The following is a 461,373-nucleotide window of genomic DNA, read 5'->3' as shown; positions in this document are numbered from 1 at the left end:
TTTTAACGCTAAAATCAAGGCCTTCAGAGCCGCTGCAAGAGGCGTAAGAGATATTAACTTTCCCCTATTCAGACTCGTTAACATTTATGTCTGATCCCACAATTTTCAACCCGATCCATAATTAAGAAACGGAATAATGCCACCTTCAATAATATCACCGTTGTCGCGTACGGCCGTTGATCTACAGAACATTGCGCTTTCACTACTTCGCAATCTAAGCTCGCGTCTTTCGTGGCTTCCGGACTTGTAGGATAGCTTGATACTATTTGCCCCAAAATGTGCCAGGCCTTTCTTTGACGAAAAAGAAACTATGCTTACCTGTTTGCTCATTGAAAAAAAGACTATATGCCATTGTTGAAAAATTTAGTTGTTTGGTTAATTAAATTATACCTTATACCTTTACCCTATGGAAAAAAATAAGCCCGTTTTTCATCAGAACAGGAAGATCGCACACTTACTGGCGCATCATATCAACAATACCGGGAAGTATATGAACCGGGTTTTGCAGCAAAAGCTCCTGAATGCGGGCCATCGGCTAACATCAGAGCAATGGGTCGTTCTGGTCTGCTTATTTGACCGGGACGGGCAAACCCCTACCGAAATATGTGAAGCCACCCTTAAAGATAAGCCCGGAATAACGAGAATATTGAAGAATATGGAGCGGAACAAACTGGTTATTAATGTGGATAACCCTGAAGACCGAAGAAGCAAAAGAGTGTTTCTCACCAAGAGCGTAAAAAAAATTGAAAAGCAATTATTGGATATTGCCGCCGAAACGGAAAGGCAATGTTGCAATGGCATTTCAGAAGGCGAACTTGAGCAATGCAGGATGGTTCTGAATAAAATCATGAACAATCCTGAATAAACTTTTGAATAAGTAGTTGTTGTGTTAACTATATATTTATAAACAAATAAAATGAAGAAAAATGAAAATAACAATAATCGGAGCAGGAAATATTGGTTCTACACTGGCCCGGAACTGGGCAAAAGCAGGTCATCAGATATTTTTAGGAGTAAGAAAAGTAGACGGTTTCAAAGAGAAAGAGCTGCTATCAGAAGGAAATATTTCGATTGATACAATACCTGGAGCAATTGCAAAAGGATCCGTTATCGTATTGTCCGTACCGCCTGATGCTGTGCCATCTTTGGTGAAACATTTAGAAGGAGCAAAAGATAAAATCATTATTGATCCCACGAATGCCTTTCGTGCCAAACCGGAAGGTTTTGAAAACGCATTTGATGCTTTGCGCAGTCTTACCAGGTGCAAGCATATTGTAAAAGCCTTTAACAACACAGGTTTTGAAAATATAGCAAATCCTGCCGGACTGGACACCTTTGTTTCCGGCGACAGCGAAAAAGCAAAAAAAGTGGTCAAGCAACTGGCAAAGGATTTGGGCTTTGCCAATTGCTACGATTTTGGCGGAAATGACAAAGCTGCGCTACAGGAACAGCTTGGAATGTGCTGGATAAACCTCGCCCTGGTCCAGGGAATGGGCAGGGATATAGCCATTAATGTAATAAAGAGACAACCTTTATAAAATTTGAAAGATATGAGCAAAATATTGCTTGCAGGAGCTACGGGATATTTGGGAGGGTTCATTCTCAAAGAACTGTTGCGTAAAGGCTTTGAAACAAAAGCCCTTGTCAGGAATGAAAAGAAGCTGCCGGAAGGATGCCTTGCACATCCGAAGCTGGAGCTTATAAAAGCAGAAATAACTAACCGGGATGCTTTAAAAGATTGTTGTCGGGATATAGACGTCGTGATATCAACGGTGGGAATTACCCGGCAAAAGGACGGGCTGACGTATATGGACGTTGACTATCAGGCAAACCTTAATTTGCTGGAAGAAGCAAAACGGAACGGAGTGGAAAAATTTATTTACATATCCGTGTTGAATGGGGAAAAATTAACCCATCTTAAAATCTGCGAAGCAAAAGAAAAATTTGTATGGGCTTTAAAGAATTCGGGGCTGGATTATTGCATCATTCGCCCCACCGGTTATTTCTCAGATATGGGTGAATTTTTTGAAATGGCCAAAAAGGGAAGAATATATCTGTTTGGAAACGGCGAGCATAGAATGAACCCTATCCACGGCGCCGACCTTGCTGCAGTTTGTGTAAATGCCGTAGTATCGGGCGAGAAAGAAATTCTGGCCGGGGGACCGGAAATATTGTCGCACAACCAGATGGCAGAAACTGCTTTTTCTATTGCCGTTAAAAAACCAAAGATCACGCATATTCCGAATTGGCTTACAAAATCCCTTTTATTTTTAATCAGAACATGCACAGGCAGCAAAACCTACGGTCCGATCGAATTTTTTATAACCGTCTTATCACGGGATATGATTGCCCCCGAATATGGAAACCACACGCTGAAGGAATATTTTAAAGAAATAAAATTACACAACCAATTTAAAAGCTAAATCTTCATACGAGATTATCAGGTGGGCGCTGCCTGGCTTTTGAAAACGGGCTGTAGGCCGGCAGTATTGGTACGGCTACTGAGGGTTTTTAAAAAGCTGCTTGACTTGCTATAATTTGGAATGCACCCCATCAGGCTCTATTTCAGAGAAGTGAGATGAATTCACTTAGCCTTCTGTTTCTTTGGGCCTCTTTTGCTTTATGCATGCTTCTAAGAAACTGTTTAAAAATAATATTTGGTCCCCCTTATAAGCGCCATCCGGCGCGTCGTTGTCGTTAAAGCCGCGCTTTAGCACGGCCTTAACGAAGCCGTAATTTCATAAGTGCCATCGGCACGGATCATTATGCCCCGGGCCCATGGCTCTCTGTTGCTCTTTTGGACGTATAAACGGGTTGAAACCCGTTCTTGCCGGATCTTCCGGGGCCATGCCTCTTTTGCCAAAATGATCGTTGAACCCCGCTTTTTATAGATGACGGCTATAGCGAAGCCCCAAGTAGAGACGATAAAAAGCTGGTACCTTTTAATGGTTATACGAATTCTCCAGGATCGTTTCTAAACAGTTTCTAAGAGCAGCTCTGGTTTCCTCTATTTTCTTCCTTCTTTGCAATAACTGAATCCCTGAATTTAGGTTCCGGTATATGCCTTGTCTACTTTATCAAGATAACGCTGCAAAGCAGTGTTGGCAGTATCCAGTCGGAGGCAACAGTACTGAGTCTCATTTGTGGTAAATCTTTTACCTCCCCCTTTGCATTCAATCACTCCCAAAGCAACCGAACACTTCTATGACCGTTGATAAAATCCCCCCGGACGATCGCTGTTTTCTTGTACTTTGAGACAAGTGCGTATTTCTTCAGATATCCCTCTTAATTCGATCCTATAAATGTAATAGACAGCCGTCAATATAATTTTGTACATTTAGCGCATATCAGGAACTATCAGACACAAATCCTATATGCAGCTAAGAAGATCTTAAAAGAATGACCCTGACACTTATTTTAATCCCTATCATTAGTTTCATTGCTTCCCTTGTACGGTCAACATTAGGTTTTGGTGAATCGCTTGTAGCGGTTCCCCTCTTTCTTCTTTTTCTGCCCGGAGAGATTGCAGTGCCTTTATCGGTCATGTTATCGATCATCATTGCACTTGTAGTAGTGATCCAGGACCATAACAAAATTCATTTCAATAGTGCCAAATGGCTCATCCTTTATGCAATTCCGGGAATACCGGTTGGCATCGTGGTCCTTATTTACGGAAGTGAGGTATTGATCAAGGCAGGTCTGGGGCTGCTTATTATACTTTACGCCCTCTATTCCCTTTTCGGCAACAACAATAAAACACTAAAAGAAGACAACAAAGTCTGGCTTTTTATTTGCGGGCTTTTATCCGGTATATTAGGAGGCGCCTATGGATTGAACGGCCCGCCGTTGGTCGTTTATGGGAACCTGAGGCAATGGAGCGCAAAACATTTCAGGGCCACATTGCAGGCATACTTTCTGCCGGTAAGCCTTTTAAGCGTGATCGGCTATGCTGCCAAAGGCCTTATCACTGCCCAGGTTGGCTCCTATTTTATAATCTCGTTGATCACCACCATCCCGGCGATATTCCTGGGACGTTATTTAAACCACCGGTTAAAGGACGGCTTGTTCTTTAGCTATGTTTACTGGGGGCTTGTTGGTATAGGAATGATCCTGATCATGAGTACACTTACGTAATTCATGAAAAACAGATCATTTTTGCATCGGGCCCGGATCAACTATTCGTTTCCCGGCTTATGGCCGATAACAGAAAACTTTTAACCGGTTTTTTCCCTTTTTTTACCTGTGTACCGATTAAGAAAAAAGTCTCGTTTGCGCAAACCTTTCTATCCGCTCCGGGCGGGACCTGAACCCCGGCTAAAAATCATAACTTATAACAATATGTGTCGAAAAAGTGTCAGGATGCGGTGACGGCTTCCTTTGATGGAGGTACCCGGCCCTTACTGTTTTTAAATGCACCAGGCAGCCGGTATATGATTCAGGTTTATGCGGACGTAGAAAAAGCGGATCCACAATAAAGTCGATCCGCTCCGGCTTTCCAATGGCTTCTCTATAAAAACGACAGGTTTATAACCGGAGTTTGATTCCCCCGTTCACCACAAAGCCGTCCAATGGCGCATAAATATCCCGGAATACCGGGTTATCGATCGCTCCGGTATAGATACTGCCAAACCGGGTCTGACGGGTATCCGTAAAGTTTTCGAAGTTCACAAACAGCGAAAACGTTTCCCAAAGCTTCTCTGCCATAAAACCGGTGATCCAATAAGGCTTTCCGCTGGTAGCGTCGCTCAATTGCTGCTTGCTGTAATAGTACGCTTCCAGGCCCAATTTCCATTTATCCTCCACTTCATACATCAGCACATTATTCAGCCGGTGCCGGGCTGTTAAAGGAAGCCATTCCTTTGCCCCGGAAAAATGTGTATTGGCATCGGTGTACGTATAGCCCACAAACAATTTAAAATCACCGTAGGTAAATCTTAAATTGGTTTCCATCCCCTTCGTATCCAGGTAACCGGATGAATTTTTAAGCGCTATAGTCCCATCGCCTTCGGTTATCAGTACCAACGGGCGGCGCAGCTTTGTATAAAAGAACAGGTGGTTCAGGCTTACCCCCACCGCTCCAATGGAAGTGCGGTAGTTGATGTCCCAGTTGCCGCCAACGGACCGTTCATTTCCGGCATTGCGGACATCTACCGGCAGCAGGTCCCGGAATTGCATCCGTTCTGCCTCTTCCGTAAAAATGGTCGGCGTTTTATACCCATAACCACCTCCGATTCGCGTGGTAAGTGCAGGCGCAATCTTAAACATAGCAGACAGGCGGGGCAGCAGCTCAAACCCGTAGCTGGTTATATAATCACCGCGCACACCGGTTTCCAGCACCAACAGGTCCGAGACCGTCCAGGCATTTTGCGCAAACACCCCGTAAGTTATGTAAGCATAGTTCCTCAAGGGAAAATCGGTCTGCTTGCGCTCTTTCAGATCTTCCGTCAAAACATTCGCTCCAATTACCCAGTCAGCCTTTTCTCCTGACCGGTTCCAGGTCAGTTCAGAAAAGGAGGATTGCTGCAGACCATCAAACTGGTAATCAGGGATAGCGATCAGCCGGTCGAAGCGGCTATAACTGTTCTTTAACTGTAGGGTTGAATTTTCAGAAAGTTTATGAGCAATGTCCAGCTGGGTAGTGATCCGGTCAGTGTTGTTCTTTTCAAAAAACCCGGGGGCTCCATTTTTGATATAGTCCATACTTCCCCCGGTGCGGTCTTCTGTAATATAGGTAACTCCAAAATTAGCGGTCGTTCTTTTTCCATACAGGAATAAACGCGGGTTGATGGTATAACGCTCAAATTTGGGAATAGCGGATAGCCCAATGTCGGCCGGATCATACGCCTTATTACTATTCCGGGAAGCAAATACAGTTATACCTGCTTTTCCATAACGCTGGCTGTAAAAACCACTTAGGTCAAGCCCACCGGCAGTAGTCCCGTTCGCCAGGAAATTCAACTCCCGATGCTCCCCCGGAGTTTTGGAGATCAGGTTCACCAGTCCGGCTATAGCCCCTCCGCCATAAAGCGTAGATGCAGATCCTTTGATCACTTCTACCTGCTTCAGATCCAGGGGAGCGATCTGCAACAAGGAAAGACCGCCTGAAAACCCGGAATACAGCGGATAACCATCCCTCAGCATTTGAGTATAACGGCCGTCCAGCCCCTGTATTCTTATACCGGAATTAAACGACGTGGCCGAGGTTTGCTGGGTCTGGATACCCGTGCTTTCATTCAGCATCATCCGTATATCGCCCGGTTTCATATTGCTCTTTTCTTCCAGCTCTTCGCCGGATATCACTTCTGTGCGGGTGGGTGTATTGGCAATGGTGCGACTGATACGGGTGCTGGTTACCACCACCTCTTCCTCGTCTTCATGCCCCTCCTCATCATGTTCCAGCAGTACTTCATTCCCGGCGGCATCTGCTTGTGGAAGTGTGATAGTGATTTTCTCATCTTTAAAACCTACAAAGCTTACGATAACAACATAGCTGCCATCAGGAAGATTTTCAATAGTCACCCGTCCGGAGCTATCCGCTATTGCTGATTTCCTGGGTATTTCAATGACAACGGTTGCACCCGGCAGCGGGCTTTTATCTTCTTTATTTTTAACGGATAGTGTCAAGTTATTTTGAGCATACGATACATAAGCACATAGCATTACTATGCTCAGAAATAATAATTTCTTCATTTTATTATAGTAAAATAAAAATTAGTAAATAGGATTACAGTTATTAAAAAAAAACTGCTTACACCCTGGGAGGCTGGAAAAGACGGGCGTGATAGTCTGACCGGATTCTGATATAAAAATCAGGATAGGCCTGCACGATATGCGCCGCCGGCAGAGCCAAAGCGGTATTTGCCGGGCTGATCACACAACCGTGATATACCGAACAAATTGAAAAAGGCGAACAATTGCTGCAATCATTGTGCTTTGCCGGGCGAGAAGATTGCTCCGTTGCGTGCACATCCTCACATCCATCCAGGACGGAGCAAGGCAGCATACTGCTGAACAATACAAAAAGGATCAATATATAACCGAAGCACTTTTTCAAGATCCGCAAATTTAATGCAATGGCGGCTTCAAAGCAGAAGAATTTGCTTCCGGCTCCGGAAATTCCCGCATTGGCCCGGAATATCGTTTATACGAATCGAATATCTCAGGATCAGGCCCCACTACGCGTGGATCCTGTGTTTTGGTTAATTCCTGCATCAGCGCTCTTTTTAACCGGCCTTGTATAGCTGTATAAGTTCTTTTACCATATAGGTTTTTTAAACAATCAGGATCTGAAGCAATATGATAAAGTTCAAACTCCGGCCTTTTGGCTATCGCCCATTCAAAAAACGGACGAATATCTTTGTTATTCATGTGCTCTACGGTAAATGACTTTGTAGGCGAGTTATCTATATCTGTAAAGGCCCATTCAGAATGATAAATACCTTTGTTGTCGATACCATATTTGGGCAACAATCTGTCTTTATGAACCGGATCCACGCGTTGCGGATCACCGGCCGGCCATCGCCCGGGCTTCATATTCCAAACGAGCAGAAATTCTTTGTTCCGTATAACTCTCTGAGGATATCCCCAATTAAGATAACGGGATGCTGAATGTCTTTCGCGACCCGAATAAACATACCTTCTCATTGTGTCCACAATTCCCTGTTTCCGTTCTTTAAGAATATTTAAAATACTTTTCCCGGTCATCGGTCTCATTCCTTTCGAAGAGGTAGCCGTTAATTCGAGAATCGTCGGAGCAATATCAACAAAGCTTACAGGATCATCAACAACCCTTCCCCCAGGGAACATTTTTGGAAACCAGACCGCAAAAGGGATATGAATACCATATTCATACCCGTTTGCTTTAGCTCTTGGAAATGCCATCCCGTTGTCGGATGTTACCATCACAATCGTATTTTCAAGCTCACCTTTTTCCCGGAGGTATTCCAGCATCTGTTGCAGATGAAAATCAAACCATTCAATTTCCAGGGCATAATCAAGTAAATCACCTCTGACAATTCCATTATCCGGCAAAAATGCAGGTACTTTAACATCTTTCAGCCGCTTTCCATTCCGGCGCCATGAATCTTTTTCAAATCCCCGATGCGGCTCTAAAGCTCCATACCAAAAAAAGAAAGGTTGGCCGTCCTTCTTCTTTTTCAGAAAATCCTTAAAATTCTCAAAATAGTTAATATTACTGATCCCTTTAGCAGGACGTATATCTGAAACATCACCTGCTTTATACTTTATAGTATTGAAAGATCTTCCGGCCGCGTTTTGTGTCCTCCACATTGAATCTTTTTTATTCCTGGCATACTGGAACGGGTCAACGCCTTTACCGGTGTAGCCCGTATAATATCCGCTTTTATCCAACAGATCAACAAACGGTACGTACGCTTTCATCCAACTTGATGCATGCTGTCCGGACTGTTCATTCTGCCAGGGATAACGGCCAGTGACAATTGACCCGCGGGAAGGGGCACATCCCGGCGATGCTGCAATACAATTTGCAAAAAAAATGCCTTCCTTGGCAATTTGATCAAACGCCGGCGTTTTTATAAACCCACAACCGGCAAAACTGGTGCTATAATAACTTTGATCATCGCTGATTGCGAACAGTATATTAGGTCTTTTTTTCTGCAGCGGCTTCATATCATTGGCAGCCGATAGTTTAATAGCGAACCAAAAAGGCAATGACAATACTATTAATCTTTTCATATTTGACATTTAGAACAACCATAAAATTATACAATACTTTCAGGCAAGACCTTTTAAATTCTGCTTTTTTTCAACTTATCCGGGCATTTCAAACCGATCTGATTTCTCGGATAATTGCTTTTCTGCCGGTATCATACAGAGACAAAAGAAATGAAAATCCAGGACACTCTTTGTTCATTCTCTTGTCGAATCATTTCAATAGTATACGCCCGGATTGAACAATGATTGTAAGGAATGCCCATTTCTCCGGGAAAATTTTATAACAAGCGGAGCGCTTACACATAAATAACGCCGTCAGGCAATTCGGGACGGGTCTGTAAAAATGCCCCAGGCAAATGAGTAAAACACCCTCATGTTGTCACGATTGCACCTTATATACCTACCGTATCCGCTTTAATTTTGGAATCAAATAACAAACAAAATGAGAAAGATCAGAATTTTCGAACATATCTCGCTGGACGGCGTGATTGAACATGATGGGAACTATACCTATGGTGCATGGACGACACCTTATCGAAGCCCGGCCGGGGCGGCTATGCTCTTTGAGGCATACGGGTCCAACTTCGACCTGCTGCTTGCCCGCCACACCTACGACATATTCAGCGCTTTTTGGCCGACTGCCGGAGATTTCCCAATGGCAAATGCAATAAACGCAGCAACGAAATATATTGTAACCCACAGGCCGGACAGCCTGGAATGGGGTCCGGTAAAGCATCTGAGCGGGGAGGTTGTAAAAGCAATTCGCGATCTCGGGTCAACGGACGGCTCCGACCTGATCGTTGTAGGCAGTTCGACGCTGACCTCCGTTCTGCTTGACCAGGGACTGGCCGACGAGGTTGTGCTCATCACTTACCCGGTCCTGCTTGGCCGTGGTAAACGTTTATTTTCCGACAGTATTGACGCCAGGGAGCTTGCTTTTGTCGATTCGAAGACAACGCCTACGGGTTTGCTCATCAACACGTATAAGCATCTTGGTTCACTCAAAAAATGATCTTTCTCTCAACCGGTACAGGCAATACCTGTACCGGTTGGGAAAATGCTTTAAAAAGGGACCGCCTCTTCAGCTTTCTTATATGTCTGCCCGCTCCGGCTGCGCCGGCCAATATTAAAACAACAAGGCTTCGTTCAATAAAAATTATACCTTATACCATCGGCCAATCGGTCCGGTATTCCTGCTCACCAACGATCCGCAGGGCCAGGCGGAGTTTATACCCGATATCAGACAGGATGCTTTTACGCCGGAGATCAATGTCGTCGGTTTACGCCGGGCAAAGGATAACAAAAAGCTGGAAAAATTCATCGGGCACCCATACAGCGCAAGTTTGACCGGTTGTTCTTTCTCATCAATGGCCGGATGACGTCGATCGAAGGCAAGATCTGGAAGAGTAATATTACCATGGCATCCGGGAGCACAAACGACTGGTCGCTCCCCTACTTTGAAAAGAGCTATGAGGAGGCCATCAAAGCTGTTGGAGGTGTAAAGATTTTTGATGGTAAAATTTCGCAGGAAGAATATGACCGTTACCATAACGAAGCAACCTGCCTGGGTGAAGAAGGCTCCATCGGTTACACCGGGCAAAATATAAAAGTTTATGTGATCCACCGGGCAGATGGTGCCGACATATACATTCAGCTGGCCGGGTATAGTGCCGGCGGCTATGTCAATATTCTGCAGAAAGAACCGTTTAAGCAGACCATTACGCTGCTTCAATCAGACCAGATCGAAAAAGAACTGGCCGAAAAAGGAAAAGCGATCCTCTATATCAATTTTGATGTAGATAAAGCAACGTTGAAACCGGATGGAAAAGACGCTGTAAAGGAGATCACAAAAGCGCTGAACCATGATCAGACGTTAAAGCTGAGCATTGAAAGACATACAGATAATACCGGTAGCCCCGTCCACAATAAGGAACTTTCAGAAGGCCGGGCCAATACGGTAAAGGCCGAATTAACCGCTTCCGGCATCGATGCTTCCCGGTTAAAAGCGGTTGGCTATGGTGCAGAAAAACCTTTGGTTGAAAATAATTCGGAAGAGCACAAAGCAAAGAACCGGCGCGTCGGCCTGGTGAAAACCGCTTCGTAACGGGCACCACAGCAGGTACCAATCCGCCCCCCGGGATCACGCACGCCCTGCTGCGTGCGCGCCTGCCGGTTGTGTCAAAAGCAAAGCGATATGCTTACCTTGCAGCCAAAACAGCAAGCTGCAGCGCAAGATCATTCATATCGACATGGACGCCTTTTATGCTTCGGTGGAGCAGCGTGACTTTCCGGAATACCGCGACAAGCCGGTTGTGGTTGGAGGACCGCCGGAAGGGCGCGGCGGTGTGGTGGCCACTGCAAGCTACGAGGCCCGGGAATACGGCATCCGGTCGGCCATGTCTTCTAAGACCGCCCAACGGCTTTGCCCGCATGCCCTTTTTGTTTTTCCCCGGTTTGATGTGTACCGGTCCGTGTCCCGGCAGATACACGATATCTTTCATCGCTATACGGACAGCATAGAACCTTTATCGCTGGACGAAGCCTATCTGGATGTAACGGCAGACAAGCGGGGCATCGGCTATGCCCTGGAAATTGCAAAAGAGATCAGGCTGGCGATAAAAGAAGAGCTGGCACTGACCGCATCGGCAGGTGTATCTGTGAACAAATTTGTAGCCAAGATCGCTTCCGGCATGCAGAAACCGGATGGTCTTACATTTATCGGCCCTTCCAAAATAGAAGCTTTTATGGAACAGCTGCCGGTTGAAAAGTTTCATGGAGTGGGCAAGGTCACTGCCGGCAAGATGAAGAACATGGGACTTCATTCGGGCGCCGATCTGAAAAAACTTTCAGAAGCTGCACTTGTCCAACATTTCGGAAAACCAGGAAAATTCTATTACCAGATCGTACGCGGGATCGATGAACGACCGGTAGAATCCGACAGGGAAACAAAATCCGTTAGTGTGGAAGATACCTACCAGGAAGACCTGACCACAAAGGAAGCCATGCTCGGGGAGCTGGAATTGCTGACGGAAAAGCTGGCAGAACGCCTCTCCGGCTATGGCTTAAAGGGGCGGACCGTAACGGTCAAATTTAAATTTCATGATTTCATCATCAGCACCCGCAGTCACTCGCTGGTAACCTCCTTTAACGATCACAGCCGTTTGTATGACACGGTACGGATCATTATGGACAAGACCGATCTTACCGGCAAAAAAGTACGCCTGTTAGGTGTTGGACTATCTAATTTTGATTCGTCCGGCGGGCAGTCGGGTCCTCAGCAGGGCGGCAACCAGCTACGGCTTTTTTGATCGCAGCATTCCCTTCCCGTGACGTCGTCTCCCGAAGAGGACATCCGGGCTCCTCTTTCCTGGTCCCTTACAGGAGAATCTTATGGTACAAAACCCGAACCTTTTTATGATAGGTTTGCAAAAATTGGCAATGATAACAAAAGACAACTGGATACTATTATGAAATTTTAGCGATTACCTGGTCTCTGCGGCTGAATAATGTGCCGCTTACTTCAATTGCCGCTATGCCTAAATCTCCCATCCAGTCATGTAGCAAATCATTCACCTGGCTTCTGAGTTTTGGTTGATCTGACCGATGCACGGATATCAAATCCGGTTCCTCAATAGGAACAAACACAAGAAGGTCGATTCCTGCAATGATCGTTTGAGCTGTGTCAAATAATGATTCAATATTCTTGCCTGGATCAATAACATGCAGATAGGCCAATATATCAATGACACATCTGTCAAATATCACCTTGCTTTCACTTTTGGAAACCAGTTTGACCGAATAATTAAACTGTTCAAGAAAATCCTCTGCCGTAGGGATTTCTGAAAATTCATATCCCGATTCTTCTAATTGATAATACGGCTCCATTTCGAGTGCATATCCGGAAAGGTTCTCCAGAAGTTCTTCTGCCAATGTCGTTTTACCAACCTTATGGGCACCAACTATCGCTATTCTCATATTTCGATTCGATTTGCGGATATGGCAAAAATAAAAAAAGGCCTGCCCTGAAAAGAGCTGGCCGTTGCTAACCTATGAAAAACACCAGGTGCAAGTTACATAAATTAAATTAAAAAGAAAAAGATTAATTTTATCCGGTGCATAATATTTTTATTTCTGAGGTAGCGCATGAGGACACATGCCACCGCCGGCCGGCCCGGTTTATGTCCTCACGGATCAGAAAAATGTTATCTCCCCGGCTTATCCGGTTTATAAACCCCGGTAACCTACCCGTTTATATTCTTTTTTTCCTCATGACCACCGGCTCCTCCTGCAGAAAGGTGATCCACCCCCGGTTTGAGGCAGACCCTTCGCCACCAGCCGTCATCGAAGCAACGCTTTCGGACCGGAAAGACTCCGCCGCCGTTCTCATTTCCGGAACACTGGCCATTTACGCCCCCAATGTGTATGCAGGAAAAGACGGCGCTGCGGTTTCGATCACCCCCGAGGGCAGCCTTCCTGTATTGCTCAATGGCTTTAAGAACGGAAGGTATGGCGGGCATATCACTACCCGCACCGGGCAATATTATACCTTAACCGTGCAAATGGATGGCGCAACCTACACAGCCACTTCCCCAATGCCCGCAAAAGTCATATTCGATTCCCTGTTCATTACACGCCGGACCGTTTTGGGAAGGGAACTCCGTATACCTACCGTCACTTTTTCAGATCCGCGCGGGACAGAAAACTATTACCGGTTTATTCTATCGGTAGATGGGTTTGAAAGCACCAATATTTTTATTGAAACCGACCGGCTGTTTAATGGAAATAAAATGACGCTGGAGCTCCTGGACCTGTTTACCGACAGCAGCTCCCCCACTTTTGTCGATCAGTACGACCAGGTCATTGTTGAAATGCAATGCATTAACAAGCAGACCTATGACTATTTATACCAGCTGAAAGAAAGCGCGCTGGGACAGGGAAACACCGTAAATCCCGGTAATCCCCAGTCCAACCTGACCGGGGGCGCACTGGGGTATTTCAGCGTACACACCTCAGAGACCAAAAAAACATTCGCGGAATAGCCCGCTCCCTCGTGCAGCCGGTAATTCATTACATTTGGATCCTGTTACAGAAAATCAATTACAGTCTAAAACAGCATTTATGGAGATCCGGCAGATACAGCCCGGCGAAGCTTTCCTCGTCATCCACCTCTTTGACCAGTACCGCGTATTTTACAGGCAGGCCTCAGACATTTCGCGGGCCCGCCAGTTCATAGAGGCCCGTCTCCATAACAATGAGTCGGTCATTTTTGTGGCATTTGCAGACATTACAGGCAAAAAACAACCGGTAGGCTTTACCCAGCTCTACCCCACTTATTCTTCCGTAAGAACCACAAAGAACTGGATATTGAACGACCTGTTCGTTCAGGAAGCCTTTCGTAAAAACGGCGTCGGGGAAGCGCTGATCCGTAAAGCAATGCAGTTTGCCACGGCAGCCGGTGCCCGGTTCCTTCAATTGGAGACCGCCACAGACAACTTTACCGCCCAAAAACTGTATGAGCGCATCGGGTTTCGGCAACAGCCGCCGGATATGGACTTCCTCGTGTACCGCTGTCCGCTCATTTCATAAAGGCAAAACACGCCGCGCCCTGTTGGTCATTTGCCGGATTGCGGTTACCTTTACGAAAACGATCATCTCATGTCACTACTCAATCAGAAGAGTCAAAAAGATAAAAAAAATAAAGACAAAAAAGGCGGTGCTGCAGCGGCCACCAATTCTAAATTCATCCAGAAGCCCAAAAGCGCCGGTTTCGTAAGCAAACAGCAGAATACCGGCTCACAACGGGGGAGCTGATCAGCTGATCGTTAATCAAATTGTTCCAGTATCCTGAAATGCTTACGGGAAGCACGGAGGAACGCCTTCCCTTTCCGGAACGACCAGTAAGGAATACCCTGCCGGTAGTTATACCGGCTGATGAGGAACAGGGTCTTCCAGTGGTGCAGGATCACTTTATAAGCCGCGCCCAGCCGCATATTGCAGTCATAAATATGATTGGGTTCTGCTCCTGCGCCATTAAATTCCAGTACCATAAAGTTTTTTCCTGCCTTGAGGTCTTCGACCGAGGCCGCTTTTATATCATAGCGCCCGTAAAAAAAACTTTCATTATAATGGCTGAGCCGGTCAAATACGCCCAATAGCTGGTCGTCGATCTCGGCATGCAGGTTGGTAAACCGGGCTCCGCGGTTATGATTGCCGGCATAGGACAGATAAAACACTTCCTGATCCGGCAACACACGGTCGTAACGGTGCTGGTGCCGGTGTTCCATCTCCTCAAGCCGGTACCGGGCCCGGGGATGTTGCCCGATCAGTTCTTTCAATGTACTTTTGCCATCGCCCTTCACCTGCAGTAACTCCTTGTGAATAAAGCCGGAAACGACCCCCTTCTCCTGCCAGGGATAACGGTAATAAAATACGCTCACTTCGACCGGGTAGTCGATCTTGGCCTGTGCAATATACTCTACCGGCATCCGGTCGTGGTACTTTTTCAGCTGCTGCTCATTCTCAATGACCCGGAACAGGATTCCCTTCATCCCCACATCCGGTTTCACCACAAAGGGGTATTGCAGACCGGACAACCGTATCTTGGTCAGCACCCTTTCAAACGGGATCCCGTTGCGGATATAAATGGTCAGGGGGATCACCTCAGAAGGAAGCTGATCATACATTTCCTTTTTGCCCTCCCCCTCAAAGCCGCCAAAAGCGATGGTAGGATTGCTGGGTGTAAAGAACCAAAAGGACCGGCTGCGCAAACAGTACCAAAGCCAAACGGGGCTGATCGGAGCATACAGCACATTAAAGTTCCACAACTCCCAGGTAGCGATCCTCTTAAAAAAATTCCTTACACTCATTATAAAATATCGGCAAATATAAGGGTATCTCATCCCCGGTAGGGAATTCTGAATATACAATCTGAAACAGCGGCTGCTCCAGGTTGCCGGTTTCAGGTTTAAAGTTCCAGGGGCCGGTCCCGTTTGACAGCCGGTGTCAGTTACTATTTATGCATTTTCAAATCTCAAATAACATCTACGGTCTGATATCTAACATTCCCTCCGTACCTTCGTGCTCAATTGAACTGATAGAAGAATGAGTATTGTTACTGTAGCAGAGCTGTTTGCACGGGGAGAAACTCCTGAAGTACTATTCTGGGTGGGTTGTGCCGGAAGTTTTGATCAGCGGGCCCAGCGCATTACGCGGGCTTTTGCAACCATGCTCGACAAAACGGGCATTAAATACGCCATCCTGGGCAAAGAAGAAATGTGCACTGGCGACCCGGTGCGGCGCGCCGGAAACGAATTCATGTTCCAGATGATGGCCTACCAGAATATTCAGATATTGAATGGCTACGAGATAAAAAAGATCGTTACCGCCTGCCCGCATTGCTTCAACACCCTTAAAAATGAGTACCCTGCGCTGGGAGGAAACTATGAGGTTATCCATCATACCACTTTTTTGCAGCAGCTGATCGAAGAAGGAAGGATCAAACTGAAAGAAGGAGGGTCCTTTAAAGGCAAAAAGATTACCTATCACGACAGCTGTTACCTGGGCCGGGCCAATGATATCTATGAAGCACCGCGAAAAGTGCTGGAAATGCTGGACGCCGAGCTGGTAGAGATGAAACGCTGCCGCAGCAAGGGTCTGTGCTGCGGGGCCGGAGGTGCGCAGATGTTCAAGGAAGAAGAAAAAGGCTCTACCCGTGTAAACCTGGACCGGAGCAGGGAAGCGATCGAGACCGGCGCGTCAGTGATCGCCGCGGCCTGTCCGTTCTGCAATACAATGATGACCGATGGCGTTAAGAATGCTGAAAAAGAAGACACCGTGCAGGTGCTGGACATTGCCGAGATCATTGCCCGTGAAATGGAATAGGCCGTTACCGGAAATCGATACTATGATTACAAATATTTCAAAAATCACTATCTGCGCCACACCACAATGGATCTGGAAGGCCCTTAGGTTGCCGGGGTTGGTAAAAAAGCAATACGGAAACGGGCCGGTAACCGAATGGAAGCCCGGCAGCCCCATCCGTTTTGCCGCAAAATGGCTGAAACAGGTTTTTGGACAAAGGGGCACCCGGTCTTTGCCCCCGGGCCATGCAGGAACCGCTCCCAAAGCAGAGCGTCCGTTTTACTGGCCCTTAAAAAAATAGCAGCACTGAACTAAACGGGCCCTTTCCCCGTTATACCCGGAAACAGACAAAACAATGAATTTAGCATACACACATCTTTTAGATCCCGGCTTTTCCCCCTACTCCAGGGTCTGGGTGTACCAATCCAGCCGGTTATTGACCCTTTCCGAAGCCCTGGAAGCAGAAGAACTGATCGGGGAGTTCACCCGCTCCTGGATGAGCCACAGCGATGATGTAAAAGCGGAGGGCCACCTGTTCTTCGGACAATTCGTTGTGCTGATCGCTGATGAAACACAGATAAAAGTAAGCGGCTGCAGCACAGATAGTTCCGTACGCTTTATCAAAAAGCTGGGTGAAACCTTCCAGGTAGACTTTTTCAACCGTCAGAACCTGGCTTTTGTAAAAGAAAACAAAATTGAGGTGGTACCGCTGGCACAGGTGCCCTACGCGCTGCAACACGGGATACTCACACCGGATACCCCTTATTTTAACAACCTGGTATTGAACAAATCGGAGCTGGAAAACGACTGGATCATCCCGGTCAAAAACAGCTGGCTGGCAAAAAAAGCGGGGCTTACCACCTGAGCCGCAACCACGCCCCCGGCGGCCCGAATTGGTAAAAAATGAACAATGCTTATATTTGTTCCTCAAAACATTAAATAAGGAAACTGAATATGTCCAAAGAGATTGAAGATTTTGATGCCGACCTGAGCGGGGCTGGTCAGGATAAAGATAAAGCGGGCTGGTTCAAAAGAATCAAAAAAGGTATTCTTACTAAAACATCCGAAAAGCGGGAAACGCAGGAGGGACTTTGGACAAAGTGCCCTGAATGTAACTATATTTCCACGCAGACCGAGCTGAAGGAACAGCAGTATGTGTGTCCGAAATGCGGATACCACCATCGGATCAGCAGTCTCCAGTATTACGATATCCTGTTCGACAACCAGGAATACACAGAGCTGTTTACCAATATCCGCGGCCGGGATTTTCTGGGCTTTACCGACCTGAAGCCCTATAAGAAACGGCTGGAAGATTTCTGGAGCAATACCAATATGGACGATTCCATGCGGGTGGCCGTGGGTAAGGCGGAAGGCGAAGGACTGGTGGTGGCCGCTATGGATTTTGCATTCATCGGCGGCTCTCTGGGCAGTGTGGCGGGTGAAAAATTTGCACGTGCCGTGGATCACTGCATTCAGCACCGGCTTCCTTTTATGTGTATTTGCAAAAGCGGAGGCGCCCGCATGATGGAAAGCGCTTTTTCCCTGATGCAGCTGGCCAAGACCAGCGGTAAGCTTTCGCAGCTTACGGACGCGCAGCTTCCTTATATCTCCTTTTTGACCGATCCTTCGTTCGGAGGCATCACCGCATCTTTCGGAATGCTGGGCGACCTGAACATCGCCGAGCCCGGCGCACTGATCGGCTTTGCCGGGCCGCGTGTCATCAAGGAAACGATCAAAAAAGACCTCCCGGAAGGATTCCAGCGCAGTGAATTTCTATTGGAGCATGGGTTCCTCGATTTTATTGTAAACCGGAAAGACCTGAAGCATAAACTGGCCGTTGTGCTCCGGCATTTCCGGAATTAATTTGTATGGTCCCCACTTTCCTGCAAATGGCAGCGCACTTTTGTGCACCAGTGCATAGCGGCCTGGATCGGCGGTCCCATATATTTCAACCTTTCAACCCTTAATCCATTCAACTTTTAAACTTTAAAACTTCAACATCTTTTGTCCAACCAGGTATCCATAAAAAACCGTTCGGCATACTACGAATATTTCATCGATGCCACCTACCTGGCCGGCATGGCTCTTTTGGGCACAGAAGTAAAATCGCTGCGTGAAGGCAAGGCCAGTTTTAACGACAGTTACTGCATCGTGCACCAGGGCGAAATATGGCTCAAAAGCCTCCACATCTCCCCCTACTCGCATGGCACGGTAAACAATCACAACCCGGACCGCGACCGCAAGCTCCTGTTACAAAAACGGGAGATAAAAAAAATCCAGGCCAAATTAAAAGAGAAAGGCTATACCCTCATTCCCCTGCGCATTTACCGGAACGAGAACCAGCTTTTTAAGATCGAGATCGGGCTTGCCAAAGGCAAAAAATTATACGACAAACGGGAAAGCATCAAAAAGCGGGATGTAGAAAGAGATCTGAAAAAATACCTGTAGCGACCTGTTCGGTTTTTAAAACCGAACAGGTCGCTATCCTTCCGGAGAACCTTCTTCCGCTCCCGGTATTACCGCGATCCGGCTCATGGTATGCAAGCCATCATCAATAAGATGCGCAAGACCGGGCCGGGGGCCTTTTAACCGCTGTAAATGATCCTCAATTTGTTTTTGTTCATCCCTGCAGATGTTGCGGTCTTTTAGCAGCTCTAAGATCTCCAACGCACAGAGCCAGTCATCCACAGGCATCCTGCGGAGCTTGTTCCAGACCTCCGGCAGCCGCTCCGGCCCAGCTTTGCCTTCGCGCACGTCCCGTACCTGCTGGTACAACCGGTGCAGGGCCAGCGTTCCGGTACTGTATTTTGAACGTGGCATTTCTTTGGGTACAACGGTTACCTGTTCATAAGCGTCCTTATCTGCAGCGCCGGAAAAAACCGAAACGATTGCCGCACCTACCCCCATATCATAAATGCCCCATTCGGGCTGGAACAGCTGCCGGGCCGTAATCCGGTCGATCACCGTGCAGGACGAAAACCGGATCAGGATGATCTTGCCGTCCCGCAGAACGACCGCCTCTACCTTTCCATGCACTTCAATTCCATTACGAAACAGCAGGCTTGCATTTTTGCCGGTTTCAATACCCGCGTTCTTCAGATCATCGAGGGTAAAATCTTCCAGCGGCAGGTCATGATCCCGCAGTTTCCCCACCGGCGACCCAAACCCACGGGCGTGATCTTTTTTACCATGTCCCTCCAGCTGCCGGCCGTTAAACGCCAGTGCAGTGGGGCCGCCGGTGGCCATATAAGCACCGTCACCAATACCGGTTTCAACAAAAACACCCGATACCTGCAATCCCGAACGATATACGGCCGTACATAACAGCCCGCTGTCGATCGCCTTTTGCAGCCCATACATCCCTCCTCTCCTCCAGGCAAGCGTATCTGCAAATTCGTCCAGCACCTGCACCAGGTTCTGAAAATCGGGGGTCACAAACAATTGCGGCTGAGGCTTTGTAATATCGTAGGGATAGTGTACCGCATCAATGGTATAGTTCAATTTTTTTACGGAGGGGCTCATACAGGTAACGCTTTCCCCGATGGAAGACAATAAACCGGCACCATAGATCTTATAGTGCTCCAGGCTGCCGATCAGGCCATATTCCACCGTCCACCAGTGCAGGCGGGCCAGCAGGGCCATTTCAGAAGGAACACCCATATCGCCCTGGATGAAGGAAAGCGCCTCCTCTGCCCGCCGGATCTCTTTTGCAGAAGTTCCTGCCAGTTCCTTTAAAACAGCCAGTTTTCGGATGGCGGCAAATAATTCATGATCCCGTTTGGAGCTCATCGCTTTTGTTCCTACCTCCCCTGTAAACTGCAGGTAAGCGGCATACTCCGGCTCTCCGATAATAGGAGCATGCCCCGCCGACTCGTGAATGATATCCGGTGCGGGTGTGTATTCGATATGTTCGATCTGACGGATATCCGCCGCAATGATCAGCACACGGTAGGCCTGAAACTCCATAAAAGCCTGGGAAGGAATAAAGCCGTTCACTGTAACCGCGCCCCAGCCGATCTGTTTCAGATGATCGTTCATCGTTTGCAGATCCGGTATGTATTCAATACTAAGCCCGGCCCTTTTTAAACCCGGTATATACGGATAATAGGCCACATCCCTGAGGTAGCTGTAATGCTGCCGCATCACATACCGCCATACCGCATGGTCCACGGGGGTATAATGCCCGTAATGCTGGGCTACGATGTATTGTTTTAAATGATGGGGCAGGGTATCAATGATCGGGTTGTTATAATTCTCCATCCCGCAAAAATACAAATTTAAACAAACGATCGTAAGTTTATTACTATAACAGGAATCGAATTTTGAAATGTGCGTATTGAGATGGACATTCTTACTCGAAGGTATACAGCTTTCAGCGATCAGCCATTAGCATTCAGCATTGATTCCGGAACTGCGAAATGCCCATCGAGCAGCAAACAGGAACCCAAACGTCAAACTTCAAACCTAAACCGTTCCTTCTCCTGCCATCTTCAGGATCAGCTCCCACTCCTCCGGTTTCACGGTCTGTACCGACAGGCGTCCCAGGCGCACCAGGTCCATATCCTTCAACCGGGGCAGCTCCTTTAACGCAGCAAGCGGTACGGTTTTCTTAAATTTTTTATACGGGGCCACTTCCACTGCTACCCAACGCTCATCCGTGGTGGTCGGGTCCTGAAAGGCTTCTTTCACAATTTTCGCGATGCCTACGATCTCTACTCCCTCGTTACTGTGATAAAAAAAAGCAAGATCCCCTTTTTTCATAGCGCGCAGGTTCAGGCGCGCAGCGTAGTTGCGTACGCCGTCCCACACCGTTTTTTTGTCTTTTACCAACTGATCGTAACTGTATTTAAAGGGTTCTGATTTTATAAGCCAATAAGCCATAGAAATGTAGAATTTAAAATATAGAATGTAGAATGTACTGCTTAAATGTAAAATATAAAAATGAGGATGCTGCCAATTGCGGTTTGAAGTTGTATTTTTATGATTTATAAAAATAACGAACAATCAGGAATCCGCAACATCAAATAAGCATCTGGGAGCAGGAAGCTTTTTATGCACCGCAGGACATCATCATCATCGGCGGGGGCTTTACCGGTTTGTGGACGGCCATCTACCTGCGGCAGAAATTTCCTTCAAAAAAGATCCTCGTAGCCGAACGGGGCATTACCCCCGCCGGTGCATCAACACGCAATGCCGGGTTTGCCTGTTTCGGGAGCCCCACAGAGATCCTATCGGATATCGAAACGATGGGAAAGGAAAAAGCATTGCAGCTCTTAACGATGCGTTTTGAAGGCCTGCGCACCATCCAGAAGGTCTTTGCCAACGGTGCGGTCGATTTTACCGTTTGCAAAGGCTATGAACTGCTGGATGATATACAGGTGCTGGAGCGCCTTCCGTTGCTGAATGAGTGGCTGTACGATCTTACGGGAACCCCGGCCACCTTTTGCCAGCAGGATGAACAACTCCCCGATTTTGGTTTTGCCAACATCACCCACCTGGTGGAAAACCGGTTTGAAGGCAGCCTGCACCCGGGCAAGCTCGTAAACGCGCTGCACCAGCTTGCCGTAAAAATGGGGGTCCGCTTTCTTTGGTCTACGGAGATACGCGCGGTTGAAGAAGGAAACAATGGTGTAAAACTGACTACAGTTCACGGTCCCAACCTGATAGCAGAACGCCTGGTCTATTGCACCAACGCCTTCAGCCACCGCTTGTTGCCAAAAGTGGATCTGGTACCCGCAAGAGGCCAGGTGTTGCTTACCGAGCCGGTACCAGGATTAAAATTCACCGGCACGTTCCATTACCAGGAGGGCTATTATTATTTCCGCAACCTGAACGACCGTATTTTGCTGGGTGGTGCACGCAATACCTCCTTCCAGACAGAATATACGTTGGAGCAATTCACTACCCTGCCCATACAGCAGGCGCTGGAAGCATTTTTATACACGATGATCATCCCCGGGCAGCGACCGGCCATTACCCATCGCTGGGCAGGCATCATGGCCATGGGAAAGGAAAAAATGCCGGTGGTGGAGCAGCTTTCAGACCGTTCATTCTGTGCCCTGCGCATGAGCGGTATGGGGGTAGCCCTCGCACCTTCCGTTGGAAGAAAAATTGCCGGCATGATGGAATAGCATTTATTGTTGTTTCAGGTTTGAAGTTCAAAGTTTCATGTTAGATCCGTGTTTATACTTAATGAACTTTCTTTGGATTTGAAGTTTACGGTAAAAAGCCGGATCCCCTATTCCCACATTTTCATATTTTCACATTTTCAAATTCTCAAATTTCCACATTCTTTACCACATGAAATTCGGACAAGTAAGCAATCCCGGCTCCATCGACTTTACACTTCCTGCAGACCATCCGGATACGGCAAGGATACTGCTGGCAGCAAAGAAGCAGCCCGACTTTGAAGTTTATGTGGGCTGTGCTAAATGGAACCGCACCGACCTTAAAGGGTTTTATCCCCGCGGCACAAAAGACGAACTAAAATATTATGCCACTCAGTTCAATGCCATCGAGCTGAACGCCACATTTTATAAAATGCCCGACTGGAAACAGGTGGAGACCTGGAAAGATAAAACTCCGGAAGGGTTCCGGTTCTTTCCAAAGCTGACCAATACCATCAGCCATTATAAACGTTTGATCGACGTGCAAAAAGAAGTAACACTGTTCTGCGATGCCATCAGCAATTTTGAAGACCGGCTGGGAATGGCCTTTCTGCAGCTGCATGATAATTTTAAACCGGAACATTTTAATCGCCTCGCAACCATGCTGCAGCAATTTCCCCCGGGGATCCCACTGGGAGTGGAAGTACGGAATGAAGCATGGTTTGCCAACCAACATATCAATGATCCATACTGCACATTGCTGGAAAAACGAGGCATGGCCAATATTATTGTAGACACTGCCGGCCGGCGGGACATGCTCCACATGCGGCTTACCGCCCCGGTCGCCTTTGTGCGGTATGTAGGCGCCAACCATCCTACCGACGTGGAGCGGCTGAACGGCTGGGTCAAAAGGATCAAAAAATGGCGGAGTGAAGGATTGCAGAAACTGTATTTTTTTGTACACCAGAATGTGGAACTGGAGTCGCCGCTGCTGGCAGCGCATTTCACCCGCGCGATGAACAAAACATTTGGGCTCTCTTTAAAAATACCGGATAAGGCAGGCGAACAGGGCGCGTTGTTTTAAAGAAATAACAATAAACCGCAAGGGTTAGCGCAGGGATCGCAAGGTTATTTAATACGATAGTGAAATTTATTATAGATCAAAACAATGCGTTGCGTCTTTGCGAGAAACTTTTTGAGCTCATTAAAATATCACTTTCGTATAACAGCCCCTCATAGCGTTGCGGTTAAAACCAAACCTGCACCATCCGGAAACCACCGCAACAAAGACAGGCTGTATCGGAACGGCGCGCACGCATGCTCCTGACACAGCCTTCCCAAATGGTTTAATAATCCTATTGCGGTTGCAGCGCTTCAATATCCTTGATGGCCGCGGTCAGCTCTTCATCCGTAAACGAATGATTCACCAGTTTGCCGTCAAAGTAATCCTGGTAAGCCGACATATCTACAAATCCATGTCCGCATAAATTGAACAGGATGGTCTTTTTAACACCTTCTTCTTTAGCTTTATTCACTTCCCGGATCACCTGTGCAATGCCATGATTGGCTTCCGGCGCCGGAACAATGCCCTCGGCCTTCGCAAACAATACACCTGCTTCAAAACACTCCAGCTGCTGGATGGCGCTGGCTTCGATCAACCCGTCTTTTAACAGCTGGCTGCAAAGCACGCTGGCCCCGTGGTAGCGCAGCCCCCCGGCATGTATGGCGGCAGGCGTAAATGTATGGCCCAGCGTGTACATGGGCAATAACGGGGTGTATCCCTGCGTATCGCCAAAATCGTACATGAATTTTCCTTTGGTAAGCTTGGGACAGGAGGCCGGCTCCACGGCTATACAACGCAATTCCCTGCCTGCAATTTTATCCTTTATAAAAGGGAAGGAAAGTCCTGCAAAGTTAGAGCCGCCGCCCAGCGGGGCAATGATCACATCCGGGTAATCGCCGGTATATTCCAGCTGTTTTTTGGCTTCCTGGCCAATGATGGTCTGGTGCAGCAGCACGTGGTTCAGCACGGAGCCCAGCGAGTACTTGGTATCCTCATCGCCGGCGGCAATTTCGATGGCCTCGGATATGGCCAGGCCCAGGCTGCCCGGCGTATCCGGGTTGGCCTCCAGCGCATTTCTTCCCGCCTGTGTGTTGGTGCTGGGAGATGCATATACCTTGGCGCCAAACGTGTTCATCAATATCTTCCGGTACGGCTTCTGGTTAAAGCTGATCCGCACCATGTACACTTCGCAATCGATACCAAAGTGCGCGCAGGCAAAGCTTAAAGCCGTGCCCCACTGCCCCGCGCCGGTTTCGGTAATGATCCGTTTCACCCCCGCCTTTTTATTGTAATACGCCTGTGGAATGGCCGTATTGGGCTTGTGTGAACCGCTGGGGCTGGTGCCCTCGTATTTATAATAGATCTTACAATCCGTACCCAATGCTTTTTCCAGGCCCGTTGCGCGGATCAATGGTGTGGGGCGCCACATGCGGTACGCATCCCGCACTTCTTCGGGGATATCAATATAGCGCTCGGCCGAAACTTCCTGCTGGATCAGCTCCATCGGAAACAGCGGTGCAAGGTCTTCCCCATTGATGGGTTGCCGCGTGCCGGGATGGAGCGGCGGCAGCGGTTTGTTGGGCATATCTGCTACTATATTATACCATTGGGTAGGTATGTCCTTTTCATTCAAAAGAATTTTCTTTTCCATTGATCATATTGTTTTTTGGTTAAATTAAGAAATACTAATATAAGTTAGTTCCGGAATATAAACAATAGGATCAGGAGCGTCATGCTGCAGCGTCATTAGCCGCCCTGCACGAAAATATCATTTCCGCAATCGATTTGTATTCCTTCACAGAAGCCTGGAAGTGACAGATTCCGTATCTGTGTCAAAAACCAAAATACCTAACAGGTCTGATCTGTGCAACCGCAATTTTCATTACAGTAGTATTTTTAATCGAAAATCTCCTATACGCACAGTTCCATGTCAGCTACCTACCACCCGCTGGCCAGCACATCTGCCAGGTGCATGGTTTTAATAGGGTATTTTTTATGGTCGATATATCCCTGCAGATGCATGAGGCAGGAGAGATCGGTGCTGATCAGGTAGTCGGCCCCGGTTGCGATCGCATTTTCTACTTTCTGCTCACCCATGTTAATGGAGATGGAGGGGAATTTTACAGCAAAAGTGCCGCCAAAACCGCAGCAGGTTTCCACATCTTTCAGTTCGTTCAGCACCAGACCGCGCACATTGGAGAGCAGGGTCCGGGGACCGGCTTTGATCTTGCATTCCCTCAGCCCTGCGCAGCTGTCGTGGTACGTAGCATTTCCTTTCAGCACGGCTCCGGTGTCAGCCACGTTCAGCACATCGATCAAAAACTCGGAAAACTCAAAGATCCTTGCCCCCAATGCTTTCACCTCGTTGTGCACAGACGAATTGTCAAACAATTTAGGATAATAATTGCGCACAAATCCCACACAGCTGGCGCTGGGAGCTATAATATAATCCCGGCCTTTAAAATCCTCCAGGAATTTGGAACAAACAGCTTTCGATTCATCCTGGAAGCCAGCATTAAAAGCCGGCTGGCCGCAACAGGTCTGCCGGGCATTATAGCTAACGGTGCATCCAAACTTTTCCAGCACTTTTACCATGTTAAAACCAGTCTCTGGGTAAAGCTGGTCTACAAAACAGGGTATAAAAATCTGTACGTTCATTTTATTTTTGCGGTACTTGCTGATATTCGGCAATGGTCATTGCATCGCCGCTTACAGGCTCTACTATTTTAATATCAAATGTTTGCGGATCTACTACAAATATATAATAGGTTTCAAAACGCTCAACGCCATTATAACCTACCCTAAAATTAACTTCTTTCCCGGAAACGGTATCCAATAAAAATGCCAGACCCTGCTGATGGTTGCTGAAGGAATCAATGAAATGCGCGCGTTCCGCTACAAAGGGGATCCTGCGCAGGCTATCCATGATCTGGTCTGCGGTTATACCGGTGGCAGGCAGGCTCCGGTCCGTTGTATCCGCATGGACACGGGTCAGCACAGCAGCGGTATCAGCCTCCGTTTTCCGGCCTTCTGCCGCGTTATTACAGGCGGTCAGCGCCGCCAGCAGCACCCCCGCTATAAATGCCATATACCGCAGCATCAGGAATGGATCATTTTGAGAGCGGTAATGGCGGCCTCCTCTCCTTTGTGACCGTGTGCGCCGCCGATGCGCTCCAGCGCCTGTGCTTCATTATTTACCGTTAGCACCCCAAAGATGGTGGGCACCGGCAACATCAGGTTCAATTGCAATACGCCCTCGGTCACTGCATGACACACGTAGTCAAAATGCGGTGTATCGCCTTTGATCACACAGCCCAGCGCAATAAAAGCATCCGGGGCCTGGTTTTCCTTATGCCGCTCCCAGTAGCGCTTTATGGCAAAAGGCAGCTCTATGGCACCCGGTACCAGCAGGGTCTTATACTGCACCCTGTACTGTTCGAATATTGTTTTACAGCCAGCCTCAAGGGCATCAACGATCGCTGCGTTCCACTCTGTTTTTACTAAAACAACACAGGCATTCTCTTTCAGAATGCCCGCGTCAATATGATATAAAGAACTGTTTCCTTGTGTAGCCATTTTAATTTACATTATAAACACCTAACTGAGCCAGGTACTTATCCGCATCAAATCCCTGTTGTGTGCGCGGATATTTTTCTTTAAGCTCCTTATACAGACCGACGGCCTCTTCTTTTTTGTTCAGCACATGCTGTGCCAGGTAAGCCGCGCTAAACAGGGCCTCTGCACAGGCTGTTTGATCAGCCTCAAACTCCTTCGCCGCTTTTTTATAGCTTTCCAGCGCTTCGGCGCCTTTTCCCATATCTCCATAGGCATCGCCCAATAATTTATAGGCGCGCTGCTGGATCTGTTTGGAGCCGGTCTTAAAATCTTTCAGGTAAGCGACTGCTTTATCATTCTGATTCAGCTTCACATAGCAAACGCCGGCATAAAAATTTGCCAGGTTGCCGGTAGGCGTGCTGCTGTATTTTTTTGCAAGAGCAATAAAACCTGGGTTTACCCCGTCCCCGTTCAGCGCCAGGTTAAAGGAATCTTTTTTAAAGTATTCTTCTGCTTTAAAGCTTTTGTCCAGCGCTTCTTCGATCTTCGGTTTCTGTACAAAAGATTTATAAAGCATATAACCCCCTCCCAAAACCACGATCAATCCCAGGGCAATAGTTATTTTTTTCCCGTGCTTCAGCCAGAGCACCCTTAAGGTATCAACAGCGTTTGAATCCGCAACATGCTCGTTTACAGCTTCTGTATTTCGCTTATCTGTCATTTTACTATGTATTATTTAAGGCGTTAGTTTTAATCTACAATGAACGGATAATCCTGATCCACATACACATCTTTCAACACTTCGTCATCCGACGGGAACGGGCTTTCTTCTGCAAATTTTACAGATGCCGCCACCACTTCATCGCAACGGGTATCAATTTCTTTTACCTGTGCTTCTGTTGCCAGCTGACCATCCAGCATACTTTTCCGCAGCAGGTTAATGGGGTCTTTTGATTTGTACTCATCCACCTCGTCTTTGGTCCGGTACTTCTGCGGATCGCTGATGGAATGACCTTTGTAGCGATAGGTTTTGATTTCCAGCAAGGTAGGGCCGTTTTTCTCCCGGGCCCGCTTTACTGCTTTTGCCACCGCATCATGCACGGTCTCCGGGTTCATTCCGTCTACCACTTCCGACGGCATTTCGTAAGCCGCGCCCAGTTTATAAATGTCGTGAATATTAGAGGTACGCTCTACAGAAGTACCCATTGCATAATTGTTGTTCTCGCAAATGTAGATCACCGGCAGCTTCCACAACATGGCCAGGTTGAACGATTCGTGGAGGATGCCCTGACGTGCGGCACCGTCGCCAAAAAAGCAAAGCACCACGTTATCGGTTCCTTTATAATTTTCTGCAAATGCCAGGCCGGTACCGGTGCCGATCTGCGCCCCTACAATTCCGTGTCCGCCAAAAAAATGCTGCTCCTTTCCAAAGAAGTGCATGCTCCCGCCTTTACCCTTGGCGCATCCTGTTGCTTTGCCATACAGCTCGGCCATACAGCTGTCTACAGAAACACCCTTGGCAACGGCCAGACCATGATCGCGGTAGGCGGTGATAAAAATATCTTCCGGTTTGGTAGCGGTCATACATCCCGCAGCAATCGCCTCCTGCCCCACATAGGCATGAAAAAAACCACGGATCTTCCCTTCCATTTTATACTTCTCCTCAGCTGTAAGCTCAAATGTGCGGATCAGCTGCATCAATTCATACCAGTACAGGTAGGTTTCTTTTGAAAATTTTGTTGCCACGGCTAAAAATTTGAGTAGCAAAAGTAAGGGAATTTTTCTGATTTCTACCTTCTTACGAAGGAGGCTGCCCCCCTTTTTTGCTTTTTTTTACGCGGGGAGCAATTGTTCCTGTTTCCCCGGCTGTAGTACAGGTGGCATCCTCCTTGCGTCGCACTCTTGTGCTGCAGTGCACCGGGCTGCATGCTCCGATTGCTGCCCTTCAGATCAGTACCGGTCAACCGGCCGGCTTTGCCGGGCTTACCGGGGCAGTTCGGGCCGCCGCATACGGTACGGCACACCGGTAAGGGTATTTAGGAAGGCTACCAGCTGCGCCTTTTCCTCAGCACTCAGGTTCAACGGTTTCATCAGATGGTCTGTCCTGGGAAACAGCGGGTCTGCTTTCTGTTCAGTGGTCTTCGGCAGCTGGGGCATGCCGCTATTATATATATTCACGACGCCCTCCAGGCTGTGAAACAACCCGTTGTGCATCCAGGGGCGGGTATTGTTCAACTCTCTTAAAGAGGGCGTCCGGAATTTTCCAACATCTGCCCGGTCTTTGGTGATATTATAACGCCCCAGGTCCTCGTATTTCCGTTTGTAGTAGGTAAGACCGATATTATGAAAACTGAAATCTGTGAGATAGGTCCCATTGTGACAATTCATACAACGGGCCTTGGTTCGGAAGAGGTGCAGACCGGCGATTTCCTGATCGTTTAATTTCTTATAATTTCCCCGCATAAACTCATCAAAAGGAGTTGAACGGCTTTTAATGGTCCGCTGAAAAGCGGCCAGCGCTTCCGAGATCTTTTTAAAGCTGACAGCTCCTTTTCCAAATGCTTTTTCAAACAATGGCAGGTAGCCCGGGATCTTTTGCAGCTTATCGGGCAGGGCGGGCACATCCATGTTCATTTCATGATGCGCACTCAGCGGTTCTACCATCTGCGTTTCAAAATCATTGGCGCGCCCGTCCCAGAACAGTTTGGGCCAGATGGCCACATTCAGCAGGCTCTGTGTATTGCGGCTGCCCTGCAGATGGTCGTTACCCAGTGCCACTACCCTGCCGTCCTGCCAGGAAAGATCCGGGTCATGACAACTGCTGCAGGATATCTGGCTGGAACCGGACAATCGCGGATCAAAGAATAAGAACATACCCAGCCTTGTTTTGGGATCCGTTTCCACCAGCCGCCAGGTGGTATCTTTGGGTATGGGCGCCAGCTCCTTCCACACTACACCGGAATCGATAAGAGGACGGGGCCATTGCGAAACAGGCCTGCGGTACAGTTGCGCAATCGTATCCTCATAAACAGCGCCGGCTTCTGTGCTCCTGCCCGTTCCCAGCCAGGAAGAAAATACAAACCACAAGGCCCCTCCGGTAAAAATCAAAAGAATACGCATGCTGATAATAAAAGGCAAAGATTATAAAAAGATTTGAATCGAAGCCATCCTCCGCCATGCTTTCCGTTCTGCAGCCCAGATTTTCCGCATTTCGAAAGCGGAACCGTATATACCATGGTATGTTTGTATCCAAAACTTATCTTCTAATTTCTTAACCGGCGTTTGGAAAATTGACGTACTGCCTAAAAATTTGTTTCGGTTTGATGCTGATATGCCTTCAAAAGGTATCTGCCGCGCAGTATGATGGCAACGGCCGGGTATGGACGCTTACGGGCATCGTCGTTGATATGAACAACAAACCGCTTCCCTCGGCTACAATTACCATCAGTGAATTAGAAACAAGCACTTCTTCAGATAAAAACGGCCGGTTCAACATCGCGATCCCTGAAGGGATCGACAGTATCCGGATCTCCGTTTCCTATGCGGGGAAAAAAAATACGGAAAGGATCCTGAGAAAAAAGGAGTACTCTGTTTACCAGGAATTCCTCTTACTGGACCTGAACCTGAAACTGCCGGAGGTAGAGATAAGCAGTTATCGCAAAAAAACCAAGATCTCCAATTCATCAATCGTTTTTGACCGCGAGGCCATCGAACAATCCCAATCATTAAGCCTTGCCAATGTGCTTCACTATTTACCTGGAAAAACAATTTTAAAACCGAATGTATCGCTCCAGGGGCCACAGGTATTGACCATGCGTAATGCGCTGCCCCTTAACGGCATCGAAGCCACGAACAATGCATTTGGTATTTCGGTGGTAATGGACGACGCCGTGAGGAGCAATGATGCGAACATGCAAACGATGGGGCTCACCACAAGAGGGAGCGCTTACCAGATCAACCCACCGGAGACAAGGCAGGCACGCCGGAATGGTACGCTGTATGACTCCTATAATAAGGTATCCCGGGCAGACAACGGAATTGACCTGCGTGAGATCCCCGTTGAAAATATTGAGCGCATTGAAGTGGTGTCCGGTGTGGCTTCAGCAAGATATGGCGATTATACAACAGGTATGGTGATCATAGACCGGCAGGCAGGCATCACACCCTGGAGTCTTAATTTACGCAATAATGAGGGCACCCAGAACGTGGCGCTTACGAAGGGATTTAAACTCACGCCGGATTGGGGGGTCTTCAATTTCAATTTAAATTACCTGAACAGCAATGATGATCCCCGGAATAAAATAAAATCTTTTAACAGAGTTGCCAGTGGATTCATATGGACCTATCAGGGACCAAAAGCCAACAGGTTCCGCAATAACCTGAGCTTTGATTTCAATACCACCCTGGACGCCACCAAAGAAGACCCCGACGCTTCCGACGACCGTTCCGCACGGTATAAGAACACACATTTCAGCGTCAGCAACCGGAGCGAATTTAAGCTCCATAAACCATGGATCAAAAGACTCTCCCTTCAGGGAAGTTTTTCCTGGGGAAAACAAGATGCTTACGATCAATACTATCTGAACTCTTCAACCGTGGAGGCCATAACAGATGCTGTTGAGAGCGGTGTTCATGAAGGATATTATATCCCCGGCTATTATCTTGCCGTACGGCAGATCATTGGCAAGCCGGTGAATGCATCCGCAAGGATCGAAGCCGGTAATCTATTTACCAAAGGGAAAACCGTATCAAATCTAACAATTGGCGCCAACTATAGCTATAGTGCCAACAAAGGCCCGGGCATCGTTATCGATCCCCGAAGACCCCGTTTTGCGGACCAAACCCGGCCACGCCCCTATTATCAGACCCCTGCGAACAGCAATATAGGAGCCTATATACAAAATGATCTAAGAACAACCTTTTTAGGAAAACCCATCAGTTTAAATACCGGCATAAGGAGTGATTTTCAAAACGCCTATTTTACCCTGTCGCCCCGGTTGAGCATGAACTACAAACTCAGCAAGTCTGTTAGCTGGAACACCGCCTATGGGATATCCACAAAAGCACCTTCTATATCCCAGATAAACCCGGGCGACAGCTACCTCGATATTCCGCTGCTGAACGTTTACAACGGATCCGTAAATGAAAGTATTTATCTGGCCTATACAGAAGTGGTAAAGGGCCGGAATCTCAGGATCAAACCTTATAAGAACACGACCCTCGAAACAGGGTTTTCGTTCGCAAAGAAAGCGGTACAATGGTCTTTTTCCGTTTTTAAAACCATTAGCAAGGACGGGTTCACTACCCAGTCTGCACCTCTTTTCTTATCGCTGCCGGCGTACCGTGCGATCACCAGCCCCGGCACAAAACCTTCTTACGAACTGATCCCCGACTCTGCCAATCAATACCTGAGAACGGTGAGTAAACTCGTAAACGGTGCCTATTCCAGGAACAGTGGCGTCGAGATCATGCTGAACACGCAAAAAATAAGAGCCTTGCAAACATCGTTCAGTTTGAATACGGCGCTTTATTACAGCTATTACAGGAGCGACAGCCCTTCTGTTTACATTCCGGAGCCTCCCCGGCTGGATCTTGAAGCCGTATATGGCGTATTTCAAAACAGCGAGAGCAAAGGGACTTCCATCAAATCGACGCTGATATCCAGTACACATATTCCCAAATTACGGATGGCCATCATTCTGACCGGGGAAATTTTCTGGGTGAGCAAACAGCAGCTGCTGCCCACCTTCATTTATCCGGTGGGATATTACGACAGGAATTTAAGCTACCATCCCCTCTCCGCTGAAGAAGCCCGGCAGCCCGCGTATGCGCACCTGCTGAAAACAGCTCCTCTTTTTAGAACAACCTACAACCCTTCCTTTGTGTATCCGAATATCCATGCAAGACTCAGCAAAGAGATCGGGCCTTTTTTGAGATTTTCTTTCAATGCCTATAATATTTTTAACCTGCGCCCGAGGGAAAAGACTGCAACCGGGTACTCTTATTACAACGGACAACCTTCTTATGGAGCAGAACTAAAATTCACAATAAAATAAAAACATGAAACAAACCGCCATCGCATTCTTTTTAATATGCATCATCGCCTCCTGTAAAAGGGATATATCCGAGCCATCCCTGCAGCCCATTAACATCATTGTTAAAGCCGGATACGAGAAAAGCAATACCGGTTACGGATTCCCGTTAGCGGGCATTTCAATAGCATTAAAGAACATCTCCACCGGTAAAACCATCAATCAAAAATCTGACGATACGGGATTGGGAATATTCAATGGAATGATGCCTGGCCTGTATGAGATACAGGGAACATTTAAAATGAGCAAAGAGGACTATGAGAACAGAACCGGCGATGTGACCACACAGGACAGCGTTTCTTTTAATGGTATTCTCAATGGAATAACCCTGAACGCCGCCACCAATAATACCCTGAATTTAACCATATCACCGGGCAAAATCGGAGACTGGGTAATCAAACAGGTGTATTATGAAGGAAGCGGGCCAAATGCCGCCTTATTCAGGGACCAATTCATCGAGATCTACAATAATTCCAATGACACATTGTATGCCGACAGCCTGTACTTCGGAGTCGCGGCCGGTGCCGGAACGTATAACCGGAACATCGATCTTTCCAGCGGTAACTACATTACAAACGAAAGTGATATTCTTTATAAACAATTCGACTGGAGCAAGTCCGTGGGAATGCCTGCCGGAATAAAATCCGAAGCAACGGGCAAGTATATTTATATCGATGCCCTCTACAGGATACCGGGCAGCGGTATCGATCATCCCGTTGCCCCCGGAAAAAGTATTGTAATTGCCGCCACTGCGCAAAACCACAAGGCCGGATATGTAGACCGGGACAACCATCCAATACCCGTAAAAGACCCCTCCAAGACCATCGATCTGAGTAATGCCGATTTTGAAGTGTACCTGGCCAATATCATCTCGAATCCTTTCACCTCGGATGTAGACAATACCAATATTCCGAATGTTATTGTAAATGTGAACAATGCCCGGGATCTGATCCTGGATCTTACGGGAAGAGAGGCTTATTTTATCTTTAAGTCCGACAAACCCTTCCCTGCATTTGGCGAGCCTGCCAGTCCTCAAAGTTACCCCAGGTATCCCGACCCGACCGTGACCGCTGATCAGATATCGGGCGCCACACCCACTTATTACCAGGTACCAAATGATCTGCTTATTGATGCCGTGCAGGTTCAGAATACAATTATCAACAACCGGCATCCCCGGAGACTTGTGGCCGCCTTGGACGGAGGTGTTACGTTCGCTCCCGGAGGGCTGTATAGCTCACAATCCATTGTTCGCAAGATCCTGAAAACAGTAGACGGAAGAAAGATCTACACAGACACCAATAATTCCACCAACGATTTTGAGTACAGGGTCGTTACACAACCAGATACGTTTGACAATTAGTAAAAGAGATGTCTGAAAATGGCCGTTCAAAAAAAAACAATATTTGCTGTACTGGTACTGTTTTTAACGAACGTATCAGCAGCGCAGGATTCTGTAGAACACAATTCACAAACGGAGCACTTCGCTGCCGGATACACTTTTTTTTCAGCGGTACCGGTCTTACAGCCCTTTCTCCATACAAGCTCGTATGGAAAGGTTGAAGGCTATTACAATGCTGAAAATGGTAATTATATCCAGGCGCAGGACGCCCCCCGGAAAAGCATTTATGGTTTTTATTCAGAGGGTACTTCGAAAATAAAAAAGTACCTGGTGAACGGCAGCTTCAGCTATGCAAAATTAAAGCTGGACAGTGTGGGTTATACCTTAAAGTACGATCCAAACGATCCCTCCCCCTATTACCTGTATGCCGGAAAAAAAGGGAACTGGGATATCATAAAGTACAACCTGAAAGGGAACCTGTCCCGGTCTTTTTCGGGCGATAAACTCTTTACAGGGCTGGGAATCGATTACTACACGCATGATGGATGGCGCATAAATGATCCGCGACCCGAGCATTTCAAGTACCGTATGCTTTTAAATGGTGCGGTCAACTACCGCTTCCTTCCGGATCATTACATCGGCATACAGGGAGGCTTTACCAGGGGATTTTCCGAGACCCAGGTCAACTACCAGAACGAAAACTACAGGAATAACATACAAGCGGTTGACTTTGTTACACACCTGGAGGAAGCGTACGGCCAGCAAAGCGTACGTGATTTCATTCCCGCACTGACCACCAGGACCGATGGCAGCCAGTGGGCAGGATCGTATAATAGTCATACCCGCTGGGGGAACATTAGCCTGCTGATCGCTTATCAGAAGAAAACATCCCTATTCTCAGAACAGGCAAGTGCGGCGCAAACAGGGGTACAGGACTATACCTACGGTACTTTTTTTGAGGACAACTGGAGTGGAACGCTGTTTTGGGAATATCAAAATCCCCGGTCAGCATGGCATGCGAAATTCGATTATTTCAATAATTATGGTTATGATTTCAACGAGACATACGCCGGAAATAATTATGTGTATTTTCGGGAATCGGCACATATTATTGCCGGTTACGGACATATAAAAGACGGCGCTGTCAAATATGAGCTAGATGCGAGGGGTGCCGTTTCTTATTTATTCAGAGCAACGGGGTCAACAGGATTACGAACGGCCTGCCAATTCTCAACCATTGGTTTATCGGGGGCCTATTACAGCAAGATACAAAAAGCCGGTCTGCTAAAAACAAAGCTGCTTGTAAATGGCTATATCCCCTTCTCCGGCGAAATGAAACAGCCGGCGTCACAATCAACGATCCTCAGTAACGTCGTTTACCGGGATTACTATTTTTTTACTTCACCATCATACCTGGGCAGCTTTTATGTCACCTACAGCCGGAAATACAGGAAGCTGACCCCGTTCATCGAGCTCCTGGGCTCCTATCAATTTGCAAACATAAAAGGAGGTGAAATACCGGCGATGGAGCTACCTGGAAATAACAGGAGCAGGATCCAATTGAGTTTAGGTTGCATCCTGTAAAACGATCAAAAAAAGGGGCAACGGATCCTTTCAAAAAATGTAACGGTCATGCCAGCCCGGTACAGGATCTTTTTGTTCCCTTATCCGTTAAAACGGCAAATTGAACGGTGGCCGGAGCAATTGCAGGCAAACCTATCTTATTTATAAGCAACACGGCCGCAGCGGGCATTTATAAAAACAGGCTTGAATCCATTTAAAAGTTTGCTATCCTGCGAAGAACGCGCCTGATAAGCCATGCCAAAGGTGCCTCATCATCCCCGGACCTTCGAAAGCCATTGCCCCGGGAGCGACTGTCCTACCGGAAAAATAAAGAAATATCTTTCTATCTTTACCTCATATGTTCCGGCTCAACTCCATATCGCTCCTGCAGTTTAAAAACTATACCAACCGGAGCTTCCAGTTCTCCAAAAAGGTAGTGGCCATCTGTGGAAAGAACGGAGTCGGGAAAACCAATATCCTGGATGCGATCCACTATCTCTGCTTTACCAAAAGCTATTTCAGCAGCACGGATGCCGTAAATGTACAGCAGGGAGCCAAAGGGTTCCGTATCGATGGGGCGTTTGAGCAGAACAGTGAAATAGAGAACGCCGCCTGCATCCTGCGGGAGACCGGCAAAAAGGAATTTTCTGTAAACGGAGCGCTCTACGATAAATTTTCAAAACATATTGGACGGTACCCCTGTGTGATCATTGCGCCGGATGATGCGGTGCTGATCACGGGCGGCAGTGAAGAACGGCGGGGCTTTATCGACGCGCTGATCTCCCAGCTCGATCCCGAATACCTGAAACAGCTGATCCTTTATAATAAATTACTGCAGCAGCGGAACAGTTTCCTGAAAGCTGCAGCCGAACAGGGCACCCTCGATGAATCATTGCTCAGCGTTCTGGATGAGCAACTGATCCCTGCAGGGAACTTTATCTTCAATAAACGGCGCGATACGCTGGTTGCTTTTCTGCCCCGGGTAAAGCGCATGTACACGGGAATTGCCCAACAGGAAGAGCCCCTTTCCCTCTTTTACGAAAGCCGCCTGCTGGAAGCTACTTTTGAAGAGCTGCTTAAGGCCGCCCGGCAGAAAGACCTCGCCCTGCAGCGCACGACCCTGGGCATTCACCGGGACGACATCACGCTCCAGCTCGGCAACCAGCCTTTTAAAAACATCGCCTCCCAGGGTCAACGGAAAAGCCTGCTCTTTGCCCTGAAGCTTACAGAGCTGGAAGTACTGGCAGCCAAAAAAAAGTTCACGCCCCTCCTGTTGCTGGATGACGTTTTTGAAAAGCTGGATGAAGACCGGATCAGCAGCCTGCTGCGTCAGGTATGCCACGAAAAGGATGGACAGGTTTTTATTACCGACACCAATAAAGAACGGATCATGCAGCATATGGAGGCCATCGGCGCAGAGCTGCACCTGGTGGAACTTTAGTTGGCAGCAACGGCATTTCATATTAACTTAGAGCAATGATCTGTTTTCCATTAACCCCATTCATATGAACCAGACTGCGCCGGTGCGTTTTCTTGCCCTCGACATTTTTCGCGGACTGACCATCTGCTTTATGATCATCGTTAATACAGGCGGACCGGATCCCTTTCCGGAACTGCGCCATGCCCAATGGAACGGCTTTACCTTAACCGATCTTGTTTTTCCCTCCTTTTTGTTTGCGGTGGGCAATGCCATCAGCTTCTCAAAATCAAAATGGGAGCAGCAACCGGCACGGCAGGTGATCATGAAGATCCTGAAGCGCACCCTGCTGCTTTTTTTGATCGGCTACCTGATGTACTGGCTGCCGTTTGTAAAAGTAGATCCGCAAAATCACATACTGCCCTTCCCTATCGGCGAAACGCGGATCTTGGGTGTTTTGCAGCGCATTGCCCTCTGTTACGGGATCGGAGCCCTCATCATCCATTTTTCGTCGCGGAGAACAGTGCTGATCACCGCGGCCGGTCTGTTGCTGGGATACTGGCTGTTGTCTGCCGTATTCGGAGATTATACGCAAAACGGAGCGGCCGCTACCCGCCTGGATATCCTGACATTGACGCGGCCGCATCTTTACAAAAAGGGGCTGGAAAATGCCTTTGACCCCGAAGGCCTCCTGAGCACCCTCCCCGCCATTGTAAATGTCCTCGTTGGCTATCTGGCAGGGCTTCATATAAAAAAGAACCCCAAAAGCTACGAGATGCTGGCATTACTAGCCATTGCCGGGTTTTTGTTATTGGCTGCAGGTTACCTGTGGAATCTTGTTTTCCCGGTTAATAAAAAGCTCTGGACCAGCAGTTTCGTATGCCTGACCACGGGCCTCGACTGTCTGATCATTGCCACAATCCTCTATAGTATAGATTTTAAAGGCAGACGGACCGGTGTGGTCTTTTTTGAGGTATTCGGCAAAAATGCCCTGTTCATTTATCTGCTCAGCGAAGTGCTGCCCATACTGCTTTCCAGCTTTTATACAGCCGACCGGCAATCCTTCTTTAAGCACCTCTACACCATTACCTACGGGCAATGGGGAACGGGACATTTCCCCTCCCTGCTCTGGTCGGTAAGTTTTATGCTGCTTTGCTGGCTTGCGGGCTATTTTCTTTATAAAAGAAAAATATTCATCCGGCTGTAAATCCATGCGGGCTTTGACCGCTCCGGCGCCCCTTGGGGTCCTGGTATGTATCACCATAACAATTAAACCGCAATGAGTACAAGGGTTCCGTAAAGCATTTTAAGCAATCATCTGCCGGTTTTCTTCACCGTTGGAGGTAATGCCTGAACTGCATTGTATCCTTCCATTAATAAGCTACCTTTGCAGAAACAGGTGAACCGTGGCACAATATTCTTTAGGCGAAGCATTGAACGAATTTTTAAATAAAAGCCGGATCAAAGGCGACATACAGGCGCTGCGTATCGACGATGTATGGGAAGAGATCATGGGCAAGACGGTGGCAAGGTACACAGATAAGCTGCAGATCATTGGCGACCGGCTGATCATTGCTACCACGGTGGCGCCGCTGAAAAATGAGCTGATCTACCAGCGTGAAAAGATCATTCAGCGGGTGAACGAGGCCCTGGGGCAAAAAGTGATCCGGGAAGTGATTGTTAAGTAAATTTTCGAAATATTAAAAAAGGATTTTATTTTTAAGTGCTGTTTAATCCATTTAAAGAACCGTTCAATTTCCCATCTGTGTTTATACAGTTGTGCGATTTCAGTTGCTTTAAGATGAAAGTTGTTCGTGAGAAAAATTAAGGTCTTACCACTTTCAGCATTATTGAATTTTATCCTTTCTGATTTTTTGGGGATAAGCTTTTGCAGCATGTATTGGTCAGGGCGCTTATCGCAAAAGCGTATTGCATCGCTGGCGGTTTGCCTGTGCCGTTACCGGCTATACAAAACACGAGATATTAATTGCTTCCCATATTGTACCCTGGCGCCATGCCAACAATATAGAGCGACTGGATGTGCACAACGGCATTTTGTTATCCCCGGTGTATGATGCCTTGTTTGACCAACACCTGATTAGTTTTGAAAACAATGGGAAAATCATCCTCCCCCGCGCTGCGCGCCAGCGCCTATGATAAAATTGGCGTTACCGGCCGGGAAAGCATTAAAAACCTGTCGGTAGAAAATCATGCGTATTTGGAGCGGCATAGAAATGAGATAAAATAGTAGCAACGCGCAACCGAAACATCCCTGTAATGCAGGACAGTCGGGCAATTGGGAGATCCTTCGGCTCCACTGCGTTGCGCTCAGGATGACGTACGACAATAACAACATTGGACCTGCATGCATGCTATCCATTAACTATTTTAAGAATGAACCGAAGTTGAACTTGTAGCATCCTCAATATATCCTTTCTCTTTATATTCTTTAATCATCTCCTGCCTCATTGCTTCAGCTTGCTCTGCCGTATCAAAAATGTTCACTTGAGCCAAACCAGGCGTTCCCATTTTGCCAAATTTTGTGGTTATAGTATTGCCTTGTATTGTCAGCTGCCAAAATTTGTCTTGTTCCGGAGCCAAAAGAAAAATACTATTTTCATCAATAGGAGCGGTTTTTTCTAAATGTGAAGGTTTAACACCCGGCTTTTCAGGTGTGTTCAACTCTTCCCCATTCAACAACTTCAGCACTCTTTGCATTACGAGCTCTTGATCTTCAAGCCAATCCTTAGCATAAATATTTAGTACATGCCATCCAAAGGCTCTTAAAATAGCCGGTTTCTGATAATATTGTTCTACAACATTGTCATTGTTGTAATGATTTTCATCATCAATTAGAATCCCTAGTGTGTAATTTCCATCAGTTTTATTCTTTTTTATTGCAAGAGAGCATTTGAAGGTGCTTTGGCCCACGTTTTCATCTACATAAAAGCCCTTTTTCTCCAAAAGCCTTTTTACCTGACTCGCCACCAAAAAATAGTTGCTTCTTCCTTCACTTGTTCTGGTTTCATTTGTAACAAGTGTATCTAATATCATTTGTGCAGCGTTTAGATCTCCCGTGCTTACCAGCTCTGCATAATGCAAAAAGCGTTTAAAGTAATTCGCACCGGGATTATAATCATTAGTAATATTATGATATCGAATACTACTTACCACAGCCATGTGCTTTTTTGCTCTGCTAAAAATTACATTTAATCTTTTTTCGCCACCTTTTTTATTGATAGGCCCAAAATTCATAAGCATTTTTTTATTAGGGTCGAAACCATAACAAACACTCATAATAATGATATCGCGTTCGTCACCTTGCACATTCTCTAAATTTTTAATAAAAACCCCAATAAATTGCCCCTCTTCATTACGATTGAAAGCTTTATCCAATACCGACTCAAAATTCCTATCAGATATTGCCAGTTCTTCTATAGCCGTTTCTATAATACTTTGTTGCTCCTGGCTAAAAGCAACGATACCAATCGATTCTTTTACATCATCCAATAATAGTTTACGCAACATTTCTGCGATGTATTTTGCTTCACTAAGATTACCTCTATTTTCATATACCGCGCCAGGAATATAGTGATAACTAATACCCCCCTTCAATAATAGATCTGCATTCATTTTTCCATCATCGGCGCCTTTAACCTCTAACAAAGGCTGTACCTGATAATGTGTTTTTTTGTCAGGAATAGTCAATAACCCGCCCTCATAAAAGGCGTGGTTTGAGTAACTGATTAATTCCTCATGGCGGCTCCGATAGTGCCAGCTAAGCATGGTGTTATTCAATTTTCGTGCGCCCTGAACAAGCAAGCTATCTGCATCTGCACTTATGATTTCATCTTCCTTTTCCCCTTCAAACGTATCCAAATCATTTGGGTCCTCTGCTTTTGCATTAAAGAAATTACTGGGCGGCATTTGTTTGTCATCACCCACAATAATCGTTTGAGGCGCCCTAAACAATGCCGGAATACCTTGTTCCAATGTAATCTGGCTGGCTTCATCAAAAATAACCACGTCAAAGAAACTTGCATCCAACGGTAAACTATCACTTACGCTAAGCGGACTCATTAACCATACAGGCTTTACGTCTTTTAACACCTGCCCGCTTTCATTAGATGCAATTTCACGAATAGTGCGGTACCGCATGGTTTTATTCATTTCATGCTCCAATATCTTTCTTCCTTCAGCATAAGACTTTTTAAAGCGCTTTTCATCCGGACTTAATTGAGCCGCAGCCGAATTACTTAATTCATAATGTCTCAAAAACTTTGCTCTTCTTTTTGCCCGTATATAATCTCCATTAACTATTAGTAATTCCTTGTATGCGGTTTCAATTTCGCTAACTGTACGCTGTAGTAGTGCGTGATTTATTGTTGCAAAAGTTTGGTTATTTTTATAGAGGGCATCCAATGTACATGAAGCCATTATAGCTTCTGCCTGAGATGGACTAACAGGAATCTTCCTAATAAAATTCTGAACCTCAACAGGCAATTCTGAAAATTCTCGAAGATAGGGCAACAGCTGTCGTAAAACAGGAGCATTGCTTTTGATTGTGGCTAACTCATTCCTCAACTCAGCTACAGATTTGTTTTGCACACTATAAAGACATTGCTTTAAATGCAACTCCAGTTGTTGCAATTCATTATTTAGTTCGCTTAGTTTTAGCACCAATTCATCCGGCATTTCGTGTGCTAATAAATAATCAACTTCGCGATCACCTTTTTTATTTTTTAAGGCATCTATATTTTTTTTCATCTGCGTTATATCTTCAACACGGTAACGCTGCTCCACTTCTTCCTTATTGTTGGCAAACGCTTCTTTGGCGCTGTATTCATCCTGCAATTGTTTAAGAATATCTGTATACGAAGGTTTTACAGCATGTGATGAAAAATCATACGATTGATTTAACCGTTTCTTTAAACGACGCCAGCTGCCATTTAGAAAACCCAAAAATGCCTTTTCATATCTTTCAGAAATAGGAATTGCCTGTAGTATGTCTTGTCTTGAAAATCTATTGAGCCAATTGGAATTATTTTTGATAGCATCCTCTTTCTTGCGATACAGCTGATTGTAAAGCTGCCATGCCTCCTCAAAGCGGGCGGCGGCCTCACCAGATGATTCTGTTAGATTTAAATTACCGCTTTTCGCAATTGGCTCTAATAAAACAGCGTCTTCTATCAGGTTTTTAATATGCTCCAAACTGTCAGTATAGCTTGCTGAAATATTATACTGGCTAATCAACGCTTTTACTATTTCCAAAGATTCATAGGCATGTGCTACGATACTATCAAAAAGCGCAAATGGATTCTCTGCACGAAGGATATAGTTATTTAGATTTGCAAATGGATGATGGGCCAGTACTTCATCAGCACCAGATGAACCCAGTGCTTTACTTAATTCTAAAATTACCTTACCGTATTCTTTCCATTTGCCATATCCGGGTACTATGGATTTATCTGCCACCTCAGGTAATAACACCTGGCGTAAAGCTAATAACCGTTCAATTAAATATCGAATACTAACACCTCCTTCTATATCAGATTTAAGCTGATAATGAAATTCATTTAAAAGAGCTGTATGATTTTCTATCTTTAACAAAACTTCAGCTCGATACGCTTCTATTTTAGAAAGACTCAGTTTATTATTTACAAAATCGTCATATACCAATTTCAGGTTTTTATAAAACTCCTTTTTATCTCCCTGGCTGTCATGTATATAACAACAAAGTTCCCCAAGCTTATTTTGATTTAGGCGGTGATATACCACATCTAAAGCCGCTCTTTTCTCACATATGAAAAGTATATTTTTATCATTTATTAGTAAGTCAGCAATTAAATTTGTAATCGTTTGGCTTTTACCTGTACCTGGAGGTCCTTGTATAACATAGCTTTCTCCACTCCTGCTTTGCGCTACAGCTCTGTTTTGCGTAGGATCTGCAGCTATTACATGATGCCATTCTTTGATATTGTTTGATATTGTTGGCGATGCGGGATTGCGGGGTTTATTGCTAAAAATATCTTCGAAAACATTGTGATCAATATTATCGTGCAAAATGGTATTGTAATCTCCAACCAAGCTCATTTTTTTATAGTTGAAATTACCTAATACAATATTGCAAATATCAAAGTCTCAACTATATGGGTTATTCTCTCCATCCGTAATTTCAAATGTACTCTTAGCCACCGCCAGATTGGAAAAATGTTGCGTATTGTCACTATCACTTTCCAGCAAAAATTCCAGATTGCTCAATACAGGCTGTATTTTGTGTTTGAAGAGTTCCAAACCTAATGGTTTAAAATTATCCTCACTATAGCTATACTCAATATGATTAAATGCAGCTTTATTCCTTGATCTGAGCTTTTTTTGATAGTTATTAATTGTTTGCTTTGCAATACTATGAATGATTTTTATCCTGGGTTTATCAATATAATTCAATTTTACTCCCTGCCTGGCTTCATTAATTTTTGATTGTAATACATTGTAAAATTCCTCCATGCTAATATCATCAAAATCTATACTTTCTGGCAGTTCTATTCCATAAAGATCTTTTAGGTAATTACTCAATACCGGATTTATTACTGCCGCATTATCCAGAATTTTTAGAACAAACCGTTCTTCTTTTAAAGATTTTTTACGTTCCAACGCCACCGGAAGCAGCAACAATGGGCTTTGAATACGCTCACTTGTACTTTCCTTAAGATTATGCCAGTGCAAATAGGCTACCACTAATTTCAACTGACTAAAGCCAAATTCTTTTTTATCGCTTTCGCTCTGTTGCCGAATACTATTTAATTGACTATTTAGATATGGATGATCTTCAAAGCGCAAATATCTGTTTAAATCCAGGTCCTGTGTGGCAATAATTCTTTTAGAAATTTCGCCAGTCCAGGTAAAAAGTAGCTGTGGATTAATACTCTGATAATGTAATACCATTGGAACACTGCTGATAGTAAGGTTTGCAAACCGACTATTCGGTTTGTAATAGAGCATTCGATTACGCCTACTGCTATCAAAAAGCCGGTTCCTTAGTTTCGATAATATAAAACTTTTACGATCGGTAGGACTTTGAACTTGTAACTCCGCCATCTGAGAAAGATCTATTTGCAACTGCGGGTCATAATCTCTGTAAAACCTTAGTCTCTGTATGGCCTCCGCTAGATCCCTTAGCCGTTTACTTCTATCCAACTCTGTCATTTCTGTAACCAAAGAACACAGCGTTGGATGCATCCGAGGATTAAGACCGGCAGGTTGCTGACGGTATGATGCAAATTTATTTAAGTCATCAACGTCATATAAATCCAGCCCCATAACAACGCTGCCCAGTATTAGGCCTAAGCAGAAAATATCAGTTTGGGCGTCATGATGCTTCAATCGCATCTCATAACACTGGTACCCTGGAAAGTAAACAGGTCTTTTAAGTTCCGAAAGGTTATCAGTCTGAACCTGCATATTCTTAATAGTAACCGTATTTTGGGAAACATCCTGATCCACCAGTATCTGACCTGTAATTTCATACCCCTTTATTACCTCCTTTGCCAATAAAGCATTGATCTCATTTAAATTATTACTCGGCTCGTGTGTATAATTTTCGTCAATATCAAGCCTTCCTTCTGTCAAAAAAACAGTATCAGGCTTTTCAAATGCCCCCACCTGTCCATTTTCATGAAAACTATTTACTTCCTCAAAAAGAGCCAATACAAATTCAACGGTTTCGTCGGTACTCATTGGGCCCGACAAAAAAGCTGATTGCAAATATTGTTGAAAAGTTGTATTTGTCATGTCTATTGCTATGTATTATATAAGTTATAACTCTTCCAGAACAGATAATGCCTGCTTCTTTAAAGCGAGTACCTTTTTTTGTGTAAGTTTCTTCTCTCGTTTAACTGTATTTAAAAATTGCTCATCCAAAGACAGTTCCTCAGCAAGAGAAAAGCAAAGGCCCAGGGGCGCATCCTCTAATTCTTTATCAGCCATCGAAAAGTCATAGAGTACATAGGAAAAATAATCTTTTAAACTTGGATGGAGAGGAGTTATTGCTAGTTTTAGTTGTTCCTTGCTGAGTTGTTCGTTTATTTCAGTCCTGTTAAAATACTGCTGATTTAGGGCCAAAATATGTGGCGTTCGCATCCAATTCGGTTTTAATAGCAACTGCGCCAGCTCCTTTGTGATCAAACTCATTTGATTTTGTTGAAATAAATCTAACTCATCAATAGACGTGTATCCTTGAATCATTTGCTTTATTTCCGGTTCAGCTTCAGCACCTTTACTATGCCAGAGCCAAATAGCTCTTGCCCGTATAAAATTTTCAGGGTGCGATACTCCGTTGGCTTTCGTTTGTGTATCGGCTAAAAAAATTTCCTCTGCTTGTTTGATGTAGCTGTCCGCATTAACAGACGTAAGGCCGGTTACAACTTTTACTAGTGATATTATAACAGCTGAATAATTACCTGTTACTAAATATGCACCTCTATCACAAAAAATTTCTGTGTACAATTTAAACAATCTAGCCGATTCAAAGTGAGCAGGAGAGCTCCCAGCATTATTAGCCAGCGCATATATAATCCTGTCTGCCACCTCAATTTTACCATTAAGTTGTGTATAAAGTAAAACATGGCTTAACTCATGACCAATAACTGCAAGCAACTCATCATCGCTCAAAAGTTGCAACAATCTACCACTAAAAATAATATAGACCTCTTTATTTAAATACAAGACACTTGCATTAACTTCTTCAGCATGCTGAGCTTGATAAAGGTATACGGGAACCGTCAATCCAAGCTTTTCTTTTGCAATAGCAACTTTATTAAATAACTCGGGTTCTCCCTCTTTGGTAAATTGGTATGTATTTTTTAGGAGATTTACTTTAAATTCTTTAAGCTGTGCCTCTTTATTAATGGTATTTGAAAAAAAATCCCAAATTTGTTGATTATTTTCAAAGTAATTAGCGGTAAGTTCATGATATGGGAAATATTTTATCATAACACTGTTGTCAGAAATTTATAGGTGAGTAACTCTAAAATGTATTAAGCAGAATCCTAACTCTTATTTTAATTATTAAACCTCCCATGCAGGTATACTGGCTGTAGTTTATGCATCTGCTAAGCATTGCATCTTTTATAAAAGCGCGTTCCCAATACATCATTAGGGAATACGGAGATAATAAAAACTAGACACAGGGTGGGCTGTGTACAGCAATTGGATGTTTCATTAAATAGTCAATTTATTTGTTTGGTCCTTTAAATATAGGAAAAATCTGGAATTAAGCTTTAACAACCTGCATCGTATATACATTGTTTTTTATATAAAACTATACGCTTGTAATTAATGTTCTTTACGGATTTCCGTAAAAAACCAAATATTCGTTGGTCAACGGTTCGTCAGGCTCACCGTGACAAAATGGTTCACTCTCCTTCACTTACTAACCGGGTTTATGGCACGGATGCCCGCGTGAGGGATAGAAAGGGCGGCCGCCAACAGCGGCCGGTGCGCAGCACGGAACCCCTGCATAGCCCGACCCCGGCCCTGTGTGGGCCCTGATGCGTGGGCGGGTTGGGGGCACGCCCAAAAAAAGAGCCCGCTGCTGTGATGCCGATAGCGCTACTCCCGGCTCTGTACCACCTTCATGAACTGCGCCAGGGTGGCGGTAAAGGGAACCGCGGAGGCCCTGCCGGATGCATAGTTGGGCAGGTTCTTGAAGTGCCATTGCAGGTGGTGCAACTCCGGCTCCGGCACGGGCGCCAGGCGAATGACCAGGTAATGCGATTGCGTGGGGGAAGGATAGTTTTTGTCCAGCAGCTCCTGCCGGGAACAGACCTGCGGACCCTTGCTAATGATTTTCCACAGCTCGTCGGACTGCTGCTGCCCGGCGGTATGCAACAGCAAATACCGGGCGCATCCAGCACCAGGCCCCCTGCCCCGCTGCCGGTCCTGAAATTGTACAGGTGGTGCTGCCGGATCCAGGCCAGTTGCTCGGCGAATTTATAATAGCCGATGAGCACAAAACTATCGTCCGGCAACAGATCCCGGTTGGCCCCATAAGGCTCCGGTAAGGGCTCGTTGAGTATATTATCTTCCCCCGGCTTTTGCTTGAAGACGTCAAAGGTATAGTAGGCCCATTTTTCCCGCTGGGAACTGCGGTTGATAAAATGATCGATAATGGCAAGGATAAAGGCTTTTAAAGCGCCGGTGCCATCCTCCGTTTTGGAAGGCCGCACCGGGAAGGCGCCCAGTCCGGGCAGTATTTCATGAAAACCTTTGCGGGTAAGGTCCTTATGCCCCGGGTACAGCACATAGGCCCCACCCGTGCGCCGGATGGCATCCTTATACGCATGCATTTTAAGCAGGTCCGCATTTTTATAAATGCCCTTGCTGTTGTCCCTTTTTTCCTGCGCCAGCGCGGCGTTGGAGGAAGGCTCCAAAAATTTATTGAGGTGATCAATTTTATACTTGGCATCAAAATGTATGTGCACGATGAGCTCCTGCAGCTCGGCCTCCGCCTCGGTAATGCCCGCCGGCCAAAAGGAAAGCGTATAATCCAGCCGCATGTGCATGGTCCAGCTGCCGGCATCCGGGTAGGGTTGGCTACCGCTAAAGGAACGGTTATAGCTAAAGCGGATGGACAGATTCCTTATACAGCTTGCTTTGCGGGGCGGCGGCATTGTGCTGTTTTAAAAGGCTAAATTTATGGTTTCCCTGCGAGCGGTAAAAGATTGCGGGTGCAATTGGGGGTGTTTTCATTTTTGGGGGTGTTGGGGCGCAGTCGCGCTTACTGTAAATATACTAAATACTTTTAATTTAACAAGAGTTGTTCAGGGGACGGGGAGACAAATGCGACGCAGAGATAAGCCTCAATGTCTCCCTGTCTCCCTGTCCCCTAATATTATGGTATAGGGCGGCTATTCTTTTTTCCTGTTTTGCAACCGGGCGCGGGTCATGCGCTCACGGAGGCCGCCTTCATTGAGAAAGGCCTTTTCCAGGGCGATTACCTGCTGGCCCAGCAGGTAGACCGTTACTTTTACCAGGCAACGGAGCACATTGGCGCTGATCTCAGGATCTTCATGTTCGATGGCTTTTTTAAAGGTATCGTAGCTGGCGTTGGGTGTCTGGTTGAGCGTATCAAAGCGCTGGGAAAGACGGTGGCTGCGGGGCCATTGGAGCAGTTTACGGGTACGCAGAAAATCTTCATAATCCAGCAACAACTCTTCTAAGCTGGCGCGGGCTACATTGGTCAGCTTTATTTCCATTTCTTTTGAGGTGCCGGATGCCATACTGGCTTCTGCAATGTTTTGCTTACCCGACCGGGCTGCCTGCACCATCTGATCAACAGTGCGGTCGTATTTATTGAAATACTTTCCGGTAAAAAATACGGTGCCGTCGTAAATGATCCCGGCTTTTTGAAAAGTGATCAGGTGGCGGTAGCCGCCATGCAGGGGTATAAAGTCATGAAGGTGCTTTTGGTGTGTCATAGGTTGTGTTTGGTTTAAAGTTACGAAGATATTTGGGGAAAGCACTTTTTGAGATGGCTTTTAGTATTGAAACAACATTTTTTGAGGGAGCATGCTGTGCCTTGGGCGACGGGGAGACTGGTGGGACGGAGCTGCTAATATGCTATACTTATCGTCGCAAAAGGTTCATCTTTCACATTAGTGGTCGTTTTATTTATGCACATTACTGCCCCGCCTCGTAGATCAGCTGTACCACGCCGGAGCGGAAGGTATTGGTTGTAACCAGGCGCAGGGCCAGCCGTTGTTTCAGGTCTTCAAACAGGGGTTTGCCACTGCCCAATGCGATGGGATGCACGGATATGCGGTAAGTGTCAATTAGTCGTTCCCGGATAAAGGTTTTTATAAGGCCGGCGCCACCATACAGCCAGATATCGCCCCCATCCTGGTTTTTTATTTCAGCAACCCGGTTCACGATGTCATCACTAATAAATGTGGCACGATCATCCTGCCGGGGTTGGGTGGAGAACACCACTTTCTTTTTTGAATGCACCGCCTTCCACAATGCCTGCTCTGCTGCAGAGGCACCGGCTTGGGGCTGATAGTTGCCCCATTGGTCATAGCTGACGCGGCCGTAAAAAATAGTGTCAATCCCGGAGAGGAACCCTTCAAAATCCATATCATCATCCATAATGCACCAGTCAATTTCCCCGTTGGGACCTTCTATAAATCCGTCAAGGGTAGTGGCCAGGTCCAGGATCAGTTTTTTCATGTTGCGCTGTTTCGGATAAAAATACGCAATAGTTGGTTACCGCTCTATACCCCACTGCTTATTAGGCTGACTGCCCATCTCCAGCTCCAGCGTGCCGCCTTTCAGCAGTTCGCTTGCGGGGAAACGGAAGCTGTTCAATACCCGCCCATTCAGCCGGGCGCGCTGTATGTATTTATTTTCATGCGAGGCAGCGGGTGCACTGATCACAAATTGCTTGCCCCGCCCGTAACGTCCACCCAGGTCAATGACCACTTTTTTATACAGCGGGCTGGCAATTTCATATTGCGGTACCACGCTGCAACCCCCATCTGTCTGGAACAGGCCCAGCGCGGCCATCACAAACCAGCTGCTCATTTGCCCCTGGTCCTCATCGCCCAGGTAGGCATCTGCCACGCCATAACCATAATACCGGTCCAGGATGGAGCGGCTCCACCGCTGTGTTTGCCAGGGCTGGCCCGCCCAGTTGAACAGGAAGGCAAAATGCATGGATTGCTGGTTGCCCTGCACCACCGGAAAATCCCAGTACTGGTCGCCGGGGGCATTGTAGCGCCAGGGCTCGCTGGCTTCAAAACCCTTGGTAAGGCGGCCGGTGAAACGTTCTTTGCCGATGGCATGTATAAGCGCCGGCACATCCTGCGGTACAAAATAGGTCAGCTGCCAGGCATTGCCCTCTACATAATGATGGTTGGCGCCTGTTTTATACGGATCAAAATTTTGTTCCCATGCACCGCTGCTGTACCGCAGGCGGGCATAACCCGTGGCCGTATCAATAGCATGCTGCCACCAGTTGCCGCGATCTTTAAAAAGAGCAGCTTCCGGCTTTTGCAGGGCTGTGGCCAGTTGCCCCACCGTCCAGTTATCATAGGCATACTCCAGCGTGTTGGAAAACCGGCCCTTGTCTGCCGGTACGTACTTGTATTTCAAAAAAGCCTCTATATCCCGGTTACCGGCCAGGCCATTGCCTACGCGCTCCGGCTTTGAAGTAGCCGTTTTTACTACGGCCTTAAACAATTTTTCCGTATCATAGTCGCGAATGCCCATCTGGTAGGCGCTCACCAACAATGGTATTTCATGTTCGCCTACCATTACGGGTATATACTCCATCCCCGCCGGGCCCTTAGCCAGCCAGCCGTTGGCATCGTACATGGCCAGCTGCGAGCGTACCCACCTGGCAGACCATTCCGGCGCCGTCAGGTTCCAGAGCTGGTTCAGGTTCCAGAAGGTGTTCCAGAACGCATCACAACCCAGCGCTACATCGCCCGGCTTTTTTAATTGCTGGATCTTTTCGGTAGCATCTACCCAGCGGCCATCCACATCACTAAAAGTGTTCCGGCAAAAACTGCGGTAGAGGTTGGTATAAAAACGCATCTTCTCCCGGCTGTCGTCGCTGGTAATGGTAATGCGCCCCAGCAGCGCATTCCAGGTTTGGATATTGTGCTTCCGCACGGCGTCAAAACTCCATCCAAAGGGGGTGCTGATCTCCTGCTGCAGGTTTTTTCGGGCACCAGCCGCATCCACATAAGAGATACCTGTCCGCACCTGTACTACCGGGTTCCGGCGGGTATCAAACTCCGCATAGCAACCCATCCGGTCCGGGCGCTCCGCCTCCAGGTGATTTTGACCGCTTACAGCATCATTGATCCAGCCACCCATTTTTTTAATGGGCTGGTCAAACTCGATCCGGAAATACAGGGTATAATCCTGGTCCGCATCGGTAGACCATACCCGCTTCGATTGCTGTACACTATAGCCCTCAATGGTATGGTCATCCACCTGCGTAAGCGAGGCCTTCAGGATCTTATAATCATACTCGGCCGGTACCTTCAGGTCGATCATTACCCTTCCATCCTGTTGCTGCGGATAAGTATACCGCTGAAAACTGCAACGGGTGGTGGACGTCAGTTCCGCTTTGATGTTATAGCTGGTAAGGTCGGCTTTATAATAACCCAGCGGCGCTTCCTCCGTGGCTTTATTGATCAGCGACCGGTACCCCGTGCTATCATTTTTCAACGCCGGCGCGTCTCCCATTTTTATCTTCAACGGGCCGTTCACCGGCAGCATGCCCAGCCCCGCCATGGTCCATTCATGCACATGGCTAAACGTACCAATGCTTTCAAATATGGGATCGTACCCCGCCTGCCAGCCGGCGTCCTGGTTATCCGGGCTCAGCTTTACCATGCTAAAAGGTATCCAGGGCCCCGGGGCGATCATCCACCGGGAGTGCGCCGTACCCAGGAAGGTATTTACATAATCCGATGGCTGCACCAGCGGCTGCGGTCCACGCATAACGGAACCGGAAGCAACGGGTTTGCCATCTGCAAAAACCGTATAGACACTGTTAACCGTTTTTGTTACAGCCGGCATCGGGGCTTCGATGATCGCAGGCCCCTGTGCTGCTTTTTTATTAAGGATCGTTTTACCATCCAGCTTTACAACCAGCGCCGGCCGGTCATCCGTATGGGCCACATCAACCAGCAACGGTTGCACAGCAGCATTCAATTGCCAGGGGGCAGCTTTTACATCACGGATCAGCGCAGCCGCATGCACGGGGTTCAGTTGCGTAGTGCCTCCACCCTCCATACGCAGGTCATCAAATACCAGCCAGGAGCCTTCCAGGCTGGTTAGCCGCAGTTCATTTACGCCCGCTTTCAGATCGGCTGCGGTCAGCGGAATGCTGATGACATGATTCAGCGCATCCCGGTTATCGCCGCTCAGTGCCGCTTCATTGCTTCCCTTTGGCAGGCGGAAGGTGAAGGAGCGCTGGTTCACGGTTACTTTAAAATAGGGCGGCAGTTTAAAATGGGTATGCAATACATCCACAATGAGCGTGCTGCCATGTGTTGCATCTACCGTTTTCAGATCAAACAATACATTCAGCACCTGTGTGCGGATGCCGGCCGTTGGGCTGGTGCCGCCCCAGGCATCGGCCGGACCAGGCAATACATAGGGCCAGTCTTTACGTGGATCGGAGCGGCCAACGATGTACTGCCGGTTCTCCCATCCAAAATCTTCTTTTAAAAAATCCTGGTAGCGGCCGGGTGCCAGTGCAAACTCCGCAGCGCTGTTGTCTTTTTTACCAATGCTCCAGATCACCCGGTCCTGGGCGCTGCAAAAGAGCGTCGTTGCTGCAAAGCAAACGGCCGGTAACGTTTTCAGAAAAATATTTTTATTCATAAGATCATTTATATTCAAACGCTTCAACAAATACGACCAGGTGGTTCGTGCGGACACTATGGCTGTCAACTAATGGTCCGTACCGATGACTCTCTCCTCCGTGTCATCCTCCTGTACTGCGAACTGAAGTTCGCGATTGATGGTTTGTCGGGGCGATGCCTCCTGCCCTCAAACAGAATACAGAAGGCCACGGATTCAGGTGTCGGGCTTCATTAAATACGTTTATTGGGTTACCATCTTTTGCACTGCTATCCGCTTTGCTTGCGTCGCACACTTCAACTGCAGTACCCCCATCAGCAATTGAAACACCGATCTTTCCCCGGGATCATGGATGCGGTCAATATATACTGCCCATTCCCTATTCCCTATTCACTATTCACCATTCCCCATTCCCCATTCACTTCCTCCCCGCCCAGCTCCTCAACACCTCAATGGCATCATACAACACCCCCGCCTCACCCCTGAAATCGCCGGAACCGGATGCTTTTCCGTTGCGCACATTGTACCATTCATAAAAACCCTTGTTCTGCAATACCCGGTCGATCATCGGGCTCATCTCCGCATAGGCCTCCAATACCATACCATTTGCCGCCAGTGCCTGGATCATCCTTCCGCCAAACCAGGTCCAGTCGCCCGCATTCTGGTAGTTATAGGCCGCCATATTGGGAAATTCTTCCACCGGGTACGGCGGGTACACCGTCATGCCGATGGTAGCAAATTTTTCTTTTTCCGCCGCCCGTAAAAACTGGTCGTTGATCTTCCGGAGCTCTGCTTTGCTGTGCAATCCGGCAAGAACAGCGCAGGCCGTACCGCCGGTATAAAGAATGCTGCGTTCATCAAAGTCTTTCGAAAACGGGCTGCCGTTCAGATACAGATGCGGAAGGTACTTCGCCTTTCCGGCATCCCACAGGTGTTTGCGGATATTCTTCCGGATGGTGCGGGCGGTGGCCGCCCATTTTTTATGCAGGGCACCCGATGCCGGTGTCATGGCGATAAGATCATTGATGGCTATCACAAACATGGCATTATCATAAATATCGATGGCCCATTTTGTTTTATCATTCAGTGCCACGCCCCAGCCCTTCTCCGGCTGCACATCGCCCCAGTCGATGGTGGTGGCCCCTTTTACCAGGCCATATTCTTTTGACCAGCGATCCGTCATTACATAGTTCAGCGCTGCCTCCAGCCGCTGCAATACCGTTTGTCCGCCTATTTTTTCCTGCAAAATGCTTTTATCGCCGGTGGCATCGATGTATTTTTTTACGGCCTGCACCAGGGAGGATTCCTGGTCCGTTTCTACCGTGTTCTTATGGGCGGCCCAGTCCGGCGCCAGGTTGGAATAACGGTATTGATACCCGATATTGGCCTGCTTTTTATGAATGGCGCCATCGGGTATATTGCCATCTGTACCTTGTATCTTAAAGAACAGGAGCAACGCGTCCTTTACATCTTTTTGTTCCCGCACTTTTAATGACCCCTTTATAAAAGTATTGAAATCGCGGATCCAGATCTCCCCATAGCCGGTGCCGGCATTAAAGCCGGTCAATATCCTTAAAGCACGGGCCTGTACGGTATCCAAACGCCCGTCCGCCCGTATCTGTGCTGCCAGCTCTTTTTTGCTGATACCGGTTCCTGCTACCCTGCCGGCGTAGGATGCAAGATTCAGTTTTCCCGTCTGCGCCTGTGCGGCGGCTACTAAAAATACAATGTTCAATAAAAATAGTCGCTTCATAAATTTTATTTAGACTCCTGGTTTTAATCATTCCAAAGATCAGGGCTGCGGGTCGGGTGTTGCCGTCATGTGCAACTCCAGCAGTCCCCCGTTTACAATATCGTTAAAACGGATGTAATTCCCTTTAAGTGTTTTGCCATTCAATGCTGCCGACCGGATATAAATATGCTCCGGCGAATAGTTGTGCACCCGGATCACAAATTCCTTTCCTTTGTAGTACGCATTGTTCAGGCGGATGCGTGCCTCGCGGAACAGGGGGCTGGTAAGATCTACCCGCTGGTCCGCAGCAGTACCACCGTTCATTTCAAACAATCCCAGCGCACTGATCACAAACCAGGCGCCCATCTGCCCTTCATCCTCATCCCCGTTCCAGCCCACATAAGGCGAGGCATCGTAGAAGGTATCCAGTATTTTGCGGGTATAGTACTGCGTAAGCTGCGGCCGGCCGGCATAGTTAAAAAGATAGGCGGCCTGCATGTTTACCTCGTTGCCGTGGTTGATATAATATTCGGCGGACTGGCCCTGGGTGCGGTCCAGGGCATGCGCTGCAAAACGGTGAAATTCTGATTTTTTAAACCCTTCCTGCAACCGGTTTAAGAACCGCTCCCGCCCCATGAGGCGGATGAGGCCGGGTACATCATGCGGCACATAAAAAGAATATTGCCAGGAGTTGCCCTCAATAAAATGATTGACGGAAAAACGGTCAAAGCCGGTAATAAAGCTCCCATCTGCCTTCCGGGGCACCACATAGCCGAGCGTTGTATCAAAGGCATGCTTCCAGCTGGCGGACCGGTTCAGGAAGAACTGATAATCTTTTTCTTTGTGCAGCAGCTGCGCCATCTGCGCCACACACCAGTCGTCATACGCGTAGTCCAGCGTTTTGGAGGCCACCCCTTTTTCAACCGGCATATACCCTTTTGCCGCATATACGGATATCTGCGGATTGCCGGGGCTGCCGCCGCAAAGCGGCTGTGGCTCTACCGTTACATGCTTCTTCATGGCCGCATAAGCCGTTTTCGCATTTTTGGTTACGATCCCCTTCCGGTAAGCGCTGGTCATCAGCGCCATCTGGTGCGAGCCTTCCATAATACCGGAGTATTCAATGCCCGCCGGTCCTTTGGACAGCCAGCCCGTCTTTTCAAACAGCTCCAACTGCGTATCTACCAATTGTTCCACCAGATCCGGCGTACTCAGGCTCCACAGCAGGTTCAGGTTCCAGAAACTGTTCCAGTACGCATCGCCGCCGATCATCACCTTGCGCCCCCTCGGCAGCTGCTGCACCTGCTCGCAGGCATCCCGGTATTTGCCATTGACATCGCTCATGATCATCTTGGCAGTAAAGCAACGGTAAAAGTTGGTGTAGAACTTCGTTTTGTTTTCCTCTGATCCTCCCGCCACAATAATGGTGCTCAGCAAACGGCTCCATACACTGCGGCTATGCGCGGCAATGGCATCAAAATCCCATCCAAAATCCTTCAATTCCTCCTGCAGGTTCAGCCTGGCCTGCGCTGCCGACACAAAGGAGATGCCGGTACGAAGGAGCACCTGCCCCGGCCGGGCCATGGGAAAGCTTACATAAGCCCCAATGCCATCCTGCGCTGTTACGGTATCACCGGTTTGCACGCCCCGGCCGGTAAACCCGTTAAAAGACCGGAACGGCTTGCTGAACTGCATAACAAAATACAGGCAATAATCATTAAAGCCCGCGGCAACCGTACGGGCATAACCCGCTACTTCGCTGTCGCTCACTTTTACGATCTGCGCGTCTTTGAGTTCGATCCCGTATTCCGATGGCAGGTTCAGCTGGATCATGACCCGGTTAGAGCTGTCTGCCGGAAAAGAATACCGCTGTACACCGGTACGCTCGGTTGCGGTAAGCTCCGCCTTTACCTGCGGGTCAAGCAGGAATACGGAATAATAGCCCGGCGAGGCTTTTTCATCCTCATGCCTGAACCGGGAGTGGTAGCCGGCGCCGGCGCCTTTAAACGGATCGTCGGGCAGGCCGGGCGTCAGGGCCAGGTCACCGTTGGCCGGCATGGTCAGCAGCCCGGCCATGGTCCATCCATGCACATGGCTGAACCCATGGATGCTGCCGATGGAATACTCATACCCACCCTGCCACACACTGCGCTGGTTATCCGGGCTCAGCTTTACCATCCCGTTGGGCATCGTTGCCCCCGGAAACAGCATCCACCGCGAGTTGGAGGTCCCGATGAAGGGATCTACATAGTCAATGGGCTGCTTTTGCTGCGCACCGGCATGCATGCATAAAGCAGCAAGCCAACATACCATACCTGTTCTCAAAAAATCAATCATCCTTATTCGTCCAATTTATTTGAAGCCGGGTACTTCTTCCGCACCGGCAGGTTCCTGTTATCAAAACTACCTCTTTATCAAAGCTCCGGCTGCAGCATATAATCAGCCCACAGGCTGTCGATATCCTTATGCGTTTCTTTTATCCAGAACCGGTCCGTATATCTTCCGGAGCGCATGGCGGCATTCAGCTTTTTAACGATCCCCTTCTTTACCCGCAGTTCCAGCCATACAAAAAAGCGCGCGGCATCACCATACCCGTTTGTATAGGATGTCTCCGGCCGGGGACTGCGCAGTGCCCAGCCTGCCGCTGCATTGTTCACGCCGTATACATGCCGTACATAATCGGCGATCCCCTCGGTGATCCATCCGGGACCGGAAGGATAGTTTTGTATGATGTGCATGATCTCATGGGTGACCACATCCACATCCTGCGGATGCTTGCGCAGATAACCGGCGCTGTAGCACACGGATCCTTTCCCTGCATCGGCATACGCCACACCGGTGTAGCCGGAGTCTATTTTAAAATGCACGGTCCGGGCGGCCTTTGGGTTAAAGGTCTTTATAAACAAGGGATAGTTCCTGAAAAAAGTACGGATCAGCTCCTGTTTTTGACGGACATCCATACCGGCCGACCCGTCTGCAAAGACCAGGGTGATCCCGTCTTTCCGGATGGTGTCCGGAAGGCCCGCAGCTGAAAGCGCCGGTGCTTTCCCTGTGGCGGTACGGGGGTCCCCGCAGGCGTTCCTGGTGAATCCCATACAAATGAATGCCGGCAGCAAAATAAGCGGCACCGTACGATAATATTGTAAACGAAAACGCATCCTGTTTTTTTTATATGCAGCAATAAAAGAAGGGGCATCGCCGGTTTCTACGGTCGCTTCCCTACAGCCGGTCATGTGTATAAAAAGTTACTTCTTCCAGGGTCATAAAATGGCCCCCGCCCCAGTTGGACAATAATTTAAACCGGTAGTACCGGAACTTTTCCGTTCCTTCCGGTACAGCAAATTCCTCCCCGGCTTTTGCATAGGCAACATCCTCCGGGGTATTTTGACCAACCGGAAGCCCGGAGGGCTTTATGGATTCGTAAGCACCGATCCGGGTCCAGCTGTCCCAGCTGCCATCCGCCGCCGGCGCATTGCTACCATACAGCTCAAATGTTTTTACGCTCTCCAGGTCATACAGCCGGTCGTTGGCCTGCCATACCTTAAAGCGGCTAAGCGCTGCCGCTGCACTGCAGTCGATGGTGAACCAGCAGGGGATCACGGATTGGGTTGCAAAACCGGGCGGGTCGTATTTTTCATCCCACAGGTAGGGCAGCAGCCAGCCATAGCCTCCATCCAGTATATCCGTTGGCAGTTCCAGTACCTTAAATCCTGATTTGGGCAGCCGGCGTTCAAATACGGGCAGCGTTATGGTGGAAGCCGGCGGGTAGAAAAACTCAAAGGCGGTCGTATCCGGCTTGTATTTTGAGCGGTAGGTAAGCGCCGTCTGTCCCTCGTAATCCGGAAGCACCGTGCGGGTGTCTGTTGGCGGCACAACAATTTTCTGAAGGCTCCCGCCGGCTCCCGTGTACTCCACATCAATGCCCAATTCCCCGCCTGCGGGTTCCCCCCAGTTCAGTATGATACCGTTCCCCTCCGATTGCTCCACCGATCTGAGCGTACGGTTTACCAGCGAGCTGCTATAGCTTTGCCCGTAAGCCACACCAAAAGCATTGACCACCACCGATTGATGGTCCGTTGCATCATAGGTGTACAATGCAAAATTGTAGTTGCCTTCATCCAACCCGGGCACCAGCACCTGAACAGTATCGGTTCCGGCTGTGTGCTGCACGGGAACCGACAGCGAGTCCTGGAAATTATTCCAGTACACATGCAGCCGCATTACCAGCGGGTCATTACCCAGCACTACAGAAAGCTGTATCCGGTTATTCCCGGGCCGCACAATAACGGTATCCACACGCCCCGGGTAGGTGATCTCCCCCTTCTCCAGGTACCTGCGGTAGGCATCGCCGCTGGTTTTGGTGCAGGAAGTCATGGCCACCGCCAATACCAGTATCCCAAAAACTGCCAGATGATTTATCGGTTTCATGTATCGTTTTTTCTTTTTAACAATGGATCATTTCTTGGTATCGCCCCACATCATGATCTGGTAAAAATTCACATAGGTGCCGTTGGACCAGTTCTTTAATGTTTTAAACCGGATATAGCGGACCTTGGGTGTATTGAGCGGGAACTCCACCGTATGCCCCGCCAGTGCAGCATCGATATCTGCCTGTGAAAGCTGCCCTTCCGGAAGACCGGAGGGCTTTGTTTGCACGGAGGTGGTCAGCAATGTCCAGCTATCGTCAAAACTCCCGTCGGGGTTGGGATCATTGGACCCCCATATCTCCACCTCCCTCGGGTTGTGCAGGGTGTAATAAAAGCCGGGACGCATAAACCATACCAGCCGGCTCAGCTTGGCCGTTACACCCATATCATACGTAAACCACTGGGGCATCCTGGCTGCATCCCCGGAATGATAGAAGCCGCCCCCGGTGGGGTTTCCGTCAAAAAGCCCGGCAATACTGCCGCTGTAACCCAGGGGGGCATCGGTTGGCAGGGTGAGCCCTTTCATTTTGGTGCGGTCCAGCAGCTCCTCAAACAGCGGGGTAAGCTGGGTAGTAAGCGTATCCGAAAGGTTGCCCCACCGGTCGCGGATGTACACGCCAAAGCGGGTGGGCACATCCGGCATGTTCCGGGTAGAGAAGTCGCCGGCCTTAAGATTGGTATAATTGGTGGTAACGGGTGAAAATTGTCCCAGCGAATCATTGGCCAGTACTACGATGGCCAGGTCATTTTCACCGGGATTGGTATATTTTACGTTAATGCCTCCAAAATCGGGCGTCAATGCCAACTGCCTGCGCACGATCCAGATGGGCGGTTCCAGCGGGTGCACCGTTACATCGAGCACCGGGGAGCTGTTCTCACTTTTATCCACCGCGTACAGGGAAACCTGGTAGGCGCTGGTATCGCCAAACCCCTCCACCAGCACGCTGCGGCTGTAACGACTTACTTTTGTTTCCCGCACCACTCCCTGCCGCGTGGCATACCGGGCTCTTATATACAACAGGTCCGCATCGCCGGGTAAGGTATAACGGATCCGCGCTGCACCGTTCAGGTTTTCGACCGCCACATCGCTTACAGGGCCGGGGGCAACGCCGTCTTTCAATGCCGGGCCCGCCACATCTTTTTTGCAGGCGCCGGCTAACAGCAGGATCAGGAAAAGGCTACTATGGTAAATACATTTTTTCATTTCAATACTTTTTATACAGGCATCATTTCTATTGGCCGCTACCATCCCGGGTTTTGTACCAGGTTCGGATTGATCTGGAGGTTATATTCCCGGATGGGCCAGAAATAATCACGGGGCGCTATGAACCGCGGATTGTAAAGCAGCACCCTCCGGTTATAATCGTCCGTATTTTCCTGCAGGATGTCCCAGCCATAAACAGCCGTACTCAACACCTGTGGCGCTGTCTTCCAGCGGCGCAGGTCCCAGAACCGGCTGCCTTCAAATGCCATCTCAATAGCGCGCTCCTGCCGGATGATCTCCCGCAGCCCCTCTACCGACTGGTATTTCGAAGGCCGGGTTGAATAGGCCGGCCAGGATTCTTCAACTGCCGGCAGCCCTGCCCTTGCACGGATCTGGTTCAGGTAGGGCAGTGCGGCAGCGGAGCTCCCCGACTCATTCAGCGCTTCTGCATACAGCAGGTAAAGATCGCTGAGGCGCATTACCGGCCAGGGATAGGATTCCACCTGTAAAGAGGTATTGCTGTACACGAGGTTCCAGTTCACGATCTTCTTTGTATAGTACCCGGTAACGGAATACAGCCGGCTTTGCTTCTTGCCGGAATACTCCCCCAGCTTACTTTGAATGTTGTAGTTCCCGTTCCGCATGAACCACCGCGATCCGTCAAACGCCATATCGGCATAGAACCGCGGCTCCCGCTCAAAATGCAGCCCTACGGTCCGGTAGCCTTCCTGGATACCCGTATCCATAGCCGTTGCGGTGCGCAAATGAAAACGGTTGGTATAATCCCAGGTCTTATCCTCTTCTATAGGTACGCCGTTCTTTGTATAAAACAACTCGGCCATCTTCATGGGCGGTGCCAGCTTGCCTTTCAGGTTAATGTTAAACTGGTTGGGATCCAGCTGCGGGCAGGCATAGGTCTGCAGCCAGAAGGTAGGATCGCCACCCGTGGTCAGCCCCCAGATCAGCTCGCTGTTCCACTTCTCACAAACGGCATTGCGGATATTCATTTCGATCCGGGTGGCATGATCCACATCAATGATCGACGGGTTAAAATAATACAGCCTCAGACCGGCAGCTGCTGCCGCGTCGATCGCCGCCTTACAGGCATCCCGGGCCCTTGTCCACTTGCCGGCGTCATATTGCGGATTGAACAACACCTCGCCATTATTGTTCTTCAGGCCGGAAAAATCATTGTTCCCGTTGAACAGGGGACTGGCCGCCGTTACCAGCAACCGCGCTTTTATGGCCAGCGCCGCTACTTTGGTAATGCGCCCCAGTTCGGTAGCCGCGCTGGTGATCTTCAATGGCAAACCGGTATTGGCATCGCCGGCGGCCGCTTCATCAATCAGCCCGGCGATATAGTTCACTACAGAATCCACCGGCTGCCGGTACACTTTCACCGCTGCCGGGGGAGCGTCAATGGGCAGGTTCGTATCCATTACCGGGATGGGGCCGTACATCCGGAACAGGTACCAGTGAAAATAAGCTTTCAGGAATTTGACCTCGGCCACCCACCGTACTTTTTCGTAGGGCTGAAGATCGGCCACCTTATCAATACTTTCCAGGAATATATTGCAGGCCCGGATGCCCTGCCAGAGCGGCTTTCCATCATACCCGTCCCAATAGTTCATATACGGGTTGGCACGGTTCTGCTCGCCTCTTGCAATATGGTACGGATCGCGGTAAAAAAAATCTTCGATCATGGGCCAGTAGGTCCAGGCCTCGTCGCCACCGCTAAAGGCAGGGTTTTTATCCGGGTGCCCTTCCTGTGGTAAATAAGCATAGCAGGTAAACAAATACTTTTCGGCCTCCATACGGTTGGAGAACGCGTGATCCAGCGTTGCCACATTATCCGGCACAATATCCAGGTAACCCTTCCGGCAGGATGCCGCCATTGCCATAAGCAAGCAAAGGAGCAACACGGACCGCTGATACGCTGAAATCTTTAATAAAGGCAAACAACGATATAACGAATGCATATTGGTAGATTTTGGAGTATTATAACTGAACATTGATCCCTAAATTGAATACGCGCTGCACCGGGTAGCCCAGTCCGTTGCCACCCTGCTCGGGGTCCCAAAGCTTAAAGGCACTGATGAGGAACAGGTTGCTGCCGTTTGCATAGATGCGCAGCCCGGAGATCCGGTATCTTTTCAATCCTTTGTCGGCGATATTGTAGCCGATCTCGGCGCTCTTCATCCGCAGGAAAGCCCCGTTGCGCATCCACCAGTTAGAGGGCTGGTTGTTGTTCTCGTTCTGTGTAAGCCCCAGCCGCGGCCAGAAGGCATACAGGTTCCGGTCATCCTCCGACCAGTGATCATCGGCGATCACTTTCAGCAGGCCGTGCTGGTTGGGGCCGTCGGCCACAAACGGCGATATCGCCGCGGGATCTATAAACAACGAGGATCTTGCCGAGCCCTGGAAAAAAGTACTGATGTCGAAATTCTTAAACCCGAAAGAAAAGCCAAAGCCGTAAATGATCTCCGGCGTAACCGGATAGCCCAGCCCGTTGATCATGTCCAGGTTGGTGATCTGACCATCGCCGTTCAGATCGCGGTACTTGATATCACCGCCCCTTACTTCCCCAAAATTCTGCCGGGGCGCATTCTTTACATCCTCGTCGTCTACAAACAGGCGCTCTGCCACCAGCCCGTACACCTGCCCCAGCGATTGGCCTACCCGCGACAGGTACATCATGTTGGCGGGATACTCCGGTTCCTCATTTACCAGCAGCTCGCTGGCGGCATAGGTAAACGTGCCCCTTGCCTGCAGCCACGACCGTCCAAAGGTTCTATTGTAATCCATGGCCACATCAATGCCCAGGCCCTCCGCCACGCCTACATTGGCGCTTACGTTGGAGGTAAGGCCCATCGTAGTGGGAATATAGGCCCGCTGCATCAGGATATTGCTGCGCCGCTCCTTATACGCATCCACCGTTATATTGAGCGCATTCCACAACCCCAGGTCCAGGCCGATATTTACTTTTTTTGATTTTTCCCAGGTGATCTCGTCATTCGGATAGCGGGAAATGGAAATGCCCGGGCGGGAATAAGCATAGTTCTCTCCAAAGTAATATTTATAATTGTCATCAGCCAGGCTTACGTTCGACAGGTAAAAGAACCGGTCATTGGCATTCCCGATCTGGTCATTGCCCACCAGTCCGTAAGTAGCCCGCAGCTTCAGCCTGGAGACCACCGGTACCAGGTCTTCAAAGAATTTTTCATTGGCCAGGTTCCAGGCCACTCCCACCGAAGGGAAGAACCCATAGCGGTTATTTTTGGCAAAACGTTCGGAACCATTATAGCCAAAGTTCCCTTCAAACAAATAGCGGTTATCATACCCATAGGTAAATCTTCCGGACAATCCCTGGTTCCGGAACGGGAGCGATGATTGCAGATCGCCCGCATTCCCGTTTAAATAATTCCGACGAATGCCGATGAGCAAGCCACCGATATTGTGCACACTATTAAATGTGCGGTTATAATTCACCGCTGCCTCTGCATAGGTAGTGGTGTTCACGATCTTTGGTCCCGCATTGTAATTCAGGTATTCGGTGGCCGTTTTCTCATTCAGCAGGCTGAGCGTATATGCGCCGGGATCGGTAACAGAAGCATTGGCTGCATAGAAGAACGGGTTGTATTGCCGGTTCAGGCTGAAATAAGAATAGCGTTTGGTATAGACCATCAGCCTTGCAGAAAGGCCCGGGGTTACAAATTTCAGGTCCTGCTTTACCTCCAATTGTACGTTTAAGGTAGAGGTATTGTACTGTTGAAAACCGGATACCATCGCCGCATACGGGTTGCCATATACATCGCCGTTAGAGCCCCGCGCCGCATTCCCGAACAACGGATGTTTGGCGGTTGGCAGATCCGAGGCGGGAAAAATAGCGGGAAACAAAACCGGGTTGGCATTTAATGCGCTGCTGAAGATGGCGCCGCCACCGCCGATCGGCCCGTTGTAATCATCAAAATTGCCCGTGGTCCGGATAATGGCTTCCGTGGTGGGCGTCAGCTTCAGGTTTACATTGGAGCGTACCTCATAGCTCCTTAACCGGATGTTATTGTTCACATTGCTGCCCTGCTGTGTCTTCAATACGCCATTGTCCTGGTTCATGGTGGCGCCCACATAGTACTGCGCCTTCTGGCTGCCGCCGGTGAGGTTGATGTTCAGCCGCTGGTTGTTCGTATATTTTTTGATCAGCGCATCGATCCAGTTGTTGCTGGGGTACAGGTAGGGGTTATCGCCCGCAAGGGTATGATCGATCTTATTCTGACTGTAAGGCAGCCGCTCCAGGGGGTTGCGGGTAAGCGCCGCTTCGTTGGACAGCCGCATATAGGTGATGTTGTCTGCCAGCTTAAAATTCTGGGTATTGGATGAGGTCGAATTCTCGAAGCGGATATTCATTTTGGTGGCGCCGGTCTTCCCCGTTTTGGTGGTCACCAGGATCACGCCGTTGGCACCCCGTGCTCCATACAGGGAGGCCGCTGCCGCATCTTTTAAAACCGAGAACCCGGCGATATCATCCGGCTGCAGGCGGGCCAGCTCGGTGGTGCTGGACTCCATCCCGTCGATCAGGATCAGCGGGTCCAGCTTTCCCGAGCCAAAGGAGGTGATCCCCCGGATAAAGAAGGATGCATTATCAGCGCCCGGCTCTCCGCTGCGCTGGTAGGAGATCAGCCCGGAAATACGCCCGGCCAGCATGGTGGTGAGGTTGCTGGTAGGCCCTTTTATTTCCTTTGGATTGATGGCGGTTATGGAGCTGACCATACTTTCTTTTTTTTGCTGGCCATAGGCCACTACCACCACATCATCCAGGTCGTTTTTTTCTTCCGGCAGTATCATATCCAGTGTATTCCTTCCGTTTACCGCAAGCTCCCGGGTCTCGTACCCCACATAGGAGAACACCAGGGTGTCGGCTTTTCCCGGGACCTCGATCGTGTAGATGCCTTCCGCATTGGACACGGTTCCCGTTTGCGTATGCTTGATCATTATGTTGACACCCGCGAGGGCCTGGCCTTTTGTATCCGACACCTTACCGCTGACCCGGAAAACAGCCTGGCCGGCAGCTATATTTCCCAGTAACAAAAGAAAACAGCAATAGCTGCATCTTATCTTCAGCAAGCTCAGTAAGTTTTTGTTCATAATGACCGGCAAAGGTTAAATAAAAAATCAATTGTACATACATAGATACATATTATTTTTTTCGGAACAAAATTTTTTTTATAAAAAAATAAATTAAACTGTTTATCAATCATTTACAGAACTAAAAATGTTCCGACAAGCAATGCCCCGGTTTAACATATGTCGATGCTTCCTGCTTTGATGTGGCCGAAAACGGCATCAGTTGTTGTAGAACAAAGCAGTGCCGGATGCTTCGGAAGATCATAAACGATTAACAAGTAAATAATTACAAAACAGATGCGGACCGGCAGTCCATCCCATACCGGTTAAACCCGGCCCCGATCATATGTTCCTACATATTGGGGCGTACAGAGGCCATTGAACCGCCTGTGGATACCCGCTTTACAGTAACAGCGTTAAAGCCGCCGTTTTTGAATAACAGCACGGGGCGGCATCAAAAGGCTTTATGGTGATGCGCTCCGGATTCCGGGAACGGTCACGCGCGGCCGGTGGCACCATCGGCATAGCTACGCTTCTCATCATTTCATTCTTTAAACCGGATCCATATTCCCCGCTTCTATATTGCAGCTATAAAGTTGGCAGTTTTATGCGCCGGTTTATTTTTTTGATCCCTCCTGATCCCTCCTGACCCCTACTGATCCCTCCTGATCACTCCTGACCTCTTTGTATATCCTTTCTGTATCGTTTCTGTATCCTTTCTATATCCTAGCTGTATCCTGGCTGTATCGCTCGTATATCCTTTCTGTATCGGTTAGGGTATGCTGCCGGACCGGGATCAGGAGGAAGGCATATGATGTCATTGCCGCATTGACCAGGTTTCCTTATCAAATACTGCCAATGATAGATCACGTCAGGTATAGAAGAACAATCACACTACCGTCCTGCTGAGCGGAGCATAGCGCAGCCGAAGCATCCCTGAAATACCGGACTGTCCGAAGATCGGGAGACCCTTCGGCTCCACTTTGTTTCGCTCAGGGTGACGAAAGGATATGATGTCATTGCCACATTGATTAGGTTTCACTATCAAATACTCAACTTGACAAAAGGATTATACAAGCGTCGTGCTGAGCGGAGCATAGCGCAGCCGAAGCATCCCTGTGATACCGGACGCCCGAAAACCGGGAGACCCTTCGGCTTCACTTTGTTGCGCTCGAGGTGACGAAAGAATAATCTTTCATTACCCTGCTGATGACCCATTATGCCAGGTATAGAAGATCAATCTTACTGCCATCGTGTTGAGCGCAGCCGAAGCACCNCTGTGATACCGGACGCCCGAAAACCNGGAGACCCTNCGGCTTCACTTTGTTGCGCTCAGGGTGACGAAAGCAGTGCATGCCATTGGCCTGTCAATGACGATGATGTTAGTATAGAAGTACAATCCTGCTGTTGCCGTGCTGATTTTTTGATAGAGGAACCTAATCAATGCGGCGATGCCACTCGTTCCTGAAAAGCCGGAATATTTCAAGGTCGTATATCTTTTATTTCCACTTTTCCAGCGATGAAAAGTGGAGCAAAAATCTCGTCCGCCAGGAGGTGAATCCCGCCTGTTTGTTCTTCGCCGGGAGGTGGGACCAGGGAAACCGGCGCTACAGGCTTTGGCGACGGGCCATACACTTGCCTGCGCCATCCGCCGCCGCCATTCCGCTTGTTTTCCCTTTTCACTGCCCGGCGGACTACCTTCTAAGCAAGCGTACGTTCCGCTTTTTGTTTTACTTTCATCGGGTGGGCTTTTTCTATAATTACCTTGAAATAGAAACTACAACAATCAATAAGTGACGCAGCGCCTCTTTTTTACGTGGCGGATGTACGTTCAAAAGAAAAGCCTTACCGTAAAAAAGCAGCGCAGTAATGCTGTACAACAAGCAGGCAGCAGGTTCTTCAACCAAACCTCTTCAGAAAAAGTAGTAACGTTACTTTTCGATCCGGATGTGCAGTGCGTGGCCGGTTAAACGGCGGAGCATTCGTTTAACCTTGGCTTTTACTCCACTTTTTGCCAAGAAAAAGTGGAAAAAGAAACGTAATGGATTGATCAACCTCTCATATCCGCTGTAAATTAGATATCAATTATACTACCGTCCTGCTGAGCGCAGCCGAAGCACCCCTGTGATACCGGACGCCCGAAAACCGGGAGCCCCTTCGGCTTCACTTTGTTGCGCTCAGGGTGACGAAAGTATGATGTCATCACCCTGCTAATTTTGCTATGCAAATGCCCCGGCAGGACAAAGCAGGCCTTTGGTCAGCCCGCCGAGGCTTCCATCCCCTCCTCCCCATCCGCATCCCGCGTAATCACCAGCTTACCGGCTTCTACGGAAACCCGTATTGCATCGCCCGACATAAAGCCGCCATCCGCCAGCCATTTGCCCATCAACCGTATTTCCGGGATACGGGATACGGTGCTGCGCAGATACCCGGCATTGTAGATCATGATCTTTTCATACACTTTTAAGCGGCGCTGTTTTGGAAGGACCGCACTGTTTTTCATGGTTGCAATAATGGCCATAATGGTTGTTTTATGAGGGTTAAGAAGTGGGTGCCGGTTTCGTTTGCCCTTCGGGTTGCCGGGTGGCATGCTGTTTTGCAAACCCGCCACCGCCATCCCGCGTCCATGCTACATGTGCGGCTTCCAGCAGTTTTAATAAGCCGGTGCTGGTGCGCAGTACCAACCGTTCTCCGTCCAGGTTGCAGGGACTCAGTGCGGCGGCTGCCAGTTGCTCCCAATCGCTGATCCAATGGCTGAGCGGGCGCTTCCGGAACCGTTTTTTAAATACTCGGTAGGGATGGGCATACTCTTTAAACGACAGGTTGCGCGGAAATTCGTCCCAGTACCGGCGTTGGTCTTTGCCCGCGCCATACGGCCCCGGATAGCACAGATCCTGCCGGATAACGGCCCTATCCTTACCGGTGGCGCCTTGCAGCGCCTGTGCCGCCATCAGTGCAGACCGTACTACTTTCATATCCACCAATACATCGCCGGGCGCGCGCCGGCGGTATATGTTGCCGGACAATGCATGTGCTGCCATTTTTGTTATGAGCCTTCGCCAGCCGCCCATATCCATATAAGAAAAAATTTCAGCAAATACTTCGATGGGGTCTGTAATGCCTTCCCTGCCCCAGCCCCGCATGCAAAAGGGATCCTTGTTTTTCATTGCGTTGGTTTTAGTGTTTTTGAGTCATAAGAACAGCACAAAGTACCTCCACCACCCAGGGATATGCAAGTTATCTACCGGATATTTTATACCGCTTGCGGGATATTTTAGCTATCTTTATACCAGTGGCTGACTGCTTATAAAGCCCTAAATTTGAACCATTGATAAATACAGCAATTATGGAGAAAAAGATACACGAAGGCCGGAATGTAAAGCGCTTTCGCGAAATGCTGGGCATTAAACAGGAAACCCTGGCTTATGAACTGGGCGATGACTGGAACCAAAAGAAAATATCCCTGCTGGAAGCCAAAGAAACGATTGATACGCCCCTGCTGCAACAAATTTCCGCTGTGTTGAAAATACCGGTTGAGGCATTTCAGAATTTTGACGAGGAACAGGCGATCACTGTCATTTCAAGTACCTTTCATGATGGAGCTGCTGTTGTTCAACACAACCCCGTTTTTAACCCTGTTGACGCCGTATTAAAACTTCATGAGGAAAAGATGGCATTATATGAAAGGATGCTGAAGGAGAAGGATGAGATGATGGTCGAGTTAAAGAAATTAATAGAAAAAAAATAAATTATTTATCAATTATCTTTATCACAAATCAAGCCACTGCCTGAGTGGCTTTTTTTAATCAATAATTTCAAGTATGACCTTAACTAATATTACTGAGGTAAAAACTGCCTACAAGAAGTTGAAATCCTATGTGTATCATGAAAATTTTTCTTTGCCATTGCGTATTTCGCTTGCTGAATATGAAGGGCCAAACATCGCTAAAAAGTTGGAAAAGTTGGTAGATGAAATCAACGCCTATGCACAAAATCCCCAAACGGGAATATTTAGGCATTATAAATCAATAAGAGCATCTTTGATGCCCAAAAACTTTGAAGACAATAAAGGGCTATTAGCAGATGAAGCATTTTACTTCTCTAATGCCAATAAGCTTCGGGAATATGTAATAGAAAAAGAAACACCATTCATTTTGTGTCCCATTGAAATCCATATTGTCTCGATTTTATGGATTATGAAAATCGGACACAAACTCGACGAAAAACTAAGTTTCCCTTGTTATGGCAACAGATTGCTGAGGAATTATGATAATCAATTCGAAGAAAATTCAATCAAACTTTTTAGAAAATACTTTATTAGCTATAATAACTGGCGCGATGATGCTATAAAAAAAGCAAAGGGGCTACATCAACTCAATCTTGATGTAGCTATTTTAAGCTTAGACTTAAAAAGCTACTACAACTCTATTGACCTTGATTTTGCCAGCATAAGAGATATTGATCCCGAATTTAATTGGCTCAATAATTTTCTTCAGGGAGTTCATATAGCATTTTCAAAATTACTAGAAGATGAAAACTTAATAGAACAGAAAGGTAAACGAATAATACCGATTGGCCTAATATCTTCTAACATACTCGCTAATTATTATTTGAAGGACTTTGATGATGCTATAACTCAAAAAGTAAAACCCGAATTTTATGGACGATATGTTGATGACATTATGTTTGTCGTATCAAATCCAAAAATATTTCCGGAGTCTCCGTCACCTGTCAACTCATTTATTGACCAATTCCTGGTTGATAATGGGATCTGGGGAAGAGATCCTGGTGTCGCTGTAGAGAAAAATGGAGCTAATGCAGAATACCATATTAAAATAGGAAAAAATGCCTTACCCTTTCAGATAAAAAAGGTAAAGTTATACCACTTATTAGCAAGCGAAAGCGCCAATTTACTAGACGAGTTTGAAAAGGAGATTAAAAAGAACAGCAGCGAGTTTAAATTCCAACCTGAATCGAAGAATATTTTCGAAAGTTTTGAGAATGCTTCTTACAAAATCTCCTATTCCGACACTGTTAATAAACTTAGATCAATAGATGGGTTTAATGCTGATAAATTAGGAGCATCTAAGCATCTTGCAAAACTTATTTCAACAACAGTAGCCGCCGAAAAACTATCCAAAGAACGATTTGAAGAAATTAACGATAAGATTGTTACTTTTTTTTCAGGAAAACGAAGTTTAGAATTAAATGCACTTTGGGAAAAAGTATTTACATTCTATGTGGTTAACGCAGCGAAAGACGAGTTAATAAAATTTGCAAAAGATCAGATAGAAAACATTTTTAGAATCAAAATCAGAGAACGCAAAATTACTGCACCAGAATACATGGATATTCAAGCAAGCCTGCTAACCCATTTAACCAATTGCTTCTCTATGGCAGCATCGCTAAATATCGCATTCTTTAATGATGCAATAATAGACAGTTTACGAGACAGCCGCTATAGTAATGTAACCACGTTTTTCTTTGAGTTCATTACTATAGAGCTGGTTCTAAAGCAAGCTAAGGCTTTAATTGGTTCGAACCTTTTCAGACACAACTATCTCTACTATCCATTACTGAATTATTGCGTGCAAGAGGAGGGGTTCAACTACCTAAACAAGCAACTTAAACCAGATAAAACAAAATTTGCTTTTTCAAAAAGAAAAATCGAGTACTCCCCGCGTTTCATTCACTATCATGAAGTATGCTTATTTTATGGAATGAAAAGTTGGTTTAAACCAAGCGAACTAAATAAGAAATATTTTAGTAGCCAGTATAACTATTTATTCGGAAAATATATCGACATGAATAAGTTATCACAAAATGCGGAAAATGCATATCGAAAATTTTACCCAAAAGAAGAACCTTTTGCAAAAGTCAATGATAGAAAATATGAAGGGAAAAAGATAGAAATTAAAGCAGGCAAAGTCAAGGACAAATTAAAGATCGGGTTGGTTAATGCAGTTATTGATTTTGAAAATTCCAAATCTTCTTTACTGGGCAAACCCAACCTTTCCTTTAGACGATTAGATGAAATCAATCAATTACTTAATGAATCATTGCATACTCAAAAGTGTGATATTATTATTTTCCCAGAGATTTCTATTCCGTTTCAATGGCTTCCTATGTTAGCGTCTTTTTCCAAACGAAACAATATAGCGATTTGCTGTGGAGTAGAGCATATAGTAAATAATGAAGGATTTGCGCTAAACTATGTCGCCACAATACTACCATTTACTTACAACAGATATCAGAATGCGTTAATTGATTTTAGACTAAAAAAGGACTACTCTCCTGAAGAAATTGAAGAAATACAGGGCCGAAAAATAAAGATACCTTTCAAAGAAATGGAAAATGAACAATTAAGATTATATGTATGGAATGACATACACTTTAGCATATTTAATTGCTTTGAACTGGCCGACATCCGCAAAAGGGCAATATTTCGAGGTCACGTTGACTTTATTGCTACAGTAGAACACAATCCTGATGTAAACTACTTTTCCAATATTATTGAATCAGTTGCCCGAGATATACATAGTTATGTTGTTCAAGTCAACTCCTCACATTATGGAGACAGCAGGATTACGCAGCCGGCGGAAACGTATAGAAAGGATATTTTAAAAATAAAGGGCGGAAACAATGTTTCATTGATTACGGGGACAATAGATATAGCAGCTCTGAGAGAGTTTCAAAAATTAGAATATCAGTTACAGAAAAGGAACAAAATATTTAAGCCTACACCCCCTAATTTCAAAATACTTAATTCAAGGAGAAAATAAGTCAAAGGCCTTAAACGCCGAACAGTATGAACTTTCTAAAAGAAAAAAACATTAAGCCAATGCTTAGAAAAAGTCATACCGACACAAGGATTCAAGAAAAAACGGCTCTCATGCTACTCTCAAAGTATTGAGTTGCTTCATTATTAGTATCAAAAGAAAAACCAATCGCTAATGAATGATATTTATCACTACCCACCTGACTTATTTGACTTAGTTGTTCAAACTATTCCATTGCTTAATAGATCAAAAAAATCCGTTTTAACATTCTTCAATGGGGCTGGTGTAGAGGAAGCTCTTTATAGTGATATAACAGCTAAAGTTTTATCAAACCCTGAAGCAATATCAAAGTATGAAATTTGCCGAGTCATCCTTGAAAGAATTAACCAAAACAGTGATAAATACTTACGTCAACGAAGAGAAATACTCAAACGAATAACAGAATTTGAGGCTTTTTCCACTTGTTGGGAAAGCGATCAATTGAAGGCTAAAGGACTTGTTTCTGAAATCCAAAAAGTGATTAATGTAAAAGATTCTTTTACAAGAATGAAACAAGAAAGAGAAAATGAACAAAATCTCAGGAGAAAAGAGCATCATAAGAAAATAGAAGAAATTCAAAAAAAAACAGAACAATTAAGCAAAATAAAAAATGAATTATTCTCTCTCTTTAACGAAAACAATGCTCAAAAACGGGGAAAAAAATTAGAATTCGTGTTAAATGGATATTTCAAAGTATTTGAGATTTTAATAAAGGATGATTTCAAACGATTGGGAGAGCCTGGAGACGGAATAATTGAACAACTAGACGGAGTAATTGAAATTGACAATCAGATTTTTTTGGTGGAAATGAAATGGAAGAAGGATTCCATAGGAAGCGATGATATTTTTTCACATTTAGGAAGAATTTATCACAGAACCAACGCTCATGGTATTTTTATTTCGGCCTCGGGATATTCGGCTTCTGGAATAACTGCTGCCAAAGAGGCATTGGTAAAGAGCGCACTAATGGTCATGTTTGATCTTGAAGAGTTTGTCAAAGTAATAGAGGGAGAGATTGACTTTAGAAATTATTTAAGAGAAAAAATCAAAGCCGCAATAATTGAGAAAGAACCGTACAAAAAACCGATATAATCCGGGCTTTAATGCACAAATAATGGGTTGAGTGCCAGCAAGGTACATTTCCTGCACCGCAATCAGTACCTGTATATGCTGCACTCAGTCGTGCTTTTCGCGGGCGCTCATGGCCTGCATGAATTTCCATACCCCGAGCCGGATATCAAAACAACCTGAGGCTAAGCAACACTCCTGTACAGACCTGGAGGTCTGCGCAAGATTATGAGAACGTTTACAAAAAGGCCATTGCCATCCATGTATGGGCCGAACTTATAGCGCTGTATCAAAAGTCCATCAATTATTACAAACCCCGCACACAGCCACAAGGGTGACATTGGCGCTACGGCATTATTGGGGAGGAACTCCGGCAATTGCCCGCATGGAACGGACTATTGCTGCGGTATCCGGACCACGGTCAGCGAATAGGGTGCCAGGGTCAGGGCTTCCACTTCCCTGAGCGGGATGGTGGTAGTTACAGGAAGCACTTCTTTACTGGCAGGGTTACCCTGCATTACTGTTTTCGTTGCCATTGGCGCCAGCCGGAAGGCCTGCAGATCAGCCGCTACATTAACGCTTGCCGGCAACAGGTTCACCAGTTTTAAGACCAGGTCGCGACTCGCGGAGTCCCGTACCAGCGACCAGGCAATGCGGTTTTGTACCTTTTTGTTGTTATCGGAATAATGCACGGTAGCGGGAATGTATACATCCCCCGCATTTCTTCCGAACAGCTGCTGCACATAATAGCCGGTGGTAGGTTTTACCATGCTGTTATTAAAATAAATGAGATCCGGGTTCCATTGGGTATGCCCTTCTTTTGCGAGCAGCGGGGCATACGACGACATGCGGACCACATCGCCGTTGCGCTCCAGTCCCGTAAGATGTATGGCTTCTGCCAGCGCCGTTTCGAGGTTATTGGGCCTGCCGGGCAAATGGGCTGCGTATTCGCCAACATATACCCCGGGACCGTTGCGATCATACCGGTCATAAAAATCCTGGTTATAAATAAACCAGCCCGGCGGCACATAGTAATGCTCGTCCACCATGGGCACCTGCAGCCGGGACGCCAGCTTCCAGCCTGCCTCATAATCCGACCCCTCAAAGAAAGGTCCCACGGTACCGATCACGGTAATATCCGGATATTTCTTCTTCACTGCATTATAGATCATGGTGAACCGCTCTGTAAATACATCCGATATCAGGTCTTCATTACCGATCCCGATATACTTTAAATGAAAGGGCTCCGGATGACCGGCGGCAGCACGCTGCCTCCCCCATTGGGTATGCACATCGCCGTTGGCCCATTCCACCAGGTCCAGCACATCCTGTATGTAACGGTCCATGTCTTTTAGCGGGATGCCGCATTGCTGTCCACCCAACGGATGCCCGTGCTGCGCCGAATTCTGGCAGGGCACACCGGCCGCCACTACGGGAACCGGTTCGGCGCCGATGTCTTCACAAAACCGGAAGTATTCAAAATAACCAAGCCCCATGCTTTGATGATAGCCCCATAAATTGCGTTGTGGTTTCCGGGCCTCCAGGGGACCGATCGTATTTTTCCAGTTATAGATATTTTCGATGCCATCACCATGCGCCACACAACCGCCCGGGAACCGGATAAACCGGGGATGCAGGTCTGCAATATGCTGCGCCAGGTCTGCACGCAGCCCGTTCTTACGGCCTTTAAACGTGTTACGCGGAAACAATGAGATCATATCCAGCGCAAGGGCACCTTCCGCCTGCGGAATGAGTTCCAGTCTGGCATCGGTTACGGTTTTCGTTGCCACCAGCGCCAGGCTTTGCTTTTTCCAAACCGGTGTTAACCCGTTGATCACGGAAGCTGCGATCACCGTACCATCTTTTGTTTTCAACCGCACGGCGAGCTTACTGTTTTTTCCGGAAAGCGACCGGGCGAACAGGGAAAGATCATACCGCTCGCCCGCTTTTACAGCCATGCCATCAAAGCCTTCATTCATCAGCGTGCCGCCGGAGCCATCCGTACGCAGTACTGCATAATGCTTATTGTTGGAATGGATCGGGTCAACTGAAGCAATGGTAAATTCCAGCCCCTTCCCGGAAACGCTCCAGGCTTTTTTAGCATTCCATTCCGGATCGCGGTTTTCTTTATCAGCGGGATCATATTCAAATCCCCGGTTCTGCACCAGCTCGGCATAGAGACCGCCATCTGCCGCATAGTTGATGTCTTCAAAGAATACGCCCATCAGCAGGTTGCTGATCTTCTTTGAACGGGCCATTTCCGGATGGATAGATACCGTTACCGGTTTCAGCGCCGCAAACCGCATGCTGTCTTCGCGGGTAGTTTCGCCCCAGAGCTGGTTCCGGTACCCTGTAAGCTGTTCTTTTTTCAGCAAGCCATCCACCAGGGTCCAGGACACTTTAAGCCGGCTTCCCTTTTGTGGCACACCCAGTATCAGCGCCGCTGCCTGCTGCTGCCTTGCTGCCGTCACCTGCTGTACAGATACAGACGGTACCGCTTTCAGATCCGGATAATAAGATTGAGGCATCCAACGCACCAGGTCCTGCGAAGCCGTACAGGCAACCGGTCCGGCATCGCCCGTAAGGTTCCATACACAATGCCAGGTTCCTCCTGTACCGGGAAACAGCACCGGTTGAAACATGCGCTTTTCGCTGCCCCAGCGCCCATAGTCCGACTTTAAAAAACCGAACTCCGGGCCAATGGCATGCCAGCTTTGCCCGTCGTTGCTCCAGGCAAAATGCAGCCCGTCCCTTCCTTCCTGTTGCAGTTTTGCGTAGGCAAAAAGCCAGACCGAATCGGGAGCATTTGCCAAAGCGCGGCTGCATACAGCAACGATTACCAGTAAGAATACAATCCGTTTTATCATGATTTAAGAACCGGTTTAGAGGTTAAGCAGTCCTATTTTAAATGCACCGGGCCAACGCCCCGATGCGAAGGCGTTACTTTCCGGATGTTTCCATCGGCATCAAATTCCAGCGTATCGATGCATACTTCCCGGTGATAACCGGCCGCTTCTCCCATAGCAATACCGCTGGGATAGGTGAACCGGTGATACACGATGTACCAGCGATCAGTGCCCGGCAGCTGCAGTATCGAATGATGCCCGGTGCCATAAATACCCGCGGCTGCGCTCTTTTCCAGTACCACATTATTTTCCGGCACGTGGATGGGGCCGAGCGGCGTTGGTGCCGTACCATAACGCACCCTGTAGTTCGGACTGCGGGTATCATTCTCGCTCCACATGAAATAATAGGTCCCTTTCCGGTAAAATACATAGGTCCCTTCCCGGAAGGTTTTACCGGGCGTGATCACTCTTACCGTTCCGGGCCTGATGGAGATCATGTCTTCACCAAGCTCGGCCACAGCCATATAGCCATTTCCCCAATACAGGTAACTTTTCCCCGTTTGCGGGTCGGTGAACACATCCGGGTCAATTTCCTGTCCTCTTTTGACACCTTCCGGCTTTTGTGCGATCAACGGTTTGCCGGAATCCACAAACGGACCCGCAGGATCCCCCGCCACGGCCACACCTATTTTCTGTGCTGCGGTATAATAATAAAAGTAGCGATACTGCCCGTTGATCTTCCTTTCGATGATGCAGGGCGCCCATGCGTTGCGATTGGCCCAGCTTACCTGCGTTGGAAGATCGAGGATCACCCCTTCATCGGTCCAGTTGACGAGGTCGGGAGATGAAAATGTTTTAAAATAATTGCCCGCCCATCCGGTAAAACCGTCGCTGGTGGGATAGATATAGAATTTCTTTGTTTTTTGGGCATACAGGATCTCCGGGTCGGCGTAATACCCGTTCAATACGGGATTGTGATGCTGCAGCAGGCCCACCGTAAATGTTTCCGTCTGTCGCCCATTTATTAAAACCCGGTAGCGCACCGGTCCTTTTGAAAAATCGACCGGTCCGGATGGTATGGTGGTTACGCCCGGTAGTTTTATAAACTCCGGATCGAACCGCTTCAGCGCCGTACCGGGTAGCACGGGCAGGTATAATTTTTTCCCTGCCGTATCAAAAACAATATTGTTCCTCCTGATCTCTTTTGCCTGTACGGATGTAATGATCGCCTGCGGCTGTAACCATTTGCCCGTTAACCGGGCCTCTTCTTCTTTTGTAATGGGCAGCACCGTTCCATGCCGGGGATGAAAGTTCATCGACACTTCTTCATCCACCACTTTAAAATGCTCAAAATCGCTTGTCTTTGTAAACTGGTAGCGTCCTTTCGTATATACATCATACATTAAAATATACCCGCTGCCATCATTCAGTTTAAAAACCCCGGCGCCTTCCACGGGGTCTTTGGTCTGCTGCACATACCGGTCGCGCAATGTATACCCGCCGGTGAGCCGGTCCGAAACCGCAATTTTAATTCCGTTACCATTGCCTTCCGTTTTAAAAAAGAGGTAGTATTTTCCGTCTTTAAAAACAATATCGCCATCGATGCAGGCCGTGCCGTGCGGGTTATGGAATAATGGTACGGGCTCCGTTTCCAGCGCCGTAAAATCTTTATTGGCATAAGCATAATAGATCACATCCGGTTCATCTCCGGCGCGCATGGACCAATAGATCATGTATTTTTTCTTTTCCTGATCGTAGATGGTTTGCGGCGCCCACACCCGGTTTACCTTTTCAAAAGTCTTAAAGGTCTCCGGGATGTTGACCACCGAAGAAGACCAGTGGACCAGGTCTTTTGATCTCAACAATACCATTGCCCGGTTGGAGTTCCAGCCGTTGGCCGATACCATATCGGTGGCGACCATATAAAATGTTTGGCCGCCGGCGCCCCGCAGGATATGCGGATCCCGCACACCACCGGTCGTACTGATCTTTTCTGAAGCAACGATGGGCTGGTTGCCATTCAGTGCCCTGAAATGATATCCATCCGCGCTGACCGCAAACCGGATCGCTTCTCCGGCCTTGCTGTTGCCGGTGAAGTAGGCAAAAAGGTAGGCGCTGTACCGGGGCGCAGCATCCTTACGGGACTGGGCAAAAAGAGTGCTGCCCGCTGCGATGAGCGCAAGCAATATCAAAGACCGCAGCCGGTTCTTCCGGCGGATGGGCATGGGTACACGGTTCATTTTATACGGATCACGTTAAAGGAATAAGGCATCAGGGTTATGGAGGGTTGTTTGCCGGACCAGGGGATCGCGATTTCTTCCGGGTAAATGGCCCGGGGATGCTCCGCCGAATTCATCGCGTAAAGATCGCTGCTTTGGAGCCGGCTTAACCGGGCAATGGTTGCCGGTTTTTTTAATCCTGTTAGCGACAGGCTTACGGATTGTGCCCGCGGAAGCGCATTGACCACTTTCAGGATCACCTCACCGGTGTGTTCATCTAAAGCAGCAGATGCATATAAACTATCCTGCCCTGCCACCACTTCGTCGTTCATGGTAAGTGGCAGCACTTTTGAGCCCTTGTTCAATGAATAAAGTTTTTGTACATAATAGTCTGGTGTGCCCCATACGTTCAGATTATTCACCCAGATCAGGTCCGGCGACCACTGCCAACCTTCGGTATGCGCAAACAGGGGTGCGTAGGATGCCATTTCTACCACTGCAGCATTCCGCTCCACACCGGTCAGAAAGGCGGCTACCGATAATGCCGCCAGCCAGTTGTTCTTTTTTTCCGGCGCCACACCGGCCGGATGGGCTGCATACTCCCCGGCAAATACTTTCGTAGCGGTACGGGGATAAGAGTCATACCGTTTTGCATTGCCGAAGAACCATTGCGGAGGCTGATAATAATGCTCATCCACAAAATCGATATTCATCGCCCGCAATCCACGGTTCAGCAGGTCAAACCGCTCCCCTTCCGGACCCGTGCCCGAGCTGGCAACGATTTTAAAATCCGGGTACCGGGCACTGATCGCTTTTTGAAACAGCTGCAGCCGCTCCAGGTATTGCGGGCCCCAGTTCTCGTTGCCCACGCCCATCATCTTTAAATGAAACGGTTCCGGGTGGCCCATATCTGACCGTATCTTCCCCCATGTTGAGGTAACGGCTCCGTTTGCAAATTCGATCAGGTCCAGGGCATCCTGTATGTACGGATCCAGCTGATCGAGCGGAACCAGCTCGGCCGAATTGAACTGGCAGGCCATACCACAGTTGAGTATGGGCAGGGGTTCTGCACCAATGTCCTCGGCCAGCTGGAAGTATTCAAAAAAGCCCAGGCCAAATGTCTGGAAATAATCCGGAGCCGGGCGATGGGCAAACTCAAAATTCCAGCGGTTGATCAGCAGCTGCCGTTCTTCTATGGGCCCGATCGTTTTTTTCCATTGATAGCGCTGCGAAAGATCGAAACCTTCCACGATACAGCCACCGGGAAAGCGAATAAAGCCGGGCTTCATGTCGGCCAGCATTTGCACCATGTCTGCCCGCATGCCGCCTTTCCTTCCCTTCCAGGTATCGCCGGGAAACAGAGAGATCATGTCCAGGTCGATGACGCCGCTGCCTTCAATGCTGATCTTCAGCCGGGCTTTTTCTTCCGTATCGGTTGCCGCGAACCGGATCTCCTGCTTTTTCCAGGCGCCCCCGGTGGCGGGTGGGACCAGTGCTGCTTCCCCGATCGCCTGCCCCTTTGCATTGCGCAATGATACCCTGATCTTTATATCCGATTCCATGCTTGCATACATAAAAGAGAAATCGTAATACAATCCTTTTTTGATCCCCATACCCCGGAACCCTTCATTGGTGAGCGAAAGGGCCTGCCGTTGCCCCGGTTGAAGCGTTACCCGCAAAAAACGCGGGTTGTTCGTGTTTTGCCCTTTCCGGTTCAATACCAGCACCGCACCTTCCCGGTGCGGCTCCTGCTCCACCTTCCAGCCCATCAATGGCCTGAAGAATTCAAAGGACCGGTTCTTTACCAGTTCTGCATAAATGCCGCCGTCTGCCCCCATATTGATGTCTTCAAAAAAAACACCGTACATCGTGGGCGCAATGGCTGCCACGGGCTTATCCACTGCTATTTTGAACAGTTTGTCCTGCGCCGGTACCCGGAGCGCTAAAAACAAAAAAATGAGGATCTGTAGTTTTTGTTTCATATGCAGAAAATTACAAGCAATGCATCCTTCTTCTGGCTACACCTGTTTCAACCCGATTGTTAAAGTGCATTTTACAATTGTTAAAGTTACAATTAATAATCGGGTTTACCGCATCTTTTACCGGTCGTCACGTGATATTCATACAGGCTGGCCTATGAGATGACCGCCGCGCTGCAGCCGGGGGCCGGGGCGCGCTCCTGGTTACAAAGATCTGCGGCGCGTTGCGCCTTTTACTCATTTGGTCCTTATTTAACGTTCCGGTTGGTGCGTGCTCCCAAAACTGCCCGGCTAAGTCACTTAAACGGGGATGAGCGCTGCTGGGATCGCAGAAAGGTAAACGTTGCCCGGATCTGCGGGCGGTGTTTCCCGCGGATCTTCGCAGATCTTTTTCGTTCTACCTGCAGGTGGAGTGCTCAGCATTTCATCTGTGTAAATCAGCGGGCGGTGTTTCCCGCGGATCTCCGCCGATTTTTTTCGTTCTACCTGCGGGTGGAGTGCTCAGCATTTCATCTGCGTAAATCAGCGGGCAGTATTTCCCGCGGATCTCCGCTGATCTTTTTCGTTCTACTTGTTGGTGGAGTGCTCAGCATTTCATCTGCGTAAATCAGCGGGCAGTGTTTCCCGCGGATCTCCGCTGATCTTTTTCGTTCTACCTGCGGGTGGAGTGCTCAGCATTTCATCTGCGTAAATCAGCGGGCAGTATCTCCCGCGGATCTCCGCTGATCTTTTTCGTTCTACCTGCGGGTGGAGCGCTTCGCATTTCATCTGCGCAAATCAGCGGGCAGTATCTCCCGCAGATCTTCGCTGATCTTTCCGTTGTATTTGCCGATAGAGTGCTCAGCATTTTATCTGCGAAGATCAGCGGGCGGTATCTCCCGCGGATCTCCGCTGATCTTTCTGTTGTATTTGCCGATGGAGCTCCCTGCATTTCATCTGCACAAATCAGCGGGCAGTATTTCCCGCGGATCTTCGCTGATCTTTCCGTTGTATTTTACCGATAGATCGCTCTGCATTTCATCTGCGTAAATCAGCGGGCGGTGTTTCCCGCGGATCTTCGCAGATCTTTCTGTTATATTTTGCCGATAGATCGCTCTGCATTTCATCAGCGCAGATCAGCGGGCAGTATCTCCCGCGGATCTCCGCTGATCTTTTCCATTGTATTTGCCGATAGAGCTCTCTGCATTTTATCTGCGCGAAATGAAGCGCCTAAACTGAAGCACTGGCATGTTTTATCCCAACATACTATTTCTTATCCTGACGCAGATCCGAAACTCCGGGGGAGATTTGAGGATCGGGAGGGCTACTTTAGGTCTACGGCATGATCCCCGTGAAAGTCGGCTCCGTTCCAGATGGCTTTGGACGACCAGGCGCGGGGGGCATCCTTCCAGAAAGGCGCATCCGGCGCCAGACCCAGCGGCAGAAAGACCTCCGTGCACAGGTACAGACTTCCCTGGTTATTGTACACATCGGCAAGTCCGGGTTGCTTCCCATTGAGCCCGATCACCATCCAGCCGTTCTTATCATAGGTAGCCGGCGGGGCAAGTGTTTTTTGCATTACGGCATACAGGGCTTCGCGCACCTGCGCTGGTGCCAGGGATGCCGGCAACTGCTCTTTGTAAGCCATATTGGCGAGGTGATGAAAGGCGCCCGACCGGTACACGATCGACCGGCCATAGGCGGGGAAACTGCCGTCCGCGTTAATGGTACGTTCCTGTATTTCCGCATACCGCTCGTTGATCTTCAAAAGTTTTTCGCGTTCCTGTTTATACCGGCCGCCTTTCTGATAAGCGATCCCGATGATCTCCTGCAAATAAGGCTGGATCACATAGCTGTTGTAATAATCATTGTGAAAATGCTCCCCGTCGCTGAACAGGCCGTCGCCCGTGTACCAGTGGTACATAAATGTACGCACACCGTACTCAATGGTCAGCGGGTTGTATGCATATCCATATTTGAGGAAAAATGCTTCGATCATGCCGGAGAACAGGATCCAGTTATTATATCCCGGTATGGTGGCACGTGTCTGGTTCAGGCACCGGACCACATTCTGCTGCGTCCGGCTGCCGAGGTGCTCCCAGATCCAGGGCGCCCGCACCAGGCCCAGCGCAAAAAAGGACGCATCAACCAGTGGCTGCGCACCTTTCCATAATACATAATCTGCCCGGGTGCTGTCCGTAGCATTGCTGATGGAAGCGATCACCAGAGCGCGGTACTGGTCCCGCAGCTTTACTTCTGCCGCCGGGCCGCCCTCCGCGTTCAGCCAGGGAGCTATGCCACTGAATGCCCGCCCCAGCGCTTCCAGGTACTGGGCTTTGATCCGGGCGTCCGGATTGTCGCTCACCGGGGAGATCTCCTTTGGCATATTCTTCCGCAACTGGTCTGCCGCCATGTTCATAAAAACAGGGCGTACCACTTTATCCAGCATCTGCACCCATTGCATCCGCCTGCCGTTTGCATCTTTTGCTTCCTGACCATAACTACTGCCTGCTATGAGGCAAAACATAACCAGTCCAATAAGTTTTTTCATCAAATTCAACTTTTTTATACCAGGTTCTGAGTCAGCAAATGTAGTTTCTTTTCCGGATTACAGGGATGCAGCTGTGGAAGAGGTGCTGTACATTTTGATATTGCTGTTTTTCCTCACTGAATACACAAACAGGCACGCTCCTTAACACCTTTTTGCATTCAAAGATATCTGTGCACGCTGGCAGGTGTTCCTCTTATTTTTTCTGGTACACCCGTACATAGTCGACCAGGTACCGGCTGGGAAATGCGGTCAGCGAGGGATCGCCGCCATTATCGCCACCGATGGCCAGATTGAGCAGGATATAATGCGGCTGCTTAAAGGGATGGAATCCATCCGGGTTTACCAGCTGATCCAGCGGCACCTGGTTCATGAGCTGATCATCTACATACAGCTTTATTTCTTTCTCATCCCAGTCCATCCGCCAGATGTGAAATTTTTCGCTCCAGTTCTTATCTCCGAAGGAAGCAACCGGTTTTTTCACTGTAAACCATTTTGCCTTATAGCGTTCGGTTGTTCCGCAGGCGATATTGGCCAGCAGGTCGCCGCGGTAATATTCCATGATATCAATTTCCCCGTTGGACGGCCATTCCCTGCGGGTACCGAGGGTCCAAAAGGCCGGCCAGAGCCCTTTTCCCGTCCGGATCTTTGCCCGCATCACAAAACGGCCATATTGCCAGCTCTTTGTGCCCCTTGTATTAATGCTGGAGGAAGTGTATTCTATCTGTGGCCGCTGATCACGCCATTCACGGCTCCCCTCCCGATACCGGGGGTTGGGTCTTGTTTCCTTCTGTGCTTCGATCACCAGCAGGCCGTTCTCGCACCAGGCATTTTCCCGCTGGTACCACTGCAGCTCATGGTTGCGTTCAAATCCTTTCTCAAAACGCCAGACCGCCGTATCCACGGCTCCCTGTTTGTTGAACTCATCGGACCAAACCAGCCGGTACCCGTCCTTTGCCAGACGTGGCCCGGTATTGCAGGCTCCCAGTAAAAGAAAACTGCAGATCCATGCTGCCGGCCGGTAATTGTTAAGTTGTTTCATGATGATGTTGTGGATGAGGAGTTAAATGTGAGATGTTTGGGATGAAGAGTTGGGGTTTATAAGACGACCGTTACCGGGACCAGCCTGTATTTATTTTTGTTGTCTTCCCAAAGCCCGGTTGTGCATGGCACGGATTATTTACGATTCCCCCGATCAGCAAACAAGCGAAAAACAAACCTGCTAATTTCACCTTATTATCATTTATGCGAACAGTCTCCGGCACCCCGCAATGCAGAGGGTCATTATCTGTGGCTCCTACTTTTTTAAATTTCCCGATAAAACTTTTCATTGCTTTCATCACCCACCGGCAACGGGAGCAACCGTTAATTGTTGAAGATACAATTATATTGTCATTATAGGGCAGCGATGCCTGTAAGCGTCCACCCGGCACCCTGTTTTGTGCTGTTCTCCGGTTACGGTCCCGCTACCCGAATGCCGCATCCCGATCCGGATCAAATGATCTGGAAACGGTTCTGGGGCTGGCTAAAGCACTCGAACTTGCAGACCTTTTTATCTTTGATGGAGACTTTCACCTCTACATAAAAGTCAAAAAGCTGATAAAGGGAGTACGTAAATTCGGTATCTGTTTTCTCCGAAATTAAGATTGTCCGCCATATGGCTTTCATCTGCTCAGCTCTGTCAGCTGCCAGAAATTGGTTCAATGTCATAAGTCTGTTTTTTATGGTTATCACATTAAAGGCCAAAAGACGAGGAATACAATGCAGACCTTTGATGCAATGATGGTTTAACTAAAAGGGCTTCAACAGCAAAGATACGGTTTTCCGTAAAAATGCGCAGGTGTGGCAGTTTTATGGAGGTGCATTCCAAATTGTTGCACTTCCATAAATGCAATGTCTCCCTGAACTTGTTTCAGGGCCCATTAAACCACAATATGCATAGATGCATGATTTAGGCAGATCCTGAAACAAGAATAGATCCCGGAACACCCGTCCGACCGGTCATCCGGGCGGGAGTCCGGGATGACATCTTCAGGATGACCCAAAGCAGATTTGTCATGGCTCCATTGAGTTTCCTATGCAAATGGAAAACGCAGCATGACAGCGACAATTGGGAATGCTCCCGTTCCTGGGAATATATTTTGATCCGCAGACGGATACGTGCACCCGGCCTAAATGCCTGCCCCATTGATATAATACCTGCCGGTCATGAACCGGGAAGACATATACGCATTGTCCACAGCTTCTACTTTAAGGATCCGGTTGCCCGACAGCCGGGGAAGGGTTACACCGGTATCGTCGGGATCGTTATACACTCCCGTTAACTTACCGCCATTTGTATAAACAGAAACTTTCAGATCGATATTTTCGCTGGCTACCGTCAGGACCGTGGGCTTTTTAAAATGCATCCGGATAAAATCAATATCGCCCTCAACCCCCAGCACACCGGTAACAGAAGGGCTGGTGAGCGCCGCATGCTTTTCTATAAAATCAGGATAATCATCCTCCACCAGACGGACCTGTTTGTGGATCAATTCAAAATCATTCAGAGCCACCCCCCAGAAACTATTGATACAGGTTTGCGCATACCAGTTGGAGACGCGTTTGTCCGCGCTTCCCATAATCGGGCAAAAAGAAAGCGGTCCCTCCCCTATACCGGGGTGATACTCTCCAATCTGCGTGCACTGATCGTCAAAATAATTCTGATGCGCCAACCCCAGGCAATGCCCCGTCTCATGAGAAATAATCGAAGCGATCTCTTCCAGGTTATCTCCTATGGGAACCGTAAATACGAATGCCGGATCACCAGGCTTCCGTACTCCGGGCGCCGAAAACGGAGCAACACCGTTAACTCCGCTCGAAAATCCGACAACATTCGGAAGTGTAGTAAGGATTGTTATCTGTTTGTTTTCCACCGGATACGCCAAAAATGCATTATAGTCGGTAGTAACCCTGATATTGAATGGTGAAAAATCATCCGCCACTCTTTCTACTATCTGATCCAGTTGCTGCCTGCTCAGATCCGGAGCGGGGCAATTCCCGTTCCGGAGTATAATTGACGATTTGTACCCCGTTGCATCCGGCTGGCCGGGAGATACCGCTGCCCCGTCAAAATCCAGGTACACCAATAGTTCATCAGCAGGAACGGAGGCCATCGGGGCCGTCTGTATTGCGGCCATTTTTGTATGTGCACCGGCATTGGCTGCAACGAATTTTACGCCGCATCGAAGGGGAGCCTTTGCTATTTGCTGTTTGTGCGAAGCCATCGAAGGATCATCTGGAAAGAAACGGGCTTCCTGTTTCTGACAGGAGACTGCAAACAATAGCAGCCATCCAAGAGAAATAAAAATTTTCATTGTTAGTTTTTGATTTAAGCAGCCGTTAAAAAATGTTGGGAAGCATAAATATATCATATATCACACATATATCCACACTTTTTTTATAAACGGTCAGCATATGGCGCTCTGCGGGCAACAGGACCGTACGGACAATTTTTAGTACATTTAATCATGTACCGGAAAGATTATCTTTTAAGGCCGCTAAATGACTTGTTCAGGGCATTGGCCGGCAAAGTGCTTGGACTTATCGAAGCAGATAAAACAGCGGATGCACTGACTGTTATTCATGAGCGCTATTCCGGGGCAATCATAGACGGTGTTTTGAACAACGATCATGCCATAACGGAAAAAACAAATTATGATGAACTTTTAATTCAGGCTTCGCTTCTTTTCCTGAAGCTAAAAGCGTTAAAACGCGCGGGCGATCAATCGCACAAGCTGCTGAAAGACCAGTACATCGATTATGCCCGCAAGGTCATAAGCCTGAAGCCGGGCATTTTCGATCTTTCTCTTCAGTCAGACCTGAACCAGGCACTAAACGATCGCTATTAAAAACGGGACTGTTGCCGGCCTATGGAGACTGATCCAACCGATTCATGGTAAACTGAAGGTCGTATATCGTTCCCTGATAGGGCTGCAGACGTCCTTCCATCTTCAATCCCTGTAACATGCCACAGGTCACATACCCACCTTTTATCTGCGTAAGGCCCTGCTGCAATTTCGCAGTGAGCACCTGCCGGTTGTTAAACAACGCCACCAGGTCTCCATCCTTAGACAACCGGAAGACCAGCTGTCCCTCTTTATCCATAAGTAAAGCGCTCTGCAGGATCTTATCCCCTTCCAGGCCGACACCTATTTTTCCATGATGCGCGAATAATTTAAAATTATCAAAGTAATCACAAACAATGCCCCCCTTATCGATCTGTGTCAGATATGCGGTAATGTAGAGTGTATCCGGATCCCAACGCTTCCTGTTGAACGACAGATCGGAGGCGCTTTTATTTTGCGCGATCATATAACTATGATCAAAAAACCGGGGCAACGAGCCAAGCCGGATCATTTCATCTGTTTCTCCCTGTCGCGACAATTCTTTCTTTAGCAGGCCCCGGAGCTCCGCTAATTTATTTTTATGGCCGGCTTCCTGCGCCCGGTTCTGAAACTCCTCCGGGTCGGCTTTTGTCTGGTACATTTCTTCCGGAGCACGATAACTATACCGGTTCAGCAAAAACCGGGCGTGCGGATCCCGTGCTGCCGCGTTGACCCAGGAATCGAAATAAAACTCATTCCGTTCTACTTTATCAATGTGGGTAATAAAGCGTTTACCCGGATGATAGTTTTTTATATAATGCCATCCATCCGCCGTAATAATGCTCCGTGCCGGTGTGTAATTGTACCAGAAATGGGGCTCCACCGAAGTTTCTGCAAAAACAAACTGATGGTGCTGCTGTTTTACATCATCCAGCACCGGCTTAAATGATCGTCCATCCAGCCCCGGCACCGCCGCACCACCACCTGCATCCACCAGGGTTGGCGTAATGTCTACCAAAGAAACCAATGCATCGGAGACCTTTCCTTTGGATACATGGCCCGGCCAGCGTACGATCAGGGGCACCCGCAATCCCTTGTCATAAACCGTCCACTTGGCGGAAGGGAACTGTGCTCCCTGATCGGCAGTGAACATGAACAGCGTACGCTGCGTTTGTCCCGCACGGTCAATGGCCTGCATCACCTCTCCCAGCATATCGTCTGCCGCGCTGATGCTTTGGTAATAAGAGGCCAGTGCGCCACGGGTTTCCTTTGTATCAGCGAGGTAAGGCGGAACTTTTATTTTTGCAGGGTCAAAGTCCTTGTGCGGGAACCAGGGCACGTGGGGCAACCAGGGTGCCACGATCAAACAAACAGGCTGGTCGGGCTTTTCGCTGAAATGCTTTTCGATCATGTGCACCGTTTCCTTTTTCCGGTCTACCCGGTTCCCGGTAGGGGCGTATTTACCAAACTCCTTTCCAATGACCTCAAAGGGAAAATTTGCCAGGGGAAATACATCGATCTTGCCGGAGATGACTACGCGGTATCCCAGCTTCTGCAGGAACTGAGGAAGCCCTCCAATACCCGGGCGTACCGTAAAATGGTTCATCTGCGATCCGTTCCGGTGCGGATACAACCCGGTAAAGATCGCACTGCGCGAGGGCGTGCACATCGATGAAGCCGCGTAGGCCCGGGTAAAGCGCATGCCCTCTTTTGCCAACAGGTCCATATTGGGAGTGTGCACATCCGCGTTGCCGTAGCATCCGACATCCTGCTGATTCAGATCATCCGAAATAAAAACAACAATATTGGGCGCTTTTTGAGCATGTGCAACAGAGCCTGTCAGGCTGTATAAGAACAGCAGACCTGTGGTGCAGGCAATACGTATGATTCGACGCAGCATCATATGGGGCTTTTTGTAATCGTTTCAACAACTTAAGTAACAAAAATAACACTATTGAACATTTACCGCTTTAAAAAATGTGCCGGTCATGGTCATTATTGTCCGCAACAACACCTCCGCCATTGCGGGCCTTCTTTCCAATAAGGGTGCTTTCCAAATTGTTGCATTTCAAATAAATGTAAGGTCACCCTGAAGATGTCACCCCGGACTTGTTCCGGGATCCATTCCTGTTTCAGGGTCTGTTAAATGGCGGCATGCATAGATGCTGAAATAAATTCAGAACAACAATCAAGGATAAACAGGCTTTGGGGCCCGCCTCGTTCCTCGGTCAGCTCTTCAAAGCGTTGCGGTTGCCCGGCAACAGTGAAACATCCGCAAGGGCGAACCCGGTCTTTCCGGAAACACAGGCGGACCGCTGCCCCCGGAATCAATATACGGAAGGCCAGTCCCGGTAGGGTTCCAGGTCTGCCTTTTTAACCCGGTACAGGCGTAACCGCTGCTCATTGTGGCCCTGCTTCCCTTCTTTCTCAGACCGGCCAATGGTAATGAATAAATAGTCTTTGGTGGCGGTAAGACTGGGATCCAGGATCTGTACAATGGCCCGGCGCCCGGCTTTTACATTGGGGCTCACCCACCGTTCCACATCCATCAGGTACTCCCAGGTCTTACCATCATAACTCCTGGCCAGCGCCAGCCGGTCGCGCGGCAGGTAATTGATCAGCGATGCGTAAAGATCATCGTACACCCAAACCATATAGAATGTAGGTTTGGGAGCATAAGGGTCTTCAATGAGCGCGAAAGAAGACCTCGAATTCTTCAGGGAATCACTCGGATGATCGCCTTTCCAGGAAACCCCATTATCACTGGATTCCGCATAATGGATACCGGGCGCCTCCGACCAGGGCGTATAGAGCCGTAATTTACCATCCGTTGTATAAATGACCTTGCTTTCACAGTAATGATCCAGCTTGGTGATGGATTTTGTATCGTTGGCCGATTCCTTCCAGGTCTTCCCTTCATCATCGCTGTAATAAATTACGGACTTATGTCCCCGTGCCGGCTGATCTACATGCGTGCGCCGTGTAATTACAAAAAAGATCCGGCCATCCGGCATCTGCGTGATCTTATCGTTCATGGTAAGGGCATCCGGCACAAAGTCGTTCCAGGTAACACCGGCATCCGACCAGGTTTTCCCATCATCTTCCGATATTTTGGCCCGGTACCGCAGTGGCGCATCAAATGCATGTTTACCGGTGGTATTGTATTCGGCCACCATTTTAATGATCCGGCCCGATCTCAGCCGCAGCATACTGTGGTGCGCATCATTATTGTACGGCCAGGTAATGGGAAAAGGACCTTTGAAAGTAGCGCCACTGTCGGTTGAATGATATTCTTCGGAACGGTGCAATAACACCAGCTCACCGTTCTTTTTTTCAATGACTGACGCTCCTTCCCTGAACTTCCCGTCTTCCGGATTCAGGTTGTATTCCAGCACACCCTTGTTTACCCGGCCCTGCCGGCTGAGGAGCTTCAATACCAGATCATCAAAATACACCTGCGCCTGCCGGGCACAGAATGCCACCCTTCCGGGCGAATCATGCGTAAGCGCATCTGTAACCATCAGCGGCTTTTTCATATCGTTGCAATAGAATTCCAACCGGTTCCCGCGGGCAATGATCCGCACCTTCTGCCAGGCACCCGGCTTCAGGGCCACGACCGGGCTCGTGACCAACACCCTTTCTGTAAAATCCAGGCCACGCCGCTCGCTGATATACCAATGCTTTTCAGACAGGTCGTACCAAATGCCGGTCAATGCTTCTTTTGAATTGAACCGCACCGAAAAACCCAGCAAGGCCTCCTCCGGTTCTGCTTCTTTTATGTAAAAACGGGCGGTCAGATCCACATCCCGCTCAAATACATGCAGCCAGGAATAGGACCGCTCTGCCGTAGCCCGCACGCCGTACACATGGTTTTTGGCCAGGGCTACAATATTCCAGTCGTCTCCCGTATGATCCTCAATCCAAAATTGCGAACGGCCTCCCCTGGTAGTTTTTTCAAAATCATCCGTAAAATAAAACCGACCGGCAGCTTTTATGGACTGCCCGGTTACCGGAACATACAGCAGCACCATTAGCAAAGCCGCGATCGCCGCTTTTTGTACCGTTCCTATCCGGAATACATTGAACCCGTTTTGCACATATTCCCGGAAACAGGCAGATCCTTTGCTTATAAAAAGATGAAGAAAGATCCCGCCGGTTTTAATCGCAGCCATTTTTGTTTGCATAACATTGAGGACTTTTAATTTTCGTCACAGGGGAATGCTCACTTTGCGTATGGACGCCGAATGATGCTTTAACACGCCGTTTATAAAGATGGAAAAACCGCGTCCCTTTTTATATTTTGAGCCATCCTTATCCCAGAGTATGGAGATCGCTTTATTATGATAACGGACCCGGTCGAGGCAAAACCAATTCCAATAACCGGCAGGTATCAGGGGATCGATCACCAGTTCATTCTTCATAGAAGGCCGGATCCCCATTAAATCACTGATGATGATATCACAGAACTCCGAATGATTATAATCCTTACCATAATGGATGCCCCTCTTTGCGGTACTGATCTGCCTCGACAACCATTCTCCGGTAAAAGGATTGAGATTTTCATCGATCCAGAAAACCTTTTTGCCCTTCTCATTAATGAGCCGGTGACTCTTTGAATAGGTTTCCAGGATCCGGATAAAATCATTCCGGGAAACATAGAACTGGCGATAATTATGCAGCAGGTTGCCCATCGCTTTCAGCGTTATCGAAGTTGCATACGGCCAGCCGGGTCCGTTCCACTGGCAAATATAGGGCTCGCTCATATAGGAGATCCGGAAGCCCGGATGCCTGCGCTCGGCCGTTGTTGGTCCAAATGGCGCGCGAAAGCCATCGGTGTCCATCAGAAATTTCCAGGCAACGGACTGTTGTGCTCCAGGAATATTAAAATACCAGGGGGTGTAGCCATGCAGCTCCCGCACATCTGCCAGCTGACCGGCATCCCCGGTAAATAAAGAAAAGGATCTCCGGTATCGTTCCGGAACCGATATTCCGGCAAACTCTTCTTTACTTAAGGGAAGGGTTTTAAAGAACCCGGCTTTGGCATCCCAGAGTTTTGTGAGCAACAACTGTTTCAGGTGTGCCGCCTTTTTTGAAAATACCGCAGCAAGATCCTGATCTCCGGCAATTTTTGCAATTGCTGCAATGGCCATCGCCTCTCCGGTCATATAGGAATTGATCGTTGCCCGTTTCCCGGAGCCGCCGATCGACGCCTCCATTCCATCCTTTAAATCGGCCTGCCAGAACAACCCATCTGCGCATAAATTGCTTTTTTCCCATGCCTGGTAATTTTCAACCAGATAGGGCAGCAATGCTGTAACCAGGGTACTGTCCTGGTACACGCTGGCAAACGCCAGTATCGAATTTGCCGGCCAAAAGCTGTAGGAACGCGGGCTTCCTCCGCCCTTAAACCAAAAATTAGCGTAGTCGCTTAAATATTCCGGATCCCGCAGCCAGCGCCCTTCATAAAAATGATGCGCCGCCGGGCAGCTGATCGTATTGTATTTCCCCGCCTGCGGAACCTTCGGAAGAAATTCAGTAATCACAAACCCTCCGGGTGTTTTTTGTATATGTTTCCGGTAAACCCACCACCGGAAGTAATAAGTCTGCTCAAACCCTTTATCCGGACAATTAAAATAGGGTATATTGTCTTTCAGAAATGCATCTGCCCCGCTATTCGGTATGAACTGGATCACCGATTCATCATCGTCTGCATTAAACTGCCGGATGTATCCCCTGAAATCATTCCATTTCAGGATACTTTCCACGGAATGAGGAATACCAGCTTCCCTGCTCTGTCCGGATACACTGCAGGCCGCGGCGCCCAGCAGCACTAAAATGCACATTGCATATTTTACCCCTGAATTCATCTTTATCATGATTGGCGTATTACGTATTCATTCAAGAAGATCTGTCTAAGAATCATTCCGGCAGCACTTTTTTTCCTTTTTCTTTGCAGATCCGGCTTATGAGCCAACCGGCCACGATGGTCGTTATTCCGCCGAACGCACTGTACCACATATAGGCCACGCGGGTAAAACAGGCGACATACACCACGGTGAGAAACCCGATAATGAAGCCGCCTAACGCCCCCTTAGGCCCTGCCCGCTTGCTGAGCATACCCAGCAGGAATACGCCCACCAGGGCGCCCCCAAAAAAATTGTTGATCGTTGTTGCGGCCTCCAGCAGATTGCCCAGCACACCACCCAGGCAAGCGAGCAAGGTTGAAAACAATCCAAACGCCAGCGTGACGATCCGGGCCTGCCGGACAGAGGCTTCTTTTTCACGAAAGCGATTATAAAAGTCGGAAAGTGTTACCGTGGTCAGTGAGTTCAGCACCCCGCTGATCGTTGACATGGCGGCTGCAAAAAGTGCCGCTATCAGAAACCCGCGAAACCCAACCGGCAGCTCTTCTACAACAAACCGGATGAACACCTGGTTGGTGGGGATATTCGTTATGCCCTTACTTTGAAAAAAAGCAAACAGGACAGCTCCTTCAAAAAAGATCAAAAACCCGATCAATGTGGCCACCAGCAGGGACGCAATAAATGCGATGTTTGCTTTGCGGAGCGCGTCAACGGTCAGGAAGCGCTGCATTTCGGCCTGGTCCGTTCCAAATTGCGCCACCATTAAAAAGGTTCCGCCGATGATCCCGCTCCATACGGTGTAGGGTGTTGAAAGGTCCGTTGAAAAATTAAAGAATTCAAATTTCCCGTGTTCATACGCCAGGTCCCATGCGGTGTGCACGCCGCCGTCAATCTTCATTACCGCAATAGCGATGATCACAAAGATGCTCCCAAATTTAATAATCAGCTGGGGAATATCGGTCCAGATAACCGCCTTCATACCACCTGCCATGGTATATAAAGTTGTTACGACGCCCGTGATCAGCACTACCCACATCATATTGATACCCGTTAGTGCACTGAGGATAATCGCCGGTGCATAGATCCCGATGGCTAAAAAACAGCTTTTAAACAGGATGAATAACCCGCTGCCCAGCAGTCGTACCGTAAGATTGAATCGCTTTTCCAGGTATTCATAAATGGAATAAAGCCTGAGCTTAAAAAAGAACGGAAGGATCACAACGCAAATGATCAGGACGGCAATGGGTATCGCAAGACGATATTGCAAAAATGAAAAATTGGTACTGTACCCCAACCCTACGGCACCGATATAGGAAATGGCACTGGTTATTGTTGCGATGCCGGCCAGCGCGGCCGCCCACCAGGGGATCTTTCCGCCCCCCATGAGGTAATCTTTAAGGGAACGCTGCGACCGGCTGAAAAAACCCGCTAAAACCACAATGCCGACAAAGTAAACGATCAGGATAATATAATCGATCCGGTGCATGTCTTAACCCTTAAGATGAAGATGAACTGAAAGTACGAACGACGGGCCGGCCCCTGTTATCTTACCACGGACCCGCAGCCAGTTACCAAACTGCGCTACTTTTACGCCGTAATGCCCCGGTGCCTGAATGCGGGAAAATACCGTTCCCTCCGGGATCCAGTTGATCCCGTCAGCCGATATTTCAACTGCCGCTTCCAAAGCAGCGGACCCTCCGGATACTTCTTCCACGATCAAAAAGAAAAGGGCTTCCGAAGCCCAACCCGCTTCCATCGGGTGGGAGGCAAAGTCCTGCGTCACTGTAATACGGCGTTCTACCGCCGAAGCCTGAAAGTTCATCATTGTTTATCCCCTCCTGAAATAACGATTGAATCAATATAAAGAAATACGCGTCTGTCTGTATCATTCTCCACCCACACACCGGGATTAAAGAGCCCTTTTATCCGCGCATACGGAGGGGTAAGCGTAGGTTTCATACCCCGGAGATCAAAGACCGTGCTGCCCGATTGCAACTCTACGTATTCCCGTTTCTCTGTATCTATGAGCAAGCGAAAATAACTCCAGTTGATCTTGTCATCGCTTTCATTGTAGCAGAGATCCTGATATCCGTCCGGCACCCATTCAAACCCATCCGTGGATCCATCCTGCCGGCGCTCTCCATACCACATCGCATCAATTCCCCGTTTGCACCAATCGTTCTCAACACCGTATGCCCAGGCCAGGTCGGTTACGTCTTTTGACTGGAAGACCTGCCATTTCCGGACCATCACTCCATCCACTGCATTTAAATACCGGGCCCCGATAAAATAGCGGTGGTCATCATCCTGGATATCGAAAAACACCCCAAATGCCCGCATGGCCTGTTCACTCAATCCCTGCCGGTCCTGTTCAGGTGTATAGGCATACCACATTTCGAACTGCCGGAGGCCTTTCGGCAGATGTGTGGTAAGCCGTTTGATGCCATGCGATAAACTTCCGGGTGCCGGAGCTGCGGTATATTTATCCGCAACCGGCCGCGTTGACAGCTTCATCGAATAGGTTCCATCCATAGAACCATGGGTGCCTGCAAAACGAAAACTTGCCGAGCTGAGCATGATAGGCCCCCACTGCGTTTTATCAACGTGACTGTAACGCAGCGTATTAAAATTTTCCCCAACATAGTTCGGGTGAAGATCGATCCAGCCGCAAAGTCCCCTGTCAAAATCATCAAAACTAATAATCTTCCGAAGCGGGCTGAATTTGCTTAAACCGCCATCCAGGGCAAGTACATGTTCCATAAATTATTTATTTAAAATCATTATCATTTTTCCAGTCAGTCGTCTATAATAAAATGGCGTATGATCCTGCATCAGAATCCTTCATTCTGAACGGCAAGCTTGTTATACATCATCTCTCTCAGGGGAATCGGAAGGTAGACATCTTTAGCCGATACATTACTTCCCGGCAATATAAAATGTGCTTTGGCGGGAATACCGCTGCCCGATGCATATGGGTTGATCCGCAGCTCCGCATTCCCCTTCTCGGCATCTTCGGCAAGCTGTTTTACGGTTGATACCAGTATTCCCCAACGCTTCAGATCCTGTCTTCTCAGGAACTCACCATGCAATTCCCGGAGCCGCTCGTCCTGGATAATTTTCCGGAATGCCTGCTGGCTCTCATAGTCCTCCGGCTGCAGATGATAATCTGTCAATGCTACCGCTTCGGCAGTAGCACCGGACCCACCGCCACCGGAAATGGTGATCACCGGCAGCGAGGTATAGCCCACACCCGTGCCGGTAAGGTAAACACCGGTCAGCGTGCTGCCCGACCGTACTGCCCGGGCGGTAGCAGCTACGGAAGCGCCCCCTCCGGAAATGGTCACTGCCGGCACAGCACTGTAGCCCGAACCGGCATTGGTCATCCGGATCTCCCGCAACATTTTGCCATTTATATCTTCTGCATAGGCCCTTTTGCGGATATCGTTTACATAGTTCACGATCTCGGCATTGGGGCCGTTCAATTCATTTTCGGCTTCGGCCAGCATCAGCAATACATCTGCATACCTGATCACCGGGATATTCGCCGGGCTCCTGGTAGGGTCATGCGGGGGGATTTCTTCCTCCCGCCTCCATTTTCCGGGAAACCGGCCCCAATAATTCCCCGCGGAGAGCATCGTTTTTGTTGGGGGCTTGGTTGTAGAGCCTCCGGAATATTTGAAGCGCGCAATGTTCCAGTCCCTCCTGGAATCAGGCGTGGTATCCGTGGTAACCGTTGACGTGGTGCCCGTTCCGGCAACCAGGTCAATGCCCTCGTATGCCCTGAACGACCGGGGGTGCACTGCCACCCATCCGTCGCTCCGCCCCACCAGGTCGTTGGAAGACTTGATGCCTACACGTACAAATTTACCGGCGTTCGTTTCGGGCGCTGCCGTATTTACATAGAACCCAACCTCCCAGATGCTTTCCCGGGAAACATTATCGTACTGGTCTTTCAGCTGCAGCCGGAAAATTTCCCTGTAGTCCGGATTCAGCCGGTGCAATCCTGAATTCATTACTTTCCTGCACCATTTGATCACGTCTTCATACTTTGACCGGTCGTTAATCGGTTCCCCGGCCGCATACAGGCAAACCCGGGCCAGGACCGCCTCCACTGCCGTCTGCGTCACCCGCTCTGTATTGGCAGTTTTATCAGCCGTTTGCCCCTCCAGGAGTACCTCAGCCGCTTCCATTTCAGCAATTACAAAGTCATAGACCTCTTTTGCCGGTGTAAAGGCCTGATCGCCCTGATCCGGTGTATCAGACGGCACAAGTCGCAGTGGCACATTCCCGAACCATTGCGTCAGCAAAAAGTAATAATAGGCTCTTAAGAACCGCGCCTCACCTTCCACTATTTTCTTTTCAGAAGCCGAGATATCCTTTGGTCCATCTATATTTTCCAGGAGCTCATTGGCCCGGTTAATTCCCGTATAGAGATTGGCCCACATGCGTGTAGATTCATTATACGAAGGCGTTTCATTATAATAGCCGATCTTGGGGTTACCGATCGAACCCTGAAAAACCAATGCATCTTCGGTACCGGTCGTAATGTAACACTGGTAGGTCTCCCCATATAACGAGCTGCTACCCAAAGCTGAATAAACACCGGCCAGTGCGGCATCCAGATTGGCTTTTTTCTGATAGAAGGTATGCGCATCCAAGAAATCAGTGGGAACAGGATTCAGGATCTTTTTACATGAACCCAGGATGAGCACCACCGTCAGGATCGTCAGTATGAAAATGGCAAATCGTCTCATTTTAATCGCTTTTATTATTTTAAAAATTCAGGTTCAATCCCAATACGTAGGTCCTGGAAACCGGGTAGGCAGAAAAATCAAACCCGGAGGTAAGACCGAATCCTTTTGTCGACACTTCAGGATCGGGCCCGGAATAGCCGGTCCAGGTAAGCAGATTTTGCGCCCGTGCAAACACCTGTGCTGATCTAACAGGCTTCAGCCGTTTGGCAGGAATCGTATACGCAAGGGAGACCGTCTTTAACCGCAGGAACGATGCGTCTTCAATATAACGGCCCGACCAGATACCGCTGATCCCTTTTGCATTTGGTTTCGGAATGTCCGTTTGCGTATTTTCCGGTGTCCAGTGATCTGCGTAACCGGCCAGGAGATTCCTGCCAGGGGCGATGGCATTCAGCCCTTCCAGGAAGACCCGGTTGGCGTTCAGCAATTCATTCCCGTATGACCACTGCAGGAATACATCCAGCTGAAATCCTTTGTAGGTGAAACTGTTGTTCATCCCGCCTATGTGTTTTGGATAGGGGGTTCCCAGCACCATCAGGTCTTTATCATCCACGACCCCATCTCCCGTAACGTCTTTATATTTCGCATCCCCCGGAGCCCAGGCGGGTGTTGCCAGTGTGCCACCGGTTGTTGGCGTGTTCGCACCCGGCTCAAAATCACTTTCCTGATACACCCCGTCATAGATAAACCCGTAAAACTGTGTGATCGGTGCGCCAACCTGGCTGATCCATGCCGGATTTCCAAAGCCGGTACTAAAGCCCGATACCGTCGTATAGCGGATGTCCTCTCCCCCAACCAGCCCCAGTAATTTGTTACGGTTGAAGGCAATATTAAAATCCGTAGCCCAGCTAAAATCTTTCGAACGGATATTGGTTGTATTCAATGTGAACTCCCAACCGGTATTTTGCGTGCGGCCGATGTTTACCAGAGCGCTGGGATACCCCGTACTGGTAGCGATGGTGGCATTGAGCAACAGGTCATAAGTCTGCTTCCGGTAATAATCCACCTCCAGGTTCAACCGGTTCTTAAAGAACCCCAGCTCCAGGCCGGCATCCAGCTGCCGGGTCGTTTCCCATTTCAGCGCGGTATTTGCCAGGTTATTGGAGTAATAAGCGCCGGCCGGGCTGTTGCCAAACGAATAATACGTACCCAATACATATTGCTGCTGGTATCCGAAATCTGGAACGCGGTTATTACCGGTTAATCCGTAGCTGGCCCTTAGCTTGGCATCACTGATGACCTTCATATTCTTCATAAACGGCTCATCCCCCAGCCTCCAGGCAAAGGCTCCCGAGGGGAAGTAGCCCCATTTGCTGTTGGGAGGAAATTTGGAGGATCCGTCTGCCCGCATGGTAGCCGTAAACAAATACTTACCAAACCAATTATAATTCACTCTTCCGGTAAAGGATACCAGTCCCCAGCGGGTAGACGACGAAGATTTATCATATACGATCCCGTCATCCAGGCCACTTACACCCAGTTCCTCGTTGGGCACCTTATTGGCCTTGTATCCAAAAGCCGCCGCCTTCCGGGTTTGAACGGACACCACACCGGTGGCCGTCAGGCGGTTGTTCCTGTTGAACTGTTTATCATAAGTAAGACTGTTCTCATTGGTAAGGTTCACTACCTGGTTCTGAAAGATCGCCCCGTTGGGACCATTGGAACGCCCGATGGCGGTATAGGGACTTCCGCCGCGTGTACGCGAATTATTAAAGATCTCGTTTTTATCATTAAACAGGTTTACGCCTCCTGTTATCCGCAGCTTTAATGATTTCAGGATGTCGTACTCAAGATATCCGTTTAAGGTAAGGGTGTTCCTTTTATTAATATCGCTTTGGTTCCGGGCCGACAAAACGGGGTTAAACAAATAATCGCCTATTTCCGGGTCAATGTCTTCATCGGAAAGATCAATGCTGTCCAGACCGGTTATGGGACGATAGGTCCAGGCCTGATATAAAAGATTGAGTATTTGTGAAACGCCGGAACCCTGTGCCTTGCCTTCCTGCTCCCTGGGCCGGATCCCCCTCCGGTTCTCATCGGCATAGTTGAAGTTCATTCCGAAGCGCATCCGTTTGCTGATATTCTGATCAAGTTTCAACCTTGCCTGGTAGCGCGCGTAATCACTGTTTACCACAAGGCCATCCTGGCCTGCATACGAGCCTGAAGCCAGATACCTCGTGTCCGCATTCCCCCCGGTCACATTAATGGTATGCGATTGAAAAACCGCCGGTCTTACAATGTTGTCATACCAGTCGAACCCTTTTACATTCCGGTAATCGTCCAGGTTTTGCCGGTCGCCCCGGAAATACAGAGGAGCCGATTTAGCGGAATCTATTTCCAGTTGCAGTTTTATAAATTCGTAGGGAGAAAGCAGCTCATATTTGTGCCCGCCATCAACGGATCTTCCCAGTGATCCCTGGTAACTGATCCGGGCATTTCCTGCTTTCCCTCTTTTTGTAGTAATGATCACCACCCCATTTGCGCCCCTGGCTCCATAGATCGCGGTGGCGGAAGCATCTTTAAGGATGTCTATGGATTCAATATCATTCATGTTCAGGGAAGAGGTGTTGAAATCCTCCATAGGAAACCCATCTATAACATACAACGGAGCGTTGCTATAGGTTAAAGAGTTATTGCCCCGGATCACTATATTCAGCGCATCTCCCGGCTGCCCGTCCGTAGCGGCAACCGTTACGCCGGCAACTCTCCCGGCCAATGCCTGATCGATCGATGCAACAGGGGCTTTGGCCATCTGGCTGACGTCCACTCTGCCCACAGAACCCGTCAGGTCCTTTTTATTCACCGTTCCGTAACCGATAACGACCACTTCATTCAGCTCTCGGGAGTCGCCTGTAAGGAAAACGTCCAATACTGCACGGCCCTTCAGCGTAACATTTTGTGCCTGGTACGAAGTGTGGGTGAAACGGAGCGTGCCGTTCAGGTCCGGTACGCTGATCAGGAATTGTCCTTCTTCATTCGTCTTTATAGCGGTATTGGTACCAGCAACCGTTACGGTAACATCAGATAGTCTTTTTCCTGAAGAGGCATCGGTAATAGTGCCTCTTACGGTTTGCCGCTGGGCATGGAGCAACAGGATGTTGCAGACTGCCAGCAGAAATGTCAGGAGCATTTTTTTTTGCTGCATGGAAAACATTGTTATGGTTAAGAATCGTTGTTATAAAGCAGGACGCATGATAACCGCCCCGGGAGTTGATCACATTCATAGCATTGGACGCTTCGTAACAAAGGACTTTTTGACGCGTATAAAAAGAGCGCCCCGCCGTTCTGTTCATTCCGGCAGCATCCCGTTTTTCAGCCGCTTCGCCTGCTCTTCAATATCATGGAGCCTGAACCGCACGCTGACGACGGAATTCTTTTCCGGCCCAGGCCTGTATTTAATGTATGTAGTGGCCACAAATGTATCACCCGGCAATCGCTCAAGCCCCGAGTACCCGCAGTCGCCCCCTTTGTAGCTATGCAATAGTTTTACACGGAACTGCCCCGGATCCCCCTTCAGGATATCTTCATAAGTGCCGATCCATGCCACAAAATGGTTACGGGTGGGACTGTTTTTCCCCGTGTCGCGGAATACGATCACCAAACGACCATCGCTGCTGTATTTTGCCTGATGCCGGTCTCCAAATAATGTTTCCGGCAGCACCTGCGGCGCCGACCAGGTTTTGCCTTCATCTTTGCTGCGCATATACCAGGACCGGCGCTGCTGGTTCTCCCGGAGCAAACACAACAGTTCCCTGCCGTCGGGCGAGCGGATCAGTTCCGGTTCGCAGGGCTTAAAGCCGTTTGTGTCCAATACGATCTCCCAGGGGCTCCAGGTAAATCCGCCATCCGATGAATAACTCCGGGTCACCACATTCGATCGCTTCTCCTTTGTTTCCCCGGGTCTTCTTGTATTGGACATTCCCAGCAGGCGCTTCCCTCCTTCAATGGGCAGGATGGTGCAGAAGGGCATCACATTGGGGCCTGTATGGTTGGAAACCATGGGTGACCAGGTCTTTCCCTCGTCGTTTGAAACGGACTGATACATGCTTCCATCCGGCCCGTTGCCCGCAAAGACAAACAGCCGGTAATGGCCCCGGGCGTCCGGCAGCCGGTAAACAGCCGGACAATTTTTTACGGTCTGCCAATTAGACGGAACGTTGAGCAGGCCGGTCCATGTTACGCCTCCGTTATCACTGCGTTTCATTGGACCGCAATACCCGCCGTGCCCGATCGTCCACACACCATAGATCGTTTGGGTACCGGGCAACAAGACCGTAGTGACATGCCCCTGGTATATTGCATCCGTGCCGCGGGCAACCACCACCTGTCTTGAGGTATCCCCCGAAATATCGAGCCACCGGATCCCTGCGGTTCCTTTTCCGGGACCCGTGGTATCAAAGGAATAAAATAGGCCGGTCATGCTTAGCAGCAGCAGGCTCCAACAAATTTTTCTTTTCATATATTCCGGCATTATCGATATACGAACACAAGCGGCCCCATTCCCGGCGACTCCCTGTGTCTGAAATTTGAAGATGATCAATGTTGTTCTGTTCACTTTGAGAGCACCGCGGGCCCGCTTTTTTCCGGCCCTGTTCCGGACGCATGGAGCAACCATCTCCAGTCAAACCGGGCCACTGCTGCATACCGGGGTTTTCCCCTGCCGTAAAGCACCAAAAAGCTGCCGTCTTTCAGCACCACGATATCCGAATAGTTGGCGGGACCTTTGAATAACAACGCAGGCTTTGACCAGCTCTTCGCCCCGTCTGCAGTAAAGCTCACGGCAAGGTCATTCCTCCCCGGGCCCAACGGACGGCTGCACAGGATATACAGGTGCCCTTCGTGCTTTAAAGAAGTCAACCCTGCATCCACCGCAGTAAAGGGATCGATAGAACTCCTTACGGGCCAGGACCAGGTAAGGCCTCCGTCGGTGCTGACCGACTGTGCCCTGTTCACAAAAGCGCCCGGTTCGCTCAAACGCGCATCCAGCAATACTTTGGAACCACCCAGCGCCACCAGTCGCGATTCATTGGCAGTAAAGGAATCAACACCCGGCAGGTATCCCCCGCTCTTCCAGCTGCGGCCCTGGTCGTCGCTGTACAAAACAGAAACACCATACTTCCGTTCTCCAACACTTTTCTTCACCGGAAACCGGTGCCATACCTGTACCAGCATACGGCCATTGTCCAGCGTTATTCCATGACCCGGGCCCGGAAGATGAAAAGGCCGCCGGAGGGGATCGTTCCCGAACAGGTGGGTCACTTCAACCGGCGCCGACCAGCGCTCCCCCTGGTTGGTGCTGGCGATATAATATACCCGGCTGGAATCATTATTAAAATTGCGGGCGTAAAAAAGAAAGATCTTCCCGGTCTTCCGGTCCTTAACCGGCGTGGGATTGGCGAAGGATTCCCCGGTGCTTGCCACGATCACCTGGGAAGGCAACCAATGCTTCCCTTTATCTTTACTGCGTTTTAATACAATATGGTGCGGCCGGTCGTCTCCCTTTTGGATGCGTCCTTCGGCAAATGCCAGCACATCACCATTGCCGGCTTCGATGAGCCCATATACAAAATGTTCTTTGATCCGGTGCGCCGAGTCGATCCCCAGTGGCCACAATACGGACTGCACAAGGGTTTGGGCAATTAAATGCACCGGCAAACCCATTAGCAGGACAACAAACAAGCATCTTATTTTCATCGCTCCCGTTTTTCCAGTTTCTTCCGGTCATTCTTGCAACCGGCGCAAGCAGCCGGTTTTAATCCCGTGACCCCGGCAGATAACATCTGATTTAAAAATTGTAATATTGTCAGACATATCAAAAATAGAACTTTTATGACAACCACCAAATATTTTACCCGTTATTTTTTAGGGGTGCTGTACCGGGATACTATTGCAGCCGATGCACGGGCTGATGCATGATCCGGCGCAGGGTATGGAAGGCCGGTATCCCTTAATGGCTACCAACACCGCGGTGAGATCCCAGCTCATATGGCCGGCGCTGTCTGCTTTATCCCGGTTCATACACCGGTATACATCCTGCACGGGGCTGGAACGGATCCGGCTGTTCCTGATCAAAGGCAGCCCACTTTTATTTTCTTACCGATCCCAAACCGGAAAACAGCAGCGGGAGGACCAGGCAGGTGTCCATGACAATGATCAGTAATTGTATCTTCATGCTTTTGATATTCCTGAATCCGGTTGCAGATCTCCATCACCCCGGCAAATGCGTTCGCAGCCAGCTGCACCCCTTTTTGATGATCTGTAAATTGACCGCTGTTTTGGAAAACAACAGCCACCTACTGTTTATTATGTACGAGGATGTCTGCTAACCGGAGCCGGACCATCGCACCGTACCGGGGCCTGCCCCGGCCATAAAGCACCAAGATCGTCTGATCCGGAAGAACGGTGATATCCGAATAGTTTGCGGGGCCCTTGTAAAGTAATACCGGCCTGGACCAGGTTTTGCCCTGATCCTTACTATAGCTGATACCCAGGTTTTCCCGCTTGGGACCCAGGGGGCGGCTTAACAACAAATACTGCACGCCATCTTTCGAAAGCTGTCCCACTCCCGCATCGACCGATGTGAAAGGCTCAATGGTACTTTCCCGAGGGTAGGACCAGCTCCTGCCCTGATCACTGCTCAGCGACTCTACCCGCGTTATGACCGGCCCCTGCTTTGTTGAATCAACCGAAAGGAAGCGGCCGCGTGCACTAAAAAATATTTTTCCATCCGGCAGCTCCACCATCCTGGCCTCGCCGGCTGTAACCCGCCCCGCACCCGGTATATATCCCCCCGGTTTCCAGGTTAGGCCATGATCATCACTATAAATGACCGATGAGCCGTATTTCCGCTCCTGTTCCGGAACCCTTATGGAATAACGATGCCATACCTGCAGCAGCAGCCGTCCGTTGCGTAAGGTGATGCCATGTCCGGGACCTGGAAGGTGAAAGGGCCTTTTAAAAGGATCGCCGGCAAACAGAGCCGTCAGATCTCTGGGGCCGGACCAGGTGGCGCCTTCATCCCTGCTGGTTATACAATATACTCTTGAAGAATCGTTATTAAAATTCTGCGCATAGAACAGGAAAACAGTACCGGTCTGCCGGTCGACCAACGGGGTAGGATTGGCATAGCATATTCCCTTGGTACTGCGGACCAGCACCCGGGAGGACTCCCAGTGTTTGCCATTGTCCGTGCTTCGTTTTAATATGATATGATGCGGACTATCGTCCCCGCGCGATAAACGCCCCTCAGCAAAAGCCAGTACTGTTCCCCTTTTTGTTGAAGCAAGCCCAAATACAAAATGTTCGTACACTCCATGAATCGTATCGTTCAATGGCCAGATGACCGTTTCTTCAAAAGCCTGTGAACGGCCAGTGGCAACATAAAGCAATAATCCTGTCAATAAGATCGCACGCATCGTTAATCGATTAAAAATTTTTTACAGCAACCTGCAATGACCACTCCTATGATCGCAAAATATATTATTGTCCTACATAACGTATATAGGGCCCGGTACAATGCCAAAAAAAATTATTTCTCCAGCCGGGTATAATGCGGATGCAGATGTTCGAACATCCCTTCTTTGAAATCATTGCGGGTGCCTTTTTTGAGTATTTCTACCAGATCCATATGCCGCACGCTTCCGGGTTTGAATTTTTTCTTCATACTCATGGCATAGGCAAATACCGGCAATAATAAAAGCTGGAATCGCTTGAGCGTTTGATTGCCGGTGATCTCATAAAGTTTGCCATGAAACGCTATTTCATTATCGATGGCAAAGGCTTTACCCGGTTTTTCATTCCGGGCGATCGTTTCCAGCTCAGTCACTGCTTTTTCGGTCTTGCGTACATAGAGCAGGTCTGCCAGCCCCGATTCAATGACCAGTCGCAGCTCAAACAGATCCTGCAGGGTGGCATCATCCAGTATTTTCGGGTGCAGTATTTTTCCGATGGTCCCCACGAGATCCGGGTTCGATATGACCATCCCCGTCTTTTTCCGGCTCTCCACGATCCCCAGCATCTTAAATTTGCTCAACGCTTCCCGGATCACGCTTCTGCTTACCTGAAGGGTTGTTGCCAGGTCCTTCTCTGTTGGCAGGGAATCCCCTACCTTAAAGTCTTTCTCCCTGAAGTATTGCTGCAGGCTTACCTCGACCATTTCCGACATCGAGAGGTTCTTGATAGGCTGTAGCCCGTCTAACATGACTAATTGTTTTATTTGTATTACAATTAGACAAAAATAAGGATTCCCGCAAACCCCGTAAAATTTTGTTGGCCCAATCGCAAATCATCTTAAACATAAACCGAACAGGTAATCATTTCACACAGATAATCACAGTAGAGAATAGTCTGCACAGATCCGCGTAAAAGATCAGCGGGAGAAAAACAGCCCGCAGATCGCACAGATANACGCAGAANAANAGNNGCCNCATCGCGCACTGATGCCCAGACAANCACAGAAGGATATAATCCCCGGATCAGCGAAAGATCAGCGAAGATCAGCGGNANAAAAGCCCGCAGATGGCGCAGCTATANNCNGAAAAAAAGGAGCCCCATCGCGCACTGATGCCCAGACAAGCACAGAAGGATATAATCCCCGGATCAGCGAAAGATCAGCGAAGATCAGCGGGAGAAAAACAGCCCGCAGATCGCACAGATACACGCAGAAGAACAGTTGCCACATGGCGCACAGATGCTACAGACGAACACAGAAGGATATAGTCCGCCGGATCAGCGAAAGATCAGCGAAGATCAGCGGAAAAAAAAGCCCGTAGATGGCGCAGCTATACGCGGAAGAGAAGGAGCCCCATCGCACACAGATGCTCCAGACGAACACAGAAGGATATAATCCCCGGATCAGCGAAAAATCAGCGGGGAACAGCCTGCAACTCTTCAGAGATCCTCCTCGCCGAGCAGGGCGCCCGGTGTAAAGACCTCCCGGGGTGGCAGCGATACAAAGATCATTTTCTCATACGGCTTCTTCCTTCCGGCCTCAAAGAACATTCCGATGGAGCCATTGGGCAATTTTGTAAGAGAGGAATACCCACCGGGACCTTTATAAACCAGCTTGCTGTTGCTCCAGCTTTTACAATCGTCAAAACTGGTTCGTAACGTCAGATGCGTCCGGCCCAGCGGAACAGCAGGGTTCAAAAACAAATGCATGGACCGGCCTCCCTGCTGCCCGAAATTGAGAATGCTGGCCTGGCAAACCGATTCTACTAATTGAAGATCGTGCTCTATCGGTGTCCAGGTTGCGCCTCCGTCCTTGCTATAGGAGATCGCCCGGGATTGCTTGTGGTTATAGGAACGCATGTTCATGACCAATGTGCCGTCGGAAAGCTCCGTTACCTGGCTCTCGTTACAGCCCGGGCGGATGGGTTCGCTTTTCCGCCAGGTCTTGCCATGATCATCCGAAAACAGCACATGAGCGCCATACCCATAAGGACCATTTCTCAGGTTGCCTTTAGGATCATCATAACTGTGATTGGCCGGAATGACCAGCCGCCCTTTGTAAACGCCGTTCCGGACCTGGATGCCGATGCCGGGGCCGGTCGCATACCAGCCCCAGGAACTGTCGCGACAGGTGCTTGCAAGGCTTTCCGGCTTTGACCAGGTGCGTCCATCATCGTCAGAATAACATGCATAGGGGATCCTGGGAGCGGAGGATCTTCTATTGACAATAGCCGCCTCCCCATCCTTGCCATTGTTCCAGGTAAGCAGCAGCCAGATACGGCCGGTTTCCTGGTCTACAACGGGGCAGGGATTGCCGCAGGTATTGAAGCCATCATCCCATACCACCTGTTCCTTGCTCCAGGTCTTTCCATTGTCCGTTGAACGCTTTACCAGCAGATCGATATCCCCCGCATCGCCCCCTTCCCGGGCTTCGCAAAAAGCAAGCACTGTTCCTTTCCTGGATACAATGAGCGCCGGGATCCGGTAATTATTGTATTTACCCGTTCCCTGCTGCCAAAGCACGGTCTTTTGAAGCCCCCCCTTCTTATCCGGTTTGGAGGAATAAGCACAAAGGGCAATGGCCGCACTCATTAGCATTACAATTACCAGATTTCCTTTCTTCATTCAATAAGTTTTATGATTATTTATTAAAAACGCTGTCTTCTATTTCCGGTTCCGGTACTGTTCAAGCAGCCTTCCCAATTTATCTTCGATCTTTTTGTAGCTCCGGCGGCCGGCAAGATTGACCGTCTCCACCGGATCCTGATGCACATCGTAAAGCTCCCGGGACTCGATAACATTATCTTTTAAACGATACCAAACCGTATAACGCCAGGACTGATCCCGGACGGTGTACCCCATATGCGTGGGGCGGCCGGATGTGATCGCTTTATAAGGTCTGCAAAACTGGCTGTAGGCCTTGTGGTCCCATTTCCTGGCCGGGTCTGCTAATAACGGAACCAGGCTTTTTCCGCTCAATGCCCGGGACGGACGGATACCACACAGCTCTATAAGCGTGGGGTACAGATCCACCGCTTCTACAATGGCATCTGTGGCCGCACCGGCCGTACGGACGGAGGGCGCCGAAAGGATCATCGGGATTCGGTCATCCAGCTCAAAGTTGGTGGATTTACACCACAGCCCCTGCTCTCCCAGATGGTAACCATGGTCTCCCCAAAGCACGATGATAGTCTGCTCCCGAAGGCCCAGGCGGTCCAGTTCATCCAGGACCCTTCCGATCTGAACATCCACGTAGCTTACACAGGCATAATAAGCCCGTCTTAATGCTGCGGCTGTATCGCCCGCCAGGGGTCCTGCATCAGGAATGTCGGAATATCCCCTTAATTCCTGCCATTGATGAAAGGCAATTTCCGGAGCGTCCCGGGGTTTCTCCTTATGGGCAACTGTGGAAAAATCCGTATGCGCATACAGGTCCCAGTATTTTTGAGGCGCACAAAACGGAAGGTGCGGTTTTTTAAAGCCCGCTGCCAGGAAAAATTTTTTACCGTTACGCTTAAAATTTCTTAGCGCCCCGATCACGTCGTCCGCAATTTTTCCATCCGGGTATTTGTCATCGGGACCTTCGGTAAACTCATAGGATCCGGCCTTCCCCTTTTTTTTGTTCTGCGGAAGAAAATATTCGTCGCTGCGCACCGAAAGGTTTTGGACCGATGGTACGGACCAGGAAACTTCATCCTGGGTGCTTCTGGATCCGTGAAAAATTTTCCCGATCCCCATTGCCGTATAGCCCGCCTGTTTAAAGGCCTGGGGCAGTGTTACCACATCGGGGTTCTTTTCGCGGAAATGGGTTATAAGATCGGTTACCCCGGTTTCGTTGGGCCGAAGGCCTGTTAAAACAGACGCCCGGGAGGGATTGCAGACCGCCTGCTGGCAATAAGCCCGGTTAAACACGAGGGCACTGCCGGCCAACCGGTCTATATTCGGCGTGATGGCCTTTGCATCTCCATAGCAGCCCAGGTTGGGCCGCAGGTCGTCCACCGCTATAAAGAGTACGTTATAGGGTGGCTGCTGAACCGGTGTTCCGGCTGCAGCGGTCTTTAACATTAAAAAGGAAGCTACCAGGAGCATTCTGCTGATCATCATATCTGTTATTCTTTTTATTAAAGCGGTCCTGCCCATTCATTCCCCGACGCCGCCGTAAACAAACGATCAATAGCGCCCGGCCCGTTCAGGTCCGGTATCAAGGGCCGATACCTTAGATTGTCTTACTGAGCTCCCGCCCGGACAACATTTCTTTACGAAAGGAAGCGCTTCAGCAGAAGTTTATACAACTTCTATAACATCATAAGACCATTACCCGTTTCCTTCTATAGCAGATCGGCCACCTGCGCTGCATGCTGCTGCGGCACAAACTTTTTTAGCCGGTCGCACACTTCCCTGTACTGCTTTATTCCTGCAAGGTTATTCCATTCATTGGGATCATGATGATGATCATATAATTCTTCCGGGCCATCGGCATATTGAATGTAACGCCACTGCTCTGTGCGGATGGCATGATTCCCTTTCATATAGGTCATTAATGCCGGAGGAATTTTTACTGATGTATCTTTTAATAAGGGCACCAGGCTGAAGCCGTCCGCCTGCGCACGAATTTTAAGACCCGCCAGCTCGCACAGTGTGGGATAAATAGTGGTCATATCAACCGGCTTGCTGATCACGCTATGCGGTTGGGTAATACCGGGCGCAATAATGACAAAGGGAATATGGGTTGTTTTTTCCCAAAGCGCAAACTTCTCAAAATGCTGCTTCTCTCCAAGGTGAAAACCGTGATCCGACCACAATACAACAATGGTATTCTCTTTATAAGCGCTTCTTTCCAGCGCATCAATGATCTTCCCGATCATGGCATCGGCAAATGAGGCACAGGCCTGGTAGGCCTGTACATAGCCCCTGTAGGCCGAAGGAGCCTGCTGCCCTGCCTTCACCATTCCTTTCCAGAACCAATCGCTGGGCCCCAGCAGTGTTTTTGCGCCTTCCGGCAGGTCGTTGGTATCGTCAGCCGGCAGCGCAGGCATCACAAGATCTTTTGTGGGGTATTTTTCAAAAAATTCCCCGGGGGCAAAAAAGGGCGAATGCGGTTTGTAAATGCCCACATTTAAGAAAAAGGGCTGGTTAAATTGCTGGTTCAGCTTATCGATCGCATATTCTGCGGTTCTGAAATCCGCCGTTTTCCGGATATCATCCGGCCAGGGACCCCAATCCGTATTCCGGGAGCCATACCCTTCCAGGCCGTTCAACTTCTTGGGCGGATACGGTTCGTTGATCGCCATCATAAGGTATTCGTCAAAGGAGGCGTTATCATGAAATGCCCAGTCGTTATGATGATGGAAGATCTTCCCCGATCCGCAAACAAAATAGCCATTCTCTTTAAAATACCGCTGTATTGTTTTTGCACCCGGCAATGCTTTTCTCCAATCCGAGCTGTTGCCGTAAATACCTGTTTTGTGAGGCCGGGTCCCCGTCATCACAGAAGCCCGGGACGGATTGCATGCCGGCGAGGAAGCATAGGCATGCGTAAAGAAAGCGCCCTTCTGTGCCAGGCGCTCAACATTGGGCATCCGGATCGGATTGCGCTGATCAAACAAGGTGGTCCAGTCGTTCAGGTCATCCACTGTTATAAAGAGTATATTGGGTTTTGTACCCACCTGCGAAAAGGATCTCCCGCTTACCAGGAGGATCAATGCCAGTAGTATTGTATGTAATGTACCTGCTTTCATAAATAACCGGTTTCTGATTTCCTGGTTCCGGTGCGGCTGTGCCGGAGGATTTTATTGCTTTACCCATTCCAGGCTAAACCGGTGAAAGTCGATGGAAAAACTTTTTTCCGCCACCGGTGCTTTTTTTACGTTATGATTAAACTCCGTCAGGGCTCCAATAAAGCCATCTGCTGTTTTTATCATGCTGGAGTAGCCCCCGTACCCGTTGCAGAGGCTGTCTCTGTTTACTTCCGGATAAAGCAGCCGGGCATATTTCCAGGAAGCCCCGTCATCTTCACTCATCCGTACCGTCATCAGGCACCTGTTTGCTGTTCCGTCTTTCTCGCTCTGCGCCGGGTTTAAGAACAGCAGCACATTGGGTGAAAAAGCATAGCGCAGCACCGATGCCTGACAGCGCGGATCCGGTAAATGCGGATCCGCAGCAAATGCGGCAAACCCCTGTTCTATGCTGCCCCGGGAAACAAACCTTGTATGACTCCCGGACCAGCGGGCGCCCACGCCCCGGTCGTTGCGCAGGAGCAGACCGTTGGAGAGCTCTGCAACCGTTCCCTCAAAGGTACCGGGTGGTATCAGCTGGTATTTCCAGGTGGCGCCGTGGTCATCACTGTAAATATTCCGCCGGCCGGCCGGTACGATCAGCCTGCCCCTGTATTTTCCCTGTACGACCTGGATACCGATCCCCGGTCCTACCGCATCCCACTTGTAGGCAGGTGGTACCAGTTCTGCGGTACGGTCAACAGGCGGCGCCCAGCTCAGGCCATTATCATCGCTGTAGGTCGTAAAAAGCTTTCGCTGTCCCCAGGCGTCGATGGGCATGAATTGTTTCCCGTTGAAACGGCCTCCGTGCTGACTGTGATTTTCATCATTCCAGGAAAGGAAAAGCCAGATGCGCCCGCTTTGTTCATCGGTCAGCGCAACCGGGTTGCCCCAGGTGCCTTCCCCTTCTGAAACAATCACCTTCAGCTTTGACCAGGAGTTCCCGTTATCATACGAGATCTTACAGACCAGGTCGATATCCCCATAATCCAATACCGAATGTTTCCTGCCTTCCGCAAAAGCGACCAGGTTGCCATTTTTTGCGCGGGCCAGGCAGGGGATCCGATAGGTGTTATAGCCTTCCGTATGTGCTGCAAAGATCCGGACCGTTTTCATGGCCGGCTTCCCGGAAGCGATGCAGGCATCTGCATGCGGCCGCTGCCGGTACAGGGCAAAGCGGCTCCCGCCCGCCTGTGTACTGCAGGCCAAGGCCAGCAGCAGGAAACCATTCCGGGCCGGCCGCGCATTTTTTCTACTCCATAATTGTACGCGAAAAAATCCCATTCTTTTCAACGTTTTTTAACCGCCGCATCCCGTTACCTCCGGTACACTACAATACCTTCCTGCGGGCTTTCCACACCGCCTTCGCCCACGATCACCAATTTTCCGTCATTGGTAAACACCGCGTCCATATTGCCAATGGGATCACTGTAGCCACGGTAAGCGGTCCTGGTAAATAAAGGACCGGTTGATGTAAAGGAAGCGCCGTTATCCGTACTTTCAAACAGCACCGGCGTTATCCCAAAATTCGGCCCGTTATAGGTTTCGGGATCTTTTTGCCTTCCGGTAGCATTTGCAAAATAAATGGTCCCCTGCTGATTGCTGACGGCAATGCCAGCGTACATATGCCCGTTGCTCAAGGTGGCCGCACCCGCTGCAATCGGCACCGGGGCCGTCCAGGTTTCCCCTCCGTCGCTGCTGTAGGATACCAGCTTGCTTTGCGGAGAGGCATTCCCATGCGACAGGATCAGCATTAACCGGGCATCGGCAAGCTCCACAACCGAGCCGGCTGTAATATTGGATCCGCCAACCAGCTGACTGGTCCGCCAGCTGGCGCCCTGGTCATCGGACAATCCTACTTTTATGGAAGTACCCCCATAGATCAGGGGCATGACCAGCCGGTTCTTATAGGCCGCCGACCTTAATTCGATCCCGTGGCCGGAGCTGCTTTTCAAATAGCCTTTGCTGACATCCTTGAGTGACTCCGTGATGTTTACGGGCTGCGACCATGACAGACCGTTATCCGTAGAAACCGTCTGGTATAAGAGCTGCTCCGCCGGGTAGCTGAAGCTTCCGTTCTTCAGGCTGGTAGTCGTAAGCTTGCTGTAGTGCAGGATCATTTTACCTCCGGAGGTGGTCACTACCTGTGGAAAACCATAGGTATCGCCGCTGCCGGCACCCGCAATGACCGACACCTGCTGATCCCATGTTTGCCCGCCGGTGCCGGACCTGCTCATAATAATATCCGTGTTGCCTACCGGCATGGTATTCTGGGCTACCCGTTCTTCCGCAGAGGCCGGGTTGGAGCGTCCTTCTGCAAAAAGCAACAGGTCTCCATTTCCGGCTTTTACCAGGGCCGGCGCCTGTATCCGGTTGTAATCCTGCTGATGTTCGTGCAGGGCATAATCCACCGAATACATATCGGAACTTTCCACATAAAAATCATGCACCGTTACAAAGTTCCGCCAGGGCCGGATCTGCGGCGTAAAGTAATATGGATCCTCCCTTGAAATCTTAAATAAGAAACAAAGCGTACCATTCACTTTTATATAAAAGAGGTTATCATGGATCACCACTTCAATTTCTGCCGGCACACCAGGTATGATCACTTCATTGGCCGTAGGCCATCCCTGGTCCGGGCTTACCGTTGCCCCCAGTGTACCGTAGAGGTCCACAAAGAACATCGGCGCAATGCTGCTGTTGCCGTCCATCCCGAAAACGAATACCCCGCCTGTACTCCAGCTGGCCCCCAGCACCAGGCCGGCCGCCGTGCCGCTAAACGTGCCGAAGCTGACTTTAGCATACATATAGAAACTTTTGCCCGCTCCTACCGGTACAAAATATTTGGAATAGGCCCAGTTGTATTTATAGCTGTTGGGATCGCCTCCCAGATGATCGGCATCTGTAAGCGGGTAATAATTGCGGTGGGGGATCAGCCGCATGCCCGTGGGCTCCTGTACCCAGGAAACCGTATCGTGCATGGGCCTGTAGTCCGTATAGCCTTTAAACAGGATCTTTCCGAAATCCGGCACGTTGTCCTTCATCAGCCACACACCGGCCTGCCGGGTCTTATCAAAGGGAAAGGGCAGTGAGTCCACCACATTAACAAATGAAGTGTCTTCAAACGGACCCGGAAAGTCAAAGTGCTGCTCCTTATAACAGCCCGTTGTAAAAACAAACCCTAAAAGTGTCAACGACAGCGTCATAAATCTGACCATCTTTTTCATCAGTTTATTTTTTATGTTTTTTCTGATCTGATGGAATTGCGCATATACTCCTTTTCTTATTTGAGAATCATTGATCATGCTCCGTTCCATATATTAGTTTTTTTACAATCCGCCTGCTTCCTGCCGGCAAGCTGCTTTTAAAATCGTTTATCTTACTTCCACAACAGCGGATCGATGGACATATACCAATGGCCCTCATCCTGGAGCTGTGCTTCCACTTCTTCCCGTTTGGGAGAAGGATACTTGGATGCTACCGCCGCGGCCAGCTGGTTCTTACCCGATAACTTTGACCAAAGCATGAGATCATACCAACGTTTGCCTTCAAAAGCAAATTCCCTTGCTTTTTCTTTAAAGATCACATCCAGCATGTATTCCTTATTCCGGTAGTCCGTTTGGGCTGGATCCAACTCTTCCAGCCCTCTTGCTATCCGCAGCATGTTCACAAAATTGAAAGCCGTGGCGTAATCTTCCAGCATGAGGTCGGCCAGGGCTTTGATGAGGAAGGCATCTGCACTCCTGTAAAAAGGCCAGCTGGCATCGCTCTGATAGCCGGGGCGCATACTGATGCCATTATCCAGTCCGATGTATTTCCAGATCACGGTATCGCCATTGATCACTTTATAGCTGAACTCCGTACGGATATCGCCGCCTTCGTAAGAAAAGATGTTCCGGATCACGGTGGAGGCGGGCTTTAAATAATACCGGCCGCCATCCCCCGCAACCGAAGAGGTAAATTCCTGCAACCGGTTTGTTTCAAAACTATTTGGATACTTATATCCCAGCAAAAACAGGGAATGCAGGGAGGCGTAGGAACCGGTGAACTGGTTGATCCAGGTTCCGGAAGTGCTGAGGGTATGGTTGGAGTTCCTTACCGGTGAATTGGCAAAAGCGGAAGCCGCCTGGTATTTGCCCAGCCATAAGGCCAGTTCCGCAGCAAAGGTTGCCGCCATTACCTGCGATACCCTCCCATAGCGTTCCTGAGCAGGAAGCGAGTTCCTGTTCCACTGATAATTCAACGGCAATATACCCAGCACCGTAAGGGCATCATTGTAGATCATCTCCCATACTTCATCCCGGCTTTTGGGGTAATAATAGGTACCCCGGATCTCATCTGCCGGCAACGACCGGGTCTTGCGGATAAGGGTGTCGCCGGACTGATCCACATATTTTATCTGCTCGGCATAATCGGACAGGATCAGGGGGAACCGTTCAAAGTTCCGCACCAGTATATAATAGCAATACGCCCTCAACAAAAGTGCCTCCGCATAGAACGCACCGGCATCCCTTTCGAGGATCTTATCGTCGAGCCTTGCAACGGTATAAACTTTTTCCAGCTGCCGGTTGCACCGCGCAATGGTTTTATAAATACCGGCATAGCTGGTATAGGGATTTTCTTTACTGATGGTATTGGCAACAAATTCATTGATATAAGGGTCCGGCTCCGCCTGCCCGGTTGTAACCATGTCTGCCCGTGCATCTCCCCACAACAAAAACTTATGCACTTCTTTTGTCAGGGGCTCATACATACCGATCGCGCTGGCATTGAGGTCTTCCCGGTTCTTATTAAAATCTTCCTCCTTGATCACCGAATAAGGATCCACGTCGTAAAAGCTCTTGCAGCCCCCCAGCAGGAGGACGCCTGCAAAAAAACAGATATACCCGAAGAACCGCAGCCCCATCCTTTTACCTGCTGATCCGCTTCTGTGTATGCTTGTTTGCTCCTGATACATATTATTTTGTTTTTGCGCTTAAAGAGAAATTTTAACACCAACAATCAGGGATTTCGGAAGCGGGGACGTGCCAAAATCGATACCCCGCAACAGCACATCCGATGCCGATACCACTTCCGGATCCAACCCACTGTAGGAAGTGAAGGTAAACAGGTTCTCTCCCGAAATATTCACTTTCAGCCCTTTTATGAACGAAGTGCTTTTTTTCAGCGGCACATCATAGCTCAGTGTCAGCAGCTTCAGCCGGGTATAACTCCCGTCTTCCACCCACAGGTCGGAAGCCATGCCGTTAAAAGAAGGATCGCCATAGGCCGCCCGGCTCACCATGCCGTTTCCCGGCTCGGATCCGGATCGCCAGCGGCCGGCAACAGCAACCGACTGGTTGGAATAATCGCTCATTAAGTGCATTTGCTGGTTAAAGCTATTATAGATATCCTGGCCATAGGAGAAGGCAACCCGGGCTTCAAGCGAAAGCCTCTTGTAGCTCCAGTAAGAACCAAAACCACCATAGAGGTCCGGCAGCGGGCTACCAATTATCTGCCGGTCATTGGCATTGATCTTTCCATCCCCGTTGATGTCTTCTACGATATAGTCGCCCGGTTTATAATCAGTACCGTCAGATTTTTTGAGGTTAACTTCGGCAGCCGACCGGAATACGCCTGTGATGCGATAGCCATAAAACGAACCAATACCTTCCGATTCCCGGGCAATACCGCTTACATTTCCCAGGGTGCGTATGATGTCCCCGTTGTACAGCTCTTTTACCTTGTTATCCAGCGTGGAGGCATTGCCATAAATCATCCAGGAAAATTTGGGTCCCTCTACAATCTTTGCGTTCAACGTTACCTCTACTCCCTTTGAAGCGATCCTGCCGCTGTTCTCAAACTGCGGGTCCAGCCCCAGCTCCACCGGGAAGCTCCGGTAAGTGATCAGGTTATCGGTAACCCGCTGATAATAGCCGGCGTCAATTTGCAGCCGCTGGTTAAAAAGGCTGAACCGGACCCCTGCATCCAATGCATCCGTAACTTCCGGCCGTATCTGGTCATTGCCTACATTGCCAAGGTAAACCCCGCCGTAGCCAAAATAATGAACCGCGTAATATAAATTGTCCTGGTAATAACCGCGCACATCATAATTTCCCGTTCTCCCAAACCCGGCGCGCAGAGAGATGTTGTGTGGCCTTGAGCGTTCCAGCAGGTCCAGCTGCAGCTTTCCACCGCCATAGAGTCCCCAGCGGCCACCGGGCCCAAAATTGGAGGAACCTTCCGCAGCAACATTGGCGGCAACATACAACCGTTTCCACAGATCCACGGTTCCTGAAAAATAGAACCGGCTGAGATTGGAGCGGAACCGCACATTGGACGCACTGTCCACGATCCCCTGCTTTAAGGTTTCATAGTCATCCGTGCCGGCATTCACCTTTCTGCCAAAAAGTGCCTTATCTTCATACGTTTCTACCCAGGCCCCTAACTGGCCATTGTATTGAACGGCGTTGCCCCAATTTCCTGATTTGTTCAGGAACGAGTTCCAGATCAGCGTAAACTCGCTGGAGTTCCGGTTGGCATTCTGGCGGATCCGGTATTGATCCGGCACAATGCCCAGGGCAGGCCGGTACTGGTTCTCTTTCATATTATAATATCCCACAGACAGCGAGGACTGCAGGGCCAGTGTTTTGTCTATATGCCATTTTGCCGCGATGGTACCATCTACCCGGTTCTCTTCATTTTTATTTTTCATACGATCCACCAGCGCCCAGGGATTGCTTTTACCCAGCACATCCACATCCGCCAGCAGGTTGGTACGCACATCCTCATCATTATAGGCCTCTTTACCCAAAAAGGGCGCTTTGGATGCGGCAACAAATAAGGGATGGATGCCCCAGTCCGTACCTTCTTCCAGGTAGCGCGATCCGGTATTGGAATAACTGAGATTATTGCGGATCTCAAATTTCTGCGAGAGGTGATAATCCAGGTTGAAGCGCATGGTGGTGCGGTTAAAATCAGCCCCTTCCAGCGTTTCATCCTTACCGGTATAGCCGATGCTGAACATATAGTTGGCATCCGCAGAGCCGCCTTTTAATTTTATATGATAGTCGTTATACCGCGCCGGCCGGTCGATCATTTTGATCCAGTCTGTATGTTGATTATACTGTGCCAGCGAGGGATTGAATACGGGGTTGGCCGCTATATCTTCAGGCGTGGCGCCGTTTTCCGCCAGATATTGCTGCAGGTAATTTTTAAATGTAGCGCCGTCCATATGATCGATATCATACCGCGCCCGCATAAAGCCGGTGTTGGCGGTCACATCGATCTTGGTTCCCCCGAATACCCCGCGGTCGGTTGCCAAAAAAATGGCCCCGTTAGCGCCCCTTCCGCCAAGCGCGGACAGGTCTGCAGCATCTTTTAAAATGCTGACTGATTGGATGTCATGAATATTCAGGAATCCAAACCGTGTGGGCTCGTAGACAGAAAGGAAGGGCGCCAGCGATCTGGAATATTTAATGGGCAGGCCATCTACATATATTTGCGGGCCTGCGCTCAAATTGACCGTATTCACGCCCCTGATCATCAGTTGCGGGGCTGCTCCGATGGCGCCGGATTCCGTAACGTGTATGCCCGCCGTCCCGGACAATAACTCTGCAAAGGAAAGGGCATCGCTTTGCTGGGGTAGTGGCATCACGGGAACCGAATCGAGGATCCCCAGCTTGTCCATTCCGGTTACCTTCAACGTATCGCGATCCACTTCCTGAGCATGGGCATTCCATGAACCCGCAACAAGCAGGAGGACACCTACCCATTTGAAAAGTTTCATATCGTTCGAATTCTCTTTCATTAGCAATGTTTAATTAATCATTTTATCGGAATCAGTTCAAGCATGTCGCACAGCAGGTCACAGCAGTAGGAAGGATTGGAGTTGGAGCCAAACCCCGCAAAGGCAAAATAAAGCGTAACGTCCGACCTGTCGCTAACCGTAACTTCCCCGCAATTGTTATAGGAAAGATAGTCCCACTCTTCAAAGGCTCCATCGGCCTTGGCCATATTGACCATTTCATCAACAACCGTATTGTTATAGATGACAATATATTTACCACGGGTACCGCCGCCCCGGTGGATCATCCGGATCCGGTATTTACCGGCAGGCACATCCGGCACGGTCATATAAAAGTAATCGCCTACCTGGGTGGCATTGAAAGCCACGATCTTGCCCTCTTTATTCTGGTGATAGCTCTTAGTGCCGGTATTCAGGCTGATGGTTGCGGGCGCCACGGTAAATATATTCTGCTGCCCGTAGGGGCTGCCGGGCGGGTACAGGTTAAACCTAATGGTGGCCGGCACAGCATCCACAATTTCGAGTAAGGTATCCAGCGTATGAAAAATACCGTTGTTGCAAACCTGGTCAATACCCCAGGTTTTACTCTCGCTAAAAGGATATACTTCGTTGATATAATACCGGCCGTACGGGTCCACATTGAAGCTTAAGGCCTGCCGCTCCAGGAGCGGGTAAAAACGCTTTCCCGCCATCAGGTTCAGAAAATAACCGGAGTCCGCAACAATATGATATTTTACCCATTCCTCCAGATTGGGCAGGGCTTCTTTTGAAAAGTTGGACTTGGCCAGTGCCTGGTCCGATTCCACAAAAAGTGTGATGATGCTGTCTTTGAGATACCGGGTGTAACCGGTTTCATCAAAAATACCGAGCATGGTATTGTATTGCCCGCTTTGCTTCAGGGTTTCATAGACGCTGTTAAAAGGGGGTTTCAGTACATTATCGACAATATCAATATAACCGTTGGTCAATTCAATATTGCCCTCAACAATGGTTGTTGTATTGTTCAGGCGAATTGAGCTGTAGGATTCGCTCATATCCGCAATGAGGTATTTGTTCTGGTAAACGGTAGGAACGGGTAAGGGACCAAATTCAAATTCATTGGAATTGATCTTCTGGTTCAACAAGTGATAACGGAAATAGCTCAGCCAGAATTCCTTGCTCCGGTCCTGTACAGAAGTCACCGGCGTTCCTTCCGCGCTCAGGCTTTTAAACAGGGCTTCGAAGGCGGCATTGTTGGGTGCAAATACGGTATAGGCGCCGGCGGTCTTTAACAGGTTCCGCTGGCCCGTATAATCGATCAGTTCCCTGAACGTACTCAGGTCTTCCCGCTTGTCAATGTAATCCATGATCTGGATCTCATCATTGGAATCATACCGTGCCCCGGACAGCTCCCGGTTGCAGGAATAAAATGCTGCCCAACAGATCAGCACGCCTATTAACACATAAAACCTGTTCATATCCTTATGTTTAATAATTTTCATTACCTGTTTTTATAATAGTCCTTTTGTACCAGGGCCGGATTGTTTTCGATCTCCGTTTTATTATAAGGTAAAAACCAGCTTTCGGGATTCAGCAACCGCGCCCTGATCACCTGGTAGGAATAGCCCATTGAATTATTGGTGGCGGATTTAGTGAGCAATGCATCGGCCATGCCCGGTCTTCTTGCGATGCGCACCGCAGCAAACCACTCCTTTCCTTCAAAACCCAGCTCGGCCTCCCGCTCCATTAAGAGCCGGGAGAAAAATTCAACGCCTTCGCCCGATTCGCCGGTGGACAATAACGGAACATTGCAATGTTCCCGGATCAGGTTGAGCATCTGCTCCGCTTCCGGATAACGGTTCAGCATTGCATAGGCCTCCGCTTTCATAAAGAGTATTTCGCGATACCTGTAAAGAATATAATTGGCCAGCCGGCGGTCATTGGGCGGGCGGTACGATTGCTGATAGGCCTGCTGCCCCAAAAATTTATACACTTCCCAGCCGGACCCAAAACTCCCGGAAACATTGCTGCTCCTGCGGTAGGCGGAAAAATCCTTATAGCGTATCGTATCCGAGCTGGTATATTCCGGTAAGGTTGTAGGATACAACACCTCCTCGTTGGCCAACTGCACATTTACGGAGTTAGCCAGGTACATGGTGCCTGCAGATGCAGGACCTGAATAATAGGCAAACCAGCCATACAGCGGTGAGCCGGGGCCCGTTGGCTTGTATTGCAGTTCCAGGATGCTTTCCGGCGAATTGCCGGGGTTGAAGATCGTGTACCATTCAAACGGGCCTACCAGCCGGGATGCATACTGTTGATCGAGTGATGCGCAAAGGTCCAGGACGCCCTGGTAATCATTTCTCCAGAGTTTTACATCTGCCCACAAAGCCCTTACCGCATTCTTCGTTACCCGCCCGTATTTTTTATCGGCATCATCAAAAGCGTCCGGGCACTGCTTGAGCGCTACTTCCAGGTCCGACTCAATAAAATCCAGCACTTCTTCCTCAGCAGCCGCCGCCGTATTTACCTGCTGATTATCCGATTCATATGGCTCTTTGATCAGCGGTACTTCCTTAAAGGCCCTCACCAGGTAAAAATAATCCAAGGCCCGTAAGGCATATGCTTCGCCCAGCATGCTGTTCAATTCCGTTTCTTTAAAGGTGGGATCCGTATTGAGCGCCAGGGGTGCATTTTTTATGAAGGCATTGATCCAGCCGATCGATTTATAAACGGAGGACCAGGACAGCAGTGTATTGTCCGGGTACAGATCCTGCGAAAGGAACTGCCGGTGGTTGGCCGTAAATGCATCGCCGGACCCCGGCTTATACAGGCTGGAGCGGATATCGCCCCAAACATGAAAAGAAGAAACATTGTTCTGGATGGATGTGTATAACCCGGTAAGCGAAGCGGATACCTGATCCCGGTTCTTCCAGAATTCGCTGTGCACCAGGTTATCCGGCTGATCCACTTCCAGGATCTTATTGCAGGAAAAAGATGCACCTGCCATTACAAGGATCCCCAGTAAACCCAATTTTAATTTTATATTCATATCGTACAATTGGCTGCCAAGTTTTAAAAAGAAAGATTTAATCCCGCTGTGAATTGCCTGGCGGGGGCAGTGGCGCTATTATCGATACCAAACAAAGCCACGCTTCCCGTAATCGGCACCTCGGGGTCCAGTCCTTTATAATGCGTCCAGGTATAAAGGTTATAACCCGTTACAAAAAAGCCCACCTGCTGGATGCCCAGTCCCAGCCGCTGCACAAAACGCTTACCGGCATTGTAGGTCAGCGAAACCGTTTTCAGCCGTACATACGATCCATCCTCTACCCAACGGGTGGATGCCGCACTATTGTGCTCGTTATCCGGCTGCGCACGCGGCATGTCGGTAATATCTCCCTGCCGCCTCCACCGGGACAGGATGGACCGGGACTGGTTGTGCGAGTACAGCATCCGCTCCATGGATAACCGCGTGGCATTAATAACATCATTTCCCGTCTGGTACTGCAGGTTTACGGTAAAGATCCAGTTCTTATAATTAAACGTATTGTTCCAGCCGCCGAAGAAAAGAGGGTTGGCATCTCCGATCTGCACGCGGTCCAGCTCGTTGATGACCCCATCTCCGTTCACATCATCATAGATCATATCGCCTCCTTTCAGCTGTAGGCCGGTAACCGATCCGAACCGCATGTATTTGGGAGTGGTCCCATCAGCCTCGTAAATAATATTACCCGCGTCATCGCGCAGGATGGCATCGGCATCCCTGGAATACACGCCCAGTGCGCGATACCCGTAGAATCCGCCGATCACATCCCCTTCCTGAAGCTTGGAGGTGAAGCCCCACTGGCTGACACTAAATGCATTTTCATCAAACAATTCAGGAAGCTTCAGGAGTTTGTTCTTGTTGGTAGCAATATTGAAGAACGACTTCCACCGCAGCTTATTTTCGCCCCCCTTCAGAATCACGCCGGTGATCCCCAGTTCCCATCCGGAGTTGCGGACCGTTCCGAAGTTGATGTACTCCGAAGCATAGCCCAGCGTGGAGGAGAGCCGCTCCTGCAATAACAGGTTGTTGGTGGTACGGGAATAAAAATCAAGTTGGCCCGTCAGCCGGTCCCTGAAAAAACTCCAGTCCAGCCCCAGGTTGTATTCTGAAGTGCGTTCCTCCCGGATATTGTCGCTGGCAAATTTTGACGGATAGGTGTACGTTTCTCCCAGGTACCCGGTGCCCGTACCGTATGCGATGTCATAGAGATTATCAATATTGGGCAGATTACCCGTAACCCCAAAGGCAAACCGGGGTTTTATAAACGATATCCATTCGGCATCCTTCAAAAAGGATTCCCGGCTGATATCCCAGGCTGCGCCCACTGCGGGAAAGACCGAATAGGGATTGTCTGCACCATACCTGGAATCGCCCTCCGACTTTCCGGTCAGCGTTAAAAAATAGCGGTCCTTCAGCGCATAATGCCCCTGTACAAACATGCCCAGGTACTTACGCGTGCCATAGGTGCCCGTAGCGCTTGAGATGATGGCTGCCGCATCCGCGGACTTTAACTCGGGAGAGGCGCCGTTATAATATTCCAGAGATGTTGAATTGTCCCTGTCCAGGTTGTAGGTAAGTACCCCCGTAAAGGTAAGGCGATGATCACCGCTGCGGATGGCCGACCAGGTCAACCGGTTGTTATTATTGATCATCAGCTGGTAGCCTTCCGTTTGCATACCCGCATTGTACAATACTTCATTGGGGATGGCATCCGTGGCATACCCCGGTAAAAAATATTCATCTGCCGACTCCCTGAAATCGGCCGATACCTGGCTTCTGAAATCCAGGTTCTTGAGGATCTTAAAATCTACAGAAGTGGAAGCCATGAAACGGTTGGCCCGGGTATTATAAGTAGAATAGTCGATAATGGCCAGCGGGTTGTATCTCGAATGTGAAGAAACCCCTATTGTCCTGTCTACAAAATAGTTTAACCCGTTCCTGGAATAAATGGGGAAATAAGCAGGCGTTTGCCGTGCAAAAAGCATCGGGTTGATATCCGTTGACGTAATGGGATGGTCCTGGCCCCGCTTATCCGTAAGCGAATTGGTATAGTTCAGATCCGCTGTGATCTTTAACCGGTCCGATACATTATAATTCAGGTTGAACCGGGTATTGAACCGGTCATAACCGGTTCCTTTTGTGGTACCGTATTGATTGGCATAACCCAACCCCCAATAGTAACTAAGCCGGTCTCCCCCACCGCTCAGAGCGGTATTGTATTGCTGATAGAATCCTTTCCGTGTGATGGCATCCACCCAGTCCGTATTGTTGTTAAAGATCCATGCATCCGTCCTGGTAAGATCTCCCCGCAGCTCGGGCAGGGTCGTTCCTTTATCCACACCACCCGTGGTCTTCTCTAAATAATAGATCCGCTGTTCGTCGCCGGATAACATGGGGATCGTACGAGGCACTTCCGTAAGGGTATATTTGGTGTTGAACTGAAATTTGGGCTTTCCCTTTTTGCCTCTCTTGGTCTGGATCACGATCACCCCATTGGCGCCGCGCGAACCATATAAGGCGGTTGCGGAAGCATCTTTGAGAATATCGATCGAAGCAATGTCCGACGGATCCAGGTCCCCGATAGGGCTAAACCCAAAATCGGTAATGCTGGCCACCTTGTAGTCGTTTCCGATAATTTCCGCACCATCAACGATCCACAACGGATCGTTCATCCCCGAGATGCTGGATATACCCCTGATCCGGATACTGGCCGCCGCACCCGGATCCCCGCTTGCAGCCACCACCTGTATCCCGGGGGCCATGCCCTGTAACAGCTGGTCCACACTGGTAACCGGCATTTTGTCCGTATTGGCCAGATCCACAGAAGCAATGGCACTGGACAGTTCACGCCGGTCTATCGACAAAAAGCCCAGGTCCGCTTTCTTCTTGATCGCTGCAACTACCTGCACCTCGTCCATAGCACCGCTGTCGGCTGCCATATATACGGTAAAAAAGGATTTGTCCGAAAGCGCAAATTCCTGTGTCTGGTACCCGAGACTGGAAAATGCGACCCTTGCTGCGCCGGGAGCGCTCCGGATCTCGAACTTGCCTTCGGTATTTGTTTTATTTCCTTTCAGGGCAAGATTATTGGCATTTACCAGCATGACCGATACATCTGCAAGCGGCCGGTTTGTTTTTTTATCATACACGATCCCCCTGATAACGGCCTCTTCCTGAGCATTCAAAATGAAACCGGAGATGATCGCTATAAAAAACAGCACCCCTTTTCTTAAAAAGTTATCAAGCATAACCTTTGCAATCGTTTAGTTTTTAAAATACACTGTTCACTTTATGAATAACCCCATTGTTTCCCTGGATATTGGCAACGGCAGGCGTGATCGTTTTTCCTGCCCCGTTGGTAACCGTAAACGTTTGCCAGGCACCATTGATCTGCAACATTTCATTATTCTTATCGGCAATCTGCCCGTTAAATTCTCCATCCGTAAATACATACCGGTTGGGTATCACATAGGATTGCACAAATGCCCGGGCAGCATCCGCATTCATGGCCGCCACGTTGATCCCTGCTGTTGTAAGTGCCTGGTTTGTGGGAGCCAGCACCGTATAGCTGAAAAAGCCTGTTAACCTTAATTGTGAGGCAATACCCGAACGGTCCAGTGCCGTAATGAACAAGGACAGGTCCGGCTGTTTCTTCATTACATTGTACACTGTAAGGGTGTCGCTTATTTTGTCGATCGGGTTCAGAAAGCCATCGATCTGGTAGATCGCCCCGTTTGCGCCATTCCATTCCGGATCGGAAGACACCAGGCCCACCGAGTGTCCTGTATAATCATAGAACCGCCCGTTCTCATAATACACATATCCATAGCCGGTGGGATAAAACCGTTTACGAAAGCCTCCGTCTTCCCGTACATCAATGTTAAAAATACCGGCTTTGCATTGCTGTTTCCGCCATTCCAGGTCCTTCTGGTTCAGATCTTCCGCCAATGGAACGCCCCATACCTCATCGGACTGTATGAGCATGGTTTTGGGGCTGTGCTGGTAATAGAGTATATCGTATAGCCCTTCGTTCACCCCTGCATTGGAAACCATCCAGTACCACTGGCTGAATTTTTTATACTTTAAAAGAATGCCGCCCATCACGCTGTGCATTTCCGGAGACAGCAATACTTTATTGACTTTATAGATGATACTGTTGCTGGCGCGAACGGAACCCGTGATCAGCGAAGGCACATCTGCGATCATGCGCGTATATCCTGCCAGGGTACGCCAATCCGGGTCCATCCGCTTAAGATCGCTCAGGTACCAGATATTATCCACGATGGTGGCGCGGATCAGCGAATACATGACCGGCTTGGGCACCGAATCGAGCGTATTGTCGATCGCTCCCATATACGGTTCAAAGTATTTTTTGATGGCTTCATTGGTAGGCACCAGGAGTGTGGTAATGGTGCCTTCATCCGCCAGGTTGCGCCCAAAGGAGAAGGATTTGTACAACGTGGTATCCACCCAGCCAAACTCATCCTTTTGCCCCAGCACATATTGCACATGCTTTTCCAGCCAGGAGCTGAAAATCGTTGTTTCAGTATCTGCTGCCAGCGCTTCATCCGCCCGGAGCGTTACTTCCAGGGGTGCGCCCAGCACATGGATCACACCGTTGCTGGCATCAATGTCCGGTTCCGAGATCACTACCCCGTCCGCTATGAAAGAAGCTTCTCCTTTATCTGAAGGATAGAGGCTTAAATAATCACTCATCTGGTTCTCAAAAAAGGACGACGAAAAAAGCTGGATGTGCTTGCCGGGAATATTCCCCTCTGTGCGGGTCGTAAAATTTGTAGCCCGGCTCTTCCCGATCAGCGATGTAGCGGCGTTATAGATCTTGTTGATATCATACTCATAATACATCCCGTTGATAAAATGGTAATTGATATACTTGCGCAGCAAGGCTTCGGGAACCTGGTCGATGGAGTTGTACCCCAGTTTCGAAAAATACAGGGTTACCTGATCATCTGCCGGGGCCAGGCAGGTATAGATGGCCGAGCTGCCCAGGGTTTTCCGAAGATTTACTTTATCAATGATCCGGACAAACAACGAAAAACGTCCGTCCGCCTCCAGTACTTCAATAATATTTTTATCGAGCTCGCTTTTGGGATTATAATACTGATTCAGCTCCTTCGTGCACGAAACAAACAGCAGGCTGAACAGGAACCAGCTGCTCCAGAAAGTAAGCAGTTTCTTATACATTTTCATACGCAAACATTTGCTGTTATAATAAGACCTTTAACCACAGGTACAGGCCTGTTCTATTTTAAATAAGCAATCAGCCCTGATTCCTTTTTTCAAATAACATTTGTAGTAATGTTCTACAAAACTATTTTTTATTTATTGCTGACCAAATTTTTAGTCTGTTAATTTTCCGGATACCGCCCTCCAAAACCTGCGCCGCTTTCCGGATCACAGGCGGCCGTAATTTCCTTCCATTATCCCTTCAATGGCCTCCTGTATGACAAAGCAATCTTTCAATCGTCACCAGCAATCAAATTTGTAGTAATGTTCTACAAATATATTTTGCTTTTTCATCTTTTCCAAATTTTTCCCTTTTAAAAATGATCGGTTTCCGGGACCTGCTCCCCTTTTTAAGGCAGTTCCTGGTGTTTGGGTTTCAATATCAGCAACTGCAGCACCACTACGAACAGCACAACACCCGCCATTAAGGCAAAATCCCTTCCCAGGTGACCGGCGTCGCTGGATTTTCCCAAAAAGCTGGTGATAAAAGCGCCAAAGAATACCCCGGTCATGTTCATCAGCCCGTAGCCGGTGGCCCGGTATCTTGCGGGAACAAACTGGCAAAGGATGGGCATATTGTTGGCGTCAAAGATGCCGAAACCAATTCCAAAAAGCACGCCGGCGGCGATCAATGCAAAAGTGGTATGGCCAAATCCCAGAATGATGATGGCCGGCACCGTCAGCAATACACCGCCGGCACTTGTATAGATACGCGCCTTTATATTCCGCTGTACCCACCGGTCGGAAATAACACCACCCAAAATAACGCCTATAAAGGAAGATACGGCAATGGTGATGGTGGCGATCGGCCCGGCAACCGACATATCCAGGTTCAGGCTTTCCGAAAACAACGTGGGCAGCCAGTTCTTTGTGGCCCATCCCGGAAGGCTGGGTATGGCAAAATAAAGCAGTACCACCCAAAAGGAAAGATTGCCCAGCAGCCAGGCAATGCCTGACAATGCTTTAAAGCCTCCTTTATTTACAGGTGGCACCTGCTCGGCAACCACCACCCTTTTTTCTTTTAGAAAAAGCGCCAGGATCACTGCATAGATGACGCCAATGATCCCAAACAGATGGAACGTGCTGTGCCAGGTGTACGCCTCTGCTATCGTGGCCCCAAAGCCACCAAGTGCCTGCCCTGCATACAAACCGGTCATGTGAATGCCGATGGCCAGCGATCTTGTTTTGGAACCATGGTAGTCAGCGATCAGCGATAAGGCGGCCGGTATATAAATAGCTTCGCTGAAACCCATAATGGCCCGCAGCCATTTCAGTGCTTCAAATGTATTGGCATACCCCATCCCATAGGTAACCGCCGACCAGATAAATAAGCTTACAACGATCAGCCATTTCCTGTTCAGCCGGTCTGCGATCACGCCGGATATGGGGCTCATGATCCCGTATATCCACAGGAAAACGGACATGAGTATCCCGAAATTTTCTGCACTTTGCAGGGAGGCGATGTCCACTTCCATTGCAGGACGCATTGTTGCCAGCATCTGCCGGTCTAAATAATTCAGCAGGCCCACAACCCAGAGCAGCGCCACAACAATCCACGGATTTAAATGCTTCGTCTTCATATGATGATCGTTCATTATGATAAATCAATCTGGTCCGGCTACCAGTTATCAGTTCTGAAAGGCGCCACAGGCAATCCTTCCGTGTTATATAAATTACCTTCCACCAGGTCCGTGAAAGCATACCGTACCGCCAGTGGTTCCTTTACGTTTTCACTCTTCACCAGTACCGCTTTCTTAAAGATCCGGGCCGTTGCCGGAAAAAATTTTTTATCCTTACCGGCCACTTCAAAGCCGGCAATAGCTGTGCCCGTGGAAAAAAGTCCATTGGCTGCATTTTTAAATGTCAATGATACGGTATCGTTTTTAATGCGCATCCTGTCAAAGTAAGGACTTTGATATGCGATCCCCTTTATCCCATACGCATCCCCCAGCGCCCAATACAGCAGCCGGTTACTGATGGTTGTTTTATCGGGAGGATGAATGGTAGTGGCGCTGCCTTTGTCCATACTCACCACCATCCCGCTGTTGGGAATCCTGGTCATGGCGTTGTATTGCGCCTCTCTTAAATAAGGGGTCGAATCTTTCCGCGCACCATAATGCCACGGGGCGATCTGAACATAATAGAAGAACAAACTATCGTCTTGCCATGTTTTCCGCCAGCCGTTCACCATCAGCTGCATGAGCTGCGCGTATTCCGATGGCCGGGGAACATTCGCTTCTCCCTGGTACCATAAAAATCCTTTGATCCCGTATCCCTGTACGGGGCTGATCATGCCATTGTACAGGCAGGTCGGTTTCAGCCGGTCGGGTTTTTCGGCGCCAGCCGGCAGCGTGATTGTGCGGCCGCCAAAAAGTTGAATGCTTTCTTTATTCATCCAGGCTTCGATAGGCGTGCCGCCCCAGGTTGACTGGATGATCCCTACAGGAACATTTAACAGCTCCTGCAATCTTTTTGCGAACCGGAACCCTACTGCGCTAAAACCCGCAGCCGAAGCCGGGGCAGCTGCTTCCCATTTGCCGGCACAATCATCTTCCGGCGTAAGTGAAACAGCATGCGGAACATGAAAGAGCCTTAAGAATTTGTTCCCGGCCGCAACAAGATCATCGTTGGAATTCAATACAGGCTGATTGGCGTAACCGGTCATGGGCATTTCCATATTGGATTGCCCGGAACAGACCCAAACCTCTCCTACTAAAATATCTTTTAACACGATTGCCGCATCATCAGTGAAGGTAAGCGTATAAGGCCCCCCTGCTGCCGGCGTTTTGATCAAAGCCCGCCACATCCCCCGGCTGTCGGAGCGCACTGAATAGGTATGCGCTTCCCAGGAGGGCTTAATTTTTACTACATGGTTGGCTTTTGCTTTTCCCCAAACGGGTACGGAAGACCGTTGCTGCAGTACCATTCCGTTACCAATGATCGCGGGCAGTTCAATCCGTGCATTTGATCTTAAACAGCAGGCGCTAACAAAAACCAATAAAAAGAAAAAATTCCTCATAAAATATATTTTAGCATCTATCGAACATAAAAACGCTTTGCCGGGTCTTCCCCTGGTACCCGTATGCCGGTGCTCCAAAAGCTACTGCACCTCTTTTAATTTTACCGACAGCACATTGGGCGTTCGCGTACCCGGCCGCACTTCCCCACCGGGAATGATGAGCCGGCCATCCCATACCGCCAGTGTGGTGGTAACCGGGGCCCACCGGCTCTGGTTAGGTGCCGCAACAGCGTTGGGGCGGATCACCACCGGGATCTTGCCGATCACCTGCCATTGCTGATCGCTTAAACCATACCGCAGGATATCTTTTGAAAACCCCGGGTGTTTATCCCGCAGATCGCTTTTAGCCAGGCTTCCGTCATCCCCGCCAAATATAAAAACGGCCTTCCCGTTACTGTATGCAGGCGACGGGGCGGCCACAGTAGCCCCGGGCATATCGTTAAGCCGCTTCCAGCCATCTGTTGGGTCATAGCTGTAAGCATCCTTTAAATACTTCCGTTCCCCCTTCTCCAGGGTTGTTCCGCTAAAAACAAAAAATGTCTGTCCTACGGCTGCAGCAACCGCCAGCATTCTCGACGGCCCCGGCAACGGGGGAAGCTCCACCCAGCCTTTTTGAAGATCTTTCAGATCCAGGCACAGGAATATATTTTTGGTTTCGGGATCGTTGGGACCCGTAAGACCTCCCAGCACATAAATACAATTACCGGCCAGCACACCACAGCTGTTCGCCAATGGAACGGGCAGGGAGGGCAATGTTCCTGTACGGATCGTTCCCTGCTCGTATTTTAAAGTATATACCTCCGCAAAGTGTGCCGATTCATTACTGCCACCGATGATGATCAGTTCCTCCTTTGTGGAAACAGAAACCCCGTATCCCAATGGTTTGGGCAGGCGGCCCATGCGCTCCCATTTTCCCCCGGGCTCTTTTAAAACATAGATGGCATCATACCAAACTTTTTTGGAACCCAGCCAGGGCGCACCTTTGCCGGGAAAATTAGCTCCCCCTGCAACGATCAGTGCATGGTTTGAAACACCGGCAAAAGAGCCGGCAAACCCGGTGGGGTCAGGAATTTTGTTCAGCGTATCCCAATGGGCAAAGGGCGCTGTTTGCTGAGCGATCAAAAACATAGGCGATAATAAAAAGATCCATATCAAACTTTTTGTCATAGCGTGCTTACAGTACTACGGGATCACCCGGTATCCATTTCCGGGCATCAGCCAGGTTATCAAAAAAAGAGATTTCTTCAAGATACGTCTTTAACGCTTCAGTCTGTTCGCCGGTAAGATCCACCAGCGGCAGCCGGCAGCCTCCCAGGTCCAGCCCGGTCATTTTTAATATTTCTTTTTGCGTGGGTATCGGGGCGTACCAGCCCAGTGCCCGGATCATCTGGCAACATGCATACTGCGCTGCTGCAGCTTCCCGGAGCTTTTTCTGCTCAAAAAGATCTATAATTTTCAGGTACATCGGCGCCGCAAAGCTATAGGTGCTGCCGATGGCGCCTCTGGCCCCCATACTCAGCGCCGGTAGCAACAATTCATCATAGCCAAACAAAATATCAAATTTCCCTTCCTTATACCGGAGGCAATGCTGGTATTCATGTAAAGTGGCGGCGGTATATTTTACACCTGCCAGACTGGGTATTTTTGATTCCCCTATCTTTAAAAAATCGACCACGCTTACCGAAACACCGGTAGCCGCCGGCATATGATAATAATAGAAGGGAGTATCCGGTGCTGCGGATGCTATTTGCGCCATGCAGTCCACAAGATTTTCCACGGAAGAAGGCTTAAAGTAAAAGGCCGCTACAGCGGATATCGCATCAGCACCCACGCGCTGGGCATGTGCCGCCAGCTTCTGCGCTTCTTTAATGGAACTGTGCCCTACGTGCGCAAATACTTTTAGTCTTTTATCCGAGGCATTTATATAGGCTTCAGTAACGGCCATGCGTTCTTCCAGCGTAAGGCTCAGCCCTTCTCCGTTGGTACCGCCTACAAAAACGCCTTTTACGCCATCTGCAATTAACCGTTCCACAATCAGGGGTACCAGGTCGAGCTGCAACTCCTTATTGTTGTCAAATGCACTAAATGTGGCTGCCAGCAGCCCGGTTGTTTTTTGTATCTTCATTTTAGTCTGTAATTTCTTGTACATTAATTTTTTCAAATACCAATTGCGCCTGACTGCCTTCATACACGATACCAATATGATCATTGTCCACGGAGGTAATGCAGGAGTACCCGCTTCCGCTCAGTTCGTCCAGCTCAATAAACTTTTCAGGCGGCCAGGAATTCCCGTCGTCGTAGCTTACTTTTAAGGTTATATGATCGCGCCGGGTTTTGGAGTCTGGGTTTACGAATAGCAATATGTTTTTTTTACCGCCATTCTTTGTTGTATAGGTATGTTTGTAAAGACTGGCCATGCACACCGGTTCGGGAAGCGCATTCCGCGATGTCTTATGAGCAACCCAGGTCTTTCCCAGATCATGCGTAACTGCCACGGCACGCCCGTTCCCCTCACCCGTTATACCTTTATTCGCATTGGTGCGCATGTTTAACATAATTGCCCCATCGGAGAGCTGAACTGCTGCGCATTCGGTAGTGCTGATTTCGGTTGCAGGATTGCTTGTGACCCAGGTTTTGCCTCCGTCCTTACTATAGGTGATATTGGAGAACGCTTTTCCGGTAGCATCCCGGCCCTGCGTGGGAAAGACCAGCGTGCCGTCCTTCATGGTAATCCCCCGCCCCGGCGCCGGCGCCCAAAGCCACCATTCCTCTTTTTTACACATGCGGGTTAAATTGACCGGCTCCGACCATGTTTTTCCGTTATCGGTACTTTTTACCAGGAGGAACTGGGCGGTTTGCTTTACACCATAGCCCGGCTGTGATCCCCGTGCCCGCCATTGATGGTTCCAGTTATTGCTGCTGTCGGTCAATCCTTCGATCCACCTGCCCTTTGCATCCAGGACGCCGTGCATCCAAAGACCGGCTATAAAAATGGTCCCCGTTCTTTCATCCACCAGGATACTGGGATCGGATACGCCGTTAAATTTCTGAGGTAACCCGCCCCATTTACCTTTGTCGATCACGCTCTGCATGGGCAGCCAGGAGTTCCCTTTGTCTACGCTCCTGCTTAACCCGATATCAATATCGCCCTGCAGATCCCGCCGCGACTGATAGCGGGCATCGTATATGGCCAGCAGGTCGCCGTTCCTGGCTGTAGCCAGACCCGGTATGCGGGAAGTGTGTACATGATCCTGCATCATCTGGCGGAGCGCACCCGCTATTCTAAAAGTAGCGAATGGGGAGGAAGGCGCTTTCCATTTTTTGTTATTGACCGTCAACCCCGAGATCCGCAGTCCGATCTTTTGGCCCACTACCGCCGATGGTTTCAAAGAAAGCCCCACCCATATATAATTGATCCCTTCCGCCAAACGAAAATTCCCGTTTATCAGAACAGAGCGGCTTTTTGCACGCGCCAGATCGGCAACGCCGTACAACCCTTCATGCAGCGCTTTTTCCTCGGTCAAATAGGTACTATCGGTATTCCCGTAAACCTTCAGAGTACCCAGCATTTCCAGATCCGTTGCGGCACTGATCTCCAGGGTAATCTGTTTCAGAAACGGAGCAGCCGTACCGCCCCTGCAGGAAACGGCCAATCTTATAAGACTGGTATAGGATCTTTCTTTTACTACCGGAACTACAAAGTTCTTCTGCACAGGCTGGCCTTCCTGGCTGCGGCATACAATAGCCGGGATCAGCAACGCGGTAAAAAGCAAAAATCTGAGCATTTTTAAAAAATAAACGGTATCGAAAATCGATTTAAAAAATAACCAGGCAACGGAATGTCCTGTGCTCCCCAGGGGCCATCTGTAAGCAACCGTCAACAGATCCGCCCGGCAACCGGTTCATTCTTTTAGCAGGCATTCGTTTTTTTAGTTCTTATGTTCTACATAACAAATGTAGACTATTATTTTTATATCCACCAAATTTTTTTTATGGGATCGCTATCAGGCGGGCAGCAGGTCCTTTGCCGGCAGCTTATTTCTTGATCCGGTCAAAATGGGGCTGCAGATGGCTGACCATTCCCTTTTTAAAATCCTCGATCGTTCCTTTTTTTAAGATCTGGACCAATCCTTTGTGATTCACTTCACCCGATATGAGCTGGTCACCTTCGAGCTTGATCACATATTCAAAAACCGGCAACAGCAGCAGCTGGAACTTCCGGAGGGTGGTATTGCCGGTAATGTCATAAAGCTTGCCGTGGAAGGCGATCTCATTTTTGATCCGGAAGGGTCCTTTTTCCGTTGTTTTCTCTTCTTTTTCAACAATTTCTTCCAGTTCCTTGATATCCGGACCGGTAATGCGGGCAAACAGCAGCTCCGCTATTCCCATTTCCAGGACCAACCGCAGCTCAAACAGGTCCTGAAGAGTGCTGTCATCCATGATGGTCGGGTGCAGCAGCTTTTCAATGGTTCCCACAAAATCCGGGTTGGACACTACCATACCCACTTTTTTCTTGCTCTCAATGATGCCCATCATTTTAAACTTGCTCAAAGCTTCTCTTACCACATTTCTGCTTACCCCAAGCCTGTTGGCCAGTTCCAGCTCGGTGGGCAGCGCATCTCCAACCTTAAAATCATTCTCCCTCAAATATTTCTGCAGGCTGAATTCCACATGCTCCGCCATCGATTTTTTATGAATCGGGGTAAGTTTTGTAACCATTATTTAATATTGTAGCACAATAATACTAATAAAAATTCCTCGGCAAACATTTTCCGATCAAAAATATTCCCCGCCCTGGCCGGTGCCTGGCCCGGAAAACCCCGGGATCAACAGGGGCCGGCATTCAGGCCCTCTTCTGTTTGGAGCAATATTTGTGCTCCATACCCTAAACAAAAACTTTATGGAAACTCAAATTCTGGAACTTGAAAAAAAATACTGGGAAGCAATGGAACATCACAACTTTGACACCGTAAAAAGCCTTACCCGCTTTCCCTGTATCGTAGCCGGCAAAAATGGTGTAAGAACCGTAGATGAAGCTTCTTTTAAAAAAATGTTCGATTCCGGGGAAGGCAGGCAACTGAAGATCCTGGATATTTCCGACGCCCAATCCCAAACGATCAATGACTGCATGGCAATGATCGCTTACCTGATCGAATTGGAATATGTTGTGAGAGAACAGCGCTCTTCCTTCAAATGCGCCTGCACCTCAACCTGGGTAAAGGAAAACGATAACTGGCTCTGTGCCATGCATACGGAATCTGATTTAGAGAAATAAGATCTGGTAATGTTTCCCGCGGAGCTGCAAAGGAGCTGCGGGCGCAGCGACTCGTTTTCCGCAATATGTAATCGGCATCCCTTTAAAATTTTGCTGCGAACCGGTTGCCTCGCGTTCCTCGCGGTTAAAAAAACCTCCCAAAGCATCTACTTCTTTGCAGCCCGCCAGGGTATGACAGCACCCAGCATAACAGCAATTGCTATAACGGTCACCAATCCGTTGCCTTTCGATGTAATGAAGGCGAGTACGAGCAAAAGAACGGCGATGAACATCAACGAAAATGCGATCATCTTTAACCCGAACCGGTTCTGTGCTTTGATCGCCTGCTGCTCTTCTGCGCTGATCTGTGTTGCATGTGCTTTCTTGCCGGCCTTATACCGCTGGTAATCGATATACTCCTGGCTGGCTCCGCTCTTTTTATTGATCATAAACTCATAAACCAGCAACAACAATAAAGGCAACAACACCCCCAGCAGCATTTCATTACCCCGGGAGAGCTTGTACCCGTTTATGAATGGGATCACCATCTTGAACAAAAGATTTACCGCCAGTGAAATGATCGTTATGTAGATCGTTGCTTTACCGGTCAGCTTTTTTGAAAACAGTGCCCAGATAGGCGGAAGCAACAAAGGCCCTCCTGTTATGGCGCCCACACTTAAGGTAAACTCCACAATACCGCCGATATACGGTACACCCAGGGCGATCAGGATCATAAAGATCCCGAAGAACCAGGACGAAGCCCGGGCCACGAACATCAGTTTTTTATCGCTGGCGTTGGGGTTGATGGAGCCTTTGTAGATATCGTTGGTGAACACTGCGGATACTACGTTGAGGGCCGTATTGGCGGAAGCGGAGGTCGAAAAATACATCCCCGTTAACATCAGTCCCAATAAGCCCACCGGCAATACCTGCTTGCAGACCATGATGTAGGCATTTTCGGTGTCCAGCCCGGTAAGACCCGGATTGATCGACTGATAGACCATTGGCGGCAGCATCCAGATGATGGGACTTAAAATATATAATGCGGCAAATAGATAGGCCACTTTGGAAGCAGCTTTTGGCGTGTCTACACTGGTATATCGCTGCACAAAGGTCCAGTTTCCGCCGATATAAAAGATATGATAAATAGCAAAGGCGATGATGAACCACCAGGTGTATTCACCATTGACCATATGAAAAAAATCGTCCGGCACCTTATCAATAAAATGCTGTACGCCCCCCGCTTCTTTAAAAACCAGGGGGATGATGATGATCACCGCTGCCGTCAATACTACAAACTGTAAGATATCGGTGACCATAACCGCCCATAATCCGCCGACAGCCGTATAGGAGATCATCAGTATGCCCAATACGATCGTAACGGGTATGAGCGGATAACCCAGCGATGCAGATACCAGTTTGGCCACCGAATACAATACAGACCCCTTGATGAATACGGATACAATGGTGAAGATATAAATAAAGCTTTTCTGCACCTTGCTGCCCAACCGCTCTTTTATAAACTCCGCGGCGGTAAGATTACCCGTTGCCTTCCATTTGGGGGCCAGGTACAGACCGGTAACCAGGGCTCCGATGCACATCGTCCACTGGATCGTAACCGCCACCCAGCCGTGCTGATAGGCAATGGCGCCCCAGGCCACAAAAGTACCGGCCGAAAAGAAGCTCATGAACAGGGACAGCCCTCCTATGAACCAGGGCACGGATTCTCCTCCCGCAAAAAAGGATTTCAAATTTCTTCCCGTGCGGGAAAAACTGATGCCCACCAGCAATATAAAAACCGAAAAAACAATGACTACGGCTGTATCTATCATAACTTCAACTATTTATGGCTTATCGTCCCGATCGTTACCGGCACGGATAATTTTTCTGTTTTTGGTGCGCAGCTGCAACGGTCATTTTTTCCCCACGCAGCCGCAACCACTTTTATGCATAACACCTGATCGCGAACAAAGAAGCCGGAACATCAGAAGACGGATGTTCAAAAACGATCTTTAGTTTTTTTGTCGGTACCGGGTGATCGAACAGCACTTCATTCCTTGTCTGATAGTTCCCTTTCTTTTCATACAGGACCCGACCCTGATCATCTTCTATATAATAATTGCGGACACAGAAAGGCATCACTGTTTCCGGGTGCGTCATCAATACCGACTCCATAGCATGGTCTGTATCGGCATCAAATATCAGGTTAATTTTCTTAACCGGCTGCGCTTCATTCCAGCTCAGCTCCACATAAGGGGCGGGATCCCGTATATCGGCCACCCATGCATTGGGCCCGGCAACAGGGCGGTCTGTTCCGTTCAATAAATTATCTGCCCCAAAGACCGCAACGGGATCCGAAAGCTCCAACGCCAGGTTTTGCCCCTCCGGCCTCCGCTGCGGACACCAGAACTCAAAGGAATCGGCTCCCGAATGTTCCGGTGCCACCTGCTTACCATTATTGGAAACCGCTTTATTCACCCCGTTAAACACCGACAGCAAACCGGTTATGCGCTGTTCCGAATATCCAAGCTCCACGGTCTCATTTAACCCGAAGCAAACAAATACATACTGCGCTTTATCGAGGGTTGTTTCAAAATCGATCCGGGTCTCCTGCTGTCCCGCATTGAGCGGTATGTCCCTGGCAGCAAGTATTACATCAGGGGTAAAGTTTCCTGTTCTGCTGCTGCTGCGCAAGGTTGCGTTTAAAGTGGTTGCTGCGCCGGCAATGACCGGGAGACTGAAGACCGGCACTTTGCCGGCAGGCAGGGGCAGCAGCTGCGCCGCTGAAACGGTCAGCCGTTTAAACAGCAGCCGGTTCCTGTCGAAGCCATTAAATCTTAAGGCAGAACTGCCTGTAAGCTGCGCACGCCTCGCCAGGTCCTGCTCATCCTGCAAGGATACCCCGGGAATGTATTGACCGGTTTTCATCAATTCACGCTGAAGCTCGGGCAAATATCCCTGCCGGTATAATTCCGCGGGCTGTTTGCCATGCTTCAGGCAGAGCGCTGCCGCTACCGCCACGGCCTGGGCCCCATAGGCGCAGGTAGCCATTACACGGGTAGCGCCAAAAGCCACATGGCTTACACTGATGATGCGGCCGGCTATAAATAAATTGTTGATGTTGCGGCTGTAATAGCAGCGATAGGGTATCTGAAAAATGCCCTTGCTATGCCATTGGTTGCAGGGAGGGCGCTCACTGAAGACCCCGTCAGCCGGATGCAAGTCGATCGACCAGCCGCCGTAGGCTACCGCATCATTGTGCACTTTTTGCCCGATCAGGTCGGGTTGGGCCAGCATATAGTCTCCTTCAAACCTCCGGCTCTCCCGTTTGCCCGGGATCATGCCCACCCATTCCAGCGTCAGGTTTTCCGCTTCGGGAAAATTGCCGGAGTTCTTGATATAATCCCATACGCCATAGATCACTTTCCACAGCTCCCATTTTATTTTTTCGGTATCATGAACGGTATCCAGCCGGCCGCCATGCTCCACCCACCACAGCTTACAGCCATGCTCTTTAGCATTGAAGCTCTTAAAACGGGGGATCTCCTTTTGTACATCAACAGCAAATGCCGGTGGTATGAACGTAACCGGCCGCCCGGTGTCTTTGCTATAGAAATATAAAGAATGTCCGAGCAGCTCACCATAAGCAGCATCAGGAGCCATCAGCTCATGAAACTCATCTCTCGATTCTGCGCCCATCCGGAAGGCCGCGCCGGACAGAAAGCCCAGGACCCCATCGCCGGATGCATCACAAAACAACGGTGCGTTGATGGCGTACTCTGTTGAATTCTGGCTGCAGAAGGCTTTTATCTCCTTAATGGAATCCGCATCCGTTTTCTCTATCGCATACACGGCGGTATTCAGCAATAAAGTAATGTTTTTTTCCCGGGTCACTTTATCCAGCAGGATCATATCCAGGATCACCGGGTTGCCTTCTGGGTTCCGGTACATATTTTCTACCAGGATCTCATCGATCACCCCGCCTTCCCGGCTCCACCGGTTGTTATTGCCCATATGCGAGGTGGCCCCCAGCATCCATAACCGCACTTCACTGGATGCATTGCCGCCCAATACCGGCCGGTCCTGCACCAGGGTTACCTTCAGCCCCTGCCTTGCCGCGGTTATTGCGGCGCATATGCCGGACATGCCACCGCCCACTATGGCGAGGTCCGTGTTAAGAAATTCACTTTTCAATGCCCGCTTAAATTCATGACCGCTACGTATCATATCTTCATTTTTTATTTTCTACGATGTTATAATTTTGATCGCCCCTATGAAACGCCGCTGCCCGCCCCCTGGCGGTCCTTCTCAAATAAAGAACAAATCCGCCCGCGGGAAGCAGGGCAATCCGCTTTTTATGAAGCTGTTCCGGCCGGACAAACTCACGGTTAAAACAACTGTCCCCATCGGTAATCAGTGTTGCGGAATAATCTGAAAAACGCTGCAGGAAGGACAGGTCAAGCAGCTGTTCATTTTTTTCTGTAAGGCCATTGATACCCGCAACGTACCAATCATGCCCGTCTTTCCTTGCGATGATCGCACACGCGCCAATTTTACTTCCGGTCAATACGAGCGTACTGTCCCAGGTCGTGCGCAATTGTTTGAGTAAGGGCAGGACCGGTTTATACCGGTTATCGTTCAATAATTTTATGGGATTTTCTGCAATACACTGGAGGGGTGAATCGTACAGATAAAGCAGGGCCAATTGATGCGTAAGTGTCGTTGCCCCCCGGTTCGAAAAAAAGGCCGGAGTATAGTCTGCCGGTCCGGTTATAAACCTTGTAAATGGCAGGGCAGCATTATGCCAGGCCGGGATGGGCTCATTCATAATATTGAGCTCCATGCCCCGGATGCCTTCCCGTGTCAGCTCATTGGGAAAAGAGCGGTACTCGCCCGTAGAAGCGTGGCATCCATGAAAGTTGACCATTAACCTTCTTCTTGCTGCAGCCTTTAAAAAATCTATTTCAAAATCGATCAGCTTCTTTGCTTCACTGTTCATAAAATCCAGTTTGATACCCGCCACACCCAGCCGGTGTAAGGTATCAAGGAACCGGTTACGATAGAGCGTATCTTTCAGCTGCTTTGAATCTTTCCACACCCATACGCCCATTTTTGCCGCCTTTGCATAGTCAACCAATTCCTTCAATACATCCCACTTGGGCTGCCACCTGGTTTCCCAGCCGTCATCGATCAGCGTATATTGATAATTCAGCTCAGCGGCCGCATCAATGATCCGTTCTTCAGATTCAGGATCCAGGTAACGGGCATCCCTGCTGATCCAGCTCCAGGCAGCCTTGCCTGGCTTTATATAATCCGTTTCGGGGTACAATGACGGGTCAGGCGGCTCGTTCAACGCCGCGATCATCGGTTGATGCACCAGCGTATTAAGATCTGCTGCTATGCCAATGACCCGCCACGGGGTGTAGGCCGCCGCTTTATGGTTTACCGTAAATCCCTGCGTGCCTTCAGTAAAGTTCACCGAAAGCCCGTTCTGCTTGGCTGTTAAGCGCATTCCGCTGAAATCATATAAACCGGCTTCTGCAATAAACAGATACCCGCCCTGTTTTAACTGTACCACAACCGGCTTTCCCTGTACCGGGCCACCGGGCGAGATCCGGTCAAGGCTGTCCCAGCGGGTTTGCATCCACAGGCCTGCATAAGACTTCAGCTTCCATGCATTTGTCCGCTCAAAAAACCAGACCCGTTCATCGCCGTTCAAAACAAACTCGGTTTGCTCCCCGGTTATCCGTTGCGTTCCTTTGGGCAATTGATACCGGAAGGCACATCCCTGGTCAAACACCGCAAACTCTATGACCTGCCGGCCGATGCCCACCCGATACTTTTTATACAGGACGTTTTGTGTTCTGAAATGATTCTTAAGCAGGGACAAAGGCTCTATCACCGCGCGGCTGCCAAGAAGGGTTACCGGCGCCGAAGGATCGAGCAACGATTTTCCGGACACCGTAATGCCCAGCGCTGAAGGAAGCAGCACCTGCTTTTTATCCAAAAACACCGAATAAAAGCAGCCGTTGCCTTCCTTTTGAAACACATGAACCTGCAACCCGGAAGACGGGCTTTCCAGGACGAGGTCTTTTATGCTCCCCCACCCAGCCTTACAAAGAAGGCTGCATACAAATACGATGATAAATTTTATATTCATTTTCTTTTATCAATCATTCACCCAACACCACCCTTTTTGACCGTGTCGTTTTGCCGGTACGGTCCGTTAACTCCAGATGGAACCGGACCGACTTATCCTTTCCTACGGGAGCCGTAAACTCGAACGGGTACTCATTTTTATCCATCACCTTTTCTTTTTCCCCCTTTACCGTATATACCAACCGGACCTTCTTCCATTTTGTGTCATCTTCCTGCAGAAACACAAATAACCGCTGCTCGTAAGCGCCCAGTTTAAATAACAAAGCCCGGGCATCGCCTTCGCGGATCAGCGCATAGTCGCTTCTCCTGTCCTTTTTGTTTTCAAGGATCAGGTCCTGAAAGCTTGTTTGTAACCGGGCGCCTGCAATGGCAACGGCAGCCAAACCACCCGGGGCGACGGCAACCCGGAACGTACTGTCTTTGACCGGCAGCTGCCCTGCAGAAGGGGTAAGTTGACGGATGGATCTTCTACCGGACAACACCGCCAGTGAAGGATTCACCGTAACATCGGTCGTTACCGTTTTTGCCGACTGGTTCATAAACGCCAGGAAAAGGGTATCGCCTTTTTTTGCGCTGATATAGTTTAAAGCGATATCGCCGATGCGCAGCAACCGTGCAGGCATCCACAATTGCACACCTTCCGATTGAAAGAACTTCCCTTTTTGCGTTCCATACATCTTATTTTGCATGTAGGCATAGGCTTCTATGTATTCATTGGGAAAATCGATCTTCCCCTGGCTTTTTACAAAGGCATCGGAAACAAGGTAATCGATAAATATAGATGCCATAGGCAGTATATGATTGTAATGAAAAGAGTTTACGCTTTGATCTTTGTGCTCATGCAGCGGAAAATCTTTCTTCTCATAGGCCGTTGTTCTTTCCGTGTTGATGTGGTAACCCGGAAAGCTTTCTGAACGGCCAACAATCGCAGCCTTTGCCACATTCATCAGAAAGGAATCTTTTGTATAATAGCCGATCCTCAGCAGCCAGGGCGCATAGGTCGACATAAAAATACCCCTATGCCCGGTGGATGTGCCGGATGACTCCGGAGTAAGCCCGATCTCTGAGAGCCGCCATGCGGGCACCTGCTCTTCTGGATAATACATCTGATGATGCCCCTTTGATTTCAGGTACCAGTACATCGGCGCTTTTCCGCCTTTATTTACCGTGATCTGGCTATCCGGGATCTTTGGAACCATCCAGGTAAAGAGGGTATAATGCCGGGCACCGTCGTGGGCGGCCGCCAGGTACCGGCCGTCTCCCGTCAGCTCATACAATTCCAGCAGCGCCGACCAGTTATTGGTAAACGTTGGCCAGAAAAAGTTACTGCTGGCCATGGGATCTCCGAACTGTTCAATTCTTTTGTCCACGCGCAGCTTCAAATAAATATCTGCCAGCTCTCTGCTTAAACGCAGATACGCCGTATCGCCGGTCATTTTAAAAAGGAACAATGCATTTACCCAGTTCTTTCCTTTTTGTTTCTCATCCAGGTTGCGGATACGGGAGCTGTTAAATTCCTTTTTGGCCATTTCCGGGTAAAAGGAATTATTCCTGCCAAAGACATTGTACAACACCTCCAGCTCCGAAAGCGGTGCGATCGGCCCTCTTAATTTTCTTGAAGGCGACTGAATCTTCTGAGTACTGTCCAGCGCAAACAGGAATTTTTCCCGCGACAGCATAAATTCCATTAATGGATACGCACGTTTTTCAAACATTTCCTTATCATCCCGGACAATGGATAGTTCAAGTGGGTTCAGGCTCGAAACATTTTTTACCGCCCCGGGAACGTCAGTGGAATAGGCAAACCCTTTCAGGCTATCGATAAACCACGCGAAGTGTGTTTTAGAGTAATCAACCAGATTATCCAAAGTGGTATTCATGGAAACAGTAGCATTGGTGCGATAGTCCCTGAAACCCAGATCCTTTTTGGCTATCTGCTCGTACGCACCGGTAATGCCGGATGGCTCTACCACCAGATTCATAGAAAAACCAAACCGGTTGCCTGTCGTCATTTTGGAGTTGAAGCCTCCGGGGATGGGAGCAAATACCTGCGGCTGCAATAATGACCTGAAATTGACGAGCGCGATTCCAAACTGGCTATTGGTCAGCAGCGGCAATGGTTGAAACGGCAAATATTTTGAATCGGCCATGACCCCTATCGAGTTGTACCCGTCATTTACAAGGGTAGACGGTATGGTGGCCATAAACGAAGGTGTAAGGTAGGGCTGCTGAGGCGCCCGTTTTTCCGTCCATATTAGCGGCTGCCACAATTCATCGACCTGGTTTATCCGGAAAGCAGGAGCACCGGTATAGCCTACACTGTAAAATCCATCTTTCTTCGGGATCAGCAAAAAATGTATTTGCGGATATGGCAGGCTTTTCTTGAGGATCCATGCTTTTAATGTAAACACCGGATGCTCGGGAAAAATAAACGCAACCGTGTCCCGGGTATCTGTAATGGTCTTTGCCGTGATAAAATAGCTTGTTCCCGCATGATAAATATTCGCCGTCCTGCGCTGCCGGGCGCCTCTTAAGATCTTATCATCAAACCCATCTCCCGCAACCGTTTTGCTTACATCCTTCTGCTGGTAATCCGCCAGGCTGTCGCTGGTCACCTTCCAGGTAGGAACATTATAGGATACCTTTTTTATTCCGGCGGGCTTTAACGCCAGCTCCGGATCCTTTTCATTGTAAAGAACAACAAAATCCGGTTTAAAATGATATACCCGCCCTTTTGAAACAATTTTAAAATCCTTGCCGGCCGTTGCCTGACCATTTACCGGAATGCACCAGGCGCATCCGATCAAAATGAGGAATATTTTTATACGATTGTTTAGCATAATTCGGTCTTTATTTTTCTCCTGCTATTATTATTTTATTTCAATGGCTTTCCCCGTAATAAGATCCGGCCGATATAAACAGCCGTCCGGTCATATTTTTCCGGATTCCGGTCAATGTCTTCAGACCTGGCCGCGATCAGGATCGATTTTTTGTCGGCTTTCTCCCGGGATATGCGTACGGTAACATGGTGCACGCCCGGCTTTAGTAATATAAGGTCGTGCTGCCCCCGGTACCGGTTATTGCAATAAACATTAAACCGGTTCAAGGCTTTATCCCCCCCGCTTCCGGAGGCTTCATAGCAGGTAAAGCCAGGTATTGTTCGTTTCACAAGCTGCACCGGCTTGCCGTCAATCTCAAACTCCAATTGCCCAACCTCCGGTCCGCCAATATCAAAAAAACCAAACAGATCCCCCTTAAAGCTGAAGCTAAAGGATGCACCAGCGCTTTCGGCGTAGGCGACATCCTTAAACCAGTTCGAGAACTTTTTCAAAAATGGCGAATCACCCGTGTTGATCATCTTCCAATGACTGTCGAACGTTGCGATATCCTTTGGATCGTACATCCGGGCATTCTCCCAAACCGCCGTTATTAACGGGGCTTTCAGCACGTGCCGAAATGGCTCTTTTTGATTTTCCATCTTTGCAAAGCCCCTGGCAATGGCTGCCGCATAAAGATTTCCACCCGCCCGCAAGGGATGAATGCCGTCATTGGAAAACAAGATCTTTCCCGCTTCCTCCTGCGCCCCTTTCCATACCAGCCGGCCTTCTTTTTCAAGCGTTGCGGCTTCCATACCCAAATGAACCGAGGGCAGGCCGTAATGATCCGCCAGCTTTTCCAACCGCCGGATGTTCTCCGGTACGGTTCCTTCCTGGTAGAACCGCGTTTGCCCGGTCAGAATGGTATACACAAGGCAGATATCGGTTTCAGGATTGTTCTTTATCACCTGCTGGATCATGCCTTCCATACCATCCTGGTAGGCTCCGTTTACGGCAAACTCAATAAATATGAGGTCCGGTCTGAAAGCCAGGACCTGCTCTTTTAACCGGAAAGCGCCCAAATCGGTACCTGTTCCGGATACACCGGCATTGATCCAGGTAAAAGGTACCCGTGCATAGGTCGTTTGCAAATATTTAGCTGTTTGCAAACGGTAACAATAATTACCCTGTGTAATACTTCCGCCGATAAAGGCAACGGTTACCGGCTTCCGGCCATCCAGTTTTCGAAAAAAAGTGGGCAATCCTTTTCTGACAGTACATTCCGCCGGATTAAAAAAGCTTCCCCCTGAGATCAATGGAATTTCTTTTATGCTGGCATTGAATAACAGCGGTGAAGCCCCCGACTGTGATGCAGCAATCTTATCGGCATCCGAAGCCGTTTGTGCATTGCCTCCAGCTGTTATGAACAGCAGCACCAACCCGAGCACCATTTTACAAAACTGGTATTGCTTAATTCCCATCTAGTACAATTTTTTCTGTTTTTATTTTCCCCTGCGCGTCTTTGAGCGTAATGGAGATATTGGCCGCGTCTTCCATTTTTATTTTGTAAAAGCTCCACTCGTAAGGATATGCCGGTATCGTTTGCATTTGCCCGTTGCAGCTTATACGGACCTCTGCCCCGTTCAAAGGACTGGTTTCCGCAAAACCATAAACTGAATCCCAGCCAAAGGGAGACCGGATACGGAACAAAAAAACTTTTCCCCAGGGTGCTCCCGCATCCACGACCTGCATGCCCTGTTTCAACGCCGTATAGCCCGTGTTGGGTCTGGAAGCAGCAAGAGGAACACTTATGGCCCTGAATCCTTTAGCCGGAACGGTTGTCGAAACACGATAGTTCTCAAAGGAAAGATCTTCCCGGACATTCTGTGCATCATAAATAGCGCAAGGTCCTTTAGCCGCGGTACCTGCATTGGCATTCCAGCCGATCGTTATCCGTTCGTCCTTTTGCGCTTCGCTGGAAACCAGTATCCATAGCCGGTCCTTTGAAACTGCCGTAACATAATTGATTGCCGGATTCTGGATTTCTATTAGCCCTTTTTTAAGCCATAACGATGCTTCTTTGTCGCCAAAGATCATGCCTTTGCCCCCTCCATAAATCCGATTGGCGAACCATACAAACCCTTCCTGGTTGCTGTATGGAAATGCAACATTCCCGTTAGCCCGTTGTATCATTTCTGTGATCAGGTAATCCAGGGAGAACGCCAGGTGCGGAGGAATATGGTGGTAATAAATAGAGCTCACGTCGGGTCCTTTATAAGGAAAATCCGGCTGCATGGTGATATCGGTAAAACCGGTAGCATAATATCCGGGATAATTGGTGAACCGGCCGATCACCGCGTTACGGGCATAAGTCTCATGAATCTTATTCTTTGTGTATTGGAACAGCCGCAATAAATGGGGGGCCCAGCTACTCATAAATACCGGCCTCACGTTTTTCCCTTTTGCCGTAAGATAATAGGTTGAGGGTTGTTCAAATCCCAACCCCACGGGCGATACCAGCCAGCCGGGAACCTTCTTTTCCCGGGCGTCGTCCTGCACTCTCGGAAAACCCAGCCGGTATTGCTGTTTCCCCTTCCACCAGATACGGTCATTGCCATCAAACCTGCCAGCCGGGTGAATCACCATCAGGCTGTCTTTTACTGCAGGGTAAGACCGGACGCCCGCAATGGTAAAGAAGCTTCCATAGGCCGCCGCATCCAGGTACTTTTTATCCTTTGTAATTTCATAGAGGTCCAGCAGGTTCCACCACGGGCCGTAAAAAGACGCGTTATAAAAAGGCGTTGGGCTCAGCGGCGTTTTCGTATTGACATAGACTTGCTGACGGATAAACTGATCCGCACCAGTCTTTGCCGAATCAAGCCATCTGGTTGCACCGGTGAGCTTGTAAGCTGATAAAGCGGCTATCCAGGGAATGAACTTTGTAGAATAGCCCGTAGCCTGCCGGAGATGATCACCTGGCAACGCAATCTCCTTTAACCACGGATTGAGCCCGCCAAGTAAACGATCCAGCCCAGCGTAATAGGACGTAGTGAACTGCGATCGAAAGGGGTTTAATTCCAACGTTTTCAGGGTGTTATTGTAAGCCGTCGGAACAATATCCGTAGCCCACCGGTAACCGCTTCTCGAAAGTGTATATTCGATAACCGGCAATGCGCGTGTCAGATACAGCTGTTCGCTGTTGGTTAAGGCCGCAAGGGACATGGTCACCAGCGGCGTTGCATTAACAACCGTAGGTGCGGTCTCCGGATTGCCTTCGATATCATAAAAACCTTTAAGCTTTGCACTCCATCCGCCATATGCATCATTATTGATCAGGTCGATCATATTAAAGACCGTATTGGTAAGCGACACCTGTGTTTGACGGCGGTAGTCCGTCACCTTAAATACACTGTCTGAAATATAGGTAAGCGCCGGCTCCCACCCTGCCGCCATCAGGCCAAGTGTAAAGCTTTTATCGATATATCCGTTTGCTGCATACCAGGAATCCTTCATTCCAAGTACCGGTGCAAACGCTACCGGCTGGATCTCATTTTTCTGATTTTTGATCGAAAAGCCAATGGTGGCATTCGCCGCAGTTCCCCAGTCTTTTGGTAATATAGCGTTGCCGCCGCTAATAAATACGGCCCATTTCTGATCATTCAAAAGCGCTTCCGTAATTGCCAGGGGCTGCTGCATCATAGAAGAGGTAAGCATTTGCGGTTTGGGGGGTACTCTTTTATACTGATACATCGGCGGTAACATTACGTTGCCCAGGTCTGCTTCCGCAACAGGTCTGAATGCAGCAACCGCCATACTATAATAACCGGCGCGGGCGGTTTTACACACCAGCCGTACGTTTAAATGGTACCCTTTTTCCGAAACGGTCCAATAACCGGTAATGGCGGAATGATTACGGGTAACGTAATGAACGGCGATGGTCTCTTTATCTGCCTGCTGCACCGCCACGGGTATGGCCTCGCTCAGATCCGCCGCTTTAAAAGGGTCCAAATCATCGCCATCGGCTACAACAGGCTGCCTGGCGCCGTCGAATACAAAATAGCTTTGCCGTTTCTTACTGTTCCAGGAAGGAAAGTATTTGCTGAACGACAGCGATGTACTGTCTGCATATAATAAGAAGATCTTATGATCCTCCAACCCTCCGGGAAAGCGACGCCATTGGCCATTGACCTTCACCTCCGTTCGGCAGGCAATTGCATTTTTCGCCGCCGCAGCTTTTACAAAAGCCAGGCGTATATTGTGCTTTTCGATGGATGCAACAACGGTGTCTTTACCGGTTACCGGCAGATAGGCGCTTGAACGGTCCGGTGTATCCGCATACACAGGCTGCGCTGCCGGTTTTTTCCGCCATTTTGCCAATTGGACCAACGACAAACTGTTCGGATCAACTGCCGCATCTTTTGTCAGTAAAACAGCATCACAACGCCCGTAATTAAAATTGTGCAGCCGCAGTAAAATTTCTTTTTGCCGCAGGTTTACGGAGCCTACCCTTTCCCAGTAAAAACCTGTTTTCCCATGTTTCCCCGCACGATCCATCAGCTGGCTGCCAACTGATAGCTGTATTTGCCGGGTAGATGGCCTGTCTGCAAAATCGGGGGTTCGCATCCAAACCGTATAGGTACCTGTTTCTTTTATGGTCAGAACGCTCAATGCGTCCAACAGCCGGTCGTTTTCACCACCGATGCATTTTAATAAAGACCCATTCAGGCAGTTCTTATCCCGCTCGGTGATCCATTTACCTTTGAACTGAAAGCTTTCCGCTTCCAGCAGGTACACATCATTTTGTGAAAGCAGGGTTTGCTTACTAAGGCAGAAGACCGCTAACAAAGCCCATATTTTGTAAATGACTGACATTTTTTTTGATCGCTTATCTCTGTTCCCGAATGAATGCTTATAGCTTTTTTCTCCCGGTCCTCAACAAATCTTCCGGTAAGAAAACGCTATTCTTAAGCGGCCGGATGCCGCCATTCATACTGTGAAAAATTTATTTGCGCACAACACCATCAATATTCCGGACCGCCACTATTTCGTGTTTACTTTTATAGCTTTAAGACCACACGGGCCGATATGCACTTTAAGTTTTCCGCCCTTCTTTATTTTAGTATATCGGCCGTCATTATTGTATAATTCGATCGAAGATACCGGGGCGGCCTCATCGGCAAACAGTTTAGAAAAATCGATGGAGATATTTACTGATTGTTCATGGATGTTATTATTCTGCAATATGAAGAAACAGCTTCTTTGATCATCACTGACCGCCGTCAGCGTTTCTATATAAGGGTTGTCCATATGGATGCTCCCTTCTTTTAAAACCAGCTTTGCCGGTGTACCAAAAATAGTTCCGCTTTTAAACCCATATGCTTGATGGGGTCCCACTTTGGGTGCAATAAACCCGGCCGGAAAAGTGATCTGCCCGTTTGAACGTATATCTGCTTCGGAGATCAGATAATCCATGATCCATCCTATTTGCCACCATGCGTGATGTGGAAAAGGGCCTGCACCGTTGTTCATTCCATTCCAGTAATACGACGCCACCCCTGTCTGCGGATCAATAAAGGCATCTCTTCCCCAGGCCGCGGCCCGTGCCATATTCAGGAACAAGCGGTCTTTTGTTAACCGGTATAGCCGGACAAACATGCCGGCGTGACTGGCCAGCAATATCGGCCCGTGGGTATTGGCAGACCCAATGATGCCCCCATGCTCAAAACTCAATCCTGCCTGGCTGATCTCCCAGTCCTTTACTTCCCTCCCCTTTACTTTTTTTACTTTAACGGACGGAACCGGGTGCGTATAAACCGATGTGGTATAGAAGCGGGCTACTTTTAAAGCAGCTTCTTTGTATTGCTGCATGCCGGTAACCTCAAACAGGTCCAGTAAGGCCTGCGCGCTCTGCCCCGTTGCAAAATCCGGGGCAAAACGGGTATCGCCGCATACCCCCAGAAAATAGCCCTTATCAACCGCGTTTTTAACAAACCAGTCAGCTCCTTTGATCGCGCCCGTCAGGAACTTTTTATCCTTCAATATCCTGTATGCAACCAGCAGACCGTAAAATGTAGGCCTGTAATCACGTTCATCCCGGAACAAAGGTTTATGAGTGGCATTGTCATACGCAATTTCCCAATAGCCCTCCGGATGCATTTTGCCCAGCAGCCAATCCGCGGCCAGGCGCAATTCTTTTTTCAATTCCGGGTGCCCGGGGTCGAACAGCAGGATATTTCCCGCATCGATCAGCAAATAATACGTAGTGGCGATCGGCTCTGTATAAGGCCCCCACTCTTCGGTAAAGCGTTTGCTGCCATGCAGGTAATACTGACCGGCAGCAGCGCCTCTGAAGAAAGGATCTATTAATTGCTGCTGGGCACGTTTAAAATTCAAGGCATACGGCAACCGCTGATCTTTTAAAACGGCATCCCCCGTCATATCGGCCATCATCCACATGGCGCCGTAGTCTGCATTTTTTATGGCATCCTTCCTGGATTCGTAAACACCCCCCAGGTATTCCTGTGCTCCAATGGTGAGCCCATTATATTCAAATGTCCTCCACCTGGAAGTGCTGTCATGCTTCACATATTGCAAAAGCCGCAGCACCCTGTCAGAAAGGGATTGACGCGTTTGCTTTAAGGACAGGAACCTGTCAAATGAAAAAACGTCATTTACAACATGCTGATATACGGTGTACCAGTCTGCCTTCCGGATGGTATAGCGGAAATGAAACACAACGCTGTCCCCTGCTTTCAGATAGGAATACTTTTCTCCCAGGACGGGATGGTATAAGGTAGGGGTCAGCGCCCGTTCCCGGTTCATCAGCGACAACCCCAGCAGCCAGTCACTTTGTGTAGACCGGTCTTTGATCCAGGGATCCCGCCCCGTACCGGGAGCGGCAGTTACGGCAAGCGTAATGCCATCTTTATTCGTTAATAAGGAAGTCAATGCGGAAGCAGTCCGTTCCCGCGCAACCACCGGCCTGTCCGGAACCCCGTGGCCATAAGCATATGCATCCACAAAATTGTGGTTCACGCTGCTCCCCTGTAAGATACCCGGGATCACCGCCCATTGAAAACGGCGGGCGTCCCCGTTTACCAGGGTAGGCGTAGCTATCGAAAAATAACCATTCCTGCGTGCCTTTACACAAAAACGGACCACAATATCGTTACCATTTGCCGCATCCGGCTGCCATACCGATTCTGTAAAAGCAATCGCATTCGTGTTTTTAAACACAAGCGCATCCCCCCGGGATATGCCGGTGCCAGGGTAAAAAGAATACGCCGTTCCTGCCTGGTTCAATGCAACGGCAGACGTACTCTCCCTCCACTTCCCTATCAGATACCTGTATTCGGGCTCCGGAAAAGAAATGACTTTTCCATGTTCATCCGTAACGCGCAATGCCGCAGTATCGGGCTTTTCAGGAGAATAAAGAAGGGTATATCGGCCAAGCGGCTCGGGAAACCGGTACCAGTCATTCCCCGTAAAGACCTTCAATTCCTGAATCGCATATCCCTCCCTGCCCCGGCTCCAGCTTACCTGCAGATTTTTATTTTTCAGTTGAAGCAGGTCTTTATTCTGGCCCAGCGAGGTGGTGCTGTGCACCGTAAGCGCCGTGGTTAAAAGAAGCAAATAATATTGAAATGTTTTACCCATATTCAAAATAAATCCTTTTATTGCTGGGTTGGTGTAATGTGCAGATCAAATTCCTTTATTGCCGATACCTGGCTTTTGACATTTGCATTGGTAACAACAAATGTTACCCTGAAGACGCCGGGCCGGTCATATACGGCCGTATATTCAGATAAATTTTCTGAAATGTTCTTAATGGCAACACCCCGGTCCGGCGACACTTTATTAGGATTGAATTGCCGGGTGATCACCCAGTCATCATCCAGTTCGGCAAAATTTCTTGTAGTGATCAACTGAGACGATGAGATTGCCCAGTTTGATGACGTGCCTGCAAAACTCCGGGAAGTCCATCCCGCAGTGGACATACTGGCCAGTAACGATACGTCTCCATCCGCGTTGGTGCTGTTAAGATCAAATGACCGCAGCACCCACCTGTTTTGAGTGGTAGCCGGCTTTACTACTGAAGTAACATAGCGGAAGGCGATTGCAATCGGCTTATTGGCCGAAGCAAAATCATCCAGGCTGATCTCTCCGGACGGGGTCTGATCGGCTCCCGATGACAGGACAGCACGGTCGGTAATATCATTCCACGTGGCCGAACGAATATTCGCAGAATCATAGATCCCGGTGAAATCATTTGATACCAGTACTTTCAGATTGGTCTGATCTACCTGGCCATATTGAGAATAACTTTTAAAATTAAGGGAAAGAACATTGCCCTCCGTAAAAGTCCTGTTGCGGTATTCATACACATGTCCGGGTACACCGGACCAAAAAACCATATTGTCCGGATTGCCGCTAATCAAAAAACGAACCGTATCGCCTACGGCATAAGTGTCCTTCTCCAGCTGAACGGCAACCGTGTCCATTGTGACAAGCTCATAACGCTTCTGGCAGGAAGAGAGCAGCAGCACCGCTACTATGAGGATAAAATATCTATTCATTGTATTGTCATTTCATTTAACCTTAATAAATTGATTACCATCCGGCATTTTGATCGATCATCGAATTGGTAGCCAGCTCGCTATTGGGGATCGGGAACAGCACGCTTCTCTCCGTAACACGCTGCGCCTGTGCCACTGCAGGATCCCTCAGTGCCGCTGGTATGTTTGCCGCATATATCCCCGCCTGGCTTTGCATGGTAGACACATAAATACCCCACCGTATCAGGTCGTGTTTTCGCAAGCCCTCAAACGCCAGTTCCCGCAGCCTTTCATTCATAATAAAATCCTGGAAATCCTGCTTGCTCATTCCCGATGGGGCATCTACGGCAGCATTTGCTGCATGAATATCAACATCGTATCCTCTCCGGCGTACCTGGTTGAGGGCATCATATGCTTCGGCCGACGGGCTACCGTTTATCGCATTATCCGCTTCGGCAAACATCAGCAGCACATCTGCATAGCGCAGTAGCGGCCAGTTGGTGCCGGTATAAAACTGAACCCGTGGCAGTGTTGTTTCATATTCCCTTCTCCATTTCCCCGGGTTGCGCTCATATATTTGCGTTGCCAGCCAGGGAGTGCGTACCACCGTGGAGCCGCTTGTTACAAAGCGGAACGGGGCTACGGTCCAGTCTCTTCTGCCATCGGCCTGTTCATACGCATCATACAGTTTTGCAGTAGCATGCACATAATCATATGCCCAGCCGGTATCGATATTGGAACATACAATGCCGTTGTAGGAACCGATCATCCCTCCTTCCGTGATCTCTGATTGATTCGTGCCTTTAAACTCCACTTCCCACAGGCATTCGCCTACATCAAATACTTCCGCTGTATGGTTGATAAATATTTGTTGAAAGCTGGGATTTAACCGGTGTGCTCCTGATGAAATCACACTGTCTGCATAGTCCCGCGCATCGTTGTATTTGGATACATCGCGGAGCGGATACCCTGCCATGGTTAAATATACCCTTGCCAACATGCCCTGGATGGCGGTTTTGGTGATCCTTGTATTATAACCATAATCGGTAACAGATCTTACCAGCGTGGCAGCTTCCTTCATATCCTTTGTGATCTGCTCATAAATGGTCCTGACAGGACTTCCCGGCAACGGTTCTTCCTCCGGGGATTTCGTTGAAGCGAGCTTCAGCGGTACCGGACCAAATTCATCCACCAGTATAAAATAATAATAGGCACGCAGGAACAGTGCCTGGCCTCTGACCTCATTCTTTTTTTCCTGGCTGACACCGGCAGCATTGTCAATATTTTCCAATAACATATTTGCACGCTCGATACCTGTGTATAAAGATTCCCAATGCCGGTTGATCTCCAAAGTGGACGCATCGATAATATTGGCAAGGATGCCCGTTGTGCGCCCTTTCATAAAAAACTCGTCGCTGAACACCATATAACTGGTCATTGCCTGCGCATACATACGAACATCACCTAAGCGGTCGTACACCCCAGCCAGTGCAGATTGCAATTCGCCTTCCGTAGTATAATACTGATTCGGCGTTACAAAATCCTGCGGAGTAGTATCCAGGATTTTATTGCAGGAGAACAGGGTTCCGCTAATCATCAGGGCTGCTAAAATTTTATTTACTCTCATTTTATTAGGCTTTATCGTTAGAATGTTACATTAAGACCAAGAGTGATCGTTCTGGCCCTGGGATAGGGGCTCCAGTCAAACCCGGGCGTTAATGCCTTATTGCGGACAGATACTTCCGGATCCAACCCTGTGTATTTGGTCCATGTTATAAGATTTTGGGCCGAGCTGTAAATGCGTATGGACTGCATTTTCCACTTTTGCATCAGAGACGACGGCAGGTTATAGCCCAGTGATACCGTTTTTAAACGCAGGAAAGATCCATCCTCAATTGTCCGGTCTGAGTACACATTGGGGCCGTAGCCTTTCGAAACCGGCAGCAAACTGGACTGATTGTCCATCGACCACCTGTTTTCAAAGGTCTGGAACATATTGAGATTGGTCCGGGCCTCTGCGCCTTCAAACACGATGCGGTTGGCATTCAATACATCATTGCCATACGACCACTGGAAAAATACATTCAGATCAAATTGTTTATACCGGAAATTATTGGTGAATCCGCCAATATGTATGGGATTGGGATTCCCGATGATCGTCTGGTCATTGGCATCTACGATACCATCGCCATTAATATCCTTGTATTTGATATGCCCCGGCTGAATTGTAGATGCGGCATTTCCGTTATTCGGTACGGTCTCCTTTAAGGTGTAACTCCCATCGGCCAGCTGATTAAAATCGCTTAACTGGTAAAGCCCGTCGAACACATATCCATAAAACAAGGCAACATTATGACCCGGCAATGCTATATAAGGCAATGAATTATTAAAGTTCGCATTCCAGGTAACACGGGTCGTAATGCTCGGCTCATCGCCATTTAGTTCCAGTATCTTGTTGTTGTTAAACGCGATGTTAAAGGCCGATGTCCATGTAAAATCCTTCGTGTCTACATTAACTGTATTCAATGTAAGCTCTATTCCTTTGTTTGACACAACACCTATATTCTTATACCCGCTCAGATAGCCGAATGAAGTGGGCAGCGAAGCATCCAACAACAGGTCCCTGGTCTTTTTATAATAATAATCTGCGGTAACATGGATCCGGTCTTTTAACAGACCCACATCCAATCCTATATCCAGGTTACCGGTACGCTCCCATTTCAGTTTATTATTACCCACAACCGTAGGAACGGTTCCTTTGATATATTCCCCGTTAAAATAATAGCCGCTGTTCGTATTTGTACTGTTTGCTGCTACTTCCTGATCCAGTACGCTCAGGTAGGCAAAATCAGATACCCGGTTATTGCCTGTAACCCCATAGGAAGCTCTTAGTTTGGCAGATGAGATCGCCGGGATGTTCTTAATGAATTCTTCATCGCCAAGACTCCAGGCAAAGGCCCCTGAGGGGAAATAACCCCACCTGTTTTCCGGCGAAAACTTAGAAGATCCGTCACTTCTGAATGACACTGTAAAGAGGTATTTAGCATCGAGGCTGTAGTTCACCCGTCCCAAAAAGGATACAAGTGTGGAGTAAGAGCCGCTATAGTTCTTTGACAATACCGTTCCCTGACCCAACCCCTTGATACCCAAAGATTCATTGGGTAGTAAAATAGAAACATAGCCGTTCGCCTCTCTTGAATTCCTTTGCATGGTAAAGCCCCCTACCGCATCTACCCGGTGTCTTTTGTTAAACACCCTGTTAAAGGTCAGCAGGTTCTCGTTCAGCAGACTTCTTATAGCCGAGTTGGATACAGAACCATTGATCCCGTATGTGGAACCATATACTGTTGCCGGGTTACCCGCTGCCGTTTTGGAATTATTAAACCGTTCATAACGGGTATCCGTTTCTGTTATACCGCCCCTCACTTTCAGCTTAAAGTACCTTAAGAACGAATATTCCATAAAAGCATTCGAGTACAGCGACTTGATAAATGCATAGCTATACGCGTTCCGGGCGTTTATGACCGGGTTAACTCTTAAGTCTACCGAAGATGTCATATCCTCATCAAAAGGATCGTTCATAAAATCTTCGAGGCTGCCGTTGCCGGTAACGGGCCGGTAGCCCCATGCGCTATACAGCAGGTAGGAAGATGCATTGCCGGCAGAGCTGCTGTTGAGATCATCGCTGGTAAGGTTGGCGATTTGCCCGTTCTTAACAGAATATGTATAGTTGGTATTGATGCCTACCTTAAAATTTTTACCAACCCGCTGATCAATCTGGAACCTTCCCTGGTATCTTTTAAAACCACCGTTGATCATAATGCCTTTCTGGTCCAGAAAAGAGCCGCTTAAAGAGTATTTGGTTGCCGTTGTTCCGCCCCTCACAGCAACACCATGATTTTGCATGAATGCATTTTGAAGCACCTGATCCTGCCAGTCGGCAGCCTGTACGTCTCTGTAGCTCTCCAGTGTTTTACCATCCTGGAAATAAAGCTGGGCAGCGCTCGCGGAGCTCAGTTCCGACTGGTATTTTACAAATTCATAAGCGCTCATTACCGGGATACGCTTTTGCGGCTGTTGTATGCCCAGCCAATTATTATACGTTACTACGGGTGCTCCTGCTTTTCCCTGTTTCGTGGTAATAATAACAACCCCGTTGGCGCCCCGCGCGCCATAGATGGCGGTAGAAGAGGCGTCTTTTAAGATCTCAATGGACTCAATATCGTCGGGATTAACGGCATTATTGTCTGGGTTTTCCAGCGGGAAACCATCGATCACATACAGCGGAGCATTGGATTGTGTGATCGAATTCCCGCCCCTGATCACAATATTGCTCGCGCTCCCCGGCTGTCCGTCATTGGTGGTCACCTGAACGCCCGCAACCCTGCCCGCCAGCGCATCTTCAAAAGAAACAACGGGAGCCTTTTGCATATCTTCCACGTTTGCCGATCCTACTGAACCCGTAAGGTCCTTCCGCTTCACCTGGCCGTAGCCGATCACTACTACATCATCCAGGGTCTGATTCGCTGCCTCCAGCTGTATTTTTACCACAGATTCTGAGCCTACTACGATCGTCTTGCTCAGATAACCGATCATCGATACGGTAATCGATTCGCCCGCGATCACATTTGTTATGTGAAAATATCCTTTATCGTTGGCAACAACGGACTTATTGCTCTTCGAAGTAACAGCCGTCGCTTTAGGCAGGGGACTCCCCTCCATATCCGTCACTGTCAGCGCAATGTTTTTTACAGACTGACCAAAACACAGCGGTACAGATAAAAGAAATGTAAAAAAGATGAGTACAAATTTCATATTCAATCGTTAAAGTAATAAAAATAGTCTGGTCTGGACTGGTATGCTTAGCAAACATAATATAAAATTTCAGAAAACAAAATATTTTGATCCTTTTTTTTAAAATCAGACGGTTAGCCTTCTTTCCGGCAGGCAATGATAAATTATTAACTGGTTTGGTTTGTATGGTCGATTAATTACTTTTGCTGAAATTTCTCTTAATGACGCCACTACCAACCCAACAAGTCAGCAGGACACGGAAAGACTCGCACGGAAAGATGAAATACCGTCAGCTTGCCGATCATATCATTTCATTGATTGAAAGCGATGCCTTGCATATTGGTGACCAGGTCCCCTCCCTGAAGCAGCTGCAGCAGCAATTAAAAATGAGTAAGGAAACGTTGCTGAAGGGGTTGAGCGAGCTTGTTGAGAAAGGCATTATCGAATCGGTTTACCGGAAAGGATATTTTGTCCGGAAGAAAAATATTGCACACTCCTTCCGTGTTTTTTTGTTGCTGGATAAAATGAATATTTTGCGCGAGCAGTTTTATCGCAACCTATTTAACCAGCTGGAGAATCGTGCCGATATTGATATTTATTTTCATCACCACAACTACCAGGTATTTGAAAAACTGATCCGGGAGAATATCGGAAAATATACTCATTATGTTATTGCCACATTTCTTAAGGAAGACGTTGCGCCGCTTTTGAATTTGATCCCGGATAAAAAAAGGGTCATTATCGACCTGAACCAGCAGGGCCTGACGGGCAATTACAGCTGCATCTACCAGGATTATGGTTATGATATTTATCACAGTCTTCACAAATTAAAAAATGAACTGGTAAAATATAAGCGGCTGATCCTCGTGGCGCACTCCGAAGCCATTCATGCACGGCTGGTCATTGAGGGGTTTTTGCGATATTGTACAGAAACGGAATTTTCCTACCTGATCCAGTCAGAAATTGATGAAACAAATTTCCAGAAAGGATGCGCCTACGTAACGTTTAGCCGGTACGACACAGATGATGTGGCGTTGATCAAGCTGGCGCGTAAAAAGAAGCTGCAGCTGGGCCGCGACGTTGGTCTGATCTCTTATAACGATACCGATGTAAAAGAGATCCTCGAAGAAGGCATTACGGTAATTTCTACCGATTTTGAAGCAATGGGAAAAACAGTCGCTGAGGCCATCATAGAAGATAAAATAGTGGTAAAAAGAAATCCGACCAGGATCATCAAAAGGAAATCGCTATAATCGGATGATCCGGTAATAGAAAATCGTTCGCCGGTTTGGGCAGTTCCGGCTGCCGGCTTTACCTGCAAAAGGAGATCATTTTTTTAACAACCTTACCCTGCAATCTCATATTAACGACCGGGCATCCCAGCAGACCGATCAAACGCCGGATCTGAAAGTCCGGTGGCTGGAGAAGGATGTTTTCAGGAGCCGATGAACGCAATAGCCATTCACTTTTTTTTCAATTTACCGCATCCCATATAGGTTATGCCTCTGTACGAAAAATAAATTTCGTGTGAAGGCTTTTCTTCTTCTGTAATATCAAGCATACAGCCCCCACTTCCCGGGTACCTGACGATACCGAATAAATGCCTGCCCCTGAAAGCATACGTTTCGCTGTGCTGCTGTTTCCGGGATAGTAACAGGGTATCCTGCAAAGTATCATTGGCGCATTGCAACACGATCCGGTTGTTCGTGATCTCCATCTTCCAGAAAGGTTCATTACCCTCAAAATGGCCGCTTATCAACAGCTCACCCGGGAGCGGGCCCGGATCAACCCCGGCCCCGGGAAGACCGGCCAGGACCAACATGATGGCTAATTTTAATATCATACTAATCAAGTGTTACCCTATTCATCTCAAAGGTATTTTTCTTATGGATGCGTCGTTTTCGATCATCAGCTCTACAGGAATTTCACCCAGCTCAGCTTTGGAGATCCCTCTTTTGAGCTTTGCCAGTACATACCGGATACCGGTTTTCCGATCCTTCAGGGTCAGGTTATTATATCCCGGGGAAGGATCATTGTTTATGAAATAAACGATCTCTATAAAACGGGGCATGGGAGTTACATGCGATACAGTAATTGCTTCCTGTGCGAAGCACCGGGAAGCAATCAGGGTAAACAATAGTAACATATAATCTTTCATCGATCAGTTTTGCGGTGTCTTTCTCAGGATCAGCACCTGATAATATTTCAGCGCCTTTATATTCTGGTAAAAAAATAAAAGACCGGGATGCATGTTGTATTGCATGTAAATATATAAATAAATTTTTAACCGGCCGGCCGGTCAGGGCTTAGGGCACATTCCTATAAACGCACTGTCACCCTGAGTTTTCCATTTGTGAACACAAAATCAATGGCGCAATGACAAACCTGCTTTGGGTCATCCTGAAGATGTCATCCCGGACTTGTTCCGGGATCTATTCTGGTTTCAGAATCCGCGTGAATCTTGCATAGATGCCGAAACAATCCCGATCGCCATTCGGACGGCATGACCAAAGTATGATTCATTTCCAATAATTAGATAATAATCTGTCATTGGCAACTCGCTTCAAGGTCTATTGAACGACAACAGGCATAGATGCTGAAATAAATTCAGCATGACAGCGACAATTTGGAATGCTTCCGCCGGCCAATTAGAGGACCCGGCTCGGTGCTGAAGTCTTATGCTTTAAATAAACACCGTAACCCGCGCTCATAATAATGGCTCTTTTTAACAGCGCTACTGCATTTGTTTTACGAGGGGCAGGATCATTTTTACAACGGGGGATACCGTTTTTTTCAGTACTTCTCCTGATTACCGTAATTTTGATACACCTGTAACCAGCGTTAGCATCCGATCATTTTATAATTAAATTTTCTAAAAATCATTCGCATGACAGTACAACGGCTTTTTTTTATCCTCTTTGTTATCCTGGGACTCAATAGTTGCGGAACCGGCAGGAAGGCGCAACGGCAGCCCATCTCCTTTGATGAAGGGATCCACCAGATCAATCACGTTGTGGTGGTCTATATGGAGAACCATAGTTTCGATAACCTGTATGGTGAGTTCAAAGGGGCGAACGGTATTAAAAATGCCCAAAAAGGAAACTTTGTCCAGGTCGACGAAAAAGGAATACCCTATAAATACCTGCCCGAGATCCCGAGGAACAATTCATTCCCGACCAATTTGCCCAATAAGCTTTTTAATATCGACCAATACGTTCCATCTGATAAAAAAACACCGGATGTTACGCACCGTTTTTTTCATAACCAGTTGCAGATTCACGGCGGAAAGATGGATCAGTTTGCAGCATATAACGATTCCAGAGGACTGGCAATGGGCTATTATACAACTAAAAAGCTGCCTTTGTATACGATGGCCAAAAAATACACCTTGTGCGACAACTTCTTCCAGAGCGTCTTTGGCGGCTCTTATTTTAACCACGTCTATTTAATTTCAGCAGCTGCCCCGGTTTGGCAGGATGCCCCGGCATCATTGATCGCTAAACTGGACGATAACGGAAATATGGTAAAGGACGGCATCGTTACACCTGATGGCTATGCCGTTAACCATGTTCTTTCCCGCAACAAGCCATACCCGGCCAAATCGGATATTTCCAAATTACTGCCCTCGCAGACGATGCCGACCATTGGCGACCGGCTGAGTGAAAAAGGAGTATCCTGGGCATGGTATTCAGAAGGATGGGACGATGCAGTGGCCGGAAGAAAAAATAATTTTGCTTATAACCACGAGCCCTTCCTGTATTTTACCAACTATGAAGACGGAACAGAAGGCAGAAAGCACATGAAGGATCAAAACGATTTCCTGAAGGCGGCGAAAGAAGGATCATTGCCCAGCGTTTCTTTTGTGAAGCCCGGTGGGGGAAATGACGAACATCCCGGCAGCTCCGATGTATACTCTTCGGAACAACTGGCAGTAAAACTGATCAATGCCGTATTAGAGGGGCCCAATGCAAAGGACGCGCTGGTGATCCTCACTTATGATGAGTTTGGTGGTTACTTTGACCATGTAGCGCCCCCGGTTATTGACCGGTGGGGCCCGGGAAGCCGCATTCCTGCTATTGTTATAGGGCCCTTTGCTAAAAAAGGGCATGTAGATCACACCCAATATGAAACCGTCAGCATTCTTTCATTTATAGAACATAGATGGGGAATAACGCCATTGGCCGAACGGGATAAAAATGCCAGCCCGTTCCGGAATGCCCTGGTCTTTAAATAAATATTGGCGACCAGGAAGGAGATGCAATATGCATAAAAAGATGGCCATAGTGTTCATGCTGTTTACGGGGCTATTCATTGCAAGCTTCACCCCCTTTTATACGGATCGTACAGCACAAACCCGGCCCGGCCGGCGTGAACGGGAGATCCGGGAAAACGTCTTCCACCAGATCGTTTCCTTCCGGGATTATGTAAGAGACAGTTTCTTTGCAGCCGTCAACAAAGAGCCGGCAGATACGCTCATGGTTCGCCGGGCCTTTTTAAGATCAAGATCCCTGTACAAGGAATTTGAATGGGCCGCAACATATTTTGCGGCCGACCTGGCGGAGCGGTTAAATGGTCCGCCGGTACAGGAGATCGAGAATGCCGACCTGTTAGACCCCTCTTTGGCACGGGCCATTGATCCTGTGGGGCTGCAGGTAATTGAGCCCTTTCTTTATCCGGAGTATAATGCTGCCGGTAAAGAAGCACTGATCAGCGAAGTAGCGCATTTAATAACCAACACTGAATACCTGGTTGGTTATTTCGCCGATCATCCGCTTGCCGATTGGCGGATCCTGGATGCCGCCAAGTTAGAGGTATTCCGGATCGTGGCCCTGGGCATTACGGGGTTTGACAATGCGCTTTCCCTGAACAGTATGGAAGAATCGGCCGCATCCTTAAAAAGCATGCGGAACATGCTATCCTCCTATATAAGTAAAAACAACAAAACGGCTTTATTACAGGACCTGGATACCGCCATCGGGTACCTGCACCAGCATTCCGACTTTGCTTCCTTCGACAGAGCGGTATTCATTACCCGTTTCGCAAATAAGATCAGCACCGGAATAGCACAACTGGAACAAGCCTTGCCGGGACCGAAAATCCGCTACAACCGGTTGCTGAAGCAGGGAGCCGGAACATTGTTTGACCCGGACGCCTTCAATGTGGATGCATTTTCTCCCGGCCCTTCATTTCATACAACTGCCGCTAAAGTAGCATTGGGCAAAAAACTTTTTTATGATGCCTCGTTATCCGGTACCGGCACCAGAAGCTGCGCATCCTGTCACCGCCCCCAACAGGCATTTACGGACGGGCTGGCTAAGAATACGGCTTTGCACGATCCTGCAAAGCTGCTGAAACGGAATGTTCCAACATTACTCAACGCTGCACTGCAATCGAACTACTTTTATGATATGCGGGCATTGACGCTGGAGGACCAGACGCGTGATGTGATCAGGAATCAACAGGAGATGGATGGTTCGATGGATGCGATCATACGGTATGTTTCAGCGAGCAAATCATATACGTCGCTATTCGCAAACGCATTTCCCGGATCAATTGAAAAAGAAATCAGTCCGGACCAGGTCGCGAATGCGCTCGCGTCTTATGTGCGTAGTCTTACAAAGCTCAACAGCCGGTTCGACGAATATATGCGGGGTAATGAAGGGGCTTTATCAGCACAGGAATTGAAAGGCTTCAATCTGTTTATGGGGAAAGCAAAATGTGCCACCTGTCATTTTATTCCTTTATTCAACGGGGTCACCCCACCCAAATATGTTGTGAGCGAAACCGAGGTATTGGGCGTCCCCGCATCCATGGCAGACTCCACGCTGGACCCGGATCAGGGCTATTACGATGTGATCGGTGTTGAGTCCTGCAAACATGCGTTCAAGATCCCTACGATCCGGAATGTTGACAGAACAGCTCCTTATATGCACAATGGGGTGTACGAAACTTTGGACCAGGTAATGGAATTCTATAATAACGGGGGCGCCGCAGGGTTGCGAATATCGCTGCCCAATCAAACACTTCCCGGAGAAAAGCTTGGTCTTACTGAAAAAGAAAAAGAAGAGATCATTGCTTTTATGAAGAGTTTAGAAAGCAACAACTAATATGAAAGTGAATGATCATGCAGACCGATACGTTCCCGTATAGTGCCGATGGAATTGGTCTATCACGGATACCCAGTCGGTATAAACGGCTGTCCGGGCCGGGTACGGCGCGAAGGTTTTCAGATCCGTTATGCTCCATATAGAGAAAACATACTCTGCCCGCCGGATGCAGGGTCCGTAAAATCATTGCGATTCACTGCCTTTAACCATAATGATCTTATCCGCATAAAAAACGCTGCCGTCTTCTGTTATTCCCTGTAGAATGATCCTGTATTTACCCGCGCATATTCCTGACCGGCAAACCCGGTTTTTGAGCTTATCCTGTGCAAGGCAGAATTGCCGGTATGCGTATCAGGCCCGAGGCCAAATGTCACATCAGGATATTCGTTTTGGGCATTCATTCTTTGTAAAACGAAATATTCCGGAGAATAGAACGGGAAAAAATGAGAAACCGAATGGTTTCACGTATATTTGCAACTGATTGGTTTCATCAAAATGATTCAGATTAATGAGAAGAGACATATTTCAGGCCATCGCAGACCCGACAAGACGAGCAATTATTGCCCTAATTGCATTACAGGCAATGACGCCGAACGCCATTGCCGAACACTTTGATACTACAAGGCAAGCAGTTTCAAAACATCTACGCATTCTGATAGAATGTGAACTAATAAAACCGGAACACAAAGGCAGAGAAATTTATTACCAACTTGAAATTGACAAACTGAAAGAAATAGATAATTGGCTGGAACAGTTTCGCAAAATATGGGAAACCCGTTTCAATCAACTCGACAATTTATTAGCAACAATGAAAAAACAAAGAAAATGAACAGTAGCTTCTTATTCGATTTTTCTGTAGATAAGGAAAACAAAACCATTCGCATACAACGTAAATTTGATGTCAACCTCGAATTGGTCTGGCAGGCATGGACAACAGCAGCATTGCTCGACCAGTGGTGTGCTCCCAATCCTTACAGGACAGAAACCAAAACGTTGGATTTCCGGAAGGGTGGTTTCTGGCATTACGCAATAGTAGGCCCCGAAGGAAACAAACATTGGAGCCGGTATGATTATAAAGATATCGAGCCTAAAAAAAGCATTACAGAATTGAGGGCATTTAGTGATGAGAACGGAACTGTTAATCCGGATTTTCCAAGTACTGAATGCACCATTGTTTTCAGCGACACTGAAGGTAAAACTTTGGTAACAATGACTGAACGATACAGCAGCCTGGAAATTTTTGAAAAGATGGCTACAACCAGCCACAAAAAAGGCTTTTCATCGCATCTTAAAAACCTGGACAGATTCCTGTTAACACTAAAAAAAAATAAATGAACAGCAATTTACTATTCGACTTCACAGTCAACAAGGAAAACAAAACCATTCACATTCAACGTGAATTTGACGCCAATCTTGAATTGGTTTGGCAAGCCTGGACAACAGCAGAACTGTTAGACCAATGGTGGGCGCCGAAACCATATCATATCGAAACCAAAACATTGGACTTGAAAGTGGGCAAAATGTGGCTTTATGCAATGGTAAGCCCACAGGACGAAAAATTGTGGTGTAAAGCAGATTACAAAGCCATCGAAACAAATAAATTGTTGTCTTGGTTAGACGCTTTTTGTGATGAAAACGGAAACGGGAACAACATTAAGCCACGATCATTTTGGACAAACATTTTCACGGAAAAGAATGGCATCACAACCGTAAATATCACCTTAACGCATGAAAAGCCCGAAGAGATTGAAACGATAATTGAAATGGGCTTCAGGGAAGGGCTCACAATGGCTCTGGGAAACTTAGACGAACTATTATTAACACTAAAAACCAAATAAAAGTGAACAGCAATTTATTATTTGACTTTACAGTCAGCAAGGAAAACAAAACCATTCACATTCAACGTGAATTTGACGCCAACCTTGAATTGGTTTGGCAAGCGTGGACAAATGCCGAATTATTAGACAAGTGGTGGGGACCAAAACCCTGGAAAGCCGAAACCAAGACAATGGATTTCCGTGAGGGCGGATTGTGGCTGTATGCAATGGTAAGCCCTGAAGGAGAAAAACATTGGAGCAAATCCGATTTTATCTCTATCATAAAAGAAAAGTCATTTGCCTCAAAAGGCGGATTCAGTGATGAAAACGGTACGATAAATCCTGCGTTTCCACAAAATTTATGGGAGAACAACTTTATCCCGGTAGATCATAAAGTGCGGGTAGATATGCTGCTCACCTACGATGCGCTTTCCGACCTCGAAAAAGAGATAGAGATGGGCTTTAAAGAAGGAATGACGATAGACTTTGAGCAATTGGATGAATTATTATCGACCTTAAAAAAATAGTTTGGGACAATTCGGGATGGCAATGGTATACTGTTTGCTTTTTCCAATGTAGAGTGGAGTGAAAACTAACGGTAGTATTTAGTTTCGTTTATACCAAAATAGGTCCTTACTGACCATAAGGGGTCAAACCCGATTTTTCTTTGTGTCGCCCCCGAAAAGACGCTTTTAAACAATGCGATTATACCATCCCATATTTTACAGCCAACTTTATTAAACCCGCCGTATTATTTACAGCAAATTTGGTCAGCAGATTTTTGCGATGACTATCCACGGTGTAAGGGCTTACAAATAATTGCTCAGCAATTTGCGGATTGGTATAGCCTTCTGCTATAAGGATTAATATTTCTTTTTCCCGGCTCGTCAATGTAGGTCTGTTGGTTATATCCTGTTGCTCCTTCCTACTCAGTTCCAGGCTCAGGCTCATATACAATTTATTACTGCTTGCCGTTTGCAAGGCCTCTTCAATTTCTTCTTTCGAGGCGCTCTTAAGCAGGTATCCGGATGCCCCCTGAGCAATCATCTGTGAGATATAACTACGTTCGTTAAAGGTACTCATAGCAATGATTTTAATAACAGGATATTCTTTTTTAATCTTTGTGGCAAGTTCGATCCCACTTATTTCGGGCATATTGATATCCGTTATCACAACATCAGGCATATCCGCTTTTAACAGCTCCATTGCTTCGTAGGCATTTCGGGCCAAGCCGGTAACCAGCACAAAGTCTATTTGCGAAAGCATCGCCTGCATGCCTTCCAGTACCATAGGATGGTCATCTACAACCAGAACTTTTAATTTATACATTATCTTCAATTATGCATTCCACCAATATCGAAGTACCCCTACCTGATTGCGATTTAATGTCCATTCGGCCGCGCAGGTAATTTACTCTGGAGCGAATGTTCTGCAGTCCATTGCTGGTATACGATTGTTTTTCAGAATCAAAGCCAGTACCGTCATCCTCGACTGTAATACTAAGTGAACGTTCATGAAGCATGACCTGAACCAGTATTTCTTTCGCTTTGGAATGTTTTATGGCATTATTTACCAATTCCTGTACAATACGGTAAATATTTACTTCAGTCGTGGCCGAAAGCCTTTGTTCAAGGCCGTGAAATTCTGTTTTAACAATAAATGTACCCGAGCTTCCTATACTATCGCAGTAGTCCTGCATGGCCTGCTGCAAGCCAAGATTAATCAATGCTTCCGGCATCATGTTATGGGCCACTCTTCGCATCTCGGATATAGACCGGTCTAATTTCTGCAGCGCATTGTTGAATAATGCGCCGTTTTCTTCGGTAAGGATTAAATTCCCTTTCATAGCACCTAGTTCTAATTTTACACCGCTCAGCATCCCGCCCAGCCCATCGTGCAGGTCTTTGGCAAGACGGCTGCGCTCATCTTCCTGCCCCTGGAGCAGGGATTGGGTGGCCAATAATTGCTTTTCGGTTTCCAGCTCTTTGATACGTTGCTCCTGCATCCTTTTGCGATGGCTATAGTTGCGGTAACCCAAGGCGGAAATGGTAATCAGCGAAAGCAGGCCGATCATCAACAGCCAGTTTATCAGGTGCTGGCGATTAATCTTTTCATGCTGAATAGCAAGCTGGGCGCTCTTTTTGTCCAGCTCAAACTTTTTTTCTGTATTGATGGTATTCAACAGTAATTGCTCGTTCCACAACGTATCCTGCAATTCTTTAGCCTGTATTTCATATTTTTCTGCTTTCCAGACGTCTTTCGAAAGATAGGCCAATGAAGCCAGTTGATTTAAATTTAAAATGGTCTGTTTGGGAAATTTGTATTTTTGAGAAACCGCCAAAGCTCTTTCTGCATATTGAAATGCACTATCGCAATCTCCTGTGTACATATAACAGTACGAAATACTTCGCAGGGCAATTGTTTCGGTTTCGGGTAATTCGTTTTCTACAGCAAGCGCAAGTGCGGACTCACTGTATTTTTTACTTTCTGAGAGCTGCTTTTTCCATAGATACACATCGCCAAGATTCAGTTGTACAGTAGACAGTAGAACCTCGTCTTCTATTTCTCCGGCAATTTGCTCCGCTTCCTTGAAGTAGCGCTGTGCGGAATCTTTTTGATTGATGCTTCCATAAACAGTCCCCAGGTTAGTGAGGGAATAGGCCAGCATTTTTGGATTGTTTAGCTGCCGAAAGGTAGCAACGGCAGCTTTGCCGAAGTCTCTTGCCTTATCGTACTGTTTCATCGAAGAATAGAGATTCTGTAAAATATCGTAGGCCTGGGCCATAAATACTTTGTCCCCTATTTTTTCAAATAGCTTCAGCCCTTTTTGATAAACCTCAACAGCCAATGGGTAGTCCGATAAATACTGATAAGATGTCCCGGTGTTGAAATAAGCTTTGGCAAGTTGTTCATCGTCATTTAGCTTCCGGGCAGCCTCGATACCTTTCAGGTTCCAATACAACGATGAATCAATTTTCCCTTGCATGTTAAGTGCAAAAGTGTAATTGCTGACAAACTTGACTTCGGTTAATGGGTAGTTGATCCTGTTTCCCAAAGCACGGGCCAGCAAGTAGTAGGACTTTGCCTTTTCCAGATCCGATTTCTCAAATTCCTGCCCGATTTTAATGAGCAACAGGACTTTGCTTTCGTCATCTTTCATCGATTTCAAAACGAGCAACAAGCTGTCCTGCCTAAGTTGACTTTGCACAGAGGCAGCAAGCATACAGAAGACAAGAATTAGAAGCCAAGTTTTCATAATTCAAATTACGACGGGCTTACTTGTTGGTCAATCCCTCTTTAGGGGGATTTTTCCTGACCGGAAATTCCACTTTTTACGGGATTGTTGATGAAGTCAAAGATTTCCAATTTTACGTAAAGAAAAGATCCGGAAATCAATTCTTCATTTCACACACAATTTAAAAAAAATTACAATGGGAAGTCTAAAAAAAATGCTGAAATCATTATTGCTTCTTGTATTGTTGGTTGACCTATCGGCAATAGCATCCTGCACAAAAGGGGACGATATAAATAACAATAATTCAGACGATGCACCTTTCGAGCTATGGATGGGTCAGAAAACCGGATCATCCGGCACCTGGTCTAATTTGCGATGGATGGTCATATTACCGGGTGGGGATTATTTCAACCAGCTTCCGGGGGAAGGGTTCTTAAACTTCTCCAGGAGCCAAACCGGAGGCACCTGGGGGACATTTACATCCAACGGTAATTCGGGAACCTTTACCAATCAATATGAAACCCTGAATGTAACCAGGATCAGCGATACCGAAATGGAAACAGCGGGCTATATCAACCACCTATATAAGCTGGCTTCTGTGGATGGCGTCCGGCTTTCCGGCAAATATGTGAACGGAATCCCCGGCTGGTCGACCAGCGGGAATTATCCATATGGCCCCAACGATGCACAGCCGATGATTCAGTTTGAAAGGAACGGCAATTTTAGCGATAAAGGCGCATTCGTTACCAATTTTACGATGCCCAACCAAGACCCGCAGAGAGCGCCGGGAAACGGTACTTATGAAATTAAAAACTTTACATTAATACTCAATTATTCTGATGGGCGCAAAATCACCAAAGCGTTTAGCGGTGTTCTCGACAAAAAAGTCAATGCGGGCAGCGAACTGGTTTTTGTAGGGGGGAATCCGTTTTATAACAAGTAAGAATAAACGGATGAAACATTTTTTCATTTTAGCCGCTATCATTTTTGCAGGAGTATATAAGTCTTCCCGCTACCGTTCATTTTAACGCACCCGTTACAGGTATTAAAAGAAAGTTTGTAAACCCCGCTTATGAAAACCAAACCCTCAAGTGGAAAGCTATTTACAGGGCGAGTAAAGAGGTGAACGATGTGATTACGGTTTTTGCAGGACAATGGCTTAAGGAAGGAATAATCAATCAATAAAAAAGATTTAAAACATATCCAGATGAAAAAGCTTCACTTTTATTTATTAGCCCTCACGATTGGCCTGACCTCCTGTACAAAAACAGACGCGCCGGATGCTGAGGCACCCATTGATCTTTCTGCACTCACCCCCGAAGTTACACCCAAAGGCACGCCAACGGGCAGCGTCTATACGCAACAGGTAGGTACTGCCGGTGGAAAAGTGCAGTCGCCCGACGGAAAAATATCCATTGATATTCCTGCCGGCGCACTAAGTGCTAATACAACTATCGGCATACAGCCTATTACCAACGAGGCGCCCTTAGGTGCGGGCGATGCATTTCGGCTCACGCCGGAAGGGACTGTTTTTGCCAGGCCCGTAACCATTACCCTAAAATATGGTGGTGATATGAAGCCCGGCCTTTCCTGGATTGTTACGCAAAAAGCCGACGGCACCTGGATGGGCGATAGAAATACCCAAACTGATGAAACCACCCAAACCTTATCGGTAAGGACCACGCATTTCAGCGACTGGGTTACGGGTAAACTGATCGATTTTCGGTTATCCCCGCAAAGTTCTGTAGTAAAAGTGAAGGGCCAGGTGCAATTGTATGTAAACGGATTTAAAAAAATGGAGTCGGCAGCCGATGATGATCTGGTACCGCTTACACCCTTGTACAAAAAAAATGCAGGCAATGATGATTTAGCGCCGCTGCCCGTTCTGCTCGCCGAAAAGATGGAGCAATTGAAAAACTACAGACTCGATTTTAAAGAATGGCGGCTTAGCGGGCAAGGCAATTTAAAACCGGCAGGATCCAAAGCGACTTATACAGCACCCGATAAAATTCCGTCCCCCAACCCGGTAACTGTTTCGGTGGACATCCATGCAACGAATAACGGTAAGACCACCAAACTGATCTTACTCAGTACTATTAAAGTAGTGGATGCTGATTTGTATTTGCTGCTTACTGTTGACGGAACTACGTATGAATACTACCAGTACGGATTTAACGGCAGCATTCCGCCTGATCCCAATAATTTGGCAATTGCAAATTGTGCTATCGATGATAATATGTTTTCGATTACCGGTACCCATGTTGAAAACAACAGTAGTATGATCAGCAGTTTTGCACTGTCCGTCAAGAATGCTGCAACCGGAACGATGGCCCTGAACTGCCTGCATGGTGGAAGCGGGCAAGATGAAGCGCAATTTACTTTAGGTGCGCAGCAGTCTGTGTACGACATGAATCAGATTATTCGAACGCCACTGCCCGGGCCGAGTTGTGATGATGAAATTAAATGCGCTAACATGACCATCACATTTACAACGCATGAAAATAAGTGGAACGGAAAAGTTACCGGAACTTTTTCCGGCATATTGTATGAAGATAAACCCGGATTTTCAGATGAATGTAAAAGTACAATAGCGCACAACATTACGGGTGAATTTAACCTCGTACGGGCCGATTAACCTTTTTTAAGCTATAGCGCTGTTTAAAATATACGACAGTGCAAAGACAGACAAAAGCCGGATAGACAACCTCTTCAAGTAATAAGACATAATACTTAGCGATATGAAAAAGATATTGATATTTCTATTCTTGGTATGGACTACGGACAGTTTTGCGCAACTAACCAAAGAACAGCGCATACAGGACAGCGTAATCGGCTGGTGGAGTAACAACTATTGGGACAGGCATTGGAAGTCGCCGACAGATTCCGAGGGGAAAATAATCGAGAAGCACGTAAATAATTTCGTGGACTGGATGAAAAAATCCTATACCCCGGTTGCCGGGCTGGGGACGGTCACCCGGTTTCGCGATAGTTGGGGTTATGGCGTCAAATTCTACGTATGGAATGTTAGTTATTGCTGCAATGGCAAATATTTGGACGAAAAGGGAAATTTCAAACCCGTTTCGGAAGAAAACACACCGTTCTACATCCACGTTAACCAGATCGTGGGTGCACACCCGATGGCTTTCCTCAACAAAAACGGCGACTATTATTTTACCTGGATGGCAGATGGAACGGGCGATTTATACGTCCATCAGAAGAAAGATCCTCGGCCTGTGGGTGTTCATCCAAATGCCTCAAAGTTCATTACCGTTCGCAACAACTACCAATCCGTGATGCTTGCGCCTGATAATAAATTGCCGTTTGTGGAAGTGACCAAAGGTGAATTGTTGGAAAAGTCCGACAAAGCTTTGGCACAGATGATTGTGTCCGGAAATCAAAGCAAAAAACAGGATTATGAACGATACCGGCAAACGATATCCGAACTGAAAGTAGAATATAAAAGCAACCTGAACGAGCCCGCTGTCGTTCGGAATATTCAATCGGATGAATATATGTTTAATTTTTCGGACCCGTTCGAATCGGATAGAAATGGAAATCCCTTGTACAATTATAAAGTGTACAAGCTGGCACCTGGCGTTTGGGACAATATGAAAAAAGCGCAGCCGCAATGGGTAACGATCTATTATCCTTTCGTTACCAAAGAAAACGGAACACAGCTCAACGAACTGTACACCGCCCTGACACAGAACCTGAATTACGAATATATTTACAGCTACTTTTTTACACCCGATAAAATAAAAGGCAAAGCCTATACTCCCTCTGACGAACTTGGATTGAAAACACGTCTGGACGGCTACAGACATGCAAACAAACAAGGCACAGCCGTAAAACCTGCTTCTAAAAAGAATGCTTCAAATGCCTATTTCGCAGATGACTTTTCGGATAATATTCCAGGTGGAAGACCACAAGATTGGTTTTTCAACAAGGCCAAAGAGCATGTGGAGGTGCGCAAGCTCAATGGGTATGATGGCATTTGGATGCAATTGGGGAGATATAATGAATTTCGCCCGGGTGGATTGCCGTATCCATTGCCTAAAAGTTTCAGGTTAGAATTTGACCTGATCACGGATACTGATTTTTCTACCCGGACAGGGGGTGTGGCAACCCTGACCCTGAACACCCGGAAGATGCTCAATAACGGCGGGGAAAACACCAATGGAAACGGGGAAAAACTGATCATCATCTTTGCATCGGGAGCACAGGAAGCTCTAAATTCAAATAACTTCAGGGGAGCTGTCACAATGGAAGTAAAAGGTACGCCTTCCCGAAATAAGCAAAACGGTACAGAAGGTGCCAAAGTAAGTGATGCACTTATCAATTTTACCAATCGAAAACCAAAAATTCACGTAACAGTGACAGTGCAAAATGGTACAGTGGAGGTATTTGTGAATGAACGAAAAAGTATTTCGAGCAGAGACATGAAGCTCGCTTATGGGGGAAATTGTATCAGCTGTGGATTAGAAACAACGAGTATGATCAATTCTGTCAACTGGTCGGCGACAACTGAAGCAAATACAGATAAAATTAAAATATATTTAGGTAATGTGAGAATAACAAAGATTTGATTCGTTGTTTAAACCTTCGAACGGTTATTGCATACAGTATATATGCAACCATTTGAAGATTGTGCGCACAGTGTTGCTGCAAAAAACAGAACAAGCGGCCTATAACGCGGCTTTAAGATTCATTATTCAAATATACTAAGTGACGATGCTTTTTCAAGGCAATGATGTCTGATTATCATTGCCTCATTGATTTTGCACCGTAAACAAAAAAATCAAAACAACCTCCATTTTTTTTTCAAACAGATATATTCAAAATGCGTCAATATACAACAATGCCATACTTTCGCAGAAATTTAGATAAGATGTACAGCACTAAAAAGCTATTTTTGATTGCCTGTCTGCTATTTATCACAGGAGCTTTATTCAGCTGTAACAACCAACCAAAACAAGAAAAGCTTGTTTCTAAAACAAACGATTATATAAAGACCATTCCAGGTAAGGATGATGGCATATCGGCGCCAATAGCTCAAAAAGGGGAAGTGCTGGTGGGCTATTCAGATTGTTTGTCCTGTCACAAGGAAAAAGACAGGTCGAAGGGGCCTGCTTTCATGGATATTGCCAAAAGGTATCCCGTGCACCAGGCCTATATTGAATATCTCGCCAACAAAATAATTTCCGGCGGCAGAGGAAGCTGGGGATATTCAGTAATGACGCCGCATCCCGGGTTGTCAAAAGAAGATGCTCAAATGATGGCCACCTATATTCTCTCGTTAGACCAACGCTAATTTAATAGTATCTCATCAAAATAGATTACTCCTGCGGGGTTAGCTTTAGGTCTTTTACTTTTGGGAGCCTTAGGCTGCTGCTGCTTATTAGCGGACTTCGCTTTAAGTTGCTGCTTGCTGGCCTGCTGCTCATTAGGCACCGGGTTTTTCAGAACAGGTATTTTCAGAACCCGCTTTGCCACCAGTTTGATCATCTTAACCGGCTGCGAAGGTAATATACACTTAATACCTGTAATATAGGGCGGCTGCCGAACGGTGGGTTGGGCTGGCTTGACGGTTGCTAATAATTTTAAAGAACCGCTGTCGGCCCCGCCCCATACCTGTATTTCAGCCGGGGGAAAAATGGTCCTCGAAACATCAATAAGGGTTCCGAAGGTGATGCTGTTAATAACAACAGCTTTTTTGAATAGCAAAAATGCTGCAAAATCGTTGAGCTTGTATCCAATCCAATTTGCAGCTCCGGCGTCGGCTGTTCCCAAAAGCTGATCAGTAAAGGCATTACCATTTCGTGCATCTGCAACAAATTTCTGCTCGGGAAGCGTTGTTAAATAAATACTATCTGCCTTTATACTGTTTTTATAAAAACTCACAGATACCGTTTTACTGCTGATCCAGTCCGGTAAAAAAGCTCTTGCTTTTATTATCAGCGACTGATCTATATTGATCGGTTTTTTATATAAAGGGGAGCTAATACTGTCCGGTTCACTGCCATCGGTGGTGTACCTGATTTTAGCAGCACTTACAGGGCTTTTAAGAACCACGGAAAGCGATTGATCAAAAACTCTTTTTTCTTCATCAATATCTATAACCGGTGGTGCTAACACAGCGACTACGGTATCGCCTTTATAACCCAGATCGAAGCTGACACGGGGAAAACTATTTTTCAATGATGCCATATCCTTATTATCGATTGATGTGTTCCACAGGCTTACTGACCTCAGATTTTTCAATTGTGCTAATGGCCTTAACCGGTTGATATGGATCCCGGTTCCTGAAAGTGAAATCTGCCTGAGGTGTTGAAGTCCGGACAAATATTTCAGCCCTTCGCCATTGATTTTAGTAAAAGTCAGGTTCAGATCCCGCAGGTTCACAAATTCGCCAATCGTTTTTAAGTCTTCATCTTTAACCGGCATGCCACCCAAATGAAGGGAAACGATATTATTTTTTATACTGCTGAGTTCGGCCAGCTGGGCTCCTTTAAATTGCGATACACCATAAAAATTCACGGAAAGCGCCGGCGATCCTGTTGCGAGCGGAGTTATGATCCTGTATTCGGTATTCAAACGACTGACAGCACTTTCATCGGCCGCCTCAAAATCATATTTTTCAGCATCCCCAGATTTGAAGAATGTGGCTGCGAGCAACCTTAATGAGTCGCTTGCAGGCAGTTCGGTTACCTTTGCAGTAAAGCTGGCCCCGCCTTTTATCCATAAATACAATATACGCGCTTCTTCGTCGGTAAGCTGTGGTTTTCCCTCCGGCGGCATGTGCTCTTTGTGGTCGGCCGGCAGGTGAATCCGTTGCATCATCAAACCCAAATCAACCGCCGAAGTATCCCAAAGCTTCCCGCTTTTTCCACCTTTCAGCAGCAGTTCCCGGGTTGCCATAATCAATTCGCCCTTGGCTTTATTAGTATTATGGCAACTCATGCATTTTTTTTCAATAATAGGTTGTACCAGGTGCGTATATACCACCGCATCATCCAGTGAAATGTCAGCAGCAGTTTCTGCTGTTGCGAATAACGGTGACAACAAAAACTCCTCCCCGTGCGTAATACCCGCACCTTTGTGACCCGCTATTAATAGTATGACGGTTGTAAAAATGCCGGTAGCAGCAGTTAATAGCTTGCTTTTTCTAATAAACGATTTGAGCGTGTACCAGGTAAAGCTTATAAACGCGCACATCACACCGGTCCATTTGTGTATAGTCAGGTCATTACTTTCGTAGCCGCCCTCTTTCGACAAAAACAATCCCATTAAAGCGGCACTAACCGTAGTCAATACTGCCGCCAGCAGCATCCAGTCTGCACTCGTTTGGAATGTTATCTGTTTGGGCGATACGATCAGCATTTCGAATAAAAAAGCCAACAAAAGCAATACAATGGGAAAATGCAGCAGCAGGGGGTGCGCCCTCCCAAATGCCTGCAAAAAAGGGGGAACCACAAACTCACTTCCAAAAATCAGCAAGACTGCCAGAAGGCAGTTTAAAACAATACATACATTAAAAAAAAAACGCTGCCAGTTCTGTTGCTTCATAATTTTCACACTACCCGTTCTAATTTATAAGGATATACTTTCCCTGAATTCCATTGTGCTACATACAGGTTATCTTCATTATCTATGCAAACATCGTGTGGATGTTCAAAGGCATTGACGGTTTGATACATTTCCTTTAACCGGCCGTCTATGTACTCAGGCTGATTGCCAGCCAGGTTGGATATTACTTTATTGTTTCTATCCAGGATCGTTACAAACCCCGATTTCCCGGATGGCTGAGATTTGCTTTTCAGTACCGCCGCATATAAATAATCGTCTTTAATCACCGGCCTGCACACCCACGCGCCCGGGAGCTCAATGGTATCTAAGTATACACCCTCCATGGTATATCGCTTCAATGCATTTTGTTTTCTTGAGGTTACCATCAAAACCGGCGTACCCACGCGCCTGTCCATACATATCCCGTGGGCATTTAACAAGTTCCCGGCGCTGGCGCCCCGGCCTCCGAAATGCCGGATGTATTTGCCTTTATAGTCGTACTGTATCACAAAATCTTTTCCATACCCGTCTGCCACATAAATATCCCCATTGTCTGCGATGGCTGTTTCAGTGGGTATATATTCTTCGGCCCTGGTATAACTACCGGTTTCCTTAGGATACTTCAATGTCAGCAGCACCCGGCCGTCGATGGTGGTTTTGATCACCTGGTGCCGCTTATTATCACAAATAAACAAAATGTCCTCCCCTCCCTCGTTAAAGAGCGTAAGCCCATGTGCCCCGGGATATTCGGTACCCCAGGATTTTAAGTACTTACCATTTTTACTATAAAAAATAACATTGTTATGGGTATCATTGGTCAGCAGCAAAATACGACCTTTGCGGTCCTGCACCATTTCATGACAATCGTCTACCGGGTATTTCGAGACATCGGCACGGCTCCACCTGGTGTCCAGCCTGTACCGTTTATCGCCCTGTCCCAAAATCACCTTATTTTTAATCAACCATTCCGGCATGTATAAAGCGCCCATCGTGCCCAGGGCGGTATATTGAAGAAAGGTTTTCCTGTTCATCTCATTTTAGTTAAGCAATTAAATCTTTTACTACCTTACCGGACACATCGGTCAGCCGGTATCTTCGGCCCAAATGTTTATACACCAGCTTTTCATGATCGAGCCCCATTAAATGAAGCGCGGTAGCCTGGAAATCGTGCACGTGAACGGGATTGGAAACAATATTATACCCAAATTCATCGGTTTCGCCATATACGCCGGGTTTTATGCCACCACCGGCCATCCACATGGTAAAGCACCGCGGGTGATGATCGCGACCATAATTGTCTTTTGTAAGGGTGCCCTGGCAATAATTGGTGCGCCCAAATTCCCCTCCCCAGATAACCAGGGTTTCATCCAGCAGCCCCCTTTGCTTCAGGTCGGTTACCAGAGCGGCCGAAGCCTGGTCGGTATCCATACATTGCCCCCTCATTTGCTCAGGCAGGTTACCATGCGAATCCCATCCCTGGTGATACAGCTGCACAAAGCGCACGCCGCCTTCAGAAAGTTTTCTTGCCAGCAGGCAGTTGGCGGCATAGGTACCGGGTATCAGGCATTCGGGGCCGTAAAGCTTGATAATGGACTCGGGTTCTTTGCTAAGATCGGTTACTTCTGGCACGGCAGTTTGCATGCGGAAGGCCATTTCATATTGCTGTACCTTGGCTTTGATTTCGGGGTCGCCCGCCTCGTCATAGCCTTCATTATTTAATTCGGAAAGGTGATCCAGCATATTCCGGCGCTCTTCCTTACTCATACCATCGGGATCTTTTAAATAAAGCACCGGGTTTTCTCCATTGCTAAACTGTACGCCCTGGTGAATAGAGTCTAAAAACCCGTTTGACCAGAGTTTGGAATATACGCCCTGGCCATTGCCCTTACCCTTAGAAAGCAATACACAAAATGCCGGTAGATTTTTATTTTCACTTCCCAAACCGTAACTCAACCAGGCGCCCATACTCGGGCGGTTCCCAACCTGTGCCCCGGTTTGAAAGAAGGTCAATGCCGGGTCGTGATTGATGGCCTCGGTATACATGCTTCTTACAATACACAGGTCATCCACAATGCGCGCCGTATAAGGAAGCAGTTCGCTAACCCAGGCCCGGCGCTCACCATACTGATCAAAGGAAAACAAGCTGCCTGCTAAGGGAAATTTCGATTGCCCCGAAGTCATCCCGGTAAGGCGCTGACCCTGGCGCACCGATTCGGGAAGATCCTGGCCCTGCATTTCCCGCAACTTGGGTTTGGGATCAAATGTTTCGAGCTGTGAGGGACCTCCATTCTGAAAAAGGTAGATGATCCGCTTTGCCCTGGGTGCAAAATGCGGCAAGCCTGAAACAATCGCCTCTTCTGCATCTTTTGCTGAAAAAAAATCGGGTATCAATAAACTTCCCAGGGCCGCCCCGCCGATACCCATCCCCAGGTTGGTGAGAAACCGGCGGCGATTTATATTTAATCCATGTTCCAGCTGTTCTTTTTCCATATCTTTTTTTTTTCGAATCGTGACGGTTCTTTCATGCTCAAAAAACTTAGAAACCTGGTGCCCGCCCGGTTTCCGGACGAACGGGCCTTTGTGGCGACAATTTCAGATTGATATGACCCTAGGTTCTAACAATAGCCTCCTCCATATTATAGATCATATTGATCACACGCATGAGCGCTGCTGCCTTTACAGTGTTGGCCGCGCTTCCGTTATGGGAATATTCCCCCACATCTATTACATTTTTAACAGCATTACGATCCTGGTCAAATAAGTCGAGCTGCTGTTTATAGTACCTGTTCAGTATATCCAACTCGCTGTCACTCGGGGTTCGGCAAATAATTCTTTTAAATGCCGTGGTAATCGCTTCATTAGCGTTTTTTTGTTTTTCGGAAAGGGTTTCCCCCAAAACCCTCGAAGCTTCCAAAACGGTTGGATCGTTCATCATCACCAACGCCTGCAATGGAGTACTGGTCTTTAAACGCTGCACCTCGCACTGATCCCTGTTACTGGCATCAAAAATGATCATGGATGGGGGCGGAACGGTCAACTTAATAAAGGTATAAATACCTCGCCTGTATAAACTGGTTCCTTTATCCTGCCGGTAAACCCGAAGCGATCCCCTTCCCGAAGTGGCACTTTCCCAAAGTCCTTTCGGCTGATAAGGTTTTACACTCGGGCCGCCAATTTCTTTCACCAGCAGCCCGCTGCTGCCCAATACTACATCGCGTATCGTTTCTGCCGGCAACCTGATGCGGGAGGCCCGCGCATAGTACAGGTTCTCGGGATCCTTATCCAGATGCTCCTGTTTAATTGCCGACGATTGCCTGTAGGTGGCCGAGGTTACTATTTTCTTGATCAGCCTTTTAATATCCCAGTCATGCTCCATAAAATCCGCAGCCAGCCAGTCGAGCAACTCAGGATGGGTGGGAAGATTGCCCTGCATGCCAAAATCGCCTACCGATTTTACGATGCCTTTGCCAAAAAACAGCGCCCATAGCTGGTTTACAAATACACGGGCCGTTAGCGGGTTCTTTTTATCGATGGTCCATTTTGCCAGGCCCAGCCTGTTTTTGGGGTATCGGGTCGTGTCATACTCCATTACAGCCGGCAGCGCCCCGGCGGTAACTACTTCTCCGTGCTGATCGTAAACGCCCCTTTCGAGGATATAGGTGGTACGCATCGAGTCCCTCAGTTCTCCCATCACCGATACCTGCAGCATGCCCGTGTCTTTCCTGTTAATAAAGGTCAGCAGGTTTTTAGTATCATCATCCGATATGTATAGAATCGGGGTTTTGGCAGGCTGAGAGTTTACCAGGCCCTCCAGTCCTTTTTCCCGGCTGTTATTAAAAAATGCAAACATTTTATAATAGTCCTTCTGTGAAACAGGGTCGTATTTATGATCGTGGCACTGTGCACATTCAACCGTAAGGCCCAATACACCCTTTGTATACGTTTTTACTTTATCAAGGTTATACTCAACCCTGTATTCTTCGGGAATAACGCCCCCTTCCTCGGTATATTTATGATTGCGCAAAAAAGCGGTGGCCAGTATCTTTTCTTTCGATGAATCGGGCAGCATATCCCCCGCAAGCTGCCAGGTAAGAAACTGGTCATAGTGCATATTTTTGTTAAATGCATAAATCACCCAGTCGCGATAAGGCCATTGCGTTCGGCGGTCATCATCCTGGTAGCCATAACTGTCGGCGTACCTCGAAACATCCAACCAGTGAATAGCCATCTTTTCTCCATATTGAGGGGTTGCCAGCAATTTATCTACCATTTTTTCATAGCTGGCTTCCGTTTTATCCGCTTCAAACTCTTTTTGCAGGGCCAGGTCGGGCAGCAGGCCTGTAAGGTCTAATGAAACTCTTTTTAACAATGTTTCCTTATCCGCTTCTTCATTGGGTTCAAAATTTTTGGATTGCATTTTAGCTGCAATGAAATAATCTATTTCATTTATAGCCCATTCATTATTATCTATTTCAGGCAAAGGCGCTTTTTGCGGCGTAATAAATGCCCAGTGTTTTTCGTAGGGGGCGCCCTGTTCAATCCATTTTGTCAGGATGGCTATTTCATCCTCGTGGAGCAGGCCTAAATGAGATTCCGGCGTAGGCATCTGGTAGGCCTGGTCCGTAGAAGTAATTCTTTTAATCAGCTCGGACTCCCCTGGTTTCCCTTCAACAATAGCAAAAGCCCCCTTGGTTTCTTTCAATGGCGCTTTCGCAAATTTCTCAATATCCAATCGTAAACCTGCCTCCTGCTTGTTTTTGTCGGGACCGTGACAGGCAAAGCATTTATCCGAAAGAATAGGACGTACATCGTAATTATAACTGATCTTATTCTTTGCAGCGGTCTTTCCAAAGCTATTCCGGCACCCCGGTGTTAAGAAAAATAGCAGGCAGCCCACAAGCAAAACCATCAATATCGTAATTTTAAGCTTCATTACAATAGCAAGTTATAAAACATCAAAAATTGAAAATCATTTCAGCTCGCTGCAACTGAAATCCCCTATTTAAGAGACGACACATGACCCTTTATACTATTGTTTTAGATATTTTTAACAAAGCTGGACCGAATATACTCCTGAAAAATTCCGTTCAACCCATCCAAAGTTGTTCCATTCAGCGAATTGTACGAAAGAATTGAATAGGTTTGGGGATTGATTTTCCTTCATTTTCCTGCTTTTTGCAGTACCTTTAATTTCCCAGGACTTTGAGCAGAAAGATCGTACTGCTCCTTACCATCTTTTGGCAGGTAATACAATTGGTATAATTTTTTTAGGAGCAGAATACCGCAGCTTCCAGCCGTCGGACGTAACAAGGGCCGGTCCCATAAAGGCTGCAAAGGCAATGCCGCGCTTATGCTCAATCCTTGGCGCAATTCCTTTTTTAATTCCGCCAGGTAAGAAATACCGTTTTTTTATCCTTCAGAGGAACATGTAAAAGGTCGGCCGCCTAGTTATAAAATCATAATTGCGAAACTGCAGAACTTTATCTTTTTCCCGTCTTCTCAAAACGGATCAGCCGGCAAGTGTGCGGGGCTAAGCGAGCGCTCCATTTCTTCCTGAACAGCCCAAGGTCTTCCTGGGCTATAACATCACGGGCGGCCGTGTTGCCCTTTATGCCCAGCTTCCGCAACCGCACAGTGATCTGATGCTGCGCCTTTGTATCCAGGTTCAGCAACAACAGCACAGCGCTGCCGTCTTCCATCTCTTTCTTCCATACCTGGTAACCGGGTTTCTTTATCATCAGCCGCCCCTGCCCCGCCCGGTCCTGGTCAACTGCGATGAGCTCTTTGTTTAACAGTAAGGTTTTTTCCCGGGGATCCATATTCCGGGGATCATTGCCCAACATTAAGGGTGCATTCATGATCGCCCATAAGGCGAAATGCGCCTGTTCTTCACCGGCAGTAAGTCCCTGGTTGCCGGTCACCAGCATATCCGGATCGTTCCAGTAACCGTTGCCTGCATATTTTGCAGATGCATTGTTGATCTCGGCGCAGGCCATCACGGATAAAAAACTTTTGCTGTTGTCCCGGCTGGCATCATTGAATACGGCACCGGAGGGGTTTCGTTTGGACAGGATATCGCGCGTGGTCCGCGACATATTCCCCAACGCGGGATTCCAGGGCCGGAATTGATAGGCACTGATGCTGAAAACAATATCGCGCCCACACTGATGAAGCAGCCGGCTCCATTTACTGTAAACCGTCTTAATGGTCGGTTCGCTCCAGCCGGTCCTCCCAATCGCACATTGTTTGCAGGGATCTTCTTTCATCCGGCACAGGTCGAGCTTTATAAAGTCAATACCCCAGTCTGCAAACTGTTTCACCTGCAGCGCTTCCTTTCCATACCCGCCAACCGGGTTGCCGCCGCAGTCATGCGTACCCGGCACCGTGTGCAATCCCAGCTTCAACCCTTTGGCATGCGCATAATCCGCAAGGGGTTTAATGCCATTCGGAAATCTTACCGGGTGCGGCCGCAAACGGCCGTCTTTGTCCAGTTTTTCATCCCGCCATCCGCCATCAATGATCACGTATTGATACCCGGCATCGCGGAGCCCGTTTGTTACCATGGCGTCTATTACTTCATATACAATTTTCTCATTGATGCCCTCCTTACCAAAATAGTTCCAACTGTTCCAGCCCATCGGCGGATGCGGCGCCAGCTCCGGGCGAACCTGTGCGCTGCCCTGTATTGCAGCCGTAAGCAACAGCCCCAGCAGCAGGGGCCTGGTCCTGTATTTTTTCATACTTAAGATAGTGGTACGCTTCGTTTATTTTTTTTGTTCCCCTTTTCAGGGAACATATCCTTTTCTTGTTGGCTTTTGTAAAAGATCCTCCAGGATCTTTTGCATCCCGGCTACCCTTTGAGGATCGGCTGCAGCCTGGTTGTTTTGCTCTTTTATGTCCCCGGCCAGATCATATAGCTGCGGGCGTCCGGAAAGCCCGGTGGGTATGGTTTTATTTTGCAGCCAGCCCGGTGTTGCGCCCGACCGGGGTGCAATATATTTCCATTGCCCCTCCCGCAATGCCATCGTAAACGATTCTTCCAGCATCACCCGGCGTCCTTTTGCGGTTCGTCCCAGTAACGCTTCCAGCATATTTTCGCTGTCCGGCGCTTCATTGGCCTGCAAGGGCTCCCCCAGCAATGCCGCAAAGGAAGCATAAAGATCTACCTGGCTGATCATTGCCGCACTGGTGCCGGGCTCTATCCTTCCCGGCCACCATAGGATTGCCGGCACCCGGGTACCCGCCTCATAAGCGCTGTATTTACCCCCCGAAAGCCCGCCTGCGGGGTCGTGTGTTCCGGCAAGCCGCACAGCATCATCGCTGTAACCATCATCCAGCACCCCGCCGTTATCGCTGGTAAATACGATGAGGGTATTATCTGCTACTCCGTACTTTTCAAGGATCTTCATCAGCGCACCTACGGACCCATCCATCTGTACAATGGCATCACCGCGGGAGCCCATTTTTGTTTTCCCTTTAAAACGGGGAGCCGGATCGCGGGGCACGTGGATATCTGTAAATGAAAAATATAAAAAGAAGGGGGCTTTCCGGTTCTTTGCAATAAATGTATCTGTTTTCCGGATGAGCCTATCTGCCATTTCCTCATCTTTCCAGAGCGCGGCTTTTCCACCGGTCATATACCCGATCCGGCTGATGCCATCGGTAATGGTATTGCTGTGCTGTGTGTCTGCGCCAAATTTCAGCAGGTCCGGCCGTTCCAGCCCGGTGGGCCAGTCGCCGATCTTTTTTTGATAATCGACTTTGATCGGATCGCTGGGATCCAGGTTGGCCACTTTATGATCTTCCACGTACACCGTGGGCACCCTGTCCAGTGTAGCCGGAATGATAAAGGAATAATTGAACCCCACTTCGAGGGGCCCCGGTTTCAGCGTCCCGTTCCAGTCGGGCGTGCCATTGCCCAAACCCAGGTGCCACTTACCGATGACGGCGGTCTTATACCCTGATCGTTGAAACATGCCGGGCATGGTGGGTGTTCCCGGCCGGATGAGCAGGGGCGCATCGCCGGGCAATATCGCGGCATTGTTCCTGAAAGCATAGCTGCCTGTTAACAGGGAAAACCGCGATGGCGTGCAGGTGGCTGCCGTTGCATGTGCATCGGTAAAGCGCAGGCCCTGCGCTGCCAGCTGGTCAACATTGGGCGTTTTTACGGCTGTGGCCCCATAACAACCCAGGTCACCATAGCCCAGATCATCTACATAAACAACAATGACGTTCGGCCAATGTTCAGACGACTTTTTGTTTACTGCGTTGCAGGCCGTCAGGAAGACCACCCATGTCATTAGGCAAAATATGCGTGATGTAAATGAATGCATCATGGTATATAAAAAGACTTTTTTATCCGCATGGAATCAGGCGGCTGAGCGCGGTACAATACTAACGCAAGCCCGCATGCCCGGTAGATTTCTTTGTGATCTAATATTGTGCGGGATGTTTCCAGTCGCCAAAAGGATGTTTAACCGTGCGCTTCAAAGGCACCTGCATTCCCTTTGTTGTTTCCAGCCAGTCAAAAAGATCTCCCGTTAGCTGCCCTGCCAACTCCTCATACTCTGGTTTACCCATCAGGTTCATTTTTTCATCGGGGTCTTCCTGCAAGTCGTACAATTCGTTCTGATCCCAAACACCCATGTAACGGATCAGCTTATACCGGTCTGTTCTTACTCCGAATACCGTGGGCGTCATCGGGTAATCATATTCCCAATAATATTCATAAAAAATCTTTTTGCGCCAACCCATGGTATCTCCTTTCAGCAATTGTATAAAAGATCTTCCGGGCATATAATCCGGCTTTTTAAGACCGGCAAGTTCCAGAATGGTGGGGGCGATATCAATGTTCTGTATCATCTGCTTTACAATCTTCCCGCCTTTTAACAGCCCCGGTGCGTAAACAAGAAAGGGCACTTTTACGCTCTCCTCATAAAAATGCCGTTTATCGATCAGTCCATGTTCACCCCAGCTAAAACCATTATCGCCCATATAAACCACCATCGTATTTTGATTGAGGCCGTTTTTCTTCAGGTAATCCATAATAGTGCCCACGCTTTCATCAACGGCCATCAGGGTTTCGCAATAGGTCCGGACGATTTCGCCGATATCCTGATGCGAATGGTAAGGATAATCTACCCCGTGCCAGCTGTACCGCTGCTGTTTTACCCATTCCGGCCAGCGCAATGTCTTGTAGTCATCGTTCAGCGTTTGATAATAGGTAGAGGGCAACCGGTATTCCCTGTTTTTGTACAAGCCCTTATGTCTTTTTGCCGGGGCTAAGGGAGAATGCACAGCCTTATGAGAAAGATACAAGAAGAATGGTTTGCCCTTATCCCTTTTATCCAGCCAATCAATGGCATGTTCTGTTAACAGGTCCGTGATGTATGCTGAGTCCCCATAGGCAACCTTCTTCCCGTTGATATTTAATTCCGGGTTGTAATAGATACCCTGTCCTTTAAAACTTTCCCAGTGATCGAACCCCGGGCGTGGATACGGGTCTGCGATGCCCATATGCCATTTGCCAAAAAAAGAAGTCTGGTATCCAGCCTGCTGAAGGTATTGAGGAAAATAAACCAGACCCGAAGGTTCGCCCGCAAGATTGTCTACAATGGTATGCACATGCGCATACATACCTGTAAGGATGGAGGCCCTACTTGGCGAGCATAATGCGGTTGTTACAAAGGCGTTCTCAAAATATGCTCCTTCCCCGGCCATCCGGTCCATATTGGGCGTCTTCAGCCAGGGAAGTTTCCCGGTGAATCCCATAAAGTCGTACCGGTGATCGTCTGTAAGGATAAAAACAATATTCATTTTCTTTGCACCGGCAACGGCTTTTAACCTGCTTATGGTGGTTTGGGGCTGCGCGCCTGCAAAAAAAATAGCGCCAGCCAGCAATGAAATGATGATACCTGTTCTTTTCATATGTGTATCTCTTTATTTATAAACCGGACCCGTTTTGTCACCTGGAAGGCGCTCCGCCGATCGTTTTCACATGAACCCGATAGGTGTTGATCTGCATCGGTTCAAACCCCGCAACAAATTTGTTGCCCGATGCCTGTAGCCGTTGCAGGTTGCGTTCCAGATGAGTTGTTTGCCAGACGCCCACTACCGGACTGGCGAACAGGACGTCTGCGTTCGTATGCCGTGAGCCCAGGTTCCAGGTGCGTAGTATTACTCCCTTTTTTATTCCTTCTTCTGAGGGTTTAAGGCCCCAGAGCAATACACCGGGATCGCTGATCTCCAAAAAAGAATAAGAAAGCGGATACATGTCCTGCCCGCCGGTTACCCAATGTGTAATAAAAGGATTCTGATGTTCCAGTGCAAACTTCATGGCATTTGCCGCATCAAATGGCGCCGAGTGTGCTTTTACCGCAAAATGATACCTAAAATCTTTTTGCCCGTTTTGATTGTAGATCCCCATGACAACGGAATCTCCGTAAGGCTTACGGTACCGGTCGATCTGTCCCCCGGCCAGCGCCTGCAGCTGCGGGCTGCCGGAGCATAGTGAATCCGGCGTACTATTGCCCAGTTTAAAGAAGCTGCAATCCAGGTTGGAAAGGGTCAGACCGGAATGCAGGTCTGTCAGGTCTGCAAAATGATTAAAGGTCTGCCAGTCGTAACGGGCATTCTGATCTGCATAATCCCCACCCCGACTTTTTTTATCGACAAGCAAAATAGCACCCAGCTCTTCATGATGCGTTTCGGGCTGATCAAGATCCAGCGAAAACGCCCAGGTTTTTACATCGCCAAAATTTTCCTGAATGCCGTCTTCAATCGTTACCCGGTCAATTGTTGTAAACAGGGTCACCCGTATCGTATGCGCCACCGGGTCCGTGCTCTGCGCCAGCAGGGTTACAGACACCGGGCCTGCATTTTCAGCAAACAGGGGCTGCCCGTCATGGATATCCGAAACGCCGATGTCGTTGAAATAATGGCCGGCAAAGGGTTTCACCAGTTCTTTCCCCGACCGTTTATCCATAAACGAAGTAATAGCGCCTGAGGGGCTAAGCCGGATCGCATAATGGTCATTGAAAAAAACACCGTTCTCAAACCTGGCTGCTACGGGTTGTGGTGCCGGGTTTCCCGGCACCATATCAAATACTTTAAACCCAACCGGCGGCACCTGTTCCGCAAGCAGCCGGAGGTAAGACCTTCCCTGTTTTACGATCCGCTGGCTGCGCGCTTCTTTACCGGTTACCACATCGATCACTTTTACCGGTCCTGCTCCTTCGTACTCAATATCAGCCACATCATCCCGTTGCCAGCTCAGCGGGTTTAGCACATAAAACCGTTCCCCGGATCCGGCGGGGATCTGCCGGGCCAGCTCATTGCCCGCAAGATGGAACAGTGTATCACTATATGCAGCGATCTGCCGGCTCAGACTGAGCTGCCAGGCGGCGCGGTCTGCACGGGATACCGGCCCGTCCGCCGTCCAGTTATGCTCCCAATACTTGCCGTATGCCTCCCATGCAGCCTGCTGCACGCTATCGGGCACAGGCCTGAATGCATTGTTTTGCAATGCTGCGAGCGTATAAAGCACTTCTGCGGACCGGAGTTTTTCCAGAGCTCTTCTGACGATCGCAGTGGGCTCCTGCATGGACGCGCTGTACAGATCCCATTCGTTGCCATAGCTAACCGACTCATGCGGTAAGTGCGGATATTTTTTTTCGATGACCTTAAAGAAATCCACCTCATCGGAGACCCGAACCCGCCGGATATTGTTTGTATTATTTTTTGCTGTTTTAATAAAATAAGGTGAAGCATAGGTAGCCAGATTATCCCAGCCATAACCAAATGCGCCCGCAATAGTATAGGGATAACCCAGCGAGTCCGGCTGCCTGCCAATCATACGATCCAGCGTTTTCACCACACCGGCCATGTCTTTCAACGGATGAGCCGATTTCTTTACACCCCGCATTTCTGCATACCCCCCGGGAAGCATATTCCGCGTACCTGTATTGTACCATTTCATTATTACACTTCTGCCATCTGGTCCTGTATACCGGTATAGCTGATGCTGCCGGTACCGTAGCTGTGCACGGGACAACCTGCTGGCGCAGGCACAAACACCCCTCCAGCTATAGCGGGCACCGGCCCCCGCCCAAAGCGAACTCAAACCCAGCGGCAGGGTCTGGTTCTCCATAGCGATGGCCATGGGGAGTTCTACTTTATATCTTTGCTGAAGCCGGCCCGCAGGATACATGCCGCGGAATACGGCCTCCGTGGGCTGCGCGCCGTAGGTGCTTACCAGGTAATTGAGCGGAACGCTGATATGTCCACTGCGCAGGGCTGCAACCAGGCGATTAAAATGCATTGTGTCACGGCACCGTTCATATACCCGCATCCAGTAAGCACCATCACAGTTAAACCGGGCCTGAAAATCGCTGGGAAAGGCCCTGGTTGAATCGATCTGTTGAAGATGATAGTCCAGCATCTGCACCATGGCGCTGTCGTATGCTGTTTCCTTTGCCGTCCACATAAAATCGGTATGATCATCATCGGCAATAAACAGCTCTTTAAGCTGCCCGCAGCAGTTAACAGAAAAAACCATCATCCAAAAACAAGTGATAAAAAAGCGTTGATACAATGCTATTATTTTAAACTGGGCAAAAGATGCAAGGTTCATAATCCCTGTCATCCATTTATAATTCCCGCCACCTGCGATGAAACGGCACAAGCCGGATCATTCCACGGTTATGGTAACCGTTTTTACCTGTGTGTTCCTGTTATATTCATTTTCGTTGGTAACCCGGTTCTTATTATACCCATCCGGCGTAAATTTTTTCCGGCCGACATTCGTCGCCAGCAAACGAACGGCATATGTGCCCACCTCCGGGTATGAGTAACGATATACGACAGGCGCCGATTCCGGATCCAGTGCGGTACCCGCAGCATACCCTGAAGCGGGGGCTCCTGTAAAATGCTCTATAGTAAAATAACCTTGAAGCTGTGGTAAACGGGGATCGTACTGCAGCTCATAGTTGGTAAATTCCAGGACCAGTTCAGTAGGATGGCTCAGCCCGTTATAACGGGTGCCCACGAGACTCCTGATGAAACCGAGCGTGGAATCCTCCAGCAGCCCTGATGCTGCAAGGCTATCGTAGCCCCTTTGCGTGAGGCAGACAACTTCTTTTTCAATATCCTGATCTTTTGTTAAAATATATTTGCTAAATTCAAATTCGTGTCCGGCATCCCCGGTATAAATGGCAAGTCCATCGGCCGCGCCTGTGACGGTAAACGTCACTTCTTCACCCGGTTCAACCGTTGTCTTTGATGCGCTCAGCTCCACTTCAGGAACAGGTGCCTCTCTGCTGCAGGAGTGCAAAAAGCATAGGAGCACCACCATTGTGCTCCAGCCTGCCAGTATCTTTTTTACTTTCATCGCTCGATAGTTTTAAATTAGTTATAGCCCGGGTTCTGTGTAAGCTTGGAGTTGGCTTGTATTTCTTTTGCCGGTATAGGCAGCAGATAATGCTTTTCGCTGATATTGCCCGCCGCCAGGTAAGTCACCTCCGTTCTTTTGGTAACCGGGTTCACATAGGAACCCACGTGCTTCACCGTTTCTATTAAAACACCCCAGCGCTGCAGATCAAAATACCGGGACCATTCAGACGCCATTTCCCGCGCCCGCTCATAAAACAGGTATTCCCGGAATTTTTCATAATTAAAATCCTCCAGTGCAATATCCGGCACCCGCTGGGGATTGGCTGTCAGCACCCGCGGCAGCAGATCCGCATGTACCCCGCCTGCATTGCTGTTGCAGGCTCTTTGCCGCAGCTTGTTTACGGCATCAACGGCCGCTTGGGTAGGGCCATGATTGAGCTCATTTTCCGCTTCCGCCAATACCAGGTATACATCTCCCAGTCTTAATACCGGCACCTGGTTACCATATTCGCCCAGGTAAGGTCCGCGAAGCGGGAACTGGCGCCATTTTCCATAGCCCCAGGCATTTTGCAGATTGTTGGTGGTTTCAATAATTACCGGCTCGCCATTTACCCGTGTAATACCATTGCCATGGACCGTTGTCCATTTCCTCCGTATGGTGTCACCTGCTTCAAAATAAGTAGTACCAAACAATGCGACAGAGGGCTCATTGGTAGCCCCTCCCAGAGCCCGTTCTCCCCGCACACCCAGGAAAACGCCGATCATCGAATTTTCACCTCCCGCACCTGCCCTGTAACGAACGGCAAAAATAACCTCGCTATTGGTATTATCCTGTTTACGCCATACATCCGGAAAATAAGGCTCCAGGGTATAGTGCTGCGCATCGATTACTTTCTGCGCATAGATTTTACTCTTTTCAAAATCCGCTTTCCCGTCCCTTCCGTCCCGCTTTTCAATACTACCCCGGTACAGATATAATTGCGCCAGTACCGTGCGTGCAGCATCCTTTGTGGCATCACCCAGCCGGAACTTTTCTTCCTCAATGGTCTCGTCTCTATCCGGCAGGTGCTGTTCTGCAAATTCCAGGTCACCGATGATCTGTTCATAAACCGTATTTACAGGGCTCCTGGGCAGCTGAATTACCGCAGGGTCCAGCGTGGTGGCACTTGTCAGCGGAAGCGGCACATCCCCAAACATCCTTACCAGGTTAAAATAAATAAGCGACCGCAGAAACAGCGCTTCGCCTTTATACTTATTTTTAAGTACGTCGCTCATAGCAACCTTATCGATGTTATCCAGGAAAAGGTTGGCCCTGTTGATGAGCTGGTAGCTTTCCTCCCAGTAAAATGTAATCTGCGGACTTGCCGCTGTAAAGGAATAATCGGATAAGCCACCGTTTGTATTACCGGCAAAGCATTTTGTAATATCGGTTCCCAGCATTTCCAGCACAAAAAAGCTATAGATCCCTTTCCGGTTAGCGCCCTTATCCTGCAGCGCCTCATATACACCATCCAGCGCAAGCCGGGCCGTTTGCCGCGATTCAAAACTATTTCCCGGTGTAAGAAAGGATTCCGGATGTTCTGTAAGAAAATCCTTATCACAGGAGAACAGGAGTACTGCAGTGAATACTCCGGCAGTTATGAATCTTATATTTTTTTTGATCTGCATCTTTTACAGGATTTAATACGGTGATGCTATGTTATAAGGATAAGTTTATACCAACCTGGAATTGTCTTGTCCGGGGATAGGCACCGGCGTCTACGCCGGGGGCCAGTTTTAATACCAGTGCATTACCAGTGCTTACTTCAGGATCGTACCAGGAGTATTTTGTGATCAAAAAGGCATTGCGTACATTGAAATAGACCCGAAATGCGCTGAGGCGCATGTTCATCAACATTTTCTTTGAAAATCCATAACCAACAGAAATCCGGTCACATCTCAAAAAGGATCCATTCTCCACATACTCGCTGTGCATGTATGGTCTTCTTCCGTTTTTTGTTACCCCTACATAATCCCGCAACGCATTTTTTGGCCGCCACATATTCGTCACATTCCCTTGCAATGTATTATTGGAGAGGTTGAGCTCATTCAGATCGCCCACATTCCCATTGACAATATCATTGCCGTAAGACCCGCGCAATACAACCGAAAGGTCAAAATTCTCATAGGAAAAATTATTTACCAGTCCGGCAATAAATCGCGGCTCGGTATATGCCAGTGGCACCTGGTCAAAACTGTTCAGCACCCCATCCCCGTTGACATCCACAAATTTCATTTCGCCTAACAGCAGGGCACCGGCCTTGGGCACCACGTTATTTACCGGCGAATTGTCGATCTCCGTTTGTGTGTTATACACGCCGTCCCCGATATATCCAAAGAACACCCCCACCGGGTATCCTTCTTTTATAAGGATATTATTTCCCATTCCGTTTGCCAGCGGATATCCATAGAGTTGCCGCGAGCTTTGCCCCAGTTTCAGCACCTTGCTGCGATTGAAAGAGATATTAAAATCGGTGGTCCAGCGAAAAGGCCCCTGAAGGTTCACACTGTTCACGGTAAACTCCAGGCCTTTGTTTTGTATCGATCCGATGTTCTGTACCGCCGTTGCATACCCGGTGGCTGTGGGCAGCTGCACACTTAGCAGCAGGTCGCGGGTCATTTTATCATACGCTTCCACTACCAGGGAGAACCGGTTGTTCAAAAGTCCGATATCGATCCCCAGGCTATTCTGTGTAGTGGTTTCCCATTTTAGGTTTTTATTACCGATATTACCTGGGACAATCACCGTTTCCACATCATCGTGCACCCCTACGTCCATTTTATACGCGGCAAGGGAACTATAGGGCGGTATCTGGCTGTTGCCCGTAATGCCCCATCCATACCGTATTTTGAGATTTGAGAAGATCCTTTGCTTTTTCATGAAAGGCTCCTCCGACAGCCGCCATGCAAGCCCTGCTGCCGGAAAGTTGGCCCAGCGGTTATTGGTACCAAATTTTGAAGAACCGTCCCGCCGGTAGGTAAGAGATACCATGTATTTATCATTGTATACATAGTTTGCCCGGCCTACATACGATATCATGTTTTGTTTGGTCCTTGCGATCTCCGGTTTAAGCAGGACAGATGCCAGCTCAAAATTGTTCAGCCCCAGGATATCGGTAGCAAAGCCCGATGCCTGCTGCTGATAATCCTCATCGCTGGTGCTCTTGGTTTCGTACACTGCTGTCAGATCCAGCCGGTGGGCCTTGTGAAAGACCCTGTTGTAATTCAGCCGGGTGTTCTGATACCAGTTAACGGTAGTTGACATGTTCCGCTCCGCTTCTCCCAGGGGATACCCCTGCCGGGTCGTTCCAGGATAAAAAGTGTTGTAATCGGTCCGCAGCCGGTCCTGTCCATACATGAAATTAAACATAAGATCTTTGAGGATCCTATACTGAAAGTTAACGCCAGGCTGAATCCGTTCCAGCTTCCGGGTCCTTATTGCTTTATGGATCAGATCACTGAGATTATTGTCGAAATTATTTTGTTCATTATCCGAAGTAAAATCGGTTACAATATCCGTGGGGATCCCCAGTGAGTATGGGCTCATCATCAGCGCCTGCTTAAACAGGGAGTTGGCGTTGGTATATTCCTGAAGAAAGCCGTCCATACCGATATTGCTGTAAAACATCTTTACACCAATCCGCAATTTTTTACCCAGCTGCTGATCCAGCGCCACCTTCGCTGTTATCCGTTCATAATTTGATTTTTTTATGATGCCGTTCTCATTGTAGTAACTCATATTGGTGCTGTAAGTGGTACCGTTGTTGCCCCCCCCTCTTACCCCGATATCCGTATTGTATATACGACCCTGTTGCAGGATATCATCCATCCATACATGAGCCGTCGCAGGATCCTTGGCCTGCCAGGAAGCAACGGCATCCCTCTGTTCCGGGGTTTGAGTCAGCACTTCTATCTTATAATCCTTGTACTCCCCGGCATTCAGTACACGGATAGGGGCCAATGGTTTTGATATTCCGTAGTAAGCACCAGCCTCCACAACCGGTTTGGAATTGGAACGTCCTTTTTTTGTAGTGACCAGGATCACACCGTTGGCTCCCTCTGCTCCGTAAATGGCCGTTGCGGAGGCGTCTTTTAATACTTCAACCGAAGCAACATCCGAAGGATTGATATCGGAGAGCGGATTGTAGTCGGGGTTTAAAGAAGGCGTCAGCGGAAAACCATCAATCACATACAGGGGCTGGTTACCGGCGGTAAGTGTACTCCCGCCCCTTATTTTTATCTGCATACCGCCGCCGGGTGCACCACCGGTTGTTATTACCTGCACACCGGCCAAACGCCCCTGCAAAGCATCCTGGAGGGTAGCTGTGGTCGCTTTCCGGATTTCATCCCCTTTAATGCTGCTAACCGAACCGGTCAGGTCCTTCCTTTTCATGGTACCATATCCGATCACTACAATTTCTTCCATATCTCCGGCCCTGGCCTGCAACACCACAGCTAACCGGCTGGCAGTAATCGTTACCTTCAGCTCCTTTTGCAAAAACCCGCTATGGGTAAAAACCAGCACATCATTTGCGGATGCCTCTATCTGGAAAGATCCGTCATCCCCGGTGGTGGTTCCTCTTGAAGTTCCCTTCACTACAACCGATGTACCCTTTACCGGGTTGCCTGCTTCATCATTGACCACTCCTTTTACCGGCGCCCATAACCAGTGTGCTTCACTTCCGTATCCCTGCAAAGAGATCAGTATCATAAAAACAGTGCATACCTGGTACACCAAATGCCTGGATTTCCGCACTGCTGTCAATAGTTGCTTTAGCATATTTTGGTTCTTAAATAACATAGCATTGATCTCATATACAATTTTGCTTTCGCCTAATTAGTTTTACATTTCCCCGAAAAGGAAAGCGGGCACCCAGTTTTCAATGCTCCCGTGGGGCTATTGGGGTACAGATTATTTAAAAGTGTAAGCACATCATTGTAATAAACAGGATCTCTTGTCCAGAAAAGATAGTTCGCCATCAAAGAATCCTTCCCAAAATTCAGCAACTGTGTAAGGGTGGGTTGATAGCCCATCCCATCATGCTGGGTATTCCGGTAATCTTCATTCTGCACAGACGGAGCAAGTGGTATTTTTCCCGAGTACAGCGGAAAGTAATCATAGACCCCCTTCGTTCCCCCTGTGGTACGCAGCCCCGGATCGGTCAGGAAGATATCCGGGCACCCCAGGCCAGCTCCCATCCCTGCAAGAGCGGGTATCAGTGTTGTCAATACATTCCTTGGATAGTTGGCAAACTGGTAAGTAACCGTATTTGGGAATGCATCGCGCAGCTCCTGGTTCAGATCTTCCAGCTTTGGCCAAAATGCATCCAGGTTTGCATCCGACACACTGCCCGCCGGAAAAGGCTTTCCGGGCGAAGTCTCGGTAATGCCAATTCCCTCAAAATAAGAATTGGAATTATACCGCTGCCCCAGCTTTTGCACGAGGGTAGCCAGCCGGTTAAATACAGATGTCACCCACAATTTGACCATATAACCGCTTGCTGCAGCAGAGGTATCTGAGGGCGCATAGGCATAGGCACCTGCGTAATAGGGAGCGCCTGTAGCTCTTACATAATCCGGAACCGGAAGATCATTCGTATTCGTTGTAAAGGATTTGATCTGTAATAAGATAATGAGTCGCTTTTTCTTTGCTGCAACCTGGGTGATCCGGGACAATTGTGCCAGTTCCGAATCAATAAGTGCAAAATTGTACTGATCCTTAAGAGGCTCCAGCTCCCGCCAGGTAAACCGTACCTGCATGCCACGGAGAGCTGTTGTGGAATCCAGCTCAGCGTATACTTTGTTCATATAAGATGGGCTGCTTTTACCCCACCCCATAAGTGTATAATAGTGTCCCGGGTGCCATTTAACCGAGTCTGAACCAGCAAGGATCATATTATGAGTATCATCCGCAACCGCCTGCTGCTGACTGGTTCCGGCTTCCTGGAACGTACGGACACAGGAACAGTTCAATAAGATTACAATGCAGATCATCCATGGCAATACTATGAAGTGCCATTTTGTGATCCTGCTTTTACCTGTTGCCAAGATCAATGAACTCTTATTTGCATTCTGTTTATTTTTCATTTGCATTGCAATGTTGTTTGATTAATAAAATATATAAGCCCATGACCCGGTCGCGCCGCTTCTGCTTACCGCACCCTAATCAGGGCATTAAACGCTCCTGTTGTGTACCGTTTCCGGCAACCATAACCTAATTATTCTTATTACCTATTAAAACGTATCCCGCAAGAAAAGTGCAGAATCCTATCAGCAAGCTTTCCGAAAAAATCATCTTCGCAACGTTACTCTTTAATAGAGTATATAACCGGTTGCACATACCATTTCCTGAGTTTTTATTTTTTCATTCCTCTCCGTTACAGGACTTAAATGCAATCGGACAGCCGGGGTTAAGCCCTCCAGCCGGTTGATCTCTTTGGCCGGGGGCATTCAGCAATTCAAGTATCTGGGGATAAAAATCCAGATCCCTTGTCCAGAAAAGATAATTTGCTTTTAAAGTATCTCTTGCAAAGGAAAGCAGTTGTTGCAATGTAGGCTGATACCCTTTGCCGTCGTGCTGTGTATTCCTGAAGTTCTCGTGCTGTACGGAAGGCGCCAGCGGAATGATACCAGAGAGTTCCGGGTAATAATGATACGCTCCCTTGGGCGATGCCGTCGTCTGCAAGCCCCTGTCTGTAAGAAAAATATCCGGGCCACCCAACGCTGAGCCGATTTCTTCCAGTGTATGAATAAGTGGGCTGAGGATCGTTCTTGGATAATTTGCGAACTGGTAGGTCATGGTGTTAGGGAATGCGGCGCGCAAAACGCGGTTGAGCCCCATCAGGTTTTCATAAAATCTCGCAGAGTCTGCAAGGGCAATGGAACCCTTGGGATAAGGCTGCCCGAAGGCGCTTTCTGAAAAACCGATGCCCTCAAACCAGGGGTTGGAATTATACCGCTTTCCCAGTGCTTTAATCAACGCTGCCATACGGTTGTATACCTGTTGATTCCACAGCCGAGTTCCATAGCCCCTGATCCCCGTTTTATTAACACTACTGAAGGCAAACATACCACCGGAATATTCAGCCCCCCTGGCATATACCGGTACCGGCGCATACTTCGGGTCGGGGTTAAAGGATTTAACCTGCAGTAAGATCACCATCCGTTTTTTTTCAGCAGCAAGCATTGTCAGCAGGCGATCTACGGATGAAAAATCATATTGATCCTTTGAAGGCTCCAGATCCTGCCAGGAGAACCGCACCTGTATGCCTTGCAGCGCGGGTGTTGCGTGCAATTCGGCCATTACCTGCTTCATATAACCTGCTTCATCTCCGCCATTACCCGCCAGCATATAATAATGCCCGGGATGCCATTTAACCACGCCTTTTTTTTCCCGGGAAGCAGTCTGTTGGCCATAGCCTACTGTCACCATGAACAGGCTACACAAACAGCCGCACACAAACAGGATTGCGGCCCGTCTTTTCCTTGCACCGGATACATGAGCATCAGTGCTCCCCCAGGGCCCAGAGAGGCCATGCATTGTTTTTAAATATTTCATATGTTTTTATTAAATAACCGCAGTGATACAGCCGGCAACGATCGTTTTCTTTTTATGCTGTGTATATAGAGAGACATCCGTTGTTCTTTCTTACCATGCTCTGCAAAAAAAATCATGGAAGCATCCCTGTAATACCGGACAACCCGACGACCGGGAGACCCTTCGGCTCCATTGCATTCCTCAGGGTGACGAAACAATATTCCTGTTATGCTGAACGGATCCCGCGAGAGCGGGAGCAGCCAAAGCATCTATCAATACAACTCAGACAGGTTCCTATCTGGTATTCTTTTTCTCCGGCAGCCAGATCTTTTTTTCGGGGTATTGTCCCTGGTCATTGGTCTTCTTTACCCACGCCTGCAAAATGTTCCGCATCTTTTCCAGCTGCTCTTTATACAGCAGGTCAGCTGCCAGGTTATGAAGCTCATCGGGGTCCTTTAACAGGTCATACAATTCCTCCGGGGGTTTATGGTCTGCGGTAAACAATAACTGTGCAGGCGTTAGCCTGCCTTCTGCCTTTAGCTGTTTTAACAGGTTCCATACGGGATACTGTCTTTCTTTATAGGCATTGGGCTGCATGTAGGGTCGTTCCGGGTAATCATTCCTGATGTATTTGAATCGCTGACCTCTTACACAGCGCATTTTATCTACGGTTTCATCCATCCGGTCGCGCGCGGCAATGATGTACGGCCGCTTATATACATTTTTTCCCAGGAAGGGTTTCCCCTCCAGATATGAGGGAAGGGTTGCGCCGGTAATTTTTAAAATGGTGGCCGAAATATCAATACTGCTGTGCAGGTCCGTATCTACAGATCCTGCCGGCAGCTGTCCGGGCCAGCGCATCAGCAACGGGATCCGGATGCCACCATCATACAGAAATTGCTTATCCCGGACCATACACCTTCCGTGATCGCTTGTGAAAATCACCACCGTATTCTTTGAAAGACCTTCATCATCCAGTCGTTTTAAAATACCGCCCACATAATCATCCATCAGCTGGATCGATTCCAGGTAAGTAGCCCAGTCGCCCTTTGCAATGGGATCATCCGGGTAGTAAGGAGGCAATACCAGCTTTGATGCATCGATCTGCGGCTGATGCGTTTGCACCTCCGTTTTCCATACCGGTCCGCGGTGGGTAACCTGTATCATCAGCTGGGCGTAGAACGGCTGTCCGGGCTTGCGGGCGGCCCAGTCAAAACCGTCAAAGGGTTCTTTATCCAGCATGAAATTGTAATCGGTCTTCCCTTTTCCCCGGATCACGCCACCACCAATCAACGTACCATTCGATGTATAATAACCCGCCGATCTCAGGTACTCGGTGATCGGCTTTACCGGGTCCGGCAAGTGATATCCGTCATCCCGGTGACTGCGATGTTGGTGCGCGCCGATCGTTGTCTGGTACATACCGGTGATCATGGCAGAACGGCTTGGCGAACAAACCGGCGCTGTTGAAAACATACGTATAAATTTCTTTCCGTCTTCCGCAAGGTGGTCCAGGTTGGGTGTTTGCACATAGGGATACCCGTAACAGCCCAGCTCCGGGCTCATATCCTCGGTCATGATCCATACAATATTGGGCCTCGTGGTTTGTGCGATTCCAGTAATACTCCCGCTGCTGCAAAAAAGCAGCAGCATCAACCGGAGGAGCCGGTACCCTGTGTGGTTCTGTCTTTTTATTTTGCTCACCGGGTTAAAAGTCTTTTGTAATAACGGGGCTGCTTATATAACCAATCCTTTCGGCGATGGCCACCAGGCGTTTGCCCTTTTGCACTTCAAGCGGCCCGTTATACACCTTCCAGTGGTTTTTTACCGGTGCTGCTCCTGCGTCCACCCACTGCCAGGATAGTGAAGCGCCCGGGGTTGGAGATTCCAGGATCAGCTGTCCTTTTTTTAATGTACATACCGGCGGTGCTGTTTCGGGTGGGGCATCCTTTCCCCCCCACATCTGCCGGATCAGTTCCCGCTCCGGTATAAACCCTTTGTCGCCTGTAGTCCGCATCCATTGTTTCAGCACTGCTCGTAATTCTTTCAGCTTACCCGCATACTTAGGGTCGCCCGCCAGGTCATGCAGGTTATCGGGATCTGCGATCACATCATACAATTCCTCCACCGGTTTCTTTTTCCTGAACCAGAGCTGCTGAACAGCATTCAGCCCACCGGCATCGTGCAGCCTTAGCAGTTCTTTCATCAGGTCCATACTCATCCTGTAGGTGATATTTTGTATAAACGGCTTTTCCGGCTGAAAATTTTTCACATACTGAAACTGCAGGTCTCTTACCGTACGTACCCTGTCATAGGCCGTATCCATCCGGTCCCTTGCCGCAAATACATATTGCCGTTCCTTTTGCCGCTGTTTTCCCTCAAACGCCTGTCCCTGCATGTAAGCAGGAACGTTGACGCCCGCAAGGGATAATACGGTGGGTGCCAGGTCTACGTAGCTGACCAGCCGGTCATCCCGTTTACCGGCGTTTACCCTGTTGGGATACCGCACTACCATAGGAAGGTGGATCCCCGATTCATAGATCTCCCGCTTACCCCTGGGAAGCGGTCCACCATTATCGCTGTAAAAAAAGATGATCGTTTGCTCCAGCAGGCCATCCTCTTCCAGTTGTTTCAGCATGACGCCTACCTGGCTATCCATCACCATGATGTTGCTGTACATTCTTGCCATATCCTTACGGATCACGGGGGACTCCGGATAATAGGGCGGCAGTTTTATGCGGGCAGGGTCTACCAGCAAGGGTTTATTCTTTCTTTTCCACACCTGGCTTTCATGGGTTACATCAAAATTAAACACGGCAAAAAAAGGCTGGCCCGGTTTACGGTTCCGCCAGTGGGCGTTCCTGTTGCTTTCGTCCCAACCCGAAAGCGGCGCTTGAAACTGGTAATCCTGCTTGGCATTATTGGAACAGTAGTACCCGGCCTTTCGCAGGTACTCCGTAAACATTTTAACCTCCGGTGGCAATACCGCGGAATAGCTCTCGATGCCCGGTATGGGCACATCGGCCAGGGTGCGCATATTGTCTGTACCTATAGAGCTGGCATACATGCCGGTAATAATGGCCGACCTGCTGGGTGCACAAACGCCTGCCGTTGAAAAAGCATTGGTATAAACCACTCCTTCCCTGGCCAGGCGGTCAAGATTGGGTGTAAGGGCAGTACTGTCGCCATAAAAACTCAGGTAGGGACTGATATCTTCGGTAACCAGCCATAAAATATTGGACCGCTTGTTCTGTGTGGTTACGGCGGCAGCATGCTGTGCATGCGATGCATACGCAACGCCGGATAAAAGCCAAAGTAAAAATATTCTGAAGCGCATTTATTTATGGGTTGTTTAATGATTATAGCCATTGCCGGTCAGGGAGGACGCCAGGGCCGTTAACTTATGGCCCGAGCCTACGGCTCTCTGTTCCGTGGTTTCCTCTAATACTGCGAACTGAAGTACGCAATTAATGATTGGTCGAGGCAATGCCTCTTGCCATTCAAAATACAGACGACCACCGGCCCGATCCCTCTTTCAGCTTCCGGATCCGAACATTCGGATCATTCCGGAGATAGAACCCGCTGATACGAGTGTCATGCCGACCTTAAAATTGCGGGATATTTGTCGTCCTGTTCCGATAACTATCGGAAGACGAAGGACAATAAAAACGTGGCTTCGTCAACAGTTCGACAGGCTCACCGTGACAATCAGCCTGACATCCACTACTGAAAAAGTACCGTTGACATAACAATAGACCGAGGTAAAAATCCAGACGGCTATGGTATCCGCACAAACCATTTGAAATGACTGTTTGCAATTAAAATTCAATAACCGGCATTTTGCACCAGCTTCGTATTGGTCAACTCAAACAACGGAATGGGCAATACTTCGTTTTTATTGGCTTTAAAACCTTTGGAAGCCAGCACGGACGGGGCCTGTCCGGTTCGTACCAGGTCGAACCACCTGTGCCCCTCGGTGGCCAGTTCCAACCGGCGCTCATTATACACATTCTCCAGCGTGGCAGCCGCAGCAGGCAGTCCCACCCGGACCCTGACGGCATTGAGCAGTGTTGCCGCCCTTACCGCATCGCCACCGCTCTGCAGCAATGCTTCCGCTTCCATAAGGTAGGTATCTGCCAACCGTATTTCTATATAATTCTGAGGATAATTCAGCTGGGCCGCCGGAATTCCTGTTGGCCGGAATTGCTTTAAGGGGGCAAACTTTTGTATAAATTTCCCCGTATTCAGGTAACCAGGTACATATGACGCCTGTTTTAAGGCAACCAGGCTATCAATGTTGGCGATGGTAGCCCTATACCGCGGGTCGGCACGCATGAACTCGTAAAACGCCGGTATGATGGGGCATACGCCCCAGCCGAAAGTATAAACGGGACCGTTATAGGTGCGGGGTCCTACATAAAGCGAGGTCATCATCCCCTCGATCGATGAAATGGGTCCCCCGGCCCGCGAGCCAGCCTTGGCCGTATGGCAGATCTCCAGAATGGCCTCCGCATTAAATTCATTGTCGGGCCTGAAGATATCGGAATAGTTCTCCAACAGTTTGTACCCATAAATATTTGCGGCTTCCGGTGTTCCGTTCACCTCCGAAAGCGCCTGTGCTGCGTCACTCCATTTTTTTTCATAGAGGTACACTTTTCCCAGCAAGGCTTTTGCTGTTCCCCTGGTAAACCGTCCGCCTTCTGTGGCTGCCGGTACTTTATCCGGCAGGCTGGTTTCTGCAATGGCTTCTTTGAGGTCTTTTTCCACCTGTGCATATACGGTTTCAGGAGGAACCTGGCTAACGGTATAAATTGTACTTTTTTCAAGCGGGACCGTATATAAAGGAATACGCCCGAACATTTTTACCAGCGTAAAATAATAATAGGCCCTTAAAATCTTTGCTTCTGCAAGATACCGGTTCCGGACTGCATCCGGTACACCGTCTATCGTCTTTGAAGCGTTATTGATAAATACATTGCAGCGGGCTACGCCAGTATAGTATTGCTGCCAGAAATTGAGCTGGGGGCCGGTTGCCGCATCCAACGTATAATTGTTCATAGCTTGCAACTGCGGTATATCCGTTGCCGTGCTTCCGCCGGAATAACATTCGTCTCCGGCAGCAACAAAAAAAATAAAGCTGGCGTAGGATGAGGGTGCAGTCCCCTCCCAGGAAACAGGATCATATGCCGCTATAAGACCCGATAAGAGCTGATCCGATGTTTTATAAAATTCCGACTCCAGCTGGATAGCCTTAGGGTCCACATCGAGGAAGCTCTTGTTGCAGGAAGCAGCTACCGCCAACGAAAATACAGCAAACAGCTTGAACATATTGATCCGTTTCATAACCATAGCGTTTAAAATGATACATTTAATCCGATCAGGAAGGATTTTGCCTGGGGATACACTCCCCTGTCAATACCATAGCTGTTTCCGCCTATTTCGGGATCATAACCGCTGTACTTTGTAACCGTTACCAGGTTACTTCCACTTACGTACAGGCGTAGTTTATTGATACCGATACCATTCAGCCCGGAAGAGCTGAGATTGTATCCCAGCTGCAATGTTTTTATCCTGAAATAGCTGCCATTTTCCAGATAGAATACTGATGGATATGACAGATTTTTATTCGTATCGTTATTAGTCAGACGCGGATAGCTGTTTGAAGTTCCTTCCCCGTGCCAACGCTGATACACGGTTGTTTGCCAGTTAGCATTCGGCAGCACATCATGCCTTCTCAATCCCTGGAAGATCTGGTTGCCCGCTACACCCTGCCCGAAGATCAGCAGGTCAAAGTCTTTCCAGCCTGCATTAACGGTAGCGCCAAAAGACCAGTTGGGTGTGGGATCGCCGATAAAAGTGCGATCCGCTTCCGTAATGGTCCCGTCATGATCCAGATCTGCCCACCTGAAATCACCAGGCCGGGCATTGGGTTGGATCTTCCCCTTGGGGCCGGTATACGCTTCCACTTCCGCCTGATTCTGAAAAATTCCGTTTGTTTTAAATCCATAAAATGAATTGATAGCATGACCAGTTGCGATCCGGGTAAGCGGATACGCGCTGCTGGTCAGCCGCGATGTGCCATCCTCTGTATAGCGCTTTCCATCTCCAAGAAAAGTGACCCGATTCTGCAGGTAAGAAACATTACCGTTCACATCTACTTTAAACCCATTAAAATCATTGTTGTATCCCAGCTCCAGCTCTACTCCTTTATTCTCCATATTCCCGATATTGGCGTAGCCTGTTCCGGTGGCCCCCACGTATGCCGGAAACTCAACCGGCATCAGGATGCCCTTTGTTTCTTTACGAAACCCATCAACGGTCAGGCTTATATGTGTAAAGATACGGGCGTCAAAACCGAGGTTAAGCTGACTGGTCTCCTCCCATTGAAGGTCTGCATTGGCCGGAGCATCAGGGCTGTAGCCCACCAGGTAGCTATCATTCCCGAACACATAATTTCTTCCGCCAGAAACGGTAGCTGCATAACGCAGATCACCCAGTACGTCATTTCCGGTAACCCCATAAGAAGCCCTGAGTTTTAAAAAACCAAACTGCGGCACATTGAAAAACGGTTCTTTGCTCAGTACCCATCCTAAAGAAGCAGAAGGAAAATATCCAAACTTTTTGTTGGGACCAAAACGGGACGACCCGTCTCTTCTTATAATACCGGTGAACAGGTATTTGTCGTTATAACTGTAGAGCCCCCGCGCAAATAAGGAATTTACTTTATGCAGGATCCCTTCAAAACCCGAGGCTGTTTTTTGATCAGCCGCCACATTATAGTTCATGGTAGCATCTTTAAAATTTGTGGCTGGTATACCCGCATAAGTTACCGTTAACCCGCTCGCATTATTATCCAGGTAAGCGCCCTGACCCAATAAAAGTGTAAGATCATGCGCCCCGAACCGGCGATTAAAAGAGAGGGTATTTTCAAGGTTCCAATTAAAAATTTTATCGCGGATGCGGGTAAATATATTAGCCGTGTTGATCTGATTCGCCGCAAGATAAAATTTTGGGGTAAAGACCTCACTCCCCGAATAACTGAGTTTGGTGCCGATGTTGGATCGGAGCTTAATTCCTTTTAAAGGCTCCATCTCAAGAAACAGGTTGCCTACCAGGTCATCGCTCCAGTCATAATTTCCTTCCCGGGTCTTCACATACGCAACGGGGTTGGTGAATTGAGTGGATACCAATGATGAAATACCATAGGGCCGCCCGTTTTTATCTTTAATAATATCAGGTTGCGTTGAATAGGGTGGTCTTGTAAGGGATGATTCATCAGTAACCAGTACAGGGGTAACCGGATCTAAATTGATCGCTGCACTCATCGGGCTGTTGAATTCCGTATTGGCGCTGAAAGCCACTCCCTTGGATTTTGTATGCGAAAAGCCCAGATTCTGCCCCAATGAGAGCCATTTGCGGATCCTATGCGTAGAATTAAGTCTTAATGAATAGCGTTGATAGCTTGATATACTGGTGGTGATGATGCCCTGCTGATCGAAATAGCTGAAAGAGGAAAAGAAAGTAGACCTATCGCCGCCGCCACTAAGATTCAGCTCATGGCTTTGGATAAATGCATGGTTGTTAAAGATCTGATCCTGCCAATTAGTACCGGCGCCCAAACTGTCCGGATTTGCAAATATCACCTTCCCCCCAGAGTTCAAAGATTGTTCGTTGAGCATTTTTCCGTATTCGGTGGCGTTCAGCATGTTTAGTCTTTTTGCGGGGCGCTGAAGGCCCAGGTAGTTATTGTAATTGGTTACCAGGCCTCCGGCTTTTCCTTTTTTTGTAGTTACCAGGATGACGCCCGCAGAGGACCGCGCTCCATAAATCGCTGCTGAAGCTGCGTCTTTCAGGACTTCTATGGATTCGATATCACCGGTACTGAGGTAATCGATGTTGCTTCCGGGGATCACGGTGCCATCCACCACATACAGCGGGTTACTAGCCCCGTCACTAAGGGAAGTAGCGCCCCGTACCCGAACAGTGGCGGCCGCCCCGGGCGACCCGGATGAAGAGGCTATGGTTAATCCCGACGTTCTTCCCTGAAGGGCCTGCTCTACCCTTGTTACCTGCTGGTTCGAAATATCCCTGGCCTTAATGCTCGAAATGGCGCCGGTAACCACGCTTTTTTTCTGGGAGCCATACCCTACCACAACTACGTTGTCCATCGAGCGGTCATCCGCCTGTAATGCAACCGTCAGGCTTTTCTGCCCTTCCAGCGGCACAGATGCGTTCATAAACCCGATATTACTTACTTCGACGGTAGCATTATAGTCCGTTACATTTAAGCTGAAGTTACCGTCTGCAGCGGCTGAAGTGGCCATTGAGGTTCCCTTTTCTGCAACCGTGGCGCCGGCCACTGCGGCCCCGTTCTCATCCACAACCTTCCCGGTGATCATTACACTGTTCCGCGACGGCTCGGGGCTTTTCGCTTTCCGCAATATAATCACATCATTCACCAGCTCATAAGCCACCCCTGTTTTATCTGCAATGCTCTTCAACACGGCATCCAGGGGTTTGTTTACCATTTCCAGTGTCAGCACCTTCCTTACATCTACCTCGCTGTTGCTGTAGGTAAACCGTATGGACAGTTTTTTTTCTATATAACCCAATACTTTCTTCAGGCTTTCATTTTTGACCACCAGGGTTATTTTACGCTCCATAAGACTGGCCTGGCCACAAACCCTTCCGCCCGGTAATACCAGGAATAAAAACAAGACAATCCCAAAAATAAAATACTGTGTTCTGGTATTCATATCAAGCCTGTTTGTATGTGTATGATTGTGTTAACGCTCGCCGTTGCCTGAGAACACCAGGATGCTGCCGTCTGCGATCCTGTATTTATAACCGAGCGTTTTGCAGAGGATGAATAGTTTCTCCGACAGGCTCTTTCCTTCTATATTTCCGCTAAAAGCCTTATTGGGCACTTCATCTTTATTGTAAAGTATTTTTACCCCGTACCCCCGTTCCAGGTCGGCAAGTATGGTATAAACGGGTGTTTCATCATAGTTAAAGCTGATAAATTCATTCTCCGACACTACCGGGTTTTCCACAATTCCCACATCCGGTTCCTTTGCTTTTTCGATGGCCACCCGCTGATTCCGGGTAAGCGTTACTTCTTCTACCTTTTTGGTAGGCCCCTTCTCGGTTAACGAAGATACTTTTACAACCCCCGAAAGCACATCCACCGATACCTTGCCCGTTGTATGATTGGAAAGCACTTTAAAGGAGGTGCCCACCACTCTTATCGTAATATTGCCTGTATACACATAGAAGGGGCGGGTTTTATCCTTTGCCACGTCAAAAAAAGCGTTCCCCGTTAAATACACTTTCCGTTCTTTCAACGTTTTAAAAAGCGTACTGATCCGGATCCCCGAATTTTTATCCAGGCTTATCTTACTGTTGTCCGGCAGCGTGATCAGCTGGGTATTATTGGTGCTGTTATAAAATGTAACCAGGCTGTCTGCATGACCCACCTGTGCAATATTCAGCAGGCTCTTCCTGTTTGTTGTGATCAGCAATATACCCACCACCAGTATAACAGCCGCCGCTGCAACCCATCCCAAAGCAGGGTGCAGCTTTTTAAGCATCCCCCCGGCCTGGCGCCCTCTGTTCAAACGCCGGAACAGCTCGTCGACCGGCGCCTGCCGGTCTGCATGCTCATAACCCGGGGCATCTGTTTTCAAGGCCTTTACGACCTCCGCCGCGCATGCTGCCAGCTCCTTCTTCTCAGGGTGCTCTGCCAGCCAGGATTCCCAGTACTGGTCCCTTTCCGGATCGGGGTGCAATACCCAGCTCCTGAAACCCTCATCCCAGATAAGATCCTCAATGGTACTATGCCGATAGTCCTTGTTCATAAATTCACTTGTCTCCAAAATAGAGACCGGACCGGCGTTTCAATACCATCTGGGAGCGAATAAATTTAACGTTCGGGGGAATATTATGGTATTTATTGAAAAACAACTGCTCTTACGGGGTTAAGGGCCTAAGGGAAGAGTTATACAGAATTAAGAATTGATAGCCTTATTTTAAAATCAAACCAATAGCGATGTTCAGATTGTTCTTATTGTTTCATTTATTTTTTTTCGCAGCCGGAGAAGCTAATGCCCAGTATCCCAATGTGTTATTGATCCTGACAGACGATCAGGGCTGGGGCGATTTTTCCGGTTCCGGGAACCCGGTACTTACAACACCCCATATCGATCAGCTCAAAGAGACAGGTGCCAGCTTTACCAATTTTTACGTAAGTCCGCTCTGTGCGCCCACCCGGGCCAGCCTGCTCACCGGAAGGCATCACCTCCGGACAGGAGTCGCCTCCGTTTCAAACGGGCTGGAAATTATGAACACCGGTGAAAATACACTGGCCGAGCTCTTTGCAAGTAATGGCTACCGCACCGCCTGTTTTGGTAAATGGCACAACGGATCCCACTATCCCAATGATCCCAACGGTCAGGGTTTTCAGGAATTTTTCGGATTCTGTGCCGGGCACTGGAGCAACTACTTCAATACCCGTTACCAGCATAACCAGGACTTTGAAACAGACAGCGGCTATATTACCGACGTACTCACTGACAGGGCTCTTCAATTTATGCAAAAAGCAGGTCGGCCTTTTTTTTGTTACCTGGCCTATAATGCCCCCCACACGCCCGTTCAGGTACCGGACCGGTATTTTAAACGATACAAAGAGAAAGGACTTTCCGACGAGCTGGCCGGCATCTATGGCATGTGTGCATCTGTTGACGATAATATCGGCCGGATCACCCATATGTTAAAAAAAACCGGGCTTGATAAAAACACGATTGTTATCTTTCTCAGCGACAACGGCCCCAACGGGCATCGCTACAACGGAATACTGCGGGACATCAAAGGCTCTGTATATGAGGGGGGCATCAAAGTGCCCTGTTTTGTAACCTGGAAAGGACATATCAAAGGCGGATTACAGGTTGCCGATCTTTCCCAGCATATTGACCTCTTTCCAACACTCAGGGATCTCTGCAGATTAAAAATAAACAGCGATTCCTCCATAGACGGGATCAGCCGGGCCGGCTTACTTTCCGGGAAAAAAATATCTGAAAACAGGAATATTTACTCCTGGGTACTATCACGGTCTTCCGGCCGTCATGACAGCACACTGAGCAAGGCAACCGGCTCGGTGCGGAACAATACCTATGCCCTGATCTACAAAAAAAACGGAACGGAGCTATATGACCTGGTAAAGGATCCTTCACAAAAGGAAGAAATTTCCCGTCAATTTCCGCAGATCACGGAGACACTAAAAAAGGATTACCTTGCCTGGTTCAGGGATTGCTCCAAAAACTTCAATATGCAACGGCCTGTTCCCCTCTATGGTGACAGGGTTGAGCTACCCGCTTATGAGGCCGTTTTTTCGGGGGGGCCTAAATACAAAGAAGGTCATGGGTGGGCGCATGACTGGCTGACAAACTGGGGTACCGGCATGGATACGATCTCCTGGAAGGTTATTGCAAACACAGAAAAATCCTTCTCCGTTCTTATAGACTACGCGGTTTCGGGCTCTCCCAACGGAACAGAAATAGCGTTACAGATAGACGATTCAGCCATTCTTACGCATTCGCTTTGTACCATTTGCAACCCGCCTTTTATCGCTAGTCCCGACCGGGTAAAACGTAAAGAAGTATATGAGCGCCAATGGTGTCAACTCCAATGGGGGGCGATAAAAATCGCCCCCGGACCCCATAAGGTGTCCCTGATTACCCGGAAGCCCGATGCAGGTATTACCGCTGATTTCAGGGCATTGATCCTAAAGACCCCACAGGTAAAGATCGCCGCAACATGCTATCCGGGACCGTTAAAACGATTTTCAGCTGCATCCCCATTAAAGAGCTCTCCGCCTGAACTTCATAAACGGAGGCCCGTTTCTCTTATGTTTTAAATATATCTTTTCTTTATTAAAGTTTGGGATCCTAACAAAATAACGATTGAAGCTGCAAATCCTGAGCGATCTGTTATACCTTTGATCCTGCAATCCATTATAAAAATAAACATCCCCAACTTATGGTATGTTCCAGGGGTGGGTGTCTCTTTATCAGCAGGATCGCGATCCGGATTGCAGGGAATTGCCAGATGCCAGCTTACGCTATTTGCATTATGCAGGTCTGCAGGCAGGTTGAGATCAGTGAAATCAAAACGGTATATCATTTATGTACATTCGCTTCGTCATCGGGAAATCATTGATTGAAATTGTTTTGTTGCAGTTATTACCTTTATATGGACGGTGCACGGAAGTATGATTTTGTCAAAAAATTAAAATCATCTGACCTGGAAGCCTTTACTTCATTATGGAAACTTGCAACCGGCGGCAATCAAAAAGCCTACCGGTTGATTGTCGAAGAATATTTCTGGCAGCTGTTCAATTACGGCCTCAAATATTCCAGGGATGAAGCGTTGCTGAAAGACACCGTCCAGGACCTGTTTGTTTATATATGGGAAAAACGCGCCACCCTGGCAACAGAAGTCAATATTAAAGCCTATCTCTTTTCTTCCTTCCGGAGAATGTTGCACCGGAAGCTTAACCCCCAGATCCGGATGGTTGACTTTAAGGATGCTACCTACCTGGAAAACAAATTTGATCTTAGCGCCTATGTGGATGAGCGCCTGATCAAAACAGAACAGGCCCGGCAACTTTCGCTCCAGGTTACCGCCCTGCTCAATGGTCTCCCACTGCGGCAAAAGGAGGTGGTTTACCTCAAATTTTTCCACAATATGTCGCGGGACGAAATCGCATCGATATTAAATATTGCACCGCAGACGGTTTCCAATATCCTGCAAATGGCCTTAAAGAATCTCCGGTGTAACCTCCCGGGTGATGTACGGAATATTGTTTAACCGGGTAAAAATTACGCCGCAGCAAATAGATAGTGCCGTATCAATTAAGACGTGGAAATGCTGAAGCTGAGCGTCCTACCCCACCCCGGGTTGAATAAACATGGCGGGACCTGCCGCTCCGCCCGCCCGTACCGAATGACACGTTCGGGCGAGCACAAAAGCTGTTAGAAGTGCCCTTTCGGAATCGTGCCGTAACCTCCGGATTGCGATTCTATCCGGAACTGTCGAGTGAAAATTAATTTTGTTTCGTGTCGTAGGGGGATAATCACCCAATGGTCAGATTTTTCCCGTTTTTTATAAAGCATATCCCGTTGCAGATATGAGATTATTTGATAAGCTGAAATTAAAAAAGCCTTACAAATATCTTGATTTGTAAGGCTTTGATAGGAATTGAAATCCTAAAAAGTCGGGAAGACAGGATTCGAACCTGCGACCCCCTGGTCCCAAACCAGGTGCGCTACCGGCCTGCGCTACTTCCCGGTGCTTATAAACAAAGCGGCTGCAAAAGTAAGGGAAAAATCGCAAAAAAATAAAAATAAACGCCAGGGATAGAAAAACTACTTTTCCAGCACCTCCCGCTTTTCCAGCAACCGCTCCAGTAAAGTCAGCTGATTTTGTGCCCTTACAAAATTATGTCCCTCATACCGGGCGCCATAATAGCGATCGTCATTTAAGTGATCCGTCAGGAACCGAAGGGCCTGCATATAGATCATAAAGAGCCCTGAGTAAAAAAAGTGTGCCTTTTCGGCCTGCGTCAGTTCATCCTGCATTTCCTCCAGGTATCCTTTCACAATGGCATTGTAGTAATCTTCACGCACAACGATCTTGCTAAAGTCTTTTTCCTCTTCACTTACGGGGCACAGGTAGGTACGCATCATATCGCCCACATCACTGATAAAATAGCCCGGCATGACCGTATCCAGGTCTATTACACACAGACCTTTATTGTGCGCATCAAAAAGCACATTGCTGATCTTCGTGTCGTGATGAGTTACCCGTTGCTTAAATTCCGGATTTCGTTGTATTTCCCGGAACCGGTCTACAATATATGAATGCCCCTTCAGCGCTTCGATCAGAGAAGTGGCCGCCGCCAGCCGCAGGGGGTTACCGCTGCCGAGCGCCTCCAGGAATTGCTCGTAACGCAGGGAAAGATCATGAAAGGAAGGCAATGTGATCTTCAGGGCATCCACATCGATCCCCGATAGCTTCCTGGTAAACATTCCGAATTGCTTCGCCGCTTCATAAGCCTGCTGCGGATCTTCTACAACATCGATGGAATGGCTCCCTTTTACAAAAGGGAACATGCGGTAATACCCGTCGCCCTCTATATGCAACATCGTTTCCCCCGATGCCGTTTTTACCGGTGATACAAAAAAGTATCCCTCATCCTGTTTTTCCAGGTAGGCATCAATAAAAGCCAGGTTCCATGCGATCGCCTCCGGCTCCCGGAATACGTTCCTGTTCACCTTCTGTACAATAAACTGTTCTGCACCGTTACAGAGCACCCATGTATGATTGATCAGCCCGCTGCCAAAAGGTTTTAATGAACACTGAACTTCCTTCAACCCATAACCGGCAAGTACTTTATCCATAATTTGGTTTAAGGCGATAAATGTATAAAATAAAGTTTAAGTTTTTTTTCAAAAACCCGGTGCAAACGATTGCCCTGTAACCGATTTTATGAATTGTAAACCAGCGCAACCGGAATTTCCTTGTGCTGGAACGCTTTTGTAGCGGTATCTTCATCTGATTTGTTCTGCAAAATATCCATCAGCATTTTCATAGCAGCCTCACCCTGGCTGTAAGGGAACTGGTCGATGGAAACAACCGGGGGGTAAGCAGTGTGCTTATTTACGGATATATTTGCGTAGCTGGCAAACAATATATCCTCATTGATCTTAACGTGTTCTTTCAGGGCATATTTAACCGCATCCATGTGTACATAGTCATTAAAGCTAATGATCGCATCCGGTGGCTTTTTCAATCCCAGCAGCCGGGCCACCGCCTTATGCGTTCCCTCCTCCGAAAAATCGGTCTGCTCCACCATCTGCATATCTACCTTCAGCTTCCTCCTGGAGATCCCTTCAATATACCCGTCCAGCCGCTCTTTGGAGGCAATGATGGCGTTGGGGCCGTTGATAAATGCGATGCGTTTGCGATCCTGTTTAAACAGCCACTCGATCATATCCACGGTACCTTCAAACAAATTGCAGTACACTTTATTCACATTTGCCAGGGAGGGTACCCGGTCGAAATAGACCACCGGTATATTATAGGCATCCAGGGTTTTCAGGTGATCACTTTTATTGGTTTCTTTCGATAAGGAAATGATCAGTCCGTCTACCCGCTGGTTCTTCATCGCATCCACCACCTGGCGTTCCTTCTCGATCCGGTCATGGCTTTGTCCAAATAAAATTGTATACCCGTTTTCCAGGGCAGTATCCTCAATACCGCTGATCCCTTTTGAGAAAAAATCCTCATAAATATGCGGCACGATCACCCCGATCACATAACTTTTCTTCTGTTTGAAAAAGATCGCTTTGGAGTTGGGCTCATAATTCAGCGCTTTAGCCAGTTCCTTTACGGCCTCTTTAGTCTTGGCACTGATCCGGGGATGATCGCTCAGCGCCCGCGATACCGTAGAGACAGAAACGTTCAGCCGCTTGGCTATTTCTTTTATAGTTGGTATTGATTCACTCACAATTCTAATATATGCCAGATTTAAAGATAAAACAATTATTTTATAGTTATACCAGAAGCTCCTGCCCCGCAAACCTATTATTTTTTTGAACAAACAACCCGTAAATTATTGCATTACTTTTGCCCCAAGTTTCACACCATGAAGCACAGCGTTCTGATCATTGATGATGAAGAAAAATTACGGCAACTCCTCTCCCGGATCATTACCCTGGAGGGGTTTGAAGTGTTGCAGGCAAGGGATGCCCGCTCCGGGTTGAAGCAACTGGAAAAAACGGCTGCCGATGTAGTCCTTTGTGACGTAAAACTGCCGGACGCCAACGGTGTGGACCTGGTAAAAGAGATCCGGGCCCGGGCTCCGCAAACAGAAGTGATCCTGTTGACGGCTTACGGCAATATTCCCGATGGCGTACAGGCCATAAAGAGCGGTGCCTTCGATTATATTACCAAGGGAGACGATAACAACCGGATCATTCCGTTATTAAACCGGGCTATAGAAAAAGTGATCCTTTGCAAAAGGGTGCAGCAACTGGAACAACAGTTGGGTAATAAATATTCTTTTGACAGCATCATGGGACATTCTGAAGCCATACAGGAGGCCATCGGCCTGGGAAAAAAAGTGGCCCCCACAGACGCCACGGTATTGATCACCGGGGAAACGGGTACAGGCAAAGAAGTATTTGCAAAAGCCATACACGAGGCCAGCGACCGGCGAAACAAAAGTTTTGTGGCCATCAACTGTGCTGCTTTCAGTCGCGAGCTGCTGGAAGGGGAACTGTTTGGGCACAAGGCCGGCTCCTTTACCGGCGCAGTAAGAGACCAGACCGGTTTACTTGAGGAAGCCCATAATGGTACGCTGTTCCTGGATGAGATCGGGGAAATGGCTGCCGACCTCCAGGCAAAGTTGCTGCGGGTCCTCGAATCCGGCGAATTCATTAAGATCGGGGAAACCAAACCTACAAAGATCAGCGTGCGGCTGCTGGCTGCTACCAACCGCAACCTGTTAAAGGAGATCGGGGCCGGACAGTTCCGGGAAGATCTTTATTACCGGATCTCAACTTTTAAGATAACGCTCCCGGCCCTGAGAGAACGGAAAAAGGACATCAAAGAGCTGGCCGTATTCTACCTCCGTCTGTTTGCGCAAAAAACAAACCGGAAAGACCTCCGTATTTCAACAGAGGCACTTCGTGTACTGGAAAACTATAACTGGCCGGGCAATATCCGGGAACTAAAGAACAGCATTGAACGCAGCGTGATCCTGATGCAGGGCGATGAATTGCATGCAGAAGATCTGTCGCTGGAGATCCGGCAATACGGGGATCAGGAAGCGGGACTCGCGGAAAATCCTTTGTCGCTGGCCTTCATGGAAAAAAACCATATCCGCCGTACACTACAACTTACCAAAGGCAACAAAGCCGAAGCAGCCCGCATCCTGGAGATCGGCGTAGCTACGCTGTACCGGAAAATCGACGAATACAAATTATAGACCGGGCCTGGTACGGCAACACGAGGTTTGCCGGGCAGTGAAAAGAAATCCCGAAAGCGGGCATAGATGACCGTTAGCCGGTTCATCGTCCGGGCGGCATGGAGCTATCTTTTTCTTATTGAAATGAACGGCGCATTCGCGGCTCCCGTGTATCGCATTTCTTTACACCCTTCAACGTACCACTCATTTTGAGAACCAGGCTTATCATTTTGATAGGCTTTTTCATATACACGTAAACCCTGGATCATTTCAAATAATTCATAATCAACCGACTGCAAGCACCTGAGAAATCCGGATCTGTTTTTGGCATAGAAGGATCGACATCAAATATTAAAATAATTACCGGCATATGTACACAGGTATTCTTATTCTTTCCGGCATCGGCTGCTTCATACTTTTTTTCAGATCCATTTCCTTTTTCGAAAAAATATAGGCACATCCCAAACAATTCAATACTTAAAAAAATGACAGAACTCTTTATCATCGCCATCCTCGTTTTCATCTATATGTGCTACGTACTGCTCAAACCCGAAAAGTTTTAAAGAGCCGCCCCAATCTTTCACATTCACCTTCCACGCTTCACATTTCACATTTCACTTCCAACATTTCACATTTCACTCTCCACTTCTCACATTTCACTCTCCACTTCTCACCCACAACTTCGAAAACAATGAACACAGAAATATCAGGCATTATCATCATGTTTGTTTTTACCCTGTTGCTGTCACTGCCGCTGGGCCGGTATATTGCCCGGGTGTACGCCAACGAACGCACATTTTCAGATCCGGTATTCAATCCCATTGAGCGCTTCCTTTTTAAGTGCAGCGGCATTGATCCTCATAAAGAGCAAAACTGGAAGCAACAGCTGACGGCCTTGCTGGTCATCAATTTTATCTGGTTTTTTCTGGGGATGTTTATCCTGCTGAACCAATCATGGTTGCCGCTCAATCCCGATCACAACCCGGACCAGACGCCGGACCAGGCCTTTAATACCACCATATCTTTCCTGGTGAATTGTAACCTCCAGCATTATTCCGGAGAAACGGGCGTCAGCTACTTCAGCCAGCTCTATCTGATGTTTTTGCAGTTCGTAACGGCTGCCACAGGTATGGCTGCTGCTGCCGCGGTGTTCCATGCCTTCCGGAAGGGCACGCAGCAAACCCTGGGTAATTTTTATACTGCTTTTGTCAGATCCATTACCCGGATCCTGTTGCCCCTCTCCATCATTATCGGTATGATCCTGATCCTGAATCATACCCCGATGACCTTTGAAGGGAAACAGCAAATGATCACCCTGCAGGGCGATACCACTTATGTATCTACCGGTCCGGTAGCCGCATTCGTGCCGATCAAGCACCTGGGCACCAATGGCGGTGGCTTCTTCGGGGCCAACTCATCCCACCCGCTCGAAAACGTGAACTACCTCACCAACATGACGCAGATGATTGCACAAATGCTGATCCCGTTTGCAATGGTCTTTGCTTTTGGACAGTTCCTCAACCGGAGAAAACTGGGATGGGCCATCTGGTGCGTGATGACCCTCGGCTTCCTGGCGCTGTGCATCCCTAATATCATTATGGAAATGAACGGCAACCCGAATATCACCGCAATGGGTGTCAGTCCTGCACTGGGAGCAATGGAGGGAAAAGAAGTACGCTTTGGCGCCCCCGCTTCCGCTTACTGGAGCATTGCGACCACGGTGATCTCCACGGGCTCCATCAACTCCATGCATTCCAGTTATATGCCGCTGAGCGGAATGAATATGCTACTGGCCATGATGACCAACTGTTTTTACGGCGGTTGCGGTGTAGGCATCCTGAACTATTTCGTCTTCATTATCCTTGCAGTTTTTATAAGCGGGCTGATGGTGGGACGCACACCCGAGTTCCTGGGTAAAAAAATAGAAGCCCGCGAAATGAAGATCGCCATGATCGTCGCATTGTTGCATCCGTTGCTGATACTGACCGGAACCGCGCTGGCAGCGGCCCTGCCTTCGCAAACGGCCTCCACCCTTGCCAATCCCGGTTTTCATGGCTTTACGGAAATGTTGTACGAATACACTTCCAGCGCCGCCAATAACGGGAGCGGGTTCGAAGGACTGGGAGACAATACACCCTGGTGGAACATCAGCACCGGTTTTGTACTGATCCTTTCCCGTTACCTGCCCATCATCGGCCCGGTGGCTATTGCCGGCATTCTTGGAGCAAAAAAATACATCCCGGAAAGCGCCGGTACTTTAAAAACAGATACCGCCACCTTCGGTTTCATGGTATTTGCAGTGATCATCATTGTAGCTGCACTCTCCTTTTTCCCCGCCTTAACGCTGGGGCCAATTGCAGAGTATTTTGGAATGGGATAAACGGTGAAATATTGTTAGTGAAAAGCAGGATGTAGAACATTCAGATTATTCCCTTTCACCTCACTTTTCACTAACAACTTTTCACTAACAACTTCTCACTAACAACTTCTCACTAACAACATTTCACCCCATCACTTCTCCAAACTTTTAATCAATCCATAAATCATCTTACCAATGAGATCCATTTTTTCAACCAATCGGTCACATTCCTCCCGGGAAATAAATTCCAGGGATCCGCAGAGCAGTATAAGCGTATCCAGTTCTGTAAGCGATCCCAGCGAAACGTACAGGAACCAGGCAAACTGCTTCGGACTCTTTCAGGCAGCACCTTCTGCGATGTTTACAGGAACAGATACAGCAGCTCTGCGAATCTGCGAAACAAGGCCAAATTTCTCCGCGGAAGGAAAAGAATTCGTTGCAGCATACAATTCTTTAACAAGCTCAAAGCTGTCAGCCCAGGCATTTAATTTTTTGTGTGGTTTCATAAGTTTAAATATTTCATCGAATATAATTAATCATAATATAAAAAACAAATACGTTCCGGCACACCAACAACATTCTTCCGCTCATTAATAACATTTTAGGAATAGCCAACAACATCTCACTAAAATCATTTCACCAATAACATCTCACTAACAACATCTCACCCCCAACATCTCACTTCTCACCCCCATTAAATCCCCCTTACAATGAAAACGCAACATACTTCACTGTTTCAAAAGGATCAATTCATCGAAGCGCTGAAAGAATCTTTTGTAAAACTCAGTCCGTCAAAAATGTTCCGCAATCCTGTTATGTTCCTGGTGTGGACCGGCACCCTGGTGATGCTGGGTGTCTGCATCTGGACCGGGATCGCCGGTAACCGTGCAGGACAGGGATCTCTCACCTACAACATCACCATCACCGCTATTCTTTTTATCACCTTGCTCTTTGCCAACTTTGCGGAAGCCATTGCAGAAGCGCGCGGCAAGGCACAGACCAACAGTCTGCGGAAAACCCGGGAAACAACCCCGGCTAAGAAAATAGAACCCGTTGGGGAAATGACATTGAATGAGATTCGCATCGTCCCCTCTTCCACCCTGCAGCTCCATGATATTTTCGTTTGTGAACCGGGCGATATCATTCCCACCGACGGGGAGATCATTGAAGGACTCGCCACGATCGACGAAAGCGCTATCACCGGCGAAAGCGCGCCGGTGATCCGGGAGGCAGGCGGGGATAAAAGCTCCGTAACAGGAGGCACCAAAGTATTGTCCGATAAAATAAAGGTAAAAGTTACCACCAGGCCCGGTGAAAGTTTCCTCGACAAAATGATCGCCCTGGTGGAAGGTGCCTCCCGCCAGAAAACGCCCAATGAGATTGCGCTCACCATCCTGCTGGCCGGGTTCTCACTGGTATTCATTATCGTGTGTACGACATTAAAACCATTTGCTGATTTTGCACATACGCCCATTACCATCGCCGCCCTGATCGCACTCTTTGTGTGCCTGATCCCCACTACGATCGGTGGCCTGCTTTCTGCGATCGGCATTGCAGGTATGGACCGGGCATTGAGGGCAAATGTGATCACCAAAAGCGGCAAGGCTGTTGAAACTGCCGGCGATATTGATGTACTGCTGCTGGATAAAACAGGGACCATCACCATTGGGAACCGCAGGGCCACTCATTTCTGGCCCGCCAACGGCACCAGTGATCAGGACTTTATGGAAGCCGCCATACTCGGCTCCCTCACCGATGAAACCCCCGAAGGAAAGTCCATCGTGGAGCTGGCCTCCGGTTTGCTTAAAGACAAAAATTATATCCCGCATACCCGGCAACAGTTCCTTGCCGGGCACAGCAGCTATAAACCGGTCCCCTTCTCCGCAGAAACCAGATGCTCCGGTGTGAACGTCAACGGCATTCATATCCGCAAAGGCGCAATGGATGCCATTACCAAACTGGTTCAAAGAGCCGGCAATACGGTTCCGGGGGAGATCCTGATCAAAACAAAAGCCATCGCCGGCAATGGCGGAACACCCCTGGTGGTGGCAAAGGACAATGCTGCGCTGGGGGTCATCGAATTACAGGACATCATTAAACCCGGCATACAGGAACGCTTTGAACGGTTGCGCCGGATGGGGATCAAAACGGTAATGGTGACGGGCGACAATCCGCTTACTGCAAAATTCATCGCCGAAAAAGCCGGTGTGGATGATTTCATTGCAGAAGCCAGGCCTGAAGACAAAATGAACTATATCCGCAGGGAGCAGTCAGAAGGCCGCCTGGTGGCCATGATGGGCGACGGCACCAACGATGCTCCTGCCCTGGCGCAGGCCGATGTTGGTGTGGCCATGAACAGCGGAACACAAGCCGCAAAAGAAGCCGGAAATATGGTAGATCTCGACAATGACCCCACCAAACTGATCGAGGTGGTGGAGATCGGGAAACAATTGCTGATGACCCGTGGCACACTCACCACGTTCAGCATCGCCAATGACGTGGCTAAATATTTTGCCATCATCCCCGCTTTGTTCATTACCGCCATCCCCTCCTTACAGGGGCTGAACATTATGCAGCTGCACAGTCCGGAAAGTGCGATTCTTTCAGCCGTGCTCTTTAATGCCCTCATCATCCCGCTACTGATCCCCCTAGCCCTGAAAGGGGTTGCCTACAAACCCATCGGCGCCAGCGCCCTGCTGCGAAGGAACCTGTTGATCTATGGACTCGGAGGCATCATCGCGCCCTTTATCGGCATCAAAGTCATCGATATGCTGACAGGTCTGCTTTTTTAAAAACGACCTTCAATCAACATCTCATTATAAACTTATCACTGTAAACTTCTCACTAAAAACATCTCACTCCCAACATCTTACTCTCATCTCACCCCAAAAACACAACAATGAAACAACAGATCATTCCCGCGATACGCCTGACCGTTGCACTGATGGTCCTCTGCGTGATCATTTACCCACTCCTGCTATCCGGCTTTGCCCGATGCACACCGGAAAAAGGGAAGGGAGAAAAGGTTGCCGACCGCAATGGCAAAAGCTACTATGCCCATATCGGGCAGCGTTTCGACAGCGTTATTTACTTCAACTCACGGCCATCCGCAGTAGCCTACAACGCCGCCGGAAGCGGTGGCAGCAATAAAGGACCGGATAACCCGGATTACCTGAAAGAGGTACAGCAACGGGTAACGGACTTTAAACAAAAGAACCCCGGCGCCATCATACCTGCTGATATCGTAACGGCGAGCGGCAGCGGACTGGACCCCGACATTTCCGTTGCCGCTGCAAATGCCCAGGTGCCCCGTATCGCAGCAGTCCGCAAACTATCACAACAGGCCGTTCAGGAGCTGGTACATCGGCATACCAGCCGGCCACTGCTGGGACCCCAGAAAATAAACGTACTAAAGTTAAATATCGACCTGGATCAATTGACCCATTGAACCTTAACAATCCCATGACCACCCCGCCTCCCTTTAACCGGAAGCCGCGCGGAGATCCGCAAACATCCCACTCCAAACTTCTCACTCGGAAAACAAAAACGCATGAACAGCAGAACAATCCGGAACAACATCGCCTGGCTGGTACTGGTCGCCCCATTCATATCCCTGGAAAAGGCCATTGCTCAAACAGAAAACCCCGTGCCGCCTTTAAAGATCAGCGGTTACGGCGAGGTATTTTACAGTTATGATTTCGGAAGGCCGGCAAACCATATGAAACGATCGTTCCTGTACAGTTACAACCGGCATAATACGGTTCAGGTAAACCTTGCCCTCATTAAAGCCAGCTATACCGCCGGCCGCGTAAGAGGGAATATCGGTTTAATGACCGGCACCTACAGCAACGATAATATGGCGGCCGAAAAAGGTGCTTTAAAAAACATCTATGAGGCCAATGCCGGCTTTAAACTTTCAAAGGCCCGCAACCTCTGGATCGATGCGGGCATTCTTCCCTCTCATATCGGCTGGGAAAGCGCTATTGGCAGGGATTGTCAGACTTTAACCCGAAGCATGGCTGCAGAAAACTCGCCTTATTTTGAAACAGGGGCCCGCATCTCCTATACCCCGGATAACGGCAAATGGTACATCAGCGGTCTGATCCTGAACGGCTGGCAACGCATCGAGCGGGTGAACGGGAACAATACCCCCGCATGGGGCCACCAGCTGGTGTTCAAACCCACAGACAAGATCACGCTCAACAGCAGCTCCTTCATTGGCAATGATCAGCCGGACAGCATCCGCCGGATGCGGTATTTCCACGATCTGTATGGTCAGTTCCTGATATCGCCGCATATTTCCCTGACACTCGGATTTGATATCGGCACGGAACAGAAAGCTCCCAAAAGCAAGGACTACAATACCTGGTACGCCCCCGTGTTGATCGCTGCCTGGTTCAACGACCAATGGAATATAGGACTGCGGGGCGAATATTTTTCGGACCCTCACGGAGCGCTCATTCCTGTAGACGCGGGACATGGATTTAAAACCCTGGGCTATTCGCTTAACATCGACCACAGGATCACCGGCCAGTTTATGTGGCGGATCGAAGGCAGGGGCTTTCACAGCCGCAGCCGCATCTTTCCAAACCAGGATCATAACTTTGCCATCACAAGCTCACTTGCGTTTTCCTTTTAAACCATCATAACATGAACGCAGCAGCTGATTTTTTACAACTCATTCAGAAGAGCAGGCGGGGCCGGTTCAAGATCTACATCGGCATGAGCGCCGGGGTGGGGAAAACATACCGCATGCTACAGGAGGCACATATACTGTTGCGGAACGGGATCGATGTGCGTATCGGCTATGTGGAAACCCATCACCGCGCGGAAACCCACGCCCTGCTGGAAGGGCTTCCCGAAATTCCGCGACGGAGGCTGTTTTACAAGGGAAAGGAGCTGGAAGAAATGGATACAGGCACCATCATCAACCTGCGTCCGGAGGTTGTTCTGGTAGACGAGCTGGCACATACCAATATCGGGGGAAGCCGCAACAGCAAGCGCTGGCAGGATGTGCGGGATATCCTTGATGCGGGCATCAACGTGATCTCGGCCGTGAACATTCAGCACATTGAAAGCCTGCATGACGACATCCGGGCCATCACCGGCGTAAACGTAACCGAACGGATCCCGGACAGCATCATTAAGGAGGCGGATGAGGTCGTGAACATCGACCTGCCCTCCGATGAACTGATCACCCGGCTGAAGGAAGGCAAGATCTATAAAAGCGACAAGATCCAGTCCGCACTCAATAATTTTTTCCAACACGACCATATCCTGCAACTGCGGGAGCTGGCATTAAAAGAAGTAGCTTCTGCCGTAGAGCGGAAAGTGGAAACAGAAGTGGTCAAACTGCCGCTGCAGCAGGAACGTTTTATGGCCTGCATCAGCAGTAATGAAAAAACGTCGAAGACCGTGATCCGGAAAACTGCACGCCTGGCCAATTACTATCACAGTAAATGGTATGTGCTGTACATAGAAACCCCGTCGGAGAGTGCCGATAAGATCCGGCTGGACAAACAGCGCTACCTCATCAATAACTTTCAGCTGGCTACGGAGCTGGGTGCAGAGATCATCAAGATAAAGGCCGACCGCGTGGCAGCAGCGATCGCAGAACAGGCAGAAGCCAGGAAGATCACCACCATTTGCATCGGCAAGCCCCATTTAAATTTAATGCAGGTGATCGCAGCCACCAGTATTTTCAGCAATCTTTTAAAAAAACTGGGCGATAGCCGGATCGACCTGGTGATCCTGAGTTAATGTTGTTCTATTTTTGCTGCTGAGGCTGTCCGTTTTTGAAAAAGTATTGCTGTGTAACACAAATACGGTCCCGGACTTGCTTCAGGGCCTGTCAGGTGTGGAATGGCAATCTTCACTATTGATACCGGAATCTCCGCAGAAAATGCAAATGGTCATATGGCATACCGGAATTCTGGGGAGTTTAAACAACTTTGATGTATAAAAATTAAAAAATGCGTATTCAAACAAAATTAGTCCTGGGATTGGGTGCGCTCTTTGCATTGGTGGCCTTCCTGGCGATCCTTTCAGGCATTTACATCAATCGTCTTTCAGCAGATACCAAGAACATCCTGGTAGCCAATTATAACTCGGTGTCCTATTCCAGGGAAATGTTGCTGGCGCTGGATGAGGGGATCCAGATGCCGCATATTCAGCAAAAATTTGAAGCCCAGCTAAAACGCCAGAAGGAAAACATCACCGAGGCCAACGAACTGGAAGCCACCGGGCGGGTAACTGCCGATTTTGAGCGCATTAAAAGCGCACCCGGCGATACCCTGCTGCTACGCCTGCTCCGCAAAGACCTGGCGGATATCATGCTGCTGAATATGCAGGCGATTCGGCGCAAGAGTTCCATTGCAGGAAAGACCGCCGACAAAGCCATTGGATGGATCGCCGTAAGCGGCACTCTTTGTTTCATCATCGCCTTTACCCTGCTGCTGAATCTCCCGGCAGCGATCTCTAACCCCATCAAAACCCTTACCACCAGCATCCGGGGCATCGCTTCCAAAAACTATGCCCAGCGGATCTATTACAACAAACCCGATGAATTTGGCGACATGGCCAGGGCCTTTAACACCATGGCACAAAAGCTGGAGGAATACAACAACAGCAACCTGGCCCGGCTGATGAGTGAGAAACAGCGGGTCGAAACCCTGATCAATAACATACACGAACCCGTGATCGGGCTGGACGAAACCAAAAAGGTCATCTTTATCAACGAAGAAGCCGCCCGCATCACCAATACAAAACCCGGGGACGTACTGGGCAAACCCGTGCAGGACCTGGCTGTAAGCAACGACCTGATCCGCATGCTGATCCGGGATTTCTTTGAGCCGGCAACCCCGCATGAGCCGCTGAAAATATATGCAGACAATAAGGAAAGCTATTTCGACAAGGCCATCATTCCCATCCGCATTGTTTCAACCGGCGAAAAAGAGGCACAGCACCTGGGAGATGTCATCTTCCTGAAAAATATTACGCCTTTCAAGGAGCTGGATCATGCAAAGACCAATTTTATAGCCACGGTTTCCCATGAACTCAAAACCCCGATCTCTTCCATAAAAATGAGCGCCCAGCTACTCGAGAACGACCGGGTCGGCAATTTAAACCCCGAGCAAAAAGAGCTGGTGGAAAGCATCCAGGAGGATGCAGCGCGCCTGCTGAAAATAACCAGCGAGCTGCTGAACGTAACCCAGCTGGAGAGCGGCAAACTGCAATTGCAGCCGGTATTGTGCCGCCCGGGAGACCTGATCGGCAAGGCGGTCCAGGCCAATGAAACTACGGCAGCAGCCGGAAATATCCAGGTACAGGTACAGTTACCGAAAGACCTGCCTTTTTTAAACGTGGACGCCGATAAAACTTCCTGGGTCTTCAGCAACCTGATCTCCAACGCTATCCGGTACAGCCACGAAAATGGACTTATTCGAGTAGCGGTTACTGCCGGCGAAGGCGAAGTCCTGTTCACCGTCAAAGATTTTGGCCAGGGCATCGCCCCATTTTACATTGACAAAATATTCGATCGTTATTTCCGGATCCCCGGTTCCAAAAAAGAAGGTACCGGACTCGGGCTTTCCATCAGCAAAGAGCTGATCGAGGCCCAGGGAGGCTCCATTGGGGTGCGCAGTGAATTTGGGGCCGGCACGGAGTTTACAGTGAAGCTTCCGGTTACAGACAACAGTTAGCAGTTTTACCCCGATCCGGTCATCCCGGCGGGTCGCATTTTAAAAAGTGTAATTAAAATATTGTAATTAAATTTTTCAATTACAACCAGCGTATGACAACTTTTACAGCACGCACCCGCTATGTACGATCCCGGCGTTAAAAACAGGGCTCCGGTACAACCGATCCACGGGATCAGCAAGATCTTGTACCTTTACTACATGATCACACCTGAGTTTTACGACAACCTCACCCCTTCCGAAGCCATAGCCATTCAACATGAATTACGCGAACGTATAGACCTTACTTCTTTTCCCGGTCCGGTCCGTTATATTGGCGGCGCCGATATTTCTTTCAATAAATATGAAACAACCGTTTATGCGGGCATCGTTGTGCTCAAATACCCGCAGATGGTGGTGCAGACGCATGCCTCCGTTACCTGCACCGTACAGTTCCCCTATATCTCCGGACTGCTTGCCTTCCGGGAAGTACCCGCCCTGCTGAAAGCATGGGAGCAGCTTACGTTAAAGCCAGATATCCTGGTACTGGACGGGCACGGCATTGCACACCCGCGCCGGTTGGGCATTGCCACGCATTTTGGCATTATAAAGGACCAGCCCACCATCGGCTGCGCCAAAACCCGGCTTACCGGGGTGTACCAGGAGCCGGGGAATCACCGTTTTGATCAGTCACCTTTGTTTCATAAACAGGAGCAGATCGGTTCCGTTTTACGTACCAAACCCAATTGCAACCCTGTATTCGTATCGCCCGGCAATAAAGTAAGCATGGAACAAAGCCTGGAGATCATCAAGGCCTGCTGCGGTCGGTACCGGATCCCCGAGCCTACCCGGCTGGCCCACTTGCTGGTGAACCAGGAGCGGGTAAAGGGCAGCCTGTAGCTATCAACAGTCCGCTCGGCTGCTAACAACTGATAGGCGATTGCTGAAAACTGATAGCTGAAAGCTGAAAACTGATACCTATATTTGTTCTCTATGAGGTGGACGCATCATAAAAAAACCATTCTTGTTCTTTTTTCCATCCTGCTCTTTTTCCTGGGCAGCCTGGTCATTGTCCGTTGCTCGCAGCCGGGGAAAAAGAAAGAGGAGCGTCGCACCGCCAATGAATATGTAGGCGATGCTGCCTGCATCAGCTGTCATAAGAACGAGCACGATCAGTGGCAACTCTCTGATCATTTTAAAGCGATGCAGCCTGCCAATGATTCTACCGTACTGGGCGATTTCAATAATGCCTCTTACACCGCCGACGGGGTTACTTCAAAATTCTTTAAAAAAGACGGAAAATTCTTTATCAACACCGAGGGTCCTGATGGAAAGAATCACGACTATGAGATCAAATATACATTTGGCTACTATCCTTTGCAGCAATATTTAGTAACATTTGACAAAGGCCGCATGCAGGCTACCCGCCAATCGTGGAACAGCAAGGATAAAAAATGGTTTCATCAATACGCCGGGCAAAAGCTGGCGGCAAACGACTGGCTGCACTGGACCGGCAACGGGCAAAACTGGAATACCATGTGCGCTGAATGCCACAGCACCAATTTAAAAAAGAACTACAATACCGAAACCGACAGCTATCATACCACTTACAGTGTACTTACGGTAAGCTGTGAGGCCTGCCACGGACCGGCAAAGCAGCACATCGATTACATTGGCAGCAGCGATTACAAAAACGGGGAAAAACATCCTGGTTCTTACCTGAGAGCCGCCAAAAACAGCAGTCAGCTGGCGGAGATCCAGACCTGTTTCCCCTGTCATGCGCGCAAAGGTACCATCAGCGCCGATCTAAAGAACAGCAATGAGATCCTGGATGATTACCTCCCCGAGATTCCCACTGCCGAATTCTTCCATGCAGACGGTCAGGCGGATGACGAGGACTATACCTACGCTTCCTTTTTACAAAGCAAGATGTATAAGCAGGGCGTAAAATGCAGCAGCTGCCATAACCCGCATACCGGTAAGCTGCTGATAGCGGGCAACGGGGTTTGCCTGCAATGCCATGATAAAAAATACGATGCCCCCACGCATACCTTTCACGCGGTTAATACCGCCGGCGCGGAATGTAAGAATTGCCATATGCCCGGCAAATTCTATATGGGCAACGACTGGCGGCACGATCATACCTTCCGGGTACCCCGTCCGGACCTGTCGGTAAAATACGGCACCCCCAATGCCTGTAACAATTGCCATACCAACCAATCTGCAGGATGGGCAGAAGCGGCCGTGAACAAATGGTTTGGTCCTTCCAGGAAATATCATTTTGCAGAAGACCTGATCCCCGGCAGCAAAATGGATGCCGGCAGCCAGGCGCACCTGATCAAACTGATCCGGGACACGGCCACACCGCCGATCATTCAGGCAACTGCCGTACATTACCTGGCGGGTGTGCCGAACAACGATAACCCGGTTGCCGGTGTACTGCGGGAACTTCACAATAAAAATGCACAGGTACGTTATCGCGCCGTGGTTGGTCTGAACAATTTTACTCCTGCCCTGTGGCGGGATGCCATCGGGGAAATGCTTGCCGATAAGGTACGTGCCGTACGTATTGCTGCAGCCAACCTGGTGCTGGGCGCCAATGACGCCGACCTCATAGCCGGCCTGGGCACCGCCTATACCCAGGCGCTGGCGGAGCTGAACGATCACGTGCTTTATCAGACCGACTTTGCCTCCGGCAACATTATGGCTGCCGACTATTATTTAAAGCTGAAGAATTACGACAAAGCAGCCTCCTTCTACCTGAAAGGTCTTCAAAAAGACAGCCAGATGAATTATGCGCGGCTGAACCTTTCTACCGTTTACAATATCATGGGCAATAACCAGGCAGCCTTAAAAACGCTGGAAGAAGCCGCCCGCATCGACCCCCAAAATGACCGTATTTATTTTAACCTGGCGCTGTTATACAATGAACTCCAACAACCGGAGAACGTTGAAAAAAGCTTAAAAAAAGCAATCGATCTGAAGACCTCCAATCCCCGCGTGTATTATAACTATGCCATTCTGCTGCAGCAAAAACAGCAATACCAGCCGGCAGAACAGCAGTATCTGAAAGCATTGCAACTGGCGCCCGCAGATGCGGACATCAACTATGCGCTTTGTGTATTGTATTTACAGCAGAACAATGCAGCCGCTGCAAAACGCTATGCAGAAACGCTCAAGAAGTACTACCCGGGCGATCAGCGCTTTTTCCAGCTCTGGCAGCAGCTGGGAATGCTACAATAGCAAAAGGGCATCGCCCTGATCTTTTGACCGGCCCTGGCGCTCCGCCTGGCAGCTGCACCATTTTATCAATCATATTTCCAAACGGTATCCCCTGTAACAAACAGCAGCATCGCGGTGCGCTGATCCGCACCACGATGCTGCTCACTTAAAATTTTGTTCATTGCCTTTCCGGGTATCCGGGGCATCTGCTTTTGGGTCAGGCAGCTTTCCGCTCGGGCCGCTCTAACAGCAGGCTCCATACAACGGCTGCCAGGACGGCCCCGATAACGGGTGCCACAATAAACAGCCAGACCTGGCTCAATGCCTCGCCGCCTTTCAGCAATGCCGGGCCAATGCTGCGGGCCGGGTTTACAGAAACGCCGGTAATGGGGATCCCCACAATGTGGATCAGCACCAGGCTCAAACCAATGCTCAGCCCCGCAAAGCCGCCATGAATGTTCTTGGTAGACGTAGCCCCCAGGATCACCAGCAGGAAAATAAATGTAAAAATAATTTCAGCGATCAGCCCGCTTTGCAATGAATACTTCTGAGGCGAAAAGTCTCCGTACCCGTTTTGACCCAGTCCACCCATATAATCCATTTTGCCGCTGGCGATCAGCAATAACACCGCTGCACCGATAATGGCACCAATAATCTGGGCAGCAATATAATAAGCCGCCTCGCCGGCCTTCATCCGCCCGGCAGCCACCATTGCAATAGAGATCGCAGGATTGATGTGACAGCCGGATATATGCCCGATGGCATAAGCCATTGCCACCACGCTTAATCCAAAGGCAAAAGCAATTCCCAGCAAGCCTACACCCGTTGTTCCGTCTGCGCCCGCTATTACAGCGCTTCCGCATCCCATAAGCACCAGCACCATGGTCCCGATCAGTTCGGCAAAGAACTTTGATACAGCAGTTACTTTCATATGATTTATGTTTTAAGGATGAATAAACAATGCCGGGATCAATACCTTTTCCTTCTCCGCAATCACAAAATATTTTCTGAAGTTACCAAAACTCCCCAATTGCGCCAACATCCGGACAATAATTTTATACGGCTGCTGCCGGAGCACAATTTTAATAAAACGGATCCCTGTTTTTAAAAGAAGCATGGCGCACAGCAAGCATCGCCCCATCCGGGACTACAGCAAAAATCAAACCATTTACCGGCAAATCAGGGGAACCGCTTAAACACCGTATAACGAAGCAGCACTTCCAGGAGCAATAGCCCCAGGGCAGCAAGTACCAGCGGCAGGAACATCTCTTCGGTTTGTTTATAACGGATCACTTCTACCTTTGTTTTTTCCAGCTTATCGATCTGCCCATAAATGGCCTGCAGGGAGGTTTTGTCTACGGCGTGGTAATACTGACCGCCGGTTTGGCCGGCGATACGTTTCAGCAGGTCCTCATCCAGGAAATTCCGGACACCTGAAGCCATTTGCTCTTCCGTAAATTCGCTCACCCCCAACCCGATGCAATAAACTTTTACATTGTTGGCCTTGGCGATCTCCAATGCCATGGCCGGATCGATGATGCGCGTAGGCGGGGCATCCTCCTTGCCGTCCGTCAGCAAAATGATCACCTTCGTTTTGCTGCTGCCTTTGCTGATACGGTTTATGGCGGTTGCCAGTCCCTCCCCGATCAGCGTGCCCGGCTCCAGGTAGCCTCCATCCATTACTTTAAGCTCAACCAGCTGATTCAGCAGGGTGGCCTTATCTGGTGTGAGCGGTACCTTGGTAAATGCCTCGCCTGAAAAAACAACCAACCCGATCCGGTCCGTAGGCCGGTTCTTTACAAAATCAATCGCCACTTCTTTTGCAACGATGAACCGTCTTGGTTTTACATCCGGTGTATTCATACTGCCGCTCACATCCATTACCATCATAATATCGATGCCTTCCCCTTCACTGCGCGACATTTCTTCCTGGTGCTGCGGGCGTGCCAGCGCCGTTACCAGGCAGGTAATGCCGATCAGGCGAAGTACAAAAGGAAGGTGCCGGAACCGGGTCTTAAAAGTGCCGGGTATTTTTGATTGTACACTGGAGGTCAGGATGGCGCCCTTACCCCGTTTTCCGTTCTTGATATACTGGGCAATTAAAAACGGGATCAGGGCCAGGAAAATAAAATTCTCCGGCCAGATAAATTTTATATTTTGTAACCAGTCGTAGATCATTGTTTCTTTACGGCCCCATCCCCTGCGGGAGCAGCGCCTTCTTCTTTTTTGGATTTAGCGGCATTCCGTATGCCTTCCTCTATATGATCCACTCCTTTTTGGATCACCTCATAAGCGGATTGCGCTTCGGCATCTTCGGGATCGTATCGCGCAAACTTCACCAGGTCGCATAAGGACAGCACCTGCGCCAGGCTTTGGTACAGCTGTTCATCCGTAAAAAGCGGCCTGATCTTTTCCACCAGATCCACCGATGTTTGCTGCAGGGAATTCACTCTTGCGCGTTCCGATAAAAAGGCCCGCAGGATCTCTACCAGCCGGGCGTAAAAACGGCTCTCAGACACCTGCGCATCCTTTAATTCTTTTAACTGCTGACGGGCCTTTGCGTAGGCACTTCGATACACTTTTGCTTCGGCTCTGGGTTTCTTCTCGCCCGTCATATAGTATGTGACCAGGGTAATCATGACCAGCAGCAAGGCGATCATGTACCACCACTTTTCAAACTGTTGGCTCAGTTTGAATGGAATGGATCGAACATCCTGTATATCATGATAAGGCTGGTTGGGATCAAACGGCTCCGTAAAGACCACGTCCATTAAGATGGATGCCGTTTTGGGTCCGGAGCTCAGAACGATCGGGGGAATCGCCCACCGGCCGGAGTCAAAGCTCGTTATACGGAAGTACTGCCGGATCACCTGCTGCCCCCCGGTGTTCTCCTTTACAAGGCTGTCTTTCGACAGCAATTCAAAATGCGGTAATGTGTCGATCCGGAACGGCTGTATCCGGCTGTCTGCCGGTGCCCGTATTTCCAGCGTCAGTAAAACGGGTTCTCCAAGCAGGATCTTGTTTTTGTCTACCGAAGCACTGACCGATACTTCCTGTGCCAGCAACGATGTGTTTATCCCCGCTGTCAGCAGATACAACCAACCAATGATCCAAGCTCCTTTCTTAAACATCCGATATCTTCTTCTTTATTTAATACTGCCTTTGACCCTGCTCTTGAAAAAACGGCGCAATACCTGGATATAGTCATCGCCGGTCTTCAGATGCAGCAGGTCGCTGTTGGCCTTTTTAAACACGGCGGCACAATAGGCGGTGATCCGGAAAAATTCCTCTTCGTATTTCCGGCGCACATATGCATTTCCCGAGTCAACCCACTGGAGAGCGCCTGTCTCCGCATCTAAGAGCTGGATGAGTCCTGCATCCGGCAATTCCTTGTCCATCCGGTCATACAGCTTGATCCCGATAAGGTCGTGCTTCTTTCCGGCAACACGCAGGGCATCTTCGTAATTCGTATCAATAAAATCGCTCAGCACAAATGCAATGCATCCCTGTTTCATGGCATTGGTCAAAAACCGGATCGCCATTTCTGTGCGGGTCCCTTTACCTGAGGGCTCCAGTCCCAGCATCTCCCTTACAATGAACAATGCATGCTGCCGGCCCTTTTTGGGCGGAATGTACATTTCGATCTGATCACTGTAAAACACCGCGCCTACTTTGTCTGCATTGGCTACGGCCGAAAAGGAAAGTACGGCGGCGATCTCCGCAGCAACATCGCGTTTACGCCCGTAGGAGGTACCAAACAGACCGCTCCGGCTGATGTCGATCAGCAGCATTACCGTCAGCTCGCGCTCCTCTTCAAATATCTTGCTATAAGGATGCCCGATACGCGCAGAAACATTCCAGTCGATAAACCGCACATCATCGCCGGGAGTATATTCCCGCACCTCCTTAAAGGACATTCCTTTGCCTTTAAATGCACTATGGTACTCCCCGGAGAACAATTCTGTTGCCAGTTTCTTGCTCTTGATCTCCAGCTCCCGTACTTTTTTTAATATTTCTTCACGCGTTCGCAATGATTCTTTTGAGATTTGAGATTTGAGACTTGAGATTCGAGACTTGAACGATCCGTATTTGTCTTCAGCTTTCCGTTATCAGTCTTCAGCAATCACCCTATTCGCTTCTCCCCCGTTCACCATTGACCATTCACCTCCTACGGCACATTCACCGCTTTCAGCACTTCATCGATGATATTTTCCGCTGCAATATTTTCCGCCTCTGCTTCGTAGGTAAGCCCGATCCGGTGCCGCAGCACATCGTACACCACACTGCGGATATCTTCCGGGATCACAAATCCGCGCTTGTTCAGGAATGCCTGCGCCTTCCCGGCAAGCGCCAGGTTAATACTGCCGCGGGGAGAAGCACCGTAGGAGATCAGGGGTGCCAGTTTTTCCAGCTGATAGCGCCCCGGGTAGCGGGTGGCAAAAACGATATCCAGGATATAGCGTTCCACCTTTTCATCCAGGTAAATTTCGCGTACCAGGCTTTTAGCGTCCAGGATCTCCCGGATCTTGACCACCGGCCGGATCGGCGGCAGCTGTTCGCCCTGCACATTGTGCCGCAGGATCAGCTGCTCTTCCTGCATTTCCGGATAGCGTACGATCACCTTCATAATGAAGCGGTCTACCTGCGCCTCCGGCAACGGATAGGTACCCTCCTGCTCCAGCGGATTCTGTGTTGCCAGCACCAGGAAGGGATCATCCAGCTTGTAGGTATGATCACCGATGGTCACCTGCCGCTCCTGCATGGCTTCCAGCAGGGCCGACTGTACTTTTGCGGGCGCCCGGTTGATCTCATCTGCAAGGATAAAATTGGCGAAGATGGGGCCTCTCCGCACTACAAATTCGTTTTGCTGCTGGTTATAGATCAGTGTACCGATCACATCCGCCGGCAGCAGGTCCGGTGTAAACTGGATCCTGTTGAAGTTTGCCTGTATGGCCGTTGCCAGCGATTTAATGGTCAGCGTTTTTGCCAGACCCGGAACACCCTCCAGCAACACATGCCCGTTGCTTAGCAGGCCAATCAGCAGCCGGTCCAGCATGTGGTGCTGCCCAACGATCACCTGGCCGATCTCCTGACGCAGGGCATCTACAAAATAACCGGCCCCAACTATTTTTTCATTTAACTGACGTATATCTTCTCCCGTTTTTGCCATGATTATTTTTGAGATTTGTGATTTGAGATTTGTGATCTTTGATCTGGGATCTGCCATCCTTTCACCAGCACCACTCGCTATTCCCCGCCCCACCTCCTTTCTGCAAATAACTTGCCGGAATGCGTCTGCGCATTGCCCGCCTCCGCTGCTCCCGGTGCCGGATCCATGAACCCCGGGTCGTGAATGGCACGCTATGAAAGATATTCTCCCACTACCGGCATCCTTCTGCCCGGACCAAAGGCTTTATAGCTTACACGGATGATCGGGCAAAACTGTTTTCTTTTATATTCATTCCGGTTGACCATTTTCAGGATCCGGTCTACCAATTGTGCATCAAATCCCATCGCTTCAATTTCCCGGGGTCCTTTTCTTCCTTCGATATATTCCACCAGGATGGTATCCAGGTCTGCATAATCCGGCAGGCTGTCGCTGTCTTTTTGCCCCGGGCGCAGCTCCGCAGACGGCGGCTTGGTAAGGATGTTTCCGGGGATGACCTCCCCGTTCCGGTTCAGGTATTTCGCCAGGGCATATACCTGTGTCTTGTACACATCCCCCAATACCCCGATGCCTCCGGCCATATCGCCATACAGCGTTCCATAGCCCGTTGCCAGCTCACTTTTATTGGACGTGTTCAGCAGGATGTTCCCGAACTTGTTCGACAATGCCATCAGCAGGTTGCCCCGGCTGCGGCTCTGGATATTTTCCTCTGCCACGCTAAACGGCAGGCCTTTAAAAATGGGCGCCAGTTCTCCAAGAAATGCATCATAAATATTCTTTATAGGAACAATATGATACGGGTTGCCCAGGTTCCTGCTCAACTGTTCGGCATCCTCCACGGAATGACCGGTAGAATACTGCGAGGGCATCAATATGGCCCACACATTTTCTTTTCCCAATGCCGCCACCGCCAAAGCCTGCACCAGGGCACTGTCGATCCCCCCGGAAGCGCCCAGGATAGCCCGCGTAAACCCCATCTTGGTAAAATAATCCCTGATCCCCAACACCAGGGCCTGGCAGATCTCTTCAATATTTTTATCATCGGCAAGATATTCCAGGGTATTTTTTCCAAGCCCCACTTCGGAGGCCGAGAAAAAGACCGGGGCTTCTGCAGCCGCCTTCGCCTGGCCTGACTGAAGTGCCGCCAGGTCTGTAACATAAAAATCTTCTTCAAAATACAGGCATTCCTTCACTTTTGCTCCCGCATGGTCATATACCAGGCTCCCCCCGTCAAACACCACTTCTGTCTGTGATCCCACGGTATTGCAATAGATCATCGGGATACCGTATTTCAGCGTATGCGCTTTTACAATACTGTTCCGAACCACATCCTGTGCGTAATTGTAAGGGGATGCGGAAAGGTTGATCATGATATCCGGCTGGTATTGGATCAGCTGATCCATCGGCGTAACACCGTAGAGGGGATTTTCGCCCATGTTCCAGATGTCTTCGCAAATCGTTATTGCCAGCTTTGTTCCCCTGAACTCCAGCACCTGCCATTGATCGGCAGGCTCAAAATACCGGTATTCATCAAAAATATCATAGTTGGGCAGCAGTGATTTATGTACAACACCCCGCACCTCAAGGTCTGCCAGTAAAAAAGCGGCGTTATAAAGATCCTTGCCCTCCCGTTTTTTGTTCCTGCAGGGTGCCCCGATCAGTACACCGATACCGTCCGTATGTTTGCAGATCGTATCCACGGCCTTTTCGCAGGCGGTAATAAAATCATCAAACTCCAGGAAATCCTGGGGTGGGTACCCGCAAACGCACAATTCGGTAAAAACCACAAGATCAGCACCTTCTTCTTTTGCCAGCTCAACGGCGGCAATGATCTTCCCCGTATTCACTTCAAAGTTGCCAATATGATAATTCTGTTGCGCTAAAGCAATTCTCATGGAGTACCCTTTAATATTTACAAATGTAATCCTATGATAACAAAGAATAAAGCCAAATATACTTTAACATTCTCTATCGACCACCGCGGTGCCTTCCATTAAAAAGATTCCTTATATTGCCGTGCTGCTATATGCATTCATTGAAATATCCGGTATGAAAACCTTGTCCACACTGGCTGATCCGGTTTATCAGCCCAAGAAGTCGTTTAGCCATTACGACCGTTTCTGGCTGAAGTTCATGAATGATAAAAGGGATCTTCCTTTTATCTATTTATTGACCCTCATCCACATTACGGTGGTACCCGTTGCCTTGCTGCTCTTTACCTCTTTGCTGAATGGCTGGGTCTGGTGGGCGGTGGCGATCCCCTATTTTTACCTGGCGCAGTTTTATTTTAAAGGCCGGTTCGGGCTGATGTTCCATTGCCTTTGCCACCGGAAGATGTTCAAGCCTAAATTTCAGCAGGCAGCGCACAACTATATTACCTGGATCATTTGTCCCTTGTTTGGTCACGCACCGGAAGGCTATTTCAGTCATCATATGGGCATGCATCATGTAGAGAACAACAACGAGGACGATGCCAGCAGTACGATGGCCTATCAACGGGACAGCCTGCGCAGTTTCTTTGCCTATTTTTTTAATTTTCTTTTTCTCGGTTTTCAACAAACCTTCCAGTATCTGTTTCGCAGGAAACGGAAAAAGCTTTATACCCGGCTGACACTTGGTGAGTGGATCTTTATTTTTTTCTGTATCGGTATGTGCTTCATCAACCTGAAAGCCACCCTGGTGGTGTATGTTGTTCCATTCTTCTTTGCCCGTTTCGTGATGATGCTGGGAAACTGGACCCAGCATTCGTTTATAGACCATACAGACCCGGAAAATCTGTACACCAATTCCATCAACTGCATCAATACTCCTTACAACCGGGTTTGCTGGAACGACGGGTACCACATCATTCATCATTTAAGGCCCGGCCTGCACTATACCGAAATGCCCGGCGAATTTCTGAAACGCAAAGATGAGTTTGCCGCCCGCAAGGCCATTGTATTTGACGGGATCCATTACCTGCATATATTTATTTACCTGATGACCAAGCAATACAACAAACTTGCAGATAACCTCGTAAACATCAACAATATGTTTGAAACCCGTGAGCAGGCGATCGCGCTGATGAAGGAGCGTACCCGGCGGATCGTTTAGGTTCCGGTTTTTCTATTCAATCCCCGGTAGAAGTGATCGGAACCGTGTCAGGAGCGGTTGATACTGGCTTTGGATACCGGATATCCCATTCCCGGCCCCGTTAACTGGTGAAAATAGAAAATATAGAGCCTACATCATGCCTACCAGCAGGCTTCTGTTAAACATTAACCGTCAAATCTTAAACAACGTCCTACTGCACCACCTTATTGGCACAGCAGGAGCTGGCAAAGGCCTCGGGTTTTGCTTTAAATGCAAAGCCCATCCCGGTAATATAACCAATGGCTTCCTTCAGCGCGTCGTGACTTTTATACATCGGATCGGTATTGATGTCTACATGCACTTCCATATCCACTTCATGGGTATTAAAAACACCGCTCAGGGCATAGGCCACTTCAATGCTCCGCGCCACTTCTGTCATCATCCGCTGGCGGATGCTCATTTTCTCCCGTGTTGTTTCGTTATTCAGGTACATAAAGCCCCCGCGCCCCTTACGGATGAATACAATGGCTGTAGCGAACTCCGTATCTGCACCCTTTACCTGGCTGTCGGTACCAATGCATACCTTTAGCTGGCTGCCCATCCGGCGCTCACGCTGGATCACGCCACGCAGCTCGTCTTCAATATAGACGGTCACTTTTTCACCGGTCAGTTTTCTCCATTGTTTTGTTTTATTCTGCATATGAATCTGGTTTTACTTATTTTAAAACACCACACCATCGTGCACACATAAAATCCGTTCAACAGGAAATTTCCCGGTAAATTATAAAATCTGTCCGTTGGGCTATAAAAAATATTTTCCACCTATCCCGTAAAATGTGGAAAACTATAAGCAGTTCTTAATATTTGAGTAATGTTGCCCGGTCCGGCCTTAGTGACCGGCGGTCTGCCCTTGTCAGTGACAAATAGCGGATCATAAACAGGGTCCGCTATTCCAAGATCACCCCGGCAACTGCTTTATCCGGGTCATAAGTGGTCCAGTTTTCATTACAGCCGTTCATTCATAGTCCGGGCCTGCAGCGCTCAGCCGCAGTTACGGACCGCTACCCCCGGGGCAGGTTGGCAGCAAGGCCAGTCAAAACAAGGTCCCCTGCTGCCCCGGGCGCCGGAAAGCACTGCGGTCGAGGCCGGTTTCGCCTTCGTTCATCCGGTACAGTTTTCCATACCGGGCGTATTGCTGCGCCACCAGCTGCGCAATATTTCCCTCGCCGCGCATGCGCAGACCCCAGCGGGAGTCGTTCACCTTGCCGTTGTGGCTCTGCTCGATCAGGTGCCAGATCTTATCTGCCCGGTCCGGGAAGTTCTTATACAACCAGTCGTGAAATAAAACTTTGATCGCGCCATTCAACCGGATAAAAGTGTAAGCCGTAAAGGTAGCGCCCCGCTCAGAAGCTGCTTTCATGATGCGTTGCATCTCGTGCTCATTCAGGCCGGGGATCATTGGCCCCATCATTACACCCATGGTGACACCGGCACTGCTCAGTTCTTCAATCACCTTTAGCCGCTGCAACGCCGTTGTGGTGCGGGGCTCCATCACCCTGCGCAGGTCCTCATTAAAAGAGGTAATGGACACCATTGCCCTTACAATGTTCTTCTTCGCCATTTCCTGCAACACATCTTTATCCCTCAGGATGCCCGCATTCTTTGTAAGGATCCCCACGGGCTGGTTAAACTCATTGCATACTTCCAGCAGGCCCCGGGTGAGCCGGTATTTCTTTTCTGCCGGCTGGTAGCAATCGGTATTGCCACTCAGCATGATGGGCACCGGCTCCCACTTCGGATGCATCAGCTGTTTACGCAGCAGCTGGGGAGCATTCTTTTTTACTATGATCTTCCGTTCAAAATCAAGACCGGCGCTGTATCCCCAGTATTCATGCACATTGCGGGCATAACAATAGATACAGCCGTGCTCACAACCCGCGTACGCGTTCATGCTGTAGCCCATCCCCACATCCGGACTGTCTACTTTATTCACGATCGTTTTTGCTTCCTGCTCCAGGTAACGGGTGCCTGTGTTGTCCTCTTCCCAATCGTCGATCGCCTCTATGTGTTCTTTTATTGTTTCATTTTTAAGAAACCGGTTGGGTGTATTTATCTGCGCGCCCCTGCCCTGCAGGTATTGCTGTGCTTCTTCCTTTTTTGATACGGCCACTTTAAAATGGTCCTGTTGTAATTTCTTTTCCATGGTAGCTTTTTTTGTTCCCGGTTTAATGTTTAAAGTTTGAAGTCACACCGGTTCCGGACCTGGTGCCCATTTTCAAATCTTCACATTTCCAAATTCCAACCAGGTTCCGGTTAGATTTCGTTTTTTGCCTAAGAAGCTGTTTAAAAAATAGAACCCTGGTTCTCTTTATAAGCGCTATCCGGCGCTTTGTTGTCCTTAAAGCCGGCTTTAAGGAAGCCGTAATTTCATAAATGCCATGTGCACGGCTCATCATGCCCCCGGCCCCTGGCTCTCCGTTCTTCTTTTGGACTTATAAACAGATTGAAACCCGTTCTCGCCGGATCTTTCGAGGCCATGCGATAAAAAAACGGCAGCTTTTTGTAACGATAAGGATGCTCCCGGATCGTTTTTAAACCGCTCCTGAGAGCGCTATTGACTATTACCCATTCACCCCATTCTCACCCTTCGCATTTCACCATTCCCAAATCCCCTAAAACATCACCCCCTGCTTTGGCAGCAAAGGCCGGCCGGCAAATTCAAAACGTTCCACTGTTTTATACGGCGTCGTTTCATCTGTTCTTTTCAACAGGGTCATTGCATTGGCCATAAACTTTCCGCTGAAACTTTTATTCCGGTATTCGAGCCATCCGGCTTCATACTGCCAGGGCTTCAGTCGCCGCGCAATGGTAATATGCGGCTCCAGGATAAAATGCGGCTTGTTGTCTTTGTCGAGCTTCATCAGCGCCTGACTGTCGGCCCGGATGCTTTTCACCAGGTTTTGAATGCCCGACCGCGTAGTCACGTTGAGATAAATAGTATGCGAAGGAAAGCTCCCAAAGCCGGCGAGTTCCACGCAGAAGGGCAGCCACTCAGCTGCCCTCTTCCTGAGTTTCTGACGGATCCGCTCCTCCGCGCCCTCAAATTGTGTAAACCGGACCAGCGTAAGGTGGGGTTTTCCGCGGATCGCCTCGGGAGCTTTGTACTTTTCAAAAAAAACCTGCTTTTCCATCCGGATGCGGTTGAAAAGATCTTCATGAGGTGTGATCAGCAATAGGTATTCAGCAACGGCCACCGCTTTTACGGATTCTATAACTTGCATAAAAACAGTTTTACACAAAGCTAAAAAAATTAGTTTATAAATACTAATATTTTTAGCTTTTTATTTAAAAAAAATCCGGGACAGGGTCAATTGAATTTTGACGGGGCAACCATTTCAAATTCGGGGATCTCTACAGAAAAAAGCTGGTGGCTGTTTTGGTTCTCCATTTCGTAGCTGCCCTTCATTTTTCCCATTTCGGAACGCAGGTTGCAGCCACTCATATACTGGTAGCTTTCCCCCGGAGCCAATACCGGTTGTACGCCTACGACCCCTTCCCCTTCCACCTGGCGGTAACTGCCGTTGCTGTCGAAAATATACCAGCTGCGCCGCAGTAATTTAACAGAAAAAGGATTGTAGTTCTCCAACGTGATGCGATAAGCAAACATAAATTCAGACTGTAACGCATTGCTGTATTCCGGCTGAAAGAATACTTCAACATTTACATGGATACCGGCTGAAATCAAACTGCTCATTTATGGGAGTTTTGGTAAATATAGCATTTTTTAATGGTCTTCGCATTTATTATGGCGGCAGATTCTCTTACCTTTGCACCACTATTGAGCTTGTTAAATGGGCCAACCTTTTTAATTTTTTTAGGTAGTAAATTATTAGGGTCTGAAACCCAATGTTCTTTAACAATAGCACTCAGTTCAATTCGCAAAAAATCGTTAAAACGTAAATTAAGTCTGTTCATGAAAATTGCTGTAGCTAAAGGCGACGGGATCGGTCCGGAAATTATGGACTCGGTGATCACTGTTTTTAAAGCCGCTGAGGTCCCCCTCGAATATGAGTATGTAGAGATGGGAAAATGGGTATTTGACAAAGGGTTTAACAACGGGATGACCGAAGAAGCAAAAAGGACCATTGAAGAACTGGGTATCCTATTCAAAGGGCCCATGGAAACACCAAAAGGCAAAGGCGTAAAAAGCATTAATGTTACGGCCCGCAAGACCTGGAATACCTATGCCAATAAACGGGTGTTCCAGACCCTGCACGGTGTGGATACGGTATTCAGTAAAGCCGGTATCCCTATTGACATTACCATCGTTCGTGAAAATATCGAGGATACTTACGGCGGCATTGAGCACATGCTGACGCATGATGTGGCGCTGAGCCGGCGTTTTATTACCCGGCCGGGCAGCCTGCAGGTGATCCGTTATGCCTTCGAAATGGCACGTCAGAAGAATGCCCGCAGGATCACCTGTGGTCATAAGGCCAATATCATGAAGATCACTGACGGGCTTTTCCTGGAATGCTTTTACGAAGTTGCAAAGGAATACCCGGAGCTGAAGGCCGACGATGTGATCGTGGACGACCTGTGCATGAAGCTGGTGGTTCAGCCCAATAATTTTGATGTGGTGGTGCTCACCAACCTGCAGGGCGACATTGTTTCCGATCTTTGCGCCGGGCTGGTGGGCGGACTGGGGTTTGCCCCCTCTGCCAACATTGGTGACCACATCTGCATTTTTGAAGCCGTGCATGGCACTGCACCGGATATTGCCGGTAAAAATATTGCCAACCCTACCGCCCTGTTGCTGAGCGGTATTGCCATGCTGCGCCACCTGGGTTTACTGGAAAAAGCAGCACAGATCGAGAACGCCCTGCTCTATACCCTGGAACAGGGAGTGCATACCGGCGATTTCGGAAACAAATCCATCCCGGCAGTAAACACCCCGGAATTCGCCGGCGCCATTATCGCCAACCTGGGCAAGAAACCGCAACAGAATGCCAAGCCCGAGCTGGCAGACGTGGCCAGCTCCTGCACCGTATTGCACCTGGATAAGAATGTAATGCTGGAATCACAAGAAACCAGCCAGGAAAAGATCGCAGGGGTCGACCTGTTTATCGAAAGTTCCGAACTCCCGGAGGTGATCGCAAAAAAATGCCAGCGCCATGCAGGCGTAAAGTTCAAGATCGTGAACGTAAGCAACCGCGGTACTCAGGTATGGCCAACAGGGTCCGTATATACCAACCTGGTAAACCAGTACAATGTACGTTTTGAAAGCATTGATGAGCATCCGCTGACGCAACAGGATGTGATCGGGCTGTACGTGAGCCTTAGCGGCGATTTTAAGATCTGTTCGCTGGAGCTGCTCAATGAATGGGACGGCAAAAAAGCATACAGTCAGGCACAGGGCCAGTAGTAGTCAGCTATCGGTCTTCAGTTTTCAGGAGGATCCGGGAATAAGTTTTCCCCGGTCACGCGGTCACCCAAACTACCTTTAGTGGTCAGCTACCGGATTTGAGAATCGAGATTTGAGATTTCAGCATTTAGCTCTTAAGAACAACGCTGCAGGCCATTAAAGAGGTTGATACAGCCTCTTTTTTATTGCCCGGTGTAGATACGGATATAATGATTGGTCATTTTATTTTTGTGTCAAGCCGGCGTGTGTCATTTTTTAGTAGATACCGTTTCGGTTGCCACTAATGAGAATGTGTCAGTCCGTTTGTATCATTATAATGTTGATACACTTTTTTTGACACTATAAAATGATCGCTGAACCTCGTTTTGTTACAGACGGCGGCTACAGCGAAACCACAAGAGAGGCGATAAAAAGCCGGTACCTTTTGTGATGATAAGGATGCTCCCGGATCCTTTTTAAACAGCTTCTTAGTGTTGAATCTGAAATTGCGAAATTCGGAAATACTTCTTTATCAGATCCGGGAATCAGGTTTCAACCGGTTACAATCTTCAACACATATCGCGATCAGCCTTCTGTAAACGGGCTCTCCAGTCACTCTTTTACACAAACTACCTTTAGCGGTCTGTTGTCAGAATTGAGATCTGGAACCAACTTTTTCAGCAGGAAAACAGTAGCTTGCAGCATAACGACGTTTTTAATATGGAAACAGAAAACCTCAGAAGCCACAACTGGTTTGGCCGTACCGGGAAGGACGGTTTTATCTACCGGGCATGGATGAAGAACAACGGGATCCCGGATCATGAGTTCCGGAAGCCGGTGATCGGCATCTGCAATACCTGGAGCGAATTAACGCCCTGCAATGTCCATTTCAGGGACCTGGCCGAATATGTAAAGCGAGGCATCCTGGAGGCCGGCGGCTTTCCGGTAGAGTTCCCCGTTATGTCGCTGGGCGAAACATTAATGAAGCCCACCACCATGCTGTTCCGCAACCTGGCCAGTATGGATGTGGAAGAAAGCATCCGCGGAAATCCGCTGGATGGAGTGGTACTGCTTTGCGGATGCGATAAGACCACCCCATCACTGGTAATGGGTGCCTGCAGTGTAAACCTGCCTTCCATAGTGGTTTCCGGAGGTCCGATGCTGACCGGCAGATACAAAGGCACCAGCATTGGCACCAGTGATGTGTGGCGGCTTGCTGCCGGATTGGAGGAAGGCTCGGTAGATGAAGCACAGCTCCGGGAAATGGAAGAAGCCCTTTGCCACAGCCATGGGCATTGCGCAGTAATGGGCACCGCTTCTACCATGGCCTGCATGGTAGAAGCGCTGGGACTTGCGCTGCCGGGTAACGCCGCCATACCTGCCGTGGATGCCCGCCGCAAGGTGCTGGCGCAACAATCCGGAAGCAGGATCGTGGAAATGGTGCGCGAAGACCTCAAACCATCCGACATCCTTACCCGTGCTGCTTTTGAAAATGCCATCATTACCAATGCCGCCATTGGCGGTTCCACCAATTTCATCCTTCACCTGCTGGCCATTGCGGGCCGTATAGGCGTGCCACTGGAACTCAGCGATTTTGACATCCTTTCCCGGAACATTCCACTGATCGTAAACCTGCAGCCTTCCGGACAGTTCTTTATGGAGGATCTTTACGACGCCGGCGGATTGCCGGCAGTGATGAAAGAACTGGACGCCCATCTGCACAAAGACGCGCTTACGGTCAATGGCAAAACCATCGGCGAGAACTATCACAATGCCCAATGCTATAATGCATCCATCATCAGCAATACCCGCCAGCCCTTCAATACCGGAACCGGGCTGGCCGTTCTGACCGGGAATATCTGCGAAGACGGCGCTGTAATAAAACCCTCTGCGGCAAGTGCGCACCTGATGCAGCATACAGGGCCGGCCGTTGTTTTCGAATCGATCGAGGATTATAAGCAACGTATTCATAACGACAGCCTCGAAGTGGACGAAAACAGCATCCTGGTGCTGAAAAATGTGGGGCCCAAAGGCTATCCCGGCATGCCGGAAGTAGGCAATATGACATTACCCCGGAAGCTGCTGCAAAAAGGCGTCACCGATATGGTGCGGATCTCCGACGGCCGCATGAGTGGTACCGGTTTCGGAACCGTTGTACTACACGTAGCCCCGGAAGCAGCAGCGGGTGGTAATTTCAGCGTTCTGAAAACCGGGGACCTCATCACCCTGGATGTACAAAACAGGACCCTTCACGTGCACCTGAGCGATGCCGAGCTGGCCGAACGAAAAAAACAATGGCAGCCGCCGCAACCCCACACCACACGGGGCTATGTGCAGCTGTACACCCACCACGTACAGCAGGCACATCTTGGAGCCGATCTGGATTTTTTAAGAGGCGGCAGCGGGGCCGGCGTTGCAAAGGATTCTCATTAATGTACAAAAACACAACATGGATTTTACGAACAAAACAGCAATCGTAACCGGGGCCGGGCAAGGTATTGGTTTTGAAATTTGCCGGCAGCTGGCAGCGAACGGCGCCCGCGTTGTATTGAACGATATCGATGCAGACCTGGCATTGAAAGCCACCGGTGCCATCAACCAGCTCTATCCCGGCAGCACCCATGCGCTTCCCGGCGACTGCAGTGAAACAGGCGTTATTCAGCAACTGGTGCTTGAAGCCCATACCCGGTTTGGCCGGCTGGACATCCTCATCGCCAATGCAGGCATTACATTATTCGGAGCGTTTTTAGATTACACGCCTGAAGATTTTTACAAGGTGATGCAGGTGAACCTGGGCGGCTCCTTTTTTTTGGCGCAGGCCGCAGCACGCCTGATGCGACAACAAGGCAGCGGCGGCTCTATTTTGTTCATGTCTTCAGTTACCGGTCACCTGGCCCATAAGGGACTGGTGGCTTACGGAATGAGCAAGGCAGCGCTGGAAATGCTGGCGCGCAACCTGGTCATCGAGCTTTCGGAATACGGTATTAATATCAACTCCATTGCCCCCGGGGCTACACTTACCGAACGCACCACCACCGATAAAAATTATGAAGCCGCCTGGAAAAAGATCACTCCCGGGGGCCGGCCGGCTACGGTAGCCGACATTGCACATGCCGCGCTATTCCTGGTACATGAACGGTCACGGCATATCAACGGGCAGCACCTCGTCATCGACGGAGGCTGGACCAGTGTGGGCATACAGCCGGAGTAAGCCTTCGCGAACCTCGCAGTAAGATTTGAGCCGCCAAGCACACAGGGATACGCCAGGGACGCAGAAGCCTGGGGTCAATAACCGGTGATGCCCTTCGGGCCATTGAAAAACAGGCTATGAAATAAAAAAAATGAACCGCAACAAGCCGGTCGATCAGCGATACCCGAGGCCCCGGCATCCCCGAAAGGAACAGGGGTAACAAACTCATTCTTCTATTGATATAAGAAAGTGACACAACAGGTTTTACCTGGAAAAAACAATAATGACTCAGCAGGTTGTCATTGTGCCGGATCAAGTTGCTTCCAGCTTAATGGAATATTTACGGGCCACACAAACAGCCCGCAGCACCAGCACATCCGGTGCACGATCGCAACCCAGGGCTGAATGCACCGGAAGAAGGCGATACGGGTGGTTGATACGTTCGTCCTTCTTCCTTTTCGGGTGCGTCCTATTTTTCTGATCCGCGTAACCGCCATCATCCCAGGAATAAGAAGGCGATACCCCCTCCTTTGCAATACCCCGCCGTTTATAGATATTTTTATATCTTAGCGTGATCTCACCTCAATGTATATGATTATGAAGCAACCAATGATAACCGGGCTTTTTTTATCCCTGCTCTGCCTGTATGGCTGTGGCTTTGAAGAACGGCGAAAACAGCTGGATGAGCGGGAGCAGGCCCTGAACCTGCGCGAGCAGGCGGTGATGCTCAAGGAAAAAGAGATCCGGCTGATGGAAGACAGTGTAAGAAAATATGCGGCCAAAATGGATTCCGCAAGCCGGATGATCGCAGAGCCGGGCATTCCCCTGCCGGACTCTCTTGCCGGAAGCTGGAACGTGACCATGGTTTGTACGCAAACCAACTGCACGGGCTCCGCCGTAGGTGATATCCGGAAGGAGAACTGGCTGCTCGGCGGGAGCGGCACCGTTGTTTCGATCCGCGCCATGCAGGGCAATAAGCTGATCCGCATCTACACCGGTACGTTTACCAGTAATGGCTTGAAACTTTCTACCCCTGAAGCCGAGACCTCACGGTCTGCGGCCCTGATGCAGGTAGAGCTGAAGGTGGATCAGCTCAACAAGATGAGCGGTCAGCGGCTGATCACCCAATCCGATGGCTGTGAAACCATCTTCAAGGTAGATATGGAACGGTCAAAGAATCAATAATTCCTTACCCAATTTATACCCGATATGCTGTTAAATATCGCAGAAGCTACCCTCCCCGTCACCGATCCTATCTTAAAATACCTGATCGTGATCATCATTGTGCTGCTGGCGCCCATCCTGCTGAACAAGCTGAAGATCCCGCACCTGATCGGGCTGATCATCGCCGGAGCGCTGACCGGGCCCAATGGGTTCGGGTTACTGGACCGCGACAGCAGCATTGTGGTTTCCGGCACAACGGGGCTGCTCTATATCATGTTCCTGGCCGGGCTGGAAATCGACCTGATCGAATTCAAAAAGAACAAGTGGAAGAGCATCACTTTTGGGATGTACACGTTTACCATCCCTATGATCATTGGCACACTTGCCAGCTATTACCTGCTGCATTTTAACTGGATGACCTCCATCCTGCTGGGCAGCCTGATCTCGTCGCACACGCTCCTCGCCTACCCGATCCTCAGCAAGCTTGGTGTTGCAAAGGACAAATCGGTGAACATCACCGTAGGCGGCACGATGATCACCGATACCCTGGCCCTGCTGGTACTGGCCGTAATTGTAGGCATGACCAAAGGCCAGGTGAATACCGCGTTCTGGCTGCGGCTGACGCTTTCCATTCTTGCTTTCGGATTTATCGTGCTGTTCCTGTTCCCCATTATCGGCAGGTGGTTCTTTAAAAAAGTTCCGGATAAGATCTCGCAGTTCATTTTTGTACTGGTGATGGTTTACCTGGGTGCCGTGCTGGCCGAGCTGGCCGGTGTGGAGGGCATCATTGGCGCGTTCCTTGCGGGGCTGGCACTCAACCGGCTGATCCCTGCCACATCGCCGCTGATGAACCGTGTGGAGTTCGTAGGCAATGCGCTCTTCATTCCTTTCTTTTTGATCAGCGTGGGCATGCTGATCGATTTTAAAGCGTTTGTAAAAGATATTGAAACCATTAAGGTAGCAGCGGTGCTGACGGTGGGCGTGATCGTTGCCAAATACCTGGCCGCCTGGGCCACCACCAAAACATTCCGCCTCAACAAGCACCAGCTGCAGGTGATCTTTGGTCTCAGCATTGCGCAGGCAGCCGCTACCCTGGCGGCGGTAATGGTTGGCTATAACATCATTATATCCGAAACGCCGGACGGGGAGCCCATCCGCCTGCTCAATGAAGCCGTGCTTAACGGATCGATCCTGGTGATCCTCATTACCTGTACCATAGCCTCGCTCACCGCTCAGAAAGGCGGGCAGGAGCTGGCCAAAGAAACCGCGGTACAAACGGACGATGCCGCCACCGGAGATGATGAAGGAGAAAAAATAATGATCGCCATCAATGCCCTGGAAAAAACAGAGCACCTGGTTCAGCTGGCGCTCTCTATTAAAACATCCGCCAATACCGACCAGGTATATGCCCTTAACATCATTAACAAGCACGACGCGCCTGACGAGTCCGACAAAGCCGGGAAAAAGATGCTGGAACTGGCCGTACAAACTGGCGCTTCCGCAGACGTCAAAGTGCACGACATCATCCGCTATGACGATAACATCACCAACGGGATCACCGGCGAGCTTAAGGCCAACAAAATAACCGATCTGATCCTGGGCTACAGCACCAAGCCTTACAATTCCGTCAAAAGCTTTGCCCTGATCAACGGGATCCTTGAAAACGAAAAAATAACCACCTACGTTTACAATCCCGTGCAGCCCTTATCTACCATTAAGAACAACATCATCGTCATTCCCAAAAATGCGGAACGGGAAACGGGCTTTTTCTATTGGTTATCGAACCTGTGGACGCTGGCCAAACATTGTGGCGGCGGGGTAAAATTCTTTGCCGCAAAAAACATAGAGCCTCTCCTGTACAACCTGAATGAGAAGAACCCTATCTCCTATCATTTTTATGAATTTACCAATTGGGAAGATATCCTGATCCTGTCGCGCGAAGCGGATAAAAATGACCTCATCACCTTTGTGCTGAGCCGTCCCCAATACCCTTCCTACAATCAGCATATGGACAGGATCTTCACCTACCTCGACCGCTACTTCAGGTCGAACAATTTTCTCCTCATTTACCCGATACAGGTGAAACCGGCAGAGGCTGATGACTTTTATGTCAGCGATCATGATTTCCTCAATCCAACGGTGGATCTCGAGGGCCTTGGCAAAGATATCGGAAGGATCTTCACACGGGATAAACATGAATGAGCGCCGTTCCGGGATCGTAGCGGATCCCGACAGCATGCCAACATTCTTTGATGCTGCAGGTGTTCATATATCAATCTGCGGACCAGCGACTGTAACTTTACGCGCTCACCGGAAGCACTCCTCCCGATCGCTTTTTTTTGCTACCTTCACCCGAACAACCATAAAAAATGAAACGCATATCTGTTTTTATATCTGCACTGGCCCTGATGGCTTCGGTAACCGGTTACGGGCAGCATACCATTGTTGAGCAGTGGAGAACCACCGATTCCATACCTGTTCCCGAATCTGTTTTGCCCGTTCCGCACAGGAACGAACTTTATGTGTCCCTGATCGACGGGAATGGAAATGAAAAAGATGGCAAGGGCGGCGTCGGCATCATTTATAAAAACGGGAAGGTAAAGGACCTCAACTGGATTGCCGGCCTGAATGCGCCCAAGGGAATGGCGCTGCACAAGCGGTTTTTATATGTTGCGGACATTACCGATGTGGTGGTCATTGATGTAAAAGCATCAAAAGTCGTAAAGACGATCCCTGTTCCCGGATCGGTTTTCCTGAACGATGTAACGGTTGATAAAAAAGGAACGGTATACGTATCCGATACCCGGCAAAACAAGGTTTATAAGATAACCGGGGACGAGCCGGAGGTGTATCTCGAAAAAGCTACCAGCGCCAATGGGCTGAAGGCAATGGGCACCGACCTTTATATACTGGCGGGAAAAGAGCTGTGGAAGGTCGATAAGAATAAAAACAAAACGGTGATCGCCTCCGGGCTGGAGCAGGGCGGCGACGGGCTTGAACCTGCCGGTAATGGTGATTTTATTGTAACCTGCTGGCCGGGCATCATCTATTATATCTCTCCAACCGGCTCTCTGCAAAAAATGCTGGATGTACAGGGGATCATGAATACAGCAGACCTTGCCTATGATCCTGTAACAAAAACGATGTATGTGCCTACGTTTAACAATTACAGCGTAGTTGCTTTTGAATTCAAATGATTTCAGTGGGCATACGATGCCTGTTAGATTTTAGAAACCTAACAGGTATCGTACGCTTCTACTGGTATTGAATGTACACCGGTTTGGGTTTGAACAGCAGTAACTCCCCCGGCTCAAACAAGCCGGTGCTGCCGCGTTTCAGGTCGTTCTTATAAAAGAGCTTAAACCCTGTAAACTGTACCGGTTGCCGGTACACAAAACTATTGTACGTTCCGGTCTTTAAAGCCTTGCTGCCCCAGCCGTCCATATCGATCACTACCTGTACTTCCGGAACCTTCTTGATGTTTTTGTACCCCGTTACCATATCGTTGGTAAAGCGATGCACCACCAGTATTTTGGGAGGCAATTTATTTTCCCGCACAATTTCCGCGAGATAGTCAATGGTATAATTGATATCGCCGGCACTGAACGTTCCGATCTTGCTGCCGGGGGCATCCCCGTTCTTCATGGAAAATTCAGGATCGATCCCTAAATGAAAATCCGGCAGCCTGAAATACTTTTCAAACCGCGGAAGCTCCTCCTGCAGTGTGCTCTGCCCCACCTGTATATCAACGAACGTTAATGCACCGATCTCTTTTGACCATTTAAGAATGGTATCGATCTGGTGAAAAGGCATCCGCAGCCGGTATTTACCATCCCTTCCGGGGCTGCCCTGTGCCGTAACGGCGATATAATGCAGGGCGGGCAATACGGGAGTGCCCGGGTCCGCCTTTTCCCATTTTGCCACCTCCCCCTTTAATTTACGGAGCATTTCTTTTTTGGGCAACTCACCCAAAATGCCCATCCCTTTAGAGAACAGGTTTCCATAATAGGCAATGACGCGATTGAACGGAAAAACCGCTCCCGGTAACGGATAGGGCGCTTTTACCGGCCAGCGTCCCGTGGAATCCCCGTTTGCGATCGCCCGCATCCGTTTGTCATACTCCGCCGTGTCAAGAGCAGCCACGGCCGGCGTTTCGGGTTCTGTACGGGTCGTATCCGGTGCCACCGCCTTCACCGGCACAGGCGTAACCGAAGCTTCTTTTTCCTGGGAGCCGGAGGCCGTACAGGCTATTGCAAAAAATCCAATCAAAAAAACATGAATACAATAAAATCGTTTTGTCATACTAAACTGTTCAATCATAAAGATAGGCTTCAAAAACGACAGCGGCCGTTTACACCCCTGTTAAAATATCCTAAACATAATCCGGTAAGCCGCCCAGACCGGGCTACGCATTGCTCCCGTCCAGGAGGCGCATGCGATAGGCGTTCATGGCCGTGACCCCAAGTTTCCGTACCAGCCTGTAGTTGGCAATAAACCCCACCGGCGCCCCTATCACCGGCAATAGCTGTGCCATTTTTGCGAGATCGATATAATCCCTGTATTCCTGCTGAAAATGCCGCCAGTCAAATCCGGATATATCCGCAGGCATCGCTTCCATCTTTGTATTCCAGTGCTCCATTTTTCGATAGACCGCATTCCGGTGGGCAGTGCTCGAAAAGGCCAGCTCAAAAATATGCAGCAGATATACCCGCTCCCGGTAGTCATTCAGATCAAACCCATATACCGAAGCGATCTCATAAAGCAGCTTCAGCTTGAGGGCCAGCAATAACGGAAAATCTGCCAGTCCCATTAAAAAACCACCGGCCCCGGTTACACCCCCTTCCACCGCAGCCGCACTCCGGTAGAACTTTATTTTTTCTTTTGCCGTCTGCTCCCGCAATATAAATACCGCATCTTTTAAAGGCCGGGCAGTAGTATGTTTGGCGCCGAATAAAACAGCCTGGATCATTTGTTTGATCACCACAGTGATCCCCTTATGCACTTTCTCCGGGATCAGCGCATTGATCTTATCCTGCGTTCTTTTTGAAAGCCGGTTCAATAACCCAGGGGTACGCTGCATATTGAATTGCCAGCGCCGCATTTCTGAAAAAGCGATCTGTTCATAGTGGTTCATGGTCCAAAATTAAAAAGAGCGGGGAAAACCCGCTCTTATTTAAAACAACTAAAATAAAATAAGGTTACCAGTACGCGGAATACAATGCCACCAGCATAGCCACAATGATGAGGGATCCTACGGCAAAACCGGTGGAAGTCTTAAACATACCGGTATCCACTTCCAGGCCTTTTGTGACCACGCCTTTTTTGTGCTCATACATACTGATCAGGTACATACCGAGGGTGCATATCAGAAATACAATCACCATCCGGTCCATAAACGGAATTTCGTAAATACCAGCTGCATTCTGGACGGACCAGCCAAACTGGTGCAGGGCAGACAGATCGACCCAACCCGGCAAAAACTTCAGCAGCACGGATGCGATAAAGCCCCCGATCGTGGCAAACAACGCGGCGCTGGAAGTGGTCTTCTTCCAGAAGAAACCAAAGATGAACATGGCAAAAATACCCGGCGATACAAAACCGGTATACTCCTGGATATACTGGAACCCCTGCTTGCCTTCGCCCATGAGGGCATCGCCAACGATCAGGGAAAGCAATACCGCAAACAGCATGGAAACGATTACCGAGATCTTTCCCACATTCACCAGGTTGCGCTCACTGGCATTGGCATTGAATACTTTCTTATAAATATCCAGCGTAAAGATAGTAGCAATACTATTGGCCTTACCCGCCAGGGAGGCCACAATGGCTGCCGTCAGCGCCGCAAACGACAATCCTTTAAGACCTGACGGCAGCAAGGTTATCAATGCAGGATAGGCTTTGTTGGGATCCTGAACGCCCGAGGCCGTGAGCAGCTGATCCGGTGTGATCCCGCCCAGGTTCTCTTTTACAATATAATATACGGCAATACCCGGCAGCACCACGATGATGGGCATCAGCATTTTTAAAAACGCGGCAAACAACAGGCCTTTGCGGGCCACGGGCAACGAGGCGCCTAACGCCCGCTGTGTGATATACTGGTTGCAGCCCCAGTAACTGAGGTTGGCGATCCACATACCGCCGATCAGAACGCTTAGCCCGGGCAGATCGATATAATTGGGATTGTCTTTCTTAAAGATCAGGTGAAAATGTTCGGATGCTTTTGATTGCAACATACTAAAACCGGCACCAATACCCTTACCGCCGGAAATCAGATTTAATGCGATATAGGTAGCCACCAATCCGCCCAGCACCAGGAAAAATACCTGGATCACATCGGTAAATCCGATCACCTTCATGCCTCCAAGGGTAATGACGATCGCAAAAATGGCCAGCGCCAGGATGCAGAACGTGATATTGATCCCCGAAATACCGCTGATGGCCAGGGCTCCCAGGTAAAGGATGGACATGAGGTTTACCACAATATACAGCATCAGCCAGAACACCGCCATGATCATGGCCACTTTGGAATTGTACCGCTGGCTCAGGAACTGCGGCATGGTAAAGATCTTGTTCTTCAGATATACCGGCATAAAAAAGATCGCCACGATGATCAATGTGGCCGCGGCCATCCATTCGTAGGCCGAAATAGCCAGCCCCAGCTTGAATCCCGAACCGCTCATCCCGATCATCTGCTCCGCGGAGATGTTGGAAGCGATCAGCGAAGCGCCAATAGCCCACCAGGTAAGCGAACCTTCGGCAAGAAAATAATCATGCGATGCCGAAACGCTCTCCTGCCTCTTTTTCCGGTACACCCAGTACCCGTAGGAGGCTACTACGATAAAATAAATGAAGAACACCAGGTAATCTGAACCTTTCATATGTACATTTTTTTTCGTTTAACAGAAAAAGAAGTACTAAATATATTGTTTTTAACGCGATTGACGGGAATTTTTAATAAAGAAACCCGGTTCCGGCATGCCGGAACCGGGTTTTACCGATCGCAGATTTTCCGGGTCCCTTAGTAAAACAAGGTGTACAATGCGGTTAAAATACCACAGATGATCAAAGCTCCTACAAGAAAACCCGAGTTTACTTTAAACATTTTCGTATCTACTTCCAGACCATTGGGCTGTACGCCCCTTGCAATGTCGATCCTGGAGATGATGAACATGCCCACAATACACAAAACAAACACGATCCCCATCCGGTCGAGAAAGGGAATTTCATAAACCCCGGCGCTATTGGGAACCGAAAGACCAAGGGAAGACAGGAATTGAAGATCCATTACGCCTGGTAAAAATTTGAGGGCCACAGAAAAAATAAAACCGCCTATCGTAGCGAACAATGCCGCGGAAGAAGTCGTTTTTTTCCAGAAGAATCCCAACAGGAACATGGCAAAAATACCCGGCGATACAAAGCCGGTGTACTCCTGTATAAACTGGAACCCGCCTTTTTTATCAATACCCAGGAACGGCGAAATAATGATCGCTAGGATCATTGCTACCACGATGGTGATCCGGCCTACATTTACCTGCTGGGTTTCGGTAGCCGCCGTATTCAGCCGCTTTTTATAAATATCCAGCGTAAAAATGGTGGAGATACTGTTTATTTTACCAGCCAGTGACGCTACAATGGCGGCTGTAAGCGCGGCAAAAGCAAGCCCCTTTAAACCAGCCGGCAACAGGTTCAGCAATACCGGGTAAGCCCTGTCAGGGTTCATTTCCCCATGCTCAATCATCTGGGCCTGGAAATCGACCCCGCCCACAACGCCTTCCTGGTGCAGAATATATGCAGCAATACCGGGGATCACCACAATAATGGGCATTAATAATTTTAAGAATCCTGCAAATAGCAGACCGGAACGGGCCGTTTTCAGATCAGCACCAAGCGCCCGTTGCGTAATGTACTGGTTACATCCCCAGTAATTCAGGTTCACGATCCACATGCCCCCCAGGAGCACTGTAAGACCCGGAAGATCCAGGTAATTGGGGTTATCCTTCTTTAGTATCATGTGAAAATGATCGTCTGCTTTTGCTTTCAATGTTCCCAGTGCGCTCATCACACCATCCAGCTTAAAATGGTCTGCAACCAGCGATAATGCCAGGTAAGTGGTAGCCAGGCCACCCAGGATCAGGAAGAACACCTGGATCACATCGGTGTAGCCGATCACTTTCATACCGCCCAGCGCAATGATCAGTGCAAAAAGCGCCAGCATAGACATACAAATCCAAAAATTGATGCCGGAAATGGTGCTTACGGCAAGCGCTCCGAGGAATAGAATGGAGGTCAGGTTCACTACTACATAGAGCAGCAGCCAGAAAACCGCCATGATCATTGCCACGGTTCCGTTATACCGCTGATTCAGGAATTGCGGCATGGTGTATATTTTGTTTTTCAGATACACCGGCATAAAAAATACGGCAACGATGATCAGCGTCGCAGCGGCCATCCACTCATAGGTAGAAATGGCAAGCCCGATCTTAAAACCGCTTCCGCTCATACCAATAAACTGCTCCGCAGAAATATTGGAAGCGATCAGGGAGGCCCCGATAGCCCACCAGGTCAAAGAACCTTCCGCCAGGAAATAGTCGTGTGAGGCAGAAACGGAGGCCTGTTTCTTTTTCCGGTACACCCAATACCCGTAAGAAGCCACAATAATGAAATACACCAGAAAAACGATGTAGTCTGATACTCTTAACTCATTATTCATATGCATGCAATGTTAATATGTTCCTTTAAAAGTTTGCTAAAATAATTAATTACCCCGTTTTCCAGGATTAAATTAATTTTTGTTGAGCTGGTAATATACATCGCTCCAGCGCAGTTCGTTTTTAAACTGATACAGATCAGTTTCTTTACCGATCCGCACGAATTCGATACCCGCCATGCCGGCAAAATCTTCCAGGTGCTCAACGGTAAGGTTTTGTGAGTAGCAGGTATGATGCGCGCCTCCGGCCAGGATCCAGGCGGCACAACCGGTATTCATATCCGGGTAGGGCTTCCAGAGCACCCGGGCCACCGGAAGTTTTGGCAGCTCCTTTGTTGGCGCTACGGCCTCTACCTCGTTTACCAGCAGGCGGAACCGGTTGCCCATATCCATAATGGAGGCATTCAGCGCCGGACCACCCGTTACATCAAATACCAGGCGGACGGGGTCTGCTTTACCGCCGATCCCCAGCGGATGGATCTCACAGGATGGTTTTCCGTTTGCGATACTGGAGCAGATCTCCAGCATATGTGCTCCCAGCACCAGCGGGCCATCCGGATCAAAGTGATAGGTATAATCTTCCATAAAGGAATTCCCCCCGGGCAAGCCAACCGCCATTGATTTCATTGCGCGCACCAGCGCCGCCGTTTTCCAGTCGCCTTCCCCCGCAAATCCGTATCCCTGCTCCATCAGGCGCTGCGCGGCGATCCCCGGCAGCTGCATCATCCCGTGCAGATCTTCAAATGTATCGGAAAATCCTTTAAAATTGCCCTGTTCCAGAAATTGCTTTAAACCCAGTTCCATGCGCGCTGCATCTGCCAGCGATTGGTATTGTGCACCGTCTTTTTTCAGTTGCACGGCAACATGATAGGTATCCAGGTACTCCTGTACCAGCGCGTCCGTTTCTTTTACACCTACCTGGTTGATCACGGCCACCAGGTCGCCGATGCCGTGTGTATTGACGCTGTAGCCAAATTTCAATTCCGCTTCTACTTTATCCCCATCGGTCACGGCCACATAGCGCATATTATCGCCAAAGCGTACAAACCGTGCTCCCTGCCAGTCGTGCCAGCCGATGGCCGCCCGGCTCCAGGCCGCGATCCGCTCTAAAACGCTGTCGTCCTTCCAGTGCCCCACCACTACCTTCCGGTGCTTGTTCATCCGGCTCAGCATAAAGCCAAATTCCCGGTCGCCATGTGCCGACTGGTTGGTGTTCATAAAGTCCATGTCGATCGTGCTCCAGGGAATATCCCGGTTAAACTGGGTATGAAACTGCAGCAGGGGCTTATGAAAGATCTTCAGCCCGTTGATCCACATTTTTGCAGGAGAAAAAGTATGCATCCACGCAATCACACCGATACAGGACCCGCTGAAATTGGCCTCGGAAAAAACCGAGGAGATCTCTTCCGGTGTTTTCACCGTATCCTTCCAGACAAGCTTTACCGGTATTTTTGTTGTACCGTTGATGTGATTGACGATTTCCTGTGCATGTGCCGCTACTTCCTTTAAGGTATCGGCGCCGTAGAGGTGTTGACTCCCGGTAACAAACCACAATTCTAATTGCTCCAGATTGATCATATATTTTCGATATAGTTTATTATTGTCCGTAATAGCTGTGCGGGCCGTGCTTGCGCTGGTAGTGCTTATCCATCAGGGCTTTTTTCAGCAGCGATACCTGCGGATTGATCTGCTCGGTGAGGTACGCCATCTGCGCCACCTGCTCCAGTACCGCACTGTTGTGCACGGCTTTGGCCGCATTTTTTCCCCAGGTAAAGGGCGCATGATTGCCCAGCAGGATCATTTCTACCTCCCGGTAATCAAAGCCGTTTTCCCTGAAATGGTTCAGAACCTGGTGTCCCGTCTGCACTTCATAATCGCCCTGTATCATTTCATCATCCATGGGCAGCGCACAGGGAATGTTTACAATGTTATAATCGGCATGGGTGGTTCCGTAAATGGGAATGGCCCTCAGCGATTGTGCCCAGGCTGTTGCATAGGTCGAATGCGTATGTACAATACCTCCGATGCCCTCCCAGTGCTTGTACAGCACAGCGTGCGTTTGGGTATCGGAGCTGGGATTCAGCGATCCATCCACCATTTTTCCGTCAAAGTCAACGATCACCATCTTTTCCGGTGTAAGCTCGGCGTAAGCCACCCCGCTGGGCTTAATGGCAAAAACACCTTCTTCCCGGTCTGCTTCGCTGGCGTTCCCAAAAGTAAAGAGCACCAGCCCCAGTTCAGGAAGCTGCATGTTGGCATTATATGCCTTCCGGCGGATCGCTTCGTATTTCATTGTTACAGGTTGTTGTGTTCTAAAAAAGCACCTATTTTATGATATTGCTCCATTCGTTCTTTATAATATGCATGCCTTGCCGGATCGGGGAAATATTCCTGGTCAAAGCCCTGCCCCATGGCCTCCATGGCTGCCTCTACCTTCGGGTAAATGCTCGCAACGGTTGCGGCAAACATGGCAGCCCCGATGGCACAGGTCTGTTCCGACCGGTGGATCCGGATCGGCATATTCATTACATCCGCCATCACCTGCATGATGTAGGCCGATTTACGGGCAACCCCGCCCACACCGATCAGCCCTTTGATGGGAACACCTTCTTCCTCAAACCGGTCCACAATAGCCTTGGCACCAAAACAGGTGGCTTCCACCAGCGCTTTAAAGATCCGGGGCGCATCGCTTCCCAGGCTGAGCCCGGTCAATGCCCCGTGCAGCAATTGGTTGGCATCCGGTGTCCGGCGGCCATTCAGCCAGTCCACCGCATGCACATCCTTTTCTTCCAGCGGCAGGGCCGCCGCTGCCTTAGCCAGTTCCGGGATCACCCGCGCTGCCGTTTCTTCAATAAGTGCTGCCGCCTGCGCCTGGGTCAATACACTGGATTCTTTCACCAGCTGCATGGGCCATGACAATACATTTTTAAACCAGGCATATACGTCTCCAAAAGCGCTCTGCCCGGCTTCCAGTCCTGTCATACCCGGGATCACCGATCCCGTAACCTGACCGCAGATACCTTTAACTGTTTTATCGCCCAACAGGTCTTCCGGGGGCACCACCAGCATATCGCAGGTAGAGGTTCCCATCACCTTACTCAGATGATATGGCTCTATCTGTCCGCCAACAGCGCCCATATGTGCATCCATGGCGCCGATGCCCACTACCACACTGGTGCTCAGCCCCAGTTTTTCTGCCCACTCCGGGCAGAGTGTTCCTGCAGCTTCATCCGCCGCGTAGGTCCGGGACGGAAGATGGTCGGCAAAGCCCTCCAGCAACGGATCCAGCGTTGCCCAGAATTCATTGGGAGGAAATCCGTTAAAAGCTTCGGACCAGAGCGCCTTGTGCCCCGCGGTGCAAACGCCCCGTTTCAGCTGCTGCACCTCCGCGCCGCCGGTCAGCAGAAAAGGCAGCCAGTCCGCATGCTCCACCCAGCTTACCGTATGGTTGCGGACGGCTTCATCCGTTCTGAAAATGCGCAATAATTTTGCCCAGTACCACTCACTGGAATAGATGCCTCCAACATACCGGAGGTAATTGGTCTCAAACTGTTCTGCATGTTTATTGATGGCTGCCGCCTCGGCGGTTGCCGTATGATCCTTCCACAAAACAAACATGGCATTGGGGTTGTCTGCAAACTCCGCAGACAGGGCCAGGGGCCGGCCTTTTTTGTCGACCGCTACCGGGGTTGAGCCGGTGGTATCAATCGAGATCCCCTTGACCTGTGCGGCAACGGCTGCCCCCGCTTTTTGTACACAATCTTTAATGGTGGCCTCCAGCCCTTCCATATAGTCCAGCGGATGTTGCCGGAACTGGTTCTTTGAAGGTACACAATACAATCCCTGTTTCCAACGGGGATACTGGAATACCGAGGCCGCAACCTCGTTTCCGTTTAACGCATTTACTATAACGGAGCGAACCGAATCCGTACCAAAATCCACTCCGATCACGTATGCTTCTTTCATCGACTACGATCGTTTAAAAATTAAAAATACAATTTATTTGCAATAATTGTAAAAATTACAATTATTTTTTCACGCATGCTTTTCAGAACAGGTCATTCAAACGCGGGTCCGTAAAATCCGGTATATCGCATAAGATCCGGCGCTGCTCTTTAAATTCCTCCGGCCCGTGCCCCGTGGTAATGATAACCGTATCCATACCGGCATTGGCAGCCGCTTCGGCCCCTTTGGGCACATCTTCAAAAACCAGGCAATCCGAAGGCGCCGTATCCAGCAGCCGGGCGCAGGTGAGAAAGGTTTCCGGGTCCGGTTTACTTTTCGAAACGTCATCGGCCGTTACCACGGCCTGAAAATACCGGCGGATATGCAACCGGTCTACCACAAAATCAACATTAAAAGGGATAGCGGCCGTACCGATGGCCATGGGAATGTTTTTTGATGCGGCCTTTTTTAGAAAATCGTCCAGCCCCGGTACCAACCGCAGATGCGGCAGATAGGCTTCCTGGTAGATCTGCTCCTTCCGGAAGGAGAGTGCTTCTTTTTCGGCCTCCGTGAATTTGCTGCTGCCAAAGATCCGGTCCAGTACCTCACTGTTCTTTCCGTACATATGGCTGCTTACCACTGCCCGGCTTAAACCTGCGTTTAACTCCTCATTCAGGATCCTGAACCAGGCTTCCGCATGAAAAGCCATGTCGTCAATGATGGTCCCGTTCAAATCAAAAATAAATGCTTTGTATCTCATTGCGCTGAATAATAGCGGGTAAGATACAGAGAAATGAAAAAACGGTCCCTGCTTAATTTGGCCTGGGCCATTTAAGCAAAAAGGAGGCGGGATCAGCGCAGCGGCCTTGCCGGAACCCCGCTGTTCGTAAGCACTACGGGCCTGATGGTACCATCGCTGTTAAAATAAAGACGCTCTATACAGGTTTCCCGCGAGTTGCCGTCCTTTTCAGCAAGCGGCCGCCGGTGATAAATAATATACCATTCGTCCCGGCCCGGCACCTGTATCACAGAATGGTGCCCGGCCCCTGTTGCTATTTTGGGATCCTGTTGCAATATCTTTCCGGCGCGCTTAAACGGCCCCAGCGGTGAATCGGCCACTGCATAGGCCACGCTGTAATCCGGGCCGGTCCACCCTCCTTCCGACCACATAAAATAATATTTGCCCTTGCGGATGAACATTACCGGTCCCTCCACATATTTTTCGGGTGTGATCTCTCTAAAAACGCCGCCGTCCGGGAACGGTATAAACCCGGTAAAATCATCTTTTAACCGGGCGATATTGCAATGCCGCCATCCTCCGTAAATGAGGTAATAAGCCCCGTCCTTATCTTTAAAAACAAACTGGTCAATGGGCTGCGCACCGTTATGAAACCGGTCTACCAGCGGATGCCCGAGATAATCCTTAAAAGGCCCCTGTGGCTGTGCCGCTACGGCAACACCGATCCCTCCCGTTTCCCGGTCGTTCTGAATATCGTTAGCCCCGAAAAAAAGAAAATAGCGGTTATCTTTCTTTATAATAGCCGGTGCCCAAAGTGCCCGCCGAGCCCACTTTACTGCTGCGGTATCGAGTATCTTTTCATGTTTTGTCCATTGTACCAGGTCCTTTGAGGAAAAGGCATCCATAAAGACCTGCCGCTCATAGGGCGCCGAATAGGTGGGATAGATCCAGTAGGTTTTGTCAAAGATCACTCCTTCCGGATCCGCATACCACCCCGGGAACAATGGATTTCCGGAAAACTTTTTCTGCCCGTAGACCCCGGAAAACAGGAGGACCAGGCCGGATATCGCGATTATTTTTTTCATACATAACTGTTGTTTTCTTTAAAAGATACCGGTCTGAAGAACTTACCCCGCCTGGGCCAGGGTGGTCCGCGCCTATACACCAAATCCGGCTGCCGGGTGACGCAAGCATCCATTGCCGGTGAAACACCCTGCAATGGTGTAAAACAGCCCTTATTTTAACAATCGTTCTGCCACAAAGGTAATGGCCGTTTTGCCATGTGGCGTGGGTGTACCGTTCTTATCGAGGTTTACAAACACCATGCGGTCAACGGTAAGAAGGGCTCCTGCGTCATCTTATTCCGCACCTCGCAACGCAGGGTGAGCGAAGTATTCCCAAACTTGGTGGCAATGATCCCGATCTCAATGATATCGCCTTGCCGGGGTGAAGCAATAAAATTAATTTCGGATATGAACTTGGTCACAACATGGGTATTCTCCAGCTGGATGATGGCGTACAGGGCCGCTTCTTCATCGATCCACTGCAACAAGCGTCCGCCAAACAGCGACTGGTTGGGGTTGAGATCTTCCGGTTTTACCCATTTGCGGGTGTGGAACCGCATTTCGTTGTCGGGTGTGGTCTTATCCTCCATAATACGGGCTTAAGCGTTTCTTTTTTTATATTCTGCAATTACCTTTTCGAGATGCTTCTTAAAGCGCCCTTTCAGATCCGGAAGCGGATCGTAGGGAAACCCATCCGGCGCCAGGCGCTCTTCTTTTCCATCCAGGAAGAAATAAAAAGGCTGGGTATTGGATCCAAAACGGGAAAGTTGTATATCGGTATTCAGCTCTCCCAGGGTTTCCACCGTTTTTCCAAGCTCCTTCGATGGATATTGTTCTGCCTTGGGTATATCCACGCCATTATGCACATCCACAAATAAAGAAGCAATCACGAATTGCTCCTTCAGCAGCTTCATCACTTCCGGGTCGCTCCATACCTGGGCTTCCATTTTGCGGCAGTTGATACAATTGATCCCTGTAAAATCCAGCATCAGCGGCCGTTTTGACCTGCGGGCCACTTCGAGCGCCTCCCGATAATCAAAGTAGGTCACAAGCCCGTTATTGACCACCACAGCCGGTTCATTTTTTTTCATGATGGCCGCATATTTCACCGGCCCGGGCAATCCATCTGCGTAGTGTGCCGTATCCCCGGTATTTCCGGTCCGGCCGCCGAGCGCCCTCAGATCCGTTCCGGAGGGCAAGTCATCTGCATTAAAGTCCTGGGTGCCCATCGGCGGCAAAAACGTACCCAGGCCTTTCAACGGCGCACCAAACAGCCCGGGAATGAGATATACGACCATAAAGAAGGACGCAATGGCAAAGGAAAGCCGGGTTACCGTAAGATACGGCAATCCGAAATCATTTTTGGGCAACTCATCATCATGCCTGAACTTTAGTTTCCCCAGCAGGTATAACCCCAGCAGCAAGAAGATCACTACCCACAATACGATAAAAATTTCCCGGTCCAGGATCCGCCAGTTCTTTGCAAGATCCGCATTTGAGAGGAATTTAAGGGCAAGCGCCAGCTCCATAAACCCGAGCGTGACCTTTATTGAATTCATCCATCCCCCCGGCTTGCTTAAACTGTTTAGCCAGGAAGGAAAAAATGCAAAGAGCGCAAAGGGAATGGACATGGCCAGCGAAAAACCAAAGAATCCTACCAATGGTCCCACATAACCGCCCTTAAAAATGATGGGCAGCAAAAACCCAAGTATGGGACCGGTACAGCTAAAGGAAACAATAACCAGCACCAGAGCCATGAAAAAGATACCCAGGAAACTGGACGTATTGGCTTTGGCATCGGCCCGGGTTGACCACGAGGCCGGCAATGTAATTTCAAAGGCCCCTAAGAACGAGATCCCGAATACCAGGAATAAAATAAAGATGAACAGGTTGAAGATCCAGTTTGTAGAAATATTGTTCAAAGCAGCCGGCCCCCAGATCAAGGTGATCAAAAAACCGATGAACGTGAATATAAAGACGATCGATCCCGAATAGATCAGCGCATTCTTCCTGCCTTCTGCCTTTGTTTTGCTGCGTTTGGTAAAAAAGCTTACCGTAACCGGAATCATCGAATACACGCAGGGCGTTAACAATGCCAGCAATCCACCGCCAAAGGCGCCCAGGAAGATCCAGAGCAGTGACTGTCCGCCTGCTGCAGTGTCACTATTGTTTGCACCGGTCGTCACCGATGCCGTTCCCGGAACATCCTCGTTCTTTACATAAAATTTAAAAGGTTCCTCAAAAGAAGCGAATGTTTCCCCTGATTTGAACATATAGGTAACAGCTCCTTTCACAACCGCACTGTCTCCTTTCTCAAGCTTTACCGTTTGTATCCATTGCAAGGAATCTTTTACAAAGGCAACCGGTACACTCAGCACCGGATCGGTCTGCTGCTGCAGGCTCCCTTTTTCTGAAAGACTGTCCTTTAAATATTTTGCTGCTGCCGTATCAAAAACAATGGCGGAGTACACATCTTTGTTCTGAGCGGTCTGGATACCAAACAGCTCTGTGCCCGGATCTGTTACATGAGCGGTAATGATCAGCTGGACCTCATTTTCACCGGCCGGACGTTGGCTATAAGAGAATTTTACCCTGGAACTGTCCTGCGCCGCCGCAACTAAAAAGAGAAAAAAAAGAGGAAAGGCCAATAAGATCCGCTTCATACACTTTTGTTTAATTAGGAGATGGACAAAATTATAGAAACAAAAAATGGTAACAAATGTTACAGGGGGCCCTGCTTTTATTTACATAATATTAAAAATAAATACAGTTTTGATCAATAACCACTAACTGTAACAATGTTTTATAAAAAATATTTTTCCTGTTTGAGCTTTTCGATGCATTCTTTTAAACTACTTGTCCAGTAGGGTGTATCAACTTTATAGGCTTCTTTTATCGTGGCCGTATCTAAAACCGAGTATGCGGGCCTTTTTGCAGGGGTCGGATACGCTGTGGCCGGAATGGCATTGATGGTACAGGAGCTCCCGGTCAGCTCCCTGATCTTCACGGCAAAATCATACCAGCTGATAGCGCCTTCATTGGTATAATGATAAATTCCCGGCAGCCAGCTGTCGCCGCTGATGATGTCGATAATGGCTTTGGCCAGGTCTCTTGCATAGGTGGGTGCGCCGTATTGGTCACTGACCACATTGATGGCCGGTCGTTCCTGCATCAGACGGATCATCGTTTTTACAAAATTCTTTCCGAACGACGAATAAACCCAGGCGGTACGGATGATGACGGCATCGGTTTGCTCCTGTGCCAGCAGCTCGCCTTTTCGTTTGGTGGCGCCGTAAACGCTGAGCGGATGGGTGGCATCCGATGGTTTGTATGGCTCCGTTGCCCGGCCGTCAAAAACATAGTCGGTAGAAATATGGATCAGTTTCGTGCCCCCGGAAGCACAGGCCCGGGCCAGACAGGCCACTGCTGTGGCATTCACTTTTTCCGCTACCGCGGCTTCTTCCGGCGCCTCCGCACGGTCCACAGCGGTATAAGCTGCACAATTGATACAGTAATCGGGCTGAAATTCCTCAAAATACTGCGCAATGCTTTCTTCTTCCGCAACGGGAAGCCGGCTCCGGTCCGTAAAATCAAATACAAGATCCGGATATGCTGCTGCCAGTTCCCTGATCTCGAAGCCCAGTTGTCCGTTGGATCCGGTCACCAGCACCTTAACGGGTGATTGCATATTAAAAATTATTTACAGCATCTTTAAATGAAGGAAGCAGCAGGTCCTTTTCCGAAACGATCTGCTTTTCCTTCGGTACCTGCCAGTCGATGGCCAGGCCGGCATCGTTGTAAATGATGCCACCTTCGCTTTCTTTATGATAAAGGGCATCACATTTGTACAGCACCGTTGCCGTTGCGCTCAGAACGGAGAACCCATGTGCAAATCCATGCGGCACCAGCAGCTGCTTCCTGTTCTCTGCAGAAAGCTCCACGGAAAATACCACGCCGTATGTGGGCGCATCTTTCCGCACATCCACCACCACGTCCAGGATTCTTCCTTCAAGAACGCGTACCAGCTTGTATTGTGCATGGGGCTTTAGCTGGTAATGCAATCCACGGATCACCCCGTATGTGGAATGCGACTGGTTGTCCTGAATAAAGCGGGCATCCACGCCTGCTTCCTTAAAAACAGACTGGTTGTATGCTTCAAAAAAACATCCCCGTGCGTCTTCAAAAACGCGGGGTTCAAATAATAGCAGTCCTTCGATGTGTGTATTGGTAAATGGCATTATAAACTAAAATAACTCCGGTTTTGAATTTTATTCCGATAGATCCCTTTTATGTCCGCAATAATGGCATTTTCTTTTGTGATCCCGCAAAAATAAGCGTCGTCCAGCCCGGTGTATTGCCGGTGCGGCACTGCTACAATGACCGCATCATAATTATTGCCGGGGGCACTGGTCAGGCCGAACCCGTACTCCTGCATCAGCTCTTCAGAAGCTGCCAGGGGGTCTTCGATATGAACATTCACCGAATATTCCTTTAACGCGGCCACCACATCTGCTATTTTGCTGTTCCGGATATCGCTCACATTTTCTTTAAAGGTAACCCCTTTGATCAGCACAGCGGCCTCGCCAATATTGGTACCGCTCTTCAGGATATGTTTTACCACTTTTTCGGCTACGTGTTTGGCCATCCGGTCATTAATACTCCTGCCCGCGAGGATCACCTCCGCATTGTACCCCAGCTGGTTGGCCCTGTAGGTAAGGTAATAGGGATCTACCCCAATGCAATGACCGCCTACCAACCCCGGCTGGAATTTCAAAAAATTCCATTTTGTGCCGGCAGCTTCCAGTACTTCAAAGGTATTGATGCCCATGATGTTGAAAATGATGGACAGCTCGTTCATCAGGGCAATGTTCAGATCGCGCTGTGTATTCTCGATCACCTTTGCAGCTTCTGCCACCTTTATGGAGGAGGCTTTATGCACGCCGGCTTTTACCACCAGGCTATAAACCTGCGCAATCGTATCCAGCGATCCGGCATCACAACCGGCAACCACTTTCACGATGGAGCTGAGCGTATGCTCCTTATCGCCGGGGTTGATCCTTTCCGGCGAATAGCCCAGCTTAAAGTCCTGCCGGTTCCTTAAGCCGGATATCCTTTCAATGACGGGCAAACAATCCTCTTCGGTGCACCCGGGATATACGGTAGATTCAAAGACCACATAGTCGCCTTTCTTAATGACCTTTCCGATGGTTTCCGACGCCTTTAGCACCGGCGTAAGATCAGGAATATTGGACGCATCCACCGGTGTGGGTACTGCTACAATGAAGAACCGCGCCGTTTTCAGCACTTCCAGGGAACTGGTAAACGTAATGTCGCACCCTTCAAAGTCGCCGGACTCCAGCTCATTGCTGGGATCGATGCCTTCCTGCATCTGGCCGATCCGTTTTTCATTAATGTCGAAGCCGATAACGGAGAGCTTTTTTGCAAACTCCAGGGCAATGGGCAATCCCACATATCCCAATCCGATAACGGCTAATTTTTCCTGTTTATTCAATAATGCTTTGTACATCAATCGCCCGCCTTTTGATCTTAAATGAGGGACAACACGGTGTCCGTTATAAACTTCAATTGTTCTTCATCCATTTCCGTATGGACCGGCAGGGAAATTACCCTTTCCGTTAAATACGTTGTAAGTGGCAGCTCCAGCCCGTCTACGCCAAACTGTTCAAACATTTTTTGCTTATGTGCGGGCACGGGATAATAGATCATCGAAGGAACACCCGTTGCATCCAGCCGGGTTTTAAATGCATCCCGGTCCACACCCTCCAGGATAATGGTGTACTGATGGTACACGTGATCCGAGTTTGCGGCTCTGAAGGGGGTGATGATCCGGTCTGTTTGTGCAAACGCTTCATCATAATAAGCGGCAACGGTCCTCCGCGCATCGCAATAGCCATCCAGGTAGTTCAGCTTTACATTCAGGATAGCCGCCTGGATACTGTCCAGCCTGCTGTTGCAGCCAACCACATCATGATAGTATCTTTTTTGCTGGCCATGATTGGCGATCATCTTTAATTTATGTGCAAGCGCATCGTCATTGGTGCAAAGCGCCCCTCCATCTCCAAAAGCGCCCAGGTTCTTACTGGGATAAAAAGAGGTACAGCCGATATGCCCGATCGTTCCCGTTTTCTTTGAAGTGCCATCCGAAAAATGAAAATTACAGCCGATCGCCTGCGCGTTGTCCTCTATTACATACAGCTTGTGCTGTCCGGCAATCTTCATAATGGCTTCCATGTTAGCCGACTGCCCGTAGAGATGCACCGGAACGATCGCTTTTGTACGCGGGGTAATGGCCTTTTCGATGGCGGCAGGATCGATACAGAAGGTTTTGGGATCTACTTCTACAAAAACGGGGGTCAGCTTCAGCAAAGCGATCACTTCTGTTGTAGCAATATAAGTAAAAGACGGCGTAATGACCTCGTCACCCGGCTGCAGTCCCAGGGCCATCAGCGCGATCTGCAATGCATCGGTTCCGTTTGCACAGAGAATAACATGGCTGGCACCGAGGTAAGTGGCCAGGTTGCCCGAAAACTCCTGCACCGCCGGGCCATTAATGAACGCGGTACTTTCCATTACATCCAGTACCGCCTTATCTACCTGCTGTTTTATCTTGTGATACTGCGAATGCGTATCAACCATATGTAAAGGTCTCATATAAATCACTTTAATAGGGTTGCAAATGTAATTAAATTTGCTGCAAACCTGAAGCGTATTGCTATTTGGTTTGCAACACTTGGCCTTCCCTATTAAATTTGCAAAAAACAATAAGTGTCAACAGTACTCTACTCTCTTTTCCTGTACAGCTACCGGGCCGGTATTTTTATCGCCTCTTTGTTTGATCAAAAGGCCCGGCTGTGGATCCAGGGAAGAAAGGATCTTTTTGCAAGACTGAAAGCCGCATTGGAAGCAAATACGGCCCCGGTGATCTGGGTTCATTGTGCATCCCTGGGAGAGTTTGAGCAAGGGCGTACCATTCTCGAAACCCTCCGTAAGGAATATCCTTCCCACAAGATCCTGCTCACCTTTTTCTCCCCATCCGGCTACGAGATCCGGAAAAACTACGCCTATGCCGACTGGGTTTTTTACCTTCCGCTGGATACCCGCCGCAACGCTGCAGATTTTGTACATCTTGTAAAACCTGTGCTGACCATATTTGTAAAGTACGAATACTGGTATCATTTGCTTCATGCATTGAAAGCTACAGGCCGCCCCATACTCCTGATCTCAGCGCTGTTCCGGGAGCATTCCGTTTTCTTTAAACCTTACGGGGGCTTTCACCGGAACATGCTCCGGTGTTTTACCCATATTTTTGTGCAGGATGATGAAAGTAAAAACCGCCTGGCTTCCGTTATTCCGGCAACCGGCATCACAGTTGCAGGGGATACCCGTTTTGACCGGGTGGAGCAGATCGCTTCCGGTTTTGAGTCCATACCGGCTATAGAGACCTTCACCAGTGACCGGCCCTTCCTGCTGGTGGCCGGAAGTACCTGGCCCGACGATGAAAAGCACCTGGCCGCATACATGAAATTAAACAGCAGTAATACAACATTAATTATTGCCCCTCATGAAATTAATAAAGATCACATCAAGGAAATAGAGAGTCGGTTTCCCGGCGCACTCCTTTTTTCCCGGTTAAAAGATCAGCCCTCGCTGAAAAGCCAGGTACTGATCATTGACAACATCGGGATGTTATCACGGCTTTACCATTATGCAGATATAGCCTATATCGGCGGGGGATTCAATAAATCGGGGATCCACAATACCCTCGAAGCAGCCGTTTTTGCCAGGCCGGTCCTGTTTGGCCCCAACTACCAGAAGTTCTCTGAGGCCAAAGCACTTATTAAAAAAAGAGGTGGAATTAGCTACAATACTGAGGATCAGCTAATAGAAACAATAAATAAACTTAAAGAAGATAGCGTGTTACGTACAGCGTTAGGTGCCAATGCGGGCAGGCTGGTACATGAAAACACCGGCGCCACCCGGATCATATCCGATTATATCCGCGAAAATCTCCGGTAAAGCAGCCGGTCGAAGTATTCCACATCCCGGGTATTGTTCCATCCCAGTTTTGTCTTCAGCTCCCGTTTTACCCAGAACTCCGCTTCCTCCAGGGTATCAAAATTATTAATGGTCTTGATGCTGCGGCTGTACATGACCTCATCTCCTCTGAACAGGTTTTTCACAAACCGTTCTTTATCGGGGTCTGTAATGTCGTTCGTAAGATCGCTGATCAGTTTTGATGAAACGCTTTCAGCAGGCTCTTCCGCAATGGCAGTTTGCTGTTTCACCCCTCCGGACGGCTTTCCATTCCGCACCTGCTGAAAGAGAGTGGGAACTTCAACCAATGGATTGAAATAACTATGTTTCAGCTCCTTATCCCGGGTATCTTCTTTTTTTAAGGATCCTATTTCACTACCCTGAAGGTACATCCCCGCCTCATGCTGCAACTCCAGCAACCGCAGCTCTTCCTCATCCGTTTCTTCTTCGCTGATGCTGTCCAGCTGAAAATATTCCTTTTCGTTACCCTGCTTATCTTTCACCATCACACCCTTGTTCACCGCCGGCATATTGGGTACAAAAACAGCCACACTGCTACTGCCCAGGACCGCCGTCTCCTTCATTTCACCATTGATCTCCCGCTGGATCATCTGAGTGGTGATCAGTAATTGAGACAGGTCCGCCTTATTATCAAACTGGGTTCTTAACTTTTCGATCAGTGCTTCTATTCGTTGCATTATCCTACTTTTGAACTATTATGGACAGAATGTAACTATAGCAATATACAAATAACACTCCAAAAATTGTTGTAATTACAATAAAAACACAACATGTTTATTGAACCGAATCTTACAGGCGACCGGCGCGGATGGATTGAAGTGATCTGCGGTTCCATGTTTAGCGGCAAAACCGAAGAGCTGATCCGGCGGTTAAAACGTGTAAAATTCGCGAACCTGAAAGTAGAAATTTTCAAGCCGGCACTGGATACCCGCTATGATGAAGACGACATCGTATCTCATGATACCAATGCCATCCGTTCCACTCCCATCGATAATTCACAAAAGATCCTTCTCTTCGGACAGGGGGCAGATGTTATCGGCATTGATGAAGCCCAGTTTTTTGATCCCGAGCTGCCGGAGGTCTGCGACCGGCTGGCCTACCAGGGCGTGCGCGTTATTGTTGCAGGGCTGGATATGGATTTTACCGGGAAGCCGTTCGGGCAGATGCCCTTTATGCTGGCAAAGGCAGACTATATCACCAAACTCCATGCGATCTGTGTAAAATGCGGCAACATCGCCAACTATTCTTACCGTAAAATTCCGGACGAAGAGCAGATCATGCTGGGCGCCACAGATGCCTATGAACCCCGTTGCCGTAAATGCTATTTTGATAAAGTTTAAACTCCTAACATTTAAAGCCTTGTTTCACTCAATTGCAACATTAATAAAAAAAGATCTGCTCCTGGAAATCAGGCAGCAGTACAGTTTTTATGGCATTCTGCTATACATAGCGGCAACCGTATTTGTACTCTTCCTGGTGATTGATGAGCCGGAAGGCAATATATGGAACGGGCTCTTCTGGGTGATCCAGTTATTTATCTGCATCAATGCGGTGGCCAAAAGCTTTTTACAGGAAAGCCGGGGACGGATGCTTTATTTTTATACCATCTCCGCTCCGGTTCATTTTGTGCTTGCCAAGCTGCTGTTCAATTCGGTGCTGATGTTGCTGATGTCCCTGATCAGCCTGCTGCTTTTTTTTGCGCTGCTGGGCAACCCGGTTCAGAAGGTCCTGCCCTTCACCGGCCTGGTATTGCTGGGGGGCTGGAGCCTCAGTATGGTTTTTACCTTTTTAGCCGCCATTGCAGCCAAGGCACAGCAAAATGCAGCCATTATGGCCATACTGGGATTTCCCATCGTAGTGCCGCAGCTGATGTTACTGATGAAGATCACCACCGCGGCCTTTAACCCCGCCGTTCCCATTTTGTGGAACGATATTGCCCTGCTTGTTTCGCTGGATCTGCTGGTGGCCATCCTCGCCGTTATTCTCTTTCCTTTTCTATGGAGGGACTGATCCCCTGCTCAAAAACGGCAGCCGGACCGTTCCGTCCAGGGCCGGGATCAGCATTTCTGATTTTTTGTTGATCAAAACCGGGGAACGGCTTCCAAGTCTTACCGAATTTCTATAAGAACTCTGTTTTCTTTATGCAATTTGCAAATTTGGTCTATGAAACAACTTTACGCTTACTTTTGTGTTTTAGTACTTTACTAAGGTGTACTGTTAAGATTCGCATATGTATAAAACGTGGTGGAAAATCCTTTGTGTCATCCTGTTGGTGTACGCTCTTGTAGCAGGACTGCTTGTTAAAGTTCCCAATCTTCCTATTCTCGGAGAAACCAGTCGCAACCTGTTTTACCATGTGGGTATGTGGGCGGCGATGATGGTGCTCTTTGTCTGTTCCCTGGTGCACTCCATCAGGTACCTGCGAACGATGAACCTGAAGTATGACATTGCTGCAAAAAACTATGCTACGGTGGGTATTTTCTTTGGGTTGCTGGGTTATGCTACGGGTGCCATCTGGGCCAGCTACACCTGGGCGGACCCCAATAACCCGGCCTTTCAGTCGTTCAGCGCTGTTGCCCGGGAGCCTAAACTGATCGGAACCGCTGTTGGCCTGCTGATCTATTTTGCCTACCTCATCTTAAGAGATTCCATAAATGACCTGGACAAAAGAGCAAGGGTAAGCGCGGTCTATAACATTTTTGCCTTTGCGATGCTCTTCCCTACCATATTTATTGTGCCCCGGCTGCTTCCCAGTCTGCACCCGGGCCAGGAAGGAAACCCGGCCCTGAATTTCAATGACGTAAGCTCCCAAATGCGGATGGTCGAATTTCCGGCGTTTATCGGATGGGCTCTGCTGGGCGTCTGGATCGCCACGCTTAAGATCCGGATCAATTTACTGAAAGAAAAATCGCTCTTAAAAAAATGAAAAAAGCTATCAACCGTTTCTTCGCTTTCTTACTATTGCTATCCTCCCCCTGCCTGGCCATGGCGCAGTCGGGTGCCGATTCCCTTATGAGAAGCAACGGAAGGATCTATGTGGTTATCGCCGTATTGCTGGTGATCCTGCTGGGTATATTCCTCTATCTGTTCCGGGTAGAACGGAAACTGAAAAAACTGGAGAAAGAGCACCAGAACTGATCCCGGAGAGCACCCCCGGATAACTGTTGCGTAAATTGCTAATTTGAAAATAATCAACTATGTCTGAAGTCCAATACAATTTTTTTGAGGCTGTGGAAAAAAGCTTTCATAAAGCAGCCAGATTTACCAAATGGGACAAGGGATTGCTGGAACAGATCAGCGCCTGTAATTCGGTGTACCGGATGCGTTTCCCCATCAAACGGGAGAATGGAGCCATTGAAGTGATCGAAGCCTACCGTGTACAGCATTCGCATCATAAGACGCCCTGCAAAGGAGGGATCCGTTTCTCCATGCAGGTAACCCAGGACGAGGTAATGGCCCTGGCAGCGCTGATGACCTATAAATGCGCTATTGTAAACGTTCCCTTTGGCGGGGGCAAGGGCGGCATTAAGATCGATCCCAAAAATTACACACCATATGAGCTGGAAAAAATAACCCGGCGCTATACATCCGAACTGATCAAGAAAAACTTCATCGGGCCGGCCACGGATGTGCCTGCGCCCGACTATGGGACGGGTGAACGGGAAATGGCCTGGATCGTAGATACCTACAGTGCCATGAATCCCCAGGAGATCGATGCCGCGGGCTGCGTAACAGGCAAGCCCGTGAGCCAGGGCGGTGTACGCGGACGCAGGGAAGCTACCGGCCTGGGCGTGTTCTTCGGCATCCGGGAAGTATGCAATATGCCGGAGGAAATGCAAAAACTGGGATTGGCCACGGGTGTTGCCGGAAAAAAAGTGATCGTGCAGGGGCTGGGTAATGTAGGGTACCACACTGCCAAGTTTTTTCAGGAGGCCGGCGCCCTCATTGTAGGCATCGCCGAATACGAAGGCGGCATCAGCAATGAGAACGGGCTGGATGTGGAGGAAGTGTTCCAGCACCGGAGGCGGACCGGCTCCATCCTCGATTTTGGCGGAGCTGTGAACCATAAGAACTCGCTGGAAACGCTGGAGCTTGCGTGCGACATCCTCATTCCGGCAGCCCTGGAAAACGTGATCGACAAGAACAACGCGCCCCGGATCAATGCAAAGATCATCGGCGAGGCCGCCAACGGCCCACTGACCCCCGAAGCCGATGAGGTATTCCTGAAAAGGAACGTACTGGTAGTGCCCGATATGTACCTGAATGCGGGCGGGGTTACCGTCTCCTATTTTGAATGGCTGAAAAACCTGAGCCACGTGCGGTACGGCCGCCTGGAAAAACGGTTCACCGAGAACGTAAATACCACCATTCTGGAGGAGCTGGAAAGCCTTTCCGGAAAAAGAGTTACCGAAAAGAACCGGAAAATGATTATGCACGGAGCGGACGAGGTGGACCTGGTGTACAGCGGACTGGAAGAAACCATGATTGGCGCCACCAGGGAAATTATGGAAGAATGGCGCAGCAACCCGGGGATCCCGGACATGCGGACTGCAGCTTATGTAGTGGCTATCAATAAAGTAGCTACAACTTACGCAGAATTAGGCATTTTCCCGTAGCCGGGCAATAGTCAAACCTATTAGGTTTTTTGAAACCGAACAGGTCTTTTTAGGCCGTTTCAGATATATTACGTACCTTTGCATCCCAAAATAAAGGGAGGAGTTGAGCCATGGCTTACAGAAGAGTGTATGATATTGCTTTTGTGGGGTTAAAACCAGGAGTTCATGAGTTCAATTATGAAATAACAGACCGGTTCTTTGAAGCATTTCAACAGCAGGACTTTACAAATCCTAAAGCCCACATAAAGCTGTCGCTTGATAAAAAAAGCAGTTTTATGATGCTGAAGTTTGAAGTGGGTGGCAAACTGGATGTGGTTTGCGACCGCTGCAACAACACCATTTCCCTGGACCTGTGGGACGAGTTCGTCATTACCGTGAAAATGGTGGAGGAGCCGGAACTGATGAATGACCAGGAAGATGATCCGGATGTGTACTATATCAGCCGGGGGGAAAGTCATCTGAATGTGGAAGACTGGATCTATGAATTCATAAATCTGAGCATCCCGATGCACAAGACCTGTGGTTTTGATAATGCGGACGGGCCGCAGTGCAACTCCGAAGCGTTGAAAATGCTGAATAAGCTGGATGCTGAAGTCAAATCCAAAAAAGAGGACAATCCTCTTTGGAAGGATCTGGAAAAATTCAGGGACCTGGACAATTAAGTTTGTGTAAAAAGAAGAAAAAAATAATTTAGAACTATTTAATTTCATTAGTTATGCCAAATCCGAAACGCCGGCACAGCCAGCAAAGAAGCGCAAAACGCAGAACCCACTATAAAGCCACTTCGGCAACTTTAACAACAGATGCCGCAACCGGCGAAACGCATGTGCGCCATCGCGCTTATGTAAATGAGGGAAAACTGATCTACAAAGGAAAAGTTGTTGCTGAAAAGGCGCCTTCAAAAGCTTAAAAAAAACGTTAAGTCCGAGCTGCTTAACTTGTTCATTCCAAATTCATTGACGACCTTTGGTTGGTAATGTATTTGGAATTTTTAATTTTAGTCCGTATATGATGAATATTGGAATTGATACTATGGGGGGAGATTTTGCTCCTCTTGAAGCGTTGCGAGGGATTAAAAAATACCTTTCTGAAAATAACGGCAAAAACAACGTACAGCTAACCCTGTTTGGAGATGAAGCCCTTCTGAATGCCATCATCACCGAAGAAAACCTACCCGCCGGCCGCATACAGATCGTTCCCACGACCCAGGTCATTGATATGCACGAGCACCCTACAAAAGCGTTAAAAGAAAAAACGCATTCATCCATTGCCACCGGCTTTCATTATCTGGCTAAAGACCGGACTGACGCGTTCATCAGCGCCGGTAATACGGGTGCCATGCTGGTGGGTGCACTGTTTAACCTGAAGACCATTGAAGGGATCCTGCGCCCCGTTATTTCCTCCATCATACCCAAGCAGGGAGGCGGTACCGGCCTGATCCTCGATGTGGGGCTGAACGCCGATTGCAAACCGGAGCAGCTGAACCAGTTTGCCACCCTGGGCGCCGTTTATGCCCGGCACATCCTGGATATTCCGGAGCCTAAAGTGGGTCTTGTAAATGTAGGCGAAGAAGAAGGCAAAGGCAACCTGCTGACCCAGGGCGCCTATCCCCTTTTGAAAGCCAACAAAGCCATTCATTTCATCGGTAACATTGAAGGCCGCGATACCTTTAATGAAAAAGCGGATGTGATGGTCTGCGATGGTTTTACCGGCAACATCATTTTAAAGCTGGCAGAGTCCATCTATGATATCGCGCAGAATGAACAACTGGAAAATGCTTATTTAAACCGGTTCAATTTTGAGATCTATGGCGGCACACCTGTATTAGGGATCGAAAAGCCGGTCATCATCGGTCATGGCATTTCAAAGGCCACCGCCTTCTGCAATATGATCTACGTGGCAGAAAAAATGCTGCAGACAGGTGTATTGCAAAAATTAAAAGAAGCGGTTCAACAAGATTAAACCGCTTCGAAAGTTTCCGCTGACCCGTTCTACTGGTACCGTACCGTAACCGGAACGTCAATGGTGTAGTTGTACGGTGTCACTACTTTCAATACAACATCGTAGACACCTTTTCCAATAACTGAACCGTTCCCCACGGGCGTCATCTCCCATTCCACAGAATAGAATTTAGCCGACCCCTCCAGCAATTTCCCCAGGTTACCAAACATACTGATCAGCTGTTTTGCGTCTTTTGCATACATAAACGCGCCACCGGTTGCAACGGCCTGATCATAGAGGTACGCATCGGATGACGCGCCCAATCCAATATTATAAAGACGTACGTTTGCTGTTTTTGCGGCATTGACCACGGCTGTACTGCTTTTGCTTCCGGCATTGTTTTGCCCGTCTGTGAACGTAAGCAAGGCCTTCACAGGTTTGGTGGCACTTTGGGAAAGGCTGTTGACGGACTCATATTGCGAATCATAAAGCAGGGTTTGATTCTTGGGTTTGTTGCGCACCAGCTCCACGTCTTTCACCAGCTGCGCCGTATCGGAAGTAAAGCCCGGGCCTATTTTATAATAGCCGGAAGAGAACCACCATACCCAGGAATCGTTGCCCTGTCCCATATTCCAGCAAAAGATCTTGCCGGCATCGATCCGCAGGTCATCAGGATCCGTCTGGTTGGTGCTTCCGCTCTGGTCCATCAGCATGATGGAAGCGTAGCGGGAGGCTCCCCCTCCGCCAGTCAGCGAAGTCTTTATTGCTTTGAAGGCATAAGCATTCAGAAAGGTATCGATCCAAAAATGCCGGGCGTCAAAACCATATTCCATATTCCTGGAATCCTTGAACAGGGCAAGATCCACGGAAAAGCGGACCTTCTTATCGCTTCCTTCCAGTATTTTTACGTTATACACCGCAGCGGAGGGCAGTGAGTTGTCATTCAGCGGGGGGGTGATCTTTATGGTATCATCCTTTTTACAGGAGAACAGCATAACCGCAACAAGGGCCGCAGCAAGACGCAGGTTTAAGAACCCGCCGGGGTAATTCATTCGCATGGTTTACATTTTAATGCGAAAATACCCCTCGTTGCTACACCAGGAAATACAGGAAAACCAGTATTTTTACAGGTGGTTCCTGAAGACCGGGTACGGCCGGTCAGAACCCGCTTTCGCTGCGTTCGTATTGAACTTGACGATCCTGTAAACCCATCCGTTCCAGGGAACTGTTTAAAAACAGGTCGGTTCAATCATTTCCGGATAATGCTGTTTTTGGAGTTGTTTAAACGTTTCGGATGGTGGCAAGCAGGCTGCCCCGACGGGGCTTTCTGCTGCTTTGTTGATCCATATTACCGGCATAACGCCCTAACCGGGCTGGCCCATAGCGCCGTGTGCCGCTAAAAAAACGGTCATACGATTTTTAAGCCCCATCGGAGCGACATATTGAAAAATCTGAAACAACTTCCGAAAGATCCGGGCATTTGTTAAAGTGACATAAACCCCGCATCCTGCCGGCATCTTTATTATACAGGCGATCCTCCACCCCTCTTCTTCCACAGATAAAAAGACCGGAATTGCCGAGGCAGCGTTATTCCTTCTCAAAAAACACTTCGGCCACATTAACACCCCGTTCGCCCGGCCCGCAGATCCAGGTTAGTGTGATTTTCCCATCCTTATACAACCGGGGCGGGATCTTGAACTGATAAGCATACTTATCGGGCGACAGGGTCATAAAATCATGCACCACATAAGAGCCGTTGGCAATCAACCGGACCTTTACCTTATAGCGGGTAGCTTCCCCGGCGTAAGTGATGTTCAGCTTATACTTCTCTTCCGGGTGCTTTATCGGGAACTCCAACTGTAAAGGCTCATCATAATACCTGCCCAGCTGGGTGAGCCATTCATTTCTGATGGGCCGGTTATTAAAATCTTTGCGGGTGATCCGGAACCGATCCATCTGCACGCCGTAGCCGATATAAGGATGCATCAGGTAATAAGGATCATCGCCGTAACCCGATCCGGCATCTTCGATCAGCCCGTTTTCAAATGAGCCCAGATTAAAGTAAGCACCCCGCTGATCTTTAGAAGCCACCGCTCTCAGCTCTTTCAGGATCTTCGCTTCTTTTGCAGTTTCTTTCCCTTCATTATTAAATCCGGATAGTTTGTATAAATACCAATCCCTGTTATTCAAAGGCAGATCCATCTGAGCATTCAGTATGCATTTCTGGCCTTCATCGGTCCACATCCCCTCCTCGCCCGTATAAACCAATGAATAAAGTTTATGGCACTTTTCCTTCAGGGAACGGAACTCAGATGAAGGGTTCTCCCTGTTCAATATTTCCAGCGCAACCGCCTTTTTAAACCCACCGCCGGAGGTCCTGAGATAATTGACAAACTCCCGCTCTACCTGGGTCTCATACAGGTACCGGAGTTTTACGTATTGATCAAAAAATGCTCTCAGCAAACCCATTCTATAGCGCGTTTGGTGATACACATCAGATCCATTTTTTGTATCCGCATCTAATTTGCCAAAAATAGCATATGCCTTATTAACGGAGCGATTGCTATCGATCCGGCCTTCCAGCGAAGCTTCCTCGTATTTCAGTCCTCTGCAAAAATCACCTGCATATCCAGGTCCTATAAAAAACCGGCTATAATCTAACAATACGTCATCAATATCCGCACCTGGGTTCCACTCTAAAGAGGTCCAGACAAATTTGTTCACATCATCATTCGAACCTTCTGAATATTGAATGGATCCAACGGTGCCCGCTGAAAGCCGGTCGTGGATGTTCTTCATCGCCACCGGCCTCGGGTTTATTACGATCCTTCCATACGAAATGGCCCATGGAAGATCCAAATAGTTAATGGGATACTGAGCACTATAAATATGTCCGATATCAACAAAATGCCGGATGGACTTTGATCCACCCAGCTTGCTTCTGTACGCATCCAGTGAAAACCTGGCCCATGGTCCATAAACCAGGCCGTCGATCCAATCGTATTTCAGAATTTCCGTAATAAATTCGTCAAAATACGATCTTGTTCCACCGTTAAATTTCTGCGGAGCTATCCAAACCTTTGCCTCCGGATGATATTTTTTTAACAGGATGATCTCTTTTTTTGTAAACTCAAAAAAATCTTTAGCTGAAAGATTACCGGGGTCACCGGATTTAATCGTATAATTATCGATCCTGGGACAGGCTTCAAAAAATTGCTCCCGTTTTCTTAATTCATTATATACACCTTCAGTCGTGACAAAGTCTTTACCATTATCAAAGCTTACAATACCTATTTTTAAACCATAGGACATTGCCGTTTTTATATATTCCGGGTTATATCCGATTGTCAGATCCACGCTATTCAGACCAAAGAGAACAAGATCTTTTACATAGTCATCAAAATACCGGAGCCTGTCTTCAAAGGATTCATATTTTACATTTGCCCGAAGTCCGATGCCCCTGTATTCCTTCTCAGGATGGGAATAAACATTCCCTGAATAATGAAACAGGATGGCATTATTTGCAATTCCGGATTTCCTCAATAAATAGCCAACGCCATACAGCACGCCCCGATCGTCATTTCCGCTTATGATCAGCAATTTCTGTACCTCCGAATACATTATTTTATAGCCGTCGGTATCCTCACCGGGAAGATTCAGATATAACGGGGCTGCTTCCGGGCAGGCCCTTTTTATTTCAGACTCCAAACCCACTACCAACCGGATCTGGTTCACATCCTTTTGAGCGTTCAGAAGATGAATGCCGGCCCGGTCGTATATTTCCTTATCCAGGATAAGGGCGGCTTTCTTCACTATGGCACCATTTCCAGCCACTTCAAGATACGACCCGTTCAAATTTAGTGTGGCAACGCTTTCAGCCTTCATGGAGTAGCAGGAAAAGAGAAAGGCAAAAAGGAATACAGCTCTATGGATCGGTTTCATAATATGCATCATTTTATTTATTAATATTAAACCGGCGAAAATAGGAGCTGGAATAGGACAATACAGAATAAACCGGGGTCCTATTCACGGTTGCCGATTGTATGAATTCTGCTTCGGTCCCGCCCGTGTTGATCGTAGTTGGAGTAAAGGAAAAGAAAAAGGTCTTATTCAGATCGTCGGCTGTGTTATTCAGCATTTTAAGATAAAAGGTCTGCACCCCTTTTTGAGCATGCGGAAAGTTGGCCAGATAACAGACCGTTCCGTTCTCTTCAATGGGGTCCAACACCCTATTATTTGAATCCAGTAATTGATAATCCACATTCGGCCGGGCCAGGTTGATCGTGGTCGCTTTAACGCCCACATAAAAACTATCCGATTGCTGCACATACATTTTGACGGCCACATCATAGTCGCGAATAAACTCCGACATGAATTTCACCTTAATAGGCGTTAATTCGGCGTAGTTCCTTTTAATATTGACGGTGAGATTTGCATTATACTTAGCCGGATTATCGTAATTGTAATCGAAAAATACATAGTACATATGATCATAACCATCCGGGTAATTGATATACTTTTTTTTACATGATATCATCGGGGTTAGCACGACCAAGACTGCAATAGCAAAAATTATCTTTTTCATGAAACACAAAATTTTAATTACCAATTAGGATTTTGTTTTAACGTTTGCCTGCTGTTTGCAACGTCGTTATATGGAATCGGATATAAATAGTCTCTGTCCGGGTTAAAGAACCGGTTGTCTTTACTTTCAATTATTAAGACGCCCTCATCATTTAACCTGCTGATTATATTACCCGGATCAGCCCCCGAATACCAATCATCCGCATTATACCTGGCTCCAAGTAGCTCCACCGGCAGCAGCTCCTCCGCCTTCTTCCACCTCATAATATCGTCATACCGGAATCCTTCAAACGCCAGCTCCACAGATCGCTCCCTTCTGATCTCTTCAAGCATGTTCAGGCCATGAGTCTCCACGAACGAGTTGGTAAGATGCACAAAATGCACCCGGTCCCTCAGCTGATTGATCGAAAGATTCAGATCCTCATCGGAGATAGCGCCATTGTACTCATATTTTGCTTCTGCATAGCTCACAAGGACCTCCGCATACCGCATTAAGGTTATATCCACGGTGCTCGGATTATCCAGGATATTGTTCAGCGGTACATATTTTTTAAAGCCGAAGGCCGTTTTTGATTCCTGGTAAGGCCTGAAAACGCTGTTGATATATCCCGTTTCCCCATTCTTCATCACCGTTTGAGCCAGGCGCGGGTCCCGGTTTTCCAGGTATGTATTGTACGAGGGTTCTGTTCCAGCATTATCAATAAACGGCGTGCCATCCGATCTCAGGTAGCAATTTAAAAAATTACGGGTGGGGCCAAACCGGTAATAGTAATCATAAGGATAGTTATTCGTTATATAAATATTATCCGGATACCCGTATATTTTTACAAGCATGTTCTCTTTATTGGCAGGCCCCTCCCCTGCGTATAAAAATTGCTCATGATAAGGGGTGGCTCCATTTTTATACAAGCCATGCTGCCCGGACCGGATCACTTCGTAAGCGGCCTCGTAGGACATTTTCAAATGTTCCTTATAATTTTCATTATAACCATGGTATTTTGCCCGCGTTCCTTCGTATAGACCGGCCCTGGCTTTCAGGCCCCATGCAGCGGTTTTGGTAATTCTGCCATATTCAGCAACTCCCTGCGTGGAAGGAAGCGGCAGGTATTGAATCGCCGAATCCAGGTCCCGGTAAATAAACCGCACAATCGAATCCCTGGAGGTTCTTGGGGTGTACAAAACAGGGTCTCTTGAATCGACCGCAGACCGTGTCATTAAAGGCACATCTCCGAATTTCTTCACCAGGTTAAAATAGTAATAGCATCTGAAAAACCTGGCCTCTGATACGTATTGCATTATTTTTACTTCGGCAGGTGTCAGCTCGCCCGAAATGGCCGGCGCATGTTCTATGATCCTGTTCGCAACAAATATTGAATTATAGGGCCTTGTCCAATCATTGCTCGTAGCGGGTGCCACCCGGGTACCCGCGCTCACAACATCCGGGGTTTTTCCGTTGTTGATGTCATCCGCGCGCATATCCTCAAGCTGCTCGGCATTTAACAAAGCGTATAACTGATTTGCAGCTCCCTGAAAATCTTTTTCCGAAACCCAAAAATTCGCTTCTGTGATACTCGTTTCAGGGAAGGTATCTATTTCACATGCCTGCAGGCTCCCGATCAACAGCCCTATCAGCGAAATATTAAACCAATTTATTTTCATGATAACTATTGTTTCTTTGATTAAAAGGTTAAGTTTAGACCAATTGTAACCGAACGGTTATAGGGATACCATGTGGTTGTAGTTAAGGAAGGGGATTCCGGATCGAAGACCTTCCAGGTGTTCGTAAACTCATATAAGTTTTTACCGGAGCAGTATATCTCAAAAACGTCGAAGTATTGCTTCAATTTGAACAGTTTGTATTGCAGACGCACTTCTTTAATCCTTAAATATTTTGCGTCCTGTATCCAGCGATCCGCCGGTCTGTAATTATATCCCCCCGAAGTATAATGGGGTCTTGGGAAAAACGCGTCTGTATTTTCCGGGGTCCAATAGTCAAGATGAAAACTCATCGGCTGGTACAGGGTGCCGCTTGTAGGGTTCAACGTTTCAGCACCCACCATAAATTCCCTTTTGCCAACGCCCTGTAAAAAGATATTAAAGCTGAAATTCCTGTACTCCCCTCCAAGGTTGAAGCCAAACGTATATCGCGGGTCTGATGTACCATAATAGATCAGATCACCGTGGTTCTCTTTTGTGTAATCCCCCCCATTGATATTCGGGTCCTTATCCAGGTTCACATATTTCAGATCGCCGATCGTTATAGCAGATTTACCGATCTGAAATGTTTTATCCGCGTTTGTCGGGTCCACCTGAAAAAGCCCGTCGGTTCTGTATCCCCAGATCGTATTGATAGGATAGCCTTCGAGCAGCGCTGTATTTCCCTCGGAAATGACATTGGCATCGCTATATTTCGTAAGCATATTCCGACTATCAGATAAATTGAACGAAACATTATATTTAAATGCCTGCACTTTGTTATGATACGCTATCATAAATTCCCATCCATTCGTTGTCAGCACTCCCGAATTCCTGGATGAAACCCCTACCCCTATCATTGATGGCACATTTACATCTGCCGCCAGCATATTAACATTCTTCTTGCGGTATATATCTCCAACAAAAGAAAGCTTATTACCAAACATGCTCAGATCAATACCCAGGTTTCGATTTTCAATATCCTCCCAGGTCAGATCCGCCGAAGGCAGGGTTCTTATATAATACGCATCCTGCGCTGTTCCGTTGAAATAGGTCTGCCCCCTGTAAATCAGTGGCAGATAATCGTAGTAACCAAGCAGTACCGAGTTGCCCAGTTGTCCTACGGATCCTCTGATCTTGAAATTATTGACAACGGGAAGCAGATCCCTGAAAAAACCCTCCTTACTGATCACCCAGCCTGCGGATGCCGAAGCATAAGTCTTCCATCGATTCTGGGGCGACAGGCGCGAGCTGCCGTCTTTGCGGATATTTCCTTCAAGCAAATACCTCCCTTTAAAATTATAGTTCAATCGCCCAAAGATTGAAAAGAGCTTTTCCGTTTCTATCAGATCCCCGTTACTTGCGGAACTCGCTTCTCCAAAATTTAATGACTGCCGGTTTTCCGGTACGTAGTTCTTTTGGGTATAGACCCTGTCGAACTGATAATTCAGGTATTCAATCCCGGCCAGTCCGGAAATATTATGATTGCGGGAAACCGTTTTCTCATAATTGGCAACCGCATTAAATTTATCGGTAATGGCCACGTTCCGCTGCTTATATAAATAATCCGTTTGTCCCAGAACACGCGGGGCCTTTTTACCACCCCTTACGTACCATTCCAGCCGGTGGTAATATTTGTTCAAACTGCTTGTCAGATACCGCCTTGACCCGGTGACATCTATCGAGAATCCCTTTAAAAAATCAAAATTTGACAACCGAACGCGTAGCTGCCCTGTGAGGTCATTGAGCTGTTGTTTCTGGACACCTCCGTTTTTCTGTACATCAATAATATTCTGGCCTGTTGAACCGGCGTATTCACTCGGGTTGGGAACCGGATCTTCGTCTTTAGGGTAGTATATGGGCCCGGTTGTCCTGACCCTTAGCATCCATTCATACAACGATTTATTTCCAAAAGCATTTTCCTGCCTTTCGATATAATTATCACTCAGCCCCAAAAATACAGCAAGGTTTTTACTCACCTGGGCATTCAGATTGAATCGTACATTGTATATCTCATTATTATCCGGCCCGTATTTCATGAATCCCTGGTCGTTAAAATAGCCTCCGGACAGCATGTAATTCAGGGGCTTTGTTCCTCCCCGTACGTTAATGGAATGCCTGTTGATGCTGCTGTAGTCTTTGGTAGCCACTCTCAGCCAGTTGGTGTTATCGGCAAAGTCTATCCCTGTTTCATTTTGTAAAATGGCGTTCAAATTGGGGTTCTTCAGCCAATTCAGGGTCTGCGGGTTCATAACCCTCGAATTGGCATATTGCGAAAGGCTTACCTCATCCCAGGAGTTCAACCGGTCCGGAAGGCGGCCCTGCCAGGTCGTGGTTGTTTGGCCGGAATAGGATACTTTCGCCTTGCCGGCCGTTGTGCCCGTTTTCGTTTTCACCAATATGACCCCCCCGGCGGCCCTTGAACCAAATATCGCAGCAGATGATGCATCTTTCAAAACAGAAATAGATTCGATATCCTGCGGATTAATACCTTGCAGGTCGCCTTCTACACCATCGATCAATACCAGGGGCGCAAAGGCGTTTACAGAAGAAGCCCCGCGGATGGTTACGTCCAGTCCTTCATCTCCCGGCTGTCCGTTCGTTTGAGTAATTACAACGCCAGGCAATTCTCCCTGCAAGGCTTCCAGGGGGTTAACAGCTACTTTATTGGCGATCTGCGCGCCCTTTATTTCTGCAACAGCACCGGTTAAATTCGCCTTTTTCTGAACGCCATACCCCACCACAACCACTTCATTGAGCGAATCGCCTGCCGGGTATAATATGATATCGACCACCGGGTCTTTCCGGGTGATCCTGAATACCCTGGTCAGGTATCCCACAAACGAGATCGCTACTTCATCGTTTTCGGCGCCTTTTATGGTGTATGCCCCTTTATCGTTTGTAACCGTTTTAGATTTTGAATTCACATTGGCAACTGTTGCCATTTTTAGCGGTTCCCCGGAGCTGTTGATCACCGTTCCTCTAATTGAAACGGATTGAGCATATCCGTAAAGGGTACCTGACAACAGCAGGGCTCCCAGCAGGCAGAACCGTTTAGAAAAATAAATTTTCATTTTTATATCTGATTAAGAAATGTAAAAAAGCCTGGTTGACACAATAGCAAAGGTTCCCGTTGCGCAAACGCCATCGCGATTGCGATCTTCTCCGATCTCCCGGCGTTTCCGCCGTCGTTATGCTACTACCGGTACATCAGTAGTTTTATCGCTTTGGTGATCGCTTCTATGGAAGCCTTCGGAGTGAAATAATAATGATTCCCCTCAGCATTATCCTTCCAGGAATTAGCCCCATCGGCATTTAATAAAAAATCGCCCCTCACAACATTGAAATATTTTCTTTCGTTATCAACAGCAGCCAGCACGGTAGCCTGATCCCAGCTCATTCTGCCGTTTGCATCTTCATCACGCTGCGGAAGAACAATGATATTCACATCCTTTATGGGGCTGTTCTTTATCGAATAATCCGTAAGGAACTCTTTTCCCGTCAATATTTTTATCCCCACTTCAAAGCCCAGGAAATAGATCGAAGCAGGCCAGTTATCAACTACATTTTTAGAAGCAAGGGGATCCCTTCGTATGTTATATTCCTTTCCCTGGGGAAAACGGCCTCCCATACAATATAAATTCCGGACCTTCCTGGCCACTAATTCGCGCCCCGTGAGGTTTGAAGAGGAGTCCGCCTTGCTATCCAGCAAATCCGAAAGGTTCGTTAAAAATCCCACCGTTATTATGGTAATACTTTTATCGGCCGCCTCAGATAATACTTTTCTGTATAAAGCAACTGCGTCCTCATAATTTTTTCTTTTGACCGGATACCGGGCAACCAGGTATTCATTCCAGCAAAAGGGAGATTTATAATTAAGCGCCTTGCCTTTGGGCACACCCACGGGAATACCCGGGCGATGAAAATATTCGTTGAGGATCTGGATGGTAGGACCGGTAAGATCAAAAGCATTGGATGACATGACCGCTTTGATATCGATTTTTCCCTGATCAGCGAAACTATGCAATACGGCCATAGCACCCACATCATCATAATCGGGTCCCATATCCGTATCAAAAATCACTTTAAGCGGCACCTGTCCCCGACTTTGAACAAAAAGGCCAAAGGAGATTGCCAGTAAACACAAGTAAAGCTGTTTCATATTTATTCTTTTTTATTTCCCTTTCAATTTGGAAGGATCAATGATTACAAATTTTATATTCTTCCTGTTCCAGGTATAGGTGATATAGACCCGGCCGTCTGCACCCTGGATGATCGCGGGATAAGAGAACTCACCCTTTCCGCTTTCCAGCGTTGCTACACTTTCCCAATGCAGGCCGTCTCTGCTCATCGCCAGGTTTAACGGGGAGCGCATACCGCCCCACCGGTTCGCTGTTTTTCCCGTGGGGTTATATACAAGCAACTGCGTGCCATCCCCGAGGGTAACGGCGTCCGTACCGGAGTTTGGATTTGGCAGGATGTTCTTTTCCATTTTGGACCATGTAACACCGTTATCATCCGACCAGCTGGTGACCACACCATCATCTTTACTTCTGGCAAGTAGTTGCAGTCTGTTGCCCTTGTGGAACAGTACACTTGGCTGGATCGCATCAACAGCCGACGCCGTATCGATCTTTTCTGTGATGGTCCAGGTTTTGCCCCAGTCCTTCGTCATTTCAAAATGCAGTTTCCAACCCTGATCAGATTTCACTTCTGTGCTCGACGGACACAACAGCGTGCCATCCGGCAATAGCACCGGTTTGTTCTTTACCGGGCCCAGGATATCCTCCGGAAGCCGTCTGGGTTCCGACCAGGTTCTACCATTGTCCTTTGACCGGATCAGCTCTCCCCACCAGGTTTGAGGGCTTGGTCCCACTTTATAAAAAAGCATTAATTCGCCACCGGGCACCTGAAATAAAACGGGATTCCAGCAAGGGTATCTCTTTTTTGAATGTTGAATACCGTTGGCCACCGAAACCGGCGCGCTCCAGCGACCGGCCACCCGCCGCTGCACCCATATTTCCACATCCGGGTTTTGCTCTTTGGTTCCACCAAAATAGGCCACAACCACCCCCCCGGGCGTTTGCGCTATTGTGGAGGCATGGCATTCAGCAAAAGGTGCTTTGTCAAACAGATACTCATTCTTCAGCACCGCATTTTGCTGGGCAGATGCTAAAGATGCCAGCAGTAATAATCCAGCGATCATTGTCGTAATAAATCTCATAAACCTTTCATTTTAAGAACAAGTTGTTCATCGTTATCAAAAAAATCAGTCAGCGCTACCCGGGCAGTCATTTTACAGACCCGCTGTAAGGCGCGTCGATCCGAAGCGCGATCCTATTTCCCGGCTGCAATGATCAGGACGATGCCTGCGATAAACAGCAGGAACATCAGAGCCAGTTTTCCATTTACATTTTTCCTGGCATCTCTGAACTCTTTCCAGATAAATACACCCCAGAAAGCGGCCACCATCGTAGCACCCTGTCCAAGACCGTAGGATATTGCGGCACCCGCCTTACCTGCAGCAATCAGGTTGAGCGAATTGCCCAACCCCCATATCAGGCCCCCAAGGACGCCCGTAAGATGGGTTGAAAAATTTCCGGAGAAATAATCTTTATAGGAAACAGGAGCACCAACGAAAGGGCGCTTCATCAGCAGCGTATTAAAAATAAAATTGCTGGCAAATATCCCGGTCGAAAAAATAAAAACAGCAGTATACGGCGTCATTTTTCCGGTTGCAGGCGACGAAAAATTATCCAGGTCCATGGATCCCGCAATGAACCGGTAAAAGAAGGCCATCAGTACCCCGGCAATGACTGAGATCAGGATCCCTTTGAAAGAGCTCTTTTGTGTTTCGCCTTTGGATCTGTAGGCAAGCGCATTCAGTATAATGGCAACAACGATCAAAGTCACCCCCAGAAATAAAAGCATCGGGTCTCCTTTTTGTGCACCTATATAATTAACCACAACTCCCAATACCAGGGCTATACCTACCCCAAGCGGAAAGGCTACCGACATACCCGCAATAGCAATCGCCGCCGACAGCAGGATATTGGAAGCGTTAAATATGATCCCCCCCACAAAGGCACTCAGCATATTACTGCCACTGGCTTGCATCAAGTCCGCCAAAAAGCTTCTGCCCTCATTTCCGATACTGCCCAACGTAAAAGCAGCAATTAGAGAAAACAGTAATACCCCAACCACATAATCCCAGTAAAACAGTTCATACCTCCAGGTCCGTGCCGCAAGTTTCTGAGTATTGCCCCAGGAGCCCCAGCACAGCATGGTAATAAAACAAAAAATTACGGCAAGCGTGTAATTGTGTACAATAAACATAGCAGGTTCATTTTTTATATATGGCAAAAACAATTCAATGACATCAGGCGACAGGCGACAGCTCGCTTCTGTAAGGCACCGAGCTCTGGGCGCCGTACCTTGTAACAGACAGGGCAGCAGCCTGACAGGCAAACAATACGGCCTCCGCAAGTTCCTTTCTTTCACTTAGTGCCACCACGAGCGCCCCATTAAAAACATCTCCCGCTGCGGTCGTATCCACTGCTACAACGGCCGGAGCGCCGATATGGGTAAATGCGCCGCCATCGTATAGCAGGGCGCCTTCACTTCCCATCGTGATGACCACGGTGCCAACACCTTTGCCGGCCAGAACCGCTGCTGCTTTTCGCGCGCTTGCCTGGTCAACTATTGTTATGCCGCTCAGCAGGGAGGCTTCCTTTTCATTGGGTGTAATAATGGAAATCATTTGGTAGAGTTCGTCCGGCAGGGACACTGCGGGTGCCGGATTTAATACGATAGGCACCCGATTCCCGAATGCCATCCTTGCCGCATACAGAACCGTATGCATCGGAATCTCCAGCTGCATCAATACAAACCCAGCCGATGCGATGGCCTCATGCGCGGCTTCGACCTGGGGCACGCTCAACTGCGCGTTAGCGCCCGGAGCGACAACGATGGTATTTTCTCCCGCATTGTTCACCGTAATGATGGCGATACCGGAAGGAGTTCCCGCATCCTCGGTAATATAGGCGGTGTTGATACCTTCCGTAGCAAATAGCTCAACCGCATTCTTACCAAACAGATCATCACCGGTACGGCAGATGAAAGTAGCCTCTCCCCCCAATCTTGCTACTGCTACTGCCTGGTTTGCTCCCTTTCCACCGGCGTTCATCAGGAAATCTGTCCCCATCAGCGTTTCTCCCCCGGCAGGGAAATGAGGTGTTCTGACAACCATATCCGTATTTGAACTACCAATGATGACGACCCTTTTATTCATATTCAAGCTGTGGTTTTTTATCGATCCATTAGCGATAACGTTAGCGCAAAATAGAAAAAAAATCCAACCCAAAAAAGGCCTGTTCAGTCCCGGAATATGGGAATATCCCACAACTAATTGTTTATCAACTTCGTGTGAATTAAATAATGGTAATATTGTATAGAGAGTTGAAAATTTTATACAACCGGAAAACGGCGGCAATCCGCCGCCTTACTTCAATACCTGCATTGCGCATGCCTGCAGACGTTGTAAATTGCCTTAAGCAATATTCCTGTTTGACAGGATCGGGTGTAACAACTATTTGTGCATTTTTACCGATTGCCTGAAAACGATCCTGGGATTAATGAGCACCTTCATCTGTTGCTCCGCTGCTTCCCGGTTATGGGATTTTATCCTGTCCTGCAATAACTTAATAGACATGTTGGCAATATCCCCCACCGGCTGCTCGATACTGGTAACCGGGCAGGCCAAAAAATCCAGGTAAGAAGAATTGTCAAAAGTAACCACGGATATATCGGCAGGCACTTTTATATTTTCTTCTTTTATTGCCTTTAAAGCACCCAGGAGGATGGTGTCGCTCAAGGCAAAAACAGCAGTAGGCTTTTCTTTTTTTTGTAATAACAGCTTTGTTTCTATATACCCGCTTTCCCGTGTAAAGCTATTCCCTGCAACGCTATAAACAGGCAGGTTACCGGCGCCCATCGCATCCCGGTATCCTTTTACCCGGAGGTTATTGGATATTACGGCATGACTGCCCTGAAGACAGGCGATGCGCTTATGACCGCAACTGATCAGGTATTGCGTCATGGCATACGCGCCCTCATAATGGTTGGTTGCCACGTAGGACACCGGTATGTTCTCATGGTACCGGTCGATACAGACCACGGGAATGCCTCTTTTCAGCAAGACCTCAATATGCGCGCTCTGGGAACCCGAAGGAATAATGATTACCCCTCCTACATTTTGAGCCGCCAGCAATCTGACCGCCTCAATTTCCGCAGCTTCCTTTTCATCGCAATCCATCAGCAAAACGGAATATCCTTTTGTTCTTAACGAATGACTTACCAGGCTTGCCACATCGGCAAAATAAGGATTGGAAAGCGTAGGTATGACCAATCCGATGGAAAGACTCCGGTTAAGCCGTAAACTTACCGCCGCCTGGTTCGGTGCGTAGTTCAGCTTATGAGCCGCATCCAGCACAAGCTTTTGCGTTTCTTCTTTTATCCTGTACTTTTTTGCGGAACCATTTAGTACGCGCGAAACGGTTGTCAGAGAGCGCCCTGTAACCTCCGAAATAGTTTTAATGGTAACATTTTTCAACTGTGATAACGTTTGTGCAAAAGTAAGGCAATAATGGTTTTTTGACCAGCACCGTGCTTTGCATCTGTACTATAACTGCCAACTTAAGAGAAAAGCAACGCATATGCACAGTATTCATACACACGAATCCTTATGCGGGGAATGCATCGTGCCGATCTCCCCCAACGGGTTGTCTACACGCTTTGGAGAGCCTAAAAACCTGTTTATAGTGGATTGCCGTTCTAAACGCGCCATCGGATCATCGGATGGTTGTTTCAGCATCTATTGGCAATCAGTTATCGCTTTTGATGCTGAAACAATCCCGAATTTTCAGGTCAGCATGACAATAACGATTTTTTGGTCGCCACCGGTTATACAAATCCGGGCCCACGACCTTTCTTATTATATTAGAGATCATGAGAAAGGATCTCAATAAAAAAGCGGGCATGCGTATAGCCGCATCCCCCTACCCACATGCAAGGCTGCCTCAATTATTCCCAACACCGAACAGATATTCCGTTCCTATGCCAGCCCTACCTCAAAATGCCGTTCCGGGATCAATACATCCACGAATCCTTTTTTTACCAATCGCTTTTTAAAGTCTACCTGCACATCCGGCTCACCATGTACCAGGAACAGCTGCTTTACAGCTTTTGGATCCTGGCAGGCCAGCCACTGGCTCATATCTTCATAATCCCCATGAGCACTCATGCTTCTGATCTGGCCGATCTCGGCATTTACCTGGTGCTCCACCCCAAAGATGCCTACCTCCTTTATGCCGGCCAGCAACCTGCCGCCCAGCGAGTGTGGTTCACAATACCCGGTCATTACGATCGCGTTGCGTGAGTTTTCAATATTGTTACTGATGTGGTGCTTTACCCTGCCGGCATCGGCCATCCCGCTCGCCGATATAATCACCAGCGGTCCGTTTTTAAAGTTGAGCGACTTGGATTCGTCAACCGATTTGATATAGGTAAGCCCCGGGAAACTAAACGGATCATCATCATTTTTGAGCACATGCTGGATCTGGCGGTTGAAGTACTGGGGAAAGCGCTTGACCACGTCCGTTGCCTCAATGCTTAGCGGGCTGTCTACATAAAACGGGATCTTCGGAAGCAGATTCTGCGCACTGAGCTGGTTGAGCGCATAAAGGATCTCCTGTGTGCGCCCTACGCTGAAGGCAGGAAAAATGAGCTTGCCTTTTCGTTCGAGGCAAATTTTATTGATCCACTCCCGCAGCATCTCGGGGGTATCTTTTATGTCTTCATGCAAGCTGTTGCCATAGGTAGATTCCATGATGATGTAATCGGCCTGCGGAAATACTTCCGGAGACCTCAGGATCACATCCCGGTACCTGCCCAGGTCACCGCTAAAGGTGATCCGGGTTTCTTTTCCCTCCTCCCGGATCCGTAAATGCACACATTGGCTTCCGATAATATGACCGGCATCCGTAAACTGTACCTGTACGCCATCCGTTACATCAAACCAGGTACCATATTCCCGGGCTTCGAACAGTTCCATTGCTTTTTTCGCATCTTCAATGGTATAAAGCGGCTGTAACAGTTCGGGCGAAGCGCCCTGTCTTTTCCGCTCCATGAACCGCATATCACTTTCCTGTATCTCGGCACTGTCCATAAGCAAAATATGGGTCAGGTCCTTTGTTGCGGGCGAGCAGAATATCCGGCCGCGAAATCCTTCTTTTACCAGTTTGGGGATCAGGCCCGAATGATCGATATGTGCATGGGAAAGGATCATCACATCCACCTCACTGCTGACAAACCCGAAGTCCCGGTTCAGGGCATCCGTGCGGTCGCCCATTCCCTGGTACATCCCGCAATCCAGCAATATTTTTTTCCCGTTCTTTAAGGTGATCAGGTGCTTTGAGCCCGTAACCGTTTGGGCCGCACCATGAAAAGCAATCTTCATATTGTTTACTTTATTTTTTGGATACGATTCTATTATTATCTAACAAGATAAAGAAAGAATTTTATAATGTTCATCATTTTAATTCATTTTCGGACTTTCAATGATCAGCGGGCAGTCTTTAGCTATCAGTTATCAGCCTTCAGCTATCAGAGGACAGCCTTCAGGCACTTCCAATAATTTTTAACAACCTTAAACCCGCCGTTGAAAAGTAAAATGAAGCTCCCCAGTGGCCTGATGAAGCATAAAACCGGATCTTACATTAAACGTTGAACTTCACCTGGAAGAAACACAGGATCTCTCAGCTCCTGGCCTTGAACGACCAGGTAATGCGAAATACAGCAACCGGCACACCCTGCTCATTAACACCGGTGGAAGTCGCGGTAAACTGCTGCGGCTGGTTTTCATCGATCGCCTGTTGAACGGTATGGGTTAACGCTTCCCCGTCGGCACAGGTAAACAGGGTAATGCCTGTCGCTTTCTTAAAATACTCTGATTCCAGTTTTACTACCAGCAGTGCCACTTTTACCGGGCGGTCCAGTGTGGCTGCCATCGCCAGCACACCGGTGCTCAGCTCCGCAGCCATTGCCAATGCCGCAAAATAGGTAGACCGGAAAGGATTTTTATTCATCCACCCGTACGGTACAGACACCACACATTTTTGCGGGTCGATCTCCCGGATGCGCAAACCTGCGATCAAGGCAAGGGGCAGCTTTGACAACAAAAACATCCTGAATTTTACAGGATGTTTTAAGATCTTAAAAAATGTAACGGCTTTCATATGGCGGATCTGTTCAGAATTTATTCTTTATACTTTTCCGGCTTCAGCGCGTCCGGAGCCCAGTTCACCAGAAAACCGGAAACCTTTTCGCTGCTATATCCTTTCCCCTCTTCCAGATATGCCGAGTTCTGTATATGCAGCAGCCGGCCCTGCTGGTCCAGCACCAGGAACACGGGAAAACCGAAGCGTTGGGGAAATCCATAGTTTGCAAGAACAGGCAGGTTCTTATTTTCCTTGCTGTAATTAAGATGATACACCACATAAGAGCGCCGCAACAATGAATCGACCACCGGATCTGTTTTTGTGAACCGGTCAAACCGGGCGCACCAGATGCACCAGTTGCCTCCGATCTGCACCAGTACGTGCTTGTTTTGCTCTTTCGCCTTCGCCGCCGCCTTTTTCAGATCTTCCCGGGCGTTGGCTTCCGGGTTATAGACGCGAAAGGGTTTAAGATCCTGCGCACCCGTTACAATGACAGTAACAAGCGCCATTATGGAAAATAAAAATTGCTTCATGCTGATAAGTTGATGACCACAACAAATATAATCACAGATCTGTGGATCTGTGATTTTGTATACTATTTTTGTGATGGAATAGCAGGTGTGGGCACCTGGCGAAAGAACACTTCCGCCGGCCGGTCTGGCCCAAAAGCCTGTTTATAGCGGATTGCCGTTCTCTTATCAGAACAGGACGTCAATTTGAAATATGCCTGCCGTTATTTTATTTTCCACACAAAAGGCAGGATCAGCCTTACCGTAAAATTGCGGCCCATATTGAAGACCCCTGTACGTCCGGTTGCCGGATTTTCCGGTGCATATTTCAACCGGCTCAGGTGCTGCTGATAAGCGGCATCCCCGATATTGTTCACAGCTAAAACCACTATGGCTCTTTTTTGTCCGCCCAAAAACACGTCGGTTCCAAGCCCTGCGTTAAAAAGCGTATAACCGGGCGTTGTTGTTTCTGTATGATAACCGGAAAAGAAACGGTCCTGGGTGGCTACATTGTCCATTTCAATTTTTGCATAAAAATTTCGGAATGCCTTCAGCTGCGCCGGAAACTCGGCCCTCAGCTCTGTCAGCAGTCTTAACGGCGCAATCAGCGGCAGGTTGGCCGACCCGTCAACTGCCCGGGCAAACCGGCCGCTTGTCCAGCTGAATGAGTTTTCAAAGTGCAGCCAATCCAGCGGGTGCGGGTGTATATCCAATGTGGCTTCTACTCCAAGTATGCGGGCGTTCTGCTGCGTAAATTTATAAGCGGTCACCTCGTTGATCATCGAATCGCCCCCCGATCCGGCCAGTAATTTCTGATAGTAGATATAGTTGTTGATCTGGTTGAAATAGGGAGAGATATTCAGGGAAACATGCTGTGTATTTACATCCAGGCCCAGGTCAAATGCGTAGGCGTCTTCGCTTTTCAGGTCCTGGTCCCCCATCTCGTAGCGAAAGGTTCCCTCGTGTACGCCGTTGGCCGCCAGCTCTGCCATATTGGGAGCCCGGAATCCTTTGCCGATATTCGCCTTGAACGTAACCTGATCGCTGAAATCGTATGCCAGTCCCAGGCTGCCGGAGAAACTGGACAGTTTTTTTGTAAAGGCCTGAAACTTTTCTTCCCCTTCTTCAAAGGTCTGCTTGCTGTTCATTGCACGGTGGTCAAACCGCAGTCCGCCGCTGACCGTGGCTTTGCTGATGGTTTTGGAGGCATAGCCGTAAACACCGATATCCAGCAGGCTGTAATCGGGGATGAGGGCTTCCGCTGCCCTGTTTTTATTTTGCTGGCTCATGCCATTTGCTCCAAACGAGGTTTTCCAGCCACCGATCAGCGGAAGATGATAGGCTGCGCTGTAGTTGAAGGTGCGCAGGTCAAAATAGGCTTCGGGATCAGCAGGTTGCTCTATATCAGCAAACTCTTTTCGCTGGTTCCGCTGTAAGGCGGCCAATACCGTGATACGACCTCCGTCGCTCAGCGTAAAACTATTATCCAGCGCCACTTTAAAATGCTGGATATGCTGGTTTGGGATCAGCGGACTCCGGCCCTCCGGCTGCCCGTTATTTTGGTCGTATCCTTCCAAAACCAGGCGGCCGTCCTCATCCCGTTCGCCCTCCACCAGCCCTACATGCTGGTTAAAGTTTGAAAAGATCAAATGCGTATATCCCCACTCCTTGTTCAGGCCCAGATACCCTCCAACATTTTTTTCGTTGAACCGGCTGTTGAGCACATTGCCATCATATCGGTTCCGGTAGTCGCCGGCACTTTTTAAGCTCCCGTATGCGTTCCAGTTGAACCCGTTTATATTTCCGGCAACATTGGCATAGCCTCCCCGCATATTGCTGTTGCCATTCAGGCTGCCCGACAGGTTGGCCTTTACCGTATTTTCGGGTACCGGAATATTGGTCTGTATATTCAATACGCCTCCGATCGCATCGCTCCCATACATCAGCGAAGCGGGGCCGCGAAGGATCTCAATCTTTTGGGCGCTGTATTCATCCATTTCTATCCCATGCTCATCGCCCCATTGCTGGCCTTCCTGCCGTACACCGTCGTTCAGCGTTACCACCCGGTTGTAGCCAAGCCCTCTTATGGAAGGTTTGGCAATCGCCGGGCCCGTAGTGATGATAGACACACCCGGCACTTTGGCAACGGCATCCAGCAGTCCGGTTCCCGAAGACTGTTGCAGCTGCCGCTGCGACAGGACGGATATATGTATGGGCGCATGTTTCAGCTGTGTCGATGAAGACATCCCGGTAACCACCACCGCTTCATTCTCCACCACAGACATCTGCAGCTTGAAATCCTTTACGGTGGCACCGCTGACCACAACCATTCCCACAAAGGACCGGTATCCCACATAAGAGACCGTTGTCATAAACCGGCCATTGGGCAGGGAACGGATGGAGTAGGCGCCGTCCTTGCCGGCCGTAACATCTACTTTTAAGTCCGGGAACGAAATAGTTGCTTCCGGCAACGGTTGTCCTGTTAAAGCATCTGTTACAATGCCCTTAAGTGAGCCGCCCGGGGCCTCTTCATCAATCACCGGGGCAGCGTTTCCAATAAAAACGATCTGTAGCAGGACCAAAAGTCCCAATAGTTTTTTTTGCATCATTACATTTAATAAATAGAAGAATGTGGCTTTTACAAGCCATTAACCGGTGTGTTCCGCAGTCAGCTGTTCTATTATTAAATGATGGAGGGAGGCCCTCTTAAGGTAACATGGGGTAAAAACCGGTGAAGCAGGTCCGCTGTTTTTTCTACCGGGCATTCATTTACCGGCAGGGGCACAAACGGTTCCGTAAAGCAATCGGGCCCCAGGAACGGAGCAGTACCTTCAATATTGATGAATCCGCAGCTGTACTCAAAAGCGCCTATGCTTTTCTGTTGTTTGCCGGCGCTGCTGAAAAGCTGATCTTTATGGTGTGTAAACGCATCATGCAGATAGATCTTTGGGGTGATGCCCATAGTAAATACTACCAGCATGACCCAGCCCAGAAAATGATGTATCCGCTTGCGCTTTTTCAATTTTTTGAATCCTTGTTGCAAAAATAGCAGTATCTTCTCTTACACCGAAATAAAATGGTAATTTTTATTCAACGGTTACCTGGAATACACTTTCATCTTCCAGGATTCCTTCAAGGGCATCCCCGGTTACAATTTCACCAACACCTTCCGGGGTTCCGGTAAAAATGATATCACCAATATTCAATGTAAAGTATTTGGAAACATGCGACAGGATCGATTCAAAGTTGTGAATCATTTTTGAAGAGTTGCCATGCTGTACCAGCTCCTCGTTCTTATACAACCCGAAATTTATATTTTTGGGGTTCTCAAAATCATTTACCGGCCGCCATTTCCCGATCACGGCAGAATTGTCCCAGGCCTTTGCTTTTTCCCAGGGCAACCCTTTCTTTTTCAATTCATTTTGAAGATCACGTGCGGTAAAATCGATGCCCAGTGTGATCGCATCATAGTACTGGTTGGCATATCGTCGGTTGATGTACCGCCCGTTCTTGGAAACCCTGATCACCAGCTCGCATTCATAGTGCAATTCATTGGTAAATTCGGGATAATAAAACGGCAGGTGAGGCCGCAACAGGGCGCTCTTGGGTTTCAGGAACACCACGGGATCTTCAGGGATCTCGTTGCCCAATTCCCTGGCATGCGCTGCATAATTTCGCCCGATACAAATAATTTTCATAATACAGTAGGATTTTAAATCTGTCTAATTACAACGTAAATTCTTTGTTATTTATTTCGTTCATCGCAGCCTCAATGCCCTGAAACATGAATATTTCAATGGCGGTTACCGCTTTTTCAATTTTGACTTTTACCACTGCTTCTTCTTCCTTTTGCCATCTGCCCAGCACAAACTCGGACTGCATCCCCTTTGGGAAAGTGCTGCCGATCCCAAATCTTAATTTTGGATAGGCTGTTGTGTTCAGCAATGCCTGTATGCTCCTCAGCCCGTTATGCCCCCCATCACTCCCCGCAGGCTTTATCCTCATTTTCGACAGGGGCAGTGCCAGATCATCCAAAACTGTTAAGGAGCGCTCCAAAGGGATCTTTTCTTTTTCCAACCAGAATTTCAGCGCTTTACCGCTCAAATTCATATAGGTCGTTGGACAAATACAAATACCGGTACGGCCTTTTATTTTTACATCTGCCACATAAGCCAGTCGGTCGCTTCTAAATTCCCCGCCATGTTTGCGAACAAATGCGGCGATGATATCAAACCCAATATTATGCCGGGTATGCGCATATTCATTTCCGATATTTCCTAAGCCTGCTAATAAATATTTCATCCCGTTTATCAAAAATATCAAAAATAAAAAAACCTACATCAATTTGATGCAGGCTTTTTTATGCTTTATTAAAAAAACTATTTCTTAGCTGCAGCCGCTTCTTCCTGCTTCAACTGCCTTGTCATTACGATAGAAGCGATGGGAATACGCGGAGAGTTCAGGATCTCCATGTTTTCGGCCTTCACGTCTTCCACGCGGATGTTTTCATTGATCTCCAATGCATCAATGGGCACTTCGATCACTTCCTGAAGGTGTTTAGGAAGCGTTTTTACTTTTAATGCCTTGATCTTGGATACAAAGCGTCCGCCATCTTTTACACCCTTTGCCGAGCCGGTGAATTTCAGGGGAATGGTAGCGATCACTTTTTTGTCTTCGGAAAGCTCCAAAAGATCCACATGGATCAGCTCATCGGTCACTTTGTCAAACTGCAGGTCTTTCAGAATGCACCTGTACATAGCGCCGTCCAGCTTTACTTCGGCCAGCTGAAAGTTTGGTGTATAAACCAGTCCTTTGAACGCTGCTGCAGGCGCGCTGAAATTGATCTCTTTAGCACCCCCGTAAATTACAGCAGGCACAGCGCCCTGAGAGCGAACCTGGCGGGTGGCTCTTTTGCCAAATTCGGTCCTCAGTTGTCCTTCGATTGTAATTGTTTTCATTTATGATATTGTTTTAATTTACTAAGGATTGGACGTTCTTAAATTTGAGTGCACAAAAAGGCTTGTGATGCTCTTATTTTCAAACGCGTGCTTAATTGCTATTGCAAATAAGTCGGCTACGGAAATCACCCGGAGCTTCGGACTGGTTTTCTGGAGCGGGATGGTATTACACACTACCAGCTCTTTCAATACGCTGCTCTCTATATTTTCGTAGGCCTTTCCGCTCAATATAGGGTGCGTGATCATCGCCCTCACGCTTGTTGCGCCTTTTTCCATCAACAGCCCGGCGCTTTTTGCCAGTGTACCGCCGGTATCGCAGATATCATCGATAATGACCACGTTCCTGCCTTCCACCTCACCGATCACCCGCATGCTGGCAATTTCATTTGCCCGTTTCCGGTGCTTATCACAAATCACCATTTCTGCGTTAAAATAGGTGGCAATTTCCCGTATCCGGTTGGTTGCCCCCACGTCAGGGGCTGCAAAGGTAAGGTTTTCCAGCCGTAATTGCTCTACATATGGGATAAAAACTGCATGACTGTCCAAATGATCCACCGGAATGTCGAAATAGCCCTGGATCTGAGGGGCGTGCAGGTCCATCGTAATGATCCGGTCGGCCCCCGCAGCAGTTAACATATTGGCAACCAGCTTACTGCCAATCGCTACCCGCGGGCGGTCCTTGCGATCCTGGCGCGCATACCCGTAATAAGGCATTACCACGATCACCTTGTACGCCGACGCCCGCTTGGCTGCATCGATCATCAAAAGCAATTCCATAAGATTGTCCGAGGGCGCGTAGGTGCTTTGCACCAGGAATACATAATCGCCACGAACGCTTTCCAGGAAGTTGACATAGATCTCTCCATCGCTGAAACGCTGCGTATGTATCTGCCCTAACTGGCAGCCGTACCTCTGGCATATTTCTTCTGCTAACGCACGGGATGCCGTACCCGCAAAAATTTTGGCTGAATGCATATTGAAAAGTGGGGACTCCATTTGTTACTAAATGAGCGGCGAAGATATTAATAACCTTGGCAAAATTCCAAGCAAAATCGGATCATTAAAAAAATTTTTTCACCGGAGAAGAATTTGTAAATTAGACGATGAAAAACACGAATACCATCCGGAACTGGGCGAAGGACGACCGGCCCCGGGAAAAACTTATCAATCGCGGAGCCCACACTCTCAGCAATTCTGAACTGCTTGCCTTACTGATCCAGAATGGTACGCCGGAACAATCAGCGCTGGATCTTGCCAAAGAGATCCTCAAACTCAGCAACGACAACCTGAATGAACTGGGCAAACAAACCCTTGCCAGCTTTATGCAAATAAAGGGTATCGGCAAGGCCAAAGCCGTAACCATCAGTGCTGCATTGGAACTGGGTCGCCGGAGGCAAAGCGGTGAACTGCTGCAACGGCCACTGATGAATACCAGTAAACAGATCGGGGAATACCTCCGGAGCAGGCTGAAAGACCTGCAGCACGAAGTTTTTGCCGTTATCTTCGTCAATCAGAACAATGTAGCCATCCACTTTGAAGTGGTGAGCAAAGGAGGTATTACCGGAACCGTGGCTGACCCGCGCGTGATCCTGAAAAAAGCACTTGAAAAAAACGCAGTGGGCATCATCCTGGCACACAATCACCCATCCGGCAATCTTTCACCCAGCAAGGCCGATGCATTCCTTACCCACAAGATCCGTGAAGCGGCAAAATTTCTCGACATCCGGGTGATGGACCATATCATTGTAAGCGATGAGGGCTATTATAGTTTTGCGGATGAAGGCATGTTTGATTAAGCGTTATCAGTTCAGAATTTGAAAATGTGGAAATCTGTCAATAGAACGTCAAACAGGAAACGGATCTGACGTGAAACAATATAAATCGCCCCTCGAGGCAGCCCCGTCACCCGAGCGCCATTGGCTACGGGTAGCTCACCAGTAAAGAAACGCAAACTTTTAAAAACGACGGGCCATAGATTTTAGATAACAGACAAGCTGCCGGACCAGCTAATTCCAGCTCAACACGAAGAGCCATAATAAGGGGACCTTAACAGGACCTGTGATCCATGCGCAACAAAACAGGGGCCCAGCCCGGAACTTCAAACAGGCTTTCAACCAAAAACTAATAATTGTTCGTTTCTTACTACATTCGCAGGTGAATTCATAACCTGTTTTTTTATGAGGCGTACATTCCTGGTCATTTCCATTATCATACTGGTCATTTCGTTCCTTCTTTCCTGGTACATCAGCAAGAACTGGTATGTTGTATTCGGGATCACGCTCATACTTTCCGTTATGGGCTACTATGATATGTTGCAAACCAAACATACCATCCGGAGGATCTATCCCATCTTTGGCCGTTTGCGTTATGTAATGGAAGAACTGCGCCCGAAGATCTATCAATACTTTATTGAATCGGATATTGACGGACGCCCCATCAACCGCATCGACCGGTCTACCGTGTACCAACGCGCCAAACTGGATAACGATACCATGCCGTTTGGTACGCAGCTGGATGTATATGCCCCGGGTTATGAGTGGATCTGCCATTCCATTGCGCCCAAAAACTTTAAAGCCCTCGACCACAATCCGCGTGTGGCATTCGGGAACAAGGATTGCCAACAGCCGTACAGCGGCAGCATCCTAAATATTTCTGCCATGAGCTACGGCTCTTTGAGCGCAAACGCTGTTGAAGCGATGAACGGGGGTGCGAAGATCGGCAACTTTGCCCATAATACCGGCGAGGGTGGTTTGAGCGACTATCACCTCAAACAAGGCGGCGATATCATCTGGCAGATCGGTACCGGCTATTTTGGCTGCCGGGATGAGGAGGGCAATTTTTCACCGGAGCTTTTTGCCCAAAAAGCCGGGATCCCGAATGTAAAGATGATCGAGATCAAGATCTCCCAGGGAGCCAAGCCCGGTCACGGTGGTATTTTACCAGCCGCAAAAAACACTCCGGAAATTGCACGCATCCGGCATATACAACCCGGCACAACGGTAGAATCGCCTCCCTTTCACACGGCCTTCAGTTCTCCAAAGGAGCTGATCCTTTTTATAAAGCAGCTGCGCGCGCTTTCTGGAGGCAAACCTGTCGGCTTTAAACTGTGTATTGGCCATAAAAGCGAGTTCATTGCTGTTTGCAAGGCCATGATCAGCCAGGATACCTATCCCGATTTCATTACTGTAGACGGCGGGGAAGGCGGTACCGGTGCAGCTCCACAGGAATTTTCCAATTATGTGGGGGCGCCCCTGCTGGACGGACTTGCTTTTGTAGACGATATATTACGGGGATTGAACATCCGGCAGCACATCAAAATCATTGCCTCCGGTAAGATCATGACCGGCTTTCATATTGCCCGGGCGGCCGCGCTGGGTGCCGATGCCTGCAACTGTGCCCGGGCCATGATGCTGGCTGTTGGCTGCATCCAGGCTCTGCAATGCAATACCAACCGCTGCCCTACCGGCGTTGCCACCCAGGATCCCAAACTGACAAAGGGGCTGGTTGTGGAAGATAAGAAATTGCGTGTGGCCAATTACCATAAATACACCGTAAAAACATTTGTTGAGCTGATGGGCGCTGCCGGACTGAACAGGATGCAGGACATCACGCGTTCGCATGTTTACCGGAGGATCAGTTTAACCTCCATGTTCACGTTTGAAGAGATCTACCCTTCGATCCCGCCCGGCGCCCTGGTCAAAGGAGAGATCCCGGAAAAGCATAAGCACGATTTTGCCTACGCAGACGAGCACCATTGGGGATGGCCCAGCATTGGCAGCTGGAGCGAAGAAGGAACAAAGGATAAAGCTGTCAGCTAACAACCATGAGCCGTCAGAATTGAGGAACAGGACCTGAGAGCTCCGGTTTGAGATCGGAGCATAAACACGGATCGGATCTCAACATTCAACAATCCTAACCACATTCAACCGGCCCACTACATCCGGAAACAAGAGCTGAACATCGAAACCGTGTAAACATTGAGTAAATCCGACCGCAACTTCAAAGAGGGTACCCTGTGGTCACGAATCTAATTTCATATCCGCAATGATGCCCTCAATTTTTGCGTTCAGCTGTTGATCTGCCGCGTCAAACTGTGCGGCATTTTCCAGTTTTTCTTTTACGCTGAAATAGAATTTTATCTTGGGTTCCGTACCACTGGGGCGGGCAGACACAAGGCTGCCGTCTTCCAGCACAAACTGCAACACATTGGATTGGGGAAGAAGGATCTCTGCCGCATCACCCGTGTGTGGGTCTGTTGATTTACGGCTCTGGTAATCCAGCACACGCGTTACTTTTACGCCGTTGATCGTTTTGGGCAGGTTGTTCCGGTAGTCCTGCATCATGGCAGCAATCTGCTGCTGGCCATCCATCCCCTTTTTGGTAATGGAGATCAGCTTCTCTTTATAAAAGCCAAACTTGATATACAGCTCAATTAATTTATCAAACAGGGTTTTCCCGTTGTTCTTTTCGTACGCCGCCATTTCGCAAAGCAAGGCTACGGCGCTCACCGCATCCTTATCGCGCACTTTATCGCCGATCATTAAACCAAAGCTTTCCTCTCCCCCGGTAATATAATGCTCCCTGCCTTCTTTTTCCCGGATCATTTCGGCGATCCATTTAAAGCCGGTCAGCACCCGGTAACAATGTACGTCATAGCCGGCCGCCAGGTCGTCTACCATACCGGTGGTTACGATGGTTGTAATGATCATGTCATTGGGCTGCGCAATTCCTTTTTCCTTACGTGCTTCCAGCAGGTAATTAAAGGCCAGCACCGCTGTCTGGTTCCCGTTCATCAGCACCCATTCTCCATGGTTGTTCTTAATGCCGATGCCCACCCGGTCTGCATCCGGATCCGTACCCAGCAAAATATCGGCATCCAGCTCCTTGGCTTTTGCCAGCCCGATGCTCATGGTTTCTTTTTCCTCCGGGTTGGGGTAGGCCACGGTGGGAAAATTCCCATCCGGGGTTTTCTGCTCTGCTACGATCTGTACATTCTTAAACCCGAAGCGCTCCAGCACCTGCGGTACCAGGGTGATGCCGGTACCGTGTATGGGCGTGTACACAATTTTAAGATCGCTCTGTTTTTCGATCACATCAGGAAATACGCTCAGCTCTTTTACCATTTCGATGTACTGCTCATCGATGTCTTTCCCGATCAGCGTGATATTGGCATCACCTCCGCTCCATTTCACATCATCCACCGAAGCGATCTTTTCCACTTCTTTAATTACATTCTTATCATGCGGTGGCACCAGCTGCCCCCCGTCGTTCCAGTATGCCTTATAGCCGTTATATTCTTTGGGGTTGTGCGATGCCGTACAAACAACACCTCCCTGGCATTTTAATGTGCGGATGGCAAACGAAAGCTCGGGGGTGGGCCGCAGCGACTCAAAAAGGAATACCTTAATTCCATTGGCGGCAAAAACATGGGCGGTCGTTTCCGCAAAAAAACGGCTGTTATTGCGGCTATCGTGAGCAATGGCCACACGCACTTCTTCACCGGGCCAGGATTGCAGCAGGTAGTTGGCATAGCCCTGGGTAGCCATTCCCACGGTGTACTTATTCATCCGGTTGGTGCCTACCCCCATAATACCCCTGAGGCCACCCGTTCCAAATTCAAGGTTCTGATAGAACGCATCCTCCAGCTCCCGGGGGTCTTCTTGCTGCAGCTTTTCAATTTCCTTTTTTGTATCCGGATCATAATTGCCCTGCAACCATTGATCGATCTTCTGCTGAATCACATTATCCATAGTCAAGTATTTTTACAGCTTGTAAGATAATCATAATTTGCAATCAGCGGATTTGCCGGCTTCAATTTCTGCAAAGAATTTTATGATGCTGTCCGGTCTCCATTCAGGCACTCCGGCGCTCCATGGCACGGTCATTCTGTCCTTCCGGGGTATGCAGCCGGGTATGTTTTCTTGCCCGCTCCTTCCGGGCAAGATTGATGAAGAATACACTCCCCAGTATGATCACCAACCCTGCCAGTTGCAACGTGGTCAGATGATCCCCGTTGAACCATACGCCCAAAAGTACCGCCACCAGCGGGTTTACATAAGCGTAGCTGCTTACCTGGGCGGCACTCCGCACACTGAGCAGGAATACATAGGCGCTGTATCCGATGATCGATCCGAAAACGATCAGATAAATGAGCGATCCCCAGCCTTCGGCAGGAATGGTTGACCAGTTTACCCGTGCAATACTGCCGTCTCCAAAACCGATGATAAAAAATACCAGTCCTGCAGAAAGGATCTGCCAGGCAGAATTCACCGAAGGCGATACATCTTTTACCTTGTATTTCGAATACAGGGATCCCAGTACCCATCCGATGTTGCCGATAAAAATGGCCAGTAAGGGCACCAGTCCCTGTTTGCTGTTATCCCCGGTTATTTTTTCATAAAACAGGGCAATAACCCCGATCAGCCCCACGGATACTCCCAGCAGGGTGTACCGGTTGGTAAAATTATCGGCCCAGTTGGGTTTATCAAAGACCAGGAACCAGATCGGCGCAGACGCCAGGAAAATGGCCACAAAAGAGCTGTGCAGGTACTGCTCTGCCCATATAACGGCTCCATTTCCCACAAAAAGCATCAGCACCCCGCTGGCCACAGAATGCAGGATAGCCGACCGGTTCCATACACGCTCCCCCCTCAGCGCTACCCATACCAGCATGATGATGCCTGCCGTAACAAAACGAAGTCCACCCAGCAGCATCGGGGGAATGAACTTCACCGCACGTTCAATAAAAAAGTAGGTCGATCCCCAAATAAGATATACTGCGGCAAATGCCAGCACCACCAGCAGAACAGCAGGTGCTTTTTTCTGAGTCATAAGATCAATCAATTGAAATGTGAGTAGATTCTTTTACCGTTTCCAGAACGATCGTGGTACGCATAGAGACAATGTTGGCGATCTTACTAAAGCGCGACCGCTTGAGTTCCATTAGTTCCGTAGGACTGGAAAGTCTTGCCTTTATCAAATAACAATCATCCCCTGCAATGTGGTGCACTTCCATTACCTGGGGAATGGCCGCCAGCGACCGGGCAGATTTATCATCTGCAAAACTGTCTTTGGTTTTAATAAAAATAAAAACCAGCAGGTCCTTATCCACCGCCAGTGGGTCAATTCCTGCACTGTATCCCCGGATCACTCCTTTTTCTTCAAGCTTCCGCACCCGCTCCAGCGTTGCCGAAGGGGCCATTTTCAGCTGTGCGGCCAGCGCCACATTAGTGATCCGGGCATCTTCCTGTAACAAACGCAAAATGATCAGGTCCGTTTCATCGAGGTTTATTTCCATTATTTGTATTTTTAAATTTAATTATATTCTGATCTGAATACAAAAATCAGAACATTATTCTAAAATATACAATATTTATCGCAGTTTGTTCAGATCCGCTTTTATTAATCTTTGTTAAAGCAGGGAAGCGGAGCTGCATTCTTTTGAAGTTTCTTTATTTTTGCATCCGCCTTTCGGCGATAAATGATCCATTATGATAAAAAAAAATTTCTGTTCTTTCCCGGCTATTGCTTTGATCGCATTGCTGATCTCTTGTAATGAAAATGATAAAACCCCCGCTTCGCCAACAGATGCACCTGCGGCAAACACCATAAAGAATATCGGCATTTCCGTTATCAATACCTATCCGCACGACACGGGCTCATTTACGCAAGGCCTGGTGATCCATAAAGGGCAGTTATACGAAGGTACCGGCGGAGCGTCTTATGCCCCGGAGGGAAGAGCTTCCGAGCTGATGAAAGTGAACCTGAAGACCGGAAAAGCGGAAAAAACCGTTACCCTGGCAGATAAGTATTTTGGCGAGGGGATCACGGTACTGAACGATACCGTTTACCAGCTTACCTGGAAAGAAAAGGTCGTATTTGTTTACACCCTTCCTGATATGAAAAAAGTAAAGGAGTTTCCCATCAACACCGAAGGCTGGGGCATCACTACAGATGGAAAGGAGCTGATCGTAAGCGACGGATCCAGCAACCTTTACTATTATAACCCGACCACTTTTCAATTGCTCCGGACACAATCGATAACCATGGATGGTGATTTTGTAGACTCTATTAATGAGCTGGAATATATTGACGGGTACGTTTATGCAAACAAATGGACCTATCCCGTTATTTTTAAGATCGACCCGGCCAACGGGCTGGTGGTGGGGAAAGTTGACCTGACCTCCATCTGGGACCGCTTAAAAAGCCAGGACTCCGCCAACGCAGAGAATGTCCCCAACGGGATCGCCTACGACCATGATACCAAAAAGATCTACATCACGGGAAAGAACTGGCCTGAATTGTATGAGGTGCAGTTTGGGAACTAACGTTTCAGGCTTTCAACCTTTCTGCTCCTTGCGGATCACATAGATCACCGAACTGCATTCTTGGGTATTGCCGGCAGCATTGATATTGGAAGAAAGCCCGTGAAGCCCCGCACCGATATAACGGGTGGTTCCGTATTTGTATTTACTGCTCAAAAGGCTTACATAAAAGCTGTCGAACCACATGGGCAACAATTTTTCTATGCGCAGCCCATGTTGTGCCGTTAACACTTTCATGGCTTCCGGTGAAAAATGGTAGAGATGCCGGGGCACATCATATGCCGCCCAATACTGCTCGTAAATATCGGCGTCCCTGCTGGTATAGTTGGGAACAGCGATCAGCAGTACACCGCTTTGTTTCAATACACGCTTCAGCTGGTCCATATAGGCATGCAGCGCATGCACATGCTCCAGCACATGCCATAAGCTGATCGCGTCAAACTGGTCTTCTGCCAGCTCGTATAGCTCATGTGATGGTGCTACTTCCAGGTTATAAAGTTGCTTTGCCATGCTGCGTGCATCCGCATCCGGTTCAAGGCCGGCCACCTGCCAGCCCCTGTTTTTCATCGTATCCAAAAAAGTTCCCGTTCCGCAGCCCAGGTCCAACAATCGCCCCGTGCGCTTTTGAGCATACCGCTCTACAAGCACAGCCTTTTGCTGCATTGTACGGGCGCGCACGCGTTTATAGATCCGGCTGATGATCCCTTTGCTGGTATTGGAATGGGATATATAATCCTCTGATTTATAATAGGGCCCGATCGACTCCTGATCCGGGACATCCTGGGTAAACCGCAGCGAACAGGACCGGCACTCCTCTACCGGAAATACTTCACCGCTAACGGTATAGTCCTTTACTAAAAAGACCGGCCGGATCTGCGGGCTGCCGCAAACCGGGCAGGCATTGTAATGTACCTGGGGCATCCGATCCATTTAAACGGCAAAACTGGTTCCGCAACCACAGGTGCTGGAAGCATTGGGGTTAGAAAATGTAAAACCACGGTTATTGAGCCCGTCCGACCAGTCTACTTCCATACCGGCAAGATAGAGCTCATGGGCTTTATTGATAATGCAGGGGATACTTTCCACTTCAAATATCCTGTCGTTGGCCTCTTTTTTGTCAAAGCCCAGCATATAACTCAACCCGGAGCACCCGCCTCCCTTCACTCCCACACGCAGATACAGATCCGCTTCAAACCCTGGAGAGCTCATCAGCCTTTTTATTTCTTTTACAGCACCTTCGGTAAGTGTTACCGGTGCTTCTGCTACGCTATTTTCCATTTTACAAAATTAGTCATTTTATGCCCACTTTGCTGCTGATGTACCGGATAGCCACAGAAGTACTGAAACACAGAGACTTTGCGGATGACGTTTTCCCGCAAAGCAGCCATGACATTCCATAACCTCCCATTCCGATCGTTGCCAATACCCGGTGTTTCAATGCCCAGCGGCTACCAATCAATAATTTTTTAACGTTGCTGCAACAATTCCCCAATTGTAATGTTAGTGTAAAATATGAGGGCAATTGATGTACCTTTGCCAAAATTTTAAACCCCGGTAATGAAAAAAATTCATATCGTTCTATTGATCCTTGTGGCAGCCGCCATTGCTGTTCTGGTAAGCTTTCTACAAACCACTACCACCTATGATACGGTGGCTACAGCCAAGGCCAAACCGGGTAAATTTGTGCATCTGATGGCCAAATGGGACAAAAGCGAACCGTTGGAATACGACGCCGTTAAAAATCCCAACTACCTGGCATTTACCGCCGTTGACAGCCTGGGTCAAAAGATCAGCGTAGTATATCACAATCCCAAGCCCGAAAACTTTGAACTAAGTGAGCGCCTGGTGATGAAAGGAAAATATACCGGCAATGTTTTTGAATGCCAGAGTATTCAAACCAAATGTCCGAGCAAATATAAAGACCAGGATCCCTCCAAACACGTTCCGCAGGGAGATACAAAAACGACATATATTAATACCCGGCCATCTGCTACCGGGGGCAAACAATAGAAACGAATGAATTACATTGGTGAGGATTTACTGCCCGGACAAGTAGGACATTTTTTTGTAATTGTATCCCTTGTTGCTTCCCTGGCGGCCAGTTTCAGTTATTTCAAAGCTACAAAAGCCCTTGTGCCTGAGGACCGGCGCCGCTGGCTAAAGCTGGCCCGTGGTGCGTTCATTATAGAAGTCGCTTCTGTCTTTATTATTTTTGCCGCACTGTTGCACATCCTTTACCATCATCTGTTTGAATATAAATATGCGTGGCAGCACAGCAGCCGCTCCCTTGAATTGAAATACATCCTGAGCGCCTTTTGGGAGGGCCAGGAAGGCAGTACCCTGCTCTGGACCATCTGGCATTGCATCCTGGGGCTGATCGTGATCCGTAAGGACAAGGAATGGGAAGCGCCGGTAATGATGATCGTTAGTTTTGCCCAGTTCTTCCTGGCTACCATGATCCTGGGTATTTATATTTTTGATGTAAAGATCGGCTCCAATCCGTTTATACTCTTACGAGAGTCCGGTGTTCTGGACAATGCTCCGGTGATGCACGTGGGGTTTGATACCGCAAATCCTATACGCCCGGATTATATGACACTGATCAAAGACGGGAACGACCTGAACCCGCTGCTGCAGAATTACTGGATGACCATCCACCCACCGGTACTGTTTCTTGGATTTGCCTCTACCCTCTTTCCTTTTGCTTATGCAATGGCGGGGCTGTGGACCGGAAAAACAAAGGAATGGATCCACAAAGCATTGCCCTGGGCGCTCTTCTCGGTCGCCATCTTCGGACTGGGGATCATGATGGGTGCCAAATGGGCCTATGAGTCGCTGAACTTCGGCGGCTACTGGGCCTGGGACCCCGTGGAGAACGCGTCGCTTGTTCCCTGGCTGATCCTGGTTGCGGGCGTGCACACCTTGCTGGTCTTCAAGCATACCGGCTTTTCGCTGAGAGCCACTTTCCTGTTCTTCGGCTTAGAATTCATCTTTGTACTCTATTCGACCTTCCTCACTAAAAGCGGGGTATTGGGCGAGGCATCGGTTCACGCGTTTGCTGACATCGGGATGAATGGCCAGCTCTTTCTGTTCCTGCTGGTGTTTGTATGGCTGATGCCTTTTGTGGCAGCCACCACCAACCGCCAGCGCGCCATCATTGCCCTGGTGGCAACTGCGCTTTCTATAGGCACCTATTTTCTTGCCGAAGTGATCCCCGGATTTCCCCTGTACGTAATCCTCGCGGGCATCATCACGTTCATTGTATTGATGAACAAGCAGGTACCCGCCGTAAAAAAAGAAGAAAGCGCCAGCTCCAGGGAGTTCTGGATGTTTATCGGGGCGTTGGTCTTATTCCTGTCTTCACTGATCATTATTTTTCAAACCTCGCTGCCGGTTTTCAACAAGCTTTACAAATTAAATACCGCGCCGGGGGAGAATAGCGAATTTGCTTATAACCAGATCCAGGTGCTGGTGGCGATCATCATTGGTGTGCTGACAGCAGTAGCCCAGTACTTCCGGTACAAAAGTACTCCCGGGAATATCTTTTTAAAGAAGATCGCCCTGCCTACGCTGATCAGTGCGGTGGTAGCTACATTTATCCTTGTGGTCATAAAGATCAACTATGATAAGGAAGGGCTGGGATTCCTGATCAATATCTGGATCGCCCTGGTGGCGGGTGTTTACGCCGTTGTGGCCAACATCACTTATATGCTCACCAGCCTTAAAGGCAATATCCGGAACAGCGGTGGCTCTATTGCGCACTTTGGTTTTGGCCTGGTCCTGGTGGGTATCCTGCTTTCTTCGGGAAAAAAAGAAGTACTGTCGCACAATACCAGCGGCATTGCCATTGACTTTGGAAAGGAAAGCAAGGAGATCTCTGGGGAAAATCTCACATTAATTAAAGGCGTACCCATGACAATGGGGCAATATAAAGTAACCTATACAGGGGATTCTGCGCATCCCAAAAAAGCGCTCACCTATTTCAAGATCCACTTTAAATCACCGGAAGACAGCTTTACCTTATACCCGAATGCATTCATTAATTACAAAGGAAATGAAGGCCTGATGGCCAACCCTTCTGCCCGGCATTATTGGGATCATGATGTATTTACCTATGTTTCGGCATTACCGGACCCGACGAAGAATAGGGACACGGCCCAGTTTGCCGTGAGCACCAAAAAGACCGGTGATACCATCTATTACAGCCGCGGATTTATTGTACTGGAAAAGCTGATCGGGAAAGACAACCTCCCGCTGAAGAACTTTGACCGGTCCGATACCGGCTATACGGCCTCATTAAAAGTACAATCCATCAACGGCCCCTCCTACCAGTCAGACCTGTTGCTCATCAAGGGTAAGGGACAGGTATTGTTCCAGTCGCAGGACACTGTTATGGCACAAAGCCTGGTGCTGCAGCTCAATGATGTTCACAACGGTTCGGCGCAGATCGGGGTAAAAGAATCTTCCAGTGTAATGGAATATGTCACTTTAAAGGCTTACAAATTCCCTTATATCAACCTGCTTTGGGGCGGAGTGATCATTACCGTTATCGGCACATTGATCAGCATGGCCCGTAGGATACGGCTGAACCGGGTACGGTAACCTTTTTTGGTTTGAGGTTAAAGTTCAAGGTTTCCCGTTAAATCCGCTTCCTGCCTGAGGCCTATTGGCCATTAGCAGTTGATGCTGACCGCTGTTTGCTCAATGCTGCAATACCTCCGGCATATACTCTTTGCTTTGCTCAATGGCATCCATGATCTGGCAGGTGATCTCCAGGGCAGAAGCTTCATAATCGATCTGCAGGGGTGGCTTAAAGGTTACGGAAAGCGGGGTTCCCTTCCTTTTGAGGGTAATGCCCGTTTTATTGAATGCGCGGGAAAATCCGCTGATGACCACGGGGATCACGATCGGCTTATGATGTTTGATGATCAGTGCCGTACCTTTTCGTGCCGGGGCATAAGGAGTGGTCGTGCCCTGCGGGAACGTGATCACCCAGTTCTTATCCAGTGCCCGCTGAATCTTTCGCGTATCGGAGGGATCAAGGCCTGTGCGTTTTTCATTACTGTGCTCGTTCCAGGTCCGTTTTACCGTAAGCCCGCCAGCCAGTAAAAACAGCCGGCTCAGCCAGCTGCTCTTCATCGTTTGCTCCGCCGCCACATAGTTGACCCTGGTATAGGGGTTCAGAAAATAATAAGGAACCCCTAACCGATCCTTCTTCCCCCATTTGTGCGCGGAAAGAATATGAAAGAACGTGATCACATCCACAAAATAGGTCTGATGGTTGCTCACAAACAGCACATTGTGGGAAGGAAGGTCTTTAAGGTGCTCCATCCCGTGAATCCGCAGCTTGTTCATGATGGCAATACCCGGATATGTAAATAATCCTACCGTAAAATGAACAAACTTCCTTACAATATTTACGTTTCTGAGGCGGCCGGTTCGTTTGCCCATATTCGTACGGAGATTTTTGGGGTCAATATAATCAAATAAAAGGGTTTAAACCCTGCATCCGGTTTTTTTTTGCGGGAGTCATGGTCAGGCCATTTACTACTGCCCTGCCTGGTCCAATACTGACCCCTCAAATAATTAATACCCATTACCTGCCCGATCATTCAATTTCAGCCATAGCCGATATCCTTTGATAAATATAATACATTTATTTGTGGATTTTATCCGGCGGGTGCAACAACAATCCTGCCTCCAAAAGCAAAATCCTGTTAAATGGCCGGTTGTTGGTATTTTTTTTATCTTTGTGACCTGACCAGGACATTGGGCTAAACCTTAATGATTATTTTGAAGACTATCACATACCGGACAACAGCGCTCTTCCTTTTATTATTTTTGAATCAGCGGTTATTTGCCCAGGAAGGATTTATTATTGACTCCGTCTCATTCTGCTCGCTAACGATGGCTGTTCCTGACACCTGTGTTGCAAAAACAAAACACAGCGTTGCGGGTAAGGATTGGAGCATTGAATGGAGCTACCATAACAAAGGGCGATATCCTTCTACAAAAAGGCCTTATGTAGGTTTTATGAAAGCCGTGGGATATAAGGTTAAAGAAAAGAAGGCTCAATTTCTGATCCATAATAAACAGGTACAGGGAAGCATTCTTACATTTATAGACGATGATAAAGAGAGCTATTCCATTTATGTATCTATGCCGGTCAACAAGCAGATCATGATCCTCCTGCTCTCACTAAACCATTATCCGGTAAATAACAGCAGCCTTCCCGGTTTTGTAAAAAAGATCATACAATTCAAACAATAACTTATGAAAGGTCCCTTCCTGTTTATTTTGATAATGCTGCTGCTAAATACAGGGAGCGTCCGCGGGCAAGGTACGCTCCCGGACAACTTCAGTATCGGCGATTTTGCCGAGGTCTACGCTTCTGACAGCGTTAGGATCTACTTCAGTTGCTTCGGAGGCATAACAGGTAAACGTTGCGCAGATTATTACAGGGTAGGTAAATTAGACCCTCTATATCTTAATGTGACCGGGCGTTTTCATGATTACTTTATGAATGGGAAAGTATATCTGGACGCTATAGTAAAGAACGGCAGTCTGGAGGGTCCTGCCAGATACTATTATTCCAACGGACAATTAAAGGAAGAGGGACAATATAAAGAAGGGATCAGAACCGGGACCTGGAGATTTTACTACCCAACCGGGATCCCGCAAAAAGTGTATTTCTATGAAAATGGGTTTCCCCTGGTTATGGAAGCATTTACAGCAGACAACAGGCAGATCGTAAAAGACGGGAACGGCCATTTTAAAACGGCATTCAGCAAACGTTCTGCCTGTATAAAATTTGAAACGGAGGGGAACCTGATCAATGGGAAAAGATCCGGCTTCTGGACCTTCTCGAACCTTGATGCGAGGAAGCCGGTCTCTGAAGAATTATACAAAGATGGAAACTATATCCATTCAAGGGCGAATGACCAAGACTATACTGAAACACCTAATACAGGCTTATCGGTATACTACGGGAACGAAGTTCTCCAGCTGATTCAAAGTTCAATTACCTGTCCGGGTGATTATAACAGGCATACCAGAGATGTTTTTTGGCTGTCAACACTTACCAATAGTCTACAGGCGACATTTGACACCTGCTCTTTATCCCCCAAAGATCAATGGTTGATCGTTGGCCTGAAGATCGGCACCCAAAAGGACCTGCTAAACCTGAACGTTGCTTCCACTATTAACGATACGCTGCTTGAAAGGTATGTTTATAACAGCATTATGAAGTTCCGGAAATGGAAGCCCTCTTTTCTCAGGGATGAAAAAATTGAAGCAGATTTTTTCTTTTCTGTCCTGGTCGATAATCATAAGATACAGATACCCGAGTATGTGGTTCGCAAAACATTTCATAAGCCATTGCGTTTTAAGTACCCATCTTCTACAGAGACAGAACATCCCTGATCTCTTTTAGCTTTTCAAACACAGACCGCGCAAAAGGACAAAGCGGAATGACCGTTACCTTGCGGCTCCTTGCAAAATCCACCGCCTTCATCAGCAGTTTTTTGCCCACACCCTGCCCGGCAAATGCGGGGTTCACTTCCGTATGATCGATGATAAACTTTGCATCACCGGCCCAAACATAGGTCATGGCCCCGGCAACTACTTCCCCGCTGATGGCCTTAAATACGCCCTTTTTTCCGTCTTCCTCCTGTATGATCTCCATTGCCTGTTTTAATTGTTGTTATTAAATGTACTCCAAAATAAACACATCAGCAACCCCCATTAAAAAACCCCGGCCATAGCCGGGGCTTCATTATTCCATTGGGTAACTGTTATTAAGCAGTTACTTTCCCTTTCACTTTTGCAACCACTTCTTCGGCAATATTGGTAGGAGCCGGAGTGTAATGTGAAAACTCCATGGTGCTGGAAGCACGGCCGGAAGTCAGCGAACGCAGCTGCGTTACGTATCCGAACATTTCGCTCAGCGGCACCTGGGCTTTGATCACCTGCGCACCCGCACGGGTATCCATACCTTCCATCATGCCACGACGACGGTTCAGGTCACCGGTCACATCACCCATGTATTGTTCAGGCGTGGTTACCTCTACCTTCATGATGGGCTCCAGCAGCACAGGTTTTGCTTTACGGGCAGCCTCGCGGAAGCCTTGCTTGGCGCAAAGCTCAAACGACATAGAATCCGAATCCACCGCGTGAAAGCTTCCGTCAAATACACGGATCTTCATATTGTCTACCGGGTAGTTGGCCAGCACACCATTGGTCATAGAGGTTTCAAAACCCTTCTGGATAGCGGGAACAAACTCTCTCGGAATAGCACCACCAAAAATGTCGTTTACGAACTGGTAGTTCTTGTCGGGGTTCTCTTTCTTCCAGTCTTCATCCACCGGCCCCAGGCTAAACTGGATATCTGCAAATTTACCACGACCACCGGTTTGTTTTTTCAGGGTTTCCCTGTGCTCTATGGTTGTGTTGAAAGCCTCTTTATAAGCTACCTGGGGCGCGCCCTGGTTTACTTCCACTTTGAACTCACGTTTCATCCGGTCGATGATGATCTCCAGATGCAACTCTCCCATACCACTCAGGATGGTCTGGCCAGTATCTTCATCGGTCTTTACACGCAATGTAGGATCTTCTTCTACCAGCTTCGCAATGGCCATACCCATTTTATCCACATCGGCCTGTGTTTTAGGCTCCACCGCTACGGAGATCACCGGTTCCGGAATAAACATGTTTTCCAGAACGATCGGGTGGTTCTCGTCGCAAAGGGTATCCCCTGTTTTAATTTCTTTAAATCCAACCGCCGCACCAATATCACCCGCTTCAATAAAATCAACCGGGTTTTGCTTGTTGGCAAACATTTTCATGATACGGCTGATCCGCTCTTTCTTACCGCTTCTTACGTTCAGCACATAAGAACCGGCATCCAGGTGACCGCTGTAACAACGGAAGAACGCCAGGCGGCCCACAAACGGATCGGTCATGATCTTAAAGGCCAATGCAGCAAACGGCTCTTTTGCATCCGGCTTCCGGGTCAATACTTTTTCAGGATCATCGGGGTCATGACCTTCGATGGCTTCAACATCCACAGGAGAAGGCAGGTAGCGGCAAACCGCATCCAGTGCTGTTTGTACGCCTTTATTTTTGAAAGAAGAACCGCACATCATCGGAACGATGCTCAGGTCGATGGCTGCTTTACGGATGGCCTCATGGATCTCGTCCTCAGAGATCGTATTCGGATCTTCAAAGAATTTCTCCATCAGCTGATCATCATATTCCGCAACAGCTTCGATCAGGTGTGCTCTCCACTCTTCCACTTCCTCTTTCATATCATCAGGAACCGGTATCTCCGTATAGGTCATCCCTTCTGTGGCATCATCCCAAATGATCCCGATATTCTTGATCAGGTCCACCACTCCCTTAAAATTGTCTTCTGCGCCGATGGGCAGCTGGAGGGGCACCGCTTTTGCACCCAGCATTTCCCGAACCTGTTTTACCACGTTCAGAAAATCAGCACCGGAACGGTCCATTTTATTTACAAAACCGATCCGGGGAACGCGGTAACGGTTTGCCTGGCGCCATACGGTTTCCGACTGAGGTTCTACCCCGTCAACCGCAGAGAACAAAGCGATCAGACCATCCAGTACACGCATGGAACGCTCCACCTCTACGGTAAAGTCCACGTGTCCCGGAGTATCAATAATGTTAAAAGAATATTCTTTAGTTGCATTTGTAGCCTTACCCTTATCAGTAGGGAAGTTCCATTTACAGCTAACGGCAGCAGAAGTAATGGTAATACCACGCTCTTTTTCCTGCTCCATCCAGTCGGTAGTAGCACCACCTTCGTGTACTTCACCAATCCTGTGAATCATACCGGTGTAACGTAAAATACGTTCCGTTGTAGTGGTTTTACCAGCGTCGATGTGCGCGGCAATACCAAAGTTCCTTTGAAATTTTAAATCTGCCATGATTTTGCTATAGTTGAAATTATTTATTTTAAAACCCCACTTTGCTCATTTTCAATACTTTAAAAAATAAAAATACCTGTCTGAGCAAAAAAATGGAATTTAAGGCTGCAAAGGTAAGAAAATATCACAAAAAATCGATTTGAATCACCTTAAATGTGGATTAATTGTGGCATGCGTGTAAAAAACCCGGATTTTTGCAGTAAGGGGCTATGGAGTCGGTTCTCTATTTGCCTACAGTAAAACAGTGTCCAAAGGCTGAAAGAAAAAAAGGATGGACATTTCTCATATTGCCGGTTTTAATTGCTTGAACGGGAAATATCCTGTAAATGCAACATCACCATGTTATCCGATCCGGTAAAATAAAGAATGTTTCAACCTGGGATCAATCCCAATCCGCTGCCACGCCTTCTGCCAGGATCCTTCCTGCGGCATCTTTAAATTTTATAAAATGGCCGTTGATCATATATGAACGGATCTGCGGCAACACTTTCAGATAGGCGTTCTCCACTTTCATAAATTCCGCACAGAATTTTTTGGTGGCGGCGATTGAAGAAAAGCCGATTTCCGTCCCCGCCCCGGTGCTGGTAGCAAACACGGCCTTGTTGCAGCCGGCCATCCCGCCGGTACGCGCGAGATCCGTAAGGTTAATAGAGGCCCGTGACTCTATCACCAGAGCGCCATCTGCCCCTTCCAGTTTTTTCAGCATCCATTCCCTGCGCAGGGGGTTCCAGCTACCGGCCGGAGGCTCTTTTTTCCCGGCATCCGCCACCCCCTCCAACAGCAATACATCCTCTTTATCAAACAGCTTCAGCCGGTTGCCGATCACCTGGTATTTTGCAGCCAGGGGCAGTGCTTTGGCAAGAATGTATTCAAGATCCCCAGCTGTTTTGCAATCACCATTCGCGCTGTTTATATTGCTGAATGTCATTGCCGGCGCGCCACGCGTTTTTGTCACAAAACGGATCTGGTTACAGCCTACAAAAGCCCTGGAGGTCTCCAGGCTGGTCAGGTCAATAAAAGCCTGCCGCTTCATCAGACTGTCTGACGGAGCATTGATCAGTTTTATAATATTCCATTTACGTGCGGGATCATCCATCTCATCATCATCAGCGATCCCCGCTCTAAGGAGGCGGCGTCCCTGCCTGTCGAACAGGCTGATCTGGCCGGGGTCTACTGAAAAACGGTATACGTTCTTCAGTAATTGCCGGTAGACAGCATCATTGGAGTGGATCATATTGAGCGACCGGCTCATATCCAGCTCCATCCGCTGGTGATGACCAAACCTGGGTGTCAGTACCAGGGTATCACTCCCGGATATAAAACCGGAACGGGCTACATCCCTCAGGTCCAGGAACATTTTCTTCTCCGGATACTGTCCGCTCATCTCCAGGATCTCCCATTTATGATGCAGGGCTTCCGTATGCAATGTACTTACCAGGGGTGCCGTATTGCGGCTACAGGCGGCAATAATGACGGTGGTCAGCAGCAGCGGGTATATTCGTTTTATTTTCATACTTCTTATTAGATGGCCCATATATCATATATTTGCAATACATATCCTAACCGCGGATCCTGTCAAATAAATACTAAAACTAATGAAATTCAAATTGATGCTCTTCTTCCTCCTGGCTGCGGGCCTGTACGCCTGTGAAAAAGGCACTCCAACACAGGAACAACCTCAATCTCAAAAAGAGCCTGGTGTAAAAACCGGGATCGGAACAAAGGTGATCATCAATCAATCATACCTGACAGATACAACAAAAGCGATCGATAGCAACTACGAAAAATTTGCCGGAGTTTGGAGACTTACCGTATTTGTTTGCGGCACCTGCGGAGTGGACCCGCGAAAGCCGGATACCACCGAAATCCTTACACTGCGGAGGAACGGGCAATACGAGCGGATCAGAAGCGATACTGTTTATTTCACAGGCACCTATAACATTCGGTATGATTACCGTTGTGGTAGCACTGCCGCCGAAAAAACATTCCTTTTTGAGGACGTAGCATCAATAGAAAATGCAAAAAAATCGAGTACTTCGTTCCCCCTCTTCTACCTCAGCTCCACAATTAGTATTTCCGATCCGGTCAGTCCGGTACTTACCATTGCGGCTCCCAAATGTATGGTGGACATGGATGGATATAAAACCTATAAAAGGATTACGGAATGAACCGGTATTTGTGATTTAATGGACGCCGGATACAGCTGCCGCTCTTTACAGGGTGCGATCTTTCCTACCGCAGATACCCCAGTATCTTCAGCATGCTTTGTGAAGACTGCTCCTTGGCATATACCCATTCAATCAATTTGCCGTTTTTATCGTATTCGAGGATGATGTGCTTGGGCGAGGGGATCAGGCAATGTTTGATGCCCCCATATCCGCTGATCTGATCCTGGTAAGCGCCGGTATGAAAAAAACCGACGTATAAGGGTTCCGCATCGCTTTCCGCATTTTTGGGCGTGGCTTCAATGGCCGGAACGCCCAAACCACCAACCCCATTATCATTTTTGATCTTGGGGAGAAATACTTCATTGATATGCTCTTCGGAATCATAGTAGTCATGCCCGTCGCAGGTAATGCCACCCAATACCACCCGCTGGTATTCATTGTTCCATTTATTGATCGGCAGCATTAAAAAGCGCTCACCGATGCCCCAGGTATCCGGCAGGGTCGTAATGAAGGAAGAATCGATCATGTACCAGGTTTCCCGGTCGTTCTGTACCTTTTCGCCGATCACGCTGTAAATATGCGCCATGCTCTCCCCTACCGTAAAGCTGCCAAACTCGGTGTAGATATTGGGTACCGGCACTTTTGCTTTTTTGCAGGCAGATTTGATGTTGCTGATGATCTCGTTGATCATGAACTGGTAGTCGTACTCAAAACCCAGGCTGTGCTTGATGGGAAAACCGCCGCCGATGTTAATGGAATCCAGCTCGGGACAGATCTTTCTCAGCTGACAGTAAAGGTTGATGCTTTTGCGCAGCTCGCTCCAGTAATAGATATCATCTTTGATCCCCTTGTTTAAAAAGATATGGAGCATCTTAAGCTGGAACTTTTCCTCATTCCCTTCGATTTCATCCACGTAAAATTCCAGCACATCTTTGGCCCGGATGCCCAGGCGCGAGGTATAAAAGGGAAAAGTAGGTTCCTCTTCCGCTGCAATGCGGATCCCCAGCTTAAACGGCTCTTTGCTTTTTATGCTCCGCCGGTACATCTGCAGTTCCTCCTTATTATCCAGCACCGGGATCACATTCTTAAAGCCGCTGTTAATGAGCTTTGCGATGCGCGAGGTGTAGGCTTTTTGCTTAAAGCCGTTGCAAACAATATTGATATCCTTTGTGACCTTCCTTCTTTTATAAAGCTGGTTGATGATATCGATATCATAAGCAAAAGAAGTTTCCAGATGGATATTGTGCTTCAACGCCTCCTCAACTACAAAAGAGAAATGCGAGCTCTTGGTGCAGTAGCAATAAAAATATTCTCCCTCGTATTTGTGCCGCTTCATTGCCGTGGCAAAATATTGCTTTGCCTTGTTGATGTTGATCCCGATCTTGGGCAGATAGCTGACCTTGAGGGGAGTGCCGTGCTTTTTGATCAGGGCTTTCAGGTCGATGCCGTTAAATTTCAAATACCCGCCCTCTACTTCAATTCCTTCCTGCGGGAAGTTAAAGGTCTGGTCTACTAAGCCTAAGTATGAATTATTCATTACTCAACAAATCCGGTGAATGCCGGCAGCTTTTAAGTTTTTTTAAAATTGCCCGCTAAATTACTGAATTATGCAATTGGCCAATTTGAAAAGTTGAAAATGTTTTTAACCCGGAGCAACAGCCGGTCAAGCGTCCTGTAGTGATCCCAGCATCGTCCTGTCCTCAATTAGAATTTCCTTAATTCCGTAGCAATCAAAACTTCTTTATGACGCACCAGAAAATACTGCTTTCTTTATCACTCCTTTTTTAGCCCTCCTTGCGTTTAAACTTAGCCCGTGAAGTGCACCAGGGATCCGCAAGGACCGCAACCCACAAAAAAGCCCGCCGTTTCCGGCAGGCTCACAGTATTGTAAAAAAACAGCTTACTTAACAGAAGCAACCAGCGCCTTGAACGACTCGGGGTTGTTCATGGCCAGATCCGCTAATACTTTGCGGTCGAGGTCAATTTGTTTTTCTTTCAGCTTGTTGATAAAAACGGAGTAGGTCAGGCCTTCTTCACGAACGGCAGCGTTGATCCGCGCGATCCATAAAGCACGGTAATCCCTTTTCTTCAATTTACGACCCACATACATATAGGTCATCCCTTTTTCTACAACGTTTTTGGCAACGGTAAATACGTTTTTACGTTTGCCATAAAAGCCTTTGGCTTGTTTTAATATTTTTTTTCTGCGGGCTTTAGAAGCTGCGGAGTTTACTGAACGTGGCATATCTGAATAATTTTAATTGTAAATGATAAAATAAGAATCAAGCAATCGCTTATTTTAAACGCAATAGGCGCTGTACAAAATTCATGTTGGATTTTGCAACAACACCGTCGATCCGCATACCGCGTTTACGCTTGGTTGATTTTTTGGTCAGAATGTGACGTTTGAAACTTTTTTGGTGGGTGATCTTACCAGTAGCCGTTACTTTAAAACGTTTCTTTGCACTGGAGTTTGTTTTTACTTTAGGCATTTTTACCTTTATTTTCTTGTGATACCTTTGAGGTGTTGACGCCCGGGCGCCACCCTTTTTGAACCTCTTCAGTAATGTTTCCGTTTTTTCAAACGGGATGCAAAGGTAAGCAAATAATTGAAATCCGGCATTGTTCCCGGTAAAAATACTCATTTATCCTGGCGCTTCATTAAAATTATCATAAAATTGGGGGTAAGAAGTGCCTGCAATTACGGTACAAATCTTAATTTTCGCCTTTACTATGATGATAAGATTAAAGCATTCAGCCTGTTATAAAAAAAACTTCCTGTTGTTGCTGGTCCTCGGCAGTGCATTTGCGTCACTGAACGCACAGGATGTGATGGGAAAAATTGAGCGTTTTGCAAGTTCTTTTACCCCGGAACGCGCTTATATTCATTACGACAAGAGCAGCTATTCTCCCGGGGAAACCATCTGGTTTAAGGCCTACCTGCTGGCAGAAATTGCGCCGGCTGAGGCCAGCAAGACCTTTTATATCGATTGGATCGATGATAAAGGGAAGATCCTGCAGCACACGACCAGCCCGCTGGTGAATGGCATGACCAACGGCCAGTTTGAGCTTCCGGTCGGTTATACGGGCAAGTCCCTCACCGTAAAAGCCTATACCAGCTGGATGCTGAACTTTGATGCCGCCTTTCTCTATACGAAAAAGATACCGGTTGTAAACAATGCACCACCTGCACCGGACAAAACAGGCGCCGACCTGAAACCCACGCTGACCTTTTTTCCCGAGGGCGGAGACGCCATTGCCGGCCTTCAGAACAAAATTGCTTATAAAGCGGTCGACGCTTTTGGCGACCCGGTAAAGATCACGGGTACCGTGGTGGATGAAGCAGGAAAGTTTGTGGACAGTATCCGGAACATGCACGACGGCATGGGATATATCCTGCTTATTCCCAAACCCAACGCAAAATATACCGCCAAATGGAAGGACGACAAGAAGACGGCATACACGACACCGCTCCCGGCAATAAAAGCCGAAGGGGTCGCTTTAAAAATTGCCCTTGCTCCCGGCAAACGGAACTTTGAAGTTTTGGCCAGTGCTGCGGCCGGTGCCGATAGTGTACACATCATCGGCACGATGTACCAGCATGCCATATTCAATATCAGCAGGGCCATAAAACCGGGTCCGGTCACCGGCAGTATTCCGCTGGAAAGCCTGCCTTATGGCATTTTAACGATCACGGTCTTCGATCAGAACTGGAAGCCACTGGCGGAAAGGATCACTTATGTTGATAACAACCAGGCCTATTCCCGCCCCGCGATGATGGAGGTAGAACACTGGGGACTGAGCCACCGTGGAAGAAATGAGCTCATCATCTCGCTGTCCGAGGCAGTCCCCGCTTCGCTGTCCATCGCCGTTACCGACCTGGCCATTGGCGGAGACAGTACGGAAAACATCCTTTCGGGCCTGATGCTCACCGGCGAACTGAAGGGAAAAGTGTACAACCCGGCTTATTACTTTAAAGACAGTTCCCTGACTACACAGCAGCACCTCGATCTGGTGATGCTTACCAATGGCTGGCGCCGTTTTAACTGGCAGCAACTGATCGCCGGCGAGCTGCCTGCCGTGCGGTATCCGAGGGACTCCGCCTATATCTCTGTTTCCGGGAAACTGGCAGGCATCATGCCAGCCTCCATCTCACCAGCCTCCTCCATTATTGTGATGATGAAACAAAAAGATACAGAGGGTAAAGTGCTGATGATGCCCATTACAAAGGACGGGCGCTTTAATGATCCATCGTCCATATTCTTTGACACTGCACGGGTTGCCTATAAGATACAGGATAAAACGCTCGACGGATCAATGGTCCAGTTCATGCCGGACAAACTCCGGGTGCCGGATCCGGGAGAGGGATGGAAAAGCTTGTTGAAAGCAGATACGGCGGGAAGCGCCTACCACCTCAGGCTTGCCGCTGCGGCCAATGCCATTGCAGAAAAAAACAGGTATAAGGAGCTGGAAGCTGTTACCGTTGCTGCTAAAACCAAAACGCCGGTCCAGATACTGGACGATAAATATGCTTCCGGCCTGTTTAAAGGCGATATGAATTCCGTTCAGTTAGATGTATTGAACGATCCCTTCGCCAAAAGCGCAATGGACATTTTCACCTACCTGCAAGGAAAAGTGGCGGGACTCCAGATCTCCGGATCCGGCTCCAATGCGTCCTTAAGCTGGCGCGGTGGCGCCCCTCAGATCTATATTGATGAAATGCCTGCGGATGTGAGCTTTGCCTCATCCATTAATGTGAATGACATAGCCTATATCAAAGCATTCCGTCCGCCGTTTATGGGTGGATCCAATGGTGCCAACGGGGCCATTGCCATCTATACCCGGCGCGGTGATGATGTGAAGCCCGAGCCCGGGAAAGGCATGTCTGCAAGCCGTATTGAAGGCTATACTGCCATCAGGGAATTTTACGTACCCAAGTATTACAGCGAGTTTGTGGCTCCGGACGCGGATAAAGATGTGCGCACCACCATTTACTGGAATCCCAATGTGGTCATCGACCCCAAAAAGAAACAGGTAATGGTGTCCTTCTATAACAACGACGTCACCGACGCCTTCCGGGTAGTGATCCAGGGAATGACGCTGGACGGAAAGCTGATCCATCATGAAGAGAATATGGAATAGCCATACTTTATCAGGTCCCTTTCAGGAGACCCGGATAAGAAGAGAAAATAGTCCCGGACTTTGCATATATGTCAGGTTAGTTTTGCTATCAGAAGCTGCAGCACAGCGCCGATCCTGTTAGCCAATGGCAGTAACGACAATGGAGGTGCGGCGCACCGGTAACAGGGCACGGTTGGTACAGACTGGTGCTCAATATTACCGCGGCTCTGCTGGCAAGATCTTTAGGCACTCCGGGGTACAAAAAGGAGCGGGCGCACTGCGCCTTTGCCCCTTACTTATTTTTAATCGCTATACTTTTTAACGGGAAAAAAGATCTTCAGGATGCTTCCTCGTGAAGTGATTCTTCTCACCTCGGCGCTAATGCGAAGTTCCGGAACAGTATTACAATAGCGGCTTGGGGGTCACCCTAAAAAGAGAATCTGTTATCGCATTCCTATATATAGCAGCTGTTTCTTTTGGCCCATTCCTGCTGATTAATATGCCGGGCCACCCAGAAAAAATCAGCCCCGTTTCCGGGGCTGACCTCATACACTTTAAATTATGAAAACTAAACCTTACCCATCTTAAAATCTTCTCCCACCAGGTGCATAACATTTTACGGATTTATAAAATGTTATACGCCCTTCCCTCCTTATCTTCTTCTGCCTTCAGAACGCCCGCGGCTGCTTCCGTCATTTCCACGTGACCCGCTCCCCCTCGAAAAACCGCCGCTCTCACTTCTTGCAGGTGCGCTTCGCTGTACCTGTACTTCACGGCTCCGGGATGCTTCCTGGCGCTGTGCACTTTCGCGCCGGCGCATTTGCTCCATACGCTGCGTGTTCTCCTGGCTCCGCCGTGCTTCTGACTGCTGCTGATCGCGCTGGCGACGCATCTGTTCCGCCCGTTGTGCATTCTCCTGGTTGCGGCGGGCAGTTTCCTGTTGCTCCTGCTGGCGCGCCCGCTCTACCCGTTGTGCATTTTCCTGACTTCTGCGCGCATCCATCTGCTGGTCGCGCTGGCGGCGCATCTGCTCAACTTGCTGTGCATCGCTCCGGTTGCGGGTCTCATTCCGTTGATCGCGTATCTGTTGTTCTCTTTGCCGTGTTGCTGCGTCATTGTTGCGCGCATTCTCCAGGTTGCCCCGGCGCTGTCTTTGCGGGTCGCTTCTCCTGTCAGCGGCTGCATCACCGGTGGTGCGGTTCGCCGGTGTGCCTGTTGCACGCCGTCCGGATACACCGGTGCTATTGCTGCTCCTGCGTTCGCCGGCTGCATCCCGGTTTTCTGTTCCTGAATTCCGGTTCCCATACCGCTCACGTACGGCATCGCTCCTTCTTCCTGCCGCGGTGCTGCCGCGGTTCGTATTGCTCCGGTCAACCCGGGCAGCGTCCCTGCTGTATTGCTGTACTGTCCTCGGAGTATAGCGGGAGTTCTCGCTGCTCCTCCGGACAGCCGGGCGATATACAGATACTTCGTTCCGGCCTACGGAAGTGCGTCCGGGGCGGTTTGCATCCCGTACCCTGACGGTCTGGATGCGTCCGGCATACCGTTCTACATCCGTGCGGCGCGGTCCGTTTGAGTAGTATCCCCGGCCCCGGTAATTCCTGCCACCATAATTATTGATGATGGTGGTATGATTGATGATGGTCACGTTGTTCCGGTAAGGATAATAGTACCGGTTGATGTAGCGCGACCCCATGTACCGGCAGGGGGCAAAGGTCCAGTAATCGTACGGCGGGTTATAATTGCCAAAACCTATATTAATACTGATCCCCGGCCTCAGCGGAGCCCACCCGTAGTAGTCGCCGCCACCCCTCCACGCTACCCAGCCCGGAGACCATTCGTAGCCCGGCACCCACATCCACCCGTAAAACGGATCATAGAACCACCTTCCATAGTGAAAAGGTGCCCAGCCCCAATCGTAATCCGAGGCCCACATCCAGTCGTCTCCATCTGCATAGACCCAGCGGCCATTGGTTGCGTAGGGCCGGAAATCGCCGCCTACGCGTGGGCGCCAGGCATATCCGTAATCCGGATAATCGATCCATTCCCCATAAGGGCTCAGCTCATCATAGAATGTCTGAAAATTAATGCTTACCCCAACCCTTGGCTGAGCTGCGGCCCTCTGAGAAACCGACAAAGCCAACGCCAGGAATAAACCAAAGCTCCATGTGGTAATAAGTCGTTTCATGTCTGAAAATTATTTTGTTTTGAGTTAAAATTGTTACCCGAGGCGGCAGGCATTTGGTGCTGTTGCTTTCTCTTAATTTATTAGACGGTAATTTACTTCTGAAGTTGGCAAACAGCGGGCAAACTAACAATTGTTATGAAAAATTTAAGTAAAATTTATTAACATTTCCGTTTAACGCCTTTGGTTCAGGTCGTTCAATGTTCCGGGACTAACGTTTGAGGTTTAAGCTTTGGTTCCCATTTGCCGCCCGATGCGCATTTCGCAGCTCCAGGCCCTGCTGATGGGTGATCGCTGAAAGCTGACTCCTAACCGCTTCTAAACCCGGATCCCTGTACATTTGCATTAAAACTGTCATTTTTATTGAAGGATTATTATCAAATACTGGGACTTCCTCCTTCGGCCACCATTGCAGAAATAAAAATGGCTTACCGGAAGCTGGCGCACCAGTATCATCCCGACAAAAACCCCTCTAATCTGTATGCGGCGGCGCATTTCAGCCTGATCAAGGAGGCCTATCACACGCTTACCCGGCCGGAGCTGAAGACACAATACCTTCAGGAACGCTGGCTGCAACAATCGATGGGGGCACCCATGGAAAAAACGGCTACGACGCCTCCGGAACTGTTGAAAGACCTGCTGAGCGTGCACCAGCAGCTCATTCATTACGACGTGTACCGGGTGGATAAAAGAGGCGTATATGCCACGCTGCAGGAATTGATCAGCCCCGCTAAAATCGATATACTGAATCAGTTCCACCAGCAGGATATTAACCGGGAAATGGTGAAATGGATGGCTGATAGTATTTTCTTATTACATCCGGAAGACCAGCTCCGTATCCTGGAGCAGATGGAAAAGATCCTGGCCCCTGCAGAAAGCCGTATCCTGATCGGAAAAAAGAGCCGCGAGATCCGTCAGTCGATCCGCTTCAGCCGCTATAAGCCCTTTTTGATTTTAGGGCTAATTATCCTACTTTGCATCATCATCGCATATTCCTTATAATAACCTATTGGTTAATTTTAAACTTTATCCGTTATGATGCCAATCGGGGACGACAATTCCGGTCGCACGCTTACTCCCTATATCAACTACCTGTTAATCGCCATCAATATTTTTGTTTTTATTTATTACCAGCGACTGGGAACGAATATCGATTTCCTGATGCGCTACTCCACCGTGCCGGGTGAGATCCTTACCGGTACCGACATCGTGGGCACCAATGACCTCGGGCCCTCCCCGGTGCCGGTCTATACGACCATTTTCACCGCCATGTTCATGCATGGCAACATTGCGCATATCCTGGGCAATATGCTTTACCTGTCGATTTTCGGTGATAATATTGAAAATGCGATGGGGCATCTCCGGTACCTGGTATTTTACCTGCTGTGCGGCGTGCTGGCTTCCTTTTCGCATGTGTTTATGGCATTGGTATTGGAAGATGGTCTGCTCATTCCCAGCCTGGGCGCTTCCGGTGCCATCTCCGGCGTGCTGGGTGGTTACCTGGTGCTCTTTCCAAAGAACAGGATCCGTATCTGGGCATTGCTGTTCACCTTCCGTGTGCCGGCGGTCATCACCCTGGGGCTCTGGATCGTGATGCAGGTGGTCAGCCAGGTCAATACGATCGGGGCCAGCGAGCAGTCGGGTGTTGCGTACGCGGCACATATCGGGGGGGTTCTTGCCGGTATGTTCCTGGTAAGGTTTTTTGCAAACCGGAAACAATTTGGAATTTGAAAATATAAAAATGAGGATCCCGGACTTTTTGAAAGAAAATCCAACACCAGGCAATAAAACCGGGCCCAACTACAAACCTCAAATCTCAAACGTCAAACTACCCCTGCCTCGCGGCCTTCCAGCCAGCTCTTGAACAAGGCCACCCGCTCCCGGCTTACCACCGTATCGGTATCCGCATCCGGACTGAGCTGGAGGATGAGCCGGCTGTTGTAGTAGCTGTTGATCTTTGCAATGGCATCGATGCAAACGATCATTTTCCGGTTGATGCGGAAGAACAGGGTCTTGTTCAGCATCTTATCCATCTGGTCCAGCGAATAATCCAACGGTACTTTTCTCCCGGTGTGGGTCACCGCCTTTGTAATTCCATCGGCATAACAGATACAGGCAATATCTTTCGACTTTACATAAACGATCTGGTTGTTCGCCCTGCCAATGAACCGTGTGTTTTCCTGCCGGTAGAACGCTTCGGCGATCCGGGAAAGATCCAGGGCCGGATGCGCACTGACCTGAGGTTTAAGATAATTGAATTTCTGTAGCGCCCGCTCCAGTTCTTCCCGGTCGATCGGCTTCATCAGGTAATCGATGCTGTGCACCTTAAAGGCCTGCAATGCAAATTTGTCGTACGCCGTGGTAAAGATCACCGGCATGCGGGTTTCCGTTTGCTGAAACAGCTCAAAACAATTGCCATCGGAAAGCTGTATATCCATAAACGCCAGATCGGCATTGTTTGCCGGGTCGTTCAGCCATTTTTTGCCCTCATCAACCGATTCAATGATCCCGAGCACCCGGAGCCCGGGCACCAGTCCGCCCAGCAATTGCACCAGGCGATCTGCGTTCAGTTTTTCGTCTTCAAATATTACAATGTTCATATCTGTATGCATGTTTAAAACTGGTCTTTCAATGCTTCCGGCAGAAAGGGCAATTTTACCACAAAACTCTCGCCGGTTTCCCGGATCTCCACCTGCTCGCCGGTGATTAGTTCATATCTTTTCCGGATATTGGAAAGGCCAATACCCGTGGAAAACCGGATCCCGTTGCGCTTCCGGAGATCATTGGAAATAATGATGTGCCCGTCGGTAAAACGGATACGGATATGCAGGGGCGCATTTGCCGCAAACCGGTTATGTTTTACCGCGTTCTCCACCAGCATCTGCAGGGCCGAAGGCGGAAGCAGCGAATGCTGCTGCTGTTCGGAGGGTACATCCATATGAAATAAAATACTGTTCTGATGCCGGATGCGGATCAGGAACAAATAGGACTCCAGAAAAGACAATTCGGTCTGAAGTGAAACCAGGTTTTCTTCTTTCTGGTCAAGAATGTACCGGTAGCACTTTGAAAGCTGGGTAATGTATTCTGCGGAAAGATCCGCGCTCTTATAAACCAGCCCTGTTAAAACGCTCAGCGAATTAAAAAAGAAATGCGGGTCGATCTGGCTTTTCAGCACATCGTACCGGGCCTGCATATTTTCTCTTTTCAGCCGTTCCGCATTTAGCCGGGCCTCCTGCCAGTTCTTATAATAAAAGAGGATGCCGTTAAAACTCAATATCAGAAGATAAAAGATAAAAGCGCCGAAAATAAGATCATAGCTCAGCCGGCTGAAGCTTTTCCAGGCTTCGTAATTGTTAAAAAAATAAATATCAAAAAAAGAATAGGTAAGGCCAAAAAGGAAGGCTGCAAAAACACCGAACAGCATCAGTCCCAGGCAAAGCAGCACAATGGTATAGGGAAATCTTTTTTTGACCGTGCGCTTTTGCAGGAAACGGGAAAGACGCTCCCCGCCTACCCAGATCAGCAGCCCCAGCGATACAAACATCAGGCTGAAGGATTGCTCCCGGAAAAACGAAGAACCCGCAGCATTGGCGAATGACATATCAAACGAACGGAACACCACGCTGAAGCCATAGAGGATCACGACCCGCGCAATATACTTCACCATGGGATGCTGCAGGAGCGCTTCCAGCTGCTGCCGGCTCATCTTTTTTAAAAGGAATATGATGGCGCCTAATATCATATACGGGTGTTGTTGTTTTTATCGAACCATTCCAACGCTTCCTCAATGGCAACAGAAACCGGGGTGTAGCTGAGCCCAAGTGCCCGTGAGGCTTTCTGCCCCGAATAGTAATTATGCAGGCATAAGAGATAGGCCGATGCATAGTTCAGCTTTAACCGTTTGCCTGTTAGCCGGCCGATCGCCGTTCCCAGCAGCCCACCCGCTTTCAGCAGAAGCCGGGGAATGCCCAGCATTACCGGGCTTTGCCGGGCCAGCCGGTTCACCATTCTGAAAAATTCGCGGTAGCTCAGGTTTTCCCCGGCAATCAGCAGGCATTCACCGTTTTCTCCATGCCGGCACGCGGCAACGATGGCGCGGCTTACATCCCCGACGTGTACAAAATTCTTTCCCCCCGGAGGATAGAACAGGAACATTTTGTTCAGCGCATATTTCAGGAGCCGGCCGGAGCTGGGCTTCAGATCATGTGCCCCGATCATAAATGTGGGATTTAGGATCACGGCCTGCAATCCTTTTTCCACCACGGCTTCCAGTACCTTTTGCTGAGCAATGTATTTCGTGTTGATGTACGGGGAATTGATCTTAAAGAGCGAAAAAGGGTTCAGTTCCGTACCCGGATCCTCAAGCGTTCCCGGTGCCATGGTGTTGGCCGTACTGATATAGATCAGCCGCTTTACGCCCTGGTTCAGGCATGCCCGGATAACATTTTCCGTTCCCCGGATATTCACCTTTTCATAGGCGCTCCGCCTGATCCCCCATTGCCCCGTAAGCGAAGCGGTATGTACTACAAAATCGCAGCCTGCAACCGCTTCCTCCACGTCTGCGGCGTTTTCTATGGTTCCATAGTACCACTCACAAAAAAGGCCGTTCAACAGGCTTGTGTCTGCCGATCTCCGGATCAGCACGCGTACTTCAAAGCCGTTCCGGCTAAACTCAAGGGCGGCATTATAACCCAGCAGTCCGCTGGCACCCGTAATCAATACTTTTGACATCTTCTAATGTGTTAGTTGCAACTCCCGTCTGATTGCCCCGGAGATCAGGCGTACTTTGACTGTAGATGGAAGAATGCCCATCAGCTTTTGATTCAGCCGGTTCCACCAGCCGGGAACAATAACAGCCCTGCCGGCCAGTGTTTGCCGGAGGATCCGGTTGGCCAGGTCTGCGGTGGAAAACAGTCCCAGCCGCCCTTTATACCCCTGCATCAGGATGCGTTGTGAGGTGTTGGAATTGGTCATGATCGGCCCAGGATAGGCCACGCTCACCGATACGCCCTGTGCCTGCATTTCCTCCCGGAGTCCCAGTGAAAAAGAAGAAACGAATGCCTTCGATGCGGGGTAAACCGTTTTATAGGCAATGGGTGAAAACGCGGCCATGCTGGCAATATTCAATACAAAGCTCTGTTCATGCTCCAGCAACCGGGGCAATAACGCACGGGTAAGCAACGCCGTGCAAGCGATATTGAGCTGGATGATCTTATCGATCAGCTGCGGCGAGCTGTCCAGCATCGACACTGTTCCGCCCATGCCCGCATTATTGATCAGGAAATTGACCGGGAACATCGCTTTGATCATTGCCGTATGCGATTCAAATGCCGCCCGGTTGGTCAGGTCAAATTCAAAAATACGGACATCGATCCCATAGAGGCGGCGCAGCTCCTCGCCCGTTCTTTTTATGGCGCTTCCTGGAAGCGCGATCAGGACCAGGTTCATACCCAGACGGGCGCAGCTAAGCGCAAAGGCGCTCCCCAGCCCGCTGCTGGCCCCCGTGATCAGCGTGTACTTTTTATTCATGATCTAAGATTGTTGTTGCAGCAATGATTTAAAACGGGACATCGTGGTAAGGATATTGTCATACACAATGGGATCAGAAACCCAGCGTGGGACCGTAACGCTTTTATTGGTGAGGATCTGGTAGGTAATGCGGGACTGGTTGTGCGCCAGCTGATCGATCACCCATTTGCCCGAAGTGCCTTCCAGGCGGGTCACATTTTTCAACCGTGGATAGGCCTGGTGCCGGACACTTTCGAAGTAAATGGTATTGGAACGGGCCGGTGCCTGGGGCGCATAGTAAAAGTATTTCAAGCTGCAGTCCTGGTCTTCCATAGGCCAGGGCAACGCATACCGGATGTAGTTCAGCCATACATGCTCATCGCGGGTGCGGGCTATTTTATACGCGCTCGATTTTACGTTCCAGCGGCTTCCCTTTGCAGCATCTTTCAAAAGCGTTACCACATCCGTCAATCCCGCGCCGGCAACCTCAAACGAAACTTTCAGCTCCCGCACCTTATTGCCATTATGCATTACCCAGCGTTCATACAGGGCAATTCCATTGGAGGTCTTCACCATTTTAAAATCGCCGGAAGGCGTTGCGCTTAACAGACTGCCGCAGAGGAACAGCGACATCAAAAAAAGTATCTTTTTCATAAACTATTTTTTACAAACATAACAGCGCCGGCAACCCTTTAAAAACAATAGTGCCTGAGCCGTATAATTTTCATGGTAAGATGTTGGTTTTTTTTGTGAACCGGCAACAGGATTTTATCATTAACACTTTTTAAGGAACCGTTTAAATGAGCTTAACACATTTTTGAAAGAAACAGAATACCTGCCTGACGGGTGCTTATACAATAAAGCGCCGCGTTCCGGAAAAAATATCAGAATCCCTTAACTGTTCCGGAACCGGTGATCGCCGCCGAAACTGCAGGGTTGCCCACGTAACGTACATCCCCGCTGCCGGTGATCGTTACGTTCAAATGATCCGTTGCCCATACGTTGGTATCGCCGGAACCGGTAAGCCGGAGCTTTGCTTCATTGCTCTGCATCTGATGCGCATCATAGTCTCCGCTCCCGGTAAGCGTTACATCCTGACTGTTGCACTGCCCGGCGTTGATCGTCACATCACCATTGCCGCTGATCTGTGTTTTCAGCGACGCAGCCGACAATTTTGCAAGGAACATATTGCCGGAGCCGGTAAGTTTCAGCTCCATGGAACCGGCCGTTATTGCGTCCAAAGCGGTAAAATTGCCGCTGCCTGTAAGTGTTATTGCTTTCAGTTCAGGCACCGTCACATATACGGTTACACTTCCTCTTTTAATGGTCACATTATTGGGCGTACGGACCACCAGTTTCCCGTCTACCACTTCTGTAATCACATACCGCTGTATATTATCGGCGGCGAGCACTTCCACTTTTGTATCTGTCCCTTTCGTATATTCCACATGACCGCTAATCGTTGTTTCAATTTTATCAAACCCGGTTACACTCCGCGTTTCCCTTACTGCCGGCCCGTCCGGATATACTTTCTTACAACCCTGGGAAGCGGCTAGCATTAACAACATAAGAGATAATGGTAGGATCTGTTTCATTTTCGTTTTGATTTTTATAAATGATTGATTAAATAATTAGAGACGGATATTGATCCCGGCAATGGCTCCCGGGGCAACCAGCAGCACGGATTCCCGCTTTTTGATCTTCCAGATATAATGCCCGGAGAACAATTCAGAATCCGACTGATCCGTAATATACAGGGCTGGTCCGATAGTGAGCTCTATAGCAGGTGTGACCTTTATTCCAAGCAGTGTTCTCAATGATTCTGTATGCCTGATAAAATTATGAACGTCGGTGCGTGCCATAAGCACGGCTTCCGAATTCACCCGTATCCCCCTGGTCAGAGGTATGCGGTATCCCAGCCCGGTTTCCATCTGAAGCACGGTCCGGCCCCGGTCCTTTGCCAGCCCGGCCCCAACGATACCATAAGTTTTATAACTTCCGGTACGCAATACCAGGCTTGCCGATACATCATCGTAAACCTGCAACCCGATCTGCTTTTCACCATGCCTGATAAAGTTTAAAATGCCAATGGGATACCGGGAGCTGTCGGCGATATTGATGAGCCCCGATAGCTGAACTCCTTCGACAGTCCGGGCCTTATTCACCAGGCCTGCGATCTGATTTCCGGCGTGCCGCGATGTGTTGACCAGGCCAGCCAGCTGCAACAGGCTGTAATGACTATAATTGCTTAAGCCGCCTATCTGTATAAACCCGTTGCCGGCATCATGGTTATGCAACCCGGCCAGCTGCAATCCTCTTCCGTTCCGGGAAGTGTTCACCAACCCCGCAATGGCTACGCCTTTGTTTGAGCCTTTAACCTGATTGACCAGCCCGCTGACCATTACCCCGCGATTGCTTCCGTAAAGCGTGGCATACAACCCGGCAACAGATACGCCCTTATTATCCCGGTTCACGCCTTGCAATGCATGCAAGGCGAAGGCCGGACTTATATCGCGGGCATGCACGCCCTGTGTACTGATGGGGGTTACCAATCCCAGGTGCACCGATTTGCCTGCATGCTCCTGTGCAGCAAGCTTTAAACCGGAAATAACAAATACGGGTAGTAAAATTGAATGTTTAATTTTCATGTCTTTAGTAATGTATCCCTCTAATACATCCTAAAGCCTTATTACCCCTATGCTGTCATTAAAAAAGATTCATCCCGATGGTCCAGCCCAGGCTTAGCGGATTGCGGCTGTTTTCGTTCAGGGTGATCATATTCCGGCGAAAATTGGTATAGGCATCCTGGCCGTCATTGCTTCCCGTAAGCTGATACTGCAGCCGGGGGCCGGCAAACAATTGCAGTTTGGGATGCACCTGATACATCAGCACCGGCTGAAAGCAGACGTTATCATAATTGGTGTTAAATTCTTTGGCCGTGGTGTAAAAAAGGCTCACCAGTTCTGTGGCCATTTTTATCTTCCGCTTCAGCGTCCATTCGCTGCCCAGTCCGTAACCAAACAGGTAGTAGCCGCCTGGGTTGCCGGCATGCACCCAACCCAGCTGAAGAATATTATATAAAGACCGGTTCCCGGATTTGTAACTAACATTAACCTGGCCGTTCTCCTGTGCCGAAACCGAAAAAGCATGCTTGCCGTTGCGGTGATAATTGAATGGTCCGATGGCAATGCCCCTGAGCGTATCTGCCAGGTTCACCAGCCCCAGCTGAAAGCCATTTATCTTCTTTGCCCGGTTCACCAGTCCGGCAACCTGGGCACCGCGGCTCATTTCCGTTGCCACGTTCACCAGCCCGGACAGTTGCAGGCCTTGTTCAAAAACGGTGGTGCGATTCACGATACCTGACAGCTGCATTCCTTTTTGTACGCTCTGCGCGTTATTGGCAATACCGGCGATCTGCAGACCGGTGAAGGCACCGGTACTGTTGTACCCACCGGTGATCTGCAAGCCGGTCATGGCGCTCTTGTCGGCATTTGCTAATCCGCCGATCTGCAATCCGCTTACCGTATCGCCCGCATAATTATACAGCCCGCCCACCTGCACACCATGCACGCTGCCGCCCACAAAATTGGCCAATCCACCAACCTGCACGGACCGGACATGCTTCTGTACGATATTGAACAGGCCACCGATCTCCAGCGCATCTACCTCCGCCGCATAGCCACCCAATAAGTTAAACGAAAGCTTGTTCTCCTGCTGACCTTTCAATACGTTCTTCGTGGCAATTCCCGGAAGGACGCCCAGCTGGAACTTCTGCTGATAAAAGTAATTTTTAAGATTGATGCTGCTGAGCCTTTGCCGGGTGCCGATCAGCCGCCGGGCCAGCCAGTGCCGTTGTACTGATGTCAGCCGCACTTCATTTTCTTCCATGATATGCGGCACCAGCGGCACGGTTAGCATTGGGTCGTTTTTGCCATCTATATGCAATAAAGTATCATAATAAGAAACACGGTTCACCGTTAATGTCATGTTTGCCGACAGGGGCATGCGGAGGGAGAAGGATCCCTGTTCATCCGACATGGTCCCGATCTGCAACTCCGGTATATAAACACTTACATACGCCACCGGCTTCTGGTCCGTATGATCAATAAAACGGCCCTGTACCACAATATACGGCGGCTCTTTTTTACGGATGACCACCTTATTGTTCTGCACGATGTATTGATACTCGTTATCAAACAGCAGGTCCAGTATCGCTGCCACCGGCTTATTGCTTACAGCGAACGATACCCGCTTCTGATTTTTGATAAACTGGTTGTCGTAGGAAAAATAGAAGCCGGCCCTGGCTTCGATCTGCATCAGCGCATCGTACATCGTAATATTCCTGAAATCAACAGAGATCACTTTTTGCAGCATTTTCTGCTGGGCCATGGCAAGCGATCCCCAAAAAAACAGCAGCAAGGTAAACAAATACTTTTTCAAGAAGGTCTATTTAGTAATGAGGTAATGGTTTCCCTTTTTCTGCCAGGTAGCATTAATCGTCAGCGCAACGTTCTCGATCGCCTGTTCCGGCTGTTCGTAGGAAAAATAGGTGCTGGTGATCCGTTTACCCGCAATGGCCGGATCGAGCTGTATTTCTATATGGTACAGTTCTTCCAGTATGCGCGCCAGATCATCCAGGCGTGTATCCTTACACCGGATGGTCTGTGTTTGCAATACTTCGTCGATGGCAGGACCCATCGTGCCGAGGTGCAACTGACCGGTGCGGTTATCCTTTACAATTTTCTGCCGGGCCACTGCCGTTATATGTTGATCGCCGGATGTAGCCATTACCTTGCCGGAATGTACAAATACCGTGTTAAAATCAGCGCGCTGCTGTATGGTAAACGAAGTGCCCAGCACCTGTACATCCATATCCCTGCTATGAATGATAAAGGGCTTGTCCGGGTTCCGGGCAATATCAAAAAGCGCATCCCCCTCCAGGCGCACGATTCTGTTTTTTTGATTAAACCCGTGCTCCACCTTCAATACGGCATGGGGGTAAAGCACAATGCCGCTGCTGTCTTCCAGATAGACCTTCCTGATCTCCGCCGTTGCTGCAAACTGCAATGGCTCCGGCCTGCTGATCAGCAAAAACAGCAGGACCAGGCCGGCTACCGCCGCCGCTGCAGCGCCCGCCCGCCACCACCGCATACGGACACTCCGGGTGCCGGCAGAACCTTTCTGCGCGATCTGCGCCTGGATCTTTTCCCAGGCCCGCTCTTTATTATAATAAGTATAATCCATATGGGACCCGGACACCTGCCAGGTACGGACGGTTTGTTCGTAAATTTTCCGGTGCGCCGGTTCTTCCTGCAACCAGCGCTCTACTTCTTTCCGCTCCGAAGCATCCAACGTCTGCTCATAATAGGCGATCAGTTTATGCTCCATATTTATACATTGAAGAGTTGATAAATAAACAATAGCAATACGCTTACGAGGTAAGCCGCCAGGCCTCCGCGCAGGAACTTCAACGCCTTCGTCATATGATTCTCCACCGTCTTTACAGACAGGTCCAATTCTGCAGCAACCTGCCGGTAGCTCAGTCCCAGCTGGCGGCACATATAAAAGACCGTAGCGCATTTTTCGGGCAGCCGGTTCAGCAAGCCCTGGATCTTTTCCTGCAGTTCCTTTTGTTCGGCCCTGTTGCTGTTATCCGCGTCCGTTCCGGTAACCCGTACCGCATGCGCATAAGTTGCCTGTACCCCTTTATGCTTCAGATGATTGAGGCATTCGTTCCGCACTGCTGTGTACAGGTATGCTTTTACAGATACGGGGTTTACATTACCCCTGGTTTCCCAAAGCTTTATAAAGATATTCTGCAACAGGTCCTCTGCGTACACCTCCGATCGCAGTATGGAGCAGGCATATCCGTATAAGGCCTCATAATGGAGGTCAAAAACATGCTTGTATTGAACACTGTCCAAACCCATTCCAGGATGCAAATATAATAGCGCCTTAACAGAATACAACCAAAACAGGCATTCCCCCTATCCGGAGAAAAAATTTTTTCCCCTTCACCGCTCGGTTTCCATAAACAACGTTAAAACCGTTCCCCGAAATGACCCCTCTCGCCGTTTTTTGGTTATCTTTAAAAAAATGTGTAAATGAAGAAAATTTTCACGCTGATTTTCACGGCTGTTGTTACCGTGGGTTTTGCACAGGAGGGTTATTGGCAGCAGCAGCTGAAATACGACATGCAGGTGACGCTGAATGATAAGACCCGATCCCTTACCGGAAAACAAACCATTCAATATAAGAATAATTCACCGGAAACACTCCAATTTATCTGGTTTCACCTCTGGCCCAATGCCTATAAGAACGACTCCACGGCCTTGCTGAAACAGATCCGCAACGATCTTTCACGAAGCGAAAAACTGGGCGCCATCACCTATGGTTCCATTGACGGGCTCAATTTTAAAGTGGACGGAAAGGCCGCAAAAACAGAGCCTCATCCCAACCCGGAGTACATCGACATCATTAAAGTGCTGCTCCCCACCCCGCTCAAACCGGGGGCCACAGCCACGCTTACTACCGACTTCCGTGTAAAGCTTCCCTCTTATTTTTCGAGGTCTGGTTTTACCGATGGTGAATTTATGATTTGTCAATGGTATCCCAAACCCGCCGTGTTTGACAAGAACGGATGGCATGAGTTTCCCTACCTGGATATGGGAGAGTTTTATAGTGAATATGCGGATTACAATGTGAAGATCACCCTGCCCTCCGATTACGTGGTAGGCGCTACGGGGGTTTTGCAGGATAAGGAGGAGCTGGCCCGGTATAAATCCATCGGCAGCATGAATGCCATTGGACGGAACGCTCCGCCCAAACTTTACAAGCCCGCAAAAGCCGGTTCCAAAACCCTTGCCTATACGGCGGAAAATGTTCCGGATTTTGCCTGGTTTGCCGAAAAGGGGCTCATCATTCAATATGACACCATACAGCTAAAAGATAAAACAGTAGACGCTTTTACTTATTACCATAACCAGCCGGGCACATTGTGGAACAACAGCATCGACTATGTAAAAGACGCCGTTCATCATTACAGCCGGTGGATCGGTGCGTATCAATATCCTACGGTACAGGCTTTTGAAGGCCCAAAAAATAACTCAAGCGGCGGAATGGAGTATCCCATGATCACCCTGATCACCTGCCCCGATGCCACCCGCGAATACCTGGACGGCGTGATCGCCCATGAGGTGGGACACAACTGGTTTATGAGCATGCTGGGCTCCAATGAACGGGCCCATACCTGGCAGGATGAGGGACTGAACACGTATTACCAGTTCCGGTACGAAGCAGAAAAATACCACTACAATTCAGTTGCCCGGGAATCGATCCCCGAAGAGATCAAAAAACTGCCGGTTGACCAGTTCCAGGAGCGGATCTATTTTGCGCTTTCGCAGATCCCCATGCAAACTGTTATCGAGCAACCCGCAGCAGATTTTAAAACATCCGAAGACTACGGCCTTGTATCTTACATCAAAACCGCAATCTGGATGTACCTGCTGGAGCGGCAGTACAGCCAGGCCCAGGTAGATAAAGCCTTTCAGGATTATTTTAATACCTGGAGCAACAAGCACCCACAGCCGGAAGACATGAAAGCCTCTTTCGAAAAAAGCCTGGGTACGACCCTCGACCGTTTCTTTGCGCTTCTGAAAAAACCCGGTTCACTGCTTCAACAATGATTTATGCAACGCTCATTAAAAAATAAAAAAGCTCTTGTAGGCGCCAGCAGTAACGGGCTGGGAAAAGCCATTGCCTGGCAGCTGGCCGGGAACGGTGCCACTGTTACTCTGCTGGCACGTAATGAAGCCACGTTGGCGCAGCTGGCAGGGGCATTGCCCACGCCGGAAAACCAGCAGCATCAGTATATAGCCGCAGACTTTTCGGATATCGACGCATTCAAAAGCAAAATGGATCATTATTTTTCCGGCAATACGGTTGATGTGCTGGTGAATAATACCAGTGGTCCCGCCCCGGGCACCGCCCTCGAAAAAAAAGACGCCGACTATGTAACCGCATTCAACCTGCTGTTCCGGACGGTACAGTACACCACGGAAAAAGCCCTTCCAAATATGATCGCCCGGGGTTCGGGGCGCATCATCAACCTTACATCCCGATCCGTTAAGGAGCCCATCGAGGCCCTGGCATTGTCCAATACCATCCGCGCTGCCGTGGTTACCTGGGGCAAAACCCTGGCCACACAGGTGGCAAAAGACAATATAACGGTGAACAACATCCTTACCGGCAATTTTGAAACGGACCGGATCCTTGAACTCTATGAGCGGGAAGCTGCTGCAAAGAACATCCCGCTGGAGGAATATAAAAAACAGGCGCTGGAAACGATCCCCATGAAACGGCTCGGCAAACCGGAAGAAATGGGCCACCTGGTAGCCTTCCTCGCTTCGGAACAAGCTGCCTATATTACCGGAACCAGCATCGCCATCGACGGGGGATTGATCCGGAGTGTTTGAGGGGAGTTTGCTAAATATGTTCAGAGAAAAGTAAAACGTTTTGCTTTTCTCTTTCCTGCTTTCCACCATCAACTTCCCGCTCCCCTCAAACTTCCCTACCTTTGCCGGATGCATTATGTTTCAGCAGAAGGACTGTCAAAAAGTTACGGGATCCAGCCCCTGTTCTCCGATATTTCGTTCCACATTGAGGAAGGCGACAAAGTGGCCATCGTTGCCCGGAACGGTACGGGGAAATCCACATTGCTAAAAATACTGGCGGGCAAAGAAACACCGGATGCCGGCAAGCTATGGATCCATAAAGATGTAGAAGTGATCCTTTTTGAGCAGGAACCGGACCTGGAGGAAGAGCTGACCATCTCTGACAATATCTTTTTTCACAACCATCCTACGGTAAAAGCCATTCGCGAATATGAGCTGGCCAGCGAAAGCGGCGACGCAGACCGCATCAGCCAGGCACTGATCCAATTAGAAGAACGCAATGCCTGGGATTTCGACGCCAAAGTAAAACAGATCTTTGGCAAATTAAATATCCACCACCTCGATCACAAGATAAAGACGCTGAGCGGCGGGCAAAAAAAACGCGTGGCCCTGGCACGCACATTGATCGATATCGGTTTTGAGCACAAGCACGTATTGCTGATCATGGACGAACCTACCAACCACCTGGATGTGGGTATGGTAGAATGGCTGGAACACTTCCTGGGAAAGGAGAACGTTACCCTGCTGCTTGTAACCCACGACCGCTATTTCCTGGATGCGGTTTGTGAGGAGATCTGGGAAATCGAAGACAGTGAGCTCTATGTACACAAGGGCGACTACGAATATTACCTTGATAAAAAAGCCCAGCGTATTGAAAATACAAACGCCACCATCGACAAGGCTAAAAACCTTTACCGCCGCGAGCTGGAGTGGATGCGCAAACAACCCAAAGCGCGTACCACCAAATCCAAAAGCCGGGAAGATAATTTCTATAATATCGAAAAAACGGCCAAACAGCAGGTAACCGACGACCAGGTACAGCTGCAAATGAAAATGAACCGGCTCGGAGGAAAGATCGTCGAGATGAAAAAAGTGTATAAGTCCTTCGGCGATAAAAAAATACTGGACGGGTTCGACTACACTTTTAAAAAAGGAGAACGGGTAGGCATTATCGGGAAAAACGGCGCGGGAAAATCTACGTTTATAAATATCCTGCAAGGCGCGGATACAGCCGATAGTGGCAAGATCAATATCGGCGATACGATCGTTTTTGGCAACTATTCCCAGCAGGGACTGCTCCTGAAGGAAGACATGCGGGTAATCGAGTTTGTAAAGAATATTGCGGAGAATTTCCCGCTTGCAAACGGCGGCACCCTCAGCGCCGCCCAGTTCTTACAGCTTTTTCTTTTTGATCCGGATAAACAATATACGTATATCAGCAAGTTGAGCGGCGGGGAGAAGCGAAGACTGCTTTTACTGTCCATCCTGTTCCGCAATCCCAATTTCCTGATCCTTGACGAACCTACAAATGACCTGGACCTTCCCACCCTTTCGGTGCTGGAAAATTTTCTGAGCGAATACCCCGGCTGTTTACTGATTGTATCCCACGACCGGTACTTTATGGACCGGCTGGTGGATCATCTTTTTGTTTTTGAAGGCGATGGCATCATTAAAGATTTTCCGGGAAACTATACCCAATACCGGGCGCAGGAAAAAAGCCCGGTCCCGCAGGCTGCTGCCGCCAATGAGCCGCAGGCGGCCCCGGTGCAAAAATCCGTCAGCAGGAAAATATCCTTTAAAGAAAAACGCGAATATGAATCGCTTGAAAAGGAGATCGCTGATCTGAACGCGGAAAAAGAAACCATCACTGCCCAGCTTTCCGGCGGTGCTTCCGGGTTCGAAGAGCTGGAGGCATTATCCAGGCGCATCGGAACGATCAGTACATTGCTGGACGAAAAAGAAATGCGCTGGCTGGAGTTGAGCGAGCTGATCGAGGCATGAGATTCCAGATTTCAAGTTCAAAGTTGAGTAGCTAAAATCCTGTTTACTTTCGCTCCATAAAATGGGTTATGGAAGATTATCTGATCGGTATCGGAAAGCGGATCAAGGCGATCCGGAAAAATAAATGCCTTACCATCAACAATGTTGCAGGCAGGGCAGACCTGAGCAAAATGGCCGGGCCATCCCCCCCCTTCTGGTCCTGCTTACCATCATAAGGGTGCTGGATGCCGGTATTGCTGATTTTTTTAAGGATATTCCCTTATCCGGCACCTGTTCCTATAAGGATTTCTTAGCTGCCACAAAGACGTGAAGACACCTGGCAACACTAAGAATTTTATAGCTGCCGCTGAAGAGCTGAAGTTCTAAAGAAGACCAGAGCCTTTCCGCCTTTGCGGCGAAAAAAAACACAGAGCTTTCATCGCGCTGCCGGCGGTTACCCGGCTTTATTTAGTTCCTCATCGGGCCATTACCTTTTTCAGCAAAGCAAGGGTTGCCTTTATACCATCGTATTCGCTCAGCTCATTGCCTTCATACTCGATCCCTACGATTCCTTTAAACCCGGATGCATTTATAATATCAAATATCTTCTTGTAATCCGTCTCTACACAATCGCCCTGGGCATTAAAATCGTAAGACTTGGCGCTCACCCCCTTGGCAAAGGGCATCAGTTCCTTTACCCCCAGGTAGCGGTCATACTCCTCCAGGCACTTCCAGTTTTCACCACGTTTCAGGCAGAAATTTCCAAAATCGGGAAGCGTGCCCACATTCTTTTTACCGATGCTATTCATTACCCCACTCAGCCACTTTCCATCCGAAGAAAGGCCGCCGTGGTTTTCCACGATCACATTGATCTTTTCTTTTGCCGCGTATTCGCCCAGCTGCCCTAATCCATCCACCGCAGCTTTCGCCACGTCTTCTGCAGTACCGTTGCCCGCAGCATTCACCCGGATGGTCTTACAACCCAGGAACTTTGCCGCGTGCACCCATTTATAATGGTTCTCTACTGCTTTTTTGCGCGCTGCATCATTGGTGTTTCCCAGCTCGCCCTCTCCGTCGCACATGATCAGGTGGTTAGTAACACCGTTGTCCTTGCACACGGTAAGCAACTGGTTCAGGTATGCCATATCCTCCGCCTGGTCTTTAAAAAACTGGTTCACATATTCCACGATCGAAATACCAAATTCCTTTTTTGCGATCCTGGGAAAATCCAGGTTTGAGATCTGCTTTTTCTGCAAGGCCCGGTGCAGGGACCATTCTGCCAACGAAATGGGATATTTTTTAACCCTGCCGGCGCCGGCCAGCAATGGCTGGCTTGCCATAACACCTGCAGTCAGAACAGAGGTCCTTTTTAAGAATTCTTTTCGGTTGATATGCATATTGAAAATTTAAGAATGAATCAATTAAAATATATTGCCGCAGATCCGCTGACGATCCAATTGTGCCGGTGGCAGGATCAGCGAATCTGCGGCAGATAATGATAAACCAGTGCCCGCATATGCCGGCGTGCTGTTCGTTCTACTATAATGCCCAGGCTTTGTCGCCCTTCTTATAGGGATAGGCCCCATCAAATTTTCCGGGCGTCTCTACATAGCGTAGCGCCTGTGTTGCACCCGGTTTGGAAGTAAAGTAACCCCATACTGTCAATTGCTTCATCATGGTAAAATAATGTGGCGGGTAGCTCTGTTTTACTTTTACGGCACCAAAATTCTTTTTGGCTTCCTCCGCTTTCACCCACGCATCCTGCTGTTCATCAAAGGCCTTCTTCTCTTTTTTATAGGTATCCGTCTTTACAAATTCTTTCGCTTCCTTATCCAGGGCGGTCAGGAATTCGGTCCTTTCTGCTGCAGACAGTTCGGTGAATGCTTTGCTGTATTTTGCCTTACAGGCTTCATTAAACTTATCGATACCCTCGTTGAACGCCTTTTGCTCATTCTCCCGGTAACAATCGGTTACGATGGTTTTCATAAAATTGCCGATCTGCGCGGCCTTCGCACCTGGTGAATCCGGTGTGGTCGGGAGGATCGTTTCTCCGATCTCGTCCAGCAATGCAATTGTCTCGGGCGAAAATGCACCCGCCTTGGTAGCGGTGGATTTACAACCCGACAAAAAAACTTCCGCGCCGATAACAGTACCTCCCAGCAAGATACCAACACGTGATAAAGCTTCTCTCCTGTTCATTGTTTGTATTTTAGTCGGTCTGCACGCCTGCCAGATTTTAAAAAACCTCACAAGTGTACAGACCTGTTGGGTTAAAGATTTTGTTTTTTCAATTCATTTACCGCATGATCCACCGCCCGGGCCGTAAATGCCATATAGGTCAGTGAGGGGTTTACGCAGTTCGCAGATACCATGAACGAACCATCGGTCACAAAAACGTTCGGAGCATCCCACATCTGGTTCCATTTATTGAGCACCGATGTTTTCGGATCAGCGCCCATACGCGCGGTTCCCATTTCATGGATGCCGCGTCCGATGGTGCCATCGCCTTCCCGGCCCCTTACATCTTTTACGCCGGCTTTTTCCAGCATTTCGATGGCGTCATTCTTCATATCCACACGCATCTTCCGCTCATTTTCCTTCCATTCCGCATCGATGGAGAGCACATTCAGACCCCATTTATCTTTTTTATTGGGATCCAGCGTTACCACATTCTCATGATAAGGCAGGATCTCCCCGAAGCCCCCAATATTCATGTGCCAGGAGCCCGGTTCGGTCAGCGACTCTTTCAATCCGACTCCAATGGTAATCTCTTCCGCCGAAGTATTGCCCCGGCCCCGGCCTCCGCCGCCCTGGTAGCCGAAACCACGGAGATAATCGCGCTTGTCGCCATTCAAATTCCTGAAACGCGGAATATAGATCCCGTTGGCACGGCGGCCATAAGTGTATTTGTCCTCATATCCTTCCACTTTTCCGCTCGCGCCTACACCCAGGTGATGGTCCATCAGGTTATGCCCCAGCTCTCCGCTGGTGCTTCCCAATCCGCCGGGCCAGATATCCGTAGCAGAATTCATCAGGATCCAGGTACTGTTTAAGGTAGAGGCATTCAGAAAGACGATCTTTGCATTATAAACATAGGTCTTATTGGTTTCCGCATCCAGCACTTCCACTCCCGTAGCGCGCTTCTTATCTTTATCGTAAAGGATCTTTGTAACAATGCTCCAGGGTCTTACCGTAAGATTACCGGTTTTCATAGCAGCCGGTAAGGTAGAGGACTGGGTGCTGAAATAAGCACCAAAGGGGCACCCCAGCCAGCATTTATTCCGGTACTGGCAATTGGTACGTCCCGGCAATGGCTGGGTAATATTCGCCACGCGGCCAATGATCATCTGCCGCTGTCCTTTATAAATGTCCTTTATGCGGGATGCAACGTCTTTTTCAACTACCGTCATATCCATTGGCGGTAAAAACTGCCCATCCGGCAAATGGCCGATGCCATCCCGGTTTCCGCTGATGCCTGCAAATTTTTCCACATAATCGTACCAGGGCGCGATCTCCTTATAACGCACCGGCCAGTCAATGGCGATCCCGTCTTTGGCATTGGCTTCGAAATCCAGATCGGACCAGCGATAGCTTTGCCGGCCCCATAGCAGGGAGCGGCCGCCCACATGATATCCCCGGAACCAGTCAAAACGTTTTACCTCTGTATAAGGCGATTCTTTTTCATCTACCCACCAGTCGAGGTTCGTTTCATTCAGCGGGTAATCGCGGTTCAGCACCGGGTGATCCTTGATCATTTCCTGCGTTTTGGATCCCCGGTGCGGAAACTCCCATGGCGCTTTGCCGGCATTGACGTAGTCCTTTACATGCTCGATGTTCTTACCCCTTTCCAGCATGATCACTTTCAGCCCTTTCTCGGTGAGTTCTTTTGCAGCCCATCCCCCGGAAATACCGCTGCCAATAACAATAGCGTCGTAAGTGTTATTTTCTGCCATTAAACTGTTTTTAAAATAAACGTTAAATCGTTAGTGAAAAAATAAACAATCATTGAAGCTGTTCATGAAACGTTGCCCGCTTCCGGCAAACAAAACCCGCAGGGCCGCCTTAACCAATTGGTCATTTACCGGGTTTACTGCGGCTTATATCATGCTTTGTAGAAGGCGAAACAACTCCGCCATAAAAATATTGCTTTAAATTCAAATTCGCAGTTATTTTTTCCACAATTACATGAACGGCATTGTGTGTTTCGTACATATTCACGTTTTCTTTCTTTTTTTAGACTTTTTCTAACACAGACACGGCCATTTTATCCCTGTAGTGGATGTCTTTTACCAGAACAGCGCCCCGGTATTCAGCCATCCGGAGATCAGACAGCATGACCGGTCATCGAACCTTGCGCTCCGGATCTATTGATAACGAACGATGCTTCCCCGTGCGGCAGCAATCCTTAATTTCCGGAACAGCAAGACCCGGCGGGCTTTGGATACAGCCGTTCATCAGATAACATGGAGCAATACTTCTCTTCCATAACCCAGATGGGTTTATCTGGCCAAAAGCACCCGGAATAGCAATTATTCCGAATGATTTATCTTTGCGTCATGAGCTTTTCTGAGACCAGCCCGTTTACAAGAACTGAAGCGGAAACCGATGTGCTGACGGCAGCTGCGGCCTCCTGGCAACTGATCGTATGGAATGACGAAGTGAACACTTTTGAATGGGTGATCGAAACCCTTATGGAAGTTTGCGGTCATAGCTATGAGCAGGCAGAACAATGCTCCTATATTATTCACTTTAAAGGCAAATACGCCGTTAAAGAGGGCATGTACGAGGACCTGGAGCCCATGTGCAGCGCCATTCTTGATCGCGGTATTTCGGCAACGATCGAAGAGCTCGTTGCTTAGTTACCCCAATGGCCATTTTTGCACTATCAGACGAACTGTATTTTCCGCCGGTGCACCTGGCAGAAAAAGACGGACTGCTTGCGATTGGTGGCGACCTCGACCCGCAGCGGCTGTTGCTGGCTTATGCTTCCGGCATTTTTCCTTGGTATGAAACACCGCCCGTGCTCTGGTGGTGCCCCAACCCACGCTTTGTATTGTTTCCCGGCGAATTCAGAAAAAGCAAGACCGTGCGCGCGCTCATGAACAGAAATGCGTTCGGGTTCACCATTAACCAGGCTTTTGAAAAAGTGATCCGTTCCTGTCAGAAAGTACGGCGCAGCAATCAGGATGGCACCTGGATCACCGAAGATGTGGTCCATGCATATCTGCAACTTCATCTCCAGGGATATGCGCACAGCGCCGAGGTCTGGAAAGACGGCGCACTGATAGGGGGGCTCTATGGCATCCGCCTGGGGCAGGTTTTTTTTGGAGAAAGCATGTTCAGCCTTGTCAGCAATGCTTCCCGGTTCGCATTTGCCCGGTATCTCGAATACCTGAAAAAAGAAGGAGTGCAGCTGATCGATTGCCAGGTTTACTCGGAATACCTCGAAAGCATGGGAGCCCGTATGATCGACGGAAAAATATTCGATACGCTTTTAAAACAATACATACCCGTTTGATAATTTGGAAATTTGAAGATGTGGAAATGGAGTCATACATCAGGCATTAAACGGATCTAACGTGAAACCTCAAACGTGAAATATGTCCTTTGCGCTTCACATTGTCCTTTTATAGTGGTGCTTAAAACCGGGTACCGATATAATGCGGCAACATCTCCCGCCAGGTAGGCCAATCGTGTTTATAGTTCTCACCCCAGTTGTCAAACTCGTAATAAATACCTTTATCATAAAGGATCTTGGCAAACTCGCCGCCTGCCCGGGGGTCCTCGTAGGCCCCTGCCCCCGTAAGGATGTGGATGTGCGGGCTGTTTCGGATCTGCTCCAGAATCCCGTCATCCGTCAGGTTGGGCATATAGTGCCAGGGACTGTTAAAATAGACCGTATCATTCATAAACCCATCTGTATAGTAGGTAAGGTCGTATACGCCGCTCATTGCAATAACCCCGCCCAGCAGGTCCGGCCGTTTTAAAAACAAATTCATGCTGTGCAAGGCGCCAAACGAGGCCCCGCTAACAAATACAGGAGTACCGGCGCCGGATTCATTTTTTATATATGGCAGTACCTCATTGTACACGTAGGCATTCCATTGCTCGTGTCGTTGTGCCTTGTCCCAGTTATTCATGTCCTTGTTCAGCCAACTTTCGTTATTTACGCTGTCGATCGAATATACTTTCAGCTTTCCGTCATTGATAAACGGCGCCAGGCTATCGATCAAACGGAAGCGTTCGTATTCCATAAAATCGGCGCCGGCAGTGGGCACCAGTAGCAATACCGTTCCAAAATACCCGTAAGCGACAACCGGCATTTCTTTTTGCAGAGCCGGACTGAACCAGGAAGTAATATGCTTATTCATGAACCGGGTTTTAAATCTCTATACAAAGTAAGCATTTAAAATAAGATAATAAACATTAGATACAGGCTTTCTGCTCATCAGGTACTGTCAATGCCGAAATCCGGGACAATCGACAATCGACACCCGACGAGACAACAGGAAGGGAGGTCTGGTTCCTATGATGTTTTGACCTGAGACCTGAAACTTTAAACTCCCGAAATCCAGAACAGGAAGCCACGAATATGGAATCGCTAAATCATTTTGCCGTTTTTGTAACTCCATCCCACCGGTCGGTACGGAAGGGACTGGCAGGCAGCCCGGCGCTGTTGACCAGATTTGCATCCGGGTTATCGGCCCAGGCATAGCGGACCGCAACGGGCTGTTTTACTCCGGGCGCTTTCACCGTTATCGTATTTCCGGAAATTTCGGCCTCCGCCCATTGAAATTGCTGATCGGAACCAGCGATGGCGAAACCGGTCAGCTTCCCGCCGGAAGCCTTCATTCCTGCAGCGTGATCAAAGCTCAGCAGGATCCGGTCACCTTTTACTTTTTGTGTTTTATAAACAGGGCCGGAGTATTCGATGTTCTTTTTATAGTCCCTGTTCAATGCGATCAGCGCCAGCCTTCTGCCCACTTCCTGTTTGTTTTTAGGATGAATATCCTTCGCATCGCCGATGTCAATGATCGTTGCCATGCCGGTGTTGGGAAGCTGTGTGGTCATCAGCTGTGCCTCCCGCAGCTCGGCCCATGCCGAAGATCCCGGCTGATCCGCCCGCTTCATAAAGTTTGCCAGCTGAACAAAGTAAAACGGGAAATTGCCCGATGGAAACTTCGAGCGCCAGTCCCGGATCATCGCAGGGAACAATGTCCGGTACTGGTAGGCCCTGCCTGCATTGGATTCACCCTGGTACCAGATGGCCCCTTTAATCGTGTATTGGATGACCGGGTGGATCATGGCGTTATACAATACAGTAGGCCGGTTGGGATTGTTGGGGTTTGCCGGCGCCGGTGGCAGGTCTTTTAATGCGTAGGATATCCTGTACTTCCAGTTGCCGGAAAGCGCAGCCTTCTGTCCCGCACTGTTCCTGATGAAAAGCTGTGCCGGCGTTCCGTAGATGCCGCCGCCATTGCCGTTGTCCATTACACGTATGGTAAGATCGTTTGCATCTTTTTTCACCAGCCTTGCCGGGATCGTATAAACCCGCTCCTGATTCCACCCGCTGGTAGCGCCAATCTGCTCTCCGTTGAACCAGGCTATATCCTCATCATCAACCGGCCCCAAGCTCAGCGTAAGATCTTCCGCCTGCCAGTTCGCGGGAAGCGTTATTTTCTGTTTGAACCAGATCATTCCGTCGAAACCCGGCAGACCGTTGTCCTCTACCAGGCCGGGAACCGCCATGGTTTTCCAGTCTGCAGTGTTCAGATCTGCCGCAGCCCAGAGCGCTTTTCCATTCACCATGCCTTTATCGGCTTCCTGTTTTTTCTGGCTCCACTCTCCAAGCAAGCGCTCAAACGTCTGCTGATCTGTAGCCGGTGTGTTCTTTATTTCCCGCGCAGCAGTAGCAAAATCGGCCATATGCTGCAGCGTCTCATAACTGGTCCAGGCTTCAGCAATCGTACCACCCCAGGAGCTGTGGATCAGCCCGATGGGTATCTTTGTTTTTTCGTAGATCTCCCGGGCAAAGAAATAAGCCACGGAAGAGAACTCAGCTACCGTCTCCGGTGCGCAAACATCCCAACCGTTATTGCGTACCCGGAGCTCATTCAGAGGCTGATTGGCCGTAACATGAATGGCCTGTAACAGCCGTATATTGGGATAACTTGCATTTGCAATCTCCTGCTCGTAATGCTGTATCTTTCCCCAGCCGGCCAGGGGCATTTCCATATTGGACTGACCGGAACACAACCACACATCCCCGATCAGCACATTCTCCAGTGTAACGGTATTGTCTTCGGAAATACGGATCGTATAGGGCCCGCCAAAGGAAGGCGTGTTTACATTTACCTTCCAGTTACCGGAAGCATCTGCTTTTGCCCGGTAGGTCCTTTTATTCCAGGATGTTTGTACCAGCACGGTTTTTCCGGCCCCCGCAGTGCCCCAAAGGGCAGGCGTTGCTTTTTGCTGCAATACCATATTGTTGCTGATCAACACCGGCAACTTCACTTCGGCCGACAGGCGACCCGGAAATACTGAGCTCAGGGCAAAAAGCACCAGCGTCAAAAAATGGCAAGGTTTCATCTGTTTATTTTTTTGAATGGTTAAATGGAATCCGCCAAAACATCATTGCCGCAGGCAGGCAAGATGCTTGTAGTTCATTTCATACAATCATTTTTGAGGGCACTAAAATAAGCATATTCCGCTGATGGAACAAGAGGATGTTATTTCGCGCAGAACAAAGAGGTTTCCCGCAATGACGCCGAGGAAGTGCGCTACGACGCGAAGATCGCTCGCAGCGGCGCCAAGGCGCGACGGTCGCAGTGTTGATATCACGATCTCTATTTTACCGCAAAGTGCAGAAATACGCAGAGATCAGGTTTAAAGCGCAAGGTCGATAAAAGCCGCCAGAGTAAAGAGTACAGAAAACAGACAAAGGAGACCACAATCCAATACGCATCACGCGGCTTTTATACCAGGCCTTCGTGTTTCTTTGGCCTTTCTGCCTTCGTGGCATTTCCTGTTCTTTGCAGAGGTGCTGTGCTGGTGCCAATCCGTTGGGCTTCGGGGGAGCCGCTTGCGACTTGTCCGAGTGGCTTCTGTGAACAAACAACGTCCCGCAGCAAATATCGATCAAACGGTATATTCACTTTTCTGATACCGGTTCCTGTAATCCTGCGGCGACAACCCGGTTATTTTCCGGAATACCTCCCGGAACGCTTTGTCATCGGAATACCCCACATCCATCATCACCTCAAGTACGGTTTTACGGCCTTTTTCCAGCTCCCTTTTTGCAGCTTCAATTTTTACACGTTGCAGGTACTCTACGGGAGTATTACCGGTAGCCTTAATAAAGCGCCGGTCAAAATTGCGGCGGCTGACGGCCAGTTGCACGGCTAATTTCTCAAAAGAGATCCGGGTATCCAAATGCTCTTCGATATAGGTCTGCGCATCCCGTATCACCTCGTCCCCATGCTCCTTCTGGATCTGAAAGATCGTGAACGGAGATTGCGTGGTTCGCTCTACATCGATCTGGAAAACCTTTGAGCAAATGATCGCGATGGAATGGTCAAACAGCTTTTCCACAAGGTAAAGCATCAGGTTCAGAAATGAATAGGCCCCGCCATTGGTATAGATGCCGTTTTCGTGCGTAATGATCTTACCGGTTGCAATGTTTACCCCGGGGAACATGCGCCCGAATTCCTCCACTTTGTTCCAGTGGATGGAGCAGGCCCGGTTTTCAAGAAGCCCGGTAGCGGCCAGCAAAAAACCACCGGAGCACATGCTGGCCACCTCTGCCCCGCACTTGTATTGCAACCGGATCCATTCAAGCAGCTGCTGGTTCCGCTGCACGGCTTCCTCATATTCACCCAGTACGGCCGGGATCAATACCAGGTCGGTATTTCGAATCTCCCGGATATCCACCGGCCGGATGGCCAGGTAACCGTTATGCGATCTTACTTCTGGTGCAAAACCGGCGATCTCGACGTTCAATAAAGAAGGATGCCCGGCACGCTTCCAGTATTCGTTGGCCTGACATAGGATATCATATGCCCCGCCGATCGTGTTTACATTGACCCTGCAATCCGGCACCACAATGGTTATTTGCTTCATAAAAATTGTTTTTACAAAGGTACACTACATACTTGTCCAAATCGCCCCCGATCAAAGTCCATTTTACACACCGGCCATAAACTTTTAAGACAATAGCTTTGTTCCTGTTCCCCCGGAAATAAAAGAATCGATCCGGATCGGGAAGAAGCCTCATTTTTAAACCTAAAAAAGAAACAATGCAACACAACGATTTTAACACAGCGATCCGGGTGACCGAAACGCCCGGGCAGGTCTTTAACGCCATCAACAACGTGCGCGGATGGTGGAGTGAAGAGATCATGGGACCAACCGCAAACCTGAACGACGAATTTCTTTATCATTATAAAGACGTTCACATCTGTAAGTTAAAGCTAACAGAAGTGATCCCCGGCAAAAGGGTAGTTTGGCTGGTCCTGGACAACTCATTCAATTTTGTGAAAGACCAGAGCGAATGGAAGGGCACAAGGATCATTTTTGACATATCCGAAAAGAATGGGCAAACTGAGCTCCACTTTACCCACGAGGGGCTGGTACCGCAACATGAATGTTACAATATCTGCCGGGACGCATGGACCAATTATATCCGCAACAGCCTTTATCAGCTCATCACCACCGGTAAGGGAGCGCCCAACGCCAGGGAAGACGGCTTCAACGAGGAGCTGCTCAAAAAATGGAAAATGCAGGCAGTCTGAGAATGACTTTTAAACAGGATGCGTTTCATCATTTACATTACTCACAGCACCTCTTTATTTATCTTTCAATAAATACGATATATGAAAGACCCCAATTTCACCGTTTCCATCATAACCGACAAAACGCCGGAGGAGGTATTCCATGCGGTGGGCAACATACGGGGATGGTGGACGGAAAATGTTGAAGGGAAAACCCTGCAAGAGGGCGATATCTTTGAAGTGCGCTTTGGCGATGTACACTACTCCCGGCAGCAATTAGCGGAAGTGATCCCTGATAAAAAAGTAGTATGGCTCGTTACCCGCAGCCGGCTTAATTTTCTACAGGACCCCGCGGAATGGAACGGCACCCGGATCTGTTTTGATATCTCGGAACAAAAAGGCCGGACGGAACTTCGTTTTACACATGAAGGACTCCGTCCTGGTATAGAATGCTATAGTGCCTGCTCGAATGCCTGGGCAGACTATATTTCCGGGAGCCTGTGCAACCTGATCGCCAGCGGCAAAGGAAACCCTGCTCTTAAAAGCACGGGATAAACGGCCGCTAAACAGCATTAGCCAAGGTCATAGAAGAATTGAGGCCGGTAACTGCTGCTGTAGATAAATAGTATGGAACCTTCTTTGATCGTTTCGATAATGGAATGACTGAGCTCAACAGGCACTGCAGGACATCCAAAGCTGCGACCCAGGTATCCGAGCTCATTGATGCTCGACTGGCTTACATAAGGGGCACCGTGCAGCACTATAGCCCGTTGCATTGCACGGTCGTTCACTCCCTGTTCCAGTCCTTTCAATTTTAATGAGTAGCCGTTGCCTCCATAGTAAGGCTCATCCGTGAGGTAAAAACCGAGGCTGCTTTTATTGGAAGAAAGGGTATTGCTGAAGGAAGTGGCCATCAATGTGCCAGACCTTCTCCCGTGCGCCGCCCAGGTATTAAAAAGCAGCTTAAAATTCTTAAGATCGAGGATGTACATCCGTTTATTGACACTTGGCTGGTCAAAGTCAACAATGGTGATGATGGAATCATTGAGCACCCTGCCTTCCCCCTTCAGCTCCTCCAGTCCTTCGAGCGCATAGGCAAATGCTTTCTCAGAAAGCCCTTTCATATCCAGGTGCAGGCTGTCGTAAACCATATCTGAACGGCTCATCCCCCATTCAAAAGGCATCCGGTACAGGGTTAAAAAGTTCAGCTCTTCCCTCGCCGGGGCAATGGCAGGGGCGCGCCACGAAATATTTGTCACCGCAACAATTAAAAATACCAGTGGTAATATCTTTTTTGCAATAAAAGCCTTCATCATTAAAAAATCCCTTTTTTAATTCTCAAAAAATCAGATATGGGTCTAAAATGATCCTAAACGAATCATATGGCGGATGAAACATCCAGATCCGGCAGCTACAGGATGTTCCCGGAGAGTCAATGTCCGGTTAACGGACTTTTCCCACAAAAACAACGCAAAGGTACAGCAACAACGGCGCTTTTCTGTTACGAAAAGCTTAAATAAAAGCATTTAATATAATTAAATTTATATATATCTGCTATTCAATGCCTAAAACTTCCTTCGCCAGCCGGATCATTTCCGGCTGACCGGTATGTTTTCCTTTTTCGTCTGATAGCTTTACGGTAGACACCCATCTCCTGTCATCAAACTGAACAGCCGTTAGCTTTACAACAATATTCATGGGCTGCAGTCCTACATCATTGGTAAGATTGGTACCGATGCCGAAGGAAATGCCGATCTTGCCTTTGGTGGCACGGGTGATCCCTGCAACCTTCTCCGTATTCAATCCATCGGAAAAAATGATGAATTTATAGGCGGGATTGATCCCTAATTTTTGATAATGGGCGATCACCTTTTCTGCGTAAGCGACCGGGTCACCACTGTCATGCCGTACCCCGTCAAACAGCTTTGCAAATTTTTTATCAAACTGTTCAAAGAAAACATCGTTGGTATAGGTATCGGACAACGCTACTCCCAGATCTCCGCGATACACATCCGTCCAGTGTTCCAGGCTCAGTGCATTGGCCATGGTGAATCCGTATTTTGCGGCATGAAACATAAACCACTCATGCGCATGCGTGCCGATGGGCTTTGTTTTGGAGCGCATGGCCAGGTGCACATTGCTGGTTCCTACAAAACTTTTTCCGCCATGTTTTGTAAGGGTATCCACCACCAGTTGCTGTACTTCGTATGAATGCCGGCGCCGCGTTCCAAACTCGGCCACCGGCACATCCAGCTCTTTATAGATGCCTGTTTTTTCGATCGTGTTGCTGATCACCGCTTCGTCCGTATCTCTTTTCTGCCCCGTGAGCCGGTAATACAGCTCGCTGATCAGGAACAGCAGCGGCACTTCCCACAGAATGGTACGGAACCAGTGCCCTTCTACCGAAACCTCCAGCCGTCCCCTCTCCTGGGTGATCGTCACTTCTGATGGATCATATGCATATCCTGCCAGGAGGTTGAGATACGCCGCATTCAGGTAGGGGCAATTGGCGGCAAGATAGCGGTGTTCTTCCTTCGTCAGCCGCAGCGTTGCCATTAAGGCAACCTGTTCTTTCAACGCATCCCCAAATCCCTCCGGGAATAAATGTGCCCCCCGGTTGATGAACGAGTACCTAGCCTTCACATCCGGGAACAACTGCGTAACGGCACACTGCATTGTAAACTTGTAAAAGTCGTTGTCAAGGATCGACGGGGAGGGAAAAAACGTTTCAGTATTCATTGTTCAAACCTACACAAAATTGTTTAGAGAATTGAGGATTGAGATTTGAACTGTCAGCAATCAGCATCCAGTCATTAGCCTTCAGGGATCAGCTATCAGACCGTTTACGATCGTTGTTTTGGCAGTGATGGAATGTTCCATCATATCCCCGCCGCGATCTTCACGAAACCTTTGCGTTTACGGTTAGATCAGGCACCGGAACCTGGGGGCGCATCCAGCATCCCGCCCTCAAAAATATCCCGTCCCCGCCGCATGATATGTTCTTTTTACCGTTCTTTGCACTATGGCTATACAGGTAGGGATCATCATGGGCAGCGACAGCGATTTACCGGTAATGGAACCGGCAGCAGCTGTTCTGAAAACATTGGGAATCGATTATGAAGTAACCGTTGTATCTGCGCACCGTACCCCGTTGCGTATGGTAGAATATGCACAAAAAGCAAAGGGACGTGGTTTAAAAGTGATCATCGCCGGTGCCGGCGGTGCGGCGCATCTGCCGGGAATGGTAGCCTCCATCACCGCACTCCCGGTTATTGGTGTTCCGGTAAAATCGAGCAACTCTATCGACGGCTGGGATTCAGTGCTCAGCATCCTGCAAATGCCCAATGGCGTGCCCGTTGCCACCGTTGCGCTGAATGCGGCTAAAAACGCCGGCATCCTTGCTGCACAGATCATCGGGGCTGCCGATGATGTCATCTATAAGAAAGTAGCAGATTATAAAACCGAACTGGAAGCCGAAGTACTGCAGAAGGCAGCACGTTTGAAGAAATCGGGGCAACCCAATGGGTTCGATGCCTGAGATCTGCACGAATACATTGAATTTGAAAATATGGGAATGTGAAAGTGCGAAAATGAGGATCCCGGATTTCCAAAAGAAAATCGAACACCAGGCACAAAACCGCAACTGCAACCTCAAACATCAAATCTCAAACAAGCACCGGATCCGTATCGGTAGTGGACTATTGTTCCTCTAATACCACAAACTCCTGCTCCCATCCCAATGAATGTTCATAAAGCATAGCGATCCATTCACTCCCGTACCGGGCATAAAACGGGATAAAGTTCTCGATCCGCTCCTGCAGGTTATTCAGCGGAAACAGCTGCTCTTTTAGTTTCGTTACCTGGTTCATGGCATCGGAGTTGTTCCGCTTTTCGGCCCGAAGCATTTTCTTTCCCAGATCACTGATTCGCTTTCCTGCAGTTTTTTCCAAAGCTGCTATATGCCCGATCAATGTAGTATCCACAGCACCAGCCTGTTCTTTCAGCCCATTGTAAATCTCTTGCATACCATTGAAGGCTTCTTTCACTTCCAGGTTCTTGTCAGAATGGGCGTGTACCCAATCGTTCTTAAGATCATGCAGCGATTGGAAGAGCTGTACCGGCCGGAAGCCCAGTTTTTGCACCATTGCTGCCTGTTGCCGGTTGATCAGCAAAAATGAGTTCCGCAATACCAGCAGCGGGTAAGGCACCCCGTAGTGATCAAATATTTTTTTTAGCTGGATCCAGTAGGCCAGCTCTCCCCCTCCGCCCACAAACATAAGATTGGGCAGGATCATTTCCTGGAACACAGGGCGCAAAATAACATTGGGACTAAATCGCTCGGGGTGCTCCTCCGTTTCTTTCAGGATCGCTGCTTTGGTAAATGACCAGGAGGTGCCCACTACCTTCCAAAGATCACCCATACGCTCGATCCGGTAACGCCCCTCATCAGTTAAATAAAACAGGTTGATCTCGCGTCCATGCGCCTGCACCTTATATCCTGCCGCCGTCAGCTGGTTTGCTGTTTCTTCAACCATCGCCGAGGACCGGCTGTTCAGCAGCTCATCTTTGAACAGATCGATGGCCACCGATTTTAGTTTGGCATTGTCGGGGATCACCACGATCAATCCGTATTCAGCAAACAAAAAGTTCACCAGATGAAACGTGGCCTCCTGTATGGACCTTCCCTTTTCATAAAAGCTTCTCAAATGCCCGGCGATCTCGTTTCCAAGTGGCAGCACCCCGGCCTGCGCCTCTATCCGGCCGATCAGCTCCAGCAAGGCAGCATCAACCTTCATCCTTCCTACCGCGCCGGTCTGATCCGTCTGCCATTCCAGCTTCTGCCCGCTCATGAAAAGATGTCCCAATTCCTCCAGGTCTGCATCCTCGCTTCCCATATAGTACACCGGCACAAAATCGTAACCTGGATATTGCTGTTTGTTTTGCCCGGCAAGCCGGATGGCATGCAGGATCTTGTAAATAAAATAAAGGGGGCCTGTAAATACATTGGGTTGGTGCGCAGTGATCGTGGTAAAAGTTGTCTGCTTTTTCAGCAGCTCCAGGTTTGCCTTTACCTGGTCCGATACCGGAACGCCTGCATATTGTTTTTGCAATACCTGTACCAGGAGCTCCCGGTTGATGGTTACGGCTTCCCTTCGCTCAATGAGTTTGGGAACAGCTGCTGCTTCAGGAAAAGCATTATAAAAAGGTTTCAGCTTTTCATCCTTACTCAAATATTCCTGTACCAGCCTGCTAAAAGCGCCGGTTTCCGCGTAAGAAAGATTTAAGGTCTTACAGTCCATACATTTATATTGCAATCCAAAATGAAAATACAATAACATTTTTAAAGTGAAATAGTTTTATTTTTAGCAAATGATCATCTTAATACAATGTACCGATCAGGTGGGGCTGGTGGCTGCCGTTTCCAAAGTGATGGCCGATGCGGACCTCAACATCATCTCCATGCGCGAATATGTGAATGCTGAAGCAAACCGTTTTTATCTCCGGCTGGAAATCGCAGACGGAGACATTAAGGCTTCGCAGGTTGAAGAACAGCTGCTGAAGGTGCTTCCATCCAATTGCTCTATTTTTATCAATACTGCTGTAAAAAAAAGAGTGGCCGTCCTGGTCACAAAAGAATACCATTGCCTGGGCGATATCTTACTGCGGAATTATTTCAACACCCTTGGCGCCTCAGTAGCATGTGTGGTCGGTAACCACGAAACGCTCCGGTCGCTCACCGGAAAATTCGACATCCCCTTCCATTATGTGGATCACCAGGGTCTTTCAAAAGAGGCTTTCGAAGAAGCGGTATCTGCAGTGTTGAAGGGGTATACCTTCGATTACATCATTCTGGCAAAATTCATGCGGATCCTTTCGCCCGGGTTTGTAGCAGCCCACCCGCACCGGATCATCAATATCCATCATTCTTTTCTGCCGGCCTTTGTAGGTGCCAGCCCGTACCGGCAGGCATACGAACGCGGAGTAAAAATGATCGGGGCAACAGCCCATTTTGTTACCGACACCCTGGATGAAGGTCCTATTATTGCCCAGCAGATCATTCCGGTAAACCATGCCTATTCAATTAAAGACATGGTAACGCTGGGCAAAGAGATCGAAGAATCGGTGCTGGCAAAAGCGCTGCAGCTGGTATTACAGGACCGGGTGATCGTAGACGGGAATAAGACGGTGGTTTTTGAAAATTAAACAACTGCCAGGGTTAGTTGTGCGATCTCTTGTGTTTATTCCAGGTTTAGCGTTTTCCCGGTCGTGACCGGAATCAGGCCGGGTCCGTTTTGATGTCCGGTGTTGGATACCCGATTCCCGGTGCTCATTGTGGGTTCCGGAACACTGCTTTTCCCGCTGATCAGAAGAAATTAAAATACAAAACGCCGCCACTAACAGCCGGCTATATGTAAATATGTAACAGGGCTTCACGGATTTCACAGTCAGGCACCGACTTAAAACGATTCAATACAAATCGGTGCAAGTCTGTGCCATCAGTAAGCATAAAAAACATAAAACCGGATCATTAGATGGAATCTGCGCAGATAGAACCAAGCAAATGCTTCATACCGGAACAGCGAAACAGGATCTTTGCAGATCTGCGTAGATGATGGCTGATGACACATGGAAAGAACGATCAATAAGAAACCACGAAAAGATCCGAAGGAAGCCAGTCCGCTAAAATAAAAAATCCCGCCACGCGAGCGGGATCAATATCATCCATAAGCGGCGATGGCATCAGGTCCCTTTTTTGCGGGTGATCATCCCGTAAATCCATAATAAAAGCACTGCTCCCAAAATAGCAAAGGCAAACCCCTTGAACGACCAGTTCCCGTTGATAGGAATACCCAACACCTGTGTTCCGATCCATCCGCCCACAAAGGCTCCCGCAATACCAATGATGATCGTTACGATCCACCCTCCGGGGTCTTTACCGGGGTGTAGGGCTTTAGCAATAGCACCTGCTATCAATCCAAAAATGATCCAAGATAAGATACCCATAGTTTTTTTGTTTTAACAAGGTGAAATAAAGTTTTCGTTCTTTAAAGTTACCATAAAAAAACATGCCAAAAAAACAATTTACCGTTAAGGAACAGGTAGTTATCAACAGGTTATTCCCCTATAACCCGCTCTATTCTTCCTGCCAGCATCATAAAATCGGCCAGGGCAATGGCGGTAACTGCTTCTACAATCACCGGTGCGCGCAGGGCTACACAAAGATCATGACGGCCTTTGACAGAGAAATCCTCCATATGACCGGTTTCCCAGTTGAGGCTGTGCTGGGGCCTGGGTGTAGATGCCGTAGGCTTGATGGCAATGCGAAAAACCAGCTCGTTCCCATTGGTTATGCCACCCACAATTCCTCCGGCATGATTGCTGGTTGTTTTGCCTTCATTGTTTTCTATAGGATCGTTGTGCTGGGAGCCAAACATTTTTGCAGCGGCAAAGCCGGATCCGAATTCCACGCCTTTTACAGCAGGAATGGTAAACAGCAGGTGTGCCAAAACCGATTCCATAGAATCAAAATAAGGCTCTCCCAATCCTACGGGCAATCCATTTACGCGGCATTCGATCAGCCCTCCTACGGAGTCCTTCGCCTCAATGGCTTTCTGCAGCCCGTTTTCCGGATCCGGGTCCCCGCCTATTTCGACGATCCGCGCTTCTATGGAAACATTGCGGAGCAGCTTTTTGGCGATGACGCCCGCGGCCACCAGGCCTGTTGTCAAACGCGCGCTGAAATGCCCGCCACCCCGGTAATCTTCAAAACCGCCAAACTTTTTGTGCGCCACAAAATCGGCATGACCCGGCCGGGGAAAGCTCCTTATCTTTTCGTAGTCCCCACTCCTGGTATTCTTATTTTCAAAATAGATCATCACCGGGAAGCCCGTGGATTTTCCGTTAAATACGCCACTTTTAAACAGGGGGATATCGTCTTCCTTTCTGGGTGTAGCGCCTTTCTGTGTGCCTCCTTTGCGGCGTTCCATATCCGGCAGGAAATCCTCCACCGGAAGATCCAGTCCGGCGGGGAGGCCATCTATTACAATACCCACACATTCACCATGTGATTCGCCAAAGATCTGTACCCTGAATAATTGTCCGAATGCATTCATTGTTAAAATATTTTTTAGCTTTCAGCGATCAGCCTTCAGCTGTCAGTTACCCGCAGTCAGCTATCAGTCATTGACCATTGCCTATTCCCCGTTTTTATCTGAGTAAGTTTCGTTCAGCGCATTTCTGTAATCCAGCCCACCGGTAACCGTTGCCCCCAGCTCTTTTAAGTGATCATAGAAATCGGGGTAAGATTTATTGATCGCTTCTGCCTCTTCGATCGTAACAGGGCCATCCGCTCTCAGCGCTGCTGTGGCACAGGCCATCGCGATCCGGTGATCGTGCCGGGAATGCACCACCGCGCCTTTCACGGCACCGCCATGTACCCTCATGATGTCGCTATCCAGATCTACCCGGATTCCCATTTTGCCAAACTCTTCCTGCAGGGTGACACCCCGGTCGCTTTCCTTATGTGCCAGCCGGCTTACGCCTTTTATTTTGGTGATGCCTTTGCAGTTTGCTGCCAGCGCTACCAGCGGGGGAAACAGGTCGGGACAATCCGTCGCGTCAAATGTAAATGCTTGCAATGGCGCCGCATGCAGCACGATCCCTTTTGCCTCCATGGCAATGCCGGCTCCGGCAGCCATTAAGGCTTCGATGATCTTTTTATCGGCCTGCGTACTGGTTTGCTGAAGCCCCTGCACCCGGATATCACCGGCTATAGCACCGGCTACCAGCAAAAAGGCGCCGCCGCTCCAGTCACCCTCAACCGTGTAGTCTATTTGAGATTTGAGATTTGAGATTCGGGATTCGGGTTGGGACGCGGCAAATGTGAACGTTTCATAATTGTTATTTTCCGGAACCCGCAGACCGAATTGCTGCATGACGTTCAGCGTAAGATCAATATAGGGCTTGCTCTTCAGGTCGTTTACGCGGATGATTACCGGGTCCGGCGCAGGAACGGCCGCAAACGCCATCAGCAGTCCCGTAAGGAACTGGGAACTCAAAGAGCCGTCAATCGTGATCTCTCTGGGTTGTAAAGGGCCATTGACCTTCAGTGGCAGTTTACCGTTATTGGAAACGATCGAAACTCCCAGTTGCGGCAGTACCTGGTCAAAGAAATCCATGGGCCGGGTAACCAGGCTGCCAGCTCCGTTAATGGTCACTTCATTTTTGCACAATGCAACAATGGGGGTAAACATCCGTATGCTCAGACCACTCTCGCCACAGTTCACCGCAGCTTCTTTTGAAACAATCGCCGCCGGGTCGTTTAAAAATGAACTTTCAATTTCAATGGTTTCCCGGTCTACTTCGGTAATCACTGCCCCCAATGACCGGATGATACCCATAGCGGCTATATCGTCATTGCTGTGCCCCGGATTTTTGATCACTGCTTTTTGCATTGAAAGCAATGCCGCGGCACAGGCCCGCTGCATGGAGCTTTTGGATGCTGCGGCATAAATATTACCGGCTAATTTTGAAGGATGTATGGTTCTGTTCATTTGAGATTTGAGATTTGAGATTTCAGCATTCAGCTGTCAGTTTTCAGCTAACTATCTGCCCCTGAAACTTCGGGGCAGCTTTTAGCAGATCGCTCATCACTTTTATAATTTGTTAATGATTTTTTCCAGTTGCCTCATGGCAATGGGTTTTACAATCCCCTGTCCGATCTTGTTAAGCAATACGAAGTTCATTTCTTTTTTCTCGCGTTTCTTATCCATCTTGAGGCCATTAAACACCTTTTGCTTGTCGAAGCCGGCATAAGTAGGCAGCCGGTATTGTTCCAGGAGCGCTACCACCGCTGCGGTTTGAGTAAACCCGGTTATTTGCTCCGAAATATGACAGGCATAGGTAGTACCAATGGCAACAGCCTGCCCGTGCATGAGCTCATATTCTTTTTCCAGGGCATGCCCAATGGTGTGCCCCAGGTTCAATAAGCGGCGGTCTCCTTTTTCAAATTCATCTTTCTGTACCACTTTGGTCTTGATCAGGGCATTGCGCCGGATCAGGCCGCTCAGTTTCTTTTTGTCTTTTTGATAAGAAGAAAGCGACTCCTGCTGCAGCTGCTTAAACATGGGTGCATCTTTGATACAGGCATGCTTGATGATCTCTGCAAAGCCGTTTTCCCACTCGCTTTGGGGCAGCGATTGCAGGAACGCCACATCATGCAGGATAAAGGAAGGCTGCCGGATGATGCCCACGAGGTTCTTATACCGGTCCACATCAATACCATTCTTGCCCCCGATGGAAGCGTCTACCAGGGCAAGGATAGACGTAGGCACAAACCCGAAGCGGATGCCGCGCATATACACTGAGGCAATATAGCCGGTCAGATCCGTGATCACCCCACCGCCCACTCCCACTAGTACGGTTTTCCGGTCGGCTTCCATTTTTATAAGGGTATCGATCACCTCGTCTACGGTAGCCTGTACCTTGTATTCCTCACCTGGCTTCAGCACGATCACATTCAACCCTTTGAAGGCAGCGGTGTGGGCCTTAAAAACATTTTCATCCGTAATGATCACCAATGATCTTTTGTCAGCGATCCTGGTTATCTGCTTAAAAGAGCTGTCAAAATAAAAATGCGTGGAAGCATTTGAGAATTTTATAACTTTTTCCATTCCTGATGATAAATAGTGAATAGTGAATGGTGAATAGTTCATAGACCATAGTTTAAGGAACCCTATCCGCTATAATCTATGAACTATGATCTGTGAACTATTGTGCGTCCATTATATTTTTCTGGTGATTGATGCTCTCCAGATGCACGGCATCCAGGTACTTCATGATGAAGTCTTTGCTCAATCCCAGCTTTTCGCCTTTCGCCATCATTTTATCTAAGATCTCCTGCCATCGGTTGGTTTGCAGGATGGTGAGGTTATTTTCTTTTTTATACTGGCCGATCTTATCAGCGATCTTCATCCGCTGGGAAAGGATCTGCAGCATTTCATCATCCAGGTGGTTGATCTGCTGGCGCAGTTTTTCCAGTCCGCCCTGCAGCTCAGAGTTCTCTTTACTTTCCTTTCTCCAGACAATCGCTTCCAGCATTTCTTTTAGACGCTCGGGCGTTACCTGTTGTTTGGCATCGCTCCAGGCATTGTCCGGATCGATATGCGACTCGATCATCACGCCGTCGTAGTCGAGGTCGATCGCTTTTTGCGCCACATCAAACAGCCCGTCGCGGTTACCGCAGATATGTGAGGGATCGTTGATGATGGGCAGATCGGGAAAGCGCAGCTTCATTTCAATGGCCAGGTGCCACATGGGCGCATTGCGGAATTGCGTATTACCATAGGAAGAAAAGCCCCGGTGGATCAACCCGATATCCTTTACACCGGCACGGGCAATGCGTTCCACGCCTCCGCCCCAAAGCTCCAGGTCGGGGTTGATCGGGTTTTTTACCAGCACAGGAACATCAACCCCTCTCAGGGCATCGGCTACTTCCTGAACGCTGAAAGGGTTTACCGTGGTGCGCGCCCCAATCCACAGGATGTCCACGTCAAAGGTCAGTGCCGCCTCTACCTGTTTTGCAGTGGCCACTTCTACTGCTGTTGGCAGGCCGGTCGCCTTTTTTGCCGCCTGCATCCAGGGCAATCCTTTGGCGCCTATGCCTTCAAACATACCGGGCTTGGTTCTTGGCTTCCAGATGCCGGCGCGCAGTGCATCTACCTTACCGGTTGCCGCCAGGCGCTGTGCCGTGGCTATTACCTGTTCTTCCGTTTCAGCGCTGCAAGGCCCACTGATAACGATGGGACGTTTTGTCCATACCTGTTGTGTTTTTTCTTTATCCGTCATTTCAAGAGTTTTCATTTTTTCCTGTGAATTTTTAAATTATATATTTCGTTCTTTATTTGATGATGCGTTTGATCTTGTTGGCGTCGTTGATCAATGCCTGTAAACGCCCGGGGTCATTTTCCTGTATCGACTCCTTGAACTTTGTGAGCTGGTCGATATGCGCCGTCAGTACATCGATGATATTGTCTTTGTTCTGCAAAAAAATGGGCACCCACATATCCGGGTTGCTCTTTGCAAGCCGCACCGTACTTTCGAAACCCGCCGAGGCAATTTCAAAAATAGCACTCTCCACTTTTTCCTTTTCCAGAACCGTGTTGGCCAGTGCAAACGAAGTGATGTGGCTGATATGGCTTACATAGGCCACATGAAGATCGTGCGCTCCGGCTTCCATTTCCACAATGCGCATGCCGATCTTGGCATACATTTTTTCCACCCATCCCAGGGCATCGGCATCCGATTCACCGGGGTTGCAGATGATGACCGCCTTTCCTTCAAAAGCACCACGTACAGCCGATTTGGGGCCACTGTACTCGGTTCCCCACATGGGGTGCGTGGCAACAAAGCGGCCGCGTTTGGGATGTTGTTTCAGCACATCGATCACCGATGACTTTGTAGATCCCATATCCATAACGATCTGGTCGGTTACCTGGTCCATTATCTGCGGCAGCAAATGCACCATCTTGTTCACCGGAATGGCCAGCACGATGACCTCTGCCGCGCTTATGGCTTCTTCCAGCGACAGGAATTCATCTACCAGCTCATACTCCAGCGCCTGCTCCGCGTGTACTTTGCTGGCTTCCACACCGATCAGCCTGGACGACAATTTCTTCTCGTGCAACTGGAGTGCCATCGATCCTCCGATCAGGCCCACCCCTACAATTGCGATTCTTTTACGATTGACCATTGGTTCTTTACACTTCAGACGTTAGACTATAGATTTTAGACCTTAGATTTTAGATAATAGATCTCAGATACCGGATGCCCGGTTCTCAATACTCGATTCTCAATTCTCAATTCTGATCTTCGCTATTTGCGCGCTTACCCGGTCGATGGCGGCTTCAAAGCGTTCGATGGACCCGCACAAGCTGATGCGGATGTACCGGTCGCCGGCATCGCCAAAGATCCCGCCGGGCGTTATGAACACATCGGCATTATATAACACCGCATCCGCCAGTTCATACCCGTCTTTATATCCCTGGGGGATGGCCGCCCACATAAACAGGCCTACCTGATCCTTCGAATAGGTACATCCCAGCAGATCCAGCAGGTCATATACCTTTTCCCTCCGGGCCCTGTAAACCGCGTTCACTTCATCATGCCAGTCCCGGCCCAGGCTTAACGCCGCAGCTGCAGCCAGCTGCAGGGGCAGGAACATGCCGCTGTCCATATTACTCTTAAACCGCAGCACCTCGTTGACCCGGTCTGCCGCCCCGCAAAGAACCCCTACGCGCCAGCCCGCCATATTGTGCGACTTGCTGAGCGAATTCAATTCCAACGCTACCTCTTTTGCTCCCTCGATGCTGAGAATGCTGGCCGGGCGGTCATTGAGGATAAAGCTATACGGATTATCGTGCACCAGTAAGATCCCGTGCTTTTTTGCAAAAGCGACCAGGTCCTTCATCACCTCCACATCCGGCTGCTGCCCTGTTGGCATCTGCGGATAGTTTACAAACATCAGCTTTACCCGGGAAAGATCTTTTGCAGCCAGCGCTTCCAGATCCGGCTGATAGCGGTGCTCCTCCTTCAGCTCATAATTGATGCATACTCCCCCGGCAATGGTTACATTGCTCCGGTAAGTCGGATACCCCGGGTTGGGTACCAGGGCCGCATCCCCTTCATTCAGATAGGTCATACAGATATGCATGATCCCTTCCTTACTGCCAATGAGGGGCAGTATCTCGGTTTCCGGGTTCAGTTCCACACCATACCATTTCCGGTACCAGTCTGCAAAGGCCTGGCGCAGCACCGGGCTGCCTTTATAGTTCTGATACCCGTGTACATTGGGTTTTACCGCTTCTTCCTGTAATGTCCGGATCACTTCCGGATGCGGCGGCAGATCGGGACTGCCGATACCGAGGTTGATGATATTTTTCCCCTGTTTGTTCAGCCCGTCGATCTCCCGCAGCTTTTTGGAGAAATAATACTCCCCCACTCCATTAAGTCTTTTCGCTATTTCCATGAACCTCTTTTGTAAATGCCATATACTTTTAAACCGGTGGTCACTGGTTTTATCTTATCCATCATTTTCTCAAAATCATTTATCTGCTCAAATTCCATATCCGCATGGAACTGGTACCGGAACTGGGTTCCGGGGATGGGGAAGCTCTGCAGCTTGGTAAGGTTCACTTTCTCCTTTGCGATGATGGAAAGCACCTTGGCCAGGCTTCCTTTGGAATGATCCGTATGAAAATTAATGGAAGCTTTGTCGCCTTCGGCCGCCGCCGGCAGGTCCTCCCGGCGGCGCAGCACGAGGAAGCGCGTATAATTGTTCTTCAGTGTCTGGATCTTTGGCGCAATGACCTTCAACCCGTAAAGCTCAGCAGCCAGCTTACTGGCAATTGCCGCAATGTGCCGGGCCTTATGCTGTGCTATATGACGGGCGCTGAGCGCCGTATCTTCCGCGTCTACCAGTTTCCAACGGAATTGGTCCAGGTATTCATAGCACTGCTGCAGGGCCATGGTATGCGAATGCACTTCTTTGATGTCCTCCAGCTCCACATCCTGGTTTACCAGCAGGTTCTGGTTGATCTGCATATATACTTCACCTATAATCCGCAAGTCGCTGCCCTGCAATAAGTTATAGTTTGGAAGAATGCTCCCGGCGATGGAATTTTCGATGGCCATCAGGCAGCCATCAGTGCGGTCCGGATCCTTTGCCGCCGCAATCACTTCTTTAAAGGTATCGCAACACTCTACCGTAACCTGTTTTTTAAAATAGAGGTTGGCGGCTTCCTGATGAAAACTTCCTTCATAGCCCTGTATGGCCATATGCACGGTTCCTGCCTGAGTTGTTTCTCTTATCATTTTTCTTCCTACTGGTATGTTATAAAAAAAATCCCGGCCTTTTCGCCGGGATTCTTTTATGTTGAATATGTTGGTATAAAATTATTTCAACAAAAATGCACCCGGCTTTCCGCTAAAAAAGAAGAAGCTAAAATAAAACCAGGTATAAAATTTTGTTGCGCGTATCATTTAGGGCTCAAATATAAAACGAAAATTCAAATTGCAAAATAAATATTTAAAAAATATTCTATAACTAACGGTAGTTTTTAATAATGTCCGAATTTTCAGCGGGGCCGGATCCGGCATCAAAAGCCCGGGGAAATCCCTGCTTCCGGAAGAAGCCGGCGACCATCTGCTGCCCTCCTTTTTCAGACAACAGCGCAAGCCTTCCTTCCTCAAAAAACAGGAAGAAAAAAAATAACCTTCTTCCTGATTATTTTTTAACAAATGTCCGATAAATCATATATTTGCACGTCATTATATATTTACAATTGTTTTTGTAAATCTTGGAGAGGCGATAGACGCTGCTCCGACAAATATATCAAAACCACAAAAATATGAACCATTCCAAAACCCTCCTTTTAGCCTTAGCTATCTGCTCCTTTGGCAGTGCGCGTGCGCAGGTAAGTGCAACTCATCCGTACACGGCTCCCCACTCCGTCTACGGGCCGGCTTCGGTTACTGATTCGCAGTATTATTCGAAGAAAAAGCAACAACAATTCCGTGATTTCGTGAACGGCGAGACTGATTTCCCGCCCAAGCCGCGGGATATGTGGGAAATTGGTATCAAAGGCGGTTTATTCAGCATAAACGGGGATGTACGCTCTGAGATGCTGAGCCCCGGTTTTGGTGCCCACATCCGGAAATCGCTGGGGCATACCCTGTCTTTGCGACTGGAATATATGTATGGCATTGCCAAGGGACAGGACTGGCGTCCGTCTTCCGGTTATAAATTTACCGGCATGCAGAATCCCTGGTACTATCGCTATCAGCGTAATAGTGTATTGCCGGGCGGAAACGTATGGAATCCCATCAACTTCCCCAATGTTTATTATAACTACAAGACCACTGTACAGGAGCTGAGCCTGCAGCTGATCGCCAATGTTCATAATATCCGCTTTTACAAGCCTCAATCCGGCGCTACCTTCTATGTATTGGGAGGTTTGGGCGTTACCACCTGGGATGGCCGTGTGAACGCCATGCATGAGGTAAGGGGGGATGCTGAAAGCGCTGCCTACGATTACAGCTCCATCAACGGCACCAGCAAGAAAGATGTGCTGAAACAGCTGAAAGACCTGCAGGATGATATGTATGATACGCCGATCGAAGCCGATCCGAGCATCCGTTATTCGCATGTGTTTGCCGGTTCCGTTGCCGCTTCCGTTACAGGAGGTGCAGGTCTGGCGCTCCGTTTGAGCCCGCGTTTCAACATCGCGCTGGAAGACCGGATCATCTTTAACGGTTCCGACCTGCTGGATGGCCAGCGCTGGACCAACCAGGGTACACTCAGCCCGGATAAGGATTTTATGAACTACCTTACCCTGGGTATCAATTATAATGTAGGTTCTAAAAAGAAAAGAGTCGAGCCCCTGTACTGGCTGAACCCGCTGAACTATGCTTATGGCGAACTGCGCCGCGTACCGGAGATCGTTCTTCCGGATTCAGATGGCGACGGCGTTACCGATCAGTTCGACCAGGAGCAAACCCCTGCCGGTTGCCCGGTTGATACGCATGGTGTAAGCCGCGATACTGATGGCGATGGCGTTCCGGATTGTAAAGATAAAGAGATCATCACGCCGACCTATTGCCAGCCGGTAGATGCAGACGGTGTTGGAAAATGCCCCTGCCCGGACGACTGCAAAGTAGCCGAGCCTGAATGCGCTACCCTGCTGGGAGCTTTACCAGGCGTAACATTCAAATCCAATTCAAATACGCTTTCTGCCGATGCGGCTGCTTCCCTGGCCGTTGTTGCTTCTAAATTAAGAGCAAACCCCAACTGTAAAGTAGTAGTGGTTGGATATTGCGCGGCAACCAAACGCCAGCAGCAATTGAGCTGGGATCATGTAAATAAAGTGATCACACACTTACAGGAAAAAGAAGGCATCAGCGGAGATCGATTTATCTTCTCTTCCGGCCAGGAAGGTGGAGATTGCAACACGGTCGACATCCGTGCAGCGGCTCCGGGCGAGGACGGACCCAATACCGTAGCTCCTCCGCACCCGAACCTTCGCAAAAAATAGTCACTTTTTGCTATAACAAATACATCCCTGCCCATTTGGGCGGGGATTTTTTTTGATGTTGCCAGATGCCGGGCGCTGGACGCCAGACATCAGATCCCGGAGATTGATAACAGCTTCTTATGAAATCCTTTCATAACTTTCCTGTTAAATTCCATATGAAAAGAAGCGCATCCTTTTTTCATTTGTTCGCGGCTCTTTCGCTCCTATGGTTTGCAGTTGCCTGCACGCATACAAGGTCCGGAGAAATGCACTCCATCTTCAATGCATCTCCTTCTATGATGGATCAACTGGCAGCTATCGATTATGAAGATCAGCGTTATCGCCAGGAAATTATGCCGATCATAAATGCAGATCATCTGGATTCTGTAAAGCTAAAAGCCGTCTTTAAAAAGATACACCAGGCAGATTCCATCAACCAGCGCGCAATCCGTTACATCCTGGATCATAAAGGCTGGCCCCATCCAAAGCAGGTTGGTATTGAGGGTTCAATCACTGTTTGGGCCGTACTTCAGCATGCAGATCTGAAAACACGGGAAAAATATCTGGGCATGGTGGTGCAGGCAGTGGCCGATAAAAAACTGGAACCAAAATACCTGGGCTACCTGGAGGACAGGATCGCCGGGGATAAAGGCATGAAACAGCGATATGGCACCCAGCAATTTCTTATTGATAAGCACAAAACAGTGCTGGCGCCGCTCCTCGATCCCGGCAAAGTGGATAGCTGGCGGAGGGAGATCGGCATGGGTCCCTTAATGGATCATTTAAACGTATCGGTAGACTCCGGGTGGACATGGGCCCAATACTACCGGGACCTGCCTGAAAGTGAAATCATACTGAAGAAGAAAAAAGCGTATTTCGATTCACATAAAGAGGAACATCCATGAGCTGATTTAAGATCTTAATTTCAGTACGGAAAGTGCTTATTCGGTGCTTTGAAGCGATTCCGCTGCGTAGCTGCCGGAACAAGTTCGGCATTACAGGAAGACCGGCCTGCAGCCTGCTCCTTACTGATACCGGAGGCGGATCTCAAATACGTCTTCAAAATGCGTCTTTAACTGCTGTTTTACTCCTTCCATATCCACTTCCCGGCCCAACTCTTTCTGCAGGGATGTGACCTGCTTGTTCTGGATACCGCAGGGTATGATGAACCCAAAATAATCCAGGTCTGTATTTACATTCAGCGCAAAACCGTGCATGGTGATCCACCGGCTGGTCCGCACGCCAATGGCGCAGATCTTCCGCTCACGGCCCCGTACGAAAGGATCGAGCCATACCCCCGTTTCGCCGGGCGACCGCTCTCCTTTTAAACCATAACCGGAAAGGGTCCGGATCACCACCTCTTCTATATTCCGCAGGTAGCGGCCAATGTCCGTATAAAATCTTTCCAGGTCAAAAATAGGATATCCCACTATTTGCCCCGGCCCATGATACGTAATATCGCCCCCTCTGTTGATCCGGAAAAAATCGATCCCCCGCTTTACCAGGTGCTCTTCGCTCAGCAGCACATTATCCATATGCCCGCTTTTTCCCAGCGTGTACACATGCGGATGCTCCACAAAAAGCAAATGGTTTGACGTTTGATATTCGGCACCTGACGTTTCTCCCTTATCCTGAGCCTCACGCAACGCGGTTTTAACAGCCACATTTTCCTGCAATAACCGTTCCTGGTAATCCCACGCTTCTTTATACCGAACGGTTCCGATGTCCTTAAACAATACTTCCTGATAATTCATAATCGATATGCAAAATTACCAAAGAAAGGCGGATGTCTTACATTTGCAGCGGGAAAGGGGCTTTACCGGTCTTTCAGGCATGATTTCCCCGAGGTGGAAGAAAAACCAGACCGGCAGGGTCTACTAAATTTGAAGCAATGGCAATGAATGAAAGCGAAGTACCAGACGATTTTTCGGCAGGTACCGATGGCAATGATGAGCTATACGAAAAGTTTGTTTATAAGACCGATAAAGGACAGGAACCCTATCGCATTGATAAATACCTGATGAACCGTATTGAAGGCGCTACCCGGAACAAGATCCAGCAGGCGATCCGCAATCATATGGTGCTGGTGGATGGCAGGGAGATAAAACCCAACTACAAATTAAAAGGCATCCAGGAAATCGTTGTGTACACCGATATGGCGCCGGACGGGAATGAGATCCTCCCCGAAAATATTCCGCTAAACATTGCTTATGAAGATGCCGCTGTTCTGATCGTGAATAAAGAGCCGGGAATGGTGGTGCACCCGGGGTCCGGCAATCCGGACGGTACCCTGATCAACGCGGTAGCCCATCATTTACAGCAGGAGAATGCCGCCATAACCGAAGAAACGCTTCCCCGCTTTGGTATGGTACACCGGATCGACAAGAATACCAGTGGACTCCTGGTGCTTGCCAAAACCGAGAAGGCCATGCGCTCCCTTGCCAAACAATTTTTTGACCACGCCGTAAGCCGGAAATACATTGCGCTGGTATGGGGAGACCTGGAAGCCGACGAAGGCACCATTGTTGCCCATGTGGGAAGAAACCTGCGCTTCCGTAAGCTATTTGAAGCTTACCCCGAAGGCGACCATGGAAAAGAGGCCGTTACCCACTATAAAGTACTGGAGCGCTTTGGCTATGTAACCCTCGTGCAGTGCATCCTGGAAACCGGCCGCACCCATCAGATCCGGGTGCATATGAAGCACATCGGGCATCCCCTTTTCAATGATGACTTCTATGGCGGCGACAAGATCGTAAAAGGGACCGTATATGCCAAGTACAAGCAATTTGTAGACAACTGCTTTGAACTTTGCCCCCGCCAGGCGTTGCACGCTAAAACACTGGGCTTTGTGCATCCCGATACCAATGAGGAAATTTTATTTGACAGTGCGCTGCCACCGGACATGGAAGCCATGATTGAAAAGTGGCGACGGTATACCCATCGGCCTTAGTAATTTGAAAATATGGAAATGTGAGAATGTGGAAATAAGTGACCCTTCCGGGAATGTAGAACCCGCCTGCCGGACGGACAGGTATTGAATAAAAATTTCTATCGAAATTAATATGCATAGCAGGAGAGCCGGGGCCGGAACATCGGAACACCAGCTTTTTTCAGTGCATTTGAGATTTGAAACATCACACCATGTATAAAAACGGATCTGCCGTGAAACGTTAAACCTGAAACGCTGCAGGCTTTATTCCAGTTCAATACGTTTTTTAAGCCGGATGTCTTTCAAAGAGCTGCCCACCATGATATCAAACTCCCCGGGTTCTACCACAAAATCCATATGCTTATCCAGCAGGGACAGATCATCCGGGGTCAGTTTAAAATGAACGGTCTTCGTTGCTCCCGGAGTCAGCGATACCCGCTCAAATCCTCTCAACACAGACTCATAAGCCGTAACGCTGCTCACCCGGTCTTTTACATACAACTGCACGACTTCATCGCCTTTAACCGCTCCGGTATTTTTTATATCTACCGCAACCCGGATATCCGATTGCGTTTTGCCCTTTTCAGGTGATACCTGAAGGTTAGAATATTCAAAGCGGGTATAGCTCAATCCAAAGCCAAAGGGATACAGAGGGCCCACTACCGCCGTTCTGCCGTAGCCATTGGGGCCATCCCCGGGTTGTCCCGCATGGGATGCCGGTTTGAAGGGGAAGTTTAGTTCGATCTGCCCGGTCGTTTTGGGAAAGGTCATGGTCAGCTTTCCACCCGGATTATAGGCCCCGAAAAGCGCTTCTGCCACTGCCGTTCCTCCCTGCGGCCCGGGAAACCAGGCTTCTAAAATGGCATCCAGGTAACGGTTTTCCCAGTTGATGGTGAGCGGCTGCCCGTTGATCATTACCATCACAACGGGTTTGCCCGTCTTCTTCAGCTCCTGTAATAATTTCAATTGCCTGCCAGGCAGGTTCAGACCGGTGCGGGACAAGCTCTCACCCACGCGTTTGTTGTCTTCCCCAACCACGGCGATCACCACATCACTTTTCTTTGCAGCTTCCACGGCTCTGCTGATCTCCACTGTTTCTTCGTTTGTTAACGGGGTTTCAATGATCTCGCTCTCCGGCCAGGTCGCATCTGCTACTTCGCATCCTTTTACGTATTGTACCGCCGCCTGACTGCCAACATAGTTCCGGATACCTTCCAACACCGAGATCACTTCTTTATTGGAGGGCCCGTAACGGCTGATGGCATGATCTTTTTCATCAGCCAGAGGACCGGTTACCAGGATCTTTTTATACTCCCCCGTTGAAAGCGGCAAAAGCTGCTGTCCGTTTTTCAGCAATACCAGCGACTCGCGGTTCATCTGCAAAGCCACCGCCTCTGATCGTTCTGTAGCCACCGTACGGTTGGCCAGCTTCGGATCCTTCACATAGGGATGATCAAACAGCCCCAGTCTGAATTTCACCCGCAGCACTTCCCCCACGCGCTGATCCAGGGTTTCCACAGACACGGACCCTTCCTTTACCAGCTCGCGCAACGGCCGTATGAAGGTTGCCGGCGAATCAAATTCCGTACGTACATTCAGTCCCGCTTCCATCACCATTTTTACCGCTTCCTTGTAGTCCTTTGCCACATGGTGCTTTTCCGATACAAATTCCACGGCCCGGCTGTCCGACACTACATACCCGTTAAACCCGTATTGCTGCCGCAGCAGCTCCGTTAAAAAATAATGACTGGCGGTTATCGGTTCCCCGTCCCAGTCGTTGTAGCTGCTCATGATGCCCATCGGATGTGCATGGGCGATTACTTTTTTAAACGGATACAGGAATAACTGGTGCATTTCCCTGGGCGCCACATGCGGGTCGGTACGGGCATTGCCATCGCGTCCTCCCTTGGGAATACTGTACACGGCAAAATGTTTTAAGGTAGAGGCCACCCCGTTTTCCTGGATGCCCGCAGCCATTTCCGTTCCCAGCTGTGCAATAAGGAAGGGAGACTCCCCATAGGTTTCCACTACTCTTCCCCAACGCGGGTCCCGGGCAACATCCAGTATAGGTGCATATACATTGGTATAACCCAGCGCTTTTGCCTCCCTGCCTACGATCTGCCCCATTTGCCGTACGAGGCCCTTGTTCCAGGTAGCTCCAATGCTTATCGGCGCAGGAAAGGCGGTGGCATGATCGTGGTTCAGCCCGTGTATGCCTTCATTGGTAAAATCGACCGGAATGCCGAGCCGGGTTTCTTCAATAAACCACCGCTGTACATTGTTGATGGCTTCCGCATGCCGGCTAAAGGGATAGGAATATTTCGTTTGCGCCTTTTTGTTATGGGCTAGTCCGTTCAGCATTTCATCAATATTGGCAATGCCGTCTTTCCAGATCTCATTCTTCCAGGCCGGGGTAGGTTGCTCGTCTTTCAGCACTCTTCCATAACCATACAGCGTTGCCGTCTGACAGGTCTTCTCCTCCACCGTCATTTGCGCCAGCAGATCCTTGACCCTTAACTCCAGCGGAGCACCCGGATCTTCATAGATATCTTTTTTACCGTTCTTATTAAAATCGATCCAGTCTTTATGATAAATACTCTTTTGGGCAAGCAATGTTGCAGATGCTGTCAGCATCGCAAAAGCTGTAACAATATATTTCATTCAATAGTATTTGCGGTGCTGCAAGATAAATAATTCAGCTAATAGGCAAAACCGTTCATCATTATGGAACGAAGCGGCTGGGAGGACCTGGGGAGACTTTATGAAATCCTGGTTGTGTAAACAACCGGCAACAACCTCCCTTAAAAAGAACGGCCCGTTTGCACGGGCTGTTCTTCTATCTAATATGCTATAAGATGAAATTATTCAACATTTTCGGCTGCGGCATCCAGCGCTTTTTTCGCGGCTTCAGCAGCTTCCTTCTCTTTGGCCTTTTTCTTTCCGCTCATCAGCTTGATGATCACAGGGGCGGTCGTTACCACCACGATACCCAAAACAATGTATTCGAGGTGTTGTTTCAGGTCGAACTGGAAAGCGGTCATTAACCACTTCTGAAGAAAATGCCCGGCAAACAGCATCGAAAATACCCAGGCTACACAACCCACAATATTATAAAAGGTGAACTTGGCCCGGTTCATTCCCACAATGCCGGCAATGATGGGAGCAAAGGTCCGGATAAAAGGCAGGAACCGTGCAACAATGATGGCACCTCCGCCGTGCTTTTCATAAAAATCATGCGCCTGTTCCAGGTAGCGGCGTTTAAAAAAGAAATTCTCTTTCCAGTGGTACATTGCCGGGCCTACTTTGCGACCGGTCCAGTATCCGACCATATTGCCCAGGATCCCGCAAAAAGCGATCAGTGCCCAAAGCACCACAAGATCCAGCCATTCATTCTGAATATGTCCTAAATTAAAAAGTTTTAAAAACTGGTAGGTCAGCCCGGGTTCCGCGGTTGCGCCTTCCCCAATCTTATGGGCATAAATTCCGGCAATAAATAAGAGCGTATCGCCCGGGAGAAAAAACCCGGCAAACAGGCCGGTTTCGGCAAAAACAACAAAAAGTAAAAGCCATAGGCCACCATTCTCAATATACCACTGCGGTTGCAACAAATCCGTCCAGCTAAAGCTGTTTAAAAGTTCGATCATTATTTGGTTTTAATTATCCTCTACAAAATTCCGGGCTTTTTGTTCATCAAATTCTCCTTCCCAGCGTGCAATTACGCAACTTGCCAGTGTATTTCCGATTACGTTAACAGAAGTACGGGCCATGTCCATCAGCTCATCGATGCCATAAATCGCCATAATGGGCCACAAGGGCAAATTGAAGGTATGCGCGGTGGCGATCAGGATCACGAGGGAGGCCCTGGGAACGGCAGCCACCCCCTTGCTGCTCAGCATCAGCGATAAGCCGATCATCAGCTGCTCCCCAAACGACAAATGAATGCCCGCGGCCTGGGCTACAAAAACAGCTGCCAGCGACAGGTACAGCGTGGTCCCGTCCAGGTTAAAGGTATAACCGGTGGGGATCACGAACGAAACTATTTTTCGAGGTACACCGAATTTTTCCATGTTTTCCAGCGCTTTAGGCAAAGCAGAATCCGAACTGGTAGTAGCGAAGGCGATCGACACCGGCTCCTTGATGGCCTGAATAAACCTGCGCAGCGGAATACGGGCCACGAACAGGGCAATGGGTACCAGCACAAGCAGGAGAAATGCGATCAGCGCCAGGTAAAGCGTTATCAAAAGAAGCCCCAGGTTCTTTAAAATATCAATGCCCAGGTGCCCCACGGTAACGGATATGGCCGCGCCCACCCCAAAGGGTGCAAAGTGCATGATCAGGTTCGTGAACTTGAACATAGTCTCCGAGAGACTCTCCGTAAAATCGATCAGCGGCTTTTTCCGCTTCTCGGAAAGCATTGCCAGCGATATTCCAAAAATGAGGCTGAATACCACGATGGGCAATACACTGCCTTCATAAACGGACTTGATGATGTTTTCCGGGAAAATATCAATGATATGATCCTGCCAGGTCTTTTCGGAAGGATCGGGCAGTTTGTCGATCAGGTGCGGCGGCATCTCGATCCCGGCGCTGTCCATAATGGTGATCACCTTCTGCTGCAGCACTTTTTCCTGGGAACGCGGAAGGTCTTTTAATAATGCCTCCGGCACTTCGATGCCGGTTCCTGCTTTTGTAATATTTATAAATACCAACCCGATTATCAGCGCAAAAGTGGTCACTATCTCAAAATAAAGTATAGATTTCCATCCCATGCGCCCCACCTGCTTCAGGTTGCTGTGGCTGGCAATACCCACTACCAGTGTAGAAAATAACAGGGGGGCCACAATGGTCTTGATCAGCCTCAGGAAGATCGTACTCAAAAACTTCAGGTTCTGGGAAAAAGCAGGAAAGTCTACCCCGATCTCCACGCCGATCGCCATGGCCACGAAGATCCAGGTGGTGAGCGATCTTTTGTATCCTGCAAATACAATAAGGCTGGCGATCACGATCCACCGCAGCCCAAAAAGCACTGCCCCGGGAATGGGAACCCACTCTTCATGTATCAGATGGAAAACAGCAGCAATTGTAAAAAGTATGATGGAAAGAAACCCGGCTTTTCTTCTGTTCATAGTCGAGTAGTTATTTGCCAAAACTAAAGGTTTAGCCTGAAAAAGGGCCTCCCCCCTTTAATAATTTTCAAAAAAATGGAATAAGTTTTATCCGGGAAGCGTATTATTGCTTACTTTTCACTGCCGTATAATTTTTATTAAAAATAAACTACTCATTAAAGAATCAATCTTATGGGATTATTTGTCAAGAAACCATTGCATGCCTTATTAGCTGAATCTGAGGAATCGGAACAAGGGTTAAAAAAAACACTTACTTCCTGGTCATTGGTGGCCCTGGGAATCGGTGCCATCATCGGAGCCGGCCTGTTTTCGATCACCGGCATGGCAGCAGCGAATTATGCGGGGCCTGCGATCATGATCTCATTTGTAGTTGCTGCGCTGGGTTGTGCTTTTGCCGGCCTGTGTTATGCGGAATTTGCTTCGATGATCCCGGTTGCGGGCAGCGCCTACACCTATAGTTATGCCACCATGGGTGAGTTCATTGCCTGGATCATTGGCTGGGACCTGGTGCTGGAATATGCGGTAGGTGCAGCCACCGTTGCCTCCAGCTGGTCGGGCTACCTGTCAAAGCTGCTGGCGTCTTTTGGCGTTTCGCTGCCGCAGCATTTGATGATGACCCCTTTCGACACGGCCGCAGACGGAACACATGGACTGATGAACCTCCCGGCAGTATTCATTGTCGTACTGATGTCGCTGGTATTGATCAAAGGAACTAGCGAGTCGGCTTTGGTAAATACGATCATTGTGATCCTGAAAGTGGGTATTGTGCTCACGTTTATTTTTGTGGGCTTTAAATATGTCCGTCCGGAGAATCTGCAGCCCCTGATCCCCGAGAATCAGGGCGAGTTTGGAAAATTCGGCTGGTCGGGCATCATCCGCGCGGCAGCCGTCGTCTTTTTCGCCTATATCGGGTTTGATGCCGTGTCGACGGCCGCCCAGGAAACAAAAAATCCCAAAAAGGCCATGCCCATCGGTATCATGGGCTCTCTGCTTATTTGTACCGTATTGTATATTATTTTTGCCTATGTGATGGTTGGTGTGGCCCATTATACGGAGTTTGGACAAGGCACTTCAAGTGATCACCTGGCGCCGGTAGCTACCGCCATTGACCATATGGGACTTGCTGATGCAACCGGTAAGATCCAGCCGGCTTACCCCTGGCTGAATAATACCATTATTATAGCCATCCTGCTGGGATATGCTTCTGTGATACTGGTGATGCTGCTGGGACAAAGCCGTGTATTCTATTCTATGAGCAGCGACGGATTGCTGCCCCGGTTCTTTTCAGTGGTGCACCACAAATACCGGACACCTGCCCGTTCCAACCTGTTCTTTATGGTATTCGTAAGCCTGTTCGCGGCCTTTGTTCCGGGAAGGGTTGTAGGCGAAATGACCAGCATCGGTACCCTGTTTGCCTTTATCCTTGTTTGCATCGGTGTGATCATCCTGCGGAAATCGAACCCGGATGCCCCAAGGGCATTCAAAACACCCCTGGTTCCCCTGGTTCCCATCCTGGGCGTGATCGTTTGTTTTGGCATGATGGCTTTCCTGCCGTTTGATACCTGGATCCGCCTGATCGTATGGATGCTGATCGGTATGGATGTATATCTGTTCTTTGGGTTAAAACACAGCATCCTGAATAAGGGGAAACACGACAGCAGCAGCTACCGTACCGTCTCCAATACGGGACTGGTGATGGCAGTGATCCTGGCGGCCGTTGCCTTTGCCCATCACTATACCACCAATGTACCGGATACCGGCCTGTTTTATTTCTCTGTTGGTTTTGCGGCTTTGCACTTCCTGCTCTTTTTGGCAAACCGGTCGTCCAAAACATCTGCCGCAACCGGAGTTGACCAGTAAGCGCATCATATTATTTTTACAGCCTGCCCGTAAAAGCAGGCTGTTTTTTTATACTTCGTCAAAGAAGCCATAAATTTGCACCCTTATTAACGCACAGTCAGAAAGAAATTTTTATGGGAAGGATATTTGAAGTTCGTAAAGCCACTATGTTTGCCCGGTATGACCGTATGGCCAAACAGTTTACCCGTATTGGTAAGGAAATTGCCATCGCTGTAAAGGCCGGTGGTCCGGACCCGCATACCAATGCCGCATTGCGCCGCTGTATGCAGAATGCCAAAAGTGTAAATATGCCCAAAGACCGGGTAGAAGCGGCCATCAAAAGAGCCCAGGGAAAAGAGATGGAGAACTATGATGAGCTCCTCTATGAAGGATACGGGCCCCATGGCGTTGCCGTACTGGTTGAAACGGCCACTGACAACCATGTACGCACGGTGGCAAATGTAAAATCACATTTCAATAAAGGCGGTGGTACCCTGGGCAACAGTGGCAGCGTAGCCTTTCAATTCACTAAAATGGGCGTTTTCAAATTAAATCCCGAGGGATTGAATGCGGAGGAGCTGGAACTGGAACTGATCGATGCCGGCCTGGAAGAGCTGGGTGAGAGCACCGATGAAAATGAGAAAGAGGTCCTTGTGGCACGTGTGGGGTTCACTGATTTTGGCAATATGCAAAAAGCCCTGGAAGAAAAAAACATTACCCCCATCAGTGCCGAAGTAGAGTGGATCCCCGGCACCACGGTTCCGGTGACCGATGAACAGGCAGAAGAAGTAAGCAAGCTGATCGAGCGGCTGGAGCAGGACGATGATGTGCAGAAGGTATTCCACAATATGCAATAGAGCAGGCAGCAATCAATATTTAAAATGGACTGGATCCTCCTCGAAAAAGAAGAACAATTACCGGATATCGATCGTGCCTCGGTCAGCAGACCCCAGCTGATCTTTAAGCACAGTACCCGTTGTTCCATCAGTAGCGTTGTCAAAAGCCGGCTGAATAAAGGGACCTTGCCTGCGGAGATCGACTTCTATTACCTGGACCTGATCGCCTGCCGTAATGTGTCCAATGCGATCGCAGCACATTATAGCATCCGCCACGAGTCGCCCCAGGTGTTACTGATCAAAAACGGAAAATGTGTTTATAATGAGAGTCACAGCGCCGTTTACATGGAAGATATTTTAGATGCAGCCGGTTAAAACATTTTTCAGAAAACTCATCAATTGATTTCCGAATTACAGCAAGAATAACTATTTTTGCGGCCCGGTAATTGATTTTAAATTCCGTATGGCGGGGTAGCTCAGGTGGTTAGAGCGTTGGATTCATAACCCAAAGGTCTCGGGTTCAACTCCCGATCCCGCTACGATTGGGAGTTTCTCCCAAAATAACAGAGGGTTGGTCTATTTGGATCAGCCCTTTTTCTATTAAAATCAATTGGTTAGGTGCAAAGGTTGGGTATTGTTTGTGGTTCTCCGCCTTTCACGCACGAAAGAGAGCTTGAGAACTCAACATTTACGAAGCACTATTGCCGGAATATGGGGTCAGGAGATTATACCGAACCGGTATCAAAACGTTCTGCCCAAACTATTCTCACCGAAGGTAAATGGCGGCTTTTGAAACCAGCCATATTTTTTCCTACATCACGAAATTCCGGTTCCCGTAAAAATGCGCCTGCCCTCACTATTTATCCTGTTTTTGTCGCATGTTATTTCAATTTTTTGAGTGCCTCCATTTATAGCTTTGCCGGGTCTATTAATATATATTTAATAGCCCGTCTATTGTACGTATAGGTAATATGCACCAGCCCGTCTGAAGACTGTATAATCGCCGGATAAGCGTACCCGTCCTGAATGGGCTCATTCTCAAGAGTCATAACCGGCTTCCAGTTGATACCATCACTAGAGATCGCCAGATTTAGAAGATTTCTACCCTTCGGCTCCGGCCCCTTTCTGGTACTATGATTGTATACGAGTAGCTGCCGCCCATCCTTAAGTGTTACGGCATCAGTTCCCGAATTTGGATTAGGAAGATCAAGTGCTGTCATTTTACTCCAGGTCCGACCCCCATCAGTGGACCAACTTTGAGCGAGTAGGTCCTGCCTCGTTCTACAAATAGCTTGAATGTTTCCGCCGGGATAAGCTAGCAGGCTCGGTTGAATGGCATCAAATTCAACACCGTCATTGACTGGTCCGATAACCTCCCAGGTTTTACCTGTATCCTTACTTATTTCAAAATAAACTCTCCAGTCGATCTCTCCGTTAAGGGTAACCTTTTCAATGCTCGATGGGTTGATCATTGTGCCGTCCTTAAATTGTATAGGTTTATTCTTTACCGGTCCAATTAAATGGCCAATCTTTTTGTCGTCGCCCAGCTTACGAGGAACCGACCATGTTCTTCCGTCATCGTCGGAAGTCATCAGCATCCCCCACCACGCTTCCGGGTTGGGCCCGACTTTGTAAAAAAGCATTAACGGAGCCTGTTTCGGACGAAACAATACGGGATTCCAGCAAGGATACCTGACGGTGTCATTGATGACGCCGTTGGCGACCTCTATGGGCCAACTCCACTTACCGCTGATCTTACGCGACACCCAGATTCCCACATCAGGATCCTTCTCCCGCGTGCCCGAGAAAAAAGCACTCACCAAACCTGAGTGCGTTTCGACGATAGTAGAAGCATGCGCTTGTGGTGCTGGCCGGTTGTTCAGCGGATAAATAAGTTCCGCTTTAATATATGCCCCTTCACCAGGCTTTGAAAGCGAAGGCAATTGGGCCGAACAACACATATTGAATGTTTCTAATAAACCCAACAGAATAATTGAATATTTATAAATAAACACCATTTTATTTGAATTCATAAAGTTACCGGTTATTGTGGCTTCGTTGCAATCCGTTATGCCTTAAGCACCTCAAAAATCACCCTGCACGCATCTCCCCGGGTAATCATAGTCTTAGGATTTATTTTCAGGCTCCGCATCACTGCCAAAATTTTACGGGGTGATCTATCATTGCTTTCGCTTAGCATTTTCGAAAAATCAGCTCCGGTAATGCCATCACTTTTCAGGTTTTCCCGGGAGAAGATTCCAGCTGCATACTTCATAGGATCCAATAACGGATTTTTAGCCAGCCTGGCAGTATGATCCAGCCATGCGCTTGCCAATGCCCGAGTTAGCAGGTCATGCGGTTTCGCATTATAAGAACCAAAAAAACCTTTTGTTCCTAAATATTGAACAGCCGGGTACCATGGCGCGTACTCCCTGCCTTCCACATCATTAAAAAAAGTGATCATAAGGGCCTTACTGGCTAATAACTGCAAAAGCTTATCCTTATTTACTTGTGCGGGCGCCACCTTGTTTTGGATCGCCATCACTACTATATGCCCCGCCGCCTCACAAATGCTCATCCAAGTTGGCTCCAGCCGGATCGTACCCCAACCTACATGAGAAGAAGAGAGGCAAACCGGTACTATCAGATTATCAATATCTTTGGGAAAGATGCAGTCGCAGGATACCTGTCCCGGGAATGTCTTGTTTTTCAGCATAATTTCTCCTTCTGGTTTGCTTCCGGGTAAGGTAAGCCCACGGCATGCGTGAGCGTCCATAAACCATTCGGTAACACTTATGCTGTCTGTTTGTATGGGTGCTCTTTTAATCCCTTTTGATAGCAAGGCATTATGCTCCGTAAATACAGCACGGCCTTCTAGACGCCACGCTTCCCGAACATATATTTCGTATGGCATATTTCCGTTGTCCATATATTCGTTCCCGGCTAGACCAAATTTCAGCATTTTATTTCTGATTGCTTCGGGCACAGACGGGTCATGCTGAAGAAAATACAGATAGGCCAGCGTCATATCGCGGAATTTTTTCGTAATACGATCCCGAACTTTCCAGTTTCCGAGCACGTAGTTATTCTGTTCGCCCATTAGTTCCGGTAAATTCCAGCTGGTTTTCTGATTAGGCAGGCTTAAACCCGCATCGTTTGTAATACCAAAAGCCGCTTTTATATGATCAGCTTCATAGTTGGTTGGCTTTTTGATTGCGATTCTGTTACTAGAATCATCGGTAAGCGTAGTCCTCATATTAAACGCCTGAATCGCTTCATGACTGGCACCTGTGCTTTCCGGCTTAATGAGGTCTGAGCATACGTTATAAACAAACAAATTCATACGCCGCGCCATCCCCAGATCCATATGATTCATCGCTTTAGACGAAGGAGGCCAGGCGTCTTTCGTCATGTAAACAACACCGGCGTGCGCTTCGTTAAATTCAGCTTTTGACTCACGGCCTATACGCATCGGCGTATTTGCTACAACTGCCAGGTCCCCCTCATAAGAACAATCCGCAAAAACATCGGCTTCTATCGTAATCGTATCAACTTCGTTCTTGTTGCTGAAAATAACAGTATCTATTAGTTTCCCCGCTCTGTACACTTTTACGGGGTAATAGTCTTTAATTACAGTAATCAGGTTTTCTTTCTCCAGGAGGTCATTTATAAGTTTCTCCATTACATTCGATTCGAATCTTGTTTTTGGAAAGCCAGGAAGTGAGGCCTTATATTGCGGAGATTGCTTACCGTATTTTTCCCTGTAGTAATCATGAGTCATGTAGCGCAATTCATCATAAATTGGCGCCCGAGCTCCATTATATAGTGTATCCATGGTGCCCAAGCCATTAACAAACATCCCGCCAAGATGCTGATTGTGATTAATCAAAACTACCTTTAACCCTTCACGGGCAGCTCTTACAGTGAGCGCTATTCCGCCGGGAGTTCCTCCAAAAACAGCCAGGTGATACTCCCTATCGGAGTCGGGGTTGGCATCCGGTAATACACCCGCCCTTTTATCGATATTAAGTGCGGCCGGCAAAACGCCAAGACCTAACATTTTTATAGTTTCCCGTCTATTCATTTAGCGATATTTTGTACCCTTTGCGACCCTTCAATTGGGTCTCCGTTTTGAATGGTCTGGTTCACGAAATAGTGATACGCCGGGCTTTGCCCTTCCTTTCCTGCTAAATCCCTTCCTAACTAAGGCCTCGCCAGCTTTCTATCGTTTACGTAGAGAATAATCGGTGCTAAACAAATATTTTCAGGTCCCAGATATTATTTGAGTGATCGCATGGCTTCCACATAGTAAGACCGGCCGCCAAAATCGTCTAGCCCCCGGGCCATTTAAACCGCTATGCTGAATTTTTATAAATAAATTACTGACGCCAATAACACTTGAAAATCTTATCCCTGCAAACATACTTGCTTTTGGCTACCAAGGCCTTCAATTTGAAGTTCTACTACATCCCCCTCTTTCAGATATTGAGGGGGCTTCATGCCCATTCCTACTCCGGGGGGTGTGCCTGTTGAAATAAGGTCCCCTGCTTCCAATGTCATAAAATGGGATAAATAATGTACGAGGAAATAACAATTAAAAATCATATTTGCCGTGTTGCCCTGCTGCATTTGTCGGCCGTTTACCATTAATGACATCTTAAGGTCATGTACATTCTTTATTTCTTCCGGTGTGGCAAGATACGGACCCAATGGATTAAAATTATCACAGGACTTTCCTTTGGTCCATTGCCCGCCTCTCTCCAATTGAAAAGCCCTTTCCGATACGTCATGTGATATGCTATACCCCGCAATGTACTCACCGGCTTCCTCCGGATTATTCAGGTAGCTGGCATTCTTTCCAATCACTATCCCTAATTCTACTTCCCAATCTGTCTTTTTGCTTTTTCGCGGTATCAATATATGATCAAAAGGACCAACTACGGTATTCGCTCCCTTTTGAAATACTATTGGCTCTGTCGGAATATCCATCCCTGATTCAGCTGCGTGATCGGAATAGTTTAATCCAATACAAATTACTTTGCCGGGTCGGGCCACACAGGACGCCCAGCGTGTTTCCTCCGGAACATCGGGAAAAACAACGCCACTCGCCAATAATTTTGTTAAATGGCGGATACCCTGATTTTGAAAAAATCTTCTATCCCAGTCTGTAAAATGCCGGGATAAATCCTTTCGCTTTCCATCTTCGCTAAGTATGCCTGGTTTTTCATTGTCCAGGTCCCCAAATCTGATTAGTTTCACAATTTTTTTTTTAATTAATAAATATGCTAAACGTATTTTAAGTCCTTAGGGAAAAATACCAATTCATACTAGGTGATTTGTGCGTCAAATAGTATTTCTCATTCCGTTTACTCTTGGTTAATATGTTGCCCTTCCTCCGGATATATCATAAATAAAGCCGGTAGAAAAGCTATTTTCATCAGAAACAATAAAGCAAGATATAGCGGCAACTTCTTCTACTGTACCCAGTCTTTTCATAGGTATTTTTGCAGTCATGTAAGCTAATTGTTCGGCCGATGTATTTTCATTCATCGCAGTTTTAATGACAGCCGGCGTAAGCCCGTTCACCGTAATATTTGTATCAGCAAATTCCTTCGCCACTCCTTTAACTAGCCCTATTACTCCAGCCTTTGTTGCAGAATAGCCAATCATGCCGGGGTTTCCTTCTTTACCAGCCATTGAAGAAATCAACAATAAACGGCCGGCACCCGTCTTCTCCATTGCTTTTAATGTATATTTTGTAATAAGAAATGTTCCTTTCAAATTAATTTGGTAAATCTTATCAAAGTCAGCTGTAGTAAAGGCAGTGATTTTTGTATTCGTTGGCCCCACGATGCCCGCCGAGTTCACAAGAATATCTATCCGGTGCCATTCTTGTTCAACGGCTAAAACGGCTTTTTGTACCTCGTTCTCATAGCTGATATCTACCAGATATCCCGTTGCTGTAATTCCTGCTTTTTTAAATTCCTCAATCGTCTTTTGCAGTAATACTTTATCTAAATCGAACACGGCCAGCTTGGCACCTTCTTTTCCCAACCTGTATGCCACGGCTTTCCCTATTCCATTTGCGCCTCCTGTTATAATTGCAATTTTATTACTAAATCTTTTACTCATTCTTAGACATTTATGAATTAACTAAAATCAAATTTTATGTTTAAAAGATGTTTCTCTTACGCCACGAGTACCATAATAGAGGTTAAAGAGATAACAGGGTAGCAAAATCAGATAGGCGACTCTGTTATTGGTATAATGCGACAACCAGGTATACATCAATGGCATCACTGCCCCACCTGCAACGCCCATAATTAATATGGCAGATACGTTGTTAAGAGTTTTATTTGATAGTCCCCTGAGTGCCTGCGGCCAGATCGCAGGCCATAACAAGGCGTTTGTAAGGCCAAGTAAAGTCACACATGCTACGGAAGCTCTACCAGATGTTACAACAGCGAGGATAACAACGCCACTCCCCAATACGGAGGAATACAAATAAGCTTTTTGTTGAGATACAATTTTCGGTATTAAAATTACGCCTAAAAGATAACCAAGTAATGTACTGGCCAGCGTAAAGGCGGTAAGGTTTTTTGAAATATTTAAACTGAGCCCCTGGTATAATCCGTAATTCGCAATAGTATCGCCGGCGATAACCTCTAGTCCCATCGTACAAAAAACAGCGATGAAACCAAAAACAAAATTTGAACGATAAGAAAGGAACGATTTCTTTGTCTCGCTAATAATGCTATTGCCGATCAACTGGGAAGGTCTTATCTCTGGAAGGCGAGCATATTTAATAAGGAAAGCGGTAACTAATAAGGACCCTGACAAAATGAGATACGGCAGAATGACCGCTTTGGCAAGCCGATCCAAACGCAGCTTTTTTTCAACAGCATCCATTGATTGAAGTTCAACAATTAAACTATCCGCATTTTTTAATAAAATGGCCCCGAATATAAGTGGAGCTATGATACCGGCAAATTTATTACAAATGCCCATAATACTCATTCGCTGAGCCGCTTTATCAATAGACCCGATCAGTGTGATATAAGGATTTACAGCTGTTTGTAATATTGTAAGGCCTGCACCCACTACAAAAAGTGCAATTAGGAATAAGGGGTAGTACCGGGTATAAGCTGCAGGAACAAAGAGAAGGCATCCGCCCGCCATAACAACCAGCCCAATACGCATTCCCTTAATCATTCCAGTAAGCTGTAAAACCCTGCTGGATGGTATCGCCAGGGCAGTATAAGAAATATAAAAGGCGAAGGTCACGAGGTACGCCTGCCATTCTTTCAACTCACAGGCTATGGTAAGGTAAGGTATCAATGTACCATTAACCCAGGTTATAAATCCGAAAATAAAAAAGAAACCACCAATCGTTGCAATCTGCCAGGTATGTCTGCTATTTTTTACAGGGTCCATCGCCGCAGAAATCAAGTAAGACATAAAATTTTAAATTTTCTATAGAAGTACCGCTTAACCGCATATACATTACAGGTTCTGCTCATTTATTCTATAAATATCAATGACTATTTGTTTGAGCGCATGAACTACGGTAGTTGTAATTTGTTGGCCTTTTTGGGCGGACGCCTTAAGTGGGTTTCCGTAAATACCATTGGAAGTTTTTGATTTAAAGGTGCGGTAATAGGATGCTGCCGGCCCTCGAAGCATATCGCCTTCGGCCCATGTGAATGCAGGCATATTCTGGCCTTTTTGTATGCTTGCATTATCTACCAGATGGTTTGCAATGAGCTGGATAAGGGAAGTCTCAAATTCGCAGGCATGGCCTGTCCCACCCGGGCCTGTCTCTGTAATTTTTCTCAATGCTTCCTGCGCCAGCACCCACCATGTAACGGTCACAATATGCGTCCCGGGGTTTTCATAGCCAAGTTGTTCGGCAACTACGTTCATAATTCCCTGATTGCCTCCATGGCTGTTGAGGAGAATTATTTTATTAAACCCATGTCGCAGTACCGAAACAATCATTTCTTTTACTACCAATAAAAAAGTACCATGCGTTAAACTTAAAGTACCGGGAAAATCCATATGGTGGTCAGAGCAGCCCACATTAATTGCCGGAAGAATCAAAACAGTGCCACTCATTTCAGTATGCAAACAATGTGCGAAATGTTCTCCGATCAATCGGTCGGTTGCCAGCGGCAGATGTCCACCGTGCTGTTCGGTAGCGGTTAATGGTAATAGTACCGGAATATTCTTATCCAGAGCCCCTATTTGTGCAGAAGTAAGCTGATCCCAAATCATGAAACTATTTTTTTTATTGCCCACAGCTCTATCTCCACCAGCAGCTTTTCAAGTAAACCTGTTTGCACAGCTGTTCGCACCGGCAATGGGTTATTAAAATACTTTTTGTACACTTCGTTGAATACCGGCCAGTCTGCAAGATCTTTCATGTAAACATTTACTTTAAAAACGTCATCAAGACTACATCCCGCAAATGCCAGTTGCTTTTTACAATTATCAAGCGTTTTTCTTGCCTGGGTTTCGATCGTATCGCCAACAATATTTCCATCTACAGCAATAGCTGCCTGTCCGGAAATAACCACCAGTCTGGCTGGATCAATAATCAACACGGGTGAATAGGGCCCGGCAGTCTTATGCTGTACCGCCTGTGTTGTAAATTGAATTTGCCGTTCCATTTTTTCTGCAACAGAACCAGTAAAATGAGGAAGGTACCCGGTAAATCCGGTAATTTTCCAGGTTCCATTTATACAACGGCAGTAGTATACCGTTTGCCAGTTCGCAACCTCTCTTTCACCATTGGCTTTTACAAATGAGCCGATAAACTTTTTATGTGCTAATGCCTTATCTTCTCTAATTTCTATATCGTTTAAAATAGTCACCTGTAAATACATGGCTTTGGGATCACCGGCCCATTTCACTTCATTAAAAATCTTTGCCTGTTTTAGCCATTCTGTTTTATAGGCTTCCAGGTTCGGGAAACTAAGCACCCAGCCATCCGGATCACTTTTATTCTGTCCATCAATACCAATGAAGTTCTCTTCAATGAAATCTTCCGCAATCATTGACCAGTCTTCTTTTACAAAAGCTTCAATATCCCGGGCTACCAGCATTTCCCATATGGCGGCCCGATCCGTATCTTTTCCTGTGAATGGATTTATCATTATAATCAGTTATACTCTTTTTTACTTATTTGATAACGTGCGATGGCATCTGTATCCGGTTCTATGCCCAAACCAATGCCTTCCGGTAAATAGACATACGGTGGTTCAAAACGCAATGGTGTTCGTAACAGGTCGTGCGTTCTTATCATTCGTCCAAAAATATCGCTTGGCCACACACAGGAGCCAGCCGCAGCCGCACTATGTACATACATCGCCTCAAGTATACCAAGATCAATTTCTGAGCCATGCCAGCAGGGCAATTCTGCCGCCGCCGCAATATGATCCATTCGTTGGAAATTAGCCAGCCCAGCATTGAAATTGAAGCCATCAACGGCCTGCAGTTGAATCGCGCGAACCGCGTCCTGTATTCTTTGCCCTTGCAGCATATAAGGCAGTGCCACGTGCAGTACTATCGGTATGGATGCAAAGTTCTTCAGTTCCGCATACTCTTGGATTTTCCATCTTGGTATCGGGTCTTCCAGGCATAATATATTGCCCACTTTTTCTAATGCCTCCATCCGTTGCCGCGCCTGAAACCCATATTCCCAACGCTCATTCGGATCAAGAATCACTTGCATGCCAGGCGCCTCTGCTGCGATAATCTCGCACCAGGAGACAACATCATCCTGAAGATCGCATTTAAACTTAATACAATCGTACCCCATTTTATGGAATTTTCCTGCTACAACCCCTACATCGGTCCGGGTTCGATGACTCGACCAGGCGCCCACTTTTACTTTATTCCTGAGTGCGCCTCCCAAAAGATCTACCACCCGTAGTTGGTGCATCTTAGCATACGCATCCCAAATCGCACATTCAAATCCATCATATTCCCTACAAAAAGCAAAAGGCAGATTTTGCAAGACCAGGCTTGTTATATCTTTCCCGATAAGCATCTGGATGATCCCGGCTACAACATCCTTGTTATGATTTCGATAGCATTCACCCCAACCTGTAATTCCTGAATCTAACTGCAGCTCAATAATCAGTTTGGACAATTCGTCGAACTGGACGCTCCATCCCTGTTTAGCGTCAACAGGTAATTTATGCAGTGGCCTGCTAACATCACCGCTATCAATGGTTCCCTGTTTGGCGGGAACGATTACTTCATAAACAACAATTTTATGTACCCTCATATAAATAGACTATGATGCAAATAGTTGAATAGTGCTCCCGTTATCAACATACAAGGTTTGTCCGGTAATGGCCCTGCTTAAATCTGAAAGAAGAAAACCAACGGTATAGCCACAATCTTCGGGCTGAATTTCGGTATGGATTACCTGTTCCTTTAAAATAATATTCTCCACCCATTGCTCCGGGTTATCTGTTACCGACCTTAAAAGATCGTAATTCTGTTCGGCATGCACGTAACCGGGGGCCACGGCGTTTACCCTAATGTTGTATTGACCTAAGTCAACCGCCATACCCCGGGTAAGCCCTTCAACTGCAGATTTGGCACTGGCATAAATGGCATGTCCCGGAATAGTCGAATGGGCATGGACTGACGAAATATTTACAATGTTGCCCGTAATATCATTCTTTAAAAGCTGTTGGATAAAAAATTTAGAGATCAGCCATACACTTCTGATATCTATCTGATATAATTGATCAAATTCTTGTTCTGTAATTTCGTGCGCAGGCTTACTCAGCCCTATTCCTGCGTTATTCACCAGGCCATGAAGAACACCCACTTCCTTTTCTATACGTTCGAACATGGAGGCGACTTCAGATGTTTTAGCGATGTCTGCAGCAATAGTCAGCACGCCGGGAAATTTTTCAGAAACCCTGGCCGTTTTTTCCGGATCTTTTTCGTTAACAATAAGCCGGGCACCACAGGACAAAAGCGCTTTGCAAACTCCTTCTCCCACCCCAAAACCACCACCGCCGGTAACCAAAATATTTTTCTCATTTAGATTCATCTCTTTTAGTTTCGAATTAATAATATTCAACGCATATTAACAGCTTCCGTATCAAATGATTCGATCAGGTTAATGGACGCCAAAGAGACATTTTCAGGTTGGGGAAGCGCATTCGGATAGTTGTTATTTTCGTTGCCGCCCGATTTATGAGCCACCCCCCATACGGAAACTCTTTGTGGCGATGAGCGCGGTAAATCAATTTTAAACGAAATAACATTCTCCCCGTGATACAGAGGAGCCTTCAGAAAAGTCCAGTATTTTTTACCGACCCCCCATCGGGGCAACACCCTGCTGTTTTCGGTTGTTACCAAGGGCCTTTTGTTCCCATTAATATAAACGGTTCCTTCAGGTTTGAAAGCATCGTTATTACCCTCCATGAGTATCAGCAAATCGGCTTTAGTGGACACTATATTAACAGACCCCTCCATGCTAAGCCTGACCATTGAAGTTGCCGGTGAAGCCGAATCTGCAACATGATTTATGCCCGTCGTCTTAATAAGGGTCTTATCAATTTTATTAATCTTAACCGCGTCAAATCCACGAAGCGCTTCGGTCACCCGGGGAAGTTCATTCGGCAACGCTTTGTCAGTCACAGATAATACCAGCGTTTCGTATGGGGCAAGCGGAATAGTAATGGTATCGCCATACTGCAGTTTTTTTGCATACACTCTTACCTCAGGATAAATACTTACAATATTCAAATTCTTACCCTGTTTCGGAAGTCCGATACTGCTATCAATCTTCAACGTGTACCCGCTATTTTCGATCCAAGGGTTTCTAAGTTCAATTAACCCTTCATTTTTATTGCAATGCGCATAGCCATAAGGTTCACGAGGCATAAGAGAAGGATCTTTTTCCCCCTTGGGTATATCCCCGTTTTGCCAGGTTTTGGGAAAAAGCGGGATCGTATTATTAATGAACGCTGTATTATTCCTGGCCCAAGTAATCATATCCACCATCATTTTCCAACGTGAAGCGTTCATAAATTTCGGATTAACATATAAAGGCAGAAACATATGGCCCCGCATAATCGTCGTAACGGCATCATTGGCGAAAGACTCTGATGTTTGATGAATAACGCCCAACACCTCCTGCGAGGAGATCGGTGTCATAATATGAGCGGCACCCTGAAGATTAAAAAAATCGCGAGCAGAAGTATAGCTCTCCCGGTAAACAGGACTGGGAATGCGTCCCTCTGGGAAATCTCCTCCAAAAGTGCCGATAACGGAGCTGGCATAGAAAAGCCACCAGGGACTGGGATTATAACCCATACAGGTAGTTTCGATCCAGGTCTCAGGTGAAACTTGGTGTATTTGTAAGCAGGTTTCAATCAATGAGGCAGCTATTGCTTCCATAGATAAATTACCAGGTTCATGACCATGATCAGATTCAGGGCAAACAAAATTATATCCATCCAGCTTTACCTGCTTGATCTCATACCGCTGTACCATATTCACCAGCTTATTCCTGAAAGCAGTTCCATAGCGCTTACCGGCAAGACAGCATCTTATAGGGTAAAAATGGCTGGTTGACTTCACGTTAAAAGTCTCATATCCCTCCCGCTCCGCCCATTTGGTATCAACACTTTCAGGAGCGTAAAAAGTAGAAGGCGATATCCATAAGCCCAGATTTGTATTCATTTTCTTTGCAGCCTGCTGAATGGCATTGAATTTTTTCGGGAACATGTTTGTATCTATATCCCAGATGCTTTTAGGGTCGGACCACCCCATATCAATACAAAATGTATTGAACGATTCATGGCCATTTAAATACAGTTTCTGGTTGAATGTTTCCATCAACTCAAGAATATTCTTTTCAGAATACGGCACCGGAGAAGTCCACCAGGAGTTATAATTTACGTGTAATTCACGGCTTCCCGATAGCTGGTAAGCAGAAATATATGAAAGAAACGCTGCTCGTTCCTGCCCCGGCGGCGTAGCGCCGTAAACGGCCTTCCTGCTTTGATACCTTACCCCCGGTTTCAATCTGAGGCCCGGCTGATGAGCGATCACCACCTGTTCCGATTCCATTCGGACAGAAGATACAGGATATTCAATTCCTGCAAAATAACCAGTCAGTAATACCGGATAACTTTGTCCCGGCGCCGCAGGCAAATTGAGTGAAAGTCCCTTTGCGTTTAGTCTGTCTAAAACTATTTCTTTAATCAAAACAGGCGCTTTGATTTCTGATAAACTATAACTAACCCACTTATGCAGCAGCTTTTCCTTCGGCGACCATTGAATAAAAAGTTCTGCCTGAATTTGCCCGCCCCCCTTCAGTTTCAAATTGGGGTATGCAATGCGAAAGGGTTCTTTCATTGATTTTCGAATATCGCCAAATTTCTTTATTGGAGCATCCCCCCCAATAATTTGCCCACCCACATCAAAGAACGGGCAGTCAATTGACACTGCAAGCTTATGCGCATGATGCGTAACAACAATCTGATGTGGTTCGATTGTAATTGAGGGAGTGGGATCTTGTCCTAATACAGCAGTTGAAACAGCCATCAACAAGAAAGGTCCAAAAAGATACATCATCCTTCGGCAGTACACTATTTGCCCCGACAGAAAAGAGAATTTACTCTTCTGCAGCAGACTTAAAAAAAATTGAATATTCATAAGCTTTACAATCATTGAGGGTCATAATGGGTTTGGAGTTAAATTCGGATTGTTGTTCATTTCATATTCCGGAATTAAAAACACTACTGAATTATCAGTAGGCTGAACAGTTTGATGCAAATGATCCAAACCATGATACCCAGGATAGTTTCTAATCATCGGAAGATTATTCCGGAATAAATCATAAACACGATGTCCTTCAAACGCCAGTTCAAGTCTACGCTCCTGCAACACCACCTCCAATATACTGTTCAAACCCTTTAAGTCGTTTGTTGTATAGAGGGCTGCACCTGATAAACCTGCACGCATACGGATCTTATTTACATCGTCAAGAGCAGCCTGTTCATTCCCAATCTTAGCATTTGCTTCTGCCCGGTTTAAATACATTTCTGCTAATCGCAGATAAACAGGCGAATTCAAATTAACGATACCCTCCTGTTTATTGTATTTATTCACCATATAGCAAGGCGTCAATCCGCCATAAAGCACTTCGATATTACCATTTGCATCTAACAATGGTTCAATAAAACTATGTCTGATATCCTGGGGATATTTATCCAGCAAATTGACATAAGTGAGAGAGGCGGACATTTGCGCATAACCCGTAGCCCGGGTTACCGGATCGTTGTAGAACATGATACCAACTATTCCATAAGGATCTGAAATCGTATGCCGCACGGCAAAAATTGTTTCGGGATTCTGCTCCGGAACAACAGTGAAATATTTTTTGTAAAGTTCCGCCCCTGCTAACTGATAACGTTCTGAATCAATTACCTTCGTTGCATAAAAGGCTGAATTCTCATTGTCCTCCATATACAAAAAAACACGCGATAAAAGTGCATAAGCTGCCTCTTTGGAAGCAAACCGGGAATCTTTATTTACCGACATCAGCTCTGCTGCCTTTAGCAGGTCATTTATAACAAAATCATAGACTTCTTTTACGGAGTTTCGCGCCGGCAGATCATTGGCTGTATTATCTTTAATTACCACCCCCGGGTTATTTCCCGAATCCTGTGTATAGGGGCGGCCAAAGGCCCGCACCAGATTAAAGTGACACATAGCCCGTAAAAATAGATTCTCGCCTTTAAGCTGGTCCGTTTCAGGGGATGCCCCATCTTCAATTTTCTCTATAACACGATTGGCAGAATGAATTATTTTATATGAGATTCTCCAAAATTGTGTAGTACAATTCATACCTGCAAAGTGATTATAATCGTATGCCTGCAGCATATGATTAGTGCTGCTTGAGGCTAAAGCTACGTTATCACTTGGATATTCGCTTAAAATAGTATAATACCATGTGAAGGTTTCACTTGCCGGTCCGATCATCCCGGCATATGTACCCATCGTTGCCGTTTCTAAATCGGATAGCGTTGCTAAGGCCATCTCATCTGATTTACTATCGTACGGCTGCAAGTCTTTATTACACGAACTGATCAAAATCAGACATGCCATTATCTTAATTGAAATAATTTTCATATACGGGCTGTTTAAAACTTAACATTTAGACCAACTATTATTCTTCTACTGTTGGGATACGTAAATCTCGAAATTCCGCCACTGGAGCTCAGTAACACTTCAGGATCCATTCCCGAAAAACGCGTCCCCGTCCATAAATTATCCCCGCTGACAAAAAGGCGCGCATTACTAATTCTTAATTTATTCAAAAGCTGATCACTTAGCTGGTATGATAGCGAAACGTTTCGCAATCGAATATAACTCCCATCCTCCAGATACCTTGAAGATGGTCTGTTTGAAAACCTATTGCCTCCTTCAACAGACTTCGGATGTGTGGCAACATCGCCAGGCTCTTGCCACCTGGTCCAGCCTTCTATAAGATTCATGCTGTTATAGGTTTGATAAGACCCATCCGAGTCGAAAAATTCCCGGGACGCATTATATACTTTGTTTCCGCTCACGAAATTAAAAAAGGCGTTGAGAGCAAACCCTCTATAAGAAAAAGTATTTATAAACCCACCGGTAAAATCTGGCGAGGCCTTACCCGTAAACTGCTGGGTTGCTTCATTATAAGAGTTTGTTTGGGTAATAATTGAATGATTATCGGCATCTATGGCGAGTTTTTCCCACAAGGGGTCTCCGTTCTCTGGATCCACACCCACCCATTTGCGCATGTACCAGCTGCTAAGATCCCGGCCTTCGCTAATGTTATGGCTTCCGGAAACGATATCGGTATGCTGATAAAGTGCCAATACTTTGTTATGGTTGAAGGCAATATTAAAATTCGTCCTCCACTTCAGGGCACCAGTTAAATTGTTTGTATTGAGATTGATCTCAATCCCCCTGTTTTTTACGGAGCCTACATTTTGAATAATTGAAGAATATCCGCTTGTATATGGTAATGGAACATTCAATAAGAGCGCATCCGTTGTTTTGTCGTACCAGTCTACTGAAACCGAAACCCGTTCAAAAAGGCTAATGTCAATTCCGAAATTTGTCGTTTTTGCCTTCTCCCAGGAGAGATCATGGTTCGCCATTTGGAGCGGCACGCTCGCTGTTATCCCGGAGTAACTGGCAGAAAATGTATACAACCCTAATGATTGATAATTTCCAATTTGCGCATTCCCCGATGATCCGTAACTCATTCTGATTTTTATCAGATCAAATATTCTCTGATCCCTCATAAAATTCTCGTTACTAAGTATCCAGGCACCTGACAGGGTATAAAAACCGGCCGACCGGTTATTCGAACCAAATCGGGAAGATGACTCATTAATAAAAGATCCTACAGCGAAGTACCGATTATCATAATTATAATCTGCCTGTACCAGTTCTTTACTGAATACATTTTCACCGGTATTACCGCCCGCATTCAAAATTGTCGATGCCACATCCATTACAGCCAAGCCACTTGGCAAACCCCAGCCGGTTATACTGTTATTGTCCGAATAATTTCTTTCCATTTCCGCGACGGCAAGCACATCTAAATTATGTTTTCCAAAATTATTTTGATACTCAAGCCGGTTGGAAGTAATGAGTCCGCTACTGGTATTAAAGACATTTACCAAACTACCATTAGCGGCTAGTCCCGCTTTAGATTTAACATCTGCATATACAACATTCTTAGAATCTGAATAAGCAGCACGATTAAAGGTAGAAAGGGTAAAATGTTGACTGAGTTTATAAACCAAAACCAGATCACCGGTCACATCAGCCTGCTTCATTTTATTAAAATTATACTGCCATCCATGCAGAAAATTGTTTTTTTCCCGGCCAATCCAGCCCGGCTCTGTTCCCATCCTGATCGATCCATCTGCATTGAATGGATTGTCCCAGGGCATATTTGTAAACGCACCGTACAAAGCCCCCATACCTCCAGATGCCTCTTCTTCAGATTTACCGAAGCCTCCATTAAACCTTACATGCATTTTAAGTTTATCATTAATTTTATAAGAAATGTTTGTCCGTAAGTTATATTTTTGAGTTCCATTGTGCTCAAGGGTTCCCTGTTCCTGGTAATAATTTAACGAAGTATAAAATTGCGTTTTTTCAGAACCGCCGGATACAGAAAGTGCATGGTTTTGAGTAATACCCGTTCGAAAGGCAATACCCAACCAGTCAGTATTTTGTTGAAGGAGGCTGACAGGGCGTACCCGGTCGAAATCTGCGGGGTTTAGAAAGGTTTTCTGATAATCATAAAGTTGTTGGGCATTCATGATGTCAAAGCGACCAGTGGTAATCTTGTTAAACCCCACTCTGGAACTTAAATCAACCCGCGTCTTCCCTTTTCCGGTTTTGGTAGTAATGATAATGACTCCATTGGATGCTCTTGAGCCGTATAGGCCTGTAACAGCAGCGTCTTTAAGGATGGTTACCGATTCAACATCATTGGGATTCACCATGCCACCAATTATTCCATCTACAACATACAACGGAGCAGCACCAGCGGAAATAGAGCCGGAGCCCCGTATGATCGCCGCCGGAGGCGTGTTAGGGTTGCCTCCGGCTCCATTGGAAACAATGACACCCGGAACTTTTCCCTGCAATAAATTGGTAACATTGTTTGACGTCACATCATTAAGCTGTTCGCCGGAAACAACGGCAACAGAGCCGGAAATATGGGATTGCTGCTTTGAGGTATATCCCATAACGACAACATTATTCAGCTGACTTGTCAAAGATGGATTTAAAGCTATTAAAACACCGGCTTGCCCATTCGCCACCAGCGTTGTATCTACAGTATAACCCACAAAGGATGTTATTAGGGTAATATCTTTGTCTGGAATAACTATACTAAACTCACCTTCGGCATTGGTAATAGCGTTGACGCCCTCATTCCATATCAAAACGGTAGCCCCCTCCAGGGGTCTATTATTTGTCTTATCCCGCACAACACCTGTTATTCGGTGTTGTGCAAATAAGCTGGCAGTATCAAAAATAAAAAACATACATATTAATAGCAGTTTTTTCTCCCGAAAATTTGAAACGCATTTAATCGTCATGGCAGGCACTTCGTTAATAAGATTAGAACTCGTCTCAGAACTTAATACTCGTCATATCGACCGTCTGCCGAAAGTTTTTGAAGGAAATGAAGACAGTGCTTTATTTACACATCTTCTCGTGTTGATATTTCCTGGCGACACGATGGTTCGTTCAATATGACGACCTTTGTAATAGGCTCTGTTAAATCCCTACAAACCTAATATTTGAAAATCTTATAAATATTCGATAAACTATCTAATATGAATACTTTTTTAACATAGGTTAGATCGAAAGAACTAATTATTGATAAAATGCAGAACATTTATTTACGCTCACGACCGCTTATTAAGCGTTCACGCGCCTGGCATTATTTATTTGAGATCGATCCATTGATAGAAACCGGTTCTTATATTCTTTCGGAATCACACCAATCTGTTTTTTAAAATGCCTGTAATAATTTGACAAACTATCGAATCCGCTTAAATAACAAATTTCAGAAATACTGTAGTTATCCTCTATTAATAGCCTGCAGGCATGCGCAATACGTATTTCCGATATATAATTTGAAAATGTTTTTCTCGTATGATGCTTAAAATATCGAGAAAAAGATGGTATGCTCATATTTAATTTGAACGCAATTTCCTCAATATAGATCTCCTGCGTGTAATTTTCCATTATAAACTGTAGCGCTGTGTTAATTTTATCGGTATCGTAACTTTTGTTTGCAGTAAATCCGCTCGATAAAATGAAATTCAACTCATTACTGGTTGACAGGTAGATCAAAATATCCAGCAGGCCTAATAGGCGTTCGGCCGGAGAATTATTTTTCATTTCATATAATTTTTTCCTGACATATTGATTGGTGTCCCCGCCAATCTCAATTCCTAATGATGATTTATCCAAAAACCTCCGGACTAATGTCATCTCGGGTAAATCAAAAAAATATTTGCCTAGAAAATCCTCCGTAAAGTGTATAAAAATGGATCTAGCAACCAGTCCCTTATTCTGATAATACGCTTCGTGATTTCTGTATAAATGAGGCGTATTAGGACTTATTAATATCAGGTCGCCATCCTTAAAGTAACTTACCTGATCTCCAATAAATCTCGTCCCCTCGGTTTTATCTATCAGTACAAGTTCATATTCTTTATGAAAATGCCAGGGCTTATCAAAATAATCACACTCCCAGCACATAAACAAGAAGGAGGATTCCATTGGTAACGGAAGCTTATGAAATTGAGCACGCATTTTACTTGTTTTTTACAGATCAGGTACCTGAATTCTTATATGATTCTGCCTTTAACCAATTCGCCTATATTCTTTAAAATCAGTTCGCAGCCATACCCGGATTGATGCGGTCAAAATTCAGTCTCGGATCCAGCTTCACCGAAGTATCTACAAAGCAAGAACCGGTCTCAATGTCATTTCGTTATTTCTTCTATTGATCGCTTATTGCAATACCCTGTACTACTACTTTGCTTTACTGCGCCGCCTGATTACGAACCTTGTATTCGGCTATTCTGGGATGTCTTATTTGCGAGTTAACTGTTTGAACCTGTTTTGAGAACCGGCTCTGTAAGCCGCAACAAAAACAACAAAGCCGTCACGAATATTAATTCCTATTGCAGTAGCATCTTGAATCATTTCAGCAGGCAATGCGTTCTTATGCCCGCAATTTCAAGGTCATTGATCCCTACTTCACTTAGTTCAAGTATAAATTTGTTATTCATGACAGGATTTCGTTAATAATTTTGAGTCAATCCCTATAGAAAGAAATAATATTTTATCCGATCCCTATCCGTTTTCATTTATATAAACCGACATCTTTTATGCATGCAAGGCCGTCAACGGGTCAACTGGTAAAATCAACCTGGCTACGCAACGGGTCCATGTTTCTCGATGCTTTTTACAATTAATAGAAGGTCGTCTATATCTTTTTCAGTATATGCAGCACTTATATACCATACCCCCTGCAGATAATGCTGATATTCATATCCTGCATAGCTGGTATAAACGCCCCGGCTCAATCCGATCGAACGATAAAATATCGCTGTAGTCTTTTTACCGATGCCAATTGATAAACTCCGCAGGAAACATTCGTTCCATGCCTGAACAAGCAAATTTTGTCTACCAGCCCTTGCCCCACCACTACCCCCCATTAATTTTCCCCGAATCAACAAACCATCGGAAATAAAAATGACATATGTAGTACATATTTCAAATATATGCAGGAATTCTGAAATCAAAAAATAATTCAGAAAAATACAGAATTTTTGTACCGCAGCAGGAACGATAGCGGGAAAACAAGTTATACCGATTGGATATGCGGGAAAGTACCAGCCTAATACGAAAATGAATATTTAATTAGACCAAAAATGGTGTTGAAAAATATAGTCAAAGGCACAGGTTGATTTAACGGTATTGGCAGAGAGCCTGGTGATGGCTTCCGTAATAAAAGCGCTGAGCTCGTCTAATGATTTGAATATCCGGTTGGTAAATTTTCTTTTAATATGACGCCATATTTTTTCTGCCGGGTTAAGCTCTGGACTATATGGGGGCAGGAATAGTAAAGCGATATTATCGGGAATGATTAATGATTTGGCTTTGTGAAAGGCTCCATTATCCAGGATCATTATTTTATATTCGCCCGGATTGACCAAAGAGGGCTCATTAACAAAGAGTCGGAATGTTTGGGCATTACAACAGGGTAATTCCAGCAGACATTTTATCTCCCGTGATGGGAGAAAAAGCTCCAAACAGGTACGTGGACTTAAATACCTGTTGAAAAGGACAAATGGGCTGCACCCCTTTTATTGTAAGCCCTTTCCCGTTTTTGGTATGCAACCCGAAGCGGCTTTCGTCTTCAAAGTACAGGTTTACTGCATGATACTGTCGTGGGATGCGCCATACGATATCGCTTATTTTTTGGATAAAGTTTTTTTAAAAGTGGCTACAGCCGCTTCCTCTTTTTTGATATGGCTTTTTCTGGCCAGACAAACTGTCGCAAAAATGTCGAACATTGACAGTGGACTGTCCCTTTTTTTGAGATAACTTGTCGCCTGTAATATTTGACGCAAGGAGTACAATAAGTCTTTACTTCATCCTGTCGCCCATTCTGTCAAAAAAATCGATTTCGCCGATTGCGGTTCTAAGGCATCGCATTATTTCCTCATGAAAGTCAGATCCGGCAGCGTGGAGCGGATCAATTGCTTTGGCCAGCTGTGTCCGAAGCTCAAAAAGTTGTTCTCTGTTATACTTTTTTGATGCCTTTACCAGCTCCAATTTCATTAACTCCTCCTGCTGATTTTGCCTGGGATTAAATATTTCGTTGATATGGCTGCACTGGTGGCAAACACCCTGTTGATTAATTAATGCACACCGATGTTCAAAAATATTGGTCATGGTATTTCGGGCATCGTTTAACAGGTGTTTTACCACCCCCTCTGTTTTTTCGAGGATAAGGCAGATTTCTTTTACCTGAAAATCATACATATTTTTTAGAATCAATGCTACCTGGTTTTCTATAGGAAGCGTTTTTGAAATACAGGTAAAACAATAATCAATATGTTCCCTCATTTCGTAAGCGCCCGCAGGTGAGTTGTCATGGACCATCCAAAAAACTTGTCGCATTCCCTCTGAACTTATTGCCAAATCCGCCGCCCTATCCTGAGCATCGGGCAACCACCGCTTTTGCCTGCGTAAATGATCGTAAGCGAGATTTGTAGCGATTTTGAATACCCAGGTTTTCAAGGAAGATTCTTCCTTGAAAGTTGATATTTTAGTAAATGCTTTGATAAAAGTGTCATGCGTTAAATCATCGACATCATTTCTATCCGTAAGCAGGCGGTATAAGTAAGATTTCAGCTGGGTTTGAAATTCGGCAAACAATGTTTGAAATGCATTGATGTCTCCAGATACTGCGGCTTGTAAAATGTCATTTTTTTCCATAAATCGGACAATAAATAAATGAGTTGAGGACGCGTCAAAATCCGGCATGCCTTCTTTTTGTCAGGCTACTTGGAGGGGGATTTTTTTTGTTTATCCGATTCTCGCTCCCACACCAATACTTTCGGCACATCCTCAACTACTAAATTAGCGAAATAGTTTACTACAGCACATTCATCTTGCCACAATCCACATCCACAATATGACTGTTGAAAGCCACACCCGTATCCGAGGCAAGAAAAGCGGCTGTCTCACCCACTTGCTTCAACGTCAAATTTCCTTTTATTATATCGAAAGATTTGTATTGCGCAATAATCTGGGCCTCCGGTATGTTATACTTCCGGGCAGTATCTGAAATAAAGCCGGATATCCTTTTCGTTTCCATCAATGCTCCTGCGCAAATACAAATAACTTTGATGTTGTTCGAACCCCACTCCGCCGCCATTACACGAGTTAGCCCCTCAATAGCGGCACTGGCCGCAGTAATACCTGCTACATTGGGGAATTTCGATTTCGATAGTTGAGCCGAAAGCAATAAAATAGTTCCCTCTGACTTGGATTCTATCATATACTTTGCCGCAATTCTTGACGTAAGAAATTGCGAACCGCAAATCTTTTCAATCGGCGCCATAAATTGTTCAAATGTAGCAACGGTTGTAGGTGGTCGTCCTCCCATTTCCTCATAGGTAGCTCCAATGCCATTGAATATTACATCCAACCTGCCATGTTCCAATATAACTTTCTTTAGAAGACTGCTTATTTCAGTCTCGTTCAATGCATCAACTTGTACCGCTTCAACATCACCGCCATTAGTTCCGATTTTTTGAGCCAACGCTTTTATGCTTTTATGGCTTCTACCGGTTACATATACCTTTGCTCCATGTTCGCAAAGCGATTGCGCAACTGCTCCTGCAATGTCTCCTGATGCCGCAAAAACAACGGCTACTTTGTCCTTTAAATTTGTCATTTCCCTATTATTTTTTGATTAATAGTACTTTGACGTTTGAGCTCGATAAAACGGTCGAAATTTTAAAAAACTTATACCCCTGTAGCATATTCATAGCGTACTGCGCGCAGAAGCGCTATCGAAACCCAAATGAACCAGTCTGTCTTTACTGAAAATTGTTTAAATACGGTAGAAAATGCAGAAGACCCATTTTTTGGCCATTAAACGATTACCGTTGTCCACAATGGGCTTTTGAAAAAGCTGTTTTGCTTGGAGATGCCGCGGCAGGTTTTTCGCTAACTGCAGGAATTGGCGCAGGAATGGCAATGGAATCGGCTTGGGTGTTGACACGAATGTTGCGTTATGCGGACAAAAACAATCTTGCAGCCTTACTAAAGGCTTATGAAGAATCTCAAAAACCAAGAGTTGAGGCCGCACGAGGCTCTTCTCGTAGTTTAGCCAATATGATGTTTCGACAAAGTAAATTATCGACTTATCTACGCGATTTATCGATGTATTTTGCGAGCGTTGAAATGGCGATTAAACCCATACAAAAATTGGTTGCAAATCCGCCCAAACCTGATGAAATAGCAAATAGCTGTCTGAATAAAGTAAATGCTCAAAATAATGTGAGTAGATGAAAAAACAGCAGGCAACAAACGGTTTTGCGCAAGAGGAAATAAAGAGATAAAATGACGTTTACGGCTTCGATTGCCGCAAAAAAACCGCTTGAATTTTGCTGAAAAGAATTAAATTAGCAAAATTCAAGCGGTTTTTGCTCGGTTTACGGTAAACTGAAAGTTCCGTCTTCGTTAGCCCCCTCCTGCGCAAAGCCACCAGATGTTAGTGGCAAGTATAACGAAACTCTCCGACAATGAAAAAACTCATTGACGACATAAAGAAAATCGAACACGGCTTTAAGCATATTGTTGAAGCGGGTAACATTATTTTGGCTGACAAGACACAGAAACATTTTGACCTCGCAACAAAATTTTTATCTGACGACACTTACCAAGTCAGAATGTTGGCAACTTATCTTTTGGGACAACTTTCAACTGACAATTCCGAGGCTCTCGAACTTCTTGAAACAAAAATTGCAAAGGACAAAGATTGGCGAGTGCAAGAAATGTTGGCAAAAGCATTTGACCATTATTGCAAGACAATCGGCTATAAAAAAGTTTTGCCAACAATTAAAAAGTGGCTGGCGGATGAAAATCCCAAAGTTAAAAGAGCAGTTATTGAAGGGCTTCGCATTTGGACAAACCGTCCTTACTTTAAAGACAATCCAACAATTGCAATACAACTCATTAGCGAACATAAATCGGACGACAGTGAATACTTGCGAAAGGCAATTGGCAATGCACTGCGGGACATAAGCAAAAAGGACACAGACAAAGTGCTCGCTGAACTTTCAACGTGGGACTTGACAAATGAAGAAACAGAATTTGTATATAAATTAGCTAAAGGAAAATGAAATGCCTGCCATAACATCGTATTGGCAGGGCTGAAAACACTAACAAACGACAGAACAATTCGACAAAATCTGAATTTAATAACTCTTCGGGCCAGTGACTTTCAAAATCATAAAAGATCAGGCTGTTACGAGAATCATTTGAACCGGTATTGATTTGAATTGTCTTTCCGTTTTGAAAGTTGAGAGAAAGTGGTAATTTAAAACTGTTATCGTTCTATGGAAGAAATTAAATCTTTTGTCAAGAAATATTTTGACCTTGACCTTGCTCATGCCTCAATTGAAGCGTTTGCATGCCTTTTGAAACCTCAACAATTTAACAAAGGCGATTTGATCTTTAATGATCGAAGCGTTTGTAAAAACCTTTACTTCATTAAAAAAGGACTGGTGAAATTTTATTTCATCAATGAAAATGGGAAGGAAGTCATTTTTCGGTTTTTTGCGGAAAACACTTATTTTACTTCATTAGAGAGTTTCCTGAATCACAAAAATGCGGCCCAGTTTGCCAAGGCTATCGAAAATACGGAGGTATTCTTTTTAAATAAAACCGAGTTGGACAGATTGATTGCCTCTCATCCAGCTGTAGCGGGAGTTTACAAAAGTATGTTTGCAACGGTCAATACTAATATGATAAAAAGGTTTAGCGAACTGATGTCCTGCGATGCGGCTGAACGGTATGAAAATTTTCTGAAAAACAATAGTGCTTTACTTCAACGCATCAGTCTGGGCGACCTGGCGAGCTACCTGGGTATCACACAAGAATCATTAAGCCGAATCAGGGCCCGAAAATGATTTTTTACCAAATGTCAAAAGAATTGCTGTTTATTTGATTTTTCTTTGTCCAATAATATTGCAGTATGCAAAGCAGATGGACTTCTTTCGGGTATGTATTGGTTTTTATACTTTTAATAGCTTGCACAGGTTATTACTTTGTTGGATTTGCAGGAATATTATTTTCTGTTTGTTTTATAGGTGGGCTTATTTTCTGGCTGCTTACTACTTTCAAAAATCCTGTCAATCCGTATAAATTTATTCTTCCCTATCTCGTTACGATCATCTTTTTCATCATACATGCATATGAAGAGTATGCTATACATGTGGAGACAACGCTCTCTAAAATGTCAGGCCTAGAAGTTTCCCAAAATAATTTCTTAATTATTGCTGCATTTACAGCGCCAATTGTTTGGTTATTGGGTGCAGCACTGGTTCTGAAACGATTCGCTTTTGGTTATTTTCTTTGCAGCACTTTTTTATTCGGCATGATGATAGCCGAACTTTCACATTTCATTTCTCCGTTGATGGAAACCGGCCCTTACTATTCACCGGGAATGTACACTGCCATTCTTCCTGTTGCTTCCAGCTGGTACACGTTCTATATCATTCGCAAAGAAATAAAAGTGATGCAACAAGATCCGTCAATAAACAACTAACCATTCTTTAATAATGCCTTTTACAATTTTCGGTAAAATAAAACCAACTCCCTAATATTATTTATGAAAAGTAAACCCAAAATTGCCATACTGGTTTTTGTGATTTTGATCTCGGGAATTACCTATTCCTATATTTCAATAGGCATTGCCCCATTATTAATTATTGGCATTCCCGGAATATTCGCTTATTGGTTTTGGCATGCAACTTACCTAAAAAACGCCATTGAGCCTTCAATGATCCTACCTCCGTTCTTAGCTACTGTAGCAGGATTTGAGTTTCATTTGATTGAGGAATATTTAGGAAACTATTCTCAGGCGATTAGTCGTATTTTCAATTTTGCATGGACAGAATCTACCTTCTTTATTGTTATCGTTATTTTATCAGGGGCATTATTTTTGGTAACTATGGGACTGTTGTATAAACACCCCATTGCCGGGTTCATCGCTATCCTGTTTGTGATGACACGATTTGCAGAAATGTTACTTTTTATTTTTCCATTCATCCAACCGCAAATCCAGGCAGAAAATGCCAATGCCATTTCTCAAAATATTGGTGGCACTTTAGTTAAGAATATGCCCAATTACTATTTCCCTACTACAGGGCATTATTATTTTCCAGGAATGTACACCTGGCTATTGACACTTGTTCCGGCGATTTATTGCGTCTATATAATACAGAGAGAACATAAAATTAATCAAAACCTAATTGCTCAATGAACAGTACCCTTAGAATATTATTCATTGTCCATGCTCTTGTAACTTTTGCAGCTGCCGTAGTGCTTATCGCAGCCCCTGCTGCCATTCCAGGTGCGGTTGACATTAAGATGGGGCAGGATCAATTTTTGTTGTGCTATTTCCTGGGGGCAGCAGAGTTAGCAATCGCCTATCTATCGTTTCAGAGCCGCAAGATTACCGATGCAAAGGCATTGCGGATCATTGTTATTTCATTCATCATTTTCCACACTGCCACAGGCTTATTGGAAGCATTTGGAGCAACCCAGGGGATCAGTCCAAAAATAATTGCCAACATTGTTTTAAGAATTTTAATAGTCTCTCTGCTGTATTATTTTGGATTACATAGATATTCAAACAATCCCAATAAACAAAACAGTAGTGCACAATAATTTTCAGGCTTAACAAAAAAAAATGAAGAATCCCAGCCCGTAATGAGGTTTAACGGTCAGTTGCTATCTGACAGACTACAAAGCACTAAAATGGCGGATACAATATCGTAACCACCTTTCCAAAGTAGATTAAAACAAAAATGTTTCAAGTATGAAACTTCTACTTACACTATTACCGGTCATCTTTGTCATCCATTTGGCCCATGCTCAAAAAACGCAGGCGCTTAATCAAGGATCAGAAGACCAAGAGATCGAAGACGCTAAGGCTGCAGATATTGGCGTACAGGTTGGCCCGCAAGCAGGCGTCTCACTCAGCAAAAACAATAATGCATATGTTGGCCTCAGCCTGCGGCTGACATCGTCAGGTAGTCCACTAACAATCCAGCCAACCTTCCAATACGTCTTTGCGGAGAACCAGACCCTCTATCACTTAGGGATTAACCTGCTGTATGAATTTCCATTTACATCCCGCATCAAGCCCTATCTTGGAACTGGTGTGAATTTGAGTTCCTTCAAGTTGAAAGCTCCCCCTACGAATTTGAATATTGATGATCAGGGAAGTCGTCTTGGTATGAACCTGATCGCCGGCATCCGATTTAATTTTCCATGGGTGTCTCCATACTTGCAGGTTAAGAAAAACCTGGGGGAGTTCGACGGCACTTTTCTCGGTGGCGGGATCGAACTAAAGTTACGTCAGCGCAGCGAATCCATCTCGCTACCTCAAATGAAACGCTTCATTGTCACTCCATACATGGCAAATAATGTTGCTGGAAGCGTTCAGCCCGGGCGCGTTGGATGGGGCATGTCGCTCGCTTTCTTCCCATGGCAGCATCTGGGTTGCGAATTCGACATTGAGCAGCATCGGCACTTTTTCCGCGATAAAGACGTTGCCGACCTCGTACCAACCCAGGTGGATCTTAATACAAGCGCCACGTTGTACTCCATAAGCATGGTGCAACGCTATTACCTGGGCAATCCAACGTACGGTGCCTGGTGCCTGTACGCGACCGCCGGAGCCGGTGTTATTCATGATCAGTTCAAAGGAATCCCACACCAACCCGGTGTGTCAGCATTCTTCAGGAAACAGACAGACCCGACGCTAACCGGGGGCCTCGGCATCATTCATATGTTTACGCCCCGTGTCGGCTTACGTTTTGATGCACGCTACTTTCATGCCTTCGTCAACGAAAATGCAAACAATGGCGGCTATTTCAAAGATTATGATTTTTTACGTCTTTCAACCGGCGTAACCGTTAGTTTTAATTAAACCTCTTTAACCCGATTATTGTTGACACTCCCAATATAATGAACAAGCAACTTATTTTTCCGCCCCCTGTAACTAAAGATAGACCCAGAATGAAAAATTTAGACAATACCGAATTACGGGAATGTGATTAAATTAGCATATGGACCTAAAAATTCTTTCCATTGTATGGGGTGTTAAAAACTTGGATGCTGCGATTATTTTTTGGTGTGAAGCGCTAAACTATGAATTGAAACGGGAACCCGATGTAGACTTCGCAATATTGGTGCCCAAAAATGGCCAGGGGCTTCAATTGTCGTTAAAATTAACGGTTTCCGATAAACCTAAAAGACATCATATTGACCTAATAGCCGAAAACCAAAAAACAGAAGTAGAACGATTGATTAAGTTGGGCGCAACAAAAATTGAGAATTGGCAATACGAGGAAGATGCGGATTATGTCGTTTTACTTGACCCGGACGGAAATCCTTTTTGCATTGTTCAAGCCTGATTTAATCTCCGAAGAACAAAAAAACGGGAAAAGCCTTGGCAGACAATTCTCTTATCATTTTTGTTTGCCTCAATAGAAGAAACCCGCTGTATCATACCTGCACAAACTTCAAATTTTTCAAATAACTGGTGATCCATAGCATTATGAGTTAGCTGTTTTTACATTTCTTTGCCACAAGATTTGTCTCCACACCCGATTCAGAGGGGTCAGTCAATTTCGCTAAATAAATTTCTTCCTTCGATCCTTCCCCAAAGGAAGGAGAAGAAACAAGACCTTCGAGGTCAAACCTGTCGCTATACATAAAAAGGTGCGCCATCGACTGATTATCATCCGGGTCTGTGCCACCAATATCGCTACTGATAAGAACCCTTGGTTTATACGGAACCGGTTGCTGACCATATACATTCAACGAAAGCATTATAACGATAAGAGACAGGAATACCTTCACCCCTCCGGAATTAAAATAATTTAGAAATAACAATATCATTTCATTTGCTTTTGTAAATAACAACCGGTAAAACGACCGTATCCATTGGTTGAGCGTCTACCTCCGGGCTTTCCAGGCTGCGTATTTTTCAAGGACCTTTGACGGGGCACCGGAATACCAGCTGTACCCAACCCGCCGCTCATATTCGATTTCGGCAATACTTCCTTTTTTGACACCATCCCGGCCACAAAAAAATGGCCTGCCGGTTTCAAGATCATAAAAACGGGCCCACAACGGCGCTGCAGTTGAATCCCTTATTACAATTATATCTTTTTCCCCGGCATCCGTAACCATATTTTTGAGCCTCCTATTCCGGATCTCATGATCGCAGAACCAACGAACCGCTCCCTCAACCGCTTTAGAAACACCCTTTGAAGGATCGGCAATGCTCATCAGGAACAATGTAATTCCGGCCGATTCGGAACCGCTGAAGGATGCCAATTCGTATGCACGCGCATTAGCCGGCAACAGTGTTACTTCATCATGCTGTGCACACCAAACTGTTGGTTTCCCTGCTACAATAATTTGAGATTTAAGAATACATTCAATCCCTTTATCGATGGCATTCCTGATCTTCAGCCTTGTATCCTGCGGCAAATCCAGTGCGGAATAAGGCCTTTCATTGTTATCGATACTTTTTAAGAACCCAAGGATATTGACCATCGCGTTGTCGTTGTAGGTCACATGACTCGAATAGGAAACGCCTTTTCGTGCAGGAAAAAACTGGGGCCAGCCTCCTGATTTATACTGAGCAGTCAAAATATACCGGATCCCGTTCTCCATGGCCTTTTTGTACCGGTCATCTTTACACCGTTCATAAACTCTCGCCAGGAATTTAAGTTCAGTGATGGTAGCACCATTATCAAATGTTGCGCCGATCGCGTCCCTCCTATCCTCAAGATCCTGAACTTCAGACGCATTTAACCGGTTATAATTGATGTTTTTTCCCCAACCCCCAATCGTTTTTTGTGTACGGATTAGTTTTTCTGCAACCGATCTGGCATCTTCTGAAGCAAACCATTCAGCCGGCGCACCCGAAGCCAATTGTTTCCAATTACTACGCAAATAGTTCTTTTCCGGTTCATACCTGGAATTTTGGGCGTTCAGGCCCCGACAAACAATAAGCGCCGTTACACATAAAATAACAATATTCTTTACAGGCATCCATTTTATATTTTAGACATTAAAAAATTAGGTACTGCTCCATAAATCCCGGATCACAGATATATTTCGCGTACTCACCGGGAACATTGCATCGGAGCATATTGGAAGATCGAAATAAAACGTACCATAAGCTACTCTACAACATCTACGATCAGGCGTTTATACCTTGTCAGCCTGGGCACTCCGTGATCCGTTACAGCCAGTATAATATGTAACGTACCTGTACCCGGGGGCATCACACGATTTCTGCTGATCACAAAAAAAGCTTTGGGTTGATCAAAATTTTTAATCCCCTGCTTAATACCGGTCGCGGCATTCGAAATACCCCTGGTTCCAGCCTCAGCATAACAGAACCATTCATAAGAAAGAGCATCTCCATCCAGATCCGCAGATCCTGAAGCATCCAGCCGCACAGTGTCGCCCTGCTTTGCGGTCATTCTATCTCCATGCACAAATTCAGGTACGGGAGGATGGTTGGCTTCCTTATAAGATTTGACCGTCCAATCCATCCTGGCCGCAAAATCATTTTGAAAGGCATCTCTCCATCTCCATATTGAAGCCTGATCTGTTGTATGCCATTGACCATCCATGCCGAATACTTCGTCCTGCGCATTTGTCCATATTGGCCGTGTTTCGGACCCTAAAAACCATTTTTCCCTTTTCGGCATATATAGTTCATACCTTCCGCCCCATCCACCCCAATCAGGATGCCCGGCATCACTCAACCCATTTTGCAGTAAATTAAGAAAAGAAGGTGTGTCGCCCTCCATCATAAATTTCCAATGCGGGTAAACCGCTCCCAACGGGCCTTTTATCCGAATATTTTTATCCAGCCACTCATTGGTAACTACCGAAAAATCGGCACCGCCAAAACGCCCGTGGAACTTATCGCCTCCAATACCGATCCAGGTTGCATGATGAAACCCTCCTCCCGCATTAATGCCCGGTGTAACAATGTAGAACAGTTCCGGAAATTCTTTTCGTATCCAGGGCCCGCTATCGTCCTGGTCAGAGATCGCATAAACACGAAGCCTGCTTACAAAACGGGTTAACGCTTCTTTTCCTCTTGTGGATCTTACTTTCCAAAGCGCCTGGGCTAAAACATTCGGCCCTCCCCATATCGAAACCCATAAGGGCCTGTCATCTTTTTTATCAACTGCTTTAATTAATAGTTCCGAGCCGGGGGAGTCCATCCCTTTTCCCACTCCCTTCATCCCGTCCAGGGCGAAACCAACGCTTATATGTTCCTCCAAATATTGCTGCGTTGGATAACCCGGCTCGTGGATGCTCAGGTTGTCCCGCACAGCGCCATACGCCTCAACAATCTTTTTTATATATTCCGGCTGCACCCGGTGCTGGCCGTCACTGGTGGTGGCTATTAAACCCTCTATCTCCAACTGATTCGCGTATGTCATTAACCGGACCATCGACATCTGATCATCAGGATCTCCACCGATGTCCGTAAGAACAACAACACGATTTTTTGTCTGCGCCCGGGCGGGAAAAGCGGTCCCCAGCAAAATGAAAAGCACTGCAATTCTCAAGCCGGGTAAAATATTTTTTATTCTACTATTCATTCCTGACAACATTCCATTTCAATTACCGGATGCTATTGGAAAGTTTTTTTTAACGCTTCAACGCCATTATTGATCTCCAGAAACAATACGCATCATTATGATAGGTGGCTGCTGAAGAAGCTTGCTTCATTTCCTTTGTATGGAGGCAATCCCCGATATCATCCATATCTGTATAAAGACCAACCTTTAAACCTGCAAGCAGGGCGGTACCCAACCCCGAAGCATTATTGCGGCCAGATAAAAGCGGCCGGGCCAATAACGTAGCCAAAAAGTCCATCACGAATCCGTTACCGGTAATACCGCCGTTCACCGATAATGAACGGATCCTGATTTGTCCTGTTTGCTCTATAAAATCAATCACTTCTTTTATCTGGAAACAAATGGTTTCAAGCGTGGCCCGGACAAGATGTTCTTTGGTACAACTAAAAGTCAGCCCTGTAAACTCGGCTTTGCGTTTCATATCCCAGTAAGGGGCGCCCATCCCGCTAAAAGCCGGAACTAAAAACACACCGTTATTATCCGGAACGGACCGGGCCATCAAATCGGTTTCCGCGCTATTGGCAAACAACCCAAGATGCTTCAGCCATTCAACCATCGAGCCGCAGGAAACAATAATGCCCTCCTTGGCAAAACATATTTCTTTTTCGGTACTCCAGCAAATGGTATCAATGATCCCATCGTCGTTAACCGACACGGCGTTCCCCGTATTTACGAGAATTGAACAGCCCGTACCTAAGGTAGCCTTCGCAGTCCCTTTGTCAAAACAGCCTTCTCCAAACGCCGCAGAATGAGAGTCACCAATAAGACTGTTAACAGGGATGGGGTCAGAAAGAATCCCGTCAAAATCGGTCATCCCAAAATCGCCGGAAGAGGCTTTGATCCGGGGCAGATGCAGCTTTGACAATCCAAATAACTGCAGCAAATCTGCATCCCACTCAAGCGTGTGCAGGTTAAAGAAAAGCGTGCGCGAAGCATTGGTATAGTCGGTATAATATTTTTCTCCTTTGGTCAGCTTATACAACAACCAGGTATCTATTGTTCCAAAATAAGCTGCGCCGGCATCGATCTTCATTTTGATTAAAGGATCTTCCTCGTACAGCCAGGCCACTTTAGTACCCGAAAAATAAGGATCCGGCAAGAGTCCGGTTTTCCCTTTTATCATTTCCCGGAGGTCAGCCGCCTGCAACCGGGTACAAATATCAACCGACCGTTTGCATTGCCATACGACGGCATCGTGCAGCGGGTTCCCTCCGGCATCCCATAGTACAAAGGTCTCACGCTGATTGGATATACCGCAGGTTTTAATTTCGTGGATATCGCCGCCGCCTGCTGTAAAAAGCTGCATACAATTGCGAACTGCGGCCAAAACATTCCGGTATATCTCTTCGGGTTGCTGCTCTACAAAACCGGATTCGAGGTAATGGGTCCTCAAGGGTTCAAAAGCCGTACAGGTGGCCGCCCCCTCTTTATTAAAAAGAATGCATTTGGTACCGCTGGTTCCCTGGTCTATGGATAAAATATACGTATTCATCAGTCTTGTTTTGCGTTCGCTTTATCAATGATCACAGCAAGCAGGATCACACACCCTTTCACTACCTGCTGCCAGAAGGGAGACACATTCAGTAAAACCAGCCCGTTGTTCAATACACCGATAATAATAGCACCCATTACCGTGCCCCAAATACTACCGCGCCCCCCGCTTAACGAGGTGCCGCCAATTACCACGGCCGCAATCGCATCCAGCTCGTAACTGGTGCCCGCGTTGGGCTGTGCCGAATCCAAACGCGAGGTTACAATGATACCCCCTATTGCAGCCATTGCCCCGGCCAGCGCATAAACAATCATTTTTATATTCGAGATCCGGATACCTGAAAATCTCGCAGCCGTTTCATTGCCGCCGATAGCATAAATATATCTTCCGAGACGCGTTTGCCGGGTGATGCATACGGCGATCAGCACCACCACAGCAGCGATCCACACCGGTACGGGGACGCCCAAAAAGGATCCGGCTCCGATAAAGGCAAACTGCGGGCCAAGATTACTGATGGGTTGACCCTTTGTGTACAACATGGTAAATCCTCTTGCAATGGTAAGCATGGCAAGCGTGGCTACAAACGGGGGCACATTAAACCTTGTAATCACCAGCCCGTTGAACCAGCCCAACAACGCTCCAACAATCATCGCAGCAAGCACCACCCCCAAAACTGTAAATCCAATATAGGTATCAACCGCCGGAATAGCGATCCCGTTTTTTAGTAACCCTGCAGCCACTGCACCGCACAGCGCCAGTATAGATCCTACGGATAAATCGATACCTGCGGTTAGCACCACCAGCGTCATGCCGGTAGCGATGCAGATATTGACGGCCGTTTGTCTTAATACATTAAGCCCATTATCGGCAGTAAAGAACTTATCAGTAAGTACAGTCAATACCAAGCATAGCAAAACCAATGCAATTAAAGACTGTAAACTTTTAATGCGTTGTTTATAGGAATTATTAATGGCAATCATACCGCTTTTTAGTTTTTATGAATCGCATGTGTTAACATAGCCGCTTCGCTGGCTTCGGCAATGGGCATGCTGGCGGCAATCTCCCCTTCGCACATGACCAGCACCCTGTTGGCCAGCGCCAGTATTTCGGGAATTTCCGACGACACAACGACTATCCCAACTCCCGTTGCGGCAAGCTCTTTGATCAGCTTGTAGATCTCCGATTTGGCACCCACATCAATGCCACGGGTAGGTTCATCGAGCAACAATACTTTGGGATTTTTTGCCAGCCATTTGGCAATTACAATTTTTTGCTGATTACCGCCGCTCAGTTTCTTAGAAAGCGTTTCCTGCGAAGCCGTTTTTATATTCAGCTGCTTAATGTACCCCGTTGTCAAATCGCTCTCCCTCTTCCTGTTTAGAAAAAGCCCGCCATCTTCTAACTGTTTCAACACCGTAATACTGATATTGGGCCGCACCCCCAAATCCAGGCACAAACCCTGTAACTTTCTGTCTTCCGGCACCAGCATGATGCCCGATGCAATGGCACGCGCGGGTGTCCGTATTTTTTTCTGTTCGCCTTCCACAGCAATACTGCCCGAACTGCGCTTTGGGTGCAATCCAAATATCGTTTCGATAAGTTCGGTACGACCAGCCCCCATCAACCCGTACAGCCCCAAAATCTCTCCTTTATGTAAAGTGAACGAGGCATTATTTACCAGGTGACTACCCGCGTTCTCCTTATTCTTTAAATAAACATTTTTGACTTCCAGCAAAGGGTCATTATAAATAACATCCGATACATTCTTTTCAATCACCACTTTACGTCCGGCCATTTTTTCGATCAGTTCCTCCTGCCCGATATCCTTCATTTTGCCTGATGCAATGGTGGCACCGTCGCGCAAAACCGTGTACCGGTCGGCCTTTAGAAACAGCTCTTTGAGCTTATGAGAAATATATACGACGATTTTTCCTTCGGCTTTAAGCTCATCAATGATCGTAAAAAGATTGTCCACCTCTTTATCTGTAATGGCCGAAGTAGGTTCATCCATAATAATTACTTCGGCATTGGTGTAAAGCGCTTTCGCAATTTCCACAAGCTGCTGCTGCCCTACTTTTAAAGCAGCAATAACCGTATCGGGGCTCATTTCCAAATTCACCCGCTGCAGTAATTTTTTTGTTTGATGGCGCATCTGTGTTTTATCGAGCGTACCCCAGGTGCTTACCAACTCCCGGCCCAGGAAAATATTCTCGGCAATCGTTAGCTGCGGCACCAGGTTAAGCTCCTGGTGGATGATGGCAATGCCGGCCCGTTCCGCATCTTTGGCAGAGCCGAACCGCACTTTTTCACCATAAAAAAAAATATCGCCGTCGTATTGTGTATGCACGCCGGACAATACTTTCATAAGTGTGGATTTGCCGGCACCATTCTCCCCTACGATTGCGTTTACTTCACCGGGGTATAATTCGAGGCTGACATTATGAAGCGCAATGACTCCCGAAAACTTTTTTGTTATATTTTTCGCTACCAGCATAATCAGGAAATACGTTTTATCCTTACAGGAACAATTTCTATATCATCAAACCGAAGATGCGCTTTGTTCAGTTCTACAGCACCGGTAAATTCAATTTTGTTGCCAGGCTTTAGCATTGACTTTAAAGCGGGTATGACCTCCTGCCGCACTTTTTTATTCAGCTCCCCGGATACACCGTTCAGGTCGCCGGTATTGGGAAACGCCTGCAGGTCGATCAGGCCCGATGCGTCGCGCAGGGTGTTACCGTACACAAATTCAGTTAACACAACAGCCTTAAATGGCTGCGCCGATTGTATGGTAACAAGCACTTCGTCTTCTTTTACTACATCCACCATGGCAATACCCTTTACCATTGCATAACGATAGTTGCCAATTGCCAGTGCGTGCGTGTATTTGCCAAATCCATCCGCCGGGTCCGTCTGTAACGATTCTTTTAAAGTATTTACATCAATGGCGCTGTCTAATTTTTCCTGCAACCGGCCGGCCCATAGTTTCTGCACATAGCTTTTCGCGTCGAACTTACCGGGCCGGCTGTTCACAACATCGCTAAGCTTTCTTATATAAACAGCATTGTACCCCAGCAACACCATTGCTGTTAAAAGCAGGCCGTATTTAATTATCTTCTTCATTGGCATCCCGTGTTGATCGTATATATCTACTTTTTACCATAGGCCACATAATCGCTCACATTCATTTTTGTAACCAGCTCTACGGCTACCGGTATCTTCTGAGGGAATGTTTTTCGGCCTTTTATATATTCATCGGCAAACCCGGCGGCTGTTTGCGCCATTACCAGCGGGAACTGCATTCCGGTCGCCGCTACTTTTCCGGCGTTGATAGCGCTAATAACATCATCGGCTCCGTCAAATCCAAATACCTTTACTTTGCCGGCCTTGCCCGACGAAAGCAATGCCTGGTAAGCGCCCATCGCCATGGCATCGTTTCCGCAAAAGACCCCGTCAATATCCGGATGCGCCTGTAAGATCGATTCCATTACTTCCATGGCTTTGTTGCGATCAAAGTCGGCGCTTTGCTGGGCCACCATTTTTAAGTCTTTATAGTTGTCCGCCACGCTGTGAAAACCTTTTGACCGCGCCCAGGTGTTGTTATCCCCCACCAGGCCCAACAGCTCTACATAATTCCCCTTTTTATTCAACTGCCGGACAAAATACTTGCCAATGGCCACTGCGCCCGAATAACTATCGGACAGGATCTGAGAGGTAGCTGCATCGAGCGAATTGATCTCGCGGTCCATGCAAAATACCGGAATACCGGCGGCCTTGGCTTTTTGAACATTCGCCACCGAACCATCGGCGTCGGTAGGGTTGAAAAGAATAGCGCTAAACCCCTCCACAATAATATTATCGAAATGATCGCTTTCCAATGCCGAATTGTTTTGCGAATCGAACAGCTTCGTTTCGTAACCCAGCGATCTGGCTTTCTCTGCAGCTTTTTCTCCCAGAAAAACAAACCAGGGATTATTAAGGGTAGAAATCACTACCGCGATCTTTTTCCTGTTTTTGGACGAGGATCTTTTTTGCCCGCAATGCGCAAAAAGAAATACCGCCAGCAGGGCAATGCATATATGATCCGCTATTTTTTTCATATTCGTTGTATTGTTTATTAAACCAACTTCAGCACAACAACCAGCGATATTGCCCGAAGGACTTCCCCGAAGTACGCACGCTTCATCGCTCCGGTTATAAACCCATCCTTACTTTAAAAGCGATCGGGCAACGTCCGCAATTCCGTCCTTATTAATTCCATAATGATTAAATATTTCTGTTTGCGACCCCGTAACGGTGTATTCATCAGGTATGCCTATAATCTGAAATGGCTTACAAATTCCGTTTTGCATCAAATAAGCGGCACAGGCTTCTCCCAAACCTCCGTAAATGCTGTGCTCTTCCACGGTTATAATCGCGCTGCATTGCCGGGCCATCCTGGCAAGGAGATCCGTATCCAGGGGTTTGATGGTATGCATGCTGATGACACAACAGGTAATTCCCAGATCTTTTAACAGGCCGGCAGCTTCCAGGGCAGGCAACACGGTTTCCCCACAGCCTATTATCAGCACATCGTTCCCTTCTGTGATCACGCGCCCCTTTCCAAACTCGAATTTTTCGTCATTAACCGGCTTCAGAGAAGCAGGCATGGCCTTTTTTCCGAACCTTAAGTACACCGGCTCCCCGGTGTTGGCGGCGCATTCGATCGCCTGTGCAGTTTCCCAATTATCAGCGGGCGCCACCACCATAATATTATTAATGGCACGTAATGCAGCATAATCATGCAAGCTGTGATGGGTGCTGCCAAGGGCACCATAGCTCACACCGGCGCTGATTCCAATTACGTTCACCGGGTTATTACTGTAAGCGACATCATTCTTTATTTGCTCCAGGGCCCTGGCTGTAAGAAAACACGCCGGTGACGTGGCAAAGACCTTCTTCCCGCAAGAAGCAAGACCGGCAGCAACACCTACCAGATTCTGTTCTGCTATCCCAACTTCCACGATCTGATGAGGAAAGTTTTTTCCAAACGGCACCAACTTACCTGACCCACGGCTGTCACTGGTGACCGCCATAATATTTTTATCGCTTTGAGCAAGCCTTTGCAAGGTTTCTGAAAAAACTTCCAGGTTTGCTTTCGGTTTTTGCAAACCTTCCAACCGGTTATTTTCCATTTTATTCAATGCCCCTGCCGAAGATCCCATTTCCATATTTTCCATCCCTAAAGCTCTATTAATGTCTGATTTAATTCACTTACCGCCAGATCGTACTCTTCCGCCGAAGGAACGCCGTGATGCCATTTCAAAACGTTCTCCATATAGCTCACCCCTTTACCTTTTGTTGTACCCGCAATAAGAAAACTGGGTTTACCGGCCTCAAATGGCAATGCTTTTAATATATTTTTCAACGCATCCACATCATTACCATCTACTTCCCTTACCGCCCATCCAAAACTTTTCCATTTCTCATCCAACGGATCTGTATTGCATACTTCTGCTGTTGGTGCAGTGATCTGTAACGAATTTTTATCAACAATAGCGCATAGATTATCCAGCTTGTAATGCGCCGCACTCAATGCCGCTTCCCAATTACTGCCCTCCGGCATTTCTCCATCACCCATTAATGTAAAGACCCTGTAATTCTTTTCATCCAGCTTACCGGCAATAGCGGTACCTACTGCTATAGGCAGTCCATGCCCCAGGGCGCCTGTATTTTGTTCAACACCGTTAACTTTTTTTGTGGGATGCCCAATATAATGTGACTGATACCGGCAAAGTGTTTCAAGATCCTCTTCAGGAAAGAACCCCTTATCTGCCAAAACCACAAACAATGCTTCTACCGTATGTCCCTTACTTTGAATATACCGGTCCCGATCCGGAGATGAAAAATTACCGGGAGACACATTCATGATTTCATTGTACAAAACATTTAAAATGTCTGTACAGGAAAGGCTTCCGCCCGTATGACCGGCCTTTGCTTTAACTATGTATTTAAGTATGTTCTTGCGATACAGTACGGACTTCTGTTTTAATTCTTTACTGGTCATAACCGCTGTTCTGTTTTTAAATGAAGTATTCACATCTTTCACCGGAAATACCTGTGGCTCTTAATGAGCAGACCCCGGTTATTATTTATCGATCAGGAATGTAAATAAATTTCCCAGCCAAGGTAATTATCAAAAGCTTCTTTCAAAATTCCGGCCGTTTTACTGGCATTCATTACCACATGATGCTCAAATCCGTTGCGGCATACATGTTTCATTAAACCCTGCAGGTCGGCTATTTGCGCCACAGCCCGGTTGCCGAAGGTCTTTAGCTCGTCGTTGGTCAGATCGCCTTCTCCTACATAGGCTTTAATGATGCCCTTACAGTCATCCGTGCTGATGCGGCCATAGGTAAGCGGCATGGCCGGCGTGCGGCCATCCAGCGCACCATATGTATTTTCCGTGCCCACGGTAGTTCCCAGTATGGGCGCGGTGCTGATGCTGATATCCGGCAGGAACGATTTCGCCCAGTTACCGCAATGGAACAGCACACATTTCGTATCATCGTCTGCATAATTGTTGTTCCAGTCTACAAGCGCACTTGGCGAGCCGCTTGCCAGCTGCATCGCATACATACTTAATGTACCGGTCACATCTACCTCGCAGGCGCTTGGTAACATATTTTCGCTCATCATGCTCATGCTGGTACACACATTGCACCCGTAGTTCTGCTGAAGAGAGGTCCAGCATTGTATGGCTGTACAATCCAGCGCATTGGCTTGCATGAACGCTTCTAACACCACGTCGAGCTTCGCTATCTGAACCAGCTTTTCATTTGGTGTTTTGCCTACGGAAGTATAGGCGTGGATCTTTTCAAGTTTATCCTTTACCGAACGGTCACCGGCGGTTAGCTTGTTGGCATCACCCAGGATCTCCGAAAGATCTGCCGTGGTTACCGAAATGCCGTTGCGCTGCAAGATCTTTTCACTATAACGGACGGTATTAAATGCGGTGGGCCTCGCACCTACCGCACCGATACGTACTTTTTTCAGCCCTTTTACCACGCGGCATACCGCTGCAAAATCAAGAAGATCTCTTTTAAAGGTCTCGTCCTGCAAACGGGTCACATGCTTCGTGGTAAGAGTATATTGAATACCGTACTGATACAGATTATTGCAAACGGATATTTTTCCGCACCAGGCATCCCTTCTGTTCACCACGTCCATCTTATTCAGGTCGTCCGGATATGCCTGGATCAAAACCGGCACATTCAGTCCGGCAAGCTTTAATGTTTCGGCAACGCCTTTTTCATCCCCAAAATTGGGCAGCACCACCAGAACGCCATCGATCGCGTCCCGGTGTTCCCGGAACAAGGCCGCACATTTTTGCGCCTCCGCAAAAGTTTCCACACCGCCCAGCTTCGAGTCCGCATCATTTAGCAGAATGGATGTAATGTTCAGCCCCTTCAGAAGATCAAGCACTTCGACTCTTGCTTCAGCAACCAGCTTATCCGGGAAAAAATCCCGGTTTCCAATAATAACACCAAACGTGGCCGTAACTTTAATCATATTAAATCAGAATAAAAATCAGCAAAAACAACTTAAAAATTGAACCCAATAAGGCAATCGGTGCAACTAAAACCAATCATACAAATATACATTAAAAAGAAAACAAAGGAAGAAAATAGTAAAAAATAGAAAATAAATAATAATTATTTTTTTCTTTTTTTACTATCGAATGAATATACCACTCAAAACCAGTGTATTGTCAATTATAGGACTCCCGGGCAACGGCTTGCCGTTATTTGCTTTAATATGCATACAAACCATTGATAAACAACCAGGATTTAGTTACCCCGGCCTCTAAAATTTAAAAAAACAATTGCCCCCGGCCCGGCCGTTTCAATTGGCCGGTCAGCTGATCCTTCTATGAATTTGCTGAATTGAATAAAAAGAAACGGCGAATTGAATCGTTAAGGTTTATCTTTGACAGATAATTTTTATTAATCTTAATAATTCCATTACGTTTATTTTCTTTTTTTTTCGAAAAAACAAATTATGCTCGCTTATCATCGCCGGGACAAAATTTTAGAACTCCTGCAGGAGGATGGATCTGCAAAGGTTTTAGATCTTGCAAAACTTTTCAAGGTTACGGAGGTCACCATCAGACAGGATCTTGAAAAATTAGAGAAAGAGGGACTGATTGTCAAAGAACATGGCGGCGCCTTCCTGAAAAACGTCCCCTCCCAGGTCAGCGACCTGACGCTCTCCCACCAGGAGAACCTGGACAAAAAAGAGCTCATTGCTCAAAAATGTGTTGAGCTGATTGAAAGCGGCGACACCATCATATTGGATTCGGGTTCCACTACCTCAGAAATCGCCAAGAAACTGAGGGGAAAGAAGCAGCGCTTAACAGTGATCACGAATGCTTTAAACATTGCGCTGCTCCTTGGGCCCCAGCCGGGTATTGAAGTCATTGTAACCGGGGGTGAATTCAAGCCCCCGACCCTCTCGCTGACCGGTCAAAAAGCGGCCGACTCGTTCAAAGGGTTGAATGCTCAAAAGCTCTTTTTAGCCACAGCCGGAATCTCTCTAAAATTTGGTCTGACTTATCCAAGTATCAGTGATCTCGTTGTGAAAAAGGCCATGATTGATGCGGCTGAGACCACTTATCTCGTTGCAGATTCGACTAAAATGGGCAAAACGGCCCTGGCAAGTCTCGGAGCATTATCGCTCATTGATTATATTATCACAGATCCCGATATAGAAGAGAAGCACCGGCAAATTTTTAAAGCAAATGAAATTGAATTAATTATTGCTTCGGAAACCAGCCCCGTGGTGTCTCTTTGACCCCGTCTCCTGTTTGAAAGCCTTATTCCTATCAACCGGGCTTCAAAAGCGGCTGTATCTGATCTCCAGGGCGATGGGTAGTGCAATGCCATTCAATACGTTCCTCCCGCGCACGCGCGAAAAATCAATACCTGGGATCCCCTCAGGATGCTGAACGGATAGTTGATTTCCTGGACGGATGAACATTCCGATATGATCCCGGATCTACTAATGAACCGGTATCAAAATGATCTTTATCGATTTATTGCGGGCTGACTAAAAGTATTTTCCGGCCGGCAAGGTGATGAGGCCGCAAGTCTTATAGATTGACAGGCCCTGCCTTTCTGTCTTCCGGATTCCCGGCCTGTCTTTAGTTTGTAGCGCTGGGGCCGGCGCCGGTCATGGCCTGTAGCGCCACTATAGCCGTTAACGTAAGCGAAAAGCAAGCTGACAGCAACACTTCCCTCATTTTTTATACAGGGATCTTAAATGGATCTTTGCCACCCGGGTTATGGACAGGTGAGTACGTGCCTGCTGGCTACCGGCACAATAGGCCAGGAGCACGCTTCTCCCGTAAAAGTGAATGGCACTGTAACAATACCAGCCATCCGGATCGGTTTCCAGATCAGCAACATGCTTCCAGGTTCTTCCCTCATCCTTTGAAACGGCAATGGTCAACGGGGTCCGCTTTCCCCGGAGCTGCGGGTTGGTGCCGTCATTGTTATTCCAAACCGCCAGCAGATCCCCGGTTGAAGGAATGCGCTTGATGCTGGCCGGCGACAGAGGTGATTTTAAATGATACGGTACTGCATTGCTCCAGGTAGCACCCTCGTTTGCCGAGTAGGCCACATACTGGGCTCCGCCATTCGTGCGTATAAACATCATGATCCGCCCGTCTTTCAGCGCCACCAGCCCGGGTTCCTGCGTAATGACATCATCCGCAACCGGCACCTGTGCCCCGCTCTTCCAGCTATGACCATTGTCATCTGAATAATAGGCAAAAAGCGCTGCTCTTTGCGACCATCCCTGCTTGCCCGGAGTAGCGTGTAGCGCCACAGCCATCATCAGCCTTCCATTACCGAGCTGGATGACACGGTCGTTATTCAGCACAAAGTATCCCCGGCGGTCCGTAATGCAGGCTACCGGTTCCGTCCAGGTCTTTGCTTCGTCCTTTGAAAAGCGGACCAGCGGAATGCAATCGGTAGTGGAATTCTTTTTCAGATAGAACAGCGCAATCGTCCCGTTCTTAAGCCGGAGCAGGGATACCGACATCACATTCATATCGCCTTCCCTTGGCACGATCGTTACATCGTCCGTTGTCCATGTTTTTCCGCCGTCCCGAGAATACCTTCCCGCCAGGTAAGCCGGATCATGGTCGCCGCTGCGGGTGCCGGTATAGCGGGAATATACAAACAGGAGCCGGCCGTCCTTCAGCGTAATAAAAGCCCCTTCGCTGTTCCGCGGATTGTCTGGTCCCGGAGCCAGTTCCATTACCACTTTCCGGAGCGGTGCCGCCGTTTTCTTATTTGCAGCACAGGCACATAAAAGAAAAGCGCAGCCGGCCATCATGAGGAGCTGCTTTGCAGTATGGGAGCGATTCGGAAATAAGTGATGCATATAGCAATAAATTTAACGGCCGGGACTGCAACAATGCACAGTATCCCTGCGCAATATAGGGCATCCCTGTTTTATATACCCCTAAAATAAACTCCCGGCTTTTTAAGAAGAGGCAATAACTAAAGATCGCAGATCCTACCTGCCAAAAGCGCTGTCCAGCACATGAAATGCGGCCCTGGTAGCCTCTTGAGGAAAATCGTGCCCTGCATCCGGGAAGACGGCATACAGGGCATGAGACGCCTGATACAGGTCATATATTTTACGGATATCCTGCAACCCCGCTTTTACCCCGGTAATACTGAAATTTGCATCCTGTAATGGTGAATTGGTGAAGAAGATCCGCGGTGCAATGGTGGCAATGATCCCATCAAAATCGAACGGGATGCGCTCCGGCCTTAACCCATACTTCTCCTTTAGCAGGGGCATATATCGCTTTTGTGCCCAGGGGCCTAATTTTCCACCGTATCGTTTTTCCATTTCAGGCCCCAGATCATAATAAGGGAACAACGTCCACCCGCAGCTGGCGATCACCACTTTTACCCGCTGGTCAAACGCACCCAGGAAAATGGCATTGTGACCACCCAGCGAATGTCCGATCACCGCAATCCTGTCCGGATCTACAAAGGACAGCGACTGCAAATAATCCACGCACCGGATATGGTCGAAGATCCCCTTCATGGTGCCCGACTGATACCGGTCGCCATCAAAATCATAATGTTCCAGACCCCCAAAATCCGGATAGTCCGGGGCCAGCACCACGTAGCCCCGCGCCGCCAGCTTTTTTGCATAATCCCTGTTGGCCAATGCGCTCTGTCCTGCTACCGACAATTTTCCCAGCCGGTCTGTGCCATGCAAAGCGATCACCGCCGGGATCCTTTTCCCGTTCGTATGCCCGGCGGGCACATACAATAAAGCAGGCAGCTCCTCCCCGGCCTCAACCGTGAAGGCTATCGTATATCTTGTATAGGACCCGCTGACAACACTGTCTAAAAAACGGGCATTGAACGGCGGGTGCCCTTTTAACCGGGGCAATGGCCCCATTGCCTCCTGCATATGCGCCAGCACCGTCTTTCTCTTCTTATCCCACTGGTCAACCGTTGTTATTTTTTTTCCGCGATACATCAGCAGGTCCTCATGTCCGCTACTCTTTTTACCGGCGATGCAGGCACCCGCCAGCAACAGTATCAGTATCCCGGCAATAAGCCGCGCCCTGATAGAAAAACCAGCTACCATTAGCAATACCTTTCTGATCATGATCTTTTAATTTGTTTATGTGTTCCCTGGTCTTTTGAACCGGATCAGGTCCGAAACAATCTTGCCTTCTCGTTCCACGCGCGCGATCGTGTAAATATACCCGTCTGCACTGACCGCTATCGCGTTGACGTAGGCAGGTCTTCCTCCATCCGCATAAAATACTGGCCCATGATCCTGGTAATATTCCGAAGGAATATGGTAGGTAACCAGATGCAGGTTCTCGGGTCCCCGCGCCGCGCCTTTGGCGATGGAACGCACCCCCTTCAGCAATGTTCCGTTCTCATAAACCGGCCCACCCGTAAGATAGTAAATGGTTTCCTGATCGGGTCCCAGGGCAAAGCCCAGGTAGCCATAACTAAACTGATCATACATACCACTGCGCTGCGATGGCCCGGATGTCAGTCGTGGTCCCAGCCGCAGCTCCTTTGCTTCCGGGTCAAGAACGAACAGGTATCCTGAATTGCCGTGGACCCCATACACTGCCTGTGATCCCGGATGCCAGAAAACCTTCCTCCAGTTATAGGCCATACTGCCGGGTTGGGTAAAATCATAGGTTCCAAAATAATCCTTCCTCAAGTCAATCTCCTCCAGGTACGACAACTGGTCGGCCGAAGGATCATAACATACAACAGCCCCTTCTGCGGTTGACGCGTACACATTGCCGTTCCGCGGATCCACCACCAATGATCGGCACAACGAGCGAAAATCCTGTCCGGGTATACCATTTTCCCCTGCGCCACAGAGTCTTCCTTTATTTTTCAGCACCCCACTCTTCACATCATAAAAAATAAAACTGCCTGTAGGCCAGCTGACGCAAAAAATATGACCCCGGGCGGTATCCATTTCCATGGATACGGCTCCTTCCCCATCCGGGATCAGGACCAGCGTATCTGCACGGCCGCTCACCGGATCATAAGACAGGATATGCCCGCCCCGATACAATCCATATCCGGCAGGCGGATTGCGCACCAGGCGGTCCATTCCGTCGATCAGCTCGTAATAGCCCGTATGCGTTGCAAAGAATAATTTTCCTGCATATTCATAAAATGCAACATGGCTTTTTCCCTGTGCAATGACCCGTGCCCCGCTTTCGCCGCACAGATCCGTAAGATCTCCAATCGGCCGGATGGCTTCCGTAACGGGGTCAAAGACAAAAAAACGCCCGGCCACGTTATGCTTTTCAGATGAAAGCACGTAATAGACCTTGCCGTCGCTGGCAACCGTAACTGCGTTATAGGTATCATGTGCTTCAGCAAAACCTGAGTCAAATACTTCAGCTATCATATTGTTTGCTGCAGACCGGGACTCTTTTTCCGCAGCCTCATATTTCATCGTTCTTACCGGCTTCATTCGCTGTAGGTTTTTCATTATTTAGGGATCTTAAACGCGGTGCCGGGTTTTCCGTTTATCCGCACTCTTTTTTCCAGGTTAAAAAATTTCGGTGCCCCGGCTACCATAAAATTGCATTTTTTAGAATACTTTCGTTTACGTACACGAAAATTGTCATTATGAAAAAATTGTTCCTGCTCTTCCTGCTGGCATTTACAGCAGCCCCGGGCTACGCCCAAGACCAACGGCCTGTAACTATTGTCGCTTTCGGAAATTCAACCACCGCTCCGAGAACCGGTGTACAAAAAGTGTATGCCCGGCGGCTGCATGAAAAACTGGACAGCCTCGGCATTGCCAATACCGTCATTAACTCGGGAGTACCCAGCAGCCACAGCGGGTCCATCAAAGATAACAGTTTCGCGAAAGTGATCCATGCAAGAGACCGTTTCGATACGGCCGTCTTACAGCATCATCCGGACTGGGTAACGATCAACTTCGGGCTTAACGATGCTTACCAGGATAAAGGCCCCGGCACCCCCTCCCGCATTCCGCTAAAACAATTCAAGAAAAATATCAACTATTTCATACGCCGGATCCGGAAGCAGGGCGGACAGATCGTACTGCTGACCCCCAATCCGCTGGGCAGCAGGTTTGAGCGGTACCGGTACGACCGTGTAAAATCCTACGCCGATGCGATCCGGAAAATTGCCAGAAGGAAACACCTGCACCTGGTAGATTCCTGGCAACTGTTTTACGATTATACCAATGCCCTGGGGCAACCGCTTGATCTGCTGTTCACTGACGGCATCCATCCCAATGATGAAGGCCACCGGCTCATAGCAGCCGCTTTATCGCGGATCATCAGCGGGCAGCAGGATTAACCGCTATTTCTTTGCGATCTCTACTGCATATTGCTGTATTTTACGGATCGCTTCGGCGATCTGTTCCATCTCACTTTTTGTTCCCAGCAACATATTCTGAAACAGCCATACCGACTGCCCGGAAGTGAGCATGTCGTTCTGAGGACATTGGTTCCGCTCCAGCCAGTTCTTCATTTCCTTTTCACCATATATCTTCAGGTAGTGCTTATTGGTTGCCAGAGCTGTTACATAATCGCTTTTGTTCATTTGACCATACCCTGCCGAATTAGGCACCCCTTCTGCGCCCAGGGCATGCAGGAATTTCTCACGACTTAAGCCGGCAAAGTGATGCTTATCATACCGGAACATATATAAATGATAGGCACTCCTTGTGGTGCCGGGATATAATTTTGCAGGGGTAATGCCCGGTATTTCTTTCAGTAACCGTGAAAGATATTGTGCGTTCTCCCAGCGGCGGTTACTTTGCTCCGCTACCCGTGTCATCTGGGATAATAGCAGGCTTCCCTGGAACTCGGTCAGCCGGAGGTTGGTGCCGCGGGTACCAACGCCTGTAGAAAAAGAGGTAGACCTTCCTCCCTGCCCCTGGTTATGAAAGGTATAACAGCGGGTGATAAAATCATCATCGTTGGTAGTAACGGCTCCGCCTTCTGCGCAATTCAGGTTCTTGGACGACTGGAAGCTAAAAGCGCCGGCCAGTCCATAATTCCCGACTTTTATGCCCTTCCACTCCGCCAGGTGGGCCTGGCAGGCATCTTCAACCACCGGTATATTGTGCTCTTTGCCCATTGCCACAAACGCGTCAAGATCTACCGGCGACCCGCCAATATGCACCGGCATGATCACTTTGGTTTGCGCGGTAATCGCAGCCTTTGCTTTAGCGGCATCTATCTGAAAGGTTTCAATATCGGTATCTACAAGTACCGGTAAGGCATAATTGAGCACCACTACATTATAGGTAGCCACAAAGGTGTACACAGGCAGGACCACTTCATCGCCCGGGCCGATGTCCAATGCCCCTAAGATAGTGGTAAGGGCGCTGGTTCCGCTGGAAACGCCCAGGCTGTGCTTCACTCCAAACAGCTTACTGTATTCCGCTTCAAACCTGGCCATCCTGCTGCCATCCAGCCGGCCCCATTTCTTACTCTGTAGGACCTCGGTCAATCCTTTTTCTTCGATGGTATTCTCCACCGGCCATGACGGGAATGCGCCCGAGTGCGCCTTGGGGCCGCCCAGGATGGCGGGCCGGGTCTTTGCGGTACCGGCGGATACGATATGGGGCGCGCCTATAGCCAACCCTGTGCCAACGATTGCTACATTGCTGATAAATTTCCTGCGGTTGAAAGCACTGCTCATGATAGTTATTTTTTAGATTCGATAGAAAAGATTAAAGACAAGCGGCTGCAACGGATCCCCGTTCAACATCATTATTCAGAATACAAATATATGAACCCCGCGTGGCTCTAACACCCTTTTCCTTGTTCCAGACTGCCGGATCATCTTCTTTTTTATTTTGCCGGCGTCGCCAGCTGCGGCACGGCTACAATCCGTAACTAAACAAATGAGAACCACAAACAAAATAAAGCCGGTCATTTAGGAAGCATCCGCCGGCTCTTATCGCCTGAGGTGTTTTTGCCAGTAACCGGATGCCTGCGGATTTATGATCTACTTTCGCGATCGCATGTTCAAAAAGGATATAAAGGTCATCCTGCTTTCCGTTTATAAAAACGCGGGGCGATTGTTCCCCAACGGCGTAGCCATACTCTTTAAAGAGGTCTTTTTGGTAAACGATCTTTTTTGTCACAGGGTCAAACAGGAAGAATATTTTCCGGTCAGCAATCCCGTAAACCTTTCCGTCTTTCCGGGTTGTCAGGTCTGTATATGATTGAACACCGGGGATTACGGGCTCTTTCCATTCTACTTTTTTTGAAACAGGGTCAATGATATACAGGAGTGCCAGGTTCGCTTTCCGCTCCCCGCCGGTTCCCGGAGCCACGGTGGTTCCGCCCAGCACTTTTCCTTTGGCAATATTGGTGAGGCTCATGGTTGACTGGTCCTTCTCGATATCCTCGTCGGTCAGCAGCACCTGCTTATTGGTAGAAATATCATAAAACAATAATCCCCCGCCCGTATAGCCATACTCCGGTGTTCCGCCTAAAATAACCGTTTTACCGTCGGTATGCACCAATACCCGGTGCGGACGATGTATCACAGGGGTGCATTCATACAATACGCGTGGATTGCTGTCTTTTGCCTTCGCGCCATTTGCCTTGAACTCTTTTTTAGTATCCCACATAACAAGATTCCCGCTGGGATAGGATCCAAAAAAAACATACTGACCGCTTGTTGTCAGCGCATTGTATTGTCCCAATGCCGCCCTTGTGCTCCATTGATCATCAGCAACGGCATAGTTAAACTGCCGCATGGGGAAAGACCCGCCCCCGATGATCGAACGGTGGTCTGGGGAGGCCCCCACCCCCATTACCCAGGATCCCTCCGATGGATAGTCGAAATGTACGGCATTTTTCTTCCCATTATGAGCGTCTTCTGTCGTCAGTATCTTATCGATCAGATCCAACCCGATGATCTTGCTGCCATCAGGAAATGACAGATGCCGTAAAGCCTGCGAGCCGGTAATGATGGGCTTGGGGTTTGACTGATGCCCTGTGCCGATCGTTTTTATAACGCCGTTATACAGCTGGTACCAGGTACCGTTCTTATCAGCAAGGGCCTGCCCATATACTTTTCCATCCTTGTTCCGGTACAGGTATGCGGAGCCTCTTTTTCTCTCATCGGGTTTTAAGAGCTTATTGACTTGCCGGGTACCGGGGTTAAAAGCGATCAGCTGACTATTGGTATTGCCCAGTGCAAAATAGATCCAGCCCTGGTCATCGGCAGCCATGTAGCGCTGGTACTGCTGCCAGTTCTCCTTATTCAGGTACCCATAATCCGTAAATACTCCTGTTGCGGGATCAAAAGATACCACGCCACTGTTGGGATAGGTAACCGCCCATATTCTCCCCTTGTCATCTTCAGTCATTCCCATGGCCATCTGCCGGGTCGTTTTATGGTGGAAGGTAAAGGCCCGTTTCCCGGGATCGAACTCAGCAAAATTCCCGTTAAAAAGTGTATAGAATCTTCCCCGGGAAGACAGGATCGAAGCGTAGGGGCAATCGCCGCCCGGGGAGAAGGGCATGGGAAAAACTTCGCTCTTGCCGGTTGCTGCATCCAGCATCAACAACGCATACCCGCCTCTTACATCAAAAAGCCAGGATAGCACAATGTTCCGGCCGTTTCCGTCAACGGTGGCCACGGTTCCCCGGGTGGTACTGTAGGCGGAAGCAACGCCATGATCCCGGAACAAGGAAACGGCACTCGCCGGCTCCTTCTCTTTTTGGTGCGGCTGCGCGGACAAAAAAACGGGTGCTAAAAAGGCTGCTGTAATCAGAAAGAATTTTGTAATGGCCATTCCGGTTTCAGATTAGGAATCGTAAAAAATAAAAAAGGATAGCGACCTGCTGTACTGGGTGATCAACTTATTCGGGATCTTAATTTACGATCAGGAAATCGTCGGCGGCATTAAAATTGTTAAACACATAGAAATCGCCGCTGGCTTCCAAACCGTACAATTTTGTGCCAATGCTCACCAGTTTTGTAAACCTGCTCCATCCCATACCCGACCTGCTTACCGATCCCAGGGAGCCGGAAGCCAGCACGGGAATACTTCGTAAATAGCCTTCTGTGTCCACGCCCAGCAGCGTTTCATAGTTAAGCAGTGTATTCACCGTGTAAGGAAACTTGATAGTTGCGGTTACTGTACCGCCGTTTGGAGCACCCCAGGTGGCATCGTTAAATGCAAGCCATGTTTTCAGTTCGCCGCTGGCGGGAACATGAGAAAAGAAGAATCCTCTTGCAGGAATAAAAGCAGGCATGGTGAATCCCGTCCCCAGCGCATCGGCACCAGCGGGCGTTTTTATGAGATTCAATGCACCCCCTGCGAACTGGTACATATACACTTTATTGTCTGTTTTAACAGCGATGAACCGGTCTGCATCATAAAAAAAGAGCTCACGGAAGGTTGCCCGGGGAGCTATGGCCGGGTGCTGTTCTTTTTCTGTCAAAGTTCCGTCAGCAGCTACCGTATATATGATCAGGTCGCCGTTCGAATTCCATTCGCAGAAATCTCCGTTGAAATTAAAGTACCTGCTATCCGCCTTGCCGGCCAGGGCAATTTTTGTTCCCTGGTCAAACATGGCTTTCGGTGCCCTGAATACTTTATCTGCACCATAAACGGTATCAATGCCCTGGGGAGGGAAAAATACGGAGCGGAAGCTCAGGGCGCCGCCATCCGGAAAATCAAGCAATGCAACGCTATCCTCTGTTCTTTCTACCCTTACCCTTTTTTCTTCATTGGATTTCGTGGTATACTTTATCTCTGAATAAACAACACTGTCTCCCAACGTTGCGGGGGACAGCACTAAATTGTACTTAGACTGGGTGTAGTCGAAATCCAATGTCGACAAGGTCCTGGCCCGCAATCCATCGGCAAATGCCTCGCCCCATACTGTTGCGTTGGCCAAAGAGATCAGCGAGGTCTCTCCATTGGAGTTCACATTCCGGAACTCAACGATCAAAGGCCCCTCGGGCATATTTTCAAGCACGATGGAATCTATTTGCTGCCCCGCAGCCGTGCGGTTAAATGGTTTTACAACAGAGTCCCTGCGCAGGTTCCAGTAGATGATCGTTTGCTCAACCTTCGGGTCCGCAGTCATCTGCCATACCAATTTCACCTTTCCAAAGCCGGGGTAAGCTTTTACCGAATCCACCTTGCCGAGATATACGATCTCTTCCCTGTCCGAAAACTTTTTTTGTATATCATCCATTTTATCGCACGATGATAAAAGAAAAACAAACAAAAGCGCCAGGTTGAATGCTGCAAAAAATAATTTAGTTGTCCTTTTCATCCGTATATTTTTTAGTTTGCCCACCACGGCGGGCGATTATTTTAGCCTGCTGCCAGCAGCAAGGAAACGCAGATTGTGCCAGGAGCGTACGTTTAATTTTGAGGAACCGTATTGTCTCCATAAAAGGTAATTTCACCCATCGAAAAATAATTGTTCACTCCCGGAGGCATCAGGTTCGACACCTGGCGTACAAAGAGCCGCACATAACGGACGGGCTTCGCGTCGATCGGCATTTCATATTCCGTTCCATTGGCGGCAAGATTGAGCGCGGCCTGGTTATCCGGTGGCACCATCAGGTCGTAACGGGGTATGGCGTGCCAGCCCAGGTACTGCCAGTCGTCTTTAAAGGTTTTCGCCGGAAGTTCGGTAGTGGGATCCACGTTCCAGGGTGATGTGCTGAGCGACCCCCAGCGTACACTTAACGAATCCAGCCAGTAGGGACGGTCCGATAATTTAGCAAAATCAATTTTATCGGTGCCCCATAATTCAAACTGCTGAATGTTTACCTGTCCGTAAACTGAGTTTATATGGTAACCGTGTATAATAATACGGCTCAGCTTTACCACCTGTTTCAGATCAAAAGTAATGGATAAGCCGCTGCTGCCATTGGCGGTCAGCCATCCATGACCGGAGGTGTTCACAATGTTATCCCACAGCGTATTGGTTGTACGGCCAGAAAGGTTGGTGATATTGTCATAAGGAATATTGGACCGGAAGTCTGCGTAGGGCTTGGGCACCAGGGTTTCGAAGAAAGGCGTGGTGGAATAAAAAACGGTATCCGATGTGTTGCCCCATTTGTCTTCAAAAGTTACGGCAACGTCTGTGGGCACGGGCTCAAACCCCCTGAACGAACGCTTGTCGCTGCCGATCGTGGAATAATACACTTCCTTGGTCTTCAGCCCGCCTTTGATCTCATCCGGAACCAGCAGCCGGATGCCCAGCGGTGTGCTCACCTTGTTATCCCAGTTGGCAACAATACCCCCGAAGCCGGGTTGCAGCTTCATCGATTTTTCCGCGAGGCTCACCAGGCCTTCCAATGGTTCAAATTCCACCTCCGAAGGCGCGGAGCGTTCGCCCTGTTTATTCACTTTGTATAAAGTAGCTTTTACTTTTGCTCCTACGGGTAAATTAAACCCTTCAATGGTAAGGGCGTTGTTATATACCGAAGCTTTTTCGGTATATACTTTTCCATTCCGCTCATACTCAGCCATTACATACAACAGGTTGTCGTCCTTTGGCACGCTGTACGCGATGGTGGCGCCTCCGTTTATAGGGGTTATGGCACCTACTTCAACAGGATCCGAATTCCATACACCGGGCACTTTTTCTTCATCTCTTTGACAGGAGAATAGCAGCCCCGAAACCATTATCGCGATTATAAAATTTATCTTCTTCATAAGAAATCTGTTATCATTTTTAATAAAATCCTTCAGTCCGGTCACCATCCGTAGGTCTGCACTAAATTGACATTAGCCCGGATATCAGCCTGTGCGATCGGATATAAATAATCCCTGAAAGAAACGGTACGGGCCGGACCGGTTATCATCGGTATATAATACTCATCGGGGGTCTTACCGGTAGTGGTCCACAACGTGGGCGGCAGGCTCCAGTACGGAAGTGCGGTTTTCCAGCGGCGAAGGTCCCAAAAACGCTGTCCTTCAAATGCCAGCTCTATCAGGCGTTCCCGCTGTATGATCTTACGCATCTCGTTCTTGTTAGACGGTGCAGTGGGGTTCAGGGCTGCGGTTTGCCAGGATTGCACAACGCCGTTTAACCCCGCATTGATCCGTACCTTATCGATCCATGCATACACTTCGCCATCCGGCGCTCCTTTTACTTCATTCAGCGCTTCGGCGTACAGCAGGTACAGATCAGACAGGCGAAGCAGGGGAAACTGGTAGTTATACGGCCTATATGGATTACCGGTTGCACCCTTGCTGCTAACAGTTTCAAAAGCAATGATCTTTTTGGGCACATAGCCGTTAAGGCCTGTCTCGCCCGATCGTTGGCGAAGGTACACCCCAAACGAAGCGCCGCCATTATCTGTCGTGGATTCTATTTCAAAATACCCCCTGTCGAAACCCAGGTCAGCATAAAACCGGGGCTCGCGGAAAAAGTGCATCGAGGCTGTAATCTCACCGGTGGGTATATAGCTGGTGTGATGATCACTGGCAATGGCCCGGCGTGGCTTATACCGGTTGGCATAATCAAAAAACTTGTCCTGATCGATAGGCACCCCGTTATTGGAGTAAAATAATTCTGCCATGTGCCAGGAAGCCGCGAAATACTGCGCCTGGTAGGACTGGTCCTGTGAATACATTTGAGGAAAAAGCAGCTTTAGCATATTGCCGAGAGAGTTCAGGCCCAATCTTGACGAGTTTCCTTTCAGATCAGCAAACTGCTCCTGGGTGGCCCAGATAGTGCCGGGGTTCCGCTCCAGGTCTTCGGTGATCGCCTTCCGGATGGTCATCAGCTGCACCATACTGTCGTTCATGGCAAAGGTTTTGGCGCCACCCGTAAGCTTATTGAATTCGTACAGCCGGAACCCGTTGCTTTCAGCGGCATCGATCGCCTCTTTAATAGCGGCGGCAGCTCTTTCCCATTTACTGGGGTCGTAGGTGGTGGACACCAGCTGTTTTCCCCGGTTATCGGTCCAGCCGGTATAATCCGTATTGCCGTTGAATAACGGGCTGGCGGCGGTGGCCAGCAATTTTGCCTTTACACCCAGCGCTATTACCTGTGAGATCCTGCCCTGTTCAGTAGCGGGGTCGGGCAATACGGGCGGCAGCCCGGGCATCGCTTCATCGATCAATCCTGCAATGTAATCCACGCATTCATCCACCGGCTCGCGGTACACCCAGGTTTCTTCCGGTGTGGCAGAAACAGGAATGTTCTCCTTCACCAATACAATGGGACCGTATAACTGCAGTAAGAAGAAATGATAATAGGCTTTTAAAAACTTTACTTCCGATATCCACCGGGTACGCTCTTCTTCAGTAATATCTCTTGGTATATGAGCATTTTCCAGGAAGATATTGCAATCGCGAATGGCTTTATACAAGCTGGGTACGGCGCTTTCCCTGCTGTCGGCATAGCCCGACCAATAATCCTGGAGCGGGACATTGCTGTTCTGCAGCCCACGGGCGATCTGGCCGGCCAGCGAGTTCCCCGCCCGGCTTTCACCTTTGTTATCAAACTCGTCCTTGCTGGTAAAATACGTAGGATAATAGAACGGGTCAGTAGGATCCGGCAGCCAGGAATAGCAGGTCCTTAAAAATTTTTCCATTACCGAGCGGTTGGAAAAAGCATGCTCCAGCGTAGGCGTATCGTTGGGCACCACATCCAGGAACTTGTTACAACCTGCGGTTCCAAACAGCATAAAAAACAATCCCAGGATAGCGGGCAGCGTCTTTCTATAAGGGCGCGATTTTTTACACAAAGCCAGTTGCTCTTTCTCCGCTCCGGCAGTATGGCTGAAGGTCGATAACAATTTATAAATAGCAGACTTCATTTTAAGTGATTTTAATTTAGCGTTCATTTAAAAATTAATATCCAGACCAAAGTTGATCACCCGCTGAACCGGGTACCCCAATCCCTTTCCTGCCATTTCCGGATCCCACATTTTGAATTTAGACCATAACAAGAGGTTCGTACCATTCACATATATGCGGAACTTTTTCATGCGTGCTCTTTGAGCTAACCGTTGAGGCAATGTGTATCCAAACTCTCCCGATTTTAGCCTTACGAACGACCCGTTGCGAAGCCAGTGCGTGCTGATTTGGTTATTGTTATCAATGGTATATTCCGACAGGCGGGGCCAGAATGCGTCGAGGTTCCGGTTATTTTCAGACCAGTGATCATCGGCAATATATTGCAGCAAAGCTCTTTGGCCCCTGTTCAAAAACGGGGTGATATCGGCCGGGCTGATAAAGAAGGAGGAGCGGCCCGAACCCTGGAAGAACAGTGACAGATCGAAAGATTTATATATTGCTGTGAATCCGCCGCCATATATAATTTCGGGAACGGTCGGATAGCCGATAGGAACCATATCGTTATTATCGATCTGGCCATCCCGGTTGATATCCTTGTACTTGATATCGCCGGCGGTGTACTCACCAAACAATTGGCGGGGCGAATTTCTTACATCTTCATCGTCAATGAACAGCCTTTCTGCTATCAATCCTATGGGCTGGGCAATCTTTAAGCCTACACGTGACCTCCAGGGCACATCGCTGAAGTCGGGCTCTTCATATTTTTTGAACCTGCTGGATGTATAGGTAAATGTGCCGTTTACCTGCAGGGAGAAGTCCGGCCCAAAAGTTTTATCATATTTTAGCTCGGTCTCAAATCCTTTTCCCTGCGATATCCCTACATTGGCCCAGGGTATCACACGCAGGCCCATGGTGGTAGGTATATCCGCCCGCCGTTGCAGGATATTTTCCCGGGTTTCTCCAAAAAAATCGGTGATCAGGGTGAAATCCCTGAACAATCCCAGCTCCAGCCTTATATTCGTTTTTTTAGCAACTTCCCAGGTGATCAGGTCATTACCATACCTGCCGATCGTGATACCGGAACGATAGCCCCGGTCGTATCCAAACCAATACCCCTCTCCGTTCATGTCCACCTGCGGCAGGTAGAAGAAGCGGTCCACCACGTTGTCGATCAGGTCATCTGCAGGAGTCGCGGTGCCTCCGATCTGGTCGTTGCCTACTTTACCATAAGTAGCGCTGATCTTCAGGGTATTGATCACTTCTTTTGCATTTTGCATAAATGCTTCGTTACTGATCAGCCATCCCGCGCCTACAGAAGGAAAAAAGCCCCACCGGTTCTTCCTGGCAAACCGCTCACTCCCGTTATAGCCGAAGTTGAACTCCAGGAAATACCGCGAATCATAGCCATAAGCCAGACGGCCGGCAGAGGATAAATTACGTTGCGGCAGCGAAGCCTGAAGCTGCAGATAATCGGTAAGATAGATGGGAACCACCTGGCTGGCCGACCGGATGGTTTCTACAAGGGTTACGTTCAGATCGTGCACATCGTTAAGGGTTTTATTATATCCCAGGCGCATTTCCCCGTACTGGACAGCCCCCACTGTCCGGGCACCGGGACTGTAGTTCAGGTATTCCGTGCCGGCATCGGGGTTCAGCGCCATCAGCTGGTACGATCCGTCGAGGGTGGTGGCCGGCAGATAATAGAACGGAACATAGCCCCGGGACTGCCTGTAAAGCGCCTTCCGCGTTACATTATAAATCCCCTTGGCTGTCAGCCCTTTTAAAGCACCCTGGAACTTGTGCTCCATTTCCAGCTGCAGCAGCATCATGGATTGCTTTTGCTCCAGGAAATTACTGGCAAGGAGCGCTGCAGGATTCACTAAATTCATTTCCACATTGTTTCCAAACAGCACGTGCTTGGTAAATTCATTGGCCGAATCTGCCGGATAGTAAGGCAGGAAGCTCACGGGCGAGGCATTCCGGGATGCATGAAATACTGCCGCACCGCCATTTGTTGGGCCGCTCAGGTCATCAAACGAGCCATAAGCTCTTACCCAGGCTGTGGTAGTGGGCGTAAACTTAATGGTAACATTCGAGCGTAATTGAAACCTGTCAATATTGATATTGTTTTTGATGAGGTTCTCCGGGCTTTCTTTGATGATGCCCTGGTCATTCTGGTAATTGGCCGCCAGGTAATACAGCACTGTTTGGCCGCCACCCGTCATATTCATATTCACCCGCCGGTTCACGGCTTTGTTCTTGATCAGATAGTCATACCAATCCACAGAAGGATTAAAAAGCGGGTTGATGCCTTCTTCTGTTTCCCGGATCTTCGACTGGCTATAAGGCACGTCTATCATTGCATCGCGGGTCCTCACCGCTTCGTTATGCAATTTCATATACGTAATGGGGTCAGCCAGCTTTACCAATTGCGAGTTATAGGAATTGGACTGCTCCGCCCGCAAACTGAACGACAGCTTATCCACTTTACCTTCTTTGGTAGTTACCAGGATCACGCCATTCGCCCCGCGTGCGCCATACAAGGCGGCAGCATTGGCATCTTTCATAATGGAGAAAGATGCAATATCATCCACGTTCAACCGGGCCAGGTCGTTGGTCTCCATTTCAATACCGTCAATAAGGATCAGGGGGTCTTTTTTTCCGGACGAACTAAAAGAGGTAATACCCCGGATAAAGAATTCTGCATTATCCAGGCCCGGCTCACCCGATCGCTGGTAAGCGATCACCCCCGCCAGTCTTCCGGCAAACGCCGTGGTAAGGTTGCTCGACGGTACTTTTAAACTGGAAGGTTCTATGGTAGTAATGGCGCTTACAACGCTTTCCTTTTTTTGCTTTCCAAAGGCCACCACCACCACATCGTCCTCACTTTTGGTAACCGCTTTTAAAGTGATCTCGAAATTTTCCAGTGTTGTCACTGATACCGGCACCTCCCGGTCCTCATAGCCTACATAGGTAACCACGAGCACCGCACTGTCTTTGGGAAGAGTAAGCGTGAACTTACCCGCCATGTCGGTATTGGTGCCTGTTGAGGTGCCCTTTATCACCACGCTGGCCCCGATAATGCCCACTCCCGTTTCATCAACAACCCGTCCCGTGATGGACCTGTCATTCTGGTAATACCCCATCACGGTGCTTGCGGCAAATCCGTATCCCGGGTTCAATAACAATAAGAAAAACAAGGAACCCAATAAAGCCCTTAAAAAAGCCAGACAATTGTTTTGGTAGTTGGCGTAATTTTTATGCTCTTTCATTTTACTTTTAATTATTTTGTCCTTTATCCGTTTTATGATGCCCGGTGTTTTTCTGAATCATCAAACACATAAAGGCCCGTTTTTTAGAAAAAATTACTTGCGTAAAAGAAACATTCAGGTTCGGTGCACATGCTCCTCGTAAAAACCGGTGATCAATAGAATGAAAAGGATCATTTTTAGGGAACACGTTAAAATCCCCGAAAATTTCAGCGAGCAATTGGCAATCGTCATCTTTGCAGTTTTTTAGCGGTTTTATAACCGATATTATACGCAATATAGCAGCAAATAGTATCAAAAACAACTTTTTTGCGGATTTTTTGCGGATTTTATTTTTTTTATACGCAAACAAACCGACTACCCTACTAATCCGGTAGACACAGTAGCCCCGTTATTCTGTTTAAAATCATTGGGTTATAACGGCAAGCCTTGTGGATCAATACGCTGCGCAGGGTTTCGGCACTAAAAATATTTTTTTAAAAAATTACGTGTACGTTACCGGTACGAAAGACTTCATACCCCAAAAATGGCAGGATATATCCCGCCTTTCCCAGGGCCTTTCAGGGGCTGCGGAATCACTTAGATTACCGGGTCTTTTCCTCCTCCTATGGCGTTACTTCCACGATCACCTTTTTTACCACAACAGCCTCCTCTTCGATCGTGTTATTTGCTGCTACAAAAACGGCTTCATACTGGCCGGGTATATTGTAGGTGTAGCTGTATGCAGCCGGCATGGCGCCGTAAACGGATGACCGGACAGGAATGGACCAATCCTTTCCCAGCTCAACCGTGCCCAAAGTGATGGGCGCCGAAACCGCCCAGTTCTCGCTATACGGATCATTGTAAGGACTGGCGGGGTCGTACGGTATATATACCGGCAGCACCGCACCCGGGTTGTACTGCGGGCTCTTCGGATCATAGATCGGGTTATGGGGGTCAAACACCGGGTTATCGGGGTCATAAATGGGGTCCGCAGGATCCTTGTACACCGGCCCATACAGCGTTACCCTTGTGTTGGTAACCGTAGAACGGGCCTTTGCGTTCAAGGGGTTCTCGTCCACGATCCTGAAACCGGCAAGCGCCTGATCGGCTATCGTAACGGCCGCATCGTTCACCCGGGCTTCCATACTCTCCAACAGAAAGTTTTCAATGATCCATTGCCGGGCATAGCCATTGGCAACCTGGGGCCGGTTGATATACCGCAACGCGAAATAAACCGGCTTACCCGCAACAACATACTTCGAAAGATCGGCCGCCTGCGTGGCCACCATCGTTGCTGAAGTGGCCAGGGCAAAGCTATCCGTTATGTTCACCCAGGTAGCGGCTTTTACGCCGGCCAGGTCCGCATAGTTTCCGTCAAAGTCTGTAGAAAGCAGAATAGAGAACTGGTTGGCCTGCGTTCCCGCGGGATTGCCTGCTGCCACCCCGTTCGAAAAACTGAGCGCCAGTCCCTTGCCTGCCACATCCACACGCCGCCCGCTCCGGTAATTATAGTCCCGGTAGATTTCGCCCGGATAAAACGCAACAGTGGCCGCCCTGCCGGAGAACCCAAAAACGGCGGGCGTACCGGCCTTAACGGTTAACGCGGTAACGGTCACATCAAAATCGGGCGTTACCACTTCCGCAAGCTTTTTTTGACAGGATACAAGCAATACGCCTGCTGCTGCTATCAGATTTTTAATTTTCATAACTGCTGTATTTGAAACCAGGAAGAGTTACCAGCCTGGGTTTTGCGTCATCTTTAAATTGTTGATCATCTCCTTCTCCGGGATCGGCATCAGCACATCCCGGGCAGATGCCCGTGTAAAGGAAAGGACAAAACCTGCACCCGGTACATCCTGCTGTGCCTGGTTCCCCATATCCTGGTTCACCTTCAGAAAGATCCCCCAGCGAAGCAGGTCGGCCTTCCGGCATCCCTCCATATTGAACTCCCGCATGCGCTCATCCTGTATAAAGGAACGGAAGGCGGCCTTGGAGGCGCGGGCGGCAGCAGGAACGTCTCCATCTCCGGCCTTGTAGATCGTTGCCACTGCAGCAGCTCCAGAACCGCCGCCCCCGGAAATGGTTACCGAAGGAGCACTGGTATAACTGCCCTCTTTGAAGAACCGGGCACCCGAAGGATCGCGGTTCAGATGGATCGCCACTACCGTTCCGCCCTGCACCACTGCCGTTGCTTCCGCCGTGCCTCCATCACCTGCCGCAATGCTTACAGCGGGAGCGCTGGTATAGCCGCTGCCGCCATTGGTAACAGCAATTGACCGGACACCGGTAGACCAGGCACGCCTGCGCACCAGGTTCACCGCCGCAATAGCTGCTGCCGTAGGCGCGCCATTGATTTCATTATCCGCTTCTGCAAACATCAGCAGGATATCGGCATAGCGCATGATCGGCATATTTGTGGCGGATACCACCGATGTTCCTCTTGGAATGGCCTCGTATTCGCGCCGCCACTTTGCAGGATACAAATACCACTTGTCCCGTTCTGTGGCCGGCAACGGGTTCAGCAATTTTTCCCCGCTCACCGCTGATTTTACATAACTGAAATGCGCCGTGCTCCACCATTTCCTGAGGTCGCCGTCCTCGAAGGCATTATAAAATTTAGCAGTGATATTCATGTAGGCCGCGGCAGTACCGGTGGCAGAGCCCGCAGCGGAAGGCGGTCCATTGATATACCCGATGTTGGTCCACTCGGCAAAGGCCATTGTAGCAGGATCCGCATTATTCCCATAAAATGCCGCCTCCCACAAATTTTCCTTAATGTCATATTTATCCTGGGCGAGCGTAATAAAGATGTTGGCATAACCGGGGTTGAGGCTGTGCCCGGCCTCGGTATCATCCATCACCTTTTTGGCCCACATCTTTGCGTCCTCGTATTTTGCCACATCCTTCAGCGGCTCACCGGCCATGGTAAGGCACACTTTTGCAAGCATCCCCCGCACGGCGGATCGATTTACCGCCCCGGAAAAACCAAGCTCGTGGATGGTCCGGACCAACGGCTCCGCCGCTGTCATATCCGCCAGCACCTGTGCATATACCTCCGCTACCGTAGCCCTGGCCACCGACACTTCGGAAGGCGACGTGGTTGCCGCTAACTTAAGCGGTACCCCACCCCAATATTGCACCAGCGTAAAATAGTAATAGCCTCTCAGGAACAGCGCCTCCCCTCTTATCCGCTCTCTCGTGGCCTGCGGGATGTCCGGGTTTTTGTCCACATGCTCCAGCAATACATTTGCCCGGTTAATGCCGTCCCACAGTGTGGTCCACAGGGAGGTCATGAAGGGGTCAGATGCAGAATAATTAAAATTAAAAGGACCGTTGAGCGTAAGCCGGTTCATATAGGCTATATCCGCTTCCCAGTCCAGAAGATAATTCGCAGCACTTCCCCAAAAGCCGCCATTGCCCACCGTATTGTACACCCCTGCCAGCGCAAAACCAAGCTGCTCCTCCGTTTGGTAATAGGTGTCGGTGCTCAGGAAATCCGAAGGGCGGGGCTGCAGGAATTTTTTGCAGGAACCCAGGCCGGTAACCGTAAACAACAATACGGGTAAAAAATATTTGTATTTCATCCCTATATTTTTAAGTTGATTAAAAAGTCGCTTTCAAACCAAACACAATGGTGCGTACATTTGGATATGCCGAAAAATCATAACCGGGCATCAACACATTGTCTGCAGTAGACACTTCCGGATCAAGCCCGGAATACCGGGTCCAGGTAACCAGGTTCTGTGCAGAAAGGTTCACCGAAAGATCTTTCAGGTATGCTTTCCGCACGAGGGCGGAAGGAAGGGCGTAGGAGAGCGATACGGTTTTCAGCCTCAGGTAAGATCCGTCCTCAACATTCTTCGACGAAAAATAACCGATGAATCCCTGCCCTCTGGTCCTGTAATTTTCGTTGGTCGGATTGTCCGGAGACCAGCGGTTAACATAACTGGCATATTGGTTAATATTGGCAAAACCATTACTGTTCCCTTCCAGCAATAGGCGGTTGGCATTGTAAACATCGTTGCCATACGACCATTGAAAAAAGATATTCAGGGAAAAACCCTTATAATTTAAATTATTGGAAAACCCGCCGATGTGCACCGGCTGTCCCCGCCCGATGATGGTCATATCCGAAGTATTGACGGTGCCATCGCCGTTCAGATCCCGCAGTTTAATATCGCCCGGCTGCACCACATTGCGTGCCGTGCCGTTGGTAGACAGTTCCTTTTTCAGAACGTAAACTCCCGGAGCCGGATTGTCAAAATCAGCATACTGGTAATTTCCCTCCCAGATATACCCGATCATCATTCCCACCGGTTTGCCCAGTTCTGAAAGGAACAGGGGCTGTCCAAACTGGGAAAGATACGCCGGCACCCTGCTCAGCGCCGATTGGCCATAGGCAAGCGACAGGATCTTGTTTTTATTGAAGCTGATATTAAAGCTGCTGGTCCAGTCAAGATCCTCTGTTTTTATATTGGTGGTATGCAGCGTGAACTCCCATCCGGTATTGCGGAGGCTGCCGATGTTGACCTGCGCCGATCCGAACCCGGAGCTCTGCGGCAGATCCGTATTCAGCAGCAGGTTGGAAGCCGTGCGCCGGTACCAGTCCACCTCCAGCCCGATGCGGTTGTCCAGTACCCCGATCTCATAACCGATATCGATCTGCTCTGTTTTTTCCCATTGCAGCTGGGGGTTTCCCAGAGTGGATAAATAAGCGGCCGGCGTGGGCGCCTGGTTACTAAAAGAATATCCCTGCCCGGTATTGTTCAGCGACAATTTTGCATATGCATCAAAATCGCCGACACGGTTATTCCCGTTCTGACCATAGCTTGCCCGCAGCTTGGAGTTGGTGATGAATGGCAGCGCTTCACGGAAAAAACCTTCCTGGCCCATGTTCCAGGCGATGGCGCCCCCGGGAAAATAGCCCCAGGGCTGCAAAAATTTGGAAGAGCCATCCGCCCTGAAATTGACCGTGAGCAGGTACTTTGACCTGAAATTATAATCCACCCGTGCTGCGTACGACACCATTGTATTGACCGTGTTATAAATGCTGGGCGATGTAAACGTGCCCCCTGAGGATTCATCCAGTCCGTCCATGCGCTTTGCCTCGTTGGGCAGCTGTATGCCGGTAAAGGAAGAGTACATCGTCTTGTACCGGTTTACGCCAAACAGCAGCATGCCGTTTATTGAATGATCCTGTCCGATGGTGGTCTTGTAGTTCAGCGTATTCTCATTAAAAAAGCTATTGGAATTGTTATCATTCATGCTTCCCCAAACACCATTTTTGTTTGAAGGATTCAGCGGGCTTCCCTGTGCCGTTTTGGAATTATAGAACTGCTCCCGGCGCACATTTGACTGCATAAGGCCTGCAGTGGATTTCAAAACCAGGTTGGGGGTAATTGCAAAGCTGACATAGGCATCCGATTGCAGTTGGTTACGGATCGTATGCTGGTACTGGTTTTCCAGATCCGTAACCGGGTTGATCCGGAAATCGCTGGCATTGACCGCTTGCTGATCGGCGTCCTCCGTCAGCAGATCCTCTCCTTCGATGGCTGATACCGGCCGGTACATCCATGCCCGGATCAGCGCGGGCGAAGTGGCATTGCCGCCGCCATAAATAGAGCGGATCTGCTGACCGTAAACATCAGTTTGCGTGATGGCCGCATTTGCGCCCATCTTAAACTTATCCGAAAGGGTCTGATCCAATGAAAGTCTTCCGGTGTACCGGTCCATTCCGGTATTGATGATGACCCCCTCCTGGTTAAATACGGATCCGGACACCGAATATCTCGTTTGTTCCGAACCGCCACGCACACTCAGGTTGTAGTTCCGGTAGCTGCCGGTCTTTAGCACCTGGTCCTGCCAGTTGATGCCCGGCACGTTCTTATAATCGTCCAGCGTTTTTCCAAGTGCGGTATAGGCCGGTGTATTAAAGGAATTGGGATTCAGCTCCATTTGGTATTTTACAAATTCATAGGGACTCATTACAGGGATCAACGGTGGTTTCAGCTGGAACCCCATTGTTCCGCCAATGGCAACCTCGGGCTTTCCCGGCCTCCCCCTTCGCGTTTGGATCAGCACTACCCCGTTTGCGCCTCTTGAACCATAAATGGAAGTCGATGATGCGTCCTTCAGGATGGAAACGGAGGCAATATCATCCATATTCAGTGTATTGGGGTCCAGGTCTTCAATAGGAAAACCGTCCACTACATACAACGGTGTTGTACTCTGCGTTAATGAGCCTGCCCCGCGGATCATGATATTCATTCCTCCGCCGGGCTGCCCATCGGTGCTGTTCACCTGCACGCCCGCCACCCTTCCCGCCAGCGCCTGCGCAAAAGAAGGTACAGGTGCTTTCTTCATATCTTCCACATTTACGGTTCCTACCGAGCCCGTGAGATCCAGTTTGCGCACCGATCCGTAACCGATGACCACCACCTGGTCCAGGGATGCATTAACGGGCGTCAGCAGCACATCAATATTGGGTTTCCCGGCTATTACAATGGCAGCCCGTTCAAAACCCACGTGCGAAAACGCCACCGAATCAGCAGGACCGCCACCGCTCAGCTGATAGCGGCCATCCGCATTTGTGGTGGTTACGGTTCCCGGCTTTCCGGCGATCTGAACGGTAACCCCTTCCAATGGCCGGTTGTCCGTTTTAGCGCGCACCACGCCGCTGATCTCCTGTCCTTGTACGGAAATCCCCAGCATCCATACGCCGGCGCAGAAAAGCGATCGAATAAACAGCATACGCATAAATAGAAATTATTTAGAGGTAAAACATACATCTCCGGGAGAAAAGAAACCCCACCGGCCACGATCAACCATGCGCCGGCAAATACCGTTCAGGTACAGCTCGGGTCCGCGTGTTTTCATATGCCCGCCCCTGCAGGTCACAGCCATGGCTGCGTCTCTGCTTCAAGCAGGGTTTCATCGATCTCTGAATTTAATCTGCGACTGGCGTTCGGGGCCCGGTTGCGGTAATGAAGGGTGTCTCTTGAAAAAAATCCGCATTTACTCAGCAAATATCCATTTCTGCACCTTTTTAGCGGTTTCAAAATGCATATTATACGCAATATAGCGGCAAAATTTATAAAAACAATGTTTTTATGCGTTTTATTTGCGGTATTTTTATTTTTTTTACGCAAAAAAACCTACTATCTTGTAGCCAATAAATCCCGGTGAGCACGACGGCCCGCCATTTTTTGTAAAAATCAATTTATTATACATAAACTGTTTTTATATGATCAAAAACCCAACCCGGAGAAATTTTATCAAAACCACAGGTCTTGCAGGTTTGTATGCAGCATTCGGATCTGGCTTTACAACGATGTTGAATCACCAAACGGATCTGCGCAGAGTAGGCATCATCGGTTTAGACACTTCTCATGCCTCAGAATTTATTAAAGCATTAAACAAAGCAAAGCATACGGCTGCATACAATGGTTATTATGTAACAACGGCCTATCCCTATGGCAGCAAAAAAATAGCAAGCAGCTATAGCCGCATCGACCAGTACACCAAAGAGGCAAAAGAAAACGGAGTAACCATTGCCGGCTCCGTTGATGAGCTGCTGAAGAATTGCGATGTCGTAATGCTGGAGACCAACGACGGCAGCCTGCACCTGGAGCAGGCCACAGCGATCTTTAAAAGCAGAAAAAGAGTGTTTATTGATAAACCGGTCGCCGCTAAAATGAACGATGTGGTCAGCATCTATAAGCTGGCAAAAAAATACAATACCCCGATGTTTTCAGCATCTTCACTTCGGTATATCGAAAAAGCACAGAAAGTGCGTGCCCATACCTATGGAAAGGTTTTGGGCGCCACCGCTTTCAGCCCGGCAACCATTGAAGCCTCGCACACAGACCTGTTTTGGTATGGCATACACGGCGTGGAGCTGCTGTACACCTTAATGGGTATCGGGTGTGTTCATGTTAGCCAAACCTCAACGGCAGATGCTGATGTGGTGGTAGGCACCTGGAATGACGGCCGGATCGGGGTTTTCCGGGGTACGCGCGCGGGCAGGCACGATTATGGAGGGATCGTACATGCCGAAAATGCTACAGTATACGTTGACCGGTATGATGGCTACGAACCTTTGCTAAAAGAGATCATCAAATTTTTTGATACGGGCACCGCACCGGTCAGCGCGGCGGAAACGCTGGAGATCTATGCGTTTATGGATGCAGCGGCCAAAAGCAAAAAGAGCAATGGACAAATTATACCCTTACAAAAGCCGGCGTTATAACCGGGCGTATACTTTATTACCGCAGTAGCGCCTGCGACAAAGATTACGACGGGTGCGAACGATCCGTTCCGGCGGAGCAGCCCTCCCGGATGGGCGCCCGACGGGACGGAGCCCGGGTCAGAAAATGGCGCCCGCCCGCATCACCGCAGGGCTTTTCCGTTTTCCAATATATAATCTATATTTACAATAAATCAGACTGAACAGTTTCAGAAATAGATTGTTAACATGAAGAATGCTTAACTAAAATCATTACCCATGCGCAAGGACGAACGACAGAAATTCATATTAAAAGAGATCAACCTGCACAATAAGGTTTTGTGTGCCGACCTGAGCATACAGCTGAAAGTATCGGATGATACCATCCGGCGGGATATTATTGAGTTAGCGGAAATGGGAAAAGTGGTAAAAGTACATGGCGGGGCGGTTGGTCCTTCATTCGTATCGCCTTTTAGCGGTCAAAATGAGGTCTATGCCCTGGAATCGAAGAAAATCATTGCAGAAAAAGCGTTAAGGCTGATCAAGAACAATTCAACAGTATTGACCGAAGGGGGCACTACCATACTCGAGCTGGCCAAAATGATCCCCAAAAACATGAAAGCTACTTTTTTTACCATCAGCCCGCAAATTGCCATCACGCTCTCTGAGTTTGACAACATAGAAGTGATCACTATTGGCGGCAGATTGCTGAAAAATGCCAACCTGCATGTAGGATCCGGAATGATCAACCAGCTTTCAGAAATAAAAGCAGACCTGTGTTTGTTGGGGGCAAATGCCTTTTCGGTTGAAGAAGGCCTGACCGACCTTGACTGGGAAGTAGTGCAAGCCAAAAAGGCGCTGATACGTTCCGCCAAAAAAGCGGTCGTGGTAACCATTTCTGAAAAATTAAACACCATTCAAACGATCAAGATCTGCGATGTAAACCAGGTAAACTACCTGATTACGGAGCTGGACCCCAATGATCCCAGCCTGATAAAATACCAGGACACCAACCTCACGTTACTTTGATGTATTTTTATGGATCGCTGCGGCATTCTTCTGAATTTTCTGAATGGCCGAAACAATGACATCCATGCTGGATTTATTGGCCAACAGCACATTTTGCGGCAACCATACCGCTTCCTGGCAAAGCCTTTCATTTTTAGGGCACTGGTTATTTTCCCTAAACCGCTCGTAACTCAATTCGGACGAAGGGTACATCTTTTTATAATTCTTTGTTTCAAAGGTATTGCCCAGGTTTTTAATGTCATTTAAAGGCGTATATCCGCCGGAACACGGAATACCCTCGGCCTGTAACGCTTTTATGAACTGCGCTCTCGGAAGATCTGCAAAATGGCGCTGATCATACCTGAACGGGAACAAATGATAGGCCGCCTGTGTAACACCGGCGTTTAATATATGTGGCACGATCCCCTTTATATTGTTCATCTGTTGTCTTAAATAACGGGCATTTTCGTTTCTTGTGACCGTTTGCGGCACAAGCCGTTCCATTTGCACCATCCCGATGGCGGCCTGGTACTCCGTTAACCGGAGCTTGCTGCCCGGGCGTGCAGAGGCCGTTCCATACGGCAGCCCAAGATTATGATAGGAAACGCACCGGTCCATAAAAACCTCATCATCGCTTACGATAGCCCCGCCCTCACCGATGGGCAGGTTCTTGGAGTTCTGGAAACTAAAGCAGCCGGCATGACCGAAAGTGCCCACTTTCTTATGGTTTATTTCAGCCAGCCATGCCTGGCAGGCATCTTCAATAACTACCAGGTCATGCTGTTTCGCAATCTGCATAATAGGGCCCATATCCGCAGGTAACCCGCAAATGTGCACCGGCAATATGGCCCGGGTACGGGGGGTGATCTTTTTCTTTATGGCCTCCGGATCAATCAGGAATGTGTCCGGATCTACGTCAGCAAATACCGGCATCGCACCAGCATTAAGAATGGCTGTAAGCGTTGCAATGAACGTATAGGGTGGTAAAATCACTTCATCCCCGCCCCCGATATCCGATTGTGCCACCGCTGTAATCAGCGCATTTGTTCCGTTAACGGTAGTCAGCGCCCTTTTGGCCCCGATCAGTGCTGCCCATTTCTCTTCGAACAAGGCCACTTTTTTTGCACGGGACCAAACCCCGCTGCGCAAGGCTTCCAGGACAAGCGGCTCATCGGTTTCCCTGTTCCACATCGGCCATTTGGGCCAGGGTGTGCTGACAAGGGGAGCGCCGCCCAATAAGGCAGGTTTGCCCTCAGCTTTTAAAACGGTAGGCAATACTTTTTCAAAGTTCAGTGTTGCCCCCAACCCGATAACGGCAGAATTCCTTATAAAGTTCCTGCGGCCCTTGTGATTACTCATATTCTTCAGATTTAATATTATGTATCTTCCGTGCTGCACCGGCTTCCATTTCCGCGCCAGCATCTATTCCTGCTTCCTGTGAAACAGCTGCTCGTAATGCGCCGTACCCATGAATATGCCCCCACTCCGCTCGTAAAAGTCGTCGTCCAACTCAAATACCCCCTGCTTTACCTGCTGCCACGATGCATTTTGTACCGGGTGGAACGTTTTCATGAGATCCCAATTCTTATAATTCATATCGCCATTGGTTTCGATCATGGGCATTCCGATGCCCGGAAACGGCTGCAGCCGCGCTGCCAGGTTCTTATGCCAGTCCAGCAACAGGGGGTTCACGGTCAGATCCGCGCACATACAGGCCACATGATGTTCATACGCAACCTTTGCTATTTTAAAACTCACACTCAGGGTTTTGGCAATCCCTTTTAGCACGATCGCTTTATACCCCTGCTGAATTCTTTTTATCGCATCGGCCTCTGTGTGTACGCTTTCATCGGCGCCTATGATCACCCCAACATCCCCAACCGTTTCATTATTGGATTCCCAAAACGGCTCCTCTATCAATTTTATTTGCTCAAAAGCCCCTATTTTTTTTGCATGATCGAGAAACTTCAGTAAGCTTTCCTTTTTCCCATACCGCCCGTTTGCATCCAGCGTATAAATGAGCCTGCCGTCTTTTGTCTGAGGGGTCCTTAAATCCTTCAGGGTACGATGGATCAAATCGAGCCGCTCCATATCCGACCGCAGCATTTGCTCCTGGTCTCCGGGCATACCCGTTTTAATTTTAAAAACAAAATATCCCTCTTCCGCCGCGTTTACCAGGTCCGTCATGGGCATACCATATGGGATCTGGTACATAACCGCGATCCTCGGATTGCGGAGGCCCAATGGTTTTTTGTAAGCATCAGGGATCATGGCATCAAAATGCGGGCACTTGTTCTCTGATGCATATACCAGCCATGCCGCATTGTCTACGCTTACCAGGGCATTATAAATAAAATTAAGGTTGGCGCTGCCCCTGCCCGTAACAGACGCTGCATACCGGGTAACTTCGGGTAAAATATCGGACAAAAGATCAACCGGCGTATGAAAAGGTGTTTCTTTTGCCAGCCGCAAGGCTCTTTCCGACAACGCATACATCAACGCGTTTCCTGCACTTTCCGAATGATCCGAAAAAATAGCCGGATCACCATATAAAACGCTTTGCGTGGCAAGCCCGATCTTTGGTCCGCTTGCAGCAGTTTGTATCAAAGAGACCGCCTGCCACAGTTCCGTCAGGTAACCGCCCTTAAATCCGAAAGGCCGCACCAGCGGCTGCCGTTCAAAATCAGAAGCAATATGATCAATTTTAATTTTCATGTTCCGGGATTGCGTTGCCAGGCCTGCCAACGGTTTGACCACGGGCAATAATGATAAGGAAGCCGTGCCTTTAATAAACGCCCTTCTTTTCATAGCGATTCTTTAGAATGCGCCGGACGCTGGTCATTTTGCAAAAAGGTGCGCACAAAATCGTCGTCAACGAGCTCCGGGTAGGCCTGGGTCACCCGGGTGATTTCATCTGACTGCCCCGGCGACAATACCTCACCGGGATTCAGGCACCAGGTACCTTTTAATAAGCCCTGTCTCCGCAGCACTTCATGAATACCGGGGATGCAACCGTGAAAATGATGGGCCGGATCAAAGATCGCAGCATTCATATCGGTTACCGATATGTTTTTTGAAAGCCATGCATCGGCATTCCCTTTATTACCGGCCTTATACTCCTTAATAGCGTTCAGCAATGCAGCTGCCTGGTGCGTCCACACAGCCCAATGTCCCAGTAAGCCACCCCTGAAATCCTTTTGTACCTCCCTGCCGTTTATGTTAAACCGATACGTGGTCAGCAGGTCCGCAATGATATTATCGTCATTACCGGTGTACAGCGCGATCTCATCCATTCTTTCAGAATGACAGACGGCCCGCACGGCATCCAGGGTCTGATAGCGGTTAAATGCGGCGATTTTGATTGCATGCACATTCGGGATATCGGCAAACTTTTTCCAGAACCCGAAGCTCAGGATCCGGCCGCCCACCGCAGGCTGTAAATAGAACCCAAATACCGGGATTACGGCAGCAACGGCTTTTGTACGCTCGATCAGCTCATCTTCGGTCAGGGCATTCAATCCACCCATGCTCAGCAGCCCGAGATGATACCCGTATTTTTTTGCCAGCCGGGCTTCCTGAACCGCCTGGTCTGTTGGCCCGCATATACCGGCGATCTTTACAAAATCCTCCCTGCCGCTCCGGGCAATTTCATCGGCGGCCGTCTGCAGCACTTTTTCCAGCAAGTTGATCTGGGGGTCCCTGATCTCAAACTGGGTAGAATGTACCGCGATGGCGATCCCACCGGCACCACTGGCCAGATAATAGCGGGTCAGCCGGCGTTGCGCAGCCTCATCAAAAGCCCGTTCAGCCGTAAGCGCCAGCGGATGCGCGGGTATGGCAATACCATCCTGCAAATTTTTTTTTATTGTTCCTGATAAGCTCATAACAGATATTCATTAAAATTGACCTTGTCTTTCCTGGAAATGGGTGGGTTTATCAATTTGCCTGCCCTCCAGGCTGATCCAGTCAGCTACCAGCCGGATCATTTTTTTGAGGCTGACACGCGGATAACCAAAAAGCCGGTGCGCCTCCGAGGCATTGCTCAGCAGGGCGGTTTCCTGTACCTGCCCGGTAAAGACCGGCTGCTTGCCAAAGATGGCGCCAAACTGCGTTGCCAGCCAGGTAAGGCTGATGGTTTCAGGACCGGTAACGTTCAGGATTTTTGCCGGCGTGCTGCAATGCAAAAAGCTCCGCAACGCGATCTCATTGGCATCTCCCTGCCAGATCACATTTACAGCGCCCGTCGAAATATCGATCGGCGCTCCTTTGTAAACGGATTTGCCCACTTCCAGCAAAACCCCGTAACGCAGGTCAATGGCATAATTCAGCCGGTAGATCAATACCGGGGTCTGGTTCACATCTGAAAAATATTGAAAGATGCGCTCCCGCCCTAAACAGGACTGTCCATACTCCCCTACCGGGTTGGGCTTCGTTTCTTCTGAAAAGCCACCCTGATCCAGCTTTGAAAAGGGATATACATTTCCTGTGGAAAAAGCAACGATCCGCGAGTTCCTGTATTTTTCCGCAACACGGCCCGGCAAATACGCATTCATGGCCCACGTAAAAGGCTCGTTGCCCTTGGTGCCAAACTTGGTTCCTGCCAGGTACATGACATTTTTCACATCCGGAAGTTCCTGTAAATGGGCATCATCGAGCAGGTCGGCCGCAATCACTTCCACACCCAGGTCCTGTAACTCTTTTTTTGCAGCAGCATCACTAAACCGGGAAACGGCGATTAGTCTTTTGGAGATATTTGCCTGATGCAGCGCAATGCTGGCCAGCTTGATCATGCCGGGCCCCATCTTGCCACCCGCTCCCAAAAAAATAATATCCCCGTCCAATGCCCGCAGATCATCCAGCAGCGCTATTGATGGCTGATACAATTCGTCTTCGATCAATTGCAATTCATTCATGTGTTTCTTTTTATTGATTCGGATCACATGGGGCCGACCAAAAAATCCCATTCTTCGTGCTTCAGGCAGAGAGCCGGAAGTTCAAAGCGGCGATCCTTTATAAACCGGTTTTTTAGCAGCCCCGCATAAGCGCATATTCCTTTCTTTTGGCCATGATGCTGAATATTTCCTTATGCTGCATTTCATATGCTTATTTGAAAAATAATTCTTTAACATTTATAACGGCCAGTAACAGCAACAGCAGGAGGCCGATGCCTGCAACCACTTTTGTAACGGGCTTATTCACGTAGCGACCCATGATCTTGGGGTCATTGGATATGCCGTACATGGCAATGCCAATAAACGGCACAACGAGTATGGTAACACTTTGCGCGAGCACGATGAGCTCCAGCGGCGCTTTATTAAACCGCAATGCCACAAAAGCGCCGATCGTCATTACCAGGGCGATCAGCACACGCACCATATTCGAGCTCAGCTGCCCTTTATAACCCAATGCATCCCCCAAAAGTGTTCCACCCACCGATGCATTGCCAATAAGCGAAGAAAAAGAGGCGCCGAACAGACCGATCAGGAAAAGGTGGGCCGCATATTCGCCAAACAGCGGCGCCAGTGTTTTCGACATATCCGTGGCATTGGTTACCACCACCCCGGTGGGATGCAAAACCGATGCCGCGCAGATCAATACAATACTGGCCATGACGCCCAGGATCAAAATACCCGGCAGGCTATCCGATGGCCGTTGTTGCAGACCGGGCGACAACCGCCGCCGTTCCTGCACCATGTACGACTGGTATAAAGCCCCCACTATGGAAAATGCCGACGCAAACAGCGCGATCACCAATCCCAGGGAACCTTCCGGTAAAACCGGGGACAGTCCCCCCGCAATGCTGCTCACAGAGGGTTTTGCCAAAAAGAAGGTAACGATAAACGATCCCAGCATGATGACGATCAGCAGGATCATTATCTTTTCCAGGATCTTATAAAATCCTTTAAAAAACAGCAATGCAATGCCGCCGGCATTTGCAAGGAGGATCCACACTTTAGCATTGACGCCGGTGGCTTCCGCCAGCGATATTCCCACCCCGGTGGAATTTCCGGCCTGGAACGAGGCCGTTACCAGAAAAACACCGATCCCCAGCAGCACCGCCACCGGTTTTCCCCAGCGCTTTTTTATCAGGGATAAAAAAGACTGGTCCGTAGCCAGTGCGATCCTGGACGACATACTGGTAAATACCGCCATAAAAAAAATAGCCGTCACTACCGCCCACAGCAGGTCATAACCATACGAGGCGCCCAGTTTGGACGTGATCGTCATTTTGCTGGGGCCAAAGACCAATGCGGCAGTAATGATCCCCGGTCCCAATACCTGTAATAACCGGGCAAACCTTCCAGGATTCCCTTTGTCAATAATTCCCATAATAAAAAATAGATTTCAGCTGTGTTGTAACGTTTGCAATCATTTTACGGCCTTTCAGAAAACGAATATAGAAAATAATTTCACATTATGAGTAGTTTTTGCGTATTTTTATTTCACAAAACCGCACACAAAACGCAAATCGACATTCATCCGTATATTTATCCGGAAAATATTAACCCCAAACCGGTATGAACAAGTTATTTCCTGTTATTTTCCTGGTATTGATTGCAACCACGGCAAGATCGCAGACAAGCCGCTTTACAAACATCATCCCTTACCCTGCCTCCGTAGTGACAGGCGAGGGTCAATTTACGGTAAACAGCAAAACCATTCTTATTTATGATTCAGAGGAAACAAAACGCATTGCAGGGCTTTACATTGAATTCCTCCGCCAGGCAAAAGGCTTCCGCCTTTCCGCGGAGAAGCGCACCGGCGGGAACCCTTCCCTTAACAGCAGCAACACCATTATCCTGAACAGCCAAACGGAAAGATCCGAGGGCTACGAAATGAGGATCCGGCCCGAAAACATTCTGATCAAAGGCAATGGCGCCGGCACATTCTATGCCCTGCAGAGCCTAATACAACTTTCAGAATTTACCGGCGACCAGGCGATCCGTATCCCTGCCGGTACCGTTAAGGACCAGCCGAGATTCGGGTACCGGGGCATGCACCTCGATGTAGCGCTGCACTTCTTCCCGGTTACGTTCCTCAAGAAGTTCATCGACCTGATGGCGCAATACAAGCTGAATACGTTTCACTGGCATTTGACCGAGGACCAGGGCTGGCGCCTGGAAATAAAAAAGTATCCGAAACTTACCCGGGAAGGTGCCTGGCGCGCTCAAACACTGCTGGGGAGCGCACAGAACAATCCCATGGGGTATGACAGCATTCCACATGGCGGTTTTTATACCCGGGAGCAGGTAAAAGAGCTGATCCGGTATGCGGCCGACAGGTACGTTACCATTATCCCGGAAATAGAAATGCCCGGGCATTGCATATCGGCGTTGGTCGCCTATCCTGAACTTGCCTGCGGCGATCATCCCGGTCCGTTTAAAACAATAGAAAGCTGGGGGATCTATGAAGATGTATTTTGCGCCGGAAAGGAATCCACCTTCACCTTCCTTGAAAATGTATTGACCGAAGTGATGGAACTGTTCCCCTCCCGGTACATTCACATTGGCGGGGATGAAGTGCCAAAGACCCGGTGGAAAACCTGCAAATACTGCCAACAGCGCATAAAAGACCAGCATCTGAAAGACGAGCATGAACTGCAAAGCTATTTTATACAACGTATTGAAAAATTCGTGAACAGCAGGGGCCGCACCATTATCGGCTGGGATGAGATCCTGGAAGGCGGCCTGGCGCCCAATGCCATTGTCATGAGCTGGCGGGGCGAAAAAGGCGGCATTGCCGCTGCACAACAACATCACCAGGTCATTATGGCTCCCAATGACTATATCTATTTTGACCATTACCAGGCAAAACCGGAACAGGAGCCGCTCGGGTTCCCGGGTCTCAACGATTTAAATAAAGTATACCAGTACAATCCAGCCTCCGACGCCCTGACGGCGGAGCAAAAAAAATATGTACTGGGGGCCGAAGCCTGTGTATGGACCGAATACATGGCCACTCCGGCTAAAGTGGAATACATGATCCTGCCCCGGATGCTGGCATTTGCAGAAGGCTGCTGGACCCCCGTGGCCCAAAAGCAATACGAACCGTTCCTCGAAGACCGGCTTCCCCTGCATCTATGGGCGATCGACAAAAAAAACGATACACATTTCTTTGTTCCGATGGCCATTGGCGCAGCGGATAACCGCGTGTTTCAGGGAAAAAGCTTTACGGTAACTTTAAAACCCACGGTAAAAGATGCCCGGATATTTTATACGCTGGATGACACGGATCCGCGGGAAACGGACTATCTGTATGAAAAACCCCTTATTTTAAAAGTTCCGGACGGAGAAAAAAGAATATTAAAAACCATCGTGATCACCGCATCCGGCAGGCGCAGCGCCATCAGCAGGACCACGTACATAAGTACCCGGCCGTCGCCCCTGATCCCGCAAAGGCATCTATCGGAATAAAAAACCGCAAAAAAAAGTTCCAAATTATAATTTGCGTATATTCGCAATAAAAGAACGCACAAAAACCGCAGACTCAACCGACAAAACGATTTTCATGCAGAATAGAATTACCGAACAGCCATCCAACTACCGGGATCTTGAAACAAGGTCCATTGAAGAGCTAACAGGATTTATTAACAGTGAAGACAAGAGTGTAGCGCCGGCCATAGAGAAAGAGCTTCCCCGGATAAACGCCCTGATCGAAGTGATCGTGGAAAAAATAAAAAACGGGGGAAGGCTGTTTTATGTTGGCGCCGGCAGCAGTGGCCGCTTATCGGTTTTGGATGTGATCGAGCTACCCACTACCTATGGCGTTAGTCCGGACCTGTTCCAGGTGATCCTGGCAGGGGGCGTAGACCGCCTGGTGGAGGCCCGTGAAGAAATGGAGGACGACAAAAACGAGGCCTGGGAGAAATTGCGCGAAAAAGGCATCAGCAAAAAAGATATTGTGATCGGTATTTCGGCAAGCGGCACCACTCCTTTTGTTCTGGCAGCGCTCACAACATGCAGAAAGGAACATATCGAAACCGGGTGTATTGTAAGCAACCCCGGCAGCCCCATTGCCGCACAGGCACTGTACCCCATCGAAGTGATCACGGGACCCGAATTCATCACCGGCAGCACCCGCATGAAATGCGCCACAGCGCACAAAATGATCTTCGATATGATCAGCACCACCACAATGGTACGCCTGGGCCGGATCATCGACAATCAAATGGTGAATGTAAAGCTCATCAATCATAAAATTACCGACAGGGCTACAAAAATGCTCATGAGGCTGGGAGACATCAGTGATTACGATATGGCAAAGGAAATGCTGTTCCGGAACGGCAGCGTACAAAATGCCCTGAAATCATTAAATTCGAAAAATCACCGTGCATAAAATCACGGCGCAGGATCCTCATCAAAAGATCAGCGAACACAACAGATAATTGCAATATATGTCGAATGAAACGTTAACAATAACCGCCGGTGAACAACAATCGATAAAAAGATCGCTGGTTATTATCGGCCTTTTATTTTCGGTATTTGGCTTTGTGACCTGGCTGAGCTCTGTGTTGATCCCATATTTAAAATTAGCCTGTGAGCTGAATAACACACAGGCATACCTGGTCGCTTTTGCGCTTTATATTTCCTATTTTGTAATGGCCCTTCCGGGAGGATGGATCCTGCGCAAGACCGGGTTCAAGAAAGGGATCTCCCTGGGGTTGGCGATAATGGCGGTAGGTTCGCTGTTCTTTATCCCGGCGGCGTTATCCCGCGCCTACCCTGTGTTCTTAACGGGTTTATTTGTGCAGGGTGCCGGGCTTTCTATTTTACAAACAGCCTCCAACCCTTATGTAACGATACTGGGGCCGAGGAAGACTGCGGCCAGGCGGATCAGCGTTATGGGCGTATGCAATGGCGTTGCCGGCATTATTGCGCCCATTGTTCTGGGTTCGGTTATTTTAAAGGACACCGATGCCCTCAGCCACAAAATAGCACAACTGGATCCTGTAACGAAGCTGACGGAGCTGAACGCGCTGGCGCACCGGGTGATCCTCCCCTACGTGATCATGGCCATTGTTCTTTTAATTCTGGCGTTGCTGGTCCATTACTCCGGCCTGCCGGAGGTTGAGGAGGAGCAGGACGAACAGGACATGGAGGCCGCCACGGGTAAAAAGTCCATTTTTCAATTCCCTCATCTTTTGATCGGCGCATTCACCCTGTTCCTCTATGTTGGCGTAGAAGTCATTTCCGGCAATACCATCATCGACTACGGATCATACCAGGGGATCCCGATGGTAACCGCAAAATTTTTCACGAGCATGACATTAACCGCCATGCTCATCGGGTACCTGATCGGCATCATCAGCATTCCAAAATTCCTGTCGCAGGAAAAAGCGTTGCAATATTCTGCACTGACAGGCATCCTCTTTTTGCTCTGCGCCTTGTTTACTACGGGTTATCTGTCCGTGCTGTTCATTGCGCTGCTGGGGCTTTCCAATGCGCTGATGTGGCCGGCAATATGGCCATTAGCCATTTCAAACCTGGGCCGGTTCACCAAAACCGGATCCTCTTTACTCATCATGAGCATCTGCGGCGGTGCCTTATTGCCCCTGGCTTATGGTCATTTTGCAGACAGCTATAACCCCCAGAAAGCGTACTGGATCGTAGCACCCTGTTATTTAATGATACTCTATTATTCCATCCGGGGTCATAAGATACGAACCCGATAACTTTGAAAATAACTTGCCATGAATAAAAAACAATACTCCCGCAGAAAATTTATTTCTGTATTATCTGCAAGCTCAGCGGCACTTTCCATCCCCCCCGTTGCGTTCGCCGGGCAGCATGCGAAAATCAGCACCGCCGGGTTGGCCATAAGCGGCGGGGCTCCCGTCAGAACAAAACCCTGGCCACACTGGCCTGCAATGATCGTTGACGACAATATGCTGGCCAATATCACCGCCACCACAAAAAGCGGTGCCTGGAGCAGGATCAGCAACCCGGTACATGGTACTGTGGCCACCTTTGAAAAAAAATATGCAGCGCTTACCGGGGCAAAATACTGCGTAGGCACCGGATCGGGAACGCAGGCATTGGGCGTTTGCGTGGATGCGTTGAACATACAGCCCGGGGATGAGGTCATTACCTCCTCCTACACCGATTTTGGCACCATCTCCGCAATACTTGCCGCCAGGGCCTTGCCCATATTTGCAGACCTGGATTACCGGAGCTACCAGATCGATGCGGCTGCGATCGCGCAAAAGATCACTCCAAACACAAAAGCGATCATGCCGGTGCATATCATGGGCTCCGCATGCAATATGGACGCCATCATGGCCGTAGCCAACAAGCATAAGATACCCGTTATTGAAGATGCCTGCCAGGCAAATTTTGCCAAATATAAAGGCCGGCAATTAGGCACCATCGGCCAGCTGGGATGTTTCAGCTTCCAGGGCAGCAAACAGATCGCCGCCGGCGAAGGCGGAGCGGTCATCGGCAACGACGACGCATTGATGGATAAAGTATATACCATACAAAACCACGGCACCAACCGCAAGGGCCAGAATACCACCATCGGCCAAAAGATGCGTATGAATGAATTTGAAGGCAGCATTATCCTGTCGCAGCTGGATAAGGCCGTTGAGCGTTTTGAAAAACGCAACGAGAACGCAAATTACCTGAGCGCCAAAATAAAGAACATCCCCGGCCTGACGCCCCAACTCCAATACGAGGGCAGCAACAGCTCCGGTTACTATCTATATGCCTTTACATACGACAAAAAATCCTTCAATAACGTTGACCGCCAGGTATTCCTTAAAGCGCTGAGTGCAGAGGGCATCCCCGCAAGCGGCTATATAAAAGGCATGCAGCACGATCTGTGGGCCACCAATATCTTAGAACTGAGCAGCTACAAAAAGAGCTACACGAAGCAACAATTAAATCTTTTCAGGGACAGCCTGCAATTACCCGCCTGCGACAGAGTAACGGAAACGGTTGTTGTGATCAGCGCCGGAGCCATTTTGCTGGGTACAAAAGAAGACATGGATGACATTGTCCATGCATTGGAAAAGATCTATACCAACAGGGACCACCTTTCCTGATCCGTTCATTCATTGTAATTTTTTTATGGGAAAAGAAAAATCAACCAGAAGGGATTTTATAAAGCGATCGTCGGTTATAGGCGCCGGTCTTTTTACCATGGCCTCCGCGAAGGCCGAGGTACTGCAACAGATCTTCAGCAATGAGCCCGGTGAAAAGATCATCGACATTCACCAGCACACCAATTATGGAGACCGGAGCGATGCGGCATTGCTGGCCCATCAGAAAACAATGGGAGCCGCATATACCATCCTGCTCCCCGCCGGCCACCCCGTAAGTATGGGTTCTACTCATTATGGTGTTTCAAACGGGCTCCAGGTAAGGGCAACAGCCAATGAAGCCTGCTACCAGCTGGCCCAGCAGCACAAGGAGCATTATTTCTTCGGTGCCAATGAAGTGCCCGATGCACCGGGGGCCGTAAAAGAAATAGAAAAATATTTAAAGTTAGGAGCCTGTGTGATCGGTGAGCTGAAATTCAATGTGGATTGCGATTCAAAAGAGATGCAGGCCATTTACAAACTGGCGCAGGACTACGAAGTGCCTGTGTTGATGCACTTCCAGTACAAAATGTACACATGGGGATTGGAACGGCTGCATAAAATGCTTCGCAAATACAAAAAAGTGAACTTTATCGGCCACGCACAAACATGGTGGGCCAATATCGACAAAGACCACACAAATCAGAACGTACTCTACCCAAAAGGGAAGGTTACCCCGGGAGGGATCACGGATATGCTGCTGACAAAGTACGACAATGTTTATGGCGACCTCTCTGCCGGATCGGGACTGGCTGCATTGACACGCGATGAGGACTTTACAAGATCCTTTTTAAACCGCCACCAGGACAAGCTTTTATACGGCAGCGATTGCCTGGATACCGAAGGGACCGGGAAAGCCTGCACCGGCTGGCAGGCAATACAGGCCCTCAAAAGACTGGTGCCGGATAAAAATGCTGAGCGAAAGCTATTTTTTGACAATTCCAATAAATTATTCAGGTTAAAATTATAAACAGGCTCGCCGGGGTAACGGAAATAAAAAGAAGGAAAGCCTTCATTCATAACGATCTGCAGGTGCTGCTTAAAAAAAGACATACGGGGAAAAACGGTTCCTGATCACAGGGTTGTATTGCAGACCAGAGCGCCCGTAAAACAGCCGGATCCGACATTGGTTCAAAAAAGTTTTTATAAACATGATGCACAATCTATTCAACAACCGGCGTATGAAGTTTGCGCCAATCAT

348 protein-coding genes, 2 tRNA genes and 2 pseudogenes (1 of these 352 only partly in view) are annotated in these 461,373 nt (G+C 48.2%); 116 read left to right on the top strand and 236 right to left on the bottom strand.

What is annotated here, in order from left to right:
* The first annotated feature begins 406 nt into the window (after positions 1–406).
* From B160_RS28420 to B160_RS0104410, 4 genes are all read left to right on the top strand, one after another.
* Positions 407–865: a MarR family winged helix-turn-helix transcriptional regulator gene (locus B160_RS28420; RefSeq protein ID WP_018626671.1), complete on the top strand. Its 459-nt coding sequence runs from the start codon at positions 407–409 to the stop codon at positions 863–865.
* 61 nt (positions 866–926) lie between these two features.
* Positions 927–1,538, top strand: coding sequence for an NADPH-dependent F420 reductase (locus tag B160_RS0104420; protein WP_018626670.1), 612 nt, complete (start codon positions 927–929; stop codon positions 1,536–1,538).
* Between the two features lie 12 nt (positions 1,539–1,550).
* Entirely contained in the window at positions 1,551–2,423 is an 873-nt protein-coding gene (locus B160_RS0104415) for an SDR family oxidoreductase (protein ID WP_018626669.1), read from the top strand.
* A 976-nt stretch (positions 2,424–3,399) separates the two neighbouring features.
* Complete coding sequence (locus B160_RS0104410; protein ID WP_018626668.1) at positions 3,400–4,134, top strand: sulfite exporter TauE/SafE family protein; 735 nt, start codon at positions 3,400–3,402, stop codon at positions 4,132–4,134.
* Between the two features lie 390 nt (positions 4,135–4,524).
* Here the strand turns inward: B160_RS0104410 and B160_RS0104400 are convergent, their stop codons facing one another.
* Positions 4,525–6,690, bottom strand: a complete 2,166-nt coding sequence (locus B160_RS0104400; protein ID WP_018626665.1) for a TonB-dependent receptor — start codon at positions 6,688–6,690, stop codon at positions 4,525–4,527.
* Between the two features lie 375 nt (positions 6,691–7,065).
* Entirely contained in the window at positions 7,066–8,649 is a 1,584-nt protein-coding gene (locus tag B160_RS28415) for a sulfatase family protein (protein WP_018626663.1), read from the bottom strand.
* A gap of 487 nt (positions 8,650–9,136) precedes the next feature.
* Between B160_RS28415 and B160_RS0104385 the strand changes: the two genes are divergently transcribed.
* The 3 genes from B160_RS0104385 (at position 9,137) to dinB (ending at position 12,002) form a co-directional block, all read left to right on the top strand.
* The gene (locus B160_RS0104385) at positions 9,137–9,706 is read left to right on the top strand and encodes a dihydrofolate reductase family protein (RefSeq protein WP_018626662.1); all 570 of its coding nucleotides are present in this window, start codon (positions 9,137–9,139) and stop codon (positions 9,704–9,706) included.
* A gap of 363 nt (positions 9,707–10,069) precedes the next feature.
* Positions 10,070–10,798, top strand: coding sequence for an OmpA family protein (locus B160_RS28410; RefSeq protein WP_018626660.1), 729 nt, complete (start codon positions 10,070–10,072; stop codon positions 10,796–10,798).
* Positions 10,799–10,886: 88 nt separating this feature from the next.
* On the top strand, positions 10,887–12,002 hold the full coding sequence (gene dinB / locus B160_RS0104370) for a DNA polymerase IV (RefSeq protein ID WP_281163358.1): 1,116 nt from the start codon (positions 10,887–10,889) through the stop codon (positions 12,000–12,002).
* Between the two features lie 157 nt (positions 12,003–12,159).
* On the opposite strand, the gene B160_RS0104365 is transcribed toward dinB, so the two are convergent.
* The gene (locus tag B160_RS0104365) at positions 12,160–12,669 is read right to left on the bottom strand and encodes an AAA family ATPase (protein WP_018626658.1); all 510 of its coding nucleotides are present in this window, start codon (positions 12,667–12,669) and stop codon (positions 12,160–12,162) included.
* A 224-nt stretch (positions 12,670–12,893) separates the two neighbouring features.
* Here B160_RS0104365 and B160_RS0104360 point away from each other — a divergent pair, with 224 nt between their 5' ends.
* The 3 genes from B160_RS0104360 (at position 12,894) to B160_RS31915 (ending at position 14,505) form a co-directional block, all read left to right on the top strand.
* Entirely contained in the window at positions 12,894–13,733 is an 840-nt protein-coding gene (locus B160_RS0104360; protein ID WP_071597001.1) for a DUF4249 family protein, read from the top strand.
* 79 nt (positions 13,734–13,812) lie between these two features.
* Positions 13,813–14,280 (top strand): GNAT family N-acetyltransferase, encoded by a 468-nt coding sequence (locus B160_RS0104355; RefSeq protein ID WP_018626656.1) that lies wholly within the window; start codon positions 13,813–13,815, stop codon positions 14,278–14,280.
* A gap of 69 nt (positions 14,281–14,349) precedes the next feature.
* Entirely contained in the window at positions 14,350–14,505 is a 156-nt protein-coding gene (locus B160_RS31915; protein WP_018626655.1) for a hypothetical protein, read from the top strand.
* A gap of 11 nt (positions 14,506–14,516) precedes the next feature.
* Here B160_RS31915 and B160_RS0104345 read toward each other — a convergent pair whose 3' ends face one another.
* A complete protein-coding gene (locus tag B160_RS0104345) occupies positions 14,517–15,560 on the bottom strand; it encodes a hypothetical protein (protein ID WP_018626654.1) in 1,044 nt (347 codons plus the stop codon).
* A 235-nt stretch (positions 15,561–15,795) separates the two neighbouring features.
* Between B160_RS0104345 and B160_RS0104340 the strand changes: the two genes are divergently transcribed.
* The 5 genes from B160_RS0104340 (at position 15,796) to smpB (ending at position 19,002) form a co-directional block, all read left to right on the top strand.
* On the top strand, positions 15,796–16,575 hold the full coding sequence (locus tag B160_RS0104340; protein ID WP_018626653.1) for a (Fe-S)-binding protein: 780 nt from the start codon (positions 15,796–15,798) through the stop codon (positions 16,573–16,575).
* 22 nt (positions 16,576–16,597) lie between these two features.
* Complete coding sequence (locus B160_RS28400; protein WP_018626652.1) at positions 16,598–16,855, top strand: SRPBCC family protein; 258 nt, start codon at positions 16,598–16,600, stop codon at positions 16,853–16,855.
* A 54-nt stretch (positions 16,856–16,909) separates the two neighbouring features.
* A complete protein-coding gene (locus B160_RS0104330; protein WP_018626651.1) occupies positions 16,910–17,419 on the top strand; it encodes a hypothetical protein in 510 nt (169 codons plus the stop codon).
* Positions 17,420–17,508: 89 nt separating this feature from the next.
* Positions 17,509–18,417: an acetyl-CoA carboxylase, carboxyltransferase subunit beta gene (accD, locus tag B160_RS0104325; protein WP_018626650.1), complete on the top strand. Its 909-nt coding sequence runs from the start codon at positions 17,509–17,511 to the stop codon at positions 18,415–18,417.
* 141 nt (positions 18,418–18,558) lie between these two features.
* The gene (gene smpB / locus B160_RS0104320) at positions 18,559–19,002 is read left to right on the top strand and encodes an SsrA-binding protein SmpB (RefSeq protein ID WP_018626649.1); all 444 of its coding nucleotides are present in this window, start codon (positions 18,559–18,561) and stop codon (positions 19,000–19,002) included.
* Positions 19,003–19,035: 33 nt separating this feature from the next.
* Here the strand turns inward: smpB and B160_RS0104315 are convergent, their stop codons facing one another.
* Both B160_RS0104315 and B160_RS0104310 read right to left on the bottom strand, forming a co-directional pair.
* On the bottom strand, positions 19,036–20,814 hold the full coding sequence (locus tag B160_RS0104315; RefSeq protein ID WP_018626648.1) for an aromatic amino acid hydroxylase: 1,779 nt from the start codon (positions 20,812–20,814) through the stop codon (positions 19,036–19,038).
* Between the two features lie 204 nt (positions 20,815–21,018).
* The gene (locus B160_RS0104310) at positions 21,019–21,435 is read right to left on the bottom strand and encodes an EVE domain-containing protein (protein ID WP_018626647.1); all 417 of its coding nucleotides are present in this window, start codon (positions 21,433–21,435) and stop codon (positions 21,019–21,021) included.
* 122 nt (positions 21,436–21,557) lie between these two features.
* Between B160_RS0104310 and B160_RS0104305 the strand changes: the two genes are divergently transcribed.
* Together B160_RS0104305 and B160_RS0104300 are read left to right on the top strand one after the other, a co-directional pair.
* Positions 21,558–22,685, top strand: a complete 1,128-nt coding sequence (locus B160_RS0104305; protein ID WP_026309517.1) for an FAD-dependent oxidoreductase — start codon at positions 21,558–21,560, stop codon at positions 22,683–22,685.
* Positions 22,686–22,854: 169 nt separating this feature from the next.
* Positions 22,855–23,745 carry a DUF72 domain-containing protein gene (locus B160_RS0104300; RefSeq protein ID WP_018626645.1) on the top strand — a complete coding sequence of 297 codons (891 nt, stop codon included), beginning with the start codon at positions 22,855–22,857 and terminating at the stop codon, positions 23,743–23,745.
* Positions 23,746–24,016: 271 nt separating this feature from the next.
* Here the strand turns inward: B160_RS0104300 and B160_RS0104295 are convergent, their stop codons facing one another.
* From B160_RS0104295 to B160_RS0104265, 7 genes are all read right to left on the bottom strand, one after another.
* Complete coding sequence (locus B160_RS0104295; protein ID WP_018626644.1) at positions 24,017–25,375, bottom strand: TrpB-like pyridoxal phosphate-dependent enzyme; 1,359 nt, start codon at positions 25,373–25,375, stop codon at positions 24,017–24,019.
* A gap of 287 nt (positions 25,376–25,662) precedes the next feature.
* Entirely contained in the window at positions 25,663–26,382 is a 720-nt protein-coding gene (locus B160_RS0104290; RefSeq protein ID WP_026309516.1) for a (Fe-S)-binding protein, read from the bottom strand.
* A gap of 1 nt (position 26,383) precedes the next feature.
* On the bottom strand, positions 26,384–26,824 hold the full coding sequence (locus B160_RS0104285) for a hypothetical protein (RefSeq protein WP_018626642.1): 441 nt from the start codon (positions 26,822–26,824) through the stop codon (positions 26,384–26,386).
* Positions 26,824–27,300, bottom strand: coding sequence for a 6,7-dimethyl-8-ribityllumazine synthase (gene ribH, locus B160_RS0104280; protein WP_018626641.1), 477 nt, complete (start codon positions 27,298–27,300; stop codon positions 26,824–26,826). The genes B160_RS0104285 and ribH overlap by 1 nt, the downstream gene beginning before the upstream one ends.
* A 1-nt stretch (position 27,301) precedes the next feature.
* Entirely contained in the window at positions 27,302–28,000 is a 699-nt protein-coding gene (locus B160_RS0104275) for a tetratricopeptide repeat protein (protein WP_018626640.1), read from the bottom strand.
* 29 nt (positions 28,001–28,029) lie between these two features.
* On the bottom strand, positions 28,030–29,025 hold the full coding sequence (pdhA, locus tag B160_RS0104270; protein ID WP_018626639.1) for a pyruvate dehydrogenase (acetyl-transferring) E1 component subunit alpha: 996 nt from the start codon (positions 29,023–29,025) through the stop codon (positions 28,030–28,032).
* A gap of 237 nt (positions 29,026–29,262) precedes the next feature.
* Complete coding sequence (locus tag B160_RS0104265) at positions 29,263–30,399, bottom strand: cytochrome-c peroxidase (RefSeq protein WP_026309515.1); 1,137 nt, start codon at positions 30,397–30,399, stop codon at positions 29,263–29,265.
* A gap of 203 nt (positions 30,400–30,602) precedes the next feature.
* Here B160_RS0104265 and B160_RS0104260 point away from each other — a divergent pair, with 203 nt between their 5' ends.
* The 6 genes from B160_RS0104260 (at position 30,603) to B160_RS0104230 (ending at position 39,378) form a co-directional block, all read left to right on the top strand.
* Positions 30,603–33,335, top strand: a complete 2,733-nt coding sequence (locus B160_RS0104260; protein ID WP_018626637.1) for a TonB-dependent receptor — start codon at positions 30,603–30,605, stop codon at positions 33,333–33,335.
* A 4-nt stretch (positions 33,336–33,339) separates the two neighbouring features.
* Positions 33,340–34,731, top strand: a complete 1,392-nt coding sequence (locus B160_RS0104255; RefSeq protein ID WP_018626636.1) for a DUF4876 domain-containing protein — start codon at positions 33,340–33,342, stop codon at positions 34,729–34,731.
* An 18-nt stretch (positions 34,732–34,749) separates the two neighbouring features.
* Positions 34,750–36,294: a DUF6850 family outer membrane beta-barrel protein gene (locus B160_RS0104250; protein WP_018626635.1), complete on the top strand. Its 1,545-nt coding sequence runs from the start codon at positions 34,750–34,752 to the stop codon at positions 36,292–36,294.
* Positions 36,295–36,631: 337 nt separating this feature from the next.
* Positions 36,632–37,714 (top strand): DNA replication/repair protein RecF, encoded by a 1,083-nt coding sequence (gene recF, locus B160_RS0104240; protein ID WP_018626633.1) that lies wholly within the window; start codon positions 36,632–36,634, stop codon positions 37,712–37,714.
* Positions 37,715–37,778: 64 nt separating this feature from the next.
* The gene (locus tag B160_RS0104235) at positions 37,779–38,897 is read left to right on the top strand and encodes an acyltransferase family protein (protein WP_018626632.1); all 1,119 of its coding nucleotides are present in this window, start codon (positions 37,779–37,781) and stop codon (positions 38,895–38,897) included.
* Positions 38,898–39,096: 199 nt separating this feature from the next.
* Positions 39,097–39,378 (top strand): DciA family protein, encoded by a 282-nt coding sequence (locus B160_RS0104230; protein ID WP_018626631.1) that lies wholly within the window; start codon positions 39,097–39,099, stop codon positions 39,376–39,378.
* On the opposite strand, the gene B160_RS32515 is transcribed toward B160_RS0104230, so the two are convergent.
* The gene (locus tag B160_RS32515) at positions 39,321–39,587 is read right to left on the bottom strand and encodes a transposase (RefSeq protein ID WP_071596985.1); all 267 of its coding nucleotides are present in this window, start codon (positions 39,585–39,587) and stop codon (positions 39,321–39,323) included. The two genes, B160_RS0104230 and B160_RS32515, sit on opposite strands and share 58 nt — an antisense overlap.
* A gap of 32 nt (positions 39,588–39,619) precedes the next feature.
* On the opposite strand from B160_RS32515, the gene B160_RS32510 reads away from it, so the two are divergent.
* Complete coding sequence (locus B160_RS32510) at positions 39,620–39,847, top strand: HNH endonuclease (protein WP_071596984.1); 228 nt, start codon at positions 39,620–39,622, stop codon at positions 39,845–39,847.
* A complete protein-coding gene (locus tag B160_RS32340; RefSeq protein WP_018626630.1) occupies positions 39,804–39,938 on the top strand; it encodes a hypothetical protein in 135 nt (44 codons plus the stop codon). Before B160_RS32510 ends, B160_RS32340 begins: the two co-directional genes overlap by 44 nt.
* A gap of 140 nt (positions 39,939–40,078) precedes the next feature.
* Here the strand turns inward: B160_RS32340 and B160_RS28395 are convergent, their stop codons facing one another.
* The 16 genes from B160_RS28395 to B160_RS0104135 all read right to left on the bottom strand — a co-directional run bounded on the left by B160_RS28395 (position 40,079) and on the right by B160_RS0104135 (position 68,719).
* Entirely contained in the window at positions 40,079–43,783 is a 3,705-nt protein-coding gene (locus tag B160_RS28395; RefSeq protein WP_018626629.1) for an AAA domain-containing protein, read from the bottom strand.
* Positions 43,784–43,831: 48 nt separating this feature from the next.
* Positions 43,832–45,481 carry a DUF4011 domain-containing protein gene (locus B160_RS31525; RefSeq protein ID WP_157557875.1) on the bottom strand — a complete coding sequence of 550 codons (1,650 nt, stop codon included), beginning with the start codon at positions 45,479–45,481 and terminating at the stop codon, positions 43,832–43,834.
* 24 nt (positions 45,482–45,505) lie between these two features.
* Positions 45,506–46,681, bottom strand: a complete 1,176-nt coding sequence (locus B160_RS0104215; RefSeq protein WP_018626627.1) for a M48 family metalloprotease — start codon at positions 46,679–46,681, stop codon at positions 45,506–45,508.
* Between the two features lie 641 nt (positions 46,682–47,322).
* Positions 47,323–48,360, bottom strand: coding sequence for a nuclease domain-containing protein (locus tag B160_RS0104210; protein WP_018626626.1), 1,038 nt, complete (start codon positions 48,358–48,360; stop codon positions 47,323–47,325).
* Positions 48,361–48,597: 237 nt separating this feature from the next.
* Complete coding sequence (locus tag B160_RS0104205) at positions 48,598–49,167, bottom strand: four helix bundle suffix domain-containing protein (protein ID WP_018626625.1); 570 nt, start codon at positions 49,165–49,167, stop codon at positions 48,598–48,600.
* Between the two features lie 202 nt (positions 49,168–49,369).
* On the bottom strand, positions 49,370–49,915 hold the full coding sequence (locus B160_RS0104200; RefSeq protein ID WP_018626624.1) for a dihydrofolate reductase family protein: 546 nt from the start codon (positions 49,913–49,915) through the stop codon (positions 49,370–49,372).
* Between the two features lie 36 nt (positions 49,916–49,951).
* Positions 49,952–53,089, bottom strand: coding sequence for a GH92 family glycosyl hydrolase (locus B160_RS0104195; RefSeq protein ID WP_018626623.1), 3,138 nt, complete (start codon positions 53,087–53,089; stop codon positions 49,952–49,954).
* Positions 53,090–53,486: 397 nt separating this feature from the next.
* Positions 53,487–54,821 carry a glucosidase family protein gene (locus B160_RS0104190; RefSeq protein ID WP_157557874.1) on the bottom strand — a complete coding sequence of 445 codons (1,335 nt, stop codon included), beginning with the start codon at positions 54,819–54,821 and terminating at the stop codon, positions 53,487–53,489.
* Positions 54,822–54,860: 39 nt separating this feature from the next.
* Positions 54,861–57,113, bottom strand: a complete 2,253-nt coding sequence (locus B160_RS0104185) for a GH92 family glycosyl hydrolase (protein WP_169539992.1) — start codon at positions 57,111–57,113, stop codon at positions 54,861–54,863.
* A gap of 101 nt (positions 57,114–57,214) precedes the next feature.
* Entirely contained in the window at positions 57,215–57,958 is a 744-nt protein-coding gene (locus B160_RS28390) for a basic secretory protein-like protein (RefSeq protein WP_169539990.1), read from the bottom strand.
* A 61-nt stretch (positions 57,959–58,019) separates the two neighbouring features.
* Positions 58,020–59,228: a DUF4998 domain-containing protein gene (locus B160_RS32195; protein WP_018626619.1), complete on the bottom strand. Its 1,209-nt coding sequence runs from the start codon at positions 59,226–59,228 to the stop codon at positions 58,020–58,022.
* A gap of 27 nt (positions 59,229–59,255) precedes the next feature.
* Positions 59,256–60,431, bottom strand: a complete 1,176-nt coding sequence (locus tag B160_RS0104170) for a DUF5000 domain-containing lipoprotein (RefSeq protein ID WP_040679313.1) — start codon at positions 60,429–60,431, stop codon at positions 59,256–59,258.
* Between the two features lie 38 nt (positions 60,432–60,469).
* Entirely contained in the window at positions 60,470–62,410 is a 1,941-nt protein-coding gene (locus B160_RS0104165) for a RagB/SusD family nutrient uptake outer membrane protein (RefSeq protein ID WP_051107122.1), read from the bottom strand.
* A 19-nt stretch (positions 62,411–62,429) separates the two neighbouring features.
* Positions 62,430–65,573 (bottom strand): SusC/RagA family TonB-linked outer membrane protein, encoded by a 3,144-nt coding sequence (locus tag B160_RS0104160; protein WP_026309511.1) that lies wholly within the window; start codon positions 65,571–65,573, stop codon positions 62,430–62,432.
* Positions 65,574–67,809: 2,236 nt separating this feature from the next.
* Entirely contained in the window at positions 67,810–68,073 is a 264-nt protein-coding gene (locus B160_RS31520) for a SymE family type I addiction module toxin (protein WP_018626612.1), read from the bottom strand.
* A 19-nt stretch (positions 68,074–68,092) separates the two neighbouring features.
* The gene (locus B160_RS0104135) at positions 68,093–68,719 is read right to left on the bottom strand and encodes a hypothetical protein (protein ID WP_018626611.1); all 627 of its coding nucleotides are present in this window, start codon (positions 68,717–68,719) and stop codon (positions 68,093–68,095) included.
* A 179-nt stretch (positions 68,720–68,898) separates the two neighbouring features.
* Between B160_RS0104135 and B160_RS0104130 the strand changes: the two genes are divergently transcribed.
* The 3 genes from B160_RS0104130 (at position 68,899) to B160_RS0104115 (ending at position 73,462) form a co-directional block, all read left to right on the top strand.
* Positions 68,899–69,300 carry a helix-turn-helix domain-containing protein gene (locus tag B160_RS0104130; RefSeq protein ID WP_026309510.1) on the top strand — a complete coding sequence of 134 codons (402 nt, stop codon included), beginning with the start codon at positions 68,899–68,901 and terminating at the stop codon, positions 69,298–69,300.
* Between the two features lie 73 nt (positions 69,301–69,373).
* The gene (locus B160_RS0104125) at positions 69,374–72,334 is read left to right on the top strand and encodes an RNA-directed DNA polymerase (protein ID WP_018626609.1); all 2,961 of its coding nucleotides are present in this window, start codon (positions 69,374–69,376) and stop codon (positions 72,332–72,334) included.
* Positions 72,335–72,505: 171 nt separating this feature from the next.
* Positions 72,506–73,462, top strand: a complete 957-nt coding sequence (locus B160_RS0104115; RefSeq protein WP_018626607.1) for a restriction endonuclease — start codon at positions 72,506–72,508, stop codon at positions 73,460–73,462.
* Between the two features lie 371 nt (positions 73,463–73,833).
* Here B160_RS0104115 and B160_RS0104105 read toward each other — a convergent pair whose 3' ends face one another.
* The 7 genes from B160_RS0104105 to B160_RS0104065 form a co-directional block, all read right to left on the bottom strand.
* Positions 73,834–76,305, bottom strand: a complete 2,472-nt coding sequence (locus B160_RS0104105) for an alpha-L-arabinofuranosidase C-terminal domain-containing protein (RefSeq protein WP_018626605.1) — start codon at positions 76,303–76,305, stop codon at positions 73,834–73,836.
* 32 nt (positions 76,306–76,337) lie between these two features.
* Positions 76,338–78,524, bottom strand: coding sequence for a glycoside hydrolase family 43 protein (locus B160_RS0104100; RefSeq protein ID WP_018626604.1), 2,187 nt, complete (start codon positions 78,522–78,524; stop codon positions 76,338–76,340).
* Positions 78,521–80,485: an alpha-L-arabinofuranosidase C-terminal domain-containing protein gene (locus B160_RS0104095; RefSeq protein WP_018626603.1), complete on the bottom strand. Its 1,965-nt coding sequence runs from the start codon at positions 80,483–80,485 to the stop codon at positions 78,521–78,523. Before B160_RS0104095 ends, B160_RS0104100 begins: the two co-directional genes overlap by 4 nt.
* Before the next feature lie 1,300 nt (positions 80,486–81,785).
* Positions 81,786–83,012, bottom strand: coding sequence for a DUF2264 domain-containing protein (locus B160_RS0104085; RefSeq protein WP_018626601.1), 1,227 nt, complete (start codon positions 83,010–83,012; stop codon positions 81,786–81,788).
* A gap of 193 nt (positions 83,013–83,205) precedes the next feature.
* The gene (locus B160_RS0104080; RefSeq protein ID WP_018626600.1) at positions 83,206–84,051 is read right to left on the bottom strand and encodes a glycoside hydrolase family 16 protein; all 846 of its coding nucleotides are present in this window, start codon (positions 84,049–84,051) and stop codon (positions 83,206–83,208) included.
* Between the two features lie 452 nt (positions 84,052–84,503).
* Positions 84,504–84,719, bottom strand: a complete 216-nt coding sequence (locus tag B160_RS0104070; protein WP_018626598.1) for a hypothetical protein — start codon at positions 84,717–84,719, stop codon at positions 84,504–84,506.
* A gap of 461 nt (positions 84,720–85,180) precedes the next feature.
* Complete coding sequence (locus B160_RS0104065; RefSeq protein WP_018626597.1) at positions 85,181–86,365, bottom strand: zinc metalloprotease; 1,185 nt, start codon at positions 86,363–86,365, stop codon at positions 85,181–85,183.
* A 153-nt stretch (positions 86,366–86,518) separates the two neighbouring features.
* On the opposite strand from B160_RS0104065, the gene B160_RS0104055 reads away from it, so the two are divergent.
* Positions 86,519–86,899, top strand: coding sequence for a hypothetical protein (locus B160_RS0104055; protein WP_018626595.1), 381 nt, complete (start codon positions 86,519–86,521; stop codon positions 86,897–86,899).
* Between the two features lie 19 nt (positions 86,900–86,918).
* Here B160_RS0104055 and B160_RS0104050 read toward each other — a convergent pair whose 3' ends face one another.
* From B160_RS0104050 to B160_RS0104000, 10 genes are all read right to left on the bottom strand, one after another.
* Complete coding sequence (locus tag B160_RS0104050) at positions 86,919–88,778, bottom strand: sulfatase family protein (RefSeq protein ID WP_018626594.1); 1,860 nt, start codon at positions 88,776–88,778, stop codon at positions 86,919–86,921.
* A 424-nt stretch (positions 88,779–89,202) separates the two neighbouring features.
* Entirely contained in the window at positions 89,203–91,047 is a 1,845-nt protein-coding gene (locus B160_RS0104040) for a sialidase family protein (RefSeq protein ID WP_169539988.1), read from the bottom strand.
* 36 nt (positions 91,048–91,083) lie between these two features.
* Positions 91,084–92,751 (bottom strand): MGH1-like glycoside hydrolase domain-containing protein, encoded by a 1,668-nt coding sequence (locus B160_RS0104035; RefSeq protein ID WP_018626590.1) that lies wholly within the window; start codon positions 92,749–92,751, stop codon positions 91,084–91,086.
* 43 nt (positions 92,752–92,794) lie between these two features.
* Positions 92,795–94,225 (bottom strand): sodium:solute symporter family transporter, encoded by a 1,431-nt coding sequence (locus B160_RS0104030; protein WP_018626589.1) that lies wholly within the window; start codon positions 94,223–94,225, stop codon positions 92,795–92,797.
* A 3-nt stretch (positions 94,226–94,228) separates the two neighbouring features.
* On the bottom strand, positions 94,229–94,564 hold the full coding sequence (locus tag B160_RS0104025; protein WP_018626588.1) for a hypothetical protein: 336 nt from the start codon (positions 94,562–94,564) through the stop codon (positions 94,229–94,231).
* Positions 94,561–95,499: a DUF6772 family protein gene (locus B160_RS0104020; RefSeq protein WP_018626587.1), complete on the bottom strand. Its 939-nt coding sequence runs from the start codon at positions 95,497–95,499 to the stop codon at positions 94,561–94,563. Before B160_RS0104020 ends, B160_RS0104025 begins: the two co-directional genes overlap by 4 nt.
* A 71-nt stretch (positions 95,500–95,570) precedes the next feature.
* Complete coding sequence (locus B160_RS0104015) at positions 95,571–97,493, bottom strand: RagB/SusD family nutrient uptake outer membrane protein (RefSeq protein ID WP_018626586.1); 1,923 nt, start codon at positions 97,491–97,493, stop codon at positions 95,571–95,573.
* Positions 97,494–97,512: 19 nt separating this feature from the next.
* Positions 97,513–100,623: a SusC/RagA family TonB-linked outer membrane protein gene (locus B160_RS0104010; protein WP_169539987.1), complete on the bottom strand. Its 3,111-nt coding sequence runs from the start codon at positions 100,621–100,623 to the stop codon at positions 97,513–97,515.
* Positions 100,624–100,782: 159 nt separating this feature from the next.
* Positions 100,783–101,952 (bottom strand): sialidase family protein, encoded by a 1,170-nt coding sequence (locus B160_RS28365; protein WP_211218038.1) that lies wholly within the window; start codon positions 101,950–101,952, stop codon positions 100,783–100,785.
* Positions 101,953–102,044: 92 nt separating this feature from the next.
* A complete protein-coding gene (locus B160_RS0104000; RefSeq protein WP_245562143.1) occupies positions 102,045–103,187 on the bottom strand; it encodes a sialidase family protein in 1,143 nt (380 codons plus the stop codon).
* A 193-nt stretch (positions 103,188–103,380) separates the two neighbouring features.
* On the opposite strand from B160_RS0104000, the gene B160_RS28360 reads away from it, so the two are divergent.
* Entirely contained in the window at positions 103,381–103,653 is a 273-nt protein-coding gene (locus B160_RS28360; RefSeq protein WP_157557873.1) for a hypothetical protein, read from the top strand.
* A 133-nt stretch (positions 103,654–103,786) separates the two neighbouring features.
* On the opposite strand, the gene B160_RS0103985 is transcribed toward B160_RS28360, so the two are convergent.
* From B160_RS0103985 to B160_RS0103895, 19 genes are all read right to left on the bottom strand, one after another.
* Positions 103,787–104,908, bottom strand: coding sequence for a sialidase family protein (locus B160_RS0103985; protein WP_018626580.1), 1,122 nt, complete (start codon positions 104,906–104,908; stop codon positions 103,787–103,789).
* Positions 104,909–105,021: 113 nt separating this feature from the next.
* Positions 105,022–105,693: a FadR/GntR family transcriptional regulator gene (locus tag B160_RS0103980; protein WP_018626579.1), complete on the bottom strand. Its 672-nt coding sequence runs from the start codon at positions 105,691–105,693 to the stop codon at positions 105,022–105,024.
* A 689-nt stretch (positions 105,694–106,382) separates the two neighbouring features.
* The gene (locus B160_RS0103975; RefSeq protein WP_018626578.1) at positions 106,383–107,567 is read right to left on the bottom strand and encodes a sialidase family protein; all 1,185 of its coding nucleotides are present in this window, start codon (positions 107,565–107,567) and stop codon (positions 106,383–106,385) included.
* Positions 107,568–107,606: 39 nt separating this feature from the next.
* Positions 107,607–109,046, bottom strand: a complete 1,440-nt coding sequence (locus B160_RS0103970; protein WP_018626577.1) for a sulfatase — start codon at positions 109,044–109,046, stop codon at positions 107,607–107,609.
* Positions 109,047–109,270: 224 nt separating this feature from the next.
* Complete coding sequence (locus tag B160_RS0103965; protein ID WP_018626576.1) at positions 109,271–110,680, bottom strand: sulfatase; 1,410 nt, start codon at positions 110,678–110,680, stop codon at positions 109,271–109,273.
* A 51-nt stretch (positions 110,681–110,731) separates the two neighbouring features.
* Positions 110,732–112,000 carry a sialidase family protein gene (locus B160_RS28355; protein WP_018626575.1) on the bottom strand — a complete coding sequence of 423 codons (1,269 nt, stop codon included), beginning with the start codon at positions 111,998–112,000 and terminating at the stop codon, positions 110,732–110,734.
* Between the two features lie 32 nt (positions 112,001–112,032).
* Entirely contained in the window at positions 112,033–113,943 is a 1,911-nt protein-coding gene (locus tag B160_RS0103955; RefSeq protein WP_169539985.1) for a sialidase family protein, read from the bottom strand.
* 152 nt (positions 113,944–114,095) lie between these two features.
* Positions 114,096–115,673: a RagB/SusD family nutrient uptake outer membrane protein gene (locus B160_RS0103950; protein ID WP_018626573.1), complete on the bottom strand. Its 1,578-nt coding sequence runs from the start codon at positions 115,671–115,673 to the stop codon at positions 114,096–114,098.
* Between the two features lie 18 nt (positions 115,674–115,691).
* A complete protein-coding gene (locus B160_RS0103945) occupies positions 115,692–118,505 on the bottom strand; it encodes a SusC/RagA family TonB-linked outer membrane protein (protein ID WP_018626572.1) in 2,814 nt (937 codons plus the stop codon).
* Between the two features lie 17 nt (positions 118,506–118,522).
* The gene (locus B160_RS0103940) at positions 118,523–119,983 is read right to left on the bottom strand and encodes a fasciclin domain-containing protein (protein WP_018626571.1); all 1,461 of its coding nucleotides are present in this window, start codon (positions 119,981–119,983) and stop codon (positions 118,523–118,525) included.
* The gene (locus B160_RS0103935; protein ID WP_018626570.1) at positions 119,983–121,533 is read right to left on the bottom strand and encodes a RagB/SusD family nutrient uptake outer membrane protein; all 1,551 of its coding nucleotides are present in this window, start codon (positions 121,531–121,533) and stop codon (positions 119,983–119,985) included. The genes B160_RS0103940 and B160_RS0103935 overlap by 1 nt, the downstream gene beginning before the upstream one ends.
* Positions 121,534–121,556: 23 nt before the next feature.
* The gene (locus tag B160_RS0103930) at positions 121,557–124,778 is read right to left on the bottom strand and encodes a SusC/RagA family TonB-linked outer membrane protein (protein ID WP_018626569.1); all 3,222 of its coding nucleotides are present in this window, start codon (positions 124,776–124,778) and stop codon (positions 121,557–121,559) included.
* A 22-nt stretch (positions 124,779–124,800) separates the two neighbouring features.
* The gene (locus B160_RS0103925; RefSeq protein ID WP_018626568.1) at positions 124,801–126,741 is read right to left on the bottom strand and encodes a fasciclin domain-containing protein; all 1,941 of its coding nucleotides are present in this window, start codon (positions 126,739–126,741) and stop codon (positions 124,801–124,803) included.
* 386 nt (positions 126,742–127,127) lie between these two features.
* A complete protein-coding gene (locus B160_RS0103920; protein ID WP_018626567.1) occupies positions 127,128–128,357 on the bottom strand; it encodes an MFS transporter in 1,230 nt (409 codons plus the stop codon).
* Positions 128,358–128,395: 38 nt separating this feature from the next.
* Positions 128,396–129,796 (bottom strand): sialate O-acetylesterase, encoded by a 1,401-nt coding sequence (locus B160_RS0103915; RefSeq protein WP_026309508.1) that lies wholly within the window; start codon positions 129,794–129,796, stop codon positions 128,396–128,398.
* 81 nt (positions 129,797–129,877) lie between these two features.
* Positions 129,878–130,924, bottom strand: coding sequence for a hypothetical protein (locus B160_RS0103910; RefSeq protein WP_018626565.1), 1,047 nt, complete (start codon positions 130,922–130,924; stop codon positions 129,878–129,880).
* Positions 130,925–130,970: 46 nt separating this feature from the next.
* A complete protein-coding gene (locus B160_RS28350) occupies positions 130,971–131,921 on the bottom strand; it encodes a dihydrodipicolinate synthase family protein (RefSeq protein WP_018626564.1) in 951 nt (316 codons plus the stop codon).
* A 1-nt stretch (position 131,922) separates the two neighbouring features.
* Positions 131,923–133,581 carry a sialidase family protein gene (locus B160_RS0103900; RefSeq protein ID WP_157557869.1) on the bottom strand — a complete coding sequence of 553 codons (1,659 nt, stop codon included), beginning with the start codon at positions 133,579–133,581 and terminating at the stop codon, positions 131,923–131,925.
* Positions 133,582–133,831: 250 nt separating this feature from the next.
* Positions 133,832–134,515: a FadR/GntR family transcriptional regulator gene (locus B160_RS0103895; protein WP_018626562.1), complete on the bottom strand. Its 684-nt coding sequence runs from the start codon at positions 134,513–134,515 to the stop codon at positions 133,832–133,834.
* A gap of 181 nt (positions 134,516–134,696) precedes the next feature.
* Here B160_RS0103895 and B160_RS0103890 point away from each other — a divergent pair, with 181 nt between their 5' ends.
* On the top strand, positions 134,697–135,071 hold the full coding sequence (locus B160_RS0103890) for a nuclear transport factor 2 family protein (protein ID WP_026309505.1): 375 nt from the start codon (positions 134,697–134,699) through the stop codon (positions 135,069–135,071).
* A 146-nt stretch (positions 135,072–135,217) separates the two neighbouring features.
* Here B160_RS0103890 and B160_RS0103880 read toward each other — a convergent pair whose 3' ends face one another.
* The 10 genes from B160_RS0103880 to B160_RS0103835 all read right to left on the bottom strand — a co-directional run bounded on the left by B160_RS0103880 (position 135,218) and on the right by B160_RS0103835 (position 157,395).
* Positions 135,218–136,882 (bottom strand): sodium:solute symporter family protein, encoded by a 1,665-nt coding sequence (locus B160_RS0103880; protein ID WP_018626559.1) that lies wholly within the window; start codon positions 136,880–136,882, stop codon positions 135,218–135,220.
* 112 nt (positions 136,883–136,994) lie between these two features.
* Positions 136,995–139,277: an FAD-dependent oxidoreductase gene (locus B160_RS0103875; RefSeq protein ID WP_018626558.1), complete on the bottom strand. Its 2,283-nt coding sequence runs from the start codon at positions 139,275–139,277 to the stop codon at positions 136,995–136,997.
* A 4-nt stretch (positions 139,278–139,281) separates the two neighbouring features.
* Positions 139,282–141,210 carry a glycoside hydrolase family 97 protein gene (locus tag B160_RS28345; protein WP_018626557.1) on the bottom strand — a complete coding sequence of 643 codons (1,929 nt, stop codon included), beginning with the start codon at positions 141,208–141,210 and terminating at the stop codon, positions 139,282–139,284.
* 13 nt (positions 141,211–141,223) lie between these two features.
* A complete protein-coding gene (locus tag B160_RS0103865; RefSeq protein ID WP_018626556.1) occupies positions 141,224–144,049 on the bottom strand; it encodes a glycoside hydrolase family 88 protein in 2,826 nt (941 codons plus the stop codon).
* 35 nt (positions 144,050–144,084) lie between these two features.
* Positions 144,085–145,506: an SGNH/GDSL hydrolase family protein gene (locus B160_RS0103860; protein WP_018626555.1), complete on the bottom strand. Its 1,422-nt coding sequence runs from the start codon at positions 145,504–145,506 to the stop codon at positions 144,085–144,087.
* Positions 145,496–148,897 (bottom strand): hypothetical protein, encoded by a 3,402-nt coding sequence (locus B160_RS0103855; protein WP_018626554.1) that lies wholly within the window; start codon positions 148,895–148,897, stop codon positions 145,496–145,498. Before B160_RS0103855 ends, B160_RS0103860 begins: the two co-directional genes overlap by 11 nt.
* Before the next feature lie 168 nt (positions 148,898–149,065).
* Positions 149,066–151,681, bottom strand: coding sequence for a hypothetical protein (locus tag B160_RS0103850; RefSeq protein WP_018626553.1), 2,616 nt, complete (start codon positions 151,679–151,681; stop codon positions 149,066–149,068).
* 17 nt (positions 151,682–151,698) lie between these two features.
* Entirely contained in the window at positions 151,699–152,601 is a 903-nt protein-coding gene (locus B160_RS0103845) for a DUF5017 domain-containing protein (RefSeq protein ID WP_018626552.1), read from the bottom strand.
* A 34-nt stretch (positions 152,602–152,635) separates the two neighbouring features.
* On the bottom strand, positions 152,636–154,207 hold the full coding sequence (locus B160_RS0103840) for a RagB/SusD family nutrient uptake outer membrane protein (protein WP_018626551.1): 1,572 nt from the start codon (positions 154,205–154,207) through the stop codon (positions 152,636–152,638).
* 17 nt (positions 154,208–154,224) lie between these two features.
* Positions 154,225–157,395 (bottom strand): SusC/RagA family TonB-linked outer membrane protein, encoded by a 3,171-nt coding sequence (locus B160_RS0103835; protein ID WP_018626550.1) that lies wholly within the window; start codon positions 157,393–157,395, stop codon positions 154,225–154,227.
* Positions 157,396–157,595: 200 nt separating this feature from the next.
* On the opposite strand from B160_RS0103835, the gene B160_RS0103830 reads away from it, so the two are divergent.
* The gene (locus tag B160_RS0103830; protein WP_026309504.1) at positions 157,596–158,627 is read left to right on the top strand and encodes a winged helix-turn-helix domain-containing protein; all 1,032 of its coding nucleotides are present in this window, start codon (positions 157,596–157,598) and stop codon (positions 158,625–158,627) included.
* Between the two features lie 209 nt (positions 158,628–158,836).
* Here B160_RS0103830 and B160_RS0103820 read toward each other — a convergent pair whose 3' ends face one another.
* Together B160_RS0103820 and B160_RS0103815 are read right to left on the bottom strand one after the other, a co-directional pair.
* Positions 158,837–159,217: a hypothetical protein gene (locus B160_RS0103820; RefSeq protein ID WP_040679297.1), complete on the bottom strand. Its 381-nt coding sequence runs from the start codon at positions 159,215–159,217 to the stop codon at positions 158,837–158,839.
* A 21-nt stretch (positions 159,218–159,238) separates the two neighbouring features.
* On the bottom strand, positions 159,239–159,532 hold the full coding sequence (locus tag B160_RS0103815) for a hypothetical protein (RefSeq protein WP_018626546.1): 294 nt from the start codon (positions 159,530–159,532) through the stop codon (positions 159,239–159,241).
* A 729-nt stretch (positions 159,533–160,261) separates the two neighbouring features.
* Between B160_RS0103815 and B160_RS0103805 the strand changes: the two genes are divergently transcribed.
* From B160_RS0103805 to B160_RS0103775, 6 genes are all read left to right on the top strand, one after another.
* Positions 160,262–161,608 (top strand): alkaline phosphatase family protein, encoded by a 1,347-nt coding sequence (locus tag B160_RS0103805; RefSeq protein WP_018626544.1) that lies wholly within the window; start codon positions 160,262–160,264, stop codon positions 161,606–161,608.
* Positions 161,609–161,648: 40 nt separating this feature from the next.
* Positions 161,649–163,481: a cytochrome-c peroxidase gene (locus B160_RS0103800; protein WP_040679490.1), complete on the top strand. Its 1,833-nt coding sequence runs from the start codon at positions 161,649–161,651 to the stop codon at positions 163,479–163,481.
* Between the two features lie 508 nt (positions 163,482–163,989).
* On the top strand, positions 163,990–164,310 hold the full coding sequence (locus B160_RS0103790; RefSeq protein ID WP_018626541.1) for an ArsR/SmtB family transcription factor: 321 nt from the start codon (positions 163,990–163,992) through the stop codon (positions 164,308–164,310).
* The gene (locus B160_RS0103785; protein ID WP_018626540.1) at positions 164,307–164,816 is read left to right on the top strand and encodes an SRPBCC family protein; all 510 of its coding nucleotides are present in this window, start codon (positions 164,307–164,309) and stop codon (positions 164,814–164,816) included. Before B160_RS0103790 ends, B160_RS0103785 begins: the two co-directional genes overlap by 4 nt.
* Positions 164,813–165,319 (top strand): SRPBCC family protein, encoded by a 507-nt coding sequence (locus B160_RS0103780; protein ID WP_018626539.1) that lies wholly within the window; start codon positions 164,813–164,815, stop codon positions 165,317–165,319. Before B160_RS0103785 ends, B160_RS0103780 begins: the two co-directional genes overlap by 4 nt.
* Before the next feature lie 2 nt (positions 165,320–165,321).
* Positions 165,322–165,825: an SRPBCC family protein gene (locus tag B160_RS0103775; protein ID WP_018626538.1), complete on the top strand. Its 504-nt coding sequence runs from the start codon at positions 165,322–165,324 to the stop codon at positions 165,823–165,825.
* Between the two features lie 178 nt (positions 165,826–166,003).
* Here the strand turns inward: B160_RS0103775 and B160_RS0103770 are convergent, their stop codons facing one another.
* Both B160_RS0103770 and B160_RS0103765 read right to left on the bottom strand, forming a co-directional pair.
* Complete coding sequence (locus tag B160_RS0103770; RefSeq protein WP_018626537.1) at positions 166,004–166,627, bottom strand: response regulator; 624 nt, start codon at positions 166,625–166,627, stop codon at positions 166,004–166,006.
* A complete protein-coding gene (locus B160_RS0103765) occupies positions 166,620–168,554 on the bottom strand; it encodes a tetratricopeptide repeat-containing sensor histidine kinase (RefSeq protein ID WP_083927654.1) in 1,935 nt (644 codons plus the stop codon). Before B160_RS0103765 ends, B160_RS0103770 begins: the two co-directional genes overlap by 8 nt.
* 175 nt (positions 168,555–168,729) lie before the next feature.
* On the opposite strand from B160_RS0103765, the gene B160_RS0103755 reads away from it, so the two are divergent.
* The 4 genes from B160_RS0103755 (at position 168,730) to B160_RS0103735 (ending at position 173,844) form a co-directional block, all read left to right on the top strand.
* The gene (locus tag B160_RS0103755; protein WP_018626534.1) at positions 168,730–169,476 is read left to right on the top strand and encodes a hypothetical protein; all 747 of its coding nucleotides are present in this window, start codon (positions 168,730–168,732) and stop codon (positions 169,474–169,476) included.
* Positions 169,477–169,740: 264 nt separating this feature from the next.
* Positions 169,741–171,168, top strand: a complete 1,428-nt coding sequence (locus B160_RS0103745; protein WP_018626532.1) for a hypothetical protein — start codon at positions 169,741–169,743, stop codon at positions 171,166–171,168.
* 103 nt (positions 171,169–171,271) lie between these two features.
* Complete coding sequence (locus tag B160_RS0103740; RefSeq protein ID WP_040679295.1) at positions 171,272–173,119, top strand: hypothetical protein; 1,848 nt, start codon at positions 171,272–171,274, stop codon at positions 173,117–173,119.
* A gap of 254 nt (positions 173,120–173,373) precedes the next feature.
* The gene (locus tag B160_RS0103735) at positions 173,374–173,844 is read left to right on the top strand and encodes a c-type cytochrome (RefSeq protein ID WP_245562142.1); all 471 of its coding nucleotides are present in this window, start codon (positions 173,374–173,376) and stop codon (positions 173,842–173,844) included.
* On the opposite strand, the gene B160_RS32190 is transcribed toward B160_RS0103735, so the two are convergent.
* The 19 genes and pseudogenes from B160_RS32190 to B160_RS0103635 form a co-directional block, all read right to left on the bottom strand.
* A complete protein-coding gene (locus B160_RS32190) occupies positions 173,841–175,070 on the bottom strand; it encodes a chitobiase/beta-hexosaminidase C-terminal domain-containing protein (RefSeq protein WP_245562141.1) in 1,230 nt (409 codons plus the stop codon). The genes B160_RS0103735 and B160_RS32190 overlap by 4 nt on opposite strands.
* A gap of 258 nt (positions 175,071–175,328) precedes the next feature.
* A pseudogene (locus B160_RS32505) lies at positions 175,329–176,099 on the bottom strand (DUF2231 domain-containing protein); the annotation flags it as partial.
* 5 nt (positions 176,100–176,104) lie between these two features.
* On the bottom strand, positions 176,105–177,130 hold the full coding sequence (locus B160_RS0103725) for a 6-bladed beta-propeller (RefSeq protein ID WP_018626528.1): 1,026 nt from the start codon (positions 177,128–177,130) through the stop codon (positions 176,105–176,107).
* Positions 177,131–177,140: 10 nt separating this feature from the next.
* Complete coding sequence (locus B160_RS0103720) at positions 177,141–178,589, bottom strand: DUF1501 domain-containing protein (protein ID WP_018626527.1); 1,449 nt, start codon at positions 178,587–178,589, stop codon at positions 177,141–177,143.
* A 118-nt stretch (positions 178,590–178,707) separates the two neighbouring features.
* Positions 178,708–181,032: a PSD1 and planctomycete cytochrome C domain-containing protein gene (locus B160_RS0103710; RefSeq protein ID WP_026309503.1), complete on the bottom strand. Its 2,325-nt coding sequence runs from the start codon at positions 181,030–181,032 to the stop codon at positions 178,708–178,710.
* A gap of 547 nt (positions 181,033–181,579) precedes the next feature.
* Positions 181,580–182,839 carry a glycoside hydrolase family 27 protein gene (locus B160_RS28340; RefSeq protein ID WP_018626523.1) on the bottom strand — a complete coding sequence of 420 codons (1,260 nt, stop codon included), beginning with the start codon at positions 182,837–182,839 and terminating at the stop codon, positions 181,580–181,582.
* A gap of 45 nt (positions 182,840–182,884) precedes the next feature.
* Positions 182,885–184,399: a sulfatase family protein gene (locus tag B160_RS0103695; protein WP_018626522.1), complete on the bottom strand. Its 1,515-nt coding sequence runs from the start codon at positions 184,397–184,399 to the stop codon at positions 182,885–182,887.
* A 133-nt stretch (positions 184,400–184,532) separates the two neighbouring features.
* On the bottom strand, positions 184,533–186,026 hold the full coding sequence (locus B160_RS0103690) for a sulfatase family protein (RefSeq protein ID WP_018626521.1): 1,494 nt from the start codon (positions 186,024–186,026) through the stop codon (positions 184,533–184,535).
* Between the two features lie 37 nt (positions 186,027–186,063).
* A complete protein-coding gene (locus tag B160_RS0103685) occupies positions 186,064–188,730 on the bottom strand; it encodes a glycosyl hydrolase-related protein (protein WP_157557868.1) in 2,667 nt (888 codons plus the stop codon).
* A 57-nt stretch (positions 188,731–188,787) separates the two neighbouring features.
* Positions 188,788–189,486 carry a DUF5017 domain-containing protein gene (locus B160_RS0103680; RefSeq protein ID WP_018626519.1) on the bottom strand — a complete coding sequence of 233 codons (699 nt, stop codon included), beginning with the start codon at positions 189,484–189,486 and terminating at the stop codon, positions 188,788–188,790.
* 17 nt (positions 189,487–189,503) lie between these two features.
* Complete coding sequence (locus B160_RS0103675; RefSeq protein WP_018626518.1) at positions 189,504–191,156, bottom strand: RagB/SusD family nutrient uptake outer membrane protein; 1,653 nt, start codon at positions 191,154–191,156, stop codon at positions 189,504–189,506.
* A 31-nt stretch (positions 191,157–191,187) separates the two neighbouring features.
* Complete coding sequence (locus tag B160_RS0103670; RefSeq protein WP_169539983.1) at positions 191,188–194,307, bottom strand: SusC/RagA family TonB-linked outer membrane protein; 3,120 nt, start codon at positions 194,305–194,307, stop codon at positions 191,188–191,190.
* A gap of 53 nt (positions 194,308–194,360) precedes the next feature.
* Positions 194,361–195,614 (bottom strand): hypothetical protein, encoded by a 1,254-nt coding sequence (locus B160_RS28335; RefSeq protein ID WP_051107108.1) that lies wholly within the window; start codon positions 195,612–195,614, stop codon positions 194,361–194,363.
* Positions 195,615–195,891: 277 nt separating this feature from the next.
* Positions 195,892–197,085: a hypothetical protein gene (locus tag B160_RS0103660; protein WP_018626515.1), complete on the bottom strand. Its 1,194-nt coding sequence runs from the start codon at positions 197,083–197,085 to the stop codon at positions 195,892–195,894.
* Positions 197,086–197,358: 273 nt separating this feature from the next.
* Positions 197,359–198,768, bottom strand: coding sequence for a sulfatase family protein (locus B160_RS28330; RefSeq protein WP_018626514.1), 1,410 nt, complete (start codon positions 198,766–198,768; stop codon positions 197,359–197,361).
* A gap of 4 nt (positions 198,769–198,772) precedes the next feature.
* Positions 198,773–200,401 (bottom strand): sulfatase-like hydrolase/transferase, encoded by a 1,629-nt coding sequence (locus B160_RS0103650; RefSeq protein WP_018626513.1) that lies wholly within the window; start codon positions 200,399–200,401, stop codon positions 198,773–198,775.
* Positions 200,402–200,889: 488 nt separating this feature from the next.
* Positions 200,890–202,407 carry a RagB/SusD family nutrient uptake outer membrane protein gene (locus tag B160_RS0103645; RefSeq protein WP_018626512.1) on the bottom strand — a complete coding sequence of 506 codons (1,518 nt, stop codon included), beginning with the start codon at positions 202,405–202,407 and terminating at the stop codon, positions 200,890–200,892.
* Between the two features lie 11 nt (positions 202,408–202,418).
* Positions 202,419–205,820 (bottom strand): TonB-dependent receptor, encoded by a 3,402-nt coding sequence (locus B160_RS0103640; protein WP_018626511.1) that lies wholly within the window; start codon positions 205,818–205,820, stop codon positions 202,419–202,421.
* Positions 205,821–205,850: 30 nt separating this feature from the next.
* Positions 205,851–206,921 carry a FecR family protein gene (locus B160_RS0103635; protein ID WP_040679290.1) on the bottom strand — a complete coding sequence of 357 codons (1,071 nt, stop codon included), beginning with the start codon at positions 206,919–206,921 and terminating at the stop codon, positions 205,851–205,853.
* A 191-nt stretch (positions 206,922–207,112) separates the two neighbouring features.
* On the opposite strand from B160_RS0103635, the gene B160_RS28325 reads away from it, so the two are divergent.
* Both B160_RS28325 and B160_RS28320 read left to right on the top strand, forming a co-directional pair.
* Positions 207,113–208,975, top strand: a complete 1,863-nt coding sequence (locus B160_RS28325; protein ID WP_018626509.1) for an arylsulfatase — start codon at positions 207,113–207,115, stop codon at positions 208,973–208,975.
* Positions 208,976–209,310: 335 nt separating this feature from the next.
* Complete coding sequence (locus B160_RS28320) at positions 209,311–209,928, top strand: RNA polymerase sigma factor (protein ID WP_018626507.1); 618 nt, start codon at positions 209,311–209,313, stop codon at positions 209,926–209,928.
* 406 nt (positions 209,929–210,334) lie between these two features.
* Here the strand turns inward: B160_RS28320 and B160_RS0103615 are convergent.
* The 3 genes from B160_RS0103615 to B160_RS0103605 all read right to left on the bottom strand — a co-directional run bounded on the left by B160_RS0103615 (position 210,335) and on the right by B160_RS0103605 (position 212,629).
* Positions 210,335–210,408 (bottom strand) — tRNA-Pro (locus B160_RS0103615).
* Positions 210,409–210,485: 77 nt separating this feature from the next.
* Positions 210,486–211,520: a phosphotransferase enzyme family protein gene (locus B160_RS0103610; RefSeq protein WP_018626506.1), complete on the bottom strand. Its 1,035-nt coding sequence runs from the start codon at positions 211,518–211,520 to the stop codon at positions 210,486–210,488.
* An 86-nt stretch (positions 211,521–211,606) separates the two neighbouring features.
* A complete protein-coding gene (locus tag B160_RS0103605; RefSeq protein ID WP_040679477.1) occupies positions 211,607–212,629 on the bottom strand; it encodes a LacI family DNA-binding transcriptional regulator in 1,023 nt (340 codons plus the stop codon).
* A gap of 138 nt (positions 212,630–212,767) precedes the next feature.
* Here B160_RS0103605 and B160_RS0103600 point away from each other — a divergent pair, with 138 nt between their 5' ends.
* The 3 genes from B160_RS0103600 to kdpA all read left to right on the top strand — a co-directional run bounded on the left by B160_RS0103600 (position 212,768) and on the right by kdpA (position 216,470).
* Positions 212,768–214,111 carry a sigma-54-dependent transcriptional regulator gene (locus B160_RS0103600; protein WP_018626504.1) on the top strand — a complete coding sequence of 448 codons (1,344 nt, stop codon included), beginning with the start codon at positions 212,768–212,770 and terminating at the stop codon, positions 214,109–214,111.
* 464 nt (positions 214,112–214,575) lie between these two features.
* Positions 214,576–214,653 (top strand): K(+)-transporting ATPase subunit F, encoded by a 78-nt coding sequence (kdpF, locus tag B160_RS32500; RefSeq protein WP_157557908.1) that lies wholly within the window; start codon positions 214,576–214,578, stop codon positions 214,651–214,653.
* A 128-nt stretch (positions 214,654–214,781) separates the two neighbouring features.
* Positions 214,782–216,470, top strand: a complete 1,689-nt coding sequence (kdpA, locus tag B160_RS0103590; protein ID WP_026309500.1) for a potassium-transporting ATPase subunit KdpA — start codon at positions 214,782–214,784, stop codon at positions 216,468–216,470.
* Between the two features lie 131 nt (positions 216,471–216,601).
* Here kdpA and B160_RS32180 read toward each other — a convergent pair.
* A pseudogene (locus B160_RS32180) lies at positions 216,602–216,955 on the bottom strand (four helix bundle protein).
* A gap of 204 nt (positions 216,956–217,159) precedes the next feature.
* On the opposite strand from B160_RS32180, the gene kdpB reads away from it, so the two are divergent.
* The 7 genes from kdpB to B160_RS28305 all read left to right on the top strand — a co-directional run bounded on the left by kdpB (position 217,160) and on the right by B160_RS28305 (position 227,368).
* A complete protein-coding gene (gene kdpB, locus B160_RS0103580) occupies positions 217,160–219,241 on the top strand; it encodes a potassium-transporting ATPase subunit KdpB (RefSeq protein ID WP_018626499.1) in 2,082 nt (693 codons plus the stop codon).
* Between the two features lie 107 nt (positions 219,242–219,348).
* On the top strand, positions 219,349–219,897 hold the full coding sequence (locus B160_RS0103575; RefSeq protein ID WP_018626498.1) for a potassium-transporting ATPase subunit C: 549 nt from the start codon (positions 219,349–219,351) through the stop codon (positions 219,895–219,897).
* 102 nt (positions 219,898–219,999) lie between these two features.
* Positions 220,000–221,088, top strand: coding sequence for a porin (locus B160_RS0103570; protein WP_018626497.1), 1,089 nt, complete (start codon positions 220,000–220,002; stop codon positions 221,086–221,088).
* 11 nt (positions 221,089–221,099) lie between these two features.
* The gene (locus B160_RS0103565) at positions 221,100–222,209 is read left to right on the top strand and encodes a sensor protein KdpD (RefSeq protein ID WP_018626496.1); all 1,110 of its coding nucleotides are present in this window, start codon (positions 221,100–221,102) and stop codon (positions 222,207–222,209) included.
* Between the two features lie 212 nt (positions 222,210–222,421).
* Positions 222,422–224,149, top strand: coding sequence for a sensor histidine kinase (locus tag B160_RS0103560; protein WP_018626495.1), 1,728 nt, complete (start codon positions 222,422–222,424; stop codon positions 224,147–224,149).
* A gap of 120 nt (positions 224,150–224,269) precedes the next feature.
* Complete coding sequence (gene nfi / locus B160_RS0103555) at positions 224,270–225,025, top strand: deoxyribonuclease V (RefSeq protein WP_018626494.1); 756 nt, start codon at positions 224,270–224,272, stop codon at positions 225,023–225,025.
* A gap of 93 nt (positions 225,026–225,118) precedes the next feature.
* Complete coding sequence (locus B160_RS28305; RefSeq protein ID WP_083927653.1) at positions 225,119–227,368, top strand: tetratricopeptide repeat protein; 2,250 nt, start codon at positions 225,119–225,121, stop codon at positions 227,366–227,368.
* A 196-nt stretch (positions 227,369–227,564) separates the two neighbouring features.
* Here the strand turns inward: B160_RS28305 and aqpZ are convergent, their stop codons facing one another.
* The 6 genes from aqpZ to B160_RS0103505 form a co-directional block, all read right to left on the bottom strand.
* The gene (gene aqpZ / locus B160_RS0103540; protein ID WP_018626490.1) at positions 227,565–228,278 is read right to left on the bottom strand and encodes an aquaporin Z; all 714 of its coding nucleotides are present in this window, start codon (positions 228,276–228,278) and stop codon (positions 227,565–227,567) included.
* Positions 228,279–228,526: 248 nt separating this feature from the next.
* Positions 228,527–229,525: a vWA domain-containing protein gene (locus tag B160_RS0103530; protein ID WP_018626488.1), complete on the bottom strand. Its 999-nt coding sequence runs from the start codon at positions 229,523–229,525 to the stop codon at positions 228,527–228,529.
* Positions 229,522–230,478: a hypothetical protein gene (locus B160_RS0103525; RefSeq protein WP_018626487.1), complete on the bottom strand. Its 957-nt coding sequence runs from the start codon at positions 230,476–230,478 to the stop codon at positions 229,522–229,524. The genes B160_RS0103530 and B160_RS0103525 overlap by 4 nt, the downstream gene beginning before the upstream one ends.
* A gap of 15 nt (positions 230,479–230,493) precedes the next feature.
* The gene (locus B160_RS0103520; RefSeq protein WP_018626486.1) at positions 230,494–231,378 is read right to left on the bottom strand and encodes a DUF58 domain-containing protein; all 885 of its coding nucleotides are present in this window, start codon (positions 231,376–231,378) and stop codon (positions 230,494–230,496) included.
* Between the two features lie 137 nt (positions 231,379–231,515).
* Positions 231,516–232,517 carry an AAA family ATPase gene (locus B160_RS0103515; RefSeq protein ID WP_018626485.1) on the bottom strand — a complete coding sequence of 334 codons (1,002 nt, stop codon included), beginning with the start codon at positions 232,515–232,517 and terminating at the stop codon, positions 231,516–231,518.
* 191 nt (positions 232,518–232,708) lie between these two features.
* Positions 232,709–234,409, bottom strand: a complete 1,701-nt coding sequence (locus B160_RS0103505; RefSeq protein WP_018626483.1) for an NAD+ synthase — start codon at positions 234,407–234,409, stop codon at positions 232,709–232,711.
* A 154-nt stretch (positions 234,410–234,563) separates the two neighbouring features.
* Here B160_RS0103505 and B160_RS0103500 point away from each other — a divergent pair, with 154 nt between their 5' ends.
* Positions 234,564–235,607, top strand: coding sequence for a fatty acid desaturase family protein (locus B160_RS0103500; RefSeq protein ID WP_026309498.1), 1,044 nt, complete (start codon positions 234,564–234,566; stop codon positions 235,605–235,607).
* A 190-nt stretch (positions 235,608–235,797) separates the two neighbouring features.
* Here B160_RS0103500 and B160_RS0103495 read toward each other — a convergent pair whose 3' ends face one another.
* The 4 genes from B160_RS0103495 to apaG all read right to left on the bottom strand — a co-directional run bounded on the left by B160_RS0103495 (position 235,798) and on the right by apaG (position 239,340).
* A complete protein-coding gene (locus B160_RS0103495) occupies positions 235,798–236,286 on the bottom strand; it encodes a ribonuclease H-like YkuK family protein (RefSeq protein ID WP_018626481.1) in 489 nt (162 codons plus the stop codon).
* A gap of 393 nt (positions 236,287–236,679) precedes the next feature.
* Positions 236,680–237,789, bottom strand: coding sequence for a PA0069 family radical SAM protein (locus B160_RS0103490; protein ID WP_018626480.1), 1,110 nt, complete (start codon positions 237,787–237,789; stop codon positions 236,680–236,682).
* 469 nt (positions 237,790–238,258) lie between these two features.
* Positions 238,259–238,867 (bottom strand): 2'-5' RNA ligase family protein, encoded by a 609-nt coding sequence (locus B160_RS0103480; RefSeq protein ID WP_018626478.1) that lies wholly within the window; start codon positions 238,865–238,867, stop codon positions 238,259–238,261.
* An 86-nt stretch (positions 238,868–238,953) separates the two neighbouring features.
* Positions 238,954–239,340: a Co2+/Mg2+ efflux protein ApaG gene (apaG, locus tag B160_RS0103475; RefSeq protein ID WP_018626477.1), complete on the bottom strand. Its 387-nt coding sequence runs from the start codon at positions 239,338–239,340 to the stop codon at positions 238,954–238,956.
* Between the two features lie 219 nt (positions 239,341–239,559).
* On the opposite strand from apaG, the gene B160_RS0103465 reads away from it, so the two are divergent.
* The 6 genes from B160_RS0103465 to B160_RS0103435 all read left to right on the top strand — a co-directional run bounded on the left by B160_RS0103465 (position 239,560) and on the right by B160_RS0103435 (position 248,541).
* The gene (locus B160_RS0103465) at positions 239,560–241,011 is read left to right on the top strand and encodes an NADP-dependent isocitrate dehydrogenase (RefSeq protein ID WP_018626475.1); all 1,452 of its coding nucleotides are present in this window, start codon (positions 239,560–239,562) and stop codon (positions 241,009–241,011) included.
* A gap of 699 nt (positions 241,012–241,710) precedes the next feature.
* Positions 241,711–243,423, top strand: coding sequence for an IlvD/Edd family dehydratase (locus B160_RS0103455; protein ID WP_026309496.1), 1,713 nt, complete (start codon positions 241,711–241,713; stop codon positions 243,421–243,423).
* A gap of 16 nt (positions 243,424–243,439) precedes the next feature.
* The gene (locus tag B160_RS0103450) at positions 243,440–244,201 is read left to right on the top strand and encodes an SDR family NAD(P)-dependent oxidoreductase (protein WP_018626472.1); all 762 of its coding nucleotides are present in this window, start codon (positions 243,440–243,442) and stop codon (positions 244,199–244,201) included.
* Between the two features lie 576 nt (positions 244,202–244,777).
* Positions 244,778–245,365: a hypothetical protein gene (locus tag B160_RS0103445; RefSeq protein WP_157557866.1), complete on the top strand. Its 588-nt coding sequence runs from the start codon at positions 244,778–244,780 to the stop codon at positions 245,363–245,365.
* Between the two features lie 24 nt (positions 245,366–245,389).
* Positions 245,390–247,546: a cation:proton antiporter gene (locus B160_RS0103440; RefSeq protein WP_018626470.1), complete on the top strand. Its 2,157-nt coding sequence runs from the start codon at positions 245,390–245,392 to the stop codon at positions 247,544–247,546.
* A 167-nt stretch (positions 247,547–247,713) separates the two neighbouring features.
* Positions 247,714–248,541 (top strand): NHL repeat-containing protein, encoded by an 828-nt coding sequence (locus tag B160_RS0103435; RefSeq protein ID WP_018626469.1) that lies wholly within the window; start codon positions 247,714–247,716, stop codon positions 248,539–248,541.
* Positions 248,542–248,599: 58 nt separating this feature from the next.
* On the opposite strand, the gene B160_RS0103430 is transcribed toward B160_RS0103435, so the two are convergent.
* From B160_RS0103430 to B160_RS0103345, 15 genes are all read right to left on the bottom strand, one after another.
* Positions 248,600–249,646: a hypothetical protein gene (locus B160_RS0103430; protein ID WP_211218037.1), complete on the bottom strand. Its 1,047-nt coding sequence runs from the start codon at positions 249,644–249,646 to the stop codon at positions 248,600–248,602.
* Between the two features lie 103 nt (positions 249,647–249,749).
* Entirely contained in the window at positions 249,750–250,478 is a 729-nt protein-coding gene (locus B160_RS0103425) for an EcsC family protein (RefSeq protein WP_018626467.1), read from the bottom strand.
* A gap of 64 nt (positions 250,479–250,542) precedes the next feature.
* The gene (locus B160_RS0103420; RefSeq protein WP_018626466.1) at positions 250,543–252,222 is read right to left on the bottom strand and encodes a sodium/sugar symporter; all 1,680 of its coding nucleotides are present in this window, start codon (positions 252,220–252,222) and stop codon (positions 250,543–250,545) included.
* A gap of 140 nt (positions 252,223–252,362) precedes the next feature.
* Entirely contained in the window at positions 252,363–254,054 is a 1,692-nt protein-coding gene (locus tag B160_RS0103410) for a sodium/sugar symporter (RefSeq protein WP_018626464.1), read from the bottom strand.
* A gap of 72 nt (positions 254,055–254,126) precedes the next feature.
* Complete coding sequence (araA, locus tag B160_RS0103400; protein ID WP_018626462.1) at positions 254,127–255,629, bottom strand: L-arabinose isomerase; 1,503 nt, start codon at positions 255,627–255,629, stop codon at positions 254,127–254,129.
* A 19-nt stretch (positions 255,630–255,648) separates the two neighbouring features.
* Positions 255,649–256,344, bottom strand: coding sequence for an L-ribulose-5-phosphate 4-epimerase AraD (gene araD / locus B160_RS0103395; protein ID WP_018626461.1), 696 nt, complete (start codon positions 256,342–256,344; stop codon positions 255,649–255,651).
* Between the two features lie 2 nt (positions 256,345–256,346).
* Positions 256,347–258,017 (bottom strand): ribulokinase, encoded by a 1,671-nt coding sequence (locus B160_RS0103390; RefSeq protein ID WP_018626460.1) that lies wholly within the window; start codon positions 258,015–258,017, stop codon positions 256,347–256,349.
* A gap of 82 nt (positions 258,018–258,099) precedes the next feature.
* Complete coding sequence (locus B160_RS0103385) at positions 258,100–258,756, bottom strand: HAD family hydrolase (RefSeq protein WP_026309493.1); 657 nt, start codon at positions 258,754–258,756, stop codon at positions 258,100–258,102.
* 92 nt (positions 258,757–258,848) lie between these two features.
* Positions 258,849–259,820: a glycoside hydrolase family 43 protein gene (locus B160_RS0103380; RefSeq protein WP_018626458.1), complete on the bottom strand. Its 972-nt coding sequence runs from the start codon at positions 259,818–259,820 to the stop codon at positions 258,849–258,851.
* A gap of 227 nt (positions 259,821–260,047) precedes the next feature.
* The gene (locus tag B160_RS28300; protein ID WP_245562139.1) at positions 260,048–260,389 is read right to left on the bottom strand and encodes an acyl-CoA thioesterase; all 342 of its coding nucleotides are present in this window, start codon (positions 260,387–260,389) and stop codon (positions 260,048–260,050) included.
* Positions 260,390–260,398: 9 nt separating this feature from the next.
* Positions 260,399–262,462 (bottom strand): protein-disulfide reductase DsbD family protein, encoded by a 2,064-nt coding sequence (locus B160_RS28295; RefSeq protein ID WP_018626456.1) that lies wholly within the window; start codon positions 262,460–262,462, stop codon positions 260,399–260,401.
* Positions 262,463–262,602: 140 nt separating this feature from the next.
* Positions 262,603–263,487, bottom strand: coding sequence for a dTDP-4-dehydrorhamnose reductase (gene rfbD, locus B160_RS0103360; protein WP_018626455.1), 885 nt, complete (start codon positions 263,485–263,487; stop codon positions 262,603–262,605).
* A 1-nt stretch (position 263,488) separates the two neighbouring features.
* Positions 263,489–264,037 (bottom strand): dTDP-4-dehydrorhamnose 3,5-epimerase, encoded by a 549-nt coding sequence (gene rfbC / locus B160_RS0103355; RefSeq protein ID WP_018626454.1) that lies wholly within the window; start codon positions 264,035–264,037, stop codon positions 263,489–263,491.
* A complete protein-coding gene (locus B160_RS0103350; RefSeq protein WP_018626453.1) occupies positions 264,037–265,326 on the bottom strand; it encodes a nucleotide sugar dehydrogenase in 1,290 nt (429 codons plus the stop codon). The genes rfbC and B160_RS0103350 overlap by 1 nt, the downstream gene beginning before the upstream one ends.
* A 20-nt stretch (positions 265,327–265,346) precedes the next feature.
* On the bottom strand, positions 265,347–266,471 hold the full coding sequence (locus B160_RS0103345) for a DegT/DnrJ/EryC1/StrS family aminotransferase (protein WP_040679287.1): 1,125 nt from the start codon (positions 266,469–266,471) through the stop codon (positions 265,347–265,349).
* 114 nt (positions 266,472–266,585) lie between these two features.
* Here B160_RS0103345 and B160_RS0103340 point away from each other — a divergent pair, with 114 nt between their 5' ends.
* Positions 266,586–267,836 (top strand): 3-deoxy-D-manno-octulosonic acid transferase, encoded by a 1,251-nt coding sequence (locus tag B160_RS0103340; RefSeq protein ID WP_018626451.1) that lies wholly within the window; start codon positions 266,586–266,588, stop codon positions 267,834–267,836.
* Here the strand turns inward: B160_RS0103340 and B160_RS0103335 are convergent.
* Positions 267,812–268,552 (bottom strand): hypothetical protein, encoded by a 741-nt coding sequence (locus B160_RS0103335; protein WP_018626450.1) that lies wholly within the window; start codon positions 268,550–268,552, stop codon positions 267,812–267,814. The two genes, B160_RS0103340 and B160_RS0103335, sit on opposite strands and share 25 nt — an antisense overlap.
* 93 nt (positions 268,553–268,645) lie before the next feature.
* Between B160_RS0103335 and B160_RS0103330 the strand changes: the two genes are divergently transcribed.
* The 8 genes from B160_RS0103330 (at position 268,646) to plsX (ending at position 274,453) form a co-directional block, all read left to right on the top strand.
* Positions 268,646–269,215 (top strand): thymidine kinase, encoded by a 570-nt coding sequence (locus tag B160_RS0103330; protein WP_018626449.1) that lies wholly within the window; start codon positions 268,646–268,648, stop codon positions 269,213–269,215.
* Between the two features lie 19 nt (positions 269,216–269,234).
* Positions 269,235–269,885, top strand: a complete 651-nt coding sequence (locus tag B160_RS0103325; protein ID WP_018626448.1) for a heme exporter protein CcmB — start codon at positions 269,235–269,237, stop codon at positions 269,883–269,885.
* Between the two features lie 220 nt (positions 269,886–270,105).
* Complete coding sequence (ccsA, locus tag B160_RS0103320) at positions 270,106–270,801, top strand: cytochrome c biogenesis protein CcsA (protein ID WP_018626447.1); 696 nt, start codon at positions 270,106–270,108, stop codon at positions 270,799–270,801.
* A complete protein-coding gene (locus B160_RS0103315) occupies positions 270,798–271,013 on the top strand; it encodes a CcmD family protein (protein WP_018626446.1) in 216 nt (71 codons plus the stop codon). Before ccsA (B160_RS0103320) ends, B160_RS0103315 begins: the two co-directional genes overlap by 4 nt.
* A gap of 59 nt (positions 271,014–271,072) precedes the next feature.
* Positions 271,073–272,491, top strand: a complete 1,419-nt coding sequence (locus tag B160_RS0103310; protein WP_018626445.1) for a Glu/Leu/Phe/Val family dehydrogenase — start codon at positions 271,073–271,075, stop codon at positions 272,489–272,491.
* A gap of 110 nt (positions 272,492–272,601) precedes the next feature.
* Positions 272,602–273,153 (top strand): YceD family protein, encoded by a 552-nt coding sequence (locus tag B160_RS0103305; protein ID WP_018626444.1) that lies wholly within the window; start codon positions 272,602–272,604, stop codon positions 273,151–273,153.
* 53 nt (positions 273,154–273,206) lie between these two features.
* Positions 273,207–273,401: a 50S ribosomal protein L32 gene (rpmF, locus tag B160_RS0103300; protein ID WP_018626443.1), complete on the top strand. Its 195-nt coding sequence runs from the start codon at positions 273,207–273,209 to the stop codon at positions 273,399–273,401.
* Between the two features lie 98 nt (positions 273,402–273,499).
* A complete protein-coding gene (gene plsX / locus B160_RS0103295; RefSeq protein ID WP_018626442.1) occupies positions 273,500–274,453 on the top strand; it encodes a phosphate acyltransferase PlsX in 954 nt (317 codons plus the stop codon).
* Between the two features lie 29 nt (positions 274,454–274,482).
* Here plsX and B160_RS0103290 read toward each other — a convergent pair whose 3' ends face one another.
* The 19 genes from B160_RS0103290 to B160_RS0103195 form a co-directional block, all read right to left on the bottom strand.
* Positions 274,483–275,490, bottom strand: a complete 1,008-nt coding sequence (locus tag B160_RS0103290) for a vWA domain-containing protein (protein ID WP_157557864.1) — start codon at positions 275,488–275,490, stop codon at positions 274,483–274,485.
* 529 nt (positions 275,491–276,019) lie between these two features.
* Entirely contained in the window at positions 276,020–278,374 is a 2,355-nt protein-coding gene (locus B160_RS0103280) for a hypothetical protein (protein ID WP_018626439.1), read from the bottom strand.
* 13 nt (positions 278,375–278,387) lie between these two features.
* Positions 278,388–279,017, bottom strand: coding sequence for a hypothetical protein (locus B160_RS0103275; RefSeq protein WP_018626438.1), 630 nt, complete (start codon positions 279,015–279,017; stop codon positions 278,388–278,390).
* A 17-nt stretch (positions 279,018–279,034) separates the two neighbouring features.
* The gene (locus B160_RS0103270) at positions 279,035–280,675 is read right to left on the bottom strand and encodes a RagB/SusD family nutrient uptake outer membrane protein (protein WP_018626437.1); all 1,641 of its coding nucleotides are present in this window, start codon (positions 280,673–280,675) and stop codon (positions 279,035–279,037) included.
* A 20-nt stretch (positions 280,676–280,695) separates the two neighbouring features.
* Positions 280,696–283,785, bottom strand: coding sequence for a SusC/RagA family TonB-linked outer membrane protein (locus B160_RS0103265; protein ID WP_018626436.1), 3,090 nt, complete (start codon positions 283,783–283,785; stop codon positions 280,696–280,698).
* Between the two features lie 125 nt (positions 283,786–283,910).
* Positions 283,911–284,873, bottom strand: coding sequence for a nucleoside hydrolase (locus B160_RS0103260; protein WP_018626435.1), 963 nt, complete (start codon positions 284,871–284,873; stop codon positions 283,911–283,913).
* Between the two features lie 12 nt (positions 284,874–284,885).
* On the bottom strand, positions 284,886–285,935 hold the full coding sequence (locus B160_RS0103255; RefSeq protein ID WP_026309491.1) for a sialidase family protein: 1,050 nt from the start codon (positions 285,933–285,935) through the stop codon (positions 284,886–284,888).
* A 113-nt stretch (positions 285,936–286,048) separates the two neighbouring features.
* Positions 286,049–287,047 (bottom strand): GRP family sugar transporter, encoded by a 999-nt coding sequence (locus tag B160_RS0103250; protein WP_018626433.1) that lies wholly within the window; start codon positions 287,045–287,047, stop codon positions 286,049–286,051.
* A 43-nt stretch (positions 287,048–287,090) separates the two neighbouring features.
* Complete coding sequence (gene rbsK / locus B160_RS0103245) at positions 287,091–288,002, bottom strand: ribokinase (RefSeq protein WP_040679471.1); 912 nt, start codon at positions 288,000–288,002, stop codon at positions 287,091–287,093.
* A 297-nt stretch (positions 288,003–288,299) separates the two neighbouring features.
* Complete coding sequence (locus B160_RS0103240; RefSeq protein ID WP_018626431.1) at positions 288,300–289,322, bottom strand: LacI family DNA-binding transcriptional regulator; 1,023 nt, start codon at positions 289,320–289,322, stop codon at positions 288,300–288,302.
* A 501-nt stretch (positions 289,323–289,823) separates the two neighbouring features.
* The gene (locus B160_RS0103235) at positions 289,824–291,227 is read right to left on the bottom strand and encodes an MBL fold metallo-hydrolase RNA specificity domain-containing protein (RefSeq protein WP_018626430.1); all 1,404 of its coding nucleotides are present in this window, start codon (positions 291,225–291,227) and stop codon (positions 289,824–289,826) included.
* 298 nt (positions 291,228–291,525) lie between these two features.
* Complete coding sequence (locus B160_RS0103230) at positions 291,526–292,005, bottom strand: DUF4442 domain-containing protein (protein WP_018626429.1); 480 nt, start codon at positions 292,003–292,005, stop codon at positions 291,526–291,528.
* Between the two features lie 20 nt (positions 292,006–292,025).
* A complete protein-coding gene (locus B160_RS0103225; protein ID WP_018626428.1) occupies positions 292,026–292,520 on the bottom strand; it encodes a thioredoxin family protein in 495 nt (164 codons plus the stop codon).
* A 200-nt stretch (positions 292,521–292,720) separates the two neighbouring features.
* Positions 292,721–295,105, bottom strand: coding sequence for a TonB-dependent receptor (locus tag B160_RS0103220; RefSeq protein WP_018626427.1), 2,385 nt, complete (start codon positions 295,103–295,105; stop codon positions 292,721–292,723).
* Between the two features lie 74 nt (positions 295,106–295,179).
* Positions 295,180–295,518, bottom strand: a complete 339-nt coding sequence (locus B160_RS0103215) for a hypothetical protein (protein ID WP_018626426.1) — start codon at positions 295,516–295,518, stop codon at positions 295,180–295,182.
* 64 nt (positions 295,519–295,582) lie between these two features.
* Positions 295,583–296,194, bottom strand: a complete 612-nt coding sequence (locus B160_RS0103210) for a fumarylacetoacetate hydrolase family protein (RefSeq protein ID WP_018626425.1) — start codon at positions 296,192–296,194, stop codon at positions 295,583–295,585.
* 28 nt (positions 296,195–296,222) lie between these two features.
* The gene (pth, locus tag B160_RS0103205) at positions 296,223–296,798 is read right to left on the bottom strand and encodes an aminoacyl-tRNA hydrolase (protein WP_026309489.1); all 576 of its coding nucleotides are present in this window, start codon (positions 296,796–296,798) and stop codon (positions 296,223–296,225) included.
* A gap of 77 nt (positions 296,799–296,875) precedes the next feature.
* Positions 296,876–297,454 carry a 50S ribosomal protein L25 gene (locus tag B160_RS0103200; RefSeq protein WP_018626423.1) on the bottom strand — a complete coding sequence of 193 codons (579 nt, stop codon included), beginning with the start codon at positions 297,452–297,454 and terminating at the stop codon, positions 296,876–296,878.
* 21 nt (positions 297,455–297,475) lie between these two features.
* On the bottom strand, positions 297,476–298,429 hold the full coding sequence (locus tag B160_RS0103195; RefSeq protein ID WP_018626422.1) for a ribose-phosphate diphosphokinase: 954 nt from the start codon (positions 298,427–298,429) through the stop codon (positions 297,476–297,478).
* A gap of 128 nt (positions 298,430–298,557) precedes the next feature.
* On the opposite strand from B160_RS0103195, the gene radC reads away from it, so the two are divergent.
* Positions 298,558–299,250, top strand: coding sequence for a RadC family protein (radC, locus tag B160_RS0103190; RefSeq protein WP_018626421.1), 693 nt, complete (start codon positions 298,558–298,560; stop codon positions 299,248–299,250).
* Positions 299,251–299,631: 381 nt separating this feature from the next.
* Positions 299,632–301,272, top strand: a complete 1,641-nt coding sequence (locus B160_RS0103185; protein ID WP_018626420.1) for an FMN-binding glutamate synthase family protein — start codon at positions 299,632–299,634, stop codon at positions 301,270–301,272.
* Between the two features lie 201 nt (positions 301,273–301,473).
* Here B160_RS0103185 and B160_RS0103180 read toward each other — a convergent pair whose 3' ends face one another.
* The 3 genes from B160_RS0103180 to B160_RS0103170 all read right to left on the bottom strand — a co-directional run bounded on the left by B160_RS0103180 (position 301,474) and on the right by B160_RS0103170 (position 304,751).
* Complete coding sequence (locus tag B160_RS0103180; protein WP_018626419.1) at positions 301,474–303,204, bottom strand: phospho-sugar mutase; 1,731 nt, start codon at positions 303,202–303,204, stop codon at positions 301,474–301,476.
* A gap of 103 nt (positions 303,205–303,307) precedes the next feature.
* Entirely contained in the window at positions 303,308–304,285 is a 978-nt protein-coding gene (locus tag B160_RS28285) for an EamA family transporter (RefSeq protein ID WP_018626418.1), read from the bottom strand.
* A 4-nt stretch (positions 304,286–304,289) separates the two neighbouring features.
* Positions 304,290–304,751, bottom strand: a complete 462-nt coding sequence (locus tag B160_RS0103170; RefSeq protein ID WP_018626417.1) for an Lrp/AsnC family transcriptional regulator — start codon at positions 304,749–304,751, stop codon at positions 304,290–304,292.
* Positions 304,752–304,944: 193 nt separating this feature from the next.
* Between B160_RS0103170 and B160_RS0103165 the strand changes: the two genes are divergently transcribed.
* On the top strand, positions 304,945–305,781 hold the full coding sequence (locus tag B160_RS0103165) for a glutaminyl-peptide cyclotransferase (protein WP_018626416.1): 837 nt from the start codon (positions 304,945–304,947) through the stop codon (positions 305,779–305,781).
* Between the two features lie 12 nt (positions 305,782–305,793).
* On the opposite strand, the gene B160_RS0103160 is transcribed toward B160_RS0103165, so the two are convergent.
* A complete protein-coding gene (locus B160_RS0103160) occupies positions 305,794–306,699 on the bottom strand; it encodes a class I SAM-dependent methyltransferase (RefSeq protein WP_018626415.1) in 906 nt (301 codons plus the stop codon).
* 9 nt (positions 306,700–306,708) lie between these two features.
* Positions 306,709–307,056: a HesB/IscA family protein gene (locus B160_RS0103155; RefSeq protein ID WP_018626414.1), complete on the bottom strand. Its 348-nt coding sequence runs from the start codon at positions 307,054–307,056 to the stop codon at positions 306,709–306,711.
* Positions 307,057–307,335: 279 nt separating this feature from the next.
* On the opposite strand from B160_RS0103155, the gene B160_RS0103145 reads away from it, so the two are divergent.
* The gene (locus tag B160_RS0103145) at positions 307,336–307,788 is read left to right on the top strand and encodes a cytochrome c maturation protein CcmE domain-containing protein (protein WP_018626412.1); all 453 of its coding nucleotides are present in this window, start codon (positions 307,336–307,338) and stop codon (positions 307,786–307,788) included.
* Between the two features lie 6 nt (positions 307,789–307,794).
* Positions 307,795–310,380 (top strand): cytochrome c biogenesis protein CcsA, encoded by a 2,586-nt coding sequence (gene ccsA / locus B160_RS30420; protein WP_018626411.1) that lies wholly within the window; start codon positions 307,795–307,797, stop codon positions 310,378–310,380.
* 99 nt (positions 310,381–310,479) lie between these two features.
* Here the strand turns inward: ccsA (B160_RS30420) and B160_RS0103135 are convergent, their stop codons facing one another.
* A complete protein-coding gene (locus B160_RS0103135) occupies positions 310,480–311,229 on the bottom strand; it encodes a lysophospholipid acyltransferase family protein (RefSeq protein WP_018626410.1) in 750 nt (249 codons plus the stop codon).
* Between the two features lie 342 nt (positions 311,230–311,571).
* Here B160_RS0103135 and B160_RS0103125 point away from each other — a divergent pair, with 342 nt between their 5' ends.
* Positions 311,572–312,048: a hypothetical protein gene (locus tag B160_RS0103125; protein ID WP_157557862.1), complete on the top strand. Its 477-nt coding sequence runs from the start codon at positions 311,572–311,574 to the stop codon at positions 312,046–312,048.
* Between the two features lie 3 nt (positions 312,049–312,051).
* The gene (locus B160_RS0103120; protein ID WP_018626407.1) at positions 312,052–313,200 is read left to right on the top strand and encodes a toxin-antitoxin system YwqK family antitoxin; all 1,149 of its coding nucleotides are present in this window, start codon (positions 312,052–312,054) and stop codon (positions 313,198–313,200) included.
* On the opposite strand, the gene B160_RS0103115 is transcribed toward B160_RS0103120, so the two are convergent.
* The 3 genes from B160_RS0103115 to B160_RS0103100 all read right to left on the bottom strand — a co-directional run bounded on the left by B160_RS0103115 (position 313,178) and on the right by B160_RS0103100 (position 317,235).
* Entirely contained in the window at positions 313,178–313,462 is a 285-nt protein-coding gene (locus B160_RS0103115; RefSeq protein ID WP_018626406.1) for a GNAT family N-acetyltransferase, read from the bottom strand. The genes B160_RS0103120 and B160_RS0103115 overlap by 23 nt on opposite strands.
* A 112-nt stretch (positions 313,463–313,574) precedes the next feature.
* Positions 313,575–315,722: an elongation factor G gene (fusA, locus tag B160_RS0103110; protein ID WP_018626405.1), complete on the bottom strand. Its 2,148-nt coding sequence runs from the start codon at positions 315,720–315,722 to the stop codon at positions 313,575–313,577.
* A gap of 382 nt (positions 315,723–316,104) precedes the next feature.
* Positions 316,105–317,235 carry an META domain-containing protein gene (locus tag B160_RS0103100; protein WP_018626403.1) on the bottom strand — a complete coding sequence of 377 codons (1,131 nt, stop codon included), beginning with the start codon at positions 317,233–317,235 and terminating at the stop codon, positions 316,105–316,107.
* Between the two features lie 82 nt (positions 317,236–317,317).
* Between B160_RS0103100 and B160_RS0103095 the strand changes: the two genes are divergently transcribed.
* Entirely contained in the window at positions 317,318–317,890 is a 573-nt protein-coding gene (locus B160_RS0103095; RefSeq protein WP_018626402.1) for a hypothetical protein, read from the top strand.
* 64 nt (positions 317,891–317,954) lie between these two features.
* Here B160_RS0103095 and B160_RS0103090 read toward each other — a convergent pair whose 3' ends face one another.
* From B160_RS0103090 to rpmI, 3 genes are all read right to left on the bottom strand, one after another.
* Positions 317,955–319,427 (bottom strand): type III PLP-dependent enzyme domain-containing protein, encoded by a 1,473-nt coding sequence (locus B160_RS0103090; RefSeq protein WP_018626401.1) that lies wholly within the window; start codon positions 319,425–319,427, stop codon positions 317,955–317,957.
* A gap of 363 nt (positions 319,428–319,790) precedes the next feature.
* Positions 319,791–320,135 carry a 50S ribosomal protein L20 gene (gene rplT / locus B160_RS0103085; protein WP_018626400.1) on the bottom strand — a complete coding sequence of 115 codons (345 nt, stop codon included), beginning with the start codon at positions 320,133–320,135 and terminating at the stop codon, positions 319,791–319,793.
* A gap of 49 nt (positions 320,136–320,184) precedes the next feature.
* Positions 320,185–320,535, bottom strand: coding sequence for a 50S ribosomal protein L35 (rpmI, locus tag B160_RS32495; protein WP_018626399.1), 351 nt, complete (start codon positions 320,533–320,535; stop codon positions 320,185–320,187).
* An 88-nt stretch (positions 320,536–320,623) separates the two neighbouring features.
* On the opposite strand from rpmI, the gene B160_RS0103075 reads away from it, so the two are divergent.
* On the top strand, positions 320,624–323,032 hold the full coding sequence (locus B160_RS0103075; RefSeq protein WP_018626398.1) for a hypothetical protein: 2,409 nt from the start codon (positions 320,624–320,626) through the stop codon (positions 323,030–323,032).
* A gap of 631 nt (positions 323,033–323,663) precedes the next feature.
* Here the strand turns inward: B160_RS0103075 and B160_RS30415 are convergent.
* Positions 323,664–325,199, bottom strand: a complete 1,536-nt coding sequence (locus B160_RS30415) for a DUF6600 domain-containing protein (RefSeq protein ID WP_051107107.1) — start codon at positions 325,197–325,199, stop codon at positions 323,664–323,666.
* A gap of 360 nt (positions 325,200–325,559) precedes the next feature.
* Here B160_RS30415 and B160_RS0103055 point away from each other — a divergent pair, with 360 nt between their 5' ends.
* Both B160_RS0103055 and B160_RS0103050 read left to right on the top strand, forming a co-directional pair.
* Positions 325,560–326,198: a J domain-containing protein gene (locus B160_RS0103055; RefSeq protein ID WP_018626395.1), complete on the top strand. Its 639-nt coding sequence runs from the start codon at positions 325,560–325,562 to the stop codon at positions 326,196–326,198.
* Between the two features lie 33 nt (positions 326,199–326,231).
* Complete coding sequence (locus tag B160_RS0103050; RefSeq protein ID WP_018626394.1) at positions 326,232–326,927, top strand: rhomboid family intramembrane serine protease; 696 nt, start codon at positions 326,232–326,234, stop codon at positions 326,925–326,927.
* Between the two features lie 92 nt (positions 326,928–327,019).
* Here B160_RS0103050 and B160_RS0103045 read toward each other — a convergent pair whose 3' ends face one another.
* The 10 genes from B160_RS0103045 to B160_RS0102995 form a co-directional block, all read right to left on the bottom strand.
* Complete coding sequence (locus tag B160_RS0103045; protein ID WP_026309485.1) at positions 327,020–327,796, bottom strand: LytR/AlgR family response regulator transcription factor; 777 nt, start codon at positions 327,794–327,796, stop codon at positions 327,020–327,022.
* A 14-nt stretch (positions 327,797–327,810) separates the two neighbouring features.
* Positions 327,811–328,938: a sensor histidine kinase gene (locus B160_RS0103040; RefSeq protein WP_018626392.1), complete on the bottom strand. Its 1,128-nt coding sequence runs from the start codon at positions 328,936–328,938 to the stop codon at positions 327,811–327,813.
* Positions 328,935–329,927, bottom strand: a complete 993-nt coding sequence (locus B160_RS0103035; RefSeq protein ID WP_018626391.1) for an NAD-dependent epimerase/dehydratase family protein — start codon at positions 329,925–329,927, stop codon at positions 328,935–328,937. Before B160_RS0103035 ends, B160_RS0103040 begins: the two co-directional genes overlap by 4 nt.
* 3 nt (positions 329,928–329,930) lie before the next feature.
* The gene (locus tag B160_RS0103030) at positions 329,931–330,725 is read right to left on the bottom strand and encodes an SDR family NAD(P)-dependent oxidoreductase (protein WP_018626390.1); all 795 of its coding nucleotides are present in this window, start codon (positions 330,723–330,725) and stop codon (positions 329,931–329,933) included.
* A 3-nt stretch (positions 330,726–330,728) separates the two neighbouring features.
* The gene (locus B160_RS0103025) at positions 330,729–331,358 is read right to left on the bottom strand and encodes an SRPBCC family protein (protein WP_018626389.1); all 630 of its coding nucleotides are present in this window, start codon (positions 331,356–331,358) and stop codon (positions 330,729–330,731) included.
* Between the two features lie 230 nt (positions 331,359–331,588).
* Entirely contained in the window at positions 331,589–332,299 is a 711-nt protein-coding gene (locus B160_RS0103015; protein ID WP_083927651.1) for a head GIN domain-containing protein, read from the bottom strand.
* A 36-nt stretch (positions 332,300–332,335) separates the two neighbouring features.
* Entirely contained in the window at positions 332,336–333,352 is a 1,017-nt protein-coding gene (locus tag B160_RS0103010) for a hypothetical protein (RefSeq protein ID WP_018626387.1), read from the bottom strand.
* Between the two features lie 58 nt (positions 333,353–333,410).
* On the bottom strand, positions 333,411–335,144 hold the full coding sequence (locus B160_RS0103005) for an STN and carboxypeptidase regulatory-like domain-containing protein (RefSeq protein WP_157557860.1): 1,734 nt from the start codon (positions 335,142–335,144) through the stop codon (positions 333,411–333,413).
* 6 nt (positions 335,145–335,150) lie between these two features.
* Positions 335,151–336,092, bottom strand: coding sequence for a FecR domain-containing protein (locus B160_RS0103000; protein WP_018626385.1), 942 nt, complete (start codon positions 336,090–336,092; stop codon positions 335,151–335,153).
* A gap of 2 nt (positions 336,093–336,094) precedes the next feature.
* The gene (locus tag B160_RS0102995) at positions 336,095–336,634 is read right to left on the bottom strand and encodes an RNA polymerase sigma-70 factor (protein WP_018626383.1); all 540 of its coding nucleotides are present in this window, start codon (positions 336,632–336,634) and stop codon (positions 336,095–336,097) included.
* A gap of 174 nt (positions 336,635–336,808) precedes the next feature.
* Between B160_RS0102995 and B160_RS0102990 the strand changes: the two genes are divergently transcribed.
* The 4 genes from B160_RS0102990 (at position 336,809) to B160_RS31510 (ending at position 341,373) form a co-directional block, all read left to right on the top strand.
* A complete protein-coding gene (locus B160_RS0102990) occupies positions 336,809–338,389 on the top strand; it encodes a M1 family metallopeptidase (protein WP_018626381.1) in 1,581 nt (526 codons plus the stop codon).
* Between the two features lie 3 nt (positions 338,390–338,392).
* Positions 338,393–339,178: an SDR family oxidoreductase gene (locus tag B160_RS0102985; protein ID WP_018626380.1), complete on the top strand. Its 786-nt coding sequence runs from the start codon at positions 338,393–338,395 to the stop codon at positions 339,176–339,178.
* Positions 339,179–339,286: 108 nt separating this feature from the next.
* Positions 339,287–341,158 carry an ABC-F family ATP-binding cassette domain-containing protein gene (locus B160_RS0102980; protein WP_018626379.1) on the top strand — a complete coding sequence of 624 codons (1,872 nt, stop codon included), beginning with the start codon at positions 339,287–339,289 and terminating at the stop codon, positions 341,156–341,158.
* A 68-nt stretch (positions 341,159–341,226) separates the two neighbouring features.
* Positions 341,227–341,373 (top strand): helix-turn-helix domain-containing protein, encoded by a 147-nt coding sequence (locus B160_RS31510; RefSeq protein ID WP_157557859.1) that lies wholly within the window; start codon positions 341,227–341,229, stop codon positions 341,371–341,373.
* A 240-nt stretch (positions 341,374–341,613) separates the two neighbouring features.
* On the opposite strand, the gene B160_RS0102970 is transcribed toward B160_RS31510, so the two are convergent.
* The 3 genes from B160_RS0102970 to B160_RS0102960 all read right to left on the bottom strand — a co-directional run bounded on the left by B160_RS0102970 (position 341,614) and on the right by B160_RS0102960 (position 345,090).
* The gene (locus B160_RS0102970; protein ID WP_018626377.1) at positions 341,614–342,534 is read right to left on the bottom strand and encodes a sugar phosphate isomerase/epimerase family protein; all 921 of its coding nucleotides are present in this window, start codon (positions 342,532–342,534) and stop codon (positions 341,614–341,616) included.
* Positions 342,535–342,676: 142 nt separating this feature from the next.
* Positions 342,677–343,336 carry a gluconate 2-dehydrogenase subunit 3 family protein gene (locus tag B160_RS0102965; RefSeq protein WP_018626374.1) on the bottom strand — a complete coding sequence of 220 codons (660 nt, stop codon included), beginning with the start codon at positions 343,334–343,336 and terminating at the stop codon, positions 342,677–342,679.
* A 71-nt stretch (positions 343,337–343,407) separates the two neighbouring features.
* A complete protein-coding gene (locus B160_RS0102960) occupies positions 343,408–345,090 on the bottom strand; it encodes a GMC oxidoreductase (protein WP_018626373.1) in 1,683 nt (560 codons plus the stop codon).
* 603 nt (positions 345,091–345,693) lie between these two features.
* Between B160_RS0102960 and B160_RS0102950 the strand changes: the two genes are divergently transcribed.
* Entirely contained in the window at positions 345,694–345,996 is a 303-nt protein-coding gene (locus B160_RS0102950; protein WP_018626371.1) for an ATP-dependent Clp protease adaptor ClpS, read from the top strand.
* Between the two features lie 8 nt (positions 345,997–346,004).
* Positions 346,005–346,655, top strand: a complete 651-nt coding sequence (aat, locus tag B160_RS0102945; RefSeq protein ID WP_018626370.1) for a leucyl/phenylalanyl-tRNA--protein transferase — start codon at positions 346,005–346,007, stop codon at positions 346,653–346,655.
* Between the two features lie 121 nt (positions 346,656–346,776).
* Here the strand turns inward: aat and B160_RS0102940 are convergent, their stop codons facing one another.
* The 3 genes from B160_RS0102940 to B160_RS0102930 form a co-directional block, all read right to left on the bottom strand.
* Complete coding sequence (locus B160_RS0102940; RefSeq protein WP_018626369.1) at positions 346,777–347,508, bottom strand: esterase family protein; 732 nt, start codon at positions 347,506–347,508, stop codon at positions 346,777–346,779.
* 235 nt (positions 347,509–347,743) lie between these two features.
* Positions 347,744–349,726: a sialate O-acetylesterase gene (locus tag B160_RS0102935; RefSeq protein WP_018626368.1), complete on the bottom strand. Its 1,983-nt coding sequence runs from the start codon at positions 349,724–349,726 to the stop codon at positions 347,744–347,746.
* A gap of 549 nt (positions 349,727–350,275) precedes the next feature.
* Entirely contained in the window at positions 350,276–351,256 is a 981-nt protein-coding gene (locus tag B160_RS0102930) for a GlxA family transcriptional regulator (protein WP_018626367.1), read from the bottom strand.
* Positions 351,257–351,432: 176 nt separating this feature from the next.
* On the opposite strand from B160_RS0102930, the gene B160_RS0102925 reads away from it, so the two are divergent.
* Positions 351,433–351,927: an SRPBCC family protein gene (locus tag B160_RS0102925; protein WP_018626366.1), complete on the top strand. Its 495-nt coding sequence runs from the start codon at positions 351,433–351,435 to the stop codon at positions 351,925–351,927.
* 81 nt (positions 351,928–352,008) lie between these two features.
* The gene (locus tag B160_RS0102920) at positions 352,009–352,461 is read left to right on the top strand and encodes an SRPBCC family protein (protein WP_018626365.1); all 453 of its coding nucleotides are present in this window, start codon (positions 352,009–352,011) and stop codon (positions 352,459–352,461) included.
* A 17-nt stretch (positions 352,462–352,478) separates the two neighbouring features.
* Here the strand turns inward: B160_RS0102920 and B160_RS0102915 are convergent, their stop codons facing one another.
* Both B160_RS0102915 and pncB read right to left on the bottom strand, forming a co-directional pair.
* Positions 352,479–353,222 (bottom strand): murein L,D-transpeptidase catalytic domain family protein, encoded by a 744-nt coding sequence (locus B160_RS0102915; protein ID WP_018626364.1) that lies wholly within the window; start codon positions 353,220–353,222, stop codon positions 352,479–352,481.
* 238 nt (positions 353,223–353,460) lie between these two features.
* The gene (gene pncB / locus B160_RS0102910) at positions 353,461–354,645 is read right to left on the bottom strand and encodes a nicotinate phosphoribosyltransferase (protein WP_018626363.1); all 1,185 of its coding nucleotides are present in this window, start codon (positions 354,643–354,645) and stop codon (positions 353,461–353,463) included.
* A gap of 283 nt (positions 354,646–354,928) precedes the next feature.
* On the opposite strand from pncB, the gene purE reads away from it, so the two are divergent.
* Positions 354,929–355,444 (top strand): 5-(carboxyamino)imidazole ribonucleotide mutase, encoded by a 516-nt coding sequence (purE, locus tag B160_RS0102905; protein ID WP_018626362.1) that lies wholly within the window; start codon positions 354,929–354,931, stop codon positions 355,442–355,444.
* Between the two features lie 160 nt (positions 355,445–355,604).
* On the opposite strand, the gene bshC is transcribed toward purE, so the two are convergent.
* The gene (bshC, locus tag B160_RS0102895) at positions 355,605–357,245 is read right to left on the bottom strand and encodes a bacillithiol biosynthesis cysteine-adding enzyme BshC (protein WP_018626360.1); all 1,641 of its coding nucleotides are present in this window, start codon (positions 357,243–357,245) and stop codon (positions 355,605–355,607) included.
* A gap of 31 nt (positions 357,246–357,276) precedes the next feature.
* Here bshC and purU point away from each other — a divergent pair, with 31 nt between their 5' ends.
* Positions 357,277–358,110, top strand: a complete 834-nt coding sequence (purU, locus tag B160_RS0102890) for a formyltetrahydrofolate deformylase (RefSeq protein WP_018626359.1) — start codon at positions 357,277–357,279, stop codon at positions 358,108–358,110.
* A gap of 537 nt (positions 358,111–358,647) precedes the next feature.
* Here purU and B160_RS0102880 read toward each other — a convergent pair.
* From B160_RS0102880 to B160_RS0102845, 8 genes are all read right to left on the bottom strand, one after another.
* Positions 358,648–358,911, bottom strand: coding sequence for a GlsB/YeaQ/YmgE family stress response membrane protein (locus B160_RS0102880; protein WP_018626356.1), 264 nt, complete (start codon positions 358,909–358,911; stop codon positions 358,648–358,650).
* A gap of 110 nt (positions 358,912–359,021) precedes the next feature.
* Complete coding sequence (locus B160_RS0102875) at positions 359,022–360,020, bottom strand: chorismate synthase (RefSeq protein WP_018626355.1); 999 nt, start codon at positions 360,018–360,020, stop codon at positions 359,022–359,024.
* Between the two features lie 81 nt (positions 360,021–360,101).
* Positions 360,102–361,460, bottom strand: coding sequence for a 3-phosphoshikimate 1-carboxyvinyltransferase (gene aroA, locus B160_RS0102870; protein ID WP_018626354.1), 1,359 nt, complete (start codon positions 361,458–361,460; stop codon positions 360,102–360,104).
* 102 nt (positions 361,461–361,562) lie between these two features.
* Positions 361,563–362,621: a 3-dehydroquinate synthase gene (gene aroB, locus B160_RS0102865; protein ID WP_018626353.1), complete on the bottom strand. Its 1,059-nt coding sequence runs from the start codon at positions 362,619–362,621 to the stop codon at positions 361,563–361,565.
* 55 nt (positions 362,622–362,676) lie between these two features.
* Positions 362,677–363,768, bottom strand: coding sequence for a chorismate mutase (locus B160_RS0102860; RefSeq protein ID WP_026309481.1), 1,092 nt, complete (start codon positions 363,766–363,768; stop codon positions 362,677–362,679).
* 37 nt (positions 363,769–363,805) lie between these two features.
* Positions 363,806–364,657 (bottom strand): prephenate dehydrogenase, encoded by an 852-nt coding sequence (locus B160_RS0102855; RefSeq protein ID WP_018626351.1) that lies wholly within the window; start codon positions 364,655–364,657, stop codon positions 363,806–363,808.
* A 99-nt stretch (positions 364,658–364,756) separates the two neighbouring features.
* Entirely contained in the window at positions 364,757–365,932 is a 1,176-nt protein-coding gene (locus B160_RS0102850) for a pyridoxal phosphate-dependent aminotransferase (RefSeq protein ID WP_018626350.1), read from the bottom strand.
* Positions 365,923–366,777 (bottom strand): prephenate dehydratase, encoded by an 855-nt coding sequence (locus B160_RS0102845; protein WP_071596982.1) that lies wholly within the window; start codon positions 366,775–366,777, stop codon positions 365,923–365,925. The genes B160_RS0102850 and B160_RS0102845 overlap by 10 nt, the downstream gene beginning before the upstream one ends.
* 536 nt (positions 366,778–367,313) lie before the next feature.
* On the opposite strand from B160_RS0102845, the gene B160_RS0102830 reads away from it, so the two are divergent.
* Entirely contained in the window at positions 367,314–368,996 is a 1,683-nt protein-coding gene (locus tag B160_RS0102830) for an OmpA family protein (protein ID WP_018626346.1), read from the top strand.
* A gap of 155 nt (positions 368,997–369,151) precedes the next feature.
* Positions 369,152–369,880: a DUF6624 domain-containing protein gene (locus B160_RS0102825; protein ID WP_018626345.1), complete on the top strand. Its 729-nt coding sequence runs from the start codon at positions 369,152–369,154 to the stop codon at positions 369,878–369,880.
* A 120-nt stretch (positions 369,881–370,000) separates the two neighbouring features.
* Here the strand turns inward: B160_RS0102825 and lipB are convergent, their stop codons facing one another.
* Entirely contained in the window at positions 370,001–370,729 is a 729-nt protein-coding gene (lipB, locus tag B160_RS0102820; protein WP_018626344.1) for a lipoyl(octanoyl) transferase LipB, read from the bottom strand.
* Positions 370,730–370,866: 137 nt separating this feature from the next.
* Here lipB and B160_RS0102810 point away from each other — a divergent pair, with 137 nt between their 5' ends.
* Positions 370,867–371,925: an RluA family pseudouridine synthase gene (locus B160_RS0102810; RefSeq protein WP_018626342.1), complete on the top strand. Its 1,059-nt coding sequence runs from the start codon at positions 370,867–370,869 to the stop codon at positions 371,923–371,925.
* 243 nt (positions 371,926–372,168) lie between these two features.
* On the opposite strand, the gene B160_RS0102800 is transcribed toward B160_RS0102810, so the two are convergent.
* The 3 genes from B160_RS0102800 to B160_RS0102790 form a co-directional block, all read right to left on the bottom strand.
* Complete coding sequence (locus tag B160_RS0102800) at positions 372,169–374,565, bottom strand: glycoside hydrolase family 3 N-terminal domain-containing protein (protein ID WP_018626340.1); 2,397 nt, start codon at positions 374,563–374,565, stop codon at positions 372,169–372,171.
* Between the two features lie 200 nt (positions 374,566–374,765).
* Entirely contained in the window at positions 374,766–375,548 is a 783-nt protein-coding gene (locus B160_RS0102795) for a DedA family protein (RefSeq protein WP_018626339.1), read from the bottom strand.
* Between the two features lie 9 nt (positions 375,549–375,557).
* Complete coding sequence (locus B160_RS0102790; RefSeq protein ID WP_018626338.1) at positions 375,558–377,030, bottom strand: dicarboxylate/amino acid:cation symporter; 1,473 nt, start codon at positions 377,028–377,030, stop codon at positions 375,558–375,560.
* Between the two features lie 171 nt (positions 377,031–377,201).
* Here B160_RS0102790 and B160_RS0102785 point away from each other — a divergent pair, with 171 nt between their 5' ends.
* From B160_RS0102785 to B160_RS0102770, 4 genes are all read left to right on the top strand, one after another.
* The gene (locus tag B160_RS0102785; RefSeq protein ID WP_018626337.1) at positions 377,202–378,890 is read left to right on the top strand and encodes an amino acid permease; all 1,689 of its coding nucleotides are present in this window, start codon (positions 377,202–377,204) and stop codon (positions 378,888–378,890) included.
* A 113-nt stretch (positions 378,891–379,003) separates the two neighbouring features.
* A complete protein-coding gene (locus B160_RS0102780; RefSeq protein WP_026309479.1) occupies positions 379,004–379,726 on the top strand; it encodes a YebC/PmpR family DNA-binding transcriptional regulator in 723 nt (240 codons plus the stop codon).
* A gap of 24 nt (positions 379,727–379,750) precedes the next feature.
* Entirely contained in the window at positions 379,751–380,080 is a 330-nt protein-coding gene (gene ytxJ, locus B160_RS0102775; RefSeq protein ID WP_018626335.1) for a bacillithiol system redox-active protein YtxJ, read from the top strand.
* Positions 380,081–380,170: 90 nt separating this feature from the next.
* Positions 380,171–380,244 (top strand) — tRNA-Met (locus B160_RS0102770).
* A 369-nt stretch (positions 380,245–380,613) separates the two neighbouring features.
* Here the strand turns inward: B160_RS0102770 and B160_RS0102765 are convergent.
* From B160_RS0102765 to B160_RS0102670, 16 genes are all read right to left on the bottom strand, one after another.
* Positions 380,614–381,738 carry a sialidase family protein gene (locus B160_RS0102765; RefSeq protein WP_211218035.1) on the bottom strand — a complete coding sequence of 375 codons (1,125 nt, stop codon included), beginning with the start codon at positions 381,736–381,738 and terminating at the stop codon, positions 380,614–380,616.
* A 35-nt stretch (positions 381,739–381,773) separates the two neighbouring features.
* Positions 381,774–383,789 carry an FAD-dependent oxidoreductase gene (locus B160_RS28270; protein ID WP_018626333.1) on the bottom strand — a complete coding sequence of 672 codons (2,016 nt, stop codon included), beginning with the start codon at positions 383,787–383,789 and terminating at the stop codon, positions 381,774–381,776.
* A 323-nt stretch (positions 383,790–384,112) separates the two neighbouring features.
* Entirely contained in the window at positions 384,113–384,964 is an 852-nt protein-coding gene (locus B160_RS0102755; RefSeq protein WP_026309478.1) for a fumarylacetoacetate hydrolase family protein, read from the bottom strand.
* Between the two features lie 117 nt (positions 384,965–385,081).
* Positions 385,082–385,837, bottom strand: a complete 756-nt coding sequence (locus tag B160_RS0102750; RefSeq protein ID WP_018626330.1) for an SDR family NAD(P)-dependent oxidoreductase — start codon at positions 385,835–385,837, stop codon at positions 385,082–385,084.
* A 27-nt stretch (positions 385,838–385,864) separates the two neighbouring features.
* Positions 385,865–387,163: a sugar MFS transporter gene (locus B160_RS0102745; protein WP_018626329.1), complete on the bottom strand. Its 1,299-nt coding sequence runs from the start codon at positions 387,161–387,163 to the stop codon at positions 385,865–385,867.
* A gap of 45 nt (positions 387,164–387,208) precedes the next feature.
* The gene (locus B160_RS0102740; protein ID WP_018626328.1) at positions 387,209–387,979 is read right to left on the bottom strand and encodes a creatininase family protein; all 771 of its coding nucleotides are present in this window, start codon (positions 387,977–387,979) and stop codon (positions 387,209–387,211) included.
* Positions 387,976–388,809 carry a RidA family protein gene (locus tag B160_RS30990; protein ID WP_211218034.1) on the bottom strand — a complete coding sequence of 278 codons (834 nt, stop codon included), beginning with the start codon at positions 388,807–388,809 and terminating at the stop codon, positions 387,976–387,978. The genes B160_RS0102740 and B160_RS30990 overlap by 4 nt, the downstream gene beginning before the upstream one ends.
* Before the next feature lie 56 nt (positions 388,810–388,865).
* Complete coding sequence (locus B160_RS0102730; protein WP_018626326.1) at positions 388,866–389,996, bottom strand: mandelate racemase/muconate lactonizing enzyme family protein; 1,131 nt, start codon at positions 389,994–389,996, stop codon at positions 388,866–388,868.
* A gap of 9 nt (positions 389,997–390,005) precedes the next feature.
* Complete coding sequence (locus B160_RS0102725) at positions 390,006–390,779, bottom strand: SDR family NAD(P)-dependent oxidoreductase (RefSeq protein ID WP_018626325.1); 774 nt, start codon at positions 390,777–390,779, stop codon at positions 390,006–390,008.
* A 26-nt stretch (positions 390,780–390,805) separates the two neighbouring features.
* A complete protein-coding gene (locus tag B160_RS0102720; protein ID WP_169539982.1) occupies positions 390,806–393,397 on the bottom strand; it encodes a hypothetical protein in 2,592 nt (863 codons plus the stop codon).
* A 21-nt stretch (positions 393,398–393,418) separates the two neighbouring features.
* Positions 393,419–394,876: a RagB/SusD family nutrient uptake outer membrane protein gene (locus B160_RS0102715; RefSeq protein WP_026309477.1), complete on the bottom strand. Its 1,458-nt coding sequence runs from the start codon at positions 394,874–394,876 to the stop codon at positions 393,419–393,421.
* Between the two features lie 11 nt (positions 394,877–394,887).
* Positions 394,888–397,803, bottom strand: a complete 2,916-nt coding sequence (locus B160_RS0102710) for a SusC/RagA family TonB-linked outer membrane protein (protein WP_018626322.1) — start codon at positions 397,801–397,803, stop codon at positions 394,888–394,890.
* Positions 397,804–398,182: 379 nt separating this feature from the next.
* Positions 398,183–399,085, bottom strand: a complete 903-nt coding sequence (locus B160_RS28260; RefSeq protein WP_071596980.1) for an AraC family transcriptional regulator — start codon at positions 399,083–399,085, stop codon at positions 398,183–398,185.
* Positions 399,086–400,197: 1,112 nt separating this feature from the next.
* The gene (locus B160_RS30985) at positions 400,198–400,593 is read right to left on the bottom strand and encodes a transposase (protein WP_083927650.1); all 396 of its coding nucleotides are present in this window, start codon (positions 400,591–400,593) and stop codon (positions 400,198–400,200) included.
* Positions 400,594–400,930: 337 nt separating this feature from the next.
* Positions 400,931–401,785, bottom strand: a complete 855-nt coding sequence (locus tag B160_RS0102675; protein WP_157557858.1) for an RNA polymerase sigma factor — start codon at positions 401,783–401,785, stop codon at positions 400,931–400,933.
* 160 nt (positions 401,786–401,945) lie between these two features.
* On the bottom strand, positions 401,946–402,749 hold the full coding sequence (locus B160_RS0102670) for an SDR family NAD(P)-dependent oxidoreductase (RefSeq protein ID WP_018626312.1): 804 nt from the start codon (positions 402,747–402,749) through the stop codon (positions 401,946–401,948).
* 155 nt (positions 402,750–402,904) lie between these two features.
* Between B160_RS0102670 and B160_RS0102665 the strand changes: the two genes are divergently transcribed.
* From B160_RS0102665 to B160_RS0102625, 8 genes are all read left to right on the top strand, one after another.
* Positions 402,905–403,369, top strand: a complete 465-nt coding sequence (locus tag B160_RS0102665; RefSeq protein ID WP_040679259.1) for an FAD-dependent oxidoreductase — start codon at positions 402,905–402,907, stop codon at positions 403,367–403,369.
* A 233-nt stretch (positions 403,370–403,602) separates the two neighbouring features.
* Positions 403,603–404,202 (top strand): DNA alkylation repair protein, encoded by a 600-nt coding sequence (locus B160_RS0102660; RefSeq protein WP_018626310.1) that lies wholly within the window; start codon positions 403,603–403,605, stop codon positions 404,200–404,202.
* Positions 404,203–404,418: 216 nt separating this feature from the next.
* Positions 404,419–404,991 carry a Crp/Fnr family transcriptional regulator gene (locus B160_RS0102655; RefSeq protein ID WP_018626309.1) on the top strand — a complete coding sequence of 191 codons (573 nt, stop codon included), beginning with the start codon at positions 404,419–404,421 and terminating at the stop codon, positions 404,989–404,991.
* A gap of 65 nt (positions 404,992–405,056) precedes the next feature.
* Positions 405,057–405,629 carry an HXXEE domain-containing protein gene (locus B160_RS0102650; protein WP_018626308.1) on the top strand — a complete coding sequence of 191 codons (573 nt, stop codon included), beginning with the start codon at positions 405,057–405,059 and terminating at the stop codon, positions 405,627–405,629.
* Positions 405,630–405,692: 63 nt separating this feature from the next.
* On the top strand, positions 405,693–406,346 hold the full coding sequence (locus B160_RS28245) for a hypothetical protein (protein ID WP_018626307.1): 654 nt from the start codon (positions 405,693–405,695) through the stop codon (positions 406,344–406,346).
* The gene (locus B160_RS0102635; RefSeq protein ID WP_018626306.1) at positions 406,343–406,753 is read left to right on the top strand and encodes a hypothetical protein; all 411 of its coding nucleotides are present in this window, start codon (positions 406,343–406,345) and stop codon (positions 406,751–406,753) included. Before B160_RS28245 ends, B160_RS0102635 begins: the two co-directional genes overlap by 4 nt.
* 151 nt (positions 406,754–406,904) lie before the next feature.
* A complete protein-coding gene (locus tag B160_RS0102630; RefSeq protein WP_018626305.1) occupies positions 406,905–408,020 on the top strand; it encodes an outer membrane beta-barrel protein in 1,116 nt (371 codons plus the stop codon).
* 139 nt (positions 408,021–408,159) lie between these two features.
* Complete coding sequence (locus tag B160_RS0102625; RefSeq protein ID WP_018626304.1) at positions 408,160–408,507, top strand: VOC family protein; 348 nt, start codon at positions 408,160–408,162, stop codon at positions 408,505–408,507.
* A 148-nt stretch (positions 408,508–408,655) separates the two neighbouring features.
* On the opposite strand, the gene B160_RS32050 is transcribed toward B160_RS0102625, so the two are convergent.
* The 11 genes from B160_RS32050 to B160_RS0102570 all read right to left on the bottom strand — a co-directional run bounded on the left by B160_RS32050 (position 408,656) and on the right by B160_RS0102570 (position 420,817).
* Positions 408,656–408,994 carry a nucleoside hydrolase-like domain-containing protein gene (locus B160_RS32050; protein WP_018626303.1) on the bottom strand — a complete coding sequence of 113 codons (339 nt, stop codon included), beginning with the start codon at positions 408,992–408,994 and terminating at the stop codon, positions 408,656–408,658.
* Between the two features lie 57 nt (positions 408,995–409,051).
* Positions 409,052–410,158, bottom strand: coding sequence for a pectate lyase (gene pelA, locus B160_RS0102615; protein ID WP_018626302.1), 1,107 nt, complete (start codon positions 410,156–410,158; stop codon positions 409,052–409,054).
* Positions 410,159–410,289: 131 nt separating this feature from the next.
* The gene (locus B160_RS0102610) at positions 410,290–411,702 is read right to left on the bottom strand and encodes a nucleoside hydrolase-like domain-containing protein (RefSeq protein WP_211218033.1); all 1,413 of its coding nucleotides are present in this window, start codon (positions 411,700–411,702) and stop codon (positions 410,290–410,292) included.
* A gap of 82 nt (positions 411,703–411,784) precedes the next feature.
* Positions 411,785–413,266, bottom strand: coding sequence for an FGGY family carbohydrate kinase (locus tag B160_RS0102605; RefSeq protein ID WP_018626300.1), 1,482 nt, complete (start codon positions 413,264–413,266; stop codon positions 411,785–411,787).
* On the bottom strand, positions 413,266–414,165 hold the full coding sequence (locus tag B160_RS0102600) for an ABC transporter permease (protein ID WP_245562138.1): 900 nt from the start codon (positions 414,163–414,165) through the stop codon (positions 413,266–413,268). Before B160_RS0102600 ends, B160_RS0102605 begins: the two co-directional genes overlap by 1 nt.
* Before the next feature lie 89 nt (positions 414,166–414,254).
* Positions 414,255–415,760, bottom strand: coding sequence for a sugar ABC transporter ATP-binding protein (locus B160_RS0102595; RefSeq protein ID WP_018626298.1), 1,506 nt, complete (start codon positions 415,758–415,760; stop codon positions 414,255–414,257).
* A gap of 2 nt (positions 415,761–415,762) precedes the next feature.
* On the bottom strand, positions 415,763–416,389 hold the full coding sequence (locus tag B160_RS0102590) for a DUF2291 domain-containing protein (RefSeq protein ID WP_018626297.1): 627 nt from the start codon (positions 416,387–416,389) through the stop codon (positions 415,763–415,765).
* A 26-nt stretch (positions 416,390–416,415) separates the two neighbouring features.
* Positions 416,416–417,366, bottom strand: a complete 951-nt coding sequence (locus B160_RS0102585) for a D-ribose ABC transporter substrate-binding protein (RefSeq protein WP_018626296.1) — start codon at positions 417,364–417,366, stop codon at positions 416,416–416,418.
* Positions 417,367–417,474: 108 nt separating this feature from the next.
* Positions 417,475–418,485, bottom strand: a complete 1,011-nt coding sequence (locus B160_RS0102580; RefSeq protein ID WP_018626295.1) for a transketolase family protein — start codon at positions 418,483–418,485, stop codon at positions 417,475–417,477.
* Positions 418,486–418,487: 2 nt separating this feature from the next.
* Entirely contained in the window at positions 418,488–419,312 is an 825-nt protein-coding gene (locus tag B160_RS0102575; RefSeq protein ID WP_018626294.1) for a transketolase, read from the bottom strand.
* 92 nt (positions 419,313–419,404) lie between these two features.
* Positions 419,405–420,817 (bottom strand): L-fucose/L-arabinose isomerase family protein, encoded by a 1,413-nt coding sequence (locus tag B160_RS0102570; protein WP_018626293.1) that lies wholly within the window; start codon positions 420,815–420,817, stop codon positions 419,405–419,407.
* Positions 420,818–421,306: 489 nt separating this feature from the next.
* Between B160_RS0102570 and B160_RS0102565 the strand changes: the two genes are divergently transcribed.
* Complete coding sequence (locus B160_RS0102565) at positions 421,307–422,098, top strand: DeoR/GlpR family DNA-binding transcription regulator (protein WP_018626292.1); 792 nt, start codon at positions 421,307–421,309, stop codon at positions 422,096–422,098.
* 444 nt (positions 422,099–422,542) lie between these two features.
* Here B160_RS0102565 and B160_RS0102560 read toward each other — a convergent pair whose 3' ends face one another.
* From B160_RS0102560 to B160_RS0102550, 3 genes are all read right to left on the bottom strand, one after another.
* On the bottom strand, positions 422,543–423,694 hold the full coding sequence (locus tag B160_RS0102560; RefSeq protein WP_026309472.1) for a sialidase family protein: 1,152 nt from the start codon (positions 423,692–423,694) through the stop codon (positions 422,543–422,545).
* A 135-nt stretch (positions 423,695–423,829) separates the two neighbouring features.
* Complete coding sequence (locus B160_RS0102555) at positions 423,830–424,948, bottom strand: alpha/beta hydrolase (RefSeq protein WP_018626290.1); 1,119 nt, start codon at positions 424,946–424,948, stop codon at positions 423,830–423,832.
* A 15-nt stretch (positions 424,949–424,963) separates the two neighbouring features.
* Positions 424,964–426,298: an NHL repeat-containing protein gene (locus B160_RS0102550; protein WP_018626289.1), complete on the bottom strand. Its 1,335-nt coding sequence runs from the start codon at positions 426,296–426,298 to the stop codon at positions 424,964–424,966.
* Positions 426,299–426,456: 158 nt separating this feature from the next.
* On the opposite strand from B160_RS0102550, the gene B160_RS0102540 reads away from it, so the two are divergent.
* Positions 426,457–427,158, top strand: a complete 702-nt coding sequence (locus B160_RS0102540; RefSeq protein ID WP_018626287.1) for an SGNH/GDSL hydrolase family protein — start codon at positions 426,457–426,459, stop codon at positions 427,156–427,158.
* Between the two features lie 3 nt (positions 427,159–427,161).
* Here B160_RS0102540 and B160_RS0102535 read toward each other — a convergent pair whose 3' ends face one another.
* From B160_RS0102535 to B160_RS0102485, 9 genes are all read right to left on the bottom strand, one after another.
* Positions 427,162–428,511, bottom strand: coding sequence for a DegT/DnrJ/EryC1/StrS family aminotransferase (locus B160_RS0102535; protein ID WP_018626286.1), 1,350 nt, complete (start codon positions 428,509–428,511; stop codon positions 427,162–427,164).
* 184 nt (positions 428,512–428,695) lie between these two features.
* Positions 428,696–430,624, bottom strand: coding sequence for a Vgb family protein (locus B160_RS0102530; protein ID WP_018626285.1), 1,929 nt, complete (start codon positions 430,622–430,624; stop codon positions 428,696–428,698).
* Between the two features lie 79 nt (positions 430,625–430,703).
* A complete protein-coding gene (locus B160_RS0102525; protein WP_018626284.1) occupies positions 430,704–432,119 on the bottom strand; it encodes a DUF4998 domain-containing protein in 1,416 nt (471 codons plus the stop codon).
* Positions 432,120–432,211: 92 nt separating this feature from the next.
* The gene (locus B160_RS0102520) at positions 432,212–433,516 is read right to left on the bottom strand and encodes a DUF5126 domain-containing protein (RefSeq protein WP_026309470.1); all 1,305 of its coding nucleotides are present in this window, start codon (positions 433,514–433,516) and stop codon (positions 432,212–432,214) included.
* A 41-nt stretch (positions 433,517–433,557) separates the two neighbouring features.
* A complete protein-coding gene (locus B160_RS0102515) occupies positions 433,558–435,630 on the bottom strand; it encodes a RagB/SusD family nutrient uptake outer membrane protein (protein ID WP_018626282.1) in 2,073 nt (690 codons plus the stop codon).
* 27 nt (positions 435,631–435,657) lie between these two features.
* On the bottom strand, positions 435,658–438,882 hold the full coding sequence (locus B160_RS0102510; protein ID WP_018626281.1) for a SusC/RagA family TonB-linked outer membrane protein: 3,225 nt from the start codon (positions 438,880–438,882) through the stop codon (positions 435,658–435,660).
* A gap of 602 nt (positions 438,883–439,484) precedes the next feature.
* Positions 439,485–440,567 (bottom strand): DUF5017 domain-containing protein, encoded by a 1,083-nt coding sequence (locus B160_RS0102495; RefSeq protein ID WP_018626278.1) that lies wholly within the window; start codon positions 440,565–440,567, stop codon positions 439,485–439,487.
* A 27-nt stretch (positions 440,568–440,594) separates the two neighbouring features.
* Positions 440,595–442,445: a RagB/SusD family nutrient uptake outer membrane protein gene (locus B160_RS0102490; protein WP_018626277.1), complete on the bottom strand. Its 1,851-nt coding sequence runs from the start codon at positions 442,443–442,445 to the stop codon at positions 440,595–440,597.
* Positions 442,446–442,464: 19 nt separating this feature from the next.
* Positions 442,465–445,617 carry a SusC/RagA family TonB-linked outer membrane protein gene (locus B160_RS0102485; RefSeq protein ID WP_018626276.1) on the bottom strand — a complete coding sequence of 1,051 codons (3,153 nt, stop codon included), beginning with the start codon at positions 445,615–445,617 and terminating at the stop codon, positions 442,465–442,467.
* Between the two features lie 487 nt (positions 445,618–446,104).
* Here B160_RS0102485 and B160_RS0102465 point away from each other — a divergent pair, with 487 nt between their 5' ends.
* Together B160_RS0102465 and B160_RS0102460 are read left to right on the top strand one after the other, a co-directional pair.
* Positions 446,105–447,109: a Gfo/Idh/MocA family protein gene (locus tag B160_RS0102465; RefSeq protein WP_018626272.1), complete on the top strand. Its 1,005-nt coding sequence runs from the start codon at positions 446,105–446,107 to the stop codon at positions 447,107–447,109.
* A gap of 255 nt (positions 447,110–447,364) precedes the next feature.
* Entirely contained in the window at positions 447,365–448,114 is a 750-nt protein-coding gene (locus B160_RS0102460) for a DeoR/GlpR family DNA-binding transcription regulator (protein ID WP_018626271.1), read from the top strand.
* Here B160_RS0102460 and B160_RS0102455 read toward each other — a convergent pair.
* The 5 genes from B160_RS0102455 to B160_RS0102435 all read right to left on the bottom strand — a co-directional run bounded on the left by B160_RS0102455 (position 448,106) and on the right by B160_RS0102435 (position 454,423).
* Positions 448,106–449,452 carry a DegT/DnrJ/EryC1/StrS family aminotransferase gene (locus B160_RS0102455; RefSeq protein WP_040679445.1) on the bottom strand — a complete coding sequence of 449 codons (1,347 nt, stop codon included), beginning with the start codon at positions 449,450–449,452 and terminating at the stop codon, positions 448,106–448,108. The genes B160_RS0102460 and B160_RS0102455 overlap by 9 nt on opposite strands.
* Before the next feature lie 63 nt (positions 449,453–449,515).
* Positions 449,516–450,901, bottom strand: a complete 1,386-nt coding sequence (locus tag B160_RS0102450; protein WP_018626269.1) for a mandelate racemase/muconate lactonizing enzyme family protein — start codon at positions 450,899–450,901, stop codon at positions 449,516–449,518.
* Positions 450,898–451,977, bottom strand: a complete 1,080-nt coding sequence (locus B160_RS0102445) for a dihydrodipicolinate synthase family protein (protein WP_018626268.1) — start codon at positions 451,975–451,977, stop codon at positions 450,898–450,900. Before B160_RS0102445 ends, B160_RS0102450 begins: the two co-directional genes overlap by 4 nt.
* Positions 451,978–451,989: 12 nt before the next feature.
* Entirely contained in the window at positions 451,990–453,006 is a 1,017-nt protein-coding gene (locus B160_RS0102440; protein ID WP_018626267.1) for an NAD-dependent epimerase/dehydratase family protein, read from the bottom strand.
* 190 nt (positions 453,007–453,196) lie between these two features.
* Positions 453,197–454,423 carry an Nramp family divalent metal transporter gene (locus tag B160_RS0102435; RefSeq protein WP_018626266.1) on the bottom strand — a complete coding sequence of 409 codons (1,227 nt, stop codon included), beginning with the start codon at positions 454,421–454,423 and terminating at the stop codon, positions 453,197–453,199.
* Between the two features lie 188 nt (positions 454,424–454,611).
* Here B160_RS0102435 and B160_RS0102425 point away from each other — a divergent pair, with 188 nt between their 5' ends.
* The 6 genes from B160_RS0102425 to B160_RS0102395 form a co-directional block, all read left to right on the top strand.
* Positions 454,612–456,507: a beta-N-acetylhexosaminidase gene (locus tag B160_RS0102425; protein ID WP_018626264.1), complete on the top strand. Its 1,896-nt coding sequence runs from the start codon at positions 454,612–454,614 to the stop codon at positions 456,505–456,507.
* 94 nt (positions 456,508–456,601) lie between these two features.
* Positions 456,602–457,429, top strand: a complete 828-nt coding sequence (locus B160_RS0102420) for an N-acetylmuramic acid 6-phosphate etherase (RefSeq protein WP_040679253.1) — start codon at positions 456,602–456,604, stop codon at positions 457,427–457,429.
* 58 nt (positions 457,430–457,487) lie between these two features.
* Positions 457,488–458,765 carry a sugar MFS transporter gene (locus tag B160_RS0102415; protein ID WP_018626262.1) on the top strand — a complete coding sequence of 426 codons (1,278 nt, stop codon included), beginning with the start codon at positions 457,488–457,490 and terminating at the stop codon, positions 458,763–458,765.
* An 18-nt stretch (positions 458,766–458,783) separates the two neighbouring features.
* Positions 458,784–460,136 carry a DegT/DnrJ/EryC1/StrS family aminotransferase gene (locus tag B160_RS0102410; protein WP_018626261.1) on the top strand — a complete coding sequence of 451 codons (1,353 nt, stop codon included), beginning with the start codon at positions 458,784–458,786 and terminating at the stop codon, positions 460,134–460,136.
* 25 nt (positions 460,137–460,161) lie between these two features.
* Positions 460,162–461,142 carry an amidohydrolase family protein gene (locus tag B160_RS0102405; RefSeq protein ID WP_018626260.1) on the top strand — a complete coding sequence of 327 codons (981 nt, stop codon included), beginning with the start codon at positions 460,162–460,164 and terminating at the stop codon, positions 461,140–461,142.
* Positions 461,143–461,353: 211 nt separating this feature from the next.
* Positions 461,354–461,373 carry the 5' end (the start) of a carbohydrate-binding protein gene (locus B160_RS0102395; RefSeq protein ID WP_245562137.1) on the top strand. 1,825 nt of this gene lie beyond the right edge of the window, so 20 of the gene's 1,845 nt are visible here — the first part of the coding sequence; its start codon is at positions 461,354–461,356; the stop codon falls past the right edge of the window.

This window comes from Niabella aurantiaca DSM 17617 (assembly GCF_000374125.1).
Classification (GTDB): domain Bacteria; phylum Bacteroidota; class Bacteroidia; order Chitinophagales; family Chitinophagaceae; genus Niabella; species Niabella aurantiaca.
Note: the sequence above shows the minus strand (reverse complement) of the source record. Positions and strands in the feature narration are given on the sequence as shown.

Bases quoted from the DNA above. Each gene is read 5' to 3' on its own strand.
- B160_RS28420 (WP_018626671.1), top strand. From the start codon at position 407: ATGGAAAAAAATAAGCCCGTTTTTCATCAGAACAGGAAGATCGCACAC.
- B160_RS0104420 (WP_018626670.1), top strand. From the start codon at position 927: ATGAAAATAACAATAATCGGAGCAGGAAATATTGGTTCTACACTGGCC.
- B160_RS0104415 (WP_018626669.1), top strand. From the start codon at position 1,551: ATGAGCAAAATATTGCTTGCAGGAGCTACGGGATATTTGGGAGGGTTC.
- B160_RS0104410 (WP_018626668.1), top strand. From the start codon at position 3,400: ATGACCCTGACACTTATTTTAATCCCTATCATTAGTTTCATTGCTTCC.
- B160_RS0104400 (WP_018626665.1), bottom strand. From the start codon at position 6,690: ATGAAGAAATTATTATTTCTGAGCATAGTAATGCTATGTGCTTATGTA.
- B160_RS28415 (WP_018626663.1), bottom strand. From the start codon at position 8,649: ATGAAGCCGCTGCAGAAAAAAAGACCTAATATACTGTTCGCAATCAGC.
- B160_RS0104385 (WP_018626662.1), top strand. From the start codon at position 9,137: ATGAGAAAGATCAGAATTTTCGAACATATCTCGCTGGACGGCGTGATT.
- B160_RS28410 (WP_018626660.1), top strand. From the start codon at position 10,070: ATGACGTCGATCGAAGGCAAGATCTGGAAGAGTAATATTACCATGGCA.
- B160_RS0104365 (WP_018626658.1), bottom strand. From the start codon at position 12,669: ATGAGAATAGCGATAGTTGGTGCCCATAAGGTTGGTAAAACGACATTG.
- B160_RS0104360 (WP_071597001.1), top strand. From the start codon at position 12,894: ATGTTATCTCCCCGGCTTATCCGGTTTATAAACCCCGGTAACCTACCC.
- B160_RS0104355 (WP_018626656.1), top strand. From the start codon at position 13,813: ATGGAGATCCGGCAGATACAGCCCGGCGAAGCTTTCCTCGTCATCCAC.
- B160_RS31915 (WP_018626655.1), top strand. From the start codon at position 14,350: ATGTCACTACTCAATCAGAAGAGTCAAAAAGATAAAAAAAATAAAGAC.
- B160_RS0104345 (WP_018626654.1), bottom strand. From the start codon at position 15,560: ATGAGTGTAAGGAATTTTTTTAAGAGGATCGCTACCTGGGAGTTGTGG.
- B160_RS0104340 (WP_018626653.1), top strand. From the start codon at position 15,796: ATGAGTATTGTTACTGTAGCAGAGCTGTTTGCACGGGGAGAAACTCCT.
- B160_RS28400 (WP_018626652.1), top strand. From the start codon at position 16,598: ATGATTACAAATATTTCAAAAATCACTATCTGCGCCACACCACAATGG.
- B160_RS0104330 (WP_018626651.1), top strand. From the start codon at position 16,910: ATGAATTTAGCATACACACATCTTTTAGATCCCGGCTTTTCCCCCTAC.
- accD (WP_018626650.1), top strand. From the start codon at position 17,509: ATGTCCAAAGAGATTGAAGATTTTGATGCCGACCTGAGCGGGGCTGGT.
- B160_RS0104315 (WP_018626648.1), bottom strand. From the start codon at position 20,814: ATGGAGAATTATAACAACCCGATCATTGATACCCTGCCCCATCATTTA.
- B160_RS0104310 (WP_018626647.1), bottom strand. From the start codon at position 21,435: ATGGCTTATTGGCTTATAAAATCAGAACCCTTTAAATACAGTTACGAT.
- B160_RS0104300 (WP_018626645.1), top strand. From the start codon at position 22,855: ATGAAATTCGGACAAGTAAGCAATCCCGGCTCCATCGACTTTACACTT.
- B160_RS0104295 (WP_018626644.1), bottom strand. From the start codon at position 25,375: ATGGAAAAGAAAATTCTTTTGAATGAAAAGGACATACCTACCCAATGG.
- B160_RS0104290 (WP_026309516.1), bottom strand. From the start codon at position 26,382: ATGAACGTACAGATTTTTATACCCTGTTTTGTAGACCAGCTTTACCCA.
- B160_RS0104285 (WP_018626642.1), bottom strand. From the start codon at position 26,824: ATGCTGCGGTATATGGCATTTATAGCGGGGGTGCTGCTGGCGGCGCTG.
- ribH (WP_018626641.1), bottom strand. From the start codon at position 27,300: ATGGCTACACAAGGAAACAGTTCTTTATATCATATTGACGCGGGCATT.
- B160_RS0104275 (WP_018626640.1), bottom strand. From the start codon at position 28,000: ATGACAGATAAGCGAAATACAGAAGCTGTAAACGAGCATGTTGCGGAT.
- B160_RS0104265 (WP_026309515.1), bottom strand. From the start codon at position 30,399: ATGCGTATTCTTTTGATTTTTACCGGAGGGGCCTTGTGGTTTGTATTT.
- B160_RS0104260 (WP_018626637.1), top strand. From the start codon at position 30,603: ATGCTGATATGCCTTCAAAAGGTATCTGCCGCGCAGTATGATGGCAAC.
- B160_RS0104255 (WP_018626636.1), top strand. From the start codon at position 33,340: ATGAAACAAACCGCCATCGCATTCTTTTTAATATGCATCATCGCCTCC.
- B160_RS0104250 (WP_018626635.1), top strand. From the start codon at position 34,750: ATGGCCGTTCAAAAAAAAACAATATTTGCTGTACTGGTACTGTTTTTA.
- recF (WP_018626633.1), top strand. From the start codon at position 36,632: ATGTTCCGGCTCAACTCCATATCGCTCCTGCAGTTTAAAAACTATACC.
- B160_RS0104235 (WP_018626632.1), top strand. From the start codon at position 37,779: ATGAACCAGACTGCGCCGGTGCGTTTTCTTGCCCTCGACATTTTTCGC.
- B160_RS32515 (WP_071596985.1), bottom strand. From the start codon at position 39,587: ATGCTGCAAAAGCTTATCCCCAAAAAATCAGAAAGGATAAAATTCAAT.
- B160_RS32340 (WP_018626630.1), top strand. From the start codon at position 39,804: ATGGGAAAATCATCCTCCCCCGCGCTGCGCGCCAGCGCCTATGATAAA.
- B160_RS28395 (WP_018626629.1), bottom strand. From the start codon at position 43,783: ATGAGCTTGGTTGGAGATTACAATACCATTTTGCACGATAATATTGAT.
- B160_RS31525 (WP_157557875.1), bottom strand. From the start codon at position 45,481: ATGACAAATACAACTTTTCAACAATATTTGCAATCAGCTTTTTTGTCG.
- B160_RS0104215 (WP_018626627.1), bottom strand. From the start codon at position 46,681: ATGATAAAATATTTCCCATATCATGAACTTACCGCTAATTACTTTGAA.
- B160_RS0104210 (WP_018626626.1), bottom strand. From the start codon at position 48,360: ATGCCGCCGCCCCGCAAAGCAAGCTGTATAAGGAATCTGTCCATCCGC.
- B160_RS0104205 (WP_018626625.1), bottom strand. From the start codon at position 49,167: ATGACACACCAAAAGCACCTTCATGACTTTATACCCCTGCATGGCGGC.
- B160_RS0104200 (WP_018626624.1), bottom strand. From the start codon at position 49,915: ATGAAAAAACTGATCCTGGACCTGGCCACTACCCTTGACGGATTTATA.
- B160_RS0104195 (WP_018626623.1), bottom strand. From the start codon at position 53,089: ATGAATAAAAATATTTTTCTGAAAACGTTACCGGCCGTTTGCTTTGCA.
- B160_RS0104190 (WP_157557874.1), bottom strand. From the start codon at position 54,821: ATGAAGCGACTATTTTTATTGAACATTGTATTTTTAGTAGCCGCCGCA.
- B160_RS0104185 (WP_169539992.1), bottom strand. From the start codon at position 57,113: ATGGTATGTTGGCTTGCTGCTTTATGCATGCATGCCGGTGCGCAGCAA.
- B160_RS28390 (WP_169539990.1), bottom strand. From the start codon at position 57,958: ATGCGTTTTCGTTTACAATATTATCGTACGGTGCCGCTTATTTTGCTG.
- B160_RS32195 (WP_018626619.1), bottom strand. From the start codon at position 59,228: ATGAAACCGATAAATCATCTGGCAGTTTTTGGGATACTGGTATTGGCG.
- B160_RS0104170 (WP_040679313.1), bottom strand. From the start codon at position 60,431: ATGAAAAAATGTATTTACCATAGTAGCCTTTTCCTGATCCTGCTGTTA.
- B160_RS0104165 (WP_051107122.1), bottom strand. From the start codon at position 62,410: ATGCATTCGTTATATCGTTGTTTGCCTTTATTAAAGATTTCAGCGTAT.
- B160_RS0104160 (WP_026309511.1), bottom strand. From the start codon at position 65,573: ATGAACAAAAACTTACTGAGCTTGCTGAAGATAAGATGCAGCTATTGC.
- B160_RS31520 (WP_018626612.1), bottom strand. From the start codon at position 68,073: ATGGCCATTATTGCAACCATGAAAAACAGTGCGGTCCTTCCAAAACAG.
- B160_RS0104135 (WP_018626611.1), bottom strand. From the start codon at position 68,719: ATGAAAAACAAGGATCCCTTTTGCATGCGGGGCTGGGGCAGGGAAGGC.
- B160_RS0104130 (WP_026309510.1), top strand. From the start codon at position 68,899: ATGGAGAAAAAGATACACGAAGGCCGGAATGTAAAGCGCTTTCGCGAA.
- B160_RS0104125 (WP_018626609.1), top strand. From the start codon at position 69,374: ATGACCTTAACTAATATTACTGAGGTAAAAACTGCCTACAAGAAGTTG.
- B160_RS0104115 (WP_018626607.1), top strand. From the start codon at position 72,506: ATGAATGATATTTATCACTACCCACCTGACTTATTTGACTTAGTTGTT.
- B160_RS0104105 (WP_018626605.1), bottom strand. From the start codon at position 76,305: ATGATAAAACGGATTGTATTCTTACTGGTAATCGTTGCTGTATGCAGC.
- B160_RS0104100 (WP_018626604.1), bottom strand. From the start codon at position 78,524: ATGAACCGTGTACCCATGCCCATCCGCCGGAAGAACCGGCTGCGGTCT.
- B160_RS0104095 (WP_018626603.1), bottom strand. From the start codon at position 80,485: ATGAAACAAAAACTACAGATCCTCATTTTTTTGTTTTTAGCGCTCCGG.
- B160_RS0104085 (WP_018626601.1), bottom strand. From the start codon at position 83,012: ATGAAAAAACTTATTGGACTGGTTATGTTTTGCCTCATAGCAGGCAGT.
- B160_RS0104080 (WP_018626600.1), bottom strand. From the start codon at position 84,051: ATGAAACAACTTAACAATTACCGGCCGGCAGCATGGATCTGCAGTTTT.
- B160_RS0104070 (WP_018626598.1), bottom strand. From the start codon at position 84,719: ATGACATTGAACCAATTTCTGGCAGCTGACAGAGCTGAGCAGATGAAA.
- B160_RS0104065 (WP_018626597.1), bottom strand. From the start codon at position 86,365: ATGAAAATTTTTATTTCTCTTGGATGGCTGCTATTGTTTGCAGTCTCC.
- B160_RS0104055 (WP_018626595.1), top strand. From the start codon at position 86,519: ATGTACCGGAAAGATTATCTTTTAAGGCCGCTAAATGACTTGTTCAGG.
- B160_RS0104050 (WP_018626594.1), bottom strand. From the start codon at position 88,778: ATGATGCTGCGTCGAATCATACGTATTGCCTGCACCACAGGTCTGCTG.
- B160_RS0104040 (WP_169539988.1), bottom strand. From the start codon at position 91,047: ATGGCTGCGATTAAAACCGGCGGGATCTTTCTTCATCTTTTTATAAGC.
- B160_RS0104035 (WP_018626590.1), bottom strand. From the start codon at position 92,751: ATGATAAAGATGAATTCAGGGGTAAAATATGCAATGTGCATTTTAGTG.
- B160_RS0104030 (WP_018626589.1), bottom strand. From the start codon at position 94,225: ATGCACCGGATCGATTATATTATCCTGATCGTTTACTTTGTCGGCATT.
- B160_RS0104025 (WP_018626588.1), bottom strand. From the start codon at position 94,564: ATGATGAACTTTCAGGCTTCGGCGGTAGAACGCCGTATTACAGTGACG.
- B160_RS0104020 (WP_018626587.1), bottom strand. From the start codon at position 95,499: ATGGAACATGTACTTGCCCTGGATGGCGGTTTAAGCAAATTCAGCCCG.
- B160_RS0104015 (WP_018626586.1), bottom strand. From the start codon at position 97,493: ATGAGACGATTTGCCATTTTCATACTGACGATCCTGACGGTGGTGCTC.
- B160_RS0104010 (WP_169539987.1), bottom strand. From the start codon at position 100,623: ATGCTCCTGACATTTCTGCTGGCAGTCTGCAACATCCTGTTGCTCCAT.
- B160_RS28365 (WP_211218038.1), bottom strand. From the start codon at position 101,952: ATGAAAAGAAAAATTTGTTGGAGCCTGCTGCTGCTAAGCATGACCGGC.
- B160_RS0104000 (WP_245562143.1), bottom strand. From the start codon at position 103,187: ATGAAAATAAGATGCTTGTTTGTTGTCCTGCTAATGGGTTTGCCGGTG.
- B160_RS0103985 (WP_018626580.1), bottom strand. From the start codon at position 104,908: ATGCGTGCGATCTTATTGACAGGATTATTGCTTTATGTTGCCACTGGC.
- B160_RS0103980 (WP_018626579.1), bottom strand. From the start codon at position 105,693: ATGTTAGACGGGCTACAGCCTATCAAGAACCTCTCGATGTCGGAAATG.
- B160_RS0103975 (WP_018626578.1), bottom strand. From the start codon at position 107,567: ATGAAGAAAGGAAATCTGGTAATTGTAATGCTAATGAGTGCGGCCATT.
- B160_RS0103970 (WP_018626577.1), bottom strand. From the start codon at position 109,046: ATGATGATCAGCAGAATGCTCCTGGTAGCTTCCTTTTTAATGTTAAAG.
- B160_RS0103965 (WP_018626576.1), bottom strand. From the start codon at position 110,680: ATGAAAGCAGGTACATTACATACAATACTACTGGCATTGATCCTCCTG.
- B160_RS28355 (WP_018626575.1), bottom strand. From the start codon at position 112,000: ATGGGATTTTTTCGCGTACAATTATGGAGTAGAAAAAATGCGCGGCCG.
- B160_RS0103955 (WP_169539985.1), bottom strand. From the start codon at position 113,943: ATGAAAAAGATGGTCAGATTTATGACGCTGTCGTTGACACTTTTAGGG.
- B160_RS0103950 (WP_018626573.1), bottom strand. From the start codon at position 115,673: ATGTATCAGGAGCAAACAAGCATACACAGAAGCGGATCAGCAGGTAAA.
- B160_RS0103945 (WP_018626572.1), bottom strand. From the start codon at position 118,505: ATGAAAGAGAATTCGAACGATATGAAACTTTTCAAATGGGTAGGTGTC.
- B160_RS0103940 (WP_018626571.1), bottom strand. From the start codon at position 119,983: ATGAAAATTATTAAACATAAGGATATGAACAGGTTTTATGTGTTAATA.
- B160_RS0103935 (WP_018626570.1), bottom strand. From the start codon at position 121,533: ATGAATATAAAATTAAAATTGGGTTTACTGGGGATCCTTGTAATGGCA.
- B160_RS0103930 (WP_018626569.1), bottom strand. From the start codon at position 124,778: ATGCTTGATAACTTTTTAAGAAAAGGGGTGCTGTTTTTTATAGCGATC.
- B160_RS0103925 (WP_018626568.1), bottom strand. From the start codon at position 126,741: ATGAAAATGTATAAGAAACTGCTTACTTTCTGGAGCAGCTGGTTCCTG.
- B160_RS0103920 (WP_018626567.1), bottom strand. From the start codon at position 128,357: ATGAAGACGAAGCATTTAAATCCGTGGATTGTTGTGGCGCTGCTCTGG.
- B160_RS0103915 (WP_026309508.1), bottom strand. From the start codon at position 129,796: ATGAGGAATTTTTTCTTTTTATTGGTTTTTGTTAGCGCCTGCTGTTTA.
- B160_RS0103910 (WP_018626565.1), bottom strand. From the start codon at position 130,924: ATGTTTTTGATCGCTCAGCAAACAGCGCCCTTTGCCCATTGGGATACG.
- B160_RS28350 (WP_018626564.1), bottom strand. From the start codon at position 131,921: ATGAAGATACAAAAAACAACCGGGCTGCTGGCAGCCACATTTAGTGCA.
- B160_RS0103900 (WP_157557869.1), bottom strand. From the start codon at position 133,581: ATGCTCAGATTTTTGCTTTTTACCGCGTTGCTGATCCCGGCTATTGTA.
- B160_RS0103895 (WP_018626562.1), bottom strand. From the start codon at position 134,515: ATGGTTACAAAACTTACCCCGATTCATAAAAAATCGATGGCGGAGCAT.
- B160_RS0103890 (WP_026309505.1), top strand. From the start codon at position 134,697: ATGGAAACTCAAATTCTGGAACTTGAAAAAAAATACTGGGAAGCAATG.
- B160_RS0103880 (WP_018626559.1), bottom strand. From the start codon at position 136,882: ATGATAGATACAGCCGTAGTCATTGTTTTTTCGGTTTTTATATTGCTG.
- B160_RS0103875 (WP_018626558.1), bottom strand. From the start codon at position 139,277: ATGATACGTAGCGGTCATGAATTTAAGCGGGCATTGAAAAGTGAATTT.
- B160_RS28345 (WP_018626557.1), bottom strand. From the start codon at position 141,210: ATGAATATAAAATTTATCATCGTATTTGTATGCAGCCTTCTTTGTAAG.
- B160_RS0103865 (WP_018626556.1), bottom strand. From the start codon at position 144,049: ATGCTAAACAATCGTATAAAAATATTCCTCATTTTGATCGGATGCGCC.
- B160_RS0103860 (WP_018626555.1), bottom strand. From the start codon at position 145,506: ATGGGAATTAAGCAATACCAGTTTTGTAAAATGGTGCTCGGGTTGGTG.
- B160_RS0103855 (WP_018626554.1), bottom strand. From the start codon at position 148,897: ATGTCAGTCATTTACAAAATATGGGCTTTGTTAGCGGTCTTCTGCCTT.
- B160_RS0103850 (WP_018626553.1), bottom strand. From the start codon at position 151,681: ATGGGTAAAACATTTCAATATTATTTGCTTCTTTTAACCACGGCGCTT.
- B160_RS0103845 (WP_018626552.1), bottom strand. From the start codon at position 152,601: ATGAATAGATATTTTATCCTCATAGTAGCGGTGCTGCTGCTCTCTTCC.
- B160_RS0103840 (WP_018626551.1), bottom strand. From the start codon at position 154,207: ATGAGAGTAAATAAAATTTTAGCAGCCCTGATGATTAGCGGAACCCTG.
- B160_RS0103835 (WP_018626550.1), bottom strand. From the start codon at position 157,395: ATGAAATTTGTACTCATCTTTTTTACATTTCTTTTATCTGTACCGCTG.
- B160_RS0103830 (WP_026309504.1), top strand. From the start codon at position 157,596: ATGACGCCACTACCAACCCAACAAGTCAGCAGGACACGGAAAGACTCG.
- B160_RS0103820 (WP_040679297.1), bottom strand. From the start codon at position 159,217: ATGATATTAAAATTAGCCATCATGTTGGTCCTGGCCGGTCTTCCCGGG.
- B160_RS0103815 (WP_018626546.1), bottom strand. From the start codon at position 159,532: ATGAAAGATTATATGTTACTATTGTTTACCCTGATTGCTTCCCGGTGC.
- B160_RS0103805 (WP_018626544.1), top strand. From the start codon at position 160,262: ATGACAGTACAACGGCTTTTTTTTATCCTCTTTGTTATCCTGGGACTC.
- B160_RS0103800 (WP_040679490.1), top strand. From the start codon at position 161,649: ATGGCCATAGTGTTCATGCTGTTTACGGGGCTATTCATTGCAAGCTTC.
- B160_RS0103790 (WP_018626541.1), top strand. From the start codon at position 163,990: ATGAGAAGAGACATATTTCAGGCCATCGCAGACCCGACAAGACGAGCA.
- B160_RS0103785 (WP_018626540.1), top strand. From the start codon at position 164,307: ATGAACAGTAGCTTCTTATTCGATTTTTCTGTAGATAAGGAAAACAAA.
- B160_RS0103780 (WP_018626539.1), top strand. From the start codon at position 164,813: ATGAACAGCAATTTACTATTCGACTTCACAGTCAACAAGGAAAACAAA.
- B160_RS0103770 (WP_018626537.1), bottom strand. From the start codon at position 166,627: ATGTATAAATTAAAAGTTCTGGTTGTAGATGACCATCCTATGGTACTG.
- B160_RS0103765 (WP_083927654.1), bottom strand. From the start codon at position 168,554: ATGAAAACTTGGCTTCTAATTCTTGTCTTCTGTATGCTTGCTGCCTCT.
- B160_RS0103755 (WP_018626534.1), top strand. From the start codon at position 168,730: ATGGGAAGTCTAAAAAAAATGCTGAAATCATTATTGCTTCTTGTATTG.
- B160_RS0103745 (WP_018626532.1), top strand. From the start codon at position 169,741: ATGAAAAAGCTTCACTTTTATTTATTAGCCCTCACGATTGGCCTGACC.
- B160_RS0103740 (WP_040679295.1), top strand. From the start codon at position 171,272: ATGAAAAAGATATTGATATTTCTATTCTTGGTATGGACTACGGACAGT.
- B160_RS0103735 (WP_245562142.1), top strand. From the start codon at position 173,374: ATGCGTCAATATACAACAATGCCATACTTTCGCAGAAATTTAGATAAG.
- B160_RS0103725 (WP_018626528.1), bottom strand. From the start codon at position 177,130: ATGAACAGGAAAACCTTTCTTCAATATACCGCCCTGGGCACGATGGGC.
- B160_RS0103720 (WP_018626527.1), bottom strand. From the start codon at position 178,589: ATGGAAAAAGAACAGCTGGAACATGGATTAAATATAAATCGCCGCCGG.
- B160_RS0103710 (WP_026309503.1), bottom strand. From the start codon at position 181,032: ATGAAGCTTAAAATTACGATATTGATGGTTTTGCTTGTGGGCTGCCTG.
- B160_RS28340 (WP_018626523.1), bottom strand. From the start codon at position 182,839: ATGAAAAAATACAGGACCAGGCCCCTGCTGCTGGGGCTGTTGCTTACG.
- B160_RS0103695 (WP_018626522.1), bottom strand. From the start codon at position 184,399: ATGACATGGGTGGTCTTCCTGACGGCCTGCAACGCAGTAAACAAAAAG.
- B160_RS0103690 (WP_018626521.1), bottom strand. From the start codon at position 186,026: ATGAAAAGAACAGGTATCATCATTTCATTGCTGGCTGGCGCTATTTTT.
- B160_RS0103685 (WP_157557868.1), bottom strand. From the start codon at position 188,730: ATGAACCTTGCATCTTTTGCCCAGTTTAAAATAATAGCATTGTATCAA.
- B160_RS0103680 (WP_018626519.1), bottom strand. From the start codon at position 189,486: ATGAAAGTAAAAAAGATACTGGCAGGCTGGAGCACAATGGTGGTGCTC.
- B160_RS0103675 (WP_018626518.1), bottom strand. From the start codon at position 191,156: ATGCAGATCAAAAAAAATATAAGATTCATAACTGCCGGAGTATTCACT.
- B160_RS0103670 (WP_169539983.1), bottom strand. From the start codon at position 194,307: ATGCTAAAGCAACTATTGACAGCAGTGCGGAAATCCAGGCATTTGGTG.
- B160_RS28335 (WP_051107108.1), bottom strand. From the start codon at position 195,614: ATGAAAAATAAACAGAATGCAAATAAGAGTTCATTGATCTTGGCAACA.
- B160_RS0103660 (WP_018626515.1), bottom strand. From the start codon at position 197,085: ATGAAATATTTAAAAACAATGCATGGCCTCTCTGGGCCCTGGGGGAGC.
- B160_RS0103650 (WP_018626513.1), bottom strand. From the start codon at position 200,401: ATGCGCTTCAGAATATTTTTACTTTGGCTTTTATCCGGCGTTGCGTAT.
- B160_RS0103645 (WP_018626512.1), bottom strand. From the start codon at position 202,407: ATGAAACGGATCAATATGTTCAAGCTGTTTGCTGTATTTTCGTTGGCG.
- B160_RS0103640 (WP_018626511.1), bottom strand. From the start codon at position 205,820: ATGAATACCAGAACACAGTATTTTATTTTTGGGATTGTCTTGTTTTTA.
- B160_RS0103635 (WP_040679290.1), bottom strand. From the start codon at position 206,921: ATGAACAAGGACTATCGGCATAGTACCATTGAGGATCTTATCTGGGAT.
- B160_RS28325 (WP_018626509.1), top strand. From the start codon at position 207,113: ATGTTCAGATTGTTCTTATTGTTTCATTTATTTTTTTTCGCAGCCGGA.
- B160_RS28320 (WP_018626507.1), top strand. From the start codon at position 209,311: ATGGACGGTGCACGGAAGTATGATTTTGTCAAAAAATTAAAATCATCT.
- B160_RS0103610 (WP_018626506.1), bottom strand. From the start codon at position 211,520: ATGGATAAAGTACTTGCCGGTTATGGGTTGAAGGAAGTTCAGTGTTCA.
- B160_RS0103600 (WP_018626504.1), top strand. From the start codon at position 212,768: ATGAAGCACAGCGTTCTGATCATTGATGATGAAGAAAAATTACGGCAA.
- kdpF (WP_157557908.1), top strand. From the start codon at position 214,576: ATGACAGAACTCTTTATCATCGCCATCCTCGTTTTCATCTATATGTGC.
- kdpA (WP_026309500.1), top strand. From the start codon at position 214,782: ATGAACACAGAAATATCAGGCATTATCATCATGTTTGTTTTTACCCTG.
- kdpB (WP_018626499.1), top strand. From the start codon at position 217,160: ATGAAAACGCAACATACTTCACTGTTTCAAAAGGATCAATTCATCGAA.
- B160_RS0103575 (WP_018626498.1), top strand. From the start codon at position 219,349: ATGAAACAACAGATCATTCCCGCGATACGCCTGACCGTTGCACTGATG.
- B160_RS0103570 (WP_018626497.1), top strand. From the start codon at position 220,000: ATGAACAGCAGAACAATCCGGAACAACATCGCCTGGCTGGTACTGGTC.
- B160_RS0103565 (WP_018626496.1), top strand. From the start codon at position 221,100: ATGAACGCAGCAGCTGATTTTTTACAACTCATTCAGAAGAGCAGGCGG.
- B160_RS0103560 (WP_018626495.1), top strand. From the start codon at position 222,422: ATGCGTATTCAAACAAAATTAGTCCTGGGATTGGGTGCGCTCTTTGCA.
- nfi (WP_018626494.1), top strand. From the start codon at position 224,270: ATGTACGATCCCGGCGTTAAAAACAGGGCTCCGGTACAACCGATCCAC.
- B160_RS28305 (WP_083927653.1), top strand. From the start codon at position 225,119: ATGAGGTGGACGCATCATAAAAAAACCATTCTTGTTCTTTTTTCCATC.
- aqpZ (WP_018626490.1), bottom strand. From the start codon at position 228,278: ATGAAAGTAACTGCTGTATCAAAGTTCTTTGCCGAACTGATCGGGACC.
- B160_RS0103530 (WP_018626488.1), bottom strand. From the start codon at position 229,525: ATGATCTACGACTGGTTACAAAATATAAAATTTATCTGGCCGGAGAAT.
- B160_RS0103525 (WP_018626487.1), bottom strand. From the start codon at position 230,478: ATGTTTAAGAAAGGAGCTTGGATCATTGGTTGGTTGTATCTGCTGACA.
- B160_RS0103515 (WP_018626485.1), bottom strand. From the start codon at position 232,517: ATGGCAAAAACGGGAGAAGATATACGTCAGTTAAATGAAAAAATAGTT.
- B160_RS0103505 (WP_018626483.1), bottom strand. From the start codon at position 234,409: ATGAGAATTGCTTTAGCGCAACAGAATTATCATATTGGCAACTTTGAA.
- B160_RS0103500 (WP_026309498.1), top strand. From the start codon at position 234,564: ATGAAAACCTTGTCCACACTGGCTGATCCGGTTTATCAGCCCAAGAAG.
- B160_RS0103495 (WP_018626481.1), bottom strand. From the start codon at position 236,286: ATGCAGAATAAAACAAAACAATGGAGAAAACTGACCGGTGAAAAAGTG.
- B160_RS0103490 (WP_018626480.1), bottom strand. From the start codon at position 237,789: ATGGAAAAGAAATTACAACAGGACCATTTTAAAGTGGCCGTATCAAAA.
- B160_RS0103480 (WP_018626478.1), bottom strand. From the start codon at position 238,867: ATGCAAGTTATAGAATCCGTAAAAGCGGTGGCCGTTGCTGAATACCTA.
- apaG (WP_018626477.1), bottom strand. From the start codon at position 239,340: ATGAGCAGTTTGATTTCAGCCGGTATCCATGTAAATGTTGAAGTATTC.
- B160_RS0103465 (WP_018626475.1), top strand. From the start codon at position 239,560: ATGAAAATTGCTGTAGCTAAAGGCGACGGGATCGGTCCGGAAATTATG.
- B160_RS0103455 (WP_026309496.1), top strand. From the start codon at position 241,711: ATGGAAACAGAAAACCTCAGAAGCCACAACTGGTTTGGCCGTACCGGG.
- B160_RS0103450 (WP_018626472.1), top strand. From the start codon at position 243,440: ATGGATTTTACGAACAAAACAGCAATCGTAACCGGGGCCGGGCAAGGT.
- B160_RS0103445 (WP_157557866.1), top strand. From the start codon at position 244,778: ATGAAGCAACCAATGATAACCGGGCTTTTTTTATCCCTGCTCTGCCTG.
- B160_RS0103440 (WP_018626470.1), top strand. From the start codon at position 245,390: ATGCTGTTAAATATCGCAGAAGCTACCCTCCCCGTCACCGATCCTATC.
- B160_RS0103435 (WP_018626469.1), top strand. From the start codon at position 247,714: ATGAAACGCATATCTGTTTTTATATCTGCACTGGCCCTGATGGCTTCG.
- B160_RS0103430 (WP_211218037.1), bottom strand. From the start codon at position 249,646: ATGACAAAACGATTTTATTGTATTCATGTTTTTTTGATTGGATTTTTT.
- B160_RS0103425 (WP_018626467.1), bottom strand. From the start codon at position 250,478: ATGAACCACTATGAACAGATCGCTTTTTCAGAAATGCGGCGCTGGCAA.
- B160_RS0103420 (WP_018626466.1), bottom strand. From the start codon at position 252,222: ATGAAAGGTTCAGATTACCTGGTGTTCTTCATTTATTTTATCGTAGTA.
- B160_RS0103410 (WP_018626464.1), bottom strand. From the start codon at position 254,054: ATGAATAATGAGTTAAGAGTATCAGACTACATCGTTTTTCTGGTGTAT.
- araA (WP_018626462.1), bottom strand. From the start codon at position 255,629: ATGATCAATCTGGAGCAATTAGAATTGTGGTTTGTTACCGGGAGTCAA.
- araD (WP_018626461.1), bottom strand. From the start codon at position 256,344: ATGAAATACGAAGCGATCCGCCGGAAGGCATATAATGCCAACATGCAG.
- B160_RS0103390 (WP_018626460.1), bottom strand. From the start codon at position 258,017: ATGAAAGAAGCATACGTGATCGGAGTGGATTTTGGTACGGATTCGGTT.
- B160_RS0103385 (WP_026309493.1), bottom strand. From the start codon at position 258,756: ATGAGATACAAAGCATTTATTTTTGATTTGAACGGGACCATCATTGAC.
- B160_RS0103380 (WP_018626458.1), bottom strand. From the start codon at position 259,820: ATGAAAAAAATAATCGCGATATCCGGCCTGGTCCTCCTGTTTTCCGGG.
- B160_RS28300 (WP_245562139.1), bottom strand. From the start codon at position 260,389: ATGGAGGATAAGACCACACCCGACAACGAAATGCGGTTCCACACCCGC.
- B160_RS28295 (WP_018626456.1), bottom strand. From the start codon at position 262,462: ATGAAGCGGATCTTATTGGCCTTTCCTCTTTTTTTTCTCTTTTTAGTT.
- rfbD (WP_018626455.1), bottom strand. From the start codon at position 263,487: ATGCAATCACCCGTTAAGGTGCTGGTGACCGGATCCAACGGACAACTG.
- rfbC (WP_018626454.1), bottom strand. From the start codon at position 264,037: ATGCCATTTACCAATACACACATCGAAGGACTGCTATTATTTGAACCC.
- B160_RS0103350 (WP_018626453.1), bottom strand. From the start codon at position 265,326: ATGTACAAAGCATTATTGAATAAACAGGAAAAATTAGCCGTTATCGGA.
- B160_RS0103345 (WP_040679287.1), bottom strand. From the start codon at position 266,471: ATGAGACCTTTACATATGGTTGATACGCATTCGCAGTATCACAAGATA.
- B160_RS0103335 (WP_018626450.1), bottom strand. From the start codon at position 268,552: ATGCAACGAATAGAAGCACTGATCGAAAAGTTAAGAACCCAGTTTGAT.
- B160_RS0103330 (WP_018626449.1), top strand. From the start codon at position 268,646: ATGTTTATTGAACCGAATCTTACAGGCGACCGGCGCGGATGGATTGAA.
- ccsA (WP_018626447.1), top strand. From the start codon at position 270,106: ATGTATAAAACGTGGTGGAAAATCCTTTGTGTCATCCTGTTGGTGTAC.
- B160_RS0103315 (WP_018626446.1), top strand. From the start codon at position 270,798: ATGAAAAAAGCTATCAACCGTTTCTTCGCTTTCTTACTATTGCTATCC.
- B160_RS0103310 (WP_018626445.1), top strand. From the start codon at position 271,073: ATGTCTGAAGTCCAATACAATTTTTTTGAGGCTGTGGAAAAAAGCTTT.
- B160_RS0103305 (WP_018626444.1), top strand. From the start codon at position 272,602: ATGGCTTACAGAAGAGTGTATGATATTGCTTTTGTGGGGTTAAAACCA.
- rpmF (WP_018626443.1), top strand. From the start codon at position 273,207: ATGCCAAATCCGAAACGCCGGCACAGCCAGCAAAGAAGCGCAAAACGC.
- plsX (WP_018626442.1), top strand. From the start codon at position 273,500: ATGATGAATATTGGAATTGATACTATGGGGGGAGATTTTGCTCCTCTT.
- B160_RS0103290 (WP_157557864.1), bottom strand. From the start codon at position 275,490: ATGCGAATGAATTACCCCGGCGGGTTCTTAAACCTGCGTCTTGCTGCG.
- B160_RS0103280 (WP_018626439.1), bottom strand. From the start codon at position 278,374: ATGAAACCGATCCATAGAGCTGTATTCCTTTTTGCCTTTCTCTTTTCC.
- B160_RS0103275 (WP_018626438.1), bottom strand. From the start codon at position 279,017: ATGAAAAAGATAATTTTTGCTATTGCAGTCTTGGTCGTGCTAACCCCG.
- B160_RS0103270 (WP_018626437.1), bottom strand. From the start codon at position 280,675: ATGAAAATAAATTGGTTTAATATTTCGCTGATAGGGCTGTTGATCGGG.
- B160_RS0103265 (WP_018626436.1), bottom strand. From the start codon at position 283,785: ATGAAAATTTATTTTTCTAAACGGTTCTGCCTGCTGGGAGCCCTGCTG.
- B160_RS0103260 (WP_018626435.1), bottom strand. From the start codon at position 284,873: ATGAAACAGCTTTACTTGTGTTTACTGGCAATCTCCTTTGGCCTTTTT.
- B160_RS0103255 (WP_026309491.1), bottom strand. From the start codon at position 285,935: ATGAGATTTATTACGACAATGATCGCTGGATTATTACTGCTGGCATCT.
- B160_RS0103250 (WP_018626433.1), bottom strand. From the start codon at position 287,047: ATGTTTATTGTACACAATTACACGCTTGCCGTAATTTTTTGTTTTATT.
- rbsK (WP_040679471.1), bottom strand. From the start codon at position 288,002: ATGAATAAAAGGGTCGTCATCATTGGTAGTTCAAATACGGATATGGTT.
- B160_RS0103235 (WP_018626430.1), bottom strand. From the start codon at position 291,227: ATGAAGATTGCTTTTCATGGTGCGGCCCAAACGGTTACGGGCTCAAAG.
- B160_RS0103230 (WP_018626429.1), bottom strand. From the start codon at position 292,005: ATGAAAGCCGTTACATTTTTTAAGATCTTAAAACATCCTGTAAAATTC.
- B160_RS0103225 (WP_018626428.1), bottom strand. From the start codon at position 292,520: ATGAAGCAATTTTTATTTTCCATAATGGCGCTTGTTACTGTCATTGTA.
- B160_RS0103220 (WP_018626427.1), bottom strand. From the start codon at position 295,105: ATGATGCAAAAAAAACTATTGGGACTTTTGGTCCTGCTACAGATCGTT.
- B160_RS0103210 (WP_018626425.1), bottom strand. From the start codon at position 296,194: ATGAAAATTATTTGTATCGGGCGAAATTATGCAGCGCATGCCAGGGAA.
- pth (WP_026309489.1), bottom strand. From the start codon at position 296,798: ATGAAATATTTATTAGCAGGCTTAGGAAATATCGGAAATGAATATGCG.
- B160_RS0103200 (WP_018626423.1), bottom strand. From the start codon at position 297,454: ATGAAAACAATTACAATCGAAGGACAACTGAGGACCGAATTTGGCAAA.
- B160_RS0103195 (WP_018626422.1), bottom strand. From the start codon at position 298,429: ATGCATTCAGCCAAAATTTTTGCGGGTACGGCATCCCGTGCGTTAGCA.
- radC (WP_018626421.1), top strand. From the start codon at position 298,558: ATGAAAAACACGAATACCATCCGGAACTGGGCGAAGGACGACCGGCCC.
- B160_RS0103185 (WP_018626420.1), top strand. From the start codon at position 299,632: ATGAGGCGTACATTCCTGGTCATTTCCATTATCATACTGGTCATTTCG.
- B160_RS0103180 (WP_018626419.1), bottom strand. From the start codon at position 303,204: ATGGATAATGTGATTCAGCAGAAGATCGATCAATGGTTGCAGGGCAAT.
- B160_RS28285 (WP_018626418.1), bottom strand. From the start codon at position 304,285: ATGACTCAGAAAAAAGCACCTGCTGTTCTGCTGGTGGTGCTGGCATTT.
- B160_RS0103170 (WP_018626417.1), bottom strand. From the start codon at position 304,751: ATGGAAATAAACCTCGATGAAACGGACCTGATCATTTTGCGTTTGTTA.
- B160_RS0103165 (WP_018626416.1), top strand. From the start codon at position 304,945: ATGATAAAAAAAAATTTCTGTTCTTTCCCGGCTATTGCTTTGATCGCA.
- B160_RS0103160 (WP_018626415.1), bottom strand. From the start codon at position 306,699: ATGCCCCAGGTACATTACAATGCCTGCCCGGTTTGCGGCAGCCCGCAG.
- B160_RS0103155 (WP_018626414.1), bottom strand. From the start codon at position 307,056: ATGGAAAATAGCGTAGCAGAAGCACCGGTAACACTTACCGAAGGTGCT.
- B160_RS0103145 (WP_018626412.1), top strand. From the start codon at position 307,336: ATGAAAAAAATTCATATCGTTCTATTGATCCTTGTGGCAGCCGCCATT.
- ccsA (WP_018626411.1), top strand. From the start codon at position 307,795: ATGAATTACATTGGTGAGGATTTACTGCCCGGACAAGTAGGACATTTT.
- B160_RS0103135 (WP_018626410.1), bottom strand. From the start codon at position 311,229: ATGGGCAAACGAACCGGCCGCCTCAGAAACGTAAATATTGTAAGGAAG.
- B160_RS0103120 (WP_018626407.1), top strand. From the start codon at position 312,052: ATGAAAGGTCCCTTCCTGTTTATTTTGATAATGCTGCTGCTAAATACA.
- B160_RS0103115 (WP_018626406.1), bottom strand. From the start codon at position 313,462: ATGGAGATCATACAGGAGGAAGACGGAAAAAAGGGCGTATTTAAGGCC.
- fusA (WP_018626405.1), bottom strand. From the start codon at position 315,722: ATGGCAGATTTAAAATTTCAAAGGAACTTTGGTATTGCCGCGCACATC.
- B160_RS0103100 (WP_018626403.1), bottom strand. From the start codon at position 317,235: ATGAAAATAAAACGAATATACCCGCTGCTGCTGACCACCGTCATTATT.
- B160_RS0103095 (WP_018626402.1), top strand. From the start codon at position 317,318: ATGAAATTCAAATTGATGCTCTTCTTCCTCCTGGCTGCGGGCCTGTAC.
- B160_RS0103090 (WP_018626401.1), bottom strand. From the start codon at position 319,427: ATGAATAATTCATACTTAGGCTTAGTAGACCAGACCTTTAACTTCCCG.
- rplT (WP_018626400.1), bottom strand. From the start codon at position 320,135: ATGCCACGTTCAGTAAACTCCGCAGCTTCTAAAGCCCGCAGAAAAAAA.
- rpmI (WP_018626399.1), bottom strand. From the start codon at position 320,535: ATGAGTATTTTTACCGGGAACAATGCCGGATTTCAATTATTTGCTTAC.
- B160_RS0103075 (WP_018626398.1), top strand. From the start codon at position 320,624: ATGATGATAAGATTAAAGCATTCAGCCTGTTATAAAAAAAACTTCCTG.
- B160_RS30415 (WP_051107107.1), bottom strand. From the start codon at position 325,199: ATGAAACGACTTATTACCACATGGAGCTTTGGTTTATTCCTGGCGTTG.
- B160_RS0103050 (WP_018626394.1), top strand. From the start codon at position 326,232: ATGATGCCAATCGGGGACGACAATTCCGGTCGCACGCTTACTCCCTAT.
- B160_RS0103045 (WP_026309485.1), bottom strand. From the start codon at position 327,796: ATGAACATTGTAATATTTGAAGACGAAAAACTGAACGCAGATCGCCTG.
- B160_RS0103040 (WP_018626392.1), bottom strand. From the start codon at position 328,938: ATGATATTAGGCGCCATCATATTCCTTTTAAAAAAGATGAGCCGGCAG.
- B160_RS0103035 (WP_018626391.1), bottom strand. From the start codon at position 329,927: ATGTCAAAAGTATTGATTACGGGTGCCAGCGGACTGCTGGGTTATAAT.
- B160_RS0103030 (WP_018626390.1), bottom strand. From the start codon at position 330,725: ATGAATAAAAAGTACACGCTGATCACGGGGGCCAGCAGCGGGCTGGGG.
- B160_RS0103025 (WP_018626389.1), bottom strand. From the start codon at position 331,358: ATGAAAAAGATACTTTTTTTGATGTCGCTGTTCCTCTGCGGCAGTCTG.
- B160_RS0103015 (WP_083927651.1), bottom strand. From the start codon at position 332,299: ATGAAACAGATCCTACCATTATCTCTTATGTTGTTAATGCTAGCCGCT.
- B160_RS0103010 (WP_018626387.1), bottom strand. From the start codon at position 333,352: ATGAAAATTAAACATTCAATTTTACTACCCGTATTTGTTATTTCCGGT.
- B160_RS0103000 (WP_018626385.1), bottom strand. From the start codon at position 336,092: ATGGAGCATAAACTGATCGCCTATTATGAGCAGACGTTGGATGCTTCG.
- B160_RS0102995 (WP_018626383.1), bottom strand. From the start codon at position 336,634: ATGGGTTTGGACAGTGTTCAATACAAGCATGTTTTTGACCTCCATTAT.
- B160_RS0102990 (WP_018626381.1), top strand. From the start codon at position 336,809: ATGAAGAAAATTTTCACGCTGATTTTCACGGCTGTTGTTACCGTGGGT.
- B160_RS0102985 (WP_018626380.1), top strand. From the start codon at position 338,393: ATGCAACGCTCATTAAAAAATAAAAAAGCTCTTGTAGGCGCCAGCAGT.
- B160_RS0102980 (WP_018626379.1), top strand. From the start codon at position 339,287: ATGCATTATGTTTCAGCAGAAGGACTGTCAAAAAGTTACGGGATCCAG.
- B160_RS31510 (WP_157557859.1), top strand. From the start codon at position 341,227: ATGGAAGATTATCTGATCGGTATCGGAAAGCGGATCAAGGCGATCCGG.
- B160_RS0102970 (WP_018626377.1), bottom strand. From the start codon at position 342,534: ATGCATATCAACCGAAAAGAATTCTTAAAAAGGACCTCTGTTCTGACT.
- B160_RS0102965 (WP_018626374.1), bottom strand. From the start codon at position 343,336: ATGAACAGGAGAGAAGCTTTATCACGTGTTGGTATCTTGCTGGGAGGT.
- B160_RS0102960 (WP_018626373.1), bottom strand. From the start codon at position 345,090: ATGGCAGAAAATAACACTTACGACGCTATTGTTATTGGCAGCGGTATT.
- B160_RS0102950 (WP_018626371.1), top strand. From the start codon at position 345,694: ATGAGCTTTTCTGAGACCAGCCCGTTTACAAGAACTGAAGCGGAAACC.
- aat (WP_018626370.1), top strand. From the start codon at position 346,005: ATGGCCATTTTTGCACTATCAGACGAACTGTATTTTCCGCCGGTGCAC.
- B160_RS0102940 (WP_018626369.1), bottom strand. From the start codon at position 347,508: ATGAATAAGCATATTACTTCCTGGTTCAGTCCGGCTCTGCAAAAAGAA.
- B160_RS0102935 (WP_018626368.1), bottom strand. From the start codon at position 349,726: ATGAAACCTTGCCATTTTTTGACGCTGGTGCTTTTTGCCCTGAGCTCA.
- B160_RS0102930 (WP_018626367.1), bottom strand. From the start codon at position 351,256: ATGAAGCAAATAACCATTGTGGTGCCGGATTGCAGGGTCAATGTAAAC.
- B160_RS0102925 (WP_018626366.1), top strand. From the start codon at position 351,433: ATGCAACACAACGATTTTAACACAGCGATCCGGGTGACCGAAACGCCC.
- B160_RS0102920 (WP_018626365.1), top strand. From the start codon at position 352,009: ATGAAAGACCCCAATTTCACCGTTTCCATCATAACCGACAAAACGCCG.
- B160_RS0102915 (WP_018626364.1), bottom strand. From the start codon at position 353,222: ATGATGAAGGCTTTTATTGCAAAAAAGATATTACCACTGGTATTTTTA.
- pncB (WP_018626363.1), bottom strand. From the start codon at position 354,645: ATGAATACTGAAACGTTTTTTCCCTCCCCGTCGATCCTTGACAACGAC.
- purE (WP_018626362.1), top strand. From the start codon at position 354,929: ATGGCTATACAGGTAGGGATCATCATGGGCAGCGACAGCGATTTACCG.
- bshC (WP_018626360.1), bottom strand. From the start codon at position 357,245: ATGTTATTGTATTTTCATTTTGGATTGCAATATAAATGTATGGACTGT.
- purU (WP_018626359.1), top strand. From the start codon at position 357,277: ATGATCATCTTAATACAATGTACCGATCAGGTGGGGCTGGTGGCTGCC.
- B160_RS0102880 (WP_018626356.1), bottom strand. From the start codon at position 358,911: ATGGGTATCTTATCTTGGATCATTTTTGGATTGATAGCAGGTGCTATT.
- B160_RS0102875 (WP_018626355.1), bottom strand. From the start codon at position 360,020: ATGAATGCATTCGGACAATTATTCAGGGTACAGATCTTTGGCGAATCA.
- aroA (WP_018626354.1), bottom strand. From the start codon at position 361,460: ATGAACAGAACCATACATCCTTCAAAATTAGCCGGTAATATTTATGCC.
- aroB (WP_018626353.1), bottom strand. From the start codon at position 362,621: ATGAACTATTCACCATTCACTATTCACTATTTATCATCAGGAATGGAA.
- B160_RS0102860 (WP_026309481.1), bottom strand. From the start codon at position 363,768: ATGAAAACTCTTGAAATGACGGATAAAGAAAAAACACAACAGGTATGG.
- B160_RS0102855 (WP_018626351.1), bottom strand. From the start codon at position 364,657: ATGGTCAATCGTAAAAGAATCGCAATTGTAGGGGTGGGCCTGATCGGA.
- B160_RS0102850 (WP_018626350.1), bottom strand. From the start codon at position 365,932: ATGGAAATAGCGAAAAGACTTAATGGAGTGGGGGAGTATTATTTCTCC.
- B160_RS0102845 (WP_071596982.1), bottom strand. From the start codon at position 366,777: ATGATAAGAGAAACAACTCAGGCAGGAACCGTGCATATGGCCATACAG.
- B160_RS0102830 (WP_018626346.1), top strand. From the start codon at position 367,314: ATGAACCATTCCAAAACCCTCCTTTTAGCCTTAGCTATCTGCTCCTTT.
- B160_RS0102825 (WP_018626345.1), top strand. From the start codon at position 369,152: ATGAAAAGAAGCGCATCCTTTTTTCATTTGTTCGCGGCTCTTTCGCTC.
- lipB (WP_018626344.1), bottom strand. From the start codon at position 370,729: ATGAATTATCAGGAAGTATTGTTTAAGGACATCGGAACCGTTCGGTAT.
- B160_RS0102810 (WP_018626342.1), top strand. From the start codon at position 370,867: ATGGCAATGAATGAAAGCGAAGTACCAGACGATTTTTCGGCAGGTACC.
- B160_RS0102800 (WP_018626340.1), bottom strand. From the start codon at position 374,565: ATGAAATATATTGTTACAGCTTTTGCGATGCTGACAGCATCTGCAACA.
- B160_RS0102795 (WP_018626339.1), bottom strand. From the start codon at position 375,548: ATGATCGAACTTTTAAACAGCTTTAGCTGGACGGATTTGTTGCAACCG.
- B160_RS0102790 (WP_018626338.1), bottom strand. From the start codon at position 377,030: ATGAACAGAAGAAAAGCCGGGTTTCTTTCCATCATACTTTTTACAATT.
- B160_RS0102785 (WP_018626337.1), top strand. From the start codon at position 377,202: ATGGGATTATTTGTCAAGAAACCATTGCATGCCTTATTAGCTGAATCT.
- B160_RS0102780 (WP_026309479.1), top strand. From the start codon at position 379,004: ATGGGAAGGATATTTGAAGTTCGTAAAGCCACTATGTTTGCCCGGTAT.
- ytxJ (WP_018626335.1), top strand. From the start codon at position 379,751: ATGGACTGGATCCTCCTCGAAAAAGAAGAACAATTACCGGATATCGAT.
- B160_RS0102765 (WP_211218035.1), bottom strand. From the start codon at position 381,738: ATGAATTCAAATAAAATGGTGTTTATTTATAAATATTCAATTATTCTG.
- B160_RS28270 (WP_018626333.1), bottom strand. From the start codon at position 383,789: ATGAATAGACGGGAAACTATAAAAATGTTAGGTCTTGGCGTTTTGCCG.
- B160_RS0102750 (WP_018626330.1), bottom strand. From the start codon at position 385,837: ATGAGTAAAAGATTTAGTAATAAAATTGCAATTATAACAGGAGGCGCA.
- B160_RS0102745 (WP_018626329.1), bottom strand. From the start codon at position 387,163: ATGTCTTACTTGATTTCTGCGGCGATGGACCCTGTAAAAAATAGCAGA.
- B160_RS0102740 (WP_018626328.1), bottom strand. From the start codon at position 387,979: ATGATTTGGGATCAGCTTACTTCTGCACAAATAGGGGCTCTGGATAAG.
- B160_RS30990 (WP_211218034.1), bottom strand. From the start codon at position 388,809: ATGCTGGTAGCCCGGGATATTGAAGCTTTTGTAAAAGAAGACTGGTCA.
- B160_RS0102730 (WP_018626326.1), bottom strand. From the start codon at position 389,996: ATGAGGGTACATAAAATTGTTGTTTATGAAGTAATCGTTCCCGCCAAA.
- B160_RS0102725 (WP_018626325.1), bottom strand. From the start codon at position 390,779: ATGAATCTAAATGAGAAAAATATTTTGGTTACCGGCGGTGGTGGTTTT.
- B160_RS0102720 (WP_169539982.1), bottom strand. From the start codon at position 393,397: ATGAATATTCAATTTTTTTTAAGTCTGCTGCAGAAGAGTAAATTCTCT.
- B160_RS0102715 (WP_026309477.1), bottom strand. From the start codon at position 394,876: ATGAAAATTATTTCAATTAAGATAATGGCATGTCTGATTTTGATCAGT.
- B160_RS0102710 (WP_018626322.1), bottom strand. From the start codon at position 397,803: ATGTTTTTTATTTTTGATACTGCCAGCTTATTTGCACAACACCGAATA.
- B160_RS28260 (WP_071596980.1), bottom strand. From the start codon at position 399,085: ATGCGTGCTCAATTTCATAAGCTTCCGTTACCAATGGAATCCTCCTTC.
- B160_RS0102675 (WP_157557858.1), bottom strand. From the start codon at position 401,785: ATGGAAAAAAATGACATTTTACAAGCCGCAGTATCTGGAGACATCAAT.
- B160_RS0102670 (WP_018626312.1), bottom strand. From the start codon at position 402,749: ATGACAAATTTAAAGGACAAAGTAGCCGTTGTTTTTGCGGCATCAGGA.
- B160_RS0102660 (WP_018626310.1), top strand. From the start codon at position 403,603: ATGAAAAAACTCATTGACGACATAAAGAAAATCGAACACGGCTTTAAG.
- B160_RS0102655 (WP_018626309.1), top strand. From the start codon at position 404,419: ATGGAAGAAATTAAATCTTTTGTCAAGAAATATTTTGACCTTGACCTT.
- B160_RS0102650 (WP_018626308.1), top strand. From the start codon at position 405,057: ATGCAAAGCAGATGGACTTCTTTCGGGTATGTATTGGTTTTTATACTT.
- B160_RS28245 (WP_018626307.1), top strand. From the start codon at position 405,693: ATGAAAAGTAAACCCAAAATTGCCATACTGGTTTTTGTGATTTTGATC.
- B160_RS0102635 (WP_018626306.1), top strand. From the start codon at position 406,343: ATGAACAGTACCCTTAGAATATTATTCATTGTCCATGCTCTTGTAACT.
- B160_RS0102630 (WP_018626305.1), top strand. From the start codon at position 406,905: ATGAAACTTCTACTTACACTATTACCGGTCATCTTTGTCATCCATTTG.
- B160_RS0102625 (WP_018626304.1), top strand. From the start codon at position 408,160: ATGGACCTAAAAATTCTTTCCATTGTATGGGGTGTTAAAAACTTGGAT.
- B160_RS32050 (WP_018626303.1), bottom strand. From the start codon at position 408,994: ATGATATTGTTATTTCTAAATTATTTTAATTCCGGAGGGGTGAAGGTA.
- pelA (WP_018626302.1), bottom strand. From the start codon at position 410,158: ATGCCTGTAAAGAATATTGTTATTTTATGTGTAACGGCGCTTATTGTT.
- B160_RS0102605 (WP_018626300.1), bottom strand. From the start codon at position 413,266: ATGAATACGTATATTTTATCCATAGACCAGGGAACCAGCGGTACCAAA.
- B160_RS0102595 (WP_018626298.1), bottom strand. From the start codon at position 415,760: ATGCTGGTAGCGAAAAATATAACAAAAAAGTTTTCGGGAGTCATTGCG.
- B160_RS0102590 (WP_018626297.1), bottom strand. From the start codon at position 416,389: ATGAAGAAGATAATTAAATACGGCCTGCTTTTAACAGCAATGGTGTTG.
- B160_RS0102585 (WP_018626296.1), bottom strand. From the start codon at position 417,366: ATGAAAAAAATAGCGGATCATATATGCATTGCCCTGCTGGCGGTATTT.
- B160_RS0102580 (WP_018626295.1), bottom strand. From the start codon at position 418,485: ATGGAAAATATGGAAATGGGATCTTCGGCAGGGGCATTGAATAAAATG.
- B160_RS0102575 (WP_018626294.1), bottom strand. From the start codon at position 419,312: ATGACCAGTAAAGAATTAAAACAGAAGTCCGTACTGTATCGCAAGAAC.
- B160_RS0102570 (WP_018626293.1), bottom strand. From the start codon at position 420,817: ATGATTAAAGTTACGGCCACGTTTGGTGTTATTATTGGAAACCGGGAT.
- B160_RS0102565 (WP_018626292.1), top strand. From the start codon at position 421,307: ATGCTCGCTTATCATCGCCGGGACAAAATTTTAGAACTCCTGCAGGAG.
- B160_RS0102560 (WP_026309472.1), bottom strand. From the start codon at position 423,694: ATGCATCACTTATTTCCGAATCGCTCCCATACTGCAAAGCAGCTCCTC.
- B160_RS0102555 (WP_018626290.1), bottom strand. From the start codon at position 424,948: ATGATCAGAAAGGTATTGCTAATGGTAGCTGGTTTTTCTATCAGGGCG.
- B160_RS0102550 (WP_018626289.1), bottom strand. From the start codon at position 426,298: ATGAAGCCGGTAAGAACGATGAAATATGAGGCTGCGGAAAAAGAGTCC.
- B160_RS0102540 (WP_018626287.1), top strand. From the start codon at position 426,457: ATGAAAAAATTGTTCCTGCTCTTCCTGCTGGCATTTACAGCAGCCCCG.
- B160_RS0102535 (WP_018626286.1), bottom strand. From the start codon at position 428,511: ATGAGCAGTGCTTTCAACCGCAGGAAATTTATCAGCAATGTAGCAATC.
- B160_RS0102530 (WP_018626285.1), bottom strand. From the start codon at position 430,624: ATGGCCATTACAAAATTCTTTCTGATTACAGCAGCCTTTTTAGCACCC.
- B160_RS0102525 (WP_018626284.1), bottom strand. From the start codon at position 432,119: ATGAAAAGGACAACTAAATTATTTTTTGCAGCATTCAACCTGGCGCTT.
- B160_RS0102520 (WP_026309470.1), bottom strand. From the start codon at position 433,516: ATGAAGAAGATAAATTTTATAATCGCGATAATGGTTTCGGGGCTGCTA.
- B160_RS0102515 (WP_018626282.1), bottom strand. From the start codon at position 435,630: ATGAAGTCTGCTATTTATAAATTGTTATCGACCTTCAGCCATACTGCC.
- B160_RS0102510 (WP_018626281.1), bottom strand. From the start codon at position 438,882: ATGAAAGAGCATAAAAATTACGCCAACTACCAAAACAATTGTCTGGCT.
- B160_RS0102495 (WP_018626278.1), bottom strand. From the start codon at position 440,567: ATGAAAATTAAAAATCTGATAGCAGCAGCAGGCGTATTGCTTGTATCC.
- B160_RS0102490 (WP_018626277.1), bottom strand. From the start codon at position 442,445: ATGAAATACAAATATTTTTTACCCGTATTGTTGTTTACGGTTACCGGC.
- B160_RS0102485 (WP_018626276.1), bottom strand. From the start codon at position 445,617: ATGCGTATGCTGTTTATTCGATCGCTTTTCTGCGCCGGCGTATGGATG.
- B160_RS0102465 (WP_018626272.1), top strand. From the start codon at position 446,105: ATGATCAAAAACCCAACCCGGAGAAATTTTATCAAAACCACAGGTCTT.
- B160_RS0102460 (WP_018626271.1), top strand. From the start codon at position 447,365: ATGCGCAAGGACGAACGACAGAAATTCATATTAAAAGAGATCAACCTG.
- B160_RS0102455 (WP_040679445.1), bottom strand. From the start codon at position 449,452: ATGAGTAATCACAAGGGCCGCAGGAACTTTATAAGGAATTCTGCCGTT.
- B160_RS0102450 (WP_018626269.1), bottom strand. From the start codon at position 450,901: ATGAAAAGAAGGGCGTTTATTAAAGGCACGGCTTCCTTATCATTATTG.
- B160_RS0102445 (WP_018626268.1), bottom strand. From the start codon at position 451,977: ATGAGCTTATCAGGAACAATAAAAAAAAATTTGCAGGATGGTATTGCC.
- B160_RS0102440 (WP_018626267.1), bottom strand. From the start codon at position 453,006: ATGAATGAATTGCAATTGATCGAAGACGAATTGTATCAGCCATCAATA.
- B160_RS0102435 (WP_018626266.1), bottom strand. From the start codon at position 454,423: ATGGGAATTATTGACAAAGGGAATCCTGGAAGGTTTGCCCGGTTATTA.
- B160_RS0102425 (WP_018626264.1), top strand. From the start codon at position 454,612: ATGAACAAGTTATTTCCTGTTATTTTCCTGGTATTGATTGCAACCACG.
- B160_RS0102420 (WP_040679253.1), top strand. From the start codon at position 456,602: ATGCAGAATAGAATTACCGAACAGCCATCCAACTACCGGGATCTTGAA.
- B160_RS0102415 (WP_018626262.1), top strand. From the start codon at position 457,488: ATGTCGAATGAAACGTTAACAATAACCGCCGGTGAACAACAATCGATA.
- B160_RS0102410 (WP_018626261.1), top strand. From the start codon at position 458,784: ATGAATAAAAAACAATACTCCCGCAGAAAATTTATTTCTGTATTATCT.
- B160_RS0102405 (WP_018626260.1), top strand. From the start codon at position 460,162: ATGGGAAAAGAAAAATCAACCAGAAGGGATTTTATAAAGCGATCGTCG.